Genomic DNA, 461,373 nt, shown 5'->3' with positions numbered 1-461,373 from the left:
GCCGCAAATGATCCGGCGCGCCAGCTGCGGCTTCTCCATGACGCATAATCAACAGGTTCTGATGAGTTCCATTGTTATCAAGATCCTTCATGCCATCCTCCTGAGTCTCGATGAGCCTGCTGGACAGCTTCACGAGGCAGGACAAACTCAACGTCACTGCTTTGCTCACCCATCATCAGCATCCTTGCCATATCCTGCGGGGGAACGCCGTCAAAAAGCACATGATAAAGCCCTTCTGCCAGCGGCATGTAAACCCCCATCTGCGTTGCCTTGGCACATACCAGTTTAACCGTATTGACGCCTTCTGCCACTTGACCCAGGGCATTTACCGCTTCATCGAGACTTCGCCCCTCGCCCATGGCGTAACCCACACGATAGTTGCGCGACAGGTTAGAGGAGCAGGTCACAATCAAATCTCCGACCCCGGCCAGCCCCAGAAACGTCATCGGATTTGCCCCGTGGGCAACGGCAAACCGGCTCATTTCCGCCAGGGCTCGCGTCATTAGCATACTGCGGGTATTTTCTCCCATCCCTAGTGCCGCTGCCATGCCAGCAGCAATCGCGTAGATATTTTTCAAAGCACCGCCCAATTCAACGCCGTGGCGGTCATTACTTGCATAAACACGAAAATAGCGGCAACCCAGCGCCTGTTGAACCCGTGTGCGGGTTAACGAATCAGCGCTGGCAACTACCGTCGCGGTTAATTGCTTGTCAGCAATTTCAGAGGCCAGATTAGGGCCTGCAATCACCCCGATATGAGTAAAACCGGTCTCTGCGCGCAAAACATCACTCATCAGCATGAAGCTTTCCTGCTCGATCCCCTTGGTGGTGCTGACCAGAATCTGTTCAGCGTTCAGGTAGGGCTTAGCTAATTGAACCACGCTACGAAAAGCAGTAGAAGGAATAGCCACCAGAACCAACTCGGCACCCCTGACCACGGCTTCGATATCCGTCGAAGCGACCACCGCAGGGTTAATATCATAATGGGGCAGATAGCGACCATTACGATGCTCCTGATTGATTTGCGCCACCAGGCTTTCATCTCGCATCCATTGACGCACCTTGGCTCCGTTGTCAGCGGCAATGCTTGCCAGTGCCGTGCCAAAACTGCCGCCGCCCAACACCGCCACGCTAATCTGCTGTTCCGCCATTTGTATGTCCTTGTAACTGATAACTTTTTATCTTGTCCATGTACCACTTTACTCTAGGGTCTGTTGACGTTTCATCACGAACCGCGAATGAAACGTCAATAGACCTTATTGAGCCAACTGATTATCCCCTCTTTGTTAAGACATATCCGTATTCAGACGAAATATGTCTTGAAGGCCCCTTCCTGATATCCGCTTGCTGACACTCGCATGCTCAGCCTTGGCTTTGAATAATTCATCGACACTCCAAATACCCCCGAGAGCAAAATAAATAAAAACAAATATTAATAATTTAGAAAAAACTTGTTCAAGAGAGGATCAATGCTAATCTCAGAAAAGATACATTGTTCTTAAAGGCCGATTTGTATCTGCATCAAAACAAACTAACTAACTAACTACCTCTTCAGCGTTAATCGGCAGCTGTGAAAAGGAGTTCATTATGTCTCTTTCTATTTTCTCTCGCGCGACTGGATTTAGTGCCATTGCCGTTTCCATGGCCTTAATGCCCAGCTTAGTACAAGCACAGGTAAGTGGAACCATTGATGCCTCGATCACCCTTGAGGCAGCTTGCGCAGTTGATGGTGCAGAGGGATCTGCCGTCGATTTTGGCAATTTGGCATTTGGCACTCACTCTGCACTTTTCGACGAAGCTGACGCTCAGGTTGCTGGGGCAGGAGGCATCTCGGTGCTTTGCTCTCCAGGGGTTACGCCAACGTTTACATTGCTGAATGGAGCAAATGATGGCGACGCCGCTGCCGCTACCCATGCCATGGAGGAAGTTAATAGCGGCGGCTCCTTTGTAGGCTACACATTATATTCCAATGCAGGCCGCACCGATGCACTGGCTCTGAATGACACCATTGTGTTGGATGAATTTGCCAGTGCACCGCAATCAATCAACCTTTACGGACGTGCCTTCGGCGACCCGGGTAACCTGTCTGCAGGCACCTACGAAGATACGTTACAAGTCCAACTGACCTGGTAACGTTTAACATGTTTCGGGGCTTACAAATCATCGGTCCTATGATGATGGTAATGGGGGCTGCCCAGGCAGCCCCTAGCGATACCTTTACGGTGTCGGCAACCATCACACCGGGCTGTCTTATCAATAACAGCCTCCCTGCCGAAGGCGTTCAGCTTGGCACCCTGGGTAGTCTGGCGTTTGGCACGGCATCTGCTCTTTCTCAAGAGACACGCAGTGCAGCCTTGGCCATCTCGGGAGCCTTTACACTCAGCTGCACACCCGACGTTGCACTAAATATGCGCGTTGATGGTGGGCGGCAGCCAATCGCTGAACGCCGCCTAAAACGGGAAGATGGAAGTGAGACGCTCGCCTATCAGCTCTATCAGGATGCAGCCTTTCAAGATGCCATTGGTATTAATCAACCCGTTAGCGTTAACACCACCTATGACCCTGATGATATTTCCTTACCAATATGGGGTCAGGTGACGCTGCCTGGCGACTTGCCAGCTGGTATTTACACAGACGAGCTGGTGCTAACACTGGAGTGGTAAAAGCGTTCACTTAAAAAGTGCCTGACAGGCAACAGGGACAACAACCTATAAGGAGATTATCAATGCAGGCAATACGTATACGTTACATGTTCTGGATGGTTTCTCTACTTGGTCTGCTGCTGACGTCTTTTCCGGCAGCAGCCAGTTCACTACAAATATGGCCAATTTATCCTGTTATCGAGAGTCATCAGCAGGCAAGTGCCCTCTGGCTTGAAAACCGAGGCGACAAAACCGCCAATATACAATTGCGCATCTTCTCCTGGTCTCAGGCAGAAGGAGATGACCACTTTCAACCTCAGCAAGCTCTGGTAGGCAGCCCACCCATGATGGTGATTGCACCCGGCGAGCGACAGCTGGTACGCCTGATCCGCCAGGCTGCCACCCCTCCCGGCAAAGAACAGGCCTACCGAATTATTATTGACGAAGTTCCCGATCTTTCCCCAGTAAGCGACGATCAGCAAAACTCACCGCAGGCCGCCATAAGCTTGCAAATGCGCTACTCGCTGCCGCTATTCGTTTATGGCGAGGGAGCATCTGGGCCTGAACACTTGCCCACCAGCGACACGCCTTACCCGGAACTTACCTGGAAGATCGTTCAGCAAGAAGCGCAACCACAGTTAGAGATACGCAATACGGGCCAACATCATGCTCGTCTTAGTCAAGTGGCTTTCGAGCAGTCAGGTCAAAAGACTGACGTCAGTAATGGACTACTGGGCTATGTACTACCTGGTCAGACACAGCGCTGGCCACTCCCTGTTGATATCCAGCCTGGCAGTCAACTTCGCGCCTCTGTGTCAGGGCAGTCTTACCGGATCTCACCAGAGTAGGTTGCTCCATGTCTATATTATCTTACTCACCCTTCCATGCCTGGTTCACCAGCGGTAGTTGCGCGTTACTCCTGGCGGTGGCGGCAGTGCCTGCGCAGGGACAAGGATTGCCGCCACCGCCTAACGTCGACACTGTTGATGCCTCCTGGGAGCTGCATCTGGAAGTCATTGTTAATCAACGCTCCACCCAGCGCATCGAAAAAGTGACACAGCAGGATGGCGAGCTATTCATGCAACGCTCAGCCTTAATGGATATCGGAATTTCCAGTGAACATTTCAGTAGCCAGAACGATATCGTTAACATCAGTCGACTCAAGGAAATCCAAGCCCGTTACCATGGCTCAAGCCAACGCCTATATCTTGAGGTGCCCCCTGGCTGGCTACCGAATCAGCTTCATAGTAGCGAGCGGCAGAACACCACCTATGCGTCACAAACCAGCCAAGGCGCGCTGCTCAACTACGATGCCTATGTCAGCGATACGCATCATGGCGCCACAGTGGCAAGTCTCGGCCATGAGGCAAGAGTATTCGGCTCTCGAGGAACCTTCACCACATCCGGCATCTACCAGGAGGTAATGGCTGGCGATAGCAGACAGGAAACAGGCTACCGGCGTTATGAAACCCACTGGGAGTTTGCTGACCAGGAGCGGATGATTGAGTACGCAGCCGGAGACGTCATCACTCGACCACTGGGCTGGACAAATGCTGTTCGTCTCGGTGGCCTTCAGGTATCGCGTAACTTTGCTCTGCGCCCCGACCTGGTTACTCATCCATTACCTGATTTTTCTGGCGAAGCCGCCGTACCTACCACCCTCGACCTGTTCATTGATGGTTCTCGGCAGTCCTCCCTGGAGCTTGCGCCTGGCCCCTTCACCGTAACGAACATGCCGATGGTGACCGGCGCGGGCACCGCAACAGTGGTCACCACGGATAACCAGGGGCGACGAACATCGACGCGTTTGCCGTTCTATATTTCCAACGAGTTACTGCGTCCAGGTTTAAGTAGTTTCAGCCTAAGCGCTGGCGCATTGCGCCGGCATTTCGGCCAGCGTAATTTTGATTACGGCAAAATGGCAGCCGCTGGCAGCTATCGGCGCGGCATCAGCGACAACGTCACAATCGAACTGCAAACAGAAGTCAGCGAAAACCTTTCTACCGCAGGCGTAGGCAGCACTGTCGGTCTATGGCAACTAGGCACGCTGGAAACAGCCTACCGTCAAAGCCACAGCGAAGGCATCGCCGGTGAAGCCTACACTGCCGGTTATAGTTATCGCAGCCGTCTCTTTAACATGGGGATACGCCATCAGGTTGAGCAAGCGGATTTTATGGACCTTTCCAACCGCTCGCATCAAGCTGACAAGGATAGAACACAGCGCGAGGTATCTCAGCTGACCGCAGGACTTAGCCTTGGACGCATGGGCTCCCTTGCCGGCGGCTACTTTGATATCAAGACAGGCGATGATAGCCATACTCGACTTGTCAATCTGTCCTACAGTCGTTCTCTATGGAAACACTTACATCTTTCGCTGTCTGCTAACCGTGAAATAGGTGGCGACTGGAACGCCATGGCTCAGGTTACTGTCCCGCTGAACAACCATCCCGGCACGCTAAGCAGCAGCGTAAAACGCGACAGTAACAAGGATACGACCGCTCGGACCCAATACACCCACACTCCCCCCGTTCAGGGTGGCTGGGGCTGGAATCTGGCCTATGAACATCACCAGAAGGACAGTGACTACCGCCAGGCCGACGTCACCTGGCGAGGAACGTCCACCGAGCTAAGAGGTGGTTTCTACGGCAACGGGGAAGACGATGTTCGCTTTGCCAATGCCAGAGGGTCACTGGTGCATATGGATAACAACTGGTTCGCCACCCAGTATATCCGTGATGGTTTTGTCGTGGTGAGTACCGACGGCCAGGCTGGTATACCGGTTCGCTACGAGAACCAGCTGGTCGGCCATACCCGTGATAGCGGCCACCTTCTCGTTCCCTGGGCCCGCGCCTACTACGCTGGCAAGTATGAAATCGACCCTCTGGTGCTGCCTGCCCAGTTTGACACCCCAACGGTGGAGCAGCGTGTGGCTGTCAATGCGGGAAGCGGCTATCTGCTTCACTTCCCTGTAGAGCGCATTATCGCGGCAACATTGACGATTATCGACGCGAATGGCGACACCGTGCCCCTGGGCTCCCGAGTCGTCACTGACGGTGGAACAACCGCATTAGTCGGCTGGGATGGGCAAACCTACCTGGACAACCTAAAGAGCGATAACCGGCTTGAAGTGACGTTTCCTGATGGCAGTACGTGTGCGCTCCGCCTGTCCCTTGACACCCATATCAATGCTATCCAGCAACTAGGGACTCAATCATGTCTATAAAGGAGTGCCAACCAATGCCACCTGAAACACGTCGCTGTTACCACCGCTGGCTAACCGGGGTATTACTACTGGTTTTTTTACTCGTCACGCCAACGGCCTGGGCATGCACAATAAGCTCAGGCAACAACGCCAACTTTGGCAATATCAGCTCTTTTGCCATCGCCAGCACACCGCAGAACACATCAGCACAACCCAATGCTGGCGCTGTTTGCCGCGGGGCTTTAGTGGGGTTAGCGGTTATCTCCAACCAGTGGATTCGCGCAACCGTCAGCAGTGCTAACCAGGGAGAGCTGGTAAATACCGTCAGCGGTGATACGGTTCCGTTTCGTATCTTCGCACTTGCCTCACAGAATGAGGAGATCTCTCTCAACACGACCTACAACTATTTCAACCCTGTCCTTATCGACCTGCTCGGCCTGATCGGTGGACAAAATGTTGAACTGCCTATGGAGTTCAGCACCCAGCCAACAGCTAACCTGGCTGCCGGTACCTATCAGGATACCCTGACCATCAACTGGAATTGGCGGATCTGCAATTTAGGGGCCCTTATGTGCCTTAACTACCGCACTGGCAACAGTATCAGCACCATCAATCTTAGCCTGACAGTGACATCCGATTGCACCATTCAGGCTCCCGACCTCGACTTCGGTAGTGCGCCGCTCGTCGCTGGTTTCGACCCTGTGACTCAAACCATCGACATTACCTGTACTAAAGGCAGCGACTACTCAGTAGGGCTGAGCGATGGTCAGCATCCCACCGCCAACATTCGGCGCATGGAAAGTAACGGCGACTACCTGGCGTATCAACTCTATAAAGGCGCTGCCAGCAGCGAGCGCTGGGGCAATGTCGGCAACGAACGCCGCACGCCTGCCACCGCTGATACCAACCCAGGCACACCAAGTGGTGCAGCAAGCCAGGGCTTTACCTACAAAGGGGAGATTTTACCTGGGCAAAATACACCACCCCCAGGCACCTATACCGACATGATCGTAATTGATGTCGCTTTCTAGCCGGTTCAGCGATTCCATCACGACACGACTTTTCCATTACACCAAAACTTTTCCATCACACCAAAACAAACGGCCCGCCAGGGAATAACCTGGCGGGCCGTGTTTAACCGTGCGACTAACTTATGCCGTTAACACACTATTGAGACGCTTGACGTAAGCGGCCGGATCATCCAGGTGCCCGCCTTCGGCAATAATGGCCTGATCGAGAAGAATGTGCGCCAGATCCGTGAAGGTATCACCTTCAGCGCTCTCTAGCCGAGTGACCAGCGCGTGCGATGGGTTAAGCTCAAGAATCGGCTTGACCTCAGGCAGCGGCTGACCGGCGGCTTCCATAATGCGCCGCATCTGGAAACCCATTTCATGCTCAGGCAGGACCACGCAGGCCGGAGAATCGGTCAGACGATGGGTAACTTTGACTTCCTGTACACCATCGGCCAGCGCCTCTTTCACCCGTTTAAGCAAATCTTCCTTGGATTTGGCAGTTTCTTCCTGAGCTTTTTTCTCTTCTTCGTCTTCCACATCGCCCAGATCCAACTCGCCCTTGGCCACATCGGCAAAGGACTTGCCATCAAATTCGGTAAGGTGACTCATCAGCCACTCATCGATGCGGTCGTTCAAGAGCAGAACTTCGATGCCTTTCTTGCGGAAAATCTCAAGGTGCGGGCTATTTTTCGCCGCATTGAAGCTGTCAGCCACAATGTAGTAAATCTTTTGCTGGCCTTCCTTCATGCGCTCAATGTAATCGGTCAGTGACTGATCCTGAGTGGTGCTATCCGTATGCGTTGATGAAAAACGTAACAAGCCGGCAATTTTTTCACGATTTGACGGATCTTCACCCGGGCCTTCTTTCAACACACTGCCGAAGGTGTTCCAGAACGTCTGGTAGCCTTCTTTATCCTTGGCCAGTTTCTTGAGCATATCAAGGGCACGCTTGGTCAGAGCACTCTTGATCTTGTCGACCTTGGGATCCTGCTGCAGCAGTTCGCGGGAAACGTTCAGCGACAGGTCGCGGGTATCCAGCACGCCTTTGATGAAACGCAGGTAAAGCGGCAGAAACTGTTCCGCATCATCCATGATGAAGACGCGCTGCACATAGAGTTTGACGCCACGCGCGCCATCACGCTCATACAGATCAAAGGGCGCACGGCCAGGCACGTAAAGCAGACTGGTGTATTCCAGCTTGCCTTCTACCTTGTTGTGGCTCCATGTCAGCGGATCGCTGAAGTCATGGGCAACATGCTTGTAGAACGCCTTGTACTCTTCCTCGGAAACCTCACCTTTAGGGCGCACCCACATCGCCGTTGCTTCGTTGACGGTTTCCCAGGTGGTGACTTCACTGCCTTCAATCTCGTTACCATCGTCATCTTTGGCCGTTTCCGTCTTGGGCATACGTACCGGCACTTCGATGTGATCCGAGTATTTACGCACCAGGCTCTGCAGACGGTAATCGTCAGCAAATTCCTTGGCATCATCTTTAAGGTGCAGAATGATTTCAGTGCCGTGTTTTTCACACTCAATATCGGCGACCGTAAACTCACCCTCACCCTGGGAACGCCATTCAACGCCCTCGCTCTTTTCGCTACCCGCCTTGCGGGTACGTACCGTGACCTCATCAGCAACGATAAAACCAGAGTAGAAACCCACACCGAACTGGCCGATCAGGCGTGCGTCTTTCTGCTGCTCGCCAGAAAGCTGCTTCAGGAAATCTGCCGTGCCGCTGCGCGCGATGGTACCGAGATTGCTGATGACATCCTCACGGTTCATGCCGATGCCGTTATCACGAATGGTCACGCTATTCGCGTCACTGTCGTGCTCGATTTCAATCCGCAGTTCGCTGTCGCCTTCATACAGGCCATCGTTATCCAGCGCAGCATAACGCAGCTTATCGCAGGCATCAGCACCGTTAGAAATCAGTTCACGCAAGAAAATTTCACGGTTGGAATACAGCGAATGAATCATCAGATTCAACAGCTGCTTTACTTCCGTTTGAAAGCCAAGTGTTTCTTCATGGGTGGCAGTCGTCATTCGCATAGCCCTCAACAGGTGATTGCATGTTGTTTATGGAGCGGCAGATAACACGCCATCTGCCGCCAAGTGAATCAAGTGTTGGCAAATATGGGGCTAGACGGAGATTTTTCAAGTCGTCGTGGAGGTAACATCCTGCTCATCATCGGGCACATGCTTCCATTCACGATATGCCTGCATATGACGATCAATACGATTTAATAGCCACCCGACAATGAACGCATCATCCAGAATGCCAATCAGCACCAGAAAATCAGGAATCAGATCGAAAGGCAGGATCAGATAGACCAATGCCAGCAGCATATAACTGAACGCGCGCCATGGAATCGGGCGAAAATCACCGCGTACGACATCGCGGGTCATGGGCAAAAACCATTTCAGAGCACGCGCCATGCGCTTAATGACCCAGACACGGGACTTCAAACGTCGAACTAACCACCAACCGGATAAGGGATTCATCGTAATTCAGCTCTCCTTTTTGCTAATATATTAGATAGTCATTAAAACAATTCGTTCATCGTTTTATTACGTTAAGCTATCTTGAAATACGATGCTGACTGGCTCCCTTCTGAGGTTATTTATGCGCATTCCCTGCAGTTACTTTCCTACCCGCCGCGTGCCTGGGCTTGGCCGTGCAATAGCATTGCTGGGGGCGGTTACTCTGGCAACTCCTGCCACGGCCCAATTTATCAGCGATAGCGAAATGCGCACCGCCCTCAATGATGCGCGTGCCCAGCGCTGGGAGCGTATCAACCTTGATGCGACACGCCAGCACGTCCTGGGCGGCTATATCGAATATCACCAGCTAAAGGGGCAGCTGCCTCGCGTGTCTCCACAGCGCATCGCGAACTATATGAGCCGCCATAGTGATGCTCCGCTGGCCGGTTGGCTACAAGGGGAAGCCATTAGCGCTTACGGGCAAGCGGGTCAATGGTCAGACATCAGAGCTATCGCCTCTGAAGCCCCGTCATCAAACACCGAGCGTCAATGCTACTTCTACACCGCCTGGATGGATAGCACCCCACAACAGGCCTATGAAGGCGGCAAGGATCTGTGGCTAACCGGACGCTCACAATCCGATGCGTGTGACACTTTGTTTAACCAGCTACGCAACCGGGGTGTGATTGACCAAGAAGCCATCTGGGAGCGTAAGATGCTCGCCTGGGAGGCTGGCGAAACGGGCCTGATGAATTACCTGGGCGGCCTGCTCGATAACCGCTGGCAGCCCGCCATCCAGCGCGTTGAAGCAATGCATAGCGCCAGCGCTCTTTACAACGCCCCCGCTTGTCTGGGGCCTGATTGCGCTGCCACACCGGCTTTTTATCGCGCCGCCATGTCGCGTTTTACTAAAGCGGATACGCCAGGGGCACTGATGGCATGGCGACAAGTCGCCAACCAGGTGTCATTGCCCCTTGAAACACGTCACGCAATTGAAGAAGAGCTTGCCTATTACGCGCTGGTCAGGGAAGTCCCTGGCTCATACGACTGGGTCGATCAGACGATCCCCTCGCTGGACAGTGAACGGGTTATGGAGTTACGCGTTCGTCGTGCCCTGGCTGACAGAAACTGGTCAGCTGTCCAGCGCTGGATTGGCAGTATGAATGACGAACAGCGCCGTAACAGCCGATGGCAATACTGGCTTGGACGCGCCAGCGAGCAGCTGGGAAATCAAGAGGCCGCCTATTCACACTTTCAACGAGCCGCGGGTGAACGCGACTTCTTTGGCTTCGCCGCCTCAGAACGCCTTGGTCAGGCGTTTTCTCTTAACATGGAGCACTACGTCTCAGACCCTGCCGCCCGTCAGCGTATCGCCAACATGCCCAGCGTACAGCGCACTGAAGCGTTAATGCGCATTGGTGAAGACGGTCTGGCCAACAGTGAATGGCTAAACTCCGCCCGCCATGCGTCTGACGAGACAGCTAGAGCCATGGCCGACTATGCCGATTCACGTGGCTGGGAAGCCTTACTGGTGCAGACCACGATTGCCGCCGAAATGTGGGATGCATTGGCCTGGCGCTTCCCCGTGGCATATCGCGATCAATTTATGCACTGGGGCCGCATGACAGGCGTTGACCCTTACCTGCTGATGGCCATCGCCCGACGTGAAAGCGCCTACAACCCGGCGGCTCTCTCACCTGCGGGTGCGCGTGGACTGATGCAGCTGATGCCCGGCACCGCCACTCAACTCAGCCGTGAGCTGGGAATTGCTGACCCTGGCGCATATGGCGTTCTTGATCCAGAGATCAATATCCGCTTGGGCAGCACTTACATCCGCGACATGCTGCAACGCTATGGGGGTAACCGAATGGCTGCCGCCGCCGCTTACAATGCAGGCCCGGGCCGCGTGGATCGCTGGCTGCGGGAGAACAGAGCGAGCGAATTTGACCTCTTTGTAGAGCAGATTCCGTTTCGTGAAACCCGCAACTATGTTCAGGCGGTACTGACCTACCGAGCAATTTTTGAGGCACTCAATCAAGCCGGTAATGCTCAGGGTGTTTTACTGCTTAGCCCTGAGGAAAAGAGCGTCCGCTATGATGCCAGCCTGCTTCGCAGCCGTTAATTAAGCATTATACGGGGCGTTGCTCCATGGCAAGCTTGATGCCAAACAGTATAAGTACACTGCCGGTTAAACCGTTGAGCGCCCGTGCAAACCGGGCGCTTGCCAACCACTGACTGGCGCCGCCAATCATCAACACCACACTGATTTGCCAGATATTGGCAATCACGAAGTGCACACTGGCCAGCCATAGCGATTTCAACAACGCCGGATCGCCCGGGGCGATAAACTGTGGCAGGAATGCCATATAGAATATAATCGTCTTTGGATTAAGGACGTTGGATAGCAACCCTTCTTTGACAGGCTGCCAACGCCCTACCGTTGATCTTGTCTGCATTACGCCGTTCACCGGTAACCCTTTGCCTTTCCAGGCCGCCCTCAGGCTCGAAATACCCAACCAGACCAGATAGACAGCGCCCGCAATTTTCAGCGCATGGAACGCCCAGGCCGACTGAAGCAGAATAAACGATATCCCCAGCGCCGAAATGGTGGCATGAACAAATAGTCCGCAACAAATGGCCAGACTGGTGGCAATCCCGTCCCTGAATCCACCCCGCGCCGTGTTACGAATGACCAGCAGCGTATCCACACCTGGACTGATGGAAAGCAGTGTGACAGCAATCAGAAATGGCCAGAACTGGCTATCAATTAGTCCCCAGGTTGTCATGAATCTCTCTCTTTAAGGCCGATTGACGCTCACGATAGCGGGTTTGCCTGACAAAAGCAGTGTTCAAAAGATTAAAAAATCATCTTTATTTCACTGGACGTCCTTTGCGAGAACAACTACATTATTAATGCGAGCAGGAAATGCCTTCTCGTAATATCATTAAGCATGTAAGGAAATTGATAATGGCAACTGGTACTGTCAAGTGGTTTAACGATACAAAAGGTTTCGGCTTCATCTCTCCTGATGACGGCGGCGATGACCTGTTTGCCCACTTCTCTGAAATTCAGGCTGAAGGTTTCAAGTCTCTGCAAGACGGCCAAAAGGTGTCTTTCGACGTCACCCAAGGCAAGAAGGGCCTTCAGGCCTCCAATATTCGTCCTGCTTAATTGCTGACGTTTATTGAACTGTCGATGACTTAATTGGCATGACGGTTTTTAAAAAAGGCCCGCAACTCATGTTGCGGGCCTTCTCGTTTCAAGCTATTTCATATCAAGCTATCAGGGCTTGTTCCACCCATTTACTCGCTTGCGGCCTCAGTTTCCTGAGTCACACCTTCTTCCGCATTACCTGATTCCAGCAGCTCATTACCCTGAGCCTTAAGTTCATTAAACTGTTCTTCGAGATTTTCCTGAGCGTCTTCAAAGCGACGTTTGGTTTCTTCGATAACGTCTTTTACGCCTTCCGTTGCTCCTCTACTTTCTTGCTGAACATCGTCAACAACGGCTTCAGGAGACACTTCCTCAGCAGCAGCGTCCATCTCTGCGCCTGCTTCTTCTGTCATTGCACCGGCATCAGCCTGAGCCTCTTCAGCAGCAGCACTCATTTCAGCTTCCGCTTCTTCTGCCATTGCGCTGGCATCAGTCTGAGCCTCTTCAGCAGCGGCACTCGCTTCCGCTTCTTCTGCCATTGCACTGGCATCAGCCTGAGCCTCTTCAGCAGCGGCATTCATTTCAGCTTCCGCTTCTTCTGTCATTGCACTGGCATCAGTCTGAGCCTCTTCAGCAGCAGCACTCACTTCCGATTCCGCCTCGTTTACCTCTGCGCCCACTTCTTCAGTGATGGCATCCAGCTGGGCTTCGGCCGCGTCTACTGCGTTGTTTGCTCCGGCTTTAGCCTCTTCAAACTGTGCGTCAAGTTCTTGCTTCGCTTCTTCGAAACGTTGCTCTGTTTCTTCAATAACAGCATCAACATCTGATGAAGTCACTTCACCAGGCATGGCATTTTCTTCGCTGGCAACGTCATCAGGCGTTGTCGACAAGGTTTCTTCATCCGCGGTTACATCAGCACTATCTGATTCAGCGGCGTCAACAGACGTTTCTTCAGCCTGCTCAACGCTAGCCTCATCGGCCGCTGCTTCTTGTTCAACAGTATTGGTTTCCTGCTCAACCTGTTCCGTCGACGTGCCACCTGCTTCTTCCGCACTGCTTTCTGATTCAGAGCTATCGCCACAGGCACTCAATAAAAGTGCAACAGCCATCAGGGTTGGAAGCCAAAAACGGTTTGCCATCGTCATACTCTCCTTATCATAAAATTAAACACTGTGTATTCCTTTAGGGCGTTAACAAGGGTGAATCCTCACACATGGCCACTGATAATGCGAGAGGCTCGACCTCAGCGGTAAACGCCTCAAAAAAACGCGCCTCACCATCCAGCGTCAGTGGCCAACAAGTGCCTTCCGGCTGCGTCTTCACGGAGATTTTGCGCGTTGTAAAATAGCGCACAAATTCGCCTTGAGTGGGAAACGTCTTCAGCTCCCGCATCAACTGAGGTAGCTTGGCAACGCTGGAAAAGTCCTGAACCATGAGGACATCCAGATAGCCATCATTCAGCTTTGCCTGCGGCGCCAGCACATGCCCTCCCCCTGATTGACGGGAGTTGCCCAGACCCAGTAACAACAGAGATGACTGGACCTTTCCATCACCCCAATCAAGAGTACCGCGATAGCTACGGTGTCGCCATGCTTTCGCAGCCCCCATCACTGAGTAAGCACCACCTCCCAGCAATCGTTTTAACAACTTGGGTGTTGAAGACGTTACTTCAGCACCAAACCCACAAGTTGTCATGTTGACATAATATTGGGAAACGAGCTTGTCACCCTGCTCTTTTGATGCCATTGCACTTACCAGCACAACATCAATAGCTTGAGGCTTGAACTGACAAACAGCGTCAAGCGCCTGTTGCGGCGCCAATGGCAAGCCCAGAGAGCGTGCAAAGTCATTGGCGCTTCCCAGTGGTACAATTCCCATGACAGGGCGTTGCCCTTTGGGTAAACGCATCAGGCCATTGACGACCTCGTTGACGGTTCCATCACCACCACCCGCAATTACATGCGTGAAACCCGATTTACCTGCACGTTCGGCAAATATTGCCGCATCGCCTTTTTCCCAGGTAACACAAACCGTAAGATTCATCCCTGCTTTACGCTGCTGGTAGACCGCATTGCGCAACGCAAGTTCATTTGATGATTTCCCATTGACTATCAAAAGGTAACGAGAGGCGTCATGACTCAAGGCGGCCTTCCTTCACGAATGCTTATCAAGCGTTTTTCTCCACGCCGCCCATCTTCTGGAGCTTGATGACCGTTATGCCAGGGCTTTTTCAACAACCTCATAAACATTGGCTGACAGGGGTTCCTGCCGAATTCGTATCAGCGCATCTTTCATCAGGGCCTGACGCGTCTCATCAAAGCGTTGCCAACGAGTCAACGGCGTGACCAGACGGGCGGCAATCTCGGGGTTCAAGCGATTAAGCTCAATCACAGCATCCGCCAACAAGGTATACCCCTGCCCATCGAGACGGTGGAAATTGATGCGGTTCTGGGTAAAAGCACCAATCAGCGCACGCACTCGATTGGGGTTCTTCAACGAGAAAGCCGGATGCTGCATCAAGTGTTTCACCCGCTCCAGGGCATCTTCCTGAGGCCGCGTCACCTGAACGGTAAACCACTGATCCATCACCAGCGGGTCATGGGCCCACTTCTCACCAAACGCTTTCAATGCCGGGCCAGCGAGCGCTTCCTGTGAGCTATGCACCAACAGCATCAACGCATGACGAACATCCGTCATATTCTGGGCAGCCTCAAACTGCGTCTGGCAGAGTGACACTGCTTCTGCGTCTTCAACGGCCATCAGATACGAAAGCGTAACGTTTTTGAGACTACGCTGACCAATCTGCTCCGGCGTTGGCGCATAGGGCTCATCACTGAGGTTCGCCTGATACACGGCCATCAACTCATCACGCAATGCAAACGCCAGAGATTGGCGGACAAATTCGCGAGCGGCATGAATCGCATCAACATCAACCAGTGGCTGTTGTTCCGCGATATAAGCCTCAGAAGGCAGCGCCAACATTTCTGCCAACACCGCTTTATCATCAGTGTTCGAGGTTAGCAGGGTACGGTAGGCCTCAATGACGCGGCTATCCATGACTTTCTCAACACCGTTACGGTGAGCCGCAATCAGGTCGTCCAGTGCCAGCATGGCAAGCCTTTGACCGGCATCCCAACGGTTAAAGCCGTCACTGTCATGGGTCAATAGAAATGCCAGATCCTCACGGGAGTAAGGGAACTGCAGTTTCACTGGCGCAGAAAAATGGCGCAAAAGCGATGGCACCGGCGCTTCAGCCACATCAGAAAAGACAAATGTCTGCTCTGCTTCACGTAGGTGGATAACGGTGTCTTTACCATATTTTTCACCGTCCAGCGTCAAGCTGAGGTCATGGCCCGATTTAGTTCCCACCAGCCCCATTCTGACGGGAATATGCAGCGGCTGCTTATCGACCTGTCCTGGGGTTGCCGGGGTTCTCTGGCGCAGGGTAAGGCGGTATTCGCCATGCGCGTAATCATATTCGCCATGGGCATCTATTTCTGGCGTTCCCGCCTGCTCATACCAACGCATGAACTGGCCAAGGTCTACGTCTGAGGTTTCCGCCATACAGGCAACAAAATCTTCGATGGTGACGGCTTGACCATCATGGCGCGAGAAGTACAGGTCGCTGCCCTGGCGAAAGGCATCCCACCCCACCAGGTTACATAACATACGCACGATCTCGGCGCCCTTTTCGTAAATCGTCAACGTATAGAAATTGGTGATCTCGATATAATGATTAGGCCTGACGGGATGGGAACTCGGGCCCGCATCTTCAGCAAACTGGGCAGTACGGTAAAAAGACACATCCTGAATGCGTTTAACCGGTGCTGAGTTGGTGTCTGCCGAAAAACATTGATCACGGAACACCGTGAAGCCTTCCTTGAGAGACAGCTGAAACCAGTCACGGCAAGTCACCCGGTTCCCTGACCAGTTGTGAAAATATTCGTGAGCGACAATGCCTTCCACCTGCTGAAAGGTAGCATCTGTTGCTGTATCAGGGTGGGTCAGCACCGCTGCGGAATTAAAGATATTGAGCCCCTTGTTTTCCATGGCGCCCATATTGAAGTCATTCACCGCAACAATCATGAACAGATCCAGGTCGTATTCACGGCCATAGGTCGTTTCATCCCACTCCATGGCACGTTTCAGCGACGCCATGGCATGGTCTGTCTTTGCCAGGTTCTCTTCTTCTACCCACAGCTGCAGGGTGACATTGCGTCCGTTCATGGTGGTGAAATGATCTTCCACCTTATGCAAATCCCCTGCAACCAGGGCAAACAGGTAGCAGGGTTTAGGGTGCGGATCGTCCCAGGTAACAAAATGGCGTCCGTTATCCAGATCTCCCCGCTCAACAGGATTGCCATTAGCCAGCAACACGGGTTCACGCTGTTTATCCCCGATTACGGTCACGCGGAAGGTGGCCATCACGTCGGGACGGTCCGGATAAAACGTAATCCGCCGAAAACCTTCGGCTTCGCATTGGGTACAGTACATACCGTTTGACTGATAAAGCCCTTCCAGCGCGGTGTTCTGTTCGGGGGCAATCACGACTTTGCTTTCCAGAACAAACGCAGCCGGCACTGACTCGATGACAAGTCCGTTGTCATCAAGCGAGTACGCCTCTTCGCCGAGTGGCTTACCATCAATGGCAAGGGACTCAAGCGTTAGTTTTTCACCCTCAAGCACCAGTGGCGATGTACTGGCTGCCTGAGAATGGCGCTCAATCGTCAGACGTGAGTGAACACGGGTTTGTGAAGGGTCAAGATCAAACGTCAGCTCGGCATGGGTAACACGGTAGGCAGGCGGCTGATAGTCGCTGAGGTAAACCGGCTGGGGTTCGGACATGATGCATGACTCCTGATGCTAAAAAAGCAGATAAGATGAATGGACGGCAGGTGCCTTCGCTTTGCATTATCGACGGAGTGCGCTGCTCAACAAGCCGCACTCCATACAATTTTGTTCAGATAAGTATCTCTGTTCAGATAAGTACCTCTGTTCAGATAAGTACCTCTGTTCAAATAAGTACCTCTGTTCAAATAAGTACCTCTGTTCAGATAAGCACCTCTTGACTTAATCGCGGAAATTATCGAATTGTAAGGGTAAATCAGGCCCTTCCTCGCTACGCAGCAGCGCCATGACACCCTGAAGGTCATCACGTTTTTTACCTGTCACACGTACTTTTTCACCCTGGATTTGCGCCTGCACCTTGGCTTTGGTTGCTTTGATACGTTTGACGATATCCTTGGCGTCAGCCGCTTCAAGCCCTTGTTTCAGCTTGACGGTCTGACGCGCCTTGACGCCGGATAGCTCTGCGTCCTGAGGATCCATACAGCGCGCATCAATGCCACGGGCAATCAGGCGATTGCGCAACACATCCAGCATCTGTTTGAGTTGAAAGTCCACTTCCGCTTCCATCTGTACGCTTTCACCTTCCAGCGTAAAGCTGGCGGCAACCCCTTTAAAATCAAAGCGTGTTTGCACTTCGCGGTTGGCCTGGTCAACCGCATTACTGGCTTCGTGTTGATCGAATTCGGACACAATATCAAATGAAGGCATGGCATATTCCTGAGTGAAGATAGCCTTCCATTCTAGAGCAGCAACCCTGCCAACGGCTAATACTAAGGCCATTGAGGGCCGTTGAATGAACAAGGCAGGTCGAAAAACACAAATTAGCTAAACAGAACTTCTACAATTTACTTTTAAAAACCATGAAGCTATACAAAAATGGTCAACCTGGATTCCCATCGCCCTTGCCTATCAGGCATACTAACGCTCCATCAGACCTATATCATTAATCGCCTAGAGGATGTTATAACCCTCTAGTGGCCCTGGGGAATTTCATGAGTGATCGTGATTCACGCCATAAAGCTTCAATGCAGAAACTCAAGGCGCATGTCGACGAGAAAGTCGCGAGCGCAACAGAGCAGCGTGGCCTGCTATTGATCAATACCGGCAACGGCAAAGGCAAGACCACGGCCGCCTGGGGCACAGTCACACGTGCATTGGGCTACGGTTACTCTGTCGGGGTGGTGCAGTTTATCAAAGGGCTTTGGGAGTGTGGTGAACGCAACCGGCTGGAAGACGATGCCAACCTGGAGGTTGCCATTATGGCCACCGGGTTCACCTGGGACACACAAAACCGTGAAGCAGACACCCTTGCCTGCCAGGAAGTCTGGGAATCAGCAGCGCGCATGTTGGCTGACCCGAATGTGTATCTGGTCGTGCTGGATGAAATCACTTACATGTTGAAATTTGGCTACCTGGATATTGAGACCGTCAAGCAGGCGCTGTTGGAACGCCCCAGGGAACAGACGGTGATCATTACCGGGCGTAATGCACACCGGGAATTGATTGACATGGCCGATACCGTGACCGAAATGCAGGAAATCCGCCATGCCTTCAATAACGGCCTTCAGGCGCGCCGCGGGATTGATTTCTGAATGTCTTGATGGTGTCTCTTAACGCAGAAAGGCGCCATTGGCGCCTTTCTGCATTAGCATTAACACAACGAAAGATATGGCATAACTCAGCTATCAAACGGATTGCGCAATACAATCGTTTCGTTGCGGTCAGGCCCTGTCGAAATAATATCAATACTGGTGCCAACCTGTTCTTCCAGAAAACTGATATAGGCACGCGCATTAACAGGCAGGTCTTCTACCCGTTTGATGCCCAGGGTGGATTCTTTCCAGCCCGGCAAGTCTTGATACAGCGGCTCAACGGCCTCATAGCCCTCAGAATCCACCGGCGTGTCCAGCACATCACCATCTTTGCTACGGTAACCCACACAGACACGGATATTTTCCAAGCCATCAAGCACATCAAGTTTGGTAAGGCAGATGCCTGATACCGAGTTGATCTGCACGGCATGGCGAAGCGCGACGGCATCAAACCAACCGCAACGGCGTGCACGCCCGGTGGTGGCACCAAACTCGTGACCTCTTTCCGCCAGATGACGACCATGGGCATCAAAAAGCTCGGTCGGGAAAGGACCTGACCCCACGCGTGTGGTGTAAGCCTTGGTAATGCCCAACACATAGTCAAGATATAGCGGCCCGACGCCAGAACCCGTTGCGGTACCACCTGCCGTGGTATTGGAGCTGGTAACAAACGGATAAGTGCCGTGATCAATATCCAGTAGCGAGCCTTGTGCGCCTTCAAACAGGATATTTTCACCCTGCTTGCGCATATCATGAACCAGACCGACGGTATCACTGACCATTGGACGCAGCTCTTCTGCCATACGCATGGCGTCGTCGAGCACTTCCTGGAAATCGACAGGCGCTTCACCGTGATAGCGGGTCAGCACGAAGTTATGATAATCCAGCACTTCACCCAGCTTGGAGGCAAAACGCTCACGGTGGAGCATATCGCCAAGACGCAAACCGCGACGCGCCACTTTATCTTCGTAGGCAGGCCCGATACCGCGACCGGTAGTGCCGATCTTTGCAATACCGCGGGCCTTCTCACGGGCCTGATCAAGATGTACGTGGTAAGGCAGGATCAGCGGACAGGCAGGAGACAGACGCAGACGCTTACGTACAGGCACCCCTTTTGCCTCAAGCTCAAGAATTTCCTTGAGCAGCGCCTCAGGAGACAGCACCACACCGTTGCCAATAACACAGATTTTATCCTGACGCAGGATACCCGAAGGAATCAGGTGCAGTACCGTTTTCTCACCGTCAATGACCAGCGTATGACCTGCGTTGTGGCCGCCTTGAAAACGCACAACCGCAGACGCAGATTCCGTTAAAAGATCGACGATCTTGCCTTTGCCTTCATCACCCCATTGGGTGCCTAGAACTACAACATTCTTGCCCATTATGCTCTCGTCTTATCTGCCAGCGTCGTTGGCTGCCAACGACCATCAATTAACTCAAGACGGCGGTCACACGCATGCGCCGTCGGCCCAGTGTCCTGCCCCGGCAGGGCTTGAATGATTCTCTCGCCCTGCCCACGCAGCGCAGCAATCGTTTGCTTTAGCGCCTCATCTTCTTCAACCGGTGCCCAGATAGCGCCTTTCGTCGCAGCGGCAGGCGCCAGAGACGCAAGCTGCTTGAGATCCATGGAAAAACCAGTGGCCGGCCGCGCTCGCCCAAAGGCCCGACCGGTATCGTCATAACGCCCGCCTTTCGCCAGTGCCTGACCGTAACCAGGGACGTAGGCGGCAAACATCATACCGGTGTGGTACTGATAGCCACGCAGCTCTGCCAGATCCAGATACAGCGCCACGTCATAGCGTGCAAGAATACCTTCATACAAGGCGTCTAGTTCATCCAGCGCTGCTTTCACGCTGGATGGCGCACCGGCAAATGCATTGCGCGCCTGACGCAAGACCGAAATATCACCGTGCAGCTCGCCTAGCGCCTTGAACATATCAGCCAGTGCAGGATCTGACACACTGGCGTCAACGTGCTCAGCAAGCAGCCCGGGCGATTTCAGCGCGAGCGCATTGAAAATGGCGCTTTCCTGCTCATTGCTGAGTTCAGCGGTTTCTACCAGACTGCGATAAATGCCGATATGGCCAAGGGCCAGGTGAATTTCCTCAGCACCCGCTGACGTCAGACTGGAAAGTGCCAAATGGATGATTTCGCTATCGGCTTCCAGGCCAGCATGTCCAAACAGCTCAACGCCCACCTGCACAGGGCTGCGGCCACCTTGATGCTGATCAGCCTTGGCTCTCAGTACATTGGTGCAGTAACAAAGCCTGACTGGGCCTTCACGGCGCAACGAATGGGCATCCATCCGAGCGACCTGTGGTGTCACATCGGCGGTGGCTCCCATCATGCGTCCCGTCAGTTGATCGGTCAGCTTGAAGGTTTGCAGGTCAAGGTCAGTGCCGGTACCGGTCAGCAGAGAATCAAGAAACTCGACCGGTGGCGGCATTACCTGATCGTAACCCCAGCAATAGTAAAGATCCAAAAGGGTGCGGCGCAGCTCTTCCATGCGGCTTGCCTGAGGCGGAAGCACCTCATCCATGCCGTCGGGCAATAGCCAGCGGTCAGCAATGGTCATGTCAACAATCCTGCGAGACGACAGTGAAGGCCCAACAATACGACGGTAAAATGACGATGTTAAGACCACAAAAAAACCGGGCGACGCCCGGTTTGTAAAGTCTACCACGTTTCATTTCCAGGTGAACCCCACCAAGAAGCAGGGTTACCCGAAAACATCAACACTCATGCTTCAGCCTTCACCATTGGTCGGCATAGCACTACGCAGATACTGGAAGAATTGACTATCCGGCTCCAGCACCATCAGGTTGCCACTGTCAGCAAAGCTTTCACGATAAGCGTTCAGACTGCGCCAGAAAGCGAAGAACTCAGGATCCTGGCCGTAGGCTTCGGAAAAGACTCTCGCGGCTTCCGCATCGCCTTCACCACGCAACGTTTCAGCACGCTCATTGGCCTGGGCAATCAATACCTGACGACGACGGTCAGCATTGGCGCGAATACGCTCAGCTTCTTCCTGACCTTGAGCACGCCATTCACGCGCTTCACGCTCACGCTCTGAGCGCATCCGCTCAAAAACAGCCGCAGAAACGTCATCCGGCAGATCGATACGCTTGATGCGGATATCACGAATGGCAACACCCAACTCTTCGCGCATCAGGTTATCAAGCTCTGCTGTCGGTCCTGTCATCAGGTCATCACGACGCTCTGCAATGATTTCCTGAAGGTTCAGACGACCAAACTCGTTACGCAGACTTTCATCAACACGCGGCTGAATCAGGCGCGTTGCCATCAATTCATCGCCTGCCGTTGCCTCGTAGTAGCGTGTCGGATTAATGACCTGCCACTTGACGTAGGAATCAACGATAACGGCTTTCTGCTCCAGCGTCAGGTAACGGCTGGTGTCCGTATCCAGTGTCAGCAAGCGCGTATCAAACTTGCGAATCGTCTGGGTAATCGGAATCTTGACGTGCAAGCCCGGCGGAATATTTTCCTCAATCACTTCACCGAAGCGAAGTTTTACCGCGCGCTGCGTTTCGTCGATTACGTAGAGGCTGTTACTGGCAAGCCAGGCAACGGCGGCCAGACCACCGACGATCAGCAGGGATCGATTATTAATCATTTAGCGGCCCTCCCTGCGAATGGAGCTGTTACTGGTATTGGAAGACGACGAGCTGTTACTGCTCTGCCCACTGCTCATACGCTCCAGCACACGCGGATCAATCGCCTGACTACTGGCGTCGCTGCTGCTTGAGGTCGCATTGCTGCTTCCCCTCAGCTGGTCCAGCGGAAGGTACATCAGAGGCGCATTTTCGCTAACGTCCAGGAGTACTTTCGAGGTGCCGCCAAAGACTTCTTCGATGGCATCCAGGTACATGCGTTGACGCATGATGTCCGGTGCGTTGCGGTACTCAACCAACAGAGAGTTAAAGCGGTTGGCCTGACCTTGCGCTTCAGCCACGACCGACTCACGATACCCCTGACCCTGCTCAACCTGACGCTGGGCCTGACCCTGGGCTTCCGGAATAATCGCGTTCGCGTAAGCGATACCCTGGTTAATCGTGCGCTGACGATCTTCTCGGGCACGGATAACATCATCGAATGCGTCAATGACAGGTGCCGGCGCTGAGGTGGACTCAATGTTAATTGTCTGCAGACGAATACCCACATTGTAGGCGTCCAAGTAGGATTGCAGACGACTGGAAACCGAGCTGCCCAGAATCTCACGCCCTGATGTCAGGATATCGATCATATCGGTACCACCGACCACATGGCGAAGCGACGAATCCAGCGCATTCTCAATCGACAGGTTCGGATCACGCACGTTGAGGACGAAGTCGCTGGGATTTGCTACCTGATACTGGGCAGAAATTTCCACTTCGACGATGTTTTCGTCGCGGGTCAGCATTGACTGAGTCTGCGTCAGTGAACGTACACGAGTCACATTGACCATACGTACTTCGTCGATCAGCGGGGGGTTCCACTGCAAACCTGGGGTCACGACTTCCTGGAACTTACCAAAACGCAGCACAACACCACGCTCTGACTGATCGACCAGATAGAAACCGGAAGCTGCCCAGATCGCGAGCCCCACAATGATCAGAAGGCCAGGCAAAGCGAAGGTGTTGCGTGACTTGTTGCCGCCACCGCCTTTGTTACCACCACCACCGCCTTTCTTTTTGCCTGCGCCACCTAACATGCCGCTAAGCTTATCCTGGAACTTTTTTAGCGCTTCATCCAGATCTGGCGGGCCCTGATTGTTTCCGCCATTGTTGTTGCCACCTCCGTTTTTGCCACTACCACTGTTACCGTTTTCAGGCCCCTTGCCGCTATCGCCACCACGGCGACCACCGCTACTCCAGGGGTCGTGCTGGTTGCCACCACCAGGCTCATTCCAGGCCATATGTTTTCTCCGCTAGGGTGTTCACCTGCCATGACCAGTCAAAGGACATTATTGTTACATGGCTGTTAATACTATCAATACGGCTTATCAGAACGCTTGAGATAATTTGCTGTCAACATCAACCCCAAAAAAAACTTATACCATTCTAATACAGATGATAAAAGGCGTTCTACTTACCACTCTGTGGATACTCGCAGCGCATCAGGCAAATACGTATTGGCACGCTCACCCAACTGCGCCATTAGCTGATTAAAGTCGCGCCTTGGTAAACGTATATCAAGCACGGAATGCCCTTGCTCATCAAAATATTCTTTCTGCACCGCATTCAAGTCGTGCAGCCCTGCCCTCAGCCGACCCTGTTCGGGCGCGAGTGTCAGTGAGAAGCTGATCACATCAACGGCCAGACGTTCACTCAGTGCCTGCTCAAGAAGATCAAGCCCCTTCTGCTGCTGAGCCGACAACCAGACAACTTCCGGGACACCATTGCCATCACGTTCAATGCGCGGTGCGCTGTCCAGCTGATCAATCTTGTTCATCACCTTGAGCATGGGAACATCGTCAGCGCCTATTTCCTTAAGAACGTTATCAACCTGTTCGACATTCAGTTCACGATCAGGGTCGGCTGCATCAATGACATGCACCAACAGGCTGGCTTCCGCCGCTTCCTGCAGCGTCGCCTGAAACGCTTCCACCAGCTTGTGTGGCAGGTGACGAATAAAGCCAACGGTATCTGCCATGACAACCGGCCCGACATCGTCAATTTCCAGACGCCGAAGGGTTGGGTCCAGCGTGGCAAAAAGTTGATCCGCTGCATAGACATGGGCATTGGTCAGCGCATTAAAAAGCGTGGATTTACCCGCATTGGTGTAGCCCACTAGCGAAATACTGTGGATTTCTGCCCGTGAACGCGCGCGCCGATTCTGCTCGCGCTGGCTGCGCACCTTATCCAGACGCTTATGGATCGCCTTGATGCGACCACGCAGAAGACGACGGTCCGTTTCCAGCTGGGTCTCACCCGGACCACGCAGACCGATACCACCTTTCTGGCGCTCCAGGTGTGTCCAGCCACGCACCAGGCGCGTTGACATGTACTCCAACTGAGCAAGCTCCACCTGCAGCTTACCTTCATGGGTACGTGCACGCTGGGCAAAAATATCCAGTATGAGACCCGTGCGATCGAGCACTCGACATTTCAGCTCGTGCTCGAGATTGCGCTGTTGAGAAGGACTCAATCCATGATTGAAGATGACCAGCTCAGCCTGATGAGCTGCGAGCATTGCCCGCAACTCTTCCAGTTTTCCCGACCCGATAAACGTCCGCGAGTCCGGACGACTTCGGCTAGCCGTCAGCAGTGTCGCGGGCTCAGCCCCTGCAGAGCGAACAAGCTCCAGGAATTCGCCGGCGTCTTCACGTGCCTGATCATCATGAAAATCAACATGCACAAGTACTGCCGTTTCACCGGCATCTGGTCGCTCAAAAAACAATCAATACCTCATAAACTGGCTGACATAGGCGTATGGCCTATTCTTCGGATTCTGCTGCTGGATCCTGCACAGGCAGACGCACATTACGTGATGGCACTACTGTCGAAATCGCGTGCTTGTAGACCATCTGACTGACTGTATTACGCAACAGGATCACAAACTGATCAAAGGATTCGATCTGGCCCTGCAGCTTAATGCCGTTCACCAAAAAGATGGAGACCGGAATGCGCTCCTTGCGCAAGATATTCAAGTATGGGTCTTGAAGGGACTGCCCTTTGGACATGTTACTCTCCCTAAAACTGTCGTTGGGGTTGGTTATTTAAGGAACGCCAAATTGACATTCCACAATATTGTTGCCCGAAAGGCCTGTATTTGCGGCCACTCGAAAAACTTGTTCTGAATTAACTATCTTACGCTAAGCACCGCTTTCACGCACGAATTTCAGCACCTTATCAAGCGTGTCAGGCCGTTGAATGTTAAACCAGCTGGCATTTTCCCAGCGCCGCAGCCAGGTCAACTGGCGTTTGGCGAGCTGGCGAGTTGCGATCACGCCGCGCTCCTCAAGACCATTCCTGTCGTACTGGCCATCCAGATACTCCCACACCTGCCGGTAACCGACACTTTTCAGTGCTGGCAACCCGCCGTGCAAGTCATCACGTTGTTTGAGGGCACTCACCTCATCAATCAAGCCCTGAGACAACATCAGGTGAAATCTATCAGCAATTCGCTGATGCAATAAAGCCCGATCCTGAGGCGCCAGCACAATAGAGACCACACGCCAGGGGAAAAGTGTCGTTGCCTGTTCCGCCCAAAGTGCACTCATCGGCCGCCCTGTAATGTGATACACCTCCAGCGCACGCAAGGTACGCTGCGGGTCATTGGGATGAATGCGCTGACCGGCGGCAGGGTCAACCTGCTTCAACCTGTCGTGTAGCGCGGCCAGACCGTGCTGAGCGAGCGCCTGCTCAAGTTCAGCACGCACTTTCGGGGATGATGACGGCAAGTTACCGCCCCCTTCCAGTAACTGCTTGAAATAGAGCATCGTGCCGCCAACCAGTAAAGGCACCTTTCCCGATGCGCTGATTTGCCGCATTTCATGCAAGGCATCCTGGCGAAAATCTGCTGCCGAGTAAGGCGTTGCCGGGTCGCGAATATCAATCAGCCGGTGGGGAGCTCGCCTGAGCTCTTCAGCGCTGGGTTTGGCACTGCCAATATCCAGCCCGCGATACACCATGGCAGAATCAACGCTAATCAGCTCACAACCATACTGCTCGTGAAGCGCCATGGCAGTTTCTGTCTTACCTGCCGCCGTTGGGCCCATCAGAAAAATGACCAACGGGCGTGAATCATTCATCGTTTCACCCTGTGCTAACGCCTTGTCTGAAAGGATCACTGGCCACGCATGAAGAGTCGATCAAGCGCTTTCATGTTCATCTGGGTCCAGGTGGGGCGGCCATGATTGCACTGATCACTGCGTTCGGTGCGCTCCATATCACGCAATAGCGCGTTCATTTCATCCAGCGTCAATTTGCGGTTCGCCCGCACACTGCCATGGCAAGCCATGGTAGAAAGCAGGGCCTGAATCCGTGCATCCACCTGCTGGGAACGACCAAAACGCGCCAGCTCATCCAGCAGGCTACGCACGAGAGGCTCAGGGTCAGCATTCGCCAGCAAGGCGGGTAACTGACGGACCAGCAGCGTCTCCGGCCCGGCAATATCGATTTCAATCCCCAGCTTGGCAATCGCCTCCTGCTCACTTTCAACGGTTGCCACTTCTGCTCGACTGGCTGCCAGCGACACCGGCACCAGCAGTGGCTGCGTATCAATGCCGCTGTTCCCCCACTGGTTTTTCATCCGCTCATACACAATACGCTCATGCGCCGCGTGCATATCCACCACAATCAGGCCATCACGATTCTGGGCCAGAATATAGATACCGTGCAGCTGGCCTAAGGCATAGCCAAGCGGCGGTGCTGATGTCGGGTCTTCCGCGGGGAAAGCGGGTGCAGCTTCATTGATTTGGTTTGCGGCACCGGGAATCGCCTCAGCTGAAGGCACCTGAGGCGTTAACAGCGATTCTTCATGATCCGGATGCAATGCTTGATAGCCCTGCATAAAGCGCCGCACCTTCGCTGCACCTGGGTGGCGTTCTGCATGGGATGCCAAAGGCATGCCCTGTTGTTCCCAGCGGGCTTCCGGCGCCTGTTGAAGGCTGGCCTCATCGGCCTGGGGTTGAGCTGATTCCCCCTCTTCGCTTTCCTCTACCTGCCCAGGCTGAGTGTGCGCCAGGCAGTGATGCAGACTGGAATACAGAAAGTCATGCACCATGCGGCCATCCCGGAAACGTACCTCGTGCTTGGTAGGATGAACATTCACATCCACGCCATCCGGTTCAAGATCAAGGTACAGCACAAAAACCGGATGACGGCCGTTATACAAAACATCCCGATATGCCTGACGCACCGCATGGGCAACCAGCCGGTCACGCACCACGCGACCATTAACAAAAAAATACTGCTGGTCGGCCTGAGAACGGGAATGCGTGGGCAAGCCGACCCAGCCTGATAGGCGCAGCGACCCTGCCTGGCGCTCGATATAACGGGCATGCTCGATAAAGTTACGTCCCAGCAAGGAAGCGATTCGACGCTCACGGGCGGCGGCGGAATCTACCGCAGGTAACTGATGCACCACTTTCTGATTGTGACGTAACACCCAGCCAATATCGTAACGGGACAGCGCCTGGCGTCGAAATGCCTCTTCCACATGGGCAAACTCAGTTTTTTCAGTACGCAGGAATTTGCGTCGTGCTGGCGTATTGAAGAACAGATCCCGCACGCTGACACTGGTGCCGCGCGGATGGGGCGCCGGAGAAACACGCGCTTCCATACCGCGACCTTCAGCCACGACACGCCAGCCGTCAGTCGGGTCTTGTGACGCGTTGGAAATCAGTTCAAGGCGAGATACCGAGCTGATCGACGCCAGCGCTTCCCCGCGAAACCCCAACGAGCTGACGCCTTCAAGGTCTTCCAGGCTACCAATCTTGCTGGTGGCGTGACGCGCCAATGCCAGAGGCAAATCCTGCTGACCAATACCAATGCCGTCATCACGTACCTTGATCAGCCGCGCACCGCCCTGCTCTACCTCCACTTCAATGCGGTGACTGCCAGCATCAATGGCATTCTCGATCAATTCCTTGGTAACAGAGGCTGGCCGTTCAACTACCTCGCCAGCGGCAATCTGGTTGGCAAGACGCGCATCAAGCACCTGAATGTGCGTCTTCGAGCCTTGCTCTTCAGAAGGTAGGCTAATATCTGACACAGAAACCTCTTGTTTAACCCTGGGCGTATGTTCATTACGTTCCGCTATCAACACCTGACTCGGACCACTTGTCTCAAAAACCTGTTCAAGAACTGGTTTAAGAACTGGTTCAGGAACGCGGAATACGCAGCACCTGGCCAACGCGAATCACATCAGCATTGAGGTTGTTGACTTCTTTCAGCTGGGTAAGGGGTATATCGTGGCGAACCGCGATCGTTGATAAGGTGTCACCGACCTGAATACGGTATTCATTGCCTTGAGGACGCCGTTGGTTATCACGCTGCCAGGCGAGCAGGCTAGCGGGCGGCGGGTTGCGCTCAAAGTGGGCACGCAGACCCGTAAAGATGGCGCTGGCAAGGTTTTCCTGATGGCTAGCCGTTTTCAGGCGACGCTCTTCATCCGGGTTGGAAATAAAGCCCGCTTCAACCAACAGGGAAGGAATATCCGGCGATTTAAGCACCATGAATCCAGCCTGCTCAACCCGCGATTTGTGCAATCGGTTGATACGCCCTAGCTGGTCAAGCACCTGTCCACCAATAGACAGCGAGTCATTGAGGGTGGCCGTCATGGTGAGGTCGAGTAACACGCCTCGCAGCACATGATCTTTATCCCTTAACGACAGGCTGCCATCCACACCGCCGATCAGGTCGGCGCGGTTTTCGCTATCGGCCAGCCATTGCGCGGTTTCCGACGTGGCTCCTCGCTGCGACAAGGCATACACAGAGCTGCCGTTCGGGCGTGGGCTGGTAAAGGCGTCGGCATGAATCGACACAAAAAAGTCCGCTTTCTGATCGCGTGCAAGCTGGGTCCGCTGACGCAGCCCAACATAGTAGTCGCCATCACGAATCAGAAAGGCTTTGAACCCCGGGGTCGCATTAATCTGGGCAGCCAGACGCTGACTGATCTGCAGAACGACATCTTTTTCACGTGTTCCGGTTGGGCCAATAGCCCCCGGGTCTTCGCCGCCATGGCCAGGGTCTACCGCAATAATGATATCGCGCCGGGGATGTGGCTGAGCCTCACGGTTGACCACTTCTTCAGAAACAACAGGCGGTGAGCCAGTGATAGCCGCTTCGGCCTTGGCCCGCTCTGCGGCAATTTCCTGTTCACGTACCATCGACTCAATCGGGTCAATCGGATTCTCGACAGCCGACTCTCCCGGATACTCCAGATCCACCACCAGCCGATGACCATATTGATCATTAGGCGATAGCATGAAATGGCGTGGTGATACCTGGCGATTGAGATCCAGCACGATGCGCAGATCCGTGCCATTGCGAATACCACTACGGACCCCGGAGATAGCACTGCCTTCCAGCGACAGGGAACTGGTATCCGTTGCCAGGCGGCTATTTTTAAGATCAATCACCAGACGGTCAGGCGAATCCAGCTCGAACATAGTGGCATTGCCGGACTGAGAGAGGTCGAACACCAGGCGTGCGTGATCCGGCGCTGCCCATAAGCGAATATTTTCCACATCCGCGGCCAACGCTTTACCCGCCCCTGTTATCAGCAGCCATACCAAAACAACGCCAATAAGCTGACGCCCTGGAAACCCTTTGCCCGACCACCGCTGTTTCATAACCACTCACTACGTAAATTTACTAACCAAGTCGTATCGTCCGGCTCATCAATATTGTCCGGCACCTGATTCCTGAATCCAAGATCAATGCCTGACCGAAACACCTTCCAGCATTATGTTTTGACACCGGCATGCTGCATGCTGGCTAACGCTGCCAACCATTGCTGGCCACGCTGACTGTGCCCTTCAAGCGTTGCCAGGCGGCCCGTGTCAGCTAACGCAAGATGAACCGTCAGGTCTGCCTCAGGCAGCCAGCCTTCACCTCGGCTTGGCCACTCGACAAGACACAGCGCATCGTCATCCAGTACATCGCGACCGCCAATGAACTCCAGTTCTTCCGGGTCACTCAAGCGGTATAGATCCAGATGATAAATGCGCTTTCCATCAAGTTCATAAGGTTCGATCAGGGTGTAAGTGGGGCTTTTTACCGCACCCTTGTAACCGTAAGCGCGCAGAATACCACGGGTTAATGTGGTTTTACCGGCTCCCAGTTCACCTTCCAGATAGATACGCCCAAGCCCCGCAAAAACCCGCCCTAGTGCCTCACCAAAGGCAACATGAGAACTTTCATCAGCCAAAGGCACTTGCATCACGGTTCCAACCTCAAGGATTAATCAATTGACGTGCATAGGATGCCAGATCACTGGCCAGCAAGCCACGTTCACCATGCTCACTTGCTGCCTTATCGCCTGCCAATGCGTGAACGAGTGTGACAAGCCAGGCGCTCTGTTCAATATCATACCCCTGCGCCAGTAATGCGCCCAGCATTCCGCTTAAGGCATCACCCATGCCACCACTTGCCATACCCGGGTTGCCATAGGGGCAAACCACCAGACCACTTGGCCCCGCAATCAGCGTTCCGGCTCCTTTCAGAATCACACTGCCGCCGCGCTGTCTCTGCAGCTCACGCACCGCAGCAGGCCTGTCAGCCTGCACCTCGGCAGTACTGGTATTCAACAGCCTGGCAGCCTCTCCGGGATGTGGCGTAAGCACCCAGTCATCACGCTTCATATCAGGCCAATGACTCGCCAAAAGGTTCAGGCCATCGGCATCCACGACCAGCGGATGAGACGTTACCAGTGCCGACTGCAACATCGCCTGCCCCCAGGCTCCCTGCCCCAACCCAGGCCCAACCACCAGGGCATTGCACTGATCGGTTAACGCCCCCAGATCGGCCACACCGCGCACACCATGCGCCATCACTTCAGGGCAACGCACGAGGCTTGCGGTGACGTGCTCAGGCGCCGTCGCCAGGCTGACTTTACCTGCACCAAGCCGCGCAGCCGCCTGGGAAGCGATCAGCGATGCGCCACCCAGACCAGAGGCGCCGCCCAACACCAGCAGGTGTCCCATATCGCCTTTGTGGACTATGCGTAAACGCGGTGAAAAGGCCTCTTCAAGCAGCGCATCATCAAGCAGCCAGGCGCTGGGCGGAATATCAAAAAACGCCTGTGCTTTAACGCCTAACGGCCGGAAATCAATATAACCGGCATACGCAGGCGCCTCGCCGGTATGCAGACCCAGCTTGTCGCCAATAAAGGTGACCGTACAATCTGACGACACCGCACTCCCTAGTACTGCACCGGTATTCGCGGCAATGCCTGACGGAATATCGATAGCCAGAACAGGTTTACGCGCCTGATTGATCGCCTCGATCACCTGACGATACTGACCTTCCACAGGGCCTCGCAGCCCGGTTCCTAACAGTGCGTCAACAATGACCTCACCTTGAAACAGGGTGTCACGATGCCAGTGTTCATGGCCCACGCCTGCCGCCGTGGCCAGTTCTGCAGCCTTGCTTGCATCGCCGTTCAACTCTTCCAGAGGCGACATGGTAATGCGTTGGACTTTTAACCCGGATTGCGCGGCCAATGCCGCTAGCACATGGCCGTCTCCTCCATTATTGCCACGGCCACAGACCACGCTGATGCTACGCACCTGCGGCCAGCGGGCCCGAAAGCCATGCCAGGCACTGGAAGCCGCCCGCTGCATCAGCGCAAAGCCCTCAATACCGCCAGCAATCGTTCGGCGATCAAGCTCACTCACCTGCTCGGCACGGTAAAGCGGCCTCAGCATAGACGTATTCAAGAGACTCACGGGTGCTCCTTTACCAGTTATCAGCATGCATGTTGTCATTCGGGTGAATCGGTTAGCATAGGACGTCCATTCTGACCACCCGATGCTCTCGCTGTTCATACCATGAAGAATACACCTGCACCCACACACCTTGAAACAGCACTTGAATCAAGCGGTGAATTAAGCCCTGAAACACTCTCCCAACTTGCCGATAGCATCAAACACTGGGGGCATGAACTGGGATTCCAGCAGGTAGGTATCACCGATATCGACCTGGCGGCTCATGAACAGCATCTCAATGCCTGGCTGGCCAATGGATATCATGGCGACATGGGGTTCATGGCCAAGCACGGCACTCGCCGCACTCGCCCGGACGAACTTGAACCCGGCACTCAGCGCGTCATCTGTGTTCGCATGGACTACCTCCCCGCTGACGCCCAAAGCATTGAACAGCTTCGCACGCCCGGAAATGCCTACATCTCTCGCTATGCGTTGGGCCGTGATTACCATAAATTAATGCGCAAGCGCCTCGCCCAGCTGGCAAAAAAAATCGAACAGGCCGTCGGCCCTATCGGCTATCGCGCCTTTGTGGATTCCGCCCCCGTCATGGAGCGCGCGCTTGCACAAAAAGCCGGCCTTGGCTGGTTTGGCAAAAATGCCATGCTGCTCAATCCTGGCGCAGGCTCACTGTTCTTTCTTGGCGAGTTGTATACCGATTTACCTCTGCCGGTTGACCCGCCGTTCAACAATGAACACTGCGGTAGCTGCGATGCCTGCCGACAGGCCTGCCCGACCGGTGCGATCGTGGCAGACAAGGTGGTTGATTCACGCCTGTGCATTTCCTATCTGACCATTGAGCTGCATGAGGCGATTCCAGAGCCGTTACGCCGTGCCATTGGCAGCCGCATCTACGGCTGCGATGACTGCCAGCTCTTCTGCCCGTTCACACGCTTTGCAAAACCAACCCAGGAAGTTGACTTCCACCCTCGCCATCATCTTGAGCGCGCCGAACTGCTCACTCTGTTTGCCTGGAGCGAAGAAGAATTTCTCGACAAGACCGCGGGGAGTGCCATCCGGCGCATTGGTTATCAGCGCTGGTTACGCAATATTGCCGTCGCCCTCGGCAACGCCCCCTGGAGCGATTCGGTAGAGTCCGCGCTCTGGGCGCGCCGCAGCTACCCCAGTGAGCTGGTGCGCGAGCATGTTGCCTGGGCGCTTAATGAGCAACGTGAAAAGCGCCAGGCAGTGATCGTATCAGGCTAGGGTCTGTTGACGTTTATTCTTCTTCGTCATTGCCGTTAGGAAGTTTCAGAAAGGTATTGCGGTAATGCGCCAGTTCGTCAATGGATTCCTTGATGTCGTCCATGGCGAGGTGCACGTTGCGCTTACTGAAGCCAGCCAACGCCCCCGGATTCCAGCGCGTTGCCAACTCTTTGAGCGTTGACACATCCAGATTACGGTAATGAAAGAACGCCAGCAGCTCGGGCATTTCCCGCTCCAGGAAACGACGATCCTGGTGAATGCTGTTACCGCACATCGGCGAAGAACCGGGCTCGACGTATTGGCGCAGAAAATCCAGCGTTTCACGCTCAGCCGTCACTGTATCGATGTCGCTGGCTTTGACCCGCGCCGTCAGCCCTGACTCACCGTGAGTACGGGTACACCACTCATCCATTTCAGCAAGCAGCTGGTCTGGCTGACGCACCGCAATCACAGGCCCCTCGGCCACCACGTTAAGATCGGCATCGGTAATCAGCGTCGCCACCTCAATGATGCGTTCTTTTTCCGGGTTTAGACCGGTCATTTCCAAATCAATCCAGACCAGCAGATCTTTGCGTGGCGTGCGTGCTTCACTCATGCGTTTCTCCATGGATAAAAGTTACGACTCTAACGTGGTGAAAAATGTTTATGATTAATGGTTTGGATAAGTGATTTAGATAAACGTTTCTGATAAGCGTTTTTGATAAATAAATAGTGCATCGCTCATCCAACGAAAATCCGTACAATAGCCTCTATTGTACCTGGGAATGGTACCGACAATCAGGTGGTCATGAGTAAACGTAAATTAAGTCGACAACAGCGCTGGCGAGTCGAAAAGATTCAGGCGGAACGTGAAAAGCGTTCCCACAAGCAGCAGAGCCATGAAGACGAGAAGCTGGCAGCGGGTGAATATGGTGCCGAGCAGCCGGGTCGCGTTGTGGCACATTTCGGGCGCACGCTGGAAGTTCAGGACGCTGGCTTCAATGCCGTTCGCTGTCATCTGCGCGCCAATCTTGATGGCCTGGTGACCGGTGACAACGTTATCTGGCGAGCGGGTCAGGACGGCTCTGGCGTGGTAGTCGCCCGCAGTGATCGTACCAGCGTACTCAAACGCCCGGATGCCCGCGGACTGCTCAAACCCGTGGCTGCCAATGTCGATCAACTGCTGATTGTGTTTGCCGTTGAGCCCGCCCCTCATGCCAATCTGATCGACCGTTATCTGGTGGCGGCGGAAGCCACCGGTATTCAGCCGGTACTGGTGCTCAACAAGGTCGATCTTCTGCCCGAAGACGGTGGGGAACTTGGCCAGTTGCTGGCACGCTACCAAGAGTTAGGCTACCGAGTGGTGCAGTCCACCACTGAGACAGACTCTGGCCTGGCCGCCTTGCGCGAGCAGCTCGCCGACTGTACATCCGTGTTTGTCGGTCAGAGTGGCGTTGGCAAGTCTTCTTTAATCGACCAGCTACTCCCGGACGAAACCCTGCGCATTGGCGCTCTGTCAGAGGACTCACGCAAGGGCACCCACACGACGACGACAGCACGCCTTTATCGCATGCTGGGGCAAGAGGCAGCTCAGGGCGAACTGATTGACTCTCCCGGAATCCGTGAATTCGGCCTGACGCATCTGGATGAGCAGGCAGTGACCAACGGTTTTATCGAGTTTCATGACTTCCTGGGCGATTGCCGTTTTCGTGATTGCCGTCATGTCAATGAGCCTGGCTGCGCTTTACTTGATGCCGTTGAGGCAGGCAAGATTCATCCACAACGCTTTGCCAGCTACCGTCGCATTATTGCCAGCCTGGATACCGATCGCTAAAGGAGCCCACCATGAGCCAAGTTTCTCACGCTTCCACCGGGTCAGAAGCCAACCTGCTACCGCTGATTATTGAGCCCGAGCAGTTGATGGCGCATCTTGATGCTCCGCAGCTTCTGATCATCGATGTTCCCATTAACCAGGATAGCTACGCGGCAGGCCACGTGCCCGGCGCCATTTTCCTGGACTTCCGCTTTCTGATGCGCGGCGAAGGCTCTGTGCCAAATGACGTGCCGGATGTCGACGCGCTATCGCGCCTGTTCAGCGCCCTTGGGCTGACCCGCGATACCCATGTCGTGGCTTATGATGATGAAGGCGGTGGCTGGGCGGCTCGTCTGCTATGGACCCTGGACCTGATCGGCCACACCCGCTACTCCTATCTCAACGGCGGTATTCACGCCTGGCGAGGGGAAGGTATGCCACAACGCAGCGACGCTACAGCGCCCACACCGAGTGATTACCACGCCGAGATTCTTAACCCCAGCACCCTGATTAGCGGTGATGAAATCAAAGAAAAACTCAGCGACCCGCAGTTTGCAGTGTGGGACGCTCGCTCTGCCAGTGAGTATCGTGGGGAAGCAGGCAATAACCGCCATCTCGGGCATATTCCTGGCGCGGTCAACATGGACTGGTTACACGCCATGGACCGTGATCGTGACCTGCGCATCCGCGACTACGCCGAGCTGATCACCAAATTGCAGGCCATGGGTCTGACGCCGGATATGGAAGTCGCCACCCACTGCCAGAGTCATCATCGCAGCAGTTTCACCTGGCTGGTAGGCAAGGCACTGGGCTTTAACATTCGCGGTTATGCCGGTTCCTGGAATGAGTGGGGCAACCGTGACGACACCCCTATTGAAAAGTGAAGACCATCACGTGACTTTTGCACAGCAAGCCTTTGCCCTACTCCAGTATCCGCTGCCGCATCATGCGCTTTCCCGCCTGATTGGAAAGCTGGCCGAGTGCGACAACCCCAGGCTAAAAAACGCCTTGATCAAAGCGTTTATTCAGCGCTTCAACGTGGATATGCGCGAAGCACTGAGTGAAGACATCAGCGCCTATGCGTGCTTCAACGATTTCTTCACTCGCCCCTTGAAAGAAGGTGCTCGCCCCGTCGGCGAAGGCGTTATCAGCCCCGCAGACGGCACCCTTTCCCAGTTCGGCCCTATCCGTGCAGGCCAGCTGGTTCAGGCCAAGGGGCATACGTTCTCTGCGCAATCTCTATTGGGGGGCGATGCTGACCTTGCCGAGGCGTTTCTTGGCGGTAGCTTTGCCACGGTATATCTGTCGCCACGGGATTATCATCGTGTTCATATGCCGATGACGGGCACGCTAAAGGAAATGATCTACGTGCCAGGCCGGCTGTTTTCCGTCAACCAGGCCACCGCCAATCACGTGCCTGACCTGTTTGCTCGCAACGAGCGGCTGGTTTGCGTGTTTGATACTGAACAGGGGCCGATGGCCGTAGTGCTGGTTGGCGCGATGATTGTCGCGGCTATCGAAACCGTTTGGGCAGGACAGATCACGCCGCTTGGCGCGACGCCTCAGCGCACCCACTTTGATCAGCCAATCAGCCTGGAAAAAGGCGCTGAACTGGGCCGTTTCAAGCTCGGTTCTACCGTGGTGATGTGTTTTGCCAAGCCGCAGGCGTTCGATGGATGGGCCGCTGATGCGAAGATTCAGATGGGGCAATCACTGGCATCATCCATGGTTGCCAGCGACAACGATTGATGTTTGGCAGAGACTTGAACGCTAACAGTTTGGCGTGGCAAAGCTGATCACGTCTTCCAGACGCGGCTTCCCAAGCGCCAGCTGAATCAACCTGTCCATCCCCAGCGCCACACCGGCACCTTCTGGCAAGCCATGCGCCAGCGCTTGCAGAAGGTGCTCATCAACATCTACTTCCTCCTGGCCACACGCCTTTCGCTGGTCGTTGTCTTCAGCAAACCGGCGCCGCTGCTCATCAGCGTCGGTCAGTTCGTCATAGCCGTTGGCAAGTTCGACACCCTTCAGGTATAGCTCAAAACGCGACGCCACCCAGTCGCCTCGGGCATCTTGATGACGTTTCGCGAGCGCTGCCTGGCTGGCCGGGTACTCGATCACGGCAGCCAGCTCCTGCTGACCCAGCGTTGGCTCAATCACGCTGCTCATCAGCACGTCCAGACAGGTCTCACGAGGTTCATCCGCCAGGCTCGACAAAGGCATGTAGGCGTGCTGTGAGGCCGCTTTGCGCAGAACATCCAGTGAGGCGGAGAACGGATCAAGCGCCAGATGTGTGTGAAAAAGCTCGCGATAGCGGTAATGCCTGACGGGCAGGGAAAGCGCCATCAGTTGCTGGATCAGGGCGGCCGTTTCTTCCAGCAATTGATTCAACGAATAGCCTGGGCGGTACCACTCCAGCATGGTGAATTCGATATTATGACGGCCACCCACCTCACCATCGCGGAAGCTTTTTGCCAGTTGGTAAATTGGCCCACTGCCAGCCGCCAACAGACGTTTCATATGAAATTCCGGCGAGGTCTGCAGCCACAACCGACGCCGCCCCTTGTCAGTTCGCGCTTGGGTAGACAGCGATTTCAGATGCAGATCGGTACTGCCGCCCTGCCCAAGCACCGGTGTTTCTACCTCGAGAACATCCCGATCCGCAAAAAACACCCGCACCTGAGCCAATAAAGCAGCACGGGCTCGCAAGGTGTCCATATCGGCCGTTGGTCGCCATTGGCTCATCGCTATTCCCCCTGGTGGCACTTTTTTATAGTGGCACTGTTTTCTGGTGACACTGTTTTGCAAGAGGCGGCTTGGTAAGAAAGACAGTCTTAAACCACAAAAGCCACGCATAAGCGTGGCCAATGAATCATGCTCGCTCAATGGGCGATGTATCCGTTCCCTGCCTTATCAGGCGCGTGAGACGTAATCACCTGAACGAGTGTCGATTTTCAGCACTTCGCCCTGGTTGATAAACAGCGGAACTCTCACAACAGCACCAGACGAAAGAGTGGCTGGCTTGGAACCGCCCTGGGCAGTATCGCCTTTCAGGCCGGGGTCTGTTTCCACCACTTCAAGTTCGATAAAGTTCGGCGCGGAGACGGCAATCGCATTATCATTCCACAGCGTGATGGTATAAGCCACTTGTTCCTTGAGCCATTTTTGCGTATCACTAAGCGCCTTTGTCTCGACGGCATACTGCTCAAAGGAACCATCCGTCTTCATGAAGTGCCACATTTCGCCATCGCTGTAGAGATATTCCATCTCCAGTTCCATGACATCGGCCGCTTCAAGAGACTCGCCGGACTTAAAGGTACGCTCCCAAACCCGTCCTGTCATGAGGTTACGCAGCTTGACGCGATTGAAGGCCTGGCCCTTGCCCGGCTTCACCAGCTCGTTCTCGACGATGCTACACGGGTCGCCGTCGAGCATTACTTTCAAACCGCCTTTAAATTCATTGGTAGAATAATTAGCCATACTGTCTCTCAATTATCAGTTTTCAATCGTGTCTTTTGGCGTAAAAGGAGCCCTGGCACGCGGTTTACCGCTTTACGCTGGCAACAACACCCAAACAAGTGTGGCGCATGATAACCCGAAGGAGGGATTTTTTGCAGGACAACCTTATTTTTGCCACTAACGCTCAGCCAGATGCGATTGGCGATACTTCGCCTTCCTGGCAACAGCAGCTTTCCCAGGCCATTCGCGACCCGGCTGAACTTTGCCAGCGCCTTGGGCTGCCGGATACCTGGCAGTCAGGTGCCGAGGCAGGTCATGCGCTATTTGATATCTGCGTACCGGAAGCCTTTTTACGTCGCATAGCGCCCCATCAGCGCAACGATCCACTGCTTCGCCAGATATTGCCGCTGGACGATGAAACCCGACAGCTGCCGGGTTACGTCACTGATCCGCTGGACGAAATGCTTAAGCGCCCAGCCAAAGGCATGATTCATAAGTACGCGGGTCGCGTGCTGCTGATTGCCAGCCCTAACTGCGCCATTAACTGTCGGTACTGCTTCCGGCGGCATTTTCCCTACACGGATAACTCGCCATCACGAGCACAGTGGCAGGAGGCATTTGACTACCTTCAAGCGGACACCAGTATTCAGGAAGTCATTCTGTCGGGAGGTGATCCGCTGGCCGCCAACGACCGCCAGCTTGCCTGGCTGGTTTCCCAACTGGAACAGATCCCTCACCTCAAACGGTTACGCATTCACACACGCCTGCCTATTGTGATTCCTGACCGGGTAGATTCAGCGCTGTTGGACTGGCTGAGCCGCACACGCTTGCAAACCGTTATGGTTGTGCATGCCAACCACGCTAACGAAATCGATCAAGCGGTACTTGAAGCCTGCCAACGTTTGCGCCATGCCGGTGTGACACTGCTCAATCAAAGCGTCCTGCTACGTGGCGTGAATGATAGCGTCACGGCACTGGCAGCGCTTTCCGAACGCCTCTTTGATGCACGGGTAATGCCCTATTACCTGCATGTGCTCGACCCCGTTCAGGGAGCCGCTCACTTCAACGTGCCTGATGACGAGGCCCGGGAGCTGGTCACGCTTCTGCGCGACCAGCTCCCGGGGTTTCTGATGCCACGCCTGGTTCGCGAAATTCCTGGAGAAGCCAGCAAAACGCCACTGCTTTGACAGGTACGCGCACGCTTTGCAGCGTGCGCGTTCTGCGCCGTTATGCCAGGGTGTCGGCCGTTACGTTAGCGGCCGGTGCCTGAGTTGAGGTATAGCGATTAATTGCGCTCAATACGCCTTTCATGGATGCGCTGGTAATGCTTTCATCGGTGCCCACACCAAAGACAGCTTTTCCTTCAGTGCGCACTTCAACATAAGCAATCGCTTCAGCATCAGACCCTTGGCCACGTGAGTGTTCGTGGTAATCGATAATTTCCACATCATGACCCGCCCCTGCAAGCGCCTTGATAAAAGCTGCCAACGGGCCGTTGCCTTCAGCCGCGTAGGTTCTTCGCTCGCCGCCCTCAGCTATCACCGCCTCCAGACTGACAGTCGGACTATCTGGCTCAGACGACAGACGATGATTAACGAGACGGAACGGCGTCTGCTGCTCGAGATATTCATCTGCAAAGGCCTGGTAGATCATCTGCGAGGTGATCTCCTTACCCGTCCGGTCAGCCACTTCCTGCACCACCTGGCTGAACTCGATGGACAGGCGGCGCGGCAGTTCAATGCCGTGTTCCTGTTCCAGCAGGTAGGAAATCCCGCCTTTACCGGATTGGCTGTTGACGCGAATGACGGCTTCATAACTACGCCCGACATCCAGTGGATCAATCGGCAGATAGGGAACATCCCAGGGCGCTTCCGGATTGTCACGACGATCGTTCATGCCTTTCTTGATGGCATCCTGATGCGAGCCTGAGAAAGCGGTGAACACCAGATCACCGACATAAGGGTGACGTGGATGAACCGGTAGCTGGTTGCAATATTCAACTTCGCGCATGACCGGCGTGATATTCGAGAAATCCAGCCCAGGGTTCACCCCTTGGGTATACATGTTCATCGCCATCGTGACGATATCAACATTACCGGTGCGCTCGCCGTTACCAAACAGCGTGCCTTCCACGCGGTCGGCACCTGCCATCAGAGTCAACTCAGCGGCGGCGACGCCCGTGCCGCGATCATTATGCGGGTGAACGCTGACAATCAGGGTATCGCGATTTTTGACGGTGCGGCAGAACCACTCAATCTGGTCGGCATAGTTATTCGGTGGCGCCACTTCCACGGTAGCTGGCAGATTGACGATCATACGGTTATCAATGCTTGGCGCGTAGGTATCCATCACCGCTTCTACAATCTCGACGGCGAAATCCATCTCAGTCGTGGTAAACAGCTCTGGCGAGTACTGGAAGGTCCAGCGGGTTTCCGGTGCGGCCTCCATGTGCTCACGGATCTGGCGCGTGGCATCCACGGCAATCTGAATGCACTCCTCTTTGTTCACATTAAATACCACCCGACGGAACATAGGGTCAGTGGCATTATAAACGTGAACAATCGCGTTTTTTGCGCCTTTCAGCGATTCAAAGGTGCGCTCAATCAGGTGTGGACGCGCCTGGGTCAACACTTGGATGGTCACATCATCGGGAATTTTATTCTGCTCGATCAGCGCCCGGACAAAGTCAAAGTCGGTCTGTGAAGCCGATGGAAAGCCAACCTCGATTTCCTTGAAACCAACGCTCACCAGAAGATCGAAAAGGCGCTGCTTACGTTCCTGATCCATGGGGTCAATCAAGGATTGATTTCCATCACGCAGATCAACGCTTGTCCAGATAGGCGCTTTATCGATACGTTGATTCGGCCACTGGCGGTCGGGTAAATCGACCGCAACAAAGGGGCGATACTTTTTGGCGGGATCAGATAACATCATGGCAGCTCTCCTGGAAACAGATCGGATGGTGAGTGAAAGTTGAGAATAAAAAAAAGTGGGGCAATGGAACCGGACAAGACGTGTTGCGCATCACACAAAACGCTGAAACCGCAACCCACGAAAAACGCCCCAACGCTTGCAAAAGCCTTGGGGCGCTATTAATACGTTTGCACGAGCTGTCGGCTCGGAAACACCAGCAGCAGATAATGCTTGAGCTGCATGGAGAACAGGCAGCGCATTGAGAAAATGCGTGCTGTGAGAAAAAGGGGAAAACCTTGTGATTTACCATGACTACCTCGCCTTCAAAACCAACGACAATGCCAACTAGCATTGCCCGCCTCTAGTCGTTCAGAGACGGGCGCTTGGTAGTCGTAGGTCGAGCGCGAGATACGTCATGGCTATATTCATAACCCTTAGAGAATCAATCCTGAGCAGCTTTGTCAACCCTCTTTTCCTTAAGTGATGCCTGAGAAAGCTTTCATGGCATTAACAAACGCTTATCAAACGGACGTTCAAATACAGGGAAATGGTTCAAATAATGGGAAATAGTTCAAAATCTCGGCACAGTTGATATTCTGTTAATCTGATTGATGTATTCTGCGTCGACGCATCGCTTGAGTAAGCGGCACAATACGACATGACTTAGACATTTTCATTGGATGAACCCCATGATACTGCTGTGGATAGCTTTACTGCCTTTGCTGGGTATGGTGGTGCCTGCATTATTGGGTCGGCGGGATCGTGTTCTAAGCACACGAATCACAGCCATCGCGCCTGCCCTTGCCCTACTCCTTACCTTGACTCAGGTACCTGCACTGCTGGACGGCGAAACACTGCGTTTTTCAGCCAGTTGGGTACCACAACTGGGCCTGGATCTTGCCTTGCGCCTGGACGGGTTAACCTTACTGTTCAACCTGCTCATCCTTGGGATCGGGCTACTTATCCTCCTTTATGCGCATTTCTACTTAAGTCCGGAAGAGCCTTTTGATCGTTTCTATGCCTACCTGATGCTTTTCATGGCCTCGATGGTAGGCATTGCCATGTCGGATAACCTGATCCTGCTCTGGCTATTCTGGGAACTGACCAGTATTTCTTCCTTTTTACTGATTGGCTATTGGTCCCATCAAAGCGATGCACGAAAAGGCGCGCGCATGGCGCTGACGGTTACCGGCGCTGGCGGTCTTGCCTTACTGGCTGGGCTATTATTGCTTGGCGACATGGTGGGCAGCTTCGATATGAACGTTGTGCTGGCCAGCAGCGACATTATCCTGGCCGATCCGCGTTATCCGCTTATGCTGGTGCTGGTGCTGCTTGGCGCCTTTACCAAGTCAGCACAGTTTCCGTTTCAGTTCTGGCTACCCCATGCCATGTCAGCGCCGACGCCAGTGTCAGCTTACCTTCACTCTGCCACCATGGTTAAGGCGGGTATCTTCCTGATGGCACGCTTTCACCCTGCCATTGCAGGTAGTGAACTATGGTCAATCATCGTTCCGCTTATCGGTACCATTACGCTCTTGTATGGGGCCTGGTTTGCCCTGTTCAAAACAGATCTTAAAGGTATTCTGGCGTTCTCAACCGTGAGTCACCTTGGGTTGATTACTGTTCTGCTGGGCATTGGCAGCCCAATGGCCGTGCTCGCTGCTCTGTTCCACATTCTTAATCATGCGACGTTCAAGGCAGCGCTGTTCATGAGTGCGGGCATTATCGACCATGAAACAGGCACTCGCGAGCTAAAAATGCTGGGCGGTCTTAGAAAAGCCATGCCCGTTACGGCGTTGCTCACCACACTAGCCGCTGCGTCCATGGCAGGCGTTCCGTTATTTAACGGTTTTATTTCCAAGGAAATGTTCTTTACCGAAACATTGGCCACCCCCGTACTCGGCGGGCTTAGCTGGTTGCTTCCTGCACTGGCCACCCTGGGTGGCATTTTGTCCGTCGCCTACTCGCTGCGTCTGGTATATGCCGTATTCTTCAAGCCCGCTCAGAAAACACCGCCCAAATCGCCTCATGAGCCGCCGCACCTGATGCGCCTGCCCGTTGAAATCCTGGTGGTGCTGTGCGTTCTGATCGGCCTTCTGCCGAGTTTAATGGCGTCTGGACTGTTATCACTTGCCGTGCAAGCCGTGCTGGGCGAACCCATGGAGTTCCACCTTGCCATTTGGCATGGCATCAATCTGCCATTATTGATGAGCCTGGCAGCACTGGTATTTGGCGCCTTGATGTATTGGCGCCATGCTGACCTGCGCCAATTGACCAAGCCTTTTGCCAGTGTGGATGCACGGCGTGTCTTTGAACGCACGATTATCAACATGAACCATAAGGCGGACTGGCTGATCAATAAGATCGAGGGCCATTCACTCCAGCGCTATATGGGGCTGCTGTTTTTATCTGCACTGGTGATGGGCGTTATCGGACTGGCACCGGTGAGCCCGCTCACTGGCCCGCTTGGCAATCAACCGGTGGACGCTATTGTCTTGCTTGGTGCAGCCATGCTGATTTTTGGCGGAATTGCGACAGCGGCAACCCATCGCTATCGTCTGATATCCCTGTTGATGCTTTCTATCGTGGGTCTGTTTGTAGCGCTGACCTTTGCACGCTTTTCAGCCCCGGACCTTGCATTGACTCAACTATCAGTGGAAGTGGTTACCATGATTCTGCTGATGCTGGCGCTTTTCTTCCTGCCCCAGAAAACACCGCCGGAATCCAGCCCACTGCGTAACGTGCGGGATATTTTGCTGGCATCGGCGCTGGGTATGGTCATTGCCAGCCTGAACTATGCTGTATTAACCAGCGGCAATACGTCCATTTCCGATTTCTTTCTGGCCAACAGTAAGCCGGGTGGCGGCGGTTACAACGTGGTCAATGTCATTCTTGTTGATTTCCGTGGCTTTGATACGCTCGGTGAAATTACCGTACTGGCACTGGCAGGTCTGGCGATTTTCAAACTGCTTAACCGCTTGCGCCTGTTCCTGCCACACAGCGATGGCGAAGGTCGTGTGTGGTCGCCAGATCGCTACCCTGCCATCCTGACTTCTATTTCAATGGCTTTACTACCGCTGGCACTAATGGTGTCGGCGTTTATCTTCCTGCGCGGCCACAACATGCCAGGCGGTGGCTTCATCGCTGGGCTGGTGACGGCAGTCGCGTTGATTCTGATTTATATGGCCCGTGGTGTGGCATGGGCCCAGGAACGTCTTGATTTCCCTTTCCAGCCCGTTGCAGTCGTGGGCGTGGCCATTGCCACATTAACTGGTCTTGGCAGCTGGTTATTCGGCTATCCGTTCCTGACATCAACGTTTGCCTACTTCACGCTACCACTGGTCGGCACCTTCGAGCTGGCATCCGCTATGCTGTTTGACCTTGGTGTTTATCTGGCCGTTGTCGGGGCAACACTGATGATTCTGGCTAACCTGGGCAAGGTCACCACCGCTCACCGGCCGACGCAGGAGCTGGCTGACACCGAAGCTGACACCTCTGGGTCCGCCGATAAGGAGATTCATTAATGGAACTGCTGTATGCCATTACAACAGGGGTGCTGACCTCCTGCGGCCTTTATCTCACGCTACGCGGACGAACGTTCCCGGTAGTCGTCGGCCTGACACTTTTATCTTATGCGGTCAATCTGTTCCTGTTTTCGATGGGTGGGTTGACCACGGATGGGGCCGCGCTGGTGAACCAGCAAAACGCTGCTACCGCTGACCCCTTGCCTCAGGCACTCGTGCTTACCGCCATTGTAATCGGGTTTGCGATGACGGCTTTCGTTGTCATCCTCGCCATGCGCGCACGCAGTGAAGCAGGTAACGACCATGTAGACGGTAAAAAGGAAGACCGCGAATGATTCAACATCTTATTGTGCTGCCTGTCGTTCTCCCTTTGGTTGCCGGCATTCTGCTGCTTTACCAGCGTAATGGCATGGTGAGCTATAAACGCATCGTCAGCATTACTTCCACCGCTTTGCTGCTGCTGGTTTCGATTGGCTTGATTAATCAGGCAAATAGCGGCGAAATCACTTACTACGCGCTAGGTGATTGGCAACCGCCCTTCGGTATTGCCCTGGTGCTTGACCGTCTGTCAGCGATGATGGTCCTGCTGACATCGGTACTGGCCGTTGGCGCGGTCATTTATGCCTGTGCCGGTGATGATGAGAAAGGCAGTAACTTTCATGGCCTGTTCCAGTGGCAGCTCATGGGTATCAATGGCGCTTTCTTGACGGGTGATCTGTTCAACCTGTTTGTCTTTTTCGAAGTATTACTGTTGGCCTCCTATGCCTTGCTGTTACACGGCGGCGGTAAAGCTCGCATTCAGGCAAGCGTGCACTATGTCGTACTCAACCTGGCTGGGTCGTCGCTGTTCCTGATTGGCGTTGGTGTCCTGTATGGCGCCACTGGCACACTCAACATGGCGGATATGGCCCAACGTTTGAGTGAACTGCCTGTGGAAAAGGAAGGCCTGGTTACGGCTGGTGCGTTGATTCTGCTGGTTGTCTTCGGCCTGAAAGCCGCTATTTTACCGCTTTATTTCTGGCTGCCGCGCGCCTACGCCTCAGCACCTGCCCCTGTTGCCGCACTGTTTGCGATCATGACCAAAGTCGGCATTTACGCCATTTTGCGTGTTTATAGCCTGATTTTCGGCGACCAGGCAGGCAACCTGACGGCGATTGAACAACCCTGGGTATGGTGGTTTGCACTGGCAACCCTGGCGATTGCAGGGGTCAGCGTGCTGGCAGCAAAGGACTTGCGTCTATTGGTGGCTTATCTGGTACTGATCTCAGTGGGCACCTTGCTGGCCGGTATCGGAATGCGCACGCCCGAAGCCGTATCCGCCCTGCTGTATTATTTAATTCATACCACCCTGATCACTGGCGGGCTCTTCCTGCTGGCAGATATGATCGGTGCTCAACGTGGCAAACCGGGAACCCGGCTGGTCAAGGGTCGCCCTCTGGTTCAAGGCCAATGGCTGGCTCTGGCGTTTTTCATCGGCGCGGTTGCCGTTGCCGGCTTGCCGCCGTTTTCCGGCGCACTAGGCAAAGCCTTGATGCTCAACGCCGCCGAAGGCTACCAACGGCTGTGGTTTTGGCCATTACTGCTGCTTGCCGGGTTGAGTTCGTTAATTGCCCTTTCCCGCGCAGGCTCGACGCTTTTCTGGCGCAGTCAACGCGGCAGCATGACGGGTACAAAACTTCCCCGCGAGCAGTGGTTTGGTATGTTGTGGTTGCTAAGTGCCGGCCCCTTGCTGGTGATTTTTGCTGGCCCGGTAAGTCAATACACAGCCGCCGCCGCCGAGCAACTGGCTAACCCGCTTCCATTAATTGAAATACTGACGCCCGAAATAAAAACAGGAGACAGCGCATGATTACCCCGCGTTCCTGGTTACCTACCCCTGTTCTATCAGTGCTGTTGCTGGTGGTCTGGCTGCTGCTGGTGCGCAGTGTTGCATTTGGCCAGATTATCCTCGGCGGTGCACTGGCGATTGCCATTCCCCTGGTGACTTACCGTTTCTGGGATGCTGAGCCACGTATCGGCAAGCCGTTAAAATTACTCCGTTTTGCGCTGCGGGTTCTCAAGGATATTGTGGTCGCCAACTTCGAAGTTGCCCGTCTGATTGCTAACCCATGGTGCGAACTCAAACCTCACTTTATCGAATACCCGCTGATTCTCGAAGAGCGCTTTACCATTACGCTGTTGGCCAACACGATCAGCCTGACGCCCGGCACAGTGTCGGCCAACCTGCGGATGGACGGCAAGACATTGCTGATTCACGCCCTTGATGTGGATGACGAAGACGCATTGATCGAGCATATTCGCCAACGCTATGAGCAGCCCCTCAAGGAGATTTACGAATGCTGACCGTTGCCCTGTATATCACTCTGTTGCTGGTCGGTGCGGCGCTGATTCTCAATCTCTACCGACTCGCAGTAGGGCCGGATCTCCCCGACCGTGTGCTTGCACTGGATACGATGTACATCAATGCCATCGCACTGATCGTGCTGCTGGGGTTGTGGCTCAATACAAAAACCTACTTTGAATCCGCCCTGCTCATCGCCATGCTTGGCTTTATTAGCACCGTTGCCGTTTGCAAATATATTTTGCGCGGCGACATTATTGAATAAAACAAGGAGTTACCATGGCCTGGATAATTGAAGCCCTGGCATCACTGTTATTGATTGCAGGTGGGATATTTTTGTTCATTGGCTCGTTGGGCATGGCACACCTGCGAGATTTCTACATGCGCCTGCACGGGCCTACCAAGGCGACCACGCTGGGCATTGGGCTTATGCTAATTGCCTCAATGCTGTACTTCTGGAACCATGAAGGCGTGCCGGATATTCAGGAAGTGCTGATAACCCTGTTTCTGTTTATTACTGCGCCTGTCAGTGCGCACCTGCTGGCCAAAACAGGGCTACATCTACAACTTAAGCATATTGACATCACCGAAGGTAAGCCCGTCGAGCTTCGCCCAGAAGAAGTAGGCGAGCGCCCGGTTCCTCATCCGGATAAAGGTCATGGCTAAACAGCGGCATGCGTCTTGCCTGAATACAAAACGGGGCGCATCGAGCGCCCCGTTTTAAATGGTATCTTCAGATGCCATTCTCAGGTTAATCGAGCAAGTCACTATGACGATAACCAATCAGGTATAGCACGGCATCCAGCCCTAATGTCGAAATGGCCTGACGGGCCTGGGCACGAACCAGCGGCTTGGCGCGAAAAGCAATACCAAGGCCTGCTTTACCCAGCATTTTCAGGTCGTTAGCGCCATCACCCACGGCAATCGTTTGATCAAGTGTCAAACCTTCACGCAACGCAATCTGCTCCAGCAATTCTGCTTTACGTTCGGCGTCGACAATCGGTTCCTGCACCTCACCAGTCACCTTGCCATTTTCAATCACTAACTCATTGGCATGTATTTCATCAAAGCCGAGTCGCTCCTGTAGATGACGGGCAAAGTAGGTAAACCCGCCAGAAATGATCGCCGTGCGATACCCCAGGTGCTTGAGGTTTTTCATCAGCCGCTCAACGCCATCCATTAGCGGAAGCTCATCGGCAATCTCTGCCAGCACCGACTCATCCAGGCCTTCAAGCTTGCTCATGCGGGCGCGAAAGCTTTCCTTGAAGTCCAGCTCTCCACGCATTGCCCGCTCGGTGACTTGTGCCACTTCATCCCCAACCCCATGGCGGCGGGCCAGCTCATCAATCACCTCGGCCTTGATCAGCGTCGAGTCCATGTCAAAACACACCAGACGACGGTGACGACGCCAGATAGAGTCTTCCTGAATGGCGATATCCACACCATGCTGGGCCCCCAAGGCGAGCGCTTTTTCATGCAGTGCCGCCAGATTAACCTCTTCTCCACGCAGCCAGCATTCAACGCAGGCCCCCTGGCTGGGTGCTTCACCATCCAGAGGTTCGCGCCCTGACAGCCGATGCACCAACTCGACCGTCAGGCCAAATTCGGCGGTCAAGGCACCCACCTCAGCAAGAATTCCCGCAGGCAGGCGCGGGGCCAGCAAGGTGAGAATCAAGCGCGGCTGGCTCGCTTCAAGGCTCCAGCGATGATAGTCGTCGGCGCTGACGGCGATGGCCTGAATAGAGAGACCAAGCGTGTCGCCAGCTTCGCTGAGAACGGTTTCCAGTGCGCTATCGTGATCCATTGCCACCAACGCTTCCAGCGAGAGCATGCCGAAGGTCACACTCTGATTGATATCCAGCAGGCGTGCCCCGGTTTTTGCCAATGCCCGGCCCAGCCCAGCTAACTGACCCTGGCGCGCCTTGCCAGTCGCACGAATCAAACAGCGTTTCATCACTTACTCTCCCGCCTCAAGCCGTTCTACTTTTTGGAATCCGCGGGGCAATTTACTGCCCCTGCGGCCACGTTCACCCCGATAATAGGCCAGATCATCGGCCTTGAGCGTTAGTTTACGCTTCCCTGCATGAAGTACCAGTACACCGTTCTCACCTATCACTGTGATATCGCGCAAAAATTCTTCGCGGCGTGCCGCCCGTGGACCCGGGATATCCAGCATTTTGTTGCCTTTCCCCTTGGCCATCTCGGGTAACTGATCCAGCGGAAACAGCAGTAACCTGCCTTCGTTGGAAACCGAGGCCACCCAAAGATTTTCGCCATCAGGCACCTCTACAGGGGGCATCACACTGCACCCTTTCGGCACGCTCAGCACCGCTTTACCGGCTTTATTTTTCCCCGCCAGGGCATCGAGCTGGGCCACAAACCCGTAGCCACCGTCGCTGGCCAGGATATAGCGCTGCGTGGGCGGCGCCAGCATCAGGCCAGCCATTTGCGCACCCGCTGACACATTGACCCGGCCCGTCACCGGTTCGCCCTGGCCCCTGGCGCTGGGCAGATTATGCGCGGCCAGGGAATAGGCGCGGCCAGTATCGTCCAGCAGCACCAGGGGCTGGTTGGTTTTGCCACGCGCGGCTAACTGGAAGCTGTCGCCCGCTTTATAGGAGAGCCCTTCAGGGTCGATATCATGGCCTTTTGCCGCGCGAATCCAGCCTTTTTCAGACACCACAACCGTAATCGGGTCAGCCCCTAACAGTTCCACTTCGGACAGGGCCCTAGCTTCGCTGCGCGCTACCAGAGGCGAGCGGCGTTCATCACCGTGCTCTTTGCCTGTCGCGCGAATCTCTTTTTCAATTAGCGTGGTCAGTTTGGCTTCGCTGCCCAGCAGCCCCTGCAGCGACTTGCGCTCTTTCTCAAGCGCATCCTGTTCGCCACGGATTTTCATCTCTTCCAGCTTGGCAAGATGGCGCAGCCGAAGCTCTAGAATCGCTTCAGCCTGGCGCTCGGAAAGACCAAACGCCGCCATCAATGCTGGCTTGGGCTCATCCTCTTCTCGAATGATACGGATCACTTCATCAAGGTCGAGGTAAGCGGTTAATAAGCCTTCCAGAATATGCAGACGGTCTTCGACTTTGCCTAAACGATGCTCTAAACGGCGGCGCACCGTCGCGCGGCGAAAGTGCAGCCACTCGCCCAGCATATCGGGCAGCGGCATCACGCGAGGTCGGCCATCCAGGCCAATCACGTTCATGTTCACCCGCACGTTCTTCTCCAGATCCGTGGTGGCGAACAGGTGTGCCATTAGCGATTCCACATCCACGCGATTAGAGCGCGGTTCAATCACCAGGCGGGTGGGCTCTTCATGGGTGGACTCATCGCGCAGGTCAGCCACCATCGGTAGCTTTTTGGCCTGCATTTGCGCGGCAATCTGCTCCAACACCTTGGCACCGCTGACCTGATAAGGCACAGCGGTAATCACGATATTGGCATCTTCGCGCACATAGCGGGCGCGCAGCTTGACCGAACCACGCCCGGATTCGTAGAGCTTTCGCAGGTCTTCTTTCGGGGTAATGATCTCAGCATCCGTCGGGAAATCCGGCGCAGGCACAAATTCCATCAGATCGACAGTCGTCGCTTTTGGGTTACGCAACAGATGACACGTCGCCTCGACCACTTCTGACACATTATGAGGCGGGATATCGGTGGCCATCCCGACCGCGATGCCAGTACCGCCGTTGAGCAGCACGTGAGGCAAGCGCGCTGGCAGTACAACCGGCTCCTGCATGGTGCCATCGAAATTCGGGGTCCAATCCACGTTGCCCTGGCCTAACTCGCTGAGCAGCACTTCGGCAAACTTAGAAAGCTTGGCTTCGGTGTAGCGCATGGCAGCAAAGGATTTGGGGTCATCCGGGCTACCCCAGTTACCTTGCCCATCCACCAGCGGGTAGCGGTAGCTAAACGACTGCGCCATTAGCACCATCGCTTCGTAACAGGCGCTATCGCCATGGGGGTGAAACTTACCCAGCACATCACCCACGGTACGCGCCGATTTTTTATACTTGGCATTGGCATGCAGCGCCAGTTCGCGCATGGCGTAAATGATTCGCCGCTGCACGGGTTTCATGCCATCGCCAATATTGGGCAAGGCGCGGTCTAAAATGACGTACATCGAGTAGTCGAGGTACGCTTTTTCGGTGTAATCGCGCAGGGACAGCTGTTCGACGTCACCCTCTGCTACTTGAATATCCATGTCGGTCATATCCTACCTTGACAACAAAAACCGCCCCAGTCGGGGCGGCTGATAAGCAAACACGCGGCCACAGGACATGGCACGTTATGTTAACTGATACCGTCCATTTGATGCATTAGACAGTTCTGAATCTGGCTCTTGAGACAGGCCCGGCACCTGAGAGCTGCCGTGAAACTCATCTAACAATCCTTTCAAACGCTGGGCCTGCAACGAGAGTTCATTGGCAGCACCGGCGGCTTGGCTGACCAGGCCAGCATTTTGCTGGGTCACCGTGTCCATCTGCGTTACCGCACGATTAATCTCATCAATGCCGTTGGTTTGTTCGCTGGACGCCTGACTGATTTCACTAATCCGCGCAGTCACCTCCTCAATCGCCACCACAATTTCTTTCATGGCAGATTCAGCTTCTTGCGCATAGCCACTGCCTGTCGCAATCTGCTCAGACGTGGTTTTAATCAGCCCGTTAATATTTCTGGCCGACGCCGCACTGCGTGACGCCAGCTCTCTTACTTCGCTGGCTACCACAGCAAAACCTCTGCCATGTTCACCCGCACGTGCAGCTTCTACCGATGCATTAAGAGCCAATATATTGGTTTGGAACGCGATATTCTCAATCACATCCACAATTGAAGAGACCTCAGTCGAGCTTGCATTGATCGCTTCCATGGACTGCGCTAATCGCGATACCTGAGCGCCTCCCTGCTTCACTTTCTCGGCAGACTCTTTTACCCGCTGATCAGCTTCATGGGCGTTTTCAGCATTACGCTTTACCGTAGAAGCCATCTCTTCCATTGTAGAGGAAGTTTCCTGTAGAGAAGCCGCCTGCTGCTCCGTTCGGCTGGAAAGCTCCGTATTACCTGCTGCAATTTCCGACGACTCACTGGCGATCGCATCCGCCACGCCACGAACATCACCAAAAAGATGCTGAAGCTTATCTGAATAACGGTTCACCGCACGGCGAAGTTCACCGATTTCATCGTCACGATAAATGCTCAACTCGCGGCTGGAACCGCCCTGACCCAACTGGTCAATCTGTATTGTTGTACTGCGAATCTGGCGCAACAGAATACGTCCACCCCACCAGCCAAGCGCGAGCAATAGTGCCAGCAGCGGCAGAATAAACATCAATAGATCGCGTGTTAATGTGCGCGCCAACGCCGTTACCTCCTCGCTGGGCGTTACCAGGCCAAGCGTCCAGCCAGTATCGGGCATATCGAAAAGACGCACCTCTGCGGGCTTGTCTAAAACACCCGCACTTTCTACGCTGGCCTGATGACTGCCAGCGTTTAAAGCCGTCAAAACAGGCTGAAGCCAAGGCATGTTAGCTGCCAGGTCCTTCATCCCTTGCATCTCATCCGACGCCTGTTCAACGCCGGGCAGATCAATCACATTATGGTCTTTATCCAGCACAAATGCATAACCGCCAGTCCCACCGCCGTTTTCTGCCAGAAATTCGGCAACTCCCCCTAACTGCATATCAATAGTGGCGACGCCTGCAAAGCTGCCATTCGCGTAATACGGCACGCTACAGGTCACCATGGCAACGCCGGTCGTCGGGTCACGATACGCGGCTGACCAGACGCACTGCCCTGGGGTGGCATTGCGCGCACTGCTGTACCAGGCTTCATCATGATAAGGGGCAATACCACTGGCATTATAATCATCCAGAAATTCCAGCCCACCCTGAGCATTGCGTGCCCAGAAAAAGCTGTAGCGCTCAACACCCGGTGAAAATGCACCCGGTTCCGGCCAGATGCCACCTCCCGCAATGGTCATATTGCCGTTATCATCGACCACATTTGGCAAAGCCTGCTGGTAGACTGCTTCATCGCGCGGCAGTGATTCAGCTAATGCAGCCAGGCTCGATGTACTACCCTCAACCCGTGCCAGCTGAGCATTTAACGCATTGACAATCGAGCCGCCTGTTCGCTCAATCAGTGACTGGCTTGCGTCGATCACCAAGGGTTGGCCACGCCATGCCATGACGCCATAAATACCCAAAGCCATCAGTAGCGTCAGCACGACAGCCGCCAATGTTAATTGCCGAGAAATTGAGTTGAACAAAGCCTTTCCCCTTATCGGTAAGCGTTTTACACACATTTTTTGTATGCTTCGTGTTCAACTATCGGCTTCATAGCGTTTAACTGTAGAAACGCTTTTTAACGTCACGTCCGATTCATCAGGCCTCAGACCTCGACATCGGCGAGGTTGCCGTAATCTTCCAGCCACTTTTTGCGGTCACCGGCGCGTTTCTTGGCCAGTAGCATATCCATCATTTCCATCGTGCCATCGCCTTCTTCCAGCGTTAACTGAACCAGACGGCGGGTTTCCACTGACATGGTGGTTTCACGTAACTGCAGCGGACTCATTTCACCCAGACCTTTAAAACGCTGAACATTGGGCGTTCCGCGTTTTTTGGCCAGCTGTTTGAGAATGGCGGCTTTTTCGCTCTCATCCAGGGCGTAGTGGACTTCTTTACCCAAATCGATGCGATAAAGTGGCGGCATGGCAACGAACACATGCCCGGCATCTACCAGGCTGGGAAAATGCCTGACAAACAGCGCACACAGCAAGGTGGCAATGTGCAGTCCGTCGGAGTCAGCGTCTGCCAGAATGCAGATTTTGTGGTAGCGCAGCTTTTCCAGATCAGCGCTGCCAGGGTCGGCACCAATGGCCACCGCAATATCGTGAACTTCCTGAGAACCATAAATGTCGTGAGTTTCGACTTCCCAGGTGTTCAGGATTTTCCCGCGTAGCGGCAGAATGGCCTGGGTTTCACGGTTGCGCGCCTGTTTAGCACTACCACCTGCCGAGTCGCCTTCAACCAGAAACAGCTCGCTGAGTGCCGGATCCTGGCCGGAGCAATCAGCTAGCTTGCCAGGCAGCGCAGGGCCGGAAGTGACTTTTTTCCGGGCGACTTTTTTGGATTTTTTCTGGCGCTGCTGGGCGGCGCTGATGACCATTTCAGCCAGCTGTTCGGATTCCTCAATGTGGTGGTTAAGCCACAGCGAAAAAGCATCTTTGACAACGCCTGAGACAAACCCCGCAATCGTGCGTGAAGACAGCCGTTCTTTGGTTTGCCCGGCAAATTGTGGGTCGAGCATTTTTACCGAAAGTACAAAAGAGGCGCGCTCCCACAAATCATCGGCGGTTAACTTGATACCACGGGGCAGAAGGCTGCGGTATTCGCAGAACTCCCGCAGCGCCTCTAACAATCCGGAACGGAAGCCATTCACATGCGTACCGCCCTGGGGCGTGGGAATCAGGTTGACGTAGCTTTCCAGCAGCCCGTCACCACCTTCCGGCAACCACTGAATCGCCCAGTCAACGCCATGTTCGTCATCGCTGAAATAGCCAACGAAGGGGGCCTTGGGTAGCACTTCATAGCCATCTGTCGCTTCCGCCAGATAGTCTCGCAGGCCATCCGCATATGCCCACTGCGTTTGGGTGCCGTCAGGCTCTACCAGAGTAACGGCAAGCCCAGGGCATAAGACTGCCTTGGCCCGTAACAGGTGTTTGAGTTTTGAAAGGGCAAGTTTGGGGTTATCAAAGTAACTCTCATCGGGCCAGAAACGCACTAATGTGCCACTGGCCCGCTTGGGAGCTTTGCCGATATCGTGCAGTTCTTCGACTTTCTCACCAAATTCAAAGGCCATGGCATGACGCGCGCCACCGCGGGTAACCTCCACATCCAGGCGGCGCGACAGAGCGTTAACCACCGACACACCGACCCCATGCAAGCCCCCCGAAAAACGGTAACTCGAAGAGGAAAATTTTCCGCCCGAGTGGAGCTTGGTAAAGATCAGCTCGACACCCGACACCCCGTGTTCAGGGTGAAGGTCAATGGGCATGCCTCGGCCGTTATCGGTCACCTCGATGCCACCATCCGGCAATAACACTACCTTGATCGCATTGGCGTGCCCGGCTAGCGCTTCGTCGACACTGTTATCAATGACTTCCTGCACCAGGTGATTGGGTCTTGAGGTGTCGGTATACATCCCGGGGCGCTTGCGCACCGGCTCAAGCCCCGATAAGACTTCAATGGAACTAGCGCCGTATTGAGAGGCATCAAACTGGGTCATGTAAGGTCATATCCTGAAGGGTAAAACCTGCCATCGCGACGGCTGACGAGGCAGTCGCAGAATGGCTTGGCAATCAAATGGGCCTGGAAATTTAATCGACCAGCATAGCGGAAAAGCAAAACACTGTATATATGCTCATAAAACACACCATCGTGCCGTATTAAGGCATGTCCGCCGCCAGGAAGGCTTCTATCAAGCCGCGGGTGGAAGCGTCCATTTTTTCAGGCGAGGCTTCCCTGTCGAGCATTTGCTGCGTTTCGGTGGCGATTTTCTTGCCCAGTTCCACACCCCACTGGTCGAAAGGGTTGATATCCCAGATAACGGCCTGAACGAACACTTTGTGCTCATAGAGTGCAATCAAGGCTCCCAGCGTTTGCGGTGTCAGCTGGTCGAGCAGCACGGTGGTCGATGGCTGATTGCCGCGATAGCGCTTGTGCGGCGGGCGCGGACCATCATCATCGATGGCATCATCCCCCAGCATAAGTAAGCGTGATTGCGCAAAACAGTTGGCCAGTGACAGACGATGCTGGGTTTGAAGATGGCGGCGGGTTTCAGGGCTTTCAACATCATCATAGCGCTTTAACGGCGCGATAAAGTCGCACTCAACCGGCTGCATTCCCTGATGCAGAAGCTGGTAAAAAGCGTGCTGGGCATTCGGCCCTAACTGCCCCCAGAGCACCGGGCAGGTGGAGTAATCAATGGCCTGCCCCTGGCGCGTGACGGATTTCCCGTTGGACTCCATTTCCAGCTGTTCAAGATAAGCCGCAAAGTATTCCAGACGGCCATCATAAGGCAGGATTGAGTGAGCGCGAATATCCAGAAAGTTGACATTCCAGAGCCCCGCCAGGGCGAGCAATACCGGTAGATTATCTTCCAGCGGTGTGGTCTGAAAGTGTCGGTCCATGGCATGGGCGCCTGCCAGCAGAGCCCGGAAGTTCTGCATGCCAATGACCAGTGCGATCGGCAGACCAATGGTCCCCCAAAGAGAGTAGCGGCCACCGACCCATTCCCAAAAGCGCAGCTGATGTGACGCCGCAATACCCCACTCCGTCATTTTTTCAGGGCTGGCGGAAACGCCGATAAAGTGTTGGCGAATGACCAGATCAGCACTGATGGGGGTGGCGCCCTGGCGCGTTAGCTGCCCCAACAGCCAGTCTTTGGCTGTATTGGCGTTGGACAGGGTATCGATGGTGGTGAAGGATTTTGACGATAGGACAAACAGGGTGATTTCAGGGTTCAGACGGCTGAGATAATCGGCCAGTTGCGAGCCGTCCATGGTAGAGGCAAAGTGCACTTCCACCGGATGAACGTCGTCAGGTCGATAATCAGCCAGCGCATGCGTCACCATCAGCGGCCCAAGGTCTGAGCCGCCGACGCCCAGATTCACCACATGACGAATCGGCTTACCCGTGGCACCCCGCCATTGCCCAGCATGTAAACGGTTCACCAGGACCTCCATCTGCGCCAGGCTTTCATGCACAGCCGCCACGACGTCTTCGCCTTCCACCTCCAGACATGCGTCTTTAGGCATGCGCAGTGCGGTATGCAGCGCCGGACGATCTTCACTGGTATTCACACGCTGACCGCTCAACAACGCCTCAATGGCCTTCGGTAGTTGAGCCTCTTGGGCTAACGCGAGCAGTTTTTGCAGCGTATCGTCCTGCCAGCGCTGCTTGGATAGATCCAGCATCACACCGGCCGCCTGACGCGTGAAGCGCTCAAAGCGTGTTGGCGTCTCGGCAAAGAGGGTCTTCAGATGGACGCTTTTTAGCGTATCGGCATGTGCTTGCAGCGCTTTCCATGCCGGTAATTGATCTGGCGTCGCAGTTGGTTCTGATGACATTGGCCCTCTCCTGTGGCGATGTGGTGTGCGGCGGGGACTGTTCCAGCCAGCACTGGGAGCGTAAACTGTCCGGCCATTAATTATCCACGCTCTCTATTCTATTTGCGATGAAACCGGCTTACCCATGAGTGATGCATCTTACCGTGACGCCATCTTTTCGACACCCCTTGATCGTGTTGCGCGCTTTTCCTTTGATGAACAGGTAGTTGCCTGTTTTCCTGATATGATCCGCCGTTCGGTACCCGGTTATGGTCAGATCCTTGGCATGCTAAGCCTGATTGCCCAGCGCCATTTGCGCCACGGTGCCCATGTTTATGATCTGGGTTGCTCACTGGGTGCGTCAGGCCTGGCACTGGCGGGCGCGCTATCCGCCGACGCTTTCCGCTATACCGGCGTCGATTTATCTCCTGCCATGGTCGAGCGTGCCGAGAAGACGTTTCTTGACGAATGCCCTCAGCACACGCTGCAGGTACTGGAGGCGGATATCCGCCAGCTGGATTACCAACCTTCAGGCATGATCATTCTCAACTTCACCCTGCAGTTTCTTCCACCTGATGATCGCGATGCGCTGTTGAAACGTCTCTACGAGGCGCTGGAGCCCGGCGGTGTGCTGATTCTGTCAGAAAAAACCATTGATGCTGACGAGCGGGATAACGCCTGGCGTGTTGAGCGCTACCATGATTTCAAACGCGCCAATGGCTACAGCGATATGGAAATCAGTCAGAAGCGTACCGCACTGGAAAATGTCCTGGTTCCCGACACCCTGGATGCCTTGCATGGCCGCTTGGCGCTGGCCGGCTTTCCGCGTTCGATGACCTGGTTCCAGTACTTGAATTTTGCCTCGCTGATCGCGTTCAAGGAGAGCTGAAGTGGCGCTGTTACCCGACGATCATCGCGTGCTTTATCAGGCCTTCCTTGATCAGGAATTGACCGAATGGCTGACCTTATTGCCCCAGCAGCTGGCGAATGGGCTGGACCGTCAGCGCCACGGCGACCTGGCAATGTGGGAGAAGGCCGTCAAGAAACTGCCGCTTTTACCGGATGAGCGACAGGTTTACCTCGATCAGGACGCTGTCACCGTGGAGCTGGCGCTAAGCGAAAGCCAGCAACGCCAGTGCTTTAATCTGCTGCGTAAGTTGGCGCCCTGGCGCAAAGGCCCCTACTCGCTGGGCGGTATTGATATCGATACCGAATGGCGCTCTGACTGGAAATGGCAGCGCGTCGCCCCGCACCTTTCGCCGCTGAAATACCGCAAAGTGCTGGATGTTGGCGGCGGCAGCGGCTATCACGCCTGGCGCATGGCAGGGGCTGGTGCGGATTTCGTGCTGGTGATTGATCCGTCACCACGCTTTTACTGGCAGTTCCAGGCAGTACGCCACTTTGTCGGCAATGCTGACGGCGGGCGCACCCAGTTTCTGCCCGTTGGCATTGAGGACGTTCCTGCCAACCTGGGATTTTTCGACACCGTTTTCTCGATGGGCGTTCTTTATCATCGCCCTTCACCCCTGGAACATTTACAGCAACTGCGCGCAGCCCTGGCCCCAGGCGGCGAACTGGTGCTGGAAACGCTGGTAGTGGAAGGCGATGAGACAACGGTATTTGTCCCCGGCGAACGCTACGCTGCGATGCCTAATGTCTACTTTCTGCCTTCTTCAAAAGCACTCTGCCACTGGCTGGAACGCTGTGGTTTCAGCAATGTGCGGGTGGTAGACGAGGCGGTGACAACACGCGAAGAACAGCGCTCAACCGACTGGATGACCTATCAGTCGCTGGCAGACTTTCTTGACCCGGCGGACCCTTCGCTCACGCGGGAAGGTTATCCGGCGCCACGACGTGCCGTTTTCATCGCGAATCGGAACTAATTGCTGCGGGCTTTTGTCACAGGGGTCGATATGACGATGTTGGTATAAACAATGTTGGTATAAACAATGTCCGTATAGACAATTTTTATATAGACAATGTTCGTATAACAGAGCTCATATCGCTAAAGCTGAATGATGGAACATCAATCAAGGAGTGAAAATGGGTATTCTCGCGTGGATTCTATTCGGTCTTATTGCCGGTATTGTTGCCAAAATGATTATGCCGGGTAAGGATCCGGGTGGCTTTATTGTAACGATCCTTTTAGGTATCGCCGGTGCCTTTGTGGGTGGTTGGATCGGCTCACTGGTTGGCTTGGGTGCCGTAGGCGACTTCAGTTTCGGTAGCTTTATCACCGCGATTGTAGGTGCGCTGGTACTGCTGGCAGGCTACCGGATGATCAAGAAGTAAATATTGCGTTTTCCGCTGGATTCGTAAGAAATGGCCGCTCCCCGTGAGCGGCTTTTTCATGGACGTGATAAAACGTCTCTATTCCGCTTGGCTTGGGTCTTAAAAGCGTCGTCTTCCTGCGCCGTTTCAGCGGCGCAGGATCACCAACCAGCGCCCAAGGTTGAGAATACTGGCCAGGGAAGCGGCCACATAGGTAAAGGCACAGGCCGTCAGTACATGGCGCGCCCCTGCCATATCCTTGGGTGGCACATAGTCTTCCAGAATGGGTAATGCACGCTTGAAACTGGCATCAAACTCAACCGGCAGGGTCACCAGATGGACCACTGCGGCGGTGCCAAAGCTGATGACCGCCATTGCCACCACCACGGCCAAACCGCCTGGCAGACGGGTAAGAACAAACAGAAAAGGCGCGGCCATCATCAGAATAGCGCCGATTTTTTCGGCCTTCTGTGCCAAACGAACCAACCGTGAGCGCGCCAGTAAAGGCGCATAGCCTTGATGATGCTGAAGGGCATGCCCCACTTCATGGGCCGCCACCGTAACGGCTGTCAGGGTTTTTCCGTCGTAAACATCCGGCGACAGTCTCACCGCACGTGCATCAGGGTCGTAGTGGTCGCCCTGCTCTGAACGCTCAACGTTTACGCCCGTTACATCAAAGCGCCGTAACAGGTGCTCCGCCAGCTCACTGCCTGTACCGGGGTAATCATCGCGCCCACGGGCATGGCGTTTGAGCACCCACTTGGCCCATAAATTAGGCAGTACAAAAATAGCCAGTAAACCCGCAATCAGAACAATAATCATGGCGTGACACGCTCAATTCGGGTGCGCCAGGAGATCCCTTCAATATCAAGCACACGATAGCCGGGAAGCGCAGCCTCATCGACGGCAAACGACTCGGCGCGGGGCAGGAACTGATCCGCCGTCGCAGGGCTGCCATAAACAGCAACGCTAAAATTGTCGAGAACCTTTTCCTGGCCATATGCCTGATGCGCATGGCCAAAAAGCACCATTTTGACCTGCGGATATCCGCTGAGTGCCGCCCAGAAATCGTCTTTGTCCTGCAAGTTAATGGCATCCATCCACGCGGTGCCGACATCAACCGGCGGGTGATGCATGGCAATCATCGTAGGTGCCGAACTTATTTCCAGTTGCGCCATCAGGGCCGCCAGCTTGCCTCTCCCCAAGGCCCCGCTGGGCTGCCCAGGCAACTGGGTGTCCAGCAATAACAATCGCCATTCATTTAATTCAACGTTTTCAACAAGTGGTTGGGCGATGTCCATTAACCCCCGTTGGTCGTGATTACCCGGCAGCCAGTACCATGGGCATGGCAAGGTGTTGAGCTGCTCAGTGGCCAGCTCATAAGCACCCGCCGATCCATCCTGGCTGATATCGCCGGTCACGACCACGATCTCAGGTTCCTCTTGCCGGACAGCGTCCATCACGGCAAGGAACTGGCGATAGGGAATACCTGCTCGAGAGCGCGCTTCAGGGTCTGCATAAAGGTGCAGGTCAGTCATCTGAACAAGGCGCATCAAGGCATCTCCGGAACATATTCACTGCGCCCGTGAGCCAGGCCATGGGCCAGCCACTCACCTAAAAAGCGGTTCAGTTGAAGCTTTTCATCCGGTTGATGCATACGAGGATTCGGGTAGCGATAACGGCCATGGAAATGGCGTTCACGCTGAAAGTTCGTCACCTCCGCCATACGCACGTCATGATAGAGATGCACCCGCATTTTGGGGCTTTCCAGCAAGTGGTCCATCGGCCCGGTCTGGCTGATATCTACCATGGTGGTATATGGCGCGTTTTCGTGAATATACAGATGCAGGGCGTTACTTTCCTTGTCCCCGAGGGCAATGTCCCCGAGTGCAATGGTGCGGCGCTGTCCTTCTTCCATATCACCCACCAGCCGAATCAGGCGCAGGTAATTGGCGCTGCACTCCCCCTGGAGTGTTTTCAGGTCAGTGACGTAAGCATTGCGAACCATGCGGGCTCCTGTTAATTGATCCCAGCACAAAAAGTGATGTCAGCTAAAGCGTGGCGTATTGTCCGGCAAGGCACGCAATGAGGCGCGCTGGCCTGCCAGCCAATGCATTCCGATGAGGCTCATGGCATTATCGAGTCGCCCTTGCTCCAGCAACTCCCAAGCCTCGTGAAAGCTCATGACATGCACGCGAATATCTTCGTGTTCTTCCTCCAGACCATGAATTCCCCCAACCCCCTGGCTATCAACCAAACCACAAAACAGCGTAACCTGCTCATTGCATGCGCCGGGGCTGGGGTAATAGGTATGCAGGTGCTTAAGTTCGGTAATGCGACAGCCGGATTCTTCCTGCGCTTCACGACAGGCAACATCTTCAGGGGATTCACCGGCTTCGACAAGGCCCGCCACAAACTCAAGTTTCCATGGCGTCGACGGGTCGTCAACGGCACCCGCTCTGAACTGTTCAACCAGGACCAATGCATCCTGCGCGACATCATAGAGCAGCACACCCACTGCATCTTTGCGCATGTGGACTTCGCGGCGCATTGGCTCGCTCCAGCCACCCTCAAACAGACGGTGCTTTAGCGTAATGGCTTCCAGGCGAAAAAATCCCTGCTGGAGAACCTCACGCGAAATGATGTCAGCATCCTGCCCTGTAAAGGAAGACGATGATGCCTCAGACGTGGCAGTCGATGAAGGTGCTGTAGGAGGTGCGGCGTCCATTGGGCGCTCCCGATAAAAAACGTTAACCCATTATCGGGCCTTGTTATCGGGAATGCCAATTTCAACGCTACGATAAAGGCTATCGCGGCACTAGATAACGACTATCGATAAAGATAGTGACGCTCGACAGAGATAATGGCGGCGTGTTCACTACGCCATCCATACAGAAAACACAGGCCTTTAGGACCCGTGCTTTTGATTGGCGCTTTTTATTGGCGTTTCTGCTGGAAAACGCCGGGGCTCACGATGACAATTGATCCAGCAATTGGCGGGCATCCTGACGCAAGGCGTTATCCGACGCCTCACGCCCTTCACGTACAGCCCCCTTCAGCGCCCGCTGAGCATGTTCTCGTGCGGCCTGGTCATTGCCTTCTTCAGCAAGAAACGCCGCATAGTAATAGTTAACATCAATGCCATCAGGGCGAATTTCCAGCGCGCGCTGAAACATCTGCTCAGCCTTGGTGCTGTCACCAAAGCCAATCAAGCCGCCCGGCACGCGATCGTAGAGTGCCCCGAGCGTGACATACGCCGACCCTTGATAACCATTCGGGTCGAGCGTGATCGCACGTTCCAGCACTTCACGCGCCGCCTTGGCTTCGCCTAGCGCTCCAAGCCCACCACGTTCACGGGCATAAGCCGCCAGAACAATACCTTGCCAGACCAGAACATCGGCTTCGTCTGAATGTGTTTCAGCTAACGCTTTTGCCTCACTAGCCAGCGCTTCCAGAGCGGCTTCACGCTGATTGGCGGGCATTTGCGTTACGGTATGTTCCCAGCGGTTCTGCAGTGAAAAGAGCTCGCCTTCGAAGGCACTGGCGGCAATGGATGCCAGCGATAATGTACCGCTGAGTAGTGCTAGCGTAAGCGTTTTGCGAACACCCTGGTTAATTGTCATCTTTGAGTGTGTCGGCATTGGCGGTCTCCTTGAGACGTTTTTATTAGAAGGATGTATCGGAATGATGCGTTGTCATTATCATGCCACTCCAACAATGTAACGAACGTTTGAATGATACGCCAGCCAGTAATATGAAACTGGGTTAAACCGTGACAGCACCAGCCTTGGGGCTTTAAAGTATAAGGTCGCGTATTCGGCACCCCTATCGCCAGCAACTACGGAGCAAGATGCCCGATGAAAGGCAGAAACATGACACGCTGGCGGGATCCCGCCAAGGATCCACGTCAGGAACCTAAAAGCAATCTCATTACCCCAGCCGGTGCGAAACGGCTACGCGGTATTCTGGAGCATCTTTCACGTGTCAAACGTCCGGCACTTTCTGCCAAGGTCGGTGAAGCGGCAGCGCTTGGTGATCGCTCCGAAAATGCGGATTACACCTATAACAAGAAAGAGCTGAACCGGGTTATCGCGCGCATTCGCTACCTGACCCAGCGTCTTGATGAACTGCAGGTGATTGATCGCCTGCCCGCCAACACCGATAAGATTTTCTTCGGCGCCTTTGTTGAGCTTGAAGACGAACATGGTGAGGAAGTGGCCATTCGTATTGTCGGCCACGATGAAATCGATACCACTCAGCGCTGGATCAGCGTAGACGCGCCTCTGGCCAAAGCGCTACTTGGAAAGGAAGTCGATGACGAAGTCAGCGTCAAGACGCCCGGCGGAGACACCACCTATGTGATTACCGCCGTTCATTACCGCACACCCGCTCGGTAAACCTTAAACCGGCGGTTGTCCGCCAGCACCTCGAAGTCACCAAAAGCTGCTGTCAGGCGGTCTGAATAAGGCAGAAAGGCGTTAGCGACCAGAATCAGCTGACCGCCCCGTGCCAGATGTGCCGGGGCTTCATTGATAAGCCGCCCTGCCGCCCCGTAGTGAATATCCCGCTCCTGATGAAACGGCGGATTACTGATAATCACATCAAACGTTTCATTTTCCAGCGATTCATAAACGTCACTGGCCAGCACACGCCCCTGCAGGCCGTTGGCTGACAGGGTTCGACGACAGGCTTCAAGCGCAAAATCATTGATATCCACCGCCGTCATTTCACGGCTTCGCTGGGCAAGCCAGGCACTGATAATGCCATCGCCACAGCCGATATCAAGACTGCTGGTCAAGGCCTCCGGCAGATGACTTTCCAAGGTGTCCAGAAGCAGCTCCGTGCCTTCATCCAGCTTGCCATGACCAAATACGCCGGGGTGGCTGTGCAGGTTCACACCACGCAGCGTAAACGTTTCCCAGGCAGCGCCGGATGATGTTGGCAGCGGCTGGGTCTGGGTGGCAAACAGTGAACAGCGGCGGGCGCTATCCAGCTTGTCACAGGACAGCCCCAGCTCAGCGAGCACCTTGGGCACTCGCTTGATGCCGCCATTGTGCTCACCGACGATCTCCACAGGTGTTCCTGAAGGTAGCTGCTCACACAGCCAGGTCAGCCACCAGATGCCTAACTGGTGAGTTTTCGGCCAGAACAGTACCCAGCTTGCTGACGACGGCCACGTAGCATCTGAAAAGGGTGAAACGGCTGAGAGCCCTCTCTTCAGGAAGCCCTGCAGAATACTGTGATCTGCGCTGACGATACCCTGCATCTGGCCTGCCAGCCAGTCATCCAGGGGCGGCGCTACCGCCCAGAGCGGCGCAGTAACGCGATTGGACAAATAGTGCCGTTGAAGTAACTGGCAGGCAGGTGTCTGAGCCTTCATGGTGTTATCTCTGTTCGGTTCATTGGCTGGTGTTTACCAGTTATTGTGGATCTATTCTGGCAACGCCATTTATTCACGCCGTTTTAGCGAGAGTATATAAAAGGTAGCGCCCTAATCGCCAATGCGGCTCCATGCGGCAAAACTGCTTTTCCAGGGCCAGTAACTCGGCCTGTTCCTCGGCACTTTCCGCCGGGCGACGCAGATAGTCCTGAAAAACGCGCACCCCGGCGACATGACGTACCTCAAGGCCCAGCGCCTCGCTCCATTGGGTAATCTGTTCATGGGTCACCGGGGAAATAGGGGTCAGCCGCTGACGCATGCCTAACCCTTCGAGGCGGTCTTCCCGCACTTTTTGCCAATTGCCTTTTACAACATTGGAAAAGCGCAATGCATCACGGTTGAACACCATCAGGCTCAGCTCGCCTCCCGGTGCCAACAGCTGGCTTAAATGTCCAAGCGCCTGGCGAGGGCTGCCTAACCATTCCAACACCGCATGACAAACGATCAGAGACCAGGGGCCAGGCAACGCACTGGGGAGCTGCTGCAATGCCAATAGGTAACAGTCTACTTTCCCTGCCAGTTCCGGTGCGTTATGCAACGCTTGTCTGGCATGCGCCAGCATATCGCCCGATGGCTCCGTCAAGGTCACCTTGAAGCCACGCCGTGCAAACCACATGGCCTGCTGGCCTAAACCTGCCCCGACGTCCAGGACACTTGCCTCTGAAAGCGGCGGCGTCGACTGCAACGCCGTCAGCATTTCCGGTAGCAAGGTGTCCAATAGCGCCAGACGCAACTCGCCCCGTGGCGCGTTGTAAAGTGAACGAGAAAATTTGTCAGCCATGCCATCAAAGTGACGATCACCTTCAGATGTCAGCTCAACGGCTTTTTTGGGAGATTTCACACCGGTATCCATCAGACGCTATAAAGTGTCTAGTTTACGTCTTTTAAGCCAACAACTTAACGGCCAGGCGCACCAATATGATGAGCGAGGGAATAATCGTCTTCAGCAGTAGGCGTCGTAATGGCTGTATAGGCAAAGGCCCCATTTATCGTGCATGATACGTCGATACAAAGAATGTAAATCAACAGGTAGCAAATCATGGCCCACTCCAACAACGTGCATGACAGCACCATGCCGTCCGTCCTTTCTGAGCACAGTAGCGACGAAGTCATCCAGCGCATTGGCCACCTGACCCGCATGCTGCGGGAAAGCATGAAAGATCTCGGGCTGGATCAACAGATTGAGCAGGCTGCCCAGGCCATCCCCGATGCCAGTGAGCGCCTTCGCTACGTGGCTTCCATGACAGAAAAAGCCGCTGAGCGCTCTCTTAATGCTGTCGAGCGAGCCCAGCCTACTCAGGACAAACTCGAAAGCGACAGCCAGTCACTCTCAACACGCTGGGATTCGCTTGCCAATCAGGACGATCCGATGAGTGATGGCCAGTTAGTTGCCGATACCCGTCAGTTTTTGGCTACCGAGGTCCCCACACAGGTCGGTGCTGCACAGAAAGAACTGATGGAAATCATGATGGCACAGGACTTTCAGGACCTGACCGGACAGGTAATCAAGAAAATGATGGAAGTCATTAAAACCATTGAGCAGGAGCTCGTGCAGGTTCTGATGAGCAGTGTGCCAGACATCACGGAAGGAGTAGCACTCACCGATCAACGCGACGAACACGCCCGCCTACGTAACGGCCCGCAGATGGACAAGGAGAAAACGGATGTCGTCAGCGGCCAGGATCAGGTAGACGACTTGCTGGATGAGTTGGGTTTTTGATGCGCCGCCCTTCTCTTTATTTAGTCTTTCTTTGCCTATTTTTTATTTTATTGAAAGACTGACCAGCAATAATGCCAGTGAGACAAGCAACGCTGTCACGTTCAACCCCAACGGGGCTGACCAGTGGATGGCGTCTGGATTTTCCATGCCAATCGTTGCTTTGAGTTTATATCGCAGCATAAGTATCAAAGGTAGCGTGACTACCACGCCCAGGCTTGCGATGGGTAGCCCGTTACTGATCACACCAAGGATCACCGCGCTATACGCAAGCCACCACAACCCAATGACATAGCACGCCATTCGCTTAATGCCGAACACGATCGGCAAATGACGACGTCCGGCCAAACGGTCAGCGTCGACATCCGGAAACTGGTTCAGCAATAAAAGCTCACTGCATAACAGCATGACAACACCCGCCACCCACCATACGGTGGCGGTCAACTGACCTCCCAGTGCCAACACACTGCTTAGCACCATCACGGCAAACCCGACACCCGGCGCCAAAAAGCATAACCACGGGGAGCGGGTTAGCCAGCGGGTATAGGCCAAAACCAATCCGCAGCCCAGAACACCAAGCAGCAACAATGGCCAGCCCTGCCGCCAGACAAAGTAAAGACCGATAACCACCGCACCCAATAACGTACCCAGCCCCGCGTAAAGCACCAGTGGAGCCGCCGAAGGTTGCGCGGGCAGCGCCCCGCTTCCACCGGAAAATGGCGTTCGCTCCGTGGTCGCATCTAACCCGGTGCAAAAATCATCGTATTCATTGAGTAAGTTAACCGATGCATGGGCCAGCAATGCGCCCAGCAGCACACCAACGCAGAGCAGAGGACTGACAACTTTCTGATCAAGCGTCAGCACGACGCCCAATCCGGCACACAGCAATGCCAGCAAAAGAAAATTTGGCCGAAGGGAAGCAATCAAAGGGTAACGCATTTATGACTCATCCTTGATGGAGACCCGACACGCTGAATCATGCGTGTCGGGATATAAAATGCCTTAATCTGAATAAATCTGTCCTTGCTCATGGAGAGTTAGGGAGGCTTATAATATTACAAAACGTAAACTGCATCATCTTATCCCCTCATCAACTGCCAGTTATTCCTCAACATCAAACGAATCACTCAATACATAAAAACTATTAGAGCCTTCACAAAATGCAAATTGAGACTATGATGAATCTCGTCTATAAATGTCGTACGTTAAGTCAACAAACGACTCACAGATGAAACGCAGCACGACTGCTAGACTTTCAAATTATATCCGGCAGTGCTCATCATGTTAGAGCACATCAACAGGTGCATTAATATGCCCCTTGTGACCGGAAAGACAACAAGCGTTTTCAAGCGCGATGCAATGAGTGGAGATTATAAATGAGCGATAACGCAGGTAAATGCCCCGTTATGCACGGTGGCAACACAAACGCCAATGCATCCAAGGAATGGTGGCCAGAAGCCTTGAATCTGGACATCCTTCATCAGCACGATAGTAAGTCCAACCCCATGGGTGTGGATTTCAGCTACCGTGAAGAAGTCAAGAAACTTGATTTCGATGCGCTTAAGAAAGACATGCACACCTTGATGACCGACAGTCAGGCTTGGTGGCCCGCTGATTGGGGGCATTATGGCGGCCTGATGATTCGTCTCGCCTGGCATGCTGCCGGTACCTATCGTATTGCTGATGGTCGTGGCGGCGGTGGTGCTGGTAGCCAGCGTTTTGCTCCGCTCAACAGCTGGCCGGACAACACCAACCTGGATAAGGCGCGACGTCTGCTCTGGCCGATCAAAAAGAAGTATGGCAACAAGATAAGCTGGGCTGACCTCTTCATTCTGGCCGGTACCGTTGCCTACGAATCCATGGGGCTTCCTGCTTATGGTTTCTCTTTCGGCCGTGAAGATATCTGGCACCCGGAAAAAGATATCTATTGGGGAGCAGAGAAAGAGTGGCTGGCACCGTCTGATGAACGTTATGAAGACGTTGATCAGCCAGAAACCATGGAAAATCCGCTGGCTGCCGTACAGATGGGGTTGATCTACGTTAACCCGGAAGGTGTTAACGGCAACCCGGACCCGCTCAAGACTGCAGAACAGATACGCGTTACTTTCGCCCGTATGGCGATGAATGACGAAGAAACCGTCGCTCTGACAGCTGGCGGCCACACTGTCGGTAAGTGTCACGGTAACGGTGATGCAGACAACCTCGGCCCTGAACCTGAAGCGGCAGACGTACACGAACAGGGTCTTGGCTGGAATAACCAAGTCACCCGTGGTGTTGGTCGCGATACTGTCACCAGCGGTATTGAAGGTGCCTGGACCACCAACCCGACTCAGTGGGATAACGGCTACTTTCATCTTCTGCTCAACCACGAGTGGGAACTCAGGAAAAGCCCCGCAGGCGCGTCGCAGTGGGAACCTATCGATATCAAAGAAGAAGACAAACCTGTTGATGTCGAAGATCCTTCGATCCGTCTTAATCCGATCATGACCGATGCGGATATGGCGATGAAAATGGATCCGGAATATCGCAAGATTTCCGAGCGTTTTTATAACGACCCTGCCTACTTCTCTGAAACGTTTGCACGCGCCTGGTTTAAGCTGACGCACCGCGACATGGGCCCGAAAGATCGTTACATCGGCCCGGAAGCGCCGCAGGAAGACCTGATCTGGCAAGATCCGGTACCGGCAGGTAGCACGGATTACAATGTTGAAGCCGTTAAGCAGATAATCGCTGACAGCGGTCTGAGCATCAGTGAGATGGTCAGTACCGCCTGGGACAGCGCCCGCACTTTCCGTGGGTCTGACATGCGCGGTGGGGCAAACGGTGCGCGTATCCGTCTTGCGCCGCAGAAGGACTGGGAAGGCAATGAGCCCGCCCGTCTGAACAAAGTCCTCAGTGTTTATGAAAAGATCGCAGCCGAAACAGGTGCCAGCATTGCCGATATCATCGTGCTCGGTGGTAGCGTCGGTATCGAAAAAGCCGCCAAGGCAGCAGGATACGATATTCTCGTACCCTTCACGCCTGGCCGTGGCGACGCAACCGACGAAATGACCGACGCCGATTCTTTTGAGCCGCTGGAACCGCTTGCTGATGGTTTCCGTAACTGGCAGAAGAAAGAATATGTGGTTAAACCCGAGGAAATGCTGCTGGATCGTGCTCAGCTGAAAGGGCTGACTGCACCGGAAATGACGGTATTAATGGGTGGCATGCGTGCCCTCGACAGCAACTATGGTGGCAGTCAGGACGGCGTCTTTACCCACCGTCCTGGCCAGCTGACCAATGACTTCTTTGTCAACCTGACCGACATGGGCAACCGTTGGGTACCGGTCAGCAACAACCACTACGAGATTCGCGACCGTCAGGCTGATACTGTCAAGTGGACCGCCTCACGCGTGGATCTGGTATTCGGTACCAACTCGGTCCTGCGCTCTTATGCAGAAGTTTACGCACAGGACGATAACCAGGAGAAATTCGTTAACGATTTCGTTACTGCCTGGACCAAGGTGATGAATGCGGATCGCTTTGACCTGGAAAAATTCCAGCAAGCGTAATGCACTCTCCGCATAAAAGGGCTGGATTTATCCGGCCCTGATAACAAAAACGCTCGGGCATATCGCCCGAGCGTTTTTGTATGAGAATCAATGTTCTGGTTGTTTTATGAGCGTATCAAGAGGCTCTCCAACACATCCGCCGCATTCGCGGCACCATGGGTATCCTTCACGGCTTTTGAAAAGCGCTGAGCAGACGCACGAAAAGCCGGATCATGAAGTAACCGCTCCAACTGACGCACGAGCTTATCAGGATTGATATGGCGTGCTGACATTCGTAAACCGAAGTGATGGCGCACACCAATGTCGGCGTTAAGGCGCTGCTCATAGTGGGCAGGCAGTGCTAGCATAGGCACCCCAGCCGCCAGCGCTTGATACATGCTGCCATTGCCCCCGTGGTAGAGCATTGCCTGAGCATTTTCCAGAAGCCTTGAACCCGGCGCATAACGGGTAAAGCGGAAGTTCGCAGGCGCAGCTTCCAATACTTCCTGGCTCACCTGCCCGCCCGTTGTCACCATAAAGCGATACGGCAACTTCCCCAATACCGCATAGGCACGATGCAGGAAGTGCTCTAACAAGCCGGTTGAGCCCATGGTGAGATAAATATTCGGCGTGCCATCCTGAAGCTCATCAAACCACTCAGGTAACGGTGCTTCCAGATCGGGCGAAATCGGGCCCACCATATGGTATTGGCGAAACTGTTTGGGCAAGGGGTAAAGCCCTGGCAGGTCCGGCGAAATCATTGGCATGTGATACAGCATATCGAAGGCATTTCGGTCTGGCCGCTCATATTTCTGATAGAGGCGCCTTCTGATACCCGCCAACAGATAGCGGTCCAGCCCTTTCGCGGCGAAGTAGGTGGGCTTTGGCGGCGTTAATAGCCTTGCTGCGTAACCATTCATGATGCCCGCACAGGGTATGCCAGCAATATAGGCCGCAGTACTGGCGCTTACGGTTGCATCACCTACCACAAGGTCGGGTCTCGCGTGTTCAATCGCCTGCAACTGGGATTCAATAATTTTGGTCAAAGGTGCCCAGTAGCGAAGATTCACCATATCCCAAAAAGAGGCTTTCCAGCCAAGGCGCTGAAAACGCGCCCAGACATCAGGCAGGTTGGGTTCACGAGCATATAGCAGAGTAAACCCTGCTTCCTGAACAAGATTCAAACGCGAGCTGGGATGGTTGGGGTCGTCACCCGCGAAAATGACTTCATGACCACGCTGGCGCAATACTTTGGCAATTTCGATACAGCGCACCGTGTGCGCCAGTACCCAGCCAAGGGGAAAAAACAGGATACGTGAAGGTTTGGCAGCGCTGTTGCTACCGTTGGGCGAGTCTGGCATGGCAAGATCCTGTTTTGTTCAAGCACCGGAAGACGTTGTGCGAGACATACCACCCTTCAGTGCCTCGCCCAAGGCGATCACAGGCTGCCACTGTTAAGCACAGTGTTCAACATGATAATCCCCGCTAGCCAGCCCAGCGAAAGCACTAGCTGGCCAGGCACAAAGTTCAAGCACACGTACAGTCAACGGCTTATAGAGCCATCTGCTTTTTTTATTGTCTCTCTATGGCGTTGGCGATTTTGCTTAACGCTCTCCCAAATCATTTTTGCCACGTTGATCGATGCCCCCTGATAAGGGAATACATGACCCGCAATACCTGGGTTTTCATTACACTCAATCACATACGGTTTGCCACTATGCTGCTCTACGATGACATCAACACCGCTTAGCGACATCCCCTCGATAGACAGCACAGCCCTGACGGCTTGACGTTTTGCCTCATCAGACAGCTCTTCACCAGCTTCCACATAGATGCCACCGGCCATGTACTTCTCAGGCGAACAAAGCTTAATCAATTCACCTTTCGCTGGCACCGTCTTAAAATCAAATCCCTGTTTAGATAAAAACTCAGTAACATTATCGTCTTTATTTATTAGTCGGTTATATGAAAGCGGGTGTTGTGATAAGCACTTATTTTTCTCATCAATCAGTGTCTCAATATCACGTTTCCCATCACCAATAACATAAGGCGGATCTTTTCTCAGCACAGCAATGACTTCACCATTAAGCACCAGTACACGATACTCAGTTCCCACAATTTCCTGCTCAACAATAAATGCCTTACGCCCCTGACTGGATGACAGATCCACAGCAGCAACAAACGCCTCTTCGCTAGTTATTCCCGTCGTTACATTCTTACTGAAAATACCATCGACCGGTTTTACAACAACGGCTCCCCCTAGCTGATTGAAAAATGTCAGGGCCTTCTGGGTGTCAGAAAAAACGCCACCTTTGGGAATACTGACGTTCTGGCTGGCCAGAATAGCGCGGGCATAAGATTTTATTTCCGCCAGGTTCATACACCCATAACTATTGCTACACCGGGTATCATGAAAGGAATAAAACTCCCCTTCATGTTTGACGATATACTGATAGTTATTAAACGCCGTAAAACCACCGCCATCCTTCAGCACTTCATTAATAATCAGCGAGGGCGACTTGGCCATCGTTTGCATTAATTTGTCCAGGCGTGGGTCGCCTGTTGTCGGCCTTTCGAGACTCATGACAGCACCTGTCGCGTTGTAAAAACGCTAACGCTGCGCCCTGAACCCGCCAAAATCAACGCCTATGACGATAGTTAACAAACGACCCTTCCTGCAATTGACGGTCAGCCTCGGAAAAACGAATTATCTTAAACACTTACCCATGCAAGATCACACTATCCATATGAAAGCGAAGCTCGATGCGAGTGGCCTGAAGTAGCATCTATCAACTCTGGCACGTCAACGCTATCACTTAAACGAAACGATTCCACAAGCGCGGTCAATCGCTCGGCTTCCTCACGCAACGAGGTTGCTGACAGGTTCGTGGTGCTGACCAGAGACACGTTTTGCTGTGTGGCTGAATCCATCTGATTGACAGCTGTGCTGACTTGCTCAATGCCAGACTCCTGCTCTTTGATCGCTGCCGAAATTTCATGCATGAGTTTTGATACCTGGCTCACTGCCTCAAGGGCCTCCTCGATGCCCTCACCACTGCGCACTGCCTGTTCAGAGCCTTGAGCAATACGCCCGGTAATGTCTTTGATAAGCGTACGAATCTGTTGTGATGAATCCGTCGTGCGAGCCGATAACTTACGGACTTCCTGCGCCACAACAGCAAAACCACGGCCATGCTCTCCCGCACGCGCAGCTTCAACGGAAGCATTGAGTGCAAGAAGGTTGGTCTGGAAGGCAATACTGTCAATCACATCGACAATTTCAGCCACCTGGCGAGAACTCGTCTGAAGTTCATGCATCAATGCCACCGTGCGCCTGACCTCCTTGGCACCCGCTTCCGCTTTAACAGCAGCCTGTTCCGAAAGACGGTCAGCGGAAGTTGCTGATTCGCTGTTATGACTCACGATAGACGACATTTCTTCCATGCTGGATGCCGTCTGCTGCAATGCAGATGCCTGTTGCTCTGTCCGTGCGGCCAGTGCCTCGCTACCACTCGCAATCTCACGCGATGCGGCGCGCACCCCTTGGGCACTTTGATTGACAGCGCTGAAGCTGCGATCCATCCGAGCAATAAAAGCATCAAATTCAGAGGCTAATTCACCAATTTCGTCTTTACGCCGGCTCTGAATCCGCGCGGTTAAATCCCCATCACCTTCGGTAATGTCTTGAATACGTCTACTCACATCGCGTAAAGCACGCGACATAAGGTTAGGGCCAACCAAAGCAATCGTGAGAGAAATAAGCAATACCAATCCCACAAAGCTGAAGACCCAGAACTGCCTCGACCGAATATCCGCCAACGTTTCTGCTTCCAGCTGGTTTCCACGCACTCGCGCATTTTCACCTGCAATGTCGTAGAGCTCACGAAGTGCACCAAACGCTGTCTGGGACTCACCTAGCGATTGCACATAAGCTGCGTCAGAGTCGCCACTGGAATGTTCATTGAATACTTGTTGAGAGGCCGTTTTCCAGGCATCAAACCGCGTCTCAAAGTCTTGCAACGATTCCATGATGACAGGGTATTCACTAAGTTTTTGCATAAAATCATGCATGCGTGCATATGCCTGATCCGCATTTTCCTGATATTCGGAGTACTTAGCCGCCGCGCCTTCGCTGCCAGATGGTAAGTTCAGTGCCGTAATTTCAGCCATTCGTGCTTGATAGAGATCACGATCAGCATTCAGTACCGCTGAAACAGCAGGGCTGAATGTTTTTCTGAATTCCATCATGCGTTGTCGCACATCGTTCACTAACAATGACTCAGCCACGACAACCACCACTACCGCCATTGCAACACCGATGAAAGCCAGTGTGTACTTGACATTGATACGATGCAGTTTCTCTAGCATGTCAAAACTCCAATAAGCATGATGGTGAAAACCACAAGATCAATAGCCTGATATCGAGTTAAATACAGCCGTTAAATTAATTAACCGCCATAATAAATAGCCAGACATTTATCAATTATTACTTATTCATAAAAAAGCAATATAAGTACCGGCATCGTTTGGTTCATAACATACAGCTTCATACACAGCTGACAGTAGCCGACTCACAAGCCCGTGTCATGCCGATATTAAGTGCCGATCGAAATTCATACGGAAAAATAATGGAGCATCAAAATTATAAACACCATCAACTCATCGAGAAATAGCACGAGATCGTTTATTTGAGGAGAACTAGAGAAGGCGTCAGAACTAACCAGGTAAGAATCAACAAAACAGGCAGACACAAAAAAGCCTGCTCAAGGCAGGCTTTTTTGAAAGATTCTGGCGGAGGGGGAGGGATTCGAACCCTCGAAGCCTTTCGACTTACACACTTTCCAGGCGTGCTCCTTCGACCACTCGGACACCCCTCCGCAATTTTTTGCTCGATGAGCCAGGCGTTACCTTTCCCAACAGAACGGCGCATATACTATGCTTTTAGCTGTGAAATTGCAAACCTTTTTCATTTTGGACTTTTTCATTTTGGAGATAGGGGCAATACTGCATAGCGCCCACTGGCTTCCATGCAGAGCAGATCATCACAGTAGAGCTGGTGCTTGAGTGCAATGCTGCCTTTGCCGCGTGCTTGCAGCTTGGCCGCCAGCGTTTCTGTACCCTCGGGATCTTCAGACGTACAGATCATACGGTAGTCCCCTGTTACCGGGGCCATAAAACGCTGGCTGGCTTCTGCCACCACGACATCCTGCTGAATGCCCTGCTGGCGCAGCCACAACGTTACCCAACACCAGCCCTGTAATGTGGTTTGTGCGGCAAGCGCCCCGCCGAAGCCAGTGCCTTTATCGTTAAGGCTTGAGGCAAGCGCCAGCTGCCAGCTCAGCACACCACGCGCTAGATCCATCTGCCGAATCCCCAGTTCACTCACCATGGGGATGGCGGCTTCCAGCCATTGCTGAAAAGCCACGAGATCGTCTTCACCGTTTTTCGGCAAAGGCAGACGTGGGTAAGGAATGCCGGGCTGGCGCTGGGAGTCGGCCATCATTTAATCCCAATGCTCGACAAAATCACTGAGGCGGTGCGTCGGCAAGGGTTTGTGACGCCCTCCCAGGGTACCCAGATAGATAAAGGCAACGACCTTATCTTCTTCCCCCAGGTTGAGCCCCTTACGCACGACAGGATCAAACGCATATTTGCCACTACGCCACATCGCACCATAACCCAGTGCGTGAGCTGCCAGCAGAATGCCATGTGCGGCGCAGCCCGCTGATATCACCTGTTCGGCTTTAGGCACTTTGGGATTATCGGGTGTTACCTTAGCAATAACGGCAATAATCATCGGGGCGCGAAGAGGCTTCTTGCGTGCGGCATTAAGGCTGGCATCGTCGGCACCGGGGTCTTCCTGAAAATCCGCTTCGGCAAACAGTTCGCCAAGACGCTGAAGGCCTTCACCTGTAAATTCAATAAAACGCCAGGGGCGTAGTTCTTTGTGATCAGGGGCGCGTAACGCCGCCTGGTAGATGCTTTCCATCTCTTCCGGGGATGGCGCCGGGGCCATCAATTTACCCATGGAACTGCGTTGATGCAGAAGCGTCAGTGCGTCCATCAATGGCTCCTCATTCTTAAATAACTGACATGAATTAACGGCTAGAACTATTGTCGAGCCAACCGAAGTGGGCTAGGTGGTGACATACCTGGCGTTGCACGCCAAGGGCTGATATCAAGACCGCCACGACGCACATAGCGTGCCAGCACCAGTAATTCTTCAGGCGCGGCGATGCGCATCAGGTCCATAAAGATATGCTCAACACAGTGCTCGTGAAAATCCTGATGCTGACGGTAGCCAATAACGTAGCGCAACAACCCTTCCCGCTCAACTTTGCGGCCTTTATAGCGAATCAATACGCTCCCCCAATCCGGCTGGCCTGTTACCGGGCAGTTGGACTTGAGCAGGTGGGAGTAAAGTGTTTCCTCAACCCATTCATCACCGACACTAAGATGGTTCGCTGACGGCGTATAATCAGCCACTTCAATGTCCAGTTCATCCAGGCATTCTCCCGGCAACGGTCTGGGCATCAAGGCATCACTATCAACGTCAAGAAGCTCAACGTTAACAGTGGCGCCAGCCACTCTGGAGAGGTCATGCGTCAGATACTCAATGACCTCTTCAAGGCTGGCAAAACGCGTCTGGTTAAAACTGTTGAGGTACAGCTTCCATGATTTGGATTCAATCAGGTGCGAAGAATCCGCGGGCAGTGTAAAGCGCGCGACGGCCACCATGGGTTTACCACGTTGATTCAGCCAGCTCATTTCGAAGGCATGCCATTCATCAGCACCAATGAAGGGCAATGCATCCTCGTAAATCCCCAACGGTGCGCGATTGGCCGCACGGGCGATGGGATACAGAAGCGAGGCGTCGTATTGCTCTGGATAGCTGGATTCCTGCCCCAAAGGAGCATTGGCCAGGGTCTCAGGACGATGGGTCATGCGCGAATTCCTTTACCACGTTCCAGCATTTTCAGCGCTACTACAAACAGTACGATAATAAAGCCAAAGATAGCTGTCAGCGCCCAGCCAACGGGGATATCCGAAACGCCCAGGAACCCGTAACGAAACACATTGACCATATAGAGAATCGGATTAAGCATGGAAACGCCCTGCCAGAAGTCCGGCAGCAGAGAAATCGAGTAAAACACGCCACCCAGGTAGGTCAGCGGCGTGAGGATAAAGGTCGGTACAATCGAAATATCATCAAACTTGTTAGCCAGCAAGGCGTTGATAAAGCCACCAATTGAGAACAACGCTGACGTCAGTACCACGACCAGCACTGTCAGCAAGGGATGTTCCATACTCAGTCGGGTAAAAAACAGGGAGACTACTGTCACAATCACCCCGACCCCGAGACCACGCGCCATACCGCCAAAGATATAGCCCGTCAGAATGACCCAGCTAGGCATCGGCGACACCATCATCTCTTCAACCGAACGCTGGAATTTGTTGGAGAAGAAACTTGAGGCCACATTGGAATAGCTGTTGGTGATCACCGCCATCATAATCAGCCCTGGCACGATGAAGTCCATGTAGCTGAACCCATCCATCGCCCCAATACGCGAACCAATCAGGTTACCGAAGATGATGAAATACATGGTCATGGTAATGGATGGCGGCAGCAGCGTTTGTGGCCAGATCCGGGTAAAACGTTTGATTTCCTTGAGCACAACAGTCCAAAGCGCAACAAGCGTTTGCATGGCATTCATGCGCGGGCCTCCTGATTGCCTTTTTGCTGGCGACGCTGCGGGTTGCCATCTTGAGCCGTTTTGTCCTGATCGATGGCGTGATTCCCCGCTTCCACCATCGAGACAAACATTTCTTCAAGCCGGTTGGCCCGGTTACGCATGGAAACCACTTTGATTCCCTGCTGGCTCAATGCTTCGAACACATCATTAAGCTCTTGGCCACGATGAAACACCAACGCCAACTGGGTGGGCTCGATCAGACTCAGTTCGAACCCTTCTACCTCAGGTGCCTTTTCCAGCGGCTGGGTAATATCAAGCAGGAAGGTCTCGGTGTTAAGCTCAGTCAGCAACGCACGCACACTGGTATTGCGGATGATCTCGCCGTTATTGATGATGGCGATATTACGGCAGAGGCTTTCCGCCTCTTCCAGATAATGCGTAGTAAGAATAATGGTGGTGCCTTCATCGCGGTTGATGCGGCGCATGTATTCCCACATGCTGCGGCGCAACTCGATATCGACCCCGGCAGTGGGCTCATCAAGGATCAGCAACCTGGGACGATGCATCAAGGCACGGGCAATCATCAGACGACGTTTCATGCCGCCCGAAAGCATCCGCGCATTACCGTTTCGCTTATCCCAAAGACCAAGGTCAGTCAGTAGCTTTTCTGCACGCGGTAAAGCTTCTCGGCGTGTCATACCGTAGTAACCCGCCTGGGCCAGCACGATATCGATCACTTTTTCGAACTGGTTGAAGTTGAATTCTTGCGGCACGACACCGAGCTGGTATTTCGCTTTGGCAAAATCACGATCTGTATCGATGCCAAAAATGGAAATCTTGCCGCTGGTTTTCTGCACCAGCGAACACACTGCCCCTAGCGTGGTGGACTTGCCTGCACCATTGGGTCCGAGCAGCGCGAAGAAATCGCCCTGCTGCACATCGAGGTCAATCCCTTTCAACGCATGAAAGCCGTTAGCGTAGACTTTTGTCAGCCCACGAATCGACAATGCCGGTTCGGTCATATGCATCCCGTCAGCAATAAAGATAAAGAATTTATATTAGGGCAGATACGCCATTTTCAAGCCCTTTTCAGGACATGTCGTGCACGCAAAGACACACGAAACTGCCTGTTTAACGACATAAAAGCCGACAGACAAATGATTGGATAAAATTGAAAGAAGTAAAAAAAGAAAGGTAATAATGGAGAGAGATAATAATGGAGGAAGGTAATACTGGAGCGGGAAAGGAGATTCGAACTCCCGACCCTCGCCTTGGCAAGGCGATGCTCTACCACTGAGCTATTCCCGCTTGATGAACTGCTACAACTGATGGCGTCCCATAGGGGGTTCGAACCCCTGTTACCGCCGTGAAAGGGCGGTGTCCTAGGCCACTAGACGAATGGGACCTAATTAACACTAGAGCGGTTAATACTGGAGCGGGAAAGGAGATTCGAACTCCCGACCCTCGCCTTGGCAAGGCGATGCTCTACCACTGAGCTATTCCCGCATACTAACGCTATATTCCCACACAATGACACTGTAGAAACTGAACTTATCGGATGGCGTCCCATAGGGGGTTCGAACCCCTGTTACCGCCGTGAAAGGGCGGTGTCCTGGACCACTAGACGAATGGGACGTAATACTAGAGCGATTAACACTGGAGCGGGAAAGGAGATTCGAACTCCCGACCCTCGCCTTGGCAAGGCGATGCTCTACCACTGAGCTATTCCCGCAAACGCTTCCGATAAACCCTGGCAAAGTAAGTGGCGTCCCATAGGGGGTTCGAACCCCTGTTACCGCCGTGAAAGGGCGGTGTCCTGGACCACTAGACGAATGGGACGCTGCATTACCTCGTCGAGGTGGCGCGTATATTAATCAGCGGATGAATTTCTGTCAAGCCTCAATCTTGGCTGGCATCCGTCACGGTGATGCCCCATGCTGATAGCCAGGGCAAGCCCGCCTGCAGGCTAAACGCGTAAAGCTGCCCAATTCTCCCCTTTTAAGGAGGCTGCCATGACCAAACTGGAAAAATCCACTGAACAGTGGCGCGAACAACTTTCGCCTGAGCAGTACCGCGTTACGCGAGAAAAAGGCACCGAACCGCCCTTTAGCGGAGATTATGCCACTAATGATGCGCATGGTATTTACCACTGCGTATGCTGTAACGCTCCGTTATTTGAAAACGAACATAAATTTAATGCGGGATGCGGTTGGCCAAGCTTTGACCGCCCTTTTAGCTACAGCCGGGTTGAGGAGCACACCGACACCAGCCACGGCATGCAAAGAACCGAAGTGGTATGCGCCAAATGCGATGCGCACCTGGGCCATGTGTTTCCTGATGGTCCTGAACAAACCACTGGCCTGCGTTACTGCATTAATTCTGTCGCGCTGGAGTTTCACCCCGGCGAGTAAGCGACTAACTGCGAATTAATGTCTGTGAGCTAAGGTCTGTGAGTTAAGCTCTGTGAATCAAGGAAGAATAAAATAAGCCGCGCGCATCATATTTACGGCACCTTGTTTCACCGAAAAGAGGTGAGTGAATTGTTAATCCTGAAAAGCGGGCACCTTCTGCTAGAATGGTTGCCCGCTTTTTGTGCTTGCAGGAGAAACCCATGCTCGGCTGGTTCCCCGGTCATATGAATAAGGCGCGCCGCCAGATCAAGGAGGCGCTGCCAGAAATTGATGTTGTCATTGAGGTGCTGGACGCGCGCCTGCCCTACTCCAGTGCCAATCCGATGCTGGCAGAACTGACGCGCCACAAGCCGGTGCTGAAAATTCTTTCGCGAGCGGACCTTGCTGATCCCGAACGCACCCAGGAGTGGGTGGCCTTTTTCGATGCGCAACCTGACACCCGCGCCCTGGCAATCACCACCACAAATACCCGTGAGCTGAAAAGCATCCCCGGGCTTTGCCATAGCCTGGCAGGTGAAGTGCGCGCCGACCGCGATGTTCGCGTGATGGTAATGGGCATCCCTAATGTGGGCAAGTCAACCCTGATTAACGGCCTGGCGAAACGCAAAATTGCCAAAACGGGCAACGAGCCCGCGGTGACCAAACGCCAGCAGAAAGTCCGCATTGATGGCCGTGTCGCCCTGGTCGACACCCCAGGGGTACTTTGGCCAAAAATCGAAGATCAGGCCAGCGCTTATCGTCTGGCTGCCAGCGGTGCCATTCGTGATACGGCGATTGAATACACTGACGTTGGCATTGTGGCCAGTGCAGAGCTTGCCAAACGTTACCCACAGGCGCTGCGGGAACGCTATAAGCTGACATCACTTCCTGCTTATGAGGCGCTATCGACTCAGCACGACGTTGAAGCCGATGGCCCTGAGCGACCGGACTTCCTGGCGCTTGCCGGTTTCGATGGACACGCAATTCTGAAGCAGATTGCCAGCCGCCGCGGCGGTTTGAGACCCGGCGGCGCCGTCGACCTTCACCGCGGTGCAGAAGTTCTGCTTCACGAACTCCGGGACGGCAAACTTGGGCGTATCACACTGGAAACGCCTGCGGACATTCCCGCCCCGCCAGAAGAAGCCCCGACATCCGAGGAAAGCGCCCTTCACCCTGATACGGATGTCTAGAACAGGTTACCCATCATTTTCTGCCTCCCTGCTTGGGATGACGACGCTCACTGGAAGACAACATGACCACACTACAGTCCCCGGAAATCCCCACTCTGCGAAAATCCCATAAGCTCGCAAACGTCTGCTATGACATCCGCGGCCCTGTGCTTGACCATGCCAAGCGCCTGGAAGAGGAAGGTCAGCGCATTCTGAAGCTGAACATCGGCAACCCTGCCCCGTTTGGTTTTGAAGCCCCCGAGGAGATTCTTCAGGATGTCATGCGTAACCTGCCCACGGCTCAGGGGTACTGTGATTCCAAGGGGCTGTATTCCGCACGCAAGGCCGTCATGCAGGAGTGTCAGCGCAAGCAGATTCCCGGCGTTGGCATTGAGGACATCTACATCGGTAACGGGGTTTCCGAACTGATCGTGATGGCCATGCAGGCGCTGATCAATGATGGCGATGAAGTACTGATTCCTGCGCCGGATTACCCGCTGTGGACCGCTGCTGCCAACCTGTCAGGCGGTCGTGCCGTGCATTACCTGTGTGACGAGCAGGCAGACTGGGCACCCGCCATGGACGATATTCGCGCCAAGGTGACCAGCCACACTCGCGCTATCGTGCTGATCAACCCGAACAACCCGACAGGGGCCGTCTACCCGCCGGAAGTCGTTCGCGAGGTGCTCGCCATTGCCAGAGAGCATCACCTGGTGGTGTTTTCCGATGAGATCTACGACAAAATTCTCTACGATGGCGTCGAGCATACCGCCACTGGTGCCCTGGCTGAAGATGATCAGCTCGTCATTACCATGAACGGTTTGTCAAAAAGCTACCGTTGCGCGGGTTTCCGCTCTGGCTGGATGACGATCTCCGGCAACCTGGCCAAACAGCGTTCCAATGATTTTATCCAGGGGCTGACGATGCTGGCCTCGATGCGCCTATGCGCGAACGTGCCCGCACAGCACGCGATTCAGACAGCGCTGGGTGGCTATCAGTCGATCAATGATTTAATCCTGCCTGGCGGTCGCCTGCTGGCTCAACGGGATATTACATACGATAAGCTGAATGCCATTCCCGGCGTCAGCTGTGTCAAGCCCAAGGGCGCCCTCTACGCCTTTCCCAAACTCGATTCCAGCATTTTCAACATCCAGGATGATCAAAAAATGGTGCTTGATCTGCTATTGCAGGAGAAAATCCTGTTAGTGCAGGGGACAGCCTTTAACTGGCCAGACCCGGATCATGTGCGCATCGTTACGCTGCCCTGGGCGGATCAGCTGGGCGATGCCCTGGATCGTTTTGCTGACTTTTTATCTCGCTACCGTCAGTAGCCAAACCTGTTTATCAACACTTGACATCAACATCGGTTATCAACACACAGCACTAGGTACAAGAAATAATCAAATAAAGGCGGGGATTTGAAACCACCACCTCTCGCCTTTATCTAAGCAATGTCTGTTGTCACTTGTGTATTTTTTTGTATTGGCAGTTTTTTAACCAACCGTTTTGACTAGCTTTTTGTACTAGCTTTTTTGGATTGCCTGGATTGACTGTTTTGGATTGATTGCTTTGCACTGACTTATGGAGACCCCCGATTATGTTGCGAATCGTGTTGTTTTTGGCGACTAACCTGGCCATCGTACTGGTGGCCAGTCTGACGCTGCGTCTGTTTGGCGTGGAAGGTTATCTGCGTAGCCAGGGCATTAACTTCACCGGTCTACTGATCTTCTGTTTCATTTTCGGCATGGTGGGGTCACTTATCTCCCTGCTGATATCAAAATGGATGGCCAAAAGGTCGACAGGGACTGTCATTATCGAAACACCTTCTAACGCCACCGAAAAATGGCTGCTGGACACCGTTGCAGAGTTATCTCAGGAAGCCGGTATCAAAACGCCTGAAGTGGGAATTTTCCCAGCCCAACAGTCCAATGCCTTTGCTACGGGCTGGAAAAAAGATGATGCACTGGTGGCTGTTTCCGCCGGGCTACTCAACCGCATGAGCCCTGAAGAAGTCCGCGCGGTTCTGGCGCACGAGATCGGCCATGTCGCCAACGGCGATATGGTGACACTGGCGTTGATACAGGGGGTGGTGAACACCTTCGTGATGTTCTTTGCTCGCGTAGTTGCCCAGCTGATAGATGGTTTTCTGAAAAGCCGCAGTGGCGGCGAAGGCGGGCTGGGCTTTATGGGCTATTTTGCGGTAGTAATGGTCGCTGAAATTGTCTTTGGTATCGCGGCCTCCGCCATCGTGGCGTGGTTTTCACGCTATCGCGAATATCGGGCAGATGAAGCCGGTGCCCGTCTGGCCGGAACCGGCGCCATGGTGAGTGCGTTGGCCAGGCTGAAGTCTGAAACCCAGTTGCCTGACCAGATGCCCGATACATTGCGCGCCATGGCCATCACCAAAGGGCAAACCCGCTCGCTGATAGAACGCGTGTTTGCCAGCCACCCGCCTCTGGATGATCGCATTCGCGCCCTCCAGGAAGCTTCATATCGTAACAAGTAACGTCACCGCGGTGACCGCCTAGGCAAAAATGCCCACCCTGGATGGTGGGCGTTTTGTTGATTAAGCCTCCTCTGTTACCTGTGAACCAGCCACCCGGAACCCGGCTGCGCTCAGCATTGGCGCAAGCGTCACGGCACCTTCACGCAGCGTCACCTCTAGCGTGGCGAACTCCCGACGTAGCGGATAATCCGCACGGCAAAGATCAAAGGCTTTACCCGCACTGTGCTGGCGCATTTCCCGCTTTAAACGCTGATCATCACGGCGCGGGTCGTAAACCGCGCGGATACACAGTCGCAATGCCTCTTCTGTTGGCATGGCCTGCTGCAGGATCAGCCCACCAAGCGGCGGTAACGGGCAGATATCCTCCAGCGTCAGCGGGCTTTCGCGGCCCAGATGTTTGGCCAGGGCATGATGAATCATCAGGCTGCCGCGCAGTTTTCCATCCAGGCTGTAACCTGCCACGTGCGGCGTCGCCAAGGCAGCCATGCTGTGCAACTGAGGGTCAATCACCGGTTCCCCTTCCCATACATCAAGCACCGCTGTCAGGTCACCCTGCTCGCTCAGCCGCTTGCTCAGGGCTGTACTGTCCAGGCAATCGCCTCGCCCCGCATTCAACACCAGGGTGCCGGGTTGAAGGATGGCCATTCGTTCAGCATTTAGCAGATGATGGGTTGCGTGCTGGCCTTCAGTCACCAGGGGCGTATGCAGGCAAAGAACATCACAGTGGCGAAGCAGCGTTTCCAGTGGTTCAACGTCCAGCCCCGCTTCCCGCTCGGCCCTCGGCGGGTCGCATGCCAGCGTAGCCACGCCCAGCGCCTTAAGACGTGCCAGCAGACGGCTACCGACGTTACCCAGCCCCACCACGCCAACACGGCGTTCTCTCAACGCCCAACCCTGGTTCTCGGCCTCGTTGAGCAAACTTGCCAGCACATAGTCAACAACGGCATGAGCGTTACAGCCTGGCGCACTGGCAAAGTGGATATGCCGACGCGCCAGGTAAGCCGTATCTACATGGTCGGTACCGATCGTACACGTGCCTACAAATCGAACGTTGCTGCCTTCCAGCAAGGCCTCATTGACCTGAGTCACCGAGCGCACAATCAGAGCGTCGGCATCGCGCACATGATGGGCCTGAATGTCACGGCCCGGAAGACGTATCACCTCGCCAAATTCTGCAAAACAGACATCGCTGGCAGGGATATTGGCATCAACGACAAGTTTCATAGCGTTTTTCATCTTGAGCTTTACAATGGGTGGCTTGCTGCTTGATCGGCAATAAAACGCGCCGGCAGGTGGAACAGAACAAACAAGAGGGCAAGGTGTGATCGTACGCTGGGAAACCGACCATGACTATGTGCTGGTGCACATTCATCAGGATATGTTTGGCGACTGGATTTTCAGTCGCGCCTGGGGGCAGATTGGCACCCAGTTCGGCGGGCTGAAGCACCAGCTGGCAGATACCCGCGAACAGGCCAGAATGTGGCTCGATGATGAAAGCACCATTCAGGCCTCCCGCGGTTTCCATAAGGTATTGGATGTTACCGATGACTCCCCGGAGGGTCAGGCAGCCATGCGTCAGCTTTCACTGCTGGATGCTATCTAAGGTTTTCCCTTAAACCAGATAGCGGCGGCCATCGCGCAGATAGGCAGGCTTCGCCGGTTCAGGTTCCGGCGGGTCGGCCATAAGCGCTGCCAACGCCGCCTGATCCAGCCAACCCCGCGCGTCAAGCCAGGCGGCCAGCCGCCGGGCATCAAACCCCCGGTCCAGCTCTGCGCCCTTCTCATCGGCCAGCACAGGTATACGCTGCGCATAACGCGCCATCAAGTTGTCATCCTCGCTGATCTCGATCGGCGTCAACGTAACCGGCTGATTAGCCAGCTGACGCACCAGCGCATGGAGCTGGTCACACAGATGACAACCTTGCGTGGTGTAGAGCCGTAGTTGAATCACGCAGCCTCCCTATGACGCAGTACAAAGACATGATGCAGATTACTGCGGCGCTGAAAATCAGGATCAAAGGTCTGCGCTGAAATATCTTCCACCACGAATTCTTCCCGCAGGGTGTCATCCAGCACAAAGCGACGCTGATTATTGGAAAATACCAGGGCACCTTGAGGCATCAGGCGTGCCATGGCCAAACGCACCAATTGCGGGTGATCCCGCTGGATATCCAGGGTATCACGCATTTTTTTCGAGTTGGAAAACGTCGGTGGATCCATGAAAATCAGGTCAAACTGAGTACCCGCTGTTTCCAGCCATTTGAAACAGTCATCACGCATCACACGGTGACGGCTGGGATCGAGTCCATTAAGAGCAAAGTTATCCTGCGCCCACGCCAGATACGTGTTCGACATATCCACGCTGACGCTATCACTGGCACCGCCAAGCGCGGCATGCACCGTGGCTGACGCGGTGTAGCAGAACAGGTTCAGAAAGCGCTTACCCTCGGCCATTTCGCCCAGCAGACGCCGCACAGGGCGGTGATCCAGAAACAGTCCGGTATCCAGATAATCCCGTAAGTTCACCCAAAGGCGCGCCTCACCTTCGCACACTTCAAAGCGCTCCCCGCTTGCATCGCGCTTTTGATATTGCGCCTTGCCAGCCTGGCGTTCACGCTGTTTGACGTAAATTCGACTGGCGTCCACGTCCAACGCTCGCGGCAGGATTTCCAACGCATCAAACAGGCGTTTCTGGGCCTGCGAAGCATTGACGGAACGCGGTGGCATGTATTCTTGGACGTGGATACGGTCGCCATAGATATCAATTGCCAGAGCAAACTCCGGCATATCCGCATCATATAAGCGATAACAGCTTTCACCGCTTTGCTTAAGCCATTTTTTCAGGCGCTTCTGATTCTTTTTAAGCCGGTTGGCGAACATCTGAGCATTGTCAGATAGCGTGCGCTCTGAAGGCACGCTGACAGCACCATTGACAGGTGTATGCTCGCCTTCATGCATTGAATGTTCGCGAACCTGGGCACTTTGCGGCGCCCCAGTAGGTTCTTCCGTAAACTCTCCAGCCGGTTCTCCTTTATGCTCTCGATTATCGGTGACAGTTCCGATATCCATGATCAGGAGCTTGGTATCCAGAGGGCCGTTTTTCATGGCGTACTGTTTATGAGCACGCATCCCCAAACGGTGGCCAAGATCCGGGTTGCCGGTAAACACGGCCAGTGTCCAGCCAGGAAAAAGGCTTTTAGTTTTTTCGCCGAGGGTGGCATAAAGACCGACCAGTTCGGGCAATTCGCCCAACCGCTCGCCATACGGCGGGTTGGTAATCAAAAGACCCGATGTTGCGGTGAGGGTTTCAGGGCGCTCCAGCTGGGCCATGCCTTGCCCGTGAAACGTAATCAGAGCAGGTATACCCGCCCGCATGGCGTTGGCTTTGGCGGCTGACAAGGCGGCCGGACTCTGATCGAAGCCAAACAGCGCGTTCTTGCAGCGCTTACGCCCGATACTGGCACGTGCCTGCGCTTCACGCTGCAACTCCTGCCAGACGTCTTGATCATGACGCGCCCAGCCATGCAGCCCAAATCGCTTTCGATTCAGGTTTGGCGCCTGGTCGGCGGCAATCAGGGCAGCCTCGATCAACAGAGTGCCTGCGCCGCACAAGGGGTCAATCAGCGGCTCACCTGCCTTGGCGCGCGCCAGCCATCCCGCACGCACCAGCAACGCAGCGGCGAGGTTTTCCTTAAGTGGCGCATGCCCTACATCAAGACGGTACCCACGCCGGTGTAAACTCTCACCGGACAGATCAATGCCTAACGTCAGATTATTGCGGTGCAGGTTGGCATAAAGGCGAATATCAGGCAATTTGGTGTCAACCTGCGGCCGACTGGCACCGGCCAGAGCCAGCGCGTCTACCACACCATCTTTGACCGTCTGAGCGCCGAACCGGGTATGGCGAATATGGTCACTGCGCCCGTGAAAATCCACGGCCAGGGTTTTACCTGATGCGATATGCTCAGCCCAGGGCACGACTGTCACCGCTGATAGTAATTGCGCTGCGGTATCCACCATCGGCGTTCGTGCGAGCACCAGAATGACGCGGTTTGCCAGTCGTGACCACAGGCATAGTCGATAGGCTGTGGCAAGGCTGGCACGCACATAAATACCCGCAACCGTCGTTTTTCCAGGCGTGGCTCCCAGCTGGATCAGTTCTTCCTCGAGCAACTGCTCGATCCCCTTTGGGCAGGTGACCAACAGTTCCAGCTCATCGGTGTGGTGTTGCTCTGTCATAGTCGCTCAATCATCGTAGCAGTCGTCTTAAAGGGTGATCACGGCGGTGTGTCTACCGCGATATTACTATTTATGGCAAATTCGTGTAGTTCTTATGACAATTTAATGGTCGACAAAGACCACCATCATGGTCTAACAATAAAAGGGTAGCTACTTTATAACGCATGCGTTTCCTGTCGTGGGGGTTGAACATAAGCTTTATCCTGTTTGAGACCCATGACATGCAGAGGGCTTTGAAAAGTAAATTTTATTGACTGCAGATTTTTTCTGGACATTTTTTGTTCAACAATTCTAACGGTGGCGTTATGCGAAAAACCTTGTTCGCCACATGCAGTCAGGTCGTTTTGCAACTTGGCAATACTTGCTTGAAGCGAGATCTGCCTGACAGAGATGCACTGCGACAGAGTGGTATGTTGCCCTGTTCAGCACGTGAGTGCCTGACTTAACCAGCAACAACGTCATTCACTTTTCAGGCCAGCTCACGAAATAGTATTTTTTTGCTATTTCTTATCAAAGGCTTTCATTAAAGAGGTTAGCCAATGAAACGACAAAAACGTGATCGCTTTCAACGGGCTTATGTTCACGGCTATAAGGCAGGCGTAACGGGTCGCTCCCGCGACGATTGCCCCAGTCAAGATATCAATTTACGTGAATATTGGATGAGTGGCTGGCGTGAAGGACGCGGCGACCAATGGAGTGGATTGACGGGGGTTTCCGGCATTCACAAAAATCCCATGGTGATGGCCTGATCCACAGTTAAAGTGAGTCTATCACTTTGGTGTCTGAAGCCTGCTTTTACGGCAGGCTTTTTGTTGCCTGGTGAATAGTCGTCTGGCGAATTGTCGTCTAGTGAGTTATCTGGACGTGTTATCCGCATCGCTCGCCAACGCACGTGCACAGGTACTGATTAACCCAGGCCCCTGATAGATAAGCCCTGAATAAAGCTGCACCAGATCAGCCCCCGCCACCAGTTTCTGCCGAGCCGCATCACCACTGTCGATGCCACCTACGCCAATAATCGGCAACCTAGGCAAATGCTGACGCAGTAAGCGAATCACCCTGTTCGATGCCTCAAATACCGGTTTTCCAGATAAACCGCCAGCTTCCTGTGATTGTGGATCTCCTTCCACCGCCTTGCGGTCAATTGTCGTATTCGTCGCAATCACCCCATCAAAGCCATTACGTTCAATGCTCTGGGCGACTAGCGCCACTTCGTCTTCCTGCATATCCGGGGCAATTTTGACTAACAAAGGCACACAGCGACCTTCACTGGCAACATCCAGCTCCGTCGCACGCGCTCTGATCGGCCCCAGCAAAGCATCCAGCTGTTCACCAAACTGCAGGGTTCGCAAGCCTGGCGTATTGGGCGAAGAAATATTCACTGTGATGTAATCCGCCACCTCATGCACCGCTTCAAGGCACGTCAGGTAATCCGATAAAGCCTCTTCTACCGACGTCGTGAGATTTTTGCCGATATTGATGCCGATAATGCCGTCAAAACGACGTTTCCTGACCTGCCTGACCAGATGGGCTACCCCTTTATTGTTGAACCCGAAGCGATTGATGATGGCGTCGTGCGCCGCCAGACGAAAAAGGCGCGGCTTGGGGTTGCCTGGCTGCGGCTTTGGCGTCACGGTGCCAACTTCAATGAAACCAAACCCCAGCGCCCCTAAGGCATTCAGGTGATCAGCATTTTTATCAAGACCGGCCGCCAGCCCAACACGATTAGGAAAACGCAGTCCCATCAACTCAACCGGGTCGTCAACGCGCGGCCCAGCAAGTCGCTGCGCAGCGCCTACGCGGTCTAATGCATCCAGCATGCCCATGGCCAGCGTATGAGACGTTTCAGGGTCGAGGCGAAAGAACAAAGGGCGAATAGCGCGGTACATGGTTTTTCCAGGTTCAGTTCTGTCAGGGTCAGTTCTTTCAGACATGATTGCTTGGGGCACGGTTTTTTTAAGGCAAACAGCAAGCGGGCAATATTATAGCGTAAAGTCAACGCAAGAGACACGAAATGGCGTCATGGCACAGCGCTGATAAAAAACGCCGTGCCCGGCTAGCCGGACACGGCGTTATAACCGCTTGATCGTTTATTGGAGAAGCGGTTTAAGTCTCACTGTCACTCTCGGCAAGATCAACCAGTTCACGTACCGCTACCGCAAACAGGGCAAAGCCGCTTTCACTACCACTGCGTACTTCCTCAATCAGACGGCACCAGCGGCGGTGCAGCTCCGCGTGCTGATCGAGCCACTGCGATACACGCTCGTCAACGTCGTGAGCACCCGTTTCAAGCTTCAGCACACTGGTTGTCAGTGCCAGTTGCTGACGATCAATATCGTCACGGAAGGTTTCGCGTGCCTGAGCCTGCCAGGTATCACGCACATCAAGCTGCGTTACCTTTTGAATCATCCAGGGGAGTTCCAGACGGCTACCCACTTCGTAAAACACCTCAGCAACGCGCTGGGGTTTTTCATTGGTAGTGCGTGCTGCCAGAATAATACCCAGCCCTGCATACAGGCTCGGCGCTGCGGCAACGCTGGAGGCCAACGACTCGGGAACCCCGGCTTCCAGCAGTTCTTCGCGGCGCTGCTGCCAGCTATCCAGCTCTTCACCACTGAGCAGCTCACCAATGCCTTCCTGAAGCTGGGCAAGGCGCGGACCAAAGTATTCCACCATATCCTGAGTGGAAAGCCCCATATGCTGGCGCAGGAACCAACGGGTCGCGCGTCGGATCATGCGCATCAGGTCCATCATCATGCCGTACTGCACATCGCTGGCAACGATGTTATCCAGGGCTTCGATTTCCGCCCACAGGCTGGATAAATTAAAGCTATCACGCGCAACGATATAAGCGCGGGTAATGTCGGCACGGCCCGCACCGGTGGAATCTATCAAGCGGCGCATAAAGACGACGCCCATATGATCCACCAGGTCATTGGCTACCTGGGTGGCAACAATTTCCCGCTTCAGGCGGTGCTCATACATCTCGGTGCGATAATTATCCACCAGCGGCTGCGGGAACAGGCGCTCAAGGTGACGATGGATATAGGGGTCGTCAGGCACATCAGAGACAATAAGGTCGCCTTTGAGTGTGCTTTTTGCATACGAGATCAAGACAGACATTTCTGGCAGGCTCACGCCTTGCCCACTACCGGCGCGCTCCTTCAATTCCTCATCATTGGGAAGGAACTCCAGTTCGCGATCAATCTGGCCCACTAGTTCAAGCTCGCTAATAAAACGGCGGTAGGGTCCAATCCCCTGCTGTGAAATCCGTGCTGACAGATCCAGCGCCTGGGTCTGACGGTAATTATCCAGAATCACCAGATCCGCGACTTCATCGGTCATCTCGGCAAGCAGCTGATTACGCTGTTTTTCGGTCATGTCACCACGTTTAACCACTTCATCAATCAGAATCTTGATGTTGACTTCGTGGTCTGAGCAGTTGACACCACCCGCGTTATCAATGAAATCCGTGTAGACAAGCACACCCTTGGCAGCGGCTTCCATCCGCCCACGCTGGGTCAAGCCGAGGTTACCGCCTTCACCCACCACGCGGCAATTAAGCTCGCCACCGTTAATGCGCAGCGCATCGTTGGCTTTGTCACCGACATCGGCATCCGTCTCCTCGGAGCTCTTCACGTAGGTGCCGATACCACCGCTCCATAACAGGTCTACCTTTGCCTTAAGAATGGCGCGAATCAGGTCATTAGGGGCCAGCTGCGACTCGCTGATTCCCAACACATTCTGCATCTGCGGCGTAATGGCAATCGATTTTGCATTCCGGCTGAAAATACCGCCACCTTCGGAAATCAATGATTTATCAAAGTCTTCCCAGCTGGAGCGCGGCATATCAAACAAACGCTGACGTTCAGTAAACGTCGAGGCGGCGTCAGGGGTCGGGTCAACAAAAATATGTAGATGGTTGAAAGCACCGACGAGTTGAATATGCTCGGAAAGCAGCATGCCGTTACCGAACACGTCACCCCCCATATCCCCTACGCCCACAACAGTGAAGTTTTCACGTTGGGTGTTCAGACCAAGGTTACGGAAATGACGCTCTACGGATTCCCAGGCACCGCGTGCAGTGATGCCCATTTTCTTGTGGTCGTAACCGTTGGCGCCCCCTGAGGCAAAAGCGTCGCCCAGCCAATGGCCGTATTCCAGCGAGATTTCATTGGCGATGTCGGAGAAGGTTGCCGTGCCTTTATCAGCGGCGACGACCAGGTAAGCATCATCATCATCGTGACGAACCACGTTTTCAGGCGGTACAACATCGCCGCCCACCAGATTATCTGTTACATCCAACAAGGCGCGAATAAAGGTTTTGTAGCAGGCAATTCCTTCTTTCTGCAGTGTCTCGCGATCGGCATTTTCAGGCATGCGCTTACAGACAAAGCCACCTTTTGCGCCCACCGGAACAATAACCGCGTTTTTCACCTGCTGCGCTTTGACCAGACCCAAAACCTCAGTACGGAAGTCTTCCCGGCGATCCGACCAGCGCAAGCCACCGCGGGCCACTTTACCGCCGCGCAGGTGAACCCCTTCCACTCTGGGTGAGCAGACGAAAATTTCATACGCCGGGCGCGGTTTGGGCATTCCCGTGACTTTGGACGGCTCAAGCTTGTAGGCGATGTAATCCTTGAAACGCCCCTTCTCATTCAGCTGATAGTAATTGGTACGCAGCGTCGCCTGAATCAGTTCAACAAAGCGGCGCATCAGCTGGTCATCGTTCAGGCTGGCCACCTGCTCAAGATGCTCATTGATTCTTGCAAGGCATGCAGAACCATCGCGATCTTCCGATTGCGGATCAAAACGCAGGCGGAAAAGCTCGACCAACTCAACGGTAATGTCGGGATAACTCGCCAACGTAGACGCAATATAGTTTTGCGACATTCCGAAACGAATCTGTTTCAGATAACGCGAATAGCCACGCAGCATGGCAACTTCACGCCAGTCCAGGTTGGCACCAATAATCAAGCGGTTAAAGACATCATTATCCGCTTCACCAGCCCAGATGTGCTTGAATGCTTCTATAAACGACTCACGCATCTCACTCAAGCTGACGTCAGCGCCGCTGTGTTCCAGCTCGAAATCGTGAATCCAGTAATTTTCATTGGGAGCATGAATTTCGTATGGGCGCTCACCGATAACGCGCAGCCCCAGGTTTTCCATCATGGGCAGCACATCGGAAAGCGGAATCTGCGATTCTCGATGGAAAAGCTTCAGATTGACGCCCCCGGCCTGCTCTTCCAACGGCCGATAAAGCGATAGTGCCAGATCATCGCCGTTATCCAGCGCCAGCAGATGCTGCACATCAAAGACACCCGTGCGCGCACTGAAATCTTCCCGGTAACTGGCAGAGAATGCGCTGCTGAAACGCTCCATCAGATGGTTGGCTTTTTCCTCGCCAAAGCCCTCCACCATGGCGGATTGCAACTCGTCTTTCCAGCTGCGCGCCAGCTGCGAGACTTTCTTTTCCAGCCGTTTGAGATCAAACGCGCTGGGCTTGTCGCCATTGAAACGCAGAATCAGCTGAATACGCGCCAGTACGGATTCGGAAAGATAAGTGTTGAAGTCCCCAAAGTGGGCATCCATTTCTTCGCACAGCAGGCTTTGAATGCGCTGGCGCAAATCGGTGGAGAACACATCGCGCGGCACAAACACCATGCACGAATAAAACTTGCCGCTGACATCCGCACGCACGAACAGACGTACCTGGCGGCGCTCCCGAATACTGAGAATTCCCAGTGCCGTGCCAGCCAGAGATTCTGTCGGCGTCTGGAACAGATCATCACGTGGATAAACTTCCAGCACCTGCAAAAGCTGTTTTCCGTTATGGCCTTGCGGATTGAAGCCCGCGATATCCATGACCGCTTTAAGCTTGCGGCGTAACAACGGAATATTACGTGGCGACTCATTGTAAACGGTTGCGGTAAACAGGCCGAAGAAGCGGCGTTCACCAGTGACATTACCATCATCGTCATAACGGTCGACGGCAATGTAGTCAGGATAGGTGGGGCGATGCACACGAGAATGATGTGCACTCTTGGCAAACGACAACAACTGGGGTACGAGGACGTAGTTGTTATTCTCGTCAACCCCCTGCTCAGTACGAATACGTTCGCAGTAACACGGGTTATTCAAACGGAAAACACCCATAACACTGTCGTTGTCACGGACCAGTTCCCCATCCTGAAGCGTGTACTCGTCATACCCCAGAAAAGTGAAATTGTCTTTTAATAGCCATTCAAGAAATGCAATGGCTTCTTCGTGGTCATCTGGGTCAATCTGCGGCGGGCAGACCTTTTCGAGCTCTTGAATAGCGTCACGAGTTCTCGCGCACATGGCGTCGTAGTCACTGACTGCGGTTCGCACATCACGCAGAATGTCCTGCAGGTTCCGCTCGATTGTCGCCAACGCCTCTCGATCTGAGTGACGATCCACTTCGATGACGATCAGCGATTCACGATCGGCCGGCGCATTCTCATCCCCCGGCGAGGCCAGTTTTTTAAGCTGATGCTGCGCATCTCGCCCAACGGCGAATACGGCATTTTGGATGGCATGAACGGTCAATCCATGGCGATTTAACTCCATGCGTACCGAATCAACCAGAAAAGGCATGTCAACATGCAGCACTGCAACAAACGTATGCGTGGACTGCCAGCCATGCTCCTCAAAATCCGGGTTGAATACCGCTACCTTAGGGCTTTCAGGCTCGTGGTGTTGCAGAAACTGCCAGATAGATAAGGTTGCGCCGTACAGATCATCCAGATGCCGATCAATGAGATCCTCGACAGGCACAGTGGCATAGAACTGGCGTGCAAAAGCATCAACCGCGGCCGCTCTGGTGGGTTCCAGGCGCGATTCCAGTCGTTCCTTTAACTGTTTAAGAAGATCCTGACGACTCTCTTCAATCGCAATATAATGCATTCATCACCTCGACTGCCAAGGCCGTTATCGGCCAAAACGAAGATCGTTAGCTGTTAAGCCACTGAAGTTACAAGCTTACTCGACCTATCAGGACAACCCCAGCCAACTAGCGTATTGCTCATAACGCATGCCAATTGTGCATTGTTATTCATGCGCTAAACGAATCAAGCATCAGAAACAACCCGGCCGTAAACCCAGTCGCCCTAACACCCTCCCGCTGAGCCAGTTATTCACTGTGTAAATTGCTATTAACGACGCGTTAACAGCACACCACATTCCATATGGTCGGTAAATGGAAACTGGTCAAACAGTGCCAGTCGCTCCATGCGATGCGTCTGCGTCAGTATGGCCAGATTTTCCGCCAGTGTCGCAGGATTACAGGAAATATACACAATCGACGGGTAACGACTCAGCTGACGGCAGCTGGCCTCATCCAGCCCGGCACGGGGTGGATCGACCAATACTGTTGAAAAGTTATAGCTATCGAGTGCCATCTCTGCCACTCGGCGGCCATGCTTTTCTCCTTTTAGCGCCTGCGCAAACTCTTCCGCCGACATGCGCCCTACCTGGGCGTTGGTAATGCCGTTAGCGTCAAAGTTAACATTGGCGCTGGCGACTGAGGTACGTGAGATTTCAGTGGCCAGTACGCGCCTAAAATTTTCCGCCAGCGCTACCGTGAAGTTTCCATTACCACAATATAGCTCAACCAGGTCATTTTCGTGACTACCCGCCGTGGCCGACCGGGCCCAACTGAGCATTTTCTGGCAGACCTGGGCGTTTGGCTGAGTAAAACTATTCTCTACCTGCTGGTAGTGGAACTGATGGCCATCTACCTGCAAGACTTCCCATACGTAGTCACGCGTTAGAACTTTACGCTGCTTGCGCGAGCGGCCAATGATCATAACCCCTAGCGCCTGCTCCAGCGCTCGTGCCTCCTGTTCCCACGCGTCTCCCAACGGGCGATGATAAATCAGAGTAACCAGCGCTTCGCCGGACAAGGTGGTCAGGAATTCCACCTGAAAAAGGCGATGACGCAACTCATGGCTGGCCAACAGGGCATTGCGCAGCCGTGGCATCAGGGCATTGATGGCGGCGCTGGCGACCAGATATTGATCCAGACGGACAACACGCTTATTGCCCGGGTCAGCCGGATCAACCTCAAACATGGCATAAAAGAGGTCATCGCCTTCATGCCAGATGCGAAACTCACAGCGCTGGCGGTAGTGGCTCGGGGGAGATTCCATGACCTCCAATGGTGGTGGCGAAAACGTCGCCAACAGGTTTTCAAGCGTATCGCGCTTAGCGGCTAACTGCTCGCTATAGCGCTCTGGCTCAACCACAGGAATAGCCAAAGGTAAGCTCCTTTTCTGATCGACTGAAAGGATTGATAATAAAAGATGGATACATCAGCCAACGGGGCTGGAAACACGCTCTGCCCTAACTGTCTCCAGTATCCAGGGCCAGCAGCTGAGGTGTCTTGAACCCATAATTGGCAAGCCCTGCTTGAAATGCTGACCCCGACGCCGTGGTGAAACTGCGGTTATCCGCCGCGTCTGTATGGAAAGAGCCACACACCTGACCCACACGGCGAGCAATGGCAGCGCCGGAGTCTACCCAGTTCAACGTCACCGGTGAAAGTTTTTTAAGCCAGGGAAGCATCAAAGGAAAATGGGTACACCCCAGCACGACCGTATCCATCGGCTGAGCGGCGTTCGCTGCCTGCCATAACGGCGAAAGGGTTGCATTTATACGCGTCGGGTTGGGTGCATGACCGCCAAGCAAACGCTCAGCCTCCACCACCAGTGCATCTGCTGCTACACGGGTAATCTGACAATCCTGAGCAAAGCTATCAATCAACTGCTGTGTGTAAGGACGTCTGACCGTTGCTGACGTCGCTAACAGAGCAATATGGCGCGTCTGAGAAATGGCCGCAGCCGGTTTAATTGCTGGCACCGTTCCCACAACAGGGATCGTTAAGACAGCGCGTAGCTGTTCAAGCGCCAGAGTACTGGCCGTATTACAGGCCACCACCAATACGCAGGGCTGACAGGCGGCAACAGCGGCAAGGCATACGCTGACAATGCGTTCGGTCAGTTCGGCATCGTTGCGGACCCCGTAAGGCAACCACGCATTATCACAGGCATAACAGAACGCTGCTTTAGGATAAATATGACGCAGCGCCTTAGCCACAGATAGGCCACCAACGCCAGAATCAAAAATTAAAATGGGGCCAACCATCGTGAGCTGCTCTTACATGGATAAGAAAAACGGGCGCATAAAAAAACGGAGCGGCCAGTGTAGCACGCTCCGTTGTTGGCAAGGAAAGTGGTAAGTACCACTGGCACTGATCATTCAGCGCCGCTCCAAACCAGTACGTCATGTCATTAACCAGACGCCACTAAATTTAGACAACAGGCACTTCAGCACCTTTCAGCTCGGCATACAGTTCCGGGTAAGCCTGCTGCAAACGCTCAAGCTCCTTTTCAGCCCCTTCTGGCAAGGCCTCACGCAAGGCTTCGACATCGTCTTCACCAAAGTGCTTGTCTACCAGCGGAAAGAGCGCTTCACGCTCCTGACGCAGATAAGCGCGGTGAGCCTCGAGGTATGCTTTCAAGTCATCAGCAAAGCGGTCCATCGGGACCACCATATCCATCAGCACTGTATCAATATCAGACGAGAGCTTCTCAAGACGAGGCTTGAGTTTGCGATAGTCGTCCAGCATGTTTTCTATTTTAGACACCTGATCAGGTACTTTAGCCTCCAAGCGCTCAACGAAGACACGCTCCAATGGCGCTGTAAAACCCTCCATGTAAGCCAGAATATAGTCTGTTACTTCGCGCATTAATTGGAAGTTAGGACGCTCCCCTTGCTCAAGTGTCTTGTGTTTCAGCTGCAAGACATGGAGCATTCGCGCCATATTGGCATGATCCAGACGCAATTGGTTTAGCATGTTGCCGTCTCCTTTTCATCTCAGGCTTGCCGCTGGGGTGAGGCCAGTGACATGCGATCATCGCTGGAAAAACAGAAGTCCTTATACACCAGCGTTTTTGTTAGATTTCGTTAATCGCGGACAAAACGCAAGCAGTTTAACAAGGGTTTGTCGTGAATGACCATTATATTAGAGTCTGTTGACATTTCATTCACGGCCACACTGGTGAAACGTCAATAGACCCTAACCTGATGAAGCCTGTATTACCAACGTCAGCTTTTTAATGACAGCCACCAGCGTCATTTTGTTCACATTAGCCAATGGAGCCGTGATGGACCTGTTTACCAACGCCACAGAATCTGCCAGTGATGCCCCACTGGCCTACCGCATGCGCCCGAACACACTGGACGACTACATTGGCCAGCAAGCCCTGGTGGGCGCGGGAAAGCCATTGCGCCAGATGGCCGAGTCGGGTGTCATCCGCTCAATGATCTTGTGGGGCCCTCCTGGCGTGGGCAAAACCACGCTGGCGGAAATTCTCGCACGCGCATCCGATTCACATCTGGAAAGCCTGAGCGCTGTCATGGCGGGCGTGAAAGATATCCGCAGCGTCTTGGAACGCGCACAACACAGAGCAGGCGCACAGGTCATTCTGTTTCTGGATGAAATTCATCGTCTTAATAAATCACAACAGGATGCCCTGCTGCCGCATGTGGAATCCGGCCTGCTGACGCTTATAGGAGCCACCACTGAGAACCCTTCCTTTGAGGTTAACTCGGCGCTGCTGTCTCGCGCTCGGGTCTATGTCCTGAAGCCGTTGAGTGAGATCGAGCTGGTTGCGGTGTTACGTCAAGCGCTTGCAAACCCCAAACGAGGCCTTGGTCAGCGAAATATTCAGGTGGATCAGGAGGTTCTGGATATGCTGGCTCATGCCAGTGCAGGCGATGCCCGTCGGGCGCTAGGGTTACTGGAAACCGCCTGTGATTTTACTGAACACATTCAGGGGCAGGAGTACCTGGGAAAAGCAGCGCTGGCGGACGTGATAGGCCATCAGGCGAGTGCCTTCGATAAACAGGGAGACGCTTATTACGATTTACTGTCAGCCCTGCATAAATCCGTGCGTTCGTCTCGACCGGATGCGGCGCTTTTGTACATGGCGCGATTTATTCAAGGGGGCGGAGACCCGCTGGATATCGTACGTCGTCTGGCGGCGATTGCGTCTGAAGATGTCGGCAATGCCGACCCACGCGCCTTGCCTCTGGTCATGGCAGCCTGGGATGCCTATCTACGACTCGGCGATTACGAAGGGCAACGTGCCATTGCTCATGCGGTGATTCATCTTGGCGTGGCACCTAAAAGCAACCGGATTGATCAGGCATGGAAGGCAGCCCAGCAGTATGTGCGCCAACAACCTGAAGTCGAGGTTCCCCACTATTTGCGCAATGCGCCTACCAAACTCATGGAGCAGCTCGGTCATGGCCATGGTTACCGATATGCCCATCACGAACCGAATGGTTACCCAGCAGGTAGTGATCACGATTGCTGGCCAGAAGCACTCCCGCGTGCATCGTTTTATCAACCCAGTTCCCATGGCCAGGAAAAACGTTTTGCCGACATCATGGCATGGCGTGAAGCACAGGACAGCGATGCCGACAAAGGAGGGAAGACCTCAAACTAACCTAAAAAAACAACCCAACCATCTTTTTTACTGCCCTTCACGGATGACATCCACACCGTCCGGGATAGTAAACGTGAAACGCTCATCGGGAATGTCAGCGTTCTGGCGAATAGCGCTGAAGATAATCGCCGTTCGCTGCCCTGTGCTGTCGGTCATCCAAAGCTCTGTTAACGTATCCCCCTCAAACATCAGGTTGAGTTCTTCAAAAAGCGTATCAGCTGTTGAAGGAACCAGGGTAAAAACATCTTCATCCGTATTTTCATGGTAAACGTCGTAGCTGGCTGTCAAGTCACTGATATCGCCGGAGAGCAGCAAGGCCGGGGTGTGGGTAACGCGCTCATCCACCGCCTGAACGGTCACCTGTTCAAGGTCAGGATCATACAGGTACACGTCGTCACCGTCAGATACTACGGTCTGCGCATAAGGGGCTGCCACTTCCCAGCGCAACAGGCCAGGGCGAGCGAGCCACATTTCTCCGTTAGCTTCCTGCAGGCGCTCACCGCTGCCATCAAGAATCTTCTGTTCAAAACTGGCGTGGTAGGTTTCAAGCGGCTCAAGACGCTCACTCAAACGCTCGGCAGCATCGCTGGCAAGACTATCCGCGCTTACCATCAGACCTAACGCGCTGGCGGCCAGCATCAGCGCAAACGGTCGTTGTTGAGTCACCTCGCTCATGCCCTCTGAGCCGTTGACAGCAGCGCTTCCCGTCTTGTTGTCCATGAAAACCTTATTAGTACGAAACATAGCGATTTCCTTTATCTGCTGGGTGGGCGAACATTCGCCGATAATCACGTTGTTGTGATCTCAGACGCACACCGCGCCGCAAGGTTTCACCTGCGGCGCGGTTTTCTTGGTGTTTGCACGATTGATGTAGGTGGGGTTGCGTACGGTTAGTGGCCGGTGGGTGGGCCTGCCAGTACCTCACGCTGACCATTGGTGCCCATGGAGGACACTACACCAGCACTTTCCATCGCATCCACCAGGCGAGCAGCACGGTTGTAACCAATTTTGAAGCGCCGCTGTACGGCAGAAATCGACGCTTTCCGTGTTTCGGTCACAAACTGCACCGCTTCATCGTAAAGTGCGTCCTGTTCGGCATCGTCACCATCGGCGCCTTCGGCCTCAAGCCCCGCCAGCGCATCGGCCGTCACTCCACCGGTGAGGATTTCCTCAATATATTCAGGCTCCCCGCGCAGTTTCCAGTCTTCCACCACGCGATGGACTTCGTCATCATCGACAAAGGCACCATGCACACGGGCAGGAGGCCCTGAACCAGCAGGCAGGTAAAGCATATCACCATGACCGAGCAGGCTTTCGGCCCCACCCTGATCAAGAATCGTGCGTGAATCGATTCGAGACGACACCTGAAAGGCCATCCGCGACGGAATATTGGCTTTGATCAAGCCAGTGACAACATCCACGGAAGGCCGCTGGGTCGCAAGAATAAGATGAATCCCTGCTGCCCTTGCCTTCTGTGCCAGTCGCGCAATCAACTCTTCTACTTTCTTGCCGACAATCATGAACATATCGGCAAATTCATCAATTACCACGACGATATAGGGCAGCTTTTCAAGCACCGGAGGCGCCTGATGCATTTCCCAGGGCTGTGGCTCCCACAGCGGGTCAGCCACCTGTGCGCCCGCTCGGCCAGCCTCATCCAGGCGTGCGTTGAAGCCCGCAATATTGCGTACCCCCATGGCGGCCATCAGCTTATAGCGGCGTTCCATTTCCGCCACACACCAGCGCAGGCTGTTAGCGGCTTCTTTCATATCGGTAACCACCGGCGCCAGCAAATGCGGAATTCCGTCGTACACGGAGAGTTCCAGCATTTTGGGGTCTACCATGATCAAGCGCAGCTCGTCCGGCGTTGCCTTGAGCAACATCGACACCAGCATGGCGTTCACCCCAACGGATTTACCAGAGCCGGTCGTACCCGCCACCAGCAGGTGAGGCATCTTACCCAGATTAGCGACCACCGGCCCGCCACCGATATCCTGTCCTAACGCCATGGTAAGCGGTGAGGTTTCCTGCTGATAGACATCCGAGTCAACCACTTCGCGCAGGCGGATCATGGCGCGGTTGGGGTTGGGAATCTCGATCCCCACGGTTGGGCGGCCGGGAATCACTTCAACCACACGCACGCTTTTCACCATCAGCGAGCGCGCCAGGTCTTTGGCAAGATTGCTGATCTTGGAGACTTTCACCCCGGCGGCGGGCTTGATTTCAAAGCGCGTGATGACCGGCCCAGGCCAGGTATCCACGACGTCAGCCTTGACCCCATACTCTTTCAGGCGTACTTCCAGCAGTTCGGCCATATCGGCCAGTTGCTCTTCGCTGTAGTTCGGCTTCTGTGGCTCTGGTGGTGTCAGCAAACGCAGGCTCGGGACGTCGCCGTCAGGCTCTGGCATTCCTTCCAGCACCGGACGCTGGCTCTGCAGGTGCTCGACCGTCCAAAGTGTCATCGTATCGTCATCACTCGCGGCCGCTGTCTGCGTGTCAGCGGGTTGCGGTGCTGAAGTCGGTGCCGGTGAGGAATCCGGCCCGTCAGTGGCATGCAGGTCAGGCACCACGGACGAAGACTCTATTGGCGACAGCTCAGGCTCATCCTCAAGTACGGGTTCTGGCACGATTTCGGGCACCCGCCTATCGGTTGACGTCTTTTCCAAAGGCGCTTCCGGAACCTTGTCGTCACTTTCATCAGACATTCCGGGCGCAAAGGCATCAGATGCTATCCCGGTGTTTTTTTCGAGCTCAGGTCCAGACTCTTTTTCAGGCGTTGTTTCAGATACTGTTTTAGATACTGTTTCAGGCGTTGTTTCAGATATTGTTTCAGGCGTGAGCGTAGGCTCAATACGAGTCGGTTCGGTACGAGCAGATTCAGTACGAGTCGGTTCGGCGCGCTCAGATGATAGGCGAGATTTCGTATCACGCGGTGCTAATCGATCGCTTTCCGAAAACGTAAACGCTCCCGGATTGACGGCGGGTTCAGGCTCAGCGGATGCTCTAAGATCGACAGGCTTTTCCTCCTCTGGATCAATCGCACTGAAGGGGCGGCGATGTCCGCTGGTAGAAGCTTCATTTTCAGCGCTGTCAGCTGAAAGATCCGGCTTTTCCTGCCTGGATGCTGTCATACGTGTTGCCGTCCAGGCAGCCCCCGCAGCGCCTGCCGTACTCGCAGCAACTGAGCCAAGCGATATACCCGGCTCACGACGTGAAGTCGACGCCTTGGAACGGGAAGATTCAGACAGCTCGGACGGCGCCAACGACGCATCTTCCTGTGCAGAAAACGCGGCAGGCTCGTCTTCGTAGCTATCAAGCTGTGGCCTGCGCTTCGCCTGGTGTTCCCGACGCTTCTCGTCAATACCATTGACCAGACGACGAACCCAACTTCCTAAACGGCATGCCTGTCGACCAATTTCATCTATCAAGCCTAACCACGAAACTCCCGTCAGCAACGGGAAGCCACCCAGGATCAATACAGCAGCCACCAAACCTACACCTGTGTGGCTCACCATTGGCATCAGGGTTGCTACCAACCCCTCCCCCAGGATTCCGCCTGAACCGTAAGGCAATACGCTATCAGGGTTATAGAAATGCAGGGCGCCCAGCACTGTCGTGCCAAGCACCAGCATGAAAAAGCCCGCCACACGCACGGCCAGCGCCAGCATATCCAACTCGAAACGTACCTGCCGAGAGCGCACAAGCCACCAGGCAGCAAAGCCAAGCATTGCCGGGAACCAGAGAGCACTAGCCCCTAGCAGGGAGTAAAGCACATCGGCCAGCCAGGCACCGAAAGCCCCCATCCAGTTACTTACATCAGTTTCTGGACCACGATAGGACCATCCCGGGTCACTGGCGTCATAACTAAATAGCGCCAGCAGTAAAAATATACACAGCGCCAGCAGTACAATGACCACTGTCTCACGTGCGGCGCCCTGCAAGCGCACGCCGACATGCCGCGCTCCCGCTTTCGCTTTCGCCTTGGCAACATTGACGCGCTCGGACGACGCTTTACGGGTTTCGCCTGAGCCCTGCGATTTTTGCCTGTTAACAGCTTTTTTCACGTTCAAGCAACTCTCCCTTCATACATAACGTACAACTACCATAACGCACAACTACAGCGTAAAACGTTACTTTTCAGTGTTGTGGCAATTGTTGTGGCACTCAATCTCATTGAGAATAGCGGTCAGACCAAAGCATGCTCACTCGACACATTGACCAGGGTCAAAAACGCCACCTATCAGGCTGCCGGGTGGCACTTGTGATGTGCCATCATACCGAGCATCCTTCTGCCATCACAGGGGCTATTACGACTGTTGACAATTCACACGGTTTTAACGGGAACGGCTGTTTTGACACCCACCGTTAACCTACCCCGTTAAGGAACCTAGCATGTTACCCTGGCTTTCCAGCACTTCACCTCAATTTCCTGATGTTTCCATCGCATTGGAAGCTCCCAATGGCTTACTGGCGGCCGGTGGCGAATTGACACCAACCTGGCTTGTCAGCGCTTACCGTCAGGGAATTTTCCCCTGGTTCAGCGATGATGATCCCATTTTATGGTGGAGCCCTAACCCCAGAATGGTTCTTTACCCTGAAAACTTCCGGCAACGGCGCAGTCTGACAAAACGCTTGCGCAATGGCGGCTTCAACGTGACGCTAGACCGGCACTTTGAAGACGTCATTGCCGCCTGCGCAGCTCCCAGGCAACATGAAAGTGGCACCTGGATCACCGCAGACATGATCGACGCCTATGTCCGCCTGCATCATGCAGGCATCGCCCACAGCGTTGAAGTTCATCATAATGGTACCTTAATAGGCGGACTTTATGGCATTGCCATGGGGCCGATCTTTTTTGGTGAGTCCATGTTCTCTCGACGACCGGACGCCTCAAAAATCGCGCTTGCCTATCTGGCCGCCGCGATGCGCCAGGCAGGTGGTAAGCTGATTGACTGCCAGATGCACACCGCGCACCTTGCGCAGTTGGGCGCTGAAACCATGTCGCGAGCAAGCTTCACACACTATCTTGGGCTATGCTTACCTGAAACGGCCTTTCAGCCACCCTCATCTTTTGAGGAAGCTCCCGTGGTTCCGCATTCTGCGTGGCTTGACGCATTAGCGGCAACGGACAATCAACGCTTGATAACGAACACCTGACCGTCAGGAAATTTGACGTCCCATCAACCGCTACCAGGAGATGCACCGTGAGCAGCAGCACGCCACGTCGACCCGTCAGGGATTTACGCTTCTTTTTAACGGTGCCCCATGACTGTAGCTATTTACCTGACCGTGAAGCCACCACCCTATTTCTCGATCCTCAGGAAACACTATTACCAGGCGTTTACGACTCACTATCGCTGCTAGGGTTCCGGCGCAGCGGGCGGCATTTATATCGCCCCCACTGTGAAGGCTGCAATGCCTGTTGTTCAGTGCGCATTCCAGTTGAGCATTTCGCGCCCAATCGTACTCAGCGCAAACTTCTGCGTCGCAATGCTGATATTAAAACTCACATTGTCAGTGCCTGCTTCAACAGCCGCCACTATGCGCTATATGCCGATTACATCTGTCGGCGTCATGCGGATGGCGATATGTACCCACCCAGCCACGAGCAATACCGGACTTTTTTAACACTGAATGAGCCCTACGCGTTCCTGCTTGAATTCACACTTGATGAAAGGCTTGTTGCCGTCGCCGCGTTTGACCAGCTGGAACATGGCATTTCCGCCATCTATACATTTTTTGACGCCGATGAATCGCTGGAAAAACGCTCACTAGGCACCTTTGCGGTATTAAAACTGATTGAGCTGGCCAATAAAAAAGGGTTGCCCCACGTATACCTGGGCTATTGGATAGCCGAATGCCGCAAAATGCGTTATAAACAGACGTTTTCGCCTATCGAAGTATTGCAAGGTCGTCATTGGCGCCCTTTAATTACCGCCTGAATAAACTTTTTCATCACTGTTAAGCTAAGCTTTTTTGCCTTGTTGGCAGCGTTACGGCACAATATGTCGCTGTTCATGCCCGCTGGGCAAATATCTGTTGTGATTGGCGACGTACCCAATTCAATATGACGTCACTCAACAGACTAACGATAACGTACCGATTCAACTCAACGTACTAACTTAACGTAATATAAGCGAGGATCTGCCTATATGGCACGCGAAGACCATATTGAAATGGAAGGTGTCATCGTTGATACCCTACCTAACACCATGTTCCGTGTTGAACTGGAAAATGGCCATGTTGTTACCGCTCACATTTCCGGAAAAATGCGTAAGAACTATATTCGCATTCTGACCGGTGACAAAGTCAAGGTTGAGCTTACGCCTTACGACCTTTCCAAGGGACGCATTGTCTATCGTTCACGTTAATTGCCACAGCAACCTGCCTGGCGATTGCTCGAACTAACTCCAGTCGCGATGCTCAGGCACTTTTAGCCCGGCCAGCCGTATTGAGATGATCAAGTGATCCGATAACGGCGGCTGCCTGTTTTAGGGAAAGCGACATACACTGCGTCTGGAAATGAAAACGCCCCGTCATTGACAGGGCGCTTTTTTATGCGTGAAAACCGCTTAGCTGGTTCACTCCCTTATTTCATCAGGGCGCGTCGGCCATTTCAGATTCCGTGGACAGGTGCAACTCACCGTTTTCCAGGCTGACATGCACAATGCCGCCTTGTTCGGCCAGTTCACCAAACAGAATCATTTCTGCCAACGGTTTCTTCAACTTCTCCTGAATCAGGCGTGCCATCGGGCGAGCCCCCATATCAGGGTCATAGCCTTGAACGGCAAGCCAATCCCGTGCCACTTCATCAACTTCAAGCTGCACACGCTTTTCATCCAGCTGAGCCTGCAGTTCAATCAGGAACTTGTCGACCACATTGCGCACAATATCAGTCGCCAGCGGGCTGAACTGAATAATGCTGTCCAGACGATTACGGAACTCCGGTGAGAAGGTCCGACGAATCACTTCCATCGCATCGGTAGAGTGATCCTGAGTCTGGAAGCCAATGGAACGACGTGATGCCTGCTCGGCCCCCGCATTGGACGTCATGATAACGATCACATGGCGGAAATCGGCTTCACGACCGTTATTATCGGTCAGGCGACCATGGTCCATTACCTGCAGAAGCAGGTTGAACACTTCAGGGTGCGCTTTTTCGATCTCATCCAGCAGCAATACACAATGCGGTTGCTTGGTAATCGCTTCCGTCAACAAACCGCCCTGGTCATAACCGACATAGCCAGGCGGCGCCCCGATAAGCCGGGAAACCGTATGACGCTCCATATACTCAGACATATCAAAGCGCACCAACTCGATGCCCATGATATGAGCAAGCTGTCTGGCCACTTCGGTCTTACCCACCCCGGTAGGCCCGGCAAACAGGAAACTACCCACCGGCTTATCCGGTGATTTAAGCCCGGCACGGGAGAGCTTGATGGCCGCTGCCAGGCTGTCAATCGCCTCATTTTGACCGAACACCAGCATTTTCAGATCGCGATCAAGGTTTTCAAGAAGTTTGCGATCCGAGGACGAGACACTTTTTGGCGGAATCCGTGCGACCGAGGCCACCACTGCTTCCACCTGTTCAACGTCAATCGTATCAATGCGTACCTCAGGTGGCAGCATGCGTTGATGCGCTCCAGCCTCATCTATGATGTCGATTGCCTTATCCGGCAGGAAACGATCATTAATGTAGCGATCTGACAAACGCGCAGCCGCTTCCAGGGCGCCATCGGTGTACTTGAGCTCGTGATGCTCTTCAAAGCGCGAACGCAGCCCTTTGAGGATTTTGATGGTGTCGTCTACCGACGGCGCCAACACATCCACTTTCTGGAAGCGTCTTGCAAGCGCACGATCTTTCTCAAAAATACCGCGGAATTCCTGGAAAGTCGTTGAACCGATGCAACGCAGTTCGCCTGAAGATAGCAAAGGTTTAAGCAGGTTCGAGGCATCCATGACGCCACCGGAAGCCGCTCCTGCGCCGATCACGGTATGAATCTCATCAATGAAGAGAACCGCGTTAGGCAGTTTTTTCAGCTCGGCAAGCAACCCTTTGAGACGTTTTTCAAAGTCGCCACGATACTTGGTACCCGCTAGCAGTGCGCCCATATCAAGCGAGTAAACCACCGCATCAGCAATGACCTCGGGAACATCTTCTTCAACAATGCGCTTGGCCAGCCCTTCGGCGATCGCTGTTTTGCCAACGCCCGACTCTCCAACCAGCAAGGGGTTGTTTTTACGCCGACGAGCCAGGATCTGAACGACCCGTTCCAGTTCGTGATCACGGCCGATCAGAGGGTCAATCTTACCTTTCTTGGCTTCTTCATTGAGATTGGTGGCATAGCCCGTCAACGGGTGAGAAGCCGCTTCGCCGCTGCCATCGTCACCTTCTTCCTGCTCAGGTGACGATGGTGAAGGTGATGCATTATGCCCTGCGACTTTGGAAATACCGTGGGCAATATAATTAACGGCATCCACACGGGCAACACTCTGCTGCTTGAGGAAGTATACGGCCTGGCTTTCCTGTTCAGAAAAAACCGCCACCAACACATTGGCACCGGTCACTTCGCTTTTGCCGGACGATTGCACATGGAAGACGGCACGCTGTAACACACGTTGGAAGCCCAGGGTTGGCTGGGTTTCACGCTCCCCCTGACCCTCAGGAATCAATGGTGTTGTCGAGTTGATAAAGTCCTGCAGATCGGACCGCATCTTATCCAGATTGGCCCCGCAAGCCTTCAATACATCGACCGCTGAAGCATTATCCAGAAGCGCTAGCAAAAGGTGCTCAACGGTCATGAACTCATGGCGTTTGGAACGCGCCACGGTGAAAGCCGTGTTCAGGGTCAGTTCAAGTTCTTTGCTCAGCATGGCAGTCCCCTTTTTGCTTTAACCCAACCAGCTCGACGTTATCATCGACTCAGATTGGGTCAGTATAATCGACCGTCACTCTCAACATCGGGCACAACGCGCGTGGTTGCAAGCCTCCGGTAAAAAGAATGTTCAACGCTATCAGTCCGCAGCTTCTATATCACTCATCAACGGATGCTCACATTCACGCGCATAATCGTTGACCTGGTAACTTTTGGTTTCGGCAATATCGCGGGTAAAAACACCACAGGTTGCCTTGCCCTGAGTATGTACTGCCAGCATTACCTGAATGGCGCTCTCATGATCAAGGCCGAAAAACTCCTGGAGCACTTCCACAACAAACTCCATCGGCGTGTAATCATCATTATGCAGCACCACTTTATACATGGGCGGCTTTGCCAGCTCAGGCTCTGCCGACTTGACGGCCAGGTCACCATCATCATCAGGTAACGCCGGGCGCGTCATCCCTGCCGCCACTGCGCAAGAATCTGACGCAAGGGTTTCTAGCGTACTGGTTTCTAACGAACGAGTTTCATATGTCATTGGGAAAAACACAGGCAACAAAAGTCCAGTGGATGAGAGTGCTCTTGATTGGAATCGTATACGAAACATTAGTTCAAATAATCACCTTGAATGCTCGGCAAAAACCCTATACTGCAATTATACACAGCATACACGTACCGTATATAGGTAACGGGGTTTTAGTGCAGCACTCACATTAAAAAACCCCGCCCAAAAAATGAGCGGGGGTAGATTGGTGTGCTTAGACGCTAGCTCCAATGGCCAGGTAAATAGCACCCAGCCCCTTAGCCGTTTGCAACCATCGCAAGCGCTTCATTCAGTGTTTTGCTCGGGCGCATTACCTGGTTGGCCAATTCACCGTCGAGGTGATAATAGCCCTTAAGATCAACAGGCTGCCCTTGGACACTATTAAGCTCTTCAAGAATGGTGTCTTCATTGGCTTTTAGCGTTTCTGCCAGGCGGGCGAATAATGCTTTCATATCCGCATCCTGGTCCTGAGCAGCCAATGCCTCTGCCCAGTAAAGCGCCAGATAGAAGTGGCTGCCCCGGTTATCAAGCTCACCGACTTTACGTGACGGCGACTTGTTGCTTTCCAGAAACTGGCCATTGGCTTTATCGAGCGCGTCTGCCAACAGCTTGGCGCGATCGTTATCAAAACGTTTGGCGAGGTGCTCCAGCGAAGCAACCAGTGCCAGGAATTCACCGAGGCTGTCCCAGCGCAGGTGATTTTCTTCAAGCAGCTGCTGAACATGCTTGGGCGCAGAACCACCAGCGCCTGTCTCGAACAGACCACCGCCATTCATCAGAGGTACGATAGACAGCATCTTGGCACTGGTACCCAGTTCCAGGATCGGGAACAGGTCTGTCAGGTAATCGCGCAAGATATTACCGGTAACGGAAATCGTATCCTGACCGCGGATAACACGCTCCAACGTGTAGCGCATGGCACGTACCTGCGACATGATCTGGATATCCAGCCCTTCCGTATCATGATCCTTGAGGTAAGTCTTAACCTTTTTGATCAGCTCGTTTTCGTGCGGACGGTAGGGGTCAAGCCAGAACACCGCCGGCATACCGGAATCACGGCAGCGGTCAACAGCCAGTTTGACCCAGTCACGAATCGGCGCATCTTTCACCTGACACATCCGCCAGATATCGCCTTGCTCTACGGTCTGTGTCAGCAGCACCTCACCTGTGTCCAGGTCGGTGATGTTGGCCACACCATCTGCTGGCATCTCGAAGGTCTTGTCGTGGGAGCCATACTCTTCCGCCTTTTGCGCCATCAAGCCGACGTTGGGGACAGTCCCCATGGTGGCCGGATCAAACGCCCCGTGCCACTTGCAGAAGTTGATCATCTCCTGATAGATACGCGCGAAAGTGGACTCTGGCATCACTGCCTTCACGTCCTTAAGTCGACCGTCAGCACCGTGCATCTTGCCACCGGCACGGATCATGGCAGGCATTGAGGCATCGACAATCACGTCACTGGGAGAGTGGAAATTGGTGATACCGCGCGACGAATCCACCATCGCCAGCTCAGGACGCATTTCATGGCAGGCATGCAGGTCACTGATGACTTCATCACGCTGGGATTCTGGCAGGGTGGCAATCTTGTCGTAGAGATTCGCAATCCCGTTATTGACATCAACCCCTAACTCTTTGAACAGCTCACCGTGCTTCTCGAAAGCTTCCTTATAGAAGATTTTGACACAGTGACCGAATACGATGGGGTGCGAGACCTTCATCATGGTTGCTTTAACGTGCAGAGAGAACATCACGCCGGTTTTGCGGGCATCCTCGATCTCACGCTCATAGAAATCAAGCAGCGCTTTCTTGCTCATGAACATGCTGTCGATGACTTCGCCTTCCAGCAGTTCAACCTTGGGCTTGAGCACCTTAGTCTCACCGCTGGCGGTGATCAGCTCCATCTTAACGTTGCGCGCCTGATCCAGCGTCATCGACTTCTCACCGTGGTAGAAATCACCACTATGCATGTGCGAAACGTGGGTGCGCGATGCCTGGCTCCACTCCCCCATCGAGTGAGGGTACTTGCGTGCATACGCTTTAACCGCTTTCGGCGCACGGCGGTCAGAATTACCTTCACGCAACACCGGGTTCACCGCACTCCCTTTGACTTTGCTGTAACGCGCGGCAATATCTTTTTCTTCGTCACTGCCTGGCTCGTCAGGGTAATCCGGCACCTTGTAGCCCTGTTCCTGCAGTTCCTTGATAACGGCACGAAGCTGCGGCATGGAAGCACTGATATTCGGTAACTTGATGATGTTTGCTTCCGGCGTCTTAGCCAGATCACCCAGCTCAGCCAGATGATTCTCAATACGCTGCTCTTCGCTCAAGTAATCAGGAAACAAAGCGAGAACGCGCCCCGCCAGGGAAATATCCCGGGTTTCCACTTCGATACCCGCCGCATCGGTGAAGGCGTCAATAATCGGCAGAAAAGAGTATGTCGCGAGCGCAGGTGCTTCATCGGTGAGCGTGTAAATGATCTTCGGCGTTTTAGGCATTGTGCGTTAACCTCTTATTTCTGTTGCTGTGATTATAAAGATCCTGAGCGACGCGACGCATATCACAGAAAACCATGCCGCGAAGCAGACGGGATCAGTTTATATTGCGTTCCCGGTGATTAATTAATGCTTGTTGCGATCAACGTGTTGCAACCAACCTTGTTGTTACCAACACAGCGGCTGCACCAATATAAGACGCAGCTACTGAACAAAAAACTGGCTGGAAGTATACCAGCGCAATAGTTTAACCGCATGAAAGATTGTCGACAAAGCAAGGACATCCAACTAAAGAGATCATGAGCACCTTATATCTATTACATAAACCTTACCGGATGCTTTCCCAGTTTACGGATCATCAGGGGCGCGACACATTAGCCAATGTGATTGATGTGCCGGGCGTGTACGCCGCCGGTCGGCTGGATTATGATTCAGAAGGCCTGCTTCTGCTAAGTGACGACGGGGCGCTGATCCATCGGATTGCCCACCCAAAGCACAAGCAGCCAAAAACCTATTGGGTGCAGGTTGAAGGGCTGATTGATGAAACCGCCCTCAACGCGCTACGTCAGGGCCTTGCCCTGAACGACGGCCCAACGCGACCGGCCAAGGCTCGGCGGATTTCCCCTCCCGATGTGGGTTTGCGTCAACCACCCATTGATCCAAAACGCCACCCGTCCACCAGCTGGCTGGAATTAACCATCAGCGAAGGCCGCAACCGCCAGGTGCGCAGAATGACCGCCCACGTCGGTTACCCAACCTTACGCCTTATTCGCGCGGCGGTCGGGCCATGGCGGCTCGATGGCCTGGCACCTGGGGAATGGCGCAAGGAAACCTTGCATGCACCACAAACGACGGCCAGGCATCGTCGCTCACCCGCTGCCCGGAGACGCCCATGAGCCTTCACACCACCGTCGCCTGCGTGATCCAGCGGGACAACCGTTTTCTGATGGTAGAAGAAGCACGCGGTGGACCGGCCACCGTATTCAACCAGCCCGCAGGCCATGTTGAGCCCGGAGAAGGGCCAATCGCAGCCATTCTGCGCGAAGTTGGCGAAGAAACGGCATGGCGCATCCGCCTGACTGGCTACCTTGGGCTTTACGTTTTTCACACGCCAACCGGGCTGACCTTTCACAGCCATGGATTTATAGCCGAACCCGTCGAATTCATGGACACGCCACTCGACACTGACATCACGGCAACGCACTGGCTCAGTGAGCCGGAGATTCACGCTCTGGACCAGCAACAACGCCTGCGCAGCCCGCTGGTATTGAAACGCATTGCTGCCGCCAGAGAAAACTGCATTTACCCGCTGAGCATCATCCACGAAAGCGCTACCGATAGATAACGATCAGACTCGAAGGCGCTCACCTGCTTCGTGTATACTGGCCGCCTATATAAAGACCATTTTCAACTGAGGATGCCCATGACATCCACCCAAGGCAAAGTGATTGTTGGCATGTCCGGCGGCGTCGATTCATCCGTATCTGCCCTTCTGCTGATTGAACAAGGCTATGAAGTAGAAGGCCTTTTCATGAAAAACTGGGACGAAGACGACGGCACCGAATACTGCACGGCCAAAGATGACCTGATTGACGCAGCGGCCGTTTGCCGAAAGCTCGGAATCCCCTTGCATACGGCTAATTTCGCCGCTGAATACTGGGACAATGTGTTTGAACATTTCCTGGAAGAATATCGCGCTGGCCGGACGCCCAACCCGGATATTCTGTGTAACCGCGAAATCAAGTTCAAGGTCTTCCTCGACTACGCCGAAAAGCTGGGCGCCGACAAGATTGCCACCGGCCACTATGTCCGTCAGGGGGTTCGAAACGGCCGCCCTCGCCTGCTTAAAGGGCTGGATGCCAATAAGGACCAAAGCTACTTTCTGCATGCCGTGCCGGAAGGGGCCATTGCGCGCACACTTTTCCCGGTGGGTGAACTCGAAAAGCCCAAGGTCCGCGCACTGGCTGAAAAGCACGGCCTGGTAACCGCCAAAAAGAAAGATTCGACCGGTATCTGCTTTATTGGCGAGCGGCGCTTTCGTGACTTTCTGCAACAGTACCTACCCGCACAACCTGGCCAGATAGAAACACCGGAAGGTGATGTGATCGGCAAACACATGGGCCTGATGTATTACACCCTGGGCCAGCGCCAGGGCCTGGGCATCGGGGGGCTTGCCAACTACTCGGAAGACCCCTGGTATGTGGCTTCCAAAGACCTTGAGCGTAACGTGCTAATCGCTGTGCAGGGCAAACAACACACGCTGCTTTATTCGAACACCCTGATGACTGAGCCAATGGAATGGGTCGCCGGTGAGCCGCCTGGCGGACAAAAACGCTTTACCGCGAAAACGCGCTACCGCCAGAATGATCAGCCCTGCACGTTGCAAAGCCTTGCCGATGGTAGTGTGGAGGTGCTTTTTGATGAGCCGCAATGGGCCGTTACCCCCGGGCAGTCGCTGGTTATCTATAATGGCGACATCTGCCTTGGCGGCGGCGTCATCCATTCGACGTGGAACGCCCAGGAGGCAGCAGCATGACATCGACCACTCCGATTCACCGTGCCCCGGACAGCCCCGCAGCACGGCAGACGCTGGCACTCGCCGGGGTTTTTCAAGCCGCCAGCCTGGTCGATGAACTGGCGCGCACCGGCCAGGTGGATCAGCGCGCTTGGGATACGCTGATCAACGCCACTCTGGATACCAACCCGGAAAGCTTTGAAGCCATTTATGGGGGGCATCCCAACAACCTGCGCCGTGGGCTGGATACGCTGGAAGCGCTCTCAGGCCGTAAGCAAGCCAACCCCGTCGTGCTGCGTTACGGGTTTACCCTGCTGCTGCTGATGAACAAACTGCGTACGGATAACAGCATGATGGATGCGCTAGGCCAAAAGCTGTCACGTATCCAGGGCCAGGCCGAGCACTTTGGCAACACCCATGAAAACGTAGTGGCAAGCCTCGGTGAGGCGTATCAGGAAACACTTTCGACCTTAAAGACACGTATTGTGGTTCAGGGCGACCCCTCAATGCTACAGAGCCGCATGATGCCAGAGCGCGTGCGAGCCTGCCTGATGGCCGGCATCCGCTTTGCCCTGCTATGGCATCAACAAGGTGGCCGACGCTGGAAGCTGGTTTTTCAGCGCAAGGCCATGCGCCGCGCCCTTGATGACCTGAGCTGACGTTTTTGCTTCAACCGATCATTTTTTCAACCATTTTTTTGCCGACGACCTGGAATCACTGACCATGCAACTCTCTGCTTTGACCGCTCTTTCTCCCGTTGATGGCCGCTACGCAACCAAAGCCGAAGTCCTTCGCGAACACTTTAGTGAATTCGGCCTGATTCGTGCCCGTGTCATTGTCGAAGTTCGCTGGCTTGAGCGTCTTGCTGAACACACACAGATTCTTGAAGTGCCGCCGCTTTCCGCTGAAGCCACGGCTTTTCTTGAAGCTCTGATCCGTGATTTCTCTGTCAGCGATGCTCAGCGCATCAAGGATATCGAGCGCACCACCAATCACGATGTCAAAGCCGTGGAGTATTTCCTAAAGGAAAAGATTGCCGACCAGGCCGAACTGAACGCCGTGACGGAATTTATTCACTTTGCCTGCACCAGTGAAGACATTAACAATCTGTCTTACGGCGTCATGCTGGCAGATGGCCTGGCGGCCCTGCTGCCGACCATGCATCAGGTAGCAGACGAGATCACCCGGCTGGCAGCTGAGCACGCTGACCAGCCGATGCTTTCCCGCACCCACGGCCAGACCGCCAGCCCCACCACGCTTGGCAAGGAAATGGCCAATGTGGCCTACCGGCTGAAGCGTCAGCTCAAGCAGATCGAAAGCGTCGCCATTCTGGGCAAGATCAATGGCGCTGTCGGCAACTATAATGCCCATCTTACGACCTATCCGGACATCGACTGGGAAGCCAACGCCCGCACCTTCGTCGAAGGGCTTGGGTTAAGCTTCAACCCTTATACCACCCAGATCGAACCGCATGATTACATCGCTGAGCTGTTTGATGCCATTTGCCGATTCAATACCATTCTGATCGATTTCGACCGTGACGTATGGGGTTATATCTCACTGGGGTATTTCAAACAGAAAACCGTCGAGGGTGAGATCGGTTCTTCGACCATGCCGCACAAGGTCAACCCGATCGACTTTGAAAACTCCGAAGGAAATCTGGGCCTATCCAACGCCATCCTCGCTCACCTCGGCCAGAAATTACCTATTTCACGCTGGCAGCGAGACCTGACGGACTCCACCGTACTACGTAATCTTGGCGTCGGCCTGGCTTACGGCCTGATTGCCTACCACGCTTCATTGAAAGGCGTCAGTAAACTGGAGGCCAACCCGGAACGCCTCGACACGGATCTCGACAACAGCTGGGAAGTGCTGGCGGAACCGATTCAGACCGTCATGCGCCGCTACGGGATTGAAAAACCCTATGAAAAACTCAAAGAACTGACCCGTGGCAAGCGCATTGACCAAGCGGGCTTTGCTGCTTTTATTGACACCCTGGAACTGCCGCAAGACGTTAAGCAGAACCTCAAGGAACTGTCGCCAGCCCGCTATATCGGCAATGCGCAAGCGCAGGCCCGGGCGTTAATCGCGCATATCGACGCGCTTTGACGCCGCGCCGCGCTTTTTTACTTTTTGCTGAACCACTATCAACAGGACATTGCCATGAGCCAACGCGATAAGCCGCTTACCCTGCTGGGAGACCTGACTCCAGCTGAATTTATGGCCGAATACTGGCAGCAGAAGCCTTTAGTGATTCGCGGCGCCTTCCCTGACTTTATCAGCCCACTGGAGCCTGATGAGCTGGCAGGGCTTGCCTGTGAAGAGGGTATTGAGGCCCGCCTGGTAGAAGAGCAAGGCAAAGATGGTCCGTGGCAGGTATCCCATGGGCCCTTTGATGATGCTACGTTTGAACGCCTGCCCGAAGAAAAATGGAGCCTGCTGGTGCAGGCTGTCGACCATTACGTTCCCTCTGTGGCTGCCTTGATGGACGAGTTTGATTTTCTTCCACGCTGGCGCCTTGATGACATCATGATCAGCTATGCCTCACCGGGCGGCAGCGTTGGCCCGCACGTTGATCAATATGATGTGTTTCTGCTCCAGGCCAGCGGCCGTCGTCGCTGGCAGCTGGGTGGAAAAATGGCGGACGATGCGGCGATCATTCCCGGCATAGACCTGCGCATTCTGAAAGACTTTGAAATCGAGACAGATTCAGACTGGACGCTGGAACCCGGCGACATGCTCTATCTACCGCCAGGTTGGGCGCACCACGGTGTCAGCCAGACGGATGACTGCATGACAATCTCCGTCGGCTTCCGTGCCCCCTCCGCCGATGAAGCGGTCACCTCATACGCGGATTACCTGGGTGAACAATTGCTGCCCTCTCAGCGCTACAGCGACACGGCCATGGCGCCCGTGGACGATATCAGCGAAATCGACGACGCGGCACTGGATCGCATGCGTCAACTGATCATGAGCACGCTGGATAATCCCGAGCAGCTCAGCCAATGGTTTGGTCGCGTCATGACGCAACCCAAGTACGTCGACCAACTCATTCCCCATGATCCGCCGTTAACGGTGCAAAAGCTTGTTGCTGAGTTACAGGAGGCATCGCTGCATCATTCACCTGGCTCACGGTTGGCATGGCGTACCGACGGAGACAAAACCACTCTGTTTGCTGATGGCGATGGCTACCCCTGCAGCCAGGCGTTGGCTAAGCGCCTGGCGAGCAATGCGCCGATTCATGATGACGTTCTGTCATTCGAAGGCGCTGATGCCTTACTGACTCAGCTGGTCAACGTCGGTAGCCTTTACTGGCCGCAGGAACAGGAAGACGACGAATAGTGGATAGCCTTACGATAAACACCGGGCGCTGGGAAGCGCTCGGTGAACACGCGGGTATTATTCGCCGCGCCGTATTTGTGGTGGAACAGCAGGTCCCTGAAGAGGAAGAATGGGATGGCCTCGACCCCTCATGCACCCACTTTCTGGCCTGGCTGCCAACAACACCTGAGTCAACGGACCAACCAACCCCCGTTGGCACTGCCCGCTTGCTACCGGATGGCCATATCGGCCGTGTGGCCGTACTCGCCAGTGCTCGCGGCAAAGGGGTTGGCGTTGCCTTGATGAAAGCGGCCATTGACGCCGCCCGCCAGCAAAAACATGAACGTGTCGTACTCAGCTCTCAGCTACATGCCCTGCCTTTCTATGAGCAATTAGGCTTTTGCGCCTATGGCGATGTCTTTATGGACGCCGGCATCCCTCATCGTGAGATGGTACTTACCTTGGCAGACGCATAACGTTTCTGTTGTTGGAAGCCGTAATGCAGTAGGCGTCGCCATGTCTGGCCTTGCCAGGGTTCTTTACCTATACTCGTACGGAACATCAGTACATCAGCACAGAGGTACCGTTATGGACACGATCAGTGTAAATAAATTCAGAGACAACCTGAAAAGCGTTGTAGAGCAAGTGGTTAGCAGTCATGAACCACTCAAGGTAACACGACGGGCCGGAGAGGCTTTCGTTGTGATAAGTGCCGACGATTGGGAACAAGAACAGGAAACCCTTCACGTTCTCCAAAGCAAAAATCTCATGCAGCAGATTGCCGACTCTCTTGAAACCCACACCAGTGGAAAAGGGTATCAACCAACTGGCGAGCAGATGGATGAGATCACTGGTATTTGAAGGCAACACCTGGGAAGCCTATGAGGCCATGCGCGAAAAGGACAAACGATTACACAAGACCTTGTGCAAATTGCTAAAGGAAATGCTGCGATCGGACGACCCTTCTTCCGGCCTGGGAAAGCCTGAACCACTCAAGCACAACCTCTCAGGCCTATGGTCTAAGCGGATATCACAAAGGGATCGCTTGATATATCGGTTCGATGATAAGTCCATTTATATCTTCGCGATTGGCGGCCACTATGATCAGCTCTGACGCTGAGCGCACCCGTGCCATTTCAACCAGTGCGCCCATTGCGGGGAAGTCTGGAAGTAATTCGATTTTGTTAAGCAGTTCAGCTTTAATCCTGGCTGCCGCCGTCGGATTGTGCACTACACTAAATTCCCTGAAGCGTTTCCAGTCATTAATGGCTTCGTCCGTGTAAACCAGTTTCACATACCTGATCACGGCTCATCGTTTTCGTTTTTGTTTCCCCCAGCTATTCAGCCAGTTGCTGCTCTCCGCACCATAAGTAAGCCTCTTGTAGCTCACCATAAACATCTCGATGAAAACTCAGATCAGCCATTACGAGGGACGCTTAAGCTGGCCTTTAATTTCTTCCCATGACACACCTTGAACCTTGCCAGTCTCTAGCTCATCGAGTCGCTGTTCAGCAAGAGAGGACCATGCAGCATCGACCCCTTCATCGTGCTGAGTTTCAAGGCTAGAAATCAGCCAATGAGCAAGTAAAGCTCGATCATTGGCTGAAAGCACTTTTGTCTCTTAGATGACTTGTTCGAGTCTCATGATCGTGGAACCTCTTCGCATCAGCCTATCTACACTTCAATTAAAGCATAACGGAGACGGGGGCTGGAAAGAAACGGTATAACGCCAGCCATAAACGGACGAGTAAAACGAGGTCCGGCGACCGTAAGGGAGCGTATTTAATGGCCTTGTTAAACATTAGGCTTCACCGTATCGATATCTTTTATCAACCACTTCAACAAATCCTTATTTGACATTGATGTGGAGCTATTCCCAAGACTGCGCCGAATTGCCAGCAGTACATTTCCAAATTCAATTAGAATATCTGTACTTTGGCCTTCCCCCCGCTCAGCTGCATATATGGTTGACCACATCGAATTCCATGAGGAAACCACCTCGTCAGAACCAACAAGTACCAGCTTGAACGATTTTTCCCGGTACTCACGAGATTTTATCTTTTCTAACGTCTCTGCTTGGCTTTTCGGCGATAAATCCGAAAATAAGGTAGCAAAAGGCAGCAGGATTTCAAGGTACACTTGAGCAGCTTTTTGTTGCAACGATTCCTCAACTCTTCGCTTAGCTTCCAGCCTCGATTTCAAAAGCCAGCCAGCTCCGCCACCAATCAATGTTAATACAACAGGTGCAAGATTATTTAGCCAATCCACTTCCAGTTACTCCTTGATGTTTAACGCCAAGCACAGAGGCGCGAGCTTGCGAGCGGCCGCAGGCCGCGAATTGCTGCGATTGGTTAGGCGGGCTTAAAGTACACTCGTTAACAGTGCCACTACCACACCGCCAACAATAGTAATAAATAGCCCAATACCAATCATACCTGCAGGCCGCTGGTACCATGGATGCAAGCCGGTTTTAGGTGTGGGAGATTCAGGCTCGCCATTATCAGAGATATTTGCGTCTCTTGCTGTAACCATGCTTTCCTTGGAATGGATTGCTCCTTCGGTGTTGCCTCGCAAATCGGCGCCATCGACGTCTATGAAACTGCCACTATCTGCGCTAGCACCATAACCTTTGTTCTCGGTGATTTTTGCACCAGTAGCAATGATCGTAGAGTTTCCTTCTGCTTTGATTCCGCCCATTTAACCATCCCGATTGATACGCCTAACGCCCGCAGCACGGGCAAATTTGGAGCGCAGCGGATAATTTGTCCCTGTGCCTGCGCTTGTTAAATGCCGACAATCGCCAGAACCAAGTAAATGCTAGTTGCACAAATGGCGACTCCGAGAGTGACGTAGGAGGCATGTATGAGCCAGTACCGTCTCGACTTATACCTTTCATTTGCCTCCCAATGCTGATCCTCTTCTGGCTTCTCCAGCTCCTTTGCTAACGCGAAGAATCGCTTAGCATCTATGCGCAACTCATACAGGCATAGGCCGACAGTAGTAACGAAAGCCAACAATGCGAAAACAAGCAACCACTTTTCAGATACAGACAAAGCCCTCTCACTGCCAGCCGTCAAGGCAAGAAAGAACACGCCTGTAGCACCAGATGAAACCGACAAAATGTATGAGCGAAGCCGATTCCCAGCATCCTTGGCCAGTTCATGGTACTTGAATATCTCTTCACGCTTACTCATAGGCATTTAATAGTGATTGGATCGCACGTCTTGATATTGGATGAACAATCTTGCGCGTTCAACAATATTAGTCGACGCGCTTCATTTCTTCCAACTCATTGATTTTTAAAGCACCTAAATATAACTCTGCCACCTATCCAAAATTCGCGCGCTTGCGCGTTTTGCTGGCGTTAATAATACTGTATAAAAACACACACCAAGAGAGAGCTGCCGTATGGATACGCAGACTAAGCCGCCGAAGCTTATGGACCGAGCGAAGGTTGCTGCGTTATAACACGCCGCTTCAGGCCGCCGTTTAGTGGGCTTTATCGTTATTCTGACCTTGCTCAGCTTACGCTAGCTGTGCAAGCATGCCGTGTTGTTTGAGCTTTTACGTCATCGCCCTTCTGTTCCGTTACCCCCCTCTGGAAATATCACTACACAGGAACGCCTTTTTAGACCATCTGTGTAGTCAAGCTACAACGGCGTCTGCCCCCAAGGGGCAATTGCTGCATTGCAGTCATTGAGCGATAGTGGTTACCAAGACGGCATTCTGATTCGGACTGAACATTTAACCGGAAACGCTTTATTAGACTTTTGCATATAGGACGTTTGGCTAAAAGACAGTGCGGTACAAATCAATGATGCTAGAGACATCTCGCAGGTGCAGCATAAACATTTACACCTACGAATAATCATCACGAAATAGAGGGATAGGCTCATGACTGGACTGCTCAACGAAATCAAAGCACTCAAGCAACTGCGCGATACACAAGGCAGCAAGTGGGACAACATCACCCCGGAATATGCCGCCCGCATGCGCATTCAGAACCGTTTTCATACCGGCCTGGATATTGCTCGTTACACTGCCAAAATCATGCGTGAAGATATGGCAGCCTACGATGCCGATAGCTCGCAGTACACTCAGTCACTCGGCTGCTGGCATGGCTTTATCGGCCAGCAAAAGCTGATTTCCATCAAAAAACACTTCGGCACCACCAAACGTAGCTACCTCTACCTTTCCGGCTGGATGGTTGCCGCGCTGCGTTCTGAGTTTGGCCCGCTGCCCGATCAGTCCATGCACGAGAAAACCTCGGTTGCCGACTTGATCGAAGAGCTTTACACCTTCCTCAAGCAGGCGGATGCGTGGGAACTCAATCACCTTTTCCGCGCACTGGATGATGCCAAGGAATCGGGTGACGAAGTTAAACAGCATGACCTGATCAAGCAGATCGATAACTATCAGACGCATGTCGTGCCCATTATCGCCGACATTGATGCAGGTTTTGGTAACGCTGAAGCCACTTATCTGCTGGCCAAGAAATTCATCGAAGCGGGTGCCTGCTGTATCCAGCTGGAAAACCAGGTATCCGATGAGAAGCAGTGTGGACACCAGGACGGCAAGGTTACCGTTCCGCATGAAGACTTTATCGCCAAGATCAATGCCGTACGTTACGCCTTCCTGGAACTCGGTATTGAAGACGGCGTTATCGTGGCGCGTACTGACTCGCTAGGCGCTGGCCTGACCCAGAAGATTGCCGTCACCAGCGAACCTGGCGACCTGGGTGATCAGTACAACAGCTTCCTTGATGGCGATTTCATCGACTCGCCGGAAGAAATCAACAACGGCGATGTTGTCATCAAGTCCGAAGGTAAGCTGAAAAAGGTCAAGCGTCTGGCTTCCGGCCTGTACCAGTTCAAGCCCGGCACCGGTGAAGACCGTGTGGTTCTGGACTGTATCACCAGCCTGCAGAACGGTGCTGACCTGCTGTGGATCGAGACCGAGAAGCCTCACGTCGGCCAGATCGCCAGCATGGTTAACCGCATTCGTGAAGAGTGCCCCGATGCCAAGCTGGTTTACAACAACTCACCGTCGTTCAACTGGACGCTCAACTTCCGTCAACAGGTATTTGATGCCTGGAAGGAAGAAGGCAAGGATGTGTCTGCTTACGAGCGCGAGAGCCTGATGAACGAAGAGTATGACAACACTGAGCTGGGCCAGATGGCCGACGAGTGGACGCGCAACTTCCAGCGTGATGGCGCACGTGAAGCGGGTATCTTCCATCACCTGATCACTCTGCCGACCTACCACACGGCGGCGCTGTCTACCGACAACCTGGCCAAGGGCTACTTTGGCGACGAAGGCATGCTGGCTTACGTGGCAGGCGTTCAGCGTCAGGAGATCCGTCAAGGTATCGCCACCGTTCGTCACCAGGATATGGCGGGCTCCAACATCGGCGACGACCATAAAGAGTTCTTCCACGGTGAAGCGGCCCTTAAAGCAGGCGGCAAAGACAACACCATGAACCAGTTTGGTTAATACCCACATGGAGAATTGCCATCAGATGGTATGACACCTTTCAGATGTGTCGTTATCAGAAAATGGCAAAATATTATAAGGAGGCTCTCAGGAGCCTCTTTTTTTATTGTGTAACACGCACCAGCCAGTTTTTCTGACTGAATTTTTTGTTTTCATCCCTCATTTCCGCGCAATTTTTAACTAATCATATACAATCGCGCGGACTGACTGGATTGCCGCGACCGTTCACACGTCAACAGGCCATCGTCATACGATCCAACCACCTTCGACGACAGCTGACAATGCCCACACAAACTTCCCCTCCCCTCGATGAACCGATACTCCACCAGATCGATAAAGCGCTTGTCTGGGCCGGTTTCAAACAACTGATTCCTCTCTCCATTTTTGTGATCGCCTTTGGGGCGGCGTTCGGTCTGGCGGCGGCTCAGGCAGGCGTGAATGGTAGTATGGCCATTGCCATGAGCACACTGGTATTTGCTGGCACCTCACAGTTCGCAGCCCTTGATCTATGGGCGACTGAAATTCCACTGGTCACACTGATCATCACCGTGTTTGCCATTAATGCCCGTCACCTGCTGATGGGTGCCACGCTCTATCCATGGCTACGTCATTTACCCATCATCCAGCGCTATGCCGTCATGTTGGTGGCATCCGATGCCAACTGGGCCATGTCCATGCAGGCTTTCAGCCGTGAAAAACCCGGCTTTGGCATTCTGCTGGGCGGCGGCCTGGCGTTATGGGCTTTCTGGGTGTTAGGTACCTGGCTGGGCATCTACTTCGGTAACATCATCAGTGACCCTGCACGCTTTGGGCTGGACATGGTGATGGGGTGCTTTTTGCTTACCATGGTCGTCAATGGTGAAAAAAACCTGCGCATGATTTTTATCTGGACCATCGCCGCAGCGGCGTCTCTTCTGGCTTACCGTTTCCTGCCGGAAAACAGCCACATTATTGTTGGGGCATTGGCAGGTGGCGTGGCAGGGCTAACATGGAGGTACCCAGGTTATGGTCGTTGAAACAACCGGCATCGGAACGCTGATCATTATTGCCATTATGGCATTCGTTACCTTGTTAACCCGCTGGGGCGGCGTTTATGTCATGTCTTTCATCCCGATTGGTTATCGGGTCAAGCAGTTTATTCATGCCATGTCGGGGTCTGTCCTGGTGGCAATTCTCGCGCCGATGGCAATGAATGGTGACAATGGCGCCCGCCTCGCGCTACTCACCACGGCTGCCATCATGCTGGTGGTGAAAAAGCCGTTACCTGCCATTGCCGCTGGTATTGTCGTTGCTGCAGTATTCAGGCAAATGTAAGCCTGACTTGCACAAAAAAATTTCATGCGTCATCTTGAATGGTTGTGTTAGTGCAGCCAGCAATTACACTGCTTCTGTTGCTTTGTATTTCTAGCGCAAAAAATTATGAGAAAATTCTCGAACACTGTTCTATAATGGTGGTCCTACATCCATACGAATCCTCAGGATTGCGGTCATAGATATATGTCAGGCGGTCTCGTTGACATTGATACACGATTAAACGGAATTAACCTTGGAGACTCAAATGAAACGTATTCTTCCTATTGCAGCACTTAGCCTACTCACACTGGCAGGTTGCGCAAATACCTCTCAATACTCGGGTGACGTCTATCGCGGCCAGGACGCGAAAACGGCACAGAGCGTAAGATACGGCACCATCGTGGCAATCCGTCAGGTGCAGATTCAGGCAGAAAGCCGTACCGGCAACCTACTTGGCGGTGGCGGTGGTGCCGTCATCGGCGGCTTGTTAGGCAACCAGGTCGGTGGTGGCAGCGGTCGACGTATTGCCACCGCCGTTGGCGCGATCGGTGGTGCAGTTGCCGGCACCGCCGCAGAAGATGCCTCAAACCGCATTGCCGCCTGGGAAATGGAAGTCCGCACTGACGCTGGCGAAGACCTTGTTGTCGTACAACGCGCCGACCGCCCCTTTGAACCGGGCCAGCGTGTGCGCTTGATTGGTAGTGGCCGCAACCTGAGCGTCGCGCCTTACTAATACGTTGCGCCCGGCAACAGGACTTGCGTATTAATTAACGCGTATCAAAAAACCGGTATGGAATTTCCATACCGGTTTTTGTGTTTCTGGCGCCAGCGACCGGGCAGTGCACGGTGTCAGCTCATGTAGCCCACACCGGGGCACCCTATTAAAGGGCGGCTTTGCCCGCTGCCCAGCTTGCCAGCTTGGCAACCACCAGGCCGATAATGGCGAGCAAAATGGTGACGAGTAAAATATCGACCGGGCGAACCAGCGTCGTTGCCCCCAGGACGGCCAGTGCACCGACCCATAGCACACGGTTTTCGCCATGAGTTTTAAGCACCTCAGGCAGAACTTTATCCAGCCCATCGCTAAACCCATGCTCCCAGCGTTTGTTGGCAAAATAGCCAATCAGTACAAACGCCACTACCCAAATCAGAAAAATAGTCATCACACACTCCACAAGGTGGCCAAAGAGATAAGGTTCAAAGCGAATCGCGATAGGGTAGCTGTGTGCACCACTTCACGCAATACCGCCAACGTTGAAAGGATCGGGAAAATCTCGTCTACCCCCTGACAAACCCCCTTTTACCGCGTTACCATATAGGAACATGCACTCACCGAAAGGTTATTAAATGCAAATTGCGCAAAACTCGGTTGTCGCTTTCCACTACACCCTGACCAATGATGAAGGTGAGGTGCTTGACAGCTCCGAAGGCCGTGAACCGCTCACTTATCTACATGGCGCGGGCAACATTATTCCTGGTCTTGAAAAAGAGCTGGAAGGTCGCGGTGCCGGTGAAAAACTGAATGTCAAAGTCGCACCGGAAGAAGGCTATGGCGAGCTTCAGGAACAGCTGATGCAGGAAGTGCCTCGCGATGCGTTCCAGGGCGTAGAAAGCGTTGAGCCTGGCATGCAGTTCCAAGCCCAGACTCAGGGCGGCCCGCTGATGGTCACTGTCAAAAAAGTTGAAGGCGATACTGTCGTTGTTGATGGTAATCACCCGCTGGCAGGTCAGCATCTTAACTTTGATGTTGAAATTGCTGAAGTACGTGAAGCCAGCGAAGAAGAAATCGAGCACGGCCATGTACACGGCGAAGGCGGCGTAGAGCACTAATTCTGCACCTTTTGTCTGTCATACCTTTCTGCACGCTTTGCAGAAAGCTCAAAAAGCGGCCCTAGTGGTCGCTTTTTTTATCTACGCTTATTAAATCTGCACTTATTTTGAATCTACCATCAGCCGCTTGTCTGGCGCTGCTCGATTCGCCACAAGCCAATGGTAATTGCCAGCGTAACCGCTAATAGCAACCACGAACCAAGCGCAACACCTGCCCAACCGGCCCATTGCCAGAAAGGCTCCAGCCAGAAGCCCCCCAAGCTTGCCCCCACGTAATAGAATACAAGATACAGCGCTGAAGCACTTCCCCGTGCTCCACTGGCGTTGCGCCCTACCCAGCTGGAAGCAAGCGAGTGCGCCAGAAAAAAACCAAAGGCGTTAACTGTTAGCCCGATGATAATCCACACCAGGGAATCCGCCAGCGTGACGCCCGTTCCCGTCATCAACAGCACAACGCCCAGCATCATGCCGCTAGCCGGTGAGAAACGGCCTGCTAACCGCCCGGACAACGCAGACCCCAGGGTTCCCCCCAGATACGTCAGGAAGATCAACCCGAGGCTGGTCACCGCTAGTTGATACGGCGCTTCGGAAAGACGAAAGGTCATATAACTGTACTGATTGATAAAGATCAGGAAGTTGATACCACCCAAGGCGTAAGCCCCCACCAGCACAGGTGATTGCAGATGCCCCAGCAAACCATTGACCGCCGTTCGCAAGTCAAACGGCTTTGGCATGAAGGACTGGCTTGCAGGAAGTAGACGCCAAAACAGCACACAGCCTAGTAACGTCATCAACCCCACGCTTGCAAAGGCCATACTGACGCCTCCCCACTCAGCCACACTCCCACCAATAACACGCCCGCTGATGCCTCCCAGGGAATTGGCACCAATATATAGCCCTACGGCCCCTAGCAGCGCCGGCCTATCAAACTCATCTCCCATCCAGGCAATGGCCACGGCAGGCAAACCGCCTAAAAAGAATCCCTGCACAAAACGCAGAATCAGCAATATTTCAATACTGGGTGCAAAGGCCAATATCAGGGAGCAGAACCCGGCCGCCAGCAGGGTATAGCGCATAATGCGCTCACGGCCGATGGCATCCGACAAGGGGCCGAATACAAGTAGGGAAAGCGCAAGAGAAAGAGTGGAAATCGACATGACCAGGCTGACGCCCAGCGTCGATATACCATAAGCATCGCGTATGGCGGGAAGTAGCGGCTGGGGAACATAAAGATTGATGAACACAAGAAACGAACCCAGGCAAAGTGCAGCCGTTGCACGCCACCATGCGGCCGTTTTGGCTTCAATCATAGCTCCCCTTAGGTTGAGTTCAAAAACATGGTTCTCAAAAACATTGCTAAAAACCCGGCGCTCGGAAGCACCAGGTTTCAGAAAACACCCGCTTTTAGAATACCGGCCTTATCTTAACGCCGCAGTGAATCTCCCAGCCCCGCCAGATGCGTTGGCTCAAGGGTTCTGCGCGATTGCCAGTAGTAACGTTTCCAATAGCTGTTATCTAAACGTGAAATCATCACGCCTCTTGAAGAGGACGCATGCATGAAGCGTCCGTCACCGATATAGATTCCTGCATGCCGGGAAGGTCCCGGTGGGTTAAAGAACACCAGATCACCAGCCTGCAACTCAGAGCGGTTGATCTGACGCCCCTGCTTCACCTGTTGGCGTGTCGTTCGCGGTAGCTCCATATTGAAGGTATCCCGATAGACATTCTGTATCAACGCCGAACAGTCAATGCCGCGTTCGTTGGTCCCCCCCAGGCGATAAGGCGTCCCGACCCAACGCTGGTGCTGCGAGAGCAGTGCCTGTCGAACCATGGCAGGCGTCGAATCAGTGACTTGTCGCTGTCTCTGATCAGTACCAGTGGATGAACGTATGACTGGAGACATCATCACTTCGTCTCCACTGGGCATATCCGGCAACGGCATGGCAAAGTAATTATCTGGCGCTGCCGTATTGGCATACGGGGTAGACGTGGAGCTAGCGCAGCCGGATATCATCAGCATTACACCGGTTAAACAAACCCCCTGCAAAAGCTTGTTTCCAGCAACTGGCGAATTCATCGTGTATAAATAAATCTTTTTTCCATTAGCGATATTTGCAAACGCAACCATGCGACTAGCCCTCTCGTCTACCAGCGTCTCAACACCGGCGATATATCCTTGATCCAGCACGCCGAATACTATAAGCGAAAAGCATTGGCATTGGCGAGTCAATTAGCACATTTTAATGTAAAGTTCGCTGGTCGCCGGGTAGCGTATCAATGTGCAGGGGAGCAAAATGCCTCGGTTTATTGCCAGGAAAATCAAGGCTTGCCCAGGGGCCGGCCAGCAATGGCGAGGCGCAAAGCCAGGCCATCAATGCCTGACGCAACCCCGCCAGAAAACTCTCACGTTCTGGCGTGTCACCCATAAAAAACGAAAACCCCGCATAAAGGCCTTGTGCGTAGGCGTGCCAATCGCTGTAATGCTGGCCAGCCAATGCAGAGACCTGATCAAGCAACTGATTAAAATGGGCCTGATCCAGCCAGCCAAGCTGCCGCCCTGCAATGGCTAAATCCACTATCTGAGCAATATCCCACGCCGTCATATCCAGGTGGTTACACCCATCTTCATCATCCCGCACTCGCTTGAGGCGCAGGATATGCTGGTACTCTTCCGGGCTAGATTCCCCCGACTCAAGAATTGCAATTTCAGCCTCCAGACGCTGCATGTTCAACGTGTAAGGGGCGTAATTGACCTGATAGTCCTGGCGATCCCCTGACTCCAGCATGTAGCGAATGAATTCATTAAACTCGTCCGCTTCCTGCAGTTGATAGTGATTGTCCACCCACTCCATGATTTCACGCTTTTCGCGCGAGCTTTCCGGATAAGGCTCGCTCCAGGCAGCGCTGTTTAACGGCCCCGCCAGCGCCATGGCCGTAAAGTGTGACAGCGCAGGCCGAAAGCCCGGCTCCCGCCAGGAGCCCGGCTTCCAATCCAGCCAGTGAAAAAGGCTGCCTTCGTCGTCAAGATGCCAGGCAATTTCATGTACCAGCGACTCACTATCCGCTTCTGGCAAGCACTTTTCCCAGGCCAACCAGGCTTCCAGCAACGTCTTGGCATCAGGATAAAAGCGGCACAAGCTACTTCTTAATGCACTCACGTATTCCAGCAGGTCATCCTGTTCAAATAGCTGGCTGTCCAGCGCCATGTGCAGATAGAACGCGAATTTCTCAGCCATGTGGATCGTGGCTGAATGATGGCTGACGGTTTTAAGCACGCGACGCTGGCTGCGCCCTTCCTGATCAAGCTCACCAAAACGCGTCCTGGTGGGCGGCCATACACCGTGGGCCGCATCCGCCGCCAACTGGTTAAGATGATGTGCCTGGGCAGGTAGCCAGTAACGTGCCAATGCAGCCGCCCCTTCGTCCGCGTGAAGCCCCAGCGTATCCTGGAGAAAATGCGAGACTTCCATACGCCTGGCTTCGGGCAGCACAATCTGTGTATTACCCTGACGCAGCATCAGCTCTGGTTCTCGCACTCCGGCCAGCGCCAGCAGCCAGTGATAGGCGCTCTGCCGCATTCTGCGTAATGCCTTTCGGGATGCCTCTCGCGTCTTGCTATCCAGCAGACTATCCAGTGGCTCAGCCCAAGGGCTGTAAGCAGATGTCAGCAGCAACTGTTCGTCATCAGAAAAGCCCGCCGAATGACGCTCTTCACCTTGAAACAAACTGAGCCCTCTGACGAAGGCATGCAAAAGCGCCGTCCAGTCCGAATAACGCTGGCTCAGCAAATCCACCGCATGCGCTGCAAAGTGATCCGCTTCCAGCTGGGTGAGAAAACCACAACACGCGCCTGCCCAGGCCAGCTCCGCCATACGCACCCAATCCCAGGCTGCCCAGTCCAGAGGGACGTTATCGCGAACAAAGCGATGCAACACTGGCGCGTGAGGCGCATCTTGCGCGTCGTTCAGCCAAGCGTTACGTTGCGTGCTATCCAGCGTGCAAAGCACTCGCCCATCAATATCCCAGCGCTGGCGCTCGCCCTGGGCTCCGAGCCATAGCAGCGTTGTGATCAGCGTCTCTCGATCATGCACCTCCCAGGCCTGGTGCAGCCATTGCGCTGCGTCGGGCCAGTCTGAATGGCCACCTGGATAATGGGAGATAGGCCTCACTAACGCGCAGACACGCCAACAGTTAGCCTCTGGGCGTTTCGGCCAGTGCTTGAATGCTTCATTCATCTGCCGGGACATCAGCAACCACGCCCACGGGGTATCGCATCGACCAAGATTTCACCTCGATTTGATTTAAGATTGGCCTGGCGCACCGATATTGTCAGTTCCAGTTCGTCAGGGGCGCATAGTGTACCTTAGGTGGCAAAGGGTATCCCACGTTATGGCGAGCAAAAACACATTCGCCCGGCAATGCCGGGCGAATGTCAGAAAACTCACATGTGGTTGCTGGCCTAACCTGACTGCTTAACCTTACTGATCACCCAGAGAAGCACCACGGCGCCAGCAGTCGCTGTGACTAGAGAACCAATAAAGCCCCCCGCTTTCAGACCCAGCAGCCCGAAAAGAAAACCGCCCAGCACGGCACCCACTACCCCGACACCGATATTGCCGAGAATTCCAAAACCGCCGCCACGCATGATGTTTCCAGAAATCCATCCTGCCAGGCCGCCAATAATCAACCATGCAATCAAACCCATATCAGACTCCTTGTAGTATTACTCTGTCGCATTACTCTTTCGCATTACTGTGTCGCATTACTCGCGTGGGATTTTACCTGCTTAACTCGCATGCTCTACCATAGCATACCCCAAGACATTGTCGCCCGACTCTGGCACACCCTGCCACGGGTGACGCCGCCCTTTTTTCGCGGCGCATGCACAGGAGCAAGATGATTGATGATTCCCGATACGCTTCGCCAACTGATCGATTCGACCCAAGGCCAGCAAACCGTCGTCTGGCAGGAGCGTGAGCTGGTGCTCTTCAACCAGCCATGGGGGCAACTGGCCATTTCCCTGCAAGGGGCTCAGGTGCTCCATTTCCAACCTGCCGGTGATACGCCCTGGCTGTGGGTCACGCCAACGCCACAACACTTGCCTGGCGCGGTTCGCGGTGGCATCCCGGTGTGTTGGCCATGGTTTGGCGACGAGCGCTATGCCGATGAAAGTGATGACCGCAGCGGCCCTTTTCACGGCCTGGCAAGGCATGCTCAGTGGCGCCTTGATGCAGCCGATGAACATGAGGAAGGCATTGAAGTTCACTTGTCGCCGCAAACCCGTCTTCATAGCCAGCTGAGCGTGCGCGTCGTGGTTCAGGCGAATGCCCAGCGCCTGCATGTCGAAGTGATCAGCGGAAACACCGGAACGGCTCCCGTCAAGATCAGTGCCGCGTTACACAGTTACCTGGCGGTTGAAAACGTTCTACAGTGCCGACTTGAAGGCTTGGCGGGTGCCCGCTATCTGGACAAGCATCGTGATTTTTCCGAAGGAGAGCAACAGGGCACGCTGACCATTAAAGGCCCCATTGACCGGATTTATCACAGTAACGCTGCTATCACCCTCAACGATGGCGAACGTGAGCTGCGCATCGCCAAGCACGACAGCGACTCCACCGTGGTCTGGCATCCCGGCAGCGAACTGCCAGGTGACACGCCTGCTCAGGCGGCGGTGCATTTCCTATGCGTCGAAGCCGCCAATACACGGCTCGACCCGGTCTGGCTGGTTCCTGACGCGCAACATGTGCTCGGAACCACGATCAGCCGCGCAGAATAGTAAAGGCTTGTGTTATTCACCCCTGATTCATCTTACAAATGTTAATCTGCTAAACATTATCCGACGAATCCTGGCAAAAAACCTGGTAAAAATGCTGGTAAAAAAAGGACAACACATCAATGAACCCTCAGCTCTGGCTTGAAGCCGCAACGCTGGTCTTCAACCTGCTTGGCATGGTGGTCTGCCTGATCGGGCTGACAATGGCACAGAAAATGGCGCGCCGCTGGCCAGGCTACGTAGTGGCGGTTATCGGTTTTCTGATTGCCACCCTGCCCATGCTATACCAACTGGTGCAATCGCTGCGTCACAGCGGCGCATGACAGTGACCATAAAAGGAGCCAAGCCAGATGCAATCAACGTTCAACCGTGAGCGCCTTGGCCGAGAAATCACTAACCTGATGGAGCGTACCCGTGACCGCCAGCTGCGGCTTGCCATTACCGGGCTATCCCAGGCGGGCAAAACGGCGTTTCTGACGTCATTGGTCAACCAGCTTCGCCACGCAGGCGTGGAAGCGCAGCTGGATCTGCTTCCTGTTGCCCGTGAAGGCCGTTTACTTGGCGCACAGCGGTTGAACCAACCTGACCTGGGTGTGCCGCGTTTTCCCTATGACCCTGGCATGGCGGCGCTGCGTGATACCCCGCCGCGTTGGCCGGAACCGACCCGCGGCATTAGTGAGCTACGCCTACAACTGCGCTATCGTCCTGCTCAGCAAGGCTGGTTCACCCCTGATATTGCCCATCTCACCCTGGACCTGTTCGACTATCCGGGAGAATGGTTGCTGGATCTTCCCCTGCTGCAGCATGATTTTTACAGCTGGAGCCAAACCCAGGCGCAGCACCAGGGGCCTCACCGACAGGCACTGTTTCACGAATGGCTTGCCGAGGTTGAACAACTGGACCCTGCGGCCGAGGCGGATGAAGCAAAACTGGCAACCCTTGCCGATGCCTATGCTCAAGGCCTTCGCCGGGCGAAAAAGGCCGGCTTTTCGGATTTACAGCCTGGCCGCTTTCTCTTGCCAGGCGAGTTACAAGGCGCTCCGGTACTGCAGTTTTTTCCACTGCCTGAATTAAGCACGCCAAAAGAGGTTCTCGACGCGCTGCCCGATACCAGTATCTACGCCACCCTGGCGGCACGTTTTCGTTATTATCAACAGCAGGTGGTGCGGCCCTTTTATCGCGACCATTTCCGCCGTTTTGATCGCCAGATTGTACTCGTCGATGTATTGGGGGCGCTGAATGCGGGTCCCGAACGCTTTGAAGACCTGTCTGCGGCCCTTCGTCAGCTCATGCACAGCTTCGATTATGGCAAACGCAGCCTGCTGACGCGCCTGTTTGCGCCAAAGATTGACCGTCTCGCCATTGCCGCAACAAAAGCCGACCACGTGACACCAGACCAGCACGGCAATGTTGTCCAGCTGTTGGAGGCGTTACTGGCGGAGCCGCTTAAAGACCTTCGCTTTGCTGACATTCCGGTCAAGGCGCTATCGCTGGCGGCCATCCGCGCCACCGACGCCAGGGAAGTCACCCACGAAGGAAAGCGCATGCCCGCACTGAAAGGCATCACCCTGGAAGGTGAAGACGTCCTTGTCTATCCGGGCGACGTGCCCAACCGCCTACCGAAATCCGATTTCTGGCAACAGCAGGGGTTTGATTTCCCCAGTTTCCGCCCGATGCCAGCGGATAGCGAAGCGCTATCGCACATTCGCATGGACGCTGCCATCGACTGGTTGATAGGAGATAAACTGATATGAGCCACCCTCAACCGCGCCGGGATTTCCAGTCGGAAGAAACCCCTTCCCCTGCTTCAGAGTCCCATCTGCGCCAGAGTGAGCACTTTGCCGCCACGCAGTCACACCAGCCGCTGGCCACTCAGGCAGACGTAAAAGCCCTGCCCGACGAAAGCCTGGGCACGCCGCGCAAACGTCGTTGGGGGCTGATGTTTGCCCTGGCAGGTGGCGCCACCCTGGGCACCATAGAGCTTGCCACCGGGATTCCCGAAGCACTTTCCCAATCACAGTGGATGACGATGGTCTGGCAACTGTTCGGCATCAGCCTGATTGGCTTAGGCGGAATATCGTTGTTGAAAGAGCTTGGCCGCCTGCGTCGCCTAAAGCACCATGATCAGCTGCGTCATGATTTGGCTGAACTGCCACAGCGCTCAACCAAACAGGCTCAGGCCATGGCAGAGCAGCTGAAGCGCCAACTGAAACTCAGCAATGATGACCCGCACTGGCTGGCCTTTCAGCGCGCCTGCCAGCCCCACCACAGTGGAGAAGAGATTCAGACACTGCTGCGCTATCACCTGCTGGCACCACGCGACCGCGAAGCGCAACGCCTGATTACCCGCATGTCGGGCGAAACCGCCATCATGGTCGCCATCAGCCCGCTGACCCTGGTGGATATGACCCTGGTGGCCTGGCGCAGTCTGGCCATGGTCGACAGGTTATGTCGTCTTTACGGGCTGGAACTTGGCTACGCCAGTCGGCTGCGGCTATTCCGCCATGTGCTGCATAACATGGCGTTTGCCGGTGCCAGTGAATTAGCCACGGATGCGAGTATGGACATGCTCTCGCTGGATCTGGCAGGCAGGATTTCTGCCCGTGCAGGCCAGGGCCTGGCCACCGGTTTGCTGAGCGCTCGATTAGGGCTACGCGCCCAGCGCCTGTGTCGCCCGGTGGCATTTGCGGAGGAAGAGCAACCCAGGCTGGCCGATCTGCGTCAGGACCTTTGGCGGCAGATCAAGCGGCTCGATAAAGACGCAACGCCCGCTAATCGCCCCCAGGAATAAGCGCGCGCTGTTAGTCAGCGCCTTCCCGCAAAATAGCGTTAAACGCCATGCGGGAAGGCGAGCGACTTACGCCAGACGCTTTTCCGTCTCCGCATCAAACAGCACCGCGCGGGCCATATCCACACGCAGCGACAGGCGTTCGCCAGGTGCCACCGCACACTTCGGCCCGACTCTGGCCGTCACTTCCTGCTCACCCAATGGAATGCGCAGCAGAATATCCGCGCCGGTCGGCTCGACAACGCTGACGCTGGCTTCCAGTAAGGTGCCTTCCGCCTGTTCAGTGAGTCGAACGTCCTCTTCACTGAAGTGCTCAGGCCGCAGCCCCAGAATTATCGGTTTATTCAGCTGATCCACAAGCCCTGCCGCGTTGCGTTCAAAGGGCCATGGCAACAGCAGATCCTCTTCGTCAGGTGTGGCAATCCGCAGAGCGTAACCATCGCCCATTGCTTCCAGCGTTGCGTGGATAAAGTTCATCGAGGGTGATCCCATGAAGCCCGCCACAAACATATCCACCGGGTTGTTATACACCTCATCGGGGCTACCCAGCTGCAGGATATGACCATCGCGCATCACGGCAATGCAGTCGGCCAGGGTCATCGCTTCCACCTGGTCGTGGGTGACGTAGACAATCGTGGTACCCAGGCGCTGGTGGAGCTTTTTAATCTCGGTGCGCATATCCACGCGCAGCTTGGCATCCAGGTTCGACAGCGGCTCATCGAACAGGTAAACCTTGGGCTCACGGGCCAGCGCCCGGCCCATGGCCACCCGCTGGCGCTGGCCACCGGAAAGCTGGGCCGGTTTGCGTTCAAGCAGAGGAAATATCTGCAACAGGTCAGCCACCCGCTCAACCGCGGCTTCGCGCTGCGCTTTGGGCACCTTGCGCATTTCCAGGCCAAAGCTGATGTTTTGCCGCACGGTCATGCTGGGGTAGAGGGCGTAAGACTGAAATACCATGGCAATATCCCGCTCAGCGGGCGTGCGCCAGGTGACGTCTTCGCCGTCGATATAGATATTGCCGCTGGTGACGGGTTCAAGCCCGGCGATGGCGTTCATCAGGGTGGATTTCCCACACCCGGATGGTCCCACCAGAATCAGGAACTCACCAGAATCAATCGAGATACTGACATCTTTCAGCACCCGCTCGTTACCAAAGTCTTTGCGTACGTTCTGAATTTCTAGCGCTGACATGAAAACTCACCTTAACGTTATTGTTGTTAACCCTTGACAGAGCCTGCGGTTAAACCGCGCACAAAATATTTACCCGCCAGTACGTAGACCAGAAGCGTCGGCAGTGCCGCAATCATCGCGGCCGCCATATCGACGTTGTACTCGCGTACGCCGGTTGACGTATTGACCAGGTTATTCAGCGCCACCGTGACGGGCTGGGTGTTATGGGCGGAGAACGCCACGCCGAACAGAAAATCGTTCCATATCTGGGTAAACTGCCAGATCACTGACACCACGATAATCGGGGCAGAAACGGGCAGCAGGATGCGCCAGAAAATCCGGAAAAATCCGGCACCATCCAGCTTGGCTGCCGACACCAGTTCGTTGGGAATACCCACATAGAAGTTGCGGAAAAACAGCGTGGTAAAGGCGATGCCAAACACTACGTGAACCAGAATCAGACCGGCACGTGAGCTCGACAGCCCCAACCAGCCCAGGGTTTGCGCCATGGGCAGCAACACCACCTGAAACGGAATAAAGCAGCCAAACAGCATCAGCGCAAAAACCAGCTCCGAGCCTTTAAAGCGCCACTTGGTCAGCGCATAACCGTTGAGTGCCCCCATCGTCGTGGAGATCAGCACCGCCGGAATCACGATCGCAAAGGAATTCCAGAAATAGCCACCCACCCCTTCGCAGCGCATGCCGGTGCATGCCTCTCCCCAGGCTTTCGTCCAGGGGGCAAGGGTTGGATTTTGCGGCAGCGATAACAGCGTTCCCGCGCTGATTTCACTTAACGGCTTGATGGAGGTCATCAGCATGATGATCAGCGGCAGGATATAAAACAGCCCGGCTAAAATGAGCACGCTGTAAAGCACACCACGCCATAGCCGCGCCACCGGCGTTTGTCGACGAATCACGTTAGCCATGTTTGCGGCTCCTTAGTTCGGAATACAGGTAAGGAATCAGGATGGCCAGTACGCCGCCCAGCATTAACATGGCGCTGGCCGAGCCGAGCCCGATCTGGGCACGATTAAAGGCGTGGGTGTACATGAAGGTCGCTGGCAGGTCGGTGGCATAGCCAGGCCCGCCGCCGGTCAGCGCCACGACCAGATCGAAGCTTTTGATCGCGATATGCGCCAGAATCATGACAGCACTGAAGACCACCGGGCGCAGGCAAGGCATCACTACGCGCCAGTAAATGCGTGGCAGGCTGGCACCGTCTAACTGGGCTGCTTTGACGATGCTGTCATCAATCCCTCTCAGCCCGGCGAGAAACAGCGCCATGACAAAGCCGGAAGCCTGCCAGACCGCGGCAATGACCAGGGTATAGATGGCCATATCCGGATCGACGATCCAGTCAAAGCGAAACGACTCAAATCCCCAGCTTTGCACCATGGCCTGAATGCCCAGCTGTGGGTTCAGCAACCACTTCCACACCACCCCGGTAACGATAAACGACAGCGCCATCGGGTAGAGATAAATGGTCCGCAAAGCCCCTTCCTGACGGATTTTCTGATCCAGCAGCATCGCCAGCAAGGCGCCAATTATCAGACAGACCACGATAAACAGCGTGCCAAACAGCATCAGGTTGGTGGACGCCACCCACCAGCGTTCGTTGGCCATCAGCCGGGAATACTGGCCAAAACCCACAAAATCGTAGCTTGGCAGCATGCGTGAGCTGGTGAGCGACAGTACAAAGGTCCACAGCATAAAGCCGTAAACAAAAAACAGGGAGATCGCCACCGAGGGGGCAAGCACCAGGCGTGGCAACCAGGATTGCAGCCAGCCGGGTGCCGTCGACCGCGCGGCAGTGCGCGTCGTAGGTTTATTCATGAGATATTTCCTCGCCAGTCAGCCGTTTGCGCCGCCGTTGCGGCGGCGCCAAGTGCATTACTTAACTAACGTACGTAATGGCTTAATAGATAATGGCTTAAAAATAGGCGGTTTCCGCTGCGTTAACCAGGCGCTCGGCAGCGTCTTCAGCAGGCATATCGGCATCGTTGAAGAAGTTGGTCACGACATCGAATATGGCCCCTTGCACAGCAGCGCGTACCGCCATGCCATGTGCCATGCTGGGCACCAGGCCATCTTTCTCGGCAGTGCTCTGGAAGTCGGCGAGGGACTGCTGAGCACAGCTGTCGAATTCACTCATGTCCAGATCGGGCCGTGCTGGAATCGAGCCTTTGGCAAGGTTAAAAGCTTCCTGGAAGGTGGGTTCCAATACCAGACGCGCCAGGGTTTTCTGGGCTTCTCGCTCGGCGTCATCGCTGACGCGGAACATCGCCAGGCTGTCGATATTGAATGTGAAAGCATCCTGAGTACCGGGGGCAGCAGCACACAGATAGTCTTCTCCGGCCGTCAGGCCTGCGGCGGTAAATTCGCCCTTGGCCCAGTCACCCATTAGCTGAAAACCGGCTTCCCCTTCAATGACCATGGCGGTGGCGATGTTCCAGTCACGCCCTGACATGCCTTCATCCATCAGCTCGCGAAGGCGTTTGAAGTCTTTCAGTGCGGCGATCATCTGGTCACTGCCCAATGCTTCCGGGTCCAGCTCTACCAGCGCCTGCTGATAAAATTCAGTGCCCTGACTACCCAGGACAACACTTTCAAATATGGTGGCGTCCTGCCAGGCCTGGCCGCCGTGGGCAAGCGGTACGAAACCGGCGTCGCGAATTGCCTCACCTGCCGCAAACAGTTCATCAAGCGTGGTCGGCATTTCAACGCCAGCGGCGTCCAGTACTTCCGGGTTGGCCCATAGCCAGTTCACCCGATGCACGTTGACCGGTACCGCCACGTACTGGCCATCATGACGCATGATATTAGCGACCCGCTCGGGCAGCAGCTCATCCCAGCCTTCTGCCGTTGCCACCTCATTCAAGTTGCCTAACAGGCCAAGCTCGCCCCACTCCTGAATTTCCGGGCCTTTGATTTGCGCGGCGGAAGGCGGGTTACCCGACATGGCACGGGATTTCAGTACCGTCATGGCGGTCTCACCCCCGCCACCGGCCACGGCAAAATCCTGCCAGCCGTAGCCCTCTTCTTCCATCAGGTCCTTGAGCACATTGGCGGCACGTGCTTCACCACCGGATGTCCACCAGTGCAGGACTTCCACTTCGTTGGCTTGCGTGGCGCTGGCCGCCATCGCGGTGCCCGCTGCCAGCGCTAACGCCAGGGCGGACTTTTTAAATGAGGTCACATTAAGAACGGGCTTATTGAATACGGACATATTGATCATCGGCATGGGTTGCTCCTGCTGCTGTTATTGTTATGGCTTTTTAAACATTATTTTTAGTGCCGTTTGTGCGTAAAAGAAAAACGGCTCCCAGCAGAGTACGCCACCCAGGCGCACAACGGGAGTTACCGAGTCCTGCATAGTCTTGGCAAATTATTAATAGTGTTAGGGGTTTATTACAAACCTGTAACACTGGCTCGACGGGGCAGCGTCAACGTGGCCACTAAACCACCTGACGGGTGATTCGATAAGCTAATATCGCCGCCGTGGGCACGCGCAATATGTTTGGCAATCCCCAGCCCCAGGCCGCTTCCGCCGGTATAGCGGTTTCGAGAGGCTTCCAGGCGAACAAAAGGAGAAAATACGCGGTCCAGCTCCGCATCTGGTATCCCAGGGCCGTCATCATGAATCGTCAATGTGACCACCCCCGCCTGTTCTTCAAGCGTTACGCTGGCTTTCTGGCCATAAAACACCGCATTTTCCAGCAGGTTGCCCAGGCAGCGCTTAAGTGCCAATGGCTTAACGAGAAGCGGCGCCACATGACCGCTAAGGTTGATGTCACCGCCCTGAAGATGCAGCGCATCTGACAGTTCCAATACCAGCGCATCAAGGTCCGTCGGCTGTGGGTCTTCATGCAGATCCAGCCCCTTCACCGAGGCCAACGCACCTTTGACCAGCTCTGACAGCTCATCCAGCGAGGCGCAAAAACGCTCACGCTGAACCGGGTCGTCCAGCATTTCGGCGCGCAGCCGTAAGCGGGTAATCGGTGTTTTCAGGTCGTGAGAAATGGCCGAAAACAGCCGTTCACGCTCTTCTACCTGATCACGGATACGCCGCTGCATCCGGTTAAACGCCATGGCGGTGGCCGCCACTTCTCGAGGCCCATTCTCTTTCAGCGGCGGGCTATCCAGGTCATTGCCAAGCTGGCGTGCCGCGCGGGAGAGTCGCGCCAGCGGGCGGGTCACGCTCGTAATGCCAAGCAAGGAAAGCGCCAGGACACTGAGTAACACCAGTACACCCACCAACAGGCGTTCTTCAGACAGCCAGCGATAGCCGCTAAAAATATCCGGCACGCCCAGCAGCGTAGCGACATACAGCCAGGTATCGGGTGAAAGCTCCAGCTGCACCACCAGGATAGGTGGCGAAAGTGGCTCCATTAACAGGCTGTGCTGCCCCCAGCGCGGCGGCAGGTCACGCAGCAATACTTCGTTATTGAAAACGCGCAGCGTTTCCGGTCGGGAGAACTCCACCTCGACATCATCAATGGAGAGCTGCTCGGTCAGAATCGAGCGCACATTATTCACGACCACGTCTTTTTCCGGGCCGCTGCCGATATCATCGACGGGAATACGCCGCTCGTTAACACTGACAAAAAAACGTGTACCGCCCATATTGCGTAACTGGTCCAGCACAATATGGCGATAATCCACCGGCAGCGAACGGAAAAAACGCATGGTGGAAGCAATACTAAAGGCCATATTGCGCGAAAGCTCATCCAGCTGTTCAAGCTGGCTATCCCGTGCCTGTGACGTCCACAGTGCATAGCTGGCCGTTTGGGCCGCTAGCACACCGGCAATCATGATGATCACAAATCGCCCGCGCAGGCTGCCGGGCAGCCAGCGAGCAAGCCAGTATCTGATGGCTTTCACGGGGTGGCTTCCACACTGGCCGTCAGCACATAACCGGCCCCACGTACAGTGCGAATCAACTGTGAGTGCTGCGCGTCCTCCCCCAGGCGCTGGCGAAGGCGGCACACATGCACATCAATGGAGCGATCCAGCGGCGGCGCATCACGGCCGCGGGAGAGAGTAAAAAGGTCGTCGCGGGTAATCACCGTGCCGGGGCGCTCTAAAAATACCTGAAGCAGCTGAAAATCCGCCCCGGACAGCGCAGTGCGAATGCCCGACTGATCCACCAGTTCACGCGTCACACGGTCAAGCTGCCAGTCGCCAAAGCGCACCCAGCGAGACTCCTTGGCTGACACCACCGTTGCCGCAGGGCGGGCACGGCGCAACACGGCCTTAATGCGCGCCAGCAATTCGCGAGGATTAAAGGGTTTGCCGATATAGTCGTCAGCGCCCAGTTCCAGCCCCAGAATACGGTCGGTATCATCGGCACTGGCAGTGAGCATGATAATCGGCGTGTCGCGGGTTTTGCGCAGCTCCCGGCAAATGGTAAAACCGTCGTCTCCCGGCATCATCACATCGACCACCAGCAGATCCGGCGTCTGTTCGGCCAACTGCTGATACAGGGCGTCAGCCCCATCGGCGGTCAGCACGTGATAACCGTGCCGCCCCAGGTAATCGGCCAGTAGTTCACGGATTTCTGAGTCGTCATCAACGACCATCAAGGTAGCAGGCGTGGTGGTCATGGTAGCAAAGCGCCCCTGGGCTGTTAGCTCGTTATTATCGTTGTCGGGGGTAGATAATGGTGGAGTGACCGTTCTATCGCAAGCGGCCCTGGTTCCTGGAGTCAGGCTTACAGCGCAAAACGCTGCGTTAGCCACTGAGCCACGGCAGCTTCGCCATGATGACCGATACGTTCCGCCCTGTTGATACGCGCAAATAACTCAGGGTGGGCATTCGCCATGACCTGAGCCTCCCCTGCCAGGTTAAGCATTTCGGTATCGTTCAGGTTATCACCAAACGCCAGGCACTCTGCCGGTGTCAGCTGTAACGTTTCCAGCAACGCCGTTAGTGCCACGCCTTTATTGACGCCTCCCGCCATGATTTCTAAGGCGTTCGCCGTTGAGTAAGTAATATGCAGGCCATGGCCATGCGCCGCCCGAGCCTGATGTTCCAGTTGCACTAATGCCTGCGGGTCGCCGAGATAGAGCACTTTACCCACGCCGTTAATGTCCATTTTTTCTGGTGGCACCACGTCGTAAACAAACCCCGTCGAGGCATGGAGCGATAGCAGATTGGGGGCATCGGCATCGATATGCCAGCCGCTTTCACGGTAAAGGCTCAACCGGACCTGAGGGGGCCGTGGCAACTGAATCAGCGCTTCGGCATGGGAAGGATCAAGGTGCGTGGCGCTCAGTAACCTGCCCTCCGGGTCATGGGTGTAGGCCCCGTTGGTGCTGATTAAATGCACGGGAATATCCAGTTGGTCCCGGAATACCCGCATATCATGATAGTGACGACCCGACGCCAGCGCGACATGGTGGCCCTTTTTCACCAGCGCACGCAGCACATCCACAGTTCGCTCATCCAGCTGGTGGTCGCTGTCGAGTAGCGTACCGTCAAGATCGGAAACGATAAGGCGTGAGGTCATAGAGCACTCCTGATAATAGAACCGCCCAGCTTATCCGATTACGTTCCCTGCTCACAGGCCATCAACCATCAAAGTGGGCGGTTCTCAAGAGGGCTCCTCTAGACGTTGCAAAACGTCCTGTTCTGCGCAGCCCCTTACAGCGTCACAATCCGGCTGCGCCGCTGGCCATCAGCACTCACACTGCGAAGTAGCAAGGTGTTTTCCACCTGGGGTGGCGCGTTGTCCTGATAGGCCTGCCAGCTCGCCCCGTCGTCCAGAGAGTACTCGATGGTAACTCCTGGCAGAGCCACATTGGCCACTAGCCGCCCCTCTTCGATTCGAGCACCCGGCAACGGCAGACGATAACTCACTCCATCCTGTTCCAGGCGGGGCAGAATGCGTTGCCCAAGCAGGTTAGCAAAACGCTGCCAGTCCTCATTCAAGACTTCGCGGTTAACATGGGAGGTTTCACCACCGGCGAACTCCTGGCCGGGCTGAACGTCCAGCTCCCATTGTGCCCGGTGCCAGGCTCGCTCGGCCAGTGCCAGCAGGCGCGGAAAGATCATCGACTCCATCTGCGTCTCACTGCGTACCGTTTCACTCCAGGCCTGGCCGGAAATCCCCTGGGCACCTTGCCACCCTTCAACGTTCTCGGCACGGAAGGCATTGCCATCCCGGTCAACCGAGGTTTCGGCATTCTGTGCCAGGTTATCGGGGGCAAAGGAGAACACCTTGCGAGTGTCAGTGAAGCGTGTAGCCCAGTAGTAGCCCCGCTCGTAGGGATTCACTTCGTAGGGCATATCGAAGTAAAGGTAATCAGGGCTCGACAGAATCACCTCATAGCCCCGTGCTTGCCACTCCGCCACGGATTGACTACCGCCCCAGAACAGCGGGTCCCAGAAGTTGACCGCTACCTGCGGCGTGGCAAAGGCTTCAGCGGATTCCACATGTTTAAGGCCATCCTGCCAGGCCGACATACGAGGTATCCCGTAAGCATCGGCGATGCGGTTAACCTGCAGGGCAAAGCGGCTTGGCAGCTCTTCAACGGAAGCGATATCGCCACTGGCAATGCGCTGCTGACAAACCGGTGAGGCTTCCCAGGGATGGTGCTGTTGGCTCTGATCGACAATCCCGCGCCAGTCAACCGGCTCTTCGCTATGGATATCCTGAAACCCATTGCCCAGCAGAATATTTTTGGCCTCGTCACCCCCAAAGTGCCAGTTCTCCAACGCCTGACCGGCCTCCTGATGCATCGATACCACTTCGCCCATCACCTTATTGACAAAGCGGTGCGTCGATTCAAGGCAGGGATTCAGATAGCTGCGACGGTCATAGAGCTGAACCGACAGGGTGTTGGACGTATCTTCGGGATCAATCAACCGATACTCGTTGGCTGCCACGCGGTCACCATCCGCCATGAATCGGCGGTGTCGTGCCTCCATGGCCACCACGGCGGCGCGAGCATGCGCCGGCATATCAATTTCAGGCACGACCTGAATATGCCGGGCCTCGGCATAGCGAACGATATCGATATAATCGTCACGGGTGTAGAAACCACTCCCGGAGGTGTCGGCTTCTGGCCCGGAGCCCAGCTGGGGTAACAGACAGTTCGTTTCATCCAGATCATGACAGCGCTGGCTGCCCACTTCGGTTAACTCCGCCAGCCCCGGAATTTCCAGCCGCCATCCTTCATCATCAGTGAGATGGAAATGGAAACGGTTGAGCTTGTAGGCAGCCATCTGATCAAGCAACCTCAGCACGGCAGCTTTGTCTTTGAAGTTGCGTGCAACGTCCAGCATAAAGCCGCGGTAGTCGTAACGCGGAGCATCATCAATCTCCATCGCTGGCACTAGCCCCGCCGCATCCGTGGCCGCTATCAGCGACTGTACCGCATAGAAAGCCCCGGCGGCGTCAAAGGCCAGAATATCCGCATCTGACTCATCAAGCTGCAGGCGATAGCCTCCTTCACGGGCCAATGTTTCATCGAGACTATCTGCCTCGGATGCCAGACGGGCGCGAATGGCCACGCCGGTGCCGTCTTCGTTGACCGGAATGCCAAGCCGTTCAAAGCGTTCTTTCAGCGCCGCCTGGCTGGCTTCGCCAAGCACCGGCAACATCAGCCGAACCCCTTGAGACAGATCAAGCGTGGCCTCACCCAGTTGCCATGACAGAGGGGTTGGCAGAATAGCGCCACGCAACGCCTCGGCAGGCAGAGCAGAGGCAGCAGCATTCCGTTCGTAGCGCGTCTGGGCAGTCATCACGACATTGTTATCGTCTGGCGTGCGCATCAACTGCTCACCCGACGGGGCACGGACAAAGTCGGTCAATACCTCGTCACGGGTATTATCGATAATCGCCGTTTCTTCCCCGATCACCAGATACCAGTCAGGCATCACATCCGTGATGAACAGCTGCCAATACTCACCCACAATGGGAATTTCCAGGCTCTCGCCAGCGCCCAGCCCGGCAAAGGCCTCATTGGGTTCAAGCCGATGCAGGTCACCCGTGATGCGTGTCAGCGTCAGTTCAGGGTGGTCGACCCGCAACAGGCGGCGAATGCTCGAGAAATACAGCCCCCAGTCATTTGCCGAAATGGCCTTATCGGAGGTATTGGTCAAGATAATGGTCGCTGTAAAGCAGCTGGCGTAATCCGCCCCCAGCGCCTGACAGTCAATATCATGCGCCTGAGGCTGGTTGGCGTTGATGGTGTAATGCACATCAAGCCGCTGCGCCAAGTCACGAACAGGCGATGCGTCAGGCGGTGTGGTTTCACTTGCCTGAGCGGTCGCGGCGTTAATGGCGATCCCGACAGCCAATGCCGTCAGGGTCTTCTTGGTCAATATTGTCATTGTTGTTACCTCGGGCATTACAGAATTGAGAAGGGAGCGACGACCGTGAACTTGATGTCGTACTCATCCTGAAAGGCGTTTTTAAAGCCGCCATCACCCCAGGAGGCGTAGTCGGTGCGGTTGTCATAGCGGGTATAGTGCAGTTGAAAACGCGTGCCCTCGGCCCAGCCACTCTGAACCTTGTAATGCACGTCGAAATTCCAGGCAGACTCGCTGAAGCGGCGTCCGGGATCTTCAAAACCTGCGTAAGGGCGCGCATCCCAGCCATACGCATGCGCCAGGCCCAGCGACCACCCAGGCAGATCCCATGCGTCCAGGGCGTATTCAACACCAGCATAAATGGCCTTTTCACCATCATGGTTCCAGTCGGATCGGGCATCCCACCAGATATCCAGACGGCCATTCGACGACGCATAAGGGGTCGTCATCCTCGGCAGGAAGAAGCCCTGATTGCCGGGTGCATGTACCCAGCTGAACTCAAGTGACCAGTCAAAGGCGCCTTGCTCATAGTGCGCGGTCAGCACCTGTTGCCAGGCGGTGCCGTCATAGACGTCGTTGGCTGAGCCATCGTCATGGCGGTCGCTGGCAGCGTAGGTCTGATAGGTCAGACGTAGCGGGTCATCGTTCAGGTGCGTGGCATAAGACACCTTGCCGAACCCCTGATTCATATACCCCCGGGCTTGCCCGACGGCGGCCTCTACCGCCAGGTTGTCGGCAATCTCGTAACGTGCCCCTAACGAGTGCAGGTAATCGATGGGCTCGCTATCCGCCTGGCGGAACTCGTAAAAATCCTGATACCAGGGCGCCTTGTAGCGATCCGAATGAAAATAGCTCAGCGACAGGTCACCGACACGGGCGCCCAGTTCGCCACCGCGATAGGTCCCCGGCAAAAATGACCAGTTCGGGGCAATCACGCTGGTGCCCCGGGGCTGCAGGTAGCCAAGTCGCGCCCACATATCCCCCGCTTTCAGCTTGAGTGCCGCGCGGTAAAGGCTGGCGCCGTTGGTTTCCTTGCCATCCCAGCGTTCGCCCCAGAGAGTGTCTGCCGGGCGAAAATTGAATTCCGTGCCTTGGTGTCGGTTCTGAAAGTCGTAGGCGGCAAAAGCGGCCAGATCCAGCCCGACAATGCCTCCGGCATGGCCGCTTGAAAAGTCAACGGCCAGATTGGCAGTGGAGTGCTGCAGGTTGGAGGCGTAAGCCCCAGGACGGCCCTCGCCATCAGGCCCCATACCTCCCTGACGGCGATCACGGTCACGGTAGATATAGAACAGGTTGGTATTAAGGCTGGCTTCTTCCATAAAGCCCTGCCGCTCGTCAGCAGAGGCCGTTAAGGGAACCAGCGATAAAGATAAAGTGCCGATAAGCGCCAGTTGACCGACGTAATCTAGCGGCTGCCCTTTTTTGGGCGTGAGTATGCTTGATGTCAGCATGGTGTCGTATCCGATTGTTGTTGGTTTTTTATTGAGCTTTGCAGTGATGTGCACGTTTTATAGACGTGCGGGGTCTGTAGGGCAGCGCAACGCTGCCCTATAAACAAGGATCCAAGGCGTAGAAGTCCTGGCTAGGTCACCCGCTGCTCAGCCGCCGCCGAGCAACAGCTATCGCTTGCCAGTGTTAGCCTCTGAGTGAATGCGCGATCGTCGCGGCCTGGGCACCCACGATCAGATGCCATGTATTGCCGTTCAGCGCTTGGACACCTCGACATCCGAGCGCTTCAAGCGCCGCACTGTCGAGGCGGGCACCATCGGCAAGTTCAACTCGCAGGCGCGTGTGGGCCTGGGCCTCCAGCCGTTGCACGTTGGCATCACCGCCCAATGCCGCCATCCAGCGCTGGACCAGCTCGGCGGGCAATCTGTCGGGTAGCGCTTGTGACGATTCACTTGTGGCGGCAGCAGTGCTGGTGAGATGTGCTGGAGAAGTCTCGGCATCAAGCCCAGCGCCACTCTGCTTGAGCGCTTCTCGAATCTCATCTGCGATACCATCCGCAATGGGCCCCATCACCACTTGGAGACCGCCGCCCTGAAGTCGCATGATGCCGCGTGACCCAAGCGATTTAAGGGCCGCTTCATCGATCACATCCGGATCTTCCAGCACCAGGCGCAGCCGCGTGGTACAGGCACCCACGCTGTGCAGATTGCTCGCACCACCTAACGCCGTGACAAACGCAGGGCCACGCTCGCCGAGTGGCGTTGGAGCTGCTGCGGGGCCTGTACTTTCCGGCTCGCGCCCTGGGGTGGGTAAATTAAAGCGGACAATGGCCCAGCGGAATACCGTGTAATAAAGGACAAAATAGGCCAGGCCGACAGGCAGCATCAGCCAGCCATTGGTGGAGAGTCCGTAAGAGAGCGCGAAATCGAAGGCCCCTGCGGAGAAGGTGAAGCCAAGCTTCACGTCCAGCCAATGCAGCAGCGCCATGGAAACGCCCGTTAATACCGCGTGCATGGCATAAAGTAGCGGCGCGAGGAACATGAAGGTGAATTCAATCGGTTCGGTGACGCCTGTTAAAAACGCCGTCAGTGCCAGCGAGAGTAACAAGCCTCCCACCTGGGCTCGGCGCCCTTTAGGCGCGGCATGATACATCGCCAGCGCCGCAGCTGGCAGACCGAACATCATCACCGGGAAGAACCCTGTCATAAACCGCCCGGCTTCTGGGTCACCGGCAAAAAAGCGGTTAAGGTCGCCGTTGGCAACGACCCCGGCGGCTGTCTCAAAACTGCCGAAGACGAACCACACCAGACTGTTCAATACATGATGCAAACCGGTCACGATCAGCAGGCGGTTGATGGTGCCATACACGAAAAGGCCCAGCTCACCCGCACCGATCAACCACTGGCCCAGCGCATCAATTCCATGCTGAATGGGTGGCCAGATCATCCCGAAGGCAACCCCCATTGCCACTGCCACAAGGCCGGTGGCAATCGGTACAAAGCGGCGTCCGCCAAAAAAGGCAAGGTACTCAGGCAACTGGATCGACTTATAGCGGTTATAAAGCAGGCCAGCCACGCTGCCGGAAATGATCCCCGCCAACACCCCCATATCGATCTCAGGGTTAAGCGCCGTCAATACAGCATCCAGCACCAGATAGCCGATCACCCCAGCCAGGCCAGCCGCTCCATTGCTGTCATCGGCAAAGCCTACGGCCAGGCCGATAGCGAAAATCAGTGCCAGATTGGCGAAGATGGCCTCGCCAGCGCCAGCAATAAAGGCGATATCCAGCAGGTCAGGCTGGCCGAGCCGCAGCAATAGGCCCGCGATAGGCAGCACTGCGATAGGTAACATCAGTGAGCGACCAAGCCGCTGCAAACCGCCCATCAGGCGGGAACCGAAGGTCGTGGAAGACATGTCAGCACCTCTCAAGGGTCGTTGTTGTTATGTCGGCATGGTGGGGCCTGGCCAGCCATGCGCTTAAGTGACGGCGTACCGCTGAGGCATCTTCCAGGGCCAGCCATTCGGGAATTTCATCCGCCAGGGTGGTTGCATTCAGGCAACGCAAGGCCGCTTTCACGGCGGGCACCCGCGCGGGCTCCACGGAAAGCTCATCGACCCCCAATGCGACCAGAAGCGCCGCCACTTTCTCGTCGCCAGCCGCGGCACCACAGACACCCACAGGGCACTGCCCTTTCGCGCCCTCCACGGTGGCCTGAATCAGCCGCAGCACCGCAGGATGCAACACATCGGCACGCGCCGAGAGGCTCGGGTCTTCTCGATCCATTGCCAGGGTGTACTGGGTCAGGTCATTGGTGCCGATGGACAGAAAGTCTGCCTCCGCCGCGAGGCTTCTGGCGCATAGCGCGGCACTCGGGACTTCAATCATCGCGCCCAGAAGCGGGCGCGCCGTCAGTCCCATTTCGCTGGCCAGTGCTTCCAGGCGCTGGCGTACATCACGCAGCTCACTCACCTCACTGACCATGGGCAACATGATCTGCAAGGTCTCCAGCGGCGTAACACCCAGCAGCGCTTTCAGCTGAGTCTCCAACAGCTCAGGATGGCTCGCCCACAGACGGGCACCCCGCACGCCCAGCGCCGGGTTAGGCACTGATGGCAAACGCAGGTAAGGGAGTTGTTTATCGGCACCGATATCCAGAGTGCGAATAATCACAGGCTTCCCGCCCAGGGCCGACAACGCGGCCTGATATTCGTCACGCTGACGGGCTTCATCAGGGGCGCTGTCACGCGCCAGGAAAAGGAACTCACTGCGCAGCAGGCCAACGCCGTCAGCGCCTGACGCTGCCGCGAGACGCGCTTCCTCGGCACCGCCGATATTGGCGCAGACCTCAATCAACCGCCCGTCCAGCGTGATCGCGGGCTCATGGGCTAATGCCTTAGCCGCGTCTGCTTCCTGACGACGCGACTCTATCCGCTGAGTCACCTCAGTAAGCTGTTGCTGGCTAGGCGTTAACGCTAAACGGCCTTCCTCAGCATCCAGAATGACGCGCTCGGGAGCAGAAGCGTTAGCGGCCTCGATCAGGCTGGAACCCATCGCCACGAGGCAGGGAATGCCTCGTGCCCGAGCCAGAATGGACACATGCGAGGTTGTGCCGCCGCCAGCGAGACAAAGCCCTGCCGGATGCTGGGCGGCAACGGCCACCAGCTCCGACGGAGTCAGCTCTTCCGCGACGAGAATGGCATTGTCTGGCAGGGTTGGCAGCGCTGCTTCAGGGGCATCGCTTAGCTCGGCCATCACACGACGCTGCAAGTCACGCAGATCCGCTACCCTGGCGGCCAGCAGGGCATTATCACTGGCCGAGAGTCGCGCGGCTTCCGCGTCTAACGCCTCCCGCCAGGCTTGCCCTGCGCTGCGCCCATCGGAGATACGCCCTTTCGCTGCGGCGACCAGATCCGGGTCGTCCAGCCAGGCGCCGTGAGCAGCAAAGATTTCCGCCTCAGCACTCTGCCCCTGGCGTGTTGCCTGCGCTTCTGCTTGAGCCAATGTCTCGCCGACACGGCGCAATGCATCTTTCAGGCGAGCCGTTTCTAGCGCTTTCCCTTCGCCCTGGTGAGCAACGCTGGGGAGCGGCGCTTGATAGGAGACGAGTGGACCAATGGCCAGACCGGGGCTTGCCACCAAACCAGCCAGTTCCCCTTTTTCAAGCGCCACTGCCGTCAACCTGGATGGCGGAGGCGCGCTATGCTCTTCTGCCTCAGGAGTGGTCAAGTGTCTTTCTGCGGCATCCAGCGACGCTTGCCCCGCCTCTCCCTGGGCGGTCAGTTTTAACCTGGCTCCCTTTGTCAGGCCCAGATTCATCAAGGCACTCAGGCTATCCGCGCTCGCCTGGGCGCTTTCGGCAGCGTCGGTAGCTTCTTCATCCGTCACCGTCAGGCTGACGCTATGCTCACGAGCAATTGCGCGAAGCCTTGCAGCAGGCCGGGCATGCAGCCCCGAGGCCAAGGCCAGCACCATGCGTCGTTCCGCGACTGGCCCACTGGCACGGGCATCGGTCTGTTCAACGCCGGTATGGCTCAGCACCATTAAGGGGTCGCCAAGCGCGACTTTTTCACCTTCGCTATAGGACGATGGCAGCAATTCCCAACCGGCCGATTCGGTAATCACCAGCGGAGTAATCAGCGCACTTGCGCCCTTTGCCAACGCATCGGCATCGAAACGGCACAGCGGATCGCCCGCTTGCACCCGATCACCGACGCCAACCAGAAGCTCAATGCCCTGGCCTTTTAACTCAACCGTATCCAGGCCTAAATGAAGTAACAGCTCAATGCCGACATTGGTTCTCAGGGTGATGGCATGACGGGTGCGGGCACATTGCACCACCTCAGCCTCACAGGGCGCATGCAGGCATTCGCCCAGCGGGTCGATGGCAATGCCTTCCCCCAGAGCGAGGCTTGCAAAAACCGGGTCGGGCACCGCTGTCAGAGGTAATACGATGCCTGCCACAGGTGCCTGCAGCGTTAGCGATTGTTCACGATATGACATGGGAAAGCTCCCAAGATTGTTGTTATGCGTTACAGGGTGCAGGTGACTTTATTGAGGTGCCGTGGGTGATCGGGATCACTCCCACGCGCCGCCGCAAGGCCAGCCACCATTTGATAAAAGCTTTGGATCACCGAAAGCGGTTGCAGCGCTTCATGGCCTGCGTCTACCAGGGTCAGGTTGCGCTGTACGACACTATTGTCAGCCGCCAGCAGCACACAGGCGCCGACGCTTCTGAGCCATTCGGCCAGTTCCAGTAAGCCCGCCTGCTCCGGCCCGGGTGGCGCGAACACCAGCACCGGATAACCAGGGCCAATCAGCGCCATCGGGCCATGGCGCACTTCGGCACCGCTGAAGGGTTCGGCCTGAATCGCACAGGTTTCTTTAAACTTGAGCGCGGCTTCCTGGGCAACCGCAAGCCCCGCACCTCGGCCAATCACCATCAGCTTGTCGACGTTCACCAGGGCATCGACCGCTGCCGACCAATCCATCTCCAACGCCTGGGCCAGCCGTTCTGGCAACTTGTCCAGTGCATCAAGCAATAGCCGATCCTCCTGCCAGTGGCCGATTAACTGCGCCATGGCAGAGAGTGTCGCCAGGTAACTTTTGGTCGCGGCGACGCTCTTCTCTTCGCCAGCATAAAGAGGGATTTCACTATCGCTGGTCGCGCCCAGAGGCGACTGCGGCGTATTCACCAGAGCGACTGTGCGCGCGCCAGCAGCGGCCAGCGCCTGCTGGGTCGCGACGAGATCCGGACTTTGCCCCGACTGGGAAACCGCCAGTGCCAGTTGCCCCGTCAACCGCCAGGGGGCCTTGGCCAGCGTAGTCAGCGAGGGCGGCAGCGAGGCCACTGGAATGCCTTTGCGCTTCATGCACAGGTAGGCAAAGTAGCTGGCTGCATGATCCGAACTGCCTCGGGCAACGGTGACGGCTGCCGTAGGTTCGGCAAGACGTAAACGCTCACCTAGCGCCGCAAGCAGCGGCGCATTACGCTGCAACTGACCGCGAATACGCTCGGGAGCGTTACGGGTTTCTTCAAGCATCAACGACATGGAGAGACTCCTTGGATGTTTCCGCAGACATGACGGCCCTCGACATAGACCGCCTGGAGTTGAAGTTGGGGGTCAAGGACGACCAGGTCGGCCAATGCGCCCTCCTGAAGGCGGCCAATATCGTCGATACCCAGAAAATCGGCAGGAAAGCGCGAGAGGCGATTCGATGCATCCTCCAGAGTGAGGCCGAGGCTGACGAAGTTGCGCAGCGCCTGATCCATGGTCAGGGTGCTGCCTGCCAAGGTGCCGTCAGCCAAACGCACACCGCCCAGGCACTTGGTCACCGTCTGCTCACCCAGGCGGTAATCGCCATCAGGCATGCCCGCGGCAGCCGTCGAGTCGGTCACGGCATAAAGATTAGGAATGCAGCGCAAGGCCGTACGGATGGCGCCGGGGTGTACATGCAACAGGTCAGGAATCAGTTCGGCGTACTGCGCGTGAGCGAGCGCAGCGCCGACCATGCCAGGCTTGCGGTGATGCAGACCGGTCATGGCATTAAACAGGTGAGTAAACCCGCAGGCCCCATGGGCCATTGCTTCTACACCTTCTTCATAGCTGCCCAGCGTATGCCCTAGCTGAACCCGTACGCCCCGCTCGCTGAGGTGGCGGATCAAGGCATAGTGCCCCGCTAACTCAGGGGCCAGGGTCAGTAAGCGGATGGGGGCCAACGCGCATAGCTCATCGACTTCCTCAATCACCCCATTTCGGGCATGGGCGGGCTGAGCCCCCAGCTTGCCGGGGTTGATATAGGGGCCTTCCAGATGAACGCCCATCACCCTGGCGGCACCCGGCTCCTGGGCGTCCATGTAACTAGCGATATCGCTTAGCACCTGACGAATCTGCGCATCCGGCGCCGTCATCGTGGTCGCAAGCAAACGGGTGGTGCCAAAACGTACATGGGTCCGTGCCAGGATGGCGGGCGCCTCACCCCCTTCCATGATGTCAGCGCCACCCCCACCATGTACGTGCAGGTCGACAAAGCCCGGAATGATTCGCGGGTGGTCGTTATGATCCGGGTCGACAGGCTCACCCGGAAGGCTCGTGACACGCCCCTCGGCCCAATGAATTTCTCCAAGACGCCAGCCTTCAGAGGTGAGGATATTGCCAAAATACATGTAGCCTCCTAGCGTTTCAGCTCGACCATAAAGTCGTAGTAGTCGGTACGGCAGTAGGTAATGGTCAGCTCGGCCTGGGTGCCATCGGCGAGATAGCCGAGGCGTGTGACTTTGAGCAGCGCCTGCCCTTCAGGCACCTCAGCCAGCATGGCTAACTCTGTGCTGGCATTGATGGCGGTGACGTGCTGCAAGGCGCGCGCTATGCCTTTTCCACTGGCTTCCAGCGTTGCATACAGAGACGTCTCGACCGCCAGCGGGTCAGGCAGCACCGAGACGGGGAGGCAACTTTCTTCCACCGCCATCACCACCTCATCGGCTAGACGCAGGCGTTTAAGGCGGGCGACCTGGGCATCAGCACCCAGCCCCAGGCGCATACTTTCCTCTGCGCTGGGGTTGGCCAGCTTGCGCTCCAACCAATGAGAGCTAGGCGTAAAGCCACGCTGGGTCAGCAGCTCGGTAAAACTGGATAGCCGCGACAGGGATTGGTTAAGGCGCGGGGTAATAAAGGTTCCTGACCCTTGGCTACGACGAATAAGCCCCAGTTCCACCAGACGATCCAATGCCTTGCGCGCTGTAATTCGCGAAACCGACAGGCTCTCGGCCAGGTTGCGCTCGGATGGCAACGCTTCACCGGAATGCCAGGCACCGGTCTCGATCGCTTGTTCCAGCTGGCGTGCCAGTTGCTGGTAAAGCGGCGTTGCGCCTTGAGGGTCAAGGTGTAGCTGAGTAAAGCGTGAATCCATAGGTCTCTCCCAAACAATAACCAAACCAACCAATAATCATGCTAACTAATAAACATACCAATTAATGACCACTATAGACCCGATTAGATACCAATCAAATACCATTTAGATACAACTATAGTGGAATAGAGGCGCCCTTTTCGCTTGATAAGGCGTCTCTACACGCATAAAACGGAACCTAGGTCATTGATAGTTTGGATTCGCGCGAACTTCGTGGCTGCCAGGATTGGCTCAGCCTTTGGGAATCCGTATAGTGGCGGTCTACCTTTGACAACTGATTGAACACATGCTGCAAAATAACTCGATGCTTGCCCAGCTCAAGCAACAGATGCGTGACACGACTCCCCGTGCCGAGGGCGTCATCAAGGCGACCGAGAAAGGGTTTGGTTTTCTGGAAACTGAAAGCGGCGAATCCTATTTCGTACCGCCCCCCGCCATGAAGCAGGTGCTACACGGCGACCGCGTCGAAGCGGTGATCCATGAAAATGGCGATAAAAAATCCGTTGAGCCTGAAAAGCTGATTGAAGCCGGGCTTGACCGTTTTGTTGCCCGTGTCCAGAAACGTGAAGGCCGTTTAGCCGTTGTGCCCGACCATCCGTCGATTCGCAACGTGCTTAAAGCGCGCATTAAAAACAGCCTGGATGAAGCCACCATTGCCGATGGTGACTGGGTGGTTGCGCGTCTGGTACGCCACCCCCTGAAAGAGAATGATCGCGGCTTCTTTGCGCAAATTGATGAGCTGGTCGCCAAATCAGACAACCCCGCCGTGCCTTGGCGCGTCACGCTGGCCCGCCATGCGCTGGAGCAGGAATGCCCGGATGCAGGGACTGACTGGCCGCTGCATGATGAAGGTTTGACCCGTGAAGACCTTACGGCGCAACCCTTCTTCACCATCGATGGCGAAAAAACTCGTGACATGGACGACGCGCTGCACGTGGAAACGCTGGAAAGCGGCGGCTGGCGGTTGAGCGTGGCGATTGCCGACCCCACCGCTTACGTCGAAGAAGGCCACGCGGCCGATCTTGAAGCGCGTACGCGTGCCTTCACCGTCTATCTGCCCGGTCAGAACGTGACGATGCTGCCTGAACAGCTGGCGGATGATCTTTGCTCATTGTGGGAAGGTCAGGACCGCCCTGCCCTTGCCTGCGCGCTGGATATTCATGCTGACGGCAGCCTGGGCGACTATCGCTTCTTTGCGGCTAACGTGAAATCCCACGCCAAGCTGGCCTATGACCGCGTATCCGATTGGATTGAAGGGCAAGGCGACTGGGCACCCGCTGACAATATCGCCGAGCAGCTCACAGCGCTACGCGATTTGACAGAAGCCCGAACGGCCTGGCGCAACGAGCATGCGCTGGTGTTTAAAGACCGCCCGGACTACGTCTTCGACCTGGACGCTGCGGGCAATGTGCTGGCGATTCGTACGGAAGATCGTCGCATTGCCAACCGCATGATTGAAGAATCGATGATTGCCGCTAACGCTTGCTGCGCCGACTTCCTCGCCCAGCATATCGGCCACGGCATCTTTAACGTTCACCGCGCTTTTGAACCGGAAAAAGCCGAGGCCGCTCAAGAGTTTCTGGCGGGTCAGGAAATTAACGTGGCGCTCGAAGCGCTCACCGACCTGACCCACTACAAAGAGCTCAAGCGTGCATTGGAAAGCCGGGATGATGCCTGGCTTGACGTGCGTCTGCGTCGTTTCCAGGGCTTCACCAGCATGTCAGCTCAGCCCGGCCCGCACTTTGGCCTTGGGCTTGCGGCTTACGCCACCTGGACCTCACCGATCCGTAAGTACGGTGATATGGTCAACCATCGCCTGATCAAGCGGGTACTTAAAGGGGAGCAGGCACCGGCAGAAGCCAGCCAGCAGCTCACCGAGCAGCTCACCGAGCGTCGCCGCCTGAACCGTATGGCGGAACGCGATGTGAAAGACTGGCTGTACGTTCGCTACCTGACGCCAGCCGCTCAGAACCAGGATGCCTTTGACGCTGAAATCATGGCGATCAACCGTGGCGGTATGCGGGTGCGTCTGCTGGAAAATGGCGCCACCGCCTTCGTTCCTGCACCGCTTATGCACAGTGACCGCGCCAAAGTGGTCATTGATGACAAGGAAGGCCGCATTCAGATTGAAGGCGAAGAGCGCTATAAACTGGGCGACAGCCTGCGCGTTGCGCTGATGGAAGCACGAGAAGAAACCCGCTCATTAGTGGCAAAGCCGACGGCATGAAGCTGCTATAGAACCAGATATAGCACCCGATGCTATAGAAACAGCAACGGCGCCTTACGGGCGCCGTTGCTGTTTCTGAACGACAGTCATTCACTGCCATTATTTGCCTTGCCGGTGCTGAGTGAAGAAGCGCAGCATTTCCTGCGTGGCATCGGGTCCTTTAGGGTCGGTATAACTCCCTTTCACGCTGCCTCCCGACCAGGCATGCCCTGCTCCGTGTATTTTCCACTGCTCCAGACGTGGCTTACCCGCCGCATCATGATACGTGGTGCGCGTATAGGTATGTCCATTGGCCGCTTTTCCCTTGTCTACCGTTGGCTTATTGGCACCGTCTGTGGGACGCGACGCATCGTACTGAGCGGCAACACGATCCGCGTTACTGGGGTGCACCGTTGTGTCACGGTCGCCATGAAAAATAATGGCTGGCACCTCTGATACCCACTCAGCCCCTGAGTTTCCACTATTACCCAGTGGTCCCATGCCACCTTGCATGGCGCCCAGCGCATCGGGGAGGCTTTTTGCCACGCCGTGGGGCAGTCCTGAGTGGACCCCTACCGCTGCAAACAGGTCAGGGTAGGTCATCGCTAATGTTGTTGCCATGGCTGCCCCTGCCGAAAGCCCAGCCACATAAACCTGGCTTGCATCAAGCCCATGCGTATCGATCACTTGACGAGTCATGCCAGCCAGAATCGAAGGCTCTCCACCTTCACGCTGCTGATCTTCCGCCTTAAACCAGTTCCAGCATTTCGAGCTGTTGGCACTTACCGGCTGAGCCGGATAGAGCACGCAAAATTGCTGGGTTTCAGCCAACTGGTTCATATGGGTTCCAGCAGCAAAATCATCGGGATTCTGCGTGCAGCCGTGCAGCATGACCACCAGCGGTAATGCCTGACCTTTGTGGCCACTGGGGATATATAACTTGTAGTCACGCGAGCCGACATAGTTAGAAAAACGCCCAGCCGTAAACGTACCCGTGCTGGCTTTGCGGCCGTGACCAAACCCAGAGGACGAGGTTCTCGACGCAGGCCTTGATGTCGATACAGTGTCATCTTCGTCGACAACCTCACAGGTTCCCTCAAAGATATTGCCGCCCTGGTAGGGGCTAGCTGGTGCTTTTCCCCCCAACGCGCCCTGGAGAAGCGCCATGGCTTCATGCAACTTGCCTTCACGCGTCAGACGCGTCGCTTCTTCCATCTGCTTATTCATTGTCGCGCCAATCATGGCAAATACCCTACTTCCGCTAAGCGGTGATCAGTAATTCAGTGAATTCGGTCTGCCAGAGCGGCTTTCACCGCCTTACTTGCATGCAGCGCACCTAGCACCACCACCGATTCGATAGTGGCAAGGGCGAGTTCAGGGGTTACATCATCAGCAATGGTGGCCAACCCCAGCACCTGGATCTGCAGCTTCTCGCCTGATGACTGCAACGCTTCCAGGTCCTCTCGGCTGTAGTTTTCCAGCCCCAGCACGAACGCCTTGCGGGTCACGGTTTCCCGCACCACCTCAGCATGTGTCGCCAATTGATTACGAATGGCCGTACGAATCAGATCGGTACGATTTGAATAAAACCCTTCTTGAACCAGTAGATCGATTTGCCCTAGATCGACTACCCCAAGATTAATCGTAATTTTCTCGCTGGAGTCGCCAGGCTTGCGGCGCAGTTCATGCACGCTCATGGGAAACCTCTCATTATTCTCACCGTTGAATATCATTTATTGGAAGCCAGAGCATCCAAAAGGAATCTCAGAGACATCCATATACCATCCGCATGGATGTTATAATAGACTTGTATGCGTAATAGTCAACAAGCGGACAAAACAAAGACGCAGAAAATGGAAGCAAAATAACGGGAAGCCACATTGCACAGCCAAAAAAAAGAGCACCCGAAGGTGCTCTTTTGGACCGCTTTAACGGTCACGGCATCAGTAAGCAAACGCTTACCAGCCGGTGACTTCTTTCAGCGCGTCACCAATTTCCGCCAGCGAACGCACGGTTTTGACACCGGCATCTTCCAGGGCAGCAAACTTCTCGTCAGCCGTGCCTTTACCGCCAGAGATGATCGCGCCCGCATGGCCCATACGCTTGCCGGGAGGTGCTGTCACACCGGCAATGTAAGAAACCACAGGCTTGGAGACGTTGGTTTTGATGTAGGCCGCAGCTTCTTCTTCAGCCGTACCACCAATTTCACCGATCATCACGATGGCTTCAGTCTTCGGATCATTCTCGAACAGCTCAAGAATGTCGATGAAGTTGGAACCCGGAATCGGGTCACCACCGATGCCAACACAGGTAGACTGGCCGAAACCATGGTCAGTTGTCTGCTTGACGGCTTCATAAGTCAGGGTGCCTGAACGCGACACAATACCGACTTTACCCGGCTGGTGAATATGGCCCGGCATGATGCCGATTTTGCACTCGCCCGGCGTGATAACGCCCGGACAGTTAGGGCCAATCAGGCGAACGCCCAGCTCGTCGCATTTTACTTTTGCGTCGAGCATATCAAGCGTGGCGATGCCTTCAGTGATACATACGATCAGCTTGATGCCTGCATTAGCGGCTTCAAGGATCGAGTCTTTACAGAACGGTGCCGGTACGTAGATCACGCTGGCTTCTGCACCGGTTTTCTCTACCGCTTCTTTTACGGTGTTGAAAACAGGCAGGCCCAGGTGCGTCTGGCCGCCTTTGCCCGGCGTTACACCACCGACCATCTGCGTGCCATAGGCAATCGCCTGTTCAGAGTGGAACGTGCCCTGGCCACCAGTGAAACCCTGGCAGATGACCTTGGTGTTCTTATCGATCAGGATGCTCATTACTTGCCCTCCGCTGCTTTAACAACCTGCTGAGCCGCGTCGGTCAGACTGGTAGCAGCGATGATGTTCAAACCGCTGGACGCGAGTTTTTCAGCGCCCAATTCAGCGTTATTACCTTCCAGGCGAACAACGACCGGAACGTTAACACCGACTTGCTCAACCGCACCGATGATGCCTTCGGCAATCATGTCGCAGCGAACGATACCGCCGAAGATGTTAACCAGAACGGCTTTAACGTTGTCATCAGACAGGATGATCTTGAACGCTTCAGCAACACGTTCTTTGGTCGCGCCGCCACCAACGTCCAGGAAGTTGGCCGGCTTGCCGCCACTCAGGTTGACGATGTCCATGGTACCCATGGCCAGGCCAGCACCGTTAACCATGCAGCCGATGTTGCCTTCAAGCGCCACATAGTTGAGTTCCCATTTCGCTGCATCAGCTTCACGCTGATCTTCCTGGGAAGGATCGCGCATCGCCTGCAGGTCCGGGTGACGGTACAGCGCATTGCTGTCGAGGCCCAGTTTGGCGTCGAGGCAATGCAGGTTGCCTTCGTCAGTGACAACCAGCGGGTTGATTTCAAGAAGCGCCAGATCTTTGTCATGGAACAGCTTGGAAAGGCCCAGAAAGATCTTAGTGAACTGTTTGATCTGGTCACCTTTCAGGCCCAGAGCAAAGGCAAGCTCACGCGCCTGGTAAGGCTGTGCGCCGACCAGCGGGTCAATCTCTGCTTTAAGGATCTTTTCCGGTGTCTCTTCCGCAACCTTTTCGATCTCAACACCACCTTCTGTCGAGGCCATGAAGACCACGCGACGAGAGGTACGGTCAACAACGGCACCGAGATACAGCTCATCAGCGATGTCGGTACAGGTCTCAACCAGAATCTTGGCAACCGGCTGACCTTTTTCGTCAGTCTGGTAGGTAACCAGATTCTTTCCAAGCCACTGTTCAGCAAAGGTTTTAGCTTCAGCCGGATCTTTAATCAGCTTAACGCCGCCCGCTTTACCGCGGCCGCCTGCGTGAACCTGGGCTTTAACCACCCACATGTCACCGCCGATTTTTTTACACGCTTCTTCGGCTTCTTCTGGTGTGTCCACGGCAAAGCCTTTGGACACTGGTAAACCATAATCGGCAAACAGCTGCTTGCCTTGATACTCGTGAAGATTCATCGATTCATGCCATTGGTTGCATGTGACTCGAACGATGGCAAACGTCAGTGATTACCATCCCCGTGCTTGCGGTTCCTGCCATCCCTGCAAAGAGGGAACGACATGGCCGAAAGCGTTGCGCCACCGTCGGGTGGCGCTTTTTTGTGCGGTACTAAGCTTATTTACGCTTCTTGCGGTTAGCCATGTGAATGGCATGGCCGTCTACTGCCAGTGCGGCTTCGTGCACCGCTTCTGACATGGTCGGATGCGCGTAGCAGGTCAGGGCCAGATCTTCAGCGCTGGAGCCAAACTCCATCGCAATTACACCTTGGGCGATCATTTCGCCAGCGTGCTGACCCACGATGTGCATACCCAGAATACGATCCGTTTCTGCATCGGCAATAATTTTGGCGGTACCTTCGGTGGCATTGTTTGCCATGGCACGGCCACTTGCCGCAAACGGGAAAGCGCCTATCTTGACATCAATACCCTTGGCTTTGGCATCCTGTTCAGTCATACCTACCCATGCCACTTCCGGGAAGGTATACACCACATTGGGAATGGTGTCGTAGTTCATCTCGGCTTTATGTCCGGCGATGATATCCGCCACCATGATGCCTTCTTCAGATGCCTTGTGCGCCAGCATGGGGCCGCGCACACAGTCACCCACCGCATAAACACCCGGCAGATTGGTACGGCACTGGTCATCCACAAAAATGAAGCCACGCTCGTCAAGTTCAATGCTCACGCCATCGGCAATAACGCCTTTGGTGTAGGGGCGACGGCCAACGCAGACAATCAACTTATCAAACGTCATTTCCTGTTCGCCATTGGCGTCGGTGTATTTAACAACGACTTCTTCGCCTTTGACTTCAGAGCCGGTCACGCGAGCGTTAAGCTTGATATCCAGACCCTGCTTTTTGAGGATCTTTTGCGTTTCCTTGGCGATTGACGCATCAACCATCGGCAAAAAGTCATCCATGGCTTCAAGCACGGTAACTTCAGACCCCAGACGGTTCCAGACGCTACCCAATTCCAGACCGATAATACCCGCACCAATAACGCCCAGACGCTTAGGTGTTTCCTGGAATTCCAGCGCGCCGGTCGAGTCTACGACCATGCCGTCAACCAGCGGAGTCGGTGGAATTTCAATCGGCACGGAACCTGCGGCGATAATAATGTTGTCCGCATCATACGTCGTGGACTTGCCATCATGATCAGTGACTTCGACCTGCTTGCCTGACACGACTTTACCCGCACCTTCAATCGAGGTAACGCCGTTGGCCTTGAACAGCCCGGAGATGCCGCCGGTCAGGTTCTTAACGATGTTGTCCTTGCGCGCCATCATCTTTTTGACGTCCATGGTGACGTCGCCAGCCTGAATACCCATGTCGTCGAAATCGTGCTTGGCTTCCACAAACTTGTGTGAGGCTTCAAGCAACGCTTTGGACGGGATACAACCGACATTTAGACAGGTGCCGCCATGAACGACATTACCTTCTTTACCAATCCATTTTTCAACACAGGCGGTTTTCAGGCCCAGCTGCGCAGCGCGAATAGCCGCTACGTAACCACCAGGACCTGCACCGATAACGATCACATCAAACTTGTCAGCCATGTTGACTCCTTTAGCTTGGTTGCCCCTGCCCTTGTGGGGCAGGAGGCGAGGTGCAATTGAACGTGAATGCGTATTCGTTCTTGGCGAGACTTACACGTCCAGCAGCAAGCGTGCGGGATCTTCCAGCAGCTCTTTGATGGTCACCAGGAACTGAACGGCATCCTTACCATCGATCATGCGGTGGTCATAGGACACCGCCAGATACATCATGGGGCGAACTTCCACTTTGCCATTTACCGCCATCGGGCGCTCCTGGATCTTGTGCATACCCAGAATGGCCGTCTGTGGCGGATTGATGATCGGAGTCGACATCAGGGAGCCGAAGGTGCCGCCGTTGGTGATCGTAAAGGTACCACCGATCATGTCATCCATGCCCAGTTTACCGTCACGGCCACGCTTGCCGAAATCGGCAATGGAACGTTCAACGTCAGCAATTTTCATGCTATCAGTATCACGTAACACAGGAACAACCAGACCACGGTCAGTCGACACCGCGACACCGATATCCTGGTAGCCGTGGTAAACAATGTCAGTTCCGTCAATCGAGGCGTTGACATCCGGGAAACGCTTGAGCGCTTCAGAGGCTGCCTTCACAAAGAAGCCCATAAAGCCTAATTTAATATCGTGAGCTTTTAGGAACGTATCTTTGTACTGAGCACGCAGCGCCATGATTTCTGTCATGTCGACTTCGTTATACGTGGTCAGCATGGCCGCCGTTTGTTGTGCCTGAACCAGACGCTTGGCGATGGTCTGACGTAGACGGCTCATGGGAACGCGCTTCTCGGGGCGCTCACCTTCAGCAACCGGTACCGCGGCAGTTTTTTCCGGCGCCGATGGCTTGGCCACTTTTTTAGCAGAACCGTCTTTCACAGCTTTCTGAACGTCTTCTTTCAGAACACGTCCGCCTTTGCCGGTACCTTCAATCCTGGAGGCATCCAGATCATGCTCCGCGACCATTTTACGTGCGGCAGGTGCCAGGATCTTATCGCCCACTTTTTCGTCGGAGCCTTCGTCATCATTGCCCGCATCGCTGGAAGAAGAAGCGCTGTCACTTTCGGCGCTACTTTCACCACCGGCGCCTTCAGAGAAAATAGCCAGCACGGCTTCAGACTCTACCTGGCTACCTTCTTCCGCCTTGATTTCGGTCAAGGCACCGTCTGCAGGCGCGACAACTTCCAACACCACTTTGTCGGTTTCAATTTCAGCTAGAACCTCATCACGTTTGACAGCTTCGCCTACTTGCTTGGTCCAGCTGGCAACCGTACCTTCCTGAATCGACTCAGGGAAGCTCGGCGCTTTGACTTCATGTTGCTTGCCACCACCGCTGGCGGCTTTCTTTTCTGGCTTGTCGTCTGTTTCAGACTTTTCGGCACCGGCGTCGTCAGAAGAAGCTTCTTTCTTACTGCCAGACGCGCTACCTTCACCAATTTTGCCAAGCACCTGTTCTGATTCTACCGTGTCGCCTTCCTCGACCATCACGTCAGTCAGGGTACCCGCCTCTGACGCAACAACTTCAAGGACGACCTTGTCGGTTTCAATTTCAACAATCAGCTCGTCACGTTCGACGCTGTCACCCGGCTTTTTATGCCATGCCGCCACGGTACCTTCGGCAACGGACTCCGGAAAGGTTGGCGCTTTGATATCACTAGCCATATCGTTTCCCTTTTAAATTCTATAAATAGTGGTCGCTTATTCGTTGAAAGCGTCTTCCACCAGCTGGCGTTGCTGTTCAGTGTGAACGGACATATAGCCTGCCGCTGGTGCTGCAGAAGCGGGACGGCCGGCGAACTTCAACTTGCCACCCAGACCTTCCTTGAGCATTTCAGCGGTAGCACGAAGATGATGCTGACTGGAATACCAGGCCCCCTGGTTAAGTGGCTCTTCCTGACACCAGACAATATCCTCGATTCCCGTATACGCCTGAAGCGCTTCCAGAAGTTCTTCTTTCGGGAACGGGTACAGCTGTTCAAGGCGCAGAATCGCCGTGTCGTTACGCTCGTTTTCACTGCGCCAGGCAGCAAGGTCATAATAGACTTTGCCCGAACACAGAATGGCGCGTTTCACGTTTTCTGCATCCAGATTCGCCTGATCCGCCAGCACCATATGGAATTTGCCATTCGCCAGATCTTCAAGACTCGAAGAGGCTTCCTTATGACGCAACAATGACTTCGGTGACATCACGACCAGCGGCTTACGCAACGGACGAATTACCTGACGGCGCAGAAGGTGGAAAATCTGCGCAGGCGTTGTCGGAACACAAACCTGCATGTTGTGCTCGGCACACATCTGCAGGAAGCGCTCCAGTCGTGCGGACGAGTGTTCCGGCCCCTGCCCTTCGTAACCGTGCGGCAACAACATGGTCAAACCACACAGACGACCCCATTTGGTTTCGCCTGAGGAAATGAACTGATCCACCACGACCTGGGCGCCGTTAAAGAAGTCACCAAACTGGGCTTCCCAGATGACCAGGTCGGTGGGAGCGGTGGTTGAATAGCCATATTCAAACGCCAGCACCGCTTCTTCAGACAGATAGGAATCATGGATGGTAAAAGATGGCTGACCTTCTGCCAGATTTTGCAAAGGCACGTAGGTACTACCGTCTTTCTGATTATGAACCACGGCATGCCGGTGCGAGAATGTCCCACGACCAACGTCCTGCCCCGTCAGGCGAACAGGGTGCCCCTGATCAAGCAAGGTGGCATACGCCAGGGTTTCTGCGAAGCCCCAGTTAAGGGCCAGGCCACCTGCCTGCATCTTGCGCCGATCCTGGTAAATCTTGGCGACTTGACGCTGTACGTCAACGCCGTCAGGAACCTCGCACATTTTTGCGGCAAGACGTTGCAAACGCTTCATATCGAACGAAGTATCTGCATTACCAGTCCACTCATGGCCAATGTAAGGCGCCCAGTCAACAAACAGTGATGTGTTGGGCTCCTGAACCAGTGCATTCGCCACGTGATTACCCGCCATCAGGTCTTCACGGTACTTCTCCACCATGGCTTTGGCTTCATCTTCACTGATAACGCCTTCCTTGATCAGACGCTCCACATACACGGTGCGTGAAGAAGGATGATCCTTGATCTTGGCGTACATCATCGGCTGGGTACCCGATGGCTCATCCGCCTCGTTATGGCCACGACGGCGATAGCAGACAAGATCAATCACCACGTCTTTTTTGAACTCGTGCCGATAATCAAGCGCTACCTGAGTGGCATGCAGTACCGCATCAGGATCATCGCCGTTGACGTGGAAGATCGGCGCCTGCACCATCTTGGCAATATCGGTGCAGTATTCGGTTGAGCGCGAATCCAGCGGGTGTGACGTCGTAAAGCCTACCTGGTTATTGATGACGACATGCACGGTGCCGCCGGTCTTGTAGGCACGCGTCTGAGACATCTGGAATGTCTCCATCACCACGCCCTGACCTGCAAATGCCGCATCACCATGAATACTGATAGGCAGAACTTTTTCGCCTGTCGCATCGTTACGACGATCCTGTCGAGCCCTTACCGAGCCTTCGACCACCGGTGAGACAATTTCAAGGTGTGATGGGTTGAACGACAGTGCCAGGTGCACTTCGCCGCCCGGAGACATCACATTGGAACTGAAACCCTGGTGATATTTAACGTCGCCTGAGCCACGCTCGATAACCTTCTTGCCATCAAATTCATCAATAAGCTCGGCAGGATTTTTGCCCAGAATGTTAACCAGTAGGTTGAGGCGACCACGGTGAGCCATTCCAATGACGACTTCTTTCGTTCCGTATCCACCTGCACGTTGAATCAGCTCATCCATCATCGGGATGAAGGACTCACCGCCTTCCAGACCAAAGCGTTTAGTGCCTGGATATTTTGATGCCAGGTAACTTTCAAGCCCTTCCGCTGCGGTCAGTCGTTCAAGGACATGCTTTCGCGTGTCATCGCTGAAAGTCGGCGCACTTCGCACGGATTCAAAACGTCGCTGTAGCCAACGCTTTTCTTCGGTATCAACAATATGCATGATTTCGCAGCCGATCGAGCGACAGTAAGTCCGCTCGAGAGCGTCCACGATGTCACGCAGAGGCGCTTTGTCGATACCAAGGAAGAAAGAACCGGTCTGAAAGTCAACGTCCAGGTCAGCTTTGGATAGCTGATGAAAGGAAAGGTCCAGATCGGGTATGGGGGTGGGATTTCGCAGTCCTAACGGGTCAATATTGGCCTTCTGATGGCCACGGAAGCGATAGGCGTTAATCAGCTGCAGGACTTTTACCTGCTTTTTATTCTCGCCGCCGACTGGTGCAGCGGCAACACGACCAGGGCGCGTTTCACGGCCCAGCTGATAAAACTGATCACGTATCGGACTTAGTGGTACATCGTGAGAGGCACTGCCCTCAGGGCGAGGTAGCGAATCAAAATAACTACGCCACTCGTCAGGGACAGCATTGGGATCATCGAGGTACTGCTCGTAAAGCGCTTCCACGTAGTGGACATTACCGCCACTAACGTGAGAAGAACGCCACATCAACTCCATTATGCCTTGTTGCATCTCTCGGTCACCCTGCACTGATGGGGTGGTATCGGTATCGCCACACCACGCGACGACAACGCTGTTGCCCTGCCGGCGGGGCGGGATATCTGCCGGCGGCACCGGCCTGTGGCCGGAAGCCCTACCACTTGTTTTACAAAACCACAGAATCCGTCAAAAACATCATCTTTCACAAACCCTTCCAGATTCCATGAGCTCAGCCCACTATATAACGCCCCTGCTTACGGTTCTTTGCAGGTTACCACGCCAAGTGGACCTTTTACTGATCAGTCCATGCTCAAAAGCCGGTACACATTGCACCGGCTTTTAAACCTGGCTGGCCCAAAGTGCGACTCACCGCCGCACCTCGCGACTTGCCCTATGATAACAATTGCAGCGCGACTATTTAAGTAGCATTGTTGCGCAACTTAAGTGGCATAGGCTTTTTATTACACTCAAGTGGCATCTGCCAATAGCATGTCACGAATTTTACCAATTGCCCGCGTCGGATTCAGGCCTTTGGGACATACTGCAACGCAGTTCATGATCCCACGGCAACGGAAAACGGAGAACGGATCTTCCAGTTCGCTCAAACGCTCATTAGTGGCCGTATCACGCGTATCGGCCAGGAAACGATACGACTGCAGCAAACCCGCCGGGCCAACAAATTTATCCGGATTCCACCAGAAAGACGGGCAGGACGTGGAACAGCAGGCACACAGGATACATTCGTACAGACCATCAAGCTTATCGCGGTCTTCCGGTGACTGCAGACGTTCAATCGCCGGCGCCGGCTCATCATTCTGCAGGTAAGGCTGAATACGCTCATACTGCTTATAGAATAGCCCCATATCCACGACCATGTCGCGAATAACAGGCAAACCTGGCAATGGGCGCAGCGTCAGCTTATTGCCTTTTATCACGTCAGACAGCGGCGTAATACAGGCCAGTCCGTTCTTGCCGTTCATGTTCATGCCGTCCGAACCACAGACGCCTTCGCGGCAGCTGCGACGGAACGCCAGGCCATTGTCCTGCTCTTTCATGATATGTAGGACATCAAGCACCATGAGGTCCCGCCCCTTGGTGTCGACCTGAAACTCCTGCATGTAAGGTGCGGAGTCCGTTTCCGGGTTATAGCGGTATATGGATACCTGAAGATTGGACATAGTGACTCCCTCTCGTTAGTGCAGAGATTAGTAGGTACGAACCTTGGGCTCGAACGTATCAACGGTCTTCGGCTTGAAGTTGACGTCGCGTTTCTTCAGCTCTTTCGTGGCCGGGAAGTAAAGCGAGTGTTTCAGCCAGTTGACATCATCACGGTCTGGATAGTCGTAGCGTGAGTGAGCACCACGGCTTTCCTTGCGCTCCAATGCCGCAATGGCGGTTGCTTCAGCCACTTCCATCAGGTTGTCAAGCTCAAGCGCTTCAACCCGAGCCGTGTTAAAGGCGTTGGATTTATCCGGCAAGTAAGCATTATCAATGCGGTTACGCAGATCAGCTAGCTTCTGAACGCCATCCTGCATGTTTTTCTCTTCACGGAAAACGCCGAAAGACGTCTGCATGATGTTCTGAAGCTCTGCCTTGAGTTCCGGCACTGTTTCACCACCATCAGAATCGTTCCAGCGAGTCATGCGCTTCATGGCAGAGTCGATGTCGGATTCCGTGGCGTCCAGGTACTCAATACCTTCGTTCAGCGCACTCTCAATGAACATACCTGCTGCGCGACCGAATACAACCAGATCCAGCAGAGAGTTGCCGCCCAGGCGATTGGCCCCGTGAACGGAAACACACGCGGCTTCACCACAGGCATACAGGCCGTTGACGATATGATCATTTCCGCTCTCGTCCTGCATGATCGCCTGACCGTGCACGTTGGTTGGAATGCCCCCCATCATGTAGTGACAGGTCGGCACAACCGGAATCGGATCCTTGGCAGGGTCGACATGGGCAAAGGTTTTGGAAAGTTCAACAATGCCGGGCAGGCGCTTGCCAAGAACATCTTCGCCAAGATGATCAAGCTTCAGGAAGACGTGGTCGCCCTTATCACCACAACCGCGGCCTTCGATGATTTCCATGACCATGGAACGTGCAACAACATCGCGGCCCGCAAGGTCTTTGGCGTTCGGCGCGTAACGCTCCATGAAGCGTTCGCCATCCTTATTGATCAGGTAGCCACCCTCACCACGGCAACCTTCCGTCACCAGGGTACCCGCACCGTAAATACCGGTCGGGTGGAACTGCCACATTTCCATATCCTGCATCGGGAAGCCAGCGCGCAGCGCCATACCAATACCGTCACCGGTATTGATCAAGGCGTTGGTGGTTGATGCGTAAATACGTCCGGCACCGCCAGTCGCCAGCACAGTCGCCTTGGACTTAACGTGAACCACTTCACCGGTTTCAATGCACATGGCGATGCAGCCAACTACGTCGCCATTGGCATTTTTCACCAGATCAACCGCGTACCACTCATTCAGGAACGTCGTGTTGTTCTTGAGGTTGTTCTGGTAAAGCGTATGCAACAGTGCGTGACCGGTACGGTCAGCCGCCGCGCAGGTACGTGCCGCCTGGCCGCCTTCGCCAAAGTTCTTTGACTGGCCGCCAAACGGGCGCTGATAAATCCGGCCGTTGTCGAAGCGTGAGAACGGCAGACCCATGTGCTCAAGTTCAAAAACAGCTTTCGGGCCTTCTGAACACATATATTCCGCCGCATCCTGGTCGGCAATATAGTCGCCGCCTTTCACAGTGTCGTACATGTGCCAGCGCCAGTCATCATCAGGGTCTGAAGACGCGATCGCACAGGTAATGCCGCCTTGGGCAGATACGGTATGTGAGCGTGTCGGGAAGACTTTGGACAACACCGCCGTCTTTTTGCCAGACTTCGCCAACTCCAGAGCCGCACGAAGACCGGAGCCACCGCCACCAATAATAATAGCGTCGAATGTCAGGCTACGAAGGTTAGACATGTATCAAGCTCCCCACAGAATTTGAATGCTCCACACCAGAAAGGCGAAGATGGCCAGAATAATGAAAAGCTGAACACCAACACGCAGATTGGTTGATTTGATGTAATCGGTTGTCACTGTCCATAAACCGATCCAGGCGTGCGCTGCCAGGGATATGAAGGCGAGCAACGAAAAGATGCGCATCCAGGTCTGTTCGAACAGGCCACTCCAGGCATAATAATCAAGCCCTGGGTTGAGCAGCAGATAAGCGACGATAAATACCGTATAAAGGGCCATTACCACCGCCGACACACGCTGCATCAGCCAGTCAGAAAGACCGCTACGGCCAAAACTTGTGATGTTGGTTACCATACCCAGACTCCTGCCAAAATGATCAGTACAGCGCTGACCACAATTGTGATCTGTGCTTTTTTCACGCCACCCTCAAGGGTAACGCCAATATCCGCATCCATTACCAGGTGTTTGACACCGGCAACAAAGTGGAAGGCAAGCGCAGACAGCAGTCCCCAGGCAATCAGTTTAGCCAGGAAATTATTGGCTAGCGCACTACTTACTGCGTCGAAACCAGCGGGAGACGAGAGCGATGCACTCAGCGCCCAAAAGGCAAAGATCAAACCAACGAACAGGATGACACCGGTAATGCGGTGTGTGATCGACGTCAGTGCCGGAAGTGGAAAATGTATCGTAGATAAATCTAGGTTTACGGGTCGTTTGCTATTCACGGCTTTATACACACTCTCTTGGCCCGCTCTGCGACAGGTCGGGCATGGCCCGAGCGGGCAGTGGTTGCTGGAAGGGGCTCGGCCATTGCCAAGTCAGGCACGAACACCAACCTGCATGGTGTCGCGCGACATGGATTATAAGAACCTAATGCCCCGCTGACAAACTGAACCGAAGTGTTACTCGACCATGGTGCAAGAAAACTCTCTACATTCAGGCCGATTTTGCACTGCAGCATGTTTATGGTAATAATGTAGACAATTACCCATTGTACAGATTGCTTTCTCTTTTTGGGCAATTGCGCAGACAACGGTTCATTTTAACACGCTTGCTTCGCACCGTAGAGTTACTCCCTAACCAGAGCCAACCTGCACGTGCAATGCAACGACCTCTAATCATATACAAAAATTATGCAAAGTAACAACCCTGTATCACTTAAACTAGCGTTTAGGCTAATTGACAATCTTTTGCACGCTTTTATAGTAGGCGAACCTTTACGCTGATGCGGTATATAAAATCATAACATTACGCCCCCAAACCGAACGAAAAAGGAGGCCTTCATGGCTGACAGAAAAGCAACACTGACGGTAGATGGCCTGGACAAGGCAATCGAACTGCCCATCTATTCCGGCACACTTGGGCCAGACGTTATTGACGTTCGCAAACTGGGTAGCGAAGGTCTTTTTACCTACGATCCTGGCTTTATGGCCACCTCCTCCTGCCAGTCGGCCATCACGTATATTGATGGTGGCAAAGGTGTCCTACTACATCGCGGCTACCCGATTGGCCAGCTGGCAAGTGAGTCCAATTTCGTTGAAGTCTGCTACACCCTGCTGTTTGGCGAACTCCCCAATGATGAGGAGTACGCTGACTTTGAATCGCGTATCCGTAACCACACCATGGTTCACGACCAGATTAACAACTTCTTCAAGGGCTTTCGTCGTGATGCCCACCCCATGTCGATTCTGTGCGGCGTCGTAGGCGGCCTGGCGGCTTTCTATCATGATCATATGGACACGACCAAAGAAGAAGATCGCATCATCAGCGCGATTCGCCTGATCGCCAAAATGCCGACCATTGCGGCGATGTCGCACAAGTATAATGTTGGACAGCCTTTCAACTATCCACGTAATGACCTGACTTACGCCGAGAACTTCCTCTACATGATGTTCAGCAACCCATGTGAGGAGTACAAGGTGAATCCGGTGTATGCGAAAGCCATGGACCGCATCTTTACCCTGCATGCGGATCATGAACAGAACGCCTCCACCTCCACGGTTCGCCTGGCAGGTTCTACCGGCGCCAACCCGTTCGCCTGCATCAGCGCTGGCATCGCGGCGCTATGGGGTCCAGCACACGGTGGCGCTAACGAAGCGGTACTGAATATGCTCGACGAAATCGGCGACGATTCCGAAGAGAACATTCAGCGCTTCGTCGACAAAGCAAAAGATAAAGACGACCCCTTCAAGCTGATGGGCTTCGGTCACCGCGTATACCGCAACTTTGACCCACGCGCCAAGGTCATGAAAGAAACCTGTGACGAAGTTCTTGCAGAACTCGGGATGGCCGATGATCCCCAGCTCAAAATTGCCAAACGCCTTGAGCAGATTGCGCTGGAAGACGAATACTTCATTGAGCGCAAACTCTACCCGAATGTCGATTTCTACTCCGGCATTATCCTCAAGGCCATGGGCATTCCTACCAACATGTTTACCGTTATTTTCGCGGTATCACGCACAATTGGCTGGATTTCCCACTGGCATGAAATGCTCAGCGAAAGCTATAAAATCGGTCGTCCTCGCCAGCTATACATTGGCCACGAACAACGTGACTACCCAAAACGCTGATACGCGACACAACATAGCTTGATCCATAAGGCCACCTTCGGGTGGCCTTTTGCATGACAGCCGTTGACTTGATCACTCCATGGCGGCATAGATGACCCACGGCACACCCCAACCAGCACACGAATAACACATTTTGAGGAGACATTGACCATGCGCAATATTTCTACGGTTGCCTTTATCGGCCTTGGCGTTATGGGCTACCCGATGGCGGGCCATCTGGCACGCCAGGGACTCACCACACGGGTTTACAACCGCACTCGCCAAAAAGCCGACCACTGGGTTGAGGAATATGGTGGCAGCGCCCACGCGACACCGCAAGAAGCCGCAGAAGGCGCCGACCTTGTTCTGGTATGCGTCGGCAATGACAACGATGTGCGCGACGTTGTCTGTGGCGAACAGGGCGTTCTGAAAAGCCTAGCCAGCGGCGCTTTTCTGGTAGACCACACAACAGCTTCTGCGGATCTGGCACTTGAGCTAGATGCTGCTTGCCGAGCACAGGATATCGCCTTTCTCGATGCCCCTGTCTCAGGTGGCCAACAAGGCGCCGAGAATGGCGCTCTGACCATTATGTGTGGCGGTGAAGCCGATCATTTTGAACAGGTCAGTCCCGTTCTGGCGCACTATGCGCGCGCGGTCACCCTGATGGGCACCGCCAGCAGCGGCCAGCTTACCAAAATGGTTAATCAGATCTGCATTGCAGGCCTGGTACAAGGGCTTGCGGAAGGCCTGCACTTTGCCGAACAGGCTGGCCTCGACCAGCATCAGGTAATTGACGTGATTTCCAAGGGGGCCGCTGGCTCATGGCAAATGGAAAATCGTCACGCCACCATGATTGACGATCAGTACGAACACGGCTTTGCCGTTGACTGGATGCGCAAAGATCTGGACATCTGTCTGACTCAGGCACGCCGCCTGAACGCCACACTTCCAGTCACTGCGCTGGTGGATCAATTCTATGCCGATGTACAGACAATGGGCGGCGGCAGGTGGGACACCTCGTCGCTGCTGAAACGCTTACGCAAGACAGAATAATTCTTGACATTTTCACCCTGCTGGCAAGAACAGGGTTTTTCCACACCTTCTGTGGATAACCCTGTTCACAACCTCTAGAAAACGTCTCAGAATCGCCATTATATGCGGGCTTGCCTTAAATTGGTTATTTTTTAACCTAATATAAACCATTGTTTTTAAAGCATAATTTCACAAGCGACTGTTTTCAGGGGAGTGTTCAATCAGTTGTGCACAACCCATACAGACGGAACAGCAAAAGTGGACAAGTCAAGCCCAAATTGCACATAAATAGCGAATAGGAAGAACAGAAACGACGAAACGCAACAACGATAAAACTCGTTATTGTGAGGAGAAATAAAGCAGATACAGGAAGATGATGAAGAGTTTTCGATAAGCCAGAGAGACTTGAAAACAACGACCACCAGCTGTCAACAAATTCAAAGCGGTGTGCCTGTGGCGTCCCATAGGGGGTTCGAACCCCTGTTACCGCCGTGAAAGGGCGGTGTCCTGGACCACTAGACGAATGGGACGTAGACACAAATGCTGCAGATAATCAGATTTGGTGGAGCCTAGCGGGATCGAACCGCTGACCTCAACACTGCCAGTGTTGCGCTCTCCCAGCTGAGCTAAGGCCCCACATGTCCTGAAGACGAGGCGTATAATACTTATTCACCCCGCCTTCGTCAACCTATTTAACACCGGTTATTCGATACCAACTATTCAATACCAACTATTTAATACCAACTATTTAATACCAACGACTGGCTCTACCAGCGTCATTACGAGATATCACGGAATTCTTTCTCGAATCGCTTCGCCTGCTTTTTCGACACCCCGCCTAATACCTCTATCGCATGGCGCAGACGGGCTCGCGTCATATCAGACCCGAGAATCACCATCGCATCCATCACGGAAGTACTCGTCGCACTCCCCGTAATGGCGATAAAGATTGGGGCCAGGAACGCTTTCATCTTGAGTTCGAAATGCCCTGCCAGCGCTTGCACTTCACTTAAAAGCGCCTCCTTGTTCCAGGCAGGCAAAACTTCAAGGCGCCAGGTCAAAAACTGCAGCAGCTTCACCAGCGTTTCATCTTCAAGCTTGATGGTCTCAAATGACTGCGAATCGATGGCGGGCATGCCCGAGAAAAAATGCCCAGCCAAAGGAATGGCTTGAGAAAGCGTTTCCACGCGCGGCCGCACTTGAGGCACGATCTGACGCACATACGCTTCATTGAACGCCCAATCGCGCAGCGCCTCAATAAACGCCGTGTCATCCAGATCTTCGCGAATATACACCCCGTTCAACCAGGTCAGTTTTTCCAGATCAAACACTGGCCCACCTAAAGAAACACGCTGAATATCAAACGCCTCCATCATCTCATTCAACGTGAATTTTTCACGTTCATCAGGCATTGACCACCCCATCCGCCCCAGATAGTTGGTGACGGCCTGGGGCAAGTAGCCCATACGCCGATAGTAATTGATAGATGTTGGGTTTTTACGCTTGGAAAGCTTGGATTTATCCGGGTTGCGCAACAGAGGCATATGGCAAAGCTCCGGCATTTCCCAACCGAAGTAGCGATATAGCAGCTGATGTTTGGGAGCCGAATTGATCCACTCTTCACCACGCAGGACGTGAGTTATCCCCATCAGGTGGTCATCAACAACATTGGCTAGATGATAGGTCGGCATACCGTCAGATTTAAGTAGAATCTGTGCGTCAACCTGCGCCCATTCCACCTCAATACGGCCACGCAGCATATCCTCGACAACACACACGCCGTCGGAAGGCACCTGCATACGAACCACATATGGCCAGCCTTCCTGTTGACGACGCGCCTCCTCTGCCGCATCAAGCGCCAGATCGGCAGGCTTAAGCGCCAAATGCATACCAGCGGCCTTGCGCGCCTCACGCAGCTCGTCAAGTTCTTCAGACGTACGGTAACACTTGAACGCATGCCCGGACTCAATCAACTGCTGAGCATGCTGTGCATAAATATCGCCACGCTCACTTTGCCGATAAGGTCCATGCGGACCGCCTACATCCGGGCCTTCATCCCACTCAAGGCCCAACCAGCGCAGAGAATCCAGAATCATCTGCTCAGACTCAGCGGTAGAACGCACACGGTCAGTGTCTTCTATCCGCAAAATGAACTGGCCACCATGCAAGCGGGCAAAACACAGATTGAATAGCGCGATATACGCCGTGCCCACATGGGGGTCACCCGTTGGCGAAGGCGCGATACGAGTTCGTACAGTCATGGAGACTTCCTTGAAAAAATCTATCAATAAATCAATACACGTAACTTCATTATACGCACTCAACGTCACTCGGGCAGCCACCCCATGACACCTAAGTATGTAAAAAAAATGGGAACATTCCGAGCAAGGAAGCGTCTAAAAGTTGATTTACCGTTTTATTTGCTAGGATGTACTCATTAGACGTGTTTGCTTAGCATAAGCAGTTGCTAAATCGCTGACTTCGCACAACTCGGCAAGCCTTTTTGCTCTGTGGTCGGCCTTGAATACTTACCCACCTGAAGGCTCAGGTGCTCAATAGGAAAAAACCATGCAATCGCTAGGTGCTCGCATCAAACAACTCAGACTTCAGGCCGAGCTCAACAAAGCTGAGTTGGCACGTAAAATTGGCGTGTCTGATGTTACGATCTCTTATTGGGAATCTGGTGCCATCAAACAGATCGGCCATGAAAGGCTTGTTGCCCTGGCGGATGCACTGGAATGTTCGCTTGCGACATTGCTGGAAGGAGATGGTAACTCACCACTACCTGTACTCAATCACACTGGCGTTCTCCCCTGGGAGCAGTTAAATGCCAGATCGATTGATGTTAGCAGCAGTTACCTACCCATCAGCATGCCCTGGCAGGCGCCAGCCTTTATTGCCACTCCCGGTGCTAACACGCATTTCGCTCCCCTCAGAACCGGGGATTTAGCCTTACTAGGCCCTACCTCTTCTTTTCAGCAGCCAGGGTATTACGTTATTTCCGATGGTACCCAAACAGAACTCAAACACCTGAGCCACATGCCGGAAGAAGGGTATTCCATTCACGCAGCATTACTCTGCCATTGGCGTGCGGGTTAACGATCAGGCACCGCCAGTACTTCCACTTCATCCTGTGTTCTTCTTGGCTCAGCGCCGATCAGGAAGCGGCGCGAATAATTAATCACTTGCCCCAGACCATGACGGGACTGTTCCACCCACTCTCCCGTCAGGTTCTCTCCTTCCAAACCTATCTGCTGACGCACTGATGCTGGCTGAACACTGGATTCAAGAAGCTCAACGCTGACACGGTACCCACCGTCCGGCAAACCACTGCCTGGGCCTAATGGCCCAACGCGAAAGCGCCCCTCACCGTTTACCTGTGTTCTTTCTCGCCAGCGCACACCGCTCAGCTCGCGCTCCACCATCACACTCAGATTCGATGAGGGCGGCAGATTGGTTTCACCGGAAAGGATAATGCGCCGGTCGCTGCGCAATTCCATTGACGCTTCAACCGTCACTTCAATAGGCGCTTTCGAGACATCATCAACTGACTCAGCGTCTGCCGTATCGGAAGATGCCTCAGCTGCTGGGCGGTCAGTTGTATAGTCTCTACCTAGCGTAGACTCCTCGTCATCCGTTGACCCACCGCAGCCAGCTACCATCACCAGCATTAACCCCGCTACCAACCAACGTGGTTTGTTGACTGCCATGAAAATCTCCTCAGGGTTCGGCAACATCAGGGCTGCACAATGTTAATCATGACCAGACATTACGCCGATAACGCCTCGACGTATAGGCATAGGGTGGTCAATCTTGGAAAGACAACATGACAAACTCTACCTTCTCAGCCAAGAGCCACCAAACACCAATAACTAACGCTTCAGACAACGTTTCTTTACCATTGTTGCTATTACCTAACCATCAAACGTCTCATCAACCAATGCCCGGCATACGGGACTGATACTCACTGAAAATTACACGCCCAAGATCGACGCCACGCCAGGATCATCGACGAAGTCACCCACCAGTTAATTGACAGCGGCTACACCTGAGAGATCAAGATGCAGACGCGGTGAGGAACAAAATTCCCGCCATAAATCGAAATTCTCACCATAGATAGGATAGCGCTTGCGCTGTACACATAAAGTGTCAGACTATAAGAAGGTGAAACACATCAAACGACATGGAATAATCCGTTCTCGATTAGTTTAAAAAGGCTGCACAGGAGGCCAAGACCATGAAGACATTATCTTCACGCCGTCAGCGTCTGCTACGCGCCGTTGGTAGCCTTATCGACATCCAACCCAGTACTAACTATCGTGATTTGATAGACACCCACAAAACTGATCTTGATCGCCTCAGTTCAGACTGGGATCGGATCGGCAGAGACATGGATCGCGCTGTTGAACGATATGACCAAACCTTCATCAAGCAATCATCCCGGCAGCGGATCGCAGAAGTCTGATCGCGTCGACGGACAAACTTCCCCTTCTCAAGGTCCAGGAGCGAATCAGAACACTGAGACGCCCGAAGACCAAAAAGAGCTCGCTCAGCTTGGCACCTTGCTAAGTAAAGAAGACCTTTCGGATGAAGAACAACGCGCGTTAACCCAACTGTTGCAACGTCATCGAACGGACGTTGCGCTAGCTATCAGCACTACCACTTCAGCATTCCGTGGGCCATTACCGCCACCTAGCATACTACGTGACTATGAAAATATTGTGCCTGGCTCAGCGGCAAAAATTATCGACTGGGCGGATAGCGAACGCGAACACCGCCACCGAACAGAAACCACCATCGTACGCGCTGAAACCACCCGTGATTTACGAGGCCAAATCTTGGCCGCCATTGTTGCGTTGGCAGCATTCGGCTTAGCGGGCTTAGCACTGTTCCTAGACCATGCGGGCGTCGCAGCTCTCATCACAGCCATAGATATAAGTGGTCTGGTTGCAGCCTTTATCTATGGCCGCCGCAATAACGAAGACTAAGCATTCCCTTACTACCACCCCCAGACATCCATGGCCGGGGTTTTGCTTGCGTTGCCGCTTTCTTGAACACACGGCTAGAGTTATTGGAGTTATGATTTTTGACGCGCCCACCTCTCGGGGTTATAGTAACCCCAAGATTCAACGACTAAGGGGCAGGAGGTGAACAGCAGAAGCCACCACCACTTTCGACATCCAACTAAGCCCGGAACGGTTACCGTGCCACATCCTAAAAAGGATCTGAAAACAGGCTTGGTCAAAGGAATCAGGAAAAGCGCTGGCCTCGATTGAGGCTGATCACTGCTGCCCCACTAATACAGAGGTGAGCCATGTTATTTCCCATTGCAATCGAACGCGGTGACGAGCACCACGCCTACGGCGTGGCGGTACCTGATTTGCCTGGCTGCCATTCAGCAGGTGATACCTTTGAAGAGGCGATGATCAACGCCAAGGAAGCCATCGAAGGCTGGTTAGAAGTTGCCGTGGACTTCGGCGACCCGATCCCCGAAGCCACCTCCATCGAACATCACATGGATAATCCCGATTTTGAAAGCTGGGTCTGGGCCGTGATCGATATCGATCTAACCCCGTACCTCGGCAAAAGCCACAAAATCAACGTCACACTGCCTGACCTGCTGGTGAAACAAATTGATGACTTTGTGGCCAGTCATCCAGGGGATAAAACGCGCTCCGGGTTCCTCTCCCGTGTTGCCCTGGCCGAACTAGCAAGAACCCGAAAAGGCGCATAACCTCCCAAAACACAAACCCCCAGCCCCATCCATGGCCGGGGGTTTTGCTTATGTTGCTGCTTCCTTCTGGCGAGCCGCAGTCCGTCCCTCGTGCCTCAATGCGACACCTTTTCATAAAGGGCATCTCATTAATAGCCAGATGGTCTCAATGAGAAAGTTTCTCTTTTCCGGCCAAACTTTTGATTTTTTAAATATTCAAATTATTTATATCAGTTTCACAGTAAACACTGTAAAAAAGTAAAAATTCAAAAAAAAATAAAGCAAATAAATTTAAATAATTAGGAAAACTCGCCTGTGATGCCTCCAATTTTGACTATACCAAGGTGTACGAAACGTACGAGGAAGGTTTCATATAGCACCATCGCATTTAGCCCATCTACACGCTAGGCGTAGAGAGCAAAACTAAACTCAGCGACCTAGCTATACTGTGTGCCAACCGCCACCTCATGGTGCATGCCAAGCGACCAAGATTACCAATTAAACATCTGCAAAAGACAGTAACTCACAATTCTAAAGGAGCATCATTTTATTAATAACAAAATAACCTTCTTGAATTTTGCACCCGCCAACACAAAAGAAAACAAAGAAAAAACCAACATGGATGATGCTGAGGATATAATCAAATTTTTATAACACTCATCTGCAACAACATGACCACAAAGAGCTAATATCGCGGAAATCAAAAGCATTCCGGCAGTAGAAAAAAGCTGAGAAACCAACACCTTGTAATGGCCGGTTAGACGTAAGTTTTTTATAAAATTCCTATCAGATATAGCAATAAGAATTGACAACGACGTCATTAAAAAACCAAATAGAGTCGCACTAATTGTGGCAAAGGTAGTGGCTGTCAATCTCACGTCTTCATAACTTCCAAGAGAATCATAAGTCAAACAACCAGCACCAATAGCGATGACAATACTAACTAAGACGGCGACCCTGCTCTCCAAAAATTTCATTTATATCTCCTTTCCGCTCACTGTATGCTTCCTGCAAAGCGGAAAACATAGAATCTAGAACAGGATACCTTCCGCGCATCTCAACTTCTTTATCTGCAGTCATTCTATCTGCAATTAGATCGATTGGATAATCGTGTAAATCGTCAGTTAATTTAACCCTGGCTACAGTGGTTCGACGATCATTGGCCAAAGCGGCAACAGAACTCTTTATCCTCTTCAATAATGAATGCTTGCTAGAATCTGAAGATCGACGATCAGCGCTTAGGGCAATTCTGATACGAGAGCCATTTGCCATATCCGAAAGCATAGCCATCTTTTTACCCCATTCATCATCGGGGAAAAAATCAGGGTTTGTAGGTGTAGCGTATGAGAGTTCTAGGCTAATGGGTTTTAGATTATCATCCAACAATCGCTCGACTGAATCTTTCTGAAGAATAGGATTAAAAACAATTGTTTCACCGGTATAACAAGTCAAATACTCTGAAAACCTTCCCACTCGTGCAGCATGGCCATTTCTTTGAAAAACAATCACACACTTGTCTTTTTTAACGATAAAATGATTTTTTTCAATCAACCCCTCCGAAACCTCTAAGCCAAGTTCACGTTCAGTACCATCAGGGCTACCAGCATGAGGCAAATCAGAGGTTCTGAACTTAGCTAACACTCCCTTAATTGTACTTCCCGACTGCTGCAAAGATCTCAACTGATAATCAAAAGAGCCAAGTCTATAATGTGGCGTCACATCAAGCTCAACAATATTGGCCAATATAGAAAAAATGCAAAAATCGTTATCATCTGAATAATGAACTCCAGAAAAAAAGTCAAGATTGAAACCTTTTCTATCGTAGTTTGTATCGTGCATAAAAAAACCTATTAATAATTATCAACTAAAAAATTTACTAACTAATAATCAACACTCAAACCACCCGCCCAATCCGTATTTCACACCGCCCCCAATATTTCCAAGTCGTGCATATACTCGGGGCGGATCACCTCTTCTAGCTGGTAATAGTCGTTGTCCCTGATCAGGTAAAACGCGCCGCCTGCTAGGCGCTGAACCCGTTCGACCCGTCGCTCGAAGCTGGAAAAACATCAATGCTCCCTTCCTAAACCAGCTTTTTAAATTTTTTAACTTTATTCAGGGAGCCTAACCCATGGTTACCGCTAAGACCATTGCCCCAAAGTCAATTTATGCCCAAAAGATGTAATTCTCCCCAGTGCTGATGGTTCGTGGCATCGCTCAATGCGGCCAGAATACGCTGAACGCTGATTCCCCCGTTGTGTCGTTGATTGAAAAGCTGGCAGCACCTTGGATGGTGGATGACTTATTTTGTGCTGAGCACCCTTTATTGCGTACAATTGCCCGCCAGCGAAAACCCCATTTCTGACACGCCGCCATGATGTACCACCCTTTTGGGGTTAGCCGCCTGATTCTGTGATTAAGGTACAAATCTGGTACATCGAACATGGTTATATACAGCATTAAAGAGTGTTAATACTGTATATTTACATAGCATCAAAAGATGCAAGTGATTGATATGAAAAACATAAGCCCAGCAGATGCAGCACGTCTGTTTTCTGTGGCCCCTATGATGGATTGGACGACCCGTGATTACCGGGCGTTTGCCCGTACGTTAACCAGGCAAGCGCTTCTGTATACCGAGATGGTAACAACGGGGGCGCTGCTGCATGGCTCTCCCCGTGAGCGTTTTTTGGGTTACAGCGAGGTTGAGCATCCGATTGCGCTGCAGCTGGGTGGCAGCGATGCGGGCGAACTGGCGGAATGTGCAGCCATTGCCGAGGCCTGGGGATATGACGAAGTCAATCTGAATGTCGGCTGCCCTAGCGACCGGGTGCAGAACAACCTGATTGGCGCCTGCCTGATGGAGCATCCGCAAAAAGTGGCGGCGGCGGTCAAGGCGATGCAAGCGGTGGTGAGCATTCCTGTTACGGTAAAGTGCCGCATCGGCATTGATGATCAGGATGAAGATGCTGATCTGGAGAATTTCGTCCGCCAGGTGGCGGAGGCAGGCTGCGACACCTTCATTGTTCACGCCCGTAAGGCTTGGCTGCAGGGATTATCGCCCAAACAGAACCGTGATATCCCGCCGCTTAATTACCCGCGGGTGCATCGCCTGAAGCAGAATCATCCTGAGTTGCATATCGGCATTAACGGCGGCATCAAAACGCTTGATGAGTGTCAGGCGCAGTGTCAGCAGGTAGATAGCGTGATGGTGGGCCGGGAGGCGTACCAGAACCCTTGGCTGCTGGCGAGCGTTGATAGCCGTTTTTATGGGCAGCCCGACCCGGCAAGCAGCCGTCTGGAGGCGGCCCAGGCCTTTCGTCCTTATATTCAGTCGCGGCTGGATGAATGCGCGAAGCTGAATCACATTACCCGCCACCTTTTAGGGCTTTTTCAGGGCTGCCCTGGGGGGCGACGTTTCCGCCGCCACCTGTCGGAGCACGCCCATAAAGAAGGCGCTGACCTGCGTATTTTTGATGATGCGCTGAGCCTGGTGCGCGAACCCGAAAGCAGGCCGCAGCCAGCGTTAGTAGAGTGAGTCGGGCAGCGGTTCCAGTGATGAATGAAAGGACTCGATCGCGGTTTCCGCTTCCTCAATCTCATCAAAACGGGCAATGTGAAACAGCGCCTCGCCTTCATTGGCGAGCGGTAAGCGGCTCATGCCGATGACAATACCATCCGCCATGGAAAGCACTTCGCCTTCGTCGTTGCCAAACGGGTCGGCCACCTTGCCCAGCACCTCACCTTTGGCCACTCTGGCACCCAGGCGTACTTTCGGGCGCAGGATGCCATCAATCGGTGCCCTCGCCCAGCTCGAACCATTGGCAACCTCGGCGGGTGGCGGGCGGCGGCGGCGCTGCTCGCCTGCCAGCATCTCCAACCGGCGCATCACCCGCAACACCCCTCGAACGCCGGGGGCAATCGCCCACTCGTCAAAGCGCAGCGCTTCGCCCGCTTCGTAGGTGAGAACCGGAATACCCCGATTCTGTGCATAATGGCGCAGGCTTCCCTCACGCAGTTCTGCATTCAGAATGACCGGGGCACCAAAGGCATCCGCCATCTGTTCGGTTTCACTGCCCGTACTCAGCTGGGCACGGATCTGCGGCAGATTGGTGCGGTGAATCGCGCCGGTATGAAGATCGATGATATGGGTGGCGTAGTCGACGATTTCTTCGCGCAGTAGCGCCGCAATACGCCCGCCCAGAGAACCGGATTCAGTCCCCGGAAAGCAGCGATTCAGATCGCGACGGTCAGGCAGATAACGGGTTTGCTGCAAGAAACCAAACACATTAACGACAGGAACCGCAATCAGGGTGCCGCGTAGGCTGTTGATGGCTTTTGCACGCAATAGCCGGCGGACAATCTCGACACCATTGATTTCATCGCCGTGAATCCCCCCACACACCAGTAGCACAGGCCCGTCTTTACGGCCATGGACCACTTCAACCGGCATGTGTAGCTGTGTATGGGTGTAAAGACGGGCAACGGGAAGATCAATTTCCAGTCGCTCTCCGGGCTGAACCGTCTTGCCAGCTAATGTAAAAGGCTTTCTTGCCATAGGGGGCCTACCTTGGATATGAAAACAGTGTTTCGCTTTCCACGTTATACCCTTGTAACGCCCAATTGACGAGTAAAATCAAGCTATCAAGTGCAAAACAGGGCGTAACGTGCTTATCCATACGCTTTTGAATGTAAAACCCGGGTGAGTCCGTTAAAATGGATTCAGTTTCAATAATGGATGGCACTTTATGGCACGCAAGACAAAAGAAGAAGCCGCTGCGACACGTGAAATGCTGCTGGATGCTGCCGAGGAAATGTTTATCCAGCATGGCGTTGCCCGAACATCACTGGAGCAGATTGCCCGCCAAGCCGGTATGACCCGCGGTGCCGTTTATTGGCATTTCAAAAACAAGGCAGACCTGTTTATTGCCATGCTGGAACGTGTGCGCATGCCGTTTCAAGGCCTGGTTGAAGAGCTTGATGCCCCAGGTCTCGAAGGTAAGCCGCTGGAGGCCATCCGCCTTGCCTGCATCAGTGGTTTCGAACGTCTGGAACAGCCGCGTTATCGTCGCGTCCATTCTATTCTGGTGCACCACTGTGAAACCTTCAGCGACATTGACCCTATCGCCATGCAAAACGAAATGGCCGATGAGTGTTGCGGCGCGTTAATCGGCTATTTCCAATGCGCCACCAGCCACCAGCAACTACGCCAGGACCTTTCCCCGGAAATGGCCGCTGACATCATGAATGCGATGTTAAGTGGCCTGTTTCATCACTGGTTACGCAACCATGAGACCTTTTCCATTTTTCAGGAAGGCTCCCGATTGGTCGCCGCTCAGTTGCAATTGATGAAAGCACCGGGTGTCGCCTAGCACGCCTCCCGCCCACCTGTCCGAACATTCTGCCAGTTAAAAAAAAGCACCGACCTCAGTAAAAAGGCCGGTGCTTGCTGGACGCCGAAGATTGACGGCGTCTAAGGGCTGGTCACGCCTTGGAGAGTGACGTCTGGTCATTCCCCTTACGCTTGTCATTGAACCATTGCGCAATAGACGCAATCATGGCGTAAAAGCTGGGAATGAACATACTCCCCAACACCGCGACCGTCCCCATTCCCACCGCAACGGTCGTACCGATGTGGTGGCTACTGACATCACTGGCCCCGGTGGCAAGCGCCAGCGGCAAGGTGCCAAAGATAAACGCCAGCGAGGTCATGACAATCGGGCGGAAGCGCAACTCTGCCGCGCTGATCGCCGCTTCACGAATGGATTTGCCCAGTTCTTTACGCTGTAGTTCAGCAAACTCAACGATCAGAATGGCATTTTTAGCGGCCAGACCGACGACCACCAGAATACCGATCTCAACGTAGACACTGGTATCCAGGCCACGCAACACGATACCGCCGATACCGCCCAGGAAGGCGAAAGGCGTGGCCGTCAGTACCGCTAACGGTAAGGACCAGCTTTCGTACTGCGCAGCCAGAATCAGGAAGACCATGATCAAGCCAAAGATGATAGCCAGGGAAGCAGTATCACCCATTTCACTTTCCTGATAGGCCGTACCGGTCCACCCCATGCCCCATTCACTGCCCAGGGTTTCCTGTACCAACTCTTCCATGACCTCAATGGCCTGGCCTGAGCTGTAACCCGGCGCGGGGCCACCCTGGAACTGAGCACCGAGATACACACCAAAACGTGCGACCACCGAGGGCTTGGCCTGGCGTTCAAGCGTGACAAACTCCGACAATGGGATACGCTCGCCACTTCCCCCACGCACATAGACATGATTCAGGTCATCGGGTGTCTTGCGGTACTCATCCTCATTTTGCAGGTAAACCTGGAAGTTACGGTTCTGATAACTGAAGAAGTTCACAAAACCGTTACCAAAGGTGTTGGACATGCTGGCGTTCAGATCCTGCAACGACACGCCATAGCTCAATGCCTTCTGCTGGTCGATTTCGGCACGATACCCCGGCACATTCACATTAAAGGTGGTAAAGACACGGTTTAAGGCCGGGTGCTCATTGGCCGCCTGCATGACCTTCATTGAGGCGTCAAACAGCTCCCGCGCATCGGCACCCCCAAAGGATTGCAGATACCCGGTAAAGCCTCCCGTGGTGGAAAGCCCCATGATCGGCGGAACGTTGAACGCCATGGCGGAACCACCGGGAATCTGTGCCCCTAGCTGCATGATTCTGCCCACCAGCTCGTTGGCTGTCAGCGTACGGTCTTCCCATGATTCCATATTGATGAACATGATCCCCCTGGCGGTATTCACCGCGCTGGAGAGGATGTCGTACCCTGCCACTGCGGAGGAATAACGCACGCCATCAATTGCCTCAATCTGTCGGCTAAGTTCGTCCATATAGGTTTGCGTGCGTTCAAGCGAGGCAGAATCCGGTAGCTGAATAGCGGCCAGAACAATACCTTGATCCGTTTCAGGCACCAATGAGGAAGGCGTGGTCTGGTAAAGCCACCAGGAACCTCCGATCACCAGCCCGGTGAGCAGTAGCGCCAGCCCCCAGAAACGTACCAGCACTTTGACAATGACCATGTAAACCGCCGTAATGGCGGCAAAAAAGCGGTCAAACAGGCGCAGCGGCAAACTCAGGACATGCAGTATCCTTGATTCGCTTTTGGGTTTGTGCTTGATGAAAATGGCCGATATCGCCGGGGTAAAGGTCAGCGCCATCAGGGCAGAGAAAGCCACTGAAATGGCCACTGTCAGGGCGAACTGCTGATAAATCTGCCCGGTAAAGCCCCCCAGGAAAGCCACCGGCACAAACACCGCCGCCATGATCAGCGAGGTGGCAATCACCGGCCCACCAACTTCCTTCATTGCCCGTATGGTCGCCTCCATGACCGTGGTGTCTTCGTCCTCACTCAGCACACGCTCGACGTTTTCCACCACCAGTATGGCGTCATCCACCACGATGCCAATCGAGAGCACCAGTGCAAATAACGTCAACAGGTTGATAGAGAAACCAAACACATAGAACCCTGCAAAGGTCGCCAGCACCGACACCGGCACCACTGACATGGCGATCACCGTGAAACGCCAGTTCTGCAGGAAGATAAACAGAATCACCCCTACGATCAGAAACGCCTCGATAAAGACCTTGACGACCGTATTGACCGAGGCATCGATAAACAGCGTGGTGTCATACGGGACAACGTATTCAAGGCCTGGCGGGAAACGCGCCTGCAGGTCGTCCATCGTATCGTTAACGGCCTTGGCCGTTTCCAGGGCATTGGCACCCGGCTGCTGATTGATGATGATCGGTGTCATGCTGGCGCCGTTGAGCTTGGCATTGACGCCGTAAAATGACGCCCCCAGCTCAATCCGTGCCACATCTTCAAGCCGTAATGAGGAGCCGTCCGGGTTGGTCCGCAGGAAAATCTTACGGAAATCATCGGCGCTGTTAAGGCGTCCGCCTGCCGTAATGGTATAGCTGAAAGCGCGCGGGTCGCTCTGCGGAGTGGCGGCAAGGCTACCGGCAGGCACTTCGGTATTCTGGGCGCGAATGGCGCTTGCCACTTCGGTGGGCGTCAGGTCATATTCTGCCATTTTGGCCGGGTCCATCCAGACCCGCATGGCGAAATCACCGCCACCAAGAACTTCCGCGCCGCCAACCCCTGGAATCTGGCGTAGTTCACCCAGAACGTTCAAGGTCGCATAGTTCTGCATGAAGATTCTGTTGTAATCGCCTTCCGGAGAGATCAACGCCACCAACATAAGTATCGAGCTTGAACTCAGCTCAACCTTCACCCCTTGCGACTGCACCGCTTCGGGTAGCTGGGAAAGCGCCCCCTGAACACGGTTATTGACGTTAATGGTATTGATATCCCCGGAGGTGCCGATGTTGAAGGCCACACTCAGCGACATTGAACCGTTATCAGCACTGGTCGATGTCATGTAGAGCATGTCTTCGACACCGTTGATCGCTTCCGCCAGCGGAGCCGCCACCGTTTGCGCCACCGTTTCAGCGTCAGCGCCAGGGAAGCTGGCACTCACTGACACCGTTGGCGGCACCACATCGGGATACTGCTCCACAGGCAAGGCTCTCAGACTCACCACCCCCACCAGGGTCAGGATGATCGCCAGTACGGTGGCAAAGATAGGCCGTGCGATGAAGAAATTTGAGAAACTCATGCCCCGTCATCTCCCTCGGCAGGTGCTGATGCTGCATCGCCCTGCTCGCCAGAAGCATCTATCTGATTGCCAGATGCGTCAGGAGCGGTATTCGTTTCCAACTCAGGATTTCCATCAAACGGCTGAGGATCGATCATGCGCCCAGGGTTGATTCCCGCGGGGTCCCCCACGACAACCGGCTCACCAAGTTCCAGGCCGCTTTCAATAATTTGCCAGGCACCCGCCATTTCACCCAGTTCTACCGTACGGGCACGGGCACGGCTGTCTTCATCAAGCACAAACACCTGCGGCCCCATTAAGCCTTGGGTAATCGCAATTTCCGGCACGGCAATCACATCGTAACGTTTCAGACCGTCCAAGCGTACACGCACGAACTGACCTGGCAGCACCTGGCCGTTGGGGTTTTCGACAGACGCATTGGCCTGAATGGTGCTGGTACCCTGACTGATTCGCGAGCCAAGGTAATCCATGTAGCCTTCCAGTGGCGCTTGCGCGCCCGGCACATCCAATAATACCTTGATATCAGAAAGCTCAGTGCCGTTTCCAAGCTGACGACGTAACTCGAACGCGTCACGTTGCGGCATCTGGAAACGCACTTCCAAAGGGTCTAACGGGGTAATGGTGGTCAGCGCGGTGCCTGGGTTGACCAGATTACCCACATTCACGTCACTCAGGCTGATCATGCCTGACACCGGTGCCTTGACCTCGGCGTACTCAAGGTCAATACGCGCACGCGCCAGGGCAGCATCGGCTTGAGCCACCGCTGCACGGGCCACCTGCATATCCGCCAGGGCCTGATCATACTGCTGACGACTGACCGAGTTCTGACTCAACAAACGTTCAAAACGCTCTGCATCACGTTGCGCCCGCGACAGTTCAGCGCGAGCGCTCTGCAGATCTGCATCACGCTGATTGACGGTCGCCTGATAGATATCCGGTTCGATGGAGTAAAGTGTCTGGCCTCGTTCCACCGACTGCCCCGGCTCAAAATGACGCTGCTGGAGGACACCGGTAATACGTGCCACCAGTGCCACTTCATTATCACTGCTCAATAGCGAAGAGTAGGAGCGCACCAGGTCGATATCCTGGCGCTGCACCTCGCTGACCTCTACCGCCTGAGGTGGCTGCTCCTGCTGACCCCCGCCTGCCTGGGCGAAAGCATCGGTGTGCTGAAATCCCATCAACACACCGCTTGCCACAATAGCCAAGGCAACCAACGGACTCCTTTTCGACAATAACTTCATTGGTGATTTTCCCATTTATCAGCTTGAGATGCGCGAAAGGAGTATAACCATACACGTACGAATGTAAATATTGTAGAAATAAATCAGCTATTCCGCTGAGGTCTTTCACCAATATTGGTCACATTGTCGAGATTATCCTCCGGCAGCGTGAACTCAACGCGTTCGCCGTCCAGCCAGGCATTCACTTCTTCCAACGAAGCGACATCAAGCGTTCCCGCCTGCTGACGCAGCGTTAGCAGGTTGATGACATAGTCGTAGCGAGCGCTCGCATAATCGGCAATCGCGTTGTACAGATTCTGTTCTGCATTAAGTACATCGACGATATTCCGCGTGCCGACTTCATAACCGGCACGAGTCGCATCAAGCGCACTCTGATTGGAAACGATCGCCTGCTGACGCGCTTCAATCGTGGCAACGTTATTGCTCACCTGGGTATAGCGTGAACGCACCTGCTGGACGGTTTCGCGACGCTGGTCTTCAAAATCGTACTGGCTGGATTCGAGCAGAAAGGTATTTTCCTGAATGGTGGCTTCTGTAGAGCCACCGGTATAAAGCGGCATGCTGACCCGCAAGCCAATTTCGCTACCGGAGTTATAACCAGAGACACCGCTTCTGTCGTTGTCCGATAAATTATAGTTGGCAAACGCATCAACGGTCGGCTCATCTTGCGCTTTCGCGATTTCCAATCCGCTACGTCTCAGGGCTATACCCGCTTCGCTGGCCAATACCAAGGGGTTATTCTGCATCGCCAACTCAACCCAGTAGCCGCGATCGTCCGGCGTGGGTAACGCGATGGGCATTGCCTCGCCAAGCGCATCAATGCTGTCATAACGCTGGCCAGTCAAACGCTCAAGCGCCTCGAAGCGCACCTGCAGATCGCTATCTGCCGCAATTCGCACTGCACGGGACTGGTCAAATGCGGCTTTGGCTTCTTCTACTTCGGTAATCGCGATCAGGCCGACTTCGAACTGCTCTCTCGCCTGCTCCAGCTGGCGCCCAATGGCACGTTCCTGGGCGCGGCGAGCATCAAGCACTTCGTAGGCCCGTAGAATTTCAAAATAGGCCGAAGCGACGTCAATCAATAATTGCTGCTCGGTGGCCGCCAGTTGGAAAAGCTGCTGATCAATCTGACGTTCCGCCTGTTCCACCTGGCGGGTTCTCAATGCGTTGAACAGTGCTTGCGTTGCCTCCAGAGAAACCCCCAGGCTGGTTACGTTATCGCCGCCGCCAACACCGACCGTAGGCGCACGGCTTGTCTGTGATTCATACTGACGGCTATGCGCCAGATTACCGCTAACGTTGACCTGGGGCTTCAGAGCGCCTTCAACGGCATCACGGGCAGATTCCGTACTGCGGGTTACCAGACGTGCTGACGATAGCGCCGCATTGTTATTCAGCGCATCCTGGGTAATCGTCAGCAGATCCGCCGACCATGACGGCGTTGCCCAGACAGCCGCCACCAGCGTAGGCAAAAGTGCCCGCTGCAACCAATAGCGGCGGGGTGATGACTCGGCGCGGACAGAAAAGAATTTCGACATATCAGGATCCTCAAAAGCTTCATAATGTGAAAAGGGTATAGTTAAGAATAGCGCTGTTGGAAATAGCATCGCCACGCATGTGCGGTGCAAGAAACTCAGACAGGCAAATGTCATAACGGATGGGTGAATAATATACATACATTGTCGCATGTACATAAGCGTCACGCTGACAAGAACGCTTTATTACACTGTATTTAACCTATTCAACGTTTCTCTCAATGCATTTTCCTGAATGCGTTTCACCCAGGCACACTGAGGCTCGTGTCTGGCCCTTATCGCGGACGCTTAGCCAACGCCCACCTTATCGGGAGTGACTCCATGGATGCCCTTAGATGCCTTAATGTCGGCCAGCTTGAAATCGCGGTACGCATCTGGAACCCGGACGCACCGCATACGGTGATTGCCTGGCATGGTCTTGCGCGGCACGGCGGAGATTTCGAACAACTCGCCCGCGCCCTTGGCCCCGAATGGCGAGTGCTGGCCCCCGATACGCCGGGCAGAGGCCTTTCCAGCTGGTCGTTCTATCCTTCCAAGGAATACCTTTATCGCCATTATCAAGTGGTGGCCAAGGCCGTCATGGATGACTTTCAGCTTGATAGCGTACCTTGGATCGGCACCTCAATGGGAGGTCTGCTGGGTATGTTACTGGCGGCCGATGACGAAACCGCGTCACGCATCCGCTGCCTGGTGCTCAACGATGTTGGCCCCGAGCTGGAAGCCAAGGCGTTGATGCAGATGGCCACGTATTTCAGCAGCATGAAACGCTTTACGACGTTTGAAGAATTGCAGACAGCGCTTAAGGAAAACTATCAGGGCTTTGGCATTCAGCGTGAAAGTGAGTGGCTGGACATGGCATATTCAAGCGCCCGACGCCTGCCGGACGGTGCCTGGACGTTTCATTATGACCCTCGCATCAGCGAACAGTTTATCCATGACACGCCGCGTGACACCTGGGCCGACTGGGAGAATATTCGCTGCCCCCTGATGCTGGTCAGGGGTGAAAACTCACCGTTGATCAGCGCTCAGTCCGTCACCAGAATGCAGACCCTGCAACCCAGCATGGTGGTGTTAGAGGCAGCGGGATGCGGCCACGCGCCAATGCTGAACGTGCCCCCGCAGATAGAGCCGATCCGTCGTTTTCTGGAACAATCGGTGCCCACAGCCAGGCAACCCTGGTGGCAGGTGATGCTGCGCCGATTCAAACGGTTGCCCTGACATCGCCACCCCTTTGATGGAGAAACTGCATGTACAAACTGGCTTTTTTTGTCCCCGTTGAAAACGCCGAGAGTGTGAAAGAAGCGGTATTTGCCACCGGGGCTGGCCGAATCGGAAATTACGAAGCCTGCTGCTTTCAAACCCAGGGTACCGGCCAGTTCCGCCCGTTAGCAGGCGCAGCGCCCCATCTGGGTCAGGTAGGTCAGCTTGAACGCGTGGAAGAATTGAAAATTGAGCTTGTCTGCCAGGATGCGCTGATAAAGGCCGCCATTAGTGCACTGAAAACGGCCCACCCCTATGAAGAGGTGGCCTACGATGTCTGGCAGCTGGCTGATCTATAGCCAGAATCAGGCGCTACCGAAATAGCGCTCCCTGTCTTCAGGGGCAATCGCACTGATATGAAGCGGATAATGCCCGTTTTTACGGTCTTCATAAAAATGCTGCAATGTCCGCTCAATGGTGAGGAAAGCCAGCTCATCCCAGGGAATTTCATGCTCTTCGAACAGCTCGACCTCAAGGCTTTCCGGGCCTGCGCTGAAACCACCCAAAAGCTCAGCACGAAAAATCATATACACTTGATTGATATGCGGCAGGTCAATCAAGGTGTATAACCCTTCCAGCCTTACCTCGGCAAAGGCTTCTTCCCAGGTTTCACGGGTAGCAGCCTGCTGGGTGGTTTCGGCATTTTCCATGTAGCCTGCCGGTAGCGTCCAGTACCCTTTGCGGGGCGAAATGGCACGCTTGCACAGCAATATCTTATCGCCGATGACAGGCAGCGTACCCGCGACAATACGCGGATTCTGATAATGAATCGTGCCGCAGGCATCACATAGGTAACGCGGGCGATCATCGTCTTCGGGTACGGCAAAACGGACTTTCTCACCACACTGACTGCAAAAATTCATCGCGTTTTCTCTATGGCTGATGGGACAAGGTGTTAACGGGCTTGACGTTAATCACCACGGCTGGGTAAAAGATAACAAAGCAAATGGAAGCCCTATGTTAGAGACACTACGCAAACAGCTGCAACAGCATACCCCTCAACGGCTAGACCACGTTGTCATGCCAGAAGCTGCCGTGCTGATGCCAATTGTCGATCGCGCTTCGCCAACACTGCTGTTTACCCGGCGGGCTAGCCATCTCAATACTCACAGCGGCCAGGTCGCCTTTCCCGGTGGCAAACGGGAAGCCTGTGACGCTGATCTTTATGCCACGGCCCTTCGAGAGGCAGAAGAAGAGATTGCGTTAGCGCCCTCGTTGGTACAACCCTTGGGAAGGTTATCCGATGTTATCTCACTGCATGGCATTCGGGTAACACCCTGGGTCGGCATCATACCGGCCGATTTACCCCTGGTAGCAGACCCCAGCGAACTGGACGTCATTTTTGAAGTGCCTCTGAGCCATTTTCTAGCGGATAAACGCACCCATACAGATGTCATCATCGTCGATGGGGTTCCTCACTACGTACCCAGTTATCTTGTTGATGGCCATGTTATCTGGGGGCTCTCTGCGATGATGCTTGTCGAGTTGCTGGCCGGAGGGTTTGGTATGCCTATCGATCTTTATCAGCGCCCGTCTGGTGCGTTACGCCATTTTCCTGAAAGAAGCAGTCGTCTACCCAAGGCAGCCCATACGCCGACCAGGAGAACCCCGTAATGATTGTCTCTGCAGCACTTTCTCCTCCTGCGATAAACCCCGCGGCGCATATTGAGCTGGTGGATGCTCTGGTTGAACAGGGCTGGTACGTGGGCAACCGGATGATTGACCCAGACCTTTGCCAGGCGTTGCACCGTGAACTGCATCATATGGCCAAACACGATGTACTTGATGAGGCGGGCATTGGGCGCGGCAAGGAGCATAACCTTCGCAAGGACATTCGCGGCGATGCCATTCACTGGCTGGATAGGGAAAGCGCCGCCCAACGCCGCTACCTGGACGCCATGGCAGAACTCCAGCAGTCGCTGAATCAGGCGCTTTTCCTGGGTCTGTTTGAATACGAAGCCCATTTTGCCCACTACCCACCCGGAGCATTTTATCAACGTCACTTTGATAGCTTTCGCGGTCGAGCCAATCGGGTGATTTCCACGGTGGGCTACCTGAACCCTGAGTGGCCACTCGATGGTGGCGGTGAAATGGTGATTTATCATCCCGACGACCCTTGCCGGGAAGTTGCCCGCGTGGTGCCTGAAGCAGGCACTTTTGCCTGTTTTTTATCTGAAACCATCCCTCATGAGGTGCTACCCACCCAGCATCCGCGCGCCAGTATCGCCGGCTGGTTCAGACGCAACGCCTCAACGGGCGGCGTACTCGACCCGGCTCACTAGCATGATGAGCTCTTGTGACGAAGCCGCACTGCGCGCCCGAATTGAGGCGCTGGAAACACAAAACGCGGCGCTTCAGGCAGAAAAACGCCACTACCAGTGGCTGGCGGAAAGCACCACTGACCTGATTTCCCGGCACGCGCGCGACGGTACCTTTTTATATGCATCCCAGGCAGCGCGAGACTTACTGGGTTATGAACCGGCAGAGCTGATTGGCGTATCCGCTTACCAGCTTTTTCATCCAGCTGACTTAAGTGACCTGCTGAACAAATCACCGCGTGTTTATTATCACGATGGCTTTTATCAGCAGACTTATCGCTTCCGCGCCAAAAATGGCCACTATGTCTGGTTTGAAACCACCAGTCGTACGCGCCGAGATGCAGATACGGGCGAGTTGATTGACATTCTTTGTGTCTCCCGGGACGTCGGGCGTCGCATCCGGCTGGAAGCTAACCGCGAACGATTGGCACAAGTGGTCGAGTCGACCTCGGACTATGTTCTGTTCGTGGGGGAAGGCAATGTTATTTTCAGCGCCAACGAGGCCGCACGCCGACGTTTTAATCTTCCCCGTTCGGCCGACCAATTCACACAGATTGATTGCACACCGCTTGATAACGTATACAGCGATACGTCGTTGAGCCTGCTCAATGAAGTCGTCTTTCCCGCGGTTGCCCGTTACGGCTCATGGAGTGGAGAGCTGGAAATGCTCGGCCACCACGGTCTGATTCCGGTATTAAGTGTCGTGCAGGCGCATCGTGGACGTGGTGCAGAACCGGGCCACCTTTCTTTGTTGAATCACGATATCCGTTTGCGCAAGGATGCAGAGGCGCAGGCTCGTCGTCATCAGGAACAGATTGCCCACGCCAACCGGCTGGCAACACTGGGCGAGCTGACATCCAATATTGCCCATGAGCTTAACCAGCCGCTGGGTGCCATTGGCAATTATGCCAACGGTGCCTTGATACAGCTAAGCGCTAATCCAGAGCTTCCCGCTCAGGCGCTGACTCACCCGCTGATGCAGATTGACCATCAGGTTCAGCGCCTGGCAGAACGTTTACGCCACATCCGGCGTTTTATCCGCACGGGTGGGACTCAATGCCGTCCAATAGCGTTAGCCGATGTCATTGAAGCCGCCTGGCAACTATGTGAGTGGCGTTTTCAGCAAGCCGATATCCTCTTCACACAGCACCATGAAGCCGCTGTACTGCACGTCAATGCAGACCCGACGGGGCTTGAACAGGTCATCGTCAATCTGCTGCTCAACGCTCTGGAAGCCAGCCGCCAACAACCGAGCGCTCGTCATGTGCAACTCAGCATTGAACGTGACGACCACCGCCATGTGCTGCTGCATGTCGATGACCAGGGCCCTGGTATACCTGATGACCAACAGGACGCCGTATTCACCCCTTTTCATTCCACCCGTAAAGAAGGGCTTGGGATGGGGCTGGCGATCAGTCGTTCCTTGATGGAAGCCATGGGCGGTGCGCTTACCCTATGTCATAGCCCGCTGTTTTGCGGCGCACGTTTTAGCGCTAAACTGCGCAGCGCCTGAAGCCCCGGAGGAAAGCGTCTATGCAAGCCACGCAAGCCACTTGCCCATCTAACGATATCGCTATCGTCGATGACGACGAAGCCCTGCGTGATTCGCTGGTCTGGCTATTAAGTTCGGTAGGATTGGAGAGTTGCACCTTTGTCGATGGCGACAGCTTTCTGGCGGCCGACCAGACGTGGAAGGTAGTCTTGCTCGACGTGCGAATGCCAGGCCTTAGCGGCCTTCAGGTACAACAGCATCTGGCTGAATCGGGTGCAACGTCAGCGGTCATCATGATGACCGGCCATGGAGACGTTCCGATGGCCACCCAGGCACTCAAGAATGGGGCGTTTGATTTTATCGAAAAGCCGTTTAATCACCAGCAGCTGATTGACAGTATTCAGCAGGCGCTGGCCCATGTTCAGCAGAAGCAGACACAGGATCAGAAGCGTCATGAGCTGAGCCAACGCTTTGCTTCACTGCGCCCCAAGGAGCAACAGATTGTACGCCATGTGGCACAGGGCATGACCAGCCGGGAAATCGCCGAGACGATGGCAATCAGCGCCAAGACCGTTGAGGTTTACCGGCTAAGAGCCATGAAAGCGCTGGGCGCTGGCAACCTGGCAGAACTGGTCAGGCAGGCCGTTGCGCTAAAGTTGGTCACTGCCTTACCGGAAACCGAAATAACATCACCCCCCAGGAAATAGCGGATTCACGGGCGCCAGACGCTCTGCGCCATTGTCTGTGGTCACGCTTTCAAGTATTTCAGCGGTGTCACCTTGAGCCGAGTTCTCAGTCTCATCAGACGCCTGCCCGTCGGACTCACGCAGTGCATCCAGTTGGCGTTGCCCGCGCTCTTCAATAGCCTCGCTCAGATCAATATTGATTTCTACCCGGCGGTTCTGCGCGCGTCCTTCCGGCGTGTCGTTAGAGGCACGCGGCTCAGTATCAGCAAACCCCTGCACCAGAACACGTTGTGCCTCCAGCGTTTCATCCGTGAGCAGCACATTCGCCACGGAGGCAGCGCGCATGGCGGATAAATCCCAGTTACTTTCAAAGCGCGACGTTTGAATCGGCACATTATCCGTATGGCCTTCAATGGCAACGGTGCCCGGTAAACCCGCAAAAATATTCGCCATATCGACCAGTAACGTGGCAAACGATGACGTCACATCGGAAGAACCCGACATGAAACTCCCGCGTTCTTCGATACGAATCACCACACGGAAACCATCCACTTCCACCTGCGTCACTTCACTGTTGCCGGTTTCTTCTAACAGGGCACGAATTTTTTCTGCCAGTTCCCTGGTTTGCTGGCGGCGCTGTTGCTCAAGAATCTGGCGCATGGATTCCAGCTGAGGCTGCTCTTCCATGGTCCGCTGGCGGATTTCATTGATCAGCGTGCGATCGGGTACGGCAGGCGAAAACTTGTCGAGCGCCGCACTCGTCCCTTTCGGAATCTGCATGGCTTCGATATCGCGCTGAACGCCAAAGGCTTTGGATAACTCACCGGCAATACGCCGGAACTTGTCTGCATCGATTTCAGCAAATGACAACAGCAACACAAAAAAGCACAGCAGCAGGCTCATCAGGTCTGCGTAGGTCACCATCCACTGAGGTATGTTGGATTTTTTGTTGCTCATGATTTACGCCGAATCGCTTGCTTCGTCACTGGCATCAGCGCCCTCATCACCGCGCTGGCGACGTTCCGGAGGAAGATACAGCGTCAACATCTGCTCCAGCACCCGTGGATTCTTGTCGCCCTTGATGGCCAGAACCGCGTCAATCCACAATTGCTGCATCTTGGCTTCCTGATTCATGCGCAGCCACAGCTTATCGGCAATCGGGCTGGCGATCATGCTGGCGATCATCGCGCCATATAGCGTCGTTAAAAGCGCCACTGCCATGGCCGGGCCAATCATGGCGGGGTCATCCATATTGGCTAACATCTGCACCAGCCCCACCAGCGTACCAATCATCCCCATTGAGGGCGCTACCTCAGCAAACGCCGAAAACACGCGACCACCGGCTTCGTTGCGTTCCAGGGTCAGAAGCCGCTCTTTACCCAGCATGTCATGCACCATTTCGGCGCTGAAGCCGTCAGCCAGCATCTGTAACCCCTGGGCCAGAAAGGGAGAATTGACATTTTGCCCTTCCAGCGCCAAAAGCCCCTGTTTGCGTGACAGTTTGGAAAGCTCGACCAGCTCATCAATGCTCTCCTGGGTACTCGGCAGTTTAAACTTGAAAGCGCGCGCGGCCGCCTTGAGAGCAAACTTGAACTGAGTCAGGGTAAACTTGGCCATGACCACGAAAGTGGTTCCCCCGACCACCAGCAAGAGCCCCGTCGGATTCAAAAACACATCAGGAGAGGAGCCGAGAATAACGGCCATACTCACCAGCACAGCCGCCCCAAGCAGCCCGATTAACGTCGCAAGATCCACAGTTGCTCCCGATGAATGTTAATAAATGATACTTTCGCGCTAGACCATAGTGCGAAGCACGATGCTCGTCAACGCTCTTATAGCAAAAGTACAAGGCGATATAACGCCGCTCTGATATCCTCATGAAAAAACAGGCAGGCAGTTGCGTTATTCCCCTATGAATTTTCTTCTATTACAAGGCTATTGAGATGTCCGCCACCGATGCATTGCGTTTGCTATTGCTGTCTTCGCTATGGGGGCTTTCTTTTATTTTCATGCGCGTCGCCGCACCGGAGTTTGGTCCGGTTCCGCTCGTATTGATAAGAATGGGCGTGGGTGCCTTGCTGTTAGTGCCGTTGCTAATGAGCCTGCGCTATCTAACGCTAATCTGGCAGCACAAAGGGCCGTTGTTGCTACTGGGCGTGATTAACCATGTGCTGCCTTTCTCATTATTGGCGTTAGCGACAACCCGCCTGGAGGCAGGCTTTACATCACTAATTAATGCCACCACGCCGATTTTCACCGCATTATTGGGCGCTGCCTTTTTTGCCACACCCATCCAGCGCCAACAATATCTGGGGTTAGCATTGGCGCTGTTTGGTGTATATGTGCTTTCTGCTGATCGGCTGGACTTCGCCCTGGGCGGCGACGGCTGGTTTATTATTGCCGTGCTGGGCGCGACCTTCTGTTATGGGCTTGCCGGCAACTACTCGAAAACGCGTTTGAGCCATCTCCCTAGCCGCGTGCTGGCGGCGGGTAGCAGCGCGATGTCAGCCCTGGTATTACTCGTACCGGGTCTGCTGCTCTGGCCGAGCGAACCTGTCAGCGTGCTGGCCTGGGGAAACGCCCTGGCCCTAGCGATGCTCAGCACTACGCTGGCTTTTTTGCTGTATTTCGGGCTGTTAGCCAGCGCAGGCGCTACCGCCACCTCAACGGTGACGTTTTTGATTCCTGTCAGCGCGCTGCTGTGGGGGTATTTCCTGCTTGATGAAACGCTCAGCCTTCAAGTGGTGACAGGCATGGTGATCACCCTGTCAGGCACCGCCATTGCCACCCGGTTACTACGGTTCAGGCCTCGCGGTGCGTTGACACCACCTCGTCCCCCACACGAATAACACTACCCTGCCCTGCCGTTAGCGTGGCGTTTTGGCCAAAGTGCGCGCCTTTCAGGTGAGGATGAGTGTTCAGGGAAAGCAGTGTTTTGAGGGGTTCTGCCTGCTCAGGAATCGTGCCGGTCTGCTGATCGACGGTAGTGACTTTGCAGCGCTGACAGGGCTTGCGCAGTGTTAGCTGAAACGCGCTGCTTTCACTGGAAAGCGTTGCCCACTGGTCTTCCGCCCAGGAATCGTCACATTCGACCACGATATTCGGCCGGAAACGGTTCATCGGCACAGGTGCATTCTCTCCTGCGATAAGCGCCTGATTTAACGCCTCAAGCGAGCCGGTGGTGGTGATCAGGAAAGGGTAGCCATCTGAAAAATAGGTATGCGCCTCACCGCCCGCCAGAAAGTCCTCTTCAACGGCACGCGTAAACTCGGTGACAAAGCGTACCAGACTAATGCCTTGCGCTTGCTCACCCAGCGCCGCTTCAAGCCAGCGTGATACCTCTTCACTCTCCGGTAGCGCTTTGCAGTGGTCATCCCAGACCTTAACCAGACGCAAATTACCCTGGGGTTCTTCAAGGGAAATCGAAATCGGGTCAACACTGGGGTGAGAAAGCACCAGCGCTTGATCGGTTAGCTCAACGGCAATAGTGGCAAGACCAGGCAGCTGGCGCTGAGTGATGAAACGCTGCTGAGCATCCACCAGCATCCAGCGGCGATCCCAGGCCAGCCCATGGCCATAGAGCTCACTTTGCGTCAGATCAATGCCTTTCAGCGACTTCACTGGATAGACAGTGAGTTGGGTAATTTTCATGGCAGTCTCGCACTCGATATAGCAGATTTTTTAATGGGCTTTTTAATGATCAACCTTTACTTAACAGCCTATCGAGTTTGTCGACTTGCCGCCAGCTGCCCAAACATTAAAGCGTGTTTCCCGCCTCTATCCGATAGCCTAAATCCATCACCTGGTGCTCAAGTGATTCGCCACGAATGCGCGACAATAGTGTTTTTGCGGCGGCTTCACCAATGGCTTGACGAGGCGTGATAACGCTGGCAAGGCGCGGCGTCATAACCTGGCCGACATCGTGGCCGTGGAACCCGGCAATCGCCATCTGTTCAGGTACGTTGACACCATGGCGTAAACATTCGAAATAAGCCCCCACCGCCACATCGTCATTGGTACAGAAAATGCCGTCAGCCTGTGGGTAATCGCGCTGAATGTCCTGCATCAGCGCCGCGCCGACACTGTAAGAAGAGCGCTGACTGCTCTGTAGCGTAACCGGCGTTAAGCCATTCTCTTCCATGGCCTGGCGATAACCCAGCTCCCGCTGACGTGTCCGTTCATCCAGCCGCACCGCAAGATAAATCACCTGGCGCCTGCCACGACGGATCATCTCACTCACCATATCGTAAGCCGCTTGAACGTTATCGTAGCCCACCGCTTGCTGCAGTGGCGGGCGTCGAGTGTCCATAATTTCGACAATAGGAATACCCGCGGTCTCCAGCATCCGAAGGCTTCGTGGCGTGTGATCGCGGTCTGACAGAATAACGCCGTCCACGTTATAAGACAGCAGTGAGGCGAGGCTACGTTCTTCAAGCTCGGGGCTGTAGCCATAGTGAGAGAGCATCAGGTGATAGCCTGCCGGCTCGGTATACGCTTCGATACCGACAATCACATCAGCAAACACCTGGTTGGTTAGCGATGGCACCAACACGCCGATAGAGTGACTGGTAGCACGGGAAAGCAGATCAGGCGCCCGATTAGGAATATAGCCAAGCTGTTCAGCAACGCTAAAAATACGTTCCCGAAGCCCTTCTGATACCGTTTCAGGGTCTCTCAAACAGCGACTGACGGTCATTTTCGTCGCATCAACGCGGTTTGCAATATCTTGTAATGTCGGGCGTTTTTTCTTCAAATGACACCAATATCAAAAGCTCATATGCGTGTCGGACACTTTAACTGCAGCGATACACTGCGCCAACACTGTTTCTGGCGATTGTGCAATCTGGACAATAATAGCGTCGTCCTCGCTCGGTGGTTCTAGCTGAGCAAACTGCGAGCGCAGCATATCATCTCCCTTAAAGTAGTGACCTTCCCTTCCTGCAAGACGATTGCGAATGGTCGCAAAATCACCCTCAAGATAGATAAACACAACGTTTGGCTCGTCACGACGCAAGCGTTCACGGTAGCGGTGTTTCAGAGCCGAGCAGGCGAGCACTATCGCGGCTTCTCTTGACAATAGCTGCGCCAAGTCAGATAGCCAACCAGCACGATCCTCATCGTTAAGAGGGATGCCCTGGGCCATTTTCTGAACGTTATTTTGACTGTGAAAATCATCGGCATCATAGAAAGCAATGCCTAAAGCGCTCGCCAACTGGGCACCAATTAAGCTCTTACCGCAACCTGACACACCCATAACGACAATTTTGCACTGCTTGGCCACGTTATGCATTTTTGCCCCCTTTAGCCGCCATTTTTTCTTTATGCCGCATGCGAATCACAACGATCAGCATAATAACCACCAGCGCGACTAAGCCCTTGGACAATGGCGTCGCCATCAAGTATTCCCATAGCGGCATATTGCGGGCGCCGGCAATACGCATTGCTCTTGCCAAGTTAGTCTCAATCAACGGACCTAATACCACCCCGATGATAATCGGTGCCAACGGCACATGAATCTTTTTGAAAATAGCGCCAACGATACCCAATAAAATGGCGATAAACACATCGAACAAGCTGTTTCGAAGGCTATAAGCCCCGAACAAGGCAAATACCAGCACCGTTGGTACGATGTATTCCATTTTAATTTTTAAAATATAAGAAAAGTACTTAATCCCTACTGCGCCGATGATCGTCATTGCCACCACGGTTAGCAGCATTCCATATAAAAATGTGAATGCTATATCGGGACGGTTAACGAATAAGCTAGGGCCAAGCACAATGCCATGAATAACCAAGGCACCGGCAATGATGGCGCTGGTAGGACTCCCCGGCACACCCAGTGCCAGTAGCGGAACCATTGAACTACCGACAGTCGCATTATTGGCACTTTCGGCGGCAATAATGCCATCAGGGTTACCTTGTTCAAAAGGTATGTTGCGCCGTGAAACCCGCTTGGCATCGCCGTAAGACATAAATACCGCTAACGTTGTGCCAACACCTGGCAGCAACCCCACCACCGTACCGATCAAGCCAGACTTCCAGACCAGAAACCGTTGCTTCAAAATATCTTTAACGACTGTCATTCGTGAAATTGTCTGATCACGATACTGGACTTGCTCACCGGGCTTTTTGCCAATATTTAAAAACATCTCGGCAAAGCAAAAAAGTCCCAGCACGACAGGCACCACAGAGATACCTGAACGTAACTCTATGTTATCAAAAGTGAAACGCTCAGACCCCGTGATCAAATCCACCCCTACCGTGCTTATAAACAACCCTAACAGCACAGCGAAGGCCGCCTTCAACACGCTACCACTCAGCGCGCCGACAATAATCAGGCCACTCAATGACACAAAAAACATTTCCGCAGGGCCAAATTGCAGTGCAAACCGGGCAAGCGGAGGGGTAAATAAAATCAGTACCAGCACGCCGATAAAGCCGCCAAACATGCTGGAAAAAATAGAGTAATAAAGCGCTTCTTTGGCACGCCCCTGCTGCGTTAATGGATACCCTTCCATCGCCACAGGCGCGGCAACAACATCGCCTGGCACATTAATCAAAATGGCGGTGATTGACCCACCGTACATACCGCCCATGTAAATGCCGCCAAGCAGTAACAAGCCGATCTGCGGCTCCATTGTAAACGTCAGCGGTAACAACAACGAAATGCCAATGGCACCGTTTAATCCTGGAATGGCGCCGACAACAATGCCGACTAGCACACCAGCAAACACCACCAAAAAAACGCTAGGGGTAAATAAATTGAGCAGGATTGATACGATATCCATGGGTGCTACTCGGGTATTAGTAGGGGGTGTACGAAAACTGCCTGCACTCGCCAACTTTTCGTACAAACCCTTGCGAAATGAAACCGGGGTTTTAACCCCGGTCATGGGACGGCATCAGTTACCGTTAATTTGATCTAAGTTATTTTCGATAACAGGCATCAACACGTTATTAGATTGCTCTAGCATTTCGTTGACCGCGCTGTCGTCTAAATAGCGGTAAGGGATCGCAGCGTTTTCGAAGTTAGCCATCATTGCTTCGTTAGTACTGATCGCATTTAACGCCATGATAAGCGCCTCACGAATATCGTCAGGCAACCCCGTGGGCGCAACTAATACCCGTGATACGCCCATTACCAGATCAAGCCCCTGCTCTTTGAATGTCGGCACGTCTGGGAACATTTCCATACGCTCTTCCGCTGCAAAGCCAATCGGTTTGCCGTTTGAACCTACAATCGGGTCGTGGCTCATGGATGACGTCGACGCCAAATCAATGTGGTTGCCTAGCAACGCGTTCATCAACTCACCGCCGCCGGAATAGCGGATAGGGGTAATTTGCATCTCTGAACGCTCAGCAAAGGCCAGCGCGTGAAGCAAACCAAGGGCGCCAGATTCACCAATAATCAGTTCGCCGGGACGCTCTTGGCCATAGCTGACTAACGCTTCCAGTGTGCTGTGCTGGCTATTAGGCGAGGCAAAAACCCCCATCGGCATATCATCAAAAGCCGCTAGATAATCAAAGCTTTCAAACGTAAAGCTGGTATCTCGGGTATGTTCCAAGACGAAGTTATCCGGGTAGCCGAATACGCCTAGGGTATAGCCGTCGGCATCACTACGGGCAATCTCGTCGATGCCGATCTCACCACCAGCACCTTCACGGTTAACAACGTTAATTTGCTGCCCGAGTTCTTCACCCAAACGGTCTGCGACGATACGTGCCACCGTATCGCCACCGCCGCCAGCGCTGTAGGGAACAATAATTTGGATGTTTTTAGTGGGGTAGTCCTGTGCCTGGGCAGCACTTGTTGCTGCCAGCAAGAACGGCGCACTAAGTAACAAAGCTAGTTTCGTTTTCATTGTCATCACCTTGATTATTTGGCGTGCGTGGATGAGTTGGTATGACTCTTTTATTGGTTTGTTCGCAATATTTGATTAAAAAATTGCGCCTGAGGGTGCTGGGAGACCCAGCAACAGTGTAAAAATGAGATACATAAACAGGGTGATCGCAGCCGCAAAACCAATGGCTCGAATCCACAAAGATCGATTAAGGTTCGCGGCGTCTATGCGATAGGCGTGGTAGCTATAAATAGTGAAAACCAAAAAAGCAGACGCCGGATAAAACCCTACGGATAACAGCAGCCCGTAGGCTGACAGTAGCAGCGCTCCTGGCACTGCTACTTGGAAGATCAAAATATCGTTAAGCTGAGTACGCGCTTCATGGCGTGCCTCTAACTCTTCTTCTGCCACCTTCTTGCGCCCTTCTAGCAGTGCTTGGAAAACCAGAAGCACACCTACAATGGCCATACCCCACAATACATAGTGCGGAAATAACGCTGACCGTTCCGGCAAATCAGTGCTTTGCAGGTAAAAGAATAGTGAACTAAGAAAAATTAAAACGCCGAGAATTAGGTTTGAAAGCATTTGAGCACACGCGTTAGTGGATCATGGAGTTACCATTATGCCAATCAATGTTACCGGTAACTTTAACGATAAACAGAGGCTAGCTACCGCCGCACCTTGTGTCAAAACAAAATGTCCAACTTACGACCAACGTCTAGGTATGGCCACTCAGTGTCTTGCGCGCTACATTAGGTGGCATGCATCCCGTACCGGAGTCGACATGCCTGAGCTAGACCCTTGTAGTGAACTGGAGCTGGATCACCAGCTGTGTTTCGCGCTCTACTCAACATCGCTGATGATGACCAAAGTCTATAAGCCTCTGCTAAAAGAATTAGCGCTCACTTACCCACAGTATCTGACCATGCTGGTACTTTGGCAGGAGGATGGCATTACGGTAGGGGCATTAAGCAGACGCTTGCTGACAGATCCCGGTTCATTAACACCGCTACTCAAAAGACTTGAGGGCGATCAGTTAATTATCCGTCGGCGCAGCGATCAGGATGAGCGCGTGGTCGAACTTTTCCTGACGGATAAAGGCCGTTTACTGCGTGAAAAGGCCCGTCATGTGCCGAGCTGCATCGTCAACGCCAGCGAAAAATCAGTGGAAACACTCACGCAGCTAAAAGACGATCTGGTCCAGCTGCGCGACAGCTTGAAGAAATCCAATGACACCCCCAATTCCACTTCTGATTCCTAGTTTTTTTGGCATTTAGCTTGCGCGCAAAATAATACTGCACTAACTTGAACCCACGAACCAATAAATGATTCATGACAATTACACACAGGAGCTAATTCATGTCGATTGAAAAGATTGCATACCGCGCCCACGCCACTGCCACTGGCGGCCGTGAAGGCCACGCAGCATCTTCAGACGGTGCGCTGGACGTCAAACTCAGCACACCGTCAGAGCTGGGTGGCCCTGGCGGCGACGGCACAAACCCTGAGCAGCTATTTGCAGCCGGTTATTCCGCTTGCTTTCTGGGTGCCATGAAGCATGTGGCCGGTCAGGAAAAAATCCAGTTGCCGGAAGATGTCAAAATTGATGGCCACGTTGGCATCGGACCGATTCCGACCGGCTTTGGAATTGAAGTCGAACTCAAGATCAGCCTACCGGGCCTTGATAAAGACCAGGCGCAGAGCCTTGTGGACAAAGCCCACGTTGTCTGCCCTTATTCCAACGCCACTCAGGGCAATATCGACGTCACCCTGACGCTGGTATAAGCCACCCGCTTGTACCTGAATTACAACACCACCGTTTGGCTCGCCCATACGGTGGTGTTTTGTTTAAGCACGGTATTTATCCATGCCGCTTATAAAGGAGATTGCAATGAGTGAAGACACCTATACCCCACCACGCGTTTGGCACTGGGAACCGGGTAACGGTGGGCAGTTCGCGAATATCAACAAGCCTACTGCGGGTGCGACTTATGAGCAGGCACGGCCGGTAGGAAAGCATCCTCTACAGCTCTATTCGCTGGCGACCCCCAATGGCGTCAAGGTCACCATTCTGCTTGAAGAGTTGCTGGAGCAGGGCATCAGCCGTGCCGAATATGATGCGCATCTGATCAGAATCACCGAAGGTGAGCAGTTCAGCAGCGGTTTTGTCGAAGCAAACCCCAATTCTAAGATTCCGGCGCTGATGGATCACAGTGTGAACCCACCTCAGCGGGTATTTGAGTCAGGGGCCATTCTGCTTTATCTGGCCGAGAAATTTGACGCCTTTTTACCCAGTGACCCGGCCAAGCGCACTGAGTGCCTATCCTGGTTATTCTGGCAAATGGGTAGCGCACCGATGCTCGGCGGTGGTTTTGGTCATTTCTACGCTTATGCGCCTGAGCCTCTGGAATACCCGATTAACCGCTTTACCATGGAAGTCAAACGTCAGCTGGATGTGCTGAACCAGCATCTGGCGGAAAATCGTTTTATGGCGGGCGAAGAGTACACCATTGCCGATATGGCGATTTACCCATGGTACGGCGCACTGATCAAAAACCGCGTCTACGACGCGGCGGAATTCCTCGAAGCGCATACTTACACCCATGTGCAACGCTGGGCCGACGAGCTTGACGCACGCCCTGCCGTCCAACGCGGCCGTATGGTCAATCGGGTCTGGGGTGAGCCAAGCGAGCAGCTCCACGAACGCCACGACGCCAGTGATTTCGAGCTGAAAACCCAAGACAAACTCGACTGATACCTGACCGGCAAGCCGCTAAACGAAAATGGCCCGCATAGTAGCGGGCCGATTTTGGTCAGGCGGATCCTGGCACATCGACGGGAGACTAAGCCAAGGAATACAGTACAGCAGAGAGTTAACGAAGCGCCGCTGGGTAAAGTAAGCTTTGTAGTCACCTTCAGACACGTCACCGTTGGATTCCACGGCATCGGTCTGATAAGCCCAGGTTTTAAAACTTCGGCTTCATAGCATTCCTTTCTGCAATCTTTCTACAAGGCTTTCTGCACACTACCGTGCAGAAAGAACCATGGTCGGCGATCAATGCCGCGGTTCTTTCTTGCCTGACCTTTGGGGTGACTTCAATTGCTTCAGTGTCATTTCTGCCTCAATGAAGTGCTTTTCCGCCTCTGAGGGCTGTTGCAGCCGTTGCTCGCGGAACCTTTCAAACTCCTGATGGGCCTTGTTCAACGCCAGTTGGTTGCTGATGCTGCCCGCATGGGTCAGCAGCTCACGTCCGGTCATGGTCAGAAATTGATCGAGCCGTTGCTGCCAATCCGCCATGGTCATGGGCTGTCGATTAAGCGCTTGCACCTCAGCGAGTTCCAGGTACGCATTGACGATGCGGTTCAGGATATTGAGCTCTTCTTCCGTCAGGTAGTTCTTGGCAACCTCAATATCACGCTTCAGCAGATTTTTTCCCGAGAAGTTGGTGATACCCATGTTAGGTGCGCTAGCGTCTGCACGTTGGAAGATCAACTCAGAGGCCGTATGCCCGTGAGCAGCCCAATGCATCTTGTTCTGCACCTGTTTAAAGAATAGCTGGGTTTGCTCCGCCTTGGGGTCGTAATCGGTGCTGGTGGCGTAGATATCCAGCATTTTGCGCCAGAACACCTTTTCAGAACTGCGGATATCGCGGATACGCGCCAACAGCTCTTCAAAATAGCGGTCGTTCTGCGGCTCCTTGAGGCGTTCATCATCCATTACAAAGCCTTTGATGATGTATTCCTTTAGGCGCTCGGTAGCCCAGATACGAAAGCGAGTAGCGATGGCACTTTTAACCCGGTAGCCAACGGCAATGATTATGTCCAGGTTGTAGAAATCCCGCTGGCGACGAACCTCTCGGCCACCTTCCAGCTGAACTGACAAGAATTTCTTGTGAGTTGCCTCCCGCTCCAGCTCGCCCTCTGCGTAGACGTTCTGAATGTGGCCACTGATATTCTGCTGGGTGGTCTGGAACAACTCGGCCAGCTGGTTTTGAGTGAGCCACAGGGTTTCATCCTGCAAGCGCACCTCAAGCCGCAACCGGCCTTCGGCTGCCTCATACAGCAGGATATCCCCTGTGCTACCAGGCTGATCAGAATCTTGGTTCATAGCGCACGTACCTCAGTGCTGGGCAAGAGTTGTCGGAAGATCTGCTCCACATTGATCTTCAGCGCGTCGGAAACAAAGCCATATCATAATTGGGGAGCACACGTCTGATCGAATAAATACAAAAGACCCTAACGATCTCTCAATAGCCACTGCGGCGTCATTTCATGCTGGCCGTTTTCATCGGTGATAAACAGCGAGCCATCGCTGATCATGACCGCCCAGTTTATTGAACGCGGCAATCCCGAGGCGATGGTGCTCAGGCTCTCCTGAGGCAACCCGGCGACGTGCACATTTTTAAGCGCAGACACCGCTGGCAGTACCTTGCTTTCCCACAGGTCGACCCGCCCATACGCCAACAGCGACACTCGCTGTGACCGGCGTGAACACCAGGTAAGGCGTTCTGCATCCGGCAAACCGACTTCTATCCAATGCAGCACGCGACCATCCAGGCTTTTTTCCCACAAGGCGGGTTCATCCACATCAGAAAGCCCACGACCAAACGCCAGGGCATCGTTGTACCACAACAGGTAAGCGATCAATCGGGCGCACATCCGGTCTTCTGTTTCCGACGGGTGACGGGCCACCGTAAAACGCAGCGTTTCAAACACATTGCGATCAAGATCCGTCAAGTTGACATCAACTTTATAAGGGGTAGCACTTAACGCCATGGGGGTATCCATCAAAAATTTGCGCCAGTGTAGCGGATTTATCCAAACACGGGGTAACCTTGCGCTACACCGCTCGATAATCGTTGACCAGCGTGGCGTTTTTAACAGTTTCCTGCTCGTGCATGGGCTCACGCCAGGTTTCAGTCAACGCCGCTTGATACCATTCCTGCATTGCCGGTAGCGCAAGCAGACGCTGAACGTAAGCCTGCGACACTTCGCTTAACGGTAGATTAAAGGTCTGTATCCGAAACGCCACGGGCGCATAAAACGGGGGTGACGTTACCGCCACCCCCGAGTCCAACTACCTAACAGACGCTACTATCAGAAATTAGGCTTACGCTTTTCGACAAAGGCGCTCATGCCTTCTGTCTGCTCTTCTCCTGCGAAGCAGAAGGCAAACAGGCTGGTTTCCAGTGCCAGCGCGCTATCAAGATCCTGATCCATGCCATCATGAACGGCTTGCTTGGCACCGCGCACTGACTGCGGGCCGTTGCCCATCAACTGCTTGGTCAATTCGGCCACGTAGTCTTCCAGCTCCGCCTGTGGCATAACGCGGTTGACCAGGCCAATACGCAAGGCTTCGTTGGCGTCGATCTTACGGCCTGTAGTGACCAGATCCAGTGCCATGGCAGGCCCGACCCGCCGCGGCAGGCGCTGGGTGCCGCCGAAACCGGGAATTACGCCAAGCAGCACTTCCGGCTGACCAAACACGGCATTGTCACTCGCGACTGCCCAGTCGCAGGCCAGTGCCAGTTCGCAGCCGCCGCCAAGGCAAAACCCGTTCACCAGGGCGACCACCGGCACAGGCAGCGTTTCCAGGCGCTTGATGGTACGCAGTGCCTGACCGGCAAAGGCGCGGGCCTGTTCCGGCGTTTTTTCACGCATTTCAGCGATATCCGCCCCGGCCACAAAGGATTTCTCACCGGCACCGGTGATCAGAACGGCACGTAACGATGGATGGCTTTCCAGCTCGACCAGAACGTTTTCAAGCGCCGTCAGCACATCACTGTTCAGTGCGTTCAGTGCTTTGGGGCGGTTAATGGTCAAACGCACGATACCATCGTTATCGACCTTCTCAATGACTGCTTCGCTCATGCTGGCTCCTTGTTTGTTACTGAACATTCGTTGTTATTAAACATTCGTTGTCAATGGACATCAGTTGTTACTGGACATCAGTTGCTATGCCGCATTGATAGTGAACACCCGCCAACACTAGCGAACGCTTGGTTGGGTGGCAATCGCTTCTTTTGTCGCGGGCATCCCGGTGCGTTTATTCGTAGGTGTGAAAGCCTCGGCCGCTTTTACGCCCCAGATAGCCCGCATCCACCATGCGCTTCAGCAGCGGGCAGGGGCGATATTTCGGGTCGCCAAAGCCATTTTGCAGGACTTCCATAATCGCCAGACAAACATCCAGCCCGATCAGGTCGGCCAGTGCCAAGGGCCCCATCGGGTGAGCAGCCCCCAGCTTCATGGCCTCATCCACGGCTTCCGGCGTGGCGGCACCTTCCTGAACCAGAAACGCGGCTTCGTTGATCATCGGCACCAGCAGGCGGTTTACCGCAAAACCCGGTGAGTCCCCTACCGGTACGGCGGTTTTCCCCAGTGCACCGGCAAGCTGTTCGATGGCTTCCACCGTGGCATCGCTGGTCTGTTCAGCACGAATCACTTCGACCAGTTTCAGCACCGGCACCGGGTTAAAAAAGTGCATGCCGACCACCCGCTCGGGGCGCTCACAGACCGCTGCCAGGCGAGTGAGAGAGAGTGAAGAGGTATTGGAGGCCAGAATTGCCTGACTGCTGAGGTTACTCAGATCGCGAAAGAGCTTTTCCTTCAGGGCGGGTTGTTCAGGCGCTGCTTCGATAATAATCGCGCAATCGGCCAACGCTTCCAGTGCGGTAGTGGTAGAAAGCCTTGCCATGGCCGCATCCTTGTCGGCCGCGCTGATTTTCTCCTTGGCCAGCAGTTTGCCTAGCCCTTTATCGATGTTGGCCTGGGCCCGCGTGAGCTGCTCATCGGCCACATCATATAGGCGCGTTGTATAGCCACTCGCAGCAACGACCTGAGCAATCCCCTGCCCCATGGTCCCAGCACCCACAACACCGATAATCTGTTCGCTCATAGATAAGCTCCTGTAGTCGCTTGTCTTGGTAGTCACTTGTCTTATTGATTGCGTGCTTCTTCACGCAGGACGAATTTCTGGATCTTGCCGGTCGATGTTTTGGGAAGCTCGCTGAACACAACCGTTTTAGGCAGCTTGTAACTCGCCAGCCGCTCGCGACAGTGGGCAATGATGTCGTCTTCCGTCACTTCGCCGTAACCGACTTTCAGCTTGACGAACGCGCAGGGCGTTTCACCCCATTTTTCGTCCGGCTTGGCGACCACTGCCGCCTCTTCAACCGCCGGATGCGAGTAAATGGCGTTTTCCACTTCAATGGTCGAAATGTTCTCACCGCCGGAAATAATAATATCCTTGGAGCGGTCCTTGATTTCGATATAGCCATCCTTGTGCCACACCGCCAGATCACCGGTATGATACCAGCCGCCTTCCAGCGCCTGCTCCGTTGCTGCCTTGTTCTTCAGGTAGCCTTTCATGACATTGTTGCCGCGCATCAGAATCTCACCGATGGTTTCGCCATCCTTGGGCACCGGTTCCAGGCTGTTGGGGTCGGCGACACACAGGGCTTCCAGCATATGGTAGCGCACGCCCTGGCGCGCTTTCAGGCGGGCTCTTTCATCAATAGGCAGTTCGTTCCAGGCATCATGCCAGGCACACACGGTTACCGGCCCGTACACTTCGGTCAGCCCATAGACGTGAGTGACTTCAATACCCAGTTTTTCAACGCCGGAAATCACTGAGGCAGGCGGCGCGGCACCGGCGGTGGTGACTTTCACACTGTGCTCGAACTGGCACTTGTCTTCATCAGGTAGATTCACCATGCCATTCAGGATGATCGGCGCACCGCTGAAATGGCTGACGCCCTCCCGCTGGATCAACTGCATGATGCGTTTAGGGTCGACCTTACGCAGGCACACGTTCACCCCCGCATTGGCAGCAATCGTCCAGGGGAAACACCAGCCGTTGCAGTGGAACATGGGAAGTGTCCACAGATACACCGGATGATGCGGCATCGCCCATTCCATAATATTACTCACCGCGTTGAGATACGCGCCGCGATGGTGGTAGACCACGCCTTTGGGTTTGCCCGTGGTGCCGGAGGTGTAATTGAGCGAAATTGCCTGCCATTCGTCTTCCGGCAGTTGGTAGGCAAAATCCGCGTCTCCTTCCGCCAGTAGCGCTTCGTACTCAATTTCACCGATACCCGGCATGGCTCCCAGAAATTCTTCATCTGCCACATCAATCACCAGCGGCTTGACGTCAAGCGTTGCCACTGCCGCCGTGACGACCTCGGCGAATTCCGGGTCCACCAGCACTGCTTTGGCTTCTCCGTGGGCCAGCATGTAAGCGATGGCGTCGGCATCCAGACGGATATTCAGGGTGTTAAGGACGCAACCGGCCAGTGGTATGCCAAAATGCGCTTCAAACATCGCCGGTACGTTGGGCAGCATGACCGCCACCGTATCGCCAGGTTTCAGGCCACGACCTCTCAGCGCTGATGCCAGCTGGCGGCAGCGCGACCAGGTTTCGGCCCAGTTACGGCGTGTGTCTCCGTGAACCATAGCCGGGTAATCCGGGTAAACCGTCGCGGAACGCTCAATAAAGGTCAGCGGCGAAAGCGCGACGTGGTTGGCTTGGGTTTTTGGCAGGTCCTGCTCGAAAATCGACATGGCGTAAGGCCTCAGTTATCCGTTTCCATCCATTTATGCGTGAACATCAAAACCGCTCAGGCACTGCATGCCCGCTTCAATCACCGCTCGCTGTGCTCGCCCAACGGGCAACCACTGGGTGATGACATATTCGGCGCTGCATAATTTCTGCGTATAGAAAGGGTCATTGCTGCCTTGTGCTATCGCCGCCTGAGCTTTCAGCGCCGACTCACCCATCTGCCAGGCGCACAGTACGTGCCCCGTGAGGTTTAACAATGGCGTTGCATAGGCCTGAACGGCATCCACTCCCACCGTCTGCCCCTGCTCCAACACAATCGCCATGGCGGCTCGCACGTCATCGCTACCGGCAGCCAGCGCCTTGCCTAAGTTCGACAGCTCGGGCTGTTCACTGAGCATCGAGGCCGTGCGCTCCACGTCATCCAGCAACGCGGCCAGCGCCGCACCGTTATCGCGCTGCAGTTTACGCCCGGCCAGATCCAGCGCCTGAATGCCGTTGGTGCCTTCATAGATAGGGGCAATTCGCGCATCACGTAACAGCTGGGCAGCGCCGGTTTCCTCCACATACCCCATGCCGCCGTGAACCTGAATCCCCACAGAAGCAATATCCACCGCCTGATCGGTTGAGAAGCTTTTGACGACGGGAATCAATACATCCACGCGCGCCTGGGCCTTTTCACGCTGCTCGGCATCAGTGCCATGGCGAGCACTATCCAGCTCAGCGGCGCAGGTCAGGGCAAGGGCTCGCAAGGCATCCGTGCGGGCTCGCATGGAAAGCAGCATCCGCCTGACATCCAGGTGATCGCTGATCGTGCAGTCCGCCTTGCCGGAACGCGGGCTTCGCCCTTGCATCCGCTCTGCGGCATAGGCAACCGCATGCTGGCAGGCACGCTCTGCCACACCGATTCCCTGAATACCCACCTTGTGGCGTGCTTCATTCATCATGGTGAACATATGGTTCAGGCCGCGCCCTTCTTCGCCAACCAGATAACCGACCGCGCCGCCCTGCTCGCCGAAGCTCAGGGTGCAGGTGGGCGACCCATGAATGCCCAGCTTGTGTTCGATAGACGCGCAGGTCACATCGTTACGCTCACCCAGGGAGCCGTCAGCATTAACCAGAAATTTGGGCACCAGAAACAGGGAAATCCCCTTGTTGCCTTCCGGGGCATCGGGTTTGCGGGCCAATACAAGGTGAATGATGTTTTCAGCGGCGTCGTGTTCGCCCCAGGTGATATAGATTTTCTGACCACTGATGCGGTAATGATCCCCTTCGGGAACCGCCTTGGTGCGAACTTTGGAGAGATCCGAGCCGGCTTGAGGTTCGGTGAGGTTCATGGTGCCGGTCCAGGTACCTTCGACCAGCTTGGGAAGGTAGAGCGCTTGCTGCTCGTCGCTGCCGTGATGGGCAAGCGCTTCAATGGCACCCGCCGTCAGCATGGGGCAAAGGCCAAGCGCCATGTTGGCACCGTGGAGCATTTCCTGAACGGAGCTGGCCACGACTTCCGGCAGGTTCTGCCCACCTAATGCTTCCGAGACACCGATACCGTTCCAACCCCCTTCGGCGTAGGCTTTATAGGCCTGCGCAAAACCCGGTGCTGTGGTAATGCTGCCATCTTCATGGCGTTGGGTACCTTGCTTATCACCCACGTCGTTCAGCGGCCCCCAGACATCGTTGGCCAGCTTGGCGGCTTCCTCAAGGACAGCTTCGATCAGGTCGGGAGAGGCGTCTTCAAAGCCAGGCAGTGACAGGGAGCGATGCGCCAGCAGTTCTTCCAGAACAAAGCGCATGTCGCGAACAGGTGCGGCATAATAATTCATGCAAGGCCTCAACAGAAAATAGCGGAATTAGGAATTCTTCTACGCAAGATAGTAGATTCCCTACTTTATTCACACCATTCGCCTAACGTCGTAGCCATGGGTGGCTTGCTCCGCGAAGCCACCCTAGGGTCTGTTGACGTTTCATTTTTCACGACTTGCAGAAAGCGCATCATCCTCAAAGTAAGTGACCTGGCTTTCTTTCTGTTCAGGCGGCCCCATCAAAGGCTCCGCTACGTCCACGTCCGGCACCACGTCTGAGAGGTCTTCACTGTGTTCATGGTCCAACGCGCCCTGCATCAACTCTTCAGTGACCACCAACTCAGCCCCTGCCGCGGTCATTGGCGTTGTCGGGGTAAACGGTGCGACAGGTATCGGTGCCGGACGAACACTGCGTCGCCAGATGAAGAACAGCGCAAAGAACAGACTTAAGCCGCCAAAGGCCCAGAACAGCCCTGCGTCACCCACCGCTGTCATCACCGGAGAGATCATCAACGGGCTAATTGTCGAGCCAATCGAATTGATCAACAGCAGGCCTTGACTCATCCTCACCAAAGCGCCCGCCGGCGCACGGTCAGCTGCATGGCTAACAGCCACCGGGTAAAGCGCAAATACGCCACCACCCAGCAGAAACAGCAACACGATCAACAGGCCTGTTGATAACGGCAACCAAATCATGGCGGCGGAAATCAGAACGCAAAAAACGCTGATGGCGATCAATACCAACTGTCGGTCATGGCGATCTGACCAGCGGCCGATCGGGTATTGCAGCAACATGGCGCCCAGAATCACCACTGCCATCATCTGCCCCACTTCGGCAACGCTCATGCCAATGCGCTGCAGGTAAAGCGGCAACAGACTGTAGGCCGCGGCTACGACCATGCCTGAGCCCAGGCTGCCCATGACGCCGGTCGGTGTCATGGTGATCAGCCGGAAGGGAGGCAGCGGTTCAGCATGCTCCATCAACGGCGAAACACGGGGAATCATGGCCATGGGCAGCACCGATAACGACGCCAGCATACCGATGACCATAAAGGGCACGGTTGGCCCCATCTGGTCGACAACGCCCAGCAACAACTGGCCAAGTACGCCAGCGGCGTAGAGGGAAATCATGTATAGCGCCAGCAAACGGCCTCTGACTTTCTGGTCGCCTGAGGTCAATAGCCAGCTTTCAATGACCAGGTACACCCCGACGGTGGCCCAACCACCTATCAACCGCAAGGCAAACCATGCCCAGGGTTCGCTGGTCAGTCCTTGCAGCAGCACGGTGACGGCGACCAATGAGGCAAAGCTACCGTAAGCGCGAATATGACCAATGCGCAGCAGTAACCGGTCATTGAACATGGCACCCAGCGCGAGGCCAATAAAGTAGGCAGAGGAGACAATACCGATGATCGTCGCGGACTCACCCGCCGAATCCAGGCGCACGGTAATCAGCGTCGCTAGAAAGCCGTTGCCGATTCCCAGAATAAACAGCCCCAACAGGGGCGCTAGCGCCATGGCTAATAATTGGCGTGACATTGCACTCACCTCGACATCGATAACCCGCTCCACTGATAAGCGGCGCGCAATTATTGCGCTGAAGCCGTTAAAGTCAATGCTTTTCGGCTGTTCTGTGGTGTTTTCGCATAATCACTGTGTCTGGCCCAGGGAATTCCACGCCGACCCCATACCGAGCAGCCCACCAGCAAAACGTTTCCTCACTGAAAAACGCCACATGGGTGGGGTCCTGAATATAGTGCCAACGCGTAAATGCCGCATGATCCTTGACCCGCTTGGTCATGACTCCAAGGTACCCTCCAGGATTGAGCATACGATGCAGCTGCGCCATTACCTCACGGGGGGAGGACAGGTGCTCAAGCACTTCTGTGGCAGTGATGAAATCATAGTGGTTTTCCAGCACATCGCGACTAGGGGCATAAAAAGGGTCGTAGATCGCCATGGGATAGCCCCGCTCCTCGAACATGACGGAAAGGGTTGGCCCTGGCCCCGCACCGAAGTCCAGACCTTTGGCATGAGGTGACAGGCGAGCCTCAAGCGGCGTCAGCAGACGCGTCAGAAAGCGCCGGTATCCCTGGTCTTCCGGGCTGTTCTGATGACGGTCATATTCCTGTTTTTCCTGCTCAGGCGATAGATGTTGGCTGCTCGGCACAAAGACCAGTTTGCAGCTGGCACACTGGTAGTAGTCACGTCGTGAATCACGATGATAATGTTGAGTTTTTTCGTCCAGGCATAGCGGGCAGCGCCACTTCATCGTATCCTCGCTTTATCAAAACGGTTTTTTAATTATCTGAAGGGTTGTCACATGCTGTCAGGTCTTGACCATCTTGTCGTTAACGTAACTGATGTCGATCGCGCAGTAGACTTTTATTCGCGGGTACTAGGCCTGGATGTTCGCTACCGCGACGCCCAGCGGGTTGACCTGATGCTGGGAGACGCCGCACTGCGGTTACATCAAACCGATACCGATGTAGCGCCCGTTTCAGCCACACCGACACCAGGTAGCCTGGATATATGCCTGCGATGCCGCCTGCCACTGAATGAATTTCAGCAGCACCTTGAGGCGCTCGGCGTCGAGATTGAGCTGGGGCCGATCAACCGCCAGGGCGCCAATGGGCCTATCGTATCGCTTTATCTACGCGACCCTGACGGCAATTTACTGGAAATTTCCCGTCCTGTCCGTTGAGCGCAGTTATTGATTCACTGTCATATTCACTACGTGTCTGCCAGGTGCCATTCGCGGCATTGCACGTTATGATAGCGCCGCTAAACCATTTTTAATAAGGGAGTACGAATATGCGTCAGGATGATCATGATAAAGTGCCCGTCGAGGGAGACGTTATCGACGAAAACCTTGATTTAAACAATCCGCCCGACACCTCCATGGCGATGGTGATCTACGGGTTTTACCTTGGCAGCTTGATACTTGGGTTCACTTCGCTGATCGGGGTAATCGTTGCTTATATCTATAAAGGTAAAGGGCCAGCCTGGCTGGATGAGCATTACCGTTACCAGATTCGCACGTTCTGGATTGGTCTGCTCTACGCCATCATTTTTTCATTGCTGACTTTTGTATTGATCGGTATCCCTCTACTGATGGCGCTGGCCGTCTGGCTGATTATTCGCTGCGTGAAAGGCTTTAAGGGCCTGCAGGAAAAACGCGCGCCCAGCAATGTGAATTCCTGGCTGATCTAAACATGTCGACGCTGCCACCATCACCGCCTGACAATCCGCACGATGAAGACAAACCGCCAACAACGGCTAAGCCACGCGGTAAGTTAACCCGCGGGCGTGCCATTGCCTGGTTGTGGCGGCAGCTCGCTCATTGGCCCCTTTCACGTCTCTGGCGACTGGCACATTGGCTTGGTTTTCTGGTCTACCGTTTCAGCAAACGGGAACGCCATGTCACTAACGCCAACCTGAACGCTGTCTACCCTCATCTGAAGCCCGCACAGCTTGCTGAGCTTGGCCGGAAAAGCCTGCAACACTCGGCTGCCACCATGCTGGAGCTGGGGCATGCCTGGATGGCTGAGCCCAAACGGGTCGATGACCACATCCTGGCCGTTCACGGCCGTGAAAAGCTGGACAACGCCCGCGAGGAAGGACGCGGCGTGATTGTACTGGCACCCCACTTCGGTAACTGGGAGGTGCTGAATTTCTGGCTTTCCAGTCACTTCCCGTTTACCGCCATGTATGAGCCACCCAAAATCAGCGACCTCGACCCGGTGATTCGCCAGGGGCGTGAACGTATGGGGGCTAAATTGGTGCCTACCAACCCACGTGGTGTGGCAGCGCTTTTGAAAGCACTGAAACGCTGCGAGGCGATCGGCATTCTTCCCGACCAGGAACCCGCCTGGGGCAGTGGCGTATTTGCGCCCTTCTTCAAGCGGGAGGCTTACACGGCCACCCTGCTACCCAAGATGGTGATGCGCACTAGCGCCAGAGTCATAACGGGCGTTGCCATACGGGTGCCCGGCAAGGGCTTCGAGATTCACTTTCTGGATGCTGACGAAAACGTCTACAGCGACGATGAGGTGATTTCTGCCACCGGCGTTAATGCCAGCGTAGAAACCGCGATTGCCCTCGACCCGGCACAGTATCAGTGGGAATATAAACGCTACCGCAAGGTGGCAGAGGAAGCCCGGAATCACACTGACTTCGGCGATTCCCGGCTCTATTGAGCCACGATTTCATCCTTCTGCTGCATCCTTCTGACACTACGCCCAACCTGTGAGTTTTGCATGTCCAACACTTATATTCCTCGCGATGAACTTCGCACACCGCAGATTGTTTACGGCCTTTTTCTGGCAGGGCTTGTGACGGCAAATGTTACGCTGCTTATTGGTGTGATCATTGCTTATGTTTACCGCAAGGATGCAGCCCCCTGGCTACAGGAGCATTACCGTTATCTGATTCGCACCTTCTGGATTGGCTGTCTGTATTTCTGTGTGGCTTTTGTGCTCACCCTTTTCTTCATTGGTGCCCTTCTGTGGCCGCTACTGGCCGTCTGGCTGGGTGTTCGCTGCGTGCTTGGCTGGATGGAAGTACGCAAGCAGCAACCGCCAGCCCGCCCTAATAGCTGGTTGTGGTAACGCCTTATACCGAAGACCTCAGGGTTGCCCGAAATCCGCTCGTAACCAATGACGCAGCTCGCGCATTTCTGCCACCTCGCCTGCTTGATCCAATACCGGTGGGCGCGTGCCCAGGGTGAAACCTCGGGACAGCCAGGGAGTGATTAATGCCGGGTCGGCGCTGATCACATGAATGGGTACGGCGCGCGAGGGCTCGTCGCCATTTTTCTCAGCGGTAATCAGAGGCGCTGCCTGATGGTCGCCCAGCACAATTAGCAGCGTATTTTCATTGGCGACTCGCTCAGCCCAGCGGCCTGCCACTTTAACGGCATATTCCACTGAGCGAGCGTAGTGCTCACGCACCCGCTCCAGATCCTGCCATAGCACATCCGGCGTTTCCCCGGCGTTTTCCCAGCGCGCATATAAAGACCCATTACCTATCAGTGACCATTCTTCCAGCACTGGAATAATGGGCGTCCAGGGGGCATGACTGGAAATCAGCGCAATCTTGGCAAACACGGGCCCATCATCCAGCAGCTCCCGCTCGGTATAGTCCAGGGTATATTGATCGGGCATGGTGACCCAGTTAAGCGCAGGGCCTGCGTACTCCAGATCATCCGCCGCATGAATCTCATCAAAGCCGTAGTCTTTTCCTTCCGGCCAGGTACGGGTAATGGCTGGCATCACCGCCAGTGTGCGATGTCCTGTCGACTTGAAATCATCGACCAGCGTGCCCGTGGCGCTTTCCAGCATCAGCCGATACCACAGCTGATTATCGACCTTTCGGCCACTTAATGCCGTGGCATGCGCAAGCCATGACTGCCCCCCCTGAATTGGGGACTCCAGCCAACCGGAAGCCACGCGAATGTCACGCTCATCAAGGCGTTGCTGCATCTCATCCAGCATTGGCGCGATGACGCTCTGGTAACGGGCATCCTCGATGGCGGAGGCGCCATAAGACTCGACAAAGGTCAGCAAGACACGCTTATCTGCCAGCCCTGGCAAGGACTGCACCTCTATGGGAGAGTCCGCCAGTGTCGTGGCAAATTCCTTGCGGGCGGCGTGGGTCTGGGTTATCTGCTGCCATTGAAACATCCCGGTGTTCACCATCGGCACGCGAGCCACATCCACCACCCGCATGCCATTAAGCTCAAGGGCAATCAATACACCACTTCCACCCGCGATCACCAATGCCAGCGCCCCTTTCACGCTTTTCAGTGCCAGTGGGCGGGACGGCAGCAACAGCCGACCAAGCAGGACAAACACCAGGGTCAGTAACAGCGCAGCCAGAAAAGACACCACGATGCCCGCCATCATGCCGACATTACCCACCAGCAGTTCAAAGACAGCCCTCACCAGCGGGATATCCAGATAGCTGTTGAAGGAACGTCCGAAGGCCAGATAAGTGGCCACATCACCGAGATTCATCAGCGTAATCGTGAAGACGCTCAGCAGCCACGCAGCCACCAGCCAGGTTCGCCCTTTACTGACGGGCAGCAGCAATATCAGTGGCACCATCAACCAGGCTTCCCAGGCAATCAGGCGGCTACCCACATCCTCAAAACGCCACCAGAGTGGTGCCACCAACAAGATGTTCAACACCAGCACACTGACCCATAATCGCCCCATGTCTTTCCCCTCTGCTGTGTCTGATAGGTAACGTCAACCGTAAACTCAGCGTATCGTGTTGATGGTGGTGAGTGTGCTTGCCAAACGGAAATATTTATCCGGCACCTGGTCTGAAGAGTACTGGAAAACCACAAAATCATGTACTGTAATAAATTATCGTACAATTATTGTTCAATCAAAATGGCGCAGTAGGCACGTAACGCACCTGGCGATTGATCGGAAAAAAACGTTTTTCTCTGAGCAAGGAGCTATCTGTGCCTGACAATAGATCCACGCCCTTCCACCTGCGAGCCGTTGGAACAAGCTGCTCTCAGCTGGCCGCACTCGTGGTATGGCTGCTGGCCAGCACTTTATCCCATGCGGCGCCTGCTCCCTCAGTTCAGGCCCAGTGGTATGAAACGCTCGGTCAACGTGCCCAGCAGCTAGCAGAACAGCCCTATACGCCACCCGCTGATGATTTGCCCGAGTCACTCAGCAATATTAACTATGACACCTACCGGCAAATCCGCTTTAATCCACAGCAGGCCTACTGGAAAGATGATGGCCATTTTTCACTACAGACGTTTCACAGCGGTTTTCTGTTTACAGACCCGGTTGAGCTACATATTATCGAGGATGGCCGTTCAACGCCGCTACCCTTCCAGCAGGACGATTTTATCTACGAAGGTGCCGCCAGCCAGCTTGAATCCGCGGATTTATCGGGCATCGGTCATGCTGGGTTCAGGCTGCACTATCCGCTGAATACCCCGGACTACGCAGACGAATTTGCCGTTTTTCTCGGTGCCAGCTATTTTCGCCTGATCGGCCAGGATCAGATCTATGGCTTGTCTACCCGTGGCATCGCCATCGACACAGCGGCCCCGCAAGGAGAAGAGTTCCCCGCCTTTCGGGCATTCTGGCTATTCAAGCCTGAGGCCGATGACCACAGCATACATATAATGGCCTTACTTGATGGACCTTCGCTGACCGGCGTTTATCATTTTGAACTGACGCCCGGGCAGGATACCCATATGGTCGTCGATGCCACCCTGTTTGCGCGAGACGATATCGGCAAACTGGGCATTGCGCCGCTGACCAGTATGTTTACCTACGGCGATATCAGCGCGTCTCGGCCGGATGATTTCCGCCCCAATGTGCATGACTCTCAAGGTTTATTGCTGCATACCGGCCAGCAGGAATGGATCTGGCGGCCGTTGACCAACCCTGCCGGGGTGCAGGTCTCAGCGTTTCTGGATCGCGATCCTAAAGGCTTTGGGCTAATGCAGCGCGAGCGAGACTTTGCCCATTACCTGGATCTGGAAGCGCAATACCACCGCCGCCCTAGCCAGTGGGTCGAACCCCTGGATGCCTGGGGCCCAGGCCATGTGGAACTGGTGGAAATTCCCACGCCGGATGAAACCCACGACAATGTTGTCGCCTACTGGGTCGCTGACACACCTCTTGAAGCCGGTCAGTCGAAACGGTTTCGCTACCACACCCAGACGTTAAACCAGGCCCCGCAGGCGCATGAGCTGGCGAAAGTCATACGCAGCCGTCAAGGGAATGCAGCCATTCCGGGCGAGGAAGATTCTGCCAGCGCCGGGCAGCGCCAGTGGATAGTTGATTTTGCCGGTGGCGAACTCGCCACGCCGGGCACCGCAGCCCCTGTTGAACTGCGTATCGACACCTCGGCAGACGCCGTCACCCTCGCCCATATCAAGGCACTGCCCAACCAGCAATGGCGAGCCACCTTCCGGGTAGATACCATCACGCAACCGCTGGATGTCCGTCTTGCGCTGACCCGGGAAGGCCAAGTGATCAGTGAAACCTGGAACCAGACCATTCCGGTGTCTTTACCGACGAGGGGCCCCGATGCCTAGCAGCGCAGACTGTCAGGATATGCCCTGGCTACGCCTGCGCCGCTGGGTACTGGTGATACTTGTCACTCTGACCAGTCTCGCCGGTGCGGCGGCGTTATTGCGTATCACCCTGCCTTTACCCGTTATCGCCCAGCTGGGGCTATTGATACTTTTTCTGCTGACGTTCAGCTGGATTGCGCTGGCCTTCTGGAGTGCGTTAGGTGGTTTCCTGCTTTGCTGGTGTCGCCGTGACCCCGTGACACTGCAGAGGCTTGGCGACCCCGACTCTTCCTTTTCCCCAGGGTTGGCAGGCACCCGTACGGCGCTGATCATGCCGATCTATCAGGAGCCACCCGAATCAACCCTTGCCGGGCTTGAAGCCAGCTGTCACTCGCTGTTGGCCGAGCTATCTCAACACTCAGACAGCGACGAAACACCTTGCATTGAGGTATTCATTCTCAGCGACACCCAATGCCCTGAAGCTGCAACCAGCGAGGCCCGCCACGTCGCAGCACTTCAGCATCGCCTGGCTGGCCAGTTAGCTGTCTATTATCGTCGACGCCCCGACAACCAGGGTCGCAAGGCCGGTAACATTGCCGATTTCTGCCGTCGCTGGGGCCGCCGTTATGATTTTTTTGTTGTCCTTGATGCCGACAGCATCATGGGGGGAAACACCTTATTACGTCTGATCAATACAATGCATTGCCAGCCTCAGGTCGGGTTGATCCAGAGCGTACCGATTCCCGTCGGCCAGGTCACTCTGTTCGGGCGCATGGTACAGTTTGCCGCGGCACTCTACAGCCCGATGCTGGCAGCCGGACAGAGTTTCTGGCAAGGCGATAGCGCCAATTACTGGGGGCATAATGCCATTGTGCGTACCCGCGCCTTCATGGCCAGCGCAGGTTTGCCTACGTTACCGGGTGAGCCGCCACTCGGCGGCGAGCTGCTCAGTCATGATTTTGTTGAAGCCGCCCTGCTTCGTCGTGATGGGTGGCACGTGCTGCTGGATACCACCACGACCTGCGCTTTTCGATCATCAGACACTGCCGACAGTTATGAATCCATGCCCAGCAATCTGCTCGATTTTGCCAGGCGCGACCGTCGCTGGTTGCAGGGTAACCTGCAACACCTGCGTTTACTGATGGGGTCGGGGTTACACCCACTTAGCCGCTGTCACTTTTTCTGCGGCGCTTTCGCTTACCTGTCGTCGCCTTTATGGTTGATGCTATTGATCAGCTCCAGCGTCATGATTGGCTTAAGCACGTTTAACGAATCGCCCACGCTACATTCCCAGCCACTGGCACTTGGACTGTTAGGCGTTACCCTTGGCATGCTGCTTGCTCCCAAATTACTTGGGCTGACGCTGGCATTGGCTAGAACCCCTGATGCCTATGGCGGGCGCTGGCGGCTTCTTGCCAGCACCCTGCTGGAAATTGGCTTTGCCGCGCTGCTGGCTCCCTTGATGATGGCATGGCATAGCCTGTTTATTGCTGGCGTACTGACGGGCCGCGCCGTTGAATGGGATGCTCAGCCACGCAGTGAACGCTCGCTCAGCTGGCGTGAATCCTGGCAGCCCACCCGCTGGATAGCCCTTGGCAGTATTGGCTGGATGGCCATATTGGCGTGGGCGTCGCCCATGGCAGCCCTGTGGCTGACGCCGGCCTGGCTGGGGCTGGCAGGCTCCACGCTGTTAGTCAAAGCGAGCAGCGGTTGCCCGGGCAAAGCCCTTCGCCTGAGCCTGCTACAAACGCCTTATCAGCAAGATGTTGCGGTGCTCAGCGCGTATCAAAAACGCCTGAATATCGCCCTTGAAAAGCCCGACCTGCCTGACAGGCCGCTCCTTCCCCTCCCCGCAGAACGGCCCGGCGACATGCCGATACAATCTTTTCGCTGGCATACTGCGGCAGACCGGTCTTTCACCTCACCGCATTCCGAGGAGCCTTATTGATGCCAACGCTGACACATCGGATTTCCAGTGCCTTTGGCGTCGCCCGATCACTGATCATTTACTGGCGCCCCGGTCGTCAGCCGGGTTTGAGAAGCCTATATCGTCCCTTTATCACGCCTGGTTCACCCGCCTTTGATATCGGGGCGCATGTCGGTGACCGTAGCGCTGCCTTTCATTCGCTGGGCGCCCGCGTGGTGGCATTGGAGCCCCAGCCCGCGCTTGCGCGCTGGTGTCAACGCATGGCCGGGCGCGACGTTATTCTGCTGCCGATGGCGGCTGGCCCCTCGTCTGGCCAAGCCGAGATTGCCATCAGCCCCGGAAACCCCACGGTGTCAACGCTTTCCAAGGCCTGGCGCCAGCAGGTCAGCCAGCGCAATGCCGGTTTTGCCAAGGTGCGCTGGAAGACCCATCAACGTGTCGAGGTCACCACGCTGGATGCCCTGATCGATCAATACGGCCTGCCCACTTTTATCAAGATAGACGTAGAAGGCTTCGAAGCAGATGTGCTGGCGGGGTTAAGCCAACCCGTGGCGGCACTGTCTTTCGAATTTGTCGCAGGGACACTGAACGTCGGCCATGAATGCCTCAAACACCTGGAGCGATTAGGCAATTATCGCTTTAACGTAGTGGAAGGTGAGCAACGCGAGTTTTACTGGCCACACTGGCAAACTGCTGATCAAACACACGCCTGGCTGGCGGCAGGTGCTGACAATCTGGCTTCCGGCGATATTTATGCCTGTCAGGTCGGCCATCCTGTCCTGCAGGGTTCTTCAGATTGACATCGGCTTGTAGTAGTATCTGTTAATAAGCCTTTCCGCCCACCCTGCTACTTATTTTCCTACTCGGGGAACGCCATCATGCACGCTGACTGGCCATCGCTTACCACGCTGGAACTTGCCGAAATGGCCCGCCGCACCCCGATAGCTGTCATCGTACTGGGCGCTACCGAACAACATGGCCACCATTTACCTCTGGGTACCGACACCACCATCGGCCTGGGATTACAGGCCGCCATGCTGGAAGCGCTCCCCGAGGAACTGGATATTATCTGCCTGCCGCCCATCAGCGTTGGCGCCAGTGAAGAGCACAATGGTTTTCCTGGCACCCTGAGCCTACCCGCAACTGTCGCCATCGACACCTTGCAGGCTTACGGCGACAGTGTCGCGCGGGCCGACATTCGTCGCCTGGTGATGATCAACAGCCACGGTGGTAACAAAGCGGTCATGGATATTGCTGCGTTATCTCTGCGCCAGCGCCATGGCATGCAGGTGGTAAAAGCCACCTACACCCGCTTACCACCGTTGGACGGCGCCATCGATGCGGATGAGCTGCGCCGTGGGCTGCATGGTGGCCTGCTGGAAACCGCCATGATGCTGCATCTGGCGCCGAACCAGGTCAATATGGCCCGCGCCAGAAACGCCCTGCCGGAAAAACCCGCTGATAGCGCTTTACTCGACTCGGAAGGTGCCGCCGCCCTCGCCTGGCTTGCTGAAGACCTGGCCTATGACGGCATCGCTGGCGATGCTACCAGCGCCACGGCTCAACTGGGCAGTCGTCTGGTTCACCACTATGGCCGCCAACTTGCCAGGGTGGTGGAAGAGGCAGCGGCACGTTCTCTTCCGGAAATGGTCTGACAGGTGACTGGCGTGAATCCCAACGGCTGGATTGAATCCAGCCGTTGTTGGTACTCATTTTCTTATCTCTGATTTTACTTTTTACGGGGAATTCATTTGACTATTCTGGTGACTGGCGCGGCGGGTTTTATTGGTTCTGCTGTCGTTAAACGCCTGCTCGACAGTGGTGAACGTATTGTGGGTCTGGACAATCACAATGCGTATTACGACCCTGAGCTGAAAGAAGCACGGTTGTCACGGCTTAGTGCCTATGACAGCTACGAGCACTTGCGGGTGGACGTTGCTGACCGGGAAGCCATGGCAGCAATATTTACCCGCTACTCCTTCAAGCGTGTCATTCATCTGGCAGCCCAGGTGGGCGTGCGCTATTCACTGGAGAATCCCGCCGCCTATATCGATAGCAATCTGGTCGGTTTTGCCAATATTCTTGAAGGATGCCGACAACAATCCATCCAGCACCTGGTATACGCCAGTAGCTCCAGCGTATACGGCGCGAATGAACAGATGCCTTTCTCGACTCACCACACGGTTGACCACCCGATAAGCCTTTACGCCGCTACCAAGAAAGCCAACGAGTCCATGGCGCATACCTACAGCCACCTCTATGGCATTCCGACAACGGGCTTGCGTTTCTTTACCGTCTACGGCCCGTGGGGGCGCCCTGACATGGCCCTTTTCAAGTTCACTCAAGCCATTCTGGCGGGTGAAACGATTCCCGTGTATCACTTTGGGCAACACCGTCGCGACTTCACATATATTGATGATATCGTTGAAGGCATTATCCGTGTCCTGGAAAGCCCCGCACAGCCGAATCCAGAGTGGTCAGGTCAATCGCCAGACCCGGCGACCAGCAAAGCCCCCTGGCGCCTTTACAACATTGGGAATCAGCAGCCCGTCGTATTGATGGATTATATTGCTGCATTGGAAAGCGCGCTGGGCATTACGGCCAACAAACAATTGCTACCCATGCAGCCTGGTGATGTGCCTGATACCTACGCCGATGTTGAGGACCTGGTCGAACAGTTTGGCTATCAGCCAGCCACGCGTGTCGAGGATGGCGTTGCGGAGTTTGTGCGCTGGTACCGCGATTTTTATCGTGTTTGACTTCTCAGCCAACCATAGTGACCTGTAATGAAACTTTCCGTCATTCTCAGCACCTATAATTCTCCACAATGGCTGGAAAAAGTGCTCTGGGGCTATAGCGTACAGTCCTACAAAGACTTTGAAATCATTATTGCCGATGACGGTTCAGGCGTTGAAACGCGCCAACTGATTGACCGCTTGCGCGACAAGACCGGCCTGAGTATCCAGCATGTCTGGCAGGAAGATAACGGCTTTCAGAAATGCCGCATTCTCAATAGCGCCGTGATGGCTTCCACGTCCGACTATCTGGTGTTCAGCGATGGCGACTGCATCCCTCGCCGGGACTTTCTCAATGTCCACGCTACCCAGGCATTGCCTGGGCATTATTTGTCCGGCGGTTACCACAAGCTCCCCATGACCTCCAGCCAGGCGATTACCCGGGAAGACATCATCTCCGGGCGCTGCTTTGATCTTAAATGGCTAAAATCCCAGGGGTTGGCCTCTTCGTACAAGAACGTGAAACTGACGGCCAATCACTGGCAGGCAAGGCTGTTCAATTCACTGACCCCTACCCGCTGCTGTTTCAAAGGCTCTAATGGCTCTGCCTGGAAAAAAGACGTTCTCCGGGTCAACGGCTTTGATGAAACCATGGCGTACGGCGGTGAGGACAGAGAGTTTGGCGTCAGGCTCGTCAATGCCGGCATCAAGCCAAAGCACGTTCGCTACAACGCGATTGTCATACACCTGGACCATGCCCGAGGGTATGTCGACCCTGATATCGTAGCCGCCAACAAGCAGCATCGCCTTGAGGTTGAAAAAACCGGTATCACGCAGACAGCACATGGTATTGAGCAACATCGGTCTTCCCAAACAACGGGAGTTTGACATTGATTTTTTTCGTATTTTCCTACAATCGCGGCCCTCATCTAAGAAACTGCATTGAATCCATCGAAACCTGCGCGCCCGATCATCAGATTATCGTGTATGACGATGCCAGCAATGATCCGGAAACCCAGCAGATTCTGGATGACATTGAAAGACGTCATGACGTCAGACGCCGCGACGACAAGGACTCGGAAAATCAACACGGTGCGCTTTATACCAACATGCAGCGCGCCCTAGACGCCGTCGAGGGCGATAAGCTGATGTGTTTTCTTCAGGATGACACCCAACTGGTTCGCCGGGTCGATGCCGACGACATTCGATTGATAGAACACTATTTTGAAACTTTTCCCAACGCTGGATTCCTCGCGCCGGTTTTTCAGAAAGCCATCACGCGCCAGCGCACACTCGAGCGTTTTGTCTATTACCCGGAACGTAACGTTTTTGTCTGCGAACACCGTAGCCGCAAGCAGGTTGCCGGGGTTTACTATTCGGATATTTCGATTACCCGAAGCGATCGCCTGCGCAACGTCAACTGGCAGTTTATCTCGGGGGAATTTGATAACGAGCAGCAGGCAAAAGCGCATTTTCTTGAGATGGGTTATCTGCATGCGCCTTTTGCCATGTGGCTGCCCAATCCTCCTGCCTACCGTAACAAAAAGAAGAGTTTTACCTTTCGGCTGGCGGAAATCATCAACAAGGCGGGCTTTTACCCTTTTCGCATCATGGACGACGAAGCCACTCAGCGACTACGTCAACGCCCGACAAGCCAGGTGCCGATTGCCGAGGATTACCTTACCGTAGCCGATGAAACGCTCAGGTCACCGTGGATCTATGATCCTCTCCGGCGCTATCGTTTATTGCGCAAACTGGCCAAACTTGAAGCACTGCTGAGGCGCCCGAAGCAATAAATTCTCATTAGACGTTTCAGCTTCCACGGCCCATGCGCATCGCAGGCGGGCGGGTCTCTTCAGCTGTGATAGACTTTTCGCTTTTCAACGACATCGTTAAACAGCATCGCTGCCAGCATGACACCTGACAGCCGCCACCCAACATCGCATTGCTTGGAAAATCAATGATGTGGAATACAATACAACTGGCCTTTTTCCGCTTTGCCGCCGGCGGAAAAATACCGCCGCAATGGTTCGAGCCCAACTTGCCAGCGCAACAGGACAGAGCCACTAAAACAGGGCACCTCAAGCTGGAAGTCGTCAGTCACTGCTGGAACTATTCCCACTTTCTGGTTTACCAGCTGAGTTCTCTGGTGCTGTTCCCGCCCCAAAAACTCGATGTCACCATGACGATTTTCTATAGCCCTGAGGACAAAAAAACCGCCGAGTTGTTGGCTTTTTTCGAAAAGCAGCAGGTGCCAGGCGTTACCTGGAACTGGCAGCCGATTCCCAGACAGTCGCTTTTTCGGCGAAGTATCGGACGCAACCGCGCGGCATTGGCGACACAGGCCGACTGGGTCTGGTTTACCGATTGTGATCTGATGTTTCGGGAAAACTGTCTGGATGGCCTGGCAGACTGCCTTCAGGGGCGCAGCGATGCACTGGTGTTCCCCCAGGAGGAACGCACGACTGACTTGCTGGTGGAAGACAACCCCTTACTCCAGGCAGCCAACGATGGGCCACAGGTACTGGATATTGACACCTCGTCCTTCACTTCCCGAACGATTACCAAGGCCACTGGGCCATTACAGATTGCCCACGGCGATGTGTGTCGACGCGTAGGCTATTGCCGCGCCATTGATGTCTACCAGCAACCTGTCGACAGCTTTGCCAAATGTCATGAAGACCGTGCCTTCCGCTGGCTATTACGTAGCCTGGGGGAACCGATTGACCTCCCCGGTGTTTATCGCATTCGGCATGTTGCCAAAGGGCGTTACAGTGGCAATAACACCCACAGCAATGTAAGAAAAACACTGCGTATCTGGCAATCTCGCTGGCGAGATCGGAAACAGAGAGAAAACAGCTGATGAGCGACAAACAGCGCATGGTGTTTATCACGCCTACCTGGGCAGGAGACCTTGACCATTTCCGTGTCATGCGGGCATCCCTGGAGCAATCCCCGCTCGCAGCATTTGACCATTATGTTGTGGTACAGGATGAAGATATCGCCCTGTTCGAGGAATTTCGCGGACGCAGTGGTTTGACCCTTCTCTCCACCCGAGATGTGCTACCTGAAGACGTGGAACGTCGCAGAAGCCATGCGCGCCAACTATCGCAACGCCTGGGGCGCAACATGACACGGGTATGCGGCAGTCTCAAGCGTGTCTTTTCCTGGCCTGCGTGGCCGTCTTATACCGGCTGGCATACTCAGCAACTTTGCAAGTTAACGCTCGCCAGCGAACTTGATTACGACAAGGCCGTTATTATTGACTCCGATGTTATTGTTACGCAAAACGCCAGTGCTGATGACTTTGCCAGTGACCTCGGTTACGTGTGTTTTGCCGACTGGCAGAATCGTGATGCACTGAAAGGAAAAGTCAAAAAATGGATTCATGAATCCGAGTATCTGATCAATACAGCATCGGATACACGTCAAGTTAATGTGTATTTTGATACGCCATTTGTCTTTGACCGGCAACTGCTCTGTGAAACCCTCGCGACCCTTGAATCCAATACTCATAAGCAGTGGTGTACCGCTTTATTGGATCGACCACCACGACGATGGTCCGAATTTGGCATCTACAAGGCATTCTTGTTGAAACAGGCACCGCAAATCAGTATTGACTGGCGCATTCCCTCTTTCTGCCACTATCTCTACGACACAACCGATCCACAAAAGGTGGTTGACACCGTGGGCGCACTACTGACAGACCCCGATGTTCACTATGTCACGATTCATTCCCAGGCCAGCGGGCGCGTAGAACAGGATGCAAACACCTACCTTGAGCCGCTTTTATCGCTGATAGAAAAGGGCCGCTGAACCATGCGCGCATCTTTTGAAAAGGCAATCGCAAGCCTTTCTGTCCTCACCAATATCAAGCTGGCTAACTGGCTACCATTATTATTTGCCGTTTGGTTATTACTCAGCATCACTATGCCTGACAGCTTCTATCGGGCTTTTTTCCATGTGCTTATTTATCCATTGACGCTTTATCTGGTGATCCACCAGTACATCCACCGGTACCAGTACAACAGGGTCATCTGGAAAGATGCTTTTATCCGGCTTTTTATAGCGTTTTGTGGCTATATGGCGATTACCACCTGGCTGGTTGGAAATGACCCATTGGCAGGTGATATCCGGGCGGTACGTTGGAGTATCGAGGCCGCCCTGGGCATGCTCGCTTACTGGATATGGATGCAGTCTGTCGTCGTACACTCCCGCCTGTGGGGGAGAGGGCTTTTATTACTTGCCGGAGCAGGCGCTTGTGCCGGTCTGTTATCGTCGCTTGCTGACATCTCGGTGAATGCCCGCATCGGCGGTCTTGGCATGATGGAGCATCCGATTCAGGGCGCATCAATCAGTATTACGTTGCTGGCCGCAGGGTTATTTTTAACCCATGCCAACCAACACGCCGTCAACCGCAACGACATTATCCTCACTTTCCTCTCGATCATTGCTGTTTGCACCTTTGTGACACTCAGCCAGAGCCGAGCCCCTCAAGTGACTCTGTTGGGGTATCTCATCTTTTTCGGACTTCTGATCAGCTATCAGTACCGAAGGCCGGCAACCTTCTACATCATCGGCGGCGTTTTTATCGGCATGCTGTTGGCCATTCAGGGGTTCATCGGGTTCGACCTGCTTTATGAACAGTTCAAGGAAAGAGGCACCTCTTACCGTCTGGATATCTGGACGGCCGTCTTTAACCATCCGCCGGAATCCTTTCTGTTAGGACATGGCGCGGGCCTTGATTTCAGACTGACTGATGCCGCAAAAATCGATTTGAATGACCTGGGATTCGAGGTCTATCATCCTCACAATATCTGGCTGGGGGCCTTCATGGACACAGGCATTATCGGGGTTGTCATGCAGGCGGGGCTCTTGATATTCCCCTTGATCGCTATTCTGAAGAGCGCATTTCGCATCGAAAACAAGCTTCATCTGCTGGTGATTCTCGGGCTTTTTGTACTCCTGACCTTAACCGATGAATACACCTTATTGATTTCCCCCCACCCAATCTGGTTGATCGGCTGGGTTCCCCTGGTGTTTGTCTGGTCATGGTGTCGCTATAAAGATGACGAGCAGGAAACCTCCCTACAAACCCACGGCTGTGTCAGAGGGCAATCACGATGAGCTTGACGGTCTGCATATTCTCCTTTAATCGGGGAAAGTACCTGCGAAACTGCGTCGAGTCAGTTCAGCAGTGCCTCCCTGATGCTGACATTGCCATTTTTGATGACCATAGCGATGACCCCGACACCCGGGCATATCTCGAACAGGCCGCAAAAACCTGCCAGATTATCGACCCAAGGGAAGTTGGCACCATTAAACATGGCGGCCTCTACCACAACATGAATACCGCCCTCGACTATTTTCAGGACCGGGAACTCCTGTGTTTTCTGCAGGATGATACGCAGGTGGTCCGGCCCGTTCCTGGTCACGAACTCGAGGCAATCACCGCCTTGTTTGCCAGCCAACCCAGGCTTGGCTTCCTTCACCCCTGCTTTATTAGGGGTATTGATCTGAAAAAACGTCCTGTCATCCCCTTGCCGGGGCCAACATCGGACGTCTTTTTTCGCCAGGACAGCGGACAAAGCGCGGGGATTTACTACTCCGACCTGGTGATTTTCAAGCCTGACCGGCTCGCCCAGGCAGGCTGGCATTTTCAACAGTCTGAACCTGCCAATGACCAACAGGCCCGAACGCACTTCGACATGATGGCTTATATGTGGCGCCCTTTTGCCATGTGGCTGCCCGAAGTCCCCGCCTATCGAGGCAAAAACAAAACCCTGGGATTGCGTTTGGCTGAACGTAAAAAACACGTGGGCTTTTATCCCTTCAAGATCACCACGCTTGATGACTCGGTTCACGCCAGCCACCAGAATCCACCTGTTTTACCGGTGGCAGAAGACCTGCTTGAATGCCTGCCTTATTCGCCGCCTAAACCCTGGACATATAACCCTCTTACGGGCCTCAGGCTTTTTAAACACATGAATAATCTCGAAGTGGCATGGCGACGCTGGCGGCGGTCTTGAATAACCCGCCTGATGGTAGATTCCCTTTGACGCTGCGGTCTGAACAGGAAAGAGAATGCGAAAGAAAAATATCTGGCTGCGGCTTATCTACCTGGCGAATCTGTTTTTGCTATGCGGGTTGGTAACCTATCAATTTTATTTACACCTGACGGATCCTGAAGTTACCTCGATTCATGCTGATCAGGTCGATAAAATTCACAGCATTCTCGAAGATCGTGATCGCTTCCGATTTGCTGTCGTCGGCAATGTCAATAATTCGGTACGAATCTTTCAGAACGAAATCATTCCTGAAATCAATCAACAAAATTATGATTTTGTCATTTCTGCCGGTAACGCTGTCTCCGGCGGCCAGGAAGAGAGTTACCGTTTGGTTAACCGGATATTCAGTCGTTTAAAGGTGCCCTATTTACTGACCTTTGGTGATAACGAGGAAAGCGACTTTGGTAGTTTCCGTTTTTATGAGCAGTTCGGGCCACATTTCTTTTCCTTTGTCACCAAGGATGCTCACTTCCTGTTTCTTGATGGTACCGGAAAGTCCTCCTATTCCTGGCAACTCAACTGGCTGGAGCGCGAACTCAACGCCTCCCAGGCATCGCACCGTTTTGTTTTCATTGGTTTGCCGGTGCATTACGAACTAGAAGACACACCCGCTTTCGAATCCGATCACTATCTTGAGTCGCCCGTCTTTCGCCACGGCCTGATCCGCTTATTTGAACAGTACGATGTTGATGTCGTGTTTTCGGCAAACCTGACGCTTTTTTCGAGACTTGAAAGTCATGGCGTCGAATATGTGACAACTGGAGGTGCGGGAGGGCTGGTTGTTGATAGCGGATCTAGCTTTCACCATTTTGTCGATGTTGCGGTAACAGAAGACAGGATTCTGATTGAGCCCGTACCACTGGATGTCACGCTATCGGCCTGGCAGAAAACGCTGGATAGCCTATGGGGCGCGATTTACTCATTTTTCTATGTCAGCTATCTACGTTTTCTGCTCATCATCAGCGCATTGATGCTACTGGCCTTCCATCTCCATCGGTTAATTACGGAAGAGCGGGACTATTACCCCGACTTTGACGTTGACCCGAGCCCTTACCTTGACCGTAAGCTACGGATCGGCATGTATTCCAACAACTACTTCCCTTTTGTTTCTGGCGTAACGGTGTCAGTAGACCGTTTGCGTCGCGGCCTGAACGAGCTGGGCGACCAGGTATTACTGTTCGTGCCACATTATCGTGAGCCAGGCCAGGATGACGATGATATCGAACGGGCCACTACCTTGATGTCTTTTGGCGAAAAGGGCGAATTTCGTTTATCGAACCCATTTTTATTAAGGCTGCATCGCCGTCTCCTGGCGTTCAAACCGGATATCATCCATGTTCATCACCCCTTCTGGCTGGGGTCACTGGGGCTTTTCATGGGTAGGCGGCTCAAGATTCCTGTGGTGTATACCTACCACACACGCCTGGAGCACTACTCCCACTTTGTGCCGTTACCTGGTTTGCTGTTCCGCAACCTTATCTCTCACTACCTGATCCGGCGGTTTTCCAACCGTTGCCAGGGGGTGATAGTACCGACGCATTCTGCAGAGGAATATCTACGTGTTATTGGAGTGACGACCAATACGCTGGTACAACCCACAGGCATCGACGTTGCGCGCTTCGGGAAGGTCGATGAAAGCCGCCTTATTGAACGGCGTCAGACCCATCGTATTACCGATAACGAAATCGTGCTGGTGAGCGTTTCAAGGATCAGCAAGGAAAAAAATATTGAGTTCATGCTCGAAGCATTAGCCGACTTACGCCAGCGCATGGATCTGCCATTTCGGCTATTACTGGTGGGTGACGGGCCCGCTCGTGAGCATATCCAGGCACGTATTGAGTCTCTGGAACTCACAGAAAATGTTGAACTGGTTGGCGCGGTACCGCCGGAAGACATGGCACTTTACTATCACATGGGCGATCTGTTTGTTTTCGCGTCAAAATCGGAAACGCAAGGCATGGTCATTCTTGAGGCCATGGCCGCCGGCCTCCCCGTTGTCGCCGTTCGCTCCAGTGGTATTGATGATGTCATTGTGGAAGGCCACAACGGGTATAAGACGCCTGAAAACCGCCAGACCTGGGGAGAACGTGTGCAAGCACTCATGGAAGACCCGGATCTTCGTCACACACTTGGCCAGCAAGCAAAAACCTTTGCCGACGAGCACGATGTCAACGCCTTTGCTCAGCATGTTCATGGTTTCTATGCCTTTCTCTTGGCACAGTATCACAGTGGCCGACGCTGGCGCCGTTAATGGCGCTTGCGTTGAGAGTATTGACGCAATATCACAAGTAACACCCCTCCGATGGCCAGCCCAAACAGCGACCAAAGTAGTTCTTTATGGCCATCAGCCGCTATCAGCGCACCCAGCTGACTGCCCAATAAGGTAACCGCCGCAAGGCCTGGTACAATGCCCAGAGTTGAGCCGAGCATGTAATCACGAAAACGTAGATGAAAAGCGCCCGCCATCATATTGGTCAATGTAAAGGGGGCCAAAGGCAACAGATTGATGACCGTCATGGTACGAATTCCGCGATGCGCCAAATATCGCGACATTCCCTTAAGATGACGCCCTCCATAGTTCATCAGCGCCTCGCGACCCAGCCTTCTTCCCACCCAGTAGGAGACTACTGATGACGCAAGCGTTCCTGCAGTCGCAAACAGAAATCCCCATAACGGGCCAAACACCAACCCGGTAACGGCCACTAGAATCGTCAGCGGAAACATCACCAGCAAGCCCAGCACATAACCTGCCATGATGGCCGGAATAATCCAGGGGCTGTTGCGCCACTCAGGAGATTCAGACAGCCACTGTTTGAGAGTGTTGACCGTTAATACATCCTGCATGGAAAGCCACTGCCAGAACATCGCCATCACGACCAAGGCAACCAGCAAACCCAAAACAACCCATAGAGAACGAGACATCAGGTAGGCATCCAGCCAAATTAATCAATACGCAGGAGCCATAAGTACGCCCGCCTGGGTTTACAACAATTCCAGCGACCTCACCTGCCACTCTTTCTGTAACAGGCATTGCGGTCACTACCGAATGTTATCATGTTTTTTTTGATCAACGGTTTGTCAATACATCCTGCAGGTAATGCCCCGCACGGTTTGCCTTGGCCATCAGGTAGCGCTGGTTGTGGTCGTTGACGCTGCCGTAGAGCGCCTGGCGCGACACAATATCAATACCGCCGTCACGCAGGGCCGCAACTTTTAGTGGGTTGTTGGTCAGAAGCTGAATCTGGTGAATGCCCAGTGAACGCAGCATATCCACGGCGACGCTGTACTGGCGCTCATCATCGCCAAAGCCCAGCACCTGGTCGGCATCCACGGTATCCAGGCCTTCATCCTGCAGCGTGTAGGCTCGCAGCTTGTTGGCCAGGCCGATGCCCCGACCTTCCTGAGCAAGGTAAAGCAGCACGCCGCCACCCATATCGTTGATGTCTGCCACGGCATTGCGCAACTGTTCCCCACAGTCACAGCGCAGGCTGCCAAACAGGTCGCCGGTCAGGCAAGCGGAGTGCAGGCGCACCGGTACGGCTTCACGACTGCCTTCGACGTCACCAATCATTACCGCCACGTGTTCGCGCATGCCATCCGGCTCGCGGAACAGAACAAAACGCGATTGCTGGGCAGTTTCCAGCGGAATTTCCGCCTCGCTGACCCGCTTTAGCATGCCCGGCGCGCCATGAATCGCCCGTTGCGCATCGTCCGCGCCGAGGCTTAACAGCTCGCCACTTGCCAGCCGTCTGTCGATGTCAGCGTCCTGTTCACTGGCAATATCGGCGCAAAGCGCTGCCGGTAGCAACAATGCTCGCCGCATCAGCGCCAGGGCACCGCGTTCGCCGGGCCCTGCTGGCATCAGGCCACTCAGAGGCAACGGCTTTGCGGAATGTCTGTCTACCGCTAGCCGATACAAGTCAGTGGCACCCGTATCGCAGCTCAGCGGCAGAATAGCCGCCTCCGCGCTGATCGAATGCCCGAGCGCTGCCAGGCGGTGGCGAGTCAACACCATCGCCGGGCGGGAACCCGCCAGTGCGGCCAGTTCATGTAACGATTCACTGTTTTCCAGTGCCTGGACCAGCAGACGCCGCTGGGGTGTCACAATGACAACCGGCAGCCCTCGACGAAGATCAAAAATGGCGCGTTCAATATGATACATAATGACTTCCTCAATGATGGCTCAAGGGATAGGCCGTGCTTGCATGGGGTTAGGCACCACCGCATGATAAGGCGACTTGTTCTGTATGGAGGCGCTATGCCTGCTAATGATTCGGGTAAATCGGTCAACTCGTGGGACGCTGTAACGCCCGATATAGCGTGGCAGTGGCTTTTGACGAGGCGCCAGACCGACAGCGCGCCTCCAGGTCCGCTGTCGGTCAACGCGGATGGCCGCTGGCAAAGTACCTGCCCGGTAACGCCGGACGCCCGCGAACTGCTCGACTGCTGGGTACCGCGGGCGAACCCGATGCCCTGGGTGGTGGCCCAGCTTGGGCAAAGCCTTGATGGCCGGATTGCTACCGAAAGTGGGCACTCTCATTACATCAATGGCCAGGAAAGCCTGGTTCACCTGCACCGTTTGCGGGCCATGTGCGATGCGGTCGTGATTGGCGCGGGAACGGCCTGTGCAGATAATCCGCGCCTCACCGTCAGGCACGTCAGCGGTGACCACCCCTTGCGGGTGATACTCGACCCGCGTGGCAGAGTGCCTGCCAGCCTGGCCTTGCTGAGTGATGGCAGTGCGCCAACCCTGCACCTGGTGGGTAACGAAGTGGAACTGCCCGCTGCCCCCGCTCACGTCAGCCGCCACAGACTGGCGGTCAATGCCAATGGGCAGTTCGCGCCACGGGCGGTGATCGAAACGCTTGGCCATCTCGGTCATCGACGCATCCTGGTGGAAGGTGGCGGCATTACGGTATCCCGGTTCATCGAAACGGGCTGTATTGACCACCTGCACCTGCTGGTGGCCCCGCTGCTGATCGGCTCCGGACGACCCGGCCTGCAGATGACACCGATCGATACCCTCGACACGGCGCTGCGCCCGCCGACAAGACGTTTCACGCTCGGCGATGACACCCTCTTCGAGCTTGACCTGGGTCGCGCCTGAGCCTCCCGAAGGGTTTGGAGCGGCCTGACCACGGCGTTTCAGCGCTATCACCAGCCCTGGCAAGGTCGCCATAAGCACCACCAGACCATAAGCCAGAGAGACCGCAACGCCCTGGCTGGGGGCCAATCCTACCCAAGCCCAGACGCTAGCCGCCGTGCCTTCACGTACGCCCCAGCCTGCTACTGTCAGTGGCACCAGCATGGCCAGCAGCAAGGCGGGCGCCAGCGCCAACAGCGCACTGGCGGGAAGCGCAACACCGATCGCGCGGGCCGCACACAGCATCACCAGCGCATAGCTGAAAACGACCAGTAGCGACGTGGCGAGCTGCCACCCCCAAACGCGACGCTGTAACAAGCCGCGTTGAATATCCTGTTTAAGTGGCGCAACCCAGTTAAGCCCGCGGGCAAGCCCCGGCAAGCGCTGACGAAGCGAAGCGGTAAAACGCAGCGAGCTCCACAGCAACACAGCGCCAGCCGCCAGGATAATCACCAACAGCAGGTAGCCACTTACCCCTAGAGCGGCATGCCACAACGGGGAGCTGACCAGCGCCAACGCCGTTAACAGGGCCACTGCCAACTGCCCGGAGGCGCGCTCGATGATAACGGCCCGCCAGGCACTGCCTTTGGCAGCGGGTGTCTGATGGGCATGGCGCAAGGCGCGTCCGGCATCTCCCAGCACGCCGCCCGGCAATACCTGATTGATAAACTGAGCCAGATAATATTCACCCAGCGCATAGCGAAAGCGCAGCGGCACGCCGATCAACCCCGCGGTTAGCCGCCAACGCCAGGCGCACAGCATCATCTGTATCACGCTGATGGCAAGCCCAAGCGCCAGCCAGGGCAATGACAACCCACGTACTTCATTGATCACCGCCGCAGGGTCCAGCCATAGCCCGACCGCCAGCAACACAAGGAGGCTGACGGCCAGACGCAATATGCCCGGACGGCGGATCATCGGACTTTAACCGCCGGAGGCGCTGCGAACAGGTCGCGATGCATCACACGAGCCCCCACTTGACCGGTGTTCACATCATTCAACCGGCGTACGCACCAGGCCTCAATACGTTCACTTTCTTCGGGTGCCTGCTCTCGGGCAGCCTCTGCCCAGCCCTGAATCAACTGACAGAGAAGCGGCCGGTGGGCGTCATGATTCGCCTTCAACTGCCAGGGCGTGCTGGCTTCCTCAACCGTAAAGCCCGCCTGACGAAGCTGTGACACCAAGGCGTGATGCGCCTGACCGCCAAGCGCCGCTCCCAGACCTTTGTCGCGCTGCTGATGGGCAACAAAAAGGGCATGAATGGCCTCATCGTCAGGCTGCTGACAAGGGTCGCCATGGGCGTTGGTCAGGAACCATTCACCGGTGACGCTCAGAGCCACCAACAGCGCTTGCTGATGGGTCCCACAGCCCTCTACCAGTTGCTCGATCCAATCCTGTGAGACCAGATCCATCAGCGCCGACGCCGTGATCAGATTCGCGTCCGCAGGCCAGCGGGCCGTTAATTCACTCAGGGAAAAGCACTCAGTCTGCAGTGTTATCGGCTCGCCACTGGCATCACGCAACATACCGCCGCGTTGGCGAGCCTGGAGTAACAGTTGGGCATCATGATCGACCAGACGCCAGTGCTGAGGCCCCGGCAAACGGCGCGCCAGAAAACACAGGTTACTCCCTCGGCCACAGCCCAGATCAACCAGCCGTGGGGCAGAACTGTTTACTTTGAGCCAGTCAGCGGCAAAGCCAACCAGGCGCTGGCTGCGAGCTTCTACATCCAGCGGCTCACGCAGTGCAAGCCAATCCGCCTCGAACCGACTCCCAGCGGGCATGGCCAGGGCATTGGCAAACGCCTGGGAAGCTTCTTGCCAGCTTGCCAGCTGCTGGCGGGCCGCCTGAGCACCACGGGTTAACTGTTCACGCAGGTCAGGTTCGGTGAGAAAGCGTTCAATGGCCCCACTTAGGGCGTCAATATCGCCCGGCGGTACGGCCAACCCTGCGCCTTCCGGCAAGGTATCCTCCAGCGCCCCACCGGTAGTGGTAATCACCGGCAGGCCGTGAGCAAGTGCTTCACTGACCACCATGCCATAGCCTTCGTACCAGGAAGGCAGCACCAGAACGTCTGCCACCTGATAAGCAGCGTCCAGCAGGGCCTGATCACACTCGCCCGGCAGTAAAACGCGCGTTTCCATCCCGTGCTGGTGAATAAGACCCGCTACCTGGGCAGCAAAATCCTCATCACGCTCAAGGCTACCGTAACAGTGGCATTGCCAATCCAACGGTTTAAGACGGCTCAACGCCTGCACCAACAGATCCTGCCCCTTGCGAGGGGTGAGGGTCGCCACGCAGAGGAGCTTTATCGTCGCTGAGGCTGGCAATCGGTTTAGTCGCGCCGGGTCTGGCGATGCCGACAGCAGTTCAGACGCCACGCCGGGCTCCACCACACGAATGCTGGGCAGTGACACATGATGATTCACCGCCAGCTCGCGCAAGCGCCGCTGAGTAAAGGCGCTGGTAACGACAATGCCGGAAACCGCCGCCAGGGCCTGCATTTCAAGGCGATGAAACCGCGCCTGGCTGGTGTGACTCAGGCCACGTTCATCACCCAGGGGATGATGAACCAGGGCGGTGATCGCCAGCCGCGCCTGATGACGCTTGATAACCTCCGGCAACGCGCCCATGACGAGCCCATCAATCACCACCCAGGCCTGCTCCGGCAAGCGGGCAAGCGCTGTTTCCAGGGCGTGGCGAGCGTTATCGTCTGCTTCTGGAAACTGGCCTTGCAGGCCGACGACGTCAATCACCCAGCCTTGCTCACGTAGATGCGCCACTATCTGTGCATCATAAAGGTAGCCGCCGGTCCGCTGATCCGGCGACCCTGCCACCATCAATGTGAAACGCTGACTCACAGCGCCCCCTCGTAACTGGCCCAGGCAATATGCGATTCGTTAAGTTTGACCTCGATTCGCTCAATACCCTTAGCTGTCTCCCCCAACGTGCCCGCATTGATAGCCGACGCCAGACGATCAAAAATGATCCGGGCCATAAATTCGGTGGTGGTATTCTGGCCAGCAAGCTCATCCACCTCATCCAGGTTGCGGTAGTTGTAATTGGCCAGAATCGCTTTCAGGGCATCACTTGCCAGACCAATATCAATCACCAGATTATCGCTATCCAGCGCCGAACGCTGGAAGGCCACATCCACCACATAGGTTGCCCCATGCATCTGTTGTGCGGGGCCGAATACCTCTCCCTTGAAACTATGGGCAATCATCAGATGATCGCGGACACTTAGGCGGTACATGGCCTCTCCTTTTGTTAATGGCACTTTCATTAATAACGCTCTATCAATAACGCTCTATCAATGACGCTTAATGTTAAAACTCAGTAAACCACTCGGTGGCATAAGGTCTGACTGTCAGCGGCGAATATCGTTGGCGCTATCTGGGGCAATTGCTCAAAGGAAGATTCACCGCTGATCAGGGCATCCAGTTTTGGGTCACCCAGCAGACGCAATGCCAGCGCCAGGCGACGCGCGTAATTCCAGCGCGGCTGCTGGTGAACGGGCAGTTGCCCCACCTGACTGGCACGCAGGGTCAATCGGCGGGAGTGAAACGCACCACCTAGGGGCAGCGCCACCTTGCCTTCGCCGAACCAGCTCATTTCGATGATGCGCCCTTCCATCCCCGCCAGTTCAAGTGCCAGCGCAATCCCATCCGCGTGGCCACTGGCGTGAATCACCAGGTCCTGATCGCTTTGCGCCTGCTCGGGCAGGCAGAACGCAACACCCAGATCCTTGGCCAGGGATTCACGCGCCGGGTTGATGTCAATCAGCTGCACCTCTGTCCCAACAATGCGTTGGCACAGATAGGCCACCAATGCACCGACAACACCAGCACCAATAATGCTGATACGCTCACCGGGTAACGGATTGGCATCCCAGACACCGTTGATGGCGGTTTCCATATTTGCTGCCAGCACCGCTCGCGCAGGAGGCGTATTCTTGGGCAGCGTCTGCACGGCCTCAGTGGGCACACAGTAACGATCCTGATGGGGATACAGGCAGAAAACGGTATGGCCGATCAAGACTTCCGGGCCATCCACCACTTTCCCGACACTGCTGTAGCCATATTTCAACGGTGCGGGGAAATCGCCCTGCTGAAAAGGCGCCCGCATTCGCTGATGCTCGGAGGCAGGCACGCGGCCATGAAAAACCAGCGCTTCCGTCCCCCGGCTAATACCACTGTACAGCGCCCGAACCTCGACATTGCCCTGCTCGCCACGCACCAAGGGTGGCAAGCGCTCTTCATGGAGTTCACCGACCCCAGGGGTCGTCAGCCAGAACGCTGTTGCTAGACGATGTGCCATACGTCGTCATCTCTGTTGTTGAGGTAGAATAGAAAGCCGACTCTCGACAATCCTTCGTTCTTCTACAAGAATGTTACATACTGACAGCTTTGCACCACTTTGCACATTTGACAACATTTCTGTTGCGATTAAAGCTTGATATCGGCTGGCTACGCTAACCGAACCCCGCCAGACAATGCCAGGGAGGTCACCATAATCATTCATCCCAGAACACAGCGTTCCAGCCGTCTCATCAGGCAACTCGTGACACTGTCCGAACTTGTCTGGGGCGGATTTTTACTGCTGCTGGCAGGCGTTGCCTTGCCTTCGGTTTTTGTCTCTACGCTTGCCTGGGGCGTTGCCACAGCGACCTACTTACTGATCGCGGCGCTGGTGTTGATCTTCTGGCAACACGGGCCGCTCGGTTGGGCAAATCGTGTGACACTGCTGCGCGGCGTGTTAATTGCTGTCATCGCGGCGGGGCTGTGGATGCCCCTTTCGCCCCTGGGCTACTGGCAGTGGCTAGGCGTGGCACTGGTGGCACTGCTGCTGGACGGCGTGGATGGCTGGGTCGCCCGGCGTACCCATTCACAGACGGCTTTTGGGGCGCGTTTTGATATGGAGCTGGACGCCTTATTAATCGTATTACTGTGTCTAGGGCTGATACTCAAGACGTCAGTCGGCCCGTGGGTATTGCTGATCGGGGCGATGCGTTACGCCTTTGTGGCGGCTGGCTGGCGTTACCCCTGGTTGCAGAAGGCACTGTTCGATAGCTTGCGGCGTAAAACGGTATGCGTCTGGCAAATTGCGGCTTTGTTGCTCGCCTTAACGCCCTGGACGGCAGACGTCGCAACCCAGCTGCTGGCCCTTAGCGCCCTGGTACTGCTGGTGTACTCGTTTAGCGTGGATACCTTCTGGCTTTACCAGCAGCGCCATCGTTCATAACGGTTTGGCACATTCCCTGCATGATGACAATCACCCTCAGCCACGCGGGAGCCGCGCCTTGATGCCATTTACCCCTTCCCACACCACGCCGCTGGACGCGTCAGCCTTCCATCAGCGCGCGAAAGCACACTTGGACAAGCTCTATGGTCCACGCGCCGATGAAGTGCTGCGACGTTTGCTCACCTTGTTGAAGCATCAGGCACCTGAGCCTTCCGGTACCATGGAAGCCCCATTATGGAGCGAAAAAGACCAATGGCTGATCAGCTATGGCAACAGCCTGTTGGATGGTGAAGACACACCCCTGACCGTGCTGGCTGATTTTCTCAAGACGCATCTGTCGGATTCCTTCAGTGGCGTTCACTTACTGCCGTTTTTCCCCTGGAGCAGCGACGATGGCTTCTCGGTGATTCACTACCGTGAGGTTGACCCGGACCTGGGGGACTGGCCACAGGTACGTGAGTTGGCGGATTACGGCGACCTGGCGGTGGATCTGGTGCTCAATCATGTATCGCGGGAATCCTTGTGGTTTGTGGATTACCTGACCGGCAGCCAGCCGGGGCGCGATTATTTTATCGAAATGGACCCGGAAACCGACCTTTCGGACGTGGTTCGCCCACGCAGCTCGCCCCTACTGGTGCCGGTGGCCACCCGGCGAGGCACGCGCTATTTATGGGCGACGTTTTCCGATGATCAGATTGATCTGAACTTTGAAAACCCGGATATCCTGCTGGAGTTCATCGGTATCCTGCTGTTCTATTTACAGCAAGGCGCGCGGGTAATCCGCCTGGATGCTATCGCCTACCTTTGGAAAAAGGTCGGTACCACCTGCATTCACTTACCGGAAACCCATGAAGTGGTTCGTCTGCTGCGTTCCGTGGTTGACCATGTAGCACCCGGCACGCTGCTGCTCACCGAAACCAATGTGCCACATGCAGAAAACATCAGTTATTTTGGCCTGGAGCGTGTTACTCCTGGGACGCCGCCGGATGAAGCCCATCTGGTTTATCAGTTCCCGCTCCCGCCACTGCTGCTGCATAGCTTGACCAGCGGCGAAGCTGGCACTCTGGCCCGCTGGCTGAAAAGCCTGCCGGAATTGCCGCCAGGATGCGGCTTTCTTAACTTTACGGCCAGTCATGACGGTATCGGCGTTAGGCCGCTGGAAGGCTGGCTGGAACTTCATGAGGTTGAGGCTCTCACCGAGCTGATGCACCGTTTTGGTGGTTTTGTCAGCATGCGCCGCCAGCCAGATGGCAGCGACAGCCCTTATGAAATCAATATCACCTGGTTTGATGCCATGAAAGGCACGCGGCGAGGACCTGACCACTGGCAGGTGCCACGCTTTCTGTGCGGTCAGCAGCTGATGCTTGGCTTACAGGGCATTCCCGCTGTCTACATCCACACCCTGACTGGCACACTGAATGACCTGGAAGTTGTGGAACGCAGTGGACGCTTACGCTCCATCAACCGTCGCCGCTGGCAGCGCGATGAGCTGGAGCGCCTGTTGGCAACCACCAGCACCACTACCTACGACACCTTTGCCGCCCTCAAAAAGATGCTGGCCGTTCGCCGCCAGGAGCCCTGCTTTCACCCTGATGCCGGGCAGTGCGTACTGGATACACCGGCCACTCTATTAGCCTTTCAGCGTGGGCCTTTAGATAACGGCCGCCGCCTAGTGGCAATTCACAATGTGACCGATACTCCCCAACCCCTTGATGCGCTGAACCAGTGGTTAGACACGCACGCTTGGCAGGATATCGTGGCGTGTGAAGCCTGGCAGGCCGACCAGCCACTCCCTCCTTACGGTGTGGTGTGGCTGGTGGCAGAAGAATAAAAATGCGAGTGATCGGACAGAGTTGTTCCGGGGCCTGCCACTATCGCTCACAAAGGGTTCAGAGGGTTTGTGACGTGTCGTTATCTGCTTCAACTGCCGCGTACATGCGTGCTGGCAGATCAGGGATAGCGGCACGCACCCGGTTCCAGCTGGGTATGAACGGCCGCTCGCCAGGGTTATCCAGAAAAGCATTACCGGCTTCCAGCAGGTTAGCCGCAAACAGTTCAACCGCGCGTTCTTCGGCGTGCCGGTCAAGACTCAGCCCATTCATCACCGCATCGTGGTCGTAGGCTTCAATCAGGTCCAGCGCCAGGCGGTAATAAGTGGCTTTGAGGGTACGAAATCCTTCGGCGCTGAAAGTCACGCCCTGGGTCGCCAGCTTGCGATAAAGGGCTTTGGCGATGTCCAGGCTCATGCGGTTAAGCCCGCCAGAGGCGTCCTCTGCCGAGACCGGTTGATGCTTGTGATCGTAGGCATCGGCCAAATCGACCTGGCACAGCCGGTTGGTTGAATAGTTACGGTGCACTTCCGATAGAACGCCAATTTCCAGCCCCCAGTCGGCAGGAATACGAATGCCATCGAGCACTTCGGAACGCATGGAGAACTCCCCGGATAACGCATAGCGATAGCTGTCGAGGTAGTCCAGGTAAGGCAAAGGGCCATGGATCTGTTTCAGTGCACGCAGCAGTGGCGTGACCATCAGGCGGGAAACCCGGCCATTAAGTTTGCCTTCGGCAATACGCGGGTAATAGCCTTTGCAGAATTCATAATTGAAATGCGGGTGCGCGACGGGGTAGAACAGCCGTGCCAGCAAGCTCCGGTCATAGGTCAGGATGTCGCAGTCATGAAGCCCTACCACCGCACTTCGCCCTGAAGCCTGCACAAAACCGGCGCAGAACCACACATTGCGCCCCTTGCCAGGCTGTTGGGGAGATAACCCCTGCGCTTCCAGCTCGGCATCCAATGCACGCAGCCGAGGGCCGTCATTCCACAGGATACGATGATGCTGGGGCAGGCGCGCAAAAAACTCACGGGCATGATGAAACTGGTCCCGGTCTGCCTGATCAAGACCAATCACCACCTCGGACAGGTACGGAACGCAGGCAATTTCATCAACAATATGCTGCAGGGCCGGCCCTTCGAGTTCCGAGTAAAGCGACGGCAATATCAGGCTCATCGGACGCCGCCGAGAAAACTGCACCAGGTCTGATTCCAGCGACTCCACCGAACGACGGGTCAGATTATGAAAATCAGTGATGATACCGTTCTGATGAAAATCGCTCATGACATCACCTCTTCCTGCGCCAGTTCCTGCATTTGCGTTAATGGCCCCGTCACCGCCGGTGTTACCCGGCGGTCAGCTCGCCCCCACCAGTAAGCCACCCCCTCGGCCCAGCCTTGTGGCCCTGCGGCCTGCGAACGATAAAGCGCAGCCTGCCGGGGCGTAACATCGAGCCCATGACACCCCCGGATCACGACGGCCTGGTCCACCGCTTCCAGCATGGCGATGTCATTGGGGCCATCCCCCAGTGCCAGCGTCAACGGCGTAACTCCGCGCAAGGCGGCATAGCGTTCGATCATCCAACTTACTGCATTGCCTTTATGGGATTCACCGGTGACATGCCAGAAGCGCCCGCCCTGTACCAGCTGCAGGTCATCACCCGAAAGGCTTGCACGAAACACCTCAAGCCCTTCGTCATCGCCTTCCCAGACCAGCGGTTCACTGCCTTCACGCATCCTTGCCAGGCGCGCCTGTGGGTCGCTCAGACTGGTAAAGGCACACAGGTCATCTAGGGTCATTTCACTCATGGCGGTAAAACGCACACCGGTATTGTCTTTCAGGCGCTCTCGCCAGACACGCAGGCGCTGGCGGATAAAACCGATGTCCACGCCCAGCGTCTTGATCACCAGTCCATCGCTACCTACCTGACGCTCAAGGCCCGAGTGACACCAGCTTGGCGGCAACCCCACCACAGCCCCGTTTTCAGCAATAAAGGGGACATGCTCAAGCCCCAGCGATTGGCGCAGCCCCAGCAGTTCGCTGCGCGTTTTACTGGTAACGGGGATCACCGGAATACCCAACTGCTTTAGCTGCACAAGCCACTCAGCCGCTGGCGTCCAGTCGTAGGAATGATGGTCCAGCAAGGAACCATCCAGATCAGTAAACAGCACCCTTGATCGGGTGGCCGTATCATGCGGACTCAAATCAGATTGCGAAGACATAGACCACCTGAAAAAAGAATTCTGTTCAGGTTCTGCACATTGCATGCCAACTCAAGGTATGACGCTTTCCATCCGGTCGTCTACTGAAGGCCGATTCCTCCTGATGCGCCCTGTAACAGGGCACGTCATGCCAGCACTGACCGATAACGCACCAGAATCGTGCAGCCTGAACACCCATCATCATAGAGCGGTCATGATGACCTGCGATTTTGCAGCGCAGCATGCTAACCTGATGCCTCAATGCCGAACCACACTGCCCGGAGCCTTACATGAACACCTCCAGTGATCAGCCGCAAACCATTCTGCTGGTACCCACCGGTGAAGGTGCGGGGTTAACGTCCGCCTGTCTGGGGCTGATTCAGGCCCTGGACACCATCGGCCTCAAAGCCGGGTTTCTGAAACCCTTTATGCAGGATGAACTGAATGGTCCTGGGCAGGATCGTTCGACGGCACTGGTATCACGGACGCTCAATGTGCAGCCTCCGGCACCGATTTCTCAGGCGCATCTCGAGCATCTGCTACGCGATGACCACCTTGATGAGCTGATGGAAAACGTCATCGAACGCCTGGAACAGGTCACCCAGCAGGCGCAGCGCGATGCGCTGACACTGGACCTGATCGTCGCCGAAGGTGTGGTTCCCACCTCACATACAACCTACGCCACCCAGATCAACGCCCAGTTGGCGCATGCCCTTAATGCCCGCATTATTCTGGTGGGTACCGGCGACCTGGAAGCCCCCCAGGCGTTGGCGGAAGAACTGGATATGCATGCCAGAAGCTTCGGCGGCACCCGCTCCGACCGCACGTTGGGCTGCATTCTGATGCGCATGCGCAACCTGCCCTACGGTTCGGAGGACGACGACCTCTCGGCCGCTCCCGGCACCATCAAACCCAAGCTTGATGACGCTGTTCTTGAGGAGCTACGCCGCTATTCGCCCTCGCTGGCCACCGAACGGTTTCATTTTATCGGCGTAGTGCCCTACAGCAAGGCGCTCAGTGCCCCGCGCACCCTGGATGTCGCCCGAGCGCTCAAGGCACGTCTTTTAAATGAAGGCGAGGCCAGTCAGCGCCGAGTGCTGGCCACCAGCCTGTGTGCGCGAAGCGCCGCCAATGCACTGCATATCTTCAAGCCCGGCAGCCTGATTGTTACGCCGGGTGACCGTGATGACGTGGTGCTGGCCTCCGCCTTGGCCACCATGAATGGCACGCGTCTGGCAGGTGTATTGCTCACTAATGGGTATATGCCCAATGACAGCATGATTGATATCTGCCGCCCGGCGCTGGCAACCGGCCTGCCGGTGCTGGCCGTCGATACCGACAGCTTGACAACGGCCACACACCTCAGTCAGTTGAGTCACGAAATTCCCATGGATGACTTCGAGCGTGCAGAGCGGGTGGCCCGTTTTGTTGCCGCTCATATCGACCTGGAATGGCTAAAGAATCATGTCAGCCGAGGCTACACACGCCGCCTGTCGCCGTCGGCTTTTCGCCATCAGCTGGTCAAACGGGCCATGCAGGTGAAAAAACGCATTGTCCTGCCGGAGGGCAACGAGCCACGCACCATTGAGGCGGCGATTATCTGCCAGCGGCGCGGCATTGCTGACTGTGTCCTGCTGGGTAACCGCGACGAGATTGAAACCCTTGCCCATCACCGTGGCCTGTCTCTGCCAGAATCATTGACCATCACCGACCCGAAACGTATCCGCGAGCGCTATATAGCGCCCATGGTAGCGCTGCGGCGCGGCAAGCTTAACGACCTGACCGCTGATGCCCAACTGCACGATAACGTGGTGCTGGGCACCATGATGCTGCAGTTAGGCGAAGTCGATGGTCTGGTGTCCGGCGCTGTTCACACCACCGCCAACACCGTGCGTCCCGCCTTTCAGCTGATCAAGACCGCGCCAGCGTACCAGCAGGTATCATCAATCTTCTTTATGCTGCTGCCCGAGCAGGTGGTGATCTACGGTGACTGCGCTGTCAATCCGGACCCGGATGCCCAGACGCTGGCCGAAATTGCTATCCAGAGCGCCCACTCTGCTGAAGCCTTCGGCATTGAGCCACGCGTGGCCATGATCAGTTACTCCACCGGGGATTCCGGCACAGGCGCCGATGTCGACAAAGTCCGCGAAGCCACGCGCCTTGCCAAGGAACGCGCACCTCATCTGATCATTGATGGGCCGTTACAGTACGACGCCGCTGCGATTGAAAGCGTTGGTCGGCAGAAGGCACCGGACTCCCCCGTGGCCGGTCAGGCCACGGTGTTTATCTTCCCGGATCTGAATACCGGCAACACCACCTACAAGGCCGTTCAGCGCAGCGCCCGGGTGGTGAGTGTCGGCCCCATGCTGCAGGGGTTGAACAAGCCGGTTAACGATCTTTCCCGCGGTGCCCTGGTAGACGACATTGTCTATACCATTGCGCTTACCGCAATTCAGGCGAGCCAGCGGGAAGGCTAACCGCCGCGATGCCCGGAGGGTCGGTGAACACCGCATCAAATTCATCCAGCATGGCAAAATAAGCCGGGCGTACGACCCCAAGCTTGCTGGCATCTGCCACCAACCAGGACTGCATGGCCGTCGCAATCGCCGCACGTTTGGGACTAACTTCGTGGAAATGAAAGCAGCTGACCCCGCGCTGGGCATCAATCCCGGCGGCCGAAATCAAGGCTTTGTTGATGCCGAGCCCTTCAATACTCGCGGCTATCTGGTCGCTGCCAAAAGACTGTGACGCCGCGTAATATAGGCCACCCAGAAGTACCAGACGCACATTATTCAAGGTTGCCACCACGTTGGCGACGTTAAGGGCATAGGTTACGACGGTGAGCTCTTGAAAGTCTTCCAGCATGCCCAGCAGCGGTATCAAGGTCGAGCCACAGTCGATGAACAGGGTATCGCCTTCCTGAATATGCGCTACGACGCGTCGGCAAAGCGCCTGTTTGGCCGGATAGCGGCTCGCCTGCTCCTCAGCCACATCATAAGCGGCTGACATATGACCCTTAAGCAATAGTCGTCCGCCGAGCAGATAGATCTCTCGATCTCCGCCTTCCTGCTGAGCCAGATCACGCCGTATGGTCATTTCCGAAACATCACACAAGCTGGCGGCTTCACGCAGGTGCAACGTTCCTTGCTGGCATAGAATCTCCTGCAGTTTTTCCAGCCGTGCGACGCCTCGTGCCTTCATAACGGATCTCCCCTTAGATAACACCCTTACCTGACGGCCTATTGTGCAGGCAACTCACGGCCAGTAGTAGCGCATCAATGGTAGTAAAGGCCGCTAGTTAACATTGCTGGGCTAACTCAACGATAAAGAAATTTTACTGCCTTGATCAATAGTTAGCCTCATATGGCCTATTTACGGACATTTCCGCTCTCGCATTGATGTGATTATCATTGCAAAATAGCGTTATTGAAATAACACTTAATGTGATTTTTTTAACAAAACGACTCGGTCAGCTTGGACGTTTTTTTCAAACCTTATTCCTGGCCCCGTTCCAGACCCTGGTCTTAACCCCTGACTCAACGCTGAGACTCTTATGAAAATGCATTCTTTTGTTCGTCGCTCGTCACTACTTACGCTCGGCACAGGTGCTTTACTCGCGGCATCCGGTTGGCTTAGCCAGGCTCAGGCCAACAGCCCCAACTGGTCGTTCGCCAATGTTTCGGTCAACTATCTTGACTGGTCAGGCGGCACTGAATCACGCACCGCCAGCAATGCAGCCAAAAGCGACTTCGTCTATCTTGAGCTGGAAGGTGGAGCAGGCTACGACTGGGGGGAGTTCTATGGCTTCTTCGATTTTGAAAACCCCACCAACGATCAGTTTGATGCGGCCAGTGGCGGTAAAGACAATTTTCGTACGGCCGGTAAAGTCACCTCGCATATTTATCTGGGTGACAGCCCCTTCTCGCTATACGCCCATCTCTATGATTTCCGCGATTATGGCTATAACGCCCGTGAGCAGGATCAGATTCTGGGCCTGGGGTATCGCACTACCTTTGCCAACGGCTTATGGTTCAAGCCATTTCTGGGCGCCGCACGGGTACAAAGCGACGGCTATACGGGTATGAACGGTTTTATGGCAGGCTGGGTCGCGGGCTATGACTTCACCGCTGCCGGGCAAAACTTCAGCGCTACCAACTGGCATGAACAGACCTTTGGACGCGACGATGATTACCTGAACCAGAACTATGTCAACGGCAAAGCAGATAGCATGGGCACCAACGGCGCCATCAGTGTCTGGTGGCACCCCTCTGACCTGATTACAACCGGCATTCAGTACCGCTATGCGGATGAAAAACTGGGCACACCGAACGATTACCAGAACGCCATGATTTACACCGTCAAACTCAATTTGCTGTAGTTCAGAACATCACCGTCCATAACTTATAAAATATTAAATCTGACCGTCAGGTCAGCGACGCTAAGGGATACGACATGACACTGATAATGAGTCTTGTGGGCATGGTCACGCTGGTGACGATCGCCCTGATATTTTCTTACGATCGCAAGTCAATTCGGCTGCGTACCGTGCTGGGCGCATTTGCCATTCAGGCAGGTATCGGCGCTTTTGTGCTTTACGTGCCCTTTGGCCAGGCGGTGCTGCAAGCCATTTCATCAGGCGTGAGTCAGGTGCTGATCTACGCCAATGATGGTATCGGCTTCCTGTTTGGCGGCTTGGCCGACGTCGATAATGTCGGGTTTGTATTCGCTATCAAAGTGCTGCCGGTGATTATCTTTTTCTCATCGCTTATTGCGGTACTTTACTATATCGGCATCATGCAGTGGGTTATCCGGATTTTAGGCGGCGCGCTGCAGAAAGCCCTCGGCACCTCGCGTACCGAATCCCTCTCTGCTACCGCCAATATCTTTGTCGGCCAGACCGAAGCGCCGCTGGTGGTTCGCCCGTTTATTGCCCGCATGACCCCTTCTCAGCTATTTGCCGTAATGTGTGGTGGCCTGGCCTCGGTGGCAGGTTCGGTACTCGCTGGCTACGCTGCGTTAGGCATTCCCATGGAATATCTGGTGGCCGCCTCCTTCATGGCAGCCCCCGGTGGTCTTCTGTTTGCCAAACTGATTATGCCGGAAAACCAGGACGCAACCGATAGCGACAGCGTTTCCAAAGTAGAAGAAGAGCTTAAAGAGCAGGAAGACAAACCCGCCAACGTATTGGATGCAGCGGCAGCAGGCGCTACATCAGGCATGAAACTTGCCGCTAACGTGGGCGCCATGCTGCTGGCATTCATCGGCCTGATTGCGCTGGTCAATGGCGTTTTAGGCGGCGTTGGCGGCTGGTTTGGCTTTGAATCCTTAAGCCTTGAGCTGATTCTCGGCTGGCTGTTTGCACCGCTTGCTTTCCTGCTGGGTGTGCCCTGGGAAGAAGCCACGCTGGCGGGTTCGTTTATCGGCCAGAAGCTGGTGGTTAACGAGTTTGTGGCCTACATCAATCTGGCGCCTTACATTGATGGCGAGCAGGTGGTTGCCGCTACAGGGCAGATGATGACGCCCCACACCATGGCGATTCTTTCCTTTGCCTTATGTGGCTTTGCCAATTTATCATCCATCGCCATTTTGCTGGGCGGCTTAGGCAGTATTGCACCGACCCGTCGCAAGGAAATCGCCCGTTTTGGCGTAAAAGCCGTGCTGGCAGGTACACTCTCTAACCTGATGTCTGCGTCCATTGCCGGCTTCTTTATTGCTTTACGCGCCGTTGGAAGCTAGCCGATTCATCACGTAACACTGAGTGCGCAGTCAAAGGCTGCGCACTCGCACTTTTTAGCAGGCCGATGTCTTAACAGACCAATGTTTTAACAGACCAATGTCTGAACAGGCCTGTTGTCTATTAGTACTTTCTGTTTTCTCTGACTTAAACGAGTAATCGCCCATGACCGCTTCGATCAACCTTACCCAAGCTGCCCGTCAGGCGCTTTCACTGATGGACCTGACCAGCCTGAATGACAGCGACACCGATGCCAGCACCGAAGCACTGTGTCAGCAGGCAAAAACGCCTTACGGCCACCCTGCGGCGCTGTGCGTCTACCCTTCCTTTATCGTCACTGCCAAGCGCGCGTTACATGCCCATCAGCTGAGCGACAAGGTCAAGGTAGCCACCGTCACCAACTTCCCGGATGGCACTGACGACATCATGACCGCCGCTCGCGCCACCCGCGAAGCCGTCGCCTCCGGTGCCGATGAGGTCGACGTGGTCTTTCCCTATCGCACCTTGATGGCAGGCGATGAAGAGACTGGCCTGGAGCTTGTCGAAATGTGTCACGCAGCCTGCGGTGGCCAGGCGATGTTAAAAGTGATCATTGAATCGGGCGAACTGAAAGACCCTGCGCTTATCAAGCGTGCCAGCGAAATTGCCATTGAAGGTGGCGCCGACTTTATCAAAACCTCGACCGGCAAGGTGGAAACCAATGCCACCCTGGAAGCCGCTGAAATCATGCTCAAGGCGATTAAAGCCAGCGGCAAGGACGTAGGTTTTAAAGCCGCTGGTGGTGTAAAAACGGCCGAAGACGCTGCGGTCTATCTGGCATTGGCTTCCGACATCATGGGGCCGCACTGGGTTACACCCGAGCACTTCCGGTTCGGTGCTTCAAGCCTGCTCGGCAACCTGATCGCTACCTTGCGCGGTGAATCCATTGTCAACGAGGAGGGAGACTACTGATGCCTTCTAGCGCGCCTCACCACGCCCTGCTTCCCCAGGAACTGATCCGCCTGAAGCGCGATAATCAGCCGCTGCCAGCGGAAGAGATCAACGCTTTCGTGCAAGGCATTGCCGATGACCGTATCAGCGATGCCCAGATCGGCGCGTTTACCATGGCGGTATTCTTGAATGGCATGAGCCGTGAAGAAGTCGTGGCGCTGACGACCGCCACCCGCGATTCCGGCCATGTGATGCAGTGGGATTCAATGAACCTGCCTGGCCCGATTGTCGATAAACACTCTACCGGCGGTGTCGGCGATTTGGTGTCATTAGTCCTCGGCCCCTGGGTGGCTGCCTGTGGTGCCTTTGTGCCGATGATTTCCGGCCGTGGCCTGGGCCATACCGGTGGCACGCTGGACAAGCTGGAATCGATTCCTGGCTACGACCCCTACCCCGCTCCCGAGCGCTTTAGCGATATCGTCAAATCCACTGGCGTGGCGATTATCGGCCAGACCGGTAATCTCGCCCCAGCGGACAAACGCATCTACGGCGTGCGTGACGTGACTGCCACCGTGGAATCCATTCCGCTGATTACGGCGTCCATTCTGGGTAAGAAGCTGGCTTCTGGCCTGGATGCCTTGGTAATGGACGTCAAGGTCGGCAGCGGCGCCTTTATGCCCACGCCGGAAAAATCCCACGAGCTGGCGAAAAGTATCGCTAACGTGGCAACCCAGGCCGGTACACCCACCACGGCTCTGCTCACTGATATGAGCCAGCCGCTGGCCCCGTGCGCGGGTAACGCGGTCGAAATAGTCGAGACCCTTGCCCTGCTGCGTGGCGAGCGCGCCAACAGCCGCGTCATGCAGGTCACCCGCGAACTTGCCGTCGAAATGCTGATGGCTGGCAAGCTGGTGACAAGCCGCGAAGAAGCGCTGACTAAACTGGAAAAAGCCCTGACCTCGGGTGCTGCCGCCGAAGTCTTTGCCCGCATGGTGCGCGAACTGGGTGGCCCCGCCGACTTTATGGAGCGTTCAGACAGCTACCTGGCCACGGCCCCGGTCATTCAGGCCGTTTACCCTGAACACAGCGGCATCGTACAGCGCTTCGATACCCGCGCCGTGGGTATGAGCGTGGTCGAGCTGGGGGGTGGTCGCCTGCGCAACGACGCCAGCGTCGACCACAGCGTCGGCTTTAGCGATATCGCCGAAATTGGCGACCGCGTCGATAACCAGCGCCCAATTGCTATCGTTCACGCTCGCAGCGAAGAGGCAGCGGCGCGTGCTGCGGCTCAACTGCGGGCTGCCATCACCCTCGGTGAAAGCGCTGCCGAGGCTGATACGCTAGTGCAAGAAACCTTCCGAGGAGACGCCTGATGCGCCGTGCGATTGTTTTAGTACTCGATTCATTTGGTATTGGTAGCGCGCCGGATGCCGACGCCTTTGGCGATCAAGGGTCCGACACGCTGGGCCACATCGCCGCCGCCTGTGCCCGCGGTGACGCAGATACCGCCGAGCGTTCAGGCCCTTTGAAGCTACCCAATATGGCCGCGCTTGGCCTGTTTCACGCCCACCGCGATGCCACAGGCAACGTGGCCGAAGGCGTTAGCCTACCGGCGCAGTTGGAAGGCGCCTATGCCCACGCCAAAGAAATCTCCAGCGGCAAGGACACCCCTTCCGGCCACTGGGAAATTGCCGGCGTGCCGGTACGCTTTGACTGGGGCTATTTTCTCGATAAAACCAACAGCTTCCCTACCGAGCTGTTGGAAAAAATCGTCCGCGAGGCTGAGCTGCCTGGCGTCATCGGTAACTGCCACGCCTCCGGCACCGAGATCATCGCCCGCCTGGGCGAAGAGCACGCTCAAAGCGGCAAGCCGATTGTCTATACCTCAGCTGATTCCGTTTTCCAGATCGCCGCCCACGAAGAGCATTTTGGTCTGGAGCGCCTCTACGCACTTTGCGAAACCGTGCGCGAGCTGCTTGAGCCCTACAATATTGGCCGCGTCATTGCCCGCCCCTTTAATGGCGATGACAGTAAAAGCTTTGCCCGCACCGGCAACCGCCGCGATTACAGCGTTGAGCCACCCAGCCCCACGGTGCTGCAGAAATTGGCGGATGCGGGAGGCGAAGTGGTCTCGATTGGAAAAATTGCCGACATCTACGCCCACTGCGGCATCACCCATAAGATCAAGGCCAGCGGTCACGACGCGCTGATGGATGCAACGCTCGCCGAAGTCGCGCGCACCGCCAAGAAAACCGACGATTACCCGACCATGATCATGACCAACTTTGTTGATTTTGATTCGGTTTACGGCCACCGCCGTGACGTGCCCGGTTACGCCGCTGCGCTTGAGCATTTTGATGCCCGCCTGCCGGAACTGCTTGCGGCACTCAGCGATGACGACCTGCTCCTGCTCACCGCTGATCACGGCTGCGACCCCAGCTGGGAAGGCACCGAACACACCCGCGAGTACGTGCCGATCATGGTGCGCGGCGCAGACTTTGCGCCGGGAGCACTGGGTCAACGTGACACCTTTGCCGATATCGGCCAGACGCTGGCGGAGTTCTTTGCCGTGGATGCCATGGACGATGGTAAGAGCTTTTTAAACGCTGCCTGAACCGCGGCGTCTAGCGAATTAATCTGATTCAAAAACGATCAATAGGAGCGCTTCATGGCGACACCACATATTAATGCCGAAAAAGGCGATTTCGCCGATACCGTACTGATGCCCGGCGACCCGCTGCGCGCCAAGTACATCGCCGACACTTACCTGGAAAACGTGCGTCAGGTCAACGATGTACGCAGCATGTTCGGCTACACCGGCACTTATAAAGGTCGCGAAATTTCGGTAATGGGCCACGGCATGGGCATACCGTCAGTGTCTATTTATGCCAAAGAGCTGATTACCGATTTTGGCGTGAAATCGATTATTCGCGTCGGCTCCTGCGGTGCGGTGCGCGACGATGTCAACGTCCGCGATGTCGTGATCGGCATGGGTGCATGCACCGATTCCAAAGTGAACCGCATGCGCTTTAACGACCATGACTTCTCTGCCATTGCAGACTTTGACCTCACCAGCCATGCCGTCGCTGCCGCCAAGGCACAGAATGTACCGGTAAAAGTCGGCAACATCTTCTCAGCGGATCTGTTCTACAACCCGCAGACCGACATGGCCGAACTGCTCAAGCGCTATGGCATCGTGGGCGTGGAAATGGAAGCCGCTGGCCTTTACGGCGTGGCCGCCGAGTTTGGTGCGCGCGCACTGACCATCTGCACCGTGTCTGACCATATTCTGAAAGGCGACTCGCTCTCCAGCGCCGACCGCCAGACCACCTTCAACGATATGATGGTGATCGCACTGGACACCGTACTTCGTGACGACGCTGCCAAGGCCTGAACGCCATTAACGCAGAGCCAAGAAAGAGGATATAACGCCATGACGCAAGCGAATCAGGCATTGGTGGACACGCTATTAACGACCCTGGGCAATGCCTATGCGCCCTACTCCAACCACCCGGTGGCAGCAGTAATGGAATGCCCGGATGGCCAGCAGTTTGCTGGCTGCAACGTGGAAGTGGCGCACTACAAAGGGCTCTGCGCGGAAGCCTCGGCGATTTCTGCGATGATTACCGCTGGGCAACGCACGCTGGCCAAGGTTTACGTGATGGGTCCTGGCGAGCACCTGTGCACCCCCTGTGGCGACTGCCGCCAACGCATCCGTGAATTCGCCACACCAGATACGCAGATCATGGTACTTTCCCATCAAGGCGAGGTGCTAAAAACCTACTCCATGGAAGCGTTACTGCCCGACGCCTTCGGCCCGGAGCAATTACCGCCGCGCCAAGCGTAAACCTTGGTTAACCTTAGCCACTCAACATTGCTTTTCAACGTGCAGCATCGCACTCTGCATGCCCTGCGTTGATGAGGGTGCCAGCTTTCGGGCTGGCACCCTCATCAATATGCTGGGAGGATAAATCAAAGGGCTCCTTGGCAAACACAGCCGCCAGGGGGCATAGGCTCACCAGGGTGGTGGGATGCAATGGTCTTGGAGTGATGCTATGTCTGATTGGACATCTGGTTATGTGGCGGATATCAACTACACCTACGGTTACTATGCCGAACTGAACCCGCTAAGAATTGATCTTGCCTTTATCAATGCGGGTATTCGGCCGCCTGATGTCGTGAATGCCTGCGAACTGGGCTTTGGCCAAGGCATGAGCACCAATCTGCATGCAGCCACCTCTCGGGTTAACTGGTACGGCACGGACTTCAACCCCAATCAGGCAGCGTTCGCTCAGGAGACGGCCAGTGTCAGCCAGTCAGGCGCGCAGCTTTATGATGACGCCTTTGATGAGTTCTGCCAACGCGATGACCTGCCAGATTTCGATTTTATCGGGCTGCATGGCATCTGGAGCTGGATTTCGGACGAAAACCGGGCGGTGGTCGTCGATTTTGTGCGCCGCAAGCTCAAGGTCGGCGGTGTACTGTTTATCAGTTACAACACCCAGCCCGGCTGGGCCGCCATGGTGCCCATGCGTGACCTGCTGGTAGAGCACTCAGAGACCATGAGCGCCCCAGGTGCGGGCACGCTTACCCGGGTTGATGAAGCCATGACATTTGCCGAAAAGCTGATTGAGGTGAATCCGCGTTTCTGTCAGGCCAACCCGCAGATCAAAGGGCGCATCGAAAAGATGCGTAAAGACAACAAGAACTATCTGGCCCACGAGTATTTTAACCGTGACTGGGAGCCCATGGGCTTCTCGAAAATGGCCAGCTGGCTGGCGCCAGCCAAGATGGAGTGGGCAACGTCTGCCCGCTATGCTGACACCATCGACACCATTCAGCTATCTCAGGACCAGCGTGCTCTGCTGGATTCGATCAGCGACCCCATGTTCCGCCAGACCGTGCGGGATTTCTGCGAAAACCGCCAGTTCCGCACCGACTACTGGATCAAGGGCAGCCGCCAGCTAAGCGAGCTTGAAAAACACGAAGCGCTGGATAAGCTGCGTGTCATTATGGTGATTCCGCGTGACAGTGTAGAACTCAAGATTGCTGGCCAGATGGGGAATTTCGACCTTCCCGAAGCCATCTATCAGCCTATTCTTGATATTCTGGCTGACCATCGCCCGATAACGTTGGGCACTCTTCGCCAGCAACTGGAAGGCAAAAACATAAACCCGGCATCACTGGCCAGTGCTGTCACTATTCTGGCGGCTAAAAATGTCATCATGCCTGTTCAACAGGATGCTGATATTGATGAGGCCCAACCAGCTAGCACACGCCTTAACCATTTCTTGTTGAAAAAATCACGCAGCACCAATGAAATCAACTTTCTGGCTAGCCCTGTCACAGGTGGTGGCGTTAACGTATCGTTGTTCCATCAACTGTTTCTGCTTTCGATACTTGATGGCGGCGATACGCCTGAAGAAATGGCCAATGCTGCCTGGCGTGTGTTGGCAGCTCAGAATAAATGTCTGATCAAAGACGGTAAGTCACTTACTGGCGAAAAAGATAATGTTGCTGAACTAACAAGACAAGCCACCCAGTTCTGCGAGCAGCAGCTTCCGATTTACCAGACCCTGAAGCTGATTCCCGCGTAATATCGGGCATTCACACCAATGCCTGTATGCCAAATGGCATACAGGCAGGCTTTTATTTCCGACTAGTAACCACCAACACCGCGCGGCGCGTAGCCCAGGTTGTTTTCCACTTTTGAAACGCCTGGCGTATTCTCAGCCGCCACTTCAATGGCGTTACGTTGAGCACTGGAATCCACCAACCCCCATAGCTCGGCCACACCGTTACTGACCGTCACACTGATCGCCGCGACTCGCACGCCGGTATTATCTTCAATTTCCTTGATAATCGCTTCACGAATGGCGCGGTCATCAATCGGCGCTGTTTCCGTTGCGCCCTCTGCCGTCGCCAAGCCTTGCAGCAAGTTCGCGCGGCTAACAATACCCACCAGCTTGCCGCCGTTCACCACGGGTACGCGCTTGATGCGATGCTTTTCCAGCAGACGAGCGATCTTGTGTAGCGGCATGGATTCTTCGATGGTCATTGGGTTTGCGGTCATGACCTCACGGGCTTTTCGTCCATGGGTTTTAACGTAATCGCTGGGGTCTTTGTGGCCCGCGAAGAGAGACAACCACCACGACGATTTTTTCCCCTCCTCGTTTTTTATCCTCTGCATTAAGTCACCTTCGGAGACAATGCCAAGCACTCTTTGCTCTTCATCCACCACAGGCACCGCACTGATATGGTGCTCCAGAAGCAGTTTGGCGATGGTGTTGACGTCGTCCTCGGGTCCAACACTAATGACATCCGTCGTCATGATATCGGCAGCTTGCATAGACAGTCCTCGATTGGTGCAATAAAAACCCGTTAGCCGTTACGCCACGTGCGTTAACATAATGTTAGATTAGTCGGCTTAACACTGTCTTACCACGTTTGCCGATCAAATCACTTGGGATATTGATCTGGCTCAATCTTGGTGGGTAAATGGATGTGATTGCAGACAGATAAACATTGCGAACGATTGACACCACTGCCGAGGAATCTGGGATTGATGATCCAGCCATACATGAATAAACAAATCTTTCGCACAAAAAAAGCCCTTCGTTTTAACACGACGGGCTTTTATCATCAGTGACAAATTAAATGCTTAAGAGCAGCCGAAACCTCGCGGCGCGTAACCCAGATTGTTTTTCACACGTACCACGCCGGGGGTATTTTCAGCGGCCACCTGAATGGCAATTCTCTGGTCACTGGAATCAACCAGGCCCCATAACTCAGCCACCCCGTTATTGACAACAACGCTGATATTCACGGCTCTAACCCCAGTGCTATCGGATATCTCCTTGAGAATCGCATCACGAATAAGGCGATCATCTGAGAGAGCTTCCTGGGACACTGACTTCATGGCCGCCAGCCCCTGCAACAAATTTGTACGGGTGACAACTCCCACCAGTCTGTCATCTTTGACCACTGGAACAATCTTGATACGGCGCTTTTCCAATACTCGCGCAATTTTGTGCAGCGGCGTGCTTCCTTTAATGGTTTTAGGATTAGCGGTCATGATCTCATGCGCTTTGCGACCGTGGGTTTTGACATAATCGCCCGGATCCTGAAAACCTGAAAAATACGACAGCCAACGCGGAGGCTCTTCACCACTCTTGCTGATTCGACGCATCAGGTCGCCTTCCGAGACAATACCCAACACCTTATTATTCTCATCAACAACCGGAACAGCACTGATGTGATTATCCAGCAGGAGCTGAACGATCGTGTTAACGTCTTCGTCAGGTCCAACGCTGATCACATCTTTGGACATAATATCAACAGCTTGCATAGTCATCCCTTTGTTTGTTATTTAATCCGGCATCAGACTCAATATATTATCTAAATATTAGCTTAGTCCGCTAAGCCTGACCACTAGTCAAGCGAGCTGCATTAGCAAAATACTGTTTACTACCCAACAAACTTATCTGACTTGCCATCCGCTATGAGGCAGGCGACCATTATTGACTATTTGCCCGATTGCCCTGGAGCCTGGGAATGTCGACTGCCCGTTTTTCCCCTTTTGAGTTGTTGCTGCTCCATAGCCGCAACCAGGTGGATACGGCCATTTTGCTGCTGCTGGCCTGGCTATTGGTGCAGCGCCAGCCAATCAGTGAAGGCCAGCGGCGTCGCCGTCTGGCACAGGTAAGCGCGCATTTTCAACACGGCCATGAGCTTGGTCCTGTTATGCAGATTGCCCAACAACAGGATCTTGAGGCTATTCAGCTGGCGGCTGAAATTGTCCATAAGGAATGCTCGCCCGCTCGTCGCCTGAACATAATTCAACACGCGATTGTCCTTGCTGGCGACAACGGTAAGCTATGCCATGCCAATCACTATATTCTGCGTTTTCTGGCCGATCTGTTGGGCATCTCACCAGATGCACTGGCAACCCTATTTCTGGAGCTGACAGGTTTAAAGCTGGAAGCACCAGCGGACTTAAGCACCCAGGCATATTGGCTCCAGCACGATCCACACTATGAAGAACGCAAGCGCCAGGAGCAGGCAGACGCTGATAAAGCACGTGCGCAGGCGGAAGCAGAAGCTCAACAGCAGCAACACAAAAAACGTGAAGAGAAGCAGCGCAGGCGCCAGGAGCAGGAAGACCGAAAAGCCAAGGCTCGCGCGCAGCGAGAAAAGGCCCAGCAGGAAAAAAACCGGCAGGAAAAAGCCAACGCAGGATGGACAAATCGCCAGTATGAAGATGCTCAGCGAGACCACCAGCGGCGTCAACAACAAGAAAGTCAGCAACACCAGCAACGATCGACTGACCGATCAGCGCGAGCTTTGGCAGTGCTCGGGCTTAGTCTAGGGGCCAGCCGCCAGGATATACGACGCGCCTACCGCAAAATGGCTCAGCTGCATCATCCAGACCGCTTCTTTTCAAAAAGTGACCACCAGGTGGCGTTAGCGTCAGCACGCTTTCAGCGCATTAAAAGTGCTTATGATTACCTGATGCAGCGAGACTGAATCGCCATACTTGACGTACTGCACGGCCTGGCAGCAACATAAGTTACCGCAAGCAAATCGATTAAGACGGATATTGTTCCTTTCATGCGTGATCTTTACCAACGCCTTGATCTACCACCCGACGCTTCCCATCAGGCGATCGCCGCCGCGATTGAAAAATGTCAGCACAACGCACTGAAGCAGGATGCCTCAGCCGTCCTCGGCATCCTTGAGCACCGCCTTGCCTATGATGAACTTCACGCCACGCTCAATGATATTGGTCGTTTGCGCTCGCGCCTTGGGTTAAGCCACGGTGCTCACTGGCAAGGCAGCGTTGCGAATGATTTTTCGCTGCCACCCGACCAGACGGTTTCCCGTCACGATGACCTCGTTGAGCGAGTCAGCCACGCCGCCACCTTCTACAACCGCTGGCGACGCTGGCGCAGTGTGTGGCTATTGATCGCCACCCTCATAACCGGGGCTGCTGTAGGTCTCATTGCTGGGCTCACCTGGGGTATGGGTTGGTGAGCGTCCTGAGGCATTGAGTGAAGGGCTGCTCGACTCTTTCTGTGAACTTCCTCCAGAATGGCCTTCCATACTGATGCTCATACGTGGAACACCCAGATGGATAGCCTGCTCTTCCATGCGCTGCTTAAGCAGTAAGTTAAAGGCCCGTGACACATCCCACTGCATTTCAGGCGCGGTTTTAAAACGCATGCGCAAAATAGGGCAACCTTCCTCAAAGGAGTGAACCCCCTGCATTTCCAGCGGTGACCAGATGTAATGGCGCATCATCGGGTCCTGACGTAACGCGAGCGCCGTTTCATGCATGAGGTCAATGGCATCATCGATTTTCATATCGTAGGGGATGCGTATCTTCATCAGCGCAATGCCGAACTGTCGAGACATGTTATGAATCGAACTAATCCGGCTAAAGGTGATGATATGAACAACGCCATCCAGATCGCGCAGGCGCACAGTCCGCAAGGTCAGCCCTTCGACAGTCCCCATATGCCCATTGATCTGAACGAAGTCATCGACCGCTAATGAATCTTCAATCACGATAAAAATACCGGTGATCAAATCCTGCACCAGGGTTTGTGCGCCAAAACCAATCGCCAGACCAATGACACCAGCACCCGCCAGCAGCGGGGTAACGTTAACCCCCAGATTGGCAAGACCGGCAATCCCGGCAATAATCAAAATCGTGACCAGAACCACATTGCGAATCATTGGGGTAATGGTTTGGGCACGTGCCTGATTAACGCGACGCCCCCGCGACCCCGCTGAGCTGATCAAGGCGCGCTGAATCGCCGTATCCGCAAAAATCCATACCAGCCAGGCAAGCAGCACGGTCGCCCCAAGGCTTATCAGCGCCTCACCGATACCCGCACTCGCCAACCCTTGCTGACCTACCCCGAAAAGAGAACTGCCCCACACCTGCATGAAAAGTTCAGCAAAGATCACCCAGGAGACAATGTGCCCGAGAACAAACCCGAAGCGCTCCAAGCGCTTACGGTACTGGCTGGTGCGTCGCCGATGACGGTGTTGCCCCAACCGTTCAGCATGGCGCCTTAATAGCCCGGTAACCACCAGCGTTAGCACCAGCAGGCTGGCGGACACAATTGACCTTGCCAATGCTGTTTTGACATCACCGACGGAAATAAAGATCGCCAGCAGGGAGCCAAACACCAATAACTGGGCAGGAATATGCCAGAGCCCACCCAGCGCACGACTGATTTCTACTGCGGTACTGGCATCACGGCGTAAATGATAGGGTCGATTGCGGATCAGATGGCGCACGGGCCGCTTAAATTTGAAGACAAACCGTGCGGCCAGCAGTGCTGCCAGAATATTGGCAAAAATAGAGATCAGGCTCGATAGCTCTTCGCCCAACATTGTGGCTAAACGATTCGAATTAACCGCGTCCCCCAGCGCTATCAGAGCACCGATCAAAAACAGCCCGCGCAGCGCACGTTGCTGCAATAGGCGCACTGCCGTAAAGCGGTGCCCACGGCTGAAAAAAGCAATGACCGTTTCAAACACCACGGATAACGCGCGCCCACACAAACACACATAGGCCAGCACCAGCGCCGCGGTTCGCCCGGCATTTTCCGGCAGCAGCTGCCCCAACCCCAGCACTACCGCAAAGGAAAGCATCCAAGGCAGCATACGGCGTAGAAAATGCACGCACATTAACCAACCTTTAGGGTCGCGCGGCAAATCGTGAGGCCACTTTTTACGCGTGGCGATCAGGCGCCCGACGGCAATCATCACGATCAGCAGGATCGCCCAGACAGCCGCTAACAACAGGCCATCAGCCGCTTTTTTGGCGAGCTCACCGCCGCTGGCACTGTTTCCCAGCTGTTTAAGATCTTCAAGCCCTTCGGTGAGATGCTGAGCCCATTTTTCCTGGGGCGAGCCACCCACCTGTGCCTGCTCACCAATATCAGTCAGCGTTTCCGCCAACGCCCCCAATAGCCCCTGGCGGTTAATCACCTCTTCCTGCGTGGCAGCGTTGGCCGTTTGCAATTCCTTTAGCGATGTCAGCAGTTGTTGTCGCTGCTCATCATTTTCCAGTAGCGTGACCACATCATCCAGAGAACGCTGAAACTCTTCGCGGCTGACCTCTTCTTGCTGGGTATCACCACCACCCAGCCCTGGAATCGAAAGCATCTGGGCCTGCAATGTCGACATCATCAGACCGATCACAACAACGCCGATCATGACAGCCAGCTGGGCCATTATTCTGTGCAGTCGCACGCATTTCTCCTAACGGGTAGAAACTTAGACGAAGACAACCGGAAGCATTCCGCGCTCCATCAAGGTGTATGATAGGCTGAAGCAACCGTTTGTTCAGCTCACAGGACGAAGTGATGACATTAAAGGCACCACCGATAGGCGCTAATGACGAAAACCAGACACGCCGTGTTGGTGTTGAAGTTGAGTTTGCTGGCTTACCGCCACGCGATACTGCCAAACTTGTGTGTGAGCTTTTCGGTGGCACTATACAGGTTGATAGCCCACATCGCCTGCGCGTGTGCGAGACGCGCTGGGGAGCGTTCGGTATTGAGCTTGATACTCAGTATGCGCACCCTGACGAGCGTATCATTCACGACAGTGAACTACTTGATACTGAATGGGCACGCCAACAACATCAGTTCAGGGTTGAATTTCACCAGAAAACCCGCGAGCTGATCGGCGATATGGTGACCGGGCTCGTGCCAACGGAAATCGTCTGCCCCCCCATCCCCTGGGATGAGCTGGAAGAACTTGACCGGCTGTTTGATGGGCTTCGCGAGCACGGCGCCAAAGGCACCGAAGCCAGCCTGCTCTACGGGTTTGGTTTGCACCTCAACCCAGAGGTGGCACACAAAGATGCTACGTACCTGCTCTCCATCCTGCGCGCTTACCTGTTACTCGCGGCCTGGTTACGTGAAGACATCAAGATCGACATTACCCGGGAAGTTTTGCCGCATGCCAACCCCTTCCCCAAAGAGTATGCGCTGAAAATACTGGATATGAGCTATGAGCCCGATCTTGACACCTTGATCGATGATTATCTTTATTATAATCCAACGCGCAACCGTGAGCTGGACATGCTGCCTCTGTTTGCCCATTTACGCCCCGAGCACACCAACAAGCTGTTGCACAGCAAACTGACCAAGGCGCGCCCGACCTTCCATTACCGGCTACCCAATGCTCAGCTCTCCGAGCCAGGCTGGGGGTCGGTCAATGAATGGAATCGCTGGGTGGAGGTCGAAGCGCTGGCCGCTGACCATCAGGCACTGGAGAAACGTTGTCTGGCTTACATTGCCGACCATCAGCGCCCTTTCTACCGTCGCTGGGCAGATAAACTGCAACACTGGTGGCAGAAACGCCGCCAAGGCTAAGCATCGCTATCACACCGACGTTTTATCATTTTTGCACCATTGACAGGATATTTTGTTAAATGCCGCGCCCCTTGATAGGTATTACCACTTCTGACCATAAAAGTCGGCTTGCCTGGTGCTTCGACTGGTTTGCCGTATGGCGACATGGCGGTCGCCCGGTAAGGCTGTCGCCAACCCGCCCCCAACCGACCAATCTGGATGGGCTGATTATCGGTGGCGGCGATGATATTCAGGCACATCTTTACGATGCCGAAGTACAGTTCGATGTGCGAGTGGATCCGGAACGCGACGAACTGGAACTGGCATTACTGGAGCGCTTTATTCCGCGTGGCACCCCGGTACTGGGTATCTGTCGTGGCGCGCAGTTGATCAATGTTCATCTGGGCGGCACGCTGGACCCGGACATTCATACCACTCATGAAGGCCTCAAACGTCGGCGCACCGTTTTACCCCGCAAAACCGTGGATATCGTCGGCGATAGCCAATTGCATCGGTTACTGGGCGTCACCTGGTGTCGCGTTAACAGCTTGCATCATCAGGCTGTCAACGACGCTGGCAGAGGGATTGAAATTGTTGCCCGCGACCGCGACGGCCTGGTGCAAGGTATCGAATCGCGTGAGCATGACTTTCTGATCGGCGTTCAGTGGCATCCGGAGTGGCTGATTTTCAACCGCCCCCAACAGCGCCTGATTCTGGCGCTGATCGAGGCGGCCAGACGCCAGCCATCGCAGACGTGATTGCCGACGGATTATTTTAACACGGCCAATGCCGCCTCATAGTCTGGCTCATCCTTGAGTTCGGCCACCAGCTCGCTATGCAACACTTTATCGTCAGCATCCAGCACGACCACCGCACGGGCACACAGCCCTTCCATCGCATTACCATGGAAGGCAACGCCCCAGGCTTCTAAAAATTCTGGATGGCGGAAGGTAGAAAGCGTATTGACGTTGTCCAGGCCTTCAGCACCACAGAAACGCTTGGCCGCAAACGGCAAATCTGCCGACACCACCAATACCACGGTGTCGGGCAGAGAGGAGGCTAGTTCATTGAAACGTCGTGTTGACATGGCGCAGGTCGGCGTATCGACACTGGGGATGATGTTAAGTACCTTACGTTTTCCAGCAAAATCCTTAAGCGTTACATCTTTAAGGTCGACATTGGTCAAGGTTAGCGAGGGAGCCGTCTGGCCTTTGCTCGGCACATTGCCCTTAACGTCCATTGGCTCACCGCCGCGAGTGATCTGTGGCATGCTTAACTCCTTTGTTGGTTAAAACCTGTTGGCTTAAACCTGTTGGTTTAGACTTGTTGGCTTAGGCTCGGCTCAGACCTCTGCCTGAGCCGTTAAAAAACACGTATCTCTTGTGGAATCATACCAAGGAACCTTCATGCCCTCACAGGCTCCTGTCAAACTTGTGATTGTCAAAACCGGTGATGCCTTTCCGGATGTCGTGGAAGCTCACGGTGATTTCGAGCAGTTCTTTCAACGCCAGATCATGACGGCTTTGCCACCAGGTGTGGTGCTTGACATCATTAATGCACACCACGAACCCACTCTGCCCGAACCAGCCACCCTAGCTGGCATTATGATTACCGGTTCACACAGTATGGTGAGCGATGCTGAGCCCTGGAGTGAGCGGTTAAAGCCCTGGCTACAGCAAGCGTTCAAGGCCAGGGTTCCCATGCTTGGCGTGTGCTATGGCCATCAACTGATGGCCTCTGCCTTTGGCGGCCTAAGCGGTTATCACCCAGCGGGACGCGAATCCGGCACCTTCCGTGTTGAGCTGACATCTGAAGGCCAGGAGGACGCCTTGTTCGGGCAACTCCCCAAGGCCTTTGATGCCCACCTCACCCACGCACAATCCGTGCTTGAGAAACCCGACGGTGCATCCGTATTAGCGGTCAATGCACATGATCCCCATCAGGCGTTGCGCTATGGCTCGCGTCAATGGAGCGTACAGTTCCATCCCGAGTTTACTCCACCGGTCATGCGTGCTTATCTGGATCATCAGGTAGAGGCGCTAAGTACGCAAGGGCAGAATGTCGAGGCGCTGCGTCAGGCCATAAGAGAAACACCCGAAGCAACACAGCTGTTAACGCGTTTTTTAGCATTTCTTGCATAACCGCCGATGCTGCCAGGCGCGCCATGCCTGGCGCAAACAAAAACGCCCCCGCACTTAACAGTGCGGGGGCGTTTGGCCTAAACGAAGCGGTTATCAGGCCGTTTCGCGACGGTTTACCGGTGCGTTGCCGTCCTGACGACGACGCGGCGCACGTTCTGGTGCGCTGTCTTCGCTGATTTCCAGCGGGCGACCGGCGACACGAGCACGAGCCATCTTGGCTAGGATGGTGCCCGGGAGGCCACTTGGCAGCTCAACCACAGAGAAGGCATTGCGAATATCGATACGGCCGATACGCGCCCCTTCGATGCCGCCTTCATTGGCCAGCGCACCGACCAGCTGACCCGGCTTGACGCCATCTTTATGGCCAACCGATACACGATAACGCGTCATGCCTTCTGACGGGGTGCGCTCGCGACGTGGGCCACCACGGCTGTCGCTGCTGCCACTGGTACGTTCACGCGGAGCACGCTCTTTGCGCGGCGCCTGTAAACGACCAATCGGTGCTTCATCCGCACGCGCCATGGCAGAAAAGGCACAAGCCAACTCAATCGGGTCGTAACCTTCTTCAACCAGACGCTCAACCAGGGCACGCTGCTCTTCAGCGCCTTTGGTCAGCGCAGCAATGACGCGCTGATGGAAGGCTTCGTCGCGATGAGCGCGGATAGCAGCTTCATCCGGCAATGGCATCTCGGACATTTTCTGACCGGTAGCCTGTTCAACCCAGCCAATCTTGCGGGCTTCACGGAAACCAGCGAAGGTAATCGCAATACCACTGCGTCCAGCACGGCCGGTACGCCCGATGCGGTGCGTGTAGGCTTCGGAATCCTGCGGCAGATCATAATTGATGATGTGGGTGATACGCGGCACATCCAGGCCACGCGCGGCCACATCAGTCGCAATCAGGACATCGATCTTGCTGCGTTTGAGGCGCGTAATAGTGCGCTCACGCAGGCTTTGATCGAGATCGCCCGACAAGCCAGCGGCATTGACACCACGCGCCGTCAGCTGCTCAACGAGCGTCGTACAGGCGGCACGGGTACGCACGAAGACGATCGCCGCGTCTACCGGTTCAACTTCAAGAATACGTGCCAACGCTTCCAGCTTGGCACCACCGTCAACACGCACAACGCGCTGCTCGATGTTCTCACCGGTTGTGGTACGCGATTCAATCGACACCTTGACCGGGTCAACCAGATAACGGTTAACAATGCGTTCGATTTCTGTCGGCAGCGTTGCCGAGAAGAAAACACGTTGGGCATCTTTCGGGGTGTCCGCAACCACGCGCTTAACGTCGTCAATAAAGCCCATACGCAGCATTTCATCAGCTTCGTCCAGCACCAGTGCCGACAAGCCGTTAAGCTTGAGACTGCCACGGTCGAGGTGATCAATGATACGGCCCGGCGTGCCCACAACAACATGTGCGCCACGCTTTAGCGCCTGCATTTGTTCGCGGTATTCCATGCCACCACACAGAATAGCCACTTCCAGGCCTTTCAGATTCTGGCCATAGCTTGAGAAGGACGCAGCAACCTGCTGTGCCAGCTCACGGGTTGGCGCCATCACCAGCACCTGTGGTTCGCGACGCGTCAGATCCAGACGTGATAGCAGCGGCAACGCAAACGCGGCCGTTTTACCAGTACCCGTCTGGGCTTGACCCAGCATATCGCGGCCTTCAAGCAGCGCAGGAATCGTTTGCACCTGAATCGGTGACGGCGTTTCATAACCGAGAGTTTCAACAGCAGACAGAACGGCAGGCAACAGGGCCAGATCGCCAAAAACTGGCGAGGCGACAGAAGTCGTGGTCATTAATCACACCTTGGTAGGCCGATATAAACGGCAAAAAAACATCAATAGCGTCTCTGACTCGGTGACGAGCAAAACTCGAATCATGCCGCCTGTCTGCTTCGTGGCAGAAGGCGTTATAGGGAGTCGGAGACGCCGGTCGCACCTAGCATTGACAGTCAAAACCAGCTTGGCAGGCTGACTGCTGTGGCGACCTTCTGCGCCAACTATGTGAAACAGACGTTGAGTCTGTTCAGTGGCGCGCCATCTTCACACATCAATGAGCGCTCTCAAGGAGGCTCTGCGCTAGCCTGAATAACATGATTCAGGCATTCGTCATGATGGAGGGGTCAACACATGCGAGGAAGACATATACTATCATCGGACTGACCGTTTGGCCAGCCCTATTCATTTACCTACTTATTCATTTACCTACTTATCAGCTGGACTGCCAGACGCCCTTCCCGGCCAGCCGATCCCGGTCATGGGGGCGGTCAAGATTCAGCAAAGGGCCCGCCGGAACGATACGCGTCGGATTGATCATCTCGTGGCTGTAATAATAGTGGCGTTTAATGTGGTCCATGTTGACCGTTTCAGCCACTCCCGGCCACTGATAGATTTCGCGCAGATAATTAGCAAGATTGGGGTAATCTTCAATCCGCTTGTAATTACATTTGAAATGGCCGTAATAGACCGCATCAAAACGCACCAGTGTGGTAAACAGACGTATATCGGCTTCTGTCAACCATTCGCCCGCCAGGTAACGCTGCTGGCTTAAGCGTTGCTCCATTCGCTCCAGAGACTCGAAAAGCGCTGCCACATGCTTTTCATAGACCGCCTGGTCGGTGGCAAAACCGGTTTTATAGACACCATTATTGATATGCTCATAAACATCGGCATTAACCGTATCAATGTCTTTCTGCAGTTCCGCCGGGTATAAATCCAGACGGTTACCGGTAATCGCATCAAACCCACGATTCAATATGCGTAACAGGTCAGCCGATTCGTTACTGACAATCACACGGCGTTCTTTATCCCACAGAACCGGCACGGTAACGCGACCTGTGTAGTGAGGATCCGTCAGCGTATAAAGCTCACGATGGAACTGAGCATTATTGATAGGATCGCCACTTGAGCCTTCGCTTTGCTCATAGGTCCATCCCTGGTCCAGCATCAAGGGGCTGACGTTGGAAACCCCAATCACATCGTCAAGACCTTTAAGGGAACGCATGATAAGCACGCGATGCGCCCAAGGGCAGGCAAGTGAAACGTATAGATGATAGCGGCCACTCTCTGCCGGATGGCTGGTAACCCCGTCAGGCGCGTGATCGCCTACCCAGTCTCGCAATTGGGCGGACTCACGAACAAACTCACCACCATTTTTGTCGGTATCGTACCACTGATCCTGCCAGTTACCGTTGACCAAAAGTCCCATAAAAAATGCCTCCTTAATATTCAGGTAGCGCGGAGAATACTCTTTCAAAGATACAATGAAAGTTGTCAGCCTCAGCGCTGCATGACCGGCAGCATATCAATGATAACTTATACAACAAGCGTATCTTTTACGTTGAAGCATTCGATTGCATCGAATTATCGGGCACGCATTCAGCGACCGCCTGCTTGAGCGCTCTTGCCATGGCATGGGCAGCAGGTCCCGCCCGATCACGATCACGAAATATCATCTGGATAGGGACTTCACGTATCGCGCCAGCATTGAGCGGGAGTGGCTTGAGGCGTTTGGCCGCCAGGTCATCGGCAATTCGCGCTTCCGGCAACCAGGCAAACCCTAATCCTCGCTTCACCATGTCCAAGGAAGTATTCAAGTGCCCGACGGTCCAGCGCTGCTCCGCTTTCAACCAGCCGGCATTGGCAGACTGCCTCAGGGCGCTATCCCGAACCACCAGCTGGCGGTATTGCGCCAGATCACGAAGATCCAGTGTTCGCCCGAGCTGGTGCAGCGCATGGTCTGGGTGCGCGACCGCGATAAAACGCGCGCTCAGCAATGGTTCGCCCAGAAACCCTTGTGCTTCCAACCCCGAAATCACCAGATCGGCACGGGCGTCATAAAGCATTTCGATACCACCGTTAAGCACGCTTTCATGTAGCTGCACACGGACCTGTGGATACTCAGCAGAGAATTGCTCCAGCGCTCGTGCTTGCGCCGCTTCAGGGAAGGTTTGGTCAATGGCAATAACAACTTCAGCTTCAAGCCCGGTGGCAAGGCTGGCGGCAACATCTTCCAGAGATGCCGCACTTTCGATTAACTGGCGTGCCCGACGCAGCAGCAATTCACCGGCTTCCGTCAGGCGTACCTGCCGCCCGACAGGCTCAAGCACCTGTACACCCAACTGTTCTTCCAGTTTGTGAACGGCATGATTAAGCGTTGACGGACTTTTATGGATGGCTTCCGCCGCACGGGCAAATCCCCCGTGGTCGACAACAGCCGCCAGCATCTGCCATTGGGCAAGCGTGACTCGTGACATTTCGAATTCCTCGACGCGTTACCGCATAACTTTGCGCTTAATTTTCGAAAACTCGCACTCAAAAAACTTGCACTAGAATGCCATTAAATCCATCCAATTGCTGATTTGACACGTCGAATCCAACAAAAGATCAGTATTATCATGCAACAACATTACCATCGCGCGCGAAGACAACGCCGTGGATGACAGTGATTGACTGGCAGTTAACTGACGCTTGCCCACCTTCGCCCAATTAACATTCCTTTAAGTTATTGTTGTGATTTTTCATCCACCTACCTGTTAAAGTGTGGTGACTATACTGAGTAGCGTAAACGACGCGGTTCAGGGCGTTAACATCCGTCCAGTGGCTTTTCAGCCCTGGCGAAGCTTATTTTTGTGTATATTTATACAGTCTATCCACTCAGCCTTTCATGGGGTAGAGTTATCCATCGATTACTATTTTTAATGTTACTTTTTACTGAATTCGGTGGTTAATTGACCCATGCTGCGAATACTTCATTCGCTGCCTCGCACCCATAAGTTATTGTTATTACCAGTGGCCACTATGGTCACGGTGCTGGGCACACAAAAGTTACTGACGCTTTATCAGGATTACCAGACACCGCACTCTCCTTCCGAGAGTGTCTATTTTCCCCTCTCTGAAAATACGCCTTCCCGCCTTCCTTCGCTGTATGAAGAAAGAGCACCTGTCGCAAACGCTATTGACAAAGCCTCACGGGCCATCAGCCTTACACGTCATACGCAATCCTCAAATGATTCGTCATCGATAGAAATGCTCGACCTTGGCGTTATTAATCTTGATGTTATCAATAGTGCTGACGCGACGGCTGATGACAAGGCAACCCAAACGGTTGCGACAAATGCCAGTGAAACGAATGACCCTGCGACAGACAGCGTTGCAACAAGCAACCTCACGTCTGAATCACTGGCAAAGTCTGAATCGCAGACAGCGCCAGAAGAGTCTCAGCGTAACATCGAACCGGTTCTGAACGACGCCGCATTGCATATCGCGATCGTCGTCGGCACGATCGGTCAGGGCATGCTGGATTCCGTTAATGACCCTTCCGAGCATTTAGCAAATCTGGCTGCAGACAATGACGACGAGATCACCTCAGAAGATCTAGTGGCAGATGCTACCTCCTACGAGGATTACGATATTGAGCTGATGGACACTGGTTCCTACCTCGATTTCGAATTGGCCGTTGAGAAACCTTACGTTCCTGAATGGCAGACGTATGTTATCAACCCCGGTGAAGTCTTTACGGTTGTCGCCCAGGAAAAATTAAGCATGGGCTATAGCGAAGTGCTTGCACTTCTTGATGACCTGCCTGACAAACGCATTGTCGAACAATGGAGAGCCGGTCAGTCTTTTGAATACAAGCTGGACGAACAGGGCCAGCTACTGACTCTCAAGATGATGCAGAACCGGCGTGACGGCATCCTAGTTGAACGCGGTGAAGAGCACCTCGACGTTACCGTCATCGAACGCCAGGGAGAACCGGTTCAGCGTCTTTATGCCGGTACGCTAAGCGGTAGTTTTGCCCGTTCTGCACAGTCAACGGGGCTTGGCAGCAACCTTGTCACGGAAGTCACCCAACTGCTTGAAAAGAAATACGACTTCCGCAACGACAGTCGCCGGGGCGATAGCTTTCAGGTACTGGTTGAATCCGACATGATTGACGGCTATGCCTTTGATTCCCGCGTGCTCGCCATCCGTTACGAAGGCGAGCGCATGGATCTCACTCTGGTTCGCAATCAATCCGACGACAAATTCTACACAGCCGCTGGTGGCAGCTTAGACCCGTCTTTTTCGCGATATCCCTTTGAAGGTAGCTATCGCCTGAGCTCGCATTTCAACCCGCGCCGCAGACACCCTGTCACCGGGCGGGTTTCACCACATAACGGCACTGACTTTGCCATGCCGATCGGCTCTTCCATTGTCGCACCCGCAAGCGGCCGCGTTGAACGCGTGGATTATCACAGTGCCGCTGGGCGTTATATTGTCATCACCCACGACAACGGTTATCGCACACGTTATCTGCACCTGTCTCGCGCACTTGTGAATACTGGAGACAATGTGGAAATGGGCGACCAGATTGCTTTGTCAGGCAATACCGGACGGAGTACCGGGCCGCATTTGCATTATGAAGTCCATGTTAATAACGCGCCGGTCAACGCCATGAAGGTGGATCTGCCCGAAAACACCAGCCTGGACGGCAATGCGCTAGTTGCCTTCCAGCGTCAGGCGGCTCCTGTACTTGCCGCACTGGATAGCGGTGAAACGGGCAACATCAGCGTTGCATCTTATTCGTCGTCAGAAGATGATGAGGAAGACGAATAAGCGACTTCAAGGTCGTTAATTGCAAAGTTGTTATTAATTACGTTGCCGTTAATTAATATCGCTGCATAAAAAAACGCCATCAGCAGGTTATCTGCTGATGGCGTTTTTTCTGTTGATAGTGTTTTTGTAGGCTCAGGATTCTACTCGGTCCAGCGCGCGCAATACGCCTTGGTCTCGTTGATAAATATCTTCCCTGAATGTTACCTGCCCTTGTACATCCGGCCATGCGGTCAGGTAATGCAGTGCGACAGGAATACGCTGTGGCAGGTTAATCTGGATATCGCTGCGCGATGAGCGCTTAAGCGCCGGGAACTGGTATTTGCTGCCCGTGTCATCCAGCAGCATCGACGCCAGCTCTTCGACACCTTCCACCCTGACACAACCTGAACTGAGCGCACGCTGATCGCGGCCAAACAGCCCTCTCGATGGTGTGTCATGAAGGTAAATCATTTCGCTGTTGGGAAAGCGGATCACGACACTCCCAAGCGGGTTCGAACTACCGGCTGCCTGACGAATCATGATGTTGCCCGGCGAGTTCCAATTAATGGACGATGCTGACAGCCGCTTGCCTTCAAAATCAACCACATGCATATTGCGACGTGCCAGATAGCCGGGGTCGCGGCGCAGGCGCGGTAAAACATCTTCCCGCATTATTGTCGGCGGTAATGTCCACGACGGATTGACGGTCAGATGCGTCACCTGTGAATGGATCACTGGCGTTTCGCGCTTGGCTGAACCCACCACTACCCGCGAGCGCCACTCCTCCCCCGAGGGGCGAACATACACCATGGAGTAGCCAGCGAGATCCACCCACAACCTTGGTTCCTGCTCAAATACCGGCTGTATCCAGCGTGCTCGCTCAAGATTAATGCGTAGCTGATCGATGCGCGTAGAAACGGAGGCATTAAGCGCCTGACGGGTGTTATTACCCACAATGCCATCGTCCTCAAGCAGATGACGACGCTGAAACCGTTTGACGGCCATGTCCAGCTCGCTATCAAAGACATCCAGAGACGACCCTTTTTCAAGGCCGAGTTCGGGGTATGCCTCTGCTTGCCCAGGAAGCAATCCGGGCTCCCCCCAATATGTCAGCCGTTGACGCAGAGCCATCACATCATCGTGCTGATCGCCCAGACGCAGCGATGCGTCACGCAAGGGAAATAGCGCCACGCTACCCTGCTGCTCCATGGCACGGTAGTCCGCAAGTGCCTGGCGCAACTGCTGGTAATGCGCTTGAGCAGGACGAGCCAGGTCAAACGCTGCGGCCACATCGTCCTCCATCAGCCTCGCCGCAATCTCTGCAAGCGGTAACGGTTGGCTTTCAGGGCCATCCCAGCGGGGGTTCAACGCACGCGGGTCAAGTTTGCCATTCTGCAGGTGAGTCAGTGCTGTTAGAAGCTGCTGGGTGGCATCAAGGTCAAACGCCGCCTTGCCAGCGCGATCTGTGGAACGGCTTGCCCGGTACTCTTCCATCAGGCTGCCCACGGCATAGTCCGACGGCGTCAAACCATCGGCTGAGAGTTGCTCCAACGCGTCGACCAAGGCATTCACACGACGTTCGCTGTGCCATAAAAACGCCAAATTGACCTGATCATAAAATGCGTTGAGCAGACTACTTTCATCTCGGCGCTGCAAAGCTTCATGAATCGCCGGGTCACCCACGGCTTCCGGCGTCGTTTCAACCGTTTCAACCGTTTCAACCGCTGCGGACTCCAGCAATAACGCATCGGCAAAAGCTATTTCCATGCTCTCATCGTCAGCAATAGCGAAAAGCGGTGCTCCTAACGCTAGCGTCAGACATACGCTGAGCGGCCACTGCCGTCCGACTATTGCCAAACGTCGTATTGATCTTGTCTCGTTCATCGCCCCTCCTTGCGTTATTATCCCAGATGATCTGTTTTGGCCTTTTCTTTCGCTTAAGCAAGTTGGGCTTGCTGGAGTTATCAATCTGAACCTATCCGCACAGGACCTTAAAATAATGCTTCCACCCAAGATAGCAACTTTGCTAATAAGCTTACCTCTTACTTTCTTGACGATACCAGTTTATGCGGCGAACTTCTTTGCCGATAGCGGCGCCACTCCACCTCCAGGCACATCGCTACTACATCACCAGCTTAAACAGCTGGCACCCCAGGCTACACCTGACGCATTGCGCATGGCCGCTCAGGCACTCAGCTGTGCCGACCCCGACGCAGAACGCCTGGCAGTCATTGACTATTCACTACCGTCCTCGCAGCCTCGGATGTGGGTATTTGATCTCCAACAGCATGAATTACTGTTCGAAGAACTGGTGTCCCACGGCCAAGGGTCCGGTGACGCACTTGCCGAGGTTTTTTCCAACACGCCTGACAGTCATCAAACCAGCCTTGGCCTGTTTCGCACCATGAACAGTTATTATGGCAGTAATGGTTACTCTCTGCGCCTGGAAGGGCTGGAACCTGAGGTTAATGATCTTGCTTATGAACGCGCCATTGTCATTCACGGTGCCGACTATGTCAGTGAAGACTTTATTACCCAGACCGGCCGGTTAGGCAGAAGCCACGGCTGCCCTGCCGTGCGAACCGCCGTAACCTATCCATTGATCAACAGCATCAAGGAAGAACAGTACGTGTTTGCCTACTCGCCGGACCCTGAATTTCTGGCGCAATCCACCTACCTGAACTGCAACCGCGATACTCAGGTGGCACGTCGGTGAACTCAAAACCCGCGCAGTAGAAAGCCGCTCATTGAGCGGCTTTTTTGTGGCTAAGCACTTGTGACTGAGCACTTGTGGCTAAGGCACTTATGACTGAGAGTTTGTAAATTGAGTACTTGTAATTAAGTGCGTTAAAACGTTTCCCAATCTTCCTCTTCCTGGTGGCTGCGGCGGCCACGGGGTGTTGAGCCTGCGACTTGCTGCTGGCGCTGCGGGGAGTGCCCAGCCGGAAGCGCTGCCGGTGTACTGCTTAAGCCTGCAGGCATATCACCCAACACAAAGGCGTCCAGCAGGCGCGATAAGTGCTCGGCACCTTCACGCAGTTTTTGTGCAGCCATTGAGCTTTCCTGCACCATCGAGGCATTCTGCTGCGTCATTGAGTCCATTTCTGCCACCGCCGTATTGATCTCACCAACGCCGGCATTCTGCTCTCTCGCACCCGCGCTGATTTCCGCAATCACATCGGTCACACGCGTCACACTCTGCATAATATCCTGCATGGTGGCGCCGGCGTCACGAACCAGCCCGCTGCCTTCCTGTGTGTGCTTCATCGAGCTATCAATCAGGGTACGGATTTCGCTTGATGCATCACTGGAACGACTGGCCAGCTTTCTGACTTCTTCGGCCACCACGGCAAAACCACGGCCATGCTCGCCCGCTCGCGCCGCCTCAACAGAGGCATTAAGTGCCAGAATATTGGTCTGAAAGGCGATGGAATCGATCATGCTGATGATTTCACCAATCTGCGTCGCCGATTCGTTGATCGCTCCCATGGTGCTTTCGACGCGCTGCATGGCATTACCCCCCTGCCGCGCAACTTCCAATGCGCTCTGCGACAGCTGTGAAGCCTGCTCAGCGGCCTGTGTCGTATGCTGGACAGTGGATGTTATCTCTTCCATGGAAGATGACGTTTGCTGAAGATTGGCGGCCGACTGCTCCGTACGGGTGGCAAGTTCATTGGTGCCGCTGTCAATCTCCTGCGCCGCATTCAATACCGTACGCGAGGTCGAATGCACATCTTTAAGGGTCGTTTGCATGCGCTCAACAAACGCATTGAACTGGCGGGCAAGATTACCGACTTCATCATAGGTTTCCACGGCAAGCCGTTTTGTCAGATCCGCCTCGCCGGTGGCCACATCATACATGGCTGACGCCGCACGACGCACCGGACGTAAGGCGCGGTGCACCAGATAAGCGGAAACAAAACCGACAGCAATCAATATCAGCAGCGTCACGCCAATTTTAACGAATAGGTCATGTTTAAATTCCTGCCATGCCAACGCTTCCACCTCGGCAAGACCAGCGTCAATATCGCTAAGATAGATGCCCGTACCGATCATCCAGTCCCACTCGGGAATGGCAACCGCCATGGAATGTTTGGCCTCGGTTTCGCCGGTGGCAGGGTTAATCCACTGGTAGTCATAAAACTGCTCATTACCGCTACGCGCCCGTTCAATCAGGTCATCCACAAAGGCATTGCCTTCACTATCCTTCATACCTGACATGCTGGTACCGATGCGGCCGGGTGCCGCTGCCAGAGCAATGGCGGTACCATCAAACTCAAAAGCGAAGACATAGTTTTCGTCGCCAAAACGGAAGTTCTGAAGGATATCCTGCGCGCGTTGTTTCGCTTCCTGTTCGGTCAGACGCGTATTTCCCACCAATGGCAGGACGGCATTACGCGCCGACTCAATCAGGTAACGCACAGTTTGCTCGCGTTCTTCCACCAGTAGTTTGCGCTGATCGTCCAGCGTTTCCTGAATGCGCGCAGCAGAATTGCGGGTTTCCAGCACTGACAGCACACAGGCCAGTACCAGCATGGGAACCAGCACAAGAAAGACAATTTTGGTCTGCAAGCTGAACGCAAACCGTGAGCCATGTTTAACAGACATTGTAATTATACTACCCCTTGAGAACTGCCGTGATGCAGCGTGTTACCTTGGTGGTGTGCGCTGCTTGTCGTTAGCGATTTGTCAGGCATTTTTTGTGGCGATGCGAATCAAGCAGGCCATACTTTATGAACAAATGTTTCAAAAAACAATCACTCAGCCTCACATTCAGCCAAGCACGCCTAACGGGCAGTTAGTGGAGCACAGGGGTGGTCCAACCTCACGCAGCGGAATCAGAGAGGGGTTATCAGCGAAGAGGGGTTATCAGCGAGAGGTGTTGGCGTTATTTATCGAAACAGGCCGCAAGACGGCGCTGAGCCTCTTCAGCCCCCATTTCACGCAATCTGGCGATATTCCTGTCCGGAATCCGGCTTGTATCACCGTAATGCTCAATCGCCTGGCTCAGGCTTTCTTCACGCAGCAGATGCACCATGGGATAAGGGGAGCGGTTGGTGTAATTTGCTGCATCGTCCGGCTCTGCATCGGCAAAGCAGTAGTCCGGGTGAAACGTGGCGAGCTGATAGACACCTTCGTAACCCTGGTCAATCAACAACCTGTCCGCTATCTCGACGAAATCCAGATAGTGCTCAAAATCCCTGAACAAGGTTGGGAAGACCAACAGTGTAGTTTCTGTGCTGGCGTGCTCATCCAGCCAGGCCACTTCCATCATCAGCGCTTCCAGCGCCATGGCCATTTTTTTCACCCGCGACACACTCACTCTGACGCTATCACGGTTGACTTCACGCTGAGCAAACGGGCAGATGTTTTCGGCAACAATGACATCGCTGACCCAATGGCGTGTCTGCCGGATGACGTCTTCATCGCTAACTTGCATAACAACCTCAGAATATAAATGCACCCGCATCGTCACCGCTGGCGCTGTAAGCGTATCTCGCGCATCATACTGTTTTATTTATTCAATAGGCAGCCTTGCTTGAGATGTCGTCTAACCTGATTCCAGTTCCACCCCGCCCTTTTCAGGGTTTTTTTGGCGTTTTCCGCTACAGCCGCAGAGCACTTGCCCTGGTATGGCAAACCTCGCCTCAAATGATGATAGGTCTCGCCCTATGCACGCTGGTAGCCGGTGTGCTGCCTGCCGTTGCCACCTGGGTAGGGCAGTTGATCGTGGATGGGGTGGTCGCCGCCATGGAGTCCTACCAGGCGGGTGGCTCTCTTGCCGAGGTGTTGACGCCCGTGCTCTGGCTGGTGGCGCTGGAAGGCGCGATTATTGCTTTGATCACTCTGGCGCAGCGTGGGCTAAGCGCTCAACAGTCTCTGCTGCGGGCAATGCTGGGCCAGAAAGTCAATGTCATGATTCTCGATAAAGCGGGCACCCTGTCGCTTAGTCAGTTCGAAGACTCTGAACTTTACGACAAACTCACCCGCGCCCGCCGAGAAGCCTCTACTCGCCCGCTGGGGCTGGTGAATAAAACCTTCAGTCTGCTGCAGAATGCCATTTCGCTGGCAAGCTTCGGGGTATTGCTGGTGCAGTTCTCTCCCTGGGCATTGCTGATATTGATTGCCGGGGCCTTACCGGTATTTCTCTCGGAAGCAAAATTTTCCGGCGATGCCTTCCGGCTTTTCCGCTGGCGTTCGCCCCAGTCGCGTATGCAGATGTATCTGGAAACCGTTCTGGCGCGCGAAGACAGTATCAAGGAAGTCAAACTGTTTGGTCTGGAATCCCTTTTTCTACAGCGCTATCGCGACATTTTCACCCGGCTGTTCAAAGAAGAGCGCCTGTTAACCTTACGCCGTGAAATCTGGGGCTTTGCGCTTGGTTTGATTGGCACACTGACTTTTTATTTTGCCTATGGCTGGGTGGTGCTTGAAACGGTGATAGGGGCTTTAACCCTGGGCCAGATGACCATGTACCTGATGGTCTTCAAACAAGGCCAAAGCGCCCTCTCCGCCTGCCTGACATCAATCAGCGGCATGTACGAAGATAACCTCTACCTGTCGAACCTGTATGAGTACCTTGAACAACCGACCGAGCAGGAAAACGGCCAGGTCACCGAAGGCGTTACCCCCGGTGACGGACTGCGCTTCGAGCAGGTCAGCTTTGCTTATCCTGGTGGCAGCAAGGTGCTTCACGATATTTCTCTGCATATAAAACCGGGGGAAAGCCTGGCGTTGGTGGGCGAAAATGGCTCAGGCAAAACAACGCTCATTAAACTCCTGACGCGTCTTTACCACCCGACCCAGGGCCGGGTATTGCTGGATGGTAGCGACTTACGCGAATGGGAAACGACTGCGCTGCGTCGGCGCATTGGCGTGATTTTTCAGGACTTTGTACGCTATCAGCTGCAGGTAGGAGAAAACCTGGGTGTCGGCGATACGCTGGCCTTCAATGACGAACAGCGCTGGACACGCGCCGCTCATCATGGGCTAGCGGATGACTTTATCAATCAAATGCCAGATGGTTATCATACTCAACTGGGCCGCTGGTTCAAAAATGGTCAGGAGCTGTCGGGCGGCCAGTGGCAGAAAATCGCGCTTTCGCGCGCCTACATGCGTGAAAATGCCGATATTCTGGTGCTTGATGAACCCACTGCTGCCATGGATGCGGCCGCAGAAGCGGAAGTCTTTGCGCGCTTTCGGGAACACAGCCGCGATAAAATGACGATTCTGATTTCTCACCGTTTCTCTACCGTGAGAAGTGCCGAACAGATTATCGTCATTGATCAAGGACGCATTATCGAACGCGGCACACATCACGCCCTCCTGGCCAGTAATGGTCGCTATGCCTCTTTGTTTCGATTGCAGGCGAAAGGCTATGAGTAACGGCATATATTAAACGGCTGTCCAGTTGTGCTAAATCGCAATGTCAGGTATAGCTAACCATTGGACACTTTGTTACACACTCAAAACAACCAATTAGGGAGATCCAACGTGAAGATTGGTGCACCCAAGGAGATTGCTTCCGGTGAGGCGCGTGTCGCGCTCACTCCGGAAAGCGCCCTCCAACTCCAAAAGCTTGGACACGACTGTTTTATTGAAACCGGAGCAGGCAAAGCCGCCGGTTTCGATGATTCTGCCTATAAAGACGCCGGCGTTAGCATCATTGAGGGTGCCAAAGCCCTCTGGGACGCAGTTGATACTGTCATCAAGGTGCGGGAACCTTCCGAACAGGAAGCCCACTACCTGCGTGAAGGTCAGACGCTGATCAGCTTCTTCTGGCCTGCCCAGAACGAAGCCATGCTGGAGACCTGCAAGAAACAGGGTGCTTCCGTCATTGCCATGGATATGGTGCCGCGTATTTCACGCGCCCAGAAAATGGATGCCTTGTCTTCCATGGCCAATATCGCCGGTTACCGTGCGGTAATTGAAGCGGGTAATAATTTCGGACGCTTCTTTACCGGCCAGGTGACGGCGGCAGGCAAGATACCGCCCGCGCGCGTGCTGATCGTGGGCGCTGGTGTGGCCGGGCTGGCCGCCATCGGCACCTCGACCTCGCTTGGGGCGATCACGCTGGCCTTCGACGTTCGTCCCGAAGTGGCAGAGCAGATCGAATCGATGGGTGCCGAATTCGTTTTCCTGGATTTCGAAGAAGATGTGGCGGATGGGGCCAAGACAGGCGGCTACGCTGCGCCCTCCAGCCCGGAATTCCGCGAGAAGCAGCTGGAAAAATTCCGCGAACTCGCGCCCGACACCGATATCGTGATCACCACAGCGCTTATTCCGGGTCGTCCCGCACCTAAGCTGTGGACCGAAGACATGGTCCAGATGATGAAGCCGGGGTCGGTCATCATTGACCTGGCAGCCGAAAAAGGTGGCAATTGCGACCTGACCGTGATGGATGAACGTGTTGTCACCGACAATGGCGTGGTCATCATCGGCTATACCGACTTCCCCAGCCGGATGGCGACGCAGGCCTCCACGCTGTATGCCACCAACGTACGCCACATGCTGGCCGACCTGACGCCGGACAAGGACGGCGTAATCAATCACAACATGGAAGACGATGTGATTCGTGGCGCGACGGTGACCCATCAAGGAGAAGTCACCTTCCCGCCGCCGCCCCCAAAAGTGAAGGCGATTGCAGCAGCCAAGCCGAAGGAAAAGGTGAAAGAGCTGACGCAGGAGGAAAAGCGCGCCAAGGAAGTGGCCGCGTTCAAGGCACAGACCAAGCAGCAGGTAACGCTTATTGCCGTGGCGGCGGCGCTGTTGCTGACCGTGGGCCTGGTGGCGCCTGCCAGCTTCATGCAGCATTTCATTGTATTTGTGCTGTCGGTCTTTATCGGCTTCCAGGTGATCTGGAATGTCGCGCATTCGCTACATACGCCGCTGATGGCCGTGACCAACGCCATTTCGTCCATTGTTATCCTGGGCGCGCTGATTCAGATCGGGTCATCCAGCCTCCTGATTACCGTTCTGGCGGCGGCTGGCATCTTTATGGCGTCGATCAATATTTTCGGCGGTTTCCTCGTGACACGGCGCATGCTCGCCATGTTCCAGAAATCGTAAAGCGGGGGATTACAGTATGGAATACGGATTCACGATTGCGACCTATGTGGTCGCGGCAGTTCTTTTTATTCTCTCGCTGGGTGGTCTGTCCGGGCAGGAAAGCGCTAAACGCGCCGTCTGGTACGGCGCTGCCGGCATGGCGATCGCCATTATCGGCACGCTGATCGGGCCGGGGCAAGGGCTTTGGCTGGGATCCCTCGTGCTGATCGCCTTGGGCGCAGCCGTCGGCTACCAACTGGCCACCAAGGTGCAGATGACACAAATGCCCGAACTGGTGGCGATCATGCACAGCCTCGTCGGGCTGGCGGCGGTTATTGTCGGTTTCAATGCCGATATCATGATCAACACCATTGCGGGTATTTACGCAGCCAATGATCTGGTCTTTGGCGCGGTCGGAGCGGACGGGTATACCGCCATCGGCCTGCCACAGGGTATCAGCGACGGGCTGTCGTCTTTCGGTCAGCTTATCGCCAAGAAATCCTCGGTCGAAATCACCATCCTGCAGGTCGAACTGGTGCTGGGCATCTGGATCGGTGCTGTCACCTTTACCGGCTCGGTCGTCGCCTATGGCAAGCTGGCGGGCCGGGTAAATACCGCCGCGCAGAAATTGCCGGGCGGGCATATGCTGAACGCGGCTGCGGCAATCGGGTCTCTGGTGCTGGTGTTTGCTTATCTGGGCGGCGCTGGCAGCTGGACCCTGATCTTGCTGACGCTGCTGGCACTGTTCATCGGCTACCACCTGATCATGGGTATCGGCGGGGCAGACATGCCGGTTGTCGTGTCCATGCTGAACAGCTATTCCGGTTGGGCAGCAGCGGCCATCGGCTTCAGCCTTGGCAATGACCTGCTGATCGTGGTGGGCGCGCTGGTGGGCAGCTCTGGCGCAATCCTGAGCTACATCATGTGCAAGGCCATGAACCGCAGTTTTGTCAGCGTCATCCTCGGTGGCTTTGGTGGCCCCAGCGGCCCGGCGGCGGAAATCGAAGGCGAACAAGTCGCTATTGATGCCAGCGGTGTGGCGGCTGCGCTCAACGATGCCGACAGCGTGGTGATCGTACCGGGTTACGGTATGGCCGTTGCCCAGGCTCAGAATGCGGTGAGTGAGTTGACCCGCAAGCTACGCGCAGCAGGCAAGAACGTGCGCTTTGGTATCCACCCCGTGGCAGGGCGTTTACCGGGACACATGAACGTACTCCTGGCAGAAGCCAAGGTGCCTTACGACATCGTGCTGGAAATGGACGAAATCAATGATGACCTGTCTTCAACCGACGTGGTTATCGTGATTGGCTCCAACGACATCGTTAACCCGGCAGCCCAGGACGACCCGAATAGCCCGATTGCCGGTATGCCGGTACTTGAGGTGTGGAACGCCAAGCAGGTGTTTGTCTGTAAGCGTGGTCAGGGCACCGGTTACTCGGGTATCGAGAACCCGCTGTTCTTCAAGGACAATACACGGATGTTCTATGGCGATGCCAAGTCCACCATCGGATCACTGCTCCCGCAGATCGATTAAGCCTTAACCAGAAAGGCCGTTCGTTAACCGTTCGGCATCTGTAAGCGCCTATAACGCCCCTTCGGGGGCGTTTTTTATTGTCAATAAGCATTAGAAAAATAAAATGCTGCATAGCAACAAAAAAGGTCTATACTGGTTGGGACACCCCCTGGAGGAGTCTCACTATGTCAATACTTATCAGCCACCCTACCTTTGATACCGAGGTTCTTCGCGCCTGGTTACGTCAGGCGGAATACCAAACGGCCCTCACTAATGCATGGATCAGTTATTTCAAAGGATAGCGCTTTATCGCTTTGCTATCGCCATGTACGCCGGATCATTGTCCGGCGTTTTGCTGTCCGGCATACCGGAACGCATACCTTTTTACGGTTAAGAAGATGTTCACACTGGCTTTTTTCGAGTACGTTGCTAAAAGTATTTTTCCAGTTGGTTTCAGCGCATTTCTTGAAAGCAGTTCCCTATAGCTGGTTTCAAGGACTGGTTTCAAGGACTGGTTTCAAGGACTGGTTTCAAGGACTGGTTTCAAGGACTGGTTTCAAGGGCTGGTTTTAAGGACTGGTTTTAAGGACTGGCTGTATGGAATGGTTGTTAGGAATAGTTTAAAGAGCCGCTATCAAGGACTTCTCTTAAACCCAAAGGAGGCTAAATGATTGATCTTCGCAGTGATACCGTCACCCGACCCACTAAAGCTATGTATGCCGCCATGCAAGAAGCCCCTGTAGGCGATGATGTATGGGGTGATGACCCCAGCGTTAATGCCTTTCAGCAACGTCTTGCCGAGGAAACCGGCAAAGAAGCTGCCCTGCTTTTCCCTACTGGCACACAGAGTAATCTGGTCGCCCTGATGGCTCATTGTGAACGCGGTGACGAATATATTGTTGGCCAATCGGCACATACGTATCGCTATGAAGGAGGTGGTGCTGCCGTATTGGGGAGTATTCAACCGCAACCTATCGAAAACGCTGCGGATGGCAGCTTGCCGCTGGAAAAAATCAGTGCGGCAATCAAAGCCGATGATTTTCATTTTGCCCGTACCCGTTTGCTGGCACTTGAGAATACGATCAGTGGCAAAATACTGGCCGCTGATTATGTTCAGCAGGCAACAGAACTGGCTCGTCAGCATGGCCTGGCCACCCATCTCGATGGCGCTCGCCTGTTCAATGCTGCCGTTGCCAGTCACACTCCTATTCAAGCCCTGTGTTCACCCTTTGATAGCGTTTCATTGTGCTTCTCCAAAGGGTTAGGGGCGCCTGTCGGCTCGGCATTGGTGGGTTCACAAGCGCTGATTGACCGTGCGCGACGCTGGCGCAAGATGGTCGGCGGCGGCATGCGCCAGTCAGGGATCATTGCAGCCGCCTGTCAGCATGCGCTGGAACATCATGTCAGTACGTTAGCCGATGATCATCAGCGGGCAGCCAGCCTGGCAACAGCGCTTGGAAACCTTCCCGGCATCAGCATTGCCTCACAGGCAACCAACATGCTGTTTGTGCGTTTCCCCACAGAGCACCTTGATACCCTCACCCGCTGGTTGAGCACGCACGACATCCTGATAGAACCTCTATACAGCAAGGACACTACACGACTGGTGATACATCGTGACATCAACGATGACGATATTGATAACGTCGTTTCTGCCGTTGAGGCATATTTCCAACACCATTGAGCCACTCTTGTATCGATTACTGCCTTGCTTATATTAGGCAAGCCACTCGCTGCCGAGCGCCAGCTGAATGGCGACGGCGGCCATCATGGCGCCAATCACGCCATCGATACGGCGCCACACATTCGGGCGGGAAAGCCAGGGCGACAACCGGGCACCGCCCCAGGCCAATAAACTGAACCACCCAATGGAGGCGGTTGCCGCTCCTGCGACAAACGTCATGGCATTGGTCTGTTGCGCGCCGATGGCAGGAATCAATAGCAAGGTATCCAGATAGACCTGAGGGTTAAGCACGGTTACTGCCAGCGTTGCCAACAACACTCTCGTGAGACTGCGCCCCTTTTCGGCCTGTGCGCTCAAGCCCTGACGCCCTGTTGCCGTTCGGAAAAAGGCCATGGCCGCCAGATAACTCAGGAACACGACGCCGACCCAGCGCAGCGCCTCCATCGCACTGGGCATGGATAGCAATAATGCACTGACTCCAAACATCCCAGCCGATAGCAAAGCGATATCGGCACTGATGCACATACCCGCCGACCACCAATGATGCTCGCGACGAATGGCGACTCCCAGCACATAAGCATTCTGTGCACCAATCGCCATAATGATGCCGCCACTAACAAAAACGCCCGTTAAATAACTTTCCCACATGATCCGCCTCGTTGTTGTGTGATTGCCTCAATACGTCGCAGCATAACGCCTGGCTTTTATTTCGAAAAATCATCATGCTAATACTGCATTAATTTTTCTTATATCTATTTTACGGATCACCTGATGCTGGACTACAAACTACTTCACGCCCTGGCAACCGTCGTGGAATGTGGGGGCTTTGAACGCGCGGGGGAAATCATCGGCCTATCACAATCGGCGGTATCACAGCGGATCAAGACTCTGGAAGTACGCCTTGGCCAACCTGTGCTAGTAAGACATCCTCAATTGGCACCCACACCAGCAGGGCAACGCCTACTCACCCACTATCAGCAGGTACAGCTGTTAGAACGCGATCTGCGTGGTGCGCTTCCCACACTCGACGTGGCGGCACCGCGCCTGCGCATTGCCCTCAATGCAGACAGCCTGGCCACCTGGTGGGCCGAGGCAGTGGCTGAGTGTTGTCAGCAGCACGGCGTTTTGATTGATCTTGTGATTGAAGACCAGGATGTCGGGTTGAAGCGTCTGCGTGATGGTGATGTTGCCGCCTGCTTATGCGCCACCCCCACTCCGGTGGCCGGGGCTCGCTGCCAAAAGGTCGGTGATATGCATTATCAGCCGTTAGCCACGCCCGACTACCGGCAACGTTATTTCCCTGACGGCATCACCCCTGATGCATTAGCTCAGGCCCCCGCCATCGTTTATGGGCCGAATGACCAGCTACAACACAGATTTATGGCGCAAAGTGGCTATCACGGGCATTTCCCTTATCACTTATGCCCATCTTCGGAAGGCTTTGTGCGTCTGGCCGCTGCAGGCATGGGATACGGCATGATCCCCTCCATGCAAGCAAAGGCACTGATTAAAAACGGGGAACTGGTCAGCATTGCACCATCGCAAACGCTTCAGGTTCCCCTTTTCTGGCACTACTGGCGCCACAGCGGCAATGTCATTCAACACCTGACGCAAGAGCTCGAACGAGTCGTGCTCAACAACCCGTGCGACGCTATTCAAACAGGCTCATGCGCTTCATGACGTTATCGCGCTTAATGAGCCAGTGATAAAGCGCGCCCATAACGTGTAGCACAATCAAGGCGAGAATGACCCACCCAAGGCGACCATGCCAAAGGTAAAGCGTTTCCGATAACGCTTTGTTTTCACTCACTAGCGGCGGCAATGTCCACTGAAAAAACTGTACTGGAAAACCGCCTGCTGCCGTAGCCCACCAGCCAAGGACCGGCATAATGATCAACGCCAGGTAAAGCAGATGATGAACACTGGTGCTCACAATACGCTCAAAGGCATTCAGAGGAGGCTCGTGATCCGGCACGACAAACACCCATCGCGTGATGATGCGTAACGTCATCAATAGCAGTATCCCAACGCCGAGCGTCTTATGTGCCGTATATAGCAGGTTGGTGACGCCCTGCCCGACAAGCGCTACCGTACCTTCGTAGCCCAGCGTTCCCAGCAGGGCACCGCTTGCCAGGGATAAAACAACACAGGCTGCCACCAGCCAGTGCAGGACGCGGTGTGGGTAAATATAGTAGTCAAGTTCGTGCATCGGCATCTCTCCCAGGTGTTTAATCCGTGAAACTCATTGTTTTCAATCTTTCGCTAGAACCCACCCTTTACGCTGGATAAACAGTTGCTTACCTCACCCAGGAAGGCGTTACGTTAACTTCGCACATCATCGTGGAAATGGCCGCAAAAGCGGGCAAACTTGCCTAAAAATACCACAGCGAGTATCATTAGCGAATGGTCGCATTTTATCTATGAATGTGATATTGCAATATCTACTGCATGAGGGATTTCCATGGCAGTTACAAAACGTATCACCCCACTTTTATGTTTTATCATGCTAATGTTTGGCGTATCCACTAACACCTATGCCAACGAGTCAGATGACATTATTCAACAAGGCGTTGCTTCTTACTATAGCGACTACTTTCATGGCAGAACCACCGCCAGCGGAGAGACTTTCAACCAGCAGGAATTAACTGCGGCACATAAAAGTCTGCCTTTTGGCACTCGGGTCCGCGTTGTTCGTTCTGATACCGGTCAAGAAGTCGAAGTTGTTATTAACGATCGAGGCCCTTTTGTTAAAGGCCGTGTGATTGACCTGTCCAAAAGTGCTGCTCAAAAACTCGGCATGTTGAATCGCGGCGTTGCCCCGGTACTCATCACACAGACCGATTAATCACAGCCCCGACAGCTCTGCCAACAAAAAATCAACAATGCCGGCTCTCCCCGATGAGCCGGCATTTTTTATTACCTGAATCACTTCTGGTGGCAGCGACGATGCAACGACTGCATCTTTTCTGCCATTTCGCTCCATGGGCCATCAACCACTAACCCCGGCACCACCTGCTGAATAGGCAGTGTGGCAACGGGTGGAGGCGCAACGCCCCAGTCACTCAACCAGCGGCTTAACTGCTCGGTTGAGCTGACGTACACAATCCGCCCTAACCCAACCCAGCCATGGGCTGCTGCACACATAGGGCAATGTTCCCCCGATGTATAGACTGTCGCACTGGCACGCTCCACCCCACTCATATGATTCGCTGCCCATCGCGCCAACGAAAACTCGGGGTGCTGTGTGGCGTCTCCTCCCGCGATTCGGTTGCGATCTTCCGCCAGCACCTCACCGTCAGCTCCCACCAGAATACTACCGAACGGCTCATCTCCAGCCTCCAGCGCTTCCTCAGCCAGTTCGATGCAACGTTGCAGATGAACCATATCAGTCGCGTTAATCATCACAATCTCCGTCAATGGGATATGTCTCACCATAGCGGCTCGTTGTGAAATCGTACAAGACGCTTCCGTAAGCGAAGGCAAAACGTGCCAGTGATTGACATACGTCTGTTCTTTATATAGAACAAACAATGTAAATAATAATTAAGCCACAGACATGAGCTGAAAAATGGATGAGAAATCTTCAAGCACATTAGGTCAGCACTTGCAGTCACTACGTCAAGCGCGCGGCTGGTCACTCTCTCATCTTGCTAATGCAGCGGGCATGGCCAAGTCCAATTTATGCCGCCTGGAGCAGGGTAATGGCAACCCTACTTTAGATACCATCTGGCGGTTGGCTGTGCAGCTGAATGTTCCTTTCGGCACCTTGGTCGCTCCGATTTCCGTGCCCCTTGGGGAAGATGGCGTACAGGTTCAGTTAATTGACCAGGGGAAAGGCTCGCCCCAGGTCGATGCTTATTGGATGCGCTGCGCTCCGCATACTCTGCGCCAGGCTGAAGCGCATACATTGGGCACTAAAGAAACACTGACACTGATTAGCGGCTGGTTAGAAGCAGGTCCAGAGGGAGCGGTTACCACGTTAACCCCTGGCGAGAGCCTCACCTTCCGTGCTGACAAGCCTCATCTATACCGTACCGAAGACCAGGAAGCCACCATGCTACTCACCGTGACTTACGGCGAACAAGGGGACGCCTAATGAACCAACCTGCCAGCCATTCACCGTGGCGTAGTGCGCTACAAGGCGTAAGGGAGGCCATTCCGCTGTTAGGCGGCTATATACCGGTGGCACTATCGTTTGGTTTGGTAGCCAGCCAGGCTGGCTTCAGCACCTTCGAAGCTACGGCTATTTCTACACTGATTTACGCTGGGGCTTCGCAGTTTCTGTTTGTCGGCATGATCGTGACAGGCGCACCACTCTGGCTGGTGGTGGCAATGACGTTGCTGATTAATGTCCGCCATGTGGTGTATGGACCTAACCTAGCCGAGCTGCTGCCGCGCAGCCGCCACTGGCCGTGGTTAATGCATGGCCTCACCGACCAAGTATTCGCCCTGGCCTTAACCCGGCTTCCTCAGCTCCCCGAGGTTAAGCGTTTTAGCTGGTTTGTGGGTTCGTCGCTACTTGCATGGGGGGTATGGATTATCGGGACTGCCGTCGGCGCTACAGCAGGGGAAGCCTTCACTACACGCTGGCCACTGCTGGGAGAGATCATGCCCTTCGCTTTACCTGCTCTCTTTCTCACCATGGTAGCACCGCGCTTCACTGATAAACGCTGGGCTGCCGCCATGGGGTGCACCATTCTGGCCGCGTTAGGCTTGACCCTTTCGGGGTGGAGTAATGTCGCCATCCCTCTTGCTGCTGCCTGCGGGGCGCTGTGCTTTTACATGGTTAAATTTCAAAAACGGGGACAACCATAATGAGTATCGAGCTATGGCTAGCCGTCGCGGTTTCCGCTATTGGTACCCTGCTGATGCGCGTGGTGCCTTTCCTGTGGATGCAGCGCCGCCTGGGGAGCGACGCTGACATTAACGCCATGCCTCAATGGCTTGGCATTCTAGGCCCATTAATGATTGCTGCCGTGCTGGGGGTTTCCACTGTGCCCGTTAACCCAAGCGCCATTTCCTGGCTCGCCACCGCCATCGGGCTTTGTGTCACGCTGATAGTATGGCGGCGGCTACGTTCACTGGGCTGGCCAGTGGCTGCCGGGGTCGCGGCGTTTGGTTTGGTGGAGATCGTCGCGACGCTTTAAAACGCCTGCTCATCCAACGCGCCTACGGCTACCAGCGATATTTAACACTCCCGATAATGCTGCGGGACTCGCCGTAATAGCACCAGTATTCACAGCTTGCCACGTACTCCTTATCGGTCAGGTTGTTAACATTGACCTGAGCCTGCCAACCATCGGCAAATTCATAACCGACCATCGCATCCATCAGTGTATAACTCCCCACTGCGGTGTTATCCGCTACGCTGGTGTCTACCGTGCCACCCACATAACGCACGCCACCGCCTAAGCTCAAACCCTCAAAGGCATCGCCTGTGAAGGCATAATCCAACCACGTAGATGCCTGATGACGAGGTATTAACGGCGCACGCTTGTCATCTTCAAGGCGCGAGTCCGTGTAGGTATATGCCGCCGTCACTTTCAAATCGTCCGTCAGGTAACCCACGCCTTCCAACTCAAACCCTTGAGAGGTACGTTCACCTTCCTGCACCTGAAAACCACTCGGCGAGTTAACCAGCGTATTGCTCTCTTGCAGGTCAAACACAGCGGCGGTTACGTAGCCATCCCAACCAAAGGGCGCGACTTTGACACCGGCTTCCCACTGTTGCCCCTCGCGGGGCTCATAAAGCTCGCCCTCGCTATCCACGCGTCCCAACGGATCAAACGACTCGGTATAGCTGATATAGGGGTTAACGCCATTTTCGCCCAAGTACATCGCCCCACCTGACCAGGAGACCTGGTCATCGTCTGAGCGCTGGGTTGTTCCCGAAGTAACGTTACTATTTTCGGTATCTGCCTGATCATAGCGGACGCCGCCCAACAGCACCCAGCGGTCATCGAGGCGCAGCTGGTTTTGTGCATACAGCCCGGTCTGCTCTTTATCGATCTCGCGGGTGAGCAAATCCTCAGCCCCAACCGGCGTAAAGTTGCCGTAAGTCGGATTAAAGATATCGATCGGGTCGCCGAACGGGAACGGGTCCGCTTCCTGGCCACTCACCCCAAGGTTCTGATAATCCGCCCCCAGCAGCAGCGTGTTTTCTGTGCGGTCGGTGTACCAGGTTCCCACCATGCGGTTGTCGACTGTCCAGCTATCAATTGTGCCATCGCGGTACACATGACCGCGTGCCGCCTCCCGCTCATCAGCCATAAAGAAGGCGTAGGTACTCCGCAGTTCTAAATCCAGCTTGCTGTAGCGTAAATCCTGCTCGAAGCGCCAGGTGTCGCTAAGTTGATGGCGTAACTCATAGCCTAACGCCCACTGGGTGCGGTTACCTTTATCATACCCTGGCTCGCTCAGGTTGGTTTGCGGGTCGACACGGCCAAAGGGTGTGTCCTGCACCGTGCCATAAGGCAGCTTGAAGGCGTTAACCGGAACACCGTCATCCTTTTGCACGCTGGCCAGAAACGTCACCGTTGTATCGTCACTGACATCGACCGCCAAACTCGGCGCAACGTAATAACGCTCGTTGTGAGTCCCATTCAGATCCCCATCACGCTCCTTATAAAGGCCAACCAAACGGTAACGAACCTTATCGCTCTCCCCCACCGGGCCGCTGGTATCAATGCCTAACTGGCGATGATCGCGGTTGCCGAACTGAACGTTCACCTCACCTTGAGGCGTTTGCGTAGGGCGTTTGCTGACTGCATTAATTAAGCCCCCAGGCGGCGCTTCGCCATAAAGAATAGACGATGGCCCTTTAAACACATCCACCCGCTCCAAGCCAAATGGCTCCGGCAGCCACTGATAAAAACCTTCGCGATAAATCCGCAAGCCATCCTGGTAAGTAGATTGGTCAAACCCACGCACCTTGAACCAATCAGTGTTGTTATCGCTGCCGAAATGCCCTGAAAGCACCCCTGCCCGATAGCGGAAGGTTTCATCCAATTGCTGAACGTTGCGGGCTTCCAGCTCTTCACGGCCAACACTTGAAACGGGGCGCGGTGTTTCTACCAACGGCGTATCCACTTTCAACGCAGTGGCAGTGACGACGACGGGATCGTTAGCAACACGTTCTTCTTGAGCGAACGCCACCAGCGGCACAACACTCAGCATTCCACCGAGCGACACCAGCAATGAACGGCGCACCGCCGCCGTCAGCGGCGCGACAGAAAACGGCATGGACGTAGTGAGCATGGGAAGGTCTCAACAAATATGAAGGGGAACTTTACAATAAAGCTAATGATAAGTATTTTTATTCACACACGCAATAATTGCAAACAAGCTTTGAGAACAGAGGCTTGTTGAAAAGGCGCTATTGGGAAGTGATGAAAGCACACACAACAAAACAATCACCAGGCGGCAAGCCTGCGACTTTTGAGACAAGCTAAGTGGAGGAACTAAGCAAGAGGATACGAGAAGATGCATAGCCTACTTACAGTGCTACAATATAAGTACTGTGTAACACATGAGGATATGCTCCATGACCGATGCCACCTTCACTTTTCGGGTCGATGAAGAGCTTAAAACAGAATTTGCCATTGCAGCCAAGGCCCACGACCGCACAGGGGCGCAGCTTCTGCGTGATTTTATGCGCAACTATGTGGCGCAGCAGCAAACACAGGATTATGACGCTTGGTTAATTGCCAAGGTAGAGCAATCACGGGCCTCTGCGGAAGCAGGCAATCTAATCCCAGCAGCCGATGTTGAAGCCAAATTTGCAGCCAGACGTGCCGCTACTCGCGCCCATCTATCAAAGACTAAATGATGGAGTTGGTTTGGACGCCAGAGGCTATGCAGGATCGTGAAGACATTTACGATTACATAGAGTCAGAAAACCCACTGGCGGCTTTGACGCTAGATGAACTGTTTTCCGAGAAGGCCACAATTCTGGTAAATCACCCTGGCAGCGGACGACCGGGTCGCGCTTCGGATACTCAAGAGCTGGTCGTCCATCCCAACTATATGCTTGTGTACGACATTGTGGGGAAGCAGGTGCGTATTCTGAATGTGGTGCATACGGCTCGCCAATGGCCTCCAGTTTAGGGATAAACCGCAACAGACAACCAAGCAGCGACCAGTTGGCAACCAAATCACTGCCAGTTGCAGCAAAATATAGTATCGATAGTTGATAACCAAAAATGTACTATGTACACCTAAATACGCACTGGCTAAAGGAACGCCCTAACGTGAGTCATGCGATTGAATTTATCGAAACCCCCGACGTTCCCAGGCCATTGCCACAGACAACGAATTAAATGAGCTGCAACGTACTCTGATTGCTCAGCCCAACAAAGGTGACCTGATTCAGGGCACGGGTGGGCTACGTAAAATACGAATGGCATTAGGCAACCAAGGCAAGAGCGGCGGTGCCAGGATAATCTACTTTTTGGCAACGGCAGAGAGAATCCACCTGATACTGGCCTACCCCAAGAGCGTGAAGGACAGCTTAACGCCTGCTGAAAAGGCCACATTGAAAACACTGACCCACCAATTGAAGGGGGAGGTTTCCAGATGAGCATTTTTGACGAATTGCAAACATCGTTGCAGGAAGCCGTTGAGATCAAACAAGGCAAAGCACAGGCAAGCCGCATCACACGCCATGAAGTGGCTGATGTACGAGCTATTCGCGCCAAGCTTCACGTCTCTCAGGCGGAGTTTGCTGAAGCGATGGGAACCAGTGTAGACACCATCAAAAGCTGGGAAACCAAGCGCCGTAACCCGACGGGATTAGCCGCTAAAGTGTTGGCGACGATTCAGGACAACCCCGCTTTTTCAACGAGCTTGCTTCGCATTAATGTCTTATTTTGATCGTAAGTAAAATAAAGGCAACCTTGGTTCACTGGGTCAGCTTGCCCCATGCTCTACTTCACTTTGGTTGGTAAAGTTAAGAGAGTACCGGCGTTGGCCTTCCTTTCTCTACTGTAAGATCCAAAAAGCTGCGGTTATTCTATGAATCCAGGGCAGCGAGTGCTGCATGCCTCGTTGACAAGCCATTGAGCGCGAACAAAAAGAAATAAACAAAAAAAGGCAAAAATGACGGGGAAGCTCAGGGTCAAGGGACTCATAATCCCTTGCTTAAAAAGCAGAATCAAAATGGTTGGCCCAGTAAGACTTGAATCTACGACCAAGGGATTATGAACTTGCTTTTAAAACCATAAACCACTAAGAAAAAAGGAAAACCAACCGTAAACGAGCGAAAGGTACAGTTTTTTGAAATCAGTAGGTTAGCGAAAATTGAGGATAGCATGTGGAGCTGTTGTGTGTACCGCTGCTGTAGTGATTTGGGGTCCTCACCTCTTTCGAACAGCATGCCTATTGGAAGCACCTACATTGCGAACTATACAGAACTTTGTATACTTACATCATGTCAGAATATAAGCCCCTAAATTTCCGAGGCAGCGCCCTAGCCGATCTCCGCGCTTTCCCGGCGACTGTCCGGCAGGAAGCAGGTTACCAGCTCGACAAGGTGCAAAGAGGGCTTGATCCGAACGACTGGAAGCCAATGGCCACCGTTGGTCAGGGCATGCGGGAAATTCGCGTCAGAGACGCTAGTGGTGCATTTCGAGTGATCTATGTAGCCAAGCTCGCCGAAGCTGTCTATGTCCTGCACTGCTTCCAGAAGAAAACCCAGAAGACGGTAAGCGCGCCACTAACCACATCTTCTCAACCTGAGTTTTGCTGACCACACTGAGGCTTTCTTTATCCAGGAGATTCTCATGGTCCAAGAACTCAATGCCATGCAGGCGTTTTGGCTCGGGCATCTTTATCACGCTTCTGTTCGGGAGATTCCCCTCAGCGAGTACGCGACACAACAGGGGCTCACCTTAGCCGATCTGTTGCTCTGGGAAAAACGCTTGAATGTGCGCGGTTTGCCGGTGCCAGCTCGTCATCGTCCTGCCCGGTTTGTGCAAGTGGCGGTGACGCCATGATCCGCCCCAGTACTGACCTGACCGTATACCTTTGCCGCGAGCCCGTCGATATGCGCAAGCAGATGGATGGCCTGGCGTTGCTGGTTCAGGAGGCAATGGAACTGAACCCGTTTGATAAAGCGCTGTTTGTCTTTGGTAATCGCCAGCGAGACAAAATTAAACTCCTGTTCTGGGAGCGTAATGGCTTTGTGGTCTGGTATAAGCGCCTGGAGCGTGAGCGATTCAAGTGGCCAACGCACCTGGAAAGAGAGTCCGTGACGCTGAGCGGACAAGAACTCAACTGGTTACTGGACGGCTATGACCTGAACGTCATGCAGCCTCATAAAGCACTGGATTTTCAGCGTGTTGGCTGATTTTTTGCTCTACTTTCAACGGGCTTTTTGATACACTTTAACGCATGAAAAACACCGCTCCCCCCGCCCAGGACGTCTCTCAACTGCAGCGCCAAATACAGGCGCTGCAAGATGAGAACGCTCAACTTCATCGCCTGATGGAGAAAAAAGAGGCGCAGTGGGAAGCGACGAAGCAGTCCCTTTATGAGCAGTTCCGACTGGCGTTGGAACGCACGTTCGGCCCTTCCACAGAAAAGTACGGCATTCAGCAGGGAGATCTGCTGATCAATGAGGCCGAACTCATCGTCGATGAAGACGGCGCGGAAGCTAATGATGCTCAGGCGCAGGACGCCACTCTTGATGACATATCGGCCGATAATGCCACGGCCACGGCCAAAAAGCGTACCCGCGGCGGACGTGTCGCCTTGCCGCCTGAACTGCCTCGCGTCGAGGTGGTTCATGAGCTGGGCGACACCGAACGTTGCTGCACTGAGGACGGTACCGAGCTTAAGGTCATCGGTGAAGAGGTCAGTGAAGAGCTTCACGTGGTACCCGCCCGGGTGGAAGTGATCCGTCATGTGCGGCGTAAATATGCCTGCCCAACCTGCGAAGAAAACGTCAAGACCGCCCCGGCACCGGCCAAACTCCTGCCCAAAAGCAATGCCAGTGCTACCTTGTTGGCGTACGTGGCCACGGCCAAATACCAGGATGCCTTGCCGCTTTACCGGCAGAGCCAGATATTTACCCGCCACGGTGCCCATCTGCCGCGCAACACGCTGGCGCGCTGGATGGTGCAGACAGGCGAGCGCCTCTTACCGCTGATAGAGACGTTACGTAAGCAACTGTTGAACGCCCCGCTGATCCACATGGATGAGACCACCCTGCAGGTCAATCAGGAAGAAGGCCGTAAGGCCAGTGCCAACTCCTACATGTGGGTGCAACGCGGTGGGCCACCTGAACAACAGGTAGTGCTGTTCGACTATGACCCCAGCCGTGCCGGGCGCGTGCCCCTACGCCTGTTGGGTGATTACAACGGCTGCCTGGTCACCGACGGCTATGAAGGTTATGCCGAAGTCGTGCGGCGTAATGGCATCACTCATGCCGGGTGTTGGGCGCATGCTCGCCGCAAGTTCATCGAGGCTCAGAAAGCGCAGCCGAAGAATAAAACCGGCAAGGCCGGGTGGGCGCTGAACCAGATCAGCAAACTCTATGGCGTTGAAAAACAGGCCCGGTCACTGGAGCCGGAGGCGCGTCAGGCGCTACGCGACAAACAGAGCCGACCCTTGATCACCCAACTGCGTACCTGGCTCGATAAGTCCTTAGCTCAGGTGTTGCCCAAAAGCACGCTAGGGAAAGCCCTGTATTACCTGGATGGCCAGTGGCCGCGCTTGACCCGCTTCCTTGATGATGGTCGCATCCCGCTGGATAACAATCCGGCCGAAAATGCCATCCGCCCCTTCGTGGTCGGCCGCAAGAACTGGCTGTTCAGCCACACGCCAAGCGGAGCGCAAGCGAGCGCGGCAATCTACAGCCTGATCGAAACAGCCAAAGCCAACGGCCTCTCGCCTTATGACTACCTGCAGTACGTCTTCGAAACGCTGCCCACGCTCAATGATGATGAACTCAGTACGCTGCTCCCCTGGCACTGGAAGGAAACATTACCTGCTTGAAAAGTGCCTGCCTAGATGTGGTTAGTGGTGCGCTTACAGAAGACGAGTAAGGCGGATCTCGAACTGGCCGAAGCCAGATACCGCGCCTTGCTAAGCGAGGTGAAACGATGAGTAATGAGACTTTTGAAAGCGTGTGGGACGCCATCGAGGACACTGCCGCCGAAGCGGAAAATATGAAGCTTCGCTCCGGTCTGATGATGGCCCTTGAGCAGCACATTAACCGGCAGGGCTGGACACAGGTCGAAGCTGCTAAGCGGCTGGGCGTCACTCAACCCAGGGTGTCCGACCTGATGTGTGGCAAAATCCACCTATTTGGTCTCGATACACTGGTGAACATGGTGGTAGCGGCGGGGCTGCATGTCGAAATGCGCGTACTTTAAGTCGCTTAAAACCACTCATGTTCTGCACGTAGAAATATTTACGCGATTTCTTTACGCAAAACCGTCAGTTACAAGGCCTTTGGTAGGCGTTCACTACGTGTAAAGAAAACTACCCAATTTGGTATGACCCTTATCGGCCAAGAGCGGTCTTTTAGTCGCCTCTGATTTAACGACGTGTTCAGCGACTTTTCCGCTGCAATGCTTTTTTATGCGTGGCCCGCAACCCTGTCCACCACATACATGAAATTATTATGCTGAAGAATGGGGATGTATTCGAAGTTTGAGCCCCCATCTTCTTTCCAGATTACATAACGACGATCACCAAAATCGCTTGAACTAGCTAAGCCTTTTGATATCAGTGTAGGAACAATCGTCAAGTCTAACACTGTCATATTTGAGAACGTTAACCAAACATGAACCTCTAGACTTTCATTGGGACAGAATCCTTTTGCCATTACCCTTTTCACAGACGACCTTGAAACCTTATAAATTTCCTTTCCTCTGTACTTAACGTTCCCGACAGTTATTGCAACCGGGGCAATATTCCCTATTTCTTGCGACATCCAGTTATCATAAAACTGTTGCGAAACACTATGACATAGATTTGCAAGATTACTAGGAGAGTTACGTATAAAGCCATCTGCAGCATAACCGAGGTTCTTATCCAAAAAATCCTGCAGGTCTTTATCTAAACAATTTCTCTCAATATCGCGAGAAAAATCCTCATAGTTAAAACCTTGCTTCTTTTGTTTTTTTTCAAACCTTTCCAGAAACCTTATTGAATCAACGAACTGATTTAAATAACTCATAACATAATCCTATAATTGCATAATTTTGTCTGTCTTAATACGGCCAGGAGCGAACACTTAGATTGTCCTGATATAAAGCCGGCCGTAACCGGCGATTCGCATTGGGCGGAACGAACGAAAATAAGCCCATGTTTACGGCTTTGTTATGCATCTTTTGCTCTATGCTTTTCATATGCCTCCATTTTGTATCTTTCAAGAGACTCGATTATTAGCTTACTAACAACACTTCTTGAAAGTCCTTCTTCATTGGCTTCAAGTTTGAGCATTGAGAGATTCAGTGTTAGTTCGCCACCAACGGGCTCATCTTTTTCAGAAAATTCAAATTGTATTCTGCATGTCCCAGTGCAATCATCTCCTTCAAACTCATAATCACACTGGAGTCCAAATAGCTGTATATATGGATGAATTGACTTATCAGTTACGAAAAATGTCGAATGAAGCCCTTGCCCCTTCATTTTCATGTCTTCTATTTTGTCTTTCATCCAGGCAATATTGACTGGCGGATTAGAAACGCTATGATCTGGCGAAAAATGTATATCCCTCGTATCAACAAATCTAAGCATTGAATGTTTCACTTTCTGAGTAAGATCATTCAAGAATGAGACGCGAGATTCATTTGTAAAATCTGAATATCTGATTATTTTTACGTCATCACTCTGCTTGATGTGACCTTCATTCTTGAAGTGTCTTATCAGGGAGGAGGAGACCTTATTACCAAAGTTAACTGTTTCGGGTGCAGTATGAGACAATGAAATTTTTAGCGACTTTCCGTCGTCGCTCTTGCGTATTTCAACGCTACCACTATGAGTGACCGTGTTTTCCCCCCAATTCTTCACCGGATCACGTCTATCTATTTGAAAATCCATGTAGATGTGGTCCGGATTATCATCCAGCGTCGTGAAATTGGACATGCTTGAGACACTTAGAACTCCAAATTGGTCATTAAGCAACGTTTCGTGATCAATTGCTTCAGGCAAGGAATCAAGAAGACTGTCTTCGGAGTCCCAGCTAATAGTTCTTGTTTTTGATTTAGGTGACTCCTCCTTTGTTCTATAGCTTTCTCGGAGGTCAACATACTCAAATGGGGATAAGCCCGTTTTGATAATAATAGGTCCGCTAGCTTCCTTCTGGTCTGAGCCAGTAAAAACCCCTCTCGCACGTAAAACGTTTTTCAGCTCAATATTCTTTACCTTCGTTTGTCCTATCAGTTGGCGTAGAAAATCCCTAGTTGGAAGAAGCACCTCTTCGTTATTATTCATCATTAAGACTCCTGTAATCTGGGCGATAGCTTGCCACCTTTATGCGAGTATAAATATCGCTTTCAAATCCAGTAGCTGCTTTCTTGACTGCATCACCGTGGTTCGACTGAATGTAATTCGGAAATAAAAATAGTAAGCTGCAACTCATGTCTTGAGTGTATTCTTTCGACGCCTGAATGAGCCTGCGGAGAGAGTCTTGTGCAAAACCCTCGATGCTCGCTAAGCAAAAAGTATCTTGGTCATGCTCGGACTCTGCTCGAATAATCATGGGAATTATTGGAGATGTTAAAAAATCCAGAGGGAACACCTTCCCAAACCTAGAAATTGACTTGTCAACGTAGCTCAAGGACGTCTCAGGATAGTAATAATACAACCGGCTGTCTCCATACTCCCGTTTCAAATAAGATATGGCGTCGAAGATAAAGCTTATACGGTGATTATCGACAACATGGAACGACTCGAAATTCCACTCAGGGTCAAGCCGTGAATTGGCTATTTTAGAGACGACGTCATCATATGTATCGTCACTGCTTGATAGCCAGAAAAGAACTCCAGAATCCCTGCTTTTTGTCGTTCTACCAATCAATTCCTGTTGATGTTTTTTTAGTTCAGAATGTTTGTAACATTCTAGCGTTTCAACAAGATCCTTGGCGTGAGACTTAAAGGTTGATTTAGGATTACTCTCATATGGATTTCCAGAGTGCTTCACTGAAATAACCGCACTCTCTGCAGTTGAGCCTTCAAGAGGGCTTCTGTAGCAATACAGATAATCAATTCCGTGCGATTCTCTTGCTCCACTCTTTGAACCTTGCCTTGCGTGTTTCGTTGGCTTTTTACAAGGAAGAACCTGCCCTGACAAAGCTCCTTCCCATCCTAATAGGTGAAAGAAGTTTCCGACAATATTTTCGCCAATTTCCCCAATTTTTTTCGACTTCTCACCCATCTATAACTCCTTTTTTTCGCTGACTTAAAAGACTTATTGCATAATATTAAAATATATAGCATCCATAGTAGACCACTTTAACGATCACGCTCTCCCCGATTTTTTCCCGCATACAAAATTTATATCAATCTATTGGAAAATTAAGTATAGGTAGACAGTAAAAAAACCAATGAACGTGCCTGCTATCTTTCCCGCATGTCGGCTCAGGATCGTGATCAATCGTAATAGGCCCCTTCCGTGAATTGCTGCTCAGCACAAAAGCCACTACCTGACCTCCCTCGCTGCACGCATAGGCCATCACCGCCTCATATCACTCGATGCCATTTGCGAAGCGTAGACTGCCCCCCGCCTCTGAACTCCGTGCCGTAAAGGTCGTTGAAGCTTATTGATGATCTCGGTCGGGCGCTGCTTCCGGGGTAGCCCATCTTGCTGAACGGGGTAAAGCAGTAATCACCCCCTAGCCGCAGATCGTCATGCCTTTGGTATCCCCCACTTGAACTGGGCTCACCTGCTGCTCGCCGTGTCATCACCTGCGCTTGGTGTAATTATGCATAACAGCCTAGCGCTTCAAGGATACAATAGGAAGTCTACTTAGGCCGTTAAACCACCAGGGCATGCCGCATCATTGGCGAAGCCTACCCAATGCCTGCTCCAATAGCTTCAGTGACTGACGGTGCTTGTCGGGTTGCATCTTATGAATGTTGGCGAGCTTCCAGCGCACGCCTGGCAGCCGAGCGCTTTAGTCCCTCGCGACAGCGTTGTAATGCCTCGTCACGGGGCTCCAACGGCAGGTAAGCTAAAGTCGATATCGACTGATAAGCGGTGTAATGAGATTGATAGCAGTGCCACTCTTGAGGGCGAAACACAGCTCGTCATAGAGGAATGGCAGCAGCGAGACGAGGCGTGCCCGGGGCTTTGTAAATACAGTGCCAAGTTTGGCGCAAAGAAATGCCGAAAACGTCGTACGCTTAAACATGCGTGGACACTTTGTTGACACTTTCGGAGAAAAGTACAGCTAGAAGGGGGATTTTGGCTTGTAAGTCATTGAAAAATGGTGGGCCCAGTAGGACTTGAACCTACGACCAAGGGATTATGAGTCCCCTGCTCTGACCAACTGAGCTATAGGCCCGAAATGCGTGCATATAATAGCGAATGTGATCGGGCGAGGCTACCCCTCTCAACGCTATCTTGCGGTGAGGGTGGCACTTTTTTTGCATTTGCGGGTCTGGTGATAAGTCCTTAATGCGGAGACGCGCTGTGAAAGCTTTGATTGCTCTTTTCCCGCTGTTGTTGGCGGTGCCGGTTCATGCGGACTGGCAGCTGGACCCTGGCCAGTCTCAGGTGCAGGCGTCTATTACTCAGTTAGATGGCGATACCCCACAAACGCATCATCATCAGGTGAGCGATTTGCAGGGCGATATTTCTGCCGATGGCACCCTGCGTTTGCCGCTGCGCTTGAGTCAGACGGATCTGCTCAGCCGGTTTGGCGATCTCCCACCTTGGGTGGGTTTGCTGGCCAATACCCCGCTGGTCACGCTGATGGCGCAAATGCCACCAGAGCGGTTGGATAATCTGGATATTGGTGAGTCCATGGTGGAGACCCTCTCCTTTCGGGTACAAACCGAGTTGATCAACCAGGAAGAGGCGGTGCCGCTGCGCTTTACCCGTGAGGGCTTGAACGAGGTGCGGGTGACCCATGCCGAGCCCATGGTGCTGAGTGGCCGCATGCTGATGGAGAACAGCACGGTGCGTACCGTGCTGTCGTTGCTGGGTTACCGGAACATTGATGAGCAGGTGCCGATTACCCTGAACGCCCTGCTGGTCAACCGTTAACCCGCTTAATGGCTGAGCGCTTCCATATCACCGGTTTGGGCGGCGCCGGTTTGCACCCGCCATTGGGCGGCGTAGTGGCCGTCGGCCGCCAACAGGCTTGAGTGGTTGCCACGTTCAGCTACTTGGCCTTTTTCGATCACCACAATCTCATCGGCATGCACAATGGTGGATAGCCGGTGAGCAATCATGATCACCGTGCGGCCATGGGCAATGCGCTTCAATGAACGCTGAATGGCCGCTTCCGTCTCGTTGTCTACTGCGCTGGTGGCTTCATCCAGCACGAGAATCGGTGGGTCTTTAAGCAGGGCTCTGGCCAGTGACAAGCGTTGGCGCTGGCCACCGGAAAGTCGTACGCCGCGCTCGCCAACCGGTGTATCCAGCCCTTGAGGCAGCGTTTCAATAAAGCTCCAGGCTTCAGCGGTTTTCGCCGCGTCGATAACGTCTGCCTCTGAGGCGTCAGGTTTGCCGTAGGTGATGTTGTCACGAATGCTGCCTTCAAACAGGTAAACATCCTGGCTGACCAGGCCAATGGCCTGGCGCAGTGAGTGCATACTGACAGCTGTAATCGGTTGGCCATCAACCAGCACACGGCCACTGCTCGGGTCGTAGAAGCGCAGCAGCAGTTTGACCAGTGTTGATTTACCCGAGCCTGTCGCCCCAACCAGCGCCAGTGTCGTGCCCGACGGCACGTGCAGGTCAACGCCCGTCACCCCGACCTGGCTTGATTCATACTCGAAACTCACGCTATCAAAACGCACCTCACCCTTTATGGGGGAAGCCAAAGGCGTTGTGCTGTCATCTTTGACGGTAATCGGCACTTCCAGCAGGTCGAGTATCCGTTTGGTGCTGGCCATGGCGCGCTCGAACAGATCAATCACCTGAGCCAGGCCGGTGAGCGGCCACAGCAGGCGCTGGGTCAGAAACACCAGCACGCCATAGGCGCCAACGTTCAAGCTTCCGTTCAGCGCCATCATGCCGCCTACCGTAAAGGTGGCAAGAAAGCCCGCCAGAATGGCCATGCGAATAACGGGGATAAAGGCAGAGCTGACCCTGATCGCCCGACGATTGGCTTCTACATAGGCTTCACTGGCATCGCGCAGCCGCTCGGCTTCCCGCGCTTCACTGGTGAAGCTTTTGATCGTCGCGATGCCGCTGAGGTTATTGGAAAGACGGCTGGCCAAATCCCCCACTTTCTCACGTACATCGCTATACAGCGGCCCCGCCTTGCGCTGGAAGAAAAACGCCCCCCAGATAATCAGCGGAATCGGCGTAAACGCCAGGAGCGCAATCAATGGCGAGAGCACAAAGAACACCGCGCCCACGGCGACAACTGTCACGCCGACCTGGATCAAGGCGTTGGCACCGCCGTCCAGAAAGCGTTCCAGCTGGTTAACATCGTCGTTCATGGTGGCAACCAGCTGGCCCGAGTTTTTCGATTCGAAAAACGCCATATCCAGCCGTTGCGCGTGCTCGTAGGTATCCTGACGCATATCCGCCTGCAGCCGCTGGGCGAGGTTGCGCCAGAGAATCTGGAACAGGTATTCGAACAGCGATTCTCCCGCCCAGATAAAGAATGTCAGCACCGCAAGGATGGTGATCTGCTCCTGAGGAGACTCAAACCCCAGCCGCGCAACAAAGCTGTTTTCCTGATTAACCACGACATCAATCGCCACCCCGATAAGAATTTCCGGGGCGATATCAAACAGCTTGTTAATAATCGAGCAAATCGTCGCGGTGATGATCTGCCGCCGGTAGCCTTTGGCGTAGCGCAGTAGCCGCATTAAGGCGTGAAAGCTCTGATTTGAAGACGTCGCTTGAGCGCGGGGCATTGAAGAAGCCACATCGGTTCCTTTATTCAGTTGTTGCGAGCGAGATTAAGCAGGCTGTGCCACCCGGCGCACATTGGCCAGCAAGGGGCTGCCGGTATCCGGGTCTAACAGCAGCGTACAGTCTACTTGATACAGCTCGCGTACCAAGCCTGGCGTCACCACATCGGCTGGCGCACCCTGCGCAATAACCCGGCCATTATGCATGGCAATCAGGTGATCAGCATATCGACAGGCGCTGGCAAGGTCATGCAACACCATGACCACGCTACGTCCCTGGCACGCCAGGTGGCGCACCAGCTCAAACACTTCAATCTGGTGACCCAGATCCAGCGCGGAAGTGGGCTCATCCAATAGCAGTAACGGCGTTTGTTGAGCAATGGTCATGGCGATCCAGGCGCGTTGGCGCTGCCCACCGGAAAGTGCATCCAACGGCCGGTCGGCCAACGCCTCCAGGCCCGCAGCGGTGAGTGCATAGTGCACCACACGCTGGTCTTCCGCTGACCATTGGCGCAGCCAGCCTTGATGGGGCTGGCGGCCAAAGCGAATCAATTCGGTGACGGTTAACCCTTCTGGCGCCACGGCTTCCTGGGGCAGCAGCGCCAGCTGGGTCGCCAATTGGCGCGCAGGCAGGCGCTGAATATCCTCACCATCCATCAGGACGGCCCCTCTATCAGGGCGATGCAGGCGCGCCAGCCCCGAGAGCAGCGTAGACTTCCCGCAGCCGTTAGGGCCAACAATGGCAGTCACCTGCCCGCCTGGCAGATGAACATCAAGGTCTTCAATGACCTGGCGCTTGCCATAGCTCATGCTCAATGCATCGGTGGTAAGCGTCGGTGACGGGAAGGTGTTGCTCATGAGCGGCTCCGTTGTGGGCGCATTAATATCCATAAAAGCCAGGGCCCGCCCACCACGGCGGTGACAATCCCGACAGGGATTTCGATCGGTGCCAACAGCGTGCGCCCGGCAAGATCGGCCAGTAGCATGACCAGCGCCCCTGCCAGGGCGGCAGCCAGAATAGGCACATGGCGCGCACTGGAAAGCGAGCGGGCGATTTCAGGGCCAATCAGCGCGACCATGCCGACTGGCCCCGCCACGGCAACGGCAAAAGCGGTGAGCACCACGGAAAGCATCAGCACCTGCAACCGGCGCGCTTTGACACGCACGCCAAGGCCACTGGCCGTCGCATCATTAAAGCGCAGCAGCGTCAGTGACCGCGCCAGTGCCAGGGCCGCCATGATACCCAGCATCAGGCCAATCCCCAGCAGTTCCACGGCACCACTTGGGCGAGCATTCAATGAGCCCACCGTCCACGGATAGGCGGCATTGGCCGTATCAATCGCGACCCGCGCCAGCATGAGTTGAGTGACGGCACCAAACACCGCCCCCACCCCGATGCCCGCCACAATGAACCGGTAGCCCTGGGTGCCGCTGCCTGCTGCCAGACCAAACGTCAGCACAGCGGCAGTCGTCGCCCCCGCCAATGCCATCGCTGGCGGCGCGATTGATACCCCCATGCCGACGATGGACGCCACGGCAAATGCCGTCGCGCCGTTATCAATACCGATAATGCCTGGCGTGGCCAGGCGGTTGCGGGCCAGGGTCTGCATCAGGATACCGGAAAGCGCAAACGCTGCCCCGGTAAAGCAGGCGGCCATTAAGCGCGGCAGGCGCAGTTCCTGAACCATGAAGGCTGTCATTCTATCGCCCTGCCCCATAACGGCAGGCAATACCGCACTGGGCGCCAACGCCACGCTACCTGAACTGAGATAGAGAACGCAGGCTACCAGCAGCGCCATTAACAACCCCAGATTCACCGCGACAGCACGCTTTTCGAGCAGAAAATTACACCCCTGATATGGCAAAGCAACCCGCCAATAGCCTTCCGGCGCAGGCACACAATCGTCATACGAGGCGGCATGACTTGGGAGGGACACGTTCGTTAAAGACGAGGAATTTGCAGATATTTTCATAGATAACCAACAAAAGGTGCGTTAAAGCATCGGCAAGCGCTTGGCACGCACGACAGCGATCAGCACCGGCGCGCCACACAGCGCGGTGAGCACGCCCGATGGAAGCTCGGAAGGGGCCACGACAACACGCGAGATAATATCCGCTGTGAGCACAATCAGTGGGCCAATCGGCAGGCAGAACCAGAGCGTGCGGCGGATATCCGGCCCGGCAAATGCGCGTGCGACAAACGGCACCACCAGCCCAACAAAGGCAATCGGCCCTGCAATGGCGGTCGCCGCGCCCACCATTAAAGCCACGCAGCCGACGGCAATCCAGCGGATCAGGGTGGGGTGATGCCCCAGGCCACTGGCGGCTCGCTCGCCTAGCGCCAGCGCTGCCAGGGGGCGTGCCATGATGATGACAGCCACAGCCGCTACGCATAAGCTCGGCAGTACCGCGATAAGATCATCCAGCCGCCTTCCCGCCAGGCTGCCGACCACCCAGAACCGGATTTCATCAGCAGCGCGCTGGTCGTAAAGCAACATCAATGAGGTCAGCGAGCCTAGCAAGCCGGAAAAGGCGGCACCTGCCAGCACCAGGCGAACGGGGTCACTTCCCACCCCACGAACACGCGCCACACTGAGAACACACACGCAGCCGACCAGAGCACCCAACTGGGCCACCGAAATACGCAGCGTCGCAGCACTTGCTCCAAGCACCAACGCCAGCGCAACCGCAAAAGCCGCCCCGGCGCTCACGCCCAGCAAACCAGGCTCGGCAAGGGGGTTGCGGGAAACGGCTTGGAGCAATGCCCCGGCGACGCCCAGCGAAATACCCACCACAATGCCAATCAAGGTGCGTGGTGCGCGCAGCTCCGAGACAATAAACTGCGCCTCACTGTCGTTAACGCCCTGAAGCAACCCAAACACTCGCGATGGCCCGACGTCCCCCGCACCGATCGACAGACTCACGCAGCTCACCGCCACAAGGGCGGTGAGCAGAATCAGCATCCATTGGCGGGATGTGTAGCGCCGTCGGGCGCACCCCACCTCACTGGTGAGCGATGTCACGGCATCTTTCATGGCAACAATGCGCGCTCAATATCATCCAGAATGGCCTGGGCGGCCAAGGGCCCGTTCGCACTGCTCCAAAGCTGGCCATTCACCGGCACGACCTGGTTCTGCTGGACCACGTTCAAACGCGTGAAGGCACTGCTTTGCTTGGCAGCGTCCAGTGCTGCCTGGCCATCGGCATTTAATGTAGCGAGGAACAACCAGTCGCCATCCATCTGGGATAGGTTTTCCAGGCTGAGAATATCGCTATGCGGGCGACCTTCCTGGACAAGGCCAGCGTCCTGAACCTCCAGCCCGACTTGTGCCAACAGGCCGGTGGCAATCAGTTCTTTCGACATCACCATCGGGCCGTTGGGCATCCAGCGGGCCACCACAGCGGTTCCTCTTACGCTTGCATCATCAATCGCAGCGTTGAGCTGGCTGATGCGCTGATCGACGGCCGCAATGGCGTCTTCAATGGCTGCTTCACGATCAAGCGCCTGGCCATAAAGCCGCGCCTCTGCTCTCCAGCTATCCGGCGATAATGGCTGGGTAGGCGGCACCACCGTAGGGGCGATACGCGACAGTAGCTGATACTGCGCTTGTGGTAATTGGGCGGCAGCCAGAATCAGGTCAGGTTGCTGGGCCAGCACGGCTTCAATATTGATTTCACGCACTACGCCGACAATGTCAGGGCGCTCGTCATTGAAATGAGCCTCCACATACTCTTCTACATACTCTGCGACATTGTCGCCACCGCGAGTGGTCACCGCGCCTATCGGCGTCACACCTGCGGCCAGCGCAGCGTCCAACGCACCTTCATACAGGGTGACGACGCGCTCGGGGGAATCGTTGACCTCCAGCATCCCGTAAGCCGTTTCCAGCGTGCGGCCCTGCGCAATATTTACCAATGAACCGCTGATTAACAACCCGCATACCACCCTCCTTACTAACCCACTGCGCAGCGACGAGTAACGCATTAGTGACTCTCCTGAGTGTCTATGCTGAATGTTTATGACAAGTGCTTATGACAATGATAATAACGATTATCAAACGCACTTGCATTACTGTTAAAGAGAATCGTCTGTTCCGGATACTGCAACAAAACCGTTAATCACCCATTCACAGCCTTTATAGACAGCCACTTACCTCCCTACAGCGTTCGATATTGCGCAACGGCATGTTCGATGAAACTTACTCGCAAATGGGAACTTTTCTTCTTAGAATCCCCGCGCCGTTTGATAATCATTTACATTAGCAAGCAAGAATCATTTGAGAGGATCAAGATGCCACGCTTTACCCGCACTGCTTTAGCTAGCGCCGTCGCTCTTAGCGTTACTGCCACCGCTGCCTTTGCCCAGGAATCTCAGCAGTTGGATAATCTTGTGGTCTCTGCCAGTGGCTTTGAGCAGGCAATGGTAGATGCCCCGGCCAGTATTTCCGTTGTGACGCGTGAAGCACTCGAACGCCAACGCATTACCAGCGTGGCGGATGCGTTACGAGATGTGGAGGGTGTTGATGTCGGTGGGCAAGTCGGTAAAACCGGCGGCAGTAACATCAGTATCCGCGGGATGCCGAGTGACTACACCCTGATCCTGATCGATGGCCGCCGACAGAATACCGCGGGTAGCGTAACGCCTAATGGCTTTGGCGAAACCTCCACCAGCTTCTTCCCACCGGTTTCCAGCATTGAGCGCATCGAAGTGATTCGCGGCCCGATGTCGACGTTATATGGCTCTGATGCCATGGGCGGCGTCATCAACATCATTACCCGCAAGGTCAACCGCGAATGGGTAGGTTCCGTAGGGGTTGAGAGCACCTTCAACCAGGACCGTGATTTTGGCGACCGCCGTGAGATCAGCTTATATACCAGCGGCCCGCTCATCCAGGATACCCTGGGCATTCAGGTTCGTGGGCGTTTCTATGAGCGCGATGCTTCAGCTCTGACTTACACCGACGGCAGCGGCAACCCCATCGATGTCAGTCAGCGCGGCCCAAGCCCGGTGGAAGGCGACACCTACAATCTGGGTGGCAGGCTGACCTGGACACCTGACGCCGACCATGACCTTTGGCTGGATGGTGAAGTTAATCGGCAGCGCTACAATAACGATGAATGCCAACTCGGCACGCTGGATGGCCGTACCCGTAGCTGTTCACCAGATCCAGGTGTTGCCAATGGCTATTCCGACGAGCTGCGCTTTGAACGTGAGCAGATTGCGTTGGGGCACACAGGGCGCTTTGCATCGGGCACACTTGAGTCCAGCCTGATGCGTAACACCACACAAACCAAAGGCCGCACGATTCCCGGTGATGAAGGCGTTGCCTATGACGGCTTCCCCGGCCTTGTTGGCGGTGACGCCCGCGAGCTGGAAACCACCAATACAGTATTGGATAGCAAGTACATCATGCCACTGGGCAACCATATGGCAACGGTGGGCCTGCAGTGGTGGGATGCCGAGCTGGATGATGGCCTGGCAGGTACCACCTTTGAGCAGACTACCTGGTCACTGTTTGCAGAAGATGAGTGGTTACTGCGTGACGATCTTGCTTTAACACTTGGCGGGCGCTACGACCATCACGATGCCTTCGGCAGCCAGTTTAGCCCGCGTGGTTATCTGGTATGGAACACCACGCCTCACTGGACCCTTAAAGGCGGCGTCAGCCGAGGCTATAAAACGCCCACCCTGAACGCGCTACATGCAGGCATCAACGGTGTGACCGGCCAGGGCACTATTCTCACCATTGGCAACCCGGACCTAGAGCCGGAAACCAGCACCAGCAGTGAAATCAGCGCGCACTACGACAGTCAGGCAGGCTTCACCGCCAGTGCCACGCTGTTCTATAACGAATTTGACGACAAGATTGCCAGAGGCGGCGATATTCTGGTCGAAAACGACCCGCTCGTACCCGACGGCACATACAGCCAGCAGGTCAATGTTGACGAGGCGATGACCCAGGGGGTCGAACTTTCTACCAGCTATCAGTTCAGCCCCGCATGGCGTTTAAGTGGTAATTACACCTATACCGATAGCGAACAGCAAAGCGGCAACAACCGTGGCGAACCGCTCACTGATACGCCTGAGCACGCCCTGAACGCTACCCTGCGCTGGCAGGCCACGCCAAGGCTAGACACCTGGCTGTCTGCAGAATACCGCAGTGAGCGTTACCGTAATCGAGAAAGCGTTCGCGGAGCCCCTTCGTTTGATGACCTGGGCGATTTCAAAGCCTATTCACTGTTCCATTTAGGCGGCAGCTACGCTTTTACCGAGCAACTTAAGGTTAGCGCCACACTCTACAACCTGTTCGATAAGGACTTTGTCGATTATCGCGTTTATGGCGATGGCACTCGCTTTGGCAACGTGTATGCCAACAGCGAAGAAGGCCGCCGCCTATGGCTTTCAGCGCGCTATGCGTTTTAACCGGCAATAATCAGGTTCCACTTACTGTTCCAGAACGTATTGCCCTGGCCATGTGTCAGGGCTTTTTGCTACCCAGGGCCATGCTGCTTGAGGGCCATGCCCTTCATTTAGTCGATTTCACCAATATAAATGCGCTGGCTTTTATATTCACTAAAAAAAAATTAAAAAACATTGTTTCTTTCTGAATTAAATCTCTCGTACCTTTGATGGTGGTTGATACATCATATAAACATGCCTGTTACCCGTCATTTAATGCTTGTGCATTTTCCACAATGCATGTTAATAATATATTACGCTTCAAGCAAATGATCAGACATCTTCCATCGATCCATCGGTGGCATAATTCATATAGATCTATATTATATGTAACCATTCATATGTAACTATCCATATAGAACTACTCATTTAGAATCACTACTAAAGCCATTAGGAATCTGTCTTTAGCTTCTTGATCCTGAACTTTATTTCAAAGAAATTGTCTAAAGATACTAAGCAATACAACCTGATTTATTACACACATATTACGGATAGCACGCTTTAAAGTGACAGGTTATAAATACGATTACTGGCTATGCTTATATTTTATGTGCATTTTAAATGCTGGTATTTTAAAACTTGGCGGGAGCATGAATAAGGTCTATTTTTAATATGTACTGCAAGCTCGACTCTTTCAGAGTCGTGGTGCTCAAGGTTATTGATGCAAAAAACCTTTATGAGCCAACAACGTTTTTACGTAAGCAATTTCTGGAGAATAATTAATGTCGACCATACCTGAATCCAAAATGTCTCAAGAGGTTTTGTCCTGGCGCGACCCGGAACTGGATTCCGTCAAAGGAACTGAAACGCCTAAAGATCCAAATAAAGGTTATGTTGCGCTGCTGGGCTGGAGTATCAATGCGATTAAAGCGGCCCAGAAATTTGACCGTCGCTATGTTGTCATTGCTCCGGAGTGGGCAACAGATTTCTGTACTGCGAACAATATACCCTTTATTGCCTGGGACTTTGTGCGTATTAACGACCGTTCGATGGAAATTGCGGAAAAGTTAAAGGCAGAGGGCGTTGATGTTGCCATTCCATTATTCGAAGAAACTGTCGAATGGTCTGGTGCAATCAACTCGGTGCTACTTGATAACCCGCGTATGTTTGGGCAATCAATCCTGTTTCGTGACAAGGCACTCATGAAGCGCCGTGCTCAGTTAGGGGGCATTCGCGTCGGGATTTTCGAAGAAGCCCACGAAAAAAGTGACATCGTCAGATTCATGAAACGTGTCAACCAGACACTTCTGAAGCTTGATGGCGACATCGATGACCCAATTCATGTCAAAGCCTTTGATAAGGCAGGCTGTCTGGGTCACCGTATGATTCGCACGATTGATGAAATTGACAATATTCCGGAAGAAGAATACCCGTTGTTGATGGAAAGTCACCTCGACGGCTGGGAGTTTGCCGTGGAAGCGTGGATCCACGATGGCAAGATCCAGTTTCTCAACATTTCTGAATACGTAACGCTTGGCTATTCAGTATTTGTGCCAGCCACGGAAGAGCTTGAAAGCTGGCGGACCCTGATTACCAAGCAGATCGAACTGCTGATCAAAACCTTTGATATCCAGTTTGGCCTGATCCACCCCGAGTACTTTGTGACGGCCGATGGTGAAATGTACTTCGGCGAGGTGGCTTATCGTCCACCGGGCTTCAAGGCATTTGAACTGATTGAGCGGGCTTATGGGTTCAATGCTTACCAGGCATCCATGCTGGTGTTTGATCCGAAAAGCACCAAAGAGGAAGTCGCTGCCTTTTTCCCACGCGAAGTGGTAGATGCCAAAGGTTACGCGGGCTGCTTTGGCGTGTATCCGAAACGCCGTGTCGTCAGTAAGCTCGAAATGCCCAAGGAATGTGTTGAGCATCCATACTTCGAGTCACACGAACTACAAGCGCCTGCCGAAGAAACGGTGCCAGATCGGTCAGCATTTGGCACGCACTGGGGGCTGGTTTTCTTCTTTGGCGAGGATCCCATCAAGATGCGCGATCTGCTGAAGGCCCAGGAAGACCTGGATTTTTACGTCTAAGCCAAGCCTGGAGAGGCGGCGCCGAGTTGGGCGTCGCCATATCGATATAACCGTATCACTATCATTTCACAGGACAACAACATGATCGTTCGTAATATTGAAGAAGCGCGTCAAACCGATCGTTTGGTAAAAGCCGAAGACGGTAACTGGGACAGTACCCGCCTGGTACTGGCCGCTGATGGTGGAAACTTCTCCTTCCACATAACGCGCATTTATGAAGGTACCGAAACTCATATTCACTATAAGCATCACTTTGAATCCGTGTACTGCATTGAAGGTGAAGGCGAAGTTGAAACATTAGCGGATGGCAAGATCTGGCCCATTAAGCCGGGTGATATCTATGTTCTGGATAAACATGACGACCATCTGCTGCGCGCGTCCAAAACCATGCATCTCGCCTGTGTATTTACGCCGCCAATCACGGGAACCGAAGTTCACCGCGAAGACGGGTCTTACGCACCAGCAGACGACTGATCTGCAATAACGTTAGGCCGATCCTGAACGACGGACAGGTCGATACCGGCAGGATGCGTTTCTTGCGGCTGATATTCAGCGGGCATGGGAAGAAGATGTCTACGTCTGTAGGTGCCCGCAAGGTCTTGCTTTAGAAACGCTATCGGACAAAGGAGAGTCCTACTATTTCATCCTGCCGGTGTCACTTAGGCAGTGGCAGCAGTATTTATGCAGCACTGTCTTAAAATAAAAAAATACTGCCTTAAAAAAGCTTATAACGTCTGGGTTTATAAAGACTGGAGTTGTAAAGACTGAGCTTTATCGACCATTCTGACGGGAAGTGCTGTTCAGCATCACCTAACACAAATGCTAATTATTTACATTACGTTAATTTAAATGGCACAATAGCATCTTTATTTTTGCTCAATGGCCAGGCCATGTACGATTTTGATGAACTTGCTGCCTTCGATAATGTGATGACCACCGGCAGCTTGACGCGTAGCGCTCAAAAGATGGGGCTTGCAAAATCAACGCTGAGCCGTCGCATCAGTCAGCTTGAAGCAAGGCTCGAACAATCTTTGCTCAGGCGTCAGGCAAATCGGTTGATTCCTACCGAAGCAGGATTGCTGTTTCATGGTTACTGCACGGAGCTTTTGGCAATGGCCGCGCATAGCCAGGAAGCGTTGGCAGAACTGAGTGAAGAGATTAGCGGCAAAGTCACACTGGAAGTTCACGGAGCCCTCGCCCGTGGCTGGATGGCGAACGTGATGGATGCGTTCTTGACCCGCTACCCCAAGGTTGAACTCACCCTTCACACCCGCGAAACGCCTCCCAATCAAATGCACAGTAACAGTGTACATATCTGGTTAGGGGCAATGCACGAATGCGGTCTCAACCAGGAGCCGCTGGGGCATCTGTCCCGTGGTCTTTACGCCAACCCTGGTTATCTTGCCAGCGCCGGCGCCCCGCAACACCCAAGTGAACTGGAAACACATGCCTGGATTGATTTACTCGATTCCGCATCGGATGGCCTGCTATTCCACCATGCCCGACACGCCGACTTTCTTTTTAATGCGCCACGCTCGCGACTGCGTGTCGATTTGACGGCGCTACAGATTGATGCCGTCGCCTACGGACAAGGCATTGGGCTTCTTCCCCACTGGGTGGTGAAAAAACGTGAAAAGCACCACCCAGGCGATCTGGTTAGCTGTTTACCTGGTTGGGAACCTGCCCCGCTGCCTATCACCATGCTGTACGCTTATGGCCATCACTCACGCCGGATCAATGCCTTATTAGCGTTTTTGCGAGAGCAGGTGCCCGCTGCCTGGCAATCTCATCACCCTCTTGCCTGCACAGGTTAACCGCTTCTTCTTTTTCACCTTGCCAGTTAGCAGCCTAATTAACGACAATGGGCTGCTCACAATGGTTAAGGAATGTGAATGATCGCCGAACTTTTTGCCGTCATGGCACCGGTACTCGCTGGCGCCGGGCTTGGGTATCTATGGGTACGTCTTGGTCACCCCTACCCCGTCGACTTCATTACCCGGCTGGTATTTAACATCGGGACACCTGCGCTGGTGTTGGCCTCACTCAGTGGTGCTGATATTGACGCCGATACCTTCGGACGCACCATGTTGGCAACATCGCTCGTCATGCTCATCATGGCGATGGCCACTTTTCTGGTCGCCAAACTACTCGCCCGAGACTGGCGCGTCCTGCTGGCGTCAATGATGTATCCCAACACAGGTAATATGGGGCTGCCCGTTGTCCTCTATGCCTTTGGCAGCGCAGGGTTCGCCTATGGCATTACCGTGATGGTCACGGTATCGCTGTTTCAGTTCACGCTGGGTAGCGTGTTTGACAGCAAAGGCAATCCGTTAAAAGCCCTTGCTACCACCCCCACGGTCTACGCCATTTTGATTTCCATGGCGTTGCTGCTGACGGAAACGTCACTGCCGCTCTGGCTCGCAAACAGCGTTGATCTGATGTCTGGCTTTACTGTGCCACTGATGCTGATCACGCTGGGCGTTTCATTGGCCAGCATTCAGGTCAAGAACCTACGCTCCGGTGTCAGTTTCAGCCTGGTGCGCATTCCGTTGGCGGTAATGGTTGCCTGGGGCGTTGGTCACTGGGTAAATCTGCCCACCATGGCCCAGAGTATTCTGATTCTGCAGATGAGCATGCCCGTTGCGGTTTTCAATTACCTGTTTGCCCAGCGCGCTAAACGTGAACCCGGCTATGTCGCTAGCCTGGTATTCTGTTCGACATTACTGGCCTTGATCTACCTTCCCATTCTTCTTGCGCTGCTGATGTAGCTGCGCCACAGATTTATTGTGGTGCGGACATCTCTGCTAGGCTATGAGTACAGCCCGCCGGGAGCATCATTATGGCCAATACGATCTGTCTGTCATTTTGTGCCTTTTCAGCACGTCACATGCTCAAGATCGCCAGCGTGCTCTTCCTCAGCGCGACAGTTCATGCTCAACCCGCTCTCACGATTCAGACGCAGCAACTGACGCTCGGGATTGAGCGTGTTGCCACCGGGCTGGTACATCCCTGGTCGGTTGCCTTTCTACCCGATGGACGTTATCTCGTCAGTGAACGTCGTGGACAGCTTAAACTGATCGATCGTAACGGAAACACGCGTGACCTTGCTGGCATGCCTGATGTCAGCCAGCATGGCCAGGGCGGGCTTCTGGATATCGCGCTGCACCCTGCCTTCGGTGACGGTGAGCATGACTGGATATATTTCACCTGGAGCAAACCCGATGGCAGTAATACGCGCACCGCACTATCACGGGCAAAGTGGCAGGGTGATTCACTGGGTGACGTTGAACATCTGTTTGAGCAGGACCGCGCGTCTTCCCCTGGCCGCCATTACGGTTCCCGGCTGGCCTGGCTACACGATGGCACATTATTAATGTCTATCGGCGACCGTGGACGCGACCCGACACGTGCTCAGGCCCGTGATGATCACGCGGGCTCAACACTGCGCCTGACCGATACGGGTGGTGTGCCTGATGACAACCCCTTTGTGGATGATGCGTCGACCCGGGATGAAATTTATACCTTGGGTAATCGCAATATTCAGGGTATGACGGTATTAGCCAACGGTGAGCTCTGGGCATCCGAACATGGCCCTCGTACCGGCGATGAGCTAAACCACCTGATAGCGGGTGAGAACTATGGTTGGCCACGAGTCAGCCGTGGCAATGATTACGCCACCAACCAGCCCATCGGGGTGAATCACCTGCCTGGCATGCGTGATCCTGCTTATATTTTTCAGGGCCGGTTTGCACCTTCAGGATTAGCAGAGGTAACCGGTACATCCTTTCCAGAATGGCGTGGTAGCCTGCTGGCTGGCGGTCTTGCCAGCCAGCAACTTGTCCGGCTGACCCTTGGAAATGACCAAAACGTCGATAAAATAATTACCAGTGAAGTCGTTTTAAACGGTGAACTGGGTCGCTTACGTGATATTCGCCAAGCCCCCGGCGGTGCACTCTATTTATTAACAGATGCTACATCTGCAACTCTCTACCGTTTAAAAAGGATATCGCCTTAATCCATCAGTTTTTCTCAACGTTTATAACAGGCATGCTTGAAGCAATTATCCCCTATTAACAATGACATTATGCGACTGACTGCCAAATCAAGTAACGCAATTAACGTTGATACATTCACCATAAATAAAACAAGGAGTTTTGCATGTTCAAGCACATCATAAGATGTATCGCTCGACAGACCCGGTTGCAAGAACCGGTACCATTCTGTTGAAATCTACTTGTGGTTTCATAATCTACCTCGTCAACATAGCCATTCATTTCCCACGTAACATGGATAATTTCATGCCTTTCCTAGCGGTCAAGTAGCTACGCAGACTGACGCGTCCACCTTTCTGGCCGACGACATTAATGGCCGATTGATGGATCAGTACCAGGTAATTGACTGCCCACTACAATAACGACGGAGATGTCTTATGGATCAAAACTCTCAACGTCCTGAAGATGTACAAGCATCGGAGGGGATACCTGCACCGGAAGGCGCGGCAAACCTTATTGATACGGACTATGTCATCGGTCAGGACAACGTAACCGCTTCACCGATGGGAGTAAACATCGACCTGCATGGCAAGGTATTTACGATTTCTTCCTTGCTGATCTTGCTGTTCGTCGTGCTGACCCTTGCATTGCAGGATCAGATCTCTCCTGTCTATGACGCTGTTTTCAACTATCTGACCAGTAACCTGGGCTGGTTTTTTATCTTCTCTGCCAACGTATTTGTCGTAGTATGCCTTTTTCTGGTCGTCTCCCCATTAGGTAAAATCCGCATTGGCGGCGCGGATGCCAAGCCGGACTTTACCTACATGGGCTGGTTCTCAATGCTGTTTGCCGCGGGCATGGGTATTGGATTGATGTTCTACGGGGTAAGCGAGCCACTAACCCACTTTGGCACCGCGTTTGATGGAAGCGACTGGGCGCCTCTGGGAGGTGCCGTAGGTGACTTCGAAGGAAATGCTGCCGGTTCGATTGCTGTTGGCATGGCGGCCACCATCTTTCACTGGGGTCTGCACCCCTGGGCGATCTATTCGGTTGTGGCATTGTCGCTGGCCCTGTTTGCTTTTAACAAGGGGCTTCCACTTTCCATGCGCTCCGTCTTCTACCCGGTTCTGGGGGAACGTGTCTGGGGCTGGCCAGGGCACCTGATTGATATTCTGGCTGTGTTCGCAACCCTGTTTGGTCTTGCCACCTCATTGGGGATCGGTGCCTCACAGGCAGCCGCTGGCTTGACTTACCTATTCGGCGCGCCAGAAAGCGATATCACCATGATCCTGCTGATCATCGGGATTACCATCATTGCCATCGGTTCCATCCTGGCAGGGGTCGATAAAGGCGTTCAGCTGCTATCAAAAATCAATATTGCGCTAGCCGCTGCACTACTTTTTTTCGTGATAGCCGTTGGCCCGACACTGATCATTGCGACCGGCTTTTTTGACAACCTGATGAGCTACGTCGTTAATCTACCCGCCCTTGCCAACCCGTTTGGCCGTGAGGATGCCAACTTCAGCCAAGGCTGGACAGCGTTCTACTGGGCATGGTGGATTTCCTGGTCTCCGTACGTCGGCATGTTCATCGCACGTGTCTCGCGTGGCCGGACCGTGCGTGAGTTCATTGTCTCGGTGTTACTGGTTCCTTCAACCGTATCGATTCTATGGATGACTGCTTTCGGCGGCACCGCGATTGATCAATATGTTTCCCAGGGCATTGAAGCCGTCCGTGATGCTGGTCTGGAACTGCAACTGTTCATCATGCTGGAACAGCTACCCCTTTCACAAATCACCTCTTTCATTGCCATCGTCCTGGTCATTGTCTTCTTTGTAACTTCCTCGGACTCAGGTTCGCTGGTCATTGATTCGATCACGGCAGGGGGTAAGGTCGATGCACCTAAACCTCAGCGCGTTTTCTGGGCAATTATTGAGGGCGCTATTGCCATTGCCCTACTACTCGGTGGCGGCCTGACGGCACTTCAAACGATGGCAGTCTCTACCGGCTTCCCGTTCACTATCATTCTGCTGGTTGCCTGTTATGCCATCATCAAGGGGCTGACAAGCGAACCTAAAGCGGTTTGATACAGAGCCGCATTCGCTTCGTATCAAGGGCAGTTCAGGCTGCCCTTTTAATCGACTCCTGACAGCTCATTGTCATGAATCGCGTCGCTATCTTTCGGGTATTAATGATAGCCAAACAGGGTACCCAGCGGCTCGCTACCGTTTAAAAACAACTCCACAGTCAACGTCTGAACAGGGCAAAAACAGGTAGCGTCTATCCTGTATTCAGCCGACAGGGATATGAGTTGTGACATTGTCGCACCATTTATGTATAATAAAATTTAATAAGATTTGAACATTTAGCCCTTCTTTTCTTAATAACACCGCTTAAACTGTAAAGGTGGTCGCACGATCACTACCACAAGCTACGAGCTGCGTTTCGCAGATATGCTTAAGAACAGATGCGCTAACGAATCAAACATATCGACACGCCTGACGACTTGAAACGTTGATCAGTCAGCCAGGTAGACACTTGGCGTTGATGTATTCACCATTGAGACGTATTTATCATTGAGAAGTATTTATTATTGAGGAGTACTCAATTGATACGTGCTAAGCATTGATACGTACTCAGTATTGACAGGAAGAGGAAATCTAGCATGTTTAATAACATCATGGTGCCTGTCGACCTTGCCCATATCGAGGTTCTTGAATCCTCGTTAGAGGTAGTGGCTGACATGGCCAAACATTACGATGCTTCCATCACTTATGTAGGGGTGACGTCCAATACGCCTAATAGTGTTGCGCGCACACCGGATGAATATCAACAGAAGCTCGAAGCATTTGCCCAGAAACGCCACGACGTTCACGGTCAGCCGGTGAGCGTCAAGGTTTACGCTTCAACCGATCCGATCGCCAACATTGACGATATTCTGGTCAAGTCTATTGATGAACTTGACGTTGATCTTGTCATCATGGCGACGCATCTTCCGCGTCACCTGGATATCGTTATGCCTTCGCATGGCGGCAAGGTGGCAACACATACGGATGCCTCCGTTTTTCTGGTGCGCCCTAAACACTAACGACTTATCAATCCTGTTCACTCGAACCTCACACAGGGTTGACCCAATACAACACAACCGACGGAGATGACCTATGGAGCAAAACTCTCAGCGTCCCGAAGATGAGGGCTCGGAAGGTATTAGAGCCCCTGATGGCCCAGCCAATCTCATTGATACTGATTATGTGATTGGTCAGGATAATCTTACCGCCTCACCATTGGGTTTCAATATTGATCTGCATGGCAAGGTGTTCACGATTTCATCCTTGCTGATCGTCCTTTTTGTTGTACTGACACTGGCATTGCAGGATCGGATTTCGCCTATCTATGACGCGGTTTTCGGTTATCTGACTGGCAACCTGGCTTGGTTTTTCATCTTTGCCGCCAATATTTTTGTACTTGTCTGCCTTTTCCTGGTGGTTTCGCCATTAGGTAAAATCCGCATTGGTGGCGCGAATGCCAAGCCGGACTTTACCTATATGGGCTGGTTTTCGATGTTGTTTGCTGCCGGTATGGGCATCGGTTTGATGTTCTACGGGGTGGGTGAGCCACTGACCCACTTTGGTACCGCGTTCGATGGCAGCGACTGGGCACCCTTGGGTGGTGCAGTGGGAGACTTTGAAGGTAATGCAGCTGGCGCTGCTGCAGTCGGTATGGCTGCAACGATTTTCCACTGGGGTCTGCACCCCTGGGCCATCTATTCTGTTGTCGCTTTGTCGCTGGCACTGTTTGCTTTCAACAAAGGTCTGCCGCTTTCCATGCGCTCAATTTTCTACCCGATTCTGGGTGAGCGCGTCTGGGGCTGGCCAGGGCATTTGATTGATATTCTGGCGGTTTTTGCAACCCTGTTTGGTCTCGCGACTTCATTGGGGCTAGGTGCTTCACAGGCTGCCGCTGGTTTGACATACCTGTTTGGTGCGCCGGAAAGCGATATCACCATGATCCTGCTGATTATCGGCATCACCATTATTGCGATTGGATCGATTCTGGCAGGTGTGGATAAAGGCGTTCAGCTGCTTTCAAAAATCAACATCGTTATGGCGGCAGCTTTGCTGTTCTTTGTCATCGCCGTTGGCCCAACGATAATGATTGCAACAGGCTTCTTTGAGAATCTGCTTAGCTACGCGGTCAATCTACCGGCGCTTTCCAACCCCTTTGGCCGTGAAGATGCCAACTTCAGCCAGGGCTGGACTGCGTTCTACTGGGCATGGTGGATTTCCTGGTCCCCGTACGTCGGCATGTTTATCGCACGCGTCTCCCGTGGTCGTACGGTACGTGAGTTCATTACTGCCGTGCTGCTAGTGCCTTCGATTGTTTCGGTTCTTTGGATGACCACTTTTGGTGGCACTGCCATTGATCAGTATGTGAGCCAAGGCATAGAAACGGTTCGCGATGCGGGACTTGATCTGCAGCTGTTTGTTATGCTCGAACAACTGCCGCTCTCGAACATCACGTCGTTTATTGCCATCGTCCTGGTCATTGTCTTCTTTGTGACGTCTTCTGACTCAGGCTCGCTGGTTATCGACTCCATTACCGCTGGCGGTAAAGTCGATGCACCTAAACCACAGCGTGTCTTCTGGGCAATCATCGAGGGTGCTATCGCGATTGCCCTGCTTCTGGGCGGTGGTTTGACAGCATTGCAGACCATGACGGTCTCAACCGGTTTCCCGTTTACTTTCATTCTGCTGGTTGCCTGTTATGCCATTATCAAAGGGCTGACAAGCGAACCCAAAGCCGCCTGATAGATCAAAACGGTAAGCACGTTAAAGGGCAGCCCTCGGGCTGCCCTTTTTATTGCTTTTAAAACAGACAATTATTAGCTAATCAACAGATACTGGATGCTGCCGTCGTGAAGGCTGTTTAACTCCACAGATCATGCAAAGGCGTGTCCGGTTGATAATGATGGGCAATCTGGGCCTGCAATAGCTCGGCGGTGGCCAATGCATCGACCAGGGCGTGGTGCCCCTGATAGGCAGGCAAGCCATAGCGCTGACGGCTGGCGTTAAGACGAATCGACACCGGCGGCCGCCCTAACCAGCGACGAAAGCGCGCCCACAAGGTTTGCCGATGCAGACGAGCCTCCAGCGACATCGTATCGATGACCGGAAAAATAACGCTTTCCCCTCGTCGTGCTTTAATAGCCGCATCGAGAAATGGCCGCTCGATATGACGAAAATGTACCACCACCAGACGACCTGCCAAGGCATCCAGCAGCTCATCGAGTATGTCATCAAGATCCGGTGCGTGAGCGATTTCCGAGTGGGTAATATGGTGAAACGCTATCGATTCCTCCGCCAGGGGACGCGGAGGCTTTACCACCCAGTAACGGCGTTGCGACATGTGAATGCGATTCATGTCAAAAGGCACAAGACCGATACTCACAATCGCGTGACGACGCTCATCCAGTCCGGTGGTTTCCATGTCCAGTGCTACCATGGACACCTCGTTCATCGGGGTATCGCCGCTGGGCAGAGGCGTCTGAAAGAAACGCTCAATAGCAGGGTTCTGAGCTTGCTGGCCACGCTGCGCCATGTACCCATTCCAGTCAGACTGAACGATTTTTTTACGCGGGCGTATGGTATACATCAGCTGCGCCCCGGACGGTTTGCGGGCATTGGATAACGGAATTTCAGGAATTTCTGCGCATTGCTAAGCACCTGGAAAGCATCTTTCAGAGTGTGGCGCTCGGCGCTCTCGACGTTTTCAGGCTCGATATTGTTATCAGGGGTGCGTTCTTCCTGTATATCAATAACCTGGTGACGAATACGCGACATGCATAAAAACTCCAGTGCGTAGCGGAGTCTATCACTCACCCCATTCGCCAGGAGCTGGGTCTTGCTGATGTCATCAAGACGTTCAAACGAATTTTGCGCCTTGGAACCACAGGCAAGCGCATGGATCCGGATAAGATCGACCATTGGTGCCGTTCCACGACGCTTAAGATTGATGGAATTGTTGTGCTTGCCATCCTGTTCCATCACGAACGTACGGAAAAATCCCAACGGTGGTGTGCGGTTTAGCGCATTGCGTGCCATGGCGGCCAGAAACAGCGGTGATTGAGACGCCTCTTTTGCCACCAGATCCTGCAGGGCCTCGACAAAAACGTCTTCGCCGTAAGCACTGTCGAGATCAAAAAAGATAGAGCTGTGTAACAGCTTTTCAGGTGAAGGATTGCTGATCCACTCACGGAAGTACTCTTTCCATACCCGTAATGGCTGCCGCCATTGCTGATTGGTCGCCATCACATTGCCTTTGCAATAGGTATACCCACAGGCATCCAGGCCATCGCTGACAAAGGTCGCCAACTGAAAGAAATACTCATCATGCAACGCTGGATCAAAGGCGTCATCAATCACCAGCGCATTATCCTGATCGGTCACGATGCTTTGCTCATTACGCGCCATCGAACCGTTGACCATAAAGCTGTAGGGCACCGGCGGAGGCCCAAGCTTTTCTTCTGCGAGTTCGAGCAGCCGGCGAGTAAAGCTGCGTCCAATGGTTGAAAGCGCACTGCCCACCATGTGGGAATTCGCTTCTTCCTGCACCATTCGCACAAAGGCAGCACTGACGTCCGGCGCCAGCCTTGCCAGACCCTCGGCATTGGATTGACTGAAAATATTACTGACCAGGTAAAGCCCGCTATGGGTTTCGTAGCGGATAATGTCCGAAAGGTGCACAACCCCAACCGGACGCTGGCGATATAGCACCGGTAAATGATGAACGTTACTGCGCAACATCGTCAGCATCGCTTCATAGACCGACACATCCGACTGGACAGTAATCAGGTTGGACGAGACGACCTCTCCCACCGGCGTATCGGAATCAAGCCCTTGAGCAACAATCGTTTTACGGAAATCGCTGTCAGTCAGGATGCCACACATCTGCCAGTCAACACCTTCACTGTCCTTAAAACTATAACGTGGGTTACCACTGCCTTTCTTGAGCACCAGCAGTGCCGATGCCTGAGCGTCGCTCATCTGCTGAGCCGCTGCTTGTACAGAGGTAGTGGTTTCAACCATCACCGGATAACGCGATAACAATTTGCGAATCCGGGTAACCATCATATCGTTGGATTTTTTTTGCTCCTCTGCCGCACTTTCCAGACGTGGCCTTTCTACCTCGATAAAATCCGAAAAATGGTCATCTTCTTCACACAGCTGCTGGAAAATCGCATCCGGAATGAAATAGATCAGGGTATCTTCAATCGCCTTGGCCGGATGACGCACCCTATGCCCACGCAGCAGGCTGAAATGCCCGAAAATATCGCCCTCTCCCAGTCGGTTAAAGAGCTCACCTTTACGACGATAGACTTCAACGGCCCCGCTTCGGATGTAACACAACTCATTAATGGGCTCATTAAGACTCAGAATGTCGCTACCTGTTTTGAAATAGCGCACTTCCACATTTTCGGCAATGAGATCAAGCAAGGCATCTGATAAACCGTCAAAGGGCGGAAACTTGCCCATGTGCTGATGAATCTCCAGAAGTTCAACGTCCATGCACTTCTCCTTTGGGTCACGGGCTTTATTGGGTGTTCTTTTTCATTAACGTAACGTTACTGACAATGTCTCGCCAACACGCCGTCTTTGGGGCACTATTAATTGTAGTTTGCAAGCATCAGCACACAAGATAAAGTACCAGATACAAAAAAGCTCGGCACTTTTATGTGCCGAGCCTCAGAATATACTGGTTAATTAATGACATAACTCAGATTGATGGCAGCGTTAACTCATCAGCCAGTTGTTAACCAGTTAATACGATTGATATTACGACTGCGAGGCCATTTCCTGAACACGCTGCATCATGTCAGGATTTTGCTGGATAGTTTGACCAATAGCATTAAAGGTTTCGACATCCAGGCCGCTATTCTCAACGATTTCGATCATTTTATCGTTGGCTTCAGCGCGAACTTCCTGCTGGCTTTGCTCATCTTCGGCAGCCTGAAGGCGTTGTGTGTATTCCTGAGAAATAACGGCAATTTCCTGAGACGCATCAGCAAACTGTTGCAACTGCTGATCAGAGAAGTCCCGTGCTGGAGCTTGCTGGGTTTCCATAGAATTTTGAGCAGGTTCCTGTGTCTGCTGAGCATTTGCAGTCGCCGCCATCAGACCAGTAGCGAGTAGTGCGGCGGAAAACAGTGCGGTAAAACGTTGCATAAATACCTCTAAGATTCAGGAAGTGAATTGTCGATCGTACGTCTTAAACGTGCCCATTGGGACGCACGATAAAAACACAGGTTCCATTTTTATTGTTACTTTATGTAAAAAAACCACTCAGTTTGAAAGGATGAACACCAATGCAACGCTCAGCATTCAGCCAAAAGGTCAGGTCGGCTCGCAGCGCAACGCCAGGTGAGCTTGGGCTTGCCGCCATGCCCATTTTGTTTGTACTGCTATGGAGCACGGGGTTTATCGGTGCCAAATTCGGCCTACCTTATGCCGAACCGTTCACCTTTTTGTTTATCCGCGTTGTTCTGACATTGCTGATATTGGTTCCCTTGACCATTGCCATGGGTATTACCTGGCCTAAAGACATTAAGCTTTGGGGGCATATTGCCGTCACTGGCTGCCTGGTTCATGGGGCTTACCTGGGCGGCGTTTTTTACGGCATTTATCAGGGTATGCCTGCTGGGCTTGCAGCGTTACTGGTAGGGCTTCAACCCTTACTGACTGCCGCCTGTGCAGGGCCTCTACTGGGAGAAAAACTCAATCGTTGGCAGTGGGCAGGCCTGGTCATTGGTCTGATTGGCATCAGCCTGGTGCTGGGTAGTAAGCTGGATATCGGGGAAACTCTTTTTAAAGGGTTTGGTTTTTCAGCGCTATTCAGCGTTATGGTGGCTCTGGTAGGCATTTCCATTGGCACGCTGTACCAGAAACGCTTTTGTACCAGTATGCCATTGTTACCTGGTACCGCCATTCAGTATCTGGCTGCCGGCACCGTATTTGGGTGTGGTGCACTGCTAATGGAAACTCGCAGCGTCATCTGGACACCAACTTTTGCTTTAACACTGGCCTGGCTGATACTTGTCTTGTCAGTGTCTGCCATTATGCTGTTAATGTTACTCATTAAGCGGGGCGAAGCATCACGGGTAGCCAGTCTTTTTTATCTAGTGCCTCCTGTTACAGCGCTACAGGCCTGGTTGCTATTTGATGAACGCCTCCCCTGGCTTGGCCTGGCAGGAATGGCTATCACAATTATTGGCGTGATAATGGTCGTAAAATCTGCACAGAATCGCGCCAGCACCTAACAGTATTTTCAGGAAAAGTATGACGACCTTTTCAAATCAACGCTGTGCCCGCGTCGGCGGTCACTGTAACCGATGCGACGATCCCGTACCGTTTGCTTTTACTATGGCGTTTCAACCTATTGTTAACGTGCTGGAACGCCGAATCGTATATTACGAAGCATTGGTACGTGGCCCTAATGGGGAATCTGCCTGGAGCATCCTGTCAAAGGTGACAGATGAGCTGATGTATCGATTTGATCAGGAATGTCGTATCAAGGCAATTGAGCTCGCAAGCCAACTGGATATGCAGGAACGTCTATCCATCAATTTCCTTCCCAATGCCGTATATGAACCTTCAGCCTGCATTCAGGCAACACTGGAAACATCCAGGCGGGTCGGCTGGCCGATTGATCGACTCAATTTCGAAATTACTGAAACCGAACGGGTAAAAGACCGTAACCACATGCGCAATATCATTGATAGCTATCGCGCCATGGGGTTTACCACCTCGCTGGATGACTTTGGTAACGGCTATGCCAACCTGGATCTACTCACTGACCTGCGTCCTGATACGCTGAAGATTGACCGTGAACTGGTGATGGGCTGCGATTCCGACATACGTCGTCAGGCAATCTTGAATAGTGTGGTGGCGCTGGCAACTCAGCTGGAGATTCAATTGGTCGCGGAAGGCGTCGAAACCCGTGAGGAATCGCGCTGCCTGATCTGTCTGGGCATCCCGGTTCAACAAGGGTATTACTTCGCCCGCCCGAAACTGGAATCCCTGACACAGATAGATGACACCAAATACGACTGACAAGGGCGCTATCTAGGCGATGAAATCCGCTCCAGATAGCGGGCCCCACCCAGGTTACGCATCTGCTGGCGGATCCATTGGCTGCGCTGTTCCACCTGAGCACTAGGCCTTGAGGCACTGCGCGTTAACGGGCTGGGCAGGATAGCGGCCAGAAGGCTTGCCTGACGTTCGCTTAAAGCACTGGCCGATACACCGAAATAGTGCTGCGCCGCCGCCTCAAGGCCAAACACACCCTCATCCCATTCGGCAACGTTAAGATAGACTTCAAGAATCCGTTGCTTATCCCAGATCAGTTCAATTAACAGGGTAAACCAGGTCTCCAGCCCCTTACGCCCCCAATTGCGCCCACTCCACAAAAAGACATTCTTGGCCGTTTGCTGGCTCAGGGTGCTGGCACCACGCAAGCGCCCTCCCTTGATGGCGGTGGAAAGTGCTTGCCTGATTTCGATCAGATCGAACCCAGAGTGACTCGGAAAACGCTGGTCTTCCGCGGCGATCACCGCTAGCTTGGCAGCATCCGCCATATCCTCCCAGTTCCGCCATTGATGCTTGATCGTCACCGGGTCACTGGCAAACCAGCCTTGCAGCTTGCGCTCGACCATGACCATCGACCCAGGAGGGGGCACGAAGCGAAACAGAAAAACCAGCGCTACAGAAAGCAGAACAAAGGCGAGCGCCCCTCGCCAGACGATGCGCCAAAGGATACGGGCCAGACGCGAGAGCGCTCTTTTCAGCATCAGCAACCCCTACCGCTTGTATAAATGCTCAGCGTGATAACGCAGATGATCTTCAATAAAGGTGGCAATAAAGAAGTAGGAATGATCATAGCCGGGCTGTCGCCTTAGCGTCAGCGGGTGGTCATGCTCTTCACAAACGGCCTCCAGACGCCCGGGTTTCAGCTGTTCTTCAAGAAACTGGTCCGCATCGCCCTGATCAATGAATAACCGCTGACGTGATGCGCCTTTGGCCACCAGTTCACAGGCATCGTACTGGCGCCAGCGGGTAATATCATCCCCCAGATAGCTGGAAAACGCATTACGACCCCATGGGCATGCCATCGGGTTAACGACAGGGGAAAACGCCGAGACCGAACGAAAACGTCCCGGATGACGTAATGCCAGAATAAGCGCCCCATGCCCGCCCATAGAGTGGCCACTAATGGATTCACGCCCATTGACCGGGAAGTGCTGGCGCACCACAGAGGGCAACTCTTCCGCCACATAATCATACATACGGTAATGGGATTTCCAGGGAGCCTGGGTGGCATTCACGTAAAACCCCGCACCAGAGCCTAAGTCATAGCTTTCATGCTCACCCGGTAAGTCCGTTCCGCGCGGACTGGTATCCGGGCAGACAATCGCAACCCCCAGTTCAGCGGCTATCCGATGGGCACCCGCTTTCTGCATGAAGTTTTCATCATTACAGGTAAGGCCCGACAACCACCACAGCAGCGGCACACGCTCGTTTTCTGCCTGGGGCGGCAGATAAACGGCAAAAATCATGTCGCAGTCCAGCGCCCGCGAATAGTGTCGGTAGCGCTTGTGCCAGCCGCCAGAACTGCGGTTGGCCGATACCAGCTCTAAGGTTTCACTCATACTCATGGGCATGCTCCTGACAACAGGCTCCTGAATCATGGCTGGACGCGGCCAGCTTCATGCGGCTATCGGGGTTGTTATACCCCGCCTATCATACTCAGTAATGCAGCACGGTACGAATACTCTTGCCAGCGTGCAGAAGATCAAACGCTTCATTGATTTTCTCGAACGGCATGTCATGAGTGATGAAATCATCAATGTTGATTTCTCCGTTCATGTAACGCTCGACATAACCCGGCAACTCACTGCGCCCTTTCACACCACCAAACGCTGAGCCCTTCCATACGCGCCCGGTCACTAGCTGGAACGGGCGCGTGGCGATTTCTTCGCCTGCACCCGCCACGCCAATAACGATCGATTCACCCCAGCCTTTATGACAGCACTCAAGCGCTGAACGCATCACGTTAACGTTACCGATGCATTCAAAGGAGTAGTCAACGCCCCCGTCGGTCAAATCAACAATGACCTGCTGAATCGGGTCGCTGTAATCTTTAGGATTCACAAAGTCGGTCGCCCCGAACTGCTTGGCCAGATCGAATTTATCCGGATTGACATCAATCGCAATGATCCGCGAAGCCTTGGCCATCATGGCACCCTGAATCACTGCAAGCCCGATAGCGCCCAGGCCAAAAACAGCAATCGTCGAACCGGGTTCAACCTTGGCGGTGTTCAATACGGCGCCAATACCGGTAGTGACACCACAGCCCAGCAGGCAGATCTTATCCATGGGCGCGTCTTTGGATACCACCGCCAGAGAGACTTCCGGCAACACGGTGTACTCACTAAAGGTTGACGTCCCCATGTAGTGGTGGAGCATCTTGCCATCCAATGAAAAGCGCGAGGTACCATCCGGCATGACGCCTTTCCCCTGGGTCGCTCGCACGGAACCACACAGGTTAGTTTTGCCTGACAGACAGAACTTACACTGACCGCATTCAGCCGTATACAGCGGAATGACGTGGTCTCCCGGCTTTACGCTACTGACCCCAGGCCCGACTTCCTGTACGACACCGGCGCCCTCATGACCTAAAACAGCAGGAAAATTGCCTTCTGGGTCAGCACCGGAAAGGGTATACGCATCGGTATGACAGACACTGGTAGCCGCCATTTTGACCAGAACTTCGCCCGCTTTCGGGCCTTCTACATCGACCTCTACAAGCTCAAGCGGCTTGCCCGCTTCAAGTGCTACTGCTGCGCGTGATTTCATGTTGGTCCCTTCGATATATTGAGAAGTTCGTTCATCGTTGACGGATTATCACCATTATACTTAACAATATAAATGCCATAATCAACGATTGCTTGTCTGAATGCGCCAGAATAAATAGCCAAAAGCCCTTGCAGACAGTGATCTGCAAGGGCTTTCTGGTTGATAGGAGCTTTTGTTTATCCAAACACTGGCTTATCCGAACAGCGATTTACCAGAACAGCGCAGTGAAGGCGTTACTCATCCAGGAACGAACGCAGCGGCTCCGAGCGGCTCGGATGACGTAATTTGCGCAATGCCTTGGCTTCAATCTGACGAATCCGCTCACGGGTCACATCAAACTGCTTACCCACTTCTTCCAGCGTGTGATCGGTATTCATATCGATACCAAAACGCATACGCAGCACTTTCGCTTCTCTCGCCGTCAAACCACCGAGCACATTACGCGTTGCCTCAACCAGGCCTTCACCGGTGGCCATATCAATCGGTAGCAACATGGTACTGTCTTCAATGAAATCGCCCAGATGGGAATCGTCGTCGTCCCCGATCGGTGTTTCCATCGAGATCGGTTCCTTGGCGATTTTCAGCACCTTGCGAACCTTGTCTTCCGGCATTTCCAGCCGCTCGCCAAGTTCTTCAGGCGTCGGTTCGCGCCCCATCTCCTGAAGCATCTGACGGGATACACGGTTCAGCTTATTGATCGTTTCGATCATGTGTACCGGGATACGGATGGTACGTGCCTGGTCAGCAATCGAACGCGTAATCGCCTGGCGAATCCACCAGGTGGCATAAGTCGAGAACTTGTAACCACGGCGGTATTCGAACTTATCCACCGCCTTCATCAGGCCAATGTTGCCTTCCTGAATCAGGTCAAGGAACTGCAGACCCCGGTTGGTATATTTCTTGGCGATGGAAATTACCAGACGCAGGTTGGCCTCAACCATTTCTTTCTTGGCACGCCGCGCTTTCGCTTCACCAATGGAGAGCTTGCGATTCACCTCTTTCAGCTCGCCCACAATCAGCTGAACCATGTTTTCTTCGAAGGCTATCTTGCGCTGGGAACGAGCGATATCGGCGCGTAACGGCTCCAGGCGATCCGCATACTTGGGAAACGCCTCCTGAAACTCATCAAGCCATGCCTTGCGTGATTCATTGCCAGGAAAAGACTTAATGAAGGTTTTACGCGGTACTTTGGCTTTTTTCACACATAGCTGCATGATCGCCTTTTCCTGCGCGCGCACCTGCTCAACACTGATACGCACCTGACCGACCAAACGCTCGAAGTGCTTCGGCACCAGCTTGATCGGTGAAAACAGTTCTGCCAGGCGTTTTTGCTCGGCTTTGACTTCAGGGCTGCCACGACCATGTTCAGCGAAGGCAGCTTCTACAGCGGCATTCTGCTCACGAATCTGCTCAAAACGGGCACGGGCTTCTTCAGGATCCGGACCGCCTTCATTGGCAGTAGAATCCTCTTCATCGTCATCTGCATCGACATCAGTATCGTCAAGCTCGGTATCTATCTCCGGCTCTTCAATAACTTCTGCTTCAGCAACGCCGGGAATCCCTTCATCAGGATCAATGAAACCGGAAAACAGATCCGACAGTCGGCCAGGGGCTTCTTCGTCCTGGGTCGCGTCATAAGCGTCCAGAATTGATGCCACGGCACCAGGAAGATAGGCCAGTGCCGACATGACCTCACGGGTACCTTCCTCAATTCGCTTGGCGATTTCGATCTCGCCTTCACGAGTCAGAAGCTCGACCGTGCCCATTTCACGCATGTACATGCGCACCGGGTCGGTGGTTCGGCCAACATCGCTTTCCACCGCAGCCAATGCGGCAACTGCCTCTTCGGCAGCGGATTCATCCGTGGAATGGTCCGACATCATCAAGGTGTCTTCATCGGGCGCTTCTTCAACGACACTGATTCCCATGTCGTTGATCATGCCAATGATATCTTCCACTTGATCCGGATCAGCGATATCCTCAGGTAGATGGTCGTTGACCTCAGCGTAGGTCAGGTAGCCTTGCTCCTTACCACGCGCGATCAACTCCTTCAGACGTGACTGCTGCTGCGCATTTCCAGCCATAGAAACCCTATCTCGACGAAGAAGAATGAAGCACCTGAAACGCTGAGCGTTTTACACTCAACAAGCCGAACAGTATAGCGTTAGCAATGGGTGTTTTTCCAGCTTGGCATATTTGCGCGGTTATTCAGGTGTGTTAATTTGTCCTGTTCGGCCAGTATCTTTCACTAGCCTTTTATTTGGTGGTGCTTTTTCGCAATTCAACCCCGTCTGACCTTCTAGCGCCGGGTTAATTCTACAATTAACTGGGCAAGGCGCTGACGTTGTTCGCTATCGAGCTTCTTTCCTGCTCGCTCCTGATCAATCAGGGCTGAGTATTCCTGCTCTGGCGAGCGCTTACGTTGAGCCTGCTGCAAATGCTCGATAATGCCTTCGATTTCCGTCTTCCGGGCTTCTTTTGGCATCAATAATTCCTGTTGCGCTAACGCCGTCAACCACTGCCCTTGAGCACTGCCTTGAAAATGCGCTAGCACCACCTGCGGGCTCCGAAAACGACCTGCCTGCAAAAGCGCCAACAACTCCCGGCACAGGTTGCCTTCTTCATTTTCCGGTAGCCACTCAAGCGACTCATCCACCACCTCAACCAGAGACGGCTCATGCAGCAAAAGCTGTATGATCTGCGCCACGGGAGACAGAACACCCCGTCGCTGCGTGCCGCCTTTTTTGGCAGGCGCTTGTGGCGCATCGCCCGCAAAAGCGGCGTCTTGAGAAGCATCTGACGGTGGAGCCGCCGGTAAACGCCTGGCTTCCTGCTGCTGCAAAAGGGAAGTCAGCTGCGCTTCACGCAACCCGCTACGCCGCGACAACTCCTCAAACAGCAGCGACCTGAGCATTCCCTCAGGCACCTTGCTCAACGCCACTAACATCTGGCTGGCGAAGCGTTCCCGCCCTTCCACCGCGTTCAGGTCACGCCCTTGCGCCGCCTGCTCAAACAGAAACTCGGACAGCGGCATGGCGCAGGTCACGCGATTCTTGAAAGCTTGCGCGCCTTCACGACGCACCAGGTCATCCGGGTCATCGCCTTCCGGTAAAAAAAGAAAACGCGCCTCTCGCCCATCAATCATCTGCGGCAACACGGTTTCCAATGCACGGCTCGCCGCCTGGCGGCCCGCCCTGTCACCATCGAAACAAAACACCACGCGGCTAACCATACGGAACAGCCGCCTGAGATGATCTTCCGTTGTCGCCGTACCCAGCGTAGCGACGGCGTTGCGGATGCCAAACTGCGCCAGCGCCACTACGTCCATATAGCCTTCCACCAGCACCAGCTGTTCCAGCCTATCCGGTGACTGGCGGGCCTCATAAAGGCCGTAAAGCTCACGCCCTTTATGAAAGACTGGCGTTTCCGGCGAATTCAGGTACTTGGGTTTGGCATCCCCCAGCACTCGCCCGCCAAAGGCAATGGTTCGCCCGCGCAGATCACGAATCGGGAACATGACCCGGTCACGAAAACGGTCATAGGTCCGGCCCGACGTTTCATGATTGATCAACAGACCGTACTCAACCTGAACGGCTTCACTAACGCCACGCGCAGACAAGTGCTGCTTCAGCGCATCCCAACCTGCTGGCGCATAACCGACACCATAGGTTTTTACCACGTCAGGTGACAGGCCACGCTCATTCAGGTACTGCTGCGCCGCTTGCCCTTCCTGCATGACGATACGCTCCCGATAGAAGCTCGCCGCCAACTCGAGGAGATTGACACCCTGATCACGTTTTTTTTCACGCTCTCGGGCACGCGGGTCATCTGCCCCCTCTCGCGGCACCTCAAGCCCCAGGCGTCCGGCAAGCTGCTCAACGGCTTCTGGAAACGGCAACTTGTCATATTCCATCAAAAAGCGCAGAGCACTGCCATGGGCACCGCAACCGAAGCAGTGGTAAAACTGCTTATCAGCGCTAACCGTGAAAGACGGCGTATTCTCCTGATGAAAGGGGCACAAGCCAGAGTAATTGCGACCGGCTTTTTTGAGCTGCACGCGCTCACCCACCACCTCAACCACGTCGACGCGGCTCAACAAGTCATCAATAAAACGCTGAGGAATCTGACCTGCCATAGAAACGCGGGTACTCGCTGGGTCAACGCACAATAGCTGGATACAGCATCCAGGCTATCGGCCTGTTCAACTGCTTGGGTAAAACCCGTCAATCATAAAGGCCTTACGCAAGCACCTGACAAAAACGAAAACAAGCGGCCACCACAGTGGTAGCCGCTTGGCATCCTTCTAGAAGAACTTCCCGAAAAGGAAGCGCTTCCGGTACGGATCAATAGAGACGTTCGAAACGCTTACGTTCACGCTGAAGCTTCTTCGCGTGACGCTTCACGGCAGCTGCCGCTTTGCGTTTGCGTTCAGCAGTCGGCTTTTCGTAGTTCTCGCGACGACGTACTTCAGAGAGAACACCGGCTTTTTCGCAAGAACGCTTGAAACGACGCAAGGCGACGTCAAACGGCTCGTTATCACGTACTTTTACAGAAGGCATTAAGCACTCACCTACCTTAAGGAGTCTTGAGTTCGGATAGCCCATACAGCGGCCAGATTAAGCCATACATAATGATGGCGTTTTCCAGCGTGTATGAACCTGTTTTACAGCGCACGATAGTTTAGTGGTGAATCTGCCGCTTTGCAAATCATCCCTGCATATCAGCTTTCCATTCGAGATACATGACGGCGTGAAACTGCTATTATAACCACCTTTTCAGCGCAGCCGGGCATGTCAGCCATGTCAGGCGCTTGTTATCGCGACAATGTCAGGAACCTTCCATGCGTGTACTCGGCATCGAAACGTCTTGTGATGAAACCGGCGTAGCCATTTACGATACTACCTATACAGGCGGCAAAGGCTTGCTGGCAGATGCACTCTACAGCCAGATAGACATGCACGCCGAGTATGGCGGCGTCGTACCGGAGCTTGCCTCGCGAGACCACACACGCAAACTGCTGCCGCTGATTGAGCAGGTACTGGCAGAAGCCGGTTTGACACGCCATCAGCTTGACGGCATCACCTACACCGCCGGCCCTGGCCTGGTAGGTGCGCTAATGGTCGGCGCGGCCACGGCTCACGGTATGGCCCGCGCGCTGGACATTCCCGTGCTCGGCGTTCATCACATGGAAGGCCACCTGCTCGCCCCGATGCTGGAAGATGAAGCGCCTGAATTTCCGTTTGTCGCCCTGCTGGTGTCAGGTGGCCACACCCAACTGGTCGCTGTAGAAGGCATTGGCCGCTACCAGTTGCTGGGGGAATCCGTGGATGATGCTGCGGGTGAAGCCTTTGACAAGGCTGCCAAAATGCTCAATCTCCCTTACCCCGGCGGCCCCCATGTAGCGCGCCTGGCGGAACAGGGTGACCCCAAGCGAATGCGTTTCCCACGCCCGATGACCGACCGGCCTGGGCTTGATTTCAGTTTTTCCGGCCTGAAAACCCACACCATGACAGCAATCCGCGACCTGAAAGCCGAGGAGGCTTTCGACGACCAGGCGTGTGCTGATGTCGCCCGCGCCTTTGAAGAAGCGGTCGTCGACACCCTGGTAATAAAATGCCGCCGCGCGCTGGACCAGACCGGACTAAAACGCATCGTGATGGCCGGTGGGGTCAGCGCCAACACACGGCTTCGCGAACGCCTGGCGCTCGAATGCCAGAAACGTCAGGCCCGTGCCTATTATCCACGCGGGCGCTTTTGTACCGACAACGGCGCCATGATTGCCTATGTGGGCGCTCAACGTTTGGCAGCAGGCGAACGCGACGAGCCCGGGCAGATGCAGGCAATTCCGCGCTGGCCGCTGGATAAGCTTGAGGCTCCCGGCTGCTTGGGCGCGCCTCACGACTAACTCTGTCGAATCAGCGACACCGACCATGGCTTTCCCCTGTGAGAGCCTGTCGTTTCACTGCTGGCTCACGTACAATCCCTCGCTTATTGCAAGGGGAGATTTATGGATTGCATTTTTATCGAAGCGCTCAAGGTCGACACGGTGATCGGGGTTTATGACTGGGAGCGTACCCTTCGCCAGTCGCTTAGCCTGGATCTGGAGATGACCACCGACATTCGCCCTGCGGCGGCGAGTGACGATGTTACCTTGACCCTGGATTACGCCATCATTTCTCAGCGCATCCAGCATTTTGCCGACGCCCACCAGTTTGCCTTGATTGAAACCTTTGCAGAAAGGCTCGTTGAAACCCTGCGCCGTGAATACTCCCTTGGCCGCGTCAAACTTACCGTGCGCAAGCCCGGTGCCGTTTCGCAAGCTTGCAGTGTCGGGCTAACCATTACTCGGGGCGAGGCCTGAACATGACCCTAGTCACCCTTAGCCTGGGCAGCAACATTGCCCCCACCCAGCATATCCGCCTGTGTCTTGACGCTTTAACGGAAACGTTTGGCGCCCTGCAGATTTCGCGCATCTTTGAAAGCGAGCCGGTCGGCTTCAAGGATAAACGCAATTTCTATAACCTGGTGGTGGCCTTTCAGAGTGATTGTTCACCAGGCGAAATACAGGCATGGGCGAAACACCTTGAAACTCAACATGGACGACGTCCGGACACCCCAAAGTACAGCCCGCGTGCCCTGGATATCGATCTGCTGACGGTGGGTGACCTGCAAGGAGTCGTCGATGGGATTTTATTGCCCAGAGCCGAGGTGACCCACAACGCCTTCGTTCTCCAGCCATTGGCAGAACTTTTACCCGATCAGGCACACCCGACTTGCCAGACGTCTTACGCTGAGCTTTGGGCCCAGTTTACGCTGGGCGACCAACGCCTGTGGGCCGTAGATTTCACTTGGCGGGGCCAGCTGATTTCCGAGGCTGATATGCCGCTTGCCTTTGCGGCGGTTCGCTAGTGGCTGGACGTGTCACTGAGGCACTGAGCAATCATCACCTGGCGCTGGGCAGCGAGCTTTTCGCCGATTTCAGCCCCACGGTAACCCGCCTCTACCAATGCTTTAGGATTAATGGCGGCGGCGTCCTGCCAGGCTTGCCGCAGCGGTAACGCTAGCTTCGGCGCTAGTTGCGCGACCAGTACCAACTGCCGCTCTACCTGCTCGGGTTTACGCCAGGCATCCAGCTGATTGAGCCAGCCAAGCACCGCGTCCGCCGTTGGTGGCGCTGCCTGCCACTCGTTCAGGTATGTCTGGGTTAGCGCCACATGAGCGGCTAGCTGGGCAACCGCCTTGGGCAGCTTAAGCCTGTCGGCAAGCGCGTCGCGTTGCTGATCGGTTAGCCCCGACACCAGCCGCGCATAGCGCCAATGCGCCTGGCAGGCACTTTTTTCCAGCTTGTTCTCTTCCAACCCTTTCGTTTCCGTCACCTCTGCCAATGCCGCCAACCCTTGTGCCAAATGATCGCCGTCCAGTTCCGGCCACCAGACCGCCAGTGCGCCACATGCCTGCAAGGCCTGAAAATACGCCGCCGGTGACGGCTCGCCCAAGGCTTTCTCGCTTTCCACCCAGACGCGCTCTGCTGCCAGATGGGTTAACTCACCGCTTTGGCTAACCGTGGCCATCAATGCAAGCGTCGGCTCGGCAATCTGAAACCCGCGCCCTGCGTAGCGGGCCAGAAAACGCGCCGTGCGCAAGACCCGCAACGGGTCTTCACTGAACGCAGCTGAAACATGCCGCAGCAAGCCTGCGTGTAAGTCCTGCTGGCCGTGATAAGGGTCTATGATGGCGCCATCCGGCGCTTGCGCCATGGCATTGACCGTCAGGTCACGACGCCCAAGGTCTTCTTCCAGGGTGACATCCGGGCTGGCATGCACGGCAAAGCCAGCGTAGCCGTGCCCGGACTTACGCTCGGTGCGCGCCAGGGCGTATTCTTCCGCTGTATCAGGGTGCAGAAAAACCGGAAAGTCCCGCCCGACAGGCTTAAACCCACGGCGCTGCATGTCCTGAGGCGTGGCACCCACCACCACCCAGTCGTTATCGTAGACGGGCCACCCCAGCAATGTATCGCGCACTGCGCCACCCACCCGGTAGACTTCCAGCCCGGCCAGGCGTTTATCCGTGTTAAAACCGTTCATGACTTAGCAGCTTGGCTGGCGACGCTAGTGCGCTCACCGGTGGCGAGGTTCATCGCTGTCAGCGAACCACCATAGGCGCACCCTGTGTCCAGGGCATCCACCTTGATAGGTGCGTCAGGGGTACGCCCTTCCAGTGCCGCCCAATGGCCGAACATCAGCTGGATATTATCGTTACGCGGATACTGGAACCAGGGAGCATAGCCTTCCGGCGCACTTTCCAGGCCCTGTTTGGCAGCAAAATCAAGGCACCCTTGCGATGAAATAAACCGCATTCGGGTGAAAACATTGACGATACAGCGCAGACGATCCATGCCTTCCAGATCATCCCGCCAGCAGTTGGGCTGATCCCCAAACAGGTTACCCAGGAAATGGCCTGAGTTTTCACTCCTTAACGCGCTTTCCACCTCTTCGCCCAATGCCTGGGCCTGAGGCATTGACCACTGTGGCAGGATGCCAGCGTGCACCATCAAGGCGTTGTCCTGCGCGACACTCAGCGACTGCTGCTGGAGCCAATCCAATAACGGCTCACGGTCAGGAGCGCTTAGAATCTCATCCAGCGTATCTTTTTTACGCAGCTTGCCGTTGCCGCGCGCCACCACCAGCAGATGGAAGTCGTGATTACCCAGCACACAGCTAACAGCCCCCCCTAACTGGCGGGCTTCACGCAGGCATTCCAGCGAACCCGGGCCACGATTAACCAGGTCACCGACCAGCCACACACGATCACGTTCTGGATTAAAGGCGAGTTTATCCAGCAAGGCCACAAACTCTGCGTGGCTGCCATGTAAATCGCCAATCACGTAGGTGCTCATCATGGTTCCTTGTTTTATCAATACGGGGTTACAGACGCAGTGCCACTGGAGGCTGATAAAGAACGACCCGGGAAGCCGCAAGCATGGGAATCAGTGAATCGACAGCGGCGCTGCAAGACGAAATGGCGCCACGGCGACATCAAAGGCACGCTGAGTTGAGGTGTCAAGCAGCGTGTAGGCACCTTCCATGGTGCCCACCGGGGTTTGCAGAATGGCGCGGCTGGTATAACGAAAGCGCTGGCCAGGGCCAATCAGAGGTTGCTGGCCCACCACGCCTTTGCCTCGCACTTCCTGATGCTCCCCACTCCCCTGAGTGATTTTCCAGTAACGGGCCAGCAACTGAACACTATGCGGGCTCTGGTTATGCACCGTGACACGATAGCTGAACACGTAGCGTCCCTGAACGTCACTGGACTCAGCCGCCTGATAGTGACTGGTGACCACCACCTGGATATCCAGAGCACTCACGACTCACCGCCGCTTGCCGCATCATCGCTGGCAACACGGTTGGCAATACGCACATATTCCTCAACGCTCAACGTTTGCGGTCGACGTCCCGGGTCAATCCCGAGATCTTCAAGGGTTTCAGCGCTGACACGCCCTTTGAAATTATTGCGCAGCGTCTTGCGACGCTGACCAAAAGCCATTTTCACCAGTGAAAACAGCAGTTCAGTATCGTCAGCAGGATGCGGAATCGTCGCATGGGGTGTCAGGCGCACAATGGCAGAATCGATCTTCGGGCGCGGGACAAAGGCCTCCGGCGGCACAATAAACAGCTGCTCCACCTGACAGTAATATTGCGCCATGACGGAAAGCCGCCCCCAGTCCGGGCCGTCCGGCGTAGCGGCCAGGCGCTCAACGACTTCTTTCTGAAGCATGAAGTGCATATCTGCCACCGCATTTTCTGCCTGCAGCAAATGTACGATCAAGGGGGTTGATATGTTGTAAGGCAGGTTGCCTACCACGCGCAGTGCCGGGCCATTACCTTTCAGTGCGTCAAAATCAAAGGCCAGGGCATCACCTTCGTGGATCACAAACTGCAGGTAGTTGAAGAACTTGACGCGTAATCCGGGGATCAGGTCGCGGTCAAGTTCAATCACTTCAAGTTTGCCCGTGGCTTCCAGCAGTGGCTCGGTCAGCGCCCCTTGGCCAGGGCCGATTTCGACCAGGCGATCCTCGTCACGTGGGCCTATGGCTCGAATGATGCGTCCGATAATACCGGGGTCGCGTAGAAAGTTCTGACCAAAACGTTTGCGCGCTCGGTGTTGCGGGACCTGAGACATTAAGCAGAATTCCTGGATTAATCATAAAAAGTCGATACGCCGCATTTGTCTTGCCAACAAGGGAGCGGACACACCCTCACGCTTTTTTTGCCTGGGTATCTGCCAATTGGCGGGCCAGACGAATGGCCACCTGCAAGCTGGCGGGCGATGCACTGCCACGCCCTGCCAGATCGAGCGCCGTACCATGGTCTACCGAGGTACGTACCAGCGGCAGGCCAAGCGTAATATTGGCAGCATTGCCGAAACCTGCATACTTTAATACAGCCAGACCCTGATCATGATACATCGCCAGCACCGCGTCTGCCTGCGCCAGATGGCGCGGCGTGAACAGGGTATCCGCTGGAAATGGCCCGCCCATGTTCAACCCTTCTTCTCTGAGTGCCTTCAGGGTGGGAATGATAACATCAAGCTCTTCACGCCCCAGGTGGCCATCCTCGCCCGCATGGGGGTTCAGGCCACACACCGAGATGCGGGGCTCGGCAATCCCGAACTGACGGGTCAGATCTGCTGCCAGAATACGGCTGACCCGCGCCACTCGCTCCGGGGTCACCGCATCCGCCACCTCTCGCAACGGCAGGTGTGTCGTGACCAGCGCAACCCGTAAGCTGCCGTCACCTGGCCAGTCACTGGCCTGCGTATGCAAGGCATTGTCGGTCGCCAGCATCATGACGACTTCGTCAACGCCACAGGCATCACGCAGCCATTCAGTATGGCCGGTGAAGTCGGTATATCCGCCGTCAATGATCACGCCTTTGTGCAGTGGCGCGGTTGTCATCGCCAGCGCCTGCCCACTCCGGCAGGCATTGACAGCGAGGTTCAGCGTATCAATCACATAGCCTGCATTGGCAGGGTCAAGCAGCCCTGGCTGGCAAGGTGCCCGCAACGCGCAATGCCAGACGGGAAGCACGTTATCCCCCTCAGGCAAGGGGTCGCCAGGCTGGCAGTCAACCAGTTCCACCTTGAGCCCAAGTGAACTGGCACGGGCTTTAAGCAGGTGTTTATCGGCAACGGCCACACAAGAACCCGGCAGCTGATTGCGCGCTGCCAGCATCAGCATCAACTCAGGGCCAATACCGGCAGGCTCACCGGTGGTGATGGCCACCGGCCGCTGCGAAGAAGCGTATTGCGGATCCATCATTAGAGCCGGATTTCCACAAAGGCCTGGTCACGAATCTCACGTTGCCAGGTACTCACTTCTTCATTGGCGCGACGCTGGAAAATAGCCTGACGCACCTGCTCGCGTAAATTTTCAGCGTTACTGGCCTGACGACGTTCCAACACTTCAATAATGTGGTAACCGAACTGCGAGCGCACCGGCGAGGACACCTGCCCTATCTGAAGCTGATTCATGGCGTCGTCAAAAGCGGGCACGGTTTGCCCGGGGCTAAGCCAACCCAGCGCACCGCCATTGACGGCACTGCCCTGGTCATCGCTCATCTCGCGTGCCACCGCCGCAAACGACTCCCCCTGCTCCAGGCGTGTCATTGCCTGCTCGACGAAAGCTCGAGCCTGTTCTTCGCTACGCCCCGAACCAACGCCAATCAGAATGTGGCGAGCCCGTGTTTCTGACATGCTTACGCCTTGTGAACCGCCCTGCTCTGCCAGAAAGCGATCCACGTCACCATTGCTGACAGACACTCGCTGGCTGACTTCGCGCTGCTGCAGCTGACGAATCAGCATTTCACGGCGAATTTCCTCACGTACCTGAGCGAGGCTGGTGCCGTCAGCTTCCAGACGATCAGCAAAGGCCTGTAACGTCATACCATTCGATTCAGCAATACCGCGCACCTGACCGTTGAGTTCGGTATCGTCAACGCTCAGATTCGCACGGCGGGCCCTCTGCAACTGAACTTCCTCAAGTACCATCTGCTCGAGCACCTGCTGTTCCAACTGAGCACGGCCTGGTGGGGTTTCCCCTTGAGAGCTGATCTGGCGGATGGCCTGATCAATACGGCGGTCAAGGTCGCTGCGCATGATGGCGCTCTCATTGACGACCGCCACCACGCTATCCAGCATCTGGCGCTCACTGCCAGGTAGCGATTGTGCCGCCGCGTTTGACGACACCATCAAGGTACCAGCGCCCACCAGAAGCGATAGTGTTCCTCCCCATGCCAGCTGCTTTGCCTGCTGCAACCAGCGCTTACCGTGCTGAGCCGCCATAGGGTGTGCCGGTGTTTGCCAAGTAGCTTTCTTCATCATGTAAAACGTCTCTTTCTTGAGTCCTGAGTAATTAAAGCGCCGATGGGCGATAGCCAGGAATAGTGCGTTCAAAGTAGCTGTCAGCGTCTTGCCCAACGCCGCCCAGGCCGTGAAGTACAAAGCGCAAGAACAGGCCACGGTCATTAAAGTCATCATTAACCCGTGCCGTGTCGTTATCATCCACCCAGTCACGCCAAACCAGCTGCAAGCCGTAACAGCAGTCATTCCATTGCACGCCGGCCAGCTTCTCAAGGGCACGGTCGTTGCTTTGATCGTGCAGGTAGTGGCCGATCAGATCAATCTTCGGACTGGCTTTCCAGGCAAACGAGAGTTCCCACTCTTCGCGATCAAAATTACGGTAACTCTCATCGACCGGATCCAGCGCCGGGTCAAACCCTTCTATTTCCCAGCGGTACCCCAGGTTCACGACATGGCCGCGTGGATGACGGTACGCAATATCGACGCCTGTATGTTCCGTGAGTTCACGCTGTTCATCGTAAAGCCATTGGGCCGACGTACGCCAACGCTCATTAACCTGCCAATCAATCCTGGAAACTAGAGGCGAGCGATCGCGTGTGGCTTGATAAAAACGTTCGGGATTAACATCAGGATTAGTATCTGATTGTTGCGGCAGCGATTGGTCATTACCGTCGATACCGACACGGCGATCGGCAAAGTAAAGGCTCTGCCCCACGCCGACGCTCAGATGCTCCTGACTATTGCTGTCCTCGATCAGGCGCGATTCCAATCCTACCGACAGGCGATTCAGGTCACCGACCCGGTCACTGCCGGAAAAACGTTTGGGAGACCATAGCTGCTCCCAAGAAAATGCCCGCTCGCGGCTGTCAAACTCAGGCAGGTCAACCTGATCAATGCGTGGCACGAAGGCGTAATTGATCCGCGGCTCCAGGGTTTGCCGATAGTCACGTTCGCCTAGCGCCAGCTCACGCTCAAAGAACAGCCCGCCATCAATCGAGCTAATGGTGGCACTGCGGTTCGGCGACGTATCGCGCTGCGTCTGTCGGTTGCCGTAGTCCAGCGCATAGGCGGTATGCCATAACTCAGCGCGCGGTGCCAGATAGCCCCATGGTTTTTCATAGCGCCAGCCCACGGCAGGTGCCAGGTGAATACGACTCCCGTTGGCGGCTTCCCGGATGGGCACCTGGGCCTGGTCGACATCCCGCCAGAAGTAGGTCGCGTTACTGTTCCATTCGGTATACAGACCATTATCCTGCGACCAACTGGCGGTCGCGTTTAAGCTTGGCAAACGATAAAACGGTTTATCGCTATCACTCAGCGGGTCGTCCAACCGCTGGTACCCTTGCAAACGGGCATCCAAACGCCAGCGCTCACCCTGATAATCGATCTGTGCTAGGCGCTCCATGCTGTATCGGTCATTGGAACCAAAGTTATCACTGAAATCGTCAAAGTAACGTCCATCGCTGGCGGCGCCATAGCGAAGCTGATAGTCGCTGGCATCATTGACGCGCCCGCCATGCTGGACATCCAGATACCAACGATCCTGACCTTCATAGCGGTTAGCATCGCCACCGGAGCCACCGTCATCACTGCTCAGCCAGGCACCTTCCAGCATGCCGCTACCATAACGCTCAGTCAGATAACGGTACTGGCCACCAAGCAGCAGCCCGCGGTCACTGATCCAGCGCGGTGTAACGGTGGCATCCTGATTGGGTGCGATATTCCAGTAAAACGGCTGAGTGAAGTCCAGCTGATCGCTGGAAAAGCTCACCGACGGTGACAACAAGCCCGTTTGACGACGATCATCAATCGGAAAACGCAGCCACGGCCAGTAGAAAACCGGCACGCCCTTCACTTCAAGCCGCGCATGACGCGCAACGCCATAGCCATTCGCCTGATCCAAGCGAATATCACTGCTGATCAGCTGCCAGCTGTTTTCACCCGGCTCACAGGTCGTGAAGCTCGCATCAGTCAGGCGATACACTTGTTCATCAAGTTGTTCCAACTGGCGCGCTTCACCGCGTACCCGCTGTTCGTAAAGTACGTACTGACTGTTTTCAATCGAGCCGCGATCCTGCTCAAGGAACAGCGTTGCCTTTTCTCCGCGCAACAGCGCCTGGCCATCACGCAGTTCGAACGCACCTTGCGCATCAACGCGCTCACGGCTGGCGGGCACAAAGAGCTGTTCGGCCTGCAGTTCAGAATCGCCCTGGCGCAACACCACATCACCACGCAGCATGGCTTCGCCATCAGCAGCATAGTCAGAGGCATCGGTTTCAATCATTATCTCTCGCAGATCACGACCGGCCGGCAGCCGATAACCAGGCATCACATATCGCCCACGGCAAACCTGGCGGCGAGCTTCCTCCTGCCCCCATGCCTGCCAGTCCAGCTGCGCGCCGTCGTGCTCTGCTGGCTGGGCTACCGCAGTGGTTGCAGCACTGGCCAACAGGCTGCCTGCAAACGTCAGCGGTAGGCTGCGCAAAAATCGCTTGCCCATAATCATTATCCTTGGCATCGAGAACCGGTATTATACAGCTAGCATAATGCCCGACCAGCCAGGAGCTTGCATGTCCTCTTTGCGGATTAACGCCCTTACCCAATGGGCCGCCCAACAAAACGGCCTTCACACGGATGAAATCACCCTGCACGATGCAGTGGGCGACGCCAGTTTCCGGCGCTATTTTCGTCTCACACTCCCCGATGGCAGTACTCAGGTGGTGATGGACGCGCCGCCGGAACAGGAAGATTCAACGCCCTTTGTGACCATCGCCCAACAATGGCAAGCCGCACAGCTGCCGGTGCCACAAGTGTTTGCCAGCAATCTGGAAGACGGATTCCTGTTGCTTGAAGACTTGGGTGATACGCCACTGCAGCACCATTTTACCGATGCCGCCAGCGTGCACCGGGAGACACATAGTGCGCTGATGCTGATCGGCGAGTTGCAAAACCGTGCGTCCCCAGCGCCGCTGCCACGCTACGATGCTGAACTGTTGGGGCGCGAACTCGACCTGTTTCCGCAGTGGTGCCTCAACCAGTGGCTGGCAATGCCGCCCCCTCCCGAGTGGCCTGCGCTGCGCAATGACCTGATTGAGCAGGCCCTTGCCCAACCCTTTGTCAGTGTCCACCGGGATTTTGATGCCATGAACCTGATGGTGCATCGCGACCAGCTTTATATGATCGACTTTCAGGACGCAGTGGCAGGCCCCTTGAGCTACGATGTGATTTCCGTATTACGCGGCCGCTACTGGCGCTTCAGTGCTGACGAATTTGCCGATGCCATCCAGTCGTTCTATCAACGCGCCCGTGCCGATGGGCGTTTGAGCAGCCGTACGGATGAAGCTGACTTTCTGCAGCAATGCCAGGCCATGGCCGCACAGCGCTCCCTCAAGGTGCTGGGTATTTTCTGCCGTCTGACCTTGCGGGATCACAAGTCAGGTTATCTGGATCGCCTGCCCCATTTTCTTGATCACCTAGAAGACAGCCTCGCCGCTCTGCCGGCACACGCTGGCTTTGCGCAATGGGTCTCGCAACAATTGCGCCCTGCGATAATGCAAGGTACCGCTGATCTGGCGCGCACTTGATGACACCCGGCAAACACCCTTTGATGGAGCTACGATGAAAGCCATGATTCTTGCCGCGGGCCTGGGCAAGCGGATGCGTCCACTCACTGACACCTGCCCCAAGCCGTTACTCCCGGTGGCAGGTAAGCCATTGATTGCCCATCACCTTGAACGCCTTCAACAGGCTGGCATCGAGGAGGTTGTGATCAACGTCAGCTATCTGGCGGATCAGATCATACAGGCATTGGGCGATGGGCGTCAGTTTGGCCTGTCACTGCAATTTAGCCGCGAAACCACGCCTCTGGAAACCGGCGGGGGGATTCGTCAGGCGCTGCCACTGCTCGGTGATGCTCCTTTTTTACTGGTCAACGGCGATGTATGGTGCGAAGCGCTACCCCAACAACGCTTTTTGAACGCTAGTGACCTGGCGCACCTGATGCTGGTCGACAACCCTGAGCATCACCCCGACGGGGACTTTCTGCTACAGGATGGCCGCTTACAGGCCACCGGCTCGCCCAAACTGACGTTTTCCGGTCTCAGCGTGATTCATCCGGCATTGCTGGCAGAGCAGCCGCCCGGCGCTTTCGCATTGGCACCGTTATTAAAAGACGCCATGCATCAGGGGCGAGTCAGTGGCGAACACTTTCGCGGGAACTGGGTCGACGTCGGCACGCCGGAACGCCTTCATTTACTTGACCGCCAGCTCACTCATTAGCGACTCACGACTCACGACTCACGATTCACGATTCACGATTCACGATTCACGATTCACGATTCACGATTCACGATTCACGATTCACAGTTTACGATTCGCCCAGACAATGGAGCCCACAATATGAAAGCACAGATTAAATGGACAGATGGCCGTCAGTTCATCGCGGAATCCGGCAGTGGCCATAGCGTGGTCATTGACGGACCACCTGAGCATGGTGGCCGCAACACTGGCCCTCGCCCGATGGAAATGCTGTTAATGGGCATGGGCAGCTGCACCGCCTTCGATGTGCTCAACATTCTCGACAAGGCACGTGCCAATGTGACCGACTGCGTTGCCCAGCTTGACGCAGAGCGTGCCGATAGCGTTCCTTCCGTCTTCACACGCATTCACGTGCATTTCGTAGTAACCGGCCACGACCTGAAAGAAAAGCAGGTTCAACGCGCCGTTGAATTATCGGCCGAAAAATACTGCAGCGCTTCTATCATGCTGGTTAACGGTGGCGTTGAGATCAGCCATTCTTTTGAGATTGTCGCCGCATAAAACGGTCGACACAGAAATTTTCTTCGCAAAACATTCGCTCGCTGGGTGCATCATCGCGCTCAGCTGGGCATAATACGCGCGCTTGTCATTAACGGCTTTAACCGTGCGCAAGTGATTCGGTTCCGGCGCTGGCTCGTCGGGGTGTCTTCATCCGCCATAGGGAGGCTCGGACATGTCAGATAATCTCCGACTCCACGGGTTTAACAACCTGACAAGCTCTTTGAGCTTTAATATCTACGACATCTGTTATGCCAAGACGGAAGAACAGCGCGCTGCCTACATCGATTATATCGATGAGCTGTATAACGCAGAACGTTTGACACAGATCCTCAAGGACGTCACCAACATTATTGGCGCCCACGTGCTCAATATTGCCCGTCAGGATTACGAACCCCACGGTGCCAGTGTGACCGTGTTAATTGCCGAGCATGAACTTGAAGAATCAACACTTGGCCATATTGAACCCGGCCCCGGGCCTCTGCCCGAAACCGTGGTTGGCCATCTGGACAAAAGCCATGTCACGGTACACAGCTACCCGGAATCCCACCCGGATAACGGCATCAGTACGTTTCGCCTGGATATTGATGTATCGACCTGCGGTCACATCAGCCCGCTAAAGGCCTTGAACTATCTGATTCACAGCTTCGATTCCGATATCGTCACCATGGATTACCGGGTGCGTGGTTTTACCCGTGACGTAGATGGCAAAAAGCTATTTATCGACCACGAAATCACCTCGATTCAGGACTATCTGGCCAACGATACCAAAGAGGCCTACCAGATGATTGATGTGAACGTGTATCAGGAAAACATTTTTCACACCAAGATGCTGCTCAAGGATTTTGACCTGGATAACTATCTTTTCGGCACCTCACGGCGCGACATTACTTTCGAAGAAGCCCGCGATATCGAAAGCCGCTTGCGCAAGGAAATGCTGGAGATTTTCTACTCACGCAACATGGCCTAGCCTTTAACGCTGAAGCAAACAAAAATGCCGGACCGCCAATGGCGAGTCCGGCATTTTTATCAAACCAGTAATAACTGCAATCTTGTTTTTAACGCCGCGCTAATGTGAGCTGCCTGCAGTATCTCCACCGAGCGGTTTGTTAGCAGATTCTGCTTGAAGTCGCTCCACTAACCACACCTTGATGATAGATTGGCGGGTAACGCCAATACGCGCGGCCTCACGATCTAACGATTCTACCACCCAAGCCGGAAAGTCGACGTTGATTCGCTTATGCTCTTGATTGACGCGGCGAGCCGAAGAAAGATCAAGATCATTAATAATATCCTCCTGACCTTCTTCAAATTTTTTTTCGAAGTGTTTAGCTTTCATAGAGCGCAACCTCCTTCTGACGAGAGCGCCTGACGGAGATCAGACGAATACGACCGTCCCTGTATGTAACGACAGCTGACCAGTGCTTTTCACCAAGCTTGCCAATCAGCAAGAACCTGGGTTCATCCTCTGATATGGCACGCAGCTCAAGCAGGTACGGATCTTTCCACAGTCCTTGGGCAGAAACGAAATCAATACCGTGCTTATCTAGATTAGTCTGGCTTTTGGCTTCGTCGAATTCAAACTCATCCATGAGTGCAAATTATTCCTTTTTTACTCATTTCGCAAGATATAGACAGACGTTGAAGCAGCTAATACTAATTTTTCTGAACCGACAGTGAAGCCGGATCGCCTGTCTAATAGATTTCAGGCTCCCCTTCCGGGCGCGTCTTGAAGCGTCGGTGCAGCCACAGATACTGCTCCGGATGTTTGCGAATGGCCTGCTCGATGATGGCATTGATGCGGGTAGCATCAGCAACCTCATCTCCGCTGGGAAAATTTTCCAGCGCAGGCAGCCACTCGATGGTGTAGGTGCGATTATCCGGATTGCGGTGATACATCATGGGAATGACCGGCGCACCGGTCATGCGGGCAATCTTCGCCGTTAGCTTGATGGAGGCCGCCGGCTGGCCAAAGAAAGGCGCAAAGACACTGACATCGCGGCCGAAATCCTGATCCGGTGAATACCACACCGCTCGCCCTGCTTTAAGGCGGCGCACCATGCCACGCAAGTCATGGCGATGAATGGTCTGACCAAACGCTCGTGAACGGGCTCGGGTCATGAAACAATCAAACAGCGGATTATTGTGTGGCCGATACACGGCATCTGCAGAGAAAAACAATGAATGCAGTGCCCCACCCAGATCCAGTGCCGAAAAGTGAATACCGATTACCAGCGCCCCTTTTTTTTCAGCCAATGCCCTGGACAGGTTTTCCTGGCCAATCCGCGTCACGCGATGGCGAAAATCTTCCACATTACGGCACCAGCCAGTCGCGGTTTCAATCAGCCCAATACCATTGGCGATAAAGATGTCTTTCACCAGCTGGCGCTGGGCAGCGGCATCTTTCTCAGGAAAGCACAACGCAATATTGGTTTCGGTAATCCGCCGACGACGTTTCACAAACCGCCAGGCCAGCAGGCCAATGACGTTACCCAGCCATAATTTAAGCGGCCAGGGCAACCAGGCAGCCACATACATCGCCCCTATCGCTAACCAGGTACTCCAATAGCGGGGATGAGCAAACGAACGGGGATAGCGTGATTTTGCCATAGGGTTTACTTCATCGTCGTTACGTAGCAATCCATCAATAACGTCAGCGGGTGCCGTGATAGCGACGCGGCACGCGAGGCAATATGCCCGTCAACAACGTATAGCTGATGGTGTCACAGTGGCGAGCCACTTCATCAACGGGCAGAACCGCGCCGTTAGCTGCCTGGCCCCAGAGCACCACTTCGCTGCCGATGGTGGTATCAGGCAGATGCGTCACATCCACTGTCAGCATATCCATAGACACCTTACCGGCAATTTTGGCGGGCTGCCCCTCGACCAGCACCGGTGTGCCATCGACGGCATGACGGTCATAGCCATCACCGTAGCCGCCTGCCACCACAGCCACTCGGCCGCGCTCGGACATTCGCCAGCGGCCACCATAGCCCACCGGCTCACCGGCATCTAGTTCGCGGATGGCAATCACTTCAGAACGCAATGTCATGACCGGTTTCAGTTGACGCGACAGGTCATTGGCGGTTTCCAGCGGATCGCTGCCATACAGCATTACGCCCGGGCGGTTCCAGTCACCGTGCGCAACTGGGTGCGCAAGTGTCGCGGGCGAGTTTGCCAGACACAGCGGCGCGTTCAAGCGTGCGGCCAGTGCATTCAAGGTGACCATCTGCTGTGAAAAATACTCGCTATTGCTGGCATCGGCAGAGGCAAAGTGACTCATCAGCTGCAACGCGGTTGCCTGTGGCGCAGCCAAAAGCTGGTGCCAGACCTGCTCCGCCTGTTGGGGTGAGAACCCTAACCGGTGCATCCCGGAATCCACTTTCAGCCACACGGGAATTGGCTGACGCGGCGTAAACGCCAGCAGCGCTTCCAGCTGCCAATCGGTATGTATCGCCATCCACAAGCGATGCTCGTCCACCAGCGCCAGCTCCGAGGCCTCAAAAATCCCTTCCAGCAGAACAATCGGTGCCTGAATACCGGCGTGGCGCAAGGCCAGTGCTTCTTCAATGCAGGCAACGGCAAGGGCCGGAGCCAGTCCTTCCAGCGCCCGCGCGCACGCCACCGCCCCATGGCCGTATGCGTCGGCCTTGATCACAGCAACAGACTGACTCTGCGGAGCGCACGCGCATGCCAATTGGTAGTTATGACGCAAAGCGTCCAGATTAATATCAGCCACTAATGGACGCATAGGTCTTCTCACAGCAGTATTTGAAGCAATCATTAAAGCAAGTTGTTAAAACTGTCCGTTAGAACAGTCGTTAAAACAGTATATTACAACAAGACGTAGAAACAGGCTCGCTACATGAAGGCGCATGGGTCATCAAAAACCATCACCCTACACGCCGCTACCCGCCTGACAGCGGGTAGCGAGCGGACGATGACAGTATCGGAAACACGTCAGGTTTCGAAAATGGCCTCCAACGATAAGCCCTGCTTTTCCAGCGAGCGGCGCAGCTTTTTTAATGCTTCCACCTGAATCTGGCGAACACGTTCTCGCGTCAGGCCAATTTCTGCCCCTACATCTTCAAGGGTAGCGGCTTCGTGGCCACGCAAACCAAAGCGCCTGACCACCACTTCGCTCTGTTTTTCGCTCAGCTCACTAAGCCAGCGTTCCACATGGGCTTTCACATCGCCATCCACCAATAAGGCTTCTGGCCCGTGATCATCGTCATCTGTCAGCGTATCCAGTAATGGCTTGTCGCTATCACCGCCCATTGGATAATCCACTGAGGACACACGCTCATTGAGCCCCAGCATCTTTTTGACGCTTTCAACCGGCTTATCCAGATACTCAGCTATTTCTTCGGGCGTGGCCTCATGATCCAGTTTTTGCGTCAGTTCACGGGCAGCGCGCAGGTAAATATTCAGCTCTTTGACAACGTGGATCGGTAACCGGATAGTGCGCGTCTGGTTCATCAAGGCACGCTCGATCGTCTGACGAATCCACCAGGTAGCGTAGGTCGAAAAACGAAACCCTCGCTCTGGATCAAACTTTTCGACGGCGCGAATCAACCCCAGGTTACCTTCTTCGATCAGGTCTAACAGGGTCAAACCGCGATTCAGGTAGCGACGAGAGATTTTGACCACTAGGCGCAGATTGGACTCAATCATGCGCGAGCGCCCGAGAGGATCGCCTTTTCGCGCCAACCGGCCGTAATAGACTTCTTCTTCCGGGGTCAGCAGCGGTGAAAAGCCGATCTCGTTGAGGTAGATCTGCGTGGCATCCAGGCTTTGAGATGCGGCTCGCCCTTCTCGGCCCAGCGCTTTCTCGAATGCCTCTTCCTCAGCGGCAACTTCTTCATTATCAGCGTCACCCAACGCCTCTTCCACGGCGTTTAAGTCTACGTCCTGTAGATCCTGTTCCAGCATACTCATCGCATCTTCCCCCGTCATCTCGCCTTGTTTATGCCACCAGGCTCATCAATGTCACCGATGGCCGCTGATCTCTCGAAGATGTTGTACCTCAGATTAACGCACGAAGCATTAACGACGATTTTATAATTTTATTTTCACTGAGCATCTAACAAGCCAGTCTAAACATGCATGATGCGCTGAGCGTGCTGACAGAATCGTTACCGTCCCGGCAAATATGTCAAAGGATCTTCCGGCTGACCATCCTTGCGTATTTCAAAGTGCAGTCTTGCATCTTCGGCGTCACTATCGCCCATTGTGGCAATGGTTTCACCGGTGTTTACCACATCGTTTTCCTTAACCTGCAACGAATCGTTATGCGCATAGGCAGACAGGAACTCGTCGTTGTGCTTAATCAGAATCAGGTTGCCGTAACCACGCACTCCACTTCCGGCATAAACAACAATTCCTGGACCTGCTGCTTTAACAGGTTGCCCCTTTTGCCCGGCGATATCAATCCCGGCCGTGATGCTGCCTCCTTCATCGAAGGTACCGACAACATCACCCTCTACCGGCCACTGCCAGTTGATGTTTTCTGCTGGCGCGTAAGATCTATCACTGCGATCAACATTTGACTGACTGGTGGATGCCGTCGAACTCGCCTGCGGTTCCGGCTCTGGTTCCGGCTCTGGTTCCGGCTCTGGTTCCGGCTCTGGTTCCGGCTCTGGTTCCGGTTCCGGTTCCGGTTCCGGCTCTGGCTCAGGTTCCGGTTTCGGCTCTGGCTCTGGTTGCGGCTCCGGCTCTGGTTGCGGCTCCGGCTCTGGTTGCGGCTCTGGCTCAGCATCGGCAGCAGCAGAAGACTCATTCGGCAGAAGCCAGTCCACTTCCTGATCGTTCGCGGCAATTTCAACGGGCGCATCACCCAACCCAGTGGCAACGACGCCTCGGGAGGTTTCCTGCGGCTGACGTTCTGCCGCAGACGCCTGCGGCGCTTCGGCTACCTGACGAGGACGCTCACCGCCCTGCGACGCTCCCAGCTCAATGCGCTGGCCAGGGTAGATATTGTAAGGTGCCTGAATATCATTACGCGCAGCAAGCTCACGATAATCCAGACCATGCTGCCAGGCGATACCGTAAAGCGTATCGCCCTGCGCCACTGTGTACTGGCTACTGGAATCAATACTGCGCCGTGCCTCACTCACATCACGCACCTGTGGGCTTCCTTGCTGACTTGCGCAACCGGCAACAGTCAGAGCAAGCGCCGATAAAAGAAAAACTTTACGCATTAGGGTTACGACTCCTTGTTAGCGCTTGATTCAACGTTGAGTTGTGAATGCCGCGCCTTATGTGCCTGATGGTTCAAACCAATCACCAGCAAGGCACCTGAAAGCATTAAAATAATGACACCGACCAGCTGGGCTGAATCACCGGTCAGGACTGCATAATCATCAGGCATCAGATAGCGGAAAGCCAACGGGATCATTTGGCCATCTGGCCCCATTTGATATCCCACCAGTTCTCGCCAAGGCCAGATAGTTGGCAAAGACCCGACTATAAAACCTAATAAAAGTTGCATGGTAGCATCGTGCTGACGCTTGAACAGCCACGCCAGGAGGCGTGAAAACAGTGCCATGCCGATCAGGCAACCGAGACCGAATAAACCGATGATCACCAGATCAAAACTGCGAATTGCCTGCATGATGGTGCCGTACAGACCCATGGTCAAAAGCAGAAAACTCCCCGACACCCCTGGGAGCAGCATGGCGCTGATGGCGATGGCACCGGCCACGATAACCAGCAGGTTCTCATTTCCCAGCTGCAACACCATGGGCATTAATCCTGGCAGCGACTTTGCTAGCCACACACCGACGGCGAGCGGGATCAGATACCAGAATTTCCAGTGACGCATGGCGCTATGAACCACCAGTGCCGAGGCTGCCACCAGGCCGAAAAAGAAGCCATCCAACAGCAGTGGCTGAGTATGCATTAACCACACAGCCAGATGTGCCACACTGGCAAGGCTCATCATCACGCCAAGTGCCAGGGGCAACAGAAAGGCCAGATTGAGGTGTACGTACAGCCCTTTGAGCCCGCCTTGACGCCAGGCGCTCCAGGCGCTGGGGCCAAACTGGCGGATGGAATCAATCAATTGCTCATAAATACCGGTAACAAAGGCGATAGTGCCGCCTGAAACACCAGGCACCGCATCAGCAGCACCCATGCCCGCCCCTTTTAAAAATAACCCCAGCGTTTGACGCTTCAATTCACCACTCCTTGTAGTAGCGGGACAAATCGGACCGGCTCTAATCGACGTTTTTCGTACACATTTCCAATTCTTCGCACCTGGGTCAACCATTGGTCACCGTTGCTTTCTTCAATCGGCGCGATAAGCACCCCGCCGTCGCGCAGTTGCTCGAGTAAATCACTCGACAGTGTCTGCGCGCAGGCGGTCAGCAAAATAACATCATAAGGGGCTGCCTGTGGCCAACCATGATTGCCGTCTGCCACGGCAAGACGCGCCGGTGCATTGAGCAATTTCAGACGATGGGCGGCGCGCTCGTGCAGACTCTGGATTCTTTCCAGAGAGTAAAGTTCATCCACCAGACCCGACAGCACCAGCGTCTGATAACCCGAACCGGTTCCCAGTTCGAGGACACGACGTGGCGCCTCACGCAGCGCAAGCTCTGTCATGCGCGCGACAGTCAAGGGTTGTGACAGGGTTTGCCCAAAGCCAATAGGAAGCGCGGTATCCTCGTAGGCACGATGCGCCAAGGCTTCATCAACAAAGAGATGTCGCGGGGCTTGCGCCATGATGTCCAGCACCCGTTGGTTGCGAATCCCCTGACGCGCCAGCCGAGCGACCATGCGGTCACGGGTCCGCTGAGACGTCATTCCACGCCCGCGTAACTCAACAGGTGACAGTTCAGGTAGTAAATGCATCCAACCAGTCCTGTACATCACCGCATGCGGTATGGCGGGTCAGATCCGTCTGCAGAGGGGTAACCGAGACATACCCGGCTTCAACCGCAGCGAAATCGGTATCATCGCCGTCATCGGCATTGGCCCCTACGGCGGCAATCCAGTAGCGGGTGCGCCCGCGGGGGTCCTGCATGGCAAGCGGCTTTTCTGCCGGGCCTCGGTAGCCCATACGCGTCACCTTGATGCCGCGAATCTCGTTCCACGGCAGGTCAGGTACGTTAACGTTGAGCAAAGTGCGTGGCGGCAGGGAAAGCTGGTCAGCCGCCCCCACCAGAATGGCAGCGACGCGAGCGGCTGTTTCAAAGTAGCGTTCACCGCATAGCGACATGGCAATCGCCGACATCCCCAGGTTACGCCCTTCCATGGCCGCGGCCACGGTGCCTGAATAAAGCACGTCATCGCCCAGGTTGCTGCCATGGTTGATGCCTGAAATCACCAGGTCAGGCCTTTCATCCCAGACGCCGTTAACTCCCAAGTAAACGCAGTCTGCTGGCGTGCCGTCAACGCTGTAAAAACCGTTTTCCATTGCACTGAGCAGGAGTGGTCGTGAAAGCGTCAGCGAATTGCTGGCACCACTGCGATCACGATCAGGCGCTACCACACGCAGCTTGGCATGCGGTATCAACGCATCGTGCAAGGCACGCAGCCCGGGGGCATGGACGCCATCGTCGTTGGAAAGCAGCAATCGCCGCATCAGCGTTCTCCTTGTTATGAATAATGGATCATCAATCGTTCGCGACGTCCGGATGGACGATCAGCTCACTCAACACTGCCGTGGCGAAAGCGCCACGCGGCAGGGCAAAGCTTAATATCGCGTCGTCCTCATCCCCATGTTCAAGGACGGGATCCCCCAGCCGCACTCTAAGCGCCCGTCTTGACGCTTTAACGCCGCTTCGGGCTAAGCCGTCACATAGTAACGGGTGCTGTTCAGCCAGCGCCGCTTCAAGACGTTGGGCGGGCGACTCATCTGCGTGAAAGTCCGCCCCCCAGAGCAGCCCTGTCGGATGAATATCGAGCCTGTCGGCCCGCTCAGCAAGAACTGTATCAACCCGGTCGATGCGAAACAGGCTGTGCGTGCCTTCCAGCATGGCCGTATCGCCGTCCAGCAGGGTTTTCCAATCACCGCTGGCCACGCGTTGGCTGAGTAGTTCATTGAACAGGAAACTGCGCGCACAGGAAAGCAGCAACCCCTGACGGTCGTCACGTTTTCGCCAGCCACGTGCGAGTAATGCTTGTGCACGTTGCAGATTACGACCTTCAATACCAAAGCGTTGCGGCCCGAAATAGTTGGGCACCCCCTCGCGACACAGAGCTTCCCAACGCGTGATAAATGCCGGTTGTTTTACCGCTTCACCTTGCAAACGCAGAATAAAGCGGTTGGTGCGGTGCACGCCGCGTTTCAGTTTGCGCGGATGACGCGCCTGGTCAAGCACCTTGACGCCCAATGCTGCCAATTGGGTTTCCAGGCCAGACGGCGCCTCACGACCTGGCAGCTGGACACTCAGCCATTGCCGGGTGACGGCGACACGGTCTTTCATGCCTGAATAGCCGATATCCCTGGGAGATACCTCACACAGCCTGGCCAGCTGCCTGACCACATCGAGCGTGGTCAGGTTACGCTTTTCAATGCGCAACCAGAGGTGCTCGCCATGGGCTTCCGGCGTGAAATCCAGCTGCTCATCAACAATAAAGTCTTCCGGTTTCAGGCGGAAACTGGCGGGTTCAGGCGCACCCAGCGACGCATCCAGGCAACGCGACCACGTCGGCAGCGGCGTCATGCATCCCCCCGCGGCACCAGCAGGACAACAGCTTCAGCGGCAATGCCCTCACCTCGCCCGGTAAACCCAAGGCGCTCAGTGGTTGTCGCTTTGACACTGACCTGATCCAGGCGGGCACCAAGATCCTCCGCCATCACACGACGCATGGCATCAATATGCGGGGCCATTTTCGGCGCCTGCGCCATCAAGGTGGCATCCAGATTTGCCAGCTGCCAGCCGGCCTGTTCGATCAGGATGTTCACCTGGCGCAACAGGTTTCGGCTGTCAATCCCCTTAAACGTCGCATCAGTATCGGGAAAGTGATGGCCAATGTCGCCCAGCGCGCAGGCACCCAGCAGGGCATCACAGACCGCATGAAGCAACACATCACCATCGGAATGGGCCACAAAACCGTATTCAAACGGCAGTTTCACCCCGCCGACCATTAAATGATCGCCCGGACCAAAACGATGGACATCAAAGCCGTGGCCGATGCGCATGACATTCTCCTGAAAACAAACGTTCCTGAAAATTAACGTTGCTGAAAATAAATGTTCTTGAAAAATTGGAGTGGCGTTATTCGTTATTCGTTATTCGTTATTCGTTATTCGTTATTCGGCAAGACCGGACACTTTGTCACCGGATTGCCTGCTGAGCAGACAGAATCGCGGCGGCCAATACCAGATCATCCGGATGAGTAACTTTAATGTTATCGCGTCGCCCGCTAACCAGCTGCGGGGACTCGCCTATGGCTTCCAGCGCAGAGGCTTCATCCGTCACCTGAGTGGCATTCTCCCGGAGACCGTCCCGGGCGTGTTCCAGGGCGCGGCGCAATAACCCGTAGCGACACCCTTGCGGGGTTAGCGCATGCCATAACCCCTCGCGGGATTCGGTATGTGCAACCGCTCCGCTAGCGCTGGCACGTTTCATGGTGTCCGCCACCGGCATCGCCAGCAGTGCGCCACCGCGATGCAAGCGGGCGGCCTTCTCCAGCGCAATCAGGTCAGTAACAGCGACACAGGGTCTGGCCACATCATGTACCAGCACCAGATCATCATCGGCGGCATCCATCGCCTGCAGCGCATTGAGCACACTATCCATACGCTCGGTGCCACCGGCTACCCGCTGCCAACCGTTGAACGGCACCCAGTCGGTTTCAAACCAGCGGTCATCGGCATCCAGACACAAAACCAGTCGGGCGCTGGGAAGGGCTGCATATAAACGTTGCAGTGTCTGCACCAGTATCGGCTTTCCCTGAAGGGTCAGATACTGCTTGGGGATATTCGCCCCCATACGTTTACCTTGCCCCGCTGCTGGTACCACCAGCCAGGTGATATCACCACTCATTACTCGGCACGCCCCGCTGCCACCGGGGTCTCCAACGTCACGCCAGGCACCCAGAAAAACTGCTCATCCGCGCGCACCATACCGATATCGCTGCGCGCCCGTTCCTCAATGGCATCCAATCCGGTTTTCAGATCGGTAATCTCGGCGCTCAAGCGGGCATTACGATCTCTCAACGGCGCATTGACCGCTTCCTGTTCAGTGACTCGCTGCTGAATCTTCTGAAGGTCATACCAGCCACCGGTTCCCCACCAAAGCTGATATTGCAACAGCAAAAGCACCACCAGCAGCGTCGCAACCAACCACTTCCTGACGGGCCATCGGGTTACCGTCCTGTCCTGCGTTTCGCGACTCGACACACTGTCATCCATAAGATTTCCAGAAATACGTTATTGACCAGAACTGTCTGTCAGGCACAAAAAAATTACAAACATTATGCCATCAAGGCTTTCTGGCAGCGAGCCACGACGCCGGTCATTTTTCAGGCGTTTTCTCTGATACATCCTTTTGGGCTTTAAACGGCAATGCCTCTTGAGCGGCTGCGCGATAAGCGGCCACCTGAACGCCCTCTTCATGGCAGAACTGTGCCACGCCAGCGGCAAGCCCCGGATGAGCCAGATAATGCAAGGAACATAGCCGCTGCGGGTGAAAACCGCGCACCAGCTTGTGCTCTCCCTGAGTGCCTGGGTCAAACAGGGTCAGACCGTTTTCCAGACAATATTCAATTCCCTGGTAATAGCAGGCTTCGAAATGCAGACAGTCAGCAACCACTTCGCTGCCCCAATAACGCCCATAGAGGCTCTTTGTACCTCGTAAGTACAGGGCCGCAGCCACCGGACGCCCTTCCAGACGAGCCTGCACCAGCATCAGTGTTTTCGGCATGGCACGATGCAGGCGCTGAAAAAACTCAAGATTCAGATACGGAGGGCGTCCACGTTCATGATAGGTAATCGTGTAGCAGCGATAAAAATGCGCCAGTGCCTGCGCGGATATTTCCTCGCCCTCAAGCCGATGCAGGGTAATTCCCTGGTCCGCGACAATGCGTCGCTCACGCTTGATCATCTTGCGCCGTTTAGACGTCATGGCGGCCAGAAAGCCATCAAAACTTGCGTAATCGGCATCGTGCCACTGAAACTGCACACCTTCACGGGAGATTAACGCCGGCCACTGACGCTGCCAGGCGGCTACCTCACCCGCGTTTCCAAACAGCAAATGCCAGCTGGATAATCCTTCTAGCTGGCAGAGTAACTGCAATCGCTGGAATAACACCTCAAGCACCGCGCTGCGGTCGACATCCGATGCCACTAGAGAACGCTGCCCGGGGACTGGCGTGTAGGGAATCGCACTCAAGGCTTTCGGGTAGTAACGCCCACCCGCCCTTTCAAGCGCATCCGCCCACCCCCAGTCGAATACATACTCCCCATAGGAATGATATTTCCGATACAGCGGTAGCGCGCCAACCAGCTTTTGCCCTTGCCAGACTGCCAGATGCGCAGGCACCCAGCCGGTGTCTTCACTGACCGAGCCACTGGCTTCCAGCGCCTGCAGATAGCCATGCTGCAAAAAAGGCTGGTCTGCCTCTACCAGGGCATCCCATTGCTTCGCTGTCACCTCGGAAATGCGTGATAACAACGTACAGCTCAATGGTTCAGGACACGACGCTGGCGCAGTCGGTTGTTCATTTGATGAAGGAGCCATACTACCTCTCAAGTCAGCGGTGGCGGCTAAAAATCGCTCAATTATTAACTATTTTTAACATAGTTATTCTAGAATGACGTTGCTGCGATATTCGCACACCTGATCGCGTTTGAAGGGAAACGTATGCAACCGCCTGAACTGCCAGACAATGAAGCGCAACGCCTGGAAGCCGTACACCAGCTGCGCGTGTTGGATACACCGTCGAATGACACCTTTGATCGTTTAACTCAACTGGCACGCGAGCTATTTGATGTGCCCATTGCACTGGTTTCACTGGTCGACAATAACCGCCAATGGTTCAAATCCCACCTGGGCCTGGACGCCACGGAAACGCCTCGCAGCATGTCATTCTGTGCCCATGCTATCAGCACTGATCAGATATTGGTGATTCCCGACACCCATGATGACTCACGCTTTGCTGATAACCCGTTGGTAGTGGGCTATCCACATATTCGTTTTTACGCAGGTTACCCGCTCAGGCCGCTAGGTAATCACGTCGTAGGCACTTTTTGTATCATCGACAGTCAGCCACGCACATTTTCTGCGTATGAACAGCGCTTGCTTGAGAATCTGGCGGGACAAGCTGAAGAATTACTCCGTCAGCATAAGATGAGTGTCGATCTTGCGCGCACGGCCAGCCGTTTTGAAGCACTTTTTTCCAGTAGCGCAGTTGCCAAGGTGCGCATCAACCGGGCAGGTAATATCATTGCGATCAATGCGTCGGCCCTTGATATGCTCGGCTACCAGAAAGATGACGTGATAGGGCGTAACGTCGCGATGCTCACGCCTCCGGAGATTGCCAGCCAACACGATAGCTTCATCCAGCACTACCTTGATGGCGGTGAACCAAAGGTGATCGGTAAAGGCCGTGAAGTTTTCGCGTCACATAGAGACGGTCGGCGGGTTCCGGTGCATTTATCGATCAACGCTATCCACGATGAGCATGGCGAAGTTGATGAATTTCTCGGCGTACTGACCGACCTCCGAGAGATATACGCGACGCAGCAGCGTATGCAAAAAGAACAAAGTTTACTGCGCATTTTGCATCAAGGTATTACGGACTATCAGGCATTGATGTCGGGAGAAAAACTCTGGACGTTTCTGATGGAGGCGCTGCGTGAATTGACTGACAGCGAATACGTCCTGATTGGCGAGGTGTTACCTACGGATACCACTAACGCGCTAAAAATTCACGCCATTACTGACCTTTCCTGGAGTGAGAAATCGCGTGACCTGATGATCAAGTTGCGCAGTGGCGATATGATACTGAAAAACCCTGACTCACTGCTTGGGCGGGTTTACGCTTATGGCGAAGTAATAATGACGAACGATGTTTATCATAACATTCATCATAGCGGCTTTCCGGAAGGTCATCCGGTCCTCAACAACTATCTGGGCGTACCCATTACCAGCGGTGGCGAGCTGATTGGCATGTTTGCAATATCCAACAGCCAGCAGTCTCTGGATAAGGAACTGATTCAATGGCTGCAACCCTTCACCGATACCTGCGCGCTGCTGATCAATCTGTACCGTCAGATGGCGGACCGCGAGACAGTGATGAAAGAGCTGACTCAGGCCAAACACCAGGCCGAAAAAGCCAACTGTGCCAAGAGTGAGTTTCTGTCATCCATGAGTCACGAGCTGCGCACACCGCTAAATGCCATCCTGGGATTTGCACAGTTACTTAGCCACGGTAGACACCATCCGTTAAACGACAAACAGCGTCGTCAGGTAAAACAGATCGAAAAAAGCGGCCAACATCTGCTTAACCTGATCAATGAAGTGCTGGATCTTGCCAAAATCGAGTCAGGACATTTACCCCTATCGATTGAGACCATTCGTGTCGACAGCGTGATCAATGACGCCTGTGACACTCTCGAAGCCAACGCAGAAGCTGCTGGCATTATCCTGACACGTCAGCCCGTTAGCGAACGATGGTGCGTCAAAGCAGACTACACCCGCACCAAGCAGGTGTTGCTCAACCTGATTTACAACGCCATCAAGTACAACAACGTCAACGGCGCCATTACAGTTTCCACCGAGCAGCAGGGCGCAACCTTACGCATCAGTGTAACCGACACGGGCCCTGGCATTGCGCCGGAACGTCAACACGAGCTGTTCGAGCCGTTCAACCGTCTGGATGCTGAAAATGGCGCTATCGAGGGCACCGGCATTGGCCTTGCCATTACGCGTGAACTGATCGAACGCATGGGAGGTAAAATCGGTGTGGATAGCGCCCTTGGTAAAGGCACCACTTTCTGGTTCACCTTGCCCCTGACGGAAAACCATCCGCCAACCGCCATAACGGAATCATCTCGCGACATCTCGCCGCATGCGGTTTCCAAACAACTGGCATTGCTTTACATCGAGGATAACCCCGCCAACCAGCGCCTGATGGAGGATATTGTTGAGGATCTGAGTAGCGTTTATCTGCAATCCGCTCCCAGTGCTGAAATTGGTCTGGAAATGATGCGCAGCTCCCTACCCGACCTTGTGCTGATGGATATCCACCTATCCGGCATGGATGGTTATCAGGCGCTTAAAGCTATTCGTCGTGACCCCGCATTCAATCATCTGCCCGTTATTGCCCTATCTGCCAATGCGCTGCCAAGTGAGGCAAAAAGAAGCCTCAACGCCGGTTTTGACGGCTACCTTACCAAACCTTTGGAAATTGATAGACTCTTAGACATGTTTGAACGTTACACCGAGTTATTGCAAGGTAAAGCCCCATGAACCTGGCTAAAAAGCACTTGCTCGTGGTTGATGACAATCCCGTCAATGTCGAACTGATGCTCGACCTGTTGGACGATCATGGGTTTGATCATGTGCATGGCATTAGCGACCCTCGCGAGGTACTTGAGTACTGTCAGACAACACTGCCAGACCTGCTGTTACTTGATATCCGCATGCCGCACCTGGATGGCTACGACGTTATTGAGCAGTTACGTGAACACTTTCAACAGCGAACGCCACCGATTATTGTATTAACCGCCCAGAATGATGATGCCACTCGCCATCGTGCGCTGGAAATGGGAGTGCGCGATTTTCTGACCAAACCATTCAAACAAGATGAAGTCCTTCAGCGTATCCGCAATACGTTAAACATTGAACACCGTTTCAACGTGCGCGACCAGCAAGCTGACACGCTGGAAAAAATGGTCGAAAAGCGTACCCGCGCCCTCGACCATCAATCACGTACTGACCCCATCACGCTGCTTCCCAACCGGCGAGGGCTCAACCAGGCGCTGAGGGAAGCATCACTGGCTGCCAACGGCGCCGGTCTCTTGTTTATCGCCATTGATAAGCTTGAGGATGTCACGCGGCTGCACGGTTACCGCATCACGGAAAAGCTCCTCTATCATTTGGGTGAGTCAATTAACCAGCTGTTGGATGAGCGCCATACACTAGGTTTATGGAGTGGCAGTGAGCTTCTGGTCCTCAGCACGGAAACGCAAGCTGGCGCACTTAATGCTATGGCAGAAAGGCTTCTGGCCTGCCTGGTGCATGATCAGCGAATAGATGACTTATTGCTCAACGTGCAAGCGCGTATCGGCATCAGTCGAGAGGAAGCGACCTTCGATCCAGAACGGCTTGTGCATATGGCTTCCATTTCCCTACCACAGGGAGAGTCATTAGCCATTCGACATTACACGCCACAGCTTGAGGCGCAACAGCGCCACCGCCTACACGTGCAACAGGCACTTCCCGGCGCCTGCGAACGGGGAGAAATGTTTCTGGTCTACCAACCCAAGATCGACCTGCAGCGACCGCAGATTTCCGGTGCTGAAGCGCTGCTACGCTGGAAACATCCTGAAGCAGGAACGCTGTCACCCGGCCTGTTTATTCCCCTTGCTGAGGCGAGTGGCGACATTCTTGCAATCGGTGACTGGGTGCTTGAAGAAGCGATCCAGCAGATCAGTGCCTGGCGCAATAATGAACTCGCTTCATTCGGCTGGCTGAGTGATGACTTTCATGTTGCCATCAATGTGGCGGCCCGTCAGCTTGGCCGCAAAACGTTTTCCACTCGTCTTTTACAGCGCCTGAAAGCCCATAACGTTCCTACCCGCCTGATCAGCATTGAGGTCACCGAATCAGGCTTGATGAGCGATATGACGCATGCACGCCAGCAGCTTACCCAACTCATCAAGGCGGGCGTTCGGGTCGCAATAGATGACTTTGGCACCGGCCAGTCCTCACTGGCTTATCTGAAAACCCTCCCAGTTTCTACACTCAAAATTGACCGCGCCTTTGTCATGGAACTTGAAGAGAGTGCGACCGATCGCCATTTTTGTCATACCATTACCCAATTAGCGCAAGGCGTTGGTTGCGATGTCGTGGCTGAAGGCATTGAAACCGCAGGCCAGGCAGAGTTCCTCCGCTCAATTGGCTGCGAGACCGGGCAAGGTTATTACTATTCTCACCCACTACCTGCCATGGAGTTTGCGCGATGGTGCGCGCAATGGACACCGACAACTACCTCGAAGGGAGGCACACTGAATGGCTCATGATCTGATCGACCGCTTACGACAACGCCTGGAAGAACTTAACCGCTCGGAACGCAAGGTCGCCAATGTGATTCTGGAAGATCCGACCTCGGCAACCAGCCTGAGCATTGCCAGCCTGGCTCAGGCAGCCAGTGTTAGTGAGCCAACCGTCAACCGTTTTTGCCGCAATTTCGGTGCCAAAGGGTTCCCCGATTTCAAGATCAAACTGGCACAAAGCCTGGCAGGCGGCACGCCTTACGTCACCCGCGCCGTCGAACCCAGCGATTCGGCCAACCAGTACACAGACAAGATTTTTGACGCCACGATTGCCGCTCTCGATGAAGCCCGACGCGCCGTTGACATGCATGCCATTGAGCGCATGGTGGATTACCTGACTCAGGCCAAACAGATCCATTTCTTCGGTCTCGGGGCATCCGGCGCTGTGGCCCAGGATGCCCAGCACAAGTTTTTCCGCTTCAATCTGCCGGTCATGGCGTACGTGGATGTGCTGATGCAGCGGATGGTGGCGGCCGCCTGTCATACCGGTGATGTGGTGGTGGTAATTTCCTACACGGGGCGCACCCGCGAACTGGTCGATATCGCTCGCGTTGCCCGCGAAGCGGGGGCCGTAGTGCTCGGCATTACCGCACCCGGTTCGCCGTTAGCTAACGAATGCACCGCGACACTGGAAGTGGCCACGCCAGAAGATACGGACCACTACATGCCGATGACATCGCGCATGATCCAGTTAACGCTGATTGATGCGCTGGCAACGGGCGTCACCCTGCGCCGTGGGGAAGACTTTCTGCCCCATCTCAAAAAGATCAAAGACAGCCTGCGCGATACCCGCTTCCCTATCAAGAAAGCGGGCAGTTGATCAAACCGATGCTTTAGGCATCTACCGCCGTCGTCACGGTGACTTCCACTTTAAGCTCATCGGCCGGTAACGGCGCACAGACACAGGTGCGGGCAGGCGCATAGCCTTCCGGCACCCAGGCATCCCAAACGGCGTTCATGGCGGCAACATCATTACCGTCTTTCAGATAGATCGTCGCACTCAACAGCTGCTCACGGCTGGAACCAATTTCCTTGAGCAGCGCGTCCACACGCGACAGCATGCTTTCCGTCTGCGCGGTAATATCGCCTTCACGCGCTTCCGGCCCTGCGACCTGGCCACACAGGTAGGCCACACCGTTATGAATGACGGCACGACTCATACGTTCTTTGGTATCGTGACGCAAAATGGCATTGATTGACGTTGACATGACACGGGTTCCTTTAAGAAATACGCTATAAAAACTGTATTTGAAAAACACTGCATTTAAAAAACACAGTAAGCGGCCAGCTTCCTGCCTATCAGAAAAACCGGCGACGCACCTAAAACAGCAAGGTTAAATCGTGCAGATACGAAAAAGCCCAGCGATGTGACGCTAGGCTTTTGAATTCGTTTTAAGCTTGATTTTGACGCTTTAGTTGGTGCCGGTGGCCAGACTCGAACTGGCACACCCGTAAAGGCGGCGGATTTTGAATCCGCTGCGTCTACCAATTCCGCCACACCGGCAACGTGGCGCATTATACGTAACTCACCTGCAAGGTCAATCACCTTGACTGATTTTTACCCCACTGACTGACGTTGCGGACTGACTTTGTAGCACTAAAGCGCTATTCTATGCGGCCTGTTTTCACCGAAAGAGCTTCGTTCATGCAGCGTGCCGACTTTTCCTACGAGCTCCCCGAAGAGCTGATTGCTCGCTACCCTTCTGAGCAGCGCAGCGACTGCCGCCTGTTATGTGTGGATGCCCAGGATGGTAGCCTGGCGCATCGTCGCTTTCCTGACCTGCTGGAAATTCTTGAGCCTGGCGACCTGCTGGTGTTCAACGACACCCGCGTCATTCCCGCTCGCCTACACGGCCAGAAAGCCAGCGGTGGCAAGGTGGAAATGCTGCTGGAACGCCCGCTGGATGCTTATCGCGGCCTTGCCCACCTGCGCTCCAGCAAGTCGCCCAAGCCTGGCACCGAGCTGATTTTTGAAGGCGATATTCATGCGATTGTCGAAGGTCGCCGCGACGCCCTTTTCGAGCTGCGCTTTTTGGGTGATACGCCCATGATTGCGTTACTTGAAAAGCACGGCCATATGCCGCTACCGCCCTATATCACCCGCGAGGATGAGCTCTGCGACCGTGAACGTTACCAGACCGTCTACGCCCGCCGAGACGGTGCGGTTGCGGCCCCGACAGCAGGGCTTCATTTTGACCAGCCGCTACTCGACGCACTTACTGAAAAAGGCATCAACAGTGCCTTCGTGACGCTACATGTTGGAGCCGGCACCTTTCAGCCGGTACGGGTTGACGATATTCGCGAGCACCACATGCATAGCGAATGGGTTGACGTATCTGAAGCCACTTGCCAACAGGTTCGTGCAGCTCAAGCAGCAGGCAAACGGGTGATTGCCGTTGGCACCACCAGCGTGCGCTGCCTGGAAAGCGCTAGCGCGCAAACCCCGGACGGCAGCATCGCGCCGCTCACCGGCGATACCGATATTTTCATCTATCCCGGCTATGAGTGGCGCTGTGTGGATGCCCTGATCACCAATTTTCACTTGCCTGAATCCACCTTGATGATGCTGGTTTCCGCCTTTGCCGGTTATGACACCATCATGCGGGCTTACCGGGCTGCCGTTGAAGAGCGCTACGCCTTTTTCAGCTATGGCGATGCGATGCTACTGACGCGCTGATCATCCACACTTATCTCAACCACGCTGATCTCAACCACACTTATCTCAACCACGCCTATCGCCTTAACCGAGAGTTGACGAGTTATCAAGATGCGAAACGAATGTTTTATGCGCTTTGAGCGCCTCGCCACCGACGGCCGTGCACGCCGCGGGCGCCTTCACTTCCCACGCGGCACAGTGGAAACGCCCGCTTTCATGCCGGTAGGCACCTACGGCACCGTCAAAGGCATGACGCCCGAATCCGTCAAAGAGATTGGCGCGGAAATCATTCTCGGCAATACGTTCCACCTGTGGCTGCGCCCGGAGACGGACGTCATCGAAGCCCACGGTGATCTGCACGACTTTGCCCAATGGGACAAACCTATCCTGACCGATTCCGGCGGTTTTCAGGTGTTCTCGCTGGGGGAAATGCGCAAGATCACCGAGCAGGGCGTCCACTTTCGCTCTCCCGTTGATGGGGCCAAGGTTTTCATGGGGCCGGAAGAGTCCATGGCGGTGCAGCGCTCTCTGGGGTCAGACGTGGTGATGATCTTCGACGAATGCACGCCCTATCCGGCAACCTTTGAAGAAGCCGAAAAATCCATGGAGCTATCGCTGCGCTGGGCAAAACGCTCCCGCGATGCCCACGGCGACTCGCCTGCCGCCCTGTTCGGCATTATTCAGGGCGGCATGCACCCTGAGCTACGCGAGCGCTCGCTGAAAGGCCTGCAGGATATCGGCTTCGACGGCTTGGCCATTGGTGGCCTCTCGGTGGGCGAGCCCAAGGAAGAAATGATCAAGGTGCTTGAGTATCTGCCCACCTGGATGCCCGTCGACAAGCCGCGTTACCTGATGGGCGTCGGCAAACCCGAAGATCTGGTCGAAGGCGTACGCCGCGGCGTCGACATGTTTGACTGCGTGATGCCAACGCGCAACGCTCGCAACGGCCACCTGTTCACCCGCTTTGGCACGGTCAAAATCCGTAATGCCAAGCACCGCTTCGACACAGGGCCGTTAGAAGAGGGCTGTGACTGCTACACCTGTCAGAACTTTTCGCGCAGTTATCTGCACCATCTTGACCGCTGCAACGAAATGCTGGGATCCATGCTCAACACCATTCATAATTTGCGATATTACCAGCGCGTTATGGCTGATTTGCGCGCGGCTATCGAAGCGGGTACATTGACGACCTTTGTAGAGCACTTTTACGCAGAACGTGGCTTACCAGTGCCTGCGGCCCCGAATTAAGGCTTGCTGCATTGATTGGCAGTGCGCCTGGATTTTCTCACTCATTAAACGGTTATTAACTCAGGAGTTGTATCCATGCTGGAATTCTTGATTTCCCCAGCCCATGCACAGGAGTCAGCCGCCGGCGGCGGTATCGCTCAGATTGTCATGCTGGTTGGTTTTGTACTGATCTTTTACTTTCTGCTGTGGCGTCCTCAGGCAAAGCGTGCCAAACAGCATAAACAGCTGATCAACGGCATCTCCAAAGGTGACGAAATCGTCATTGGTGGCGGTCTGGTTGGGCGCATCACCAAAGTAAGCGATGAGTTTATCACTCTGGAAGTCGCCGAAGGCACCGAGGTCAATGTGCAAAAGAACGCCATTGCCGCTGTGCTGCCGAAAGGCACTATTAAGTCCATCTAACCTCCTGTCTTCCCCCTGCCGACAACGTGCCAGCCACCCCGGCAGGGGTGAGATGGTCAGAAAGATGATGAACCATGCCGTGCTTCGCTCAAGCGATGCACGGCATTCCGTTTGACATTGAAGGCAGGGCTTGCATGCTCAACCGTTACCCCCTGTGGAAATATCTTCTGATATTGGTCATTTTGGTGGCCGGCCTTATTTACTCGCTCCCCAATCTATTTCCAGAAGATCCCGCCGTACAGATCAGTACTCGCCAAGCGGATACGACGCTGACCCAGCGCGATATCGAACGCATTGAAGCCACTCTGACGGAAAACGATATCAGCGTTAAGTCCACCGAAAACCTGAACGATCAGTGGCTGATCCGCCTGAACAACAGCAACGACCAATTACTTGCCCGCGATATCATCAGCGAGCAGCTCGGCAATGATGTGACGGTCGCCCTCAACCTGGCAGAAGCCACGCCGGAATGGTTACAGGCATTCTCAGCATCCCCTATGACGCTTGGCCTTGACCTGCGCGGCGGCGTGCACTTCCTGCTTGAAGTGGATATGGATGCGGCAGTCACCCAGCGCCTTGAAGTCAACGCCAGCGCCATGCGTGAACTGCTGCGTGACGAGCGTATCCGCTACCGTGATACCGATATCGATGGAAACACTCTCTCACTGACGTTCATCAATGCCGAAGATCGCGCCCAGGCACGGACGTTGATCAGTCAGGAGTTCCCGGATTTCGAGTACGCCAATGAAGGCGATGGCCGTGGCGCTCGCCTGGTCATGACCATGACCGAGCAGACGGTGACCGAGATTCAGGATTACGCGATCAACCAGAACCTCACTACCCTGCGAAACCGCGTCAATGAACTCGGCGTCGCCGAGCCGCTGGTACAGCGCCAGGGCCCGAATCAGATTGTGGTCGAATTACCCGGCGTTCAGGACACCACGGCGGCCAAGCGCATTGTCGGTGCCACCGCTAACCTGGAGTTTCGCCTGGAAGCTCGCCCCGATACGCCTGATCAGGAAACCGAGGAGCACAGCTTTCGCAATGATCCAAGCCGCATCGCCACGCTGATGCGTGATGTCATCATCACCGGCGACCGAGTATCGAGCGCCAGCAACAGCTTTGATGAGAACGGCCGAGCACAGGTTAACATTAATCTTGATGGCACCGGCGGCACCTTGATGAACCGCGCCACACGCACCAACATCGGGCGCAACATGGCGGTACTGTTCATTGAGCACAAGAGCGAAGAACGCACCGTTATTAATCCAGAAACTGGCGAAGAAGAAATCGTGCGTGACCCCTACGTGGAACGCGGACTGATCAGCCTTGCCACCATCCAGAGCGCTCTGGGTAACAGCTTCCGCATCACCGGGCTGGATTCTGCGACAGAAGCCGCCGATCTGGCGCTGCTGCTTCGTTCCGGCTCACTGGCCGCGCCGATTTACTTTGCCCAGGAACGAACCATCGGCCCAAGCCTTGGCCAGGAAAACATCGAACGCGGGATTCTATCAGTACAGCTCGGCCTGTTATTGGTAGTGGTGTTCATGCTGGCTCGCTACAAGGTGTTTGGTATCTTTGCCAACGTGGCACTGGGGCTCAATCTCACCTTGCTGGTGGCCGTCATGTCACTGCTTGGCGCAACGCTAACCCTGCCGGGCATTGCCGGTATCGTGCTTACCCTGGGTATGGCCGTCGACGCCAACGTACTGATATTTGAGCGCATACGTGAAGAGTTACGCAACGGCCTCTCCGTACAGCAGGCGATTAATGCAGGCTATGAACGCGCCTTCACCTCCATCGTGGATGCCAATATTACCACCTTGCTGGTCGCCATTATTCTGTTCTCCATCGGTACCGGGCCGGTCAAAGGCTTTGCCGTCACGCTGTCTATCGGCATCCTGACCTCACTGTTTACGGCACTACTGGTAACGCGAGCCATGGTGAACCTGTCTTACGGTGGCAAACCCGTTAAAAAGCTGTGGATCTGATCTCAGCGTTTGGCACAGATTTCAAGAGGTGATAATGAAACCCATCACGGATAGGCAGATCGACTTCATGGGGCGCCGCAACCTGGCCTTTATGATATCGGGTGTGCTGTTGCTGATTTCCATCGGCGCGATTTTTTTTCTACAGCTCAATCTGGGGCTGGACTTTACGGGTGGCACCCTGATTGAAGCGCGCTATGCCAATGCGCCTTCGCTGGATGCCATTCGTCAGTTGCTTGAAGACCAAGGCTTTCGCGATGTTGCCGTGCAAACATTCGGCGCTTCCACTGAAGTCCTGATTCGCTTGCAACAGGCCTTTGACCCGGACGTAGGTGAGCAGGTGGTCAACCTTCTTCGCGAAGGCGGCACTCAGGTAGAACTGGTGCGGGCAGAGTTTGTGGGCGCCCAGGTAGGCGATCAACTACGCGACCAAAGCGGTACGGGCATGATGGTGGCACTTGGTGTCGTCATGCTTTATGTGGCGTTTCGCTTTCAGTATAAGTTCGCCATTGGTGCCCTGGTGGCGCTTTTGCATGATGTGATTATTGTGATCGGTATTTTTGCGCTGTTTGGCGTCGAATTTGATCTTACCGTTCTGGCCGCCATTCTGGCAGTGATCGGGTATTCGCTGAACGACACCATTGTGGTCTATGACCGCATTCGTGAGGCGATCCGCACATCACAGATTGACGACATGCCCGCTATTTTCAATGAAGCCATCAATGCCACGCTGTCACGCACACTGGCAACGTCAGGCACTACCCTCCTGGTGCTTCTGGCACTGCTGTTCCTGGGGGGGGACATGATCGAGAACTTTGCGCTTGCGCTGCTGATCGGCGTTGTCGTTGGCACATTTTCATCGATCTATATTTCTGGTGCTCTGCTGCTGCCATTGCGGCTTAAACGTGAAGACCTGATTCCGGCACGTAAAGATATCGACGAAGAGGAAGAACTGCCCTAGCGCCTAGCGGCCACTTGGTGGTCTGATAAGCACCCACAAAAAACGCCCTGCGGAGTATCACTCCACAGGGCGTTTTTTTATGGGATTCAATACACTGCTTTCAGGCGGCTATCAGAAGTGAGGCGCCAGCTGCTTGATCAATGCCTTGTAAAGACGCGGACCCGCAGCGACCATCAAACCTTCTGCTTTAATGGAAGGTTGCCCGTCCGGCGTGCCGGTCAGCGCACCCGTTTCCTTAAGCAGCAAAAGGCCAACGTGCATATCCTGTTCTTCAAGACCGAGCACGAAGGCACTATCGACTCGACCCGCTGAGACTTCACAAATATCCAGCAACCCACTGCCCGAGGCGATCAGCGTGTCCAGCTGAGGCGCCAACTGCGAGGTCAGCGTCAGGTAAGCAGGCAAATGGCGTGAACGCAAATCGTTCCCCGGCAGGCTCATCGCTGCCCGCGTACCGGCAATGGCAGTGGGCTTACTCACCCGCATCCGCTTACCGTTGTACTGGGCACCGCGGCCACGGCTGGCAATATATTCGTCATCGGCAAACGGCGCGATAATCACCGCGTGTTCAGGGCGGTTCTTGATCAGACATACCACTGACAGCGCAAACCCTTTACCTGCCACCGCCAAGTTGGAATAGCCATGCATAGGCTCAATTTTCCAGACAATGTCAGCCCCTTCATCCACGCCGACTTTATACTTGGTGTAACGACCAACCAGGCCGTGCTGTGGATAGCCACGTTCTAGCTGCTGGACAATCGTCGATTCCGCTTTGTACGCAGCCTCTTCCAGCAAACGCTCAAGATTTGCTTCATCGTGGGAATTCTCGATGCGCTCACGAATACGTAAAAATTGCTCGGCGGCGCTTCGCGCAGCACGCAGCGTAAACTGAACCATTGGATTCATGACAGGGCCTTATGCATGGTTTTAAAGAACGGCTCTGAAGAACGGTTTTAAAGAACGGCTCTGAAGAACGATCTTGAAAACAGTCTTGAAGAACGGTTTTAAAAACAAATATGTTAAAGAACGAATTCGCTTACCACGGCACGCCTGTGCCGTTATGGGCGCGCATTCTAACAGAGCCCCTACAAAGTCGCCACGGGCTTTACCTGGCCAACCTTCATTCGTGCTAGACTTTTGCGCTTTACAGCGGCAGTTTGAAAGGCCATAAAACGTGTTTCTACCCGGCCCATACGCCCTTTTTCATCACCAGTTTCTTACGCGGACCCTACTATGCTTGATCGCCTGCGCATCGTTCTCATTGGTACCAGCCACCCTGGCAATATCGGCGCGGTAGCCCGAGCTATGCACAACATGGGGCTGAGTGACCTCGCGCTGGTGGCCCCGCGCTGCGAGGTAATTCATCAGGAAAGCATTTCACGCGCTTCCGGCGCAGACCACCTTCTGCATAACGCCCATATACACCCGGCGCTGGAAGAGGCAGTGGCCGATTGCACCTTCACCGTTGGCGCCAGCGCACGTTCGCGCACCTTACCCTGGCCGATGGTCTCGCCTCGGGAGCTCGCAGAACGTTTGCCAACCGAATGCCAACCCAGTGACTCTCACGTTGCACTGGTATTCGGCCGGGAAGACAGCGGACTCACCAATGCGGAGCTGCAACGCTGCAACGCCCATGTGCATATCCCGACAAACGCTGATTTCAGTTCCCTCAACCTGGCGGCTGCCGTGCAGGTGGTGGCGTACGAGTGCCGATTAGCCTGGTTGGCAACGCAAGCTCAACCCCTTGAAACGCCGACAGAACATGATGACACTCTCGCGTCACATGCGGACCTGGAGCGTTACTTCGAGCACCTGGAACGCGCGCTCGTCGCTATTGATTTTCATGACCCGGCAAAGCCACGACAATTGATGGCGCGTTTACGCAGGCTGTATTTACGTGCCCGCCCCGAGCAGATTGAACTGAATATTCTGCGCGGAATATTGACCGCGACGGAAAAGAAAGTCGCTGTCACGGCATCAGATGCTGCGGAGAAGCCTTCAACGCAGGATTGAAACCGCCATGAAGAACTGGCTTGAATGAGCGTACATCTGCCCCCACTATATTGAGTCGATTCCCACTTTATCGATTCTCACTTCAGCGACTGGCATCGCGCCATTATCCCGGGCCGATGACATGTGTCGATGACCACGATAGGACTACCGCATGTTTGAACGCCTGCGTGAAGATATCAACAGCGTATTTGAACGCGACCCGGCAGCACGCAACTTTCTCGAAGTGCTGACAAATTATCCGGGTCTGCACGCCCTGCTGATCCATCGCCTCAGCCATCGTCTCTGGAAGAAAAACCTTAGATGGCTGGCCCGCAGTCTGTCGACATTTTCACGCTGGTTGACGGGTATCGAGATCCACCCGGGAGCCACCATCGGGCGGCGCTTTTTTATCGATCACGGCATGGGGGTCGTTATTGGTGAGACTGCTGAAGTCGGTGATGACGTCACTCTCTATCAGGGCGTGACGCTAGGCGGCACCAGCTGGAGTAAAGGCAAACGTCACCCGACTCTGGAAGATGGCGTCATCGTCGGCGCAGGCGCGAAAATCCTGGGGCCTTTCTCCGTCAGGGAAGGCGCCAAGGTTGGCTCTAACGCAGTGGTCACCAAGGAAGTCCCGGCAGGTGCGACCGTCGTCGGCATTCCGGGAAAAATCGTCAAGCGTGCCGATCCTGATACGGAAGAAGCACTGGATGTCGACCCCGCACGGCGCGCAGCCATCCACCAGAAATTCGGCTTCGATGCTTACGGTGTTAGCCAGGACATGCCCGACCCGGTAGCGCGCTCCATGCAGGCCATGCTTGACCACATGCATGCAGTTGATGAGCGTATTGAGCGTATGTGCTCTACGCTCTCAAAGCTGGATGCCAGTTACCGCGGCGGTCAACTGCCAGCATTACGCGATGAAGACTTCGCCGAAATTCTGGAAGAAGCCGACACAGGCTGCCCTGGTGTAGGCGGCGGTGCAAAGGCAGCCCAGAGCCCGCATGACAAAGAGGCTTCTCCATCTTCCACCGATAACAGCACACCGCCCACAACTAAAGGTTGACCAAAGCAGTCAGGCTTTTCCATAATGACCCTCTTTTCCAATCAAGCCAAACGGTAGGAATTGCAACGCTAAAGAGGGTCTTGATGAGACAAATTCCTGGCATGTTCTGGCTGACGCATCGCGTCGAGGTGTCACAATGCGGTTAACCACCAAAGGGCGTTATGCCGTGACGGCCATGCTGGATCTGGCCATCAATGCAGGCATCACCCCGACCAGCCTGGGCGATATCTCCCATCGCCAGGGAATTTCACTGTCTTACCTGGAGCAGCTATTTGCCCGCCTGCGGCGTGCAGGATTAGTAAAAAGCGTGCGCGGCCCGGGCGGTGGTTACCTGCTGGCCTTACCTGCGGGTGAAATCAGCGTTTCCTGTGTGATTGATGCTGTCAATGAAACGGTTGATGCCACGCGCTGCCAGGGGCTATCTGACTGCCAACAAGGCGATACCTGCCTGACCCACCATCTATGGTGTGAGCTATCGGGCCAGATTCGCCAGTTTCTTGACGATGTCACCCTGGAGCAACTGATGCAACGTAACGACGTTCAGCAGGTTGCCTCACGCCAGCAGGCCCATCTGGATGCCGGCATCTTTGCATCAACGCCTTAAGCGCTTTGCTAACACAGTAGATATTTTTATGACGACGTCGCCTACGCTTCCCATCTATCTCGACTATGCTGCCACCACGCCGGTGGATGAACGCGTGGCAGCGGTCATGCAACGCTACCTGACCGTTGACCAGCTGTTTGCTAATCCCGCCTCACGTAGCCATATGTCGGGATGGCAGGCCGAACAGGCCGTCGAGCATGCCCGTCGCCAGGTGGCCGACTCGATCAATGCGGATCCTCGCGAAATCGTCTGGACCAGTGGCGCAACTGAAGCCAACAACCTGGCGCTGACGGGGTTTATGCGCGCCAATCAGGCACGCGGTCGTCACCTGATCACGTCGACGATCGAACACAAGGCCGTGGTGGATACCGTCAAGGCCTTAGAAACCGAAGGCGTTGATGTCACCTGGCTGACACCCGGACGAGATGGCCGCGTGACGCCCTCACAATTACGCGAGGCCATGCGTGACGATACCGCCCTGGTTTCACTGATGGCGGTAAATAACGAACTGGGCAGCATCAATGATATTGCCGCACTGGCGGCCGTCACCCATGAATTCGGGGCAAGATTTCATACCGATGCCGCTCAGGCGGTTGGCAGAATCCCCCTTGACGTCATTGCCCAGTCAATTGATCTGATGTCGCTTTCCGGCCACAAGGCCTATGGTCCTAAAGGGGTCGGTGCTCTGTATGTTAAACGTGACCCGGCACTGCGTATCGAAGCCCTGATTCATGGTGGTGGGCATGAACGCGGCATGCGTTCCGGCACGTTACCCACCCATCAGATTGCGGCCATGGGCGAAGCGTTTGCCTTGATACAACAAGAGGGTAACGAGGAACAGCAGCGCATTACGCACCTCAGAGAGTATTTTCTTGACGGCCTACAGCGCATCGGTGGTATCTACCTCAATTCGCCACCCGATAACGCGGTGCCCAATATCATCAATGTCGCTTTCGAAGGCATAGAAGCCGAGCCTCTGTTGATGGCATTGCGGGATATCGCTGTTTCCACCGGCTCCGCCTGCAACTCAGCCAGCGTAGATCCCTCCTACGTTCTGCTCGGTGTGGGAGTTCCGCGACGCCTGGCGCTGGCATCTTTGCGCTTCAGCCTCGGGCGCTACACCACTCAAGCCGATATCGACCACACCCTGGGTGTGCTGGCTCATGCTGTCGACGGCTTACGCTAATATTTCTGGAGGTCACCATGGCATCATTAACGATCACATCCGCTGCCGCCAAACAGATTCACCACGTCCTGGACGAACGCGGCAAAGGCCTGGGGCTGCGAGTCTCGGTCAAGCCCAGCGGTTGCTCCGGCTTCAGCTACGTGCTCGATTTTGCCGATGAAGTCGACGACGCGGATATCAGTTTTGAAGCTCACGGCGCCAAGGTTTTTGTCGACCGTGAAGCGCTTGATATGCTCGACGGTAGCGAAGTCGACTTCGTCAACGAAGGGCTCAACCGCTATTTCCGTTTCAATAACCCCAATATCAAGGATGAATGCGGTTGCGGCGAAAGCTTCACGGTTTAAACGCGTTACCGGTGAAAAACAACACCGAGTAAAGACGCCCGTATTCATTGTCGGCGGGAAACGCTATAATCGCCCAACGCAGCTTTCGAGTCATCTGCTGCTGACTTATTTTCCTATGCCGCCCTGGTCATTCAGGGCGGCGATTTCTGTTATAGCCTTTTCCAGGAGAACTCCATGGCGACTGAACGCACGCTTTCTATTATCAAGCCCGACGCTGTAGCAAAGAACGCAATTGGTGACATTATCGCCCGCTTTGAAAAAGCAGGCCTCAAGGTTGTAGCGGCAAAAATGCTGCACCTTTCTGAAGAGAAAGCGGGCGGTTTTTACGCCGAGCATAGCGAGCGTCCTTTCTTTAAAGACCTGGTGGGTTTCATGACCTCCGGCCCAGTTGTGGTTCAAGTGCTTGAAGGCGACGACGCAATTGCCAAAAACCGTGATCTGATGGGCGCTACCAACCCCAAAGAAGCGGCACCGGGCACGATTCGTGCAGATTTCGCGGAAACTATCGACGCAAACGCTGTCCATGGTTCTGACTCATCGGCAAGTGCCGAGCGTGAAATTGCCTATTTCTTCGGCAACGACGAAATCTGCCCGCGCTAAACAGGCAGACAAGCGCCGTTTCAACGCCTGTTGCCGGCCATTTCCGCGGGAGCCTGAGCTCCCGCCTCTTTTATGAACGCTGACCAACATGACCACCACTGCTGTCCAATCTACTCCCGCTGCTTCGTCACAAGCGCCTGTGCAAAAGCCATCGGCTGAAAGCACGCCAGAACGCCAGAACCTGCTCGGCATGTCACGCGAACAGATGGAGGCGTTCTTTCTGGCCATTGGCGAAAAGAAGTTTCGCGCCAGCCAGATGATGAAATGGATTCATCATGAAGGTTGCGACGACTTCGCGGCCATGACCAATCTTTCCAAACCGCTTCGGGAAAAGCTCACCCGAGTGGCCGAAATTCGTGGCCCCGGGGTTATTTACGAAGGCTCTTCCAAAGACGGAACGCGCAAATGGGTATTGGAAGTCGAAGATGGTAGCTATGTCGAGACCGTTCTCATTCCAGCGGATAACGGCAAGCGCCGCACCCTGTGTGTTTCCTCCCAGGTTGGCTGCTCGCTGGACTGCAGTTTCTGTTCAACCGGCAAACAGGGGTTTCAGCGTAACCTGACGGCCGCCGAGATTATCGGCCAGGTCTGGGTGGCACAGCGCAGTGTCGGGCCGCGCAAAGATTCAGGCAACCGCCCCGTGACCAACGTGGTCATGATGGGCATGGGCGAGCCGTTGCTGAATTACGATAATGTCGTACCCGCCATGAAGCTGATGCTTGATGATAATGGCTACGGTCTGTCCAAGCGCCGCGTTACGCTATCAACGTCCGGCGTCGTACCGATGATAGATAAACTGGGTGACGACATTGACGTCAGCCTGGCCATTTCGCTACATGCAGCCAACGATGACTTACGCAGCGAGCTGGTACCGCTCAACCGCAAGTACAATATCCGCTGCCTGATCGACGCCTGTCACCGCTACCTTTCAAAGTGCGCCGACAACCGCCTCGTCACCATCGAATATACCTTGATCAAGGACGTCAACGATCAGCAGCAGCATGCTGAAGAGCTGGCAGCGCTACTCGACGAGTTGCCCTGCAAAATCAACCTGATTCCGTTTAACCCGTTCCCCCATTCGGGTTACGAAAAACCCTCGCGCAACCAGTGCATGCGTTTCCAGCAATGGCTTTATGACCTTAAGCACACGGCGACCATCCGTACCACTCGCGGGGATGACATTGATGCGGCCTGCGGCCAGTTAGTCGGTCAGGTGAAAGACCGTACCAAACGTCATGCGCGTTATATTCAGTCCATCCAGCTGGATGCAGATTAAGCAGATAACCGGAGTGCCCACATTCATGCTTCGCCGGGCATTGTCTTGACTTACGCCAGGTACGGCGCTTTGATGGACACGTTTTGAGCCATCATGTTGTATTGAGGATATCGATGATACGTCGACGCAGATGCCATCGTTCCCATCCGGGGGCACTGATAACCATGCTATTGATAATGCTTTGGCTATCTGGCTGTGCCTCAAATAACGGGCTCACTTCTCAGGAACAACCTGAAGCGGCAAATGCTTACACGCGGCTTGGAGTGGCCTATCTGGAGCGCAGCAATCTACCTCGCGCCCTGAATGCGCTGACCCGAGCACTCGAGATCGCCCCTGACCATGTTGAAGCCTTGCAAGCGCTAGCATTGGTCTATCAGCAACAGGGCGAAATAACGCTTGCTAATGAATATTTCCAGAAAGCGCTACAAGAAGCGCCGGACTTTACCCAGGCGCGTAATAACTATGCAGCTTTCCTCTATGCACAGGAAGATTATAATCGTGCCTGCGAACAATTGGGCATTGCCTCTGAAGACGCGCAATACCCACGTCGATCACAACTATTTAGCAATCTAGGTCAGTGTTATATTGCGCAGAATAATATTGACCAGGCACGCACTTCATTTCAGCGTGCACAACAGATAGATCCGCGCTATGCGCGCAGTTATTACCTTTTAGCCGAGTTAGAGTTTTCACAGGGCAATCTTTCTCAGGCCTGGCAGCCGCTGCAAACGTATCTGCAGCTTGCCACTCCGAACCAAGAGGCACTGGAAATGGCCATCGACATAGCCAACAGCCGTGGCGACGAGGCGATGGCTGCCGACTATCGACGTCAGCTGGGTCAATTTAATTAGTGTTGCCTGACACCCTGTTCACCGCTTATTTATTGAAGGATGCTCAGCCATGAGCGATACATACACCTCAGAACAGCATGATCAACCGTTCACCATGTCACCGGGTGAGCAGCTGAAACGTCGCCGTGAGCAGCTTGATATTTCTTTGGAAGAGGCTGCCGATGCCTTGCATCTACGCCCGGCTGTTATTACGGGTCTTGAGCATGATAGTTACGACGAAATTCCGGTTCCGACCTACCGTCGCGGGTATCTGCGCGCTTATGCCAGATACCTGGATATCGATGAAGGTCCCGTACTCGACGCCTACAAAGCCCGCAACGGCACTCAGGAAGCCGATCGCAAGGTAACGCCTGTATCAATCAGCAGACCGCCTTCGCGGCTGGGCGCTCTGCTTTTCAAACTGGTCACCTTACTGGTCATTATCGGGCTTATCACTGTTACCGTCATGTGGTGGCAAAGCCGAGGCGGCAGCACGCCACCCGGGCTTGAAGACACGGGGCAACTATCAACTGCCGGCTCCAGTGTTTCTGCCAGCAATGTTTCTACCGGCAATGTTTCTGACAACAACGTTTCTGACAACAACGTTTCTGACAACAACGTTTCTGACAACAACGTTTCTGACAACAACGTTTCTGCCGACAATGTTGCTTCTGATAGCACGGCGGATCGCTCAACAGACAGCGCAGCCAGGAACGGCCAATCTGGCAGCGCTGATACCGCCAGCAATGAGGCTTCTGAGCGCAACGCTGCGACAATGGAAGCCGCATCGGACGAAGATGACGCGTCAACAGCTGATGCCGGTGTTCAGGAAGATGACGCAGCCGCCTCAGCCTCCTCAGAGACGACAGCAGCCGATGAAACCGCGGCTGATGAAACTCCACAGGATGACGCAGCTGTTGCCGCCACAATACAAGATACGACTGATGCAGAAGAAACCGCGACCGCTGACGAGTCCAACGCGCGCCTTGAGCTGACCTTCAATCAGCAATCCTGGACGGAAATTTTTGACGCCACCAACCAGCGTGTTTTTGTTGGCCTCCAGGAGCCCGGCACATCTGCCACCGTAGAGGGTGAGCCGCCCTACCGGCTGACAATCGGCAACTCAACGGGCGTTGAACTGCGCTACCGTGGTGAAGTGGTCAACCTGCGTGAACGCGCGGGTGCCAATAACGTTGCTCGCTTTACTTTAGGAGAGTAGATCACCATATGCATGCCCCATCCCCGATCAAACGTCGCCACTCGCGCCAGATTCATGTCGGTCATGTCGCTGTCGGTGGCGACGCTCCCATTTCCGTGCAGAGCATGACCAATACCAACACATTGGATGTCGCAGCCACCGTCGCTCAGATACGCCAGTTGGAAAAGGCAGGTGCCGACATTGTGAGGGTTTCGGTGCCTGATATGGAGGCGGCAGAAGCGTTTGGCAAAATCAAGCGCGAGGTTCAGGTACCGCTGGTTGCCGATATTCATTTTGATTACAAGATTGCCCTGCGCGTGGCCGAGCTGGGTGTTGACTGCTTACGCATCAACCCAGGCAACATCGGCCGGGAAGAGCGCGTCCGCGCGGTTGTTGGCGCCGCCCGTGATAACGGCATTCCGATTCGTATCGGCGTGAATGCAGGCTCTCTCGAAAAAGATCTGCAGAAAAAGTATGGCGAGCCCACCCCAGCTGCCCTGGTGGAATCCGCCATGCGCCATATTGACCACCTTGATCGCCTTGATTTCCAAGAGTTCAAAGTCAGCGTCAAGGCCTCTGATGTTTTTATGGCCGTGGCCGCTTACCGTGACCTGGCAGCCCGTATCGAGCAGCCTTTACACCTGGGCATTACGGAAGCGGGTGGTTTGCGTTCCGGCACGGTCAAATCCTCGATTGGGCTTGGCATGCTGCTGATGGATGGCATTGGTGACACCATTCGTGTGTCACTGGCGGCGGACCCGGTAGAAGAAATCAAAGTTGGCTTTGATATGCTCAAAAGCCTGAAGCTGCGCGCCAAAGGCATCAACTTCATTGCCTGCCCAAGTTGTTCGCGCCAGAATTTTGACGTCATCGACACAATGAACCAGCTTGAAGAACGTCTTGAAGACGTCATGACCCCTCTTGATGTGTCTGTCATCGGCTGTGTGGTCAATGGCCCTGGGGAAGCCAAGGAAACCGATATCGGCCTGACCGGTGGCTCACCTGCCAACCTGGTCTATATCGATGGCAAACCCGCCAGCAAGTTGCGCAATGATCATCTGGTCGACGACCTTGAGCGCATGATTCGCGACAAGGTTCGCGAAAAAGAACAGCGCGAACAGAATACGATTGCCCGCAGTTAATACCTTGCAGCAGATCGCCAAGCCCCTCACCCAAACACTGCCCGCATTAATACAATATGCCTGTGCAAGACAAGGAGTTATCTTTGAACCAGCCTGCTGCCAAGCCTGTTAAAAAAATCCAAGCCATCCGGGGCATGAACGATCTTCTGCCCAACGACAGCCCGCACTGGCAGTTCTTTGAAAACAAAGTCCGCCAATTGATGGCGCGTTACGGTTTTGATGAGATCCGTACGCCGATTGTCGAACAGACCGCCCTCTTCGCCCGCTCCATCGGCGAAGTGACCGATATCGTCGAAAAAGAAATGTATACCTTCGAAGACCGCAACGGCGACAGCCTGACCCTGCGGCCTGAAGGCACGGCCAGCTGCGTGCGGGCGGCCATGGAGCACGGCCTGCTCCACAACCAGACCCAGCGCCTGTGGTATCAGGGGCCAATGTTCCGTCATGAACGCCCGCAGAAAGGTCGTTATCGTCAGTTTCATCAGGTTGGGGTAGAAACCTACGGTTTTGAGGGCCCTGATATTGATGCCGAGCTGATTCTTCTCTCTGCGCGCCTATGGCAGGAACTGGGGTTAATGGAACATGTGACCCTGGAGCTTAACTCACTGGGTTCCAGCGAAGCCCGTGCTGCCTATCGTGATACGCTGGTTGACTACTTTGAACAGCATCGCGACGTGCTGGATGAAGATTCCCTGCGCCGCCTGAACAGCAATCCGCTACGTATACTGGACTCCAAAAACCCCGCCATGGCGGAGATGCTGGAGAATGCGCCGCGCCTGATGGATCACCTGGATGCTGAGTCCCAGGCCCATTTTGAACAGCTCAAGGCAATGCTTGATGCGGCTGGCATTGAGTATGTGATCAACCCACGGCTGGTACGCGGCCTGGATTATTACTGTCGCACCGTGTTCGAGTGGACAACAGACGCCCTTGGTAGCCAGGGCACAGTTTGTGCGGGTGGCCGCTATGACGGTCTGGTCGAACAGCTCGGCGGTAAACCCACTACTGCCGTCGGTTTTGCGATGGGCATTGAGCGTCTGATTCTGCTGCTCGACACCCTCCAACTAGTGCCAGACGAAGCCCTCGGTGGCTGCGATATTTACCTGCTGCCGATGGATGATGCGTCAACCATTGCAGCCCTGACACTGGCAGAACAGCTACGCAGCGATTTGCCCTCACTGCGTTTGCAGCTGCACTGTGGCGCAGGCAGTTTTAAAAGCCGGATGAAGAAAGCGGATAAAAGTGGTGCTTCAATCGCTCTCCTCATCGGCGAAGATGAACGCTTGGCTGGCGAAGTCACGCTCAAGTTCCTACGCGCAGAGCAGGAACAGCAACGCCTTGCTCAAGCGGCATTATCCGATACGCTGAAAACACTGATTTCCTGACCTGAGCGCCAAGACGCCAGGACAGATGAATGAATAAGGAGGCCGCCCGTGGCGGAGCTGAGAACTGAAGAAGAACAGCTGGATGCTATCAAACGCTGGTGGAAAGAGAATGGAACCTCGCTCATTGCTGGCGTTGTGATTGCCGCAGCGGGTGTCTTTGGCTGGAACGCCTGGCAGAACTATCAGGATAACCGTGCAGAAGCCGCCTCCATCCGTTATCAGGAGCTGGTCAACCTGACTGCCGGAGATTCGCCGGATGAAGGCCAGCTGGCACAAGCGCGGACGCTGGTCACTGAAATCAGCGACGAATACGATGGCACCCTGTATGCCGAACTTGCACTGCTGCTTGATGCCCGCCTGGCCGTTCAACAGGATGACATCAGCAGTGCCAAGGAAGCGCTGGAAGGCGTGGCGGATGATTCCTCCCGCCCCTATGTGCAAAGTCTGGCTCGGCTGCGCCTGGCTCGGTTGGCGGTTGCCACTGATGACCCGCAGGGTGCACTGACATGGCTGGATCAACCGATTGTGGATGCATTGGCCGCCCAGCGTGATGACATCCGTGGCGACGCTTATTTTGCACTCGACCAACAGGACGAGGCTCGCGACGCCTGGCAAAATGCCCTGACGCTGGCTCAGGAACAGAGCCAACCCCTTTACGGGGTACAACTGAAGTTGGATGACCTCGGCACCAAGGAGACTGCACTATGACCGCTCAATCGTGTTTACTTCAACCACATTCACGCCCACGACTGTCACGCGTGCTGCGTTTGACATTAGGGGTGAGCATTGTCGCATTGGTTGCCGGTTGTGCCAGCAAAAGCGAGCCGTTGTACACGCCTAAAGAATTGCAGGCCTTCAATGAAACGGCAATCCTGGATGAGCGCTGGGATACTCGTGTCGGCGACGGTTTTGGCCGCGCCAACTATCCGATTGCACCTGCCCGTGACAGTAATACCCTGTTTGCGGCCGATGCCAATGGCATTGTCGCGGCTTACAACGCTGATAACGGCCAGCGCCAATGGCAGATTGACCTGGACAAGCCGATTTCCAGCGCCCTGAATGCCATTGCAGAAACCCTTTACCTGGGCACCCGCAACGGCGAAGTGCTGGCGCTCGACCAGACAGATGGCAGCGTTAAATGGCGTTCGCGGGTTTCCAGTGAAGTGCTGGCCGCTCCTCAAGCCAACCAGCAATTGCTGATTGTGCAAAGCACTGATGGCCGGGTTACCGCCCTGAACCGCTCTGACGGCAATACTGTCTGGACCTACAGCAGTTCACTACCGGCTTTGACACTACGCGGTACTGGTACACCACAAACCATTGACCCAGTCACCTTTGCCGGCTTTGCCAACGGGCGTCTCGCGACGCTTGATAACCGTAATGGCCAACCCCTTTGGGAAAAGCAGATTGCGACTCCCCGCGGGCGCAGCGATGTTGAACGTCTGGTCGATCTTGCGGGACAGCCAATCATCACCCCGGATGGCCGTATGTTCGTCACCAGTTATAACGGTCGCGTAGTCGCCCTTGAAGCCCTGCGTGGCGAAGTCTTATGGGAACGTGAAATTTCCAGCCGCCATACGCCGGTTCTGGTCGGCGACCTTCTTTTTGTTGCCACCGACGAAAGTCATGTCGTCGCCCTGACGGCCGATAATGGCCAGGAAGTCTGGCGCAACCGTGACCTTGAAGGCCGTTGGATTACCGCACCAGCCTTCGCGGGTGGCAACCTGGTCTTCGGCGATTTCGAAGGCTATCTTCACCTGATCAATGTCCGTGACGGTGAACTGGTCGGACGCACTGAAATTGACGATTCCGGCATCAGCGTTCGCCCGGTTACCGAAGGCAGCACCATTCATGTTCAAGCCGACAACGGTCGGTTGGAAACTCTGGAAGTCACTCAATGACACCTGTGATTGCCCTGGTTGGCCGCCCCAATGTGGGCAAGTCAACCTTGTTTAACCGTTTGACCCGCTCCCGCGATGCGCTGGTGGCAGACTTTCCTGGCCTTACCCGTGACCGCAAATACGGTAACGGCATGCTGGGTGGCAAAGCTTACACAGTGATCGACACCGGCGGTATCAGCGGTGATGAAGAAGGCATTGATGCCGCCATGGCTGAGCAGTCGCTCGCGGCCATTGATGAAGCGGATATTGTACTCTTCATGGTGGACGCCAGAGCCGGGTTGAACGTGGCCGATGAAGCCATCGCCAACCACCTGCGCGTCAACCAGAAAAAAACCTGGCTGGTGGTCAACAAGACTGACGGACTGGAAGAGCATTCGGCAATGGGCGATTTCTGGGCCCTTGGACTTGGCGACCCGTGGCCGATTGCGGCTGCCCACGGCCGCAACGTATCGACCCTGATTGATGCCGTACTGGCACCGTTTCCTGAGCGTGATGAAAGCATACCGGCCGATACCGGCACCAAGGGGATCCGCATCGGCGTAATCGGGCGTCCCAATGTCGGCAAATCGACACTCGTCAACCGCCTGCTGGGCGAAGAGCGAGTCGTTGTATTTGATGAAGCCGGCACCACCCGAGACGCCATTGAAATCCCCTTCGAACGGCGTGGCAAACCTTATGTTCTGGTGGACACCGCCGGGGTAAGACGGCGCAAGAATGTTCGTGAGATTGCCGAAAAGTTCTCGATCATTAAAACTCTGGATGCCATCAAGGAATGCCACGTTGCCATTATGGTACTGGATGCGCGCAACGGCCTGGTAGAACAGGATTTACACCTGCTGGACTACGTGCTGACCACAGGGCGTGCCCTGGTGCTTGCGGTCAATAAATGGGATGGACTGGAACAGGAAGCGCGGGAAAAAATCCGCACCGAGATCAAGCGTCGCCTGGGCTTTGCCGATTACGCCGAACTGCATTTTATTTCAGCATTGCACGGCACAGCCGTGGGCGACCTTTACCCGTCGATAGAACGTGCATTTAATGCCGCTAATGCGCACTGGTCAACCAATCGACTGACCACGCTGCTTCAGGATGCGGTTAGCCAGCACCCACCTCCGATGGTGCATGGCCGACGGATCAAGTTGCGCATGGCTCACCAGGGTGGCAGCAACCCGCCGATCATTGTCGTACACGGCAACCAGACCGAATCACTGCCGGAAGCCTATCGCCGCTTTCTGATTAACACCTTCCGCAAAGTGCTCAAGGTTCGCGGAACGCCCATGCGTTTCGAGTTCCGTTCGGGTAATAACCCGTATGACCACATGGCAGGCGCCAGCGACAAGGAAAAAGCCAAGAAACGCGAACTTAATCGTACCAAGGAAGCACGCCAGAAACGTCGTTAATCAAGCATCGGCATGTAAGCGTTTCCGCCCGACCCACTGCGTTGCAAACTGCCAGGCGGCTCGTCCGCTTCGCCCGCCGCGCAGTGTGGCAAAACGCACCGCTTCTGCGCGCGCTTCTGCGTTCCAGTCAGCGGTACTTCCCAAACGGCTTACCCAGTGGCAACAGGCTTCCAGATAGACATCCTGATTAAACGGATGAAACCCCAGCCAAAGGCCAAAGCGGTCTGACAGGGAAATTTTTTCTTCGACCGAATCTCCATGATGTAGCTCTTCACCGACCCGATGAGATGCTTCATTTTCAGACATGGATTCTGGAAGCAGATGGCGCCGGTTGGACGTTGCATACAGCAACACGTTCTCAGGCGGCCCGGTGAGCGCACCATCCAGCACGCTTTTCAGTGCTTTATAGGCATCGTCATGCCCTTCAAACGACAGGTCGTCGCAGTAAACGATAAAACGCTGCGGGACATCACGCAGCGCTTCTACCAGCGTTGGCAGGCTGTACAGGTCATGGCGGTCAACCTGAATCATACGCAGCCCCTGGGCCGCCAGCGAGTTGAGTAACGCACGCATCAAGGATGACTTGCCGCTCCCTCGCGATCCCCATAGCAGCGTATGGTTAGCCGGAAATCCCTGCAGAAACGCCTGCGTATTATCGATCAGGGCCAGCTTCTGGCGTTCAATTCCCAAGAGGTCATCCAGCATCAGCGCATCTCTGGGCGGCACCGGCACCAAGCGCCCACCCAAGGGGTGCGATTGCCATAAAGCGGCAATGTGAGCCTCCCAGTCGACCTGCTCGGGTACCGGTGGCAACCAGTGTTCGACACGCTCCAGCAACTGCGCCAGACGGCGGGTTAATTCAGTATCCATAACAGCCTCTTTTCAAGATGTTTACTCACTTCATGATATCCGTTGCGTTATCCTTGAAGGGAGATGACAATTCAACATTCACTCTATTCAGGGGTGGACCCGTTTTCGCTACAAGGACATGTTTATGCGTTGGATTAACTTACTCGCCATTGGCACCCTGTGCGCTTCGCTGGCTGCGTGCTCAACATCACCCACTGGTCGTTCGCAGTTACTGCTATTATCGGAAGATCAGCTTAACCAGATGGGCCAGCAGGCATTCAGCCAGTACCAGTCCGATCTTCCAGCAGCCGGCGCTGCCAGTCAGCGTTATGTTCAGTGCATTACTCAGGCGATTGTGGCAGAACTCCCCGCGGAACAGCAGCAAATCAACTGGCAGGCCAAGGTATTCGAGTCTGAACAACCCAACGCTTTCGCCCTGCCCGGCGGCTATATGGGCGTTAACAGCGGCATGCTCAACGTTGCCGTCAATCAGGATCAGCTGGCCTCGGTTATTGGCCATGAGATTGGCCACGTACTGGCCCGCCATGCCAACGAACGTGCCTCAACCAAGAGTGCCACGCAGATGGGGCTATCGATACTTTCCAGCACTTCAGGCATGCAAACGCCCGGTGGCCAGCAATTAATGGGGGTGCTCGGCATGGGGGCTGAGTATGGCATCATCCTGCCCTTCTCGCGTAAACATGAGAGCGAAGCCGACATCATTGGCCTGGAACTGATGGCCAGAGCAGGTTTTGACCCACGTGAAAGCACCGCCCTGTGGGACAACATGCGACAAGCCTCCAGCGGCGGCCAGCCGCCCGCCTGGATGTCGACCCACCCAAGCCACGATCAACGTATCGATGAGCTGAGTGCCAACATGCAAGGCCCAATGGCAATTTATCAGCAAGCCAGGCAGCAAGGTCGGACTCCCAACTGCCCGCGCCCGTAAGTACGATCATTTTTCATCGACATTAGGAACGCTATGATTCGCCTCGGATTGTTACTACTGATTTTGCCACTCATGATACTGATGGGTGTCTATTTCTGGGAGCTCAATGACGTTCGTACGTGCCAATTGGAAGGCGGATACTGGAACTACCTGCTAGAGGCATGCCGTGAAACACCTCAACCCTTTGTGCCATGGGTTGAGCGTGCGCCACTGCTGGTCAACGGTGGAATGCTGGTGTCGGTGTTTGGGCTTGTGTTAACCATGGTCGGATTTTATAAAAAGCGGCGTTAGACTGTTTTAATAACGCCATGCTTTAAGAACGCCATTGCCCGTCAATTCAATCGACGGGCAATGGCTGGCAAGCGGCTAATAGTTAAGCGACTGTCGCAGCGCCTCTCGAACAGGCGTGGTATCCGGGCGGACATTGCGCCACAAAAAGAAGGATTCCGCAGCCTGCTCAACCAGCATCCCCAACCCATCCAATAAGCGTGCCCCACGCGGGCCAGCCCAGCGCAGAAAAACGGTCGGATCTACGTCATACATCATATCGTAGGCCCATGCCCCCTTGGCAAAAACGTCTTCTGGCAAGGGCGGCACATCACCACCGAGGCTTGCACTGGTGCCGTTAATCACGACATCAAATTGCCCCTCGACCGCCTCAAAGCCACCGCCAGCAACCCGCCCCAGATCGGCAAAGTCGCTAGCCAGTGAAAAGGCTTTATCGGCGGTACGATTCGCGATAAAAAGCTCACTGGGTGAAGCGGCTAACAGGGGTTCTAAAACACCCCGTACTGCGCCACCGGCACCCACCACTAGGATGCGCTTACCTTCCAGGGCAACACGGTGATAGGCCAGGTCTCGCACCAGGCCAACGCCATCGGTGGTATCGCCGTAAAGGCGCCCGTTACCGCCCACGATCAGCGTGTTCACCGCGTTGGCTCGCTGTGCACGATGGCTTAACGTATCGCAAAGTGCCACCGCCTCACCTTTAAAGGGCACAGTGACATTGGCCCCTCGCCCGCCTTGCGCCGTAAAGGCCTGCCAAGCGTCAGCAAAGCCATCAAGCGGTGCTTCTATCGCCGAATAATCCAGGGATTCTCCCGTTTGATGCGCAAATTCCGCATGAATCATCGGTGATTTTGAGTGGGTTACCGGGTTGCCGAACACGGCATAGCGATCCGTCATCATGAGACTCCTGATCTTATGGATTAACGGGGAAATCACCCAGCCAGTCACGCGGGCGAAGGAATTCGTCAGTCAAGCGCGCCTCAGGACTCCCAGGCGCGGGTGTATAGCCATACTCCCAACGGGCCAGTGGCGGCATCGACATCAGAATGGATTCTGTTCGACCACCGCTTTGCAATCCAAACAGTGTGCCTCTGTCCCAGACCAGATTGAACTCCACGTAGCGTCCACGCCGATAAAGTTGGAATTCGCGCTCCTGCTCACTCCAGTCATCCTCCCAACGACGTTCAACAATCGGGACATACGCGCTCAGAAAACTGTCCCCCACGGCACGCTGAAACGCGAAGCAGTGCTCAAACCCGCCGGTATTCAGGTCATCAAAGAAAAGACCGCCCACGCCTCGGGTCTCGTTGCGATGTTTCAGGTAAAAGTAGTCATCGCACCACTTTTTATAGCGCGGATAAACGTCATCGCCAAACGGCTGGCAGGCTGCCTGCGCTACCTGATGCCAATGCAAGACATCTTCCACTACCGGATAAAAAGGGGTGAGGTCATAGCCTCCACCAAACCACCAGACGGGCGGCTCGCCGGCTTTTTCGGCAATAAAGAAACGTACGTTTCCGTGGCTGGTCGGCACATGTGGATTTTTCGGATGCAATACCCAGGAGACGCCAACGGCATGGAACGCCCGGCCCGATAGTTCTGGCCGGGCGGCAGTGGCTGACGGAGGCAGTTCTGTGCCATAGACATGGGAATAGTTAACGCCGCCTTTCTCAAACACAGCGCCGTTTTCAATCACTCGGGAACGACCACCCCCGCCTTCTTCACGAACCCAGCTTTCTTCTTTGAACTCGGCCTGGCCATCCACCCTGGCCAGCCCTTCGCATAGCCGATCCTGCAGATCCTGCAGGTAACGTTTAACATCATCCAGGTGCTCGTGAGCCAAGAGATGCTCCTCACGTTTTGTGATTGATTTGAAAAACAACGATCACGATTGAACGCTAGACGCGCAAGACGTCACCGCTAACCAGATCGCGAATGGTACTGGGGCGCGGACTATCGCCAAGCGCGCCCTCGACGATGGCTCCCAACTCGTCGCCAAACAGCGCCTTCACTTCATCAGATGACATGGCAGCAGGCTCGCCCGCATGGTTCGCCGACGTTGAGACCAAAGGCCCGCCAAAGGCCGTGCACAGCGCTTTCATCACTGGATGCGCGGTGACACGCAATGCCACACGCTGATGAGCCCCACGCACCAATGCATGACTGCGCCCATTATCAGGCACCAGCCAGGTATTGGGCCCTGGCCAGCTCGCCACCAGCGGCGCGTGCAACTCCATCGGAAGACCCGCTAGCCAAGGCTGCAACTGGTCTATCGAAGCGGCGACCACAATGACCCCTTTCGCCGGATCACGCTGTTTAAGGCGCATCAGGTGTGCCAGTGCCTCGTCATTATCCGGGTCGCAACTCAACCCCCAAACCGCTTCTGTGGGGCATGCGACTAATTGCCCTTTACGCAGAGCGTGCACCGCTGAAGGTATATCAGGCGCCATCGACATGAATTCTCCTCATGAACTTTCCTCATGAACTCACCTGGTGAGTAAGTTGGGCAGGTAAAAACACACTAATAATATCCTATCATGGCCGTGGTACTCGCACCCATCCCCCTGAACGTTGCTCGACCCACCCCTCCAATTCCAGCATTAAAAGGCGCTGCTGACACTCTCCCACGGATATGTCCGCCAGTTGTACCAGTCGGTCAATCGGGGTTGGCGTTTCACTCAGCTCGCGCAATAGCTCATCGGGAATCACCTCTTCTGCGGAACTCACAGGGAGTGATGGCTGAGCGGGAAAGTGGCCGGAAGCAGCCGATTCGCCCTGATCTGTCTCAATCGGCACCGGTGGCATAAAGGTCTCTGCCCAATGCTGGAGTTCATCCAGAATATCGCTGCTACTGCGAGCCAGGGTGGCCCCATTACGTAACAGATGGAGGCAGCCATGGGCTTGCAGGTTATGGACAGAGCTTGGAATGGCAAACAGCTCTCGCCCCTGCTCAAGCGTCAGCCGTGCGCTCACCAGCGAGCCGCTTTTCTCAGCGGCCTCCACCACGAGTGTCCCCAGGGAAAGCCCGGTTACGATACGATTGCGACGCGGAAAAAAGGCGGGCCTCGCCTGAGTCCCTAATGGGTGTTCTGCCAATACCAGACCTCCTGGCATCTCACTCAAACGTTGGTAGAGGTCACGATGACGAGCAGGGTAGATCACATCTATACCACTCGCCAGCACGGCAATGGAGGCACCGCCTGCTTCCAGGGCGGCTCGCTGAGCCAGGCCGTCAACGCCCAGCGCCATACCGCTGACAACACACCAGCCACGATTTGCAAAATCACGGGCAAACGCCTGGGCATTCTGCGCACCTTCGGAGGTCGGATGACGGGTCCCCACCATCGCAAGCCCAGGCAACGCGAGCGCGCCAAGGTCACCCTGCGCCCACAAAACCGCTGGTGGATCGGCAATCTCATTCAGTAACGCAGGCCACAAGGGGTGGCCACGATACAAAAGCATGCGCTGCGGGCTTGATGCCTCCCAAGCCAGGTTTTGTTCGACCAGGGTTTGCAACGGGCTTCGGGTGGGGTGATCCAGCCATAAGCGCAGTTCAGATGCCGCCTGGCTCGGCAACAACGCCAGCCAACCTTGAGGCCATTCGGGCGCCTGTTGAGCCAGTTTGGCAATCCGCTGCGCGCCCAGCCCCGGCAAAGCATTCAGCACCAACCACTCGGTAGCTTGCATGACACCTCCTTGTCATTAACACGATCTTCCTTGAGTTCATATTAGGGTCTGCTGACGTTTCATTCACGGCCGCGCTGGTGTCAGTTTTTATTCGGGGCAAGGCAGGAGGAGAGACGTTTGGTAACTCCAAATGAACGACGACTAACGCCGCAGCGGATAAAAACTGACCCAGCCCTTCGGGTTGCGCTTCAAAATGCACCATACTGCGTTGCGAAACTTGAGAAGGGAACTACCCTTAACTGCGTTCCGCGCCTTGTCTGGCACATTTTGATGCAGCAACGCGGTTCGTGATGAAACGTCAGAAGACCCTAGAGCCTGCTGACGTTTCAGCGTGGCGTACGTACCTGATCCCCCACCGACAAGGTGCGTGACGCTTCCATGACCAGCGCATAGCTGACGTGATCATAAGGTTTGAAGACCATCAGCAATCCCGCTTCTTCCGAGGGCATCTGCAGCACTTCTTGAGTACGCGGGTCATTGACTCTTTCACCGGCTTGATCAATGCGCAACACATGCCCCGATTGCAGGCCATCCTGTGTCCCCAGGTCGATCGCTACAACTTGCAGGCGGCCAATAAAACGTACGCCACCCGGCACGGCCAGAATCCTGCCGGATAACGCTGCCTGCGGGGCCCGTGGCATAAAGTTTTCAGCCAGATGCGTTTCTTCCTGCGGCAGGATCAGGTCACCGTTACGTATCTCCTGATTGGCCTGGCGCACATCAAGCTGGATAATTTCACCTTCGCGACGTGCGGCATAAGCTTCACCGATCTTGATCAACTCCTGCCCAAGCGGCTCACCGGTGGCGCTTGAATAGGGCTCGCCACGGCGATAGATTCCAACCGGCTCGCCTCGCACAATGCGCTGGTCACCCGCATCAGCAACGCTGGCACGCACAAAAATCAGGTCACCGGCACCACTGATCAGGCGCTGGTTATCCGCGCCCACCACATAGGCCAGCTCATCCGGCGATGCCAGGTCATCAACAATACGATGATCACGTAAAAACGCGCTAACGGCACTCAACGGCAACGGGGTAATTGCTTCCCGGTGAGGCAGCGTGCGTATCTTAGGAGACAGCTTGACCTCCTGCTGGCCGCGTTCAAGCACAATACACGGCCCCCCCTGACAATCTCTCAGGCGCAGGTGGTCTCCGGGATAGATAAGATGCGGGTTATTGATCTGTGGATTGGCACGCCACACCGCCTGCCACTGCCAGGGCGCATGCAGAAATTCACCGGCAATATCCCACAGCGTATCGCCGGCTTTGACGGTATAGGTTGAGGGTGCATCATCACGCAGTCGCTCCCATGCCTGAGTCGGCATCGCGACAGCTAGCCCGAAAACGATGCCAAGCATACCCAGCACACCGAACAGCCCGCGCTTTGCCTGACGACTCGGCGTCACATAACCACGGTGCTTTTCACGTCGGTCAGTGCGGTTTTCGACACGCGTGCCGTCATGCTTATAAAGGTTATGACTATGCGGCTTCACCCTGATGCTCCTGATTTATCCAACACGATCATAGCGCCCCATGCTCCGTGATTATTGGCATGCTATAGTAGCAAGCAAATCGAACATCGCCAGCTGGTGCTTAACCGTGGCATGTTCAATCCAGAGATCCAGCATAACGGTAATTGTAACGCTATGGCTAAACTTGTAATTCTAGAATTCCCCGATGAGCGGCTGCGTACCAAGGCAGCGGTGGTTGATCAGGTGGACGACGACGTCCGTCAACTGGTTGATGACATGCTGGAAACCATGTACGACGCCCGTGGTATTGGCCTTGCCGCTACCCAGGTGGATGTACACCGCCGCGTTGTGGTAATGGATGTCAGCGATGATAGCGGTCAGCCGCTGGTTCTGATCAACCCAAGCTATACCCCGATCGGCGATGAGAAAGATTTCTTATCCGAAGGGTGCCTTTCCATTCCCGAGTACTATGCCGAGGTACCCCGCTACCTCAAGGTCAGACTCAGCGCTCTTGACCGTGATGGCAAGCCTTACGAGCTGGACGCTGACGGCCTGCTGGCACACTGTATCCAGCATGAGCTGGATCACCTGGAAGGCGTGCTCTTCGTGGATTACCTTTCACCGCTGAAGCGCGATCGCGTTGCCAAGAAAATGCAGAAGCGCCATAAACAGATACAGGGTGCCTGATTGATGTCATCACTGCGCATCGTATTTGCCGGAACGCCTGATTTTGCTGCCACCAGTCTGGCGGCGCTGCTGGAAAGCTCACATCAGGTGGTGGGGGTCTATACCCAGCCTGACCGCCCGGCAGGACGAGGGCGAAAGCTCACTCCCAGCCCCGTCAAACAGCTGGCATTGGATAACGGGCTGACGGTTTATCAGCCCGGTTCGCTGAAAGCGCCTGACGCTCAGGCGGAATTGGCGGAGTGTCAGGCCGATATCATGGTAGTGGTCGCCTATGGCCTGCTCCTGCCGCAGGCCGTTCTGGATATTCCCCGCCTTGGCTGCGTTAACGTGCATGGTTCACTTCTGCCCCGCTGGCGCGGCGCTGCTCCGGTCCAGCGCGCGATCGAAGCCGGTGACAGTGAATCTGGCGTTGCCATCATGCAGATGGATGCCGGGCTGGATACCGGCGCGGTGCTCAGTGAGGCGCGCACCCCGATTACCGCCACCACAACCGGCGGCGAATTGCACGATAGCCTGGCAACACTGGGGGCTGGCCTGCTGGTTGAGACGCTGGATGCCCTGGCAAACGGCCATGCGCACGCCACGCCTCAGCCTGACGAAGGCGTGACCTATGCGGCAAAGCTCAGCAAGGCAGAAGCGGAGCTTGACTTCACTCAGTCAGCCGCTGTGCTGGCCGCTAAAATTCGCGCGTTCAACCCCTGGCCGGTTGCCTGGTGTGCAGCAGGCGATCAACGTCTGCGCCTGCTGATGGCCAGTGCCGATGACAATCCAACGGGCCAGGCACTCCCCGGCACGCTGTTGGCGCCAGGCGCGGATCATCTACGCATTGCCTGTGGCGCCGATGGAAGCGACATACTCAACGTCTTTCACGCACAATTACCCGGTGGCAAAGCCCTGCCCGCACGCGAACTGCTTAACGCCAGGCATCGCCTGCTGGCGCCTGGCAACGTGCTGGGGCAAGCGCTGCCCGGAGGCACTTCATGACATCTTCCGCGCCCAATCAAAGCGCCAACGGCCAGGAAGTCCGCGCAGCGGCTGCCCGCGCATTGCTGCCCATCCTCATCGATAAGGGGTCGCTGGCGGGGCTGGATGAACACTGCGTGGTAGCTCGTGACCGCGGCCTGCTCAAAGAACTGTGTTTTGGTACCTGTCGGCGTCTACCGCGCCTGGAAGCGTTAGCCAGCCAGTTGCTCAAACAGCCACTGAAAAAACGCGACCAGGACATTCAGGCGTTGTTACTGATCGGCATCTATCAGCTACTTTATATGCGTATTCCTGCGCATGCGGCCGTTGGTGAGACAGCGGGTGCTGCGCGTCTGCTGGGCAAGGAATGGGCAACGCGGGTGCTCAATGGCTGCCTGAGACGCCTGCAGCGCGAGTCTGAGGCTCTTGAGGAAAAGGTTGATCGTGAACCCCATGTAGCACTTGCGCACCCTCTCTGGCTGTTTTCGGCACTTCAAAATGCCTGGCCGGATCACTGGCAAGCTATTGTCGCGGCCAACAATCAGCCTGGCCCGATGACACTGCGGGTCAATCAACGCCATAACGATCGTGAAGCGTATCTTGCCAAGCTCAACGAGCAAGGACTCGCCAGCCATCTCTGCCCGCACGCACCGGATGGCATTACGCTGACCGCGCCGTGTGATGTCAGCATCCTGCCGGGCTTTGATAGCGGTGATGTCAGCGTTCAGGACGAAGCCGCACAAATCAGCGCTGCCCTGCTGGGGCCAACGCTCGCCCCACGCCCGGGCGCTCACGTTCTGGATGCGTGTTGTGCGCCGGGCGGCAAAACGGCCCATCTGCTGGAACAGTTTGATATTGCCCTGTCCGCCGTTGACAGCGATAACGAACGCCTCGCCCGCGTCGAAGACACACTCAGTCGGCTCGGTTTAAAAGCCGATCTGCATCATGGCGATGCGACCGACCAGCAGTGGTGGCAAGGCACCCATTTTGATGCCATCCTGCTGGATGCGCCCTGCTCAGGCACGGGCGTTATCCGCCGTCATCCAGATATCAAGAAACTGCGTCGCAAGGATGACATTCGCCAACTGGCGAAACTCCAGACGCGCCTACTGGATAACCTGTGGCCATTGCTGAACCCAGGCGGTACCCTGCTATATGCAACCTGCTCGGTTCTGCCGGAAGAAAACGCGCATCAGATCGAAAGCTTTCTGCAACGCACCCCGGATGCGTTCGTCACCACGCCGCGTGATGTCGCCTGGGGAATTGAAAGCGGCGCAGGAAGACAGCTTTTTCCGCAGCCCGACAGCCATGACGGCTTTTTTTATGCCAGACTGGAAAAGCGCCCGGTGGCCTGAATGTTGATTTTTTTAGCTCTTCGATATCTTCGAAGCCAACGCAGCACCGGCAATGTGGTAAATCAACGACTTTTAAGGAGTCATGCATGAGCCATCACACCTATAAACATATCGAGTTGACCGGATCATCACCTGTCGGCATCGAGGATGCCGTACAGAACGCCCTCTCCAAGGCTTCTGAAAGTGTAAAGAACCTGCGATGGATGGAAATCACCGACACCCGTGGGCATATCGAAGATGGCCAGGTTGCCCACTGGCAGGTCACCATCAAGGTCGGCTTTACATTAGAATGATGTGATCCTGCATTTTAGCGGCGGCTGTTCTACACTAGCCGCCGCTTTCTATTGCAGCGCAGCGTATGCGCATTGAGATAACGGCAACCTATGAAAATCATTATTCTCGGTGCTGGCCAGGTTGGCGGCACGCTGGCAGAACATCTCGCACGGGAAGAAAACGACATTACCGTTATCGATACCGATGCGGATAAGCTGCGCGAGCTGCACACCAAGCTGGATATTCGTACGGTGACAGGCCCGGGGTCTTACCCGATGGTATTGCGCCAGGCAGGGTGTGAAGATGCCGACATGCTGATTGCCGTGACCAGCGCGGATGAAATCAACATGATTGCCTGCCAGGTCGCCCATACCCTCTTTCGCACGCCCACCAAGATTGCCCGCGTCCGGGCGACGGCTTACCTGACCCGTAAAGGGCTATTTGCCCACGAAGCGATTCCTATCGATGTTCTGATCAGCCCCGAGCAGGTCGTCACCGACCACGTGCGGCGCCTTATCGAGCACCCGGGTGCCCTGCAGGTGCTTGAGTTTGCCGGTGGCCTGGTACAGCTGGTGGCCGTCAAGGCTTTTTACGGCGGCCCACTGGTGGGGCAGGACCTGGCCTTTCTGCGCCGCCACATGCCCAATGTGGATACACGTGTTGCGGCTATTTACCGCCAAAATCGGCCCATCATTCCCCGCGGAAACACAGTGGTTGAAGCCGAAGACGAAGTCTTCTTCATTGCTGCGCGCCGAGATATCCGCGCGGTAATGAGCGAGCTGCGCCGTGTCGAACGGGATTTTCGACGGGTCGTTATCGCCGGTGGCGGAAATATTGGTGAGCGCCTGGCAGAACATCTGGAGCACAGTCATCAGGTCAAGGTTATCGAACACAGTCTCGAACGCTGTACCACGCTGTCAGAACGCCTGGACAGGACCGTGGTGCTGCATGGCAGTGCCACCAGCAAGCGCTTACTGGAAGAAGAAAATATCGAAGAATGCGATATTTTCTGTGCGCTGACCAACGATGATGAAGTCAATATCATGTCATCACTGCTGGCCAAGCGTTTAGGCGCCAAAAAAGTGCTCACGCTGATCAACAACGCGGCCTATGTCGACCTGGTGCAAGGGGGGGATATAGATATCGCGATCTCACCGCAGCAGGCAACTATCGGCAGCCTGCTGACCCACGTTCGGCGCGGCGATATTGTCAATGTGCACTCGCTACGCCGTGGTGCCGCGGAAGCGATCGAAGCCATTGCCCACGGCGACAAGCAGTCTTCGCGTGTTGTCGGCCGTGCGATTGGTGATATCGACTTGCCCGAAAGCACCACCATCGGCGCTATCGTGCGAGGTAAGGAAGTAATGATTGCCCACGACAATGTCGTTGTAGAATCCGGTGATCACGTTATTCTGTTTGTCATCGACAAACGCCGCATACGCGACGTGGAACGCCTGTTCCAGGTCGGCCTGACGTTCTTCTGAGGCGCCCCCGGGCTTTCAAACGGAGTTAACGCTTACTATGAGCCTAAGGGTGATCCTGCGGATATTAGGGCTGCTGCTGATGCTGTTCAGCCTGACCATGCTACCGCCTATTCTGATTTCCTTGTGGTTTCGCGACGGTGTCTGGGATGCCTTTCTTATCGGCATCGCCATCACGGTGATCACTGGATTGATACTCTTTCTCCCCAATCGAAATGCCCGAAAGGAACTGCGTATTCGCGATGGTTTCATTATCGCCGCCATGTTCTGGACGGTACTGGCGCTGTTCGGTTCACTCCCGCTGATGATGTTCGGGGAAGGCGCACTATCGATCACCGACGCCGTCTTTGAATCCTTTTCGGGGCTCACCACCACCGGCGCCACCGTGATTACCGGCATTGATTTCCTGCCTGAATCCATTCGCTATTATCGCCAACAGCTACAGTGGCTGGGCGGCATGGGGATTGTGGTGCTTGCGGTCGCTATTCTGCCCACCCTCGGGGTCGGTGGCATGGCCCTTTACCGCACTGAAATCCCCGGGCCGCTGAAAGATTCCAAGCTGACCCCACGGATCACCGAAACCGCCAAAGCCTTGTGGTATATCTATGCCTCACTCACGCTGACCTGCATGATTGCCTACATGGCCGCAGGCATGCATTGGTTTGATGCCTTGGGGCATAGTTTCTCGACCGTGGCGATTGGTGGTTTTTCTACCTACGATGCCAGCATCGGGCACTTTGACAACGCCGCTATTGAGTTGATTTGCGTAGCCTTCATGCTGATTTCCGCGCTGAGTTTCAGCCTTCACTTCATGGCCTGGCGGGAAAAATCCCTCAGCCATTATTTCCAGGACCCGGAAGCACGTTTTCTATTTCTCTTCCTGCTCGGGCTTATCACGGTGACCGTGATATCGCTATGGTTCACCGGCACTTACGATACCCTGCCTGGCCTGCGCCACGGGCTATTCGAAGTGGTTTCCGTGGCTACCACCGCAGGCTTTGCAGTGGCCGACTTCTCCGTCTGGCCTGGCGCCCTGCCTTTTCTGCTGTTTGTGGCCGCGTTTGTCGGCGGGTGTTCTGGCTCTACCGGCGGTGGCATGAAAGTTATCCGCATTATTCTGATCATCAAGCAAGGGATGCGTGAAGTCATGCGTCTGATCCACCCCAATGCGGTGATTGCCGTCAAAGTCGGCAAGGTCAGTGTACCGGACAGCATTGCCCAGGCTGTCTGGGGGTTTTTCTCTGCCTATGTGTTGCTGTTCTTCCTGATGCTGGTCGGCGTGATGGCGACCGGCGTTGACCAGATTACCGCCTGGTCGACCGTTGGGTCAGCGCTGAACAACCTTGGCCCCGCATTAGGGGAAGCCAGCGGCCACTACGGCAATATCCCTGCGCTCGCCAAATGGATCCTGGTGCTCGCCATGCTGCTTGGCCGTCTTGAAATTTTCACCATCCTTGTGCTGTTTACCCCAGCCTTCTGGCGCCGTTAGCGAGTTGGCGATGAATCACGGTCACCTTTTGCCGTTATCTTCCCCGTCATGTTTATTTTACCGATTTCACTCACTGAGAGTTGTGCATGAATCATCCAGACAAAGCCTCACCCGTGCTGCCCGCCACCAGCGGGCCACTGAAAACCCTGCAGGTTGGCAACACCCGTTATACGTTATTAGGTACGGCACACGTCTCTGCAGAAAGCGCGCAGGATGTCCGTCAGTTAATTGACACCGGCATCTTTGATGCCGTTGCCATCGAGCTATGCGATGCCCGCCATCATAATATGGCCAACCCTGATGCGATGGGCGAGCAGGATCTTTTTCAGGTCTTCAAGCAAGGCAAGGCTGGCATGGTCGCGGCCAGCCTGGCGCTGGGGGCTTTTCAGCAGCGAATTGCCGAGCAGTCCGGTATCGAACCCGGCGCTGAAATGCGAGCAGCCGTAGAAGAAGCACAACGCCGCGAACTCCCCCTGCTGCTGGTTGACCGTGATGTCGGCATCACGCTGAAGCGGATATATCGCAATGTGCCATGGTGGCAGCGCTTTTCTTTATTTTCCGGCTTGCTGGGCAGCGTCCTGTCACGCCAGGATATTTCCAAGGAAGATATTGAAAAGCTCAAGGAAGGCGACATGCTGGAAGCCACTTTCAGTGAGTTTGCCGCTCAGTCGGAAGCGCTTTATACGCCTTTGATCCGTGAGCGCGACCGTTATATGGCGCTGCGCCTGGCGGAGGAAGCGCCTCCCGGTCGCTACCAGAATGTGCTGGTGATTCTCGGGGCAGGCCATCTCAAAGGCACAGGAGAACATCTGGAAGCCCCGCTGCCCGAAGAGCCACGAACCGAGCGCGAATCGCTGGAGCACTCACCGCCGTCCAGCAAGCTCTGGAAAGCGCTTCCCTGGTTGATTACCGCTCTGGTGCTCACCGGTTTTGCCATCGGCTTTTCCCGCAATACCGATCTTGGCTGGCAGCTGGTGCTGGAGTGGTTTTTAATCAACGGGATTTTATCCGGCGGGGCAACCATTGCGGCCCTGGCCCATCCGGTGACCGTGATAGCGACCTTCTTTGCCGCCCCGCTGACCTCACTTAACCCCACCATTGGCGCTGGCTTTGTCGCTGCCGGGGTAGAGCTTTATATGCGCAAACCCAAGGTGCGCGATTTTTCCACACTACGTCATGATGTGACCGAGCTAAAAGGCTGGTGGAAAAACCGCGTATCGCGCACCCTGCTGGTCTTTATCATGGCGACGCTCGGCTCTGCTGCTGGCACCTGGATAGCCGGATTCAGAATTGCCGGTACGCTATTCGGTAGCGGTACTGCATAATTTAGCCGTTATCCTCTACTTGCCTATCTAACAGCCGCTGCATGGCAGCGGTTGGTTGCGCAATTTTGCGATAGTAACGGCTCTCGGCGTAGCTATCGTTAAATACATCAAAGTAATCGTCCAGCACGTCAGCGGCATTTTCATCGCCACTTTGGCGCAGCAATTCAATGGCGACTTCTGCCGTGCACAGGTGTGCTTTCGAGGCCGGTTTGCGCAGCCGATAGCGGGTTTCCCGCTCGGTGCGCAGCGGCAGTACGGGCAGCGCATCCAGGTAGGGGCTCTTACGGAACATCCGCCGCGCTTGACGCCAGGTGCCATCTAAAATCACAAACACCGGAATGCGCGCCTGCCGCTTCGCTGTGTGTACGGCATTAATGTCTACCACCCGGTCTGCGTAGTCGGGCTGGTCATCCGGGAAGATCACAAAAGGCGCGTAGCGCGGATCTTCAAGGAGTGCCGCAAGTTCTTTGTCCGGCGCGGTGCGATACCAGGTAAATACCTTGGTTTGCGTCAACACATCACCAATTAACCGCCCCGTATTGGTCGGTTTGTAGTGCTCGATAGGGTGAGTCAACAGCCACACCTGGGCGGTGCTATCGGCTTTCACCTGGTAAGGGCACAAGCAGTTAAGCTCGGGAAGATTGCACCCTTGGCAACGCGTGACAAAACTGCCCCGTGCTTTAAATTCACGCCGAGGTGGACGCGGATGCCCCGTCGCCGGGTCATTGTCGGTCAATGAAGCCGACTCAGGGTGATGTGACGTAACATCAGACATCCGTGCTCCAACGATTAGAAAGGGTTTGAGAAAGCGTGCTTAAGAAAGCGTGCTTAAGAAAGGGCGCAGAGTATAAAGCAGCCCGACCATCATGACGAATTCTGCCTCTCTAAACCAATTATCTATAAACCAATCATCTATAAACCAGTCACCTTTAAACCCACTATCTGTAAACCAGAACACTTTCACTAGTTGACACCAAAAGTGTAACGCCGCTAGAGTCTTGTCAACTTTCAAAAGAAAAAAGGTTTACCCGTGACCACCTCTGCTTTCAATGCCGACGCCCCGCGCCACGACTGGACGCTGGAAGAGATCAATGCGTTATTCGCACTGCCCTTCAACGACCTGCTGTTTAAAGCCCAGCAAGTACATCGCGCTCACTTTGACGCTAACGCGGTGCAGGTCTCTACCCTGCTATCAATTAAAACGGGGGCGTGTCCGGAAGACTGCAAGTATTGCCCCCAGTCCGGCCACTACAATACTCAGCTCGAAAAAGAGAAGCTGCTGGAAATTGAGAAAGTGGTTGCCCAAGCCAAGGCGGCCAGGGAAGCCGGGGCTAGCCGTTTCTGTATGGGCGCGGCCTGGCGCAGCCCACGAGACAAAGATTTACTACTGGTCGAAGAGATGGTTCGCCAAGTGAAAGCGTTGGGGCTGGAAACCTGCATGACGCTAGGCATGGTCGACGGCAACCAAGCGAACCGTTTGGCGGCGGCCGGGCTGGATTACTACAACCATAATCTGGATACCTCCCCTGACTTTTACGGTGAAATTATCACCACCCGTACCTTTAGCGACCGCCTGGACACGCTGGCCACCGTGCGTGAAGCGGGCATGAAAGTCTGCTCCGGCGGTATTTTAGGCATGGGCGAAGGCGCGCAAGACCGCAGCGCGCTGTTACAGCAATTGGCCAAGCTGTTGCCGCATCCAGAATCCGTGCCCATCAATATGCTGGTCAAAGTGCCGGGGACGCCGCTTGAGAACGTCGAAGACCTGGACCCGCTTGAGTTTATCCGCGCCATCGCTGTGGCACGTATCATGATGCCGCAGAGCCATGTGCGGCTTTCCGCTGGCCGCGAGCAGATGAGCGAATCGACCCAAGCGCTGGCATTTCTGGCAGGAGCCAACTCGATCTTCTACGGCGACAAACTGCTAACCACTGGCAACCCTCAGGCAGACCGCGACCGCGCGCTATTTGCCAAACTGGGGCTGCACCCGGAGCGCCGCGATACCTGCGAAGATGAAGTGACTCACACCGAGCGACTTACTCAACAGGCTCAGCAGCGCGCCCAGGCAGAACGGGCAGCTGAGCTTGCGGTGGATGTCAGTGGGTAAGTAACAGGAAGGCTGACGTTTCAAGGCAACAGCAGATTTCCCTGCTGCTTCCAGCGGTTCACCAACGCCGGGACACCCTCACCGGCATTGGTATTGATGGCCAGAACCCCCGGCGGGCTGAGTGCGTCAGCTTCCGGGTCGACAACGGCACAGGGCGTTTCCATCCCCACATAATTGAGCAATGATGCCGCTGGCATTACCGCCAACGAGGTGCCGACTACCAGCAGAAAATCAGCGTCGCTGACAATATCACAGGCTTCCGGAAACAGCGGCACCGACTCACCAAACCAGACGACATCCGGTCGCAGCTGGCTTCCCATGTCACACACATCACCCAGTTTGATACCGCCTTTGGGCAGCGGATAATGCATACGCTGATTCACTGTCGAACGGGCTTTGAGAATCTCACCATGTAAATGCAGCACATGGCGTGACCCCGCTCGCTCATGCAGGTCATCAATATTCTGGGTAATGATGCTGACGTTGAAACCCGCTTGCTCCAACGCGGCAAGCGCCTTATGCGCCGCGTTAGGCCGGGCTTTGCGAATCTGCTCACGGCGCTGGTTGTAAAATTCCAGCACACGCTCTGGATCGCGCCGCCAGGCACCAGGCGTTGCCACCTGATCAACCGGATGGTTATCCCACAAGCCATCACTGGCGCGAAAGGTTTTGATTCCGCTTTCCGCGCTAATCCCCGACCCTGTAAACACCACCAAATGCGGTACTGCCATCGTTACCTCATTGCCTTGTGTTGCATCACTAATAGACTAGCTGGCCTTTGCTACCGGCAAAACGCTGCTTGTTACGGTAGGGATACACGTCGATCACACGGCCATCCAGAATGGCCTGCTGAAGCTTCTGCCAATAGCTCGCATCCAGAAGCTCCGGATGCAGTTGCAGAAACAGATGTCGTAGCTTCGGGTTAGCAAACAGGAAAGGACCGAATTCTTCGGGAAAAATATCATTGGGCCCGACGGAAAACCACGGTTCATCGGCAAGCCCTTCTTCTGCGGAAGCTGCCTTGGGAATGTGCCGGAAATTACACTCGGTAAGATAGCAGATTTCATCGTAATCGTAGAAAATCACTCGCCCATGACGGGTCACTCCGAAGTTTTTCAGCAGCATATCTCCCGGGAAGATATTGGCCGCGGCCAACTGTTTGATGGCATTGCCGTAATCCTTGAGTACCGTGACAGTTTCTTCTTCGCTGCATTCTCCCAGATAGATATTCAGCGGCGTCATCATACGCTCGGTATAACAGTGCTTGATGATGACTTTATCGCCTTTCAGAGACACCGTAGAAGCACATACCTCCAGCAGGTGCTCAAGACACTCAGGGTCAAAGTGATCCTTCCGGGCAACAAAGTTGGAGAATTCCTGAGTATCGGCCATTCGCCCTACCCGATCATGACGTTTCACCAAGCGGTATTTTTCACACACATCCTCACGGCTCATTTCTTTGACTGGGTCAAACTTATCTTTGATGAGTTTGAACACCGTTCTCGACGAGGGCAATACAAACACTGCCATCACCATGCCGCGTACCCCAGGGGCAATAATAAACTGATCTTCGCGTTTGGCGACCTGATGGTTCAGGGCCCGGAAGAACTCTGTTTTACCATGTTTGAAAAAGCCGATAGAGGCATAAAGCTCACCGGCAGGCTTGTGAGGCATCAGCTGCTGCAGGTAATTAACAAACTCGCCAGGCACCGGCGCATCAACCTGGAAATAGGCGCGGGTAAACGAAAAGATAATCGAAACCTCATCGGTCTCAATCAGTACCGTATCCAGGTGCAGGCGAGCGTCTTCACTCGCATCGTCCTCATGCTTTTCTTCATGCAATATGGGGAGCACCAGGGGCACCTGCTCACCGCCACCCAGGATACGCCCCACCAGATAGGCCCCTTTGTTGCGATAGAAGACGCGGGTCAACAATTCGATCTGAGTATCATCCGCTTTCAGGATCGCGTCCGGCAGGTGCGTCTGCAGGAAATTTGCCCCGTGTCGGGTATCTTCGGCAATATCGGCAAACGGATTACGAAAACCCGCGCCTTCCAGCGCCCATGTGAGTGCGCCCTGCCAGTCGCCATTAACCGACAGGCAACGGCACAGTTCAATGCCTGAATGATGCGCCGCATCCTCACGGGAACTGTAGACAAACATCCAGTCGTTGCGAATGTGGCGGTGGTGAAAAATCGAGCAGAACAGCGAATTAAAGAAGGTTTCCGCCAGTTCATAGTCCAGCCGCTGACTGATCATGTCAGCGTAATGAATACGCGCTTCTCGCCAGCTTTCGCAGTGCGACATAATGTCATGCGGGAAAGTGCGCTTCATGCGCGCCAGTGTGTCACCCACCTTTTCTTCATACAGATTAATACGCTCTGCCGAGGCTTGCTGAGCCTCGAGCCATGCTGCATCGCAGAAACGCCGACTGGCATCACGGGTAATTTCCTTGAAGCGTGCGCGGTACTCATCAAACCCATGCAGGATAGTAGCGGCCAGACGGTAGGCAGGTGACAGTTTCACGGTGCATCTCCTTATATTTTGGTCAGCGTCCCTAAATGCGAAGCGACCCTGATGGCTATCCGCGTGAGAACAATCTGATGAAAGTCATCTCTCACTTTATCAATACAGCGATGGCGTGTAACGCGAACTTTCGCCTAGAATCATGACTCAGGGTTAGGCGACCCCGCCCTACTCGCACGATGTTCGGGGAGCGACTCATGCTCAACACGACCCATTGGAATCGATTGCGTTACACGGCGTATGCACCGATGTATGACGCCATCGCTGAACGTGCTTTTCGACGCCCCAGGCGCATTGCCCTTGGCCAGATTGACTGGCAACCGGGAATGCGTGTTCTGCTTGTCGGGGCGGGCACCGGGCTGGATATCCCTTTTATCCCCAGCGATATCGAGCTGCACATCACCGATTTATGCCCCGCAATGCTCAAGCGCAGCCAACATCGGGCACAATCGCTGCGTCGTGATGTGTCCTGCCAGGTCATGGACGCTGAAGCGCTGGCCTATCCAGACGGGCATTTTGACGCGGTGATCATGCACTTGATTATTGCCGTCATGCCCGACCCGGCACGCGGCCTGACCGAAGCCCATCGCGTTTTGAATGACGACGGTCAGCTATGCGTGATGGACAAGTTCCAGCCGGATGATCATCCCGCAGGCACGGTTCGTCGCGCCTGCAATGTGGTAACGTCAGCACTGGCCACTGACATCACTCGCCAGGCAACACCGCTGCTGCATAATGCGGGTTTTACTATACGTCATGACGAGCCCGTGATGATGAACGGCCTGTTTCGCGCTCTGCTAGCTGCCAAACAGGCAGTACCAGACAGTAATGGCGTTAACTGAAAGAAACTCAGTAGAGTAAAGGAGATAACGGTATGCCCGCTGCGGCCATCAAGCATTTTCGCCGGTTACCGGAAGACGAACAATCCCGCCTGATTGAAATGGCCTGGGAGGACCGCACCCCGTTTGAAGCCATCGAAACCCTGTTCGCACTAGGCGAACCTGATGTGATCAAGATCATGCGCCACCAACTCAAGCCCGCCTCGTTTCGGCTCTGGCGTCAGCGAGTCACGGGACGCTCAACCAAGCACAAGGCATTACGCTCACCGGATGTGATTCGCGGCTACTGCCCCACGCAATATAAGCGTTGAGAAACGATTAATCCGCCGCTAAAAACCCCGCCACCCATTCACGCACCTCAGGGTAGGAGCGCTGCTCAAAGATCGCGAAACCATTGAGGCTGCGCGCTTTGAGCGGGGTAAATATCGGCATGGTCAAGCCACACAAAAAGTGCGCCAGACGCTGGGCATTGGGTGGCTGGCCCACCTGCTGAAGGTGGCGTTCTATCAGTGGGGTGGCGTAGCGCTGAAAATCGCTTTTACTCAGTGGCGCCAACGGCGGTGCGTCGGGCAACTGAACGGGCTTGCCATGACACACCGAACAGTGGCCGCACCGGCCCTGGTCGGTATCTGAAGGCGCATCAAAGGTCGTGTCGCCAAAGTGCTCGGCTAGCCGCCGGGTCAGGCAGGTGTCCGATTCAAACAGCGCCAGCATGGCCTGTAGACGCTCAATCTCGGCGCGTTCGCGCTTCAGACAATCATCAAACAGCTGGTTCGCTAGACCCTCGATGGAAAAACCTGGCGGGCAGATTTCATAAACATCGGTCATCCGCTTACCTTCCAGCGTCAGCCAGCCTTTATTCTGAAAGTATTCAAGTGCCGTGATCACTCGGGCGCGGGAGGCATCAATCTGCTGCGCCTGCCCGGCGGCATGCAGACGTTCGAAATCCACGCTTCCCCAGGTACGTGCAACAGGAATATTGTCGATTAACAGCCGCACAAACGCCGCACGTTCGCCCTCAAAGCGGCTCGCCAACGCGGCGGGGTCAAGATGGTAACGCAGCCGGTATTCGGCGAGAAACGCAAAGCGCGGCGCAATAATGCCGTGCATTTCCAGCCGAACCAGCAGCGTTTTCAGCGGCAGCAGGCGGATGTTGGTGTCACGGGATAGCGTATTAAGCAGCACCTCCCACTGGCGGCCGGGCGCTTGACCCGCCGACGAAATCTCTTCCAGCAGACGCACAATGCCCGCATATTCAGGCGTGTCGCCGTACACGAAGTTTTCCAATACCCGCAGGCCATCGCGCCCGGCAAGCGTCAAACAGGTGGAAGGCAAACCGTCCCGCCCTGCCCGGCCAATTTCCTGGCTGTAATTTTCAATCGATTTGGGCAGATCAAAATGCACGACGTTGCGGATATTGCCTTTATCAATCCCCATGCCAAAGGCAATGGTGGCCACAATACAGGACGACTCGCCGCTCATGAACTGGCGCTGAATATCATCCCGCCGCTGCGCGTCCAGCCCGGCGTGGTAGGCCTGGGCGGCAATTCCCTGGGCGCTGATCGCACTGGCGACCTGCTCGGCAGTCTGCTGCAAGGTCACGTAAATAATCGTGGGAGCTTCATGGCCTGGCAGCATCTGCGGCTTCAGCCAGTCGATCAACTGCTGCTGACGGTTTTCCATCGCAGGTGCCACCAGCAGTTCGAGGTTGGGCCGATAGAACCCGGTGGTAATGACATGTTGCGGCGCGATGGCAAACTTGTCACGCATATCCGCAATCACCGCAGGCGTTGCAGTGGCGGTAAGCAATAGCACCTGGGGAATCGCAAACTCGCGCTGATAGTCAGGGAGTTTAAGGTAATCCGGGCGGAAGTTATGGCCCCACTCTGACAGGCAGTGCGCTTCATCAACCACCAGCAGTGACAGTTGAACCTGACGCAGAAAATGCCGGAATCGTTCGTTCTTCAGCCGCTCAACGGACACCATCAGAATTTTCAGCTCGCCGCTTCTGGCACGCGCCATCACATCGCGAGTGGTTTCAAAGTCCTGAGTGGAATCAATGCTCGCTGCCGGAATACCGTGAGCTTTAAGAAACGCGAGCTGATCCTGCATCAGCGCCAGAAGCGGCGACACCACCAGAGTCAAATGCGGAAGGTGCAGCGCCGGTAGCTGATAGCAAAGCGATTTCCCGGCTCCGGTAGCAAAAATCGCCGCCGCAGAGTGACCACCCAGAATGCTGGAAACCACCGCCTGCTGGCCGCCACGGAAGTCATCAAACCCGAATACTGCTTTTAATGTCTGCTGCGGTGAAATTGAGGTCATGGCCATTCCCTGGAGAGTGAAAAAACGTCTAAAAAAAAAGAGCTTACAAAAAAGCCAAAATGCATCAGCGGCTTAACTTAACGCGTTCACGTTGTTTTCTCCAAGTCATCCATCGGTGCGTTGGAATAGTATTTTTGACATATCAACCCCCAAGAACTTTAATAATCATTAAATAACAACGGTGATGAACGACACCCATTTTTTAACATGCTGACCTGCCATGGCTTTCTTTACATTTTCGACCCAACACTTTGCTCCCAGTGAACGTCTTGAAGCTGCACAGGATATCTATAGCGCGATAGCCCAGGTGCAGCTTGATGCGCCTAAAAACCAGACGCCTCATGTCGAGACGCGCATCAGGCTATTACCCGGCGTGTCAATTGCCAATGTCACCGCATCATCGCTGCATGCCGCACGCAAATCGCCTCAGGTCATCGACGGCAATGATGACATCACGTTCCTGATTCACCCTGGTGGCCAAGGCGGTTGGCTGTCCCACCTGCAGGCACATGACACCCTGGCTTGCACGCCAGGCCGCGCGCGTATCGTACTTAACCATCAATCCGGCAGCGTTGATTTTCATGGCGAGCGGGTCAATTTTCTCAGCGTAGCGTTTTCACGCGCGCAGTTAGCGCCTTTTGTTAATGGTCTGGACCACTTACCCAAAAGCTTGCTGCCACCTGGGGAGCCTCTTCAGCATCTCACCCGCATCGCCCTGGCGCTCACCCAGCACGCTGATGCCATGGATGAGTATTCATCTCTCCAACTTAGCAGCCAACTGATGGATCTCGCCTGCCTGGCGCTGGGCGCTACCCATGATGCAAGCATTCGCTCTCAGCATGGCGGTTTGAGAGAGGCCCGCCTGAAAGCTATCAAGGCCGATATCAAGCTGCTTGCACGCACCCCTTTAAGTCTGAAGGACCTGGCGCTACGGCATCAGGTGTCGCCCAGTTATATTCGCGCGCTATTCAGCAATGAAGGCACCTCGTTTACCGACTATCTGCTTGAGCAACGCTTACAAATGGCGTTTGATGCACTGACAACCCCGCAGTCATCACCACGATCCGTCAGTGATATCGCCTTTCACACCGGATTTAACCACCTCTCCTGGTTTTACCGCGCCTTCAAACAACGTTTTGGCGTTCCGCCTGGCGAGGCACGCAACATCATTCCGTCCCCTCGATAATTAACGCGCGCCCAATTAACTACTCGCAATTAACTACTCGCAATTAACTACTCGCAATTAACTACTCGCAATTAACTACTCGCAATTAACTACTCGCAATTAACTACTCGCAATTAACTATTCGCAATTAACCATGCCCATGTAGCGCTGAGTGGAAGTCAACCTTTTGCCCATAAGTCACACTGATTAACAAACCGTTATTCGCAAGGGGCATACCATGAACCGGATATTTCGCACCGTTTGGAACGCCGCCAAGGGCCGTTGGCAAGTTGCTTCTGAAGCTGTCAGAAGCAGGAGCAAGCGCGTCACACGTCGATCACGGTCTGTGGGCACGGTGGCTTCCCTGGCCACTGGCAGTTTGCTACTGCTGCCTCTTAGCGCCTTGGGTGGGGGCTTGCCTTCAGGTGGTGAAATACGCGCCGGTAGCGGCACTATTGAGCAGTCCGGCAATACCATGCGGATCAACCAGACCACTGACCGCATGGCCATGGACTGGGATGATTTTTCCGTAGAGGAAGGCCATCGCGTTGACTTCAACCAGCCTAGCCGTGATGCGGCGGCCCTTAACCGCGTGACAGGCGATCAGGTCTCGCAGATTCGCGGTGCGATTAACGCCAATGGCCAGGTCTTTCTGGTCAACCCCAATGGCGTGGTATTTGGCGACACTGCCCAGGTGGATGTAGGCGGGCTCGTCGCATCAACGCTGGATATCAGCCCGGAAGACTTTATGGCGGGCGACTTCACCTTTGAAGGCAGCAGCAGTAACGCCATCATCAACCAGGGCAATATTCGTACCGCAGAGGATGGCTACGTTGCCCTGATTGCCACTGAAATCATCAACCGTGGCAATATTGAAGCCCCGCGTGGGGATGTGATGATGGGCGCAGGCAGCCGGGTAACCCTCGATATGGGTGGCCCCATCAAAATCGAGGTCGAAGAAGCGCTGCTGGACACCTACATCGAACAAGGCGGTGCCATCAAGGCAGATGGCGGGCGTGTCTATCTGACCGCCAAGGCCGCAGGCGACCTCGCCGCCAGCGTGATCAACCACACCGGCGTGACCCAAGCCAGAACCCTCGCTGAGAACGAGCAGGGTGAAATCTGGCTGATGGGCGATATGGACAGCGGCGAAACCCAGGTAGCAGGCACTCTGGATGCATCCGCGCCCTCTTCTCTCAACCCCGAAGGCGGCAACGGCGGTTTTGTGGAAACCAGTGCGGCCAAGGTCAGCATTATGGACGAAGCCACTGTCACCACCCGCGCCGATAACGGCGAGACCGGTGAATGGCTGATTGATCCGCAGGATTACACCGTAGCCGCGGAAGGCGGCGATATGACCGGTACGCAGCTTTCTGATGGCCTGGCCAATAACAACGTCACCATTGAAAGCATAAACGGGGCTGAAGACGGCAACGGCGATATCTTCTTCAACGACGAGATCGCTTGGCAAAGCGGCAACCAGTTAACCCTGAATGCCCAGCGCGATATTGAAATCAATGAAGAAATGGATGCCAGCCAAGGCGGTGGCGGCAAACTGGCGCTGGAATATGGCCAAAATGACGCTGGCGGCGAGTACCGAATTAATGCGCCAGTTAACCTGCAGGCCGGTCAGAATTTCTCGACAAAATCAGGCAGCACTGGCGATGTGCGCGAGTTTACTGTCATTAACGAGCTAGAGAGGGTCGTCGATTACACCGATGGTACGCTTGCCCCCATCCAATACTACGCGTTAGGTACAGACCTTGATGCCAGTGAAACGAAAAGCTGGAATGAAAATAAAGGCTGGCAACCGCTTGGCAATGAAAGTCTCCGTTTCGCAGGCAGATTTGATGGTCTCGGCCATACCATCACAGGGCTGACGATCAATCGGCCGGACCAGGATGATGTTGGCCTCTTCGGTGCGACCAACACGGATAGTGATATTCGCAATATTGGTTTGGTAGATGTGAACATAAAAGGCAAGGATAACGTCGGCGGGCTGGTCGGACATGATCAGAACCATATCACTAATGCCTACGTTACCGGGTCAGTCACTGGTGTAGAAAGAGTCGGCGGACTCGTTGGGAACAACTCCGAGGGAAGCATCGAAAACACCTACGCCACCAGTGACGTGACAGGCTCTCGCAGTGTCGGCGGGCTGGTAGGGGCTACAGATGACAACATCACAAACTCCTTCGCGACTGGCGCCGTCACCGCCGATGAAGAAGCTTCTATTACAAGATACATCGGTGGGCTCGTCGGCTACAGTTTTCAGAGTAATCTCGAAAACGTCTACGCTACTGGCACAGTAGTTAACAACGATAAAAGCGACGATGAACACGTCGGCGGGCTCGTCGGTGAAAGCTACCAGACCACTTTCGAAAACGTCTATGCGACTGGCGCAGTAACCGGGGGTAACAAAGCTGGTGGGCTAATTGGTAGCAGCGAGGAAAGCACAATCATCAATGCCTACGCCACCGGCAGCGTAAAGGGTAACCAGGATGTCGGCGGACTGGTGGGTTACAACGCCAACGGCTCCACGGTCAGCAACACCTATGCCACCGGCAGCGTGACAGGCACCGACCGCGTCGGCGGGCTAGTAGGGTATAATTCAACCAGCGCCATCACCAATGCATATGCCACCGGCAGGGTGGTGGCGCAGAACGGTTCCGCACAGGGTGGACTGGTCGGGTCCAGCACAGTAAACAGCAGTATCACGGCCACCTACTTCAACAAGACAACGACCGGACAGGACGATGGCGTTGGAGTTGCTCCTGCCAACTCAACGAGTCCAACTGGCCTTGACACTGCTGAAATGCAGCAAGCAGACATTTTTATCAACGCAGGTTGGAATGCCAATGAGAATGTATGGTCTTTTGATGGATACGCCTTTCGCCCCTATTTAACTGACGTTACCCAAGATAAACCTACACTTTTTGACGGCGGCTTTGGCACTGAAGAGGAGCCCTTCACCCTCACCACTTGGCAGCAGTTACAGAACATCAATTTCAACACCGATGTATTGACGGGTGATTACCACTATGTGCTGCAAAATGACCTGAATACCGACGCTGAAGGCTACAGCGAGCTGGCCAGTGCGACTGCCAACTCTGACAAAGGCTGGGAGCCGATAGGTGATGATTCCACTCCCTTCACTGGCCACTTTGATGGCGGTGACAAAACGATCAGTGATTTCAATATAGTACGGAACCGAGCGAATATCGGGCTATTTGGGGTCGCCACGGATGCCACCATTGGAGACTTAAACCTCAGCAATCCTGATGTTTTAACTCTAGGCGTTAGTTACCAGACCGGTGCCCTGGCGGGTAAAATTGAAGGTAGCACTCTGGATAATATCACTGTCATTGGTGATCAGGGAGCCGTCTCAGGCAATACCGCTGTAGGAGGGTTGGTCGGAACGGCCATGAACTCTACAGTTCGCAACAGTGAATCCAGCGTTAATGTTACTGTCGACCCAAGCTCCTTTGATGCCGGTGGATTGGTTGGATACAACGATCAAACCCTGATTGAAGATAGTTCAGCCAGTGGCAACGTGAGTGGCGGCGCACATGTAGGCGGGTTGGTCGGCAGTAACATAGATAGCACTATTCGCAATTCACAGGCCACTGGTAACGTCACGATTCCTGATAGCGCCGATAAAGTGACACGCGGCTACGCAGGCGGCTTTGTGGGCAAAAACGAAGGCATCATTGAAAATGCCTCGGCCAGTGGTGATGTCACCGGGCTTGTTGGCAACGAGTTTGCCGGTGACAATCTCTTGGGCATCGGCAGTTTCGCCGGAGATAACAAAGGCACCCTACGCAACGTGGAAGCCAGCGGCACAGTCACTGTGGAAGACGCCACGGGCGATGAAACCATCGTTGCCGACGGCCTCCTGGGCCGCAATACCGGCTTGTTGATGAATGGTCTGGCGGCAAACAGCAACACCGCCCACTGGCTGAATCCTGATGACTCATTATCTATTACAGATCAATCCGCGGATGACACGGAGATTGCAGCTGATGCCATTAGCGATCGACTGGAGTCGGGGACTAACGTAGCCATCGCCACGACCGGCGCAGGAGACGACAACGGCGATATTTTCGTCAACGATGAAGTTGCCTGGAGCAGCGGCAACACCCTCACCCTGAACGCCCAGCGGGACATCACTATCAACGCCGAGATGGATGCCAGTGAAGGGAGCGGTGGCATACTGGCGCTGAAGTACGGCCAAGACTCAAACGATGGCGGGTCTGCGCGCTTTACCGCCAATGCGCCGGTCAATCTGCAAGCAGGCCAGAACTTCTCCACCCAATTCGGCAGTAACGGCGACGTGCTGGACTTCACCGTCATCACCGAACTGGGCGAAGAAACCAGCTACGCCGACGGCACCCTGCAAGCCATGCGCGATGATTTAGAGGGGCACTACGCGCTCGGGGCTGATATTGATGCCAGTGTTACCAAAGACTGGGATGGTGAAAAAGGTTGGGAACCGGTTAGTCTAGGTTTGTTCTCCGGCCAAGGATTTAGAGGTGAATTTGACGGTCTCGGTCATAAAATTTCAGAACTGACGATTAACCGTCCTGACGAAAATGACATTGGTTTATTTGCAGGCTCATCTAATACGAATATCCAGAACATTAGCTTAATAGATGTGGATATGGTCGGTAATAATCGCGTCGGTAGCATAGCTGGATTTCATGACTCTACATCTATTCATAATAGCCACGCTACGGGCAGCATAGAGGGTAAGGATCAATTCGCTGGTGGTCTCGTTGGAGGGCTACTAGGTGCTGAAATTTCCCGTAGCTCAGCGACTGTACAAGTTAAGGGAGTTGAGTTTGTTGGTGGATTGGCCGGAGCAGTAGGTAATAATTCTAGTGTTTACAGTAGTTATGCGACCGGTCAAGTAGAGGGAAACAAAGACGTAGGCGGTCTGGTAGGCGTAGTAAATGCGGCAGCTCCTGTTGAAGAAAGCTACGCTACGGGCAATGTAACCGGCATCCAAAATATCGGCGGGCTGATCGGGCGTAGCGAAAATTCTGTAGTTAACACCTACGCTATTGGTAATGTAACCGGCAACGAAAATGTCGGTGGGCTCATAGGTCTAGATGACGGTGGTAGCGTCAATGCTAGTTTTTATGCCACTACTGATGCCAACGGCAACTCGATTACTGATGACCACACTAACACCATCGCCACTGGTCTCATCTCCGCTGGAATGCAGCAATCAGAAACCTTTATCGATGCTGGTTGGGATGAGGCCATCTGGTCATTTGGGCCGGGTGCAGACTCCGCCGGTTACGGCGTTTCCCGCCCATACCTGACTAATGTCACCCGTGATGAAGATATACCTGATCAAACCCTGCTGTTTGACGGCGGCTATGGCACTGAAGCCCAGCCCTTCACCCTCACCGACTGGCAACAGTTACAGAACATCAATCACAACACTGACGTTTTATCCGGTGGGTACTACTACGCGCTGGAGAATGACCTGGACACCAACACCAGCGGCTACGCCGAGCTGGCCAGCTCTACGGCGAATGACAATAAAGGCTGGAAGCCGATTGGCATTGATATTGACAACAACTTCATTGGTACTTTTGATGGCCTCGGTAACCTGGTTTCAGATCTCAATATTAATCGGCCAGATGAAGACTTTGTGGGGCTTTTCGGGTTAGCAAGTAGAGATTCTTCTGCCCCCCCCATGACAACCATCAAAAATATCGGACTAACAGATGCAAAAATAACCGGAGACAGGTTTGTCGGTGGCTTAGTTGGCTATGCTGAGTATTCAAGTTTTGAAAATATCGCAATTAGCAATATTGAAATAGAGGCTAACCGATATGCAGGTGGTTTACTTGGTTATATCTGGAATGACAGCGGGTGGACTGCCTGGTCAAATTCCGATGACTTATCGATCAAATCCTCGTACTCCTCAGGAGTCATAAATGCAAATAACGATGAATATGCCGGTGGCTTGATTGGCGAAGCCTATTCAGAAAATGGATTGCTAATACATATAGAAGATAGCTACAGCACGGCTGATGTCAACGGCATTGATGATGTGGGCGGACTCGTTGGCAGAACAAATGATGTAACGATCAACAATTCGTATGCTTCTGGTGCAGTGAATGGAACTGGAGACCATCTGGGCGGACTGGTAGGTCGCGCTACTCAAAGTATCGATATAAATAACAGCTTTTGGGATGTTGACACCACCGGTATCGGCTCAGCGGGTGACAACAACTTCGGTGCTACTGGCCTGACCTCCGCCGAAATGCAGCAAGCGGCTATTTTTGCCGACGCCGGATGGGATGAAAACATCTGGTCGTTGGGCGGCAATAATATCGCAGGCTATGCAGCTTTCAGGCCATACCTTACCAATGTGACTGCCGACGCAGACATCCCCGATCAAAACCTGTTGTTTGACGATGGCTTTGGCACGGAAGACGAACCCTTCACCCTCACCGACTGGCAACAGTTACAGAACATCAATCACAACACTGACGTTTTATCCGGTGGGTACTATTACGCGCTGGAGAATGACCTGGACACCAACACCAGCGGCTATGCCGAGCTGGCCAGTGCCACGGCGGATGAGGGTAAAGGCTGGGAGCCGATAGGTACTTTCAACAACCGCTCCACCCGCTTCGCAGGCACGTTCGATGGCCTTGGGCATACGTTATCAGATATGCATATTAACCGGCCTACTGAAGATTTCGTGGGACTTTTTGGCGCGGTAAGTAATAATTCAAACACTCCCACTACGACCATAAAAAACATCGGGTTATCTGACGCAACAGTGATAGGAAAAGAATATGTTGGTGGCCTGTCCGGTTATGCTGAGTTTTCGGATTTCGAAAACATATCTATTAACGACATAACACTGAATGCGGAAGAATATGCAGGCGGTGCAATCGGCTACCTTTTCAATGATGTTGATGAGTGGAGCTCTGACATATCAATTAAATCCTCTTATTCTTCAGGCACAATAAACAGCACGACTGGTTATGCCGGTGGCCTGATTGGTGAGGCCTATTCTTGGTTAGGAAGCGGAAATGTTGTTTATATAAATGTAGAAGACAGCTACAGCTTGGCTCAGGTCAACGGTAATAATGCTTTAAGCGGTCTCCTTGGTAGCGCGGAGGCGGTAACGATCAAAAATTCTTACGCTTCTGGTGCAGTGAATGGAACTGGAGACAACCTGGGCGGACTGGTAGGTCTTGCCTATCGAAGTGGCGATAATGTATCAATACTCAACAGCTTCTGGGATGTTGAAACCACCGGCATCGGCGAAGCGGGTGACGACAACTTCGGTGCCACCGGGCTGACCTCCGCCGATATGCAACGAGCGGCCATTTTTGCCGACGCGGGATGGGATGAGAACGTCTGGTCATTAGGCGGCAACCGCGTCGCCGGTTACGGTCTTTCACGCCCCTACTTAACCAATGTCACCCGCGATGAAGATATTCCTGATCAAACTCTGCTGTTTGACGATGGCTTTGGCACGGAAGACCAACCCTTCACCCTCACCGACTGGCAGCAGCTGCAGAATATCAACCACAACGATGATGTGCTGACTGGCGGCTATTATTACGCCCTGGCGAATGATTTAGGTACAGACACCAGTGGCTACAATGAGCTGGCTAGCGCGACCGCCAATTCTGATAAGGGTTGGGAGCCGATAGGTAATAACTCCGATGCCTTCACTGGCCACCTTGATGGCGGCAATAATACGATCAGTGACTTTTTCACTGTGGCAAGTAACCGTGATGATATCGGGCTATTTGGAGTCGCGTCAGACGCCACCTTTCAACACTTAACCCTCAACAATCCTAACGTTCAAACCACTCACTACGGTTACCGAACCGCAGCCTTGGCAGGCCAGATTAATAACAGCACCCTGGATAATATTACTGTCCGTGGTGATCAGGCGGACATTTCAGGCTATGAAGCCGTAGGGGGATTGGTCGGAATGGCCATAAACTCTACGATTCGCAACAGTGAATCCAGCGTTAACATCACTGTCGATCCAAGCTCCTTTGACGCCGGTGGATTGGTTGGACACATCGATCTAACCACGATAGAAAATAGCTCAGCCAGTGGCAATGTAAGTGGCGGCGCGCATGTAGGTGGATTAGTCGGCTGGAGCATCGATAGCACTATTCGCAATTCACAGGCCACTGGAAACGTTACGATTCCTAATAATGCCAGCGAAGTGACACGGGGTTACGCGGGCGGCTTTGTCGGCCGAAACGAAGGCACCATTGAAAACGCCTCGGCCAGCGGTGATGTAACCGGGCTTGTTGGCGACGATTTCGCCGGTGACAGCCTGGGCGTAGGCAGTTTCGCCGGTGATAACTCGGGCACGCTGGACAATGTGGAAGCCAGCGGTACGGTGACCGTGAAAGACGCCACAGCAAATGAAACTGCCGTTGCCGACGGTCTTTTAGGGCGCAATTCCGGCCTGCTGGCGAACGGCCTGGCGGTCAACAGCAACACCGCCCACTGGCGGCAGAATTATGAATCATTCCTGATCACGGATCAGCCTTCCATTGGCACCGAGATTGCACCTGATGACATTCGTGGGCGATTGGATTCAGGGATCAACGTGGCCATCACCACCACTGGCAATGGTGGCAATATCAGCGCACAAGACCCGGTTGATCTCGGCGATGCCAGCGGGCATGACGCCGTGTTAACCCTTGACGCTGTCAAGGAAATTTCACTGGAGAGCCAGCAGGCCTTACGACTGGGTAATGTTTCGGCTGGCGATGCCATTGATATTGCCACCAGAGTTGGTGACCTGACCCTGACAGGTGATATCACAACGGCTGACACGTCGGACCAAGCGATAGTACTGAACGCTGGAGCCAGCCAGGAAGCAGGCACCGCCAGCGGCGGCGATATTGTTCACACCAATGGTGATCTCACGACGGGCAACAATGGACGCGCACTGCTCTACACCGGCAGCCTCTCGGGTAGCGAAGCCATTGCGGAGTTAGTTGAAACCGGGGATTTCCGCTACAACAGCAATGAAGCCACCAGCAACTTCACGGCAGCGCTGGATGCAGATGCACCGCGTCATCTGATCTACCGTGAACAGCCTGAAATTCTGGTCAGTGCCGACGGTAAAACCATCACCTACGGCGACAACGTGCCATCAGGTTATGACCTGCAAGACACGCGTGGGTTTGTTAACGATGACGACAAAAGCATCCTGGATGGCACCCCCAGCTGGTCGGTCGAAAGCGACCTTTCCAACGCTGGCTATCAAGTCGCGGGTGACCACCGCATTAACTATGTCGATGGCCTGACGAACCCGCTGGGCTACGCCATTGTTAACGACGTTGATCAAGCTGGCGCGCTCACCGTTGACCCTCTGATGCTGACCGCCACCGGGATTGCCGACACAAAATCCATCTACGGCGAAGAGCTCACACCAGGGGATGTGATGCTAGAGGGAGTGTTGGACGATGATCTGGCTGTGGCTGAGGCCACAGTGGCGAATGTCAGTTTGAGCTCTTCCAACAACGTCAATGTGGGTACTTACGATCAAACCGTCGATACCAACAGCCTGCATGGCGAGGATGCCTCCAATTATGCATTGGCTGAATTTACCCAGCCAAATAGCGCTGACGTCACTCCGCGCCAATTAACCGTCATCGCCAACAGTGGCACCACCACCTACGATGGCACCGAGCAAACCGTCACCGGCTTCAGCGCCACCGGGCTGGTGAGTGGTGAGGACGAAACCGTGCTCACCAACGTCAGCACCACCGGCGGTAGCGGCATCGATGCGGGCAGCTACGTTCATGCTATTGACGGCACCGCAAAAAACTACAACCTGAGCTTTGAAAACGGCAGCCTGACCATCGACAAAGCCAATGCCACCGCTATCGCCAACAGCGACACCACCACCTACGATGGCACCGAACAGGCCGTCACCGGCTTCAGCGCCACCGGGCTGGTGAATGGTGAGGACGAAACCGTGCTTACCAACGTCAGCACCACGGGCGGCAGCGGCACCGATGCGGGCAGCTACGTTCATGCTATTGACGGCACCGCGAAAAACTACAACCTGAGCTTTGAAAACGGCAGCCTGACCATCGACAAAGCCGATGCCACCGTTATCGCCAACAGCGACACCACCACCTACGATGGCACCGAGCAGGCCGTTACCGGCTTCAGCGCCACCGGGCTGGTGAATGGTGAGAACGAGGCCGTGCTTACCAACGTCAGCACCACCGGCGGCAGTGGCATTGATGCGGGCAGCTATACCCATACCGCAGAGGGCAACGCAAAAAACTACAACCTGAGCTTTAAAGACGGCAGCCTGACCATCGACAAGGCTGATGCCACCGTTATCGCCAACAGTGACACCACCACCTACGATGGCACCGAGCAGGCCGTCACCGGCTTCAGCGCTACCGGGCTGGTGAAGGGTGAGGACGAAGCCGTGCTCACTAACGTCAGCACCACGGGCGGCAACGGCACCGATGCGGGCAGCTACGTTCATGCTATTGACGGCACCGCGAAAAACTACAACCTGAGCTTTGAAGACGGCAGCCTGACCATCGACAAGGCCAATGCCACCGTTATCGCCAACAGCGACACCACCACCTACGATGGCACCGAGCAGTCCGTTACCGGCTTCACCGCCACCGGGCTGGTGAAGGGTGAGGACGAAACCGTGCTCACCGACGTCAGCACCACCGGCGGCAGCGGCATCGATGCGGGCAGCTATACCCATACCGCAGAGGGCAACGCAAAAAACTACAACCTGAGCTTTGAAGACGGCAGCTTGACCATCGACAAAGCCCATGCGACCGTCATCGCCAACAGCGACACCACCACCTACGATGGCACCGAGCAGGCTGTCACCGGCTTCAGCGCTACCGGGCTGGTGAGTGGTGAGGACGAAGCCGTGCTCACTAACGTCAACACCACCGGCGGCAGCGGCATCGATGCGGGCAGCTATACCCATATCCCAGAGGGCACCGCGGAAAACTATAACCTGAGCTTTGAAAACGGCAGCCTGACCATCGACAAGGCCAATGCCACCGTTATCGCCAACAGCGACACCACCACCTACGATGGCACTGAGCAGGCCGTTACTGGTTTCAGCGCTACCGGGCTGGTGAGTGGTGAGGACGAGGCCGTGCTCACCAACGTCAGCACCACCGGCGGCAGCGGCACCGATGCGGGCAGCTACGTTCATGCTATTGACGGCACCGCGAAAAACTACAACCTCAGCTTTAAAGACGGCAGCCTGACCATCGACAAGGCCGATGCCATCGTCATCGCCAACAGCGACACCACCACCTACGATGGCACCGAGCAGGCCGTTACCGGCTTCAGTGCCACCGGGCTGGTGAAGGGTGAGGACGAAGCCGTGCTCACTAACGTCAGCACCACGGGCGGCAACGGCACCGATGCGGGCAGCTACGTTCATGCTATTGACGGCACCGCGAAAAACTACAACCTGAGCTTTGAAGACGGCAGCCTGACCATCGACAAGGCCAATGCCACCGTTATCGCCAACAGCGACACCACCACCTACAATGGCACCGAGCAGGCCGTCACCGGCTTCAGCGCCACCGGGCTGGTGAAGGGTGAAGACGAAACCGTGCTCACCGACGTCAGCACCACGGGCGGCAGCGGCACCGATGCGGGCAGCTACGTTCATGCTATTGACGGCACCGCGAAAAACTACAACCTGAGCTTTGAAGACGGCAGCCTGACCATCGACAAGGCCGATGCCATCGTCATCGCCAACAGCGACACCACCACTTACGATGGCACCGAGCAGGCCGTTACCGGCTTCACCGCCACCGGGCTGGTGAAGAGTGAGGACGAAGCCGTACTCACTAACGTCAGCACCACCGGCGGCAGCGGCACCGATGCGGGTAGCTATACCCACACCGCAGACGGCACCGCAAAAAACTACAATCTGAGCTTTGAAGACGGCAGCCTGACCATCGACCAGGCCAATGCCACCGTTATCGCCAACAGCGACACCACCACCTACGATGGCACCGAGCAGGCCGTTACCGGCTTCAGCGCCACCGGGCTGGTGAATGGTGAGGACGAAGCTGCGCTCACTAACGTCAGCACCACGGGCGGCAGCGGCACCGATGCGGGCAGCTACGTTCATGCTATTGACGGCACCGCGAAAAACTACAACCTGAGCTTTGAAGACGGCAGCCTGACCATCGACAAGGCCGATGCCATCGTTATCGCCAACAGCGACACCACCACTTACGATGGCACCGAGCAGGCCGTTACCGGCTTCAGCGCCACCGGGCTGGTGAAGAGTGAGGACGAAGCCGTACTCACTAACGTCAGCACCACCGGCGGCAGTGGCACCGATGCGGGCCGCTATACCCATATCGCAGAGGGCAACGCGAAAAACTACAACCTGAGCTTTAAAGACGGCAGCCTGACCATCGACAAGGCCAATGCCACCGTTATCGCCAACAGCGATACCACTACCTACGATGGCACCGAGCAAGCCGTCACAGGCTTCAGCGCTACCGGCCTGGTAAATGGTGAGGACGAAACCGTGCTCACCAACGTCAGCACCACGGGCGGCAGCGGCACCGATGCGGGCAGCTACGTTCATGCTATTGACGGCACCGCGAAAAACTACAACCTGAGCTTTGAAGACGGCAGCCTGACCATCGACAAAGCCAATGCCAGCGTTATCGCCAACAGCGACACCACCACCTACGATGGCACCGAGCAGGCCGTTACCGGCTTCACCGCCATCGGGCTGGTGAATGGTGAGGACGAAACCGTGCTCACCGACGTCAGCACCACGGGCGGCAGCGGCATCGATGCGGGCAGCTACGTTCATGCTATTGACGGCACCGCGAAAAACTACAATCTGAGCTTTGAAGACGGCAGCCTGACCATCGACAAAGCCAATGCCACCGTTATCGCCAACAGCGACACCACCACCTACGATGGCACCGAGCAGGCCGTCACCGGCTTCAGCGCCACCGGGCTGGTGAATGGTGAGGACGAAGCCGTGCTCACCAACGTCAGCACCACGGGCGGTAGTGGCATTGATGCGGGCAGCTATACCCATACCGCAGAGGGCAACGCAAAAAACTACAACCTGAGCTTTAAAGACGGCAGCCTGACCATTGACCCGCGTCCGATCACTGTCAGCGCCGATGATAAGGAGAAAGAGCAAGGCGAACCGGATCCTACGCTGACATTTTCTACCGGCTGTGGAAGCCTTACAGAAAGCTGTGGCTTGGTGCCTGATGACGAATTGGCGGGTAATCTATCGCGTCAACCGGGGGAAGACGCTGGAAACTACAACATTAATCAGGGCGATGTGGACGAAAATCGCAACCCCAACTACGCGATTGACTTTATGTCAGGCGAGCTAGCCATCGCGGCAGCCCCGATTCCTGAGCCAGAGCCCGAGCCGGAACCCGAACCTGAGCCCGAGCCAGAACCTGAGCCAGAGCCCGAGCCGGAACCCGAACCTGAGCCCGAGCCAGAACCTGAGCCTGAGCCTGAGCCCGAACCAGAACCAGAACCAGAACCAGAGCCCGAGCCAGAACCTGAGCCTGAGCCTGAGCCGGAACCCGAGCCTGAACCTGAGCCTGAGCCTGAGCCTGAGCCAGAACCCGAGCCTGAGCCTGAGCCTGAGCCGGAACCTGAGCCCGAGCCGGAACCGGAGCCCGAACCGGAGCCCGAGCCGGAACCTGAGCCCGAACCGGAACCAGAGCCGGAACCTGAGCCGGAACCCGAGCCCGAGCCTGAACCCGAGCCTGAACCCGAGCCCGAGCCCGAGCCGGAACCTGAGCCCGAACCGGAACCAGAGCCGGAACCTGAGCCGGAACCCGAGCCCGAGCCTGAACCCGAGCCTGAACCCGAGCCTGAACCCGAGCCTGAGCCCGAGCCGGAACCCGAGCCTGAACCTGAGCCCGAACCTGAACCCGAGCCGGAGCCCGAACCTGAGCCAGAGCCGGAGCCGGAGCCAGAACCCGAGCCGGAACCTGAACCCGAGCCGGAGCCGGAGCCGGAGCCTGAACCTGAGCCGGAACCTGAGCCCGAGCCTGAGCCTGAGCCCGAGCCTGAGCCGGAGCCGGAGCCTGAGCCAGAGCCCGAGCCTGAGCCTGAGCCGGAGCCGGAGCCGGAGCCAGAACCCGAGCCCGAGCCCGAGCCGGAGCCGGAGCCGGAGCCAGAACCCGAGCCCGAGCCCGAGCCGGAGCCCGAACCGGAGCCTGAACCTGAGCCGGAACCGGAGCCTGAGCCCGAGCCTGAACCTGAGCCGGAACCAGAACCCGAGCCCGAGCCCGAGCCGGAACCGGAGCCCGAGCCCGAACCTGAGCCTGAGCCCGAACCAGAACCAGAACCAGAACCAGAACCAGAGCCCGAGCCAGAACCTGAGCCGGAGCCGGAACCCGAGCCTGAACCTGAGCCTGAGCCAGAACCCGAGCCTGAGCCTGAGCCTGAGCCTGAGCCTGAGCCTGAGCCTGAGCCTGAGCCTGAGCCCGAGCCGGAACCCGAGCCCGAACCGGAGCCAGAACCTGAGCCCGAGCCTGAGCCTGAGCCCGAACCGGAGCCAGAGCCAGAACCTGAGCCGGAACCGGAGCCTGAGCCCGAGCCAGAGCCCGAGCCGGAACCTGAGCCCGAGCCGGAACCTGAGCCAGAGCCCGAGCCGGAACCTGAGCCCGAGCCAGAGCCGGAACCTGAGCCGGAACCTGAACCTGAGCCGGAACCTGAACCTGAACCCGAGCCGGAACCTGAGCCTAAGCCTGAGCCGGAGCCCGAGCCAGAGCCCGAGCCGGAACCTGAGCCCGAGCCGGAACCTGAGCCAGAGCCAGAGCCGGAACCTGAGCCGGAACCTGAACCTGAACCCGAGCCGGAACCTGAGCCTGAGCCTGAGCCAGAACCTGAGCCTGAACCCGAGCCTGAGCCCGAGCCTGAGCCCGAGCCGGAGCCGGAGCCCGAGCCCGAGCCGGAGCCGGAGCCCGAGCCGGAACCCGAGCCCGAGCCGGAACCTGAGCCGGAACCTGAGCCCGAACCTGAGCCTGAACCCGAGCCCGAGCCCGAGCCCGAGCCAGAGCCTGAACTGAACTCAAACATCGATGCGGTGATTAATCAGACCCGTCAGGGTGCATCATCAGACGCACCCGAAGGCGACATGAGTCGAGTCACTCCATTGACCGATGACACGGCAACGGTTGGCGGCGTCGAGATTATCAATCAAGGCATTAACACAGACCTGAATGACGACGATGAGGATGACAACTAATGCACTATGATCCACTGAACAAACGCTCACTCATCATGACGGCGGTGTGCCTGGTCAGCACACTCCCCTTGATCAGTCAGGCACAAACAGCGCCGGATGCAGGTCGTATTTTACGCGACACTTTACCGGATAATACCTATCAACCTCGCCGCTCTTCGATCAATATCAACCTACAGGGAGCACCACTGACCGAAGGCGATGCCGAGGGCCGGGAGGTGCGTATCAACGAGCTACTGATCAGTGGTAATCGTGTATATGACGATCCCACACTGCTAGCGCAGGTAAATCACCTGTTGGCTAAAGACCATGACATGGCAGGTTTGCGGGAAATAAGTAATCGTATCAGCCGTTTCTATCGTGAAAATGGCTACCCTTTTGCCCAGGCCCTTTTACCCAGACAGGACATCAGCCAGGGTTCTCTGGAAATCCGTGTTATGGAAGGCAATTACGGCGAAGTGGCGGTCACCGGGGATGATGAGTCACTAGCAGACAGCATGGCGCCTTATCTGTCAGACCTTCACTCTGGAGATGTTATTCAAGGCGACCAACTGGAGCGCATTGCGCTTTTGATGAGCGACTTGCCCGGCGTTAGTGTCACGCCGGTCATGCGGCCGGGTGAAGCATCCGGCACAGGCGACCTGATCACTGAAGTAGCTGCTGATAATCGGATACATAGCTATGTGGGTGTGGATAATTACGGTAGCCGCTCTTCTGGCGAGGGGCGCGTTACCGTCGGCGCTCAAGCTAACCGGGTTCTGAAAGTCGGCGACCAGGTCAGCCTGACAGCGCTCTACTCGGAAGAGGATTTATGGCTGGGGCAATTCTCCTACTCTCTTCCGGTAGGCTATCAGGGCTGGCGTGCCGAGGTTTCTTATGCGCGCACGGAATATGACCTGAAAGCCCCCTTCCGAGGCTTTACCGGCACGGCAGATACCAGCCGTTTCCAATTAAGCTATCCACTGGTGCGTCGACAGCAGACCAACCTGACCGCCTCTTTCGGGGTAGAATACACGGAATTGAACGATCGCTTCGAAGGTGAAAGCTATCAGAAGCGCTACGGGCACAGCTGGCCCCTGGCTCTTCAGTTTGATCATCGAGACGCGCTAGGCAAGGGTGGCGTCACCTTTGGGCAAGTGGGTCTCCAAAGTGGCCAGGTTAACAACCGAACAAACGAACAGGTGGAGGGACGTTATACCAAAGCGAATCTCAATCTTTCTCGCGTGCAAAACCTGGGTGGCAACTTCTCGCTGATGGCAAGCGGGGATATACAGTGGGCAGACTCGTCGCTGGATTCTTCCGAAAACATGAGCCTGGGCGGGGCACGTGGCGTCAGGGCCTACCCACAGGGAGAGGTTAGCGGTAGCCGGGTATGGCTCACCCAACTGGAAGTCCGCTATCAGGCGACACCTGAACTTTCACCCTATGTTTTCTATGATCACGGCGCTCGTCAGGCATTTAATGACGAAGCCAGTGAAACCCTGGCGGGCGGTGGCGCGGGGATACGCTTCTCGAGTGGCCATTGGACAATCAATACAGCGGTAGCCACTCAGACAACAGGTGATGCTGAGTCACAGGACGAGCAGAGAGACCCACGGTTTTGGTTGTCTGCTCGATATACCTTTTAATTAGAACGCTTTCTCCAGAGCAAAGCGTGGCTGAGTGCGGCCTTCTTTTGTCACGCTTTCGGTAAACATCTCCAACGGGCGCACCCACAGGCCGTACTCACCGTATAGCGCCCGATACACCACCAGCGGCTCTTCACTTTCGCTATGCTGAGCCGTGCCAAGCACTTCGTAAAGGGCGCCTTTGTAATGACGATAAATACCTGGGACGGGGACGGTCATGATGCGGCTCCTTGATCAAGAGTGGCGTGTCGAGCTAGCCGGGCCAGCACCCGCGATGCGGCGACAAACCCGAAAGTGCCCGTGACAAAGGTGGCGGCACCAAACCCCGAGGCGCAGTCCAGGCGAGTGGCCTCACCGTTCGCGGGTTTTTGCGCGCACACTTCACCGTCAGCACTCGGGTAGACCAGTTGCTCATCGGAATAGACGCATTCCACTGAAAAGCGCCGCTTAGGATTTCGCGAGAACCCATGGTCCCGGCGCAGGCGTGAGCGCACCTTGGCCAACAAGGGGTCCTGCTCGGTACGGGTCAAATCCGCTACCTGGATGCGTGTAGGGTCGCTTTGACCACCCGCAGCACCGGTCACGGTAATCGGAATCTTGCGACGCTTGCACCAGGCAATTAACGCCGCTTTGGCGATCACGCTGTCAATCGCATCCACCACATGGCTGGCGTCATAAGGGAGTCGTTCCGCCAGATTCGTTGGCGTTACAAAGGCGCTATCTGCCACGACCGTCATCTCAGGGGCAATCAACCGGCAGCGCTCTGCCAACACCTCCACCTTGGGGCGGCCAATGGTGCCATCCAGTGCGTGGAGCTGGCGGTTGACGTTAGACACGCACACATCATCCAGATCAATCAGCGTCAGCTGGCCAATACCGGAGCGTGCCAGCGCTTCCGCCGCCCAGCTGCCCACGCCTCCAACGCCCACCACCACCACATGGGCCGCGCGGAAAGCCTCCACTGCACGGCTACCATACAGGCGACGAATACCACCAAAACGCAATGAATAGTCCTGCTGAAATGAATCGTCCGACTCAGGTAGCGCCTGAGCCGATAGTTCTTGAGGCGATAGTTCTTGAGGCGATAGTTCTTGAGGCGATAGATCCTGAACCGACATTAAAGCTCCAGAGTGATCATCAGAAAACCGCACTAGGCGGAAGGTGCCGAGACGCGAGTCTCACTTAGCGGCGGTGTCCGCACGCTGTCTAACGGCAGATGCCCTGCCCAGCCAAGATGCTCAAACAGCGCCGTCATGGTGTCATCCAGCGCGCAACTCAGCTGGACGCGTTTATCCTGATGCGGGTGATCAAAGGCCAGCCAGGTCGACGCCAGCAACAGCCTTGGCGCCTCAAAACGTTCGGCAAAAAAACGGTTGTGAACACTTTTGCCGTGCTTGGCATCGCCAATGATCGGATAGCCGCGCCGGGAAAGATGGCGACGAATCTGATGGCGACGCCCCGTCAGTGGTCGCGCTTCTACCAGGGAGTAACGCGCCACCGGATAGCGGTCTACCTGCACAGGCAGCTCAACGCTATCCAGACGACGAATATCGGTCATGGCACGCATCGCAGGCATCTGCGCCTTAGGGCGCGTGCCATCTTCTTCGCGCAGCGGGTAGTCGAGACGTTCCTGTTCGGGCGCAATACCACGCACCACCGCCAGGTAGCGTTTTTCCACCTGGCGTTCAGAAAAGGATTCGCTTAGTCGTGCAGCAACCTCAGATGAGAAAGCAAACACCATCACGCCAGACGTCGGGCGGTCCAGACGATGCACCGGATAGACCCGCCGCCTCAGCTGGTCGCGCAGCCGCTGGAGAAGAAATTCCGTTTCTCCACGCGCCAGCGCCGAACGGTGCACCAGCAGCCCTGCTGGCTTATGAACCGCCACCAGATCATCATCCTGATAAATTAGCTTGAGTGGCAACATCATCGTCTCCGCCAACAATAAGCTGCCATTGTCGCGGCTTGGCAGGCGAATGTCATCCTGCAAACCGACGCAAAACCGTAAAACAAAACGGGCAGCCATTTGGCTGCCCGTTTTGCTGTTTCGTCTGTTGTGACAGTGCGAGTTATTATTCTTCGCCTGCCATCTGCATTTGGCGCTGCAGGTAATTCTGCATACCCACCTGCTCAATCAGCTTCAGCTCGGTTTCGATGTGGTCGATATGACCTTCTTCATCGGCGAGCAGGTCACGCAGCATGTCACGGGTCACGTAATCTTTAACGCTTTCGCAGTAAGTGATCGCTTCGATATAGTCGTTGCGACCGTCGTGCTCAATCTTCAGGTCAGATTCCAGCATCTCTTTCACGTTCTCGCCAATGTGCAGCTTGCCGAGATCCTGAAGGTTGGGAATGCCTTCCAGAAACAGAATGCGCTCGATGATTTTGTCAGCGTGCTGCATCTCTTCGATGGACTCATCGTATTCCCACTTGGCCAGCGCTTTCAGCCCCCAATCCTTGTACATCTTGGCATGCAGAAAATACTGGTTGATAGCAACTAATTCGTTACCCAGGGCAATATTGAGATGCTGGATAACTTTTGGATCACCTTTCATGACGTCACCTTTTATAAATGTGCAATTACGCTCATTAGAGTATAGGCCATAAAAGGGCTAACTCCTAACGATGCCAAGAGTATAACCAAGTTGATCAGAAACTCAAAAAAATCATGATGTTGGCAACGAAAACCCTAACAAGAGAGATTCGTATCACACCGCGTAAGCAAGGCCCATATTTGCCTCACAGCGCGCAACCTGAACCGCTTCACGGGTAACCGATTTGGCAACGCAAGCGCATTTGCCGCATTGGGTAGCACAGCCAGTGGCTTCGCGCACTTCCCGCCAGCTGCGCGCTCCGTCGCTAACCTGCTGGCGAATCTGATGATCGGTTACTCCCTTGCACACACATACGTACATGGCGACACCTCATAAAAGTCATGAGATGAATGTAAATGATTCGCATACAACTTATCAAGTGGAAATTATTGCATTTCTACCAAATTATTCTTTATTTTTATTTTTTCTATTTATAAACAACACATTGGTTATTTTTTAGGCAAAACCACCGTGCGGGTTCCAGACACAATATCCGGCCAGCTACGGCGTTCACCATCAAACAACACCCACCAGTAACCAAGCCCGAAAACCGCCAGCGACACCCAGGCGACCAGACAACGTACCACGCTCTGTCGCCAGCTAATCGACGTGCCTTCAAGGGTCTGCACGCGCAGTCGCCAGGCTTGCATCCCCAGCGTCATGCCGCCCCGAGTCCATGAATAAGCAAAAAAGACCATGGCGGAAAGCACCAGCAAAAGCCTAAGCGTAATCACCGACAGAAAAGACGTCCCGACCTCTTCGGCACCTTGGCCCACAACAAAGCGAAACAGCGCAACATGCGCCACTGTCACCGCAATCCAGATGGCAATGACCAGAAAGCCATCATAAAGCATCGCGCCCAAACGGCGCGCCAGGGGGGCAGGCCAGACACTATCAAGCTGATCAAAACGTCGTTGCGGCATGGTGTCTCTCGTATTGATGGGTTCGTTGATGGTTTAAAACGGGCTAGCCGTTACGGCGCAGAAAATAAATACCGACCAGTGCGCAGGCCAGCGTCGGGGCCAGTACTGCCCATACCGGCGAAAACCCGAACAATGTCGATGCGGGGGCTAACAGATCCTGGGTATATTTGAACAGAAGCCCTGTAATCACCCCATAAAAGACCCGCGTTCCGGCGGCTACGCTACGCAGCGGGCCGAAAATAAAGGAGGCAGCAATCAATACCAGCGAGGCCATGGTCAGTGGCATCAGCATTTTCTGCCAGAAATACAGCAAGGGTTGGTCCGCCTGTTGCCCCTGTGCACGCAGGAACTCCGCATAGGCATATAGCTCGCTTGGCGCCTGGCTGTCGATATCGCGAAGAAGACGCTCCAACTGCACTGGCGTCAGGTTGGTTTCCCAGCGCAGGGTCTCATGCTGCTCGGCTTCGGTAGAGTTTTCATTCAGCCGTGTCACCGCTACCTTTTCAAGCTGCCATTGATTGTTTTGCCAGCGCGCCCGCTGAGCATAGGAGACCTCAATCAACTGGCGTTCATCAAAGCGGTAACGCGTCAGGTCCAGCACCACGTTATCGGCACGAATGGCGCCAAACCGATACACACTGTCGTCTTCGATCTGCCAGCCGCTACGGCTGGTGAGCACTGCCCCTTCGCCCTGGCGCTTTTCCAGCTTCCAGGCTTCGGCAAACTGTTCGGTGCGGGGGCTGACGTATTCCGCCACCAGCAACACCACCACAATGACCAGCAGAACCGGCTTCATCACGCCCCAGACAATCCGCGCCAGCGAACGCCCGGAAGCACGCATCACGGTCAGTTCATTGCTGGACGCCATACTGCCAAGCCCGATCAGTGCGCCAATCAGCACCGCCACTGGCGCATACTGATAAAAGCGCCAGGGAGCACGCATCAGCAGATAAAACAGCACATCAAGCGCCGTATAGCCTTGCTGTACATCACCCAGATCATCAATGTAGGCAATGGTAATATCCAGCCCCAGCAACACGATCTGCACCACCACAATGGCGACCAGCACGTTGCGGGCAATGTATCGATCCAGGCGGTCCAACACCATTAGCGCATCCCCTTACGTTGTGAATGCCACAGCAGCAAAAGCCCAAGCAAAAGAAACAGCCCGTGTACCGGCCAGACACCCAATCCGGCAGACCAGCTTCCGCTGCCAATGGCATCCACGGCGGCCAGTAGCAGACTGAGATAAGCGACATACAGAAATACCGCTGGCAGCAGCTTGGCAAAGCGCCCCTGGCGAGGATTGACCCGGGAAAGCGGCTGAGCCATCAGAGCAAGAATAAACACCATCAGAGGCAAGCCGGCACGCCACTGCCACTGCGCCTGAGCACGTGGATCAGCGTTAGCCAGAAGCGCAGAGGTCGATGCATATTCGAGTGATTCAACCGCTTCAGTCTGTCCTCCAGCACCAAGGCGTAATGTATAGCGCTCGAACATGAGTTTTTCCGCCGCAAAGGAACCTGGCGTTACGCCATAGCGCTCACCATCCTCCAGGACCAAAAAGCGGCTGCCGGTATCCTCGCGCAACTCCTGAAACCCCTTGGCGGCTCGGGTGACATAGTTGTGTTCCTTCTCGGCAGGGTTACCCATCTCGTTAACGAAGACATTTTCCATCTGGGTCCCATCGCTGGAAAACCCACTGATATAGGCCGTGCGCCCCTGACCGAATTCCTGAAAGCGTCCTGGCGCCAGTACCGAAACATCCAGGCGGCTGCGCTGTTCTTCGAGCATGGTTTCGGTATTAAAGGCGCCAAGCGGCGTCAGCCACAGGCTACAGAGGCCAACCAGCGCAGCCACTACGACCGCTGGCATCAGGGTCACTTTTAATAATCGCGTAGGGCTCACGCCGCAAGCGACCATCACGGTGATCTCGCTATTCATATATAACTGGCCATAAGCCACCAGAATACCGAGGAAAAAAGCCAGCGGCAGAATCAGTTCCATAAACCCCGGCAGATGAAAAAGCATCAAATTGCCAAGAATCGTTAACGGGATATTGCCTTCAGCAGCACTGGAAAAATACCGGATAAAGCGGCTACCCATGATGACCAGCAGCAGAATACCGGCCACCGCTGTCATGGTCAGCAACACTTCGCGGGTCAAATAGCGAAATAAAATCAACGCGTTCTCCAGCCAATCGTGCAGGATGCCATGCAATGCACCCAAGGCTTGGGTACACTAAGTCTTGAACACACTAAGTCTTGGGTACATTAAGTGCAGAGGGCACAATAACAGCTTACTCTGTAGGCATTATCCCGAATCCTTCGATGCTTGTCTTGTTGGAGACGTCATGGAATTTTCCGTTCAGACAGCCAATCCGGCGAAAGCCGAAACCGCCTGTCTTGTTGTACCGGTATTTAAAGATAGCGCACTGCTTCCCGCCGTCGCAAAACTCGACGACGCCAGCGAGCGGTTAATCAGCCAGCTTGTCGAAAGCGGTGACTTTGATGCCGCCCTGGGCAGCACCTTGATGCTGCCTTTTGCCCCTGGGCTCGGCACAGAGCGTTTGCTCATGGTGGGGCTTGGGCCACGCGATAAGTGTCAGGATGCCGCTTTCCTGAAAGCGCTGGACGCCGCCGCTGATGCGCTGATCAAACTGCCCATCGACGAAGCCTGCCTGGCCTTCACCGATGTGCCGCTGGGAGATCGCGATAACGCCTGGAAAGCACGCAAGATCATGGAAGCGGGAGAGCGCGCACTTTACCGCTTTGATACGTTTAAATCACAACCGGCACCGCGCTCAACCCTGCAGCATTTCACGTTATTGCTTAGCGACGCCGATGACGTCGAGCCGGTCAAGCAAGGTGCCCGTATTGGTGTCGCCATTGGTCAAGGCATCAACACCGCGCGTACTCTTGGCAACCTGCCTGGCAATGTCTGCACGCCGCGCTATCTGGCCGAACAGGCCGAGCAGCTGGCCAAAGACTCCCAGGGCAGCCTGACCACCGAGATTCTCGACGAAGACGCCCTGGAAGCCCTCGGCGCTCATTCACTGCTGTCGGTGGGCCGTGGCAGCCGCGAACCATCGCGTTTGATTGTCATGCGTTACCAGGGCGCTGAAGACGCGGCAGATGCGCCTCATGTGCTGGTGGGCAAAGGCATTACCTTCGATACCGGCGGCATTTCGCTCAAGCCCGGCGAAGGCATGGATGAAATGAAATTCGACATGTGCGGTGCCGCCAGCGTCTTCGGCACGGTTCATGCCCTGCTTGCCATCAAGCCGAAACTCAACCTGGTATTTATCGTGGCGGCGGCAGAAAACATGCCGGACGGTGCGGCCACCAAACCAGGCGATATCCTCAAGACCCTCAAAGGGCTGACGGTTGAAGTGCTCAACACCGATGCCGAAGGTCGCCTGGTACTGTGTGATGCCCTCACCTACGCAGAACGCTTCGAGCCCGCCAGCGTCGTGGATATCGCGACCCTCACCGGCGCCTGCATTATTGGCCTGGGGCATCATGCCACCGGGTTGCTCTCCAATGACGATGACCTGGCGCTGGACCTTCTGGATGCCGGTGAAGCCGCCTGGGATCGCGCCTGGCATCTGCCGCTCTGGGATGAGTATCAGGAACAGCTCGACTCCAACTTCGCCGATATGGCCAATATTGGCGGTCGGCCCGCAGGCACCATTACTGCTGCGTGTTTTCTGTCGCGCTTTGCCGACCACTTCCCCTGGGCACACCTGGATATCGCCGGTACCGCCTGGCATTCCGGCAAGCAGAAAGGTGCTACGGGCCGCCCCGTTGGTCTGCTGACGCAATACCTGCTGGATCGTGAAACCGATGTTCAAGTAGAAAATAGCGACGACTAACTTCACAATCAGGCGCTAAACGGTTGCCTTTCTCCAGCGCAACCGTTACATCTTGAGGCAGTGATATGTCGTGTGCGCACCGGACCTTCCGGTGCGCGCGTTTGTTTAACAAGATCAAAAACATTTTTTGACGCAATCTGTGGAGAATCATCGTGTCCACCGACCATTTTAGCCTACTGCCGTCCAATCACCCGACGGCAGACGACATCCGCGAAAGCGTCCTGCAGAATCCGGGGTTTGGCAGCCATTTCACCGACCATATGGCGCATGTGCGCTGGACCCTCGATGACGGCTGGCACGCCCATGAAGTTCGCCCTTATGGCCCGCTGACGCTGGACCCGGCGGCTTCCGTATTGCATTACGGCCAGGAAATTTTCGAAGGCATCAAGGCCTACCGTCATGCCGACGGTTCGGTATGGACTTTTCGCCCGGAAAAAAACGCCGAGCGCTTTCGCCGCAGTGCCCGCCGTCTGGCGCTGCCGGAGCTATCCGACGAAGATTTTATCGGCTCGCTGAAAGCCCTGCTCGCGCAGGATCATGTCTGGGTACCCACGCCCGCCAGTGATTCAGACGAATGCAGCCTCTACCTGCGCCCCTTCATGATTGCGTCGGAAGCTTTCCTGGGGGTGCGTCCCGCTCACGAGGTCGATTATTACGTGATTGCCTCACCGGCGGCGGCCTACTTCAAGGGCGGCATTGATCCGGTATCCATCTGGCTGTCGACTCATTACAATCGCGCGGCTCCGGGCGGCACCGGTTTTGCCAAATGCGGTGGCAACTATGCCGCTTCACTGGCCGCACAGAAAGAAGCCTCAGCCAACGGTTGCAGCCAGGTGGCCTTCCTGGATGCGGCGGAAGGCAAATGGATCGAAGAACTCGGCGGCATGAACCTGTTCTTCGTGTTCAAGGATGGCCGTGTGGTGACGCCGCGCCTGACTGACACCATTCTTGAAGGGGTAACGCGCAACTCGGTACTTACCCTGGCCAAGGACGAAGGCCTGACACCGGAAGAGCGCCCTATCAGCATCGATGAGTGGCGTGAAGGGGCGGCTTCCGGTGAGATCACCGAAGTCTTCGCCTGCGGCACGGCCGCGGTTATCACGCCGGTGGGCGAACTGGTCACGGAAAACGAGCGTATTCGCCTGACCGCTGGCGGCGACAACGAGGTTGCCAAACGCATTCGCACCAAGCTGCTGGACCTTCAGTACGGCCGCAGCGAAGACAAATACGGCTGGCTCACCCGGCTGGTCTGACCCCCGAAACGGCCTGCCGCCTCATACATACCACAGAGGCGGCAGGCGCTGGAACCGCCTATGGCCCGCATCGATTTCTATATCCTGCCAGACACTACCCTGGACGCCCGCCTGCAGTTCGCCTGCAAGTTAGCGGAAACCATCTGGCGCAAAGGCTACCGGCTGCACCTTCACTGCGAAGACGAAGCCCTGGCCAGGCAGGCCGATGACGCCCTGTGGAATTTTCGCCCCGACGCTTACCTGCCCCACGCCCTGGAAGACAGCGACCTGGCCGCCCAGGTGCCGGTCACGCTCGGCTGGAAGGCACTCCCTGCCCCGCACGAATCTACGGCACTGCTAAACCTGCACCCGGAAATCCCCGATGGCTTTGACGCCTACGCCCGCGTGGCCGAAATCATCAACCAGCACCAGCATGTACTGATCGCCAAACGCGCCTGCTGGAAACGCTACAAGGAAATGGGCCACGAGGTCGTGCCGCATCAACTGGGGTGAAGAGCAAGGAAGCATAACCATGGATCAGAGCGAACTGCTGAAAATACTCACCCGCGGCGAAGATAGCCGCCACCAATTCAAGCGCGATGCCACCAACGCAGATGGTCTTGCGGCTGAACTGGCTGCCTTTGCCAACAGTGGCGGCGGCTGGCTATTTCTGGGCGTTAATGATGACGGCTCGATTGCGGGGCTGGATGGCGCGGCAGTGCGGCGGCTGAACCAGCTGCTGAGCAACGCCGCTTCCCAGCATGTGCGCCCACCAGTGCATCCGCTTACCGAGAATGTGCAGACGGACCAGGGCATCGTGATAGCGATGGAGGTGCCTGATGGCTTAGCCAAACCGTATCTCGATAATCAAGGCCGCATCTGGGTGAAACAAGGCTCTGATAAGCGGCATGTCACATCCCGAGAAGAGATGCAGCGCATGTTCCAACGCTCTGGGCTGGTGTATGCCGATATAGTGCCGGTAGCAGGCACCTCGGTGGAGGATATCGACGACAAGGCATTTATCACCTACTTCAATCGTCGTTATGGTGAGGCCAGCGAATACGCCGGTCTGACACGAGAGCAGTTGCTGCAGAACCTAGGGTTGGGCGATGGTCAGGAATTGAATCTGGCAGGATTGATGCTGTTTGGTCGCACCCCCCAGCGTTGGCGCCCTGCTTTTGAAATAAAGGCAGTGGCCTTTCCCGGCACTGCCCTGCACGATACTCGTTACCTCGACAGCGAAGACATCAAAGGCTCTCTGCTGGAGCAGTTCCGGAGCGCCTTCGCGTTTATCAAGCGCAACCTGCACCATGTTCAGCACGGGCGCAATTTCAACACTCTTGGCGAGCTGGAGATTCCCGAAACAGCGCTGGAAGAGCTGCTGGTCAATGCCTTGATCCACCGAGACAGCGCCTCTATCCGCCTGATGGTGTTTGCTGACAGGGTGGAAATCGTCAGCCCTGGTCATTTGCCGGATAGCCTAACCCCAGAGGACATTAGCCGGGGAAAATCCATTCGCCGCAATCCAACGCTCACTGAGCATGCGTCCCACATTCTGCCTTATCGCGGCATGGGCAGTGGCATTCCACGCGCACTTAAGGCATGGCACCAAGTTGACTTGGTGAATGATGCTTCGGGCAATCAATTCAGTGCTATCACCTGGCGCCCAAAGTCGGAGTGGGGATCTGAGGCAAGCACCCTACAAGTCACCGACCAAGTCACCGACCAAGTCACCGACCAAGTCAGCAAGGAAGTATGCCGCCTGCTTGAATCCTTGAAGGGAGAAATGACGCGGGCCGAGCTACAGGCTGTTTTGGGTCTAAAACATCAGCCCCATTTCAGAAAAGCCTACCTGAAACCGGCACTGGACGCCGGCTTGATTGTTCAAACGATCCCGGAAAAGCCAAATAGCCGCTTGCAAAAATACCGCTTAACAGATGTCGGTAAAGCCTGGATAGAAAATCGATGAAAGCAGACTTGGTATGAGCAGGCTATTTAAAACATGGCTTGCACTGTTCCTCGCTGTCACGTTGTCGGCCTGCTCGACGCTGGATGAGGAAAAGACACCTGGCGTTACCGGGCTAAGCGAACAGGATCAGTATGCGCTGGAGGTCGGGCGCAAGGTCATCCGCATTCAAACGGCGCTGGAGAACCCAGAACGGCCAGCGTCCATGGAAGCCGTCAAAGCGTTGGGGCTGGATTCCCGGCACTATGTGAAGGTCAGAGGCTGGCTGATACAGGAACTGCACTCAGCGCAAAGCTGGCAAGAGACGTCCACTTACCAGACCTCACCCGCCTATAAAGACACCACTGATCAAAGAATTAGCGCTTTGCGCCGTATGATACGCGCCATTGACCTGGAGTAGCCCCTTTATGCTCACTCGCCATCCGCTTGTGACCATCGTCATTGCTCAGTTATTCGGCACCTCGCTGTGGTTTAGTGTCAACGGCGTTGGTCCTGCCCTGCAGCAGGCCGCGGGGCTAAGCGATGCCGATTTAGGGTTTTTGACCATGGCCGTTCAGGCAGGCTTTATCAGCGGCACCCTGGCAATCGCGACCAGTGGGTTAGCCGACCGTGTTCGCGCCAGCCAGTTATTTGCCACCGCCGCCGTTTGCGGTGCCTTGATCAATGCGGCGTTTATTTTCAGCCTGGAAAGCCTGTCAGTGGCCATCCTGTTGCGTTTTTTGACCGGGCTGTGCCTGGCAGGCATCTATCCGCTGGGCATGAAACTGGTGGTGAGCTGGACGCCTCATCAGGCCGGGGCTGCTCTGGGTTGGTTGGTGGGTATGCTAACGCTGGGCACGGCGTCGCCGCATCTGCTGCGCGGCATCACGTTGGCCATGCCCTGGCAGACGCCGCTATTGCTGGCCTCATCCCTTGCCCTGGTCGCGGCTATCATGATTTATCGCCTCGGCGTTGGCCCGCACCTTCCCACCACGCCCAAGGGGTATCGCCCCTGGGCCGGTATTGCGGCTTTCCAGCGTTGCGACTTTCGTGCGGCAGCACTGGGGTACTTTGGCCACTGCTGGGAGCTTTATGCGTTCTGGACGCTGACGCCCTTTCTTGTTGCCCGCGAGCTTAGCCGGTTAGGGGCATCGGCAGATAACGTGGCCTGGCTGAGCTTCATGATCATTGCCATCGGTATGCCGGGCTGTGTGCTGGCTGGCTATGCCAGTCGGCAATGGGGTAGCGCCCGTGTGGCGTTTGTCGCACTGGCCACGTCAGGCACGCTATGTCTGCTCTACCCGTTATTGCACGCTGCACCCGCTTATTGTCTGCTTCTCCTGCTGCTTGTATGGGGCTTTAGTGTCATCGCCGACTCGGGGCAGTTTTCTGCCCTTGCGTCAGCCTCAGCGCCCAGCGACCGTCTGGGGGCGTCGCTGGCGATGATGAACGCCATTGGCTTTGGCTTGACGATTCCCGCCATTGCCCTGGTGACGTCATTGTGGAGCACCCAGCAGCTGGCCGTTCTCTGGTGGCTATTGCCTGGCCCACTGCTCGGCTTGCTGGCAATGCGTCGGCTTACCGTCAGGGCCTGACGTCATCGCCTGTGACGCGCTATACTAGGCACCATTTTGCGAACCCAATCAATGCATTCGCTGTCCGGCAACGCTGGGCACCGCCGCTGTGAGCTAATCCATGGAAAAGACCTACCAACCCGAACAGATCGAAACCCGCTGGTACGAACGCTGGGAAGCCGATAATCGCTTTGCCCCTTCCGGCCAGGGCGAGCCCTTCTCCATCATGATTCCGCCGCCTAATGTGACCGGTAGCCTGCACATGGGACACGCCTTCCAAGACACCATTATGGATACCCTGGTTCGCTGGAAGCGTATGCAGGGCAACAATACCTTATGGCAGGTAGGCACCGACCACGCCGGTATCGCCACCCAGATGCTGGTGGAACGCAAGGTGGCTGCTGAAGAAGGCAAGACGCGCCATGAGCTGGGCCGCGATGCGTTTATCGACAAGGTCTGGGAATGGAAGGAAGAGTCCGGTGGCCAAATCACCCGCCAGCTGCGCCGCATGGGCGCCAGCGTGGACTGGAGCCGTGAACGCTTCACCATGGATGAGGGGTTCTACAAAGCCGTTCAGGAAGTTTTCGTGCGCATGCACGAAGACAAACTGATTTACCGTGGCAAGCGGCTGGTGAACTGGGACCCAACCCTGCACACCGCGATTTCCGATCTGGAAGTGGAGAACAAGGAGCAGCAAGGCAGCTTCTGGCATTTCCGCTACCCGCTGGCCGATGGCGTTAAAACCGCTGATGGTAAAGATTATCTGGTCGTGGCCACCACGCGCCCTGAAACGCTTCTGGGTGATACCGGCGTGGCCGTCAACCCGGAAGATGCGCGCTATGCCTCGCTGGTCGGCAAGTTTGTTGATCTGCCGCTCGTTGGCCGCCGGATTCCTATTGTGGCTGACGAACACGCCGATATGGAAAAAGGCTCCGGCTGCGTCAAAATCACCCCCGCTCACGATTTCAATGACTACGAAGTCGGCAAGCGCCAGAACCACCTGCTGATCAACGTGTTCAGCAAGGACGCAACCATCCTTGAGCACGCGGAAATCTTCGACCTCAAAGGTCAGCCGCAACCTGACGAAGACGCCACCTTACCTGCCAAATACGCAGGGCTTGACCGCTTTGAAGCGCGCAAACAGATCGTCGCTGACGTGGACGCTCTGGGCCTGCTGGAACAGGTGGAAACCATCAACAACACCATGCCCTATGGCGACCGTTCAGGCGATGTAATTGAGCCGCTGCTGACCGACCAGTGGTTTGTGGCAGTGGAAAGCCTCGCCAAGCCAGCGATTGAAGCGGTGGAAAACGGCGATATCCAGTTTGTGCCGAAGAACTACGAAAACATGTACTTCGCCTGGATGCGCGACCTCCAGGACTGGTGCATTTCACGCCAGCTATGGTGGGGCCATCGCATTCCCGCCTGGTACGACGCCGAGGGCAATGTCTACGTTGCCCGCAGCGAAGAGGAAGCTCGCGAGAAGCACGGCTTGAGTGCGGACGTCACGCTAACGCAAGACGAAGATGTCCTCGATACCTGGTTCAGCTCGGGCCTGTGGACCTTCGGCACCCTGGGCTGGCCGGAACAGACACCGGAACTGGAAACCTTCCACCCTTCCAGTGTGTTGGTGACCGGTTTTGACATCATCTTCTTCTGGGTCGCCCGGATGATCATGATGACGCTGAAGTTCACTGGCGAAGTCCCGTTCAAAACCGTTTACGTACACGGCCTGGTGCGCGACGGCCAGGGGCAGAAAATGTCCAAGTCGAAGGGCAATGTGCTTGACCCAATCGATCTGATTGACGGCATTACGCTGGACGCGCTGTTGGAAAAACGTACCGGCAACATGATGCAGCCCCAGAAAGCCAAGGCCATTGCCAAAGCCACCAGGGACGAGTTCAAGGATGGCATTGAGGCGCATGGCACCGATGCGCTGCGCTTCACCTTCCTTTCCCAGGCCACCACCGGTCGCGATATCAAATTTGATATGAACCGCCTGGATGGCTATCGCAACTTCTGCAACAAGTTGTGGAATGCCTCACGCTACGTGCTGATGAACGCGGAAGGCGAGGACTGTGGCGCCGACAATGATGACATCGAGCTTTCTCTGGCGGACCGTTGGATTATTTCCCAGCTGCAGAAAACCGAAGTCCAGGTCACCAAGGCGATGGATGAGTATCGCTTCGACCATGCTTCCCAGGCGCTGTATGAGTTCGTCTGGAATGAATACTGCGACTGGTATCTGGAACTTTCCAAACCGGTATTGTGGGACGAAAATGCCAGTGCCGAGGCAAAAAGAGGAACGCGCCGCACTCTGGTACGCGTTCTCGAAGTCATTCTGCGCCTCGCCCACCCGATGATGCCGTACATCTCTGAAGAGATCTGGCAGCGCGTGGCACCGCTGGCAGGTACGCATCGCGGTGATAGCGCTTCGATCATGAACCAGCCCTGGCCGCAGGCAGACGAAAGCAAAATTGACGAGCAGGCTACCCGGGATATCGAATGGCTGAAAGGCGTGATTATCGCCGTGCGTAATATCCGCGCCGAGATGAACATCGCCCCCGGTAAGCCGCTGGATGTTCTTCTAACCAAAGGCAAGCCGGAAGATGCCCAGCGCCTGGAAAGCAACCGCCACTTCCTGGCCAAGCTGGCCAAGCTGGAAAGCGCCACCTGGCTGGCCAACCCGGATGATGCGCCCCTTTCAGCTACGCAGCTGGTCGGCGATATGGAAGTGCTGGTGCCCATGGCCGATCTGATCGACAAAGACACCGAACTCAAGCGCCTGGCCAAGGAAATTGAAAAACAGGACAAGCTGATCGGTGGCATCGAGAAGAAGCTTGGCAACGAAGGCTTTATCGCCAAGGCCCCGGAAGCCGTCGTGGAAAAAGAACGCGGTAAACTCGCCGAATTCCAGGCCGCCAAAAAGCTGCTTGAAGAGCAACAGGCGAAGATTGCGTCGCTCTAGTTCTTGACCACTATAACTGCCAGCCTCGCGTTGGCACTTGAAGGTTAAAACCAGAACGGCACCAAAAGGTGCCGTTTTAGTGTTTGAGCCACGCTAAGTATCAGCATCAGGTGAGACGCTTACGGGTCATGGTATGCATGTCGGCATTTGCGAGCACAAAGGCTGGCGGTTTATCTTCAGCACTAAATGCCGTTTCAACCATTGCGGCTGCCACGCACTGAGTGGCAATCGGGCGTACGGAGCCGGGTAACAAGGATGCAATCGGCGTCAGTAATGACGATGCCATTTTTTCCATGAACCGCCCATCATCCGGTCGTCCAAGCAGCAGCGAGGGTCGAGCAAAGAATACGCTGGGTAACGCGAGCCCTTGAATATCCCGTTCCACCTCACCTTTAACGCGGTTATACAAACTGGCTGAACGCACATTCGCGCCCAATGCAGTCACAACCCCTAACCGTTTGACGCCCGCAAACTGACACGCACGCGCAAACGCCAGCACCCGATCATGATCAATATGACGAAACGCGACTTCACTGCCCGCCTGTTTTTTCGTGGTGCCGAGTGCAATAAAGGCCACGCTTCCTTTAGGCATTAAAGGCTTTGCCCGCTCTTCCAGGGCTTCAATATCAACGACCTGAACACTGATTTTCGTGGTGACAGCCTTTAGGAACGCTTGCGTCGTGTCTAATTCACGGCGCGACAGCACGATGACACGGGCAATCTCTTCACGCTGGGTTAACCGGGTGACCAGCTGCGACCCAACCGCCCCTGTTCCACCAAGTACGATAGCCGTATCAAACATATCTGCCTGCTCCTGGGCGCTATAGCGGAAAGAATGGGGATAAAAAATAGGGAAAAGACCGACCAACTTACTCCTGGCGCTGAGATTCCTCAATCAGCCATTGGCGAAACTGGCGGGCGATCGGTCGCTCAAGGTCTGAACCGGTACTGACCACATAGTAAGCGGGCTCACAATGAAGCGGCGCTTCTACCAGCACCGCCAACTTTCCGGCGGATAGTTCTGCCTGATGCAGCTCACGGCTGCCAAGCAGCACGCCCTGTCCGGCAATTGCGGCTTCCAGCGCCAGCAAGCCGTTGCCAAAGCGCAATTCCTTGAGCGTGTTGGGAGGGCTCCCCTGGGCGCTGAACCAGGCTTTCCACCCACAGGGAACATCAAAACGTGTCAGGGTGCTGTCACACAGTAACTGCTGTTTTTCCAGCCTTTCGATACCCTGCAGTGCGTCGCCCAGGTCGGGAGTCCCCATGGGCACCAGTTCAAGCCCCATCAGGCGCTGAGGGTCAAGATCAGCGTAGTTGCCGTAGCCCAGGCGCACTGATACATCGATACCGGCACGCTTGAGCTCCGTCACGCCGAAGGTGTTATCCGGGGTTCTATCCACACTGTGAAGGCTTGCCTGCAAGCGCACTTCGGCATCCGGGCACAGGGCATAAAATCGATGCAGGCGCGGCACAATCCACTTGGTAGCAAACAGAGGTTCCGCGCACACGGTGACCACCAACCGCTCTTCCCCATAGGCGCGAATCTGCTCGACCGCCCGCTCCAGCGCTTGGAAGCCATCATCCAGCGCAGGCAGCGCCGCGCGTGCCGCCGGTGTCAGGCTGACCCGTCGGTGATGGCGGATAAATAACTCCACCCCCAGGTAGTCTTCCAGCGCCTTGACCTGGTGGCTGATCGCCGCCGGAGTCACATTAAGTTCACTGGCGGCAGCGGCGAAACTTTTGGTTCTGGCGGCCACTGCAAAGTAAGACAGGGCCGTCAGGGAAGGCAGTCTCAACGCCATGTCAGGTCGAGGACGTTTCGGCCAGCTTTTGGCGCAGCTCAAACTTCTGGATTTTACCGGTTGCGGTGGTCGGCAACGATCCAAAGACAATCTTCTTGGGCACTTTGAAATGGCTGATCCGTTCGCGACAGAAGCTGATCAAATCGCTTTCCGTCAGCTCACTGCCCTGGCGCAGCTGGACAAAGGCGGCGGGCACTTCTCCCCATTTTTCATTCGCCATGGCAACAACAGCGACAAATTCAACCTCCGGGTGGCGCTGCACAATGTCTTCTACCTCCAGCGAGGAGATATTTTCGCCGCCCGAGATAATCACATCCTTTAAGCGGTCACGAATCTTGATATAGCCATCCGGTTCCACGACGCCAAGATCACCGGAGTGAAACCAGCCACCGGAAAATGCTTCGCGGGTGGCCTTTTCATTGCGCAGGTAGCCCTTCATGACAATATTGCCACGGAACATGATCTCGCCGATGGTTTGCCCATCCGCAGGTACCGGCTCCAGCGTTTGTGAGTCGAGCACCGCCATGCCTTCCTGCAATGGGTATGCCACGCCCTGGCGGCCATTCAGGCGCACCCGCTCTTCCAGCGAACATTGCGCCCATTCATCCTGTTTCACGCACACCGACGCTGGGCCATAGGTTTCTGTCAGGCCGTAAACATGGGTCAGTTCAATGCCGATTTTTTCCATCCGCTCAAGAACCGACGCCGGTGGTGCCGCACCGGCAATCAGGCCGTAAACCTGATGCTCGATGGGCGTTTGAGCTGCCATGGCCGCATCGGCAATCATGGTGTGAACAATCGGTGCGCCACAGTAATGGGTGATGCCGTGCTGGCCGATCAGCGTCAGAATATGTTCCGGGTCCACGCGGCGCAGGCAGACACTGGTGCCGCCGATAGCGGCAAGTGTCCAGGGGAAGCACCAGCCGTTACAGTGAAACATCGGCAAGGTCCACAGGTAGACCACGTTTGCGGGCAAGGTCCAGGACAGCACGTTACTGACCGCGTTCAGATAAGCACCACGGTGATGACTGACCACGCCTTTGGGGTTGCCCGTTGTGCCCGACGTATAGCCCAGCGCAATGGCATCCCACTCGTCAGCGGGTAATGACCAGCCTTCCCATGCGGGCTGATCGGTCAGCAGGGCGTCGTATTCCAGATCGCCCAGCCAGCGCTCATCGCCCTGGCTCGGGTCTGATACGTTGATTACCTTGGGCTCTGGTCCTTCCAGGCGCGCCAGGGCTTTCTCAACCACATCAGCGTACTCGGGATCGACCAGCAGCAGGCGCGAACGGCTGTGTTCAAGAATAAAGGCAACGGCTTCCGGGTCCAGGCGAGTGTTGATCGCATTCAGCACCGCGCCGACCATGGGAATACCAAAATGCGCTTCGTACATGGCGGGCACATTGGGCAACATGACGGCCACCGTATCCCCTTTCTGGATGCCCAGTTGGGTCAACAGGGCGGCCAGCTGACAACAGCGGTGATAGGTCTGGCGCCAGCTATAACGCGCATCGTTATAGATCAGCGCCGTTCTATCGGGATAGACAGCGGCCGCACGGCGAATAAAGCTCAGAGGGGAAAGCGGAACGTGATTGGCCTCCGTTTTCTCCAGCGCCTCGTTGAAGTGGCAAATATCACTCATCATCTTATCCCTTTTGTTGTCAGCCGAGCGGGCCGTTAACCGACCTTCACCTACTGGCGTTAGCCTTTTATCAGTGGATTATCAGTGGCCGGGTTGCTGCCAAACGGGTTGGCGCTTGGTCAGAAAGGCATCGACGCCTTCCTGCGCATCCGGGTTCATCATATTATCGGCCATCACGGTGCCCGCAAAATCATAGGCATCCGCCAGGCTCATCTGGCGCTGGGAATGAAACATGGATTTTCCGTAGCGCACAGCGGCAGGGCTTTTACTCAGAATCTGCGCGACTTTTTCGGCCACTACAGCATCCAATTCGGCATCGTCACTGACGTCACTCACCAGCCCCCATTCAAGCGCAGTATCAGCGTCAATAAACTCCCCTGAGACCAGCATATTGAATGCCCGCTTGGCGGAGATACTACGCGATAACGCCACCGCAGGCGTCGAACAGAACAGCCCGACATTAATGCCCGATACCGCAAAGCTGGCGGAGCGCGAGGCAATCGCCAGATCGCAGCTGGCCACCAACTGACACCCTGCGGCCGTCGCCATCCCATGCACTTTGGCGATCACTGGAACCGGTAACCCGACAACACTCTGCATGACCCGGCTGCATTGGCGAAACAGGCTCTGATAGTACGCCTGACCAGGGTTGGCGTGCATTTCTTTCAGGTCGTGACCGGCACAGAACCCGCGCCCGTTGCCAGCAATCACCACACAGCGCACGGTCGGGTCGGCAGCGATCGCTTCCAGCTCGTGCTGCAGGGCCGATAGCATGGCCTCAGAAAGGGTATTGAACTTATCCGGGCGGTTCAGGGTGAGATAGACCGCGCCGTCATGATTGTCCCTGAGAAGAATATCCTGCGCTACGTTGGTATCGTTCATTATCGACCCTCAGAGCATGGCGAATGGAAGCAGGCGTGTTAAACCGCGTTGATCGTCACATCGGCCGTTACCGAGTTACGGATAAAGCAGCTCGCATGGGCTTTGGTGTGAATTTTGCTGATGGCTTCCTGGTCAGGCACCTTATCGCCGCCAAAGACAATTCTGGGCGACAGTTCAATGCGTGTGATTGCCATGCCTTTTTTGTCATTACGCTCCAGATAGCCTTTCGGGTCATCCTGATAGGACTCCACCTGATAGCCCTGCATTTCAGCGATGGCAAGGAAAAACAGCATATGGCAGCTGGAGACTGAACTGATCAGCATCTGCTCAGGGTCGGCGCAATTAGGGTCGCCTTTGAACTCAACTGACGCGGAAACTGCCAATTCCTGATCGCCATTCAAGGCGACACTGTGGTTTCGCGAATAGGTATTGGCTTCTGTTGCGTGGGGGGCATGTGTCCAGCGGATGGCGGCTTCATGTACAGACATGGCATGCATTCCTTTTTGTTGGGTTGATTGAATCTGGTCGTTTATTGAATTTTATCGTTTAATCAACCTCATCATAAAAACTCAGAGAACCCGCGTAAAACGACATTAACTCAACACATGCATTAGATTTTCTAACCCAAATATCAGGCTATCATGCTTTTTCATCCACGCATAAACAACTGGCTAACACTCGGCCAGCCAGTCAGGTTCATGCGCAAGTTCCACCAAAAGACCGCTATTCAGGCCAACTGGCGTTTTACCGCTCGTGTGGTGTTCAGCAGCAGGCAGGCAATGGTCATCGGCCCGACACCGCCAGGCACCGGCGTAATAGCGCCCGCGACCTGAGAGACAGGTTCAAATGCCACGTCACCTACCAGCTTGCGTTTACCGTCTACCTCAATGGCATTGATACCGACATCAATCACCGTCGCGCCCGGTTTTATCCAGTCAGCATCCACAAGCTCCCGACGCCCCGCAGCGGCAACCACAATATCGGCATTACGGCACAGGGCTTCGATATCCTGGGTGCGGGAATGCGCAATCGTCACCGTGCAGTTGGCCTGCAAAAGCAGCGCCGCCATTGGCTTACCTACGATATTGGAGCGCCCGACCACCACCGCATTTTTGCCACTCAGCTCCGGATGAACCTGTTTCAGCATAATCATGCAGCCTTGGGGCGTGCACGGCACCAGGGTGTCACGCCCGGCAGCAAGAGCGCCGACGTTAAACGGGTGAAAACCATCCACATCCTTATCCGGATGAATTGAAGCGATGACCGCATCTTCATCCAGTTGGGCGGGCAGCGGTAGCTGTACTAGAATACCGTGAACATCAGGATCATTGTTCAAGGCATCGATCAGCTGACTCAGCTCGTCCTGGGTTGTGCTGGCATCCAGACGATGCTCCCGGGAACCGATGCCCGCTTCGCTCGCACGTTTCATCTTGTTTCTTACGTACACCTGGCTGGCGGGGTCTTCCCCCACCAGCACCACGGCCAGCGTAGGCACAACGCCGTGCTTATCTTTAATCAGCTCGACCTCTGAGGCCACTTGCTGCAACACCTGTGCCGAGAGCGCTTTTCCGTCAATTAACTGGGCCATGGATTATTCTGCTCCTGCTGGAATCATGATTTGAACATTACGCTCGGGAACACCAACCATCAGGCCGACATGGCAATCTGCTTTTTGGGGTCATAGAAAGGCTTATCGACAACCGTTGCATGGGCCGTCCCGGCACTGGTCCGGATTTCCAGCTGGGTACCCGGCTCGGCATACTCAACGGCGACCATCGCCAAGGCAATATTCATGACCAGGCGCGGGGAGTAGATCGCAGACGTTACCTTGCCAACGACTTCCCCCCGGTTCTCCAGTTTGCAGCTTAGAAGTGGCCAAAACGTGGTGTTAGGCCCTTCCAGTGGTTCCATATCGATTTGTAGCCCGACCTGTTTGCGGCTGATGCCTTCCTCTTTTATGCGCTGCAGTGCCGCCTTGCCAATAAAATCAGCAGGCATATCAAGGCTCACCAGACGATCCAATCCCAGTTCAAAAGGATTGGTATGGATATCAGCATCAGCATGATAGGAAAGCATGCCGCCTTCGACGCGTCGAATCGTCGAGGTATGGCCAGGCTTCAAGCCAAAGGGCCCGCCCGCTTCCATGATAATTTCCCACAGCTCATCGCCACGTGAACTGTCACGCAGATAAAGCTCATAGCCCAGCTCGCTTGACCAGCCGGTGCGTGAAACAATCAACGGGATACCATTGATTTCCATTTCATTGAGCCAGTAGTAGCGCATTTCCTTGATGCTATCGCCAAACAGCACATGCATGACTTCACCTGAACGCGGCCCTTGCAACTGCAAAGGCGATACATCCGGCTCGCTGATCGTTACGTCCAGACCGGAGTTAACGGCCAACCCCTGAGCCCAGAGCAGGATGTCACTGTCAGCCAGCGATATCCAGAAGTGGTTCTCTCCCAGCTTCAGCAGAATCGGGTCATTCAGGATGCCGCCGTCAGCATTGGTCATCAGAATGTATTTGCACTGCCCAACGGCCATGCTGGACAGGTCGCGCGGGGTCATCATCTGCATGAACTGCGCGGCATCAGGGCCTGTGATTTCTACCTGACGTTCCGCAGCCACGTCACACAGGATGGCGCCATTTACCAGGTTCCAGAAGTTCTGCTCAGGATCACCAAATGACCTTGGAATGTACATATGGTTGTAGACGGAAAACGCCTTGGCACCCCAGCGAACGGTCGCGTCGAAATAGGGCGACTTACGGATCTGGGTACCAAAACCGAATTCGTCCTGTTTGTTGATGCTGACCACTGTGCTTGAAGTATCGTTGTTTGGCGTAGTGTTGTTTGAAGTAACGTTGTTTGAAATGACGTTGCTTGAAATGACATTTGGCATGCTAACCACCTTGTTTTTATAAAGTTTTATACGTTCGCGAACCTCATGGATTCGATGCGCTAACTATAGGAGCACACGCCACAACAACGCAGTCTAAAAAACGGGTTCGGGGAGTCTGAACAGACTAATTTTTGACATCTTGCTGAGAGTGGAAAACATGGCGCGTTTCAAATGCCGTATCTGGCGGCAGCAACGATCGGGAACAGCCCCCCTCCTGCCTATCAACGGCTCTTATCCGTCATCAGGCAAGCAAGGTTCAGCTGGGTCGATTTGACTTCTCGGGTGGTGATATACGTCATGTAACGTTCTATTCCCAACTCAGCGGCGAGAAGGTCATCTATCACCTGCTGAAAAGCGGACAGACTGGGCGCGACAATTTTCAGCACGTAATCCATACCGCCCCCCGTGGCAATACATTCAATAATTTCATCCACCTGGCAGATATAGCGTTCAAACCGTTCAAAAGCGGCTTTACTATGCGACTGAAGGGCAATGGTCACCATCACCTTGGAGGCGTAGGTAATCTGATCCAGTGCAATGTCGGCATGATACCCGCGAATCAGGCCCGCGTTCTTCAATCGGTTGAAACGCACCCAGCAAGGTGTCGGAGATAGATTCACTATCTCTGAAAGTCGTATTTTACTGAGTGGGCCATGCTGTTGCAGCGCACAGAGGATACGAATATCGGCAGCATCAATCGTCGTTTTTTTCATCTGCTCTCAGCCTTTTCTGTGACGCCAAGCTGAATTCCCCGTTTTCAATCGTGCTCTCCAACCCTTTACAGATTAACGCAACCCTATGTTTGGGAAACGATATAAAGGTCATTATTCTAGCGCCCTTTTTTCACGCCTGGATCATTTTTTACGACGAACCCTGTAAGGTTAACGACAACACTGCCACTTAATGACAACGCTGATCTGTCATATTCATCTGGACCTCCTAATGCCAAAACTTTTAGATGCACGCTTACAAACACTGGCAAATGCATTGCAACAGGCAAACATCACTTACCAATCGCTTTCACCGATGGCAGATACCGGCCTTGCCCACGATCATGTGTGGATTCATCGCGACGGCGATGACTGGGTAGCCAGGCTCCCCAAACAGAGCCAGATGAACCTGGCTCCTGCTGACAACCTGGCCTACGAAGCCGCCTGTTATGAACGTGCCAGCCAGGGCGGGCATACGCCCTGCCTGCATGGCATTTTGCCGGTCAGCGATACCCTGCCCCGCGGCGGGCTGTTAGTGGACGCCATTGAAGGCCGTTTGGCGCAGCTGCCGGAAGATTTACCGCGTATCGCCGAGGCACTGGCCAGCTTGCACCAGTTGCCATTGCCAAGCCAACCCGCTCCCCTGCTGGCTCCCAGTGATCCTTGGCAGGCCATGCGCGAGGAAGTTGGCCGCCAAGCCGAATGGCTGGAAAAAGCCGACTTAAGCAGCGATGTCATTGCGCGTGTTAGCGATGAGCTAGAGGCGTTACCTGCCGCACTACCCGATGCCCAGCGCTGCCTGATTAGCTTTGATACGCATCCCGGCAACTTTTTGATCACCAAAGAGGGTCGCGCGGTGCTGGTGGACTTAGAGAAGTGCCGTTATGGCCTACCGGGTATCGATTTGGCTCACACCTCGCTTTACACCTCGACCACCTGGGACCTTAACAGCCAGGCGGTGCTTACCCAGGATGAGGTCGCCGCTTTTTATCAGCGTTGGCAATTGCAGGTGGGTAAAACACCGAGCGCGGAAACACTGATCTCCTGCCGTCGCGCCACCTGGCTGTGGTCGCTGACCTGGTGTGCCAAGTGGCGCGCCCAGCATTTACACAGCAAAGATGCCGATCGGCGTGGCGAAGACTGGTCGGCAGAACTCACCGATGCTGCCGTCATTACCCATGTACGCGACCGGGTGGAGCATTATTTATCTCTGCCCATTATTCAGCATGTTCATAATGAACTTATCGGCTTAAAAGCGTCTCTATAACCCGTTGATTCTTTGAGGTGTATAATGAAATCACGCGATTCCCTGGCGGCGGCTGTTGCCACCGCGATGCTGTCATTGGCGCTACCCGCCGCAGCTGCCCCGGCCCCAGGTGACTGGGATGGCGTATTAGACGCAGCCGAGGGTCAAACCGTTTACTGGAATGCCTGGGCTGGCGAAGAGCGCACTAACGCCTACATCAGCTGGGTGGCAGAGCAGGTGGATGCCCAATACGGCGTAGAACTGATTCACGTCAAACTGGGAGATACCTCTGAAGCCGTGTCCCGGGTGCTGGCTGAGAAGCAGGCCGGCAACGATAATCAGGGCAGCGTCGATATGATCTGGATTAATGGCGAGAACTTTGCCGCCATGAAAGCCAATGAACTGCTGTTTGGACCCTGGGCGGATTCGCTGCCTAATTACGCGCTCACTGATCCTGACAACACGCCTGCCGTACGTTACGACTGGACCATTCCGGTCGACGGTCTGGAGTCCCCCTGGAGCAGCTCCCAGGTGGTGTTCTATTACGACACCGCACTGGTTGAAGACCATCCCGACAACATGTCGGCGCTGCTTGAGTGGGCTGAGCAACATCCCGGTGAGTTTACCTATCCACAGGTACCCAATTTTCTGGGCAATGCGTTTATTACTCAGGCCATGCTAGAGCTGAGCGACACCACCGAGATTTTTTACGAACCCATGCAGGAAGAGGATTTCGACGCCGCCACAGCGCCACTATGGGAATTTCTGGATAAGCTACACCCCCACCTTTGGCGTTCAGGACGTGCGTTTCCTTCCAACAGCGCTGACCTGCGCAGCCTGATGGGCGACAGCGAAATCAGCATTGCGCTTTCGTTCAGCACCACTGAAGCCTCTGGCGCTATTGCTAACTACGAGCTCCCCGAGACAGTAAGAAGTTACGTTCATGACAGCGGGATGATTGGCAACATGAGCTTTATGGCCATTCCTTACAACGCCCAACACAAAGCGGGGGCAATGGTGGTCGCCAATTACCTGATGTCGCCTGAAGCTCAGGCGAAAAAACAAGACCCAGCGGTATGGGGCAGCAATACGGTTCTGTCCATGAAAATGCTCTCACCAGAAGAGCGCGCACTATTCGATGATATCGACCTGGGTATCGCAACACTGCCACCTAATGAGCTGGGCGAGGTGCTGGGGCAGCCGCACCCAAGCTGGGTGGACGCCATTGTACAGGCGTGGCAAGAACGCTACGTCAACTAAGCGATGCTACTTCGTTTTGCGCCATGGGTAATGATAGCGTTACTCACCGTGCCCTTGGCGGCAGGGCTCACCATGGTCTTGCTGCCTGCCTTTGGCTATTTGCCGGTGCTTGGGGGAAATACGTTTCACCTCGAAGCATGGCAGGACCTGTGGGCGCGCGCAGGCCTTAACCGTTCCGTATGGCTGAGCTACGCCAGCGGTCTGATCACGACACTGGTGGCGCTGTTCATCGTGGTGCTATTTCTGGCTGCCAGCCAAGGCACCTGGATTGACCGTGCTATCCGTCGAATGGTCTCACCGCTACTGGCCATTCCCCATGCTGCCGTGGCGTTCGGTCTCGCTTTTTTGATTGCGCCTTCCGGGTTGCTGGTGCGATGGGTCTCTCCCGGGCTCACTGGATGGGAACGCCCACCCGACCTGCTTATCATCAACGACCCGTTAGGGCTTACGTTAATGGCAGGTCTGATACTCAAAGAAGTTCCATTTTTACTATTAATGAGCCTGGCAGCGCTGCCCCAGCTGCGCCCTGAATCGCGTGTCATCCTGGCACGCTCGCTAGGCTACGCACCTGGCATTGCCTGGCTTAAGTGCGTTTTCCCTGCGCTTTACCCCTTGATTCGTTTGCCGGTTTACGCCGTGATTGCCTATGCCACCTCGGTGGTGGATATGGCATTGATTCTGGGCCCGACACTGCCGCCAACGCTCAGCGTTTCGATTCTCACCTGGTTTAACGACCCCGATTTAAGCCGCCGTTTTATGGCGTCTGCCGGTGCCGTGCTTCAGTTCGGCGTTACCCTGGCGGCACTGCTTACCTGGTGGATTGGCGAACAAGCGGTCAAATACCTGAGCCAACGATGGCTGACCAACGGCGCACGTTCATCAGGGGCAACGACGATCGCCTTTAGCGGGCGTGCGTTGCTGCTCACCGCCACCCTGCTGGCGATAAGCGCCCTTGCCGGGCTAGCGCTGTTTTCGGTTGCGGGGTTCTGGCGTTTTCCGGACGCCTTGCCGGGCACGTTTACGCTCGATCATTGGCAGCGTATTCTGCCCAGCGTGGCGACTCCGTTAATCAATACGCTAAGTGTTGGACTCTCTGCAACGCTTATCGCTGCGGTACTGGTAGTCGCAACATTAGAGCATGCTGCGCGCCATCATCTGCCCGCACGGCGGGCTCAGTGGCTGCTTTACCTTCCCCTGATCGTGCCGCAGGTAGCCTTTCTATTTGGCTTAGTGGTCGCCGCTGAGAGCGTTGCCATTCGACCTCAACACGCCTTGGTGGTGGCCGTTCATCTGTTGTTTGTCATACCGTATCTGTATTTGTCGCTATCAGAGGCCTACCGGCGGCTGGACCCGCGCTGGGGTCAAGTGGCGCTGTCACTGGGTGTCTCACCATGGCGAGCGTTCTGGCAGGTGCGTTTACCACTGTTACTGGCCCCGTTACTCACCGCCTGCGCTGTCAGCCTGGCGGTCAGCATCGGGCAGTATCTGCCAACCCTGCTGCTCGGCGGTGGGCGCATTCCCACGATCACCACCGAAGCTGTTGCCATGGCGTCTGGCGGCAATCGCAGGCTGGTGGCGGTATTGGCACTGTTGCAGGCGCTGCTGCCGTTTATTGGCTTTAGTCTGGCACTCTTGATTCCCCGCCTTGTGTGGGCAAAACGCCGCCAGATGCGAGGAGTTGCATGACCCCCAACCATCAAACCTTGTACATCAAGCAGATGAAACTCACGCTGGCAGGCGACACGCTGCTGGCAATGCACCGGGACATAGCGCCAGGTGAAGTATTGACCGTGATGGGCCCTTCCGGCTCAGGAAAGTCTACGCTACTGGCCTATCTCGCCGGTTTTTTGTCACCAGCCTTTCAGGCCCAAGGAGAGTTCTATCTTGGCGATAAACGCCTGGACATTCTGCCTGCCGAACAGCGCGGCATTGGCCTGCTGTTTCAGGACCCCATGCTGTTTCCGCATTTAAGCGTGGGCGGCAACCTGCGCTTTGGCTTACCCCGCGGCGCTCGGGATAAAAACGCCCAGATCGCCAAAGCGCTGGAACAGGTAGGGCTGGCGGGCTTTGAAACCCGCGACCCAGCCACGCTTTCCGGCGGGCAGCAGTCCAGGGTAGCGCTCATGCGTCTGCTGCTTTCCAGGCCTCGCGCCGTGCTGCTGGATGAACCGTTTTCCAAGCTGGATACCGCGCTGCGCCAGGAAATGCGCGCGCTGGTGTTCGGGCAGTTACGGGATGCAGGCCTACCCACTCTACTGGTCACTCATGATGAAGCCGATGCCGCAGCTGCCGGAGGGCCGATCATTGCCCTTGGTTAACCCAGGCGCAGAACTGCCTAAGCTAAGCATTATCGTGCCGATGCTTAACGAGGCGGCAGGCATCCAGGCGGCGCTGGCGCTGCTGCAGCCGCTACGCGAGACAGGCGTGGAAATCATTGTGGTCGATGGCGGCAGCACCGATGAAAGCGCCGTATTGGCCACCCCGCTCGCGGATAATATCTTGATCAGCGAGCCTGGCCGGGCACGCCAGATGAACCTCGGCGCACAACACGCACATTCAGCGGCGCTGTTGTTTCTGCATGCGGACACCCGACTGCCGCCAGGGGATGAGAACGCGGCTATCAACACAGTGCTTGATGCATTGAAAGCGCAGCATTGGGGGCGTTTTGATATTCGTCTGACGGGAAAAAGCCGCTGGCTGCCTGTTATCGGCAAACTGATGAATCTGCGCTCGCGGTTGAGCGGTATCGCTACCGGCGACCAGGGAATATTTGTGCGCCGCGACACGTTTTTCGCGGTAGGGGGTTTCCCTGATCAGCCACTGATGGAAGACATTGAGCTCAGCAAAAGATTAAAAAACATTGAACCTCCTGCCTGCCTGGATACCCAAGTGGTCAGCTCTGGCAGGCGCTGGGATCAATTCGGCGCCTTCTCAACTATTTACCTGATGTGGCGGCTACGTTACCGCTACTGGCGCGGCGTTAACGCGACCCGATTGGCCAAGGAGTATCGAAATGCCCGCTGAACCAGTGGTTACCCTGCACCTGTTGGCCAAGGCGCCGCTGGCTGGGCAGGCCAAAACCCGCCTGATACCGCTGCTGGGGGCCGAAGGCGCCGCCATGGCTCACGCTGAGTTGCTACGCCGTTGCCTGAACAACGCCTGCCAGGCCCTGCCCGCTGAACGGATTACGCTATGGACGGCATTGGATCACCACCACACCCTGTTCAATCAGCTACACCGGGAATACGGTGTTACGCTGCGTTCCCAGCCAGCGGGTGACCTGGGTATCCGTATTCAGGCGGCCCTTTCCTTTGAGCCCGGCCCTGCCATCGTCATGGGCAGCGACTGCCCAAGCATCAGCGCTAATCTGATAACCCATTGCGTCGCGCAACTGGCTCACAAAGACGTGGTGATACTGCCTGCCGAAGATGGCGGCTATGGGTTAGTCGGCACGCATGACGACTACCCGAGCCTGTTTGAGGATATCCCCTGGGGCACCCCTGAAGTGCTGTCGCGCACACGCGAAAAAATTGCGTCACTAAATCTTGATGCGGCTTACCCCGCCACCATCTGGGATGTCGACCACCCTGCAGACTGGCAACGCTGGCAACGGTTTGTCGAAAAAGCGTAAGGAATCCTGGCGCTTGTGCACTGAGTCATATCTTACCCTCACTCGTTGGAGCCTTTTGTGAATCGACAACGCCTGATACTCATTCTGGTATTACTTGCTGCGGTGGCAGCATTTTATCTCAGTGGTGCCCACACCTATTTTAATCTGGCGACCCTGCAGGCTTACCGCACGGATTTCATCGCCCTTTTTGAACAATATCCCTGGCAAGTGGCGGGGGCGTTCTTCGCTATCTACGTGGTGATGACGGCACTTTCATTACCTGGCGCCACCTTGCTGACACTGCTGGGCGGCGCCTTGTTTGGGCTCGGCTGGGGGTTGTTGATTATTTCTTTTGCCAGCACCATCGGTGCGACGCTGGCGTTTGTCATTTCAAGATTTCTGTTTCGCCAACCCATTGAAAAACGCTTCCCCCGCCAGTTCAACACGGTTAACCGTGGCGTGGATAAAGACGGCGCTTTCTACCTTTTCACGCTGCGTCTGGTACCGGTATTTCCGTTCTTTATGATCAATCTGGTCATGGGCCTCACGCGGATCAAAACCACCACCTTTTACTGGGTAAGCCAATTAGGCATGCTGCCCGGCACTGCGGTCTATGTTAATGCGGGCGGCCAGCTGGGCGAGCTGGAAAGCCTTGGCGGCATTGTTTCCCCTGGGTTACTGGCCTCGTTTGCGCTGCTGGCGGTTTTCCCCTGGGTCGCGCGGCGTATTGCGCTGCTGGTGCAAAAGCGCAACGCCTATCGCGGCTTTAAGCGCCCTGCCCGTTTTGATTACGACATCGTGGTGATTGGTGGCGGCTCCGCAGGGCTGGTCACCAGCTATATTGGCAGTGCCGTGAAAGCCAAAGTGGCCCTGGTAGAAAAACATAAAATGGGCGGCGACTGCCTGAATACCGGCTGCGTCCCCTCCAAAGCTCTGATTCGCGCCGCCCACGCGGCCCATGAAGTGCGCACAGCATCGCGCTTTGGCGTCAACACCAGCGAACCTGAGATCGACTTCACCAGGGTGATGGGCCACGTTCACCAGGCCATTACCGATATTGAGCCTCACGACAGTGTCGAGCGCTATTCCGGTCTCGGCGTGGAGGTCTATCAGGATCACGCCACCCTAACGTCTCCCTGGGAAATCAAGGTCGGCGAGAAAACCCTCACCGCCCGCCACATCGTGCTGGCCACCGGCGCCCGCCCGCGAGTGCCTTCATTGCCGGGCATTGAGCATGCGCCGATACTCACCTCGGAAAACCTGTGGTCGCTCACCGAACTGCCTAAGCGCCTGGTGGTGCTGGGTGGCGGTGCCATTGGTTGCGAGCTCAGCCAGAGCTTTGCCCGCCTGGGCAGTCAGGTCACCCTGGTGGAAGGTGCCCCTCAACTGCTGGGCCGTGAAGATGAAGACGTCGGCGAATACGTGGAAGACGTACTCACCCGGGAAGGGGTTACCGTGATGAGCGGTGCCAAGGCGCTGGAGGTCACTCAGGATAACCAGCAACATCAACTGGTCGTCGAACACAATGGCGAACGCACCACGCTTGGCTTTGATTACCTGCTGGTCAGCGTTGGGCGGCAAGCCAACGTTGAAGGGCTGGGGCTGGAAGCGTTAGGCATTACCACTACCAACGCTGGCACACTGGACCTCAATGAGCGTCTGCAGACCCGCCTCCCCAACATCTGGGCCTGCGGTGACCTGGCGGGCCCTTTCCAGCTCACCCACGCCGCCGCCCATCAGGCGTGGCACGCAGCGGTGAATGCGCTGTTTGGCGAGCTAAAAAGCTTCGCGGTGGACTATCGTTTTATGCCCGCCGTCGTCTATCTTCAGCCGGAAGTTGCCCGGGTCGGGCTCAACGAAAAGGAAGCGACCGCCAAGGGTGTGGCCTTTGAAGTGACCCACTATGCCATGAGCGAAAGTGACCGCGCGATTGCCGAAGGTGCCACCGAAGGCTTTATCAAGGTGCTCACCGTGCCCGGTAAGGACAAAATTCTGGGTGCCACCATCGTGGCGCAAAACGCGGGCGAGTGGCTCGGCGAGTTCACTCTGGCCATGAAGCACGGGCTGGGGCTCAATAAGATTCTGGGCACCATTCATCCCTACCCCACTTTGGGCGAAGCCGCCAAGGCCACGGCTGGCGTATGGAAAAACGCCCATAAACCCGAGCGGATACTGACCCTGCTCCAGCGCTATTTCCGTTGGCGGCGCGGCGAGGAAAAGTAACGAGACCCATGAAGAAACTGCTGCTGATTGGCGCGGGCCACGCCCACGCCTTTGTGCTGGAAGCCTTTGCCCGGCGCCCGGACCCGACCATCGCCATCACGGTGGTCAGTGACAGTGCGCTGGCCGCCTATTCCGGCAGTGTGCCCGCCTGGTTAGCGGGAGAATGCACGCTACGCGAAACGCAAATTGACGTCGCGGCACTGTGCCAACAGGCTGGAGCAACACTGATTCAGTCCCCCGTGGTGGCGCTGGACCACCCTGCACGCCAAGTGACGCTAGCCAACGGCGAGGTACATGACTTTGACGTTGCGTCTTTCAATATCGGCTCAACCCTGACGCAACCCGACGTACAAGGCGAGCAGCCGCCTTACCTTCTTGCCATGCGCCCACTAAGCTCACTGCATCATCGCTGGCAGGCACTACAGGAGCGCATCAACGCATTACCTGCCGACTCAACACAGCAAGTGGTCAGCGTTGGTGGCGGGGCCGCCAGCTGCGAAACCCTGATGAGCGTGCTGGCTCAGCTGCGCAAGGAACGCCCGGATATTGACTGGCACGGACACCTGCTCAGCGCCGCGCCGACCCTACTGAGTGATGCAGGCTGGCTGCCTCGTCAATTAACGGCTCGCGCCCTGAAGCGAGCTGGCATTCAGGT

General features: G+C 54.8%; 406 protein-coding genes, 11 tRNA genes and 1 pseudogene (2 of these 418 cut by a window edge). 198 read left to right on the top strand and 220 right to left on the bottom strand.

What is annotated here, in order from left to right; all coding sequences use genetic code 11:
* Together sixA and ACU6TU_RS05850 are read right to left on the bottom strand one after the other, a co-directional pair.
* Positions 1-91: the beginning of a phosphohistidine phosphatase SixA gene (gene sixA, locus ACU6TU_RS05855; protein WP_447143627.1), read on the bottom strand. Its footprint begins 422 nt before the window's first position; 91 of the gene's 513 nt are visible here — the first part of the coding sequence; the start codon lies at positions 89-91; the stop codon falls past the left edge of the window.
* Complete coding sequence (locus ACU6TU_RS05850) at positions 78-1,151, bottom strand: NAD(P)H-dependent glycerol-3-phosphate dehydrogenase (RefSeq protein ID WP_447143626.1); 1,074 nt, start codon at positions 1,149-1,151, stop codon at positions 78-80. The genes sixA and ACU6TU_RS05850 overlap by 14 nt, the downstream gene beginning before the upstream one ends.
* Positions 1,152-1,587: 436 nt before the next feature.
* Between ACU6TU_RS05850 and ACU6TU_RS05845 the strand changes: the two genes are divergently transcribed.
* The 5 genes from ACU6TU_RS05845 (at position 1,588) to ACU6TU_RS05825 (ending at position 6,875) form a co-directional block, all read left to right on the top strand.
* On the top strand, positions 1,588-2,133 hold the full coding sequence (locus ACU6TU_RS05845) for a Csu type fimbrial protein (protein ID WP_447143625.1): 546 nt from the start codon (positions 1,588-1,590) through the stop codon (positions 2,131-2,133).
* 38 nt (positions 2,134-2,171) lie between these two features.
* Positions 2,172-2,663 (top strand): Csu type fimbrial protein, encoded by a 492-nt coding sequence (locus ACU6TU_RS05840; RefSeq protein ID WP_447143624.1) that lies wholly within the window; start codon positions 2,172-2,174, stop codon positions 2,661-2,663.
* 62 nt (positions 2,664-2,725) lie between these two features.
* Positions 2,726-3,490 carry a fimbrial biogenesis chaperone gene (locus tag ACU6TU_RS05835; RefSeq protein WP_447143623.1) on the top strand — a complete coding sequence of 255 codons (765 nt, stop codon included), beginning with the start codon at positions 2,726-2,728 and terminating at the stop codon, positions 3,488-3,490.
* Positions 3,491-3,498: 8 nt separating this feature from the next.
* On the top strand, positions 3,499-5,865 hold the full coding sequence (locus tag ACU6TU_RS05830; protein WP_447143622.1) for a fimbria/pilus outer membrane usher protein: 2,367 nt from the start codon (positions 3,499-3,501) through the stop codon (positions 5,863-5,865).
* Between the two features lie 14 nt (positions 5,866-5,879).
* Positions 5,880-6,875 carry a Csu type fimbrial protein gene (locus ACU6TU_RS05825; protein ID WP_447143621.1) on the top strand — a complete coding sequence of 332 codons (996 nt, stop codon included), beginning with the start codon at positions 5,880-5,882 and terminating at the stop codon, positions 6,873-6,875.
* A gap of 120 nt (positions 6,876-6,995) precedes the next feature.
* Here ACU6TU_RS05825 and htpG read toward each other — a convergent pair whose 3' ends face one another.
* Both htpG and ACU6TU_RS05815 read right to left on the bottom strand, forming a co-directional pair.
* Complete coding sequence (htpG, locus tag ACU6TU_RS05820) at positions 6,996-8,900, bottom strand: molecular chaperone HtpG (protein ID WP_447143620.1); 1,905 nt, start codon at positions 8,898-8,900, stop codon at positions 6,996-6,998.
* Between the two features lie 111 nt (positions 8,901-9,011).
* A complete protein-coding gene (locus ACU6TU_RS05815) occupies positions 9,012-9,359 on the bottom strand; it encodes a YkvA family protein (protein WP_447143619.1) in 348 nt (115 codons plus the stop codon).
* A gap of 121 nt (positions 9,360-9,480) precedes the next feature.
* On the opposite strand from ACU6TU_RS05815, the gene ACU6TU_RS05810 reads away from it, so the two are divergent.
* Positions 9,481-11,460, top strand: coding sequence for a transglycosylase SLT domain-containing protein (locus ACU6TU_RS05810; protein ID WP_447143618.1), 1,980 nt, complete (start codon positions 9,481-9,483; stop codon positions 11,458-11,460).
* A gap of 7 nt (positions 11,461-11,467) precedes the next feature.
* Here ACU6TU_RS05810 and ACU6TU_RS05805 read toward each other — a convergent pair whose 3' ends face one another.
* The gene (locus ACU6TU_RS05805; RefSeq protein ID WP_447143617.1) at positions 11,468-12,124 is read right to left on the bottom strand and encodes a LysE family translocator; all 657 of its coding nucleotides are present in this window, start codon (positions 12,122-12,124) and stop codon (positions 11,468-11,470) included.
* A 182-nt stretch (positions 12,125-12,306) separates the two neighbouring features.
* On the opposite strand from ACU6TU_RS05805, the gene ACU6TU_RS05800 reads away from it, so the two are divergent.
* On the top strand, positions 12,307-12,510 hold the full coding sequence (locus ACU6TU_RS05800) for a cold-shock protein (protein WP_100819763.1): 204 nt from the start codon (positions 12,307-12,309) through the stop codon (positions 12,508-12,510).
* Positions 12,511-12,641: 131 nt separating this feature from the next.
* On the opposite strand, the gene ACU6TU_RS05795 is transcribed toward ACU6TU_RS05800, so the two are convergent.
* From ACU6TU_RS05795 to ACU6TU_RS05780, 4 genes are all read right to left on the bottom strand, one after another.
* Positions 12,642-13,631 carry a hypothetical protein gene (locus tag ACU6TU_RS05795; RefSeq protein WP_447143616.1) on the bottom strand — a complete coding sequence of 330 codons (990 nt, stop codon included), beginning with the start codon at positions 13,629-13,631 and terminating at the stop codon, positions 12,642-12,644.
* 43 nt (positions 13,632-13,674) lie between these two features.
* Entirely contained in the window at positions 13,675-14,634 is a 960-nt protein-coding gene (gene yegS, locus ACU6TU_RS05790; protein WP_447143615.1) for a lipid kinase YegS, read from the bottom strand.
* A gap of 72 nt (positions 14,635-14,706) precedes the next feature.
* Positions 14,707-17,337, bottom strand: a complete 2,631-nt coding sequence (gene pepN / locus ACU6TU_RS05785; RefSeq protein ID WP_447143614.1) for an aminopeptidase N — start codon at positions 17,335-17,337, stop codon at positions 14,707-14,709.
* Between the two features lie 225 nt (positions 17,338-17,562).
* On the bottom strand, positions 17,563-18,048 hold the full coding sequence (locus ACU6TU_RS05780) for a YajQ family cyclic di-GMP-binding protein (RefSeq protein WP_447143613.1): 486 nt from the start codon (positions 18,046-18,048) through the stop codon (positions 17,563-17,565).
* A gap of 284 nt (positions 18,049-18,332) precedes the next feature.
* Here ACU6TU_RS05780 and cobO point away from each other — a divergent pair, with 284 nt between their 5' ends.
* Positions 18,333-18,932 (top strand): cob(I)yrinic acid a,c-diamide adenosyltransferase, encoded by a 600-nt coding sequence (gene cobO, locus ACU6TU_RS05775; RefSeq protein ID WP_447143612.1) that lies wholly within the window; start codon positions 18,333-18,335, stop codon positions 18,930-18,932.
* 86 nt (positions 18,933-19,018) lie between these two features.
* On the opposite strand, the gene ACU6TU_RS05770 is transcribed toward cobO, so the two are convergent.
* The 11 genes from ACU6TU_RS05770 to ACU6TU_RS05720 form a co-directional block, all read right to left on the bottom strand.
* Entirely contained in the window at positions 19,019-20,314 is a 1,296-nt protein-coding gene (locus ACU6TU_RS05770; protein WP_447143611.1) for an adenylosuccinate synthase, read from the bottom strand.
* Positions 20,314-21,507, bottom strand: a complete 1,194-nt coding sequence (locus tag ACU6TU_RS05765) for an ATP phosphoribosyltransferase regulatory subunit (RefSeq protein ID WP_447143610.1) — start codon at positions 21,505-21,507, stop codon at positions 20,314-20,316. Before ACU6TU_RS05765 ends, ACU6TU_RS05770 begins: the two co-directional genes overlap by 1 nt.
* A 171-nt stretch (positions 21,508-21,678) precedes the next feature.
* The gene (gene hflC / locus ACU6TU_RS05760) at positions 21,679-22,566 is read right to left on the bottom strand and encodes a protease modulator HflC (RefSeq protein ID WP_447143609.1); all 888 of its coding nucleotides are present in this window, start codon (positions 22,564-22,566) and stop codon (positions 21,679-21,681) included.
* Positions 22,567-23,847, bottom strand: coding sequence for an FtsH protease activity modulator HflK (gene hflK / locus ACU6TU_RS05755; protein ID WP_447143608.1), 1,281 nt, complete (start codon positions 23,845-23,847; stop codon positions 22,567-22,569). It abuts the gene before it with no gap.
* Positions 23,848-24,020: 173 nt separating this feature from the next.
* Entirely contained in the window at positions 24,021-25,331 is a 1,311-nt protein-coding gene (gene hflX, locus ACU6TU_RS05750) for a ribosome rescue GTPase HflX (RefSeq protein WP_447143607.1), read from the bottom strand.
* A gap of 37 nt (positions 25,332-25,368) precedes the next feature.
* Positions 25,369-25,614: an RNA chaperone Hfq gene (gene hfq / locus ACU6TU_RS05745; RefSeq protein ID WP_447143606.1), complete on the bottom strand. Its 246-nt coding sequence runs from the start codon at positions 25,612-25,614 to the stop codon at positions 25,369-25,371.
* Positions 25,615-25,746: 132 nt separating this feature from the next.
* Positions 25,747-26,685: a tRNA (adenosine(37)-N6)-dimethylallyltransferase MiaA gene (gene miaA / locus ACU6TU_RS05740; RefSeq protein ID WP_447143605.1), complete on the bottom strand. Its 939-nt coding sequence runs from the start codon at positions 26,683-26,685 to the stop codon at positions 25,747-25,749.
* 35 nt (positions 26,686-26,720) lie between these two features.
* Complete coding sequence (gene mutL, locus ACU6TU_RS05735; protein ID WP_447143604.1) at positions 26,721-28,649, bottom strand: DNA mismatch repair endonuclease MutL; 1,929 nt, start codon at positions 28,647-28,649, stop codon at positions 26,721-26,723.
* Positions 28,650-28,758: 109 nt separating this feature from the next.
* Positions 28,759-30,231, bottom strand: a complete 1,473-nt coding sequence (locus ACU6TU_RS05730) for an N-acetylmuramoyl-L-alanine amidase (RefSeq protein ID WP_447143603.1) — start codon at positions 30,229-30,231, stop codon at positions 28,759-28,761.
* A 113-nt stretch (positions 30,232-30,344) separates the two neighbouring features.
* Positions 30,345-30,821, bottom strand: coding sequence for a tRNA (adenosine(37)-N6)-threonylcarbamoyltransferase complex ATPase subunit type 1 TsaE (gene tsaE, locus ACU6TU_RS05725; protein WP_447143602.1), 477 nt, complete (start codon positions 30,819-30,821; stop codon positions 30,345-30,347).
* A gap of 13 nt (positions 30,822-30,834) precedes the next feature.
* Positions 30,835-32,307 carry an NAD(P)H-hydrate dehydratase gene (locus tag ACU6TU_RS05720; protein WP_447144192.1) on the bottom strand — a complete coding sequence of 491 codons (1,473 nt, stop codon included), beginning with the start codon at positions 32,305-32,307 and terminating at the stop codon, positions 30,835-30,837.
* Between the two features lie 123 nt (positions 32,308-32,430).
* Between ACU6TU_RS05720 and queG the strand changes: the two genes are divergently transcribed.
* Positions 32,431-33,570, top strand: coding sequence for a tRNA epoxyqueuosine(34) reductase QueG (gene queG, locus ACU6TU_RS05715; protein WP_447143601.1), 1,140 nt, complete (start codon positions 32,431-32,433; stop codon positions 33,568-33,570).
* A gap of 13 nt (positions 33,571-33,583) precedes the next feature.
* On the opposite strand, the gene orn is transcribed toward queG, so the two are convergent.
* Positions 33,584-34,165, bottom strand: a complete 582-nt coding sequence (orn, locus tag ACU6TU_RS05710; RefSeq protein WP_447143600.1) for an oligoribonuclease — start codon at positions 34,163-34,165, stop codon at positions 33,584-33,586.
* Positions 34,166-34,357: 192 nt separating this feature from the next.
* On the opposite strand from orn, the gene rsgA reads away from it, so the two are divergent.
* From rsgA to asd, 3 genes are read left to right on the top strand one after another with little or no spacing between them, the layout of a single operon-like run.
* Entirely contained in the window at positions 34,358-35,383 is a 1,026-nt protein-coding gene (gene rsgA / locus ACU6TU_RS05705) for a small ribosomal subunit biogenesis GTPase RsgA (RefSeq protein WP_447143599.1), read from the top strand.
* 11 nt (positions 35,384-35,394) lie between these two features.
* The gene (locus tag ACU6TU_RS05700) at positions 35,395-36,246 is read left to right on the top strand and encodes a sulfurtransferase (RefSeq protein ID WP_447143598.1); all 852 of its coding nucleotides are present in this window, start codon (positions 35,395-35,397) and stop codon (positions 36,244-36,246) included.
* 10 nt (positions 36,247-36,256) lie between these two features.
* Positions 36,257-37,111 carry an archaetidylserine decarboxylase gene (gene asd / locus ACU6TU_RS05695; RefSeq protein ID WP_447144191.1) on the top strand — a complete coding sequence of 285 codons (855 nt, stop codon included), beginning with the start codon at positions 36,257-36,259 and terminating at the stop codon, positions 37,109-37,111.
* A 21-nt stretch (positions 37,112-37,132) separates the two neighbouring features.
* Here the strand turns inward: asd and epmA are convergent, their stop codons facing one another.
* On the bottom strand, positions 37,133-38,107 hold the full coding sequence (gene epmA / locus ACU6TU_RS05690) for an EF-P lysine aminoacylase EpmA (RefSeq protein WP_447143597.1): 975 nt from the start codon (positions 38,105-38,107) through the stop codon (positions 37,133-37,135).
* A 168-nt stretch (positions 38,108-38,275) separates the two neighbouring features.
* The gene (efp, locus tag ACU6TU_RS05685; protein WP_447143596.1) at positions 38,276-38,842 is read right to left on the bottom strand and encodes an elongation factor P; all 567 of its coding nucleotides are present in this window, start codon (positions 38,840-38,842) and stop codon (positions 38,276-38,278) included.
* 131 nt (positions 38,843-38,973) lie between these two features.
* Here efp and epmB point away from each other — a divergent pair, with 131 nt between their 5' ends.
* Positions 38,974-40,008 carry an EF-P beta-lysylation protein EpmB gene (epmB, locus tag ACU6TU_RS05680; RefSeq protein ID WP_447143595.1) on the top strand — a complete coding sequence of 345 codons (1,035 nt, stop codon included), beginning with the start codon at positions 38,974-38,976 and terminating at the stop codon, positions 40,006-40,008.
* 40 nt (positions 40,009-40,048) lie between these two features.
* Here epmB and leuA read toward each other — a convergent pair whose 3' ends face one another.
* A complete protein-coding gene (leuA, locus tag ACU6TU_RS05675) occupies positions 40,049-41,755 on the bottom strand; it encodes a 2-isopropylmalate synthase (protein ID WP_447143594.1) in 1,707 nt (568 codons plus the stop codon).
* 668 nt (positions 41,756-42,423) lie between these two features.
* Here leuA and ACU6TU_RS05670 point away from each other — a divergent pair.
* The 6 genes from ACU6TU_RS05670 to ACU6TU_RS05645 are packed head-to-tail and all read left to right on the top strand — an operon-like array spanning position 42,424 to position 48,265.
* Positions 42,424-45,258 carry a monovalent cation/H+ antiporter subunit A gene (locus tag ACU6TU_RS05670; protein WP_447143593.1) on the top strand — a complete coding sequence of 945 codons (2,835 nt, stop codon included), beginning with the start codon at positions 42,424-42,426 and terminating at the stop codon, positions 45,256-45,258.
* Complete coding sequence (locus ACU6TU_RS05665; RefSeq protein ID WP_447143592.1) at positions 45,258-45,593, top strand: Na+/H+ antiporter subunit C; 336 nt, start codon at positions 45,258-45,260, stop codon at positions 45,591-45,593. The genes ACU6TU_RS05670 and ACU6TU_RS05665 overlap by 1 nt, the downstream gene beginning before the upstream one ends.
* Positions 45,590-47,107 carry a monovalent cation/H+ antiporter subunit D gene (locus ACU6TU_RS05660; RefSeq protein ID WP_447143591.1) on the top strand — a complete coding sequence of 506 codons (1,518 nt, stop codon included), beginning with the start codon at positions 45,590-45,592 and terminating at the stop codon, positions 47,105-47,107. Before ACU6TU_RS05665 ends, ACU6TU_RS05660 begins: the two co-directional genes overlap by 4 nt.
* On the top strand, positions 47,104-47,601 hold the full coding sequence (locus tag ACU6TU_RS05655; RefSeq protein WP_447143590.1) for a Na+/H+ antiporter subunit E: 498 nt from the start codon (positions 47,104-47,106) through the stop codon (positions 47,599-47,601). The genes ACU6TU_RS05660 and ACU6TU_RS05655 overlap by 4 nt, the downstream gene beginning before the upstream one ends.
* The gene (locus ACU6TU_RS05650) at positions 47,595-47,864 is read left to right on the top strand and encodes a K+/H+ antiporter subunit F (protein ID WP_447143589.1); all 270 of its coding nucleotides are present in this window, start codon (positions 47,595-47,597) and stop codon (positions 47,862-47,864) included. The genes ACU6TU_RS05655 and ACU6TU_RS05650 overlap by 7 nt, the downstream gene beginning before the upstream one ends.
* A 14-nt stretch (positions 47,865-47,878) precedes the next feature.
* Complete coding sequence (locus ACU6TU_RS05645) at positions 47,879-48,265, top strand: Na+/H+ antiporter subunit G (RefSeq protein WP_447143588.1); 387 nt, start codon at positions 47,879-47,881, stop codon at positions 48,263-48,265.
* An 85-nt stretch (positions 48,266-48,350) separates the two neighbouring features.
* Here ACU6TU_RS05645 and serB read toward each other — a convergent pair whose 3' ends face one another.
* From serB to pgi, 5 genes are all read right to left on the bottom strand, one after another.
* Positions 48,351-49,556, bottom strand: a complete 1,206-nt coding sequence (gene serB / locus ACU6TU_RS05640) for a phosphoserine phosphatase SerB (RefSeq protein ID WP_447143587.1) — start codon at positions 49,554-49,556, stop codon at positions 48,351-48,353.
* On the bottom strand, positions 49,557-51,803 hold the full coding sequence (gene parC / locus ACU6TU_RS05635; protein WP_447143586.1) for a DNA topoisomerase IV subunit A: 2,247 nt from the start codon (positions 51,801-51,803) through the stop codon (positions 49,557-49,559).
* Between the two features lie 84 nt (positions 51,804-51,887).
* Entirely contained in the window at positions 51,888-53,867 is a 1,980-nt protein-coding gene (locus tag ACU6TU_RS05630) for a methyl-accepting chemotaxis protein (protein ID WP_447143585.1), read from the bottom strand.
* 122 nt (positions 53,868-53,989) lie between these two features.
* The gene (parE, locus tag ACU6TU_RS05625) at positions 53,990-55,885 is read right to left on the bottom strand and encodes a DNA topoisomerase IV subunit B (protein ID WP_447143584.1); all 1,896 of its coding nucleotides are present in this window, start codon (positions 55,883-55,885) and stop codon (positions 53,990-53,992) included.
* A 160-nt stretch (positions 55,886-56,045) separates the two neighbouring features.
* On the bottom strand, positions 56,046-57,728 hold the full coding sequence (gene pgi / locus ACU6TU_RS05620; protein ID WP_447143583.1) for a glucose-6-phosphate isomerase: 1,683 nt from the start codon (positions 57,726-57,728) through the stop codon (positions 56,046-56,048).
* A gap of 124 nt (positions 57,729-57,852) precedes the next feature.
* On the opposite strand from pgi, the gene cmoA reads away from it, so the two are divergent.
* From cmoA to ACU6TU_RS05605, 3 genes are all read left to right on the top strand, one after another.
* Positions 57,853-58,596: a carboxy-S-adenosyl-L-methionine synthase CmoA gene (gene cmoA / locus ACU6TU_RS05615; RefSeq protein WP_447143582.1), complete on the top strand. Its 744-nt coding sequence runs from the start codon at positions 57,853-57,855 to the stop codon at positions 58,594-58,596.
* A gap of 1 nt (position 58,597) precedes the next feature.
* A complete protein-coding gene (cmoB, locus tag ACU6TU_RS05610) occupies positions 58,598-59,590 on the top strand; it encodes a tRNA 5-methoxyuridine(34)/uridine 5-oxyacetic acid(34) synthase CmoB (protein ID WP_447143581.1) in 993 nt (330 codons plus the stop codon).
* Positions 59,591-59,750: 160 nt separating this feature from the next.
* Positions 59,751-59,999: a GlsB/YeaQ/YmgE family stress response membrane protein gene (locus tag ACU6TU_RS05605; protein ID WP_447143580.1), complete on the top strand. Its 249-nt coding sequence runs from the start codon at positions 59,751-59,753 to the stop codon at positions 59,997-59,999.
* 126 nt (positions 60,000-60,125) lie between these two features.
* Here ACU6TU_RS05605 and ACU6TU_RS05600 read toward each other — a convergent pair whose 3' ends face one another.
* The 5 genes from ACU6TU_RS05600 to ACU6TU_RS05580 form a co-directional block, all read right to left on the bottom strand.
* Positions 60,126-60,800 (bottom strand): zinc metallopeptidase, encoded by a 675-nt coding sequence (locus ACU6TU_RS05600; protein WP_447143579.1) that lies wholly within the window; start codon positions 60,798-60,800, stop codon positions 60,126-60,128.
* On the bottom strand, positions 60,797-61,531 hold the full coding sequence (locus ACU6TU_RS05595) for a metallophosphoesterase (RefSeq protein WP_447143578.1): 735 nt from the start codon (positions 61,529-61,531) through the stop codon (positions 60,797-60,799). The genes ACU6TU_RS05600 and ACU6TU_RS05595 overlap by 4 nt, the downstream gene beginning before the upstream one ends.
* Positions 61,531-61,986, bottom strand: coding sequence for a DUF1249 domain-containing protein (locus tag ACU6TU_RS05590; protein ID WP_447143577.1), 456 nt, complete (start codon positions 61,984-61,986; stop codon positions 61,531-61,533). Before ACU6TU_RS05590 ends, ACU6TU_RS05595 begins: the two co-directional genes overlap by 1 nt.
* 39 nt (positions 61,987-62,025) lie before the next feature.
* A complete protein-coding gene (locus ACU6TU_RS05585) occupies positions 62,026-62,706 on the bottom strand; it encodes an NUDIX domain-containing protein (protein ID WP_447143576.1) in 681 nt (226 codons plus the stop codon).
* Between the two features lie 241 nt (positions 62,707-62,947).
* A complete protein-coding gene (locus ACU6TU_RS05580; protein WP_447143575.1) occupies positions 62,948-63,619 on the bottom strand; it encodes a TRAP transporter TatT component family protein in 672 nt (223 codons plus the stop codon).
* Positions 63,620-63,835: 216 nt separating this feature from the next.
* On the opposite strand from ACU6TU_RS05580, the gene greB reads away from it, so the two are divergent.
* A complete protein-coding gene (gene greB, locus ACU6TU_RS05575; protein WP_447143574.1) occupies positions 63,836-64,375 on the top strand; it encodes a transcription elongation factor GreB in 540 nt (179 codons plus the stop codon).
* Here greB and ACU6TU_RS05570 read toward each other — a convergent pair.
* Both ACU6TU_RS05570 and ACU6TU_RS05565 read right to left on the bottom strand, forming a co-directional pair.
* Positions 64,354-65,358, bottom strand: coding sequence for a methyltransferase (locus ACU6TU_RS05570; RefSeq protein WP_447143573.1), 1,005 nt, complete (start codon positions 65,356-65,358; stop codon positions 64,354-64,356). The two genes, greB and ACU6TU_RS05570, sit on opposite strands and share 22 nt — an antisense overlap.
* A 73-nt stretch (positions 65,359-65,431) precedes the next feature.
* Complete coding sequence (locus ACU6TU_RS05565) at positions 65,432-66,199, bottom strand: methyltransferase domain-containing protein (protein ID WP_447144190.1); 768 nt, start codon at positions 66,197-66,199, stop codon at positions 65,432-65,434.
* Positions 66,200-66,457: 258 nt separating this feature from the next.
* Between ACU6TU_RS05565 and cheZ the strand changes: the two genes are divergently transcribed.
* Entirely contained in the window at positions 66,458-67,138 is a 681-nt protein-coding gene (cheZ, locus tag ACU6TU_RS05560) for a protein phosphatase CheZ (RefSeq protein WP_447143572.1), read from the top strand.
* A gap of 42 nt (positions 67,139-67,180) precedes the next feature.
* Here cheZ and ACU6TU_RS05555 read toward each other — a convergent pair whose 3' ends face one another.
* On the bottom strand, positions 67,181-68,074 hold the full coding sequence (locus ACU6TU_RS05555) for a prenyltransferase (RefSeq protein ID WP_447143571.1): 894 nt from the start codon (positions 68,072-68,074) through the stop codon (positions 67,181-67,183).
* A 437-nt stretch (positions 68,075-68,511) separates the two neighbouring features.
* Here ACU6TU_RS05555 and katG point away from each other — a divergent pair, with 437 nt between their 5' ends.
* The gene (katG, locus tag ACU6TU_RS05550; RefSeq protein ID WP_447143570.1) at positions 68,512-70,686 is read left to right on the top strand and encodes a catalase/peroxidase HPI; all 2,175 of its coding nucleotides are present in this window, start codon (positions 68,512-68,514) and stop codon (positions 70,684-70,686) included.
* Positions 70,687-70,790: 104 nt separating this feature from the next.
* On the opposite strand, the gene ACU6TU_RS05545 is transcribed toward katG, so the two are convergent.
* From ACU6TU_RS05545 to ACU6TU_RS05475, 15 genes are all read right to left on the bottom strand, one after another.
* On the bottom strand, positions 70,791-72,026 hold the full coding sequence (locus tag ACU6TU_RS05545) for a glycosyltransferase (protein ID WP_447143569.1): 1,236 nt from the start codon (positions 72,024-72,026) through the stop codon (positions 70,791-70,793).
* A gap of 182 nt (positions 72,027-72,208) precedes the next feature.
* On the bottom strand, positions 72,209-73,249 hold the full coding sequence (locus ACU6TU_RS05540; protein WP_447143568.1) for a hypothetical protein: 1,041 nt from the start codon (positions 73,247-73,249) through the stop codon (positions 72,209-72,211).
* 155 nt (positions 73,250-73,404) lie between these two features.
* The gene (locus ACU6TU_RS05535) at positions 73,405-75,033 is read right to left on the bottom strand and encodes a methyl-accepting chemotaxis protein (RefSeq protein ID WP_447143567.1); all 1,629 of its coding nucleotides are present in this window, start codon (positions 75,031-75,033) and stop codon (positions 73,405-73,407) included.
* Positions 75,034-75,454: 421 nt separating this feature from the next.
* Positions 75,455-75,542 (bottom strand) — tRNA-Ser (locus ACU6TU_RS05530).
* Between the two features lie 104 nt (positions 75,543-75,646).
* Complete coding sequence (locus ACU6TU_RS05525) at positions 75,647-76,165, bottom strand: YiiD C-terminal domain-containing protein (protein WP_447143566.1); 519 nt, start codon at positions 76,163-76,165, stop codon at positions 75,647-75,649.
* 3 nt (positions 76,166-76,168) lie between these two features.
* Positions 76,169-76,729 (bottom strand): nitroreductase family protein, encoded by a 561-nt coding sequence (locus ACU6TU_RS05520; protein WP_447143565.1) that lies wholly within the window; start codon positions 76,727-76,729, stop codon positions 76,169-76,171.
* A 47-nt stretch (positions 76,730-76,776) separates the two neighbouring features.
* On the bottom strand, positions 76,777-77,610 hold the full coding sequence (gene queF, locus ACU6TU_RS05515) for an NADPH-dependent 7-cyano-7-deazaguanine reductase QueF (RefSeq protein WP_447143564.1): 834 nt from the start codon (positions 77,608-77,610) through the stop codon (positions 76,777-76,779).
* Positions 77,607-78,380 (bottom strand): ABC transporter permease, encoded by a 774-nt coding sequence (locus tag ACU6TU_RS05510; protein ID WP_447143563.1) that lies wholly within the window; start codon positions 78,378-78,380, stop codon positions 77,607-77,609. The genes queF and ACU6TU_RS05510 overlap by 4 nt, the downstream gene beginning before the upstream one ends.
* Positions 78,377-79,381, bottom strand: coding sequence for an ABC transporter ATP-binding protein (locus ACU6TU_RS05505; RefSeq protein ID WP_447143562.1), 1,005 nt, complete (start codon positions 79,379-79,381; stop codon positions 78,377-78,379). The genes ACU6TU_RS05510 and ACU6TU_RS05505 overlap by 4 nt, the downstream gene beginning before the upstream one ends.
* A 211-nt stretch (positions 79,382-79,592) precedes the next feature.
* Positions 79,593-79,667 (bottom strand) — tRNA-Gly (locus ACU6TU_RS05500).
* Between the two features lie 21 nt (positions 79,668-79,688).
* A tRNA-Glu gene (locus ACU6TU_RS05495) sits at positions 79,689-79,764 on the bottom strand.
* A 26-nt stretch (positions 79,765-79,790) separates the two neighbouring features.
* A tRNA-Gly gene (locus ACU6TU_RS05490) sits at positions 79,791-79,865 on the bottom strand.
* A gap of 53 nt (positions 79,866-79,918) precedes the next feature.
* Positions 79,919-79,994: transfer RNA gene (locus ACU6TU_RS05485), tRNA-Glu, on the bottom strand.
* Positions 79,995-80,016: 22 nt separating this feature from the next.
* Positions 80,017-80,091, bottom strand: a tRNA-Gly gene (locus ACU6TU_RS05480).
* Between the two features lie 31 nt (positions 80,092-80,122).
* Positions 80,123-80,198: transfer RNA gene (locus ACU6TU_RS05475), tRNA-Glu, on the bottom strand.
* Between the two features lie 173 nt (positions 80,199-80,371).
* Here ACU6TU_RS05475 and msrB point away from each other — a divergent pair.
* The 4 genes from msrB to htpX all read left to right on the top strand — a co-directional run bounded on the left by msrB (position 80,372) and on the right by htpX (position 84,424).
* Positions 80,372-80,770 carry a peptide-methionine (R)-S-oxide reductase MsrB gene (gene msrB, locus ACU6TU_RS05470; protein ID WP_447143561.1) on the top strand — a complete coding sequence of 133 codons (399 nt, stop codon included), beginning with the start codon at positions 80,372-80,374 and terminating at the stop codon, positions 80,768-80,770.
* Positions 80,771-80,970: 200 nt separating this feature from the next.
* Positions 80,971-81,939, top strand: coding sequence for a ribosome biogenesis GTPase YlqF (ylqF, locus tag ACU6TU_RS05465; RefSeq protein ID WP_447143560.1), 969 nt, complete (start codon positions 80,971-80,973; stop codon positions 81,937-81,939).
* Positions 81,940-82,001: 62 nt separating this feature from the next.
* Positions 82,002-83,249 (top strand): pyridoxal phosphate-dependent aminotransferase, encoded by a 1,248-nt coding sequence (locus ACU6TU_RS05460; RefSeq protein ID WP_447143559.1) that lies wholly within the window; start codon positions 82,002-82,004, stop codon positions 83,247-83,249.
* A 266-nt stretch (positions 83,250-83,515) separates the two neighbouring features.
* Positions 83,516-84,424: a protease HtpX gene (gene htpX, locus ACU6TU_RS05455; RefSeq protein WP_447143558.1), complete on the top strand. Its 909-nt coding sequence runs from the start codon at positions 83,516-83,518 to the stop codon at positions 84,422-84,424.
* A 60-nt stretch (positions 84,425-84,484) separates the two neighbouring features.
* Here the strand turns inward: htpX and pdxB are convergent, their stop codons facing one another.
* The gene (pdxB, locus tag ACU6TU_RS05450) at positions 84,485-85,648 is read right to left on the bottom strand and encodes a 4-phosphoerythronate dehydrogenase PdxB (protein WP_447143557.1); all 1,164 of its coding nucleotides are present in this window, start codon (positions 85,646-85,648) and stop codon (positions 84,485-84,487) included.
* A 97-nt stretch (positions 85,649-85,745) separates the two neighbouring features.
* On the opposite strand from pdxB, the gene ACU6TU_RS05445 reads away from it, so the two are divergent.
* Positions 85,746-86,027, top strand: a complete 282-nt coding sequence (locus tag ACU6TU_RS05445; protein WP_447143556.1) for a hypothetical protein — start codon at positions 85,746-85,748, stop codon at positions 86,025-86,027.
* Positions 86,028-86,036: 9 nt separating this feature from the next.
* Here the strand turns inward: ACU6TU_RS05445 and ACU6TU_RS05440 are convergent, their stop codons facing one another.
* Together ACU6TU_RS05440 and rlmKL are read right to left on the bottom strand one after the other, a co-directional pair.
* A complete protein-coding gene (locus ACU6TU_RS05440) occupies positions 86,037-86,375 on the bottom strand; it encodes a glutaredoxin family protein (protein ID WP_447143555.1) in 339 nt (112 codons plus the stop codon).
* Positions 86,372-88,663 (bottom strand): bifunctional 23S rRNA (guanine(2069)-N(7))-methyltransferase RlmK/23S rRNA (guanine(2445)-N(2))-methyltransferase RlmL, encoded by a 2,292-nt coding sequence (gene rlmKL / locus ACU6TU_RS05435; protein ID WP_447143554.1) that lies wholly within the window; start codon positions 88,661-88,663, stop codon positions 86,372-86,374. The genes ACU6TU_RS05440 and rlmKL overlap by 4 nt, the downstream gene beginning before the upstream one ends.
* A 539-nt stretch (positions 88,664-89,202) precedes the next feature.
* On the opposite strand from rlmKL, the gene rmf reads away from it, so the two are divergent.
* Positions 89,203-89,412 (top strand): ribosome modulation factor, encoded by a 210-nt coding sequence (gene rmf, locus ACU6TU_RS05430; protein WP_447143553.1) that lies wholly within the window; start codon positions 89,203-89,205, stop codon positions 89,410-89,412.
* 105 nt (positions 89,413-89,517) lie between these two features.
* On the opposite strand, the gene ACU6TU_RS05425 is transcribed toward rmf, so the two are convergent.
* The 5 genes from ACU6TU_RS05425 to ACU6TU_RS05405 form a co-directional block, all read right to left on the bottom strand.
* Positions 89,518-90,552, bottom strand: coding sequence for a quinone-dependent dihydroorotate dehydrogenase (locus ACU6TU_RS05425; RefSeq protein ID WP_447143552.1), 1,035 nt, complete (start codon positions 90,550-90,552; stop codon positions 89,518-89,520).
* 217 nt (positions 90,553-90,769) lie between these two features.
* On the bottom strand, positions 90,770-95,593 hold the full coding sequence (locus tag ACU6TU_RS05420; protein ID WP_447143551.1) for an NAD-glutamate dehydrogenase: 4,824 nt from the start codon (positions 95,591-95,593) through the stop codon (positions 90,770-90,772).
* Between the two features lie 248 nt (positions 95,594-95,841).
* A complete protein-coding gene (gene trmA, locus ACU6TU_RS05415; protein WP_447143550.1) occupies positions 95,842-96,945 on the bottom strand; it encodes a tRNA (uridine(54)-C5)-methyltransferase TrmA in 1,104 nt (367 codons plus the stop codon).
* 85 nt (positions 96,946-97,030) lie between these two features.
* Positions 97,031-97,831, bottom strand: coding sequence for a glutamate racemase (gene murI, locus ACU6TU_RS05410; RefSeq protein ID WP_447143549.1), 801 nt, complete (start codon positions 97,829-97,831; stop codon positions 97,031-97,033).
* A gap of 166 nt (positions 97,832-97,997) precedes the next feature.
* Positions 97,998-98,543: a hemerythrin domain-containing protein gene (locus ACU6TU_RS05405; RefSeq protein WP_447143548.1), complete on the bottom strand. Its 546-nt coding sequence runs from the start codon at positions 98,541-98,543 to the stop codon at positions 97,998-98,000.
* Between the two features lie 310 nt (positions 98,544-98,853).
* On the opposite strand from ACU6TU_RS05405, the gene ACU6TU_RS05400 reads away from it, so the two are divergent.
* On the top strand, positions 98,854-100,200 hold the full coding sequence (locus ACU6TU_RS05400) for a replication-associated recombination protein A (RefSeq protein ID WP_447143547.1): 1,347 nt from the start codon (positions 98,854-98,856) through the stop codon (positions 100,198-100,200).
* 27 nt (positions 100,201-100,227) lie between these two features.
* Here the strand turns inward: ACU6TU_RS05400 and lolA are convergent, their stop codons facing one another.
* Positions 100,228-100,875 (bottom strand): outer membrane lipoprotein chaperone LolA, encoded by a 648-nt coding sequence (lolA, locus tag ACU6TU_RS05395; RefSeq protein ID WP_447144189.1) that lies wholly within the window; start codon positions 100,873-100,875, stop codon positions 100,228-100,230.
* Between the two features lie 215 nt (positions 100,876-101,090).
* Positions 101,091-104,270: a DNA translocase FtsK 4TM domain-containing protein gene (locus tag ACU6TU_RS05390; protein WP_447143546.1), complete on the bottom strand. Its 3,180-nt coding sequence runs from the start codon at positions 104,268-104,270 to the stop codon at positions 101,091-101,093.
* 322 nt (positions 104,271-104,592) lie between these two features.
* Here ACU6TU_RS05390 and aat point away from each other — a divergent pair, with 322 nt between their 5' ends.
* From aat to infA, 3 genes are all read left to right on the top strand, one after another.
* The gene (aat, locus tag ACU6TU_RS05385) at positions 104,593-105,357 is read left to right on the top strand and encodes a leucyl/phenylalanyl-tRNA--protein transferase (RefSeq protein ID WP_447143545.1); all 765 of its coding nucleotides are present in this window, start codon (positions 104,593-104,595) and stop codon (positions 105,355-105,357) included.
* Between the two features lie 47 nt (positions 105,358-105,404).
* Positions 105,405-106,142 carry an arginyltransferase gene (locus ACU6TU_RS05380; protein ID WP_447143544.1) on the top strand — a complete coding sequence of 246 codons (738 nt, stop codon included), beginning with the start codon at positions 105,405-105,407 and terminating at the stop codon, positions 106,140-106,142.
* A 210-nt stretch (positions 106,143-106,352) separates the two neighbouring features.
* Positions 106,353-106,571 carry a translation initiation factor IF-1 gene (gene infA, locus ACU6TU_RS05375; protein WP_007111068.1) on the top strand — a complete coding sequence of 73 codons (219 nt, stop codon included), beginning with the start codon at positions 106,353-106,355 and terminating at the stop codon, positions 106,569-106,571.
* 226 nt (positions 106,572-106,797) lie between these two features.
* Here infA and clpA read toward each other — a convergent pair whose 3' ends face one another.
* The 3 genes from clpA to ACU6TU_RS05360 form a co-directional block, all read right to left on the bottom strand.
* Entirely contained in the window at positions 106,798-109,074 is a 2,277-nt protein-coding gene (clpA, locus tag ACU6TU_RS05370; RefSeq protein WP_447143543.1) for an ATP-dependent Clp protease ATP-binding subunit ClpA, read from the bottom strand.
* Between the two features lie 141 nt (positions 109,075-109,215).
* Positions 109,216-109,539, bottom strand: a complete 324-nt coding sequence (gene clpS / locus ACU6TU_RS05365; RefSeq protein ID WP_447143542.1) for an ATP-dependent Clp protease adapter ClpS — start codon at positions 109,537-109,539, stop codon at positions 109,216-109,218.
* Positions 109,540-109,880: 341 nt separating this feature from the next.
* The gene (locus ACU6TU_RS05360) at positions 109,881-112,118 is read right to left on the bottom strand and encodes an NADP-dependent isocitrate dehydrogenase (protein ID WP_447143541.1); all 2,238 of its coding nucleotides are present in this window, start codon (positions 112,116-112,118) and stop codon (positions 109,881-109,883) included.
* A gap of 296 nt (positions 112,119-112,414) precedes the next feature.
* Here ACU6TU_RS05360 and ACU6TU_RS05355 point away from each other — a divergent pair, with 296 nt between their 5' ends.
* The 9 genes from ACU6TU_RS05355 (at position 112,415) to ACU6TU_RS05315 (ending at position 119,065) form a co-directional block, all read left to right on the top strand.
* Positions 112,415-113,011 carry a pseudouridine synthase gene (locus tag ACU6TU_RS05355; protein WP_447143540.1) on the top strand — a complete coding sequence of 199 codons (597 nt, stop codon included), beginning with the start codon at positions 112,415-112,417 and terminating at the stop codon, positions 113,009-113,011.
* Positions 113,008-113,460, top strand: a complete 453-nt coding sequence (locus tag ACU6TU_RS05350) for an NUDIX domain-containing protein (RefSeq protein WP_447143539.1) — start codon at positions 113,008-113,010, stop codon at positions 113,458-113,460. Before ACU6TU_RS05355 ends, ACU6TU_RS05350 begins: the two co-directional genes overlap by 4 nt.
* Before the next feature lie 78 nt (positions 113,461-113,538).
* Positions 113,539-114,651 (top strand): tRNA 2-thiouridine(34) synthase MnmA, encoded by a 1,113-nt coding sequence (mnmA, locus tag ACU6TU_RS05345; RefSeq protein ID WP_447143538.1) that lies wholly within the window; start codon positions 113,539-113,541, stop codon positions 114,649-114,651.
* Positions 114,648-115,289 (top strand): high frequency lysogenization protein HflD, encoded by a 642-nt coding sequence (hflD, locus tag ACU6TU_RS05340; RefSeq protein ID WP_447143537.1) that lies wholly within the window; start codon positions 114,648-114,650, stop codon positions 115,287-115,289. The genes mnmA and hflD overlap by 4 nt, the downstream gene beginning before the upstream one ends.
* A 64-nt stretch (positions 115,290-115,353) precedes the next feature.
* A complete protein-coding gene (gene purB, locus ACU6TU_RS05335; RefSeq protein WP_447143536.1) occupies positions 115,354-116,739 on the top strand; it encodes an adenylosuccinate lyase in 1,386 nt (461 codons plus the stop codon).
* A 54-nt stretch (positions 116,740-116,793) separates the two neighbouring features.
* Positions 116,794-117,972 carry a JmjC domain-containing protein gene (locus ACU6TU_RS05330; RefSeq protein ID WP_447143535.1) on the top strand — a complete coding sequence of 393 codons (1,179 nt, stop codon included), beginning with the start codon at positions 116,794-116,796 and terminating at the stop codon, positions 117,970-117,972.
* Positions 117,969-118,427, top strand: coding sequence for a GNAT family N-acetyltransferase (locus ACU6TU_RS05325; protein WP_447144188.1), 459 nt, complete (start codon positions 117,969-117,971; stop codon positions 118,425-118,427). The genes ACU6TU_RS05330 and ACU6TU_RS05325 overlap by 4 nt, the downstream gene beginning before the upstream one ends.
* A gap of 112 nt (positions 118,428-118,539) precedes the next feature.
* Positions 118,540-118,812 (top strand): type II toxin-antitoxin system Phd/YefM family antitoxin, encoded by a 273-nt coding sequence (locus ACU6TU_RS05320; protein ID WP_447143534.1) that lies wholly within the window; start codon positions 118,540-118,542, stop codon positions 118,810-118,812.
* On the top strand, positions 118,793-119,065 hold the full coding sequence (locus ACU6TU_RS05315; protein WP_447143533.1) for a Txe/YoeB family addiction module toxin: 273 nt from the start codon (positions 118,793-118,795) through the stop codon (positions 119,063-119,065). The genes ACU6TU_RS05320 and ACU6TU_RS05315 overlap by 20 nt, the downstream gene beginning before the upstream one ends.
* Here the strand turns inward: ACU6TU_RS05315 and ACU6TU_RS05310 are convergent.
* From ACU6TU_RS05310 to ACU6TU_RS05290, 5 genes are all read right to left on the bottom strand, one after another.
* The gene (locus tag ACU6TU_RS05310; protein WP_447143532.1) at positions 118,982-119,245 is read right to left on the bottom strand and encodes a type II toxin-antitoxin system RelE/ParE family toxin; all 264 of its coding nucleotides are present in this window, start codon (positions 119,243-119,245) and stop codon (positions 118,982-118,984) included. The two genes, ACU6TU_RS05315 and ACU6TU_RS05310, sit on opposite strands and share 84 nt — an antisense overlap.
* A 129-nt stretch (positions 119,246-119,374) precedes the next feature.
* Positions 119,375-119,563 carry an addiction module protein gene (locus ACU6TU_RS05305; RefSeq protein WP_447143531.1) on the bottom strand — a complete coding sequence of 63 codons (189 nt, stop codon included), beginning with the start codon at positions 119,561-119,563 and terminating at the stop codon, positions 119,375-119,377.
* Between the two features lie 182 nt (positions 119,564-119,745).
* Positions 119,746-120,219, bottom strand: coding sequence for a hypothetical protein (locus tag ACU6TU_RS05300; RefSeq protein ID WP_447143530.1), 474 nt, complete (start codon positions 120,217-120,219; stop codon positions 119,746-119,748).
* A 93-nt stretch (positions 120,220-120,312) separates the two neighbouring features.
* Positions 120,313-120,648, bottom strand: a complete 336-nt coding sequence (locus tag ACU6TU_RS05295; protein ID WP_447143529.1) for a hypothetical protein — start codon at positions 120,646-120,648, stop codon at positions 120,313-120,315.
* 86 nt (positions 120,649-120,734) lie between these two features.
* A complete protein-coding gene (locus tag ACU6TU_RS05290) occupies positions 120,735-121,145 on the bottom strand; it encodes a hypothetical protein (RefSeq protein WP_447143528.1) in 411 nt (136 codons plus the stop codon).
* A gap of 700 nt (positions 121,146-121,845) precedes the next feature.
* Here ACU6TU_RS05290 and ACU6TU_RS05285 point away from each other — a divergent pair.
* The 4 genes from ACU6TU_RS05285 to ACU6TU_RS05270 all read left to right on the top strand — a co-directional run bounded on the left by ACU6TU_RS05285 (position 121,846) and on the right by ACU6TU_RS05270 (position 125,470).
* A complete protein-coding gene (locus ACU6TU_RS05285) occupies positions 121,846-123,444 on the top strand; it encodes an isocitrate lyase (protein ID WP_447143527.1) in 1,599 nt (532 codons plus the stop codon).
* 281 nt (positions 123,445-123,725) lie between these two features.
* A complete protein-coding gene (locus ACU6TU_RS05280; protein WP_447143526.1) occupies positions 123,726-124,460 on the top strand; it encodes an AzlC family ABC transporter permease in 735 nt (244 codons plus the stop codon).
* Positions 124,450-124,758 (top strand): AzlD family protein, encoded by a 309-nt coding sequence (locus tag ACU6TU_RS05275; RefSeq protein WP_447143525.1) that lies wholly within the window; start codon positions 124,450-124,452, stop codon positions 124,756-124,758. Before ACU6TU_RS05280 ends, ACU6TU_RS05275 begins: the two co-directional genes overlap by 11 nt.
* A 244-nt stretch (positions 124,759-125,002) precedes the next feature.
* Positions 125,003-125,470 carry a glycine zipper 2TM domain-containing protein gene (locus ACU6TU_RS05270; RefSeq protein WP_447143524.1) on the top strand — a complete coding sequence of 156 codons (468 nt, stop codon included), beginning with the start codon at positions 125,003-125,005 and terminating at the stop codon, positions 125,468-125,470.
* 148 nt (positions 125,471-125,618) lie between these two features.
* On the opposite strand, the gene ACU6TU_RS05265 is transcribed toward ACU6TU_RS05270, so the two are convergent.
* Entirely contained in the window at positions 125,619-125,900 is a 282-nt protein-coding gene (locus tag ACU6TU_RS05265) for a hypothetical protein (RefSeq protein WP_447143523.1), read from the bottom strand.
* A gap of 184 nt (positions 125,901-126,084) precedes the next feature.
* Between ACU6TU_RS05265 and ACU6TU_RS05260 the strand changes: the two genes are divergently transcribed.
* The gene (locus ACU6TU_RS05260) at positions 126,085-126,567 is read left to right on the top strand and encodes an FKBP-type peptidyl-prolyl cis-trans isomerase (RefSeq protein WP_100819661.1); all 483 of its coding nucleotides are present in this window, start codon (positions 126,085-126,087) and stop codon (positions 126,565-126,567) included.
* A 119-nt stretch (positions 126,568-126,686) separates the two neighbouring features.
* Here the strand turns inward: ACU6TU_RS05260 and ACU6TU_RS05255 are convergent, their stop codons facing one another.
* From ACU6TU_RS05255 to ACU6TU_RS05240, 4 genes are all read right to left on the bottom strand, one after another.
* Complete coding sequence (locus ACU6TU_RS05255) at positions 126,687-127,877, bottom strand: MFS transporter (protein WP_447143522.1); 1,191 nt, start codon at positions 127,875-127,877, stop codon at positions 126,687-126,689.
* A 113-nt stretch (positions 127,878-127,990) separates the two neighbouring features.
* A complete protein-coding gene (locus tag ACU6TU_RS05250; protein ID WP_447143521.1) occupies positions 127,991-128,581 on the bottom strand; it encodes a C40 family peptidase in 591 nt (196 codons plus the stop codon).
* 226 nt (positions 128,582-128,807) lie between these two features.
* Complete coding sequence (locus tag ACU6TU_RS05245; RefSeq protein WP_447143520.1) at positions 128,808-130,814, bottom strand: DUF1266 domain-containing protein; 2,007 nt, start codon at positions 130,812-130,814, stop codon at positions 128,808-128,810.
* Positions 130,815-131,026: 212 nt separating this feature from the next.
* The gene (locus ACU6TU_RS05240; protein WP_447143519.1) at positions 131,027-131,272 is read right to left on the bottom strand and encodes a GlsB/YeaQ/YmgE family stress response membrane protein; all 246 of its coding nucleotides are present in this window, start codon (positions 131,270-131,272) and stop codon (positions 131,027-131,029) included.
* Between the two features lie 198 nt (positions 131,273-131,470).
* Between ACU6TU_RS05240 and ACU6TU_RS05235 the strand changes: the two genes are divergently transcribed.
* The 4 genes from ACU6TU_RS05235 (at position 131,471) to ACU6TU_RS05220 (ending at position 135,131) form a co-directional block, all read left to right on the top strand.
* Entirely contained in the window at positions 131,471-132,343 is an 873-nt protein-coding gene (locus ACU6TU_RS05235; RefSeq protein ID WP_447144187.1) for a D-hexose-6-phosphate mutarotase, read from the top strand.
* A gap of 119 nt (positions 132,344-132,462) precedes the next feature.
* A complete protein-coding gene (locus ACU6TU_RS05230) occupies positions 132,463-132,663 on the top strand; it encodes a hypothetical protein (protein ID WP_447143518.1) in 201 nt (66 codons plus the stop codon).
* Between the two features lie 27 nt (positions 132,664-132,690).
* Positions 132,691-134,094 (top strand): YcjX family protein, encoded by a 1,404-nt coding sequence (locus ACU6TU_RS05225; RefSeq protein ID WP_447143517.1) that lies wholly within the window; start codon positions 132,691-132,693, stop codon positions 134,092-134,094.
* Positions 134,091-135,131 (top strand): YcjF family protein, encoded by a 1,041-nt coding sequence (locus ACU6TU_RS05220; protein WP_447143516.1) that lies wholly within the window; start codon positions 134,091-134,093, stop codon positions 135,129-135,131. Before ACU6TU_RS05225 ends, ACU6TU_RS05220 begins: the two co-directional genes overlap by 4 nt.
* 66 nt (positions 135,132-135,197) lie before the next feature.
* Here ACU6TU_RS05220 and ACU6TU_RS05215 read toward each other — a convergent pair whose 3' ends face one another.
* From ACU6TU_RS05215 to ACU6TU_RS05150, 14 genes are all read right to left on the bottom strand, one after another.
* On the bottom strand, positions 135,198-136,319 hold the full coding sequence (locus ACU6TU_RS05215) for an ABC transporter ATP-binding protein (RefSeq protein ID WP_447143515.1): 1,122 nt from the start codon (positions 136,317-136,319) through the stop codon (positions 135,198-135,200).
* Between the two features lie 26 nt (positions 136,320-136,345).
* Positions 136,346-137,224 carry a carbohydrate ABC transporter permease gene (locus ACU6TU_RS05210; RefSeq protein WP_447143514.1) on the bottom strand — a complete coding sequence of 293 codons (879 nt, stop codon included), beginning with the start codon at positions 137,222-137,224 and terminating at the stop codon, positions 136,346-136,348.
* Entirely contained in the window at positions 137,217-138,131 is a 915-nt protein-coding gene (locus tag ACU6TU_RS05205) for a carbohydrate ABC transporter permease (RefSeq protein ID WP_447143513.1), read from the bottom strand. The genes ACU6TU_RS05210 and ACU6TU_RS05205 overlap by 8 nt, the downstream gene beginning before the upstream one ends.
* Before the next feature lie 97 nt (positions 138,132-138,228).
* On the bottom strand, positions 138,229-139,524 hold the full coding sequence (locus ACU6TU_RS05200; protein WP_447144186.1) for an ABC transporter substrate-binding protein: 1,296 nt from the start codon (positions 139,522-139,524) through the stop codon (positions 138,229-138,231).
* 182 nt (positions 139,525-139,706) lie between these two features.
* Positions 139,707-141,110 carry an ATP-binding protein gene (locus tag ACU6TU_RS05195; protein WP_447144185.1) on the bottom strand — a complete coding sequence of 468 codons (1,404 nt, stop codon included), beginning with the start codon at positions 141,108-141,110 and terminating at the stop codon, positions 139,707-139,709.
* A gap of 65 nt (positions 141,111-141,175) precedes the next feature.
* Positions 141,176-141,901, bottom strand: a complete 726-nt coding sequence (locus ACU6TU_RS05190) for a response regulator (RefSeq protein WP_447143512.1) — start codon at positions 141,899-141,901, stop codon at positions 141,176-141,178.
* A gap of 107 nt (positions 141,902-142,008) precedes the next feature.
* Complete coding sequence (locus ACU6TU_RS05185; protein ID WP_447143511.1) at positions 142,009-142,806, bottom strand: HAD family hydrolase; 798 nt, start codon at positions 142,804-142,806, stop codon at positions 142,009-142,011.
* A gap of 134 nt (positions 142,807-142,940) precedes the next feature.
* Positions 142,941-145,634: a beta-N-acetylhexosaminidase gene (locus ACU6TU_RS05180; protein ID WP_447143510.1), complete on the bottom strand. Its 2,694-nt coding sequence runs from the start codon at positions 145,632-145,634 to the stop codon at positions 142,941-142,943.
* A gap of 17 nt (positions 145,635-145,651) precedes the next feature.
* Entirely contained in the window at positions 145,652-147,064 is a 1,413-nt protein-coding gene (locus ACU6TU_RS05175; RefSeq protein WP_447143509.1) for an OprD family outer membrane porin, read from the bottom strand.
* Positions 147,065-147,248: 184 nt separating this feature from the next.
* Positions 147,249-148,976 (bottom strand): N-acetylglucosamine-specific PTS transporter subunit IIBC, encoded by a 1,728-nt coding sequence (gene nagE, locus ACU6TU_RS05170; protein ID WP_447143508.1) that lies wholly within the window; start codon positions 148,974-148,976, stop codon positions 147,249-147,251.
* Between the two features lies 1 nt (position 148,977).
* Positions 148,978-151,563: a phosphoenolpyruvate--protein phosphotransferase gene (gene ptsP / locus ACU6TU_RS05165; protein WP_447143507.1), complete on the bottom strand. Its 2,586-nt coding sequence runs from the start codon at positions 151,561-151,563 to the stop codon at positions 148,978-148,980.
* Between the two features lie 29 nt (positions 151,564-151,592).
* The gene (locus ACU6TU_RS05160) at positions 151,593-152,612 is read right to left on the bottom strand and encodes an SIS domain-containing protein (protein WP_447143506.1); all 1,020 of its coding nucleotides are present in this window, start codon (positions 152,610-152,612) and stop codon (positions 151,593-151,595) included.
* Positions 152,603-153,727: an N-acetylglucosamine-6-phosphate deacetylase gene (gene nagA / locus ACU6TU_RS05155; RefSeq protein ID WP_447143505.1), complete on the bottom strand. Its 1,125-nt coding sequence runs from the start codon at positions 153,725-153,727 to the stop codon at positions 152,603-152,605. The genes ACU6TU_RS05160 and nagA overlap by 10 nt, the downstream gene beginning before the upstream one ends.
* An 8-nt stretch (positions 153,728-153,735) precedes the next feature.
* Complete coding sequence (locus ACU6TU_RS05150) at positions 153,736-154,470, bottom strand: GntR family transcriptional regulator (protein WP_447143504.1); 735 nt, start codon at positions 154,468-154,470, stop codon at positions 153,736-153,738.
* Between the two features lie 286 nt (positions 154,471-154,756).
* Between ACU6TU_RS05150 and ACU6TU_RS05145 the strand changes: the two genes are divergently transcribed.
* On the top strand, positions 154,757-156,697 hold the full coding sequence (locus tag ACU6TU_RS05145; RefSeq protein WP_447143503.1) for an exoribonuclease II: 1,941 nt from the start codon (positions 154,757-154,759) through the stop codon (positions 156,695-156,697).
* Between the two features lie 99 nt (positions 156,698-156,796).
* Here the strand turns inward: ACU6TU_RS05145 and ACU6TU_RS05140 are convergent, their stop codons facing one another.
* From ACU6TU_RS05140 to sdhC, 11 genes are all read right to left on the bottom strand, one after another.
* Positions 156,797-157,918, bottom strand: coding sequence for an extracellular catalytic domain type 1 short-chain-length polyhydroxyalkanoate depolymerase (locus ACU6TU_RS05140; protein WP_447143502.1), 1,122 nt, complete (start codon positions 157,916-157,918; stop codon positions 156,797-156,799).
* Between the two features lie 38 nt (positions 157,919-157,956).
* Positions 157,957-158,373: a CopG family transcriptional regulator gene (locus tag ACU6TU_RS05135; protein WP_447143501.1), complete on the bottom strand. Its 417-nt coding sequence runs from the start codon at positions 158,371-158,373 to the stop codon at positions 157,957-157,959.
* Between the two features lie 261 nt (positions 158,374-158,634).
* Positions 158,635-159,507: a succinate--CoA ligase subunit alpha gene (gene sucD, locus ACU6TU_RS05130; RefSeq protein ID WP_447143500.1), complete on the bottom strand. Its 873-nt coding sequence runs from the start codon at positions 159,505-159,507 to the stop codon at positions 158,635-158,637.
* Complete coding sequence (gene sucC, locus ACU6TU_RS05125) at positions 159,507-160,673, bottom strand: ADP-forming succinate--CoA ligase subunit beta (protein ID WP_447143499.1); 1,167 nt, start codon at positions 160,671-160,673, stop codon at positions 159,507-159,509. The genes sucD and sucC overlap by 1 nt, the downstream gene beginning before the upstream one ends.
* A 157-nt stretch (positions 160,674-160,830) precedes the next feature.
* Positions 160,831-162,270 (bottom strand): dihydrolipoyl dehydrogenase, encoded by a 1,440-nt coding sequence (gene lpdA / locus ACU6TU_RS05120; RefSeq protein ID WP_447143498.1) that lies wholly within the window; start codon positions 162,268-162,270, stop codon positions 160,831-160,833.
* A 90-nt stretch (positions 162,271-162,360) separates the two neighbouring features.
* Positions 162,361-163,923, bottom strand: coding sequence for a 2-oxoglutarate dehydrogenase complex dihydrolipoyllysine-residue succinyltransferase (gene odhB / locus ACU6TU_RS05115; RefSeq protein ID WP_447143497.1), 1,563 nt, complete (start codon positions 163,921-163,923; stop codon positions 162,361-162,363).
* 36 nt (positions 163,924-163,959) lie between these two features.
* Entirely contained in the window at positions 163,960-166,794 is a 2,835-nt protein-coding gene (locus ACU6TU_RS05110) for a 2-oxoglutarate dehydrogenase E1 component (protein WP_447143496.1), read from the bottom strand.
* A gap of 434 nt (positions 166,795-167,228) precedes the next feature.
* On the bottom strand, positions 167,229-167,939 hold the full coding sequence (locus ACU6TU_RS05105; protein ID WP_447143495.1) for a succinate dehydrogenase iron-sulfur subunit: 711 nt from the start codon (positions 167,937-167,939) through the stop codon (positions 167,229-167,231).
* Positions 167,940-167,966: 27 nt separating this feature from the next.
* Complete coding sequence (sdhA, locus tag ACU6TU_RS05100; RefSeq protein WP_447143494.1) at positions 167,967-169,739, bottom strand: succinate dehydrogenase flavoprotein subunit; 1,773 nt, start codon at positions 169,737-169,739, stop codon at positions 167,967-167,969.
* A gap of 3 nt (positions 169,740-169,742) precedes the next feature.
* Complete coding sequence (sdhD, locus tag ACU6TU_RS05095; protein WP_447143493.1) at positions 169,743-170,090, bottom strand: succinate dehydrogenase, hydrophobic membrane anchor protein; 348 nt, start codon at positions 170,088-170,090, stop codon at positions 169,743-169,745.
* The gene (sdhC, locus tag ACU6TU_RS05090; RefSeq protein ID WP_447143492.1) at positions 170,084-170,461 is read right to left on the bottom strand and encodes a succinate dehydrogenase, cytochrome b556 subunit; all 378 of its coding nucleotides are present in this window, start codon (positions 170,459-170,461) and stop codon (positions 170,084-170,086) included. Before sdhC ends, sdhD begins: the two co-directional genes overlap by 7 nt.
* A 558-nt stretch (positions 170,462-171,019) precedes the next feature.
* On the opposite strand from sdhC, the gene gltA reads away from it, so the two are divergent.
* Positions 171,020-172,306: a citrate synthase gene (gene gltA, locus ACU6TU_RS05085; RefSeq protein ID WP_447143491.1), complete on the top strand. Its 1,287-nt coding sequence runs from the start codon at positions 171,020-171,022 to the stop codon at positions 172,304-172,306.
* A gap of 150 nt (positions 172,307-172,456) precedes the next feature.
* Complete coding sequence (locus ACU6TU_RS05080; protein ID WP_447143490.1) at positions 172,457-173,338, top strand: NAD(P)-dependent oxidoreductase; 882 nt, start codon at positions 172,457-172,459, stop codon at positions 173,336-173,338.
* 433 nt (positions 173,339-173,771) lie between these two features.
* Here ACU6TU_RS05080 and ACU6TU_RS05075 read toward each other — a convergent pair.
* The 3 genes from ACU6TU_RS05075 to gltX all read right to left on the bottom strand — a co-directional run bounded on the left by ACU6TU_RS05075 (position 173,772) and on the right by gltX (position 175,578).
* Positions 173,772-173,847, bottom strand: a tRNA-Glu gene (locus tag ACU6TU_RS05075).
* Positions 173,848-173,877: 30 nt separating this feature from the next.
* Positions 173,878-173,953, bottom strand: a tRNA-Ala gene (locus ACU6TU_RS05070).
* Positions 173,954-174,096: 143 nt separating this feature from the next.
* Complete coding sequence (gltX, locus tag ACU6TU_RS05065) at positions 174,097-175,578, bottom strand: glutamate--tRNA ligase (protein ID WP_447143489.1); 1,482 nt, start codon at positions 175,576-175,578, stop codon at positions 174,097-174,099.
* A 307-nt stretch (positions 175,579-175,885) separates the two neighbouring features.
* On the opposite strand from gltX, the gene ACU6TU_RS05060 reads away from it, so the two are divergent.
* Complete coding sequence (locus ACU6TU_RS05060) at positions 175,886-176,416, top strand: helix-turn-helix domain-containing protein (RefSeq protein WP_447143488.1); 531 nt, start codon at positions 175,886-175,888, stop codon at positions 176,414-176,416.
* Here ACU6TU_RS05060 and ACU6TU_RS05055 read toward each other — a convergent pair.
* Positions 176,413-177,027 (bottom strand): hypothetical protein, encoded by a 615-nt coding sequence (locus ACU6TU_RS05055; RefSeq protein ID WP_447143487.1) that lies wholly within the window; start codon positions 177,025-177,027, stop codon positions 176,413-176,415. The two genes, ACU6TU_RS05060 and ACU6TU_RS05055, sit on opposite strands and share 4 nt — an antisense overlap.
* Positions 177,028-177,554: 527 nt before the next feature.
* Between ACU6TU_RS05055 and ACU6TU_RS05050 the strand changes: the two genes are divergently transcribed.
* From ACU6TU_RS05050 to ACU6TU_RS05035, 4 genes are all read left to right on the top strand, one after another.
* Positions 177,555-177,782, top strand: a complete 228-nt coding sequence (locus tag ACU6TU_RS05050; RefSeq protein WP_447143486.1) for a hypothetical protein — start codon at positions 177,555-177,557, stop codon at positions 177,780-177,782.
* The gene (locus ACU6TU_RS05045) at positions 177,730-178,305 is read left to right on the top strand and encodes a DUF2335 domain-containing protein (protein ID WP_447144184.1); all 576 of its coding nucleotides are present in this window, start codon (positions 177,730-177,732) and stop codon (positions 178,303-178,305) included. Before ACU6TU_RS05050 ends, ACU6TU_RS05045 begins: the two co-directional genes overlap by 53 nt.
* A gap of 159 nt (positions 178,306-178,464) precedes the next feature.
* Complete coding sequence (locus ACU6TU_RS05040) at positions 178,465-178,593, top strand: type II toxin-antitoxin system HicA family toxin (protein ID WP_447143485.1); 129 nt, start codon at positions 178,465-178,467, stop codon at positions 178,591-178,593.
* A 38-nt stretch (positions 178,594-178,631) separates the two neighbouring features.
* Entirely contained in the window at positions 178,632-179,051 is a 420-nt protein-coding gene (locus tag ACU6TU_RS05035; RefSeq protein WP_447143484.1) for a type II toxin-antitoxin system HicB family antitoxin, read from the top strand.
* Positions 179,052-179,572: 521 nt separating this feature from the next.
* On the opposite strand, the gene ACU6TU_RS05030 is transcribed toward ACU6TU_RS05035, so the two are convergent.
* A complete protein-coding gene (locus tag ACU6TU_RS05030; protein ID WP_447143483.1) occupies positions 179,573-180,007 on the bottom strand; it encodes a hypothetical protein in 435 nt (144 codons plus the stop codon).
* Entirely contained in the window at positions 179,970-180,869 is a 900-nt protein-coding gene (locus ACU6TU_RS05025; RefSeq protein ID WP_447143482.1) for a DUF6731 family protein, read from the bottom strand. Before ACU6TU_RS05025 ends, ACU6TU_RS05030 begins: the two co-directional genes overlap by 38 nt.
* 676 nt (positions 180,870-181,545) lie before the next feature.
* On the opposite strand from ACU6TU_RS05025, the gene dusA reads away from it, so the two are divergent.
* Positions 181,546-182,568, top strand: a complete 1,023-nt coding sequence (gene dusA, locus ACU6TU_RS05020) for a tRNA dihydrouridine(20/20a) synthase DusA (RefSeq protein WP_447143481.1) — start codon at positions 181,546-181,548, stop codon at positions 182,566-182,568.
* Here dusA and ACU6TU_RS05015 read toward each other — a convergent pair.
* A complete protein-coding gene (locus tag ACU6TU_RS05015) occupies positions 182,557-183,588 on the bottom strand; it encodes a succinylglutamate desuccinylase/aspartoacylase family protein (RefSeq protein ID WP_447143480.1) in 1,032 nt (343 codons plus the stop codon). The two genes, dusA and ACU6TU_RS05015, sit on opposite strands and share 12 nt — an antisense overlap.
* A gap of 190 nt (positions 183,589-183,778) precedes the next feature.
* Here ACU6TU_RS05015 and ACU6TU_RS05010 point away from each other — a divergent pair, with 190 nt between their 5' ends.
* The gene (locus tag ACU6TU_RS05010) at positions 183,779-184,402 is read left to right on the top strand and encodes a TetR family transcriptional regulator (protein ID WP_447143479.1); all 624 of its coding nucleotides are present in this window, start codon (positions 183,779-183,781) and stop codon (positions 184,400-184,402) included.
* Positions 184,403-184,514: 112 nt separating this feature from the next.
* Here the strand turns inward: ACU6TU_RS05010 and ACU6TU_RS05005 are convergent, their stop codons facing one another.
* The 3 genes from ACU6TU_RS05005 to ACU6TU_RS04995 all read right to left on the bottom strand — a co-directional run bounded on the left by ACU6TU_RS05005 (position 184,515) and on the right by ACU6TU_RS04995 (position 190,461).
* Positions 184,515-187,679, bottom strand: a complete 3,165-nt coding sequence (locus tag ACU6TU_RS05005) for an efflux RND transporter permease subunit (protein ID WP_447143478.1) — start codon at positions 187,677-187,679, stop codon at positions 184,515-184,517.
* Positions 187,676-188,923, bottom strand: coding sequence for an efflux RND transporter periplasmic adaptor subunit (locus ACU6TU_RS05000; protein ID WP_447143477.1), 1,248 nt, complete (start codon positions 188,921-188,923; stop codon positions 187,676-187,678). The genes ACU6TU_RS05005 and ACU6TU_RS05000 overlap by 4 nt, the downstream gene beginning before the upstream one ends.
* A gap of 83 nt (positions 188,924-189,006) precedes the next feature.
* Positions 189,007-190,461, bottom strand: coding sequence for a TolC family outer membrane protein (locus ACU6TU_RS04995; RefSeq protein WP_447143476.1), 1,455 nt, complete (start codon positions 190,459-190,461; stop codon positions 189,007-189,009).
* A gap of 318 nt (positions 190,462-190,779) precedes the next feature.
* On the opposite strand from ACU6TU_RS04995, the gene ACU6TU_RS04990 reads away from it, so the two are divergent.
* Both ACU6TU_RS04990 and ACU6TU_RS04985 read left to right on the top strand, forming a co-directional pair.
* A complete protein-coding gene (locus ACU6TU_RS04990) occupies positions 190,780-191,676 on the top strand; it encodes an alpha/beta fold hydrolase (protein ID WP_447143475.1) in 897 nt (298 codons plus the stop codon).
* Positions 191,677-191,705: 29 nt separating this feature from the next.
* A complete protein-coding gene (locus ACU6TU_RS04985) occupies positions 191,706-192,017 on the top strand; it encodes an NGG1p interacting factor NIF3 (RefSeq protein WP_447143474.1) in 312 nt (103 codons plus the stop codon).
* Positions 192,018-192,023: 6 nt separating this feature from the next.
* Here the strand turns inward: ACU6TU_RS04985 and ACU6TU_RS04980 are convergent, their stop codons facing one another.
* The gene (locus ACU6TU_RS04980; protein WP_447143473.1) at positions 192,024-192,581 is read right to left on the bottom strand and encodes an NUDIX hydrolase; all 558 of its coding nucleotides are present in this window, start codon (positions 192,579-192,581) and stop codon (positions 192,024-192,026) included.
* Between the two features lie 94 nt (positions 192,582-192,675).
* Between ACU6TU_RS04980 and ACU6TU_RS04975 the strand changes: the two genes are divergently transcribed.
* The 4 genes from ACU6TU_RS04975 to ACU6TU_RS04960 are packed head-to-tail and all read left to right on the top strand — an operon-like array spanning position 192,676 to position 196,235.
* Positions 192,676-193,332: a CoA pyrophosphatase gene (locus tag ACU6TU_RS04975; protein ID WP_447143472.1), complete on the top strand. Its 657-nt coding sequence runs from the start codon at positions 192,676-192,678 to the stop codon at positions 193,330-193,332.
* Positions 193,332-194,000 carry a 2OG-Fe(II) oxygenase gene (locus ACU6TU_RS04970; RefSeq protein ID WP_447143471.1) on the top strand — a complete coding sequence of 223 codons (669 nt, stop codon included), beginning with the start codon at positions 193,332-193,334 and terminating at the stop codon, positions 193,998-194,000. Before ACU6TU_RS04975 ends, ACU6TU_RS04970 begins: the two co-directional genes overlap by 1 nt.
* A 1-nt stretch (position 194,001) precedes the next feature.
* Positions 194,002-195,549 (top strand): PAS domain-containing sensor histidine kinase, encoded by a 1,548-nt coding sequence (locus tag ACU6TU_RS04965; RefSeq protein ID WP_447143470.1) that lies wholly within the window; start codon positions 194,002-194,004, stop codon positions 195,547-195,549.
* A 20-nt stretch (positions 195,550-195,569) separates the two neighbouring features.
* Positions 195,570-196,235 (top strand): response regulator transcription factor, encoded by a 666-nt coding sequence (locus ACU6TU_RS04960; RefSeq protein ID WP_447143469.1) that lies wholly within the window; start codon positions 195,570-195,572, stop codon positions 196,233-196,235.
* Here the strand turns inward: ACU6TU_RS04960 and ACU6TU_RS04955 are convergent.
* Both ACU6TU_RS04955 and ACU6TU_RS04950 read right to left on the bottom strand, forming a co-directional pair.
* Entirely contained in the window at positions 196,218-197,171 is a 954-nt protein-coding gene (locus ACU6TU_RS04955; protein WP_447143468.1) for a flagellar motor protein MotB, read from the bottom strand. The genes ACU6TU_RS04960 and ACU6TU_RS04955 overlap by 18 nt on opposite strands.
* A gap of 3 nt (positions 197,172-197,174) precedes the next feature.
* Entirely contained in the window at positions 197,175-197,969 is a 795-nt protein-coding gene (locus tag ACU6TU_RS04950) for a MotA/TolQ/ExbB proton channel family protein (RefSeq protein ID WP_447143467.1), read from the bottom strand.
* Between the two features lie 188 nt (positions 197,970-198,157).
* Here ACU6TU_RS04950 and ACU6TU_RS04945 point away from each other — a divergent pair, with 188 nt between their 5' ends.
* Positions 198,158-199,063, top strand: a complete 906-nt coding sequence (locus ACU6TU_RS04945) for a DMT family transporter (protein ID WP_447143466.1) — start codon at positions 198,158-198,160, stop codon at positions 199,061-199,063.
* Here the strand turns inward: ACU6TU_RS04945 and ACU6TU_RS04940 are convergent.
* The 6 genes from ACU6TU_RS04940 to ACU6TU_RS04915 form a co-directional block, all read right to left on the bottom strand.
* The gene (locus ACU6TU_RS04940; protein ID WP_447143465.1) at positions 199,017-199,865 is read right to left on the bottom strand and encodes an MOSC domain-containing protein; all 849 of its coding nucleotides are present in this window, start codon (positions 199,863-199,865) and stop codon (positions 199,017-199,019) included. The genes ACU6TU_RS04945 and ACU6TU_RS04940 overlap by 47 nt on opposite strands.
* A gap of 106 nt (positions 199,866-199,971) precedes the next feature.
* Positions 199,972-200,967: a gluconate operon transcriptional repressor GntR gene (gene gntR, locus ACU6TU_RS04935; protein ID WP_447143464.1), complete on the bottom strand. Its 996-nt coding sequence runs from the start codon at positions 200,965-200,967 to the stop codon at positions 199,972-199,974.
* Between the two features lie 12 nt (positions 200,968-200,979).
* The gene (locus ACU6TU_RS04930) at positions 200,980-201,504 is read right to left on the bottom strand and encodes a gluconokinase (RefSeq protein ID WP_447143463.1); all 525 of its coding nucleotides are present in this window, start codon (positions 201,502-201,504) and stop codon (positions 200,980-200,982) included.
* Positions 201,497-203,002: a tripartite tricarboxylate transporter permease gene (locus tag ACU6TU_RS04925; protein ID WP_447143462.1), complete on the bottom strand. Its 1,506-nt coding sequence runs from the start codon at positions 203,000-203,002 to the stop codon at positions 201,497-201,499. Before ACU6TU_RS04925 ends, ACU6TU_RS04930 begins: the two co-directional genes overlap by 8 nt.
* Positions 203,003-203,116: 114 nt before the next feature.
* Positions 203,117-204,076, bottom strand: coding sequence for a Bug family tripartite tricarboxylate transporter substrate binding protein (locus ACU6TU_RS04920; RefSeq protein ID WP_447143461.1), 960 nt, complete (start codon positions 204,074-204,076; stop codon positions 203,117-203,119).
* A gap of 75 nt (positions 204,077-204,151) precedes the next feature.
* Positions 204,152-204,640 (bottom strand): tripartite tricarboxylate transporter TctB family protein, encoded by a 489-nt coding sequence (locus tag ACU6TU_RS04915; RefSeq protein ID WP_447143460.1) that lies wholly within the window; start codon positions 204,638-204,640, stop codon positions 204,152-204,154.
* A 199-nt stretch (positions 204,641-204,839) separates the two neighbouring features.
* Between ACU6TU_RS04915 and ACU6TU_RS04910 the strand changes: the two genes are divergently transcribed.
* The 3 genes from ACU6TU_RS04910 to yghU all read left to right on the top strand — a co-directional run bounded on the left by ACU6TU_RS04910 (position 204,840) and on the right by yghU (position 206,810).
* Positions 204,840-205,316 carry a MarR family winged helix-turn-helix transcriptional regulator gene (locus tag ACU6TU_RS04910; RefSeq protein WP_447143459.1) on the top strand — a complete coding sequence of 159 codons (477 nt, stop codon included), beginning with the start codon at positions 204,840-204,842 and terminating at the stop codon, positions 205,314-205,316.
* Positions 205,317-205,414: 98 nt separating this feature from the next.
* Complete coding sequence (locus tag ACU6TU_RS04905) at positions 205,415-205,840, top strand: organic hydroperoxide resistance protein (protein WP_447143458.1); 426 nt, start codon at positions 205,415-205,417, stop codon at positions 205,838-205,840.
* A gap of 106 nt (positions 205,841-205,946) precedes the next feature.
* A complete protein-coding gene (yghU, locus tag ACU6TU_RS04900) occupies positions 205,947-206,810 on the top strand; it encodes a glutathione-dependent disulfide-bond oxidoreductase (RefSeq protein ID WP_447143457.1) in 864 nt (287 codons plus the stop codon).
* A gap of 300 nt (positions 206,811-207,110) precedes the next feature.
* On the opposite strand, the gene ACU6TU_RS04895 is transcribed toward yghU, so the two are convergent.
* The 9 genes from ACU6TU_RS04895 to ACU6TU_RS04855 form a co-directional block, all read right to left on the bottom strand.
* A complete protein-coding gene (locus ACU6TU_RS04895) occupies positions 207,111-208,163 on the bottom strand; it encodes a virulence RhuM family protein (protein WP_447143456.1) in 1,053 nt (350 codons plus the stop codon).
* 128 nt (positions 208,164-208,291) lie between these two features.
* A complete protein-coding gene (locus ACU6TU_RS04890; RefSeq protein ID WP_447143455.1) occupies positions 208,292-208,831 on the bottom strand; it encodes a YaeQ family protein in 540 nt (179 codons plus the stop codon).
* Positions 208,832-208,895: 64 nt separating this feature from the next.
* Positions 208,896-209,120: a hypothetical protein gene (locus ACU6TU_RS04885; protein WP_447143454.1), complete on the bottom strand. Its 225-nt coding sequence runs from the start codon at positions 209,118-209,120 to the stop codon at positions 208,896-208,898.
* 32 nt (positions 209,121-209,152) lie between these two features.
* The gene (locus tag ACU6TU_RS04880; protein WP_447143453.1) at positions 209,153-209,926 is read right to left on the bottom strand and encodes an enoyl-CoA hydratase-related protein; all 774 of its coding nucleotides are present in this window, start codon (positions 209,924-209,926) and stop codon (positions 209,153-209,155) included.
* A gap of 175 nt (positions 209,927-210,101) precedes the next feature.
* Positions 210,102-210,950: a 3-hydroxybutyryl-CoA dehydrogenase gene (locus tag ACU6TU_RS04875; protein ID WP_447143452.1), complete on the bottom strand. Its 849-nt coding sequence runs from the start codon at positions 210,948-210,950 to the stop codon at positions 210,102-210,104.
* Between the two features lie 41 nt (positions 210,951-210,991).
* On the bottom strand, positions 210,992-212,617 hold the full coding sequence (locus ACU6TU_RS04870) for an acyl-CoA synthetase (RefSeq protein WP_447143451.1): 1,626 nt from the start codon (positions 212,615-212,617) through the stop codon (positions 210,992-210,994).
* Positions 212,618-212,650: 33 nt separating this feature from the next.
* Entirely contained in the window at positions 212,651-214,432 is a 1,782-nt protein-coding gene (locus tag ACU6TU_RS04865) for an acyl-CoA dehydrogenase (protein WP_447143450.1), read from the bottom strand.
* A 141-nt stretch (positions 214,433-214,573) separates the two neighbouring features.
* Positions 214,574-215,950, bottom strand: coding sequence for an MFS transporter (locus tag ACU6TU_RS04860; RefSeq protein WP_447143449.1), 1,377 nt, complete (start codon positions 215,948-215,950; stop codon positions 214,574-214,576).
* Between the two features lie 73 nt (positions 215,951-216,023).
* The gene (locus ACU6TU_RS04855; protein ID WP_447143448.1) at positions 216,024-216,683 is read right to left on the bottom strand and encodes a class I SAM-dependent methyltransferase; all 660 of its coding nucleotides are present in this window, start codon (positions 216,681-216,683) and stop codon (positions 216,024-216,026) included.
* Between the two features lie 51 nt (positions 216,684-216,734).
* On the opposite strand from ACU6TU_RS04855, the gene ACU6TU_RS04850 reads away from it, so the two are divergent.
* From ACU6TU_RS04850 to ACU6TU_RS04835, 4 genes are all read left to right on the top strand, one after another.
* A complete protein-coding gene (locus tag ACU6TU_RS04850) occupies positions 216,735-217,115 on the top strand; it encodes a VOC family protein (RefSeq protein ID WP_447143447.1) in 381 nt (126 codons plus the stop codon).
* A gap of 110 nt (positions 217,116-217,225) precedes the next feature.
* On the top strand, positions 217,226-217,624 hold the full coding sequence (locus ACU6TU_RS04845; protein WP_447143446.1) for a DUF4870 family protein: 399 nt from the start codon (positions 217,226-217,228) through the stop codon (positions 217,622-217,624).
* Positions 217,625-217,626: 2 nt separating this feature from the next.
* On the top strand, positions 217,627-218,610 hold the full coding sequence (locus ACU6TU_RS04840; protein WP_447143445.1) for a lysophospholipid acyltransferase family protein: 984 nt from the start codon (positions 217,627-217,629) through the stop codon (positions 218,608-218,610).
* A 60-nt stretch (positions 218,611-218,670) separates the two neighbouring features.
* Positions 218,671-219,021, top strand: a complete 351-nt coding sequence (locus ACU6TU_RS04835; RefSeq protein WP_447143444.1) for a DUF4870 family protein — start codon at positions 218,671-218,673, stop codon at positions 219,019-219,021.
* An 18-nt stretch (positions 219,022-219,039) separates the two neighbouring features.
* Here the strand turns inward: ACU6TU_RS04835 and ACU6TU_RS04830 are convergent, their stop codons facing one another.
* Positions 219,040-220,629, bottom strand: coding sequence for an alkaline phosphatase (locus ACU6TU_RS04830; protein ID WP_447143443.1), 1,590 nt, complete (start codon positions 220,627-220,629; stop codon positions 219,040-219,042).
* Positions 220,630-220,883: 254 nt separating this feature from the next.
* Between ACU6TU_RS04830 and ACU6TU_RS04825 the strand changes: the two genes are divergently transcribed.
* The 12 genes from ACU6TU_RS04825 (at position 220,884) to ACU6TU_RS04770 (ending at position 235,448) form a co-directional block, all read left to right on the top strand.
* Complete coding sequence (locus ACU6TU_RS04825) at positions 220,884-222,488, top strand: glucan biosynthesis protein (RefSeq protein WP_447143442.1); 1,605 nt, start codon at positions 220,884-220,886, stop codon at positions 222,486-222,488.
* Complete coding sequence (gene mdoH / locus ACU6TU_RS04820) at positions 222,481-224,415, top strand: glucans biosynthesis glucosyltransferase MdoH (RefSeq protein WP_447143441.1); 1,935 nt, start codon at positions 222,481-222,483, stop codon at positions 224,413-224,415. Before ACU6TU_RS04825 ends, mdoH begins: the two co-directional genes overlap by 8 nt.
* On the top strand, positions 224,415-225,194 hold the full coding sequence (locus ACU6TU_RS04815; RefSeq protein ID WP_447143440.1) for an FkbM family methyltransferase: 780 nt from the start codon (positions 224,415-224,417) through the stop codon (positions 225,192-225,194). The genes mdoH and ACU6TU_RS04815 overlap by 1 nt, the downstream gene beginning before the upstream one ends.
* A 78-nt stretch (positions 225,195-225,272) precedes the next feature.
* Positions 225,273-226,049, top strand: a complete 777-nt coding sequence (locus ACU6TU_RS04810) for a creatininase family protein (protein WP_447143439.1) — start codon at positions 225,273-225,275, stop codon at positions 226,047-226,049.
* A 96-nt stretch (positions 226,050-226,145) separates the two neighbouring features.
* Positions 226,146-227,153, top strand: coding sequence for an NAD-dependent epimerase (locus ACU6TU_RS04805; protein ID WP_447143438.1), 1,008 nt, complete (start codon positions 226,146-226,148; stop codon positions 227,151-227,153).
* A 27-nt stretch (positions 227,154-227,180) separates the two neighbouring features.
* Positions 227,181-228,017 carry a glycosyltransferase family 2 protein gene (locus tag ACU6TU_RS04800; protein ID WP_447143437.1) on the top strand — a complete coding sequence of 279 codons (837 nt, stop codon included), beginning with the start codon at positions 227,181-227,183 and terminating at the stop codon, positions 228,015-228,017.
* A gap of 2 nt (positions 228,018-228,019) precedes the next feature.
* Complete coding sequence (locus ACU6TU_RS04795) at positions 228,020-228,925, top strand: glycosyltransferase family A protein (protein WP_447143436.1); 906 nt, start codon at positions 228,020-228,022, stop codon at positions 228,923-228,925.
* Positions 228,926-229,089: 164 nt separating this feature from the next.
* The gene (locus ACU6TU_RS04790) at positions 229,090-229,992 is read left to right on the top strand and encodes a glycosyltransferase family A protein (protein ID WP_447143435.1); all 903 of its coding nucleotides are present in this window, start codon (positions 229,090-229,092) and stop codon (positions 229,990-229,992) included.
* Complete coding sequence (locus ACU6TU_RS04785; protein WP_447143434.1) at positions 229,992-230,945, top strand: DUF6492 family protein; 954 nt, start codon at positions 229,992-229,994, stop codon at positions 230,943-230,945. The genes ACU6TU_RS04790 and ACU6TU_RS04785 overlap by 1 nt, the downstream gene beginning before the upstream one ends.
* A 3-nt stretch (positions 230,946-230,948) precedes the next feature.
* Complete coding sequence (locus tag ACU6TU_RS04780; RefSeq protein ID WP_447143433.1) at positions 230,949-232,256, top strand: O-antigen ligase family protein; 1,308 nt, start codon at positions 230,949-230,951, stop codon at positions 232,254-232,256.
* Complete coding sequence (locus ACU6TU_RS04775; RefSeq protein WP_447143432.1) at positions 232,253-233,158, top strand: glycosyltransferase family 2 protein; 906 nt, start codon at positions 232,253-232,255, stop codon at positions 233,156-233,158. Before ACU6TU_RS04780 ends, ACU6TU_RS04775 begins: the two co-directional genes overlap by 4 nt.
* A gap of 55 nt (positions 233,159-233,213) precedes the next feature.
* The gene (locus ACU6TU_RS04770) at positions 233,214-235,448 is read left to right on the top strand and encodes a glycosyltransferase (protein ID WP_447143431.1); all 2,235 of its coding nucleotides are present in this window, start codon (positions 233,214-233,216) and stop codon (positions 235,446-235,448) included.
* Here the strand turns inward: ACU6TU_RS04770 and ACU6TU_RS04765 are convergent.
* Together ACU6TU_RS04765 and ribA are read right to left on the bottom strand one after the other, a co-directional pair.
* Positions 235,445-236,119: a TVP38/TMEM64 family protein gene (locus ACU6TU_RS04765; protein WP_447143430.1), complete on the bottom strand. Its 675-nt coding sequence runs from the start codon at positions 236,117-236,119 to the stop codon at positions 235,445-235,447. The genes ACU6TU_RS04770 and ACU6TU_RS04765 overlap by 4 nt on opposite strands.
* Positions 236,120-236,264: 145 nt before the next feature.
* The gene (gene ribA, locus ACU6TU_RS04760) at positions 236,265-237,359 is read right to left on the bottom strand and encodes a GTP cyclohydrolase II (RefSeq protein WP_447143429.1); all 1,095 of its coding nucleotides are present in this window, start codon (positions 237,357-237,359) and stop codon (positions 236,265-236,267) included.
* On the opposite strand from ribA, the gene ACU6TU_RS04755 reads away from it, so the two are divergent.
* Positions 237,351-238,304, top strand: coding sequence for a RibD family protein (locus tag ACU6TU_RS04755; protein ID WP_447144183.1), 954 nt, complete (start codon positions 237,351-237,353; stop codon positions 238,302-238,304). The two genes, ribA and ACU6TU_RS04755, sit on opposite strands and share 9 nt — an antisense overlap.
* Positions 238,305-238,370: 66 nt before the next feature.
* On the opposite strand, the pseudogene ACU6TU_RS04750 reads toward ACU6TU_RS04755, so the two are convergent.
* From ACU6TU_RS04750 to ACU6TU_RS04735, 4 genes and pseudogenes are all read right to left on the bottom strand, one after another.
* Positions 238,371-239,258: pseudogene (locus tag ACU6TU_RS04750) on the bottom strand (lysylphosphatidylglycerol synthase transmembrane domain-containing protein); the annotation flags it as partial.
* Entirely contained in the window at positions 239,255-241,201 is a 1,947-nt protein-coding gene (locus ACU6TU_RS04745; RefSeq protein WP_447143428.1) for a glycosyltransferase, read from the bottom strand. The gene ACU6TU_RS04745 and the pseudogene ACU6TU_RS04750, both read right to left, overlap by 4 nt.
* The gene (locus ACU6TU_RS04740; protein WP_447143427.1) at positions 241,198-241,596 is read right to left on the bottom strand and encodes a 6-pyruvoyl trahydropterin synthase family protein; all 399 of its coding nucleotides are present in this window, start codon (positions 241,594-241,596) and stop codon (positions 241,198-241,200) included. The genes ACU6TU_RS04745 and ACU6TU_RS04740 overlap by 4 nt, the downstream gene beginning before the upstream one ends.
* 80 nt (positions 241,597-241,676) lie before the next feature.
* On the bottom strand, positions 241,677-242,660 hold the full coding sequence (locus ACU6TU_RS04735; RefSeq protein ID WP_447143426.1) for a zinc-dependent alcohol dehydrogenase: 984 nt from the start codon (positions 242,658-242,660) through the stop codon (positions 241,677-241,679).
* A 243-nt stretch (positions 242,661-242,903) separates the two neighbouring features.
* Between ACU6TU_RS04735 and ACU6TU_RS04730 the strand changes: the two genes are divergently transcribed.
* The gene (locus ACU6TU_RS04730; RefSeq protein WP_447143425.1) at positions 242,904-243,584 is read left to right on the top strand and encodes a CDP-alcohol phosphatidyltransferase family protein; all 681 of its coding nucleotides are present in this window, start codon (positions 242,904-242,906) and stop codon (positions 243,582-243,584) included.
* 61 nt (positions 243,585-243,645) lie between these two features.
* The gene (locus ACU6TU_RS04725) at positions 243,646-245,415 is read left to right on the top strand and encodes a sugar phosphorylase (protein WP_447143424.1); all 1,770 of its coding nucleotides are present in this window, start codon (positions 243,646-243,648) and stop codon (positions 245,413-245,415) included.
* A 58-nt stretch (positions 245,416-245,473) separates the two neighbouring features.
* On the opposite strand, the gene ACU6TU_RS04720 is transcribed toward ACU6TU_RS04725, so the two are convergent.
* Both ACU6TU_RS04720 and ACU6TU_RS04715 read right to left on the bottom strand, forming a co-directional pair.
* Positions 245,474-246,700, bottom strand: coding sequence for a glycosyl transferase (locus ACU6TU_RS04720; RefSeq protein WP_447143423.1), 1,227 nt, complete (start codon positions 246,698-246,700; stop codon positions 245,474-245,476).
* Entirely contained in the window at positions 246,697-247,638 is a 942-nt protein-coding gene (locus ACU6TU_RS04715) for an HAD-IIB family hydrolase (RefSeq protein ID WP_447143422.1), read from the bottom strand. Before ACU6TU_RS04715 ends, ACU6TU_RS04720 begins: the two co-directional genes overlap by 4 nt.
* Before the next feature lie 269 nt (positions 247,639-247,907).
* On the opposite strand from ACU6TU_RS04715, the gene pta reads away from it, so the two are divergent.
* Positions 247,908-250,094, top strand: coding sequence for a phosphate acetyltransferase (pta, locus tag ACU6TU_RS04710; RefSeq protein WP_447143421.1), 2,187 nt, complete (start codon positions 247,908-247,910; stop codon positions 250,092-250,094).
* Here the strand turns inward: pta and ACU6TU_RS04705 are convergent.
* Positions 250,060-250,818 carry a DeoR/GlpR family DNA-binding transcription regulator gene (locus tag ACU6TU_RS04705; protein WP_447143420.1) on the bottom strand — a complete coding sequence of 253 codons (759 nt, stop codon included), beginning with the start codon at positions 250,816-250,818 and terminating at the stop codon, positions 250,060-250,062. The genes pta and ACU6TU_RS04705 overlap by 35 nt on opposite strands.
* A 352-nt stretch (positions 250,819-251,170) precedes the next feature.
* On the opposite strand from ACU6TU_RS04705, the gene ACU6TU_RS04700 reads away from it, so the two are divergent.
* From ACU6TU_RS04700 to ACU6TU_RS04665, 8 genes are all read left to right on the top strand, one after another.
* The gene (locus ACU6TU_RS04700; RefSeq protein ID WP_447143419.1) at positions 251,171-251,995 is read left to right on the top strand and encodes an outer membrane protein OmpK; all 825 of its coding nucleotides are present in this window, start codon (positions 251,171-251,173) and stop codon (positions 251,993-251,995) included.
* A 74-nt stretch (positions 251,996-252,069) separates the two neighbouring features.
* Positions 252,070-253,353 (top strand): NupC/NupG family nucleoside CNT transporter, encoded by a 1,284-nt coding sequence (locus tag ACU6TU_RS04695; protein WP_447143418.1) that lies wholly within the window; start codon positions 252,070-252,072, stop codon positions 253,351-253,353.
* 163 nt (positions 253,354-253,516) lie between these two features.
* Positions 253,517-254,302: a deoxyribose-phosphate aldolase gene (deoC, locus tag ACU6TU_RS04690; RefSeq protein WP_447143417.1), complete on the top strand. Its 786-nt coding sequence runs from the start codon at positions 253,517-253,519 to the stop codon at positions 254,300-254,302.
* Positions 254,302-255,654, top strand: coding sequence for a thymidine phosphorylase (gene deoA, locus ACU6TU_RS04685; protein ID WP_447143416.1), 1,353 nt, complete (start codon positions 254,302-254,304; stop codon positions 255,652-255,654). The genes deoC and deoA overlap by 1 nt, the downstream gene beginning before the upstream one ends.
* On the top strand, positions 255,654-256,895 hold the full coding sequence (locus ACU6TU_RS04680) for a phosphopentomutase (protein WP_447143415.1): 1,242 nt from the start codon (positions 255,654-255,656) through the stop codon (positions 256,893-256,895). Before deoA ends, ACU6TU_RS04680 begins: the two co-directional genes overlap by 1 nt.
* Positions 256,896-256,949: 54 nt before the next feature.
* On the top strand, positions 256,950-257,675 hold the full coding sequence (deoD, locus tag ACU6TU_RS04675; RefSeq protein ID WP_447143414.1) for a purine-nucleoside phosphorylase: 726 nt from the start codon (positions 256,950-256,952) through the stop codon (positions 257,673-257,675).
* Between the two features lie 39 nt (positions 257,676-257,714).
* Complete coding sequence (gene cdd, locus ACU6TU_RS04670) at positions 257,715-258,128, top strand: cytidine deaminase (protein WP_447143413.1); 414 nt, start codon at positions 257,715-257,717, stop codon at positions 258,126-258,128.
* Between the two features lie 208 nt (positions 258,129-258,336).
* A complete protein-coding gene (locus ACU6TU_RS04665) occupies positions 258,337-259,878 on the top strand; it encodes a class I SAM-dependent methyltransferase (protein ID WP_447143412.1) in 1,542 nt (513 codons plus the stop codon).
* 62 nt (positions 259,879-259,940) lie between these two features.
* Here the strand turns inward: ACU6TU_RS04665 and ACU6TU_RS04660 are convergent, their stop codons facing one another.
* Positions 259,941-260,630, bottom strand: coding sequence for a CBS domain-containing protein (locus ACU6TU_RS04660; RefSeq protein WP_447143411.1), 690 nt, complete (start codon positions 260,628-260,630; stop codon positions 259,941-259,943).
* A gap of 312 nt (positions 260,631-260,942) precedes the next feature.
* A complete protein-coding gene (locus tag ACU6TU_RS04655) occupies positions 260,943-261,629 on the bottom strand; it encodes a CBS domain-containing protein (protein ID WP_447143410.1) in 687 nt (228 codons plus the stop codon).
* 206 nt (positions 261,630-261,835) lie between these two features.
* Between ACU6TU_RS04655 and ACU6TU_RS04650 the strand changes: the two genes are divergently transcribed.
* Positions 261,836-262,807 (top strand): J domain-containing protein, encoded by a 972-nt coding sequence (locus ACU6TU_RS04650; RefSeq protein WP_447143409.1) that lies wholly within the window; start codon positions 261,836-261,838, stop codon positions 262,805-262,807.
* Between the two features lie 84 nt (positions 262,808-262,891).
* Positions 262,892-263,314, top strand: a complete 423-nt coding sequence (locus tag ACU6TU_RS04645) for a hypothetical protein (RefSeq protein WP_447143408.1) — start codon at positions 262,892-262,894, stop codon at positions 263,312-263,314.
* Here the strand turns inward: ACU6TU_RS04645 and ACU6TU_RS04640 are convergent.
* The gene (locus ACU6TU_RS04640) at positions 263,240-265,513 is read right to left on the bottom strand and encodes a mechanosensitive ion channel domain-containing protein (protein ID WP_447144182.1); all 2,274 of its coding nucleotides are present in this window, start codon (positions 265,511-265,513) and stop codon (positions 263,240-263,242) included. The genes ACU6TU_RS04645 and ACU6TU_RS04640 overlap by 75 nt on opposite strands.
* 149 nt (positions 265,514-265,662) lie before the next feature.
* On the opposite strand from ACU6TU_RS04640, the gene ACU6TU_RS04635 reads away from it, so the two are divergent.
* The gene (locus ACU6TU_RS04635) at positions 265,663-266,679 is read left to right on the top strand and encodes an amidoligase family protein (protein ID WP_447143407.1); all 1,017 of its coding nucleotides are present in this window, start codon (positions 265,663-265,665) and stop codon (positions 266,677-266,679) included.
* A gap of 59 nt (positions 266,680-266,738) precedes the next feature.
* Entirely contained in the window at positions 266,739-267,416 is a 678-nt protein-coding gene (locus ACU6TU_RS04630) for a gamma-glutamyl-gamma-aminobutyrate hydrolase family protein (RefSeq protein ID WP_447143406.1), read from the top strand.
* An 11-nt stretch (positions 267,417-267,427) separates the two neighbouring features.
* Here ACU6TU_RS04630 and tpx read toward each other — a convergent pair whose 3' ends face one another.
* Positions 267,428-267,928, bottom strand: coding sequence for a thiol peroxidase (gene tpx / locus ACU6TU_RS04625; RefSeq protein ID WP_447143405.1), 501 nt, complete (start codon positions 267,926-267,928; stop codon positions 267,428-267,430).
* Positions 267,929-268,064: 136 nt separating this feature from the next.
* Here tpx and ACU6TU_RS04620 point away from each other — a divergent pair, with 136 nt between their 5' ends.
* On the top strand, positions 268,065-268,799 hold the full coding sequence (locus ACU6TU_RS04620; protein WP_447143404.1) for a glutamine amidotransferase: 735 nt from the start codon (positions 268,065-268,067) through the stop codon (positions 268,797-268,799).
* A 93-nt stretch (positions 268,800-268,892) separates the two neighbouring features.
* Here ACU6TU_RS04620 and ACU6TU_RS04615 read toward each other — a convergent pair whose 3' ends face one another.
* The 3 genes from ACU6TU_RS04615 to ACU6TU_RS04605 all read right to left on the bottom strand — a co-directional run bounded on the left by ACU6TU_RS04615 (position 268,893) and on the right by ACU6TU_RS04605 (position 273,064).
* Positions 268,893-270,605, bottom strand: a complete 1,713-nt coding sequence (locus tag ACU6TU_RS04615; RefSeq protein WP_447143403.1) for a DEAD/DEAH box helicase — start codon at positions 270,603-270,605, stop codon at positions 268,893-268,895.
* 415 nt (positions 270,606-271,020) lie between these two features.
* Positions 271,021-272,016 carry a glutathione S-transferase family protein gene (locus ACU6TU_RS04610; protein WP_447143402.1) on the bottom strand — a complete coding sequence of 332 codons (996 nt, stop codon included), beginning with the start codon at positions 272,014-272,016 and terminating at the stop codon, positions 271,021-271,023.
* Between the two features lie 127 nt (positions 272,017-272,143).
* Positions 272,144-273,064: a LysR family transcriptional regulator gene (locus ACU6TU_RS04605; protein ID WP_447143401.1), complete on the bottom strand. Its 921-nt coding sequence runs from the start codon at positions 273,062-273,064 to the stop codon at positions 272,144-272,146.
* A gap of 481 nt (positions 273,065-273,545) precedes the next feature.
* Here ACU6TU_RS04605 and ACU6TU_RS04600 point away from each other — a divergent pair, with 481 nt between their 5' ends.
* Positions 273,546-275,405: a peptidoglycan DD-metalloendopeptidase family protein gene (locus ACU6TU_RS04600; protein ID WP_447143400.1), complete on the top strand. Its 1,860-nt coding sequence runs from the start codon at positions 273,546-273,548 to the stop codon at positions 275,403-275,405.
* A gap of 132 nt (positions 275,406-275,537) precedes the next feature.
* Here the strand turns inward: ACU6TU_RS04600 and ACU6TU_RS04595 are convergent, their stop codons facing one another.
* A complete protein-coding gene (locus ACU6TU_RS04595; protein WP_447143399.1) occupies positions 275,538-277,268 on the bottom strand; it encodes a L,D-transpeptidase family protein in 1,731 nt (576 codons plus the stop codon).
* 115 nt (positions 277,269-277,383) lie between these two features.
* Here ACU6TU_RS04595 and ACU6TU_RS04590 point away from each other — a divergent pair, with 115 nt between their 5' ends.
* A complete protein-coding gene (locus ACU6TU_RS04590; RefSeq protein WP_447143398.1) occupies positions 277,384-278,100 on the top strand; it encodes a murein L,D-transpeptidase catalytic domain family protein in 717 nt (238 codons plus the stop codon).
* A 131-nt stretch (positions 278,101-278,231) separates the two neighbouring features.
* Here the strand turns inward: ACU6TU_RS04590 and ACU6TU_RS04585 are convergent, their stop codons facing one another.
* Together ACU6TU_RS04585 and ACU6TU_RS04580 are read right to left on the bottom strand one after the other, a co-directional pair.
* Positions 278,232-279,992 (bottom strand): methyl-accepting chemotaxis protein, encoded by a 1,761-nt coding sequence (locus ACU6TU_RS04585; RefSeq protein ID WP_447143397.1) that lies wholly within the window; start codon positions 279,990-279,992, stop codon positions 278,232-278,234.
* Between the two features lie 280 nt (positions 279,993-280,272).
* Positions 280,273-280,824, bottom strand: a complete 552-nt coding sequence (locus ACU6TU_RS04580) for a DUF1415 domain-containing protein (RefSeq protein ID WP_447143396.1) — start codon at positions 280,822-280,824, stop codon at positions 280,273-280,275.
* Positions 280,825-280,928: 104 nt separating this feature from the next.
* Between ACU6TU_RS04580 and ACU6TU_RS04575 the strand changes: the two genes are divergently transcribed.
* The 4 genes from ACU6TU_RS04575 to ltaE all read left to right on the top strand — a co-directional run bounded on the left by ACU6TU_RS04575 (position 280,929) and on the right by ltaE (position 287,629).
* Positions 280,929-282,770, top strand: a complete 1,842-nt coding sequence (locus ACU6TU_RS04575) for an ABC transporter ATP-binding protein (RefSeq protein ID WP_447143395.1) — start codon at positions 280,929-280,931, stop codon at positions 282,768-282,770.
* Between the two features lie 108 nt (positions 282,771-282,878).
* Positions 282,879-284,453 (top strand): Re/Si-specific NAD(P)(+) transhydrogenase subunit alpha, encoded by a 1,575-nt coding sequence (locus ACU6TU_RS04570; RefSeq protein ID WP_447143394.1) that lies wholly within the window; start codon positions 282,879-282,881, stop codon positions 284,451-284,453.
* Between the two features lie 16 nt (positions 284,454-284,469).
* A complete protein-coding gene (locus ACU6TU_RS04565; RefSeq protein WP_447143393.1) occupies positions 284,470-285,966 on the top strand; it encodes an NAD(P)(+) transhydrogenase (Re/Si-specific) subunit beta in 1,497 nt (498 codons plus the stop codon).
* Between the two features lie 646 nt (positions 285,967-286,612).
* Entirely contained in the window at positions 286,613-287,629 is a 1,017-nt protein-coding gene (gene ltaE, locus ACU6TU_RS04560) for a low-specificity L-threonine aldolase (protein ID WP_447143392.1), read from the top strand.
* A 33-nt stretch (positions 287,630-287,662) separates the two neighbouring features.
* Here ltaE and ACU6TU_RS04555 read toward each other — a convergent pair whose 3' ends face one another.
* Positions 287,663-288,277: a LysE/ArgO family amino acid transporter gene (locus ACU6TU_RS04555; RefSeq protein ID WP_447143391.1), complete on the bottom strand. Its 615-nt coding sequence runs from the start codon at positions 288,275-288,277 to the stop codon at positions 287,663-287,665.
* Positions 288,278-288,400: 123 nt separating this feature from the next.
* On the opposite strand from ACU6TU_RS04555, the gene ACU6TU_RS04550 reads away from it, so the two are divergent.
* Entirely contained in the window at positions 288,401-289,309 is a 909-nt protein-coding gene (locus ACU6TU_RS04550; protein WP_447143390.1) for a LysR family transcriptional regulator ArgP, read from the top strand.
* On the opposite strand, the gene ACU6TU_RS04545 is transcribed toward ACU6TU_RS04550, so the two are convergent.
* On the bottom strand, positions 289,281-289,838 hold the full coding sequence (locus ACU6TU_RS04545; protein ID WP_447143389.1) for a cytochrome b: 558 nt from the start codon (positions 289,836-289,838) through the stop codon (positions 289,281-289,283). The two genes, ACU6TU_RS04550 and ACU6TU_RS04545, sit on opposite strands and share 29 nt — an antisense overlap.
* 300 nt (positions 289,839-290,138) lie before the next feature.
* On the opposite strand from ACU6TU_RS04545, the gene ACU6TU_RS04540 reads away from it, so the two are divergent.
* Complete coding sequence (locus tag ACU6TU_RS04540; protein ID WP_447144181.1) at positions 290,139-290,474, top strand: septal ring lytic transglycosylase RlpA family protein; 336 nt, start codon at positions 290,139-290,141, stop codon at positions 290,472-290,474.
* Between the two features lie 80 nt (positions 290,475-290,554).
* Here the strand turns inward: ACU6TU_RS04540 and ACU6TU_RS04535 are convergent, their stop codons facing one another.
* The gene (locus tag ACU6TU_RS04535) at positions 290,555-291,031 is read right to left on the bottom strand and encodes a nucleoside deaminase (protein WP_447143388.1); all 477 of its coding nucleotides are present in this window, start codon (positions 291,029-291,031) and stop codon (positions 290,555-290,557) included.
* A gap of 166 nt (positions 291,032-291,197) precedes the next feature.
* Here ACU6TU_RS04535 and ACU6TU_RS04530 point away from each other — a divergent pair, with 166 nt between their 5' ends.
* From ACU6TU_RS04530 to ACU6TU_RS04520, 3 genes are read left to right on the top strand one after another with little or no spacing between them, the layout of a single operon-like run.
* Complete coding sequence (locus ACU6TU_RS04530) at positions 291,198-291,725, top strand: helix-turn-helix domain-containing protein (RefSeq protein ID WP_447143387.1); 528 nt, start codon at positions 291,198-291,200, stop codon at positions 291,723-291,725.
* Complete coding sequence (locus tag ACU6TU_RS04525; RefSeq protein ID WP_447143386.1) at positions 291,725-292,444, top strand: AzlC family ABC transporter permease; 720 nt, start codon at positions 291,725-291,727, stop codon at positions 292,442-292,444. Before ACU6TU_RS04530 ends, ACU6TU_RS04525 begins: the two co-directional genes overlap by 1 nt.
* Positions 292,444-292,776, top strand: a complete 333-nt coding sequence (locus ACU6TU_RS04520; RefSeq protein ID WP_447143385.1) for an AzlD domain-containing protein — start codon at positions 292,444-292,446, stop codon at positions 292,774-292,776. Before ACU6TU_RS04525 ends, ACU6TU_RS04520 begins: the two co-directional genes overlap by 1 nt.
* Before the next feature lie 28 nt (positions 292,777-292,804).
* On the opposite strand, the gene ACU6TU_RS04515 is transcribed toward ACU6TU_RS04520, so the two are convergent.
* The gene (locus tag ACU6TU_RS04515) at positions 292,805-294,805 is read right to left on the bottom strand and encodes a TonB-dependent siderophore receptor (protein WP_447144180.1); all 2,001 of its coding nucleotides are present in this window, start codon (positions 294,803-294,805) and stop codon (positions 292,805-292,807) included.
* Positions 294,806-295,172: 367 nt separating this feature from the next.
* Here ACU6TU_RS04515 and ACU6TU_RS04510 point away from each other — a divergent pair, with 367 nt between their 5' ends.
* The 9 genes from ACU6TU_RS04510 to ACU6TU_RS04470 all read left to right on the top strand — a co-directional run bounded on the left by ACU6TU_RS04510 (position 295,173) and on the right by ACU6TU_RS04470 (position 300,003).
* Positions 295,173-295,457, top strand: a complete 285-nt coding sequence (locus tag ACU6TU_RS04510) for a CopG family ribbon-helix-helix protein (protein WP_447143384.1) — start codon at positions 295,173-295,175, stop codon at positions 295,455-295,457.
* Positions 295,454-295,735: a type II toxin-antitoxin system RelE/ParE family toxin gene (locus tag ACU6TU_RS04505; RefSeq protein ID WP_447143383.1), complete on the top strand. Its 282-nt coding sequence runs from the start codon at positions 295,454-295,456 to the stop codon at positions 295,733-295,735. Before ACU6TU_RS04510 ends, ACU6TU_RS04505 begins: the two co-directional genes overlap by 4 nt.
* A gap of 292 nt (positions 295,736-296,027) precedes the next feature.
* Entirely contained in the window at positions 296,028-296,207 is a 180-nt protein-coding gene (locus tag ACU6TU_RS04500; RefSeq protein ID WP_447143382.1) for a type II toxin-antitoxin system RelE/ParE family toxin, read from the top strand.
* Positions 296,204-296,500 (top strand): NadS family protein, encoded by a 297-nt coding sequence (gene nadS / locus ACU6TU_RS04495; protein ID WP_447143381.1) that lies wholly within the window; start codon positions 296,204-296,206, stop codon positions 296,498-296,500. The genes ACU6TU_RS04500 and nadS overlap by 4 nt, the downstream gene beginning before the upstream one ends.
* Positions 296,501-297,056: 556 nt before the next feature.
* Positions 297,057-297,374: a type II toxin-antitoxin system RelE/ParE family toxin gene (locus tag ACU6TU_RS04490; RefSeq protein ID WP_447143380.1), complete on the top strand. Its 318-nt coding sequence runs from the start codon at positions 297,057-297,059 to the stop codon at positions 297,372-297,374.
* Positions 297,375-297,408: 34 nt separating this feature from the next.
* The gene (locus ACU6TU_RS04485) at positions 297,409-297,621 is read left to right on the top strand and encodes a hypothetical protein (protein ID WP_447143134.1); all 213 of its coding nucleotides are present in this window, start codon (positions 297,409-297,411) and stop codon (positions 297,619-297,621) included.
* Positions 297,618-297,974 (top strand): IS66 family insertion sequence element accessory protein TnpB, encoded by a 357-nt coding sequence (gene tnpB, locus ACU6TU_RS04480; protein WP_447143135.1) that lies wholly within the window; start codon positions 297,618-297,620, stop codon positions 297,972-297,974. The genes ACU6TU_RS04485 and tnpB overlap by 4 nt, the downstream gene beginning before the upstream one ends.
* 44 nt (positions 297,975-298,018) lie before the next feature.
* Entirely contained in the window at positions 298,019-299,623 is a 1,605-nt protein-coding gene (tnpC, locus tag ACU6TU_RS04475; RefSeq protein WP_447143136.1) for an IS66 family transposase, read from the top strand.
* 107 nt (positions 299,624-299,730) lie between these two features.
* A complete protein-coding gene (locus ACU6TU_RS04470) occupies positions 299,731-300,003 on the top strand; it encodes a helix-turn-helix domain-containing protein (protein ID WP_447143379.1) in 273 nt (90 codons plus the stop codon).
* A 206-nt stretch (positions 300,004-300,209) separates the two neighbouring features.
* Here ACU6TU_RS04470 and ACU6TU_RS04465 read toward each other — a convergent pair whose 3' ends face one another.
* From ACU6TU_RS04465 to ACU6TU_RS04450, 4 genes are all read right to left on the bottom strand, one after another.
* Positions 300,210-300,812 carry a hypothetical protein gene (locus tag ACU6TU_RS04465; protein ID WP_447143378.1) on the bottom strand — a complete coding sequence of 201 codons (603 nt, stop codon included), beginning with the start codon at positions 300,810-300,812 and terminating at the stop codon, positions 300,210-300,212.
* A 143-nt stretch (positions 300,813-300,955) separates the two neighbouring features.
* Positions 300,956-302,074: a GapS4b family protein gene (gene gapS4b, locus ACU6TU_RS04460; RefSeq protein ID WP_447143377.1), complete on the bottom strand. Its 1,119-nt coding sequence runs from the start codon at positions 302,072-302,074 to the stop codon at positions 300,956-300,958.
* On the bottom strand, positions 302,064-303,014 hold the full coding sequence (gene gapS4a / locus ACU6TU_RS04455; protein WP_447143376.1) for a GapS4a family protein: 951 nt from the start codon (positions 303,012-303,014) through the stop codon (positions 302,064-302,066). Before gapS4a ends, gapS4b begins: the two co-directional genes overlap by 11 nt.
* Before the next feature lie 1,052 nt (positions 303,015-304,066).
* A tRNA-Ile gene (locus ACU6TU_RS04450) sits at positions 304,067-304,143 on the bottom strand.
* Positions 304,144-304,271: 128 nt separating this feature from the next.
* Here ACU6TU_RS04450 and ACU6TU_RS04445 point away from each other — a divergent pair.
* The gene (locus ACU6TU_RS04445; protein WP_447143375.1) at positions 304,272-304,847 is read left to right on the top strand and encodes a hypothetical protein; all 576 of its coding nucleotides are present in this window, start codon (positions 304,272-304,274) and stop codon (positions 304,845-304,847) included.
* Positions 304,848-304,852: 5 nt separating this feature from the next.
* Here the strand turns inward: ACU6TU_RS04445 and ACU6TU_RS04440 are convergent, their stop codons facing one another.
* From ACU6TU_RS04440 to ACU6TU_RS04420, 5 genes are all read right to left on the bottom strand, one after another.
* The gene (locus ACU6TU_RS04440; RefSeq protein ID WP_447144179.1) at positions 304,853-306,628 is read right to left on the bottom strand and encodes an ABC transporter ATP-binding protein; all 1,776 of its coding nucleotides are present in this window, start codon (positions 306,626-306,628) and stop codon (positions 304,853-304,855) included.
* 93 nt (positions 306,629-306,721) lie between these two features.
* Complete coding sequence (locus tag ACU6TU_RS04435; protein WP_447143374.1) at positions 306,722-307,531, bottom strand: ABC transporter ATP-binding protein; 810 nt, start codon at positions 307,529-307,531, stop codon at positions 306,722-306,724.
* On the bottom strand, positions 307,528-308,646 hold the full coding sequence (locus ACU6TU_RS04430; protein WP_447143373.1) for a FecCD family ABC transporter permease: 1,119 nt from the start codon (positions 308,644-308,646) through the stop codon (positions 307,528-307,530). The genes ACU6TU_RS04435 and ACU6TU_RS04430 overlap by 4 nt, the downstream gene beginning before the upstream one ends.
* A gap of 21 nt (positions 308,647-308,667) precedes the next feature.
* The gene (locus tag ACU6TU_RS04425; protein ID WP_447144178.1) at positions 308,668-309,636 is read right to left on the bottom strand and encodes a FecCD family ABC transporter permease; all 969 of its coding nucleotides are present in this window, start codon (positions 309,634-309,636) and stop codon (positions 308,668-308,670) included.
* Between the two features lie 68 nt (positions 309,637-309,704).
* Complete coding sequence (locus ACU6TU_RS04420) at positions 309,705-310,658, bottom strand: ABC transporter substrate-binding protein (RefSeq protein WP_447143372.1); 954 nt, start codon at positions 310,656-310,658, stop codon at positions 309,705-309,707.
* 306 nt (positions 310,659-310,964) lie between these two features.
* On the opposite strand from ACU6TU_RS04420, the gene ACU6TU_RS04415 reads away from it, so the two are divergent.
* From ACU6TU_RS04415 to ACU6TU_RS04370, 10 genes are all read left to right on the top strand, one after another.
* Positions 310,965-313,097, top strand: coding sequence for a TonB-dependent receptor domain-containing protein (locus ACU6TU_RS04415; RefSeq protein WP_447143371.1), 2,133 nt, complete (start codon positions 310,965-310,967; stop codon positions 313,095-313,097).
* Positions 313,070-313,282: a hypothetical protein gene (locus tag ACU6TU_RS04410; RefSeq protein ID WP_447143370.1), complete on the top strand. Its 213-nt coding sequence runs from the start codon at positions 313,070-313,072 to the stop codon at positions 313,280-313,282. The genes ACU6TU_RS04415 and ACU6TU_RS04410 overlap by 28 nt, the downstream gene beginning before the upstream one ends.
* Before the next feature lie 573 nt (positions 313,283-313,855).
* The gene (locus tag ACU6TU_RS04405) at positions 313,856-315,163 is read left to right on the top strand and encodes an ATP-grasp domain-containing protein (RefSeq protein ID WP_447143369.1); all 1,308 of its coding nucleotides are present in this window, start codon (positions 313,856-313,858) and stop codon (positions 315,161-315,163) included.
* 81 nt (positions 315,164-315,244) lie between these two features.
* Positions 315,245-315,637, top strand: a complete 393-nt coding sequence (locus ACU6TU_RS04400) for an ectoine synthase (protein ID WP_447143368.1) — start codon at positions 315,245-315,247, stop codon at positions 315,635-315,637.
* A 416-nt stretch (positions 315,638-316,053) separates the two neighbouring features.
* Entirely contained in the window at positions 316,054-316,977 is a 924-nt protein-coding gene (locus ACU6TU_RS04395) for a LysR family transcriptional regulator (protein WP_447143367.1), read from the top strand.
* 78 nt (positions 316,978-317,055) lie between these two features.
* On the top strand, positions 317,056-317,931 hold the full coding sequence (locus ACU6TU_RS04390) for an AEC family transporter (RefSeq protein ID WP_447143366.1): 876 nt from the start codon (positions 317,056-317,058) through the stop codon (positions 317,929-317,931).
* A 71-nt stretch (positions 317,932-318,002) separates the two neighbouring features.
* Positions 318,003-319,178 (top strand): PQQ-dependent sugar dehydrogenase, encoded by a 1,176-nt coding sequence (locus ACU6TU_RS04385; RefSeq protein ID WP_447143365.1) that lies wholly within the window; start codon positions 318,003-318,005, stop codon positions 319,176-319,178.
* Between the two features lie 414 nt (positions 319,179-319,592).
* Complete coding sequence (locus ACU6TU_RS04380) at positions 319,593-321,242, top strand: BCCT family transporter (RefSeq protein WP_447143364.1); 1,650 nt, start codon at positions 319,593-319,595, stop codon at positions 321,240-321,242.
* A 578-nt stretch (positions 321,243-321,820) separates the two neighbouring features.
* Positions 321,821-322,243, top strand: coding sequence for a universal stress protein (locus ACU6TU_RS04375; protein ID WP_447143363.1), 423 nt, complete (start codon positions 321,821-321,823; stop codon positions 322,241-322,243).
* Positions 322,244-322,316: 73 nt separating this feature from the next.
* A complete protein-coding gene (locus ACU6TU_RS04370) occupies positions 322,317-323,963 on the top strand; it encodes a BCCT family transporter (protein ID WP_447143362.1) in 1,647 nt (548 codons plus the stop codon).
* Between the two features lie 118 nt (positions 323,964-324,081).
* On the opposite strand, the gene ACU6TU_RS04365 is transcribed toward ACU6TU_RS04370, so the two are convergent.
* The 3 genes from ACU6TU_RS04365 to ACU6TU_RS04355 form a co-directional block, all read right to left on the bottom strand.
* The gene (locus ACU6TU_RS04365; protein WP_447143361.1) at positions 324,082-324,807 is read right to left on the bottom strand and encodes a 3'-5' exonuclease; all 726 of its coding nucleotides are present in this window, start codon (positions 324,805-324,807) and stop codon (positions 324,082-324,084) included.
* The gene (locus ACU6TU_RS04360; protein WP_447143360.1) at positions 324,807-326,720 is read right to left on the bottom strand and encodes a DUF294 nucleotidyltransferase-like domain-containing protein; all 1,914 of its coding nucleotides are present in this window, start codon (positions 326,718-326,720) and stop codon (positions 324,807-324,809) included. Before ACU6TU_RS04360 ends, ACU6TU_RS04365 begins: the two co-directional genes overlap by 1 nt.
* A 267-nt stretch (positions 326,721-326,987) precedes the next feature.
* Positions 326,988-327,377 carry a DUF4168 domain-containing protein gene (locus ACU6TU_RS04355; RefSeq protein ID WP_447143359.1) on the bottom strand — a complete coding sequence of 130 codons (390 nt, stop codon included), beginning with the start codon at positions 327,375-327,377 and terminating at the stop codon, positions 326,988-326,990.
* 140 nt (positions 327,378-327,517) lie between these two features.
* Between ACU6TU_RS04355 and ACU6TU_RS04350 the strand changes: the two genes are divergently transcribed.
* Entirely contained in the window at positions 327,518-328,468 is a 951-nt protein-coding gene (locus ACU6TU_RS04350) for a DMT family transporter (RefSeq protein WP_447143358.1), read from the top strand.
* A gap of 19 nt (positions 328,469-328,487) precedes the next feature.
* Positions 328,488-329,261: an EAL domain-containing protein gene (locus tag ACU6TU_RS04345; RefSeq protein WP_447143357.1), complete on the top strand. Its 774-nt coding sequence runs from the start codon at positions 328,488-328,490 to the stop codon at positions 329,259-329,261.
* 8 nt (positions 329,262-329,269) lie between these two features.
* On the opposite strand, the gene mtgA is transcribed toward ACU6TU_RS04345, so the two are convergent.
* The 6 genes from mtgA to rpsU all read right to left on the bottom strand — a co-directional run bounded on the left by mtgA (position 329,270) and on the right by rpsU (position 336,622).
* Positions 329,270-329,998 carry a monofunctional biosynthetic peptidoglycan transglycosylase gene (gene mtgA, locus ACU6TU_RS04340; protein WP_447143356.1) on the bottom strand — a complete coding sequence of 243 codons (729 nt, stop codon included), beginning with the start codon at positions 329,996-329,998 and terminating at the stop codon, positions 329,270-329,272.
* 9 nt (positions 329,999-330,007) lie between these two features.
* Positions 330,008-330,862 carry an S-formylglutathione hydrolase gene (gene fghA, locus ACU6TU_RS04335; protein WP_447143355.1) on the bottom strand — a complete coding sequence of 285 codons (855 nt, stop codon included), beginning with the start codon at positions 330,860-330,862 and terminating at the stop codon, positions 330,008-330,010.
* 91 nt (positions 330,863-330,953) lie between these two features.
* Entirely contained in the window at positions 330,954-332,063 is a 1,110-nt protein-coding gene (locus tag ACU6TU_RS04330) for an S-(hydroxymethyl)glutathione dehydrogenase/class III alcohol dehydrogenase (RefSeq protein ID WP_447143354.1), read from the bottom strand.
* A 233-nt stretch (positions 332,064-332,296) separates the two neighbouring features.
* On the bottom strand, positions 332,297-334,147 hold the full coding sequence (gene rpoD / locus ACU6TU_RS04325) for an RNA polymerase sigma factor RpoD (protein ID WP_447143353.1): 1,851 nt from the start codon (positions 334,145-334,147) through the stop codon (positions 332,297-332,299).
* A gap of 215 nt (positions 334,148-334,362) precedes the next feature.
* The gene (gene dnaG / locus ACU6TU_RS04320) at positions 334,363-336,198 is read right to left on the bottom strand and encodes a DNA primase (protein WP_447143352.1); all 1,836 of its coding nucleotides are present in this window, start codon (positions 336,196-336,198) and stop codon (positions 334,363-334,365) included.
* A gap of 208 nt (positions 336,199-336,406) precedes the next feature.
* Complete coding sequence (rpsU, locus tag ACU6TU_RS04315; RefSeq protein ID WP_086622362.1) at positions 336,407-336,622, bottom strand: 30S ribosomal protein S21; 216 nt, start codon at positions 336,620-336,622, stop codon at positions 336,407-336,409.
* 281 nt (positions 336,623-336,903) lie between these two features.
* Between rpsU and tsaD the strand changes: the two genes are divergently transcribed.
* The 3 genes from tsaD to folK all read left to right on the top strand — a co-directional run bounded on the left by tsaD (position 336,904) and on the right by folK (position 338,972).
* Positions 336,904-337,968 (top strand): tRNA (adenosine(37)-N6)-threonylcarbamoyltransferase complex transferase subunit TsaD, encoded by a 1,065-nt coding sequence (gene tsaD / locus ACU6TU_RS04310; protein ID WP_447143351.1) that lies wholly within the window; start codon positions 336,904-336,906, stop codon positions 337,966-337,968.
* Positions 337,969-338,070: 102 nt separating this feature from the next.
* The gene (gene folB, locus ACU6TU_RS04305) at positions 338,071-338,424 is read left to right on the top strand and encodes a dihydroneopterin aldolase (RefSeq protein ID WP_447143350.1); all 354 of its coding nucleotides are present in this window, start codon (positions 338,071-338,073) and stop codon (positions 338,422-338,424) included.
* Between the two features lie 2 nt (positions 338,425-338,426).
* Positions 338,427-338,972, top strand: coding sequence for a 2-amino-4-hydroxy-6-hydroxymethyldihydropteridine diphosphokinase (gene folK, locus ACU6TU_RS04300; protein WP_447143349.1), 546 nt, complete (start codon positions 338,427-338,429; stop codon positions 338,970-338,972).
* On the opposite strand, the gene ACU6TU_RS04295 is transcribed toward folK, so the two are convergent.
* From ACU6TU_RS04295 to ACU6TU_RS04265, 7 genes are all read right to left on the bottom strand, one after another.
* Positions 338,969-340,147: a polynucleotide adenylyltransferase gene (locus ACU6TU_RS04295; RefSeq protein ID WP_447143348.1), complete on the bottom strand. Its 1,179-nt coding sequence runs from the start codon at positions 340,145-340,147 to the stop codon at positions 338,969-338,971. The genes folK and ACU6TU_RS04295 overlap by 4 nt on opposite strands.
* The gene (locus tag ACU6TU_RS04290) at positions 340,144-340,959 is read right to left on the bottom strand and encodes a symmetrical bis(5'-nucleosyl)-tetraphosphatase (protein WP_447143347.1); all 816 of its coding nucleotides are present in this window, start codon (positions 340,957-340,959) and stop codon (positions 340,144-340,146) included. The genes ACU6TU_RS04295 and ACU6TU_RS04290 overlap by 4 nt, the downstream gene beginning before the upstream one ends.
* A gap of 90 nt (positions 340,960-341,049) precedes the next feature.
* Positions 341,050-341,427 carry a Co2+/Mg2+ efflux protein ApaG gene (gene apaG / locus ACU6TU_RS04285; protein ID WP_447143346.1) on the bottom strand — a complete coding sequence of 126 codons (378 nt, stop codon included), beginning with the start codon at positions 341,425-341,427 and terminating at the stop codon, positions 341,050-341,052.
* Positions 341,424-342,242: a 16S rRNA (adenine(1518)-N(6)/adenine(1519)-N(6))-dimethyltransferase RsmA gene (gene rsmA, locus ACU6TU_RS04280; protein WP_447143345.1), complete on the bottom strand. Its 819-nt coding sequence runs from the start codon at positions 342,240-342,242 to the stop codon at positions 341,424-341,426. Before rsmA ends, apaG begins: the two co-directional genes overlap by 4 nt.
* A 76-nt stretch (positions 342,243-342,318) precedes the next feature.
* Positions 342,319-343,380 carry a 4-hydroxythreonine-4-phosphate dehydrogenase PdxA gene (gene pdxA / locus ACU6TU_RS04275; RefSeq protein WP_447143344.1) on the bottom strand — a complete coding sequence of 354 codons (1,062 nt, stop codon included), beginning with the start codon at positions 343,378-343,380 and terminating at the stop codon, positions 342,319-342,321.
* Positions 343,380-344,441 carry a peptidylprolyl isomerase gene (locus ACU6TU_RS04270; RefSeq protein WP_447143343.1) on the bottom strand — a complete coding sequence of 354 codons (1,062 nt, stop codon included), beginning with the start codon at positions 344,439-344,441 and terminating at the stop codon, positions 343,380-343,382. The genes pdxA and ACU6TU_RS04270 overlap by 1 nt, the downstream gene beginning before the upstream one ends.
* A gap of 31 nt (positions 344,442-344,472) precedes the next feature.
* Complete coding sequence (locus ACU6TU_RS04265; RefSeq protein ID WP_447143342.1) at positions 344,473-346,920, bottom strand: LPS-assembly protein LptD; 2,448 nt, start codon at positions 346,918-346,920, stop codon at positions 344,473-344,475.
* 70 nt (positions 346,921-346,990) lie between these two features.
* On the opposite strand from ACU6TU_RS04265, the gene ACU6TU_RS04260 reads away from it, so the two are divergent.
* From ACU6TU_RS04260 to speD, 4 genes are all read left to right on the top strand, one after another.
* Entirely contained in the window at positions 346,991-348,004 is a 1,014-nt protein-coding gene (locus tag ACU6TU_RS04260; RefSeq protein WP_447143341.1) for an aminoglycoside phosphotransferase family protein, read from the top strand.
* Between the two features lie 34 nt (positions 348,005-348,038).
* Complete coding sequence (gene murU / locus ACU6TU_RS04255; RefSeq protein WP_447143340.1) at positions 348,039-348,698, top strand: N-acetylmuramate alpha-1-phosphate uridylyltransferase MurU; 660 nt, start codon at positions 348,039-348,041, stop codon at positions 348,696-348,698.
* Positions 348,699-348,818: 120 nt separating this feature from the next.
* Positions 348,819-349,238, top strand: coding sequence for an OsmC family protein (locus ACU6TU_RS04250; RefSeq protein WP_447143339.1), 420 nt, complete (start codon positions 348,819-348,821; stop codon positions 349,236-349,238).
* A gap of 172 nt (positions 349,239-349,410) precedes the next feature.
* Positions 349,411-350,205 (top strand): adenosylmethionine decarboxylase, encoded by a 795-nt coding sequence (gene speD, locus ACU6TU_RS04245; protein WP_447143338.1) that lies wholly within the window; start codon positions 349,411-349,413, stop codon positions 350,203-350,205.
* A 99-nt stretch (positions 350,206-350,304) separates the two neighbouring features.
* Here the strand turns inward: speD and brnA are convergent, their stop codons facing one another.
* The 14 genes from brnA to ACU6TU_RS04175 form a co-directional block, all read right to left on the bottom strand.
* Positions 350,305-350,574 carry a type II toxin-antitoxin system BrnA family antitoxin gene (gene brnA, locus ACU6TU_RS04240; protein ID WP_447143337.1) on the bottom strand — a complete coding sequence of 90 codons (270 nt, stop codon included), beginning with the start codon at positions 350,572-350,574 and terminating at the stop codon, positions 350,305-350,307.
* Complete coding sequence (locus tag ACU6TU_RS04235; RefSeq protein WP_447143336.1) at positions 350,564-350,827, bottom strand: BrnT family toxin; 264 nt, start codon at positions 350,825-350,827, stop codon at positions 350,564-350,566. Before ACU6TU_RS04235 ends, brnA begins: the two co-directional genes overlap by 11 nt.
* A gap of 103 nt (positions 350,828-350,930) precedes the next feature.
* The gene (gene lpxL, locus ACU6TU_RS04230; RefSeq protein WP_447143335.1) at positions 350,931-351,845 is read right to left on the bottom strand and encodes an LpxL/LpxP family Kdo(2)-lipid IV(A) lauroyl/palmitoleoyl acyltransferase; all 915 of its coding nucleotides are present in this window, start codon (positions 351,843-351,845) and stop codon (positions 350,931-350,933) included.
* Between the two features lie 43 nt (positions 351,846-351,888).
* Positions 351,889-352,986, bottom strand: coding sequence for an alanine racemase (gene alr, locus ACU6TU_RS04225; RefSeq protein WP_447143334.1), 1,098 nt, complete (start codon positions 352,984-352,986; stop codon positions 351,889-351,891).
* Between the two features lie 209 nt (positions 352,987-353,195).
* Positions 353,196-354,173: an RNA polymerase sigma factor RpoS gene (gene rpoS, locus ACU6TU_RS04220; protein WP_447143333.1), complete on the bottom strand. Its 978-nt coding sequence runs from the start codon at positions 354,171-354,173 to the stop codon at positions 353,196-353,198.
* A 197-nt stretch (positions 354,174-354,370) separates the two neighbouring features.
* Positions 354,371-355,435: a peptidoglycan DD-metalloendopeptidase family protein gene (locus ACU6TU_RS04215; protein WP_447143332.1), complete on the bottom strand. Its 1,065-nt coding sequence runs from the start codon at positions 355,433-355,435 to the stop codon at positions 354,371-354,373.
* Positions 355,436-355,440: 5 nt separating this feature from the next.
* Positions 355,441-356,412: a DUF368 domain-containing protein gene (locus ACU6TU_RS04210; RefSeq protein WP_447143331.1), complete on the bottom strand. Its 972-nt coding sequence runs from the start codon at positions 356,410-356,412 to the stop codon at positions 355,441-355,443.
* On the bottom strand, positions 356,409-357,089 hold the full coding sequence (locus ACU6TU_RS04205; RefSeq protein WP_447143330.1) for a protein-L-isoaspartate(D-aspartate) O-methyltransferase: 681 nt from the start codon (positions 357,087-357,089) through the stop codon (positions 356,409-356,411). The genes ACU6TU_RS04210 and ACU6TU_RS04205 overlap by 4 nt, the downstream gene beginning before the upstream one ends.
* Positions 357,073-357,822 (bottom strand): 5'/3'-nucleotidase SurE, encoded by a 750-nt coding sequence (gene surE, locus ACU6TU_RS04200; RefSeq protein ID WP_447143329.1) that lies wholly within the window; start codon positions 357,820-357,822, stop codon positions 357,073-357,075. Before surE ends, ACU6TU_RS04205 begins: the two co-directional genes overlap by 17 nt.
* A gap of 31 nt (positions 357,823-357,853) precedes the next feature.
* Positions 357,854-358,906 (bottom strand): tRNA pseudouridine(13) synthase TruD, encoded by a 1,053-nt coding sequence (truD, locus tag ACU6TU_RS04195; RefSeq protein WP_447143328.1) that lies wholly within the window; start codon positions 358,904-358,906, stop codon positions 357,854-357,856.
* Positions 358,903-359,385, bottom strand: coding sequence for a 2-C-methyl-D-erythritol 2,4-cyclodiphosphate synthase (gene ispF / locus ACU6TU_RS04190; RefSeq protein ID WP_447143327.1), 483 nt, complete (start codon positions 359,383-359,385; stop codon positions 358,903-358,905). The genes truD and ispF overlap by 4 nt, the downstream gene beginning before the upstream one ends.
* A gap of 136 nt (positions 359,386-359,521) precedes the next feature.
* Positions 359,522-360,232 (bottom strand): 2-C-methyl-D-erythritol 4-phosphate cytidylyltransferase, encoded by a 711-nt coding sequence (gene ispD, locus ACU6TU_RS04185; protein ID WP_447143326.1) that lies wholly within the window; start codon positions 360,230-360,232, stop codon positions 359,522-359,524.
* Positions 360,232-360,600, bottom strand: a complete 369-nt coding sequence (ftsB, locus tag ACU6TU_RS04180) for a cell division protein FtsB (protein WP_447143325.1) — start codon at positions 360,598-360,600, stop codon at positions 360,232-360,234. Before ftsB ends, ispD begins: the two co-directional genes overlap by 1 nt.
* Before the next feature lie 103 nt (positions 360,601-360,703).
* Positions 360,704-361,927 carry a GNAT family N-acetyltransferase gene (locus tag ACU6TU_RS04175; protein WP_447143324.1) on the bottom strand — a complete coding sequence of 408 codons (1,224 nt, stop codon included), beginning with the start codon at positions 361,925-361,927 and terminating at the stop codon, positions 360,704-360,706.
* A 123-nt stretch (positions 361,928-362,050) separates the two neighbouring features.
* Between ACU6TU_RS04175 and ACU6TU_RS04170 the strand changes: the two genes are divergently transcribed.
* The 3 genes from ACU6TU_RS04170 to ACU6TU_RS04160 are packed head-to-tail and all read left to right on the top strand — an operon-like array spanning position 362,051 to position 367,288.
* A complete protein-coding gene (locus ACU6TU_RS04170) occupies positions 362,051-364,660 on the top strand; it encodes a GAF domain-containing protein (protein ID WP_447143323.1) in 2,610 nt (869 codons plus the stop codon).
* On the top strand, positions 364,657-366,435 hold the full coding sequence (locus tag ACU6TU_RS04165) for a GGDEF/EAL domain-containing response regulator (protein WP_447143322.1): 1,779 nt from the start codon (positions 364,657-364,659) through the stop codon (positions 366,433-366,435). The genes ACU6TU_RS04170 and ACU6TU_RS04165 overlap by 4 nt, the downstream gene beginning before the upstream one ends.
* Positions 366,425-367,288 (top strand): MurR/RpiR family transcriptional regulator, encoded by an 864-nt coding sequence (locus tag ACU6TU_RS04160; RefSeq protein ID WP_447143321.1) that lies wholly within the window; start codon positions 366,425-366,427, stop codon positions 367,286-367,288. Before ACU6TU_RS04165 ends, ACU6TU_RS04160 begins: the two co-directional genes overlap by 11 nt.
* Positions 367,289-367,301: 13 nt before the next feature.
* On the opposite strand, the gene ACU6TU_RS04155 is transcribed toward ACU6TU_RS04160, so the two are convergent.
* Both ACU6TU_RS04155 and ACU6TU_RS04150 read right to left on the bottom strand, forming a co-directional pair.
* Complete coding sequence (locus ACU6TU_RS04155) at positions 367,302-367,676, bottom strand: RidA family protein (protein ID WP_447143320.1); 375 nt, start codon at positions 367,674-367,676, stop codon at positions 367,302-367,304.
* Positions 367,677-367,885: 209 nt separating this feature from the next.
* Positions 367,886-367,972, bottom strand: a tRNA-Leu gene (locus ACU6TU_RS04150).
* 141 nt (positions 367,973-368,113) lie between these two features.
* On the opposite strand from ACU6TU_RS04150, the gene queA reads away from it, so the two are divergent.
* From queA to secF, 5 genes are all read left to right on the top strand, one after another.
* A complete protein-coding gene (queA, locus tag ACU6TU_RS04145) occupies positions 368,114-369,145 on the top strand; it encodes a tRNA preQ1(34) S-adenosylmethionine ribosyltransferase-isomerase QueA (protein WP_447143319.1) in 1,032 nt (343 codons plus the stop codon).
* 108 nt (positions 369,146-369,253) lie between these two features.
* Positions 369,254-370,372, top strand: a complete 1,119-nt coding sequence (tgt, locus tag ACU6TU_RS04140; RefSeq protein WP_447143318.1) for a tRNA guanosine(34) transglycosylase Tgt — start codon at positions 369,254-369,256, stop codon at positions 370,370-370,372.
* 75 nt (positions 370,373-370,447) lie between these two features.
* Positions 370,448-370,774 carry a preprotein translocase subunit YajC gene (gene yajC, locus ACU6TU_RS04135; RefSeq protein WP_447143317.1) on the top strand — a complete coding sequence of 109 codons (327 nt, stop codon included), beginning with the start codon at positions 370,448-370,450 and terminating at the stop codon, positions 370,772-370,774.
* A 134-nt stretch (positions 370,775-370,908) separates the two neighbouring features.
* Positions 370,909-372,765 carry a protein translocase subunit SecD gene (gene secD / locus ACU6TU_RS04130; RefSeq protein WP_447144177.1) on the top strand — a complete coding sequence of 619 codons (1,857 nt, stop codon included), beginning with the start codon at positions 370,909-370,911 and terminating at the stop codon, positions 372,763-372,765.
* Positions 372,766-372,799: 34 nt separating this feature from the next.
* A complete protein-coding gene (gene secF / locus ACU6TU_RS04125) occupies positions 372,800-373,723 on the top strand; it encodes a protein translocase subunit SecF (RefSeq protein WP_447143316.1) in 924 nt (307 codons plus the stop codon).
* Between the two features lie 111 nt (positions 373,724-373,834).
* Here secF and ACU6TU_RS04120 read toward each other — a convergent pair whose 3' ends face one another.
* Positions 373,835-374,629 carry an inositol monophosphatase family protein gene (locus ACU6TU_RS04120; RefSeq protein WP_447143315.1) on the bottom strand — a complete coding sequence of 265 codons (795 nt, stop codon included), beginning with the start codon at positions 374,627-374,629 and terminating at the stop codon, positions 373,835-373,837.
* Between the two features lie 327 nt (positions 374,630-374,956).
* On the opposite strand from ACU6TU_RS04120, the gene ACU6TU_RS04115 reads away from it, so the two are divergent.
* The 14 genes from ACU6TU_RS04115 to der all read left to right on the top strand — a co-directional run bounded on the left by ACU6TU_RS04115 (position 374,957) and on the right by der (position 388,647).
* Positions 374,957-375,736, top strand: a complete 780-nt coding sequence (locus ACU6TU_RS04115; RefSeq protein ID WP_447143314.1) for an RNA methyltransferase — start codon at positions 374,957-374,959, stop codon at positions 375,734-375,736.
* A gap of 151 nt (positions 375,737-375,887) precedes the next feature.
* Positions 375,888-376,781, top strand: a complete 894-nt coding sequence (gene cysE / locus ACU6TU_RS04110; protein WP_447143313.1) for a serine O-acetyltransferase — start codon at positions 375,888-375,890, stop codon at positions 376,779-376,781.
* Positions 376,782-376,917: 136 nt separating this feature from the next.
* Positions 376,918-377,385 (top strand): Fe-S cluster assembly transcription factor, encoded by a 468-nt coding sequence (locus tag ACU6TU_RS04105; RefSeq protein ID WP_447143312.1) that lies wholly within the window; start codon positions 376,918-376,920, stop codon positions 377,383-377,385.
* Positions 377,386-377,413: 28 nt separating this feature from the next.
* The gene (locus ACU6TU_RS04100; RefSeq protein ID WP_447143311.1) at positions 377,414-378,571 is read left to right on the top strand and encodes a cysteine desulfurase family protein; all 1,158 of its coding nucleotides are present in this window, start codon (positions 377,414-377,416) and stop codon (positions 378,569-378,571) included.
* 17 nt (positions 378,572-378,588) lie between these two features.
* Positions 378,589-378,915, top strand: a complete 327-nt coding sequence (locus tag ACU6TU_RS04095) for a HesB/IscA family protein (RefSeq protein WP_447143310.1) — start codon at positions 378,589-378,591, stop codon at positions 378,913-378,915.
* Positions 378,916-379,089: 174 nt separating this feature from the next.
* Entirely contained in the window at positions 379,090-379,515 is a 426-nt protein-coding gene (gene ndk, locus ACU6TU_RS04090) for a nucleoside-diphosphate kinase (protein WP_100819427.1), read from the top strand.
* Between the two features lie 88 nt (positions 379,516-379,603).
* Complete coding sequence (gene rlmN, locus ACU6TU_RS04085; RefSeq protein ID WP_447143309.1) at positions 379,604-380,791, top strand: 23S rRNA (adenine(2503)-C(2))-methyltransferase RlmN; 1,188 nt, start codon at positions 379,604-379,606, stop codon at positions 380,789-380,791.
* Positions 380,792-380,967: 176 nt separating this feature from the next.
* Entirely contained in the window at positions 380,968-381,642 is a 675-nt protein-coding gene (gene pilW / locus ACU6TU_RS04080) for a type IV pilus biogenesis/stability protein PilW (RefSeq protein ID WP_447143308.1), read from the top strand.
* A 49-nt stretch (positions 381,643-381,691) separates the two neighbouring features.
* Positions 381,692-382,840, top strand: coding sequence for a RodZ domain-containing protein (locus ACU6TU_RS04075; RefSeq protein WP_447143307.1), 1,149 nt, complete (start codon positions 381,692-381,694; stop codon positions 382,838-382,840).
* An 8-nt stretch (positions 382,841-382,848) separates the two neighbouring features.
* A complete protein-coding gene (gene ispG, locus ACU6TU_RS04070) occupies positions 382,849-383,961 on the top strand; it encodes a flavodoxin-dependent (E)-4-hydroxy-3-methylbut-2-enyl-diphosphate synthase (protein ID WP_447143306.1) in 1,113 nt (370 codons plus the stop codon).
* Positions 383,962-384,044: 83 nt separating this feature from the next.
* Positions 384,045-385,346 (top strand): histidine--tRNA ligase, encoded by a 1,302-nt coding sequence (gene hisS, locus ACU6TU_RS04065; protein ID WP_447143305.1) that lies wholly within the window; start codon positions 384,045-384,047, stop codon positions 385,344-385,346.
* 48 nt (positions 385,347-385,394) lie between these two features.
* On the top strand, positions 385,395-386,054 hold the full coding sequence (locus tag ACU6TU_RS04060; protein ID WP_447143304.1) for a YfgM family protein: 660 nt from the start codon (positions 385,395-385,397) through the stop codon (positions 386,052-386,054).
* On the top strand, positions 386,051-387,247 hold the full coding sequence (gene bamB / locus ACU6TU_RS04055) for an outer membrane protein assembly factor BamB (protein ID WP_447143303.1): 1,197 nt from the start codon (positions 386,051-386,053) through the stop codon (positions 387,245-387,247). Before ACU6TU_RS04060 ends, bamB begins: the two co-directional genes overlap by 4 nt.
* The gene (gene der, locus ACU6TU_RS04050) at positions 387,244-388,647 is read left to right on the top strand and encodes a ribosome biogenesis GTPase Der (protein ID WP_447143302.1); all 1,404 of its coding nucleotides are present in this window, start codon (positions 387,244-387,246) and stop codon (positions 388,645-388,647) included. Before bamB ends, der begins: the two co-directional genes overlap by 4 nt.
* Here der and ACU6TU_RS04045 read toward each other — a convergent pair whose 3' ends face one another.
* The gene (locus ACU6TU_RS04045) at positions 388,648-389,517 is read right to left on the bottom strand and encodes an ATP-binding protein (protein ID WP_447143301.1); all 870 of its coding nucleotides are present in this window, start codon (positions 389,515-389,517) and stop codon (positions 388,648-388,650) included. It abuts the gene before it with no gap.
* A 124-nt stretch (positions 389,518-389,641) separates the two neighbouring features.
* Here ACU6TU_RS04045 and ACU6TU_RS04040 point away from each other — a divergent pair, with 124 nt between their 5' ends.
* Positions 389,642-390,445, top strand: coding sequence for a M48 family metallopeptidase (locus ACU6TU_RS04040; protein WP_447143300.1), 804 nt, complete (start codon positions 389,642-389,644; stop codon positions 390,443-390,445).
* Between the two features lie 33 nt (positions 390,446-390,478).
* Positions 390,479-390,736, top strand: coding sequence for a hypothetical protein (locus ACU6TU_RS04035; RefSeq protein WP_447143299.1), 258 nt, complete (start codon positions 390,479-390,481; stop codon positions 390,734-390,736).
* A 75-nt stretch (positions 390,737-390,811) separates the two neighbouring features.
* Here the strand turns inward: ACU6TU_RS04035 and aroE are convergent, their stop codons facing one another.
* The 5 genes from aroE to ACU6TU_RS04010 form a co-directional block, all read right to left on the bottom strand.
* Positions 390,812-391,630: a shikimate dehydrogenase gene (aroE, locus tag ACU6TU_RS04030; RefSeq protein WP_447144176.1), complete on the bottom strand. Its 819-nt coding sequence runs from the start codon at positions 391,628-391,630 to the stop codon at positions 390,812-390,814.
* Positions 391,631-391,646: 16 nt separating this feature from the next.
* Entirely contained in the window at positions 391,647-392,576 is a 930-nt protein-coding gene (gene hemF / locus ACU6TU_RS04025; RefSeq protein ID WP_447143298.1) for an oxygen-dependent coproporphyrinogen oxidase, read from the bottom strand.
* 55 nt (positions 392,577-392,631) lie between these two features.
* A complete protein-coding gene (locus ACU6TU_RS04020; RefSeq protein WP_447143297.1) occupies positions 392,632-393,189 on the bottom strand; it encodes an L-threonylcarbamoyladenylate synthase in 558 nt (185 codons plus the stop codon).
* Between the two features lie 79 nt (positions 393,190-393,268).
* The gene (gene dprA / locus ACU6TU_RS04015; RefSeq protein WP_447143296.1) at positions 393,269-394,420 is read right to left on the bottom strand and encodes a DNA-processing protein DprA; all 1,152 of its coding nucleotides are present in this window, start codon (positions 394,418-394,420) and stop codon (positions 393,269-393,271) included.
* A gap of 326 nt (positions 394,421-394,746) precedes the next feature.
* Positions 394,747-395,778, bottom strand: a complete 1,032-nt coding sequence (locus tag ACU6TU_RS04010) for a LysM peptidoglycan-binding domain-containing protein (RefSeq protein WP_447144175.1) — start codon at positions 395,776-395,778, stop codon at positions 394,747-394,749.
* A gap of 288 nt (positions 395,779-396,066) precedes the next feature.
* On the opposite strand from ACU6TU_RS04010, the gene def reads away from it, so the two are divergent.
* From def to ACU6TU_RS03975, 7 genes are all read left to right on the top strand, one after another.
* On the top strand, positions 396,067-396,579 hold the full coding sequence (gene def, locus ACU6TU_RS04005) for a peptide deformylase (RefSeq protein WP_447143295.1): 513 nt from the start codon (positions 396,067-396,069) through the stop codon (positions 396,577-396,579).
* Between the two features lie 3 nt (positions 396,580-396,582).
* On the top strand, positions 396,583-397,563 hold the full coding sequence (fmt, locus tag ACU6TU_RS04000; RefSeq protein WP_447143294.1) for a methionyl-tRNA formyltransferase: 981 nt from the start codon (positions 396,583-396,585) through the stop codon (positions 397,561-397,563).
* Entirely contained in the window at positions 397,560-398,897 is a 1,338-nt protein-coding gene (gene rsmB / locus ACU6TU_RS03995; protein WP_447143293.1) for a 16S rRNA (cytosine(967)-C(5))-methyltransferase RsmB, read from the top strand. The genes fmt and rsmB overlap by 4 nt, the downstream gene beginning before the upstream one ends.
* Positions 398,898-398,983: 86 nt before the next feature.
* On the top strand, positions 398,984-399,190 hold the full coding sequence (locus ACU6TU_RS03990; RefSeq protein ID WP_447143292.1) for a dodecin: 207 nt from the start codon (positions 398,984-398,986) through the stop codon (positions 399,188-399,190).
* 90 nt (positions 399,191-399,280) lie between these two features.
* On the top strand, positions 399,281-400,654 hold the full coding sequence (gene trkA / locus ACU6TU_RS03985; RefSeq protein WP_447143291.1) for a Trk system potassium transporter TrkA: 1,374 nt from the start codon (positions 399,281-399,283) through the stop codon (positions 400,652-400,654).
* A gap of 37 nt (positions 400,655-400,691) precedes the next feature.
* A complete protein-coding gene (locus ACU6TU_RS03980; protein WP_447143290.1) occupies positions 400,692-402,140 on the top strand; it encodes a TrkH family potassium uptake protein in 1,449 nt (482 codons plus the stop codon).
* A gap of 86 nt (positions 402,141-402,226) precedes the next feature.
* A complete protein-coding gene (locus tag ACU6TU_RS03975; RefSeq protein WP_447143289.1) occupies positions 402,227-403,465 on the top strand; it encodes a TraB/GumN family protein in 1,239 nt (412 codons plus the stop codon).
* Position 403,466: 1 nt separating this feature from the next.
* Here ACU6TU_RS03975 and ACU6TU_RS03970 read toward each other — a convergent pair whose 3' ends face one another.
* A complete protein-coding gene (locus tag ACU6TU_RS03970) occupies positions 403,467-404,240 on the bottom strand; it encodes a tRNA-uridine aminocarboxypropyltransferase (RefSeq protein WP_447143288.1) in 774 nt (257 codons plus the stop codon).
* Between the two features lie 255 nt (positions 404,241-404,495).
* On the opposite strand from ACU6TU_RS03970, the gene bioB reads away from it, so the two are divergent.
* Positions 404,496-405,572: a biotin synthase BioB gene (bioB, locus tag ACU6TU_RS03965; protein ID WP_447143287.1), complete on the top strand. Its 1,077-nt coding sequence runs from the start codon at positions 404,496-404,498 to the stop codon at positions 405,570-405,572.
* 20 nt (positions 405,573-405,592) lie between these two features.
* Here the strand turns inward: bioB and ACU6TU_RS03960 are convergent, their stop codons facing one another.
* Complete coding sequence (locus ACU6TU_RS03960) at positions 405,593-406,303, bottom strand: SIR2 family NAD-dependent protein deacylase (protein WP_447143286.1); 711 nt, start codon at positions 406,301-406,303, stop codon at positions 405,593-405,595.
* Positions 406,304-406,331: 28 nt separating this feature from the next.
* On the bottom strand, positions 406,332-408,098 hold the full coding sequence (aceK, locus tag ACU6TU_RS03955) for a bifunctional isocitrate dehydrogenase kinase/phosphatase (RefSeq protein WP_447143285.1): 1,767 nt from the start codon (positions 408,096-408,098) through the stop codon (positions 406,332-406,334).
* A gap of 197 nt (positions 408,099-408,295) precedes the next feature.
* Between aceK and ACU6TU_RS03950 the strand changes: the two genes are divergently transcribed.
* Positions 408,296-408,940 carry a class I SAM-dependent methyltransferase gene (locus tag ACU6TU_RS03950; protein WP_447143284.1) on the top strand — a complete coding sequence of 215 codons (645 nt, stop codon included), beginning with the start codon at positions 408,296-408,298 and terminating at the stop codon, positions 408,938-408,940.
* Positions 408,941-408,972: 32 nt separating this feature from the next.
* The gene (locus ACU6TU_RS03945; RefSeq protein WP_447143283.1) at positions 408,973-409,248 is read left to right on the top strand and encodes a TIGR03643 family protein; all 276 of its coding nucleotides are present in this window, start codon (positions 408,973-408,975) and stop codon (positions 409,246-409,248) included.
* Between the two features lie 7 nt (positions 409,249-409,255).
* Here ACU6TU_RS03945 and ACU6TU_RS03940 read toward each other — a convergent pair whose 3' ends face one another.
* Positions 409,256-411,259 carry a RecQ family ATP-dependent DNA helicase gene (locus ACU6TU_RS03940; protein ID WP_447143282.1) on the bottom strand — a complete coding sequence of 668 codons (2,004 nt, stop codon included), beginning with the start codon at positions 411,257-411,259 and terminating at the stop codon, positions 409,256-409,258.
* A 220-nt stretch (positions 411,260-411,479) separates the two neighbouring features.
* On the opposite strand from ACU6TU_RS03940, the gene ACU6TU_RS03935 reads away from it, so the two are divergent.
* The 3 genes from ACU6TU_RS03935 (at position 411,480) to ACU6TU_RS03925 (ending at position 429,332) form a co-directional block, all read left to right on the top strand.
* Entirely contained in the window at positions 411,480-412,445 is a 966-nt protein-coding gene (locus ACU6TU_RS03935) for a helix-turn-helix transcriptional regulator (protein WP_447143281.1), read from the top strand.
* A 217-nt stretch (positions 412,446-412,662) separates the two neighbouring features.
* Positions 412,663-427,707, top strand: coding sequence for an MBG domain-containing protein (locus tag ACU6TU_RS03930; RefSeq protein WP_447143280.1), 15,045 nt, complete (start codon positions 412,663-412,665; stop codon positions 427,705-427,707).
* Positions 427,707-429,332 carry a ShlB/FhaC/HecB family hemolysin secretion/activation protein gene (locus ACU6TU_RS03925; RefSeq protein ID WP_447143279.1) on the top strand — a complete coding sequence of 542 codons (1,626 nt, stop codon included), beginning with the start codon at positions 427,707-427,709 and terminating at the stop codon, positions 429,330-429,332. The genes ACU6TU_RS03930 and ACU6TU_RS03925 overlap by 1 nt, the downstream gene beginning before the upstream one ends.
* Here the strand turns inward: ACU6TU_RS03925 and ACU6TU_RS03920 are convergent, their stop codons facing one another.
* The 8 genes from ACU6TU_RS03920 to lptF form a co-directional block, all read right to left on the bottom strand.
* Positions 429,333-429,551, bottom strand: a complete 219-nt coding sequence (locus tag ACU6TU_RS03920; RefSeq protein ID WP_447143278.1) for a DUF1653 domain-containing protein — start codon at positions 429,549-429,551, stop codon at positions 429,333-429,335.
* Positions 429,548-430,450, bottom strand: a complete 903-nt coding sequence (tcdA, locus tag ACU6TU_RS03915) for a tRNA cyclic N6-threonylcarbamoyladenosine(37) synthase TcdA (RefSeq protein WP_447143277.1) — start codon at positions 430,448-430,450, stop codon at positions 429,548-429,550. The genes ACU6TU_RS03920 and tcdA overlap by 4 nt, the downstream gene beginning before the upstream one ends.
* Positions 430,451-430,482: 32 nt before the next feature.
* On the bottom strand, positions 430,483-431,259 hold the full coding sequence (locus tag ACU6TU_RS03910; protein WP_447144174.1) for a pseudouridine synthase: 777 nt from the start codon (positions 431,257-431,259) through the stop codon (positions 430,483-430,485).
* Between the two features lie 145 nt (positions 431,260-431,404).
* Complete coding sequence (bfr, locus tag ACU6TU_RS03905) at positions 431,405-431,887, bottom strand: bacterioferritin (RefSeq protein ID WP_447143276.1); 483 nt, start codon at positions 431,885-431,887, stop codon at positions 431,405-431,407.
* 153 nt (positions 431,888-432,040) lie between these two features.
* The gene (locus tag ACU6TU_RS03900) at positions 432,041-432,247 is read right to left on the bottom strand and encodes a (2Fe-2S)-binding protein (protein ID WP_447143275.1); all 207 of its coding nucleotides are present in this window, start codon (positions 432,245-432,247) and stop codon (positions 432,041-432,043) included.
* Positions 432,248-432,375: 128 nt separating this feature from the next.
* The gene (locus tag ACU6TU_RS03895) at positions 432,376-432,849 is read right to left on the bottom strand and encodes an RDD family protein (protein WP_447143274.1); all 474 of its coding nucleotides are present in this window, start codon (positions 432,847-432,849) and stop codon (positions 432,376-432,378) included.
* Between the two features lie 43 nt (positions 432,850-432,892).
* Positions 432,893-433,957 carry an LPS export ABC transporter permease LptG gene (lptG, locus tag ACU6TU_RS03890; protein ID WP_447143273.1) on the bottom strand — a complete coding sequence of 355 codons (1,065 nt, stop codon included), beginning with the start codon at positions 433,955-433,957 and terminating at the stop codon, positions 432,893-432,895.
* Positions 433,957-435,033 carry an LPS export ABC transporter permease LptF gene (gene lptF / locus ACU6TU_RS03885; protein ID WP_447143272.1) on the bottom strand — a complete coding sequence of 359 codons (1,077 nt, stop codon included), beginning with the start codon at positions 435,031-435,033 and terminating at the stop codon, positions 433,957-433,959. Before lptF ends, lptG begins: the two co-directional genes overlap by 1 nt.
* Positions 435,034-435,202: 169 nt before the next feature.
* Here lptF and ACU6TU_RS03880 point away from each other — a divergent pair, with 169 nt between their 5' ends.
* The 7 genes from ACU6TU_RS03880 (at position 435,203) to ACU6TU_RS03850 (ending at position 444,442) form a co-directional block, all read left to right on the top strand.
* On the top strand, positions 435,203-436,723 hold the full coding sequence (locus ACU6TU_RS03880; RefSeq protein ID WP_447143271.1) for a leucyl aminopeptidase: 1,521 nt from the start codon (positions 435,203-435,205) through the stop codon (positions 436,721-436,723).
* Between the two features lie 152 nt (positions 436,724-436,875).
* The gene (locus ACU6TU_RS03875; protein WP_447143270.1) at positions 436,876-437,976 is read left to right on the top strand and encodes a branched-chain amino acid aminotransferase; all 1,101 of its coding nucleotides are present in this window, start codon (positions 436,876-436,878) and stop codon (positions 437,974-437,976) included.
* Positions 437,977-438,036: 60 nt separating this feature from the next.
* Positions 438,037-438,468, top strand: coding sequence for a DNA polymerase III subunit chi (locus ACU6TU_RS03870; protein ID WP_447143269.1), 432 nt, complete (start codon positions 438,037-438,039; stop codon positions 438,466-438,468).
* A 19-nt stretch (positions 438,469-438,487) separates the two neighbouring features.
* A complete protein-coding gene (locus ACU6TU_RS03865) occupies positions 438,488-439,924 on the top strand; it encodes a Fic family protein (RefSeq protein ID WP_447143268.1) in 1,437 nt (478 codons plus the stop codon).
* 13 nt (positions 439,925-439,937) lie between these two features.
* The gene (locus tag ACU6TU_RS03860; RefSeq protein WP_447143267.1) at positions 439,938-440,321 is read left to right on the top strand and encodes a hypothetical protein; all 384 of its coding nucleotides are present in this window, start codon (positions 439,938-439,940) and stop codon (positions 440,319-440,321) included.
* A 7-nt stretch (positions 440,322-440,328) separates the two neighbouring features.
* Positions 440,329-441,495, top strand: coding sequence for an MFS transporter (locus tag ACU6TU_RS03855; RefSeq protein WP_447143266.1), 1,167 nt, complete (start codon positions 440,329-440,331; stop codon positions 441,493-441,495).
* Positions 441,496-441,595: 100 nt separating this feature from the next.
* Positions 441,596-444,442, top strand: coding sequence for a valine--tRNA ligase (locus ACU6TU_RS03850; protein WP_447143265.1), 2,847 nt, complete (start codon positions 441,596-441,598; stop codon positions 444,440-444,442).
* A gap of 106 nt (positions 444,443-444,548) precedes the next feature.
* On the opposite strand, the gene ACU6TU_RS03845 is transcribed toward ACU6TU_RS03850, so the two are convergent.
* The 8 genes from ACU6TU_RS03845 to ACU6TU_RS03810 all read right to left on the bottom strand — a co-directional run bounded on the left by ACU6TU_RS03845 (position 444,549) and on the right by ACU6TU_RS03810 (position 452,382).
* Positions 444,549-445,244 carry an NAD(P)H-binding protein gene (locus tag ACU6TU_RS03845; protein WP_447143264.1) on the bottom strand — a complete coding sequence of 232 codons (696 nt, stop codon included), beginning with the start codon at positions 445,242-445,244 and terminating at the stop codon, positions 444,549-444,551.
* A gap of 67 nt (positions 445,245-445,311) precedes the next feature.
* Positions 445,312-446,244: a LysR family transcriptional regulator gene (locus ACU6TU_RS03840; protein ID WP_447143263.1), complete on the bottom strand. Its 933-nt coding sequence runs from the start codon at positions 446,242-446,244 to the stop codon at positions 445,312-445,314.
* Between the two features lies 1 nt (position 446,245).
* Positions 446,246-447,886, bottom strand: a complete 1,641-nt coding sequence (locus ACU6TU_RS03835; protein ID WP_447143262.1) for an acyl-CoA synthetase — start codon at positions 447,884-447,886, stop codon at positions 446,246-446,248.
* Positions 447,887-447,967: 81 nt separating this feature from the next.
* Complete coding sequence (locus ACU6TU_RS03830) at positions 447,968-448,768, bottom strand: enoyl-CoA hydratase (RefSeq protein ID WP_447143261.1); 801 nt, start codon at positions 448,766-448,768, stop codon at positions 447,968-447,970.
* Between the two features lie 38 nt (positions 448,769-448,806).
* Positions 448,807-449,256 (bottom strand): OsmC family protein, encoded by a 450-nt coding sequence (locus ACU6TU_RS03825; RefSeq protein WP_447143260.1) that lies wholly within the window; start codon positions 449,254-449,256, stop codon positions 448,807-448,809.
* 239 nt (positions 449,257-449,495) lie between these two features.
* The gene (gene folD / locus ACU6TU_RS03820; protein ID WP_447143259.1) at positions 449,496-450,356 is read right to left on the bottom strand and encodes a bifunctional methylenetetrahydrofolate dehydrogenase/methenyltetrahydrofolate cyclohydrolase FolD; all 861 of its coding nucleotides are present in this window, start codon (positions 450,354-450,356) and stop codon (positions 449,496-449,498) included.
* Between the two features lie 59 nt (positions 450,357-450,415).
* The gene (locus ACU6TU_RS03815) at positions 450,416-451,669 is read right to left on the bottom strand and encodes a glycine cleavage T C-terminal barrel domain-containing protein (protein ID WP_447143258.1); all 1,254 of its coding nucleotides are present in this window, start codon (positions 451,667-451,669) and stop codon (positions 450,416-450,418) included.
* Between the two features lie 221 nt (positions 451,670-451,890).
* Positions 451,891-452,382 carry an Lrp/AsnC family transcriptional regulator gene (locus ACU6TU_RS03810; protein WP_447143257.1) on the bottom strand — a complete coding sequence of 164 codons (492 nt, stop codon included), beginning with the start codon at positions 452,380-452,382 and terminating at the stop codon, positions 451,891-451,893.
* 229 nt (positions 452,383-452,611) lie between these two features.
* On the opposite strand from ACU6TU_RS03810, the gene ACU6TU_RS03805 reads away from it, so the two are divergent.
* The 8 genes in view from ACU6TU_RS03805 to ACU6TU_RS03770 are tightly spaced (at most 57 nt apart) and all read left to right on the top strand, a layout consistent with a single transcriptional unit that may run on beyond the window.
* Positions 452,612-453,646 carry an aminoglycoside phosphotransferase family protein gene (locus ACU6TU_RS03805; protein WP_447143256.1) on the top strand — a complete coding sequence of 345 codons (1,035 nt, stop codon included), beginning with the start codon at positions 452,612-452,614 and terminating at the stop codon, positions 453,644-453,646.
* A gap of 24 nt (positions 453,647-453,670) precedes the next feature.
* Positions 453,671-454,885, top strand: coding sequence for an ABC transporter substrate-binding protein (locus ACU6TU_RS03800; RefSeq protein ID WP_447143255.1), 1,215 nt, complete (start codon positions 453,671-453,673; stop codon positions 454,883-454,885).
* Between the two features lie 3 nt (positions 454,886-454,888).
* Positions 454,889-456,571, top strand: a complete 1,683-nt coding sequence (locus ACU6TU_RS03795) for an ABC transporter permease (RefSeq protein ID WP_447143254.1) — start codon at positions 454,889-454,891, stop codon at positions 456,569-456,571.
* Positions 456,568-457,203 carry an ATP-binding cassette domain-containing protein gene (locus tag ACU6TU_RS03790; RefSeq protein ID WP_447143253.1) on the top strand — a complete coding sequence of 212 codons (636 nt, stop codon included), beginning with the start codon at positions 456,568-456,570 and terminating at the stop codon, positions 457,201-457,203. The genes ACU6TU_RS03795 and ACU6TU_RS03790 overlap by 4 nt, the downstream gene beginning before the upstream one ends.
* Complete coding sequence (locus ACU6TU_RS03785; RefSeq protein ID WP_447143252.1) at positions 457,163-457,909, top strand: TIGR04283 family arsenosugar biosynthesis glycosyltransferase; 747 nt, start codon at positions 457,163-457,165, stop codon at positions 457,907-457,909. The genes ACU6TU_RS03790 and ACU6TU_RS03785 overlap by 41 nt, the downstream gene beginning before the upstream one ends.
* Positions 457,899-458,516: a TIGR04282 family arsenosugar biosynthesis glycosyltransferase gene (locus ACU6TU_RS03780; RefSeq protein ID WP_447143251.1), complete on the top strand. Its 618-nt coding sequence runs from the start codon at positions 457,899-457,901 to the stop codon at positions 458,514-458,516. Before ACU6TU_RS03785 ends, ACU6TU_RS03780 begins: the two co-directional genes overlap by 11 nt.
* Before the next feature lie 57 nt (positions 458,517-458,573).
* Positions 458,574-460,718 carry an FAD-dependent oxidoreductase gene (locus ACU6TU_RS03775; RefSeq protein ID WP_447143250.1) on the top strand — a complete coding sequence of 715 codons (2,145 nt, stop codon included), beginning with the start codon at positions 458,574-458,576 and terminating at the stop codon, positions 460,716-460,718.
* A gap of 8 nt (positions 460,719-460,726) precedes the next feature.
* Positions 460,727-461,373 carry the 5' portion of an FAD-dependent oxidoreductase gene (locus ACU6TU_RS03770; protein ID WP_447143249.1) on the top strand. The gene runs 487 nt beyond the window's last position, so 647 of the gene's 1,134 nt are visible here — the first part of the coding sequence; its start codon is at positions 460,727-460,729; its stop codon lies beyond the right edge, outside the window.

The organism is Halomonas sp. LS-001, from assembly GCF_052983955.1.
This window is presented reverse-complemented; position numbering and strand designations above follow the sequence as displayed.

What these genes read in the sequence shown, in the direction of transcription:
- ACU6TU_RS05850 (WP_447143626.1), bottom strand. Translation starts at nt 1,151, where the DNA reads ATGGCGGAACAGCAGATTAGCGTGGCGGTGTTGGGCGGCGGCAGTTTT.
- ACU6TU_RS05845 (WP_447143625.1), top strand. Translation starts at nt 1,588, where the DNA reads ATGTCTCTTTCTATTTTCTCTCGCGCGACTGGATTTAGTGCCATTGCC.
- ACU6TU_RS05840 (WP_447143624.1), top strand. Translation starts at nt 2,172, where the DNA reads ATGATGATGGTAATGGGGGCTGCCCAGGCAGCCCCTAGCGATACCTTT.
- ACU6TU_RS05835 (WP_447143623.1), top strand. Translation starts at nt 2,726, where the DNA reads ATGCAGGCAATACGTATACGTTACATGTTCTGGATGGTTTCTCTACTT.
- ACU6TU_RS05830 (WP_447143622.1), top strand. Translation starts at nt 3,499, where the DNA reads ATGTCTATATTATCTTACTCACCCTTCCATGCCTGGTTCACCAGCGGT.
- ACU6TU_RS05825 (WP_447143621.1), top strand. Translation starts at nt 5,880, where the DNA reads ATGCCACCTGAAACACGTCGCTGTTACCACCGCTGGCTAACCGGGGTA.
- htpG (WP_447143620.1), bottom strand. Translation starts at nt 8,900, where the DNA reads ATGACGACTGCCACCCATGAAGAAACACTTGGCTTTCAAACGGAAGTA.
- ACU6TU_RS05815 (WP_447143619.1), bottom strand. Translation starts at nt 9,359, where the DNA reads ATGAATCCCTTATCCGGTTGGTGGTTAGTTCGACGTTTGAAGTCCCGT.
- ACU6TU_RS05810 (WP_447143618.1), top strand. Translation starts at nt 9,481, where the DNA reads ATGCGCATTCCCTGCAGTTACTTTCCTACCCGCCGCGTGCCTGGGCTT.
- ACU6TU_RS05805 (WP_447143617.1), bottom strand. Translation starts at nt 12,124, where the DNA reads ATGACAACCTGGGGACTAATTGATAGCCAGTTCTGGCCATTTCTGATT.
- ACU6TU_RS05800 (WP_100819763.1), top strand. Translation starts at nt 12,307, where the DNA reads ATGGCAACTGGTACTGTCAAGTGGTTTAACGATACAAAAGGTTTCGGC.
- ACU6TU_RS05795 (WP_447143616.1), bottom strand. Translation starts at nt 13,631, where the DNA reads ATGGCAAACCGTTTTTGGCTTCCAACCCTGATGGCTGTTGCACTTTTA.
- pepN (WP_447143614.1), bottom strand. Translation starts at nt 17,337, where the DNA reads ATGTCCGAACCCCAGCCGGTTTACCTCAGCGACTATCAGCCGCCTGCC.
- ACU6TU_RS05780 (WP_447143613.1), bottom strand. Translation starts at nt 18,048, where the DNA reads ATGCCTTCATTTGATATTGTGTCCGAATTCGATCAACACGAAGCCAGT.
- cobO (WP_447143612.1), top strand. Translation starts at nt 18,333, where the DNA reads ATGAGTGATCGTGATTCACGCCATAAAGCTTCAATGCAGAAACTCAAG.
- ACU6TU_RS05770 (WP_447143611.1), bottom strand. Translation starts at nt 20,314, where the DNA reads ATGGGCAAGAATGTTGTAGTTCTAGGCACCCAATGGGGTGATGAAGGC.
- ACU6TU_RS05765 (WP_447143610.1), bottom strand. Translation starts at nt 21,507, where the DNA reads ATGACCATTGCTGACCGCTGGCTATTGCCCGACGGCATGGATGAGGTG.
- hflC (WP_447143609.1), bottom strand. Translation starts at nt 22,566, where the DNA reads ATGATTAATAATCGATCCCTGCTGATCGTCGGTGGTCTGGCCGCCGTT.
- hflK (WP_447143608.1), bottom strand. Translation starts at nt 23,847, where the DNA reads ATGGCCTGGAATGAGCCTGGTGGTGGCAACCAGCACGACCCCTGGAGT.
- hfq (WP_447143606.1), bottom strand. Translation starts at nt 25,614, where the DNA reads ATGTCCAAAGGGCAGTCCCTTCAAGACCCATACTTGAATATCTTGCGC.
- miaA (WP_447143605.1), bottom strand. Translation starts at nt 26,685, where the DNA reads ATGAATGATTCACGCCCGTTGGTCATTTTTCTGATGGGCCCAACGGCG.
- ACU6TU_RS05730 (WP_447143603.1), bottom strand. Translation starts at nt 30,231, where the DNA reads ATGAAACAGCGGTGGTCGGGCAAAGGGTTTCCAGGGCGTCAGCTTATT.
- tsaE (WP_447143602.1), bottom strand. Translation starts at nt 30,821, where the DNA reads ATGCAAGTGCCTTTGGCTGATGAAAGTTCTCATGTTGCCTTTGGTGAG.
- ACU6TU_RS05720 (WP_447144192.1), bottom strand. Translation starts at nt 32,307, where the DNA reads ATGCTGAGGCCGCTTTACCGTGCCGAGCAGGTGAGTGAGCTTGATCGC.
- queG (WP_447143601.1), top strand. Translation starts at nt 32,431, where the DNA reads ATGAAGAATACACCTGCACCCACACACCTTGAAACAGCACTTGAATCA.
- orn (WP_447143600.1), bottom strand. Translation starts at nt 34,165, where the DNA reads ATGAGTGAAGCACGCACGCCACGCAAAGATCTGCTGGTCTGGATTGAT.
- rsgA (WP_447143599.1), top strand. Translation starts at nt 34,358, where the DNA reads ATGAGTAAACGTAAATTAAGTCGACAACAGCGCTGGCGAGTCGAAAAG.
- ACU6TU_RS05700 (WP_447143598.1), top strand. Translation starts at nt 35,395, where the DNA reads ATGAGCCAAGTTTCTCACGCTTCCACCGGGTCAGAAGCCAACCTGCTA.
- epmA (WP_447143597.1), bottom strand. Translation starts at nt 38,107, where the DNA reads ATGAGCCAATGGCGACCAACGGCCGATATGGACACCTTGCGAGCCCGT.
- efp (WP_447143596.1), bottom strand. Translation starts at nt 38,842, where the DNA reads ATGGCTAATTATTCTACCAATGAATTTAAAGGCGGTTTGAAAGTAATG.
- leuA (WP_447143594.1), bottom strand. Translation starts at nt 41,755, where the DNA reads ATGATGTTATCTGATCCCGCCAAAAAGTATCGCCCCTTTGTTGCGGTC.
- ACU6TU_RS05670 (WP_447143593.1), top strand. Translation starts at nt 42,424, where the DNA reads ATGATACTGCTGTGGATAGCTTTACTGCCTTTGCTGGGTATGGTGGTG.
- ACU6TU_RS05665 (WP_447143592.1), top strand. Translation starts at nt 45,258, where the DNA reads ATGGAACTGCTGTATGCCATTACAACAGGGGTGCTGACCTCCTGCGGC.
- ACU6TU_RS05660 (WP_447143591.1), top strand. Translation starts at nt 45,590, where the DNA reads ATGATTCAACATCTTATTGTGCTGCCTGTCGTTCTCCCTTTGGTTGCC.
- ACU6TU_RS05655 (WP_447143590.1), top strand. Translation starts at nt 47,104, where the DNA reads ATGATTACCCCGCGTTCCTGGTTACCTACCCCTGTTCTATCAGTGCTG.
- ACU6TU_RS05650 (WP_447143589.1), top strand. Translation starts at nt 47,595, where the DNA reads ATGCTGACCGTTGCCCTGTATATCACTCTGTTGCTGGTCGGTGCGGCG.
- ACU6TU_RS05645 (WP_447143588.1), top strand. Translation starts at nt 47,879, where the DNA reads ATGGCCTGGATAATTGAAGCCCTGGCATCACTGTTATTGATTGCAGGT.
- parC (WP_447143586.1), bottom strand. Translation starts at nt 51,803, where the DNA reads ATGGATATTCAAGTAGCAGAGGGTGACGTCGAACAGCTGTCCCTGCGC.
- parE (WP_447143584.1), bottom strand. Translation starts at nt 55,885, where the DNA reads ATGACCCAGTTTGATGCCTCTCAATACGGCGCTAGTTCCATTGAAGTC.
- pgi (WP_447143583.1), bottom strand. Translation starts at nt 57,728, where the DNA reads ATGTCATCAGAACCAACTGCGACGCCAGATCAATTACCGGCATGGAAA.
- cmoA (WP_447143582.1), top strand. Translation starts at nt 57,853, where the DNA reads ATGAGTGATGCATCTTACCGTGACGCCATCTTTTCGACACCCCTTGAT.
- ACU6TU_RS05605 (WP_447143580.1), top strand. Translation starts at nt 59,751, where the DNA reads ATGGGTATTCTCGCGTGGATTCTATTCGGTCTTATTGCCGGTATTGTT.
- ACU6TU_RS05600 (WP_447143579.1), bottom strand. Translation starts at nt 60,800, where the DNA reads ATGATTATTGTTCTGATTGCGGGTTTACTGGCTATTTTTGTACTGCCT.
- ACU6TU_RS05595 (WP_447143578.1), bottom strand. Translation starts at nt 61,531, where the DNA reads ATGCGCCTTGTTCAGATGACTGACCTGCACCTTTATGCAGACCCTGAA.
- ACU6TU_RS05590 (WP_447143577.1), bottom strand. Translation starts at nt 61,986, where the DNA reads ATGGTTCGCAATGCTTACGTCACTGACCTGAAAACACTCCAGGGGGAG.
- ACU6TU_RS05585 (WP_447143576.1), bottom strand. Translation starts at nt 62,706, where the DNA reads ATGGACGCCGCACCTCCTACAGCACCTTCATCGACTGCCACGTCTGAG.
- ACU6TU_RS05580 (WP_447143575.1), bottom strand. Translation starts at nt 63,619, where the DNA reads ATGCCGACACACTCAAAGATGACAATTAACCAGGGTGTTCGCAAAACG.
- greB (WP_447143574.1), top strand. Translation starts at nt 63,836, where the DNA reads ATGAAAGGCAGAAACATGACACGCTGGCGGGATCCCGCCAAGGATCCA.
- ACU6TU_RS05570 (WP_447143573.1), bottom strand. Translation starts at nt 65,358, where the DNA reads ATGAAGGCTCAGACACCTGCCTGCCAGTTACTTCAACGGCACTATTTG.
- ACU6TU_RS05565 (WP_447144190.1), bottom strand. Translation starts at nt 66,199, where the DNA reads ATGGCTGACAAATTTTCTCGTTCACTTTACAACGCGCCACGGGGCGAG.
- cheZ (WP_447143572.1), top strand. Translation starts at nt 66,458, where the DNA reads ATGGCCCACTCCAACAACGTGCATGACAGCACCATGCCGTCCGTCCTT.
- ACU6TU_RS05555 (WP_447143571.1), bottom strand. Translation starts at nt 68,074, where the DNA reads ATGCGTTACCCTTTGATTGCTTCCCTTCGGCCAAATTTTCTTTTGCTG.
- katG (WP_447143570.1), top strand. Translation starts at nt 68,512, where the DNA reads ATGAGCGATAACGCAGGTAAATGCCCCGTTATGCACGGTGGCAACACA.
- ACU6TU_RS05545 (WP_447143569.1), bottom strand. Translation starts at nt 72,026, where the DNA reads ATGCCAGACTCGCCCAACGGTAGCAACAGCGCTGCCAAACCTTCACGT.
- ACU6TU_RS05540 (WP_447143568.1), bottom strand. Translation starts at nt 73,249, where the DNA reads ATGAGTCTCGAAAGGCCGACAACAGGCGACCCACGCCTGGACAAATTA.
- ACU6TU_RS05535 (WP_447143567.1), bottom strand. Translation starts at nt 75,033, where the DNA reads ATGCTAGAGAAACTGCATCGTATCAATGTCAAGTACACACTGGCTTTC.
- ACU6TU_RS05525 (WP_447143566.1), bottom strand. Translation starts at nt 76,165, where the DNA reads ATGGCCGACTCCCAGCGCCAGCCCGGCATTCCTTACCCACGTCTGCCT.
- ACU6TU_RS05520 (WP_447143565.1), bottom strand. Translation starts at nt 76,729, where the DNA reads ATGGACGCACTGACGCTTCTGCATCAACGCAGTTCCATGGGTAAATTG.
- queF (WP_447143564.1), bottom strand. Translation starts at nt 77,610, where the DNA reads ATGACCCATCGTCCTGAGACCCTGGCCAATGCTCCTTTGGGGCAGGAA.
- ACU6TU_RS05510 (WP_447143563.1), bottom strand. Translation starts at nt 78,380, where the DNA reads ATGAATGCCATGCAAACGCTTGTTGCGCTTTGGACTGTTGTGCTCAAG.
- ACU6TU_RS05505 (WP_447143562.1), bottom strand. Translation starts at nt 79,381, where the DNA reads ATGACCGAACCGGCATTGTCGATTCGTGGGCTGACAAAAGTCTACGCT.
- msrB (WP_447143561.1), top strand. Translation starts at nt 80,372, where the DNA reads ATGACCAAACTGGAAAAATCCACTGAACAGTGGCGCGAACAACTTTCG.
- ylqF (WP_447143560.1), top strand. Translation starts at nt 80,971, where the DNA reads ATGCTCGGCTGGTTCCCCGGTCATATGAATAAGGCGCGCCGCCAGATC.
- ACU6TU_RS05460 (WP_447143559.1), top strand. Translation starts at nt 82,002, where the DNA reads ATGACCACACTACAGTCCCCGGAAATCCCCACTCTGCGAAAATCCCAT.
- htpX (WP_447143558.1), top strand. Translation starts at nt 83,516, where the DNA reads ATGTTGCGAATCGTGTTGTTTTTGGCGACTAACCTGGCCATCGTACTG.
- pdxB (WP_447143557.1), bottom strand. Translation starts at nt 85,648, where the DNA reads ATGAAACTTGTCGTTGATGCCAATATCCCTGCCAGCGATGTCTGTTTT.
- rlmKL (WP_447143554.1), bottom strand. Translation starts at nt 88,663, where the DNA reads ATGACAGAGCAACACCACACCGATGAGCTGGAACTGTTGGTCACCTGC.
- rmf (WP_447143553.1), top strand. Translation starts at nt 89,203, where the DNA reads ATGAAACGACAAAAACGTGATCGCTTTCAACGGGCTTATGTTCACGGC.
- ACU6TU_RS05425 (WP_447143552.1), bottom strand. Translation starts at nt 90,552, where the DNA reads ATGTACCGCGCTATTCGCCCTTTGTTCTTTCGCCTCGACCCTGAAACG.
- ACU6TU_RS05420 (WP_447143551.1), bottom strand. Translation starts at nt 95,593, where the DNA reads ATGCATTATATTGCGATTGAAGAGAGTCGTCAGGATCTTCTTAAACAG.
- murI (WP_447143549.1), bottom strand. Translation starts at nt 97,831, where the DNA reads ATGGTTGGCCCCATTTTAATTTTTGATTCTGGCGTTGGTGGCCTATCT.
- ACU6TU_RS05405 (WP_447143548.1), bottom strand. Translation starts at nt 98,543, where the DNA reads ATGCTAAACCAATTGCGTCTGGATCATGCCAATATGGCGCGAATGCTC.
- ACU6TU_RS05400 (WP_447143547.1), top strand. Translation starts at nt 98,854, where the DNA reads ATGGACCTGTTTACCAACGCCACAGAATCTGCCAGTGATGCCCCACTG.
- lolA (WP_447144189.1), bottom strand. Translation starts at nt 100,875, where the DNA reads ATGAGCGAGGTGACTCAACAACGACCGTTTGCGCTGATGCTGGCCGCC.
- aat (WP_447143545.1), top strand. Translation starts at nt 104,593, where the DNA reads ATGTTACCCTGGCTTTCCAGCACTTCACCTCAATTTCCTGATGTTTCC.
- infA (WP_007111068.1), top strand. Translation starts at nt 106,353, where the DNA reads ATGGCACGCGAAGACCATATTGAAATGGAAGGTGTCATCGTTGATACC.
- clpA (WP_447143543.1), bottom strand. Translation starts at nt 109,074, where the DNA reads ATGCTGAGCAAAGAACTTGAACTGACCCTGAACACGGCTTTCACCGTG.
- clpS (WP_447143542.1), bottom strand. Translation starts at nt 109,539, where the DNA reads ATGACGCGCCCGGCGTTACCTGATGATGATGGTGACCTGGCCGTCAAG.
- ACU6TU_RS05360 (WP_447143541.1), bottom strand. Translation starts at nt 112,118, where the DNA reads ATGCCTAAAACGCCGAAGATCATTTACACGCTCACCGATGAAGCACCT.
- ACU6TU_RS05355 (WP_447143540.1), top strand. Translation starts at nt 112,415, where the DNA reads ATGAGCACCTTATATCTATTACATAAACCTTACCGGATGCTTTCCCAG.
- ACU6TU_RS05350 (WP_447143539.1), top strand. Translation starts at nt 113,008, where the DNA reads ATGAGCCTTCACACCACCGTCGCCTGCGTGATCCAGCGGGACAACCGT.
- mnmA (WP_447143538.1), top strand. Translation starts at nt 113,539, where the DNA reads ATGACATCCACCCAAGGCAAAGTGATTGTTGGCATGTCCGGCGGCGTC.
- hflD (WP_447143537.1), top strand. Translation starts at nt 114,648, where the DNA reads ATGACATCGACCACTCCGATTCACCGTGCCCCGGACAGCCCCGCAGCA.
- purB (WP_447143536.1), top strand. Translation starts at nt 115,354, where the DNA reads ATGCAACTCTCTGCTTTGACCGCTCTTTCTCCCGTTGATGGCCGCTAC.
- ACU6TU_RS05330 (WP_447143535.1), top strand. Translation starts at nt 116,794, where the DNA reads ATGAGCCAACGCGATAAGCCGCTTACCCTGCTGGGAGACCTGACTCCA.
- ACU6TU_RS05320 (WP_447143534.1), top strand. Translation starts at nt 118,540, where the DNA reads ATGGACACGATCAGTGTAAATAAATTCAGAGACAACCTGAAAAGCGTT.
- ACU6TU_RS05315 (WP_447143533.1), top strand. Translation starts at nt 118,793, where the DNA reads ATGAGATCACTGGTATTTGAAGGCAACACCTGGGAAGCCTATGAGGCC.
- ACU6TU_RS05295 (WP_447143529.1), bottom strand. Translation starts at nt 120,648, where the DNA reads ATGGGCGGAATCAAAGCAGAAGGAAACTCTACGATCATTGCTACTGGT.
- ACU6TU_RS05290 (WP_447143528.1), bottom strand. Translation starts at nt 121,145, where the DNA reads ATGAGTAAGCGTGAAGAGATATTCAAGTACCATGAACTGGCCAAGGAT.
- ACU6TU_RS05285 (WP_447143527.1), top strand. Translation starts at nt 121,846, where the DNA reads ATGACTGGACTGCTCAACGAAATCAAAGCACTCAAGCAACTGCGCGAT.
- ACU6TU_RS05280 (WP_447143526.1), top strand. Translation starts at nt 123,726, where the DNA reads ATGCCCACACAAACTTCCCCTCCCCTCGATGAACCGATACTCCACCAG.
- ACU6TU_RS05275 (WP_447143525.1), top strand. Translation starts at nt 124,450, where the DNA reads ATGGTCGTTGAAACAACCGGCATCGGAACGCTGATCATTATTGCCATT.
- ACU6TU_RS05270 (WP_447143524.1), top strand. Translation starts at nt 125,003, where the DNA reads ATGAAACGTATTCTTCCTATTGCAGCACTTAGCCTACTCACACTGGCA.
- ACU6TU_RS05265 (WP_447143523.1), bottom strand. Translation starts at nt 125,900, where the DNA reads ATGACTATTTTTCTGATTTGGGTAGTGGCGTTTGTACTGATTGGCTAT.
- ACU6TU_RS05260 (WP_100819661.1), top strand. Translation starts at nt 126,085, where the DNA reads ATGCAAATTGCGCAAAACTCGGTTGTCGCTTTCCACTACACCCTGACC.
- ACU6TU_RS05255 (WP_447143522.1), bottom strand. Translation starts at nt 127,877, where the DNA reads ATGATTGAAGCCAAAACGGCCGCATGGTGGCGTGCAACGGCTGCACTT.
- ACU6TU_RS05250 (WP_447143521.1), bottom strand. Translation starts at nt 128,581, where the DNA reads ATGATATCCGGCTGCGCTAGCTCCACGTCTACCCCGTATGCCAATACG.
- ACU6TU_RS05245 (WP_447143520.1), bottom strand. Translation starts at nt 130,814, where the DNA reads ATGTCCCGGCAGATGAATGAAGCATTCAAGCACTGGCCGAAACGCCCA.
- ACU6TU_RS05240 (WP_447143519.1), bottom strand. Translation starts at nt 131,272, where the DNA reads ATGGGTTTGATTGCATGGTTGATTATTGGCGGCCTGGCAGGATGGATT.
- ACU6TU_RS05235 (WP_447144187.1), top strand. Translation starts at nt 131,471, where the DNA reads ATGATTCCCGATACGCTTCGCCAACTGATCGATTCGACCCAAGGCCAG.
- ACU6TU_RS05230 (WP_447143518.1), top strand. Translation starts at nt 132,463, where the DNA reads ATGAACCCTCAGCTCTGGCTTGAAGCCGCAACGCTGGTCTTCAACCTG.
- ACU6TU_RS05225 (WP_447143517.1), top strand. Translation starts at nt 132,691, where the DNA reads ATGCAATCAACGTTCAACCGTGAGCGCCTTGGCCGAGAAATCACTAAC.
- ACU6TU_RS05220 (WP_447143516.1), top strand. Translation starts at nt 134,091, where the DNA reads ATGAGCCACCCTCAACCGCGCCGGGATTTCCAGTCGGAAGAAACCCCT.
- ACU6TU_RS05215 (WP_447143515.1), bottom strand. Translation starts at nt 136,319, where the DNA reads ATGTCAGCGCTAGAAATTCAGAACGTACGCAAAGACTTTGGTAACGAG.
- ACU6TU_RS05210 (WP_447143514.1), bottom strand. Translation starts at nt 137,224, where the DNA reads ATGGCTAACGTGATTCGTCGACAAACGCCGGTGGCGCGGCTATGGCGT.
- ACU6TU_RS05205 (WP_447143513.1), bottom strand. Translation starts at nt 138,131, where the DNA reads ATGAATAAACCTACGACGCGCACTGCCGCGCGGTCGACGGCACCCGGC.
- ACU6TU_RS05200 (WP_447144186.1), bottom strand. Translation starts at nt 139,524, where the DNA reads ATGTCCGTATTCAATAAGCCCGTTCTTAATGTGACCTCATTTAAAAAG.
- ACU6TU_RS05195 (WP_447144185.1), bottom strand. Translation starts at nt 141,110, where the DNA reads ATGATTGCCGGTGTGCTAGCGGCCCAAACGGCCAGCTATGCACTGTGG.
- ACU6TU_RS05190 (WP_447143512.1), bottom strand. Translation starts at nt 141,901, where the DNA reads ATGACCACCACGCCTGCTACCTTGATGGTCGTTGATGACGACTCAGAA.
- ACU6TU_RS05185 (WP_447143511.1), bottom strand. Translation starts at nt 142,806, where the DNA reads ATGACCTCACGCCTTATCGTTTCCGATCTTGACGGTACGCTACTCGAC.
- ACU6TU_RS05180 (WP_447143510.1), bottom strand. Translation starts at nt 145,634, where the DNA reads ATGACAATATTGACCAAGAAGACCCTGACGGCATTGGCTGTCGGGATC.
- ACU6TU_RS05175 (WP_447143509.1), bottom strand. Translation starts at nt 147,064, where the DNA reads ATGCTGACATCAAGCATACTCACGCCCAAAAAAGGGCAGCCGCTAGAT.
- nagE (WP_447143508.1), bottom strand. Translation starts at nt 148,976, where the DNA reads ATGTCTTCCACGACCTTCGGTTCCCGCCTGATGGGCGGTTTGCAGCGG.
- ptsP (WP_447143507.1), bottom strand. Translation starts at nt 151,563, where the DNA reads ATGTCATATCGTGAACAATCGCTAACGCTGCAGGCACCTGTGGCAGGC.
- ACU6TU_RS05160 (WP_447143506.1), bottom strand. Translation starts at nt 152,612, where the DNA reads ATGTCGTTGATGCTTGAAGAAACCCGTAACGCTCCCGAGCGTATTCGC.
- nagA (WP_447143505.1), bottom strand. Translation starts at nt 153,727, where the DNA reads ATGTATTTTGGCAATATCCTCACCTCTGAAGGCTGGCGTCTTGGAGAA.
- ACU6TU_RS05150 (WP_447143504.1), bottom strand. Translation starts at nt 154,470, where the DNA reads ATGGATTCACGCTTTACTCAGCTACACCTTGACCCTCAAGGCGCAACG.
- ACU6TU_RS05145 (WP_447143503.1), top strand. Translation starts at nt 154,757, where the DNA reads ATGCTGCAAAATAACTCGATGCTTGCCCAGCTCAAGCAACAGATGCGT.
- ACU6TU_RS05140 (WP_447143502.1), bottom strand. Translation starts at nt 157,918, where the DNA reads ATGATTGGCGCGACAATGAATAAGCAGATGGAAGAAGCGACGCGTCTG.
- ACU6TU_RS05135 (WP_447143501.1), bottom strand. Translation starts at nt 158,373, where the DNA reads ATGAGCGTGCATGAACTGCGCCGCAAGCCTGGCGACTCCAGCGAGAAA.
- sucD (WP_447143500.1), bottom strand. Translation starts at nt 159,507, where the DNA reads ATGAGCATCCTGATCGATAAGAACACCAAGGTCATCTGCCAGGGTTTC.
- sucC (WP_447143499.1), bottom strand. Translation starts at nt 160,673, where the DNA reads ATGAATCTTCACGAGTATCAAGGCAAGCAGCTGTTTGCCGATTATGGT.
- lpdA (WP_447143498.1), bottom strand. Translation starts at nt 162,270, where the DNA reads ATGGCTGACAAGTTTGATGTGATCGTTATCGGTGCAGGTCCTGGTGGT.
- odhB (WP_447143497.1), bottom strand. Translation starts at nt 163,923, where the DNA reads ATGGCTAGTGATATCAAAGCGCCAACCTTTCCGGAGTCCGTTGCCGAA.
- ACU6TU_RS05110 (WP_447143496.1), bottom strand. Translation starts at nt 166,794, where the DNA reads ATGCAACAAGGCATAATGGAGTTGATGTGGCGTTCTTCTCACGTTAGT.
- ACU6TU_RS05105 (WP_447143495.1), bottom strand. Translation starts at nt 167,939, where the DNA reads ATGTCCAATCTTCAGGTATCCATATACCGCTATAACCCGGAAACGGAC.
- sdhA (WP_447143494.1), bottom strand. Translation starts at nt 169,739, where the DNA reads ATGTCTAACCTTCGTAGCCTGACATTCGACGCTATTATTATTGGTGGC.
- sdhD (WP_447143493.1), bottom strand. Translation starts at nt 170,090, where the DNA reads ATGGTAACCAACATCACAAGTTTTGGCCGTAGCGGTCTTTCTGACTGG.
- gltA (WP_447143491.1), top strand. Translation starts at nt 171,020, where the DNA reads ATGGCTGACAGAAAAGCAACACTGACGGTAGATGGCCTGGACAAGGCA.
- ACU6TU_RS05080 (WP_447143490.1), top strand. Translation starts at nt 172,457, where the DNA reads ATGCGCAATATTTCTACGGTTGCCTTTATCGGCCTTGGCGTTATGGGC.
- gltX (WP_447143489.1), bottom strand. Translation starts at nt 175,578, where the DNA reads ATGACTGTACGAACTCGTATCGCGCCTTCGCCAACGGGTGACCCCCAT.
- ACU6TU_RS05060 (WP_447143488.1), top strand. Translation starts at nt 175,886, where the DNA reads ATGCAATCGCTAGGTGCTCGCATCAAACAACTCAGACTTCAGGCCGAG.
- ACU6TU_RS05055 (WP_447143487.1), bottom strand. Translation starts at nt 177,027, where the DNA reads ATGGCAGTCAACAAACCACGTTGGTTGGTAGCGGGGTTAATGCTGGTG.
- ACU6TU_RS05050 (WP_447143486.1), top strand. Translation starts at nt 177,555, where the DNA reads ATGAAGACATTATCTTCACGCCGTCAGCGTCTGCTACGCGCCGTTGGT.
- ACU6TU_RS05045 (WP_447144184.1), top strand. Translation starts at nt 177,730, where the DNA reads ATGACCAAACCTTCATCAAGCAATCATCCCGGCAGCGGATCGCAGAAG.
- ACU6TU_RS05035 (WP_447143484.1), top strand. Translation starts at nt 178,632, where the DNA reads ATGTTATTTCCCATTGCAATCGAACGCGGTGACGAGCACCACGCCTAC.
- ACU6TU_RS05030 (WP_447143483.1), bottom strand. Translation starts at nt 180,007, where the DNA reads ATGAAATTTTTGGAGAGCAGGGTCGCCGTCTTAGTTAGTATTGTCATC.
- ACU6TU_RS05025 (WP_447143482.1), bottom strand. Translation starts at nt 180,869, where the DNA reads ATGCACGATACAAACTACGATAGAAAAGGTTTCAATCTTGACTTTTTT.
- dusA (WP_447143481.1), top strand. Translation starts at nt 181,546, where the DNA reads ATGAAAAACATAAGCCCAGCAGATGCAGCACGTCTGTTTTCTGTGGCC.
- ACU6TU_RS05015 (WP_447143480.1), bottom strand. Translation starts at nt 183,588, where the DNA reads ATGGCAAGAAAGCCTTTTACATTAGCTGGCAAGACGGTTCAGCCCGGA.
- ACU6TU_RS05010 (WP_447143479.1), top strand. Translation starts at nt 183,779, where the DNA reads ATGGCACGCAAGACAAAAGAAGAAGCCGCTGCGACACGTGAAATGCTG.
- ACU6TU_RS05005 (WP_447143478.1), bottom strand. Translation starts at nt 187,679, where the DNA reads ATGAGTTTCTCAAATTTCTTCATCGCACGGCCTATCTTTGCCACCGTA.
- ACU6TU_RS05000 (WP_447143477.1), bottom strand. Translation starts at nt 188,923, where the DNA reads ATGAAGTTATTGTCGAAAAGGAGTCCGTTGGTTGCCTTGGCTATTGTG.
- ACU6TU_RS04995 (WP_447143476.1), bottom strand. Translation starts at nt 190,461, where the DNA reads ATGTCGAAATTCTTTTCTGTCCGCGCCGAGTCATCACCCCGCCGCTAT.
- ACU6TU_RS04990 (WP_447143475.1), top strand. Translation starts at nt 190,780, where the DNA reads ATGGATGCCCTTAGATGCCTTAATGTCGGCCAGCTTGAAATCGCGGTA.
- ACU6TU_RS04985 (WP_447143474.1), top strand. Translation starts at nt 191,706, where the DNA reads ATGTACAAACTGGCTTTTTTTGTCCCCGTTGAAAACGCCGAGAGTGTG.
- ACU6TU_RS04980 (WP_447143473.1), bottom strand. Translation starts at nt 192,581, where the DNA reads ATGAATTTTTGCAGTCAGTGTGGTGAGAAAGTCCGTTTTGCCGTACCC.
- ACU6TU_RS04975 (WP_447143472.1), top strand. Translation starts at nt 192,676, where the DNA reads ATGTTAGAGACACTACGCAAACAGCTGCAACAGCATACCCCTCAACGG.
- ACU6TU_RS04970 (WP_447143471.1), top strand. Translation starts at nt 193,332, where the DNA reads ATGATTGTCTCTGCAGCACTTTCTCCTCCTGCGATAAACCCCGCGGCG.
- ACU6TU_RS04965 (WP_447143470.1), top strand. Translation starts at nt 194,002, where the DNA reads ATGATGAGCTCTTGTGACGAAGCCGCACTGCGCGCCCGAATTGAGGCG.
- ACU6TU_RS04960 (WP_447143469.1), top strand. Translation starts at nt 195,570, where the DNA reads ATGCAAGCCACGCAAGCCACTTGCCCATCTAACGATATCGCTATCGTC.
- ACU6TU_RS04955 (WP_447143468.1), bottom strand. Translation starts at nt 197,171, where the DNA reads ATGAGCAACAAAAAATCCAACATACCTCAGTGGATGGTGACCTACGCA.
- ACU6TU_RS04945 (WP_447143466.1), top strand. Translation starts at nt 198,158, where the DNA reads ATGTCCGCCACCGATGCATTGCGTTTGCTATTGCTGTCTTCGCTATGG.
- ACU6TU_RS04940 (WP_447143465.1), bottom strand. Translation starts at nt 199,865, where the DNA reads ATGAAAATTACCCAACTCACTGTCTATCCAGTGAAGTCGCTGAAAGGC.
- ACU6TU_RS04930 (WP_447143463.1), bottom strand. Translation starts at nt 201,504, where the DNA reads ATGCATAACGTGGCCAAGCAGTGCAAAATTGTCGTTATGGGTGTGTCA.
- ACU6TU_RS04925 (WP_447143462.1), bottom strand. Translation starts at nt 203,002, where the DNA reads ATGGATATCGTATCAATCCTGCTCAATTTATTTACCCCTAGCGTTTTT.
- ACU6TU_RS04920 (WP_447143461.1), bottom strand. Translation starts at nt 204,076, where the DNA reads ATGAAAACGAAACTAGCTTTGTTACTTAGTGCGCCGTTCTTGCTGGCA.
- ACU6TU_RS04915 (WP_447143460.1), bottom strand. Translation starts at nt 204,640, where the DNA reads ATGCTTTCAAACCTAATTCTCGGCGTTTTAATTTTTCTTAGTTCACTA.
- ACU6TU_RS04910 (WP_447143459.1), top strand. Translation starts at nt 204,840, where the DNA reads ATGCCTGAGCTAGACCCTTGTAGTGAACTGGAGCTGGATCACCAGCTG.
- ACU6TU_RS04905 (WP_447143458.1), top strand. Translation starts at nt 205,415, where the DNA reads ATGTCGATTGAAAAGATTGCATACCGCGCCCACGCCACTGCCACTGGC.
- yghU (WP_447143457.1), top strand. Translation starts at nt 205,947, where the DNA reads ATGAGTGAAGACACCTATACCCCACCACGCGTTTGGCACTGGGAACCG.
- ACU6TU_RS04895 (WP_447143456.1), bottom strand. Translation starts at nt 208,163, where the DNA reads ATGAACCAAGATTCTGATCAGCCTGGTAGCACAGGGGATATCCTGCTG.
- ACU6TU_RS04890 (WP_447143455.1), bottom strand. Translation starts at nt 208,831, where the DNA reads ATGGCGTTAAGTGCTACCCCTTATAAAGTTGATGTCAACTTGACGGAT.
- ACU6TU_RS04880 (WP_447143453.1), bottom strand. Translation starts at nt 209,926, where the DNA reads ATGAGCGAAGCAGTCATTGAGAAGGTCGATAACGATGGTATCGTGCGT.
- ACU6TU_RS04875 (WP_447143452.1), bottom strand. Translation starts at nt 210,950, where the DNA reads ATGAGCGAACAGATTATCGGTGTTGTGGGTGCTGGGACCATGGGGCAG.
- ACU6TU_RS04870 (WP_447143451.1), bottom strand. Translation starts at nt 212,617, where the DNA reads ATGTCGATTTTCGAGCAGGACCTGCCAAAAACCCAAGCCAACCACGTC.
- ACU6TU_RS04865 (WP_447143450.1), bottom strand. Translation starts at nt 214,432, where the DNA reads ATGAATTATTATGCCGCACCTGTTCGCGACATGCGCTTTGTTCTGGAA.
- ACU6TU_RS04860 (WP_447143449.1), bottom strand. Translation starts at nt 215,950, where the DNA reads ATGTCACGCCAATTATTAGCCATGGCGCTAGCGCCCCTGTTGGGGCTG.
- ACU6TU_RS04855 (WP_447143448.1), bottom strand. Translation starts at nt 216,683, where the DNA reads ATGAAGTGGCGCTGCCCGCTATGCCTGGACGAAAAAACTCAACATTAT.
- ACU6TU_RS04850 (WP_447143447.1), top strand. Translation starts at nt 216,735, where the DNA reads ATGCTGTCAGGTCTTGACCATCTTGTCGTTAACGTAACTGATGTCGAT.
- ACU6TU_RS04845 (WP_447143446.1), top strand. Translation starts at nt 217,226, where the DNA reads ATGCGTCAGGATGATCATGATAAAGTGCCCGTCGAGGGAGACGTTATC.
- ACU6TU_RS04840 (WP_447143445.1), top strand. Translation starts at nt 217,627, where the DNA reads ATGTCGACGCTGCCACCATCACCGCCTGACAATCCGCACGATGAAGAC.
- ACU6TU_RS04835 (WP_447143444.1), top strand. Translation starts at nt 218,671, where the DNA reads ATGTCCAACACTTATATTCCTCGCGATGAACTTCGCACACCGCAGATT.
- ACU6TU_RS04830 (WP_447143443.1), bottom strand. Translation starts at nt 220,629, where the DNA reads ATGGGGCGATTATGGGTCAGTGTGCTGGTGTTGAACATCTTGTTGGTG.
- mdoH (WP_447143441.1), top strand. Translation starts at nt 222,481, where the DNA reads ATGCCTAGCAGCGCAGACTGTCAGGATATGCCCTGGCTACGCCTGCGC.
- ACU6TU_RS04815 (WP_447143440.1), top strand. Translation starts at nt 224,415, where the DNA reads ATGCCAACGCTGACACATCGGATTTCCAGTGCCTTTGGCGTCGCCCGA.
- ACU6TU_RS04810 (WP_447143439.1), top strand. Translation starts at nt 225,273, where the DNA reads ATGCACGCTGACTGGCCATCGCTTACCACGCTGGAACTTGCCGAAATG.
- ACU6TU_RS04800 (WP_447143437.1), top strand. Translation starts at nt 227,181, where the DNA reads ATGAAACTTTCCGTCATTCTCAGCACCTATAATTCTCCACAATGGCTG.
- ACU6TU_RS04790 (WP_447143435.1), top strand. Translation starts at nt 229,090, where the DNA reads ATGATGTGGAATACAATACAACTGGCCTTTTTCCGCTTTGCCGCCGGC.
- ACU6TU_RS04785 (WP_447143434.1), top strand. Translation starts at nt 229,992, where the DNA reads ATGAGCGACAAACAGCGCATGGTGTTTATCACGCCTACCTGGGCAGGA.
- ACU6TU_RS04780 (WP_447143433.1), top strand. Translation starts at nt 230,949, where the DNA reads ATGCGCGCATCTTTTGAAAAGGCAATCGCAAGCCTTTCTGTCCTCACC.
- ACU6TU_RS04775 (WP_447143432.1), top strand. Translation starts at nt 232,253, where the DNA reads ATGAGCTTGACGGTCTGCATATTCTCCTTTAATCGGGGAAAGTACCTG.
- ACU6TU_RS04770 (WP_447143431.1), top strand. Translation starts at nt 233,214, where the DNA reads ATGCGAAAGAAAAATATCTGGCTGCGGCTTATCTACCTGGCGAATCTG.
- ACU6TU_RS04765 (WP_447143430.1), bottom strand. Translation starts at nt 236,119, where the DNA reads ATGTCTCGTTCTCTATGGGTTGTTTTGGGTTTGCTGGTTGCCTTGGTC.
- ACU6TU_RS04755 (WP_447144183.1), top strand. Translation starts at nt 237,351, where the DNA reads ATGATACATAATGACTTCCTCAATGATGGCTCAAGGGATAGGCCGTGC.
- ribA (WP_447143429.1), bottom strand. Translation starts at nt 237,359, where the DNA reads ATGTATCATATTGAACGCGCCATTTTTGATCTTCGTCGAGGGCTGCCG.
- ACU6TU_RS04740 (WP_447143427.1), bottom strand. Translation starts at nt 241,596, where the DNA reads ATGTACCGCCTAAGTGTCCGCGATCATCTGATGATTGCCCATAGTTTC.
- ACU6TU_RS04735 (WP_447143426.1), bottom strand. Translation starts at nt 242,660, where the DNA reads ATGGCACATCGTCTAGCAACAGCGTTCTGGCTGACGACCCCTGGGGTC.
- ACU6TU_RS04725 (WP_447143424.1), top strand. Translation starts at nt 243,646, where the DNA reads ATGCCATTTACCCCTTCCCACACCACGCCGCTGGACGCGTCAGCCTTC.
- ACU6TU_RS04720 (WP_447143423.1), bottom strand. Translation starts at nt 246,700, where the DNA reads ATGAGCGATTTTCATCAGAACGGTATCATCACTGATTTTCATAATCTG.
- ACU6TU_RS04715 (WP_447143422.1), bottom strand. Translation starts at nt 247,638, where the DNA reads ATGTCTTCGCAATCTGATTTGAGTCCGCATGATACGGCCACCCGATCA.
- pta (WP_447143421.1), top strand. Translation starts at nt 247,908, where the DNA reads ATGAACACCTCCAGTGATCAGCCGCAAACCATTCTGCTGGTACCCACC.
- ACU6TU_RS04705 (WP_447143420.1), bottom strand. Translation starts at nt 250,818, where the DNA reads ATGAAGGCACGAGGCGTCGCACGGCTGGAAAAACTGCAGGAGATTCTA.
- ACU6TU_RS04700 (WP_447143419.1), top strand. Translation starts at nt 251,171, where the DNA reads ATGAAAATGCATTCTTTTGTTCGTCGCTCGTCACTACTTACGCTCGGC.
- ACU6TU_RS04695 (WP_447143418.1), top strand. Translation starts at nt 252,070, where the DNA reads ATGACACTGATAATGAGTCTTGTGGGCATGGTCACGCTGGTGACGATC.
- deoC (WP_447143417.1), top strand. Translation starts at nt 253,517, where the DNA reads ATGACCGCTTCGATCAACCTTACCCAAGCTGCCCGTCAGGCGCTTTCA.
- deoA (WP_447143416.1), top strand. Translation starts at nt 254,302, where the DNA reads ATGCCTTCTAGCGCGCCTCACCACGCCCTGCTTCCCCAGGAACTGATC.
- ACU6TU_RS04680 (WP_447143415.1), top strand. Translation starts at nt 255,654, where the DNA reads ATGCGCCGTGCGATTGTTTTAGTACTCGATTCATTTGGTATTGGTAGC.
- deoD (WP_447143414.1), top strand. Translation starts at nt 256,950, where the DNA reads ATGGCGACACCACATATTAATGCCGAAAAAGGCGATTTCGCCGATACC.
- cdd (WP_447143413.1), top strand. Translation starts at nt 257,715, where the DNA reads ATGACGCAAGCGAATCAGGCATTGGTGGACACGCTATTAACGACCCTG.
- ACU6TU_RS04665 (WP_447143412.1), top strand. Translation starts at nt 258,337, where the DNA reads ATGTCTGATTGGACATCTGGTTATGTGGCGGATATCAACTACACCTAC.
- ACU6TU_RS04660 (WP_447143411.1), bottom strand. Translation starts at nt 260,630, where the DNA reads ATGCAAGCTGCCGATATCATGACGACGGATGTCATTAGTGTTGGACCC.
- ACU6TU_RS04655 (WP_447143410.1), bottom strand. Translation starts at nt 261,629, where the DNA reads ATGCAAGCTGTTGATATTATGTCCAAAGATGTGATCAGCGTTGGACCT.
- ACU6TU_RS04650 (WP_447143409.1), top strand. Translation starts at nt 261,836, where the DNA reads ATGTCGACTGCCCGTTTTTCCCCTTTTGAGTTGTTGCTGCTCCATAGC.
- ACU6TU_RS04645 (WP_447143408.1), top strand. Translation starts at nt 262,892, where the DNA reads ATGCGTGATCTTTACCAACGCCTTGATCTACCACCCGACGCTTCCCAT.
- ACU6TU_RS04640 (WP_447144182.1), bottom strand. Translation starts at nt 265,513, where the DNA reads ATGATCGGCGTTGTTGTGATCGGTCTGATGATGTCGACATTGCAGGCC.
- ACU6TU_RS04635 (WP_447143407.1), top strand. Translation starts at nt 265,663, where the DNA reads ATGACATTAAAGGCACCACCGATAGGCGCTAATGACGAAAACCAGACA.
- ACU6TU_RS04630 (WP_447143406.1), top strand. Translation starts at nt 266,739, where the DNA reads ATGCCGCGCCCCTTGATAGGTATTACCACTTCTGACCATAAAAGTCGG.
- tpx (WP_447143405.1), bottom strand. Translation starts at nt 267,928, where the DNA reads ATGCCACAGATCACTCGCGGCGGTGAGCCAATGGACGTTAAGGGCAAT.
- ACU6TU_RS04620 (WP_447143404.1), top strand. Translation starts at nt 268,065, where the DNA reads ATGCCCTCACAGGCTCCTGTCAAACTTGTGATTGTCAAAACCGGTGAT.
- ACU6TU_RS04615 (WP_447143403.1), bottom strand. Translation starts at nt 270,605, where the DNA reads ATGACCACGACTTCTGTCGCCTCGCCAGTTTTTGGCGATCTGGCCCTG.
- ACU6TU_RS04610 (WP_447143402.1), bottom strand. Translation starts at nt 272,016, where the DNA reads ATGGGACTTTTGGTCAACGGTAACTGGCAGGATCAGTGGTACGATACC.
- ACU6TU_RS04605 (WP_447143401.1), bottom strand. Translation starts at nt 273,064, where the DNA reads ATGTCACGAGTCACGCTTGCCCAATGGCAGATGCTGGCGGCTGTTGTC.
- ACU6TU_RS04600 (WP_447143400.1), top strand. Translation starts at nt 273,546, where the DNA reads ATGCTGCGAATACTTCATTCGCTGCCTCGCACCCATAAGTTATTGTTA.
- ACU6TU_RS04595 (WP_447143399.1), bottom strand. Translation starts at nt 277,268, where the DNA reads ATGAACGAGACAAGATCAATACGACGTTTGGCAATAGTCGGACGGCAG.
- ACU6TU_RS04590 (WP_447143398.1), top strand. Translation starts at nt 277,384, where the DNA reads ATGCTTCCACCCAAGATAGCAACTTTGCTAATAAGCTTACCTCTTACT.
- ACU6TU_RS04585 (WP_447143397.1), bottom strand. Translation starts at nt 279,992, where the DNA reads ATGTCTGTTAAACATGGCTCACGGTTTGCGTTCAGCTTGCAGACCAAA.
- ACU6TU_RS04580 (WP_447143396.1), bottom strand. Translation starts at nt 280,824, where the DNA reads ATGCAAGTTAGCGATGAAGACGTCATCCGGCAGACACGCCATTGGGTC.
- ACU6TU_RS04575 (WP_447143395.1), top strand. Translation starts at nt 280,929, where the DNA reads ATGTCGTCTAACCTGATTCCAGTTCCACCCCGCCCTTTTCAGGGTTTT.
- ACU6TU_RS04565 (WP_447143393.1), top strand. Translation starts at nt 284,470, where the DNA reads ATGGAATACGGATTCACGATTGCGACCTATGTGGTCGCGGCAGTTCTT.
- ltaE (WP_447143392.1), top strand. Translation starts at nt 286,613, where the DNA reads ATGATTGATCTTCGCAGTGATACCGTCACCCGACCCACTAAAGCTATG.
- ACU6TU_RS04555 (WP_447143391.1), bottom strand. Translation starts at nt 288,277, where the DNA reads ATGTGGGAAAGTTATTTAACGGGCGTTTTTGTTAGTGGCGGCATCATT.
- ACU6TU_RS04550 (WP_447143390.1), top strand. Translation starts at nt 288,401, where the DNA reads ATGCTGGACTACAAACTACTTCACGCCCTGGCAACCGTCGTGGAATGT.
- ACU6TU_RS04545 (WP_447143389.1), bottom strand. Translation starts at nt 289,838, where the DNA reads ATGCACGAACTTGACTACTATATTTACCCACACCGCGTCCTGCACTGG.
- ACU6TU_RS04540 (WP_447144181.1), top strand. Translation starts at nt 290,139, where the DNA reads ATGTTTGGCGTATCCACTAACACCTATGCCAACGAGTCAGATGACATT.
- ACU6TU_RS04535 (WP_447143388.1), bottom strand. Translation starts at nt 291,031, where the DNA reads ATGATTAACGCGACTGATATGGTTCATCTGCAACGTTGCATCGAACTG.
- ACU6TU_RS04530 (WP_447143387.1), top strand. Translation starts at nt 291,198, where the DNA reads ATGGATGAGAAATCTTCAAGCACATTAGGTCAGCACTTGCAGTCACTA.
- ACU6TU_RS04525 (WP_447143386.1), top strand. Translation starts at nt 291,725, where the DNA reads ATGAACCAACCTGCCAGCCATTCACCGTGGCGTAGTGCGCTACAAGGC.
- ACU6TU_RS04520 (WP_447143385.1), top strand. Translation starts at nt 292,444, where the DNA reads ATGAGTATCGAGCTATGGCTAGCCGTCGCGGTTTCCGCTATTGGTACC.
- ACU6TU_RS04515 (WP_447144180.1), bottom strand. Translation starts at nt 294,805, where the DNA reads ATGCTGAGTGTTGTGCCGCTGGTGGCGTTCGCTCAAGAAGAACGTGTT.
- ACU6TU_RS04510 (WP_447143384.1), top strand. Translation starts at nt 295,173, where the DNA reads ATGACCGATGCCACCTTCACTTTTCGGGTCGATGAAGAGCTTAAAACA.
- ACU6TU_RS04505 (WP_447143383.1), top strand. Translation starts at nt 295,454, where the DNA reads ATGATGGAGTTGGTTTGGACGCCAGAGGCTATGCAGGATCGTGAAGAC.
- ACU6TU_RS04500 (WP_447143382.1), top strand. Translation starts at nt 296,028, where the DNA reads ATGGCATTAGGCAACCAAGGCAAGAGCGGCGGTGCCAGGATAATCTAC.
- nadS (WP_447143381.1), top strand. Translation starts at nt 296,204, where the DNA reads ATGAGCATTTTTGACGAATTGCAAACATCGTTGCAGGAAGCCGTTGAG.
- ACU6TU_RS04490 (WP_447143380.1), top strand. Translation starts at nt 297,057, where the DNA reads ATGTCAGAATATAAGCCCCTAAATTTCCGAGGCAGCGCCCTAGCCGAT.
- ACU6TU_RS04485 (WP_447143134.1), top strand. Translation starts at nt 297,409, where the DNA reads ATGGTCCAAGAACTCAATGCCATGCAGGCGTTTTGGCTCGGGCATCTT.
- tnpB (WP_447143135.1), top strand. Translation starts at nt 297,618, where the DNA reads ATGATCCGCCCCAGTACTGACCTGACCGTATACCTTTGCCGCGAGCCC.
- tnpC (WP_447143136.1), top strand. Translation starts at nt 298,019, where the DNA reads ATGAAAAACACCGCTCCCCCCGCCCAGGACGTCTCTCAACTGCAGCGC.
- ACU6TU_RS04470 (WP_447143379.1), top strand. Translation starts at nt 299,731, where the DNA reads ATGAGTAATGAGACTTTTGAAAGCGTGTGGGACGCCATCGAGGACACT.
- ACU6TU_RS04465 (WP_447143378.1), bottom strand. Translation starts at nt 300,812, where the DNA reads ATGAGTTATTTAAATCAGTTCGTTGATTCAATAAGGTTTCTGGAAAGG.
- gapS4b (WP_447143377.1), bottom strand. Translation starts at nt 302,074, where the DNA reads ATGATGAATAATAACGAAGAGGTGCTTCTTCCAACTAGGGATTTTCTA.
- gapS4a (WP_447143376.1), bottom strand. Translation starts at nt 303,014, where the DNA reads ATGGGTGAGAAGTCGAAAAAAATTGGGGAAATTGGCGAAAATATTGTC.
- ACU6TU_RS04440 (WP_447144179.1), bottom strand. Translation starts at nt 306,628, where the DNA reads ATGCGGCTACTGCGCTACGCCAAAGGCTACCGGCGGCAGATCATCACC.
- ACU6TU_RS04435 (WP_447143374.1), bottom strand. Translation starts at nt 307,531, where the DNA reads ATGAGCAACACCTTCCCGTCACCGACGCTTACCACCGATGCATTGAGC.
- ACU6TU_RS04430 (WP_447143373.1), bottom strand. Translation starts at nt 308,646, where the DNA reads ATGAAAATATCTGCAAATTCCTCGTCTTTAACGAACGTGTCCCTCCCA.
- ACU6TU_RS04425 (WP_447144178.1), bottom strand. Translation starts at nt 309,636, where the DNA reads ATGCTGATTCTGCTCACCGCCCTTGTGGCGGTGAGCTGCGTGAGTCTG.
- ACU6TU_RS04420 (WP_447143372.1), bottom strand. Translation starts at nt 310,658, where the DNA reads ATGCGTTACTCGTCGCTGCGCAGTGGGTTAGTAAGGAGGGTGGTATGC.
- ACU6TU_RS04415 (WP_447143371.1), top strand. Translation starts at nt 310,965, where the DNA reads ATGCCACGCTTTACCCGCACTGCTTTAGCTAGCGCCGTCGCTCTTAGC.
- ACU6TU_RS04410 (WP_447143370.1), top strand. Translation starts at nt 313,070, where the DNA reads ATGGCTTTCAGCGCGCTATGCGTTTTAACCGGCAATAATCAGGTTCCA.
- ACU6TU_RS04405 (WP_447143369.1), top strand. Translation starts at nt 313,856, where the DNA reads ATGTCGACCATACCTGAATCCAAAATGTCTCAAGAGGTTTTGTCCTGG.
- ACU6TU_RS04400 (WP_447143368.1), top strand. Translation starts at nt 315,245, where the DNA reads ATGATCGTTCGTAATATTGAAGAAGCGCGTCAAACCGATCGTTTGGTA.
- ACU6TU_RS04395 (WP_447143367.1), top strand. Translation starts at nt 316,054, where the DNA reads ATGTACGATTTTGATGAACTTGCTGCCTTCGATAATGTGATGACCACC.
- ACU6TU_RS04390 (WP_447143366.1), top strand. Translation starts at nt 317,056, where the DNA reads ATGATCGCCGAACTTTTTGCCGTCATGGCACCGGTACTCGCTGGCGCC.
- ACU6TU_RS04385 (WP_447143365.1), top strand. Translation starts at nt 318,003, where the DNA reads ATGGCCAATACGATCTGTCTGTCATTTTGTGCCTTTTCAGCACGTCAC.
- ACU6TU_RS04380 (WP_447143364.1), top strand. Translation starts at nt 319,593, where the DNA reads ATGGATCAAAACTCTCAACGTCCTGAAGATGTACAAGCATCGGAGGGG.
- ACU6TU_RS04375 (WP_447143363.1), top strand. Translation starts at nt 321,821, where the DNA reads ATGTTTAATAACATCATGGTGCCTGTCGACCTTGCCCATATCGAGGTT.
- ACU6TU_RS04370 (WP_447143362.1), top strand. Translation starts at nt 322,317, where the DNA reads ATGGAGCAAAACTCTCAGCGTCCCGAAGATGAGGGCTCGGAAGGTATT.
- ACU6TU_RS04365 (WP_447143361.1), bottom strand. Translation starts at nt 324,807, where the DNA reads ATGTATACCATACGCCCGCGTAAAAAAATCGTTCAGTCTGACTGGAAT.
- ACU6TU_RS04360 (WP_447143360.1), bottom strand. Translation starts at nt 326,720, where the DNA reads ATGGACGTTGAACTTCTGGAGATTCATCAGCACATGGGCAAGTTTCCG.
- ACU6TU_RS04355 (WP_447143359.1), bottom strand. Translation starts at nt 327,377, where the DNA reads ATGCAACGTTTTACCGCACTGTTTTCCGCCGCACTACTCGCTACTGGT.
- ACU6TU_RS04350 (WP_447143358.1), top strand. Translation starts at nt 327,518, where the DNA reads ATGCAACGCTCAGCATTCAGCCAAAAGGTCAGGTCGGCTCGCAGCGCA.
- ACU6TU_RS04345 (WP_447143357.1), top strand. Translation starts at nt 328,488, where the DNA reads ATGACGACCTTTTCAAATCAACGCTGTGCCCGCGTCGGCGGTCACTGT.
- mtgA (WP_447143356.1), bottom strand. Translation starts at nt 329,998, where the DNA reads ATGCTGAAAAGAGCGCTCTCGCGTCTGGCCCGTATCCTTTGGCGCATC.
- fghA (WP_447143355.1), bottom strand. Translation starts at nt 330,862, where the DNA reads ATGAGTATGAGTGAAACCTTAGAGCTGGTATCGGCCAACCGCAGTTCT.
- ACU6TU_RS04330 (WP_447143354.1), bottom strand. Translation starts at nt 332,063, where the DNA reads ATGAAATCACGCGCAGCAGTAGCACTTGAAGCGGGCAAGCCGCTTGAG.
- rpoD (WP_447143353.1), bottom strand. Translation starts at nt 334,147, where the DNA reads ATGGCTGGAAATGCGCAGCAGCAGTCACGTCTGAAGGAGTTGATCGCG.
- dnaG (WP_447143352.1), bottom strand. Translation starts at nt 336,198, where the DNA reads ATGGCAGGTCAGATTCCTCAGCGTTTTATTGATGACTTGTTGAGCCGC.
- rpsU (WP_086622362.1), bottom strand. Translation starts at nt 336,622, where the DNA reads ATGCCTTCTGTAAAAGTACGTGATAACGAGCCGTTTGACGTCGCCTTG.
- tsaD (WP_447143351.1), top strand. Translation starts at nt 336,904, where the DNA reads ATGCGTGTACTCGGCATCGAAACGTCTTGTGATGAAACCGGCGTAGCC.
- folB (WP_447143350.1), top strand. Translation starts at nt 338,071, where the DNA reads ATGGATTGCATTTTTATCGAAGCGCTCAAGGTCGACACGGTGATCGGG.
- folK (WP_447143349.1), top strand. Translation starts at nt 338,427, where the DNA reads ATGACCCTAGTCACCCTTAGCCTGGGCAGCAACATTGCCCCCACCCAG.
- ACU6TU_RS04295 (WP_447143348.1), bottom strand. Translation starts at nt 340,147, where the DNA reads ATGAACGGTTTTAACACGGATAAACGCCTGGCCGGGCTGGAAGTCTAC.
- ACU6TU_RS04290 (WP_447143347.1), bottom strand. Translation starts at nt 340,959, where the DNA reads ATGAGCACCTACGTGATTGGCGATTTACATGGCAGCCACGCAGAGTTT.
- rsmA (WP_447143345.1), bottom strand. Translation starts at nt 342,242, where the DNA reads ATGTCTCAGGTCCCGCAACACCGAGCGCGCAAACGTTTTGGTCAGAAC.
- pdxA (WP_447143344.1), bottom strand. Translation starts at nt 343,380, where the DNA reads ATGATGGATCCGCAATACGCTTCTTCGCAGCGGCCGGTGGCCATCACC.
- ACU6TU_RS04270 (WP_447143343.1), bottom strand. Translation starts at nt 344,441, where the DNA reads ATGATGAAGAAAGCTACTTGGCAAACACCGGCACACCCTATGGCGGCT.
- ACU6TU_RS04265 (WP_447143342.1), bottom strand. Translation starts at nt 346,920, where the DNA reads ATGGGCAAGCGATTTTTGCGCAGCCTACCGCTGACGTTTGCAGGCAGC.
- ACU6TU_RS04260 (WP_447143341.1), top strand. Translation starts at nt 346,991, where the DNA reads ATGTCCTCTTTGCGGATTAACGCCCTTACCCAATGGGCCGCCCAACAA.
- murU (WP_447143340.1), top strand. Translation starts at nt 348,039, where the DNA reads ATGAAAGCCATGATTCTTGCCGCGGGCCTGGGCAAGCGGATGCGTCCA.
- ACU6TU_RS04250 (WP_447143339.1), top strand. Translation starts at nt 348,819, where the DNA reads ATGAAAGCACAGATTAAATGGACAGATGGCCGTCAGTTCATCGCGGAA.
- speD (WP_447143338.1), top strand. Translation starts at nt 349,411, where the DNA reads ATGTCAGATAATCTCCGACTCCACGGGTTTAACAACCTGACAAGCTCT.
- brnA (WP_447143337.1), bottom strand. Translation starts at nt 350,574, where the DNA reads ATGAAAGCTAAACACTTCGAAAAAAAATTTGAAGAAGGTCAGGAGGAT.
- ACU6TU_RS04235 (WP_447143336.1), bottom strand. Translation starts at nt 350,827, where the DNA reads ATGGATGAGTTTGAATTCGACGAAGCCAAAAGCCAGACTAATCTAGAT.
- lpxL (WP_447143335.1), bottom strand. Translation starts at nt 351,845, where the DNA reads ATGGCAAAATCACGCTATCCCCGTTCGTTTGCTCATCCCCGCTATTGG.
- alr (WP_447143334.1), bottom strand. Translation starts at nt 352,986, where the DNA reads ATGCGTCCATTAGTGGCTGATATTAATCTGGACGCTTTGCGTCATAAC.
- rpoS (WP_447143333.1), bottom strand. Translation starts at nt 354,173, where the DNA reads ATGAGTATGCTGGAACAGGATCTACAGGACGTAGACTTAAACGCCGTG.
- ACU6TU_RS04215 (WP_447143332.1), bottom strand. Translation starts at nt 355,435, where the DNA reads ATGCGTAAAGTTTTTCTTTTATCGGCGCTTGCTCTGACTGTTGCCGGT.
- ACU6TU_RS04205 (WP_447143330.1), bottom strand. Translation starts at nt 357,089, where the DNA reads ATGCATTTACTACCTGAACTGTCACCTGTTGAGTTACGCGGGCGTGGA.
- surE (WP_447143329.1), bottom strand. Translation starts at nt 357,822, where the DNA reads ATGCGGCGATTGCTGCTTTCCAACGACGATGGCGTCCATGCCCCCGGG.
- truD (WP_447143328.1), bottom strand. Translation starts at nt 358,906, where the DNA reads ATGACGCCGCTGCCGACGTGGTCGCGTTGCCTGGATGCGTCGCTGGGT.
- ispF (WP_447143327.1), bottom strand. Translation starts at nt 359,385, where the DNA reads ATGCGCATCGGCCACGGCTTTGATGTCCATCGTTTTGGTCCGGGCGAT.
- ispD (WP_447143326.1), bottom strand. Translation starts at nt 360,232, where the DNA reads ATGAGTGGTGATATCACCTGGCTGGTGGTACCAGCAGCGGGGCAAGGT.
- ftsB (WP_447143325.1), bottom strand. Translation starts at nt 360,600, where the DNA reads ATGGATGACAGTGTGTCGAGTCGCGAAACGCAGGACAGGACGGTAACC.
- ACU6TU_RS04175 (WP_447143324.1), bottom strand. Translation starts at nt 361,927, where the DNA reads ATGGCTCCTTCATCAAATGAACAACCGACTGCGCCAGCGTCGTGTCCT.
- ACU6TU_RS04170 (WP_447143323.1), top strand. Translation starts at nt 362,051, where the DNA reads ATGCAACCGCCTGAACTGCCAGACAATGAAGCGCAACGCCTGGAAGCC.
- ACU6TU_RS04165 (WP_447143322.1), top strand. Translation starts at nt 364,657, where the DNA reads ATGAACCTGGCTAAAAAGCACTTGCTCGTGGTTGATGACAATCCCGTC.
- ACU6TU_RS04160 (WP_447143321.1), top strand. Translation starts at nt 366,425, where the DNA reads ATGGCTCATGATCTGATCGACCGCTTACGACAACGCCTGGAAGAACTT.
- ACU6TU_RS04155 (WP_447143320.1), bottom strand. Translation starts at nt 367,676, where the DNA reads ATGTCAACGTCAATCAATGCCATTTTGCGTCACGATACCAAAGAACGT.
- queA (WP_447143319.1), top strand. Translation starts at nt 368,114, where the DNA reads ATGCAGCGTGCCGACTTTTCCTACGAGCTCCCCGAAGAGCTGATTGCT.
- tgt (WP_447143318.1), top strand. Translation starts at nt 369,254, where the DNA reads ATGCGCTTTGAGCGCCTCGCCACCGACGGCCGTGCACGCCGCGGGCGC.
- yajC (WP_447143317.1), top strand. Translation starts at nt 370,448, where the DNA reads ATGCTGGAATTCTTGATTTCCCCAGCCCATGCACAGGAGTCAGCCGCC.
- secD (WP_447144177.1), top strand. Translation starts at nt 370,909, where the DNA reads ATGCTCAACCGTTACCCCCTGTGGAAATATCTTCTGATATTGGTCATT.
- secF (WP_447143316.1), top strand. Translation starts at nt 372,800, where the DNA reads ATGAAACCCATCACGGATAGGCAGATCGACTTCATGGGGCGCCGCAAC.
- ACU6TU_RS04120 (WP_447143315.1), bottom strand. Translation starts at nt 374,629, where the DNA reads ATGAATCCAATGGTTCAGTTTACGCTGCGTGCTGCGCGAAGCGCCGCC.
- ACU6TU_RS04115 (WP_447143314.1), top strand. Translation starts at nt 374,957, where the DNA reads ATGCTTGATCGCCTGCGCATCGTTCTCATTGGTACCAGCCACCCTGGC.
- cysE (WP_447143313.1), top strand. Translation starts at nt 375,888, where the DNA reads ATGTTTGAACGCCTGCGTGAAGATATCAACAGCGTATTTGAACGCGAC.
- ACU6TU_RS04105 (WP_447143312.1), top strand. Translation starts at nt 376,918, where the DNA reads ATGCGGTTAACCACCAAAGGGCGTTATGCCGTGACGGCCATGCTGGAT.
- ACU6TU_RS04100 (WP_447143311.1), top strand. Translation starts at nt 377,414, where the DNA reads ATGACGACGTCGCCTACGCTTCCCATCTATCTCGACTATGCTGCCACC.
- ACU6TU_RS04095 (WP_447143310.1), top strand. Translation starts at nt 378,589, where the DNA reads ATGGCATCATTAACGATCACATCCGCTGCCGCCAAACAGATTCACCAC.
- ndk (WP_100819427.1), top strand. Translation starts at nt 379,090, where the DNA reads ATGGCGACTGAACGCACGCTTTCTATTATCAAGCCCGACGCTGTAGCA.
- rlmN (WP_447143309.1), top strand. Translation starts at nt 379,604, where the DNA reads ATGACCACCACTGCTGTCCAATCTACTCCCGCTGCTTCGTCACAAGCG.
- pilW (WP_447143308.1), top strand. Translation starts at nt 380,968, where the DNA reads ATGCTTTGGCTATCTGGCTGTGCCTCAAATAACGGGCTCACTTCTCAG.
- ACU6TU_RS04075 (WP_447143307.1), top strand. Translation starts at nt 381,692, where the DNA reads ATGAGCGATACATACACCTCAGAACAGCATGATCAACCGTTCACCATG.
- ispG (WP_447143306.1), top strand. Translation starts at nt 382,849, where the DNA reads ATGCATGCCCCATCCCCGATCAAACGTCGCCACTCGCGCCAGATTCAT.
- bamB (WP_447143303.1), top strand. Translation starts at nt 386,051, where the DNA reads ATGACCGCTCAATCGTGTTTACTTCAACCACATTCACGCCCACGACTG.
- der (WP_447143302.1), top strand. Translation starts at nt 387,244, where the DNA reads ATGACACCTGTGATTGCCCTGGTTGGCCGCCCCAATGTGGGCAAGTCA.
- ACU6TU_RS04045 (WP_447143301.1), bottom strand. Translation starts at nt 389,517, where the DNA reads ATGGATACTGAATTAACCCGCCGTCTGGCGCAGTTGCTGGAGCGTGTC.
- ACU6TU_RS04040 (WP_447143300.1), top strand. Translation starts at nt 389,642, where the DNA reads ATGCGTTGGATTAACTTACTCGCCATTGGCACCCTGTGCGCTTCGCTG.
- ACU6TU_RS04035 (WP_447143299.1), top strand. Translation starts at nt 390,479, where the DNA reads ATGATTCGCCTCGGATTGTTACTACTGATTTTGCCACTCATGATACTG.
- aroE (WP_447144176.1), bottom strand. Translation starts at nt 391,630, where the DNA reads ATGACGGATCGCTATGCCGTGTTCGGCAACCCGGTAACCCACTCAAAA.
- ACU6TU_RS04020 (WP_447143297.1), bottom strand. Translation starts at nt 393,189, where the DNA reads ATGTCGATGGCGCCTGATATACCTTCAGCGGTGCACGCTCTGCGTAAA.
- dprA (WP_447143296.1), bottom strand. Translation starts at nt 394,420, where the DNA reads ATGCAAGCTACCGAGTGGTTGGTGCTGAATGCTTTGCCGGGGCTGGGC.
- ACU6TU_RS04010 (WP_447144175.1), bottom strand. Translation starts at nt 395,778, where the DNA reads ATGCTTGGCATCGTTTTCGGGCTAGCTGTCGCGATGCCGACTCAGGCA.
- def (WP_447143295.1), top strand. Translation starts at nt 396,067, where the DNA reads ATGGCTAAACTTGTAATTCTAGAATTCCCCGATGAGCGGCTGCGTACC.
- fmt (WP_447143294.1), top strand. Translation starts at nt 396,583, where the DNA reads ATGTCATCACTGCGCATCGTATTTGCCGGAACGCCTGATTTTGCTGCC.
- rsmB (WP_447143293.1), top strand. Translation starts at nt 397,560, where the DNA reads ATGACATCTTCCGCGCCCAATCAAAGCGCCAACGGCCAGGAAGTCCGC.
- ACU6TU_RS03990 (WP_447143292.1), top strand. Translation starts at nt 398,984, where the DNA reads ATGAGCCATCACACCTATAAACATATCGAGTTGACCGGATCATCACCT.
- trkA (WP_447143291.1), top strand. Translation starts at nt 399,281, where the DNA reads ATGAAAATCATTATTCTCGGTGCTGGCCAGGTTGGCGGCACGCTGGCA.
- ACU6TU_RS03980 (WP_447143290.1), top strand. Translation starts at nt 400,692, where the DNA reads ATGAGCCTAAGGGTGATCCTGCGGATATTAGGGCTGCTGCTGATGCTG.
- ACU6TU_RS03975 (WP_447143289.1), top strand. Translation starts at nt 402,227, where the DNA reads ATGAATCATCCAGACAAAGCCTCACCCGTGCTGCCCGCCACCAGCGGG.
- ACU6TU_RS03970 (WP_447143288.1), bottom strand. Translation starts at nt 404,240, where the DNA reads ATGTCTGATGTTACGTCACATCACCCTGAGTCGGCTTCATTGACCGAC.
- ACU6TU_RS03960 (WP_447143286.1), bottom strand. Translation starts at nt 406,303, where the DNA reads ATGGCAGTACCGCATTTGGTGGTGTTTACAGGGTCGGGGATTAGCGCG.
- ACU6TU_RS03950 (WP_447143284.1), top strand. Translation starts at nt 408,296, where the DNA reads ATGCTCAACACGACCCATTGGAATCGATTGCGTTACACGGCGTATGCA.
- ACU6TU_RS03945 (WP_447143283.1), top strand. Translation starts at nt 408,973, where the DNA reads ATGCCCGCTGCGGCCATCAAGCATTTTCGCCGGTTACCGGAAGACGAA.
- ACU6TU_RS03940 (WP_447143282.1), bottom strand. Translation starts at nt 411,259, where the DNA reads ATGACCTCAATTTCACCGCAGCAGACATTAAAAGCAGTATTCGGGTTT.
- ACU6TU_RS03935 (WP_447143281.1), top strand. Translation starts at nt 411,480, where the DNA reads ATGGCTTTCTTTACATTTTCGACCCAACACTTTGCTCCCAGTGAACGT.
- ACU6TU_RS03930 (WP_447143280.1), top strand. Translation starts at nt 412,663, where the DNA reads ATGAACCGGATATTTCGCACCGTTTGGAACGCCGCCAAGGGCCGTTGG.
- ACU6TU_RS03925 (WP_447143279.1), top strand. Translation starts at nt 427,707, where the DNA reads ATGCACTATGATCCACTGAACAAACGCTCACTCATCATGACGGCGGTG.
- ACU6TU_RS03920 (WP_447143278.1), bottom strand. Translation starts at nt 429,551, where the DNA reads ATGACCGTCCCCGTCCCAGGTATTTATCGTCATTACAAAGGCGCCCTT.
- tcdA (WP_447143277.1), bottom strand. Translation starts at nt 430,450, where the DNA reads ATGTCGGTTCAGGATCTATCGCCTCAAGAACTATCGCCTCAAGAACTA.
- ACU6TU_RS03910 (WP_447144174.1), bottom strand. Translation starts at nt 431,259, where the DNA reads ATGTTGCCACTCAAGCTAATTTATCAGGATGATGATCTGGTGGCGGTT.
- bfr (WP_447143276.1), bottom strand. Translation starts at nt 431,887, where the DNA reads ATGAAAGGTGATCCAAAAGTTATCCAGCATCTCAATATTGCCCTGGGT.
- ACU6TU_RS03900 (WP_447143275.1), bottom strand. Translation starts at nt 432,247, where the DNA reads ATGTACGTATGTGTGTGCAAGGGAGTAACCGATCATCAGATTCGCCAG.
- ACU6TU_RS03895 (WP_447143274.1), bottom strand. Translation starts at nt 432,849, where the DNA reads ATGCCGCAACGACGTTTTGATCAGCTTGATAGTGTCTGGCCTGCCCCC.
- lptG (WP_447143273.1), bottom strand. Translation starts at nt 433,957, where the DNA reads ATGGTGTTGGACCGCCTGGATCGATACATTGCCCGCAACGTGCTGGTC.
- ACU6TU_RS03880 (WP_447143271.1), top strand. Translation starts at nt 435,203, where the DNA reads ATGGAATTTTCCGTTCAGACAGCCAATCCGGCGAAAGCCGAAACCGCC.
- ACU6TU_RS03870 (WP_447143269.1), top strand. Translation starts at nt 438,037, where the DNA reads ATGGCCCGCATCGATTTCTATATCCTGCCAGACACTACCCTGGACGCC.
- ACU6TU_RS03865 (WP_447143268.1), top strand. Translation starts at nt 438,488, where the DNA reads ATGGATCAGAGCGAACTGCTGAAAATACTCACCCGCGGCGAAGATAGC.
- ACU6TU_RS03860 (WP_447143267.1), top strand. Translation starts at nt 439,938, where the DNA reads ATGAGCAGGCTATTTAAAACATGGCTTGCACTGTTCCTCGCTGTCACG.
- ACU6TU_RS03855 (WP_447143266.1), top strand. Translation starts at nt 440,329, where the DNA reads ATGCTCACTCGCCATCCGCTTGTGACCATCGTCATTGCTCAGTTATTC.
- ACU6TU_RS03850 (WP_447143265.1), top strand. Translation starts at nt 441,596, where the DNA reads ATGGAAAAGACCTACCAACCCGAACAGATCGAAACCCGCTGGTACGAA.
- ACU6TU_RS03845 (WP_447143264.1), bottom strand. Translation starts at nt 445,244, where the DNA reads ATGTTTGATACGGCTATCGTACTTGGTGGAACAGGGGCGGTTGGGTCG.
- ACU6TU_RS03840 (WP_447143263.1), bottom strand. Translation starts at nt 446,244, where the DNA reads ATGGCGTTGAGACTGCCTTCCCTGACGGCCCTGTCTTACTTTGCAGTG.
- ACU6TU_RS03835 (WP_447143262.1), bottom strand. Translation starts at nt 447,886, where the DNA reads ATGAGTGATATTTGCCACTTCAACGAGGCGCTGGAGAAAACGGAGGCC.
- ACU6TU_RS03830 (WP_447143261.1), bottom strand. Translation starts at nt 448,768, where the DNA reads ATGAACGATACCAACGTAGCGCAGGATATTCTTCTCAGGGACAATCAT.
- ACU6TU_RS03825 (WP_447143260.1), bottom strand. Translation starts at nt 449,256, where the DNA reads ATGTCTGTACATGAAGCCGCCATCCGCTGGACACATGCCCCCCACGCA.
- folD (WP_447143259.1), bottom strand. Translation starts at nt 450,356, where the DNA reads ATGGCCCAGTTAATTGACGGAAAAGCGCTCTCGGCACAGGTGTTGCAG.
- ACU6TU_RS03815 (WP_447143258.1), bottom strand. Translation starts at nt 451,669, where the DNA reads ATGCCAAATGTCATTTCAAGCAACGTCATTTCAAACAACGTTACTTCA.
- ACU6TU_RS03810 (WP_447143257.1), bottom strand. Translation starts at nt 452,382, where the DNA reads ATGAAAAAAACGACGATTGATGCTGCCGATATTCGTATCCTCTGTGCG.
- ACU6TU_RS03805 (WP_447143256.1), top strand. Translation starts at nt 452,612, where the DNA reads ATGCCAAAACTTTTAGATGCACGCTTACAAACACTGGCAAATGCATTG.
- ACU6TU_RS03800 (WP_447143255.1), top strand. Translation starts at nt 453,671, where the DNA reads ATGAAATCACGCGATTCCCTGGCGGCGGCTGTTGCCACCGCGATGCTG.
- ACU6TU_RS03795 (WP_447143254.1), top strand. Translation starts at nt 454,889, where the DNA reads ATGCTACTTCGTTTTGCGCCATGGGTAATGATAGCGTTACTCACCGTG.
- ACU6TU_RS03790 (WP_447143253.1), top strand. Translation starts at nt 456,568, where the DNA reads ATGACCCCCAACCATCAAACCTTGTACATCAAGCAGATGAAACTCACG.
- ACU6TU_RS03785 (WP_447143252.1), top strand. Translation starts at nt 457,163, where the DNA reads ATGCCGCAGCTGCCGGAGGGCCGATCATTGCCCTTGGTTAACCCAGGC.
- ACU6TU_RS03780 (WP_447143251.1), top strand. Translation starts at nt 457,899, where the DNA reads ATGCCCGCTGAACCAGTGGTTACCCTGCACCTGTTGGCCAAGGCGCCG.